Here is a 461,373-nt window from a genome sequence, read left to right as displayed (position 1 = left end):
TCTCCATCTGAAGGGGTACTCGCATCTTATGAAAAAAATGTTCACGATGAGTTTGTAGAACCATTTGTCATTGAAGAGTCAGGAGAACCAGTTGCGACAATTGAAGACGGGGATGCGGTTGTATTTTACAATTTCCGACCTGACCGTGCGATCCAACTATCTCGTGCTTTCACAGATGAGAATTTCAAGGAGTTTGTCACAACGAAATTTGAAAACCTCAAATTTGTTTCGTTCACACATTATAGTGATGATGTCGTTTCAGATGTTGTGTTCGGCACAAAAGATTTAAAGGAAACGTTAGGTGAAGTCATTTCAGCAAATGGCCTAACACAGTTGCGAATTGCTGAAACTGAAAAATATCCTCACGTGACATTTTTCATGAGTGGCGGCCGGGAAAATGAATTTGAAGGGGAAGAGCGAATTTTAATCGATTCCCCAAAAGTGGCAACGTATGATTTGAAGCCTGAGATGAGTGCTTATGAAGTCACTGATGCGTTAATTCGCAAAATTGAAGGTGATTCGATTGACGCGATTATCTTAAATTTTGCGAATCCGGATATGGTCGGGCATAGTGGGATGTTGGCGCCGACAATTAGAGCGGTTGAGACAGTAGATGAATGTTTAGGGAAAATCATTGATGCTTTGGAGGAAAAAGGTGGAACTGCGATTATTACGGCGGACCACGGGAATGCTGATGAAGTGATTAATACAGACGGTGCACCGATGACAGCCCATACAACCAATCCTGTACCTGTTATTATTACAGAAAAAGACTTATCATTACGTACAGACGGTATATTGGCGGACCTTGCACCGACAATGTTGGAATTGTTAGGATTAAATCAACCGGAAAAAATGACTGGAAAACCATTATTCTAAAGGAGAGATTTTCATGCCAATTATTACAAACGTTCAAGCGAGAGAAATTCTTGATTCACGAGGAAATCCAACAGTAGAAGTTGAAGTGTTAACAATGAGTGGCGCTTTCGGACGCGCAATGGTTCCTTCTGGCGCATCAACAGGTGAATACGAAGCAGTTGAACTACGCGATGGCGATCAAGATCGTTACCTTGGTAAAGGTGTTTTGAAAGCAGTAGAGAATGTTAATGAAGATATTGCGGACGAGCTAGAAGAAACTTATTCAGTCCTGGACCAAGCAACAATTGACAAAGCGTTAATCGACTTAGACGGAACGCCAAACAAAGGAAATCTGGGTGCGAACGCAATTCTTGGCGTATCTATGGCTGTTGCACATGCAGCTGCAGATTACTTAGACATGCCTTTGTATCAATATCTAGGCGGCGTTAATGCTAAACAGCTTCCTGTTCCGATGATGAACATCTTAAACGGTGGCGAGCATGCGGATAACAACGTTGACATTCAAGAGTTTATGATCATGCCTGTAGGCGTTGAATCGTTCCGTGAAGCACTTCGCGTTGGCGCAGAAATCTTCCATAGTCTAAGAGATGTTTTACAAAGCAAAGGTTTAAATACAGCTGTCGGTGATGAAGGTGGATTTGCACCAAACTTAGCTTCAAGTGAAGAAGCGCTTGACACGATTATTGAAGCAGTTGAAAAAGCAGGCTACAAACCAGGCGAAGAAATTCTTCTTGCATTGGACGTTGCAGCTTCAGAACTTTACAACAATGAAAAAGGCGTTTACGATCTTCCAGGCGAAGGTGTTGAAAGAACATCTGCTGAAATGGTTGATTGGTATGAAGCGCTTTGCGATAAATACCCAATCATTTCGATTGAAGATGGATTCGACGAAAATGACTGGGATGGTTTCAAATTGCTCACAGAGCGTATTGGAGACCGTGTACAACTCGTTGGAGACGACCTATTCGTGACAAACACTGAAAAATTAGCGCGCGGAATTGAAGAAGGAAACAGTAACTCCATTCTAATCAAGGTGAACCAGATTGGTACTCTTACAGAAACGTTTGACGCAATCGAAATGGCGAAAAGAGCTGGTTACACAGCAGTGATTTCCCACCGTTCAGGTGAAACGGAAGATACAACAATCGCTGATATCGCTGTTGCAACAAATGCTGGTCAAATCAAAACAGGTGCACCATCCCGTTCAGACCGTGTTGCAAAGTACAACCAATTGCTTCGCATCGAAGACCAATTGTACGAAACAGCACAATACTACGGCGCGCAAACTTTTTATAACTTAAAGAAATAATATTTAGAAGAAAACCCGCCACTTGGCGGGTTTTTTGCTGGTCAGCGTTAAATGTACGTTCTTCACTGGAATATGTCCGAGCAAATCAACATTATGTCCGAGCAAATCAACATTATGTCCGCGCAACCTCACATGATGTCTGCCAAATCATCGGTAAACATATGGAACGGCGGCACTCAACGCTAACGCCGACCGAAAAAACGGGAGGAAATGACCAGTTACAGATAGAGCCAATTAAATTTACAGTTGTAACATTTTCATCTATTTGGTAAAATGTATGGAGTTGTGGAGTTTCTATCAGGAGGTGGAACAGGATGCACGTATTGCTAATGACTTTACTAGTAATTGTAGCATTATCATTAATTGTAGTTGTATTATTACAATCTGGATCAAGTGCAGGTCTTTCGGGAGCCATTTCTGGTGGAGCCGAGCAGCTTTTTGGGAAGCAAAAAGCACGCGGGCTTGACTTAGTTCTCCAACGGGTGACAATCATTCTTTCGGTCTTATTTTTTGTCCTCGCTATTTTAGTTGTTAAATTTTAATGAATTCAATATGACGATATAACTTTTATAAATAATAATCGCCTGACATTCCGATTACGAATGCTCAGGCTTTTTTAGTGCTTTGAAGCCTTATACTACAATAGATTAAGCAATGAATGCTACACTAATGTATAGATGGGAAATTATAGATGTATTGCAAAGTAAAACTAAAAAGAAATACGCGGAGGTTTATTTAAAAATGAGAATTGCACAACCGAAACCTTTCTTTTTTGAACAAGGTCCACGTGCTGTATTATTGTTACATGGATTTACAGGGACGTCTGCGGATGTACGTATGCTTGGGCGTTTCTTGGAGAAAAAAGGGTATACATCACTTGCTCCTCATTATAAGGGACATGGTGTACCGCCTGAGGAATTAATTCAAACAGGACCCGAAGAATGGTGGGAAGATGTTCTAGCTGGCTATCAACAACTAAAAGACGCGGGTTATGATGAAATCGCAGTAGCTGGATTATCACTCGGCGGTGTTTTTTCTTTAAAATTAGGTTATAACCTTCCATTAAAGGGAATTGTAACAATGTGTGCCCCAATGTCCATGAGAACGACTGACCTAATGTATGAAGGAGTTCTTCAATACGCCGGTGAATATAAGAAGTACGAAGGAAAAAGCAAAGAAGTAATCGAGGAAGAAGTAGAAAAATTACGTGGTCAAACGATGCCGTCACTGAAGGACTTACGTGAATTAATTTACGAAGTACGTGAACATGTTGACCATATTTACACACCAACTTTTGTGACACAAGGTTCTTTAGATAAAGTTATTGAACCAGATTCCGCGAATGTGATTTATGAAGATATACAAGCGGATGATAAAACATTAAAATGGTATGAGGAGTCAGGTCATGTCATAACACTTGGACCAGAAAAAGAACAGCTGCATGAAGATATTTATCAATTCTTAGAGTCACTAGATTGGCATGTGTGAATGAAAGTTTAAATGCCTATACTGTACATAGTCATGAAAGTGATAAAAAGAGAATAAAAGGCTAAACTAAGTTGAAATGGTTGGTTGAATTAAACAAGATTACATCGAGTAATCAATACGAATGGGAGGGATGTCTTTGGATACGTTCGCTCAAGAACTACAAGACAAAATTTTAGAGATGATGAAAGAAGAATCATATAAGCCGATGACGGTGCAAGAGATTCAAGACATGCTAGAAATCGAACAAGCAGCTGAATTTAAAGAACTGGTGAAAATGCTCGTTCACTTAGAACAGGGCGGGTATTTAATCCGCTCGAGAACAAATCGTTACGGCGTTCCTGAGCGCATGAACCATGTGCGTGGAAAGTTTATTGGGCATGCAAAAGGGTTTGGATTTGTGGCACCAGAAGCAGAAGGAATGGACGACATTTTCATACCGCCGCATGAAGTAAATGGGGCGATGAATGGAGATATCGTACTTGTCCGTGTATCAGGCGGCAGTTCAGGTGAAAGAAGAGAAGGAACGATTACGCGAATCGCAGAGAGGAAAACGACTCAAATTATCGGGACTTATCAAGATAATCGCGGATTTGGATTTGTGATTCCAGATGATAAAAAGCTGCCGATGGATATTTTTATTGCAAAAGGTGATTCACTTGGTGCGGTAGAAGGTCATAAAGTTATTGTTGAAATTACTGGTTGGCCTGGAGATACAAAATCCGCAACGGGCATGGTAACGAAAATATTAGGCCATAAAAACGACCCAGGCATTGATATTTTATCGATTATTTATAAACATGGAATCACCATCGAATTTCCAGATGAAGTGATTAACCATGCGAAAAGTGTGCCGAACGAAGTACGTGAAGAAGATATCGGAAAACGTCGTGACTTACGTAATGAAATGGCGATTACAATTGACGGGGCAGATGCGAAAGATTTAGATGATGCGATTGCCGTTGTGAACCATAACAATGGAACCTATACGTTGTATGTCCATATCTCTGATGTGAGTTATTATGTGACGGAACACTCCCCGATGGATGAAGAGGCGTTTGACAGAGGCACCAGTGTTTATTTAACAGACCGTGTGATTCCGATGTTGCCGCATGCGTTATCCAATGGCATTTGTTCATTGAATCCTGGCGTTGATCGTTTGACACTGACTTGTCAAATGACGATTGATCAAAACGGAAAAGTGATTGAACACGAAATTTATGAAAGCGTCATTAATTCCAAAGAAAGAATGACGTATACAGATGTGTACCAAATTATTGAAGAAAAAGATGAGGAACTTATTAAGAAATATGAACATATCGTTCCGATGTTAAATGATATGGCGGATCTCGCTGCTATATTGCGTAATAAACGAATGGAACGCGGTGCTATCGATTTTGATTTTAAAGAATCAAAAGTGCTCGTAGATGAAGAAGGTTGGCCGACAGATGTTGTTGTACTTGAAAGAACAGTATCTGAACGGTTAATAGAAGAGTTTATGCTTGCGGCAAACGAAACGATTGCAGAGCATTTCCACTGGATGGAAGTTCCGTTTCTTTATCGAATTCACGAAGATCCGAAAGCGGAAAAACTGCAAAAGTTCTTCGAGTTTTTAACGAATTTCGGGATTGTCGTCAAAGGTGCTGGAAATGAAGTGCATCCGAGAGCATTGCAAGAAATTGTTGAATCTATTGAAGGCTTGCCGGAAGAGGCGGTCATTTCTACAATGTTATTACGGTCCATGCAACAGGCGAAATATTTTGAGGAAAGCCTTGGACACTTTGGTTTATCGACTGAGTATTATACGCATTTTACAGCGCCAATTCGACGTTATCCGGATTTGATCGTTCATCGTTTAATTCGCACGTATTTGCTTGAAAAGGACGTTTCGCACACAACGATAGAACACTGGAATGCAAATCTGACGGAAATTGCGGAACATACGTCAGAACGTGAACGTCGTGCAGTTGACGCGGAACGTGATACGACCGCACTGAAACAAGCACAATATATGGTTGATAAAATTGGTGAGGAATTTGAAGGAATCGTTTCCTCAGTCACGAATTTCGGTATATTTGTTGAGCTTGAAAATACGATTGAAGGGCTTGTCCACGTCAGTTATATGACGGATGATTATTACCGTTTTGACGACAGGCAAATGATCATGATTGGTGAGCATACAGGGAAGCAATTCCGACTTGGCGATGAAGTAACCATTCGTGTTGTTGCGGTTAAACCTGAAGAATCCGCAATTGATTTTGAACTTGTTGGAATGAAACCGAATATGCATCGCACGAGAAGAGAAGCGCCTAAAGTGATTCATACGAAACGAGGTTCAAATCAAGGCGGAAGACAGCAAGGCAAATCGTCGAATGCCAATAATGAGCGAAAGTCTAAGCGAGGCAATCAAAAGAAAAAGTTTTATGAAGGTATTGCCAAAAAATCAAAAAGAAGTCCAAGAAAAAGAAGATAATGCCGGGGACATTTATTTTGTCCCTTGGCTGTAGTAGGGGGAAACATAATATGGGAAAAGGAAAAGGAAAAATTCTTGCAAGAAATCGAAGAGCAAACTTTGATTATGCCATTGAAGACACGATAGAGGCGGGAATTGTCCTGCAAGGCACAGAAATTAAATCGATCCGTGCAGGGAAGGTCCAATTGAAAGAATCATTCGTTCAAATTAGAAATAACGAAGCGTGGATTTTAAATATGCATATTAGTCCTTATGATCAAGGGAACCGTTTTAACCATGACCCGATTAGATCGCGAAAACTTCTTTTGCATAGACGACAAATTAATCAGTTAATCGGAAAAACAAAACAACAAGGATATACGATTGTTCCGATTCAATTGCATTTAAAAGACGGCTTCGCAAAAGTATTAATCGGCGTTGGTAAAGGTAAAAAGCATCACGATAGACGTGAAGATCTAAAGCGTAAAGAAGCGAAGCGGGACATGGCGCGTGCGTTAAAAGACAGACAGCAGTATTGATTTTTTACTGAGATTATAGTATACTATTTCTTGTAGCAGTAGTTCGGAACCTTTTATAGGTACTCCTAACTTCCCATTATACGGGGACGTTACGGATTCGACAGGGGTAGTCTGAGCTTAAGTTGCGCGTCGGAGGGGTCGGCTCCGTAAAAACGCCATTTATAATAACAGGCAAAACAAACAACAATTTAGCATTCGCAGCTTAATAGCTGACTGAATCTGCCTTATCGTACCATCGCCCATGTGGCGCGCTAAGGTTCACTTATTAGTGGGATACGCTAGTTATCGCCTCCTGAGGTAACTAGAAGAGATTACCAGGATAGCGCACAGGACGCCGTGATTGACGGCATAATGATGCGCGAAACCTAAGTAGTCAATCTATGCGCGTAGACGCTTAAGTGTTGGGGCCTCTGGACGCGGGTTCGACTCCCGCCGTCTCCATAATTTTATGGCTGATAAATGTAGTCGTATCAATGTTTTTGATGAGTAGGGATATTGAACGGGAGTTGTACTCTTGTTCAATATCCCTATTTTCATCTTCATCATTCAGAATTGGTTTGAATTGTGTGGTGCAAAGGTGCGATTCACGCAGGACACTAATAAGGTTTACTGCAGTAAAACAGGATATATTATATTTATCGAATAGATTCTCTTTAAAGACAAGAAAAGTAGGTGAAAAAAAGTGGGAAAATATCAATTGGATAATAAAGGTAAGGCAGCTGTGACAAAGTATCATGAAAAAAACAAGCCTGCCCAATTTGATAAAAAGCAGCATCTTGAAAAATTACGTACGGAGTATTTGAAAAAGAAGCAAAAACAAACAGATAAATAAAAGGAAGATATTTCTTCCTTTTATCAAAATAGGCTAGTGGCAAACTAATACGCGAAAATCAATCGATAATCTATTCGAGTAGATGCTTGAGTAATTAGAGTCTTTGCACACGGGTTCGACTCCCGCCGTCTCCATACATTTTGAATGTGATAAACAAAGTAAAAAAAACGACTTCATCTCAGGATGAAGTCGTTTTTTGGTGTACTTCGATTACATAGCTGCAATTGACATATTATTGGCTGATACTTATACTAAACTTGATTTGAATAAAAACTAGAATATTAAGTTAAATATAATTCTTGGTTAGGAGATTTGCCAAAACTATTATTTTTGGATTAATTGTTCTAGTAAAAAAAGGAGAGTTAACTGAATGCGTTTAAGTAAATGGAGTAAAAGCTTAAATCTAGTATTGTCAGCAAGTTTAGCGGTTAGTTTATCAGTAACAGGCTTGCAGGCAACAGTCGGAGCTGCGATGACTTCATCTAATGTAATAAAAGAACAAGCATCATCAGTAACGGATTTCGATAAAGTATATGATTTAAACAACTATAAAACTGGAAAATTGATGATCCACGAATCAAGTGTTTCGATTACACTAGATTCAATGTCAACAATAAAGAATGGCGTTGTATTCACCGGTAGTTATGCGGAGTTTTATGGTGATGGATTTAAAGATACTTCCGTTACAATCAAACCTAAAAAAGCAGGTACGATTGTCGATTTTAGTGGGATTGAAATGTCTAAAGTGATTATTGAGGGAAATAAGGTTTCTGAAATAAGGGGAGCAGGAAACGTTCAACAAATTGATTATGTAAAGGGTGCGAATCCAGATGCGATCAAGTTTCCTTTTGATCTATCTATCATGCATACCAATGATACACATGGAAATTTAGACAGTATTGCAAAACGTGTGACAGCAGTGAAGGAAGTGCGAGCAGAAAAACCGAACGCTCTTCTTCTTGATGCCGGCGATGTCATGTCGGGAACATTGTATTTCAACGAATTTAAGGGAATGGCAGACTTACAATTTATGAACTTAATGGGTTATGATGCAATGACATTTGGTAATCATGAATTTGATTTGGGTTCAACACCAGAGGGACATCAAGCTTTAGCGGACTTTGTTGAAGCGGCCGAGTTCCCATTTGTCAGCTCCAATGTTGATTTTTCAAGAGATGATAAATTTAATGGCTTATTCAGCGATTTAATTTCAAGCGAACCTGAAAAAGGGAAAATCTATAATGGAATCATTAAGGAAATTAATGGAGAAAAAGTGGGGGTCTTTGGCCTGACAACCGCTGAGACAGCCGATATTTCAAGTCCTGGTGCAATAACTTTCAGTGATTATATTGAAGAAGCTGAAAAAGCAGTAGCTGCATTTGAAAACCTAGGCGTCAACAAAATTATTGCTTTGACACATATTGGATATGATGATAACCCTGCAGTTGATAATGATTTAATTTTAGCTGCAACAGTCGATGGAATTGATGTGATTGTTGGCGGACATAGCCACACACAATTAAATGAACCTATAGTCGTTGACCAAGATGAAACTGGCGCAACGAAAGATCCGACACTCATTGTCCAATCCTATCAATACAATCAATTTTTAGGGTCCGTAGACATTGTGTTTGATAAAGAGGGTGTCATTAATGACTTTAGGGGTGAATTAATCCCTGTTAGTGAAAAAGCTGCAGATCCAGAAGCTGTCGAAATGTTGAAACCATATTCAGACAGAGTAGAAGATATTGCACAAACAGAAATTGGAGCAACAGCGGAAAGTAAATTAGAAAATCCACGAACGAATGAGGATAGTGTACGTAAAAATGAAACAGCATTAGGTAACTTGATAACAGACGGTATGCTAGCAAAAGCGAAAATGTATAATCCAGAAGTTATGATGGCATTACAAAATGGTGGCGGTATAAGGGCTGCAATTGATGCGGGTCCAATTACAATTGGAGAAGTAATTACAGTTCTTCCATTTGGCAATACGTTAGCAACGATGGACCTAACTGGCGCTGAATTAAAAGAAGCATTTGAAATTAGTTTCCGAGAATACCCGCGCGAAAATGGCGGTTTCTTACATGTATCAGGTGCAAAAGTGACATTCGATTCAGGAAAAGCCTCTGGTGAGCGGGTTGTTTCCGTAGCCTATAAAAATGTAGATGGTACTTATACGGAAGTTAGTGATCATGAGACTTATACCGTAGCGACAAATGCATTTACCGCGAAAGGCGGAGACGGATACACAGTTTTTGCAAAAGCATATGAAGCAGGTAGAGTAACGGATTTAGGCCAAAGTGATTGGGAAAACTTTGCCGAACATTTAAGTGTTTTAGGAAATATTACTCCAATGATTGAAGGGCGAATTATCGATTTGGCACAATAAGACGTATGGTGGGATAGGCGTAAACCCTGTCCCATTATATTATGTATACAAACAGCACAATTTGATTATCAAAGAACTTTCAGCGGATAGAGTATAAGAAGGTCCAGTTCAAAGCATTAGTACAAGGAGGATTATTCATGATAAATGATCAAGATTTAAAGCATTTACAACGTTGCATTGAACTAGCAAAAGTTGCTCTGGAGAAAGGTGACGAGCCATTTGGTTCAGTTCTAGTGTCAGCCAGCGGGGACGTGCTTGCGGAAGACCGTAACCGTGTTGGAGGTGGTGATCACACCCAACATCCGGAATTTGCTTTGGCGCGTTGGGCAGCCGAGAATATGACGTTGGAAGAAAGAGAGAAGGCGACAGTATATACTTCGGGTGAACATTGCCCTATGTGCGCTGCAGCCCACGGTTGGGTAGGTTTGGGGCGAATTGTTTATGTCAGTTCATCCGGGCAGCTGGTACAATGGTTGAGCGAAATGGGGATCAATGTATCGGAATCGCGCGTGCGTAATCTTCCAATCCGAGATGTACTGCGTGATATTACAGTAGAGGGCCCTGTTCTAGAACTCGCGGAGCAAGTTCGCGAACTCCACCGTCAATTTTATGCAGGGAAACATTAAGCATCTAGCAACGAGAAATGAATAGATGGATTGAAGTTAATATTGACTTTATTCTACCTTTTTCTACTTGTTTTGTTTTTTAGAACATGATATAGTAAGAACACTTAGTTTTTAAATAATTAAATACTTTCAATTCTTATCAAGAGAGATGGAGGGAATGGCCCTTAGAAGTCTCAGCAACCAGCCTTTTTAGGTATGGTGCTAATTCCAATAGGTATTTTCATAATACCTGGCAGATGAGAAGATTGTCTTTACGAATGGACCCTCTTCTTGTTTGAGGGTTCTTTTTATTTTGGAAAACGGTAGAGCCTGGTATTTAGAGCATTACCATTTAGATATAATTATGCTAAAAACATAATTTATATAAAAATATAAAATATCTAGGAGGATTCAACATCATGAAGAATAGTAAGAAGTGGTTAAGTGTTTTAATATTGTCGTTCACTATGATACTAGCAGCTTGCGCGGGCGGCGGTAGTGAAGCGGAGAACGATCAGCCAGGAGACGGGAAGATAGAAAAGGACCTTGTTGTCGCTGTTCATTCTGACGCGAGTACTTTAGATCCGGCTGGCTCGAATGATGTGCCGTCACATAACATTCAACAACCAATTTTTGAAGGGCTCATTAAACGTGACAGTGAGAATAAGTTAATTCCAGGTTTGGCGAAGGAATGGAAAGTGATTGACGATTTGACTTATGAGTTTATCTTGCAAGAAGGTGTAAGCTTTCATGATGGGGAAGCGTTTAATGCGGAAGCCGTGAAAATAAATGTAGAACGCCTTCTCGATCCAGAAGTTGCTTCATCAAAATATGATTATTTTGAAATGATTTCTGAAGTAGAAGTGGTAGATGAGTATATCGTTCGCATTAAGACAGAATATCCGTTTTCACCAATTTTGGCACATCTATCCCATAGTGGGGCCGCAATCATTAGCCCGAAAGCAATTGAAGCAGATTACGAGGCAATAAAGAATGGTCAAAAACCTGGTACAGCTATTTCAGAAAATCCAGTTGGAACCGGACATTTTAAGTTTGATAGTTGGACACCTGGCGAGGAAGTAAAACTTGTGAAAAATGAGAATTATTGGGGAGAAGAAGCACTTGTCGATACAGTAACTTTCAAAATTATCCCGGAAAGCGGAACCCGTAATGCAGACTTGGAGCGTGGATTCGTTCATATCGTAGATCCTGTGCAACCGAGCGAAGTTCCTCAATTAAATGATAGTGACTATGCAACAGTGGTACAAACCCCTTCAACAGGGCTTTCATTTATCGGATTTAATATGAGTAAAGCGCCATTTGATGATGTTTTGGTGCGAAAAGCTGTGTCAATGATCATCAATAAACAGGAAATTATTAACGGTGTTTATGATGGATATGGCATTGCAGCTGAAGGACCTCTTGCACCTGGAGTATTCGGGTATTCAGAAGACATAAAAGGCATTGACCAAAATATTGAAGAAGCCAAAAAATTGATGAAAGAAGCAGGCTATGCAGATGGATTTAAAGCCACGCTTTGGACGAATGATAATCCGCAACGTATTGATACAGCAATCATTCTTCAAAATACTTTAAAAGAAATAAATGTAGAATTGACGATTGAACAAATGGAATTTGGAACCTATATAGAAAAACTTAAGTCCGGCGACCACGATATGTACATGTTAGGGTGGACGAATCCGTTAGCAGATGCAGACAATGGTTTGTATTCTTTATTCCATTCATCTACTGAGGGGATTCCGCCAAATGCGATGTGGTATGGTTCATCTGTTGTTGATGATTTGCTGGACAAAGGTCGAGCAGCAACTGACGAAGAAGAACGATTGAAATTGTATAAACAAGCGCAGGAAGAAATTATCGCAGATGCACCGATGCTCTTTTTAGATTATAGGGAGTATTTAACAGGTGTTAGTAATAAGATCAAGGGTTTCTCAATCAATTCGGGTGGAATTTATCATTTGGAAAAAGTACAGTTTGTAGAGTAAATAAAGAGGGACTGTTCGACCAGTCTCTAAAAAATGAAATCACTTCTGATACATAGGACTCTCGTTCAACAACCTAACTGCTAGTAATCCCACCCTATAAATATGTGGTGGGATTACTTTTTTATGTTTCTATTGATACATGAATTGTCATACAGGCCCACTTTACCTAGAATAGCCGCTTCAGGTTATTTTTTAGTTCATGATATAATAGAACAGTTCGTCTCAAGCATCAAGGAGGTAACATCATGAAATGGAATAAAGGCATTCTTTTTGTATTAATAGGGGCGGCATGTTTCGGCTTCACACCTGTATTTGCAAAACTTGGATTCGGCTATGGCTATACACTTGGACAAATTAACATCGTTCAAATGACGTTTTCTTTTATATTATTATGGTCTATTTCGCTACTTAAAAGGTCTAGCTTCAAAGGAATCACATTAAAAAATATTTTTCAAATTATGATGACCGGCTGCTTTATCGGTTTAACGACTATATTTTATTATGCTTCGATGCAATATTTGCCCGCCTCATTGGCAATTATATTAATGTTTCAATTCATTTGGATAGGGATCATTTTGGAATGGATTTTCAGCAAAATCGCGCCCGCACCAATCACAATTCTATCAATTATCCTCATATTAATAGGCGTCTTTTTCGCTTCGAATATTATTAACGGTGATATTCAGGGACTACCTATAAGAGGTTTTGTGTTTGGAATCCTTTCTGCATTCACCTATGCAGGATTTATCTTTTTCAGCGGAAAGGTTGCTGTCAATGTGGATTCGTTGACACGCGGTGCATTTATGGTGACTGGATCAACCATCCTAGTGTTTGTTGTGTTTATACGTGATATCTCGACAGTGTTGCCTTTGGAATGGAACTTGATCATCGTTTCCATCGGCGTTTCTTTATTTGGTGCTGTTCTTCCACCACTATTTTTCGCAGTAGGTGCTCCATTAATTTCAGGAGGACTCGCAAACATATTAACATCGATTGAATTACCGGTTACGATCTTATTAGCAAGCGCAATTCTGTCAGAAATAGTAACTCCGCTACAGTGGATAGGGACGTTGATTATACTGGCGGCTATCGTTTTAAATGAACTTGGCGCGAATCTTTTTAAAATCAGGAGAAAACGGAATCAGCGAAGCGCTAGCCATTACATGAAATAAAAGTAGGGATCCGATTAGCGGGATTCCTACTTTTGCATTTATATAAGTTATCCTATTGAAATTCGCATAGGCATCTATACAAAAAGGTGTATTGTCACTAGTAAATGACAATACACCTTTTCGTACGACAACAGCTATTATATATGTTGCAATAAGAGTACGATAATTCCAAGCCCAATTGAAAACGAAGCAAGCATTTTTTTCGGGAATATAAAAGTGATTAATCCTAACATAATTGAAACCCCACCTAAAGCAGGATCAAAGAAGAATCCAAGTACCGCCAAAATAATGCCGAGCCATCCAGTCCAGAAGCCCCAGTGCTTAATCATTCAGTAGCCTCCCTTCTTCGCAATGTCTTGGACAAGTTATCGATCTTGTGCTTGTTTACTAGCTTATGAACTTTTGGAAGAGCTTATGATTTTGGTGGGAATAACTAATCACTTGAATTTTACACCACTTCTTTTTCTTGCTGTAGTAAGCGTAGTCCGTTTAAAATGACTAAAATCGTTGAACCCTCATGGAAGACAACCCCCATAGGCAAATCCAAATAGCCTAAAATATTTAAGACAATCAATGCAATAATGACTGCAACGGCAAAGATAACGTTTTGTAGAATAATACGATTTAGCTTTTTACTTAATTTAAAGCTATAAAAAAGTTTTGCTAAATTATTTTTTACTATGACAACATCTGCAGATTCCATGGCTACAGAGGAACCGCTTCCCATTGCAATTCCGATATCGGCATTCGCTAGAGCCGGAGCATCATTGATACCATCGCCAATCATACCCACAACTTTCTTTTGTTTTTGACTATCTAATACATATTTGATTTTGTCTTCTGGTGAACACGAAGCCGCATAGGTATCAATATTCACTTCTTCCGCAACTTTTTTCGCTGTCATTTCGTTATCTCCGGTTAATAAAACAACCTTAATTTTCTCATCTTGAAAACCTGCAATTGCGGGTGCAGATTCGGGACGAACTTGATCAGATAGCGAGAAATAACCAACAATTTGATGTTCTTTACCGACAAAAACCGTTGTATATCCAGCACTCAATTTGCTTCTGTAATGATGAGGATCTTCATAATCAGCAAACGCTGAAGGTTTACCAACATAGATAGCGCCTTTTTTCATTCCAGACCCTGCTATTTCTTCAATTTCTTCGGTTTGATCTACACGATTGAGATCTATATCGTTAAACGCGGACACGATCGCATCTGCAATCGGATGACTAGATTGCTGTTCCATATATACAACTTCTTTTAATACATCCTCATTTGCCTCATAACTAATGACTTTAAACTCACCGAGTGTAATGGTGCCTGTTTTGTCACTATACAAAATGTCCATCGTACTCAGTGCTTCCATAGCTGCTCCGCCTTTAAATAACACGCCGTTTTTTGCACCATTACTTATCGCACTCAGTGTAGCAGGTGTTGCCGATGCGACTAAAGCACATGGACTTGCGACAGTTAGCAATACCATTCCTCGGTAAAAAGCCTCTTGGAAGGTAAAGTCATTGAAATAAAATAAGATAAGAATAAATATCGGTACGACAATAAGTACACCAATCACATATCGGCTCTCAAAACGATCGATAAAATTGGAGATTTTGGATGGTCTATTTTGCGCTTCCTCAACCATTCGAATGATATTTGAAAAAACCGTTTCGTTACTTAATTTATTTACTTGAAGATAAAAGACATTGCCTTCGTTAATTGTTCCAGCAAAGACTTCATCGCCATTTTCTTTTGCAACTGGAAGGGATTCTCCTGTTAAAGCTGCTTCATTGATCATTGTTTTTCGATCAGTATAGCCATCAATTGGAATTTGAGCTCCTTTTGACACAATCACAATATCTCCTACATTTAATGCTTCAGCAGGAAGTTCAACAACTTCACTATTTGCTTGTAAAACCTGAGCAGTTGAAGGGACTTGTGATAGGAGCTCTGAAATCGCACTCGTTGATTTGTCAGAAGCAAAGTCTTCTAATGCCTCTGCACCCGCGAAGATGAGTAATAACATGGCAGCTTCCGATTCATAGTGGATTAACATGGCGCCCAAAGCCGAAAGAATCATTAGTAAATCAACATTGGGGGATTTTGATTGTATGGTTTCAACAACTGCATTTTTTGCTGCAAAAAAACCTAAAAAGAAAATAGCAGTATAGAATGCCAACAGACTATAACTTTCGTTAACCAATGTAAAAATAAACCCTGAAATCGTGAATAAAATACCAATGAGTAAAAATTGCCCGGGTCGGGTCTTCATTAAATAGTTCAACATTTTACAATATCCTTTCTAAGTTTTTATTAGTCTTCATCATGCCTATTCAAAAAATATTTCCTGTCTATGCTAACACCTTCTATGAATTAAATTTATTCTAATTTAGGATAGTGTAGTATGCTTATCTTTGTCAACCTAATTGAGAAAAAATGAATACAATTGAGAATGACTATCACTATCGATTTACTTAATTTTCTTATTTCACTAATCTTTCACTACAATCGCATAAAATAAAATGAGGTATACCAAGAAGATAATACTTTCTCGATATCTCCTTGATTTAGTCACAAAAAGGACAAAAAAAATCGAACGACTTGTGAATTATTTCACAAAGTGCAGAGTGTCCATGAAAAAAGAAGTAGAATAATTTTAAGTTACCTATGCAATACACATTAACCACGCACAGGTACCAATTCGTGAAGATGTAACACTAGCGGTTTTGAAGGGAGAAATTCATGAAGCAGTCTATTACGCAAGAAGAATTAAATTATATTCTCCGGGCTCGACAATTTATTTATGATATTTTAGCAAGATTTTTCGTCGAAGAGCCTTCGAAAGAGTATCTTACGTATTTTGTGGAAAACGAACTCGTCAATATTTTTCCGTTTGTAGAAGAATCCAAAGGTATCGAGGAAGCGATTGAGGATATTAAAGCGTATTTAAAAGAACATGATGTCATTCATAATGATGATGACTATGAAAATTTACACTGGGATTACACAAAAATGTTTATTGGACCATTGGAACTGACAGCGCCCCCTTGGGAATCGGTTTATGTACGAAAGGATCGTTTATTATTTCAAGAAAATACCGTGGCAGTTCAAAGGAAGTACGAGGAATTTGGCTTCGTCATTCGCGACCAAAACTTAGAAGCTGAAGATCACGTTGGGTTCGAGCTTAATTTCATGTTTCATTTAAATGAATTATGCATTGAGACGATTGAAAAAGCAGAACCTCATGCGATCAGTTATTTGTCTTATTTGATTGATCAACAGGAAAAATTTCTAGAAAACCACTTACTGGCTTTCATTCCTGCATTTTCTGAAAAGGTGATTGAAAATGCAGACACTCAGTTTTTTAAAGGAATGGCGAAATTATTAGATGCTTATTTAAAACTGGATCAAGCAATCCTTCGTGAAATCGCTAAATTAGATGTAGCCATTACAACGGATGGAAAGAAGGGGGCCTCCTAATATGTTTAATATTAAAGAGAAAATTGAAAGTATCAAAATGACAAGAAGATCTTTTCTTGGTTGGTCGGCAGCTATTACCGCCTCTGCGAGCATTCCGTTCAGTCGCGGTTTAACGAAGAAAATACAAGGACAAGCAGTAGGCGAGACAAGTGATGACGCAGATGGAATATGGAAATCAGCAGCATGTTGGCATAACTGTGGTGGTCGTTGTGTGAATAAAGTGTTCGTAAAAGACGGGGTTGTCATTCGTCAGAAGACAGATGATACGCATATAGATAGCCCTGATTTTCCACAACAAAGAGGTTGCTTGAGAGGTCGGTCACAACGTCAACAAGTTTTTGGTGCAGATCGCCTCAAATATCCAATGAAGCGTAAAAACTGGAAACCTGGCGGAGGGAAAAAAGAACTTCGTGGAAAAGACCAGTGGGTGAGAATTTCATGGGATGAGGCACTGGACATCGTCTCTAGTGAAATAAAACGAGTGAAAAATAACTATGGAAATGAAGCGATCTGGGCAACTGGAGATGGCGAAATAGACAAAGTGTTGTTTGAAAATGGTGGATGTACGAAAGATTACGGGACGACATCTTGGGGAGCATGGATGTGGGCTTCTACAATGATGGGGGTCGCTGAAGGATATTATGAAGTAGGCATGAACGACCGTTTAGACTTACGGAATTCACAACTAATTGTTCTATGGGGATTAAATCCGGCATGGAGTAGCCCGGGAAGCCCTACGTATAACTATTTACAAGCTAAGAAAGCAGGCGCAAAATTTATTTCGATTGATCCGATGTATACTGACTCCGCAGAAGTTTTTGATGCTGAATGGTTCCCGATTAGACCAGGTACAGACCATGCGTTAGCACTCGCTATTATGCACACGTTACTTGATGAAGATGATCCCAAAACAAACCCGCTGATAGACTGGGAATTTTTAAACAGTTGTACGGTTGGTTTTGATGAAAATCATATGCCAGAAGGTGCAGATCCCAAAGATAACTTTAAAGATTATTTACTAGGCACCTATGATCATGAACCGAAAACAGCCGAATGGGCATCTGAAATTTGTGGAATCTCACCAGACCTTATTCGCCAACTTGCGCGTCAAATTGGTGGGACAAAACGTGTCGCTTTATTAACCGGATGGGCAGCTGCACGGATTAATGATGGTGAAGGCTGGGTCCAAGCATTTTCTACACTCGGTTTTATGACAGGACATATGGGACGTCCTGGAAGAATGACAGGCGTAAGTGTCCACCGAGCAGCAGGAAATGGCGGCCCTTGGTTAATTGAACAAGGAAGTAAAGGATACCCGGCACCAAAAGAAAACGCTGTAACGAATTTAATTAACCACAATGAAGTATTTTCAGCGATATTAGATGGGAAGTTTCACCAAAGAGGTGAAGGTGAACGCAAGGCGAATATCCAGTTTATTTATCATCAGTACAATGCAACATTACAAACGCGTACTTCTATAAACCAAGGGATTAAGGCGCACCGTGAAGTTGAATTCGTCGTCACGAATGCTTATAACTTAACGACGAATGCACAGTACTCGGATATTGTGTTACCTGTTACATCTATGTGGGAAAGAGAAGGCGGACTTTTAGATGGTAACCGAGAAATGATTATCGTCCACAGTAATATCGTTGACCCGTTATATGAAGCGAAAAGTGATATTTGGATTGCGAAGGAACTGATGAAAAGGCTTGGAAAAGATCCGAATTTGTTATATCCATTTAATGAAAAACAAGCATTCTTTAACGAACTTGCGACAACGAATGTCATTATGGAAAATGGCGTAGATTTTGAACCATTAGTAGAAATTACAGCAGCGGATATTAAAGTATGGGGCGTAAAAGGGAAGCCACAAAAGGGAAGAGTCCCTATGGCTGAATTAATTGAAAGAGGCGTTTATCAAGTCGCGCGCAGACCGGGAGATAATTTCGGGCATATCGCGTATGAAGACTTTGTCAATGATCCGGAAAACAATCCGGTAGATACACCAAGCGGTAAGTTTGAGATTTATTGTGAAACAATTCACGAGAAGTCGAAAGAAGGTTGGTCGGAAATTCCGCCAATACCGAAGTATACGCCTAAAACATTAGGTTATGAGAATACATTTGGAAATTGGAAAAGCAAAGAAAAAGGAAAGTATCCGTTTCAGTTGTATAACCCACATTATTTAAGAAGATCACATACTGTTTTTGATAATATTCCTTGGTTACGTGAAATGATGCCAAGTCCACTATTTATGAATGCGACGGATGCAAAAGAACGCGGCATTAAAGATGGCGATACCGTCATTATTTATAATGACCACGGCAAAACATTACGCCCGGCAAGAGTCACGCAAACAATGACGCCAGGTGTACTTGCCTTACCACACGGTGCGTGGCCAAGATTTGATAAAGATGAAAAAATTGATAAAGCTGGTGCAGATAATATATTACAAGCGCCAATCTCTACAGGGTTAGGGACGTCGGGCTGGAACACAGTCGTATGCGATGTTAAAAAGTATGCGGGTAAGCCATTGACTGAGGATAAAGATTGGGAACAGCTAATTGTATTTCCAGAAGGGTAGGTGTCATATATGACTCAAATCGGTTTTTTTATCGATGTAACAAAATGTATAGGGTGTAAAACATGCGTAGTTGCTTGTAAAGATAAAAATAATTTAGAAGTCGGCAGAAATTTCCGCAGAGTTTATTCTTTTGAACAAGGGGTGTTTCCAAATCCATCACTGACCCATGTCTCTCTGTCATGTAATCATTGTGATGTGCCTACATGTATCCCGAATTGTCCGACGACCGCAATTTTTAAGCGTGCCGAAGATGGTGCGGTTTTAATTGATCACGACAAATGTGTTGGCTGCAGATATTGTGAGTGGAATTGTCCATATGACGCACCGCAATTTAACGAACAGTTAGGGAAAATGACAAAATGTGACACGTGCTTTGACTTACGTGATGCTGGCGAAGAACCTGTCTGTGTTACATCGTGTCCACTGAGAGCAATCGAGTTTGGGCCTATCAAAGAATTAAGAAAAAAGTACGGTAATGTTAGTGAAATTAAAGGGATGCCAAGTGCGTCCATCACAAAACCAAATCTTGTGATTAAAACAAAGTAAAGAGGAGGGATATCAATGGATGAATGGGCATTGTTCATATTTACATTAGCTGTACAGGCATCAATTGGCAGTACGTTTGTGTTATATCTATTCAACCTAAGAAGTTCTGAGCTGAAAGAAGACGAAGCCTATCATTTATTTAGAATGCCTTTGATTGTTATTTCTGTCCTTTCGTTATTAGGTTTAGCGGCATCATTCTCTCACTTAGGTGCACCGATGAATGCGTTCAATACGATTCGAAATATCGGTTCTTCATGGATGAGTAGAGAAATCGTTTTAACGGGCGCCTTTATTGGCTTAACTTGTTTAACAGCTGGTTTAACGATTGTGCAGAAAAAAGTGACGCCATGGCTTATGCTTGTGACTGCAATTGTGGGATTAATAGATGTGTACGCTATGGGGGCGCTTTATGCAACTACTCTAGTGAGCGGTTGGAATTCAATCAATACGTATACGTCCTTTTTTGGAACAACTTTAATCTTAGGTGCTGTATTAGCTGTTTCTTTAGTAGCTCCGAAGTTTTCTAAGGAGACATCGGGCATTAATGCAAAAGGCATTATTAGAGGTGCATTTGCTGTTGCGGTATTGGGTTTCACAATTCAAGTCGTAGGATCTGCTATGTTCTTTACAGCCGTTCATGAGGTAACGATGATTGATGCAGTGCCGGCTTCTTCGATTTTAGCAAACTATAAAGGAATGATTGCTTCTGGCTGGATTGCTTCGATTATCGGTATGTTTTTATTCGGTTATTTGGCAGTATCCAAGTCGAAAAAGACATTCGTCAGTCTAACATTTACGGCATTAGCAATATTTGTCGTCGCACAAGGATTAAGTCGCTATGTGTTTTATGTCATGCCAGGTTAATTAATAAACTAGAAAGGAAGGGGGATTGTAAATGAATCTATTGCAAAGTTGGTTGGAAAGTTTAGATTATGAATATCGAATTTTACCATCTTGTACGCATTATCAAAGCCCCCGTTCTAGTTGTAGGGAATGTATTGATCAGTGTCCTGAGCAAGCGATAATTTTAAAAGACGGAAAACCATTCATTGATACGGTGAAGTGTACACAATGTAGTCAGTGTATTGTCGCTTGTCCTGTACAAGCGGTGGAAGGTTTTCTTCCTAAGCGGACGGTTGAGAATAACCAGTTAATCGTATCTAATGAGGACGTTATCTCTTTAAAAGAATTACTCGTTTATTATCAAAAACAAGTCACAACGATTGTGTTCAAACACGAGGATGTTTCAGATGAATGGCAACATATGATAAAAAATGCGAATGAAGCGTTAAGTGAACTTGGAGAAGCTGCTTTTGCGATTCAATTTAATAAAGCAGTGGAAGAAACTGAACAAACGATGACGCGAAAAGAGTTGTTTTCTTTTTGGAAAAAAGATGTTAAAAACATTGCGAAAGAAATGGCGCCAGCTAAATGGCGTTTTAATCAAGAAAGTCTCAATTTAACAAAGTACTATCCTGATCATCAGTTTATTGAGTTTTCTTTAGATACAAGTACATGTACTTTATGTAAAGCGTGTGAAATTCTATGTCCCAAAGCGTGTATTCATCTGACAGACACCCATTTTACTGTTGCGCCTGAACAATGCTCGAATTGTTCACTCTGTGAAGATATTTGTCCAGAACAAGCGATATCCATTACAAGTAAAATTTCACCCGTTACACCTATCAATTATTTGCTTCAGGAAAATGAATGTACAAGTTGTGAAGAGAATTTTAAAACATTAGATGAAGCCGAGCATATGTGTCACGCTTGTCGAAAGAAGAATGAGTTATCGTTTTATAATAGAAATTAATTTTAATTGAAAAAATAAGGAGGCACTACCTATGAATTTATCAGGCATCGGTGTACCCGGTTTAATCATTATCCTTGTCATTGTACTGATTTTATTTGGTCCAAAGAAATTACCAGAAATCGGATCGGCAGTTGGAAAGACACTTTCAGAGTTTAAGAAATCAGCCAAGGATGTTATAAGTGATGACGAAGAAACGCCAAAAGCAACGAAGGAAAAGGGACATAAGAAGTAGGTGATTGTATGCGTCCAACTGGAGATCACAACCATAAAAGTTTGAGTCCGTTAGATAAAGAAAATGCAGAAATAGAAGTAAAAACAGAGCGAGATTTAAAAGATGACGACCAAGTAGTAGAGGAACAGGATTCGAAGACTGAAGAAACCCCATCGTTACCGTTAGTCGCTCATCTTGGAGAATTAAGGAAACAGCTCATTAAAAGTATTGTTGTATTTATCCTCTTTTTCGTCATTGTTTTCGCGACAATTAATATTTGGTTTCCTTATGTAACACGTGGACATCAGTTAATTGTGCTGGGTCCATTAGAAGTTGTTAAGTTTTATATGTCCATTTCGATAGCACTTGCGGTTGGACTTGCATTGCCGTTTGTATGTCATTTTCTTTGGCAATTTGTAGGTCCTGGGTTAAATGAAAATGAAAGACGATTTTTAAGTTTATATGCGCCGGTCATGTTGCTCCTGTTCGTTGGTGGATTAGCCTTTGGATATTTTGTCGTCAATCCGATTAGTTATAATTTCTTAACAACGTTAGGTGCTGTCAATTTTGATGTGATGATTTCTGCACAGGAGTATGTCAGTTTTCTTTTAATGACAACGGTTCCACTCGGATTGATTTTTGAACTGCCAATCGTTGCAATGTTTCTCGCTGCAATTGGATTGTTGACAGCTGATTCAATGAAAAAAGTTCGTAGATGGTCCTATTTGGCGCTTGCAGTTGTATCGGCTCTTATTACACCACCCGACTTCATTAGCCAACTGATTGTGTTGATTCCGATGATGCTGCTTTACGAAACGAGTATTTATATCGTAAGACGTGCTGAACAGCGAAGCGCATAAGCGAACTCGTATTAAGGACCTACTGCAGCTGTATAGGATCCAGTGAAAACAGAGGTGAAAACAGAGGTGAAAACAGAGGTGAGAACATACTTTATAATAACTATTAGTTAATATTGATTATTATATAATATGTGTTACAATTAGAGTAGGAACTTGAGGAGGTTTTATTAGATGGAAAAATTACATACAGCATTAAATGGTCAAATCGCAAACTGGAGTGTCCTTTATACGAAGCTTCACCGTTATCATTGGTTCGTAAAAGGGCCGCATTTTTTCACCCTTCATGAAAAATTTGAGGAACTGTATAATGAAGCAGCTAGTGTGGTGGACGAAGTAGCAGAAAGACTGCTAGCGTCTGGTGGGACGCCTGTTGCAACAATGAAGGAATACCTGGCTGTTGCGACTTTAGAAGAGACTAATGGAGAAACAACTGCCAATGAAATGGTTGCAAGCCTTGTAGAAGATTATAAGCATCTGAAAGAAGAGTTAAAGGGTTTAGCGGAACTATCAGAACAGCACGGAGACGATGGAATTAATGATCTCGCTGTTGGGTTATTAGTAAAACTTGACCTACATATTTGGATGTTATCTGCTTACTTAGGAGAATAACAGAAACTTAAAGGAGCATCAGTGATTTTTATCACTGATGCTTCTTTTCCAATGAGGTGCCAGTCACTCAAACTTTCACGTTAATTAAAAGAAAATCGAGTGTCATGAAATTCGCGTTTGTTGTGTTTGTTTAGGCGACTGTCACCTAGATAATTCAATTGACAAACAATTCCGTAACCGCTTATAATAAAACATCATCAAAGAGGAGGCGTTCATATGATCAAGAAAAAGTATACGTATGCTTTGCATATTTTTCCTAAAGCTTTACAAATGTTCTTGAATATAATGCTTGTGATTCTCGCAATTATTTTGTCAGTAGTATTAATAAAAGAACTATTTGTCTTTGGTGATCTATTGCTTTCTGGCGATCATACTGACTACAAAACATACTTAGCGAATATATTAATTTTCTTCTTATATTTCGAATTTATCGCGATGATTGTTAAGTATTTTAAAGAAGAATATCATTTCCCACTTCGTTATTTTATTTATATTGGGATCACTGCAATGGTCAGATTGGTCATTGTTGATCACGATCATCCCATCCACACATTAATTTATTCCTTTGTCATTTTGATACTCATTATCGGATATTTTATCATCAATATGACGCCGCGAGATCGGCCAGATAGTCAATGGTATTTTAAAAGGCAATAAAATCGTGTATCTACGCGTTATTGTGCCAATACACTACAATTGCATAAAGCAATATAGTAAGTTGGGACAAAACTTAGGTAAGAAGAAAGGAGTGTCGTGGAAGGTCTGTAAAATGACCTTCTAACACACTCTTTTTTATTAATTATCCAAAGATATAGTTGTTCTCCGATACGACTTTTCTTGTTGATGTATTGAATGTTTTTTTCACTTCCAATAAAAACCTTCAACAGGCACGTCAAAATCTTTAAAAGCGTCGCTAAATAAAGCTTTGTTAACGAGTTCACGTAGGACCCCCGAATAATAGCCCGACAAATTTTTGATATGTCTTCGTTTCGTTGCTTGAACGGCAATCTGCAATGCTTGGATACCCAGTTGTTCAAACAACTCTCTTTTATGTTCGTGAAAGCTAAATCTTAACATCGGCAGTGTGTGTTGACGGTATACGCCAAAAAAACGGCGTGCGAGTGTGTTTTCGCCAATAGTTGAAGCAAGTATCGTTTTCATTCGCTCAAAAAAGTTGTAGGTACTGGTAGCATTTCAGCAGAATTGCTGGCTTTTCTTTCCTGATTGCGTGCTTGTTTTACTGTTGCAGGGTTATCCTTCACTCTCTTCTCAATTTTCGAAGGTTGTTTAAAAGGTTTAATCGCATAAATATTCGCACCGAGTCCATTCATGACAGGACGGACATAATGAATACGATCAATAATACCAAGCTTCTCCAGTTTACGAATTGCGCGGCGAACTGTAGCGTTAGATTTCTTAATTGCCTTTTCAATGGTGTAATGTTTCAAATGTGCGGCGCCAAACTTCACAGAATAACGACGAATCACGTCAAGTACATCACGATCAGTCTGATTCATCTCCTGCCAATGCTCTTGTTTTTGCAATGAAGCTGCCTTGTCCAAGTCAAATTTGTTCGTAAAATATGCATAGTCTTTTAAGTAATGTGTCATCAAAATTCCCCCTTTACTTACTACATAGAGAAAATTTGATGAAAAGAATACAAATTGATGAAAATAATTTTGAAACATGAAAAAGATCGTAAGAGAATGTCAGGGTGAAACTTGTCCGTAGGAGACGATTTTGATAAATCTCTTAAGAAAGATTAATAAAGGAATGGTTCTTTTCTCTGAAAATGTATGTAAAGCATACTGGCAGTAGCTTCATTTGCAGGTGGCGGGGCGGTCATAATCGGGTGGGCAATTGGAAGATTATGTCCAGAGTTTTAACAGTGAAGGTGTTTTTAGTTCAGAGTGCTATCAAAATATTTTTAATATATATATTTTCTAGTACAATAGATGTAATGAACGTAAATTAGTAACCGGATTTATACCGCTATCAAACTGTTGGTTAAAAGGAGTAATTTACATGAAGTCATCTAAAAAATGGTTATGGGCTGTACTTATCATTGCTGTTATTGTAGTGATTGGTATGTTGATGCCGAAAGAAACTCACCCATCGGCAGATACTAGAGTTATTTTAGACCATACTTATCAAACTTATATTGCACCTATTTGTTTTGAGGAATCGAATGCAACAAACTTTCTAGCTGAATCAACTTTAAAAGAAGCCAAAAGTTTAAATTATCCGCCACACTCACCATGTACCGAGGAAGCTTTGGACAGCGAGGATGACAGGCTTTTACCGAGTTTACTTAAAGAGTTGGGGGTATTGAGTAAGAAATGGGATGGTTGGTAAGTAATTGAATTAATATAAGCGACGATCTTTGGAAGATATATTGGTTTATAGCATTAATAATTATTTTGTTCCTGCATTAATAGAATGGGTTACAAAGTTTATTTTTCCTTGGATTGCATTATATTGGTTTATAAGGTTCGCTAAGAGTTTTGAAAAAGGGTAAATTGCATACTTAGATTATCTGGCGCAGTTAATCCAGATGTAAGCCGCTTTTTAAAGAGGTTTTTGGAACTCAGCAAATCGCAAATCAACATGTGCAAAAAAATAAGAAGCACCAAACCAACTATTAATTAATATAAAAATTGGGCGCGTTTGTTTAGCACGGACACTTAGTTGATTAGATCGGAAGGCGGCAATACCTTGGGATCACCTCATGCCCCTAGGAAAGCGTCCGCCTAGAACGGAAATCAACGGGTTAGTAAGGTACTATTATGATGACGAGCCTGAAAACAAATTATAAATCCCCTTTTAACTGTCTTACGTTTCTTGTTTTACCTTTAAATTCCGAGATTTTATAATCGACAAAGACGCCGATGATACCTAGTGGTAATCCGCCGCCAGCTAGCGAAAGAAATAATATAAAAGGGCTGAGCTTTGTTGTTTTTTGAAGTAATAGATATAAAACTACAATGGTACCAACAGTTATAAATATACTTGTGAAATAATAAGTCATTCGAATGTTTTTTATGTTTTGTTTTTTCATGGCACACCCTCGTTTCTAGTCAAAATTACCTCTCTCTATATACTTTCCCTTTTTATATCATTTCAATCGGATTCAAGTTATACTTTTTACAAAATTAATAACGTGGCATGAATACAAAATGCTCACATACCATAAGAATGAAATGCGCGCATAGTAACTTTTTTAAAAAGTTTTTATAGCATCCTATCACCATGACGTACGCGAATGAAAATGGTTACGCGGTATTCGTAAAATCAACATCGAAATCCTTGATTCTTTATCTCGCTAAAACTATAATCATATTTGAAGTTATATTTTTTTGTATGTCAGTGCTACGAATGTCAGTAATCGTGACACTATTTATAAATACACTTTAGAAAAGGTATTAACTAGTTGAGGGAATATCGTCCAATGGCCATAATGTATACCAATGAAAATGGTAGTATATCTTCAATTAAAAGTGCATCGAATTCATTGATTTTTTATCTTGTAAAACCTATAATTAAGGGTATTCGTGAAATTTTTTTGGTTATCGGTGTTACGAAAGTTAACAATCGTGCTACTGGGGGGCGAGTTCACTATGGAAGATTCAACATTAAAAAGGTTTGGAGTGTCAATGGAAGGAAGTTTGCTTCGAAAATTCGATCAGCTTGTCACGCAGAAAGGCTATTCGAATCGTTCGGAGGCTGTCAGAGATCTTGTGCGTGAAGCGATTATCGAGCAATCTTCGGAAGAGGATGACCAGCTAATTGCGGGAACAATATTATTGTTTTATAACCATCATCAGAGGAATTTACTTGAGGAAATGACGACCGTTCAACATGAGATGCATGATTTGATCATGGCAACAACTCATTTTCATCTTAACCATGATAGTTGTATAGAACTGATTGTTGTTCAAGGAAAAGCAAGTGATGTGCGCAAATTAAGTAATCAATTAACGAGTTTAATAGGTGTGGAATATGGGAAGCTAACAGTCGCCCCCGTAGAAAAACTTTAATATAAGGAGTAAGAATATGCGAAATCGAATTTTGGGATTTGGCTTAATCGCTATATTGTTGGTAACAACAATTTTAGCAGGTTGTTCATCGTCAAAATCAATTGAAAAGAATACAAGTACTGACAATACGAAAAAGGATGAGTTAGTACTCGCCTTCAATTCGGAGCCTCAAACAGGCTTTGACCCGGTGATAGGATGGGGCCGTTATGGTTCGCCATTGTTTCAAAGTACGTTATTAAAAAGAGATGATGACTTGAAAGTTGTCAATGACTTAGCAACAGATTACGAAGTAAGTGAAGACGGAAAAACGTGGACCGTTCATTTGCGAGATGATGTGCAATTTTCCGACGGCGAACAGCTGACGGCTACAGACGTTGTGTTTACGTATGAACAAACATTGGAAAGCGGTTCAGTCGTAGATATGAATGCTTTGGAAAAAGTTGAAGCCATCGATGAAACGACAGTCGTCTTTACATTAAAAGAAGCCCAGTCGACTTTTATTAATAATCTTATTGCAACGGGAATTGTTCCTGAACATGCTTATAACGAATCGTATGCTGAAAATCCAATCGGTTCAGGTCCATTTAAACTTGTCCAATGGGATAAAGGTCAGCAACTAATCGTTGAAGCTAATGAAAATTATTACGGAAAAAAGCCTAATATTAAAAAAATCACGTTCTTATTTTTAACTGAAGATGCGGCATTTGCAGCGGCACAAGCAGGTACTGTAGATCTTGCCCATATTCCAGCTTCATTTAGTCAGAAGAGAGTTCCTGGGACGGAATTGAAAGCAGTAAAAACAGTGGATAACCGCGGGATTGTCTTTCCTTATGTTGAATCCGGAGAAATGACAGAAGATGGGTTCCCTATTGGCAATGATGTAACTGCGGATGCTGCGATTCGTCACGCCATTAATATTGGCGTCGACCGTCAAGCGCTAATTGATGGCGTTTTAGAAGGGTATGGAACACCAGCGTATACATCAGTTGATGGGTTACCTTGGTGGAATCCTGAGACAGTTATTGCCGATGGAAATATGGAAGAAGCTAAAAAAATATTAGAAGAAGCTGGTTGGAGAGACGCGAACGGTGATGGCATCGTTGAAAAAGACGGATTAAAGGCGGAGTTTAGTCTTTATTACCCTGCGAATGATGAAGTACGTCAATCGTTAGCGATTACTGTTGCAGATATGATAAAACCACTTGGTATCAACATAAAGGTTGAGGGAGCAAGCTGGGATATTATTGCGCAAAAGATGTATTCAGAAGCCGTATTATTAGGTTGGGGAAGTCATGACCCACATGAATTATACAATATTTATGGTTCTGATAATGCTGGTGTTGAGTATTACAATACAGGTTTTTATAAAAACGATACAGTTGATCAATATTTTGAAAAAGCGTTACGTGCATTAAGTGAAGAAGAAGCCATTGAATATTGGCAAAAAGCGCAATGGGATGGCACAACGGGCTTAAGTGCAAAAGGTGATGCACCGTGGGCTTGGCTAGTGAATATTGACCATTTGTATATCGTTAAAGAGGGATTAGATATCGGTCATCAAAGAACCCATGTACATGGACATGGATGGCCTGCAACAGATAATATAGTCGATTGGAAATGGAAGTAATTAGGTGAGTATAAAAATGATGAAGAAGTTAGTTCGGTTTTTACTATTTAAAACCATACGTATTGCTACATTATTAGTGGCCATTTGTTTGATATCCTTTCTACTTGTGAAAAATTCACCGATAGATCCGATTCAAGCGTATATTGGTGCTGATATGTTAAAAGTTGGACCTGAACAACGTGAAAAAATTGCTGAATATTGGGGGTTGAATGAACCTACATTTGTTCAGTTTTTAAATTGGGGTTCAGCTGTTTTGAAAGGTGATTTAGGGACTTCGATGATTTATCGAAGTCCTGTCAGTGATGTGATTGGAGAAAGATTTCTCAATTCGGTTGTGTTGATGATTACTGCATGGATTTTTTCGGGCATTGTTGGATTTATTCTCGGTGTTGTTGCCGCAATGAAGAGAAATACGTGGATTGACCGTATTATTCAGTGGTATTGCTATACACTTGCTTCAACCCCTACATTTTGGGTAGGACTTCTCATGTTGATCGTGTTTGCGGTTTGGCTCGGCTGGTTCCCAATTGGATTAGGTGTGCCAGTTGGCGTGCTTGCGGAAGATGTCACCTTAACAGATCGCCTTCAACATTTATTATTGCCAGCGATTACGCTAAGCATTCTCGGTGTTGCAAACGTTGCTTTACATACAAGGCAAAAGCTCATTGACGTGCTAGCAAGCGATTATGTGCTATTCGCCAAGGCGAGAGGCGAACGTGGTTTTACATTGTTTTGGAGACATGGCTTACGTAACGTAGCATTGCCAGCAATTACGTTGCAATTTGCTGCATTTAGCGAGTTGTTTGGCGGGGCCGTACTTGCAGAGCAAGTGTTTTCCTATCCAGGACTTGGTCAAGCGACGGTAGAAGCGGGCCTACGAGGCGATGTGCCATTATTATTGGGACTCGTCATCTTTAGTACGTTATTTGTATTTATCGGAAACTTAATCGCAGATTTGATTTATCAAATCGTTGATCCGAGAACGAGGGAGGGACGTATGTAATGAAAACGCTCCTCAGATCAAATCAAAGACAGCGAACAATTTTTACAATTATCGTCGGTACATTGATACTTGTAAGTATTATCTTTAGCAGCAGTTGGCTAGATACCGGAAAAATAATGACGAATTTAAACGCACGTAATTTAGCACCATCATTTCAACATTTATTTGGTACAGATTGGCTTGGAAGAGATATGTTTACCAGAACGATGATGGGGCTTTCGTTAAGTATAGGTGTTGGATTACTAGGTGCGATTGGTAGTACAGCCATTGCGCTAACGCTTGGAATGGCGGCTGCAACAATGGGGAAAGTTGTGGACCGTTTTGTCTCATGGATTATAGATTTGTTTTTAAGTGTTCCTCATTTAGTCATGCTTATATTAATTTCCTTTACACTAGGCGGCGGTTTTAAAGGCGTCGTGATTGGACTAATGGTGACCCATTGGCCAAGTTTAGCGCGTGTCATTCGTGCGGAAGTGATGCAAGTGCGTAACGCGGAATATGTGCAAGTATCCAAACAATTAGGAAAGTCGAACGGGTGGATTGCTGTCCATCATATCTTTCCGCATTTATTGCCACAAGTGATTATTGGTTTTATGTTATTGTTTCCGCATGTAATTTTACATGAAGCGGCAGTTACATTTTTAGGGCTAGGATTATCGCCGCATGAACCGGCAATTGGCATTATTTTATCGGAATCGATGAAGTATTTATCTTCAGGGTTATGGTGGCTCGCCTTTTTCCCGGGATTAGCTTTACTATTTGTCGTTCGGATGTTTGATAAAATCGGTGAAAGTTTGCGGTTACTGATTGATCCAACAAAATCTCATTTGTGAATGAAAATCAACCTAAATATAAATGTATCAAGAATTACCTGTATTAATGAACAAAAATGAACTAGTGAGCAGAGAGGAGAAGCCGAATGTCGATTTTAGAAGTACAAAATTTATCAATCTCCTTTCAACAGTATGGCAGTGGTTTAAAACGGCAAACACTCGATGTGATGTCGAATTTAAGCATCGAGCTCGAAGAAGGAGAAATTTTAGCCGTTGTTGGTGCAAGCGGCTCTGGGAAAAGTTTATTGGCGCATGCGATATTAGGGATTCTTCCCGAAAATGCTGGTACAACTGGAACAATTCAATACGATGGAGAGGAACTCACGGATGACAAGCTTGTTACTTTAAGAGGAAAAGAAATTGCCTTAATTCCGCAATCCGTCAATTTCTTAGATCCGTTAATGCAAGTCGGTAAACAAGTGCGTCATTCGGTTGGAGAAGGAGATGCCTTTGCTGCTCAGCGGGCGGTTTTTGAAAGGTATCATCTTAATCCGCAAGTGGAGAAGATGTATCCGTTCCAATTGTCGGGTGGGATGGCAAGACGTACATTATTATCAACAGCTGCGGTAAGTGGCGCGAAAGTTATTATCGCGGATGAGCCGACACCAGGTTTAGATGAAGTTGTCATACAAGAAGCACTGTCAAACTTTAGGGAGTTCGCGAATGCTGGCTGTGCAGTTATGCTCATTACGCATGATATCGAATCTGCATTAAAGATTGCTGATAAAATTGCAGTGTTCTACGCTGGAACCGTTGTTGAAATTGCTTCTGTCCATGACTTTACGGGTAAAGGAGAAAAGTTACGTCACCCATACAGTAAAGCACTTTGGAATGCTTTACCTCAAAATGACTTTATACCAATTCCAGGCGCCCAACCTCAACTAAATGACTTGCCCCCAGGTTGTTTATTCGCACCGCGTTGTCCACTTGCAACAAAAGAATGTACGGAAGCTCGTCCTGATATGCGAGAACTGCGGGAAGGGAAGGTGCGATGTATCGATGCGACTTGAAGCAAATCATATAGGGTTTCGTTATGGCAATGACCCTTGGTTATTAAAAGATGTGCATTTTGCAATCGAGCCTGGCGAGGTCGTTGGCTTAACCGGCGCAAGTGGACGAGGAAAAACAACTTTTTGTCGGATTTTAGCCGGGTTTGAGCAACCTTTGGAAGGTGATATCACGCTTGGCGGAAATCGGATTCCAAATAAAGGAATGTATCCCGTACAATTAGTATTGCAACACCCAGAAAAAGCAGTGAATCCACGCTGGAAGATGCAAAAAGTGTTGCATGAAAGTGGGCAACCAGATCCCGAATTACTTACATTGTTAGGGATTAAACAATCATGGCTGTCACGTTGGCCGAATGAATTATCAGGGGGAGAATTGCAGAGGTTTTGCGTTGCCCGTGCACTTGCGTCGAATCCCCGGTATTTAATTGCGGATGAAATGACCACAATGCTCGACGCGATTACCCAAGCACAAATTTGGCAAGCTGTTTTAGAAACCGCTAAAAAAAGAAATATGGGCATCATCGTTGTGAGTCATGAGAAGAATTTAATCCAAAGATTATGTGACCGTGTTGTCGAATTGTGAATAGGTATTAGGAAAGTAGTCTTATCAGTAGATAAGGCTATTTTTATTTTGACTTGAATAATAAAAAATTTGTCTGAATTTGTTCTACGATACTCCGCATATTGATAGTTGTTCGCGCATATAATAAGTCTTACACCTAGTGAATGAATAGATTAGGAGATTGGAGGAGGCTTATGGAAAAGACGCAAGTGGGACAACCATATCATCGAACTGCAATGTATGTAAAAGATGTACAGAAAAGAGTTTTTGATAGTATTGTTACCTTAGTTTTATTGCTCTTGTTATGGCCTATTCTCTTATTTTGTTTACTGGTTCACTTAATTAATGGAGATAAACCGATTTTTTCAAAGTGTTTGTATGGAGGAAAAAATAATCAGCCGCTCGTCGTAAGGAAACCAGCATCATATACAGGAGATGATTGGAAGACAAGGTCTGTCAATGATTCGAATGACCAAGTGGACGCTCATAAACGCCGACTACAAACAGAAAAGCTATTAAGGAAATTAAAATTCGAAGAGATGCTTCTTTTATTAAATGTTATCAAAGGTGATATGAGTCTTATTGGACCGAGGGCAGAGATTATTAAGGTGACTCAACGCTATTGTCCTTACCAATCTCAGCGACTCAGCATAAAACCTGGTTTGACTGGCTATGCACAAGTAAACACCGATGTCATCGATTCGCATAACCAGATGATTGAGTATGACTTATATTATATGCAACATCAATCAATTTTGTTGGATTGTAAAATATTGATTCAAGCGGTTAAACTGCTGATTCGAGGTAAAGTGTTTTGTTGATTCATACTGAAAAAAATCCCCAATCACTGAGAATAGTGATTGGGGAAATTGTTATTTTTTACGGCGTTTTGGGCGAATCATTAAGCCCAATTCTTTTTTCTCATGATCCAATGCTTTATAAAGCGAAATCATCATTAAAATCATGACGAAAGAGAAAGGTAGTGCAGCGATAATTAGGGCGTTTTGTAGCGCACCGAGCCCACCTGTTGAAAGTAGAATTATGGCGATTGTTGATTGCGCAATTCCCCATGTTAATTTGACTGCATTCGGCGGATGAAGCGATCCGTAAGACGTTTGCATACCGAGTACGAATGTTGCCGAGTCAGCTGATGTAATAAAGAAGATCGCAACTAGTAATATTGCGACAGCCGATAATATCATCGACATAGGTAAATCGTGAAACACTGCGAAGAGTGTTTCTTCCGTTAACAACCCAGTTAGATCAGTTCCTTTAGTCTGAACATCCATAGCTGTTGCTCCAAAAGCGGAGAACCAAAAGAAACTAATTAATGCGGGTAGTAAAAGGACGCCTCCTAAAAACTCTCGTATCGTACGACCACGTGAAACACGGGCAATAAACACGCCAACAAACGGTGACCATGAAATCCACCAAGCCCAATAGAAAACAGTCCATCCGTCAATCCAAGAACGCAGGTCTTTATCAACGGGGGCTGCGTTAAAGCTCATTTGAATAATGTTCTGTAAGTACATACCGATTGAATCAGTAAATGTATTGAAAATAAGAAGTGTCGGTCCAACAATCACAATCAGTATCAGTAATATAGCAGCAAGAACCATATTCGTATTGGATAAATATTTAATCCCTTTGCTAAGTCCACTCCATGCAGAAAAAATAAATAAAATCGTTACGATGATGATAATAACTACTTGCACTGGGAAGCTAATAGGTAAATCAAAAAGATATGCCAGTCCACCGTTAATTTGAACTGCACCAAAACCTAATGTTGTTGCGACTCCTACAACAGTTGCAAAAACGGCTAGTACGTTTATGATAGTACCGATAGGTCCGTCTACACGATCCCCTAAAATGGGTCTTAATGTTGAAGAAATTAAGCCTGGTGCACCTTTACGGTATTGGAAATACGCGAGTGACAACGCGACGATGCCGTATATTGCCCACGCGTGAATACCCCAATGGAAAAATGTATAGCGCATGGATTCACGAAAAGCTTCTTGACTCTCGGGTGTCGCGGTTGCGGGACTTATCGCAAAGTGGGAAAGTGGTTCAGCAGCTCCCCAAAACACGAGTCCAATCCCCATCCCAGCTGAAAATAGCATAGCAAACCAACTCATACGAGAGTATTCTGGTTTTTCATCGGGTTTACCGAGACGAAGTTGTCCAACTGGGCTAAAAATGAAAAACAGACAGAAGATTACGATTGCAGAAACAACTAGTAAATAATACCACCCAAATGATGAGGTGATAAAAGCTTGCATATTTCCGGTAATTGCGCTAAAATTTTCAGGCGCAAATGCTCCATAGGCTACTGCTGCCAAAACAAGAGCGACCGTTATCCAAAAAACATTTGATATTTTTCTCATAGTTCCTCCATTCTTATATTATAAAGTAATGAAAAATTCCCCATCGAAAAAAATCGCTTTACAGAAGAATTACTTTATATCTTCCCCTCATTAGGCCATCTTAAACTGTATCAGTGACATAAAAAAATCAATAAAACTGATTTCTAAAACAGTGATTATCCAGTTTTTACAGCATATGAGAGAAATTATGTAAAAAATATAGTATAACCATAGGTGAAAGTAATTTCAAATAAAAACGTTCTAAGCGAATTATTCACTTAGAACGCATTTTAATTATTGTAATTTTTAGGTGATTAGTTAGGGGTATTTTAACTTTCTTAATCGATATGAAAATAGCATTCATTGCCAAAAATATTTAGACGCAAGTAAATGAATTAATATTGTCTAAATCTAGTCCCGTATATTCCCATCTTCTACGCCTTGAGTTCCAGCGGTAGCCCGCCACAGATCGTCTTCCTAAGAAAACTGGGTAAAACCAAAATCCTTGTCTTCTAGATAGCCAAATGTACGTAAAACGATACATACATCTCGCAATGGCACCAGGATCTACGGCGAATAATTGGTGACTTGGATATTCTGGTGTCCAACTTGGCGGTGCACTTTGAGGGGCTTGATTGCCACCGTGTTGTCCAGGCGGTCTGCCGGGTTGATTGCTATGTCCAGGAGGAAATCCTGGCCATCCGTGAGAAGGTCCTCCGTGCCCCGGTGGAAAACCTGGTGTGCCATGTGGGGGACCGCCATGTCCAGGTGGAAATCCGGGCATGCCGTGAGATGGTGGTCTTTGTGCAGTAAATCCTGTGTGATCACTAGGCATTCCGTACGGAGTCCAACCGTGGTTAGGTCGATATTCGCCTGGATTTGTTGAAGGCATTGGGACGGGGCCACCATGTCCCCTTCTATCATTCCCATCATATCCATCAGGTAAACGCGGGTACCAGTATTGCTCATTATTTTGTCCTGAATTGTTATTTACCATCAAATTTCTCTCCTTCCGAACGATTCTAATTACTATATGCAATACAGAAAATAGATGTTTGGACTTTTCGGCAAGGATGTTGTTAAGTTCGTTAATTCGTATCCAATTTTTAAAACGCTCTAACCACCTGATACGAAGACTGAACTTCCTAGGAAAGCGTTCTTTTACTATTTTCATCATGTAAGATAGTACTAGATGAGTAGGGAGGAAATGCAAGGTGGATAACACAAAGAAACGGATTCAACGTTATCAATCGTAATAAAGAGATAGTTGCAATTTATCGCTATCTCTTTAATAAAAATGGGGGAATGTATGATGGGGAAAATTAGATTAGTACCACATGCGTTAAAATATGCGAAAGAAATATCTGCTTTATCCTCGAATCCGAAAGTGAAAATGGCATTAGGACTGAGCGATGAACAAACGACAGTTGAAGGAACGAAGGGCTTCATTGAGTTTATTTTAGAAGAGGAAAAACTAGGGAGACAATATTCCAGATGTATCGTAAATGAAGAAGAGAAGCTTATAGGGGTGATTACTCTTAAAGATATTGATCCAATCAAGAAGACCTCTCATATTGGCACATGGATAGGTTATGCGTACTGGGGACGAGGTTATAATGAGCTTGCGAAAGCAGCAATATTATCCACTGCGTTTAATCAATTAGGACTCAATTATGTTTTCGCTGGGGCTAAAGCGGATAATTACCGTTCTCAAAAAGCACAAGAAAAGCTACCTTATATTACATTACGTGTTGAAAATAAATTTCCCGAAGAACTAAAGCTTATAGAGGCGCAAACTGGTTCGAAATGTGTGTTGAATGTTTTTGAGAAGGATAAGTTTTTAGCATGGTATTTATAGGTATAGAATAAATAATGAAAATATCATGAAACGAATAAACAAAAGATGGTTAGAACTCGTATACCATCTTTTTTTGTTTACTATTAGTATGTTAAAAGAGTCATCCCCCGGAATTCCACATTATATCTCTTTCATATAAACGACTGATTTAGCGAATGCATTAACATCACATTCATTCTCTTCTTCTTGAACTATACTGATTGCAGATGTGTTTTCGACAATATACGAAGGGCGATGATTACAAGTTATGCAAGATTAGTATCTAAAAATACTTTATTCCACAATAACATTCACAAATATGTCGTTTCTTGTTCACACTTCGTCTATTGCTCAATGCAACCTTCATTGATAGGTTTAGTAGTGTCGGGGTTTCCAACGTTTAGGAAAGTAATTTCTAGAAGGTTTAAAAGGAAAATATATTTTTCGACAACATATGCAAGACTGTTAGACCTTTTTAGCTCGACGATCAAAATGATTAGGAGGAATTCAGAATGAAGAACAAATTTTCATTTTTCATGACGTTCGCGGCTATCATTTTAGCTACCTTCTTTGTTGCTTCACCAGTTTCTGCTCAAATTGCAGATGGTACATATAAGGTAAATTATGAAATGAAAGAGTCAGGTAGTGCGAATACATCCATTGCGGATGGTTATTTTACAAAGCCTGCAACACTAACCGTTCAAAATGGTGTTCAATATATCCAGTTAACGGTAACTGGCAGCAATTATATTAAATCGCTTTCAACACCAACAGGTCCGGTTTCGGTTGTCAGTGAAAATACTGCAAATCAGACAAGAACAGTGAAGTTTAGAGTGAAAGGTGATTTATCTCAACCTCTAAATATGGACATGCACATTGTTGTTCCAGATATGTACGACATGACGCATACTGCCCGTGCTGTATTTAATGTAAGCGGATTACCGCAAGCCACATCAGCTGGAGAACAAAAATCAGTGGAAAGTGGTTCCGAAACTAGCGGCAATATAGCCGAAACTGTAGAGAATCCAAAAACAGGGGATAACTCTCCTATTGGAATGTACGCGCTATTAATGCTTGGATCTGCAATTGCTTTATTCGCAATTCGCAAGTTTCGACCTGTACGTAACTAATTAATAGAATCCATAAGAGGAGAGAATATAGATGCGAAACAAATGGCTTATGTCCCTGTTTATCGTAATACTTGCACTGCCATTTTTTAGTGGTGCGGTGTTTGCGGAAGAAACGAAACAGTTTGAAGACGGAACACATAATATTGAATATGTTGTCAAGCATGAAGATAAGGATGAGGTATCATTGGCTGATCCTTTCTTCAGTAAACCAGCGTCATTAATTGTTGAAAATGGAAAGCAATTCATTCAGTTTAAAATAGACCAAAGTAATATGATTCTATCATTGAAAGCAAACGGCAATGAAGTTGTTGTCGTTAGTGAAGAAGAAAACAAAAGGAGTGTAAAGTTTGAGGTAGATGGTAATTTATCTGATCCTGTAATACTGGAAATGCATATGTCCTATGGCGGTCAACATACTGCGCGTGCCTTTTTTGATGTAAGTAATGTGCCTGTAAAAGAAGATGTAATTGAAGAAGAACCAGTTGAATCTGAACCCGAAGAAGAATCAACTGGGCCAGTTGAAGAAGAGGAAAAACAGGTAGGATTGGCTGACCTAGCAGACGGTTACTATACTGTAAATGCTAGCTATTTAAGAGATGATAACGATAATCAATCCGCAATGGGCAGACATTTAGGCGATGAATTATTCTTATCTATTAAAGAAGGAAAAGCCGAATTAACAATATCAATTAATGATGATAATACGGTAACGTTATTGAAGCTTAATGGAAAGAATGCTTTGGAAAAGAAAGGTGACGGGAAAAAGCGTCATGAAACATTCAAGTTAGATAGTTTGCAATATTTATATAATGCCTATGTTGAATATCAAGCACCGATGGGTAATGAGAAGATGCACTATGGACAATCAGGATTCCGTATCCAATTGGATGAGACTAGTATTACGGAAACTGTTGCATCGAATAAACCAGGATTTGGAATTCCAGACGTAGATCCATTAGAGCCGGTTGAACCGGAAGAACCAACAAAATCAGAACCACCGGTTGAGAACGATGGCGACAAAGTTGAAAATAAAAATTCGGCGTTAGTACCTGATCAAGCATACGAAATTAATTATGTTTCCGAATCTGCATCAGTAAATCGTCAATTTATTAATCCGGCTGTATTACTCATTAAAGATGGAGTGAAATATATTCAAATAAATGGAACAGGCGGCCAATTTATAGAGTCATTGTCTATAAACGGTAAAGAGGTTACATGGGGCACAAAAAATGCTGATGGAACTTTTACGATTCAATTTAAAGTAGAAGGCTCTCTGTCAGAAGTATTAGATTTTGGAATGATTATTAATGCGCGTGGAACTATCATGCCACATACGGTTGACCTTTCATTTGATGAAAGTACTCAAGAAGCCGTTGACATTAAAGATTACACACTTTTACCAATAGATAATGACTCACAAGATGATAATAAAAATGAAGAACCTACAAAAGATGAAAAAGCTAATGAAAAAGATAATCCTGTAGCAAACGATAAAGAGGAAAACGGAAAACCTAAAACTCCTAAAAAGAAGGATCAATTAACACCAGATAAAGCATATAAAATTGGTTTTGTCATTAAGCATGAAACAGAAGATAGGCCTTCTTCAGCGGATTCATTCTTTAAAGGCCCTGCAATTTTATTAGAGAAAGATGGCGAACGATATATTCAAATCACTGTAACAGGAAGCGAATATATTAATTCACTGAAGACAAAACATGGCGATGTGGTTGTTGTTAAGGATAATGGAGACGGTTCCATCGTTGTCCAGTTCAAGGTAGATGGAAAAATATCGGATGTAATTGAGTTAGATATGATGATTACTGTACCCGGAGTTTACGAAAATCAAAAGCATAAAGCGCGTCTTTTTTTAGATGAAAGTAGCATGGAAGAAATTGAAGTGGGTGATTATCGTTTAGTTGCTTCTACCAATGGAAATGGTCCAACAGTTGATGGAGAAGCTATTAAGAATACACCATTACCAGGCGCTAAAGATAACAATACTAAAACAAAGCACAATCCAACAATCAAAAAACCAGAACTCGATTCCAATGAAAAGAATGGATCAACAACCAAAACGAAAGTTTCTGGACAAGAAAAGAACCCACAAACAGGCGATACAACAAACATCATGCTTTATGTGTTGCTACTCATTGGGTCAGCAATTCCGCTAGCGATTCAACTTAAAAGACGTTACGCTAATGTCGCATAACCAAAAATAAATTTATAATTTACGAGAGTCTTACTGTTTATGCCAAGCAGTAAGGCTCTAAATTTTATATATAGTTTTTCGGAGAAATCAGATTTTAAATACCTAATAAGAGGTGTACAGGTTTTGAAAAATAAATTAAGTTTATTCCTCATCGTAGTCCTTCTCATCGTATTAGCAGGTTGTGGCACAGATGACAAATCCGCCGTAACTGAAAATCAATCCTCAAATGATACTCAACAATCAAGTTCAGAAGTAACGGATGCAATCGAAAATGAAAAGAAACTTGAAACGGATGGGAAAATCATTTCAACGACCGTCGCAATTACGGAAATTACGAACGAATTGGAATTAGACCTTGTCGGAATTCCGACGACCTATAAAGGATTGCCAGAGCGATATAAAGGGTTACCGGAAGTTGGCTTGGCGATGAATCCGGATATGGAAATCATTAAGTCGTTAAAACCGACAGATGTTTTAACGGTGACAACGTTAACATCTTATGTCGAAGATACGTTCACTGAAACGGATACGCCAGCGACTTATCTTGACTTTGAAAGTGTTGAAGGTATGTATGAAGGCATCCAGTATCTTGGTGAAAAATATAATCGCGAAGAACATGCAGAGAAATTAGTAAAAGCATTTGAAGAAAAGTTAGCTGAAATTGAAGCGAAAATAGAAGACCAAGAATCACCGAGAGTCCTTATTTTACTTGGCGTACCAGGCAGTTATCTCGTTGCAACAGAAAAGTCGTATGTAGGCGATCTCGTTCGACGCGCCGGTGGTGTAAACGCAATGACAGAAACAGATGTGGAATATATGTCTGCTAACACGGAAACCCTGCAGCAGGCTGATGCAGATATTATTTTGCGTATGGCGCATGGGATGCCGGAAGAAGTCGTTGACATGTTTAATAAAGAATTTAAAGAGAATACAATTTGGCGCCATTTTAAAGCAGTTAAAAATGACCGAGTTTATGATTTAGAAGAAGAGCTTTTTGGGACGACTGCAAACTTAGCGGCTGCCGAAGCATTAGAAGAATTAATGAAAATCCTTTATGAATAATAGGTTGTGAAAGAGGTTTATCGTATGTATAAAAAGATTATCAGCTTTGTTGTTGTCATCTGCGCACTCTTTATTTTGACAATCTATTCGATGACGACTGGGAGTATTGCAATTACAACGGGAGAGCTGCTAAAAGGCCTCTTTACAGGCACGAATGAAAATGTAGAGATTATAAAAGATTTACGTTTGCCGAGGATTATCATCGCACTATTTGCCGGCGCGGCTTTATCGGTTTCGGGTGTGCTTTTGCAAGCGGTCATGCGGAACCCGCTAGCTGAACCAGGGATTATCGGTGTATCGTCTGGCGCTGGATTCATGTCCATCGTTATGGTTACCTTCTTTCCGACGTTATTTTTCTACACGCCATTGTTTTCCTTCATCGGTGGGGCGGTTGCCTTTTTACTTGTCTATATATTTTCATGGAAATCGGGACTCAATCCACTCAGAATGATTTTAATTGGCGTTGCGATAAACGCGGTCTTTACGGGATTAAGTGAATTGATCAGTGCGCAAAATGCGAGCAGCATGATGTCGGGAATTTCTGTTACGTCTTCAACACTTACGATGAAGACTTGGACGGATGTGCAAGTGATTGTCCTATATGGTTCGATTGGACTGATTCTCAGTATGCTGTTGTATGCATGGTGTAACCATTTGGGGTTACGAGATAAAACATTGAAAAATCTTGGTTTTCAAGTGAATCGAGCACGACTGATTATTTCTATCATTGCTGTTTTGCTTGCATCCATTGCCACCGCAATTGCTGGGATGTTTACGTTTGTTGGCTTACTCATCCCGCATATTGGGCGAACGCTTGTCGGCAATGACCATAAGCTACTCATTCCGTTTTCTGCATTTGCAGGGGCACTATTAATATTAGTAGCAGATACATTGGGAAGAGCACTATTCTCGCCCATTGAAATTCCAGCATCCATTATTATGGCTGTGATTGGGGGACCATTCCTCATATTCTTGCTTAGAAAGAGTGATCGTATTTATGGAAATTAAAGATATATCTTTTTCCTACCAAGATAAAGTTAAGCGTCTGCACGATGTAGAAGCAAGTATCCATAAAGGCCAAATCACAACGATTCTAGGGCCGAACGGGTCTGGAAAGTCGACACTGCTTGGGGTACTTACGAATAATCTTCAGCCGCAAATCGGACAAGTGATCCTGGACGGGAAGGCAATCAATACATACAAACCGAAAGAACTGGCAAAAAAGTTAGGCGTTGTTCATCAACAAAACAGTGCACCTGCAGATATGACAGTGGAAAAACTTGTCTATTATGGTCGTCTGCCACATAGAAATACATTCTCTCCTCAATCTGATAAGGATGAACAGATGGTGAATTGGGCGATTGAATGTACAGGGCTGTCTGAAAAACGACATGATGCGATTGATACATTGTCTGGTGGTCAACAACAACGTGTTTGGATTGCGATGGCCCTTGCTCAAGATACACCATTTTTATTTTTAGATGAACCAACATCTAACTTAGATATTTATTATCAATATGAGATACTAGAGCTTGTGAAACAATTATGTGAAGAACATGGCTTAACGATTGTGATGGTTTTGCATGATATTAATCAAGCAATACAATATAGCCATCATATTATTGCGATGAAAGAAGGAAGAGTAATAGAAAAGGGCAATCCACAACAGATTGTTACGAAACAATTAATGCAAGAAGTTTACGGTGTAAATGTTGTTGTGAAAAATGATACGGATGTCGGGATGTATATTGTACCGATTGGCATCTGATTGATGTTAATACCTGGGGGAATATGTTGATGAACGCGAAGACGAAGAAAACTTTATCAATCATGCTCACTTGTTTATGTTTAGGTGTGTTTATTTATGCGGCATATGGTTTGATTGATACGGCGATTGATTACTATAAAAATCGGAAAGTGTTAAACAATCTCCAGGAAACATTTTACAACGCGGATCATCCCGTTATTGACGATGAGTCTGCCTCCATTCGTTCCGGATTTGATAGGTTGTTAAAAGAAAATGATGAACTTGTCGGTTGGATTACGATTGAGGGAACACAAATTGATTATCCTATTTTACAAGCAGACAATAATGTTGATTATTTAAGAAGAAATTTTTATAAAGAGAAGAATATTGCGGGCAGTATTTTTATGGATTTTCGGAACGACGTACAAACCCCAGGTTTAAATACGATTCTCTATGGCCATCGGATGAAGGACGGTTCCATGTTCGAACAATTAACGAAGTTTCAGGACAAGGACTTTTTTAAGAATCACCAAACATTCGAGTATGATACGTTGTATGACAGTTATGTAGCGGAAATTTTTGCTGTGTACATTACAAAGACAGACTTTGATTATATACAAACTGATTTTTCAACTGACGAGGAATATGAACAGCTACTCGCAGGCATTCGTGAGAAATCTATGTATGAAACAGACGTGGAAGTAAAAGCAGATGATCACATTCTTACGTTATCTACATGCGATTATGCACTAGATCCAAATGATGGAAGGTTGGTTGTACAGGCGAAATTGGTAAAGAAGGGGTAACGGCGGTTATCTAGGTATTACGAGGATTGCCACTCCGAAGCGCAAAGATTCATTCGTTCAACATCTCAAATATGTTGAGCGAATGAATCTTTTTTAAATTCAAATCGTACATAACAAACGTGGGTGGGAATTCTTCGATAATTTAAACGTCTTTGAAATTCAGTTAGAGTGCATGAAAGTTTGCTATAATGTACAGAGACTAGCTAGCAAATGGAGGAAATATATAAATTGATGACAGAAGAAAAACCACATATTCTTATTATAGATGGCATGGCGCTTTTATTTCGTTCCTTTTTTGCAACTTCTGCAATGGGACACTTTTTTCCGAATGCGGCAGGTGTGCCGACGAATGGGGTTCAAGGATTTGCACGTCATACGATGACTGCGGCGTCGGTTTTTAAACCGACCCATATGGCAGTTTGCTGGGATATGGGGGCGCACACATTCCGTAATGATCTGTATGACGGCTACAAAGCGAATCGTCCTGCGCCACCTGAGGAACTTGTGCCACAGTTTGATATGGCGCGTGACGCATCGGCATTAATTGGCTGGAAAAATTACGGTGAAAAAGGGATGGAAGCTGATGATTTAATCGGTTCAATGATCGCACATTGGGACGGGAAAGCCGAAATTACAGTTGTCAGCGGAGATAGAGATTTACTGCAATTGCTTCGTCCAGGCGTCAATATCGCTTTGATAAAAAAAGGATATAGCGAATATGATATTTACACGGAAGACCGATTTGTAGAAGAATACGGCATTACACCTTTACAGTATATCGATAAAAAAGCATTCACTGGGGACACAGCTGATGGTTATCCAGGGGTGAAAGGCATCGGTCCGAAAACCGCGCTTACGCTTATTAAACAATATGGCTCTGTGGATGGTGTCGTTGCTGCGATAGATGAATTAACCCCAGCACGTCGAAAAAGAATTGAAGATGGTATGGACATGCTCATGCTTTCAAGAAAACTTGCGGAAATACATTGCGATTTGGAAGTCGAGGCATCACTCGAGGAAATGCCCATTCCAAATTACGATGACAATGTGAAGCAAACGCTTGAACAACTAGGTTATTCACTTGTCATGAGACATGCGAATTCACTTTATGTGACGAATTAAAAAAACGCCAACAAGACAGTTACCAGTCGTCTTGTTGGCGTTTTTTTCTATCTATTTTAACAAAAGTCAAAATGTCCCGATTTGGAGCGTATGGCACTTTTCGGATTTGGCAAGGGCGATTTTTACCGCCATTATCATGAATAAATAGCATCAACCCGCTTTCACTTTCCTCATAACCAACGATAGGAACCCAATGATAATCAAAGGAATAACGACCGCGCCACTTCCACCTAAACCATTTATCAAACTTCGCTGCGACAGGATATCCTTTGTCGATTTGTTTTTTCACTTCTTCAATTGAACAAGTTGCTACGACCCAATCATCACCTAACAGTTTAGAAAGATTGCGAACGAAACGCCACGTAAATAAGCCAATTGCTGTTCCCCCTAGCCGTTTATATAATTGATTAATATCTTGAAAACGGTTCGGGAAATAATAATCAAGGATGGCATAGGCTGTAACAGGGCCACATGCAGATGCGCGGTAACGTTTATGAATATCGGGGTCGAATTGTGATATTTTCTTTAATGGTAGAATATTTCTCATAAAAAGGCTCCTTGAAAAAGTGTTTTGTTCATTATATGCTAGCACTTTTCACGCCAAACAAACATATAAAACAATATGAATGATGATTCATTAATTATAAGTTTTTTAAATAAAAATATTGCGAAAACAAGAATAATAGATTACAATAATATTCATAGAGGTTGTTTCTATATTTTTTTTGACTAATAATGAATGAGTATTCATTCAAAGGGGTAAAGGGAGGCAGGACACGTGGCTTATCAAATAAAAAAGGCAGCAGTTTTAGGTTCAGGTGTAATGGGGTCTGGTATTGCAGCACATCTTGCAAATATCGGGATTCCAGTACTTTTACTAGACATCGTCCCTGGGGAATTAACAGCTGATGAAGAAAAGCAGGGACTTACTTTAGAGGATCGTCAAGTACGGAATCGATTTGCAACAGGTGCTTTACAAAAATTAATGAAACAAAAACCTGCACCATTAACGACGAAAAAGAATATGTCGCTTATCGAGGCAGGAAATTTAGAAGATGATGTAGACAAATTAAAAGATGTTGATTGGATTATTGAAGTAGTTGTTGAAAACTTAGACGTGAAGAAGAGCCTATATGAAAAAATTGATGCAGTACGCTCTTCCGGAACGATTGTCACTTCAAATACATCCGGCATTAGCATTGAGGCGATGATGGAAGGGCGTTCGGAAGATATTCAAAAGCATTTCTTAGGGACGCACTTTTTTAACCCACCACGTTATTTGAAGTTATTAGAAGTGATTCCAGCAAGTACGACAGCGCCAGAAGTTGTCGATTTCATGGTTCGCTTTGGGGAAGATACATTAGGAAAAGGTGTCGTCATCGCGAAAGATACACCAAACTTTATTGCCAATCGCATTGGCACATACGGTTTGTTAGTAACTTTGCGTGAAATGGAGAAACGCGGTTATTCAATTGGGGAAGTTGACTCCGTGACAGGCACGTTAATTGGAAGACCAAAATCAGCGACATTTAGAACGCTGGATGTTGTTGGATTAGATACATTCGTTCATGTCGCAAAAAATGTTTATGACCACACTGATGGTGAAGAGCAACAAGTATTTGATACACCTGAATTCATGAAGAAAATGGTGGAAAACGGATGGCTCGGTGCAAAAACAAAACAAGGTTTTTACGTGAAAAAAGGCAAGGAAATTTTAGAACTGGATCGTGCAACATTTGAATACGTTCCAACGAAAAAGTTGAAAACGCCTTCAATTGAAATGGCAAAACAGCAAAAAGGTCTTGGCAATCGAGTAAAAACACTTATTTATTCAGAAGATCGTACAGGGGAAATTTTATGGAGTATCTTTGCACCAACACTTCTTTATTCGGCAGAATTAAACGGAGAAATTGCTGATGACATTGTCGCGATTGACAATGCAATGAAATGGGGATTCGGCTGGCAACAAGGACCATTTGAAACATGGGATGCCATCGGTGTGAAAACATCTGTAGAAAAGATGAAAGCTGAAGGATTTGAAATTCCAAGCTTCGTTCAAAGTTTATTAGAGAAAGGTTATGAAACTTTCTATAAGGAAGAAGATGGCGAACGATTCTTCTTTAATGGAGAAACGTATGAGCCGGTACCTGTTAATGAAAAAGTGATTGATTTAAAACAATATAAAAAGAAGCATGGCGTCATTAAGAAAAATTCAGGTGCGAGCTTAATTGACTTAGGCGACGGGGTTGCGCTTCTTGAATTTCATTCACAATCGAATGCGATTGGCTTAGACATTATTCAAATGATTAACTTTGCGATTGAAGAAGTAGAGAAAAATTATAAAGGACTCGTCATTGGAAACCAGGGGAAAAACTTCTGCGTGGGTGCCAATCTCGGTTTAATTTTAATGGAAGCACAAGATGACAATATTTTTGAATTAGACTTTGTTATTCGTTCATTCCAACAAGCGATGATGAATATTAAATATGCGAAAAAACCAGTTGTTGCGGCACCATTTGCAATGACACTTGGCGGAGGAGCCGAGGTTTGTTTACCAGCTGCGCATATCCAAGCAACAACAGAAACGTATATGGGACTTGTTGAAGTCGGCGTCGGGTTAATTCCAGGCGGGGGTGGAAATGTCAACTTATATACGAAGCATTTGAAAGGATTACCGAATGGCGTGGATGTTGATTACCAAAACATCGCCAATAAAGTATTTGAAACAATTGCGATGGCGAAAGTTTCAACTTCTGGCGATGAAGCACGCGAAAATAACTTCTTAGATTTTGCGGATGGCATTAGTGTAAACGGCGACCATCAAATTTATGATGCCAAACAAGTAGCGCTTGCGTTATATGAGAACGGATACAAAGCACCGAAGCGCGAAAAAGTTCCAGTAACGGGCGAGTCTGGTTATGCAACGTTATTGCTTGGTGCGGAAGCGATGCATTTATCAGGTTATATAAGCGATCACGATTTAAAAATTGCGAAAAAGCTTGCGTATGTGATTGCAGGCGGAAAAGTTCCGTACGGCACGTTCGTTGATGAACAATACTTATTGGATTTAGAACGTGAAGCATTCCTAAGCTTGGTGGCAGATCCAATGTCACAGCAACGTATGCAGCACATGCTCATAAAAGGAAAGCCGCTTCGTAATTAATTAAGTAAAGCTAAAGGTGTTGTTTATCCGCGACAAGTATGAGGCGAATTGGTGGAGTAGCGCACTTTGCGATATAGACAGTTTGTTTATGACTTGAGCAGCGGATGACGCCTTGGAGTTGGATTTTATAGGGAAGTTTGAATAGGGAGGATATGAATATGCGTGAAGCAGTGATTGTAGCCGGGGCGAGAACACCGGTTGGGAGAGCGAAAAGAGGTTCACTTGCAACCGTGCGTCCAGATGATTTAGGAGCACTAGCAGTAAAAGAAACATTAAGACGCGCAGACGGTTATGACGGTGCAATTGATGATCTAATTATCGGTTGTGCGATGCCAGAAGCGGAACAAGGGATGAATATGGCAAGAAATATCGGGGCACTTGCCGGATTACCAGATACAACGCCGGCGATTACAATTAACCGATTTTGTTCGTCTGGGCTTCAGTCCATCGCTTACGGGGCTGAAAGGATCATGCTTGGCCATTCAAAAGCGATGCTAGCAGGCGGAGCAGAATCGATGAGTATGGTGCCAATGATGGGGAATACCGTACGTCCAAACGTGCGCTTAGCTGAAACTGCACCAGAATATTATATGGGGATGGGGCATACGGCGGAACAAGTTGCCAAGAAGTACGATGTTAGCCGTTCCGACCAAGATGCATTTGCAGTACGGTCGCATGAAAGGGCAGCGGCAGCAATCGAAGCTGGAAAATTTGTTGATGAAATTGTACCGGTTGACGTTGTACAAAGAAGCGTCGACGACAATGGAAAGCTTCATGAAAAAGAGTTCACTTTTGAAATGGATGAAGGCGTTCGTCATGGTACGACAGAAGAGGTACTTGGCAAATTACGACCAGCTTTTTCAGTGACTGGTTCCGTCACAGCCGGAAACGCATCCCAAACTTCTGACGGTGCAGGCGCAGTACTCATTATGGATCGTGAAGTTGCTGAAGCAGAAGGACTCACACCCATTGCAAAGTTCCGTTCATTTGCTGTAGGAGGCGTCCCACCAGAAGTGATGGGAATTGGCCCAATTGAAGCCGTTCCAAAAGCATTGAAAATAGCCGGATTAACAATTGACGACATCGACCTGTGGGAATTAAACGAAGCATTCGCTTCACAATCCTTACAAGTTATTCGCCATCTGGGGCTAGATATGGATAAAGTGAACGTCAACGGTGGTGCCATCGCACTCGGTCATCCACTTGGCGCAACAGGAACTATTTTAACCATTCGTCTTATGAATGAACTAAAACGTCAACAGAAGCAATTCGGTGTTGTCACGATGTGTATCGGTGGCGGTATGGGTGCCGCGGGCGTATTTGAGATGTTATAAGAAAAGCTGAAAGCATCGTTTAGGCGCGACAGGCATAAGTCGAGCTGACGACGTGGCGCATTTTGCCACAAAGTCAGATTGCTTATGACCCGAGCGACTGATGCTTGAAGCTGGATCAAGAAAAGCTGAAAGCATCGTTTAGGCGCGACAGGCATAAGTCGAGCTGACGACGTGGTGCATTTTGCCACATAGTCAGATTGCTTATGACCCGAGCGACTGATGCTTGAAGCTGGATCAAGAAAAGATGATTTGTTTGTAAATTAGATGAGAATATTGATTTTCAATTTAGGAAAAGGGAAAGTTCATGTTCATAAAAAAGGGAGGAACATAAAATGACGAAACAGGTAGAGGCAAATGAGTTTGTTAAAGGCGGCGCGTTCTTAATCGAGGACATTGAGCCGGCACGTGTATTCACACCAGAAGATTTTACGGATGAGCAAAAAATGATTGCGCAAACAACGGCTGAATATGTTGAAAAAGAAGTGAAGCCTGTCATTGAAAACTTGGAAAACCATGAGTTTGAGCATTCTGTTAAGCTATTGAAAAAAGCAGGGGAACTCGGTTTACTAGCAGCAGATATTCCAGAAGAATACGATGGACTTGGATTAGACAAAATTTCATCAGCATTGATTGCTGAAAAAATGTCTGTAGCTGGTGGGTTTTCAATTACACATGGTGCCCATGTTGGAATCGGATCACTACCAATCGTTCTCTTTGGAAATGAAGAGCAAAAGAAGAAGTACTTGCCGGCTTCCGCAACAGCTGAAAAAATATTTGCCTATGCGTTAACGGAACCAGGCTCGGGATCAGACGCACTTGGCGCTAGTGCAAATGCGAAACTAAATGAGGCAGGTACACATTACGTATTAAATGGTGAAAAGCAATGGATTACAAACGCTGGATTTGCTGACGTGTTCATCGTTTATGCTAAAATTGATGGAGATAAATTCTCTACGTTCATCGTAGAAAAAGATTTCCCAGGCGTTTCTGTAGGTCCTGAAGAAAAGAAAATGGGGATTAAATCATCTTCAACACGTACATTGATTTTACAAGATGCGGAAGTACCAGTTGAAAACCTATTAGGAGAAATTGGTCGTGGGCACGTGATTGCCTTTAATATTTTAAATATTGGCCGTTATAAACTAGGCGTTGGTACGGTAGGAGGTTCTAAACGTGCGTTAGAATTAGCAATCACTTATGCAAATGATAGGAAGCAATTTAACACACCGATTTCTTCATTTAACTTAACAAAAGAGAAAATCGCAACGATGGCATCTAAATTGTATGCTGCTGAAAGTTTAATTTACCGTACAGTAGGTAATTTTGAAGAGCGTGAAAGTGCGATGTCAGAAGAAGAGTTAAAAGATGGAAAGGCAGTTGCAGCATCGATTGCAGAGTACGCAATTGAATGCTCTATTAACAAAGTGTTTGGCTCTGAAGTGCTAGATTATATCGCAGATGAAGCAGTTCAATTGCATGGCGGATACGGATTTATGTCTGAATATGAAGTTGAGCGAATTTACCGAGATTCCCGTATTAATCGTATTTTTGAAGGAACGAATGAAATTAACCGTATGCTAGTGCCTGGAACATTTATGCGAAAAGCGATGAAGGGTGAATTGCCGCTTCTGCAAAAAGCGCAAAGCTTACAAGAAGAGCTACTTATGATGATGCCAGAAGAAGTTGGCGATGAAGCTTTAGCACAAGAAAATGTACTTGTGAAAAACGCAAAGAAAATCGGTCTGCTTGCGGCGGGACTTGCGGCACAGCGCTTTGGTACAAAACTAGAAGCGGAGCAAGAAGTACTTGTAAACATTGCGGATATCGCACAAAACATCTTTGCGATGGAATCTGTACTGTTGCGTACGGAAAAAGCAATTGCACGAAATGGCGAAGAGAAAGAGAAGCAAAAAATCTTATATACTGAAATCTTCTGTCAAGAAGCATTCGAAGCTATTGAAAAAGATGCGAAAGAAACACTTCTATCGGCGGTAGAAGGAGATAACCAGCGTATGATGTTGTCCGCATTACGTAAATTAACTCGTTCTACGCCGTACAATATTATCGCGAAAAAACGTGAAGCTGCTGAAAAGCTGATTGACGAAGCGAAATATACCGTTTAAATAAAAAACGAAACCGCCATTCAGCCGCGACAGGCATACGTCGAACTGACGGAGTGGTGCACTCTGCCGCATAGTCAGTTTGCTTATAACCCGAGTGTCTGGCGATAAAAGTTGGATCAAAAACCCTTCAGATGACTATTAAAGCATCTGAAGGTTTTTTTTGATATGATGGGGGCACTGGAGGGAATTTAATTATGGACATTACATATTACGGATATCCTAAATGCAGCACATGCCGAAAAGCGAAGAAATGGCTAACAGACAAAGGCATCGACTTTGTCGAGGTGAATCTTGTAGAAGCACCTCCAACGGTAGAAACATTACAAGAAATGATTGAAACTTCGGGACTCGACATTAAAAAGTTTTTCAATGTCAGTGGGAAAGTTTATCGTGAACAAAACTTGAAAGATAAGCTACCAACACTGTCGGACGAAGAAAAAGTAGCGCTACTCGCTTCAAATGGTATGCTGATTAAAAGACCAATTGTATTTGGCGATGGGAAAGTGACAGTTGGTTTTAAAGATGAAACGTTTGACGAGGTTTGGGGCTAATTGTTCCGAATTTCAAGTCGGAAAGTTATCTAATAAGTTAGTAGACTTATCAGGTAATCTTGTATTTTAGGGTAAACTATGGCATTATTGAAGTGACTGAATTAATTTTATAATGATTGATTATGATGCAAAAACGAATGTTGTGGTAGATTCGTATCGGAAGGTTCGGTTATATGGATTTATTTCCGTTAATTGTAGTGGAAGGGGTCTTCCCAGGATGGAAATCAAAGCAGTCCGGATTTTCCTAGAGTATGTTCGATTATGAAATTAATTCAATTAACTATGAATATTTGGAGGCTATGACATGAACACACCGAAAGAATTGAAGTATTCTGAAGAGCATGAATGGGTGAAAGACGAAGACGGTAAATACCGTATTGGTATTACACATTTTGCGCAATCGGAACTTGGCGATATTGTTTTCGTTGAACTTCCGGAAGTAGGCGATGACATTACTGCGAACGAGCCATTTGGTAGCGTTGAGTCTGTAAAAACAGTTTCAGAACTATATGCACCAATTAGTGGTAAAGTTGTAGAAGTGAACGAAGAGCTAGAAGATAGCCCTGAATTTGTAAACGAATCTCCATATGAACAAGCATGGATGATTGTCGTTGAACCATCAGATGTTTCAGAACTAGATTCACTCATGTCAGCTGAAGAATACGATAAAATGACAATTGAGTAATCAATGAAAACCGAACGTCGGGAGAGTTATTCCCTGACGTTTTTTTCTTGCAATCATTCATGCATGAAATTTTGTGCATAAATGAGTATGATAAAGTTCATGGATGGAAAACTATACAGCAGTATTGCGTTTGAATAAATGGTAAACGAGGATGGAGGGATTGTGTGGACCGACAAAAAGTGATAGTCGTAGAAGGAAAAGCAGATCGCTTTCGGTTAAAACGGATCCTTGCTGAACCTGTTCAAATCATTTGTACATTTGGTACGATTAGTGAATATCATCTTGATGAATTGATGGAACCTTACGAGGCGAGTGAACTTTTTGTTTTTGTAGATGCGGATGATACAGGAGATAAAATTCGCACTTTATTCAAAAAAAACTACCCTTGGGCGATTCATTTATATACTGATGAATTTTATAAAGAAGTTGAAACGACCCCGTACGATATCTTGGCTGAACAATTGGATGGCTATTTTAATATTCACCGAGAATTTTTACTGTAAGAGGATGATGGTTATGGAAACGTGGACACGTGAACAATGGGAAACTGTGATGCATGATTCAAGTAAAGCTTTGTTCTATTTATATACGCCTATTTGTGGGACGTGTATGGTTGCGTCTAAAATGATGGAAGTAATTCATGCGATGAGGAAAAGTATACCAATGGGAAAGGCAGACTTGAATTATATTGAAGACTTAGCAGTAGACTATCAAATAGAAAGTGTGCCTTGTTTACTCATCGCAGAAGATGGTGTCATAAAAGAGAAAATCTATGCTTTTCAATCTGTTCCACATTTACTTGAAAAGATTGGTTGACAAAATTCAACTAAATGTGATAAGTTATTAGTTATTATAAAAGAATAGTAAAACTCTTATTAAGAGCGGCGGAGGGAAGTGCCCTATGAAGCCCGGCAACCATCACATTTGTGAAATGGTGCCAATTCACACAAAGCGGTTGCTTTGGAAGATGAGAGATTGGACAAACGATTTTTTTTAAAAAACGTAAAGCCTTTCTACTCACTTGGTGGAAAGGCTTTTTAATTTATCGGAAAGTAAACATACTATATGAGAGATAGTATCTACCAAAGCGTTCAAGCAATTGGATTTTAAATGAAGGTGGAAAAAAGATGATACATTTACAAGATGTTGTAAAACAATATGGGACAGGCCCAAATCAGATTGCGGCCGTAGATGGCGTCACGCTTTCGGTTAGGGAAGGCGAAATATTTGGCATCATCGGTTATAGTGGTGCAGGAAAAAGTACGTTAATCCGCCTATTAAATGGGCTTGAAATGCCAACTATTGGATCGGTTAAGGTTGGCGGATTAGAAGTTTCTTCAATTAAAGGTAAACAATTAAGATTGGCGCGTCAAAAAGTGAGTATGATTTTCCAACATTTCAACTTACTATGGTCAAGAACCGTGAAAGATAATATTGCTTTCCCACTTGAAATCTCAGGTGTTGCGAAAGCAGAACGTGAAAGGAAAGTAGCGGAATTGATCGAGTTAGTCGGTTTGAGCGGACGTGAAAATGCTTATCCGTCTCAATTATCGGGAGGTCAAAAACAACGAGTGGGCATCGCACGTGCACTTGCAAATGATCCGGAAGTATTGCTTTGCGATGAAGCAACATCAGCGCTAGATCCTGAAACGACTGACGCGATCCTCGACTTATTAACAGATATAAACGAACGTTTAGGTTTAACGATTGTCCTGATTACGCACGAAATGCATGTCATTCGTAAAATATGTCATCGTGTTGCCGTCATGGAAGCTGGAAAAGTCGTGGAAATTGGTGATGTGCTGGAAGTATTCCAAACACCGAAAGAGCCGATTACGAAACGATTCGTCGCACAATTAACAGAGTCTGCTGATGCAAAAGAGGCAATTGAGCATCTTAAAGAAGAGTTCCCGACAGGAAAGCTTGTCAAGCTTGCTTTTGTCGGCGAGCGCACAGAACAACCAATTCTTGCAAGTCTAATCCGTAAATTCAACATTGACGTCAATATTGTCCAAGGGAATATTTCCCATACACAAGCAGGGGCATATGGAACGCTCATTTTACAGCTTGTTGGTGACGATGAATTGATTGAAAAGGCAATTGGCTATCTTCATGAACAAGATGTACAGACGGAGGTGATTGGTCATGATTGAAAGCCTTCTACCAAATGTCGATTGGGATAAAATGTGGGAAGCAACTATAGAGACGCTTTACATGACCGTCATGTCAACGCTGTTTACATTTATTATCGGATTAGCGCTAGGCATCTTATTGTTTTTATCAGCCCCTGGACAATTATGGGCAAATAAATTCATTCATACGATTACCGGAGCCGTTGTAAATATATTCCGTTCCATTCCATTTATTATTTTAATTATATTACTAATTCCGCTTACAAAGTTACTTGTCGGGACAATGCGTGGACCTGAAGCAGCTTTACCGGCGTTGATTATTGGTGCGGCACCGTTTTATGGCCGTATGGTTTTAATTGCACTACAGGAAATTGACAAAGGTGTGATTGAAGCTGCAAAGTCAATGGGTGCAAAAACATCTACAATTATTTTCAAGGTGTTAATTCCTGAATCGATACCGGCCCTCATCTCAGGGATTACGGTTACAGCGATTGCGCTCGTGGGATATACGGCGATGGCTGGTGTTATTGGTGCAGGAGGGCTTGGTACATTGGCTTTCTTAGACGGTTTCCAACGTAGTCGAGAAGACGTCGTATGGGTCGCAACGATTCTAATATTAATTGTTGTATTTATTATCCAATTCATTGGAGATTTGTCTGTTAGAAAACTAGATAAAAGATAATTATTTGGGAACAATAGGCTTAGCTTATTTACCATATAAACATACGGAAAAGGGGAGTTCATACAATGAAAAAGTTTTTATCTGCGATTTTATTGGCGGCACTTGTGCTAACATTGGTTGCTTGCGGTACGAAAGACGATAAAACTACTGGTAGCGGCGATAAAGAAACAGAATTGGTTGTTGGTGCTTCAAACACACCTCACGCAATTATTCTGGAGCAGGCACAACCGTTATTGAAAGAAAAAGGCATTAATCTTGTGATTGAGGAATATACTGAATATGTGTTACCTAACAAAGATTTAGATTCCGGTGATTTAGATGCAAACTATTTCCAACACATCCCTTTCTTAGAATCTAATATTGCTGATCATGGTTACGATTTTGTCAATGCTGGCGGAATTCATATTGAGCCAATTGGTGTTTATTCGAAGAAGTATGACTCACTTGAAGCGTTGCCTGAAGGTGCAACAATTTTAATTAGTAACTCTGTTGCAGATCATGGTCGTGTACTTGCGATGCTTGAAGCACAAGGTCTGATTAAGCTTAAAGAAGGCATTGATAAAACGAAAGCAGAAGTTAAAGATATTGTCGAAAATCCGAAAAACATTCAATTCGATGCGAACTATGAAGCTGCATTGTTACCGCAACTTTATAACAATGACGAAGGGGATGCTGTTCTGATTAACTCAAACTTCGCGATTGATGCAGGATTAAACCCACTTGAAGATTCTATTGCGATTGAAGAATCCGACTCGCCGTACGTGAATATCATTGCAGTACGTGCTGGTGATGAAGACAAAGAAGAAATTAAAGCATTAGTTGAAGTATTAAAATCAGATGAAATTCAAGACTTTATTCTTGAGGAATGGGAAGGCATTGTTGTCCCTGTAAAATAAACTTAAAAACTAAAGCATCACTTCTTAATGAGGTGATGCTTTAGTTTTTTAATCAATTGAGGGGGTGTGAGAAAAGGACTAGAAGCGATTTTCGTGAAAAGTTCATTGGCGAGCTGAATAACATCTGGAATTCTGTTTAGCTTTTTTTGTATCCTTCGTGAAAAAGAACTATTCAGATGTTTGGTGAATTTATTTTCAGTGAAAAATGTTTATACGCGAACGATGAAAGTGATTTTTTGTCTAAAATTCGTCTTTTGGTGTAAGAAAAATTTGTTTTTTCTTAAAAAAAACTATGTTAATCTTATAGGCGATATGATATATTAGATGCAGTTTTAAAAAAGATAAAAAGGGGGAATCAATTTGAAATTTAGAATTGGTTTGATCGGAAGAATTATTATCGCGATTGCACTTGCTGTCGGTCTAGGATTATTGCTTCCGGCTATTCACGAAGGTTTTGCTAATTGGGTTGTCAGACTCTTCGCAACATTTAATATGTTGTTTGGCGGTTTTTTAAATTTTGTTGTCCCATTAATTATCATTGGGTTTATTGCACCGGGTATTGCGCAACTTGGGAAAGGGTCCGGGAAATTACTCGGAATTGCAACAGTATTTGCTTACGCATCAACAATATTCGCTGGAATAATGGCTTTTGTTGTAGCGACTGCTATCCTTCCTAATTTTATCGGGAGTGCAACTGACACGAGTGTTGCTGAGGCTGCGAGAGAGGCTGGGACTGCATTTTTTGACCTGGAAATGCCACCGGTTATGGGCATTATGACTGCGCTTCTTATTGCATTTTTATTTGGAATTGGAATGGCTTCGATTGGCAGTAAAACGATGTTACCAGTTTTCGAAGAGTTTCAATTAATAATAGAAAAAGTGATATCATTTGTCATTATTCCATTACTACCTGTCCATATTTTCGGGATATTTTTGAATATGACCTATACAGGCGAAGTTGGAAAAGTACTATCTGTCTTCGCATTAGTTTTTGTTATGATTATTATACTTCATCTATTAATGTTAACAATTCAATACACAGTTGCTGGTGCAATGTCAAAGCGAAATCCATTGTTTTTAATGAAAACGATGGCGCCTGCTTACTTTACAGCACTCGGTACGCAGTCATCAGCTGCGACAATACCAGTTACTTTAAGACAAGCACGTAAAACGGGTGCATCGGAAAAAGTCACGGATTTTACAATCCCACTATTTGCTACGATTCATCTTTCAGGAAGTACAATTACCCTCGTTTCTTGTTCGATTGGTGTATTATTGATGAACGGTCTTCCAGTTAGTTTTGCTGAGTATTTACCATTTATTCTAATGCTTGGGGTTACAATGATTGCAGCGCCTGGCGTACCAGGTGGGGCTGTAATGGCCGCAGTTGGCTTATTAAGTTCTATGCTTGGATTTAGTGAAGCGATGGTTGCGTTAATGATCGCACTCTATATGGCACAAGATAGTTTCGGAACGGCAACAAACGTTACAGGTGACGGAGCAATCGCAATTATGGTAGATAAATTCACAAAGAAATAGAGTATTCAACGAAATGCTTTTTCTCAATGACTATTCGTCAATTGAGAAAAGGCGTTTCTTTTGTTATACTGGGATTTATAAGCGGAAAATTACTAGTAAGCTGTTTTGAATGTGCTTAATTCAAACATTTGCAAGGGAGCCGTTTATAGGATAAGATTAGAATTATACTAAATTGAGAATGGGTATCCATTCGCATTTATCATATTGGAGGTATAGGAATGGCAACTTTAGAAATAAAAGGCCTTCACGTTGAAATCGAAGGCAAGGAAATTTTGAAAGGCGTCGATTTGACGATTAATACAAATGAGATCCATGCAATTATGGGTCCAAACGGTACAGGAAAGTCAACTCTCGCGCAAGCGATTATGGGTCACCCTAGATACGAAATTACTTCAGGTTCAGTTACATTGGATGGTGAAGATGTACTGGAAATGGAAGTAGACGAGCGTGCGAATGCTGGTTTATTCCTAGCAATGCAATATCCAAGTGAAGTAGCTGGTGTCACAAACGCAGACTTCTTACGTTCAGCAATTAACGCAAAACGTGAAGAAGGCGACGAAATTCCGCTGATGAGCTTCATTCGAGAATTAGATGCGAAAATGGATACACTTGAAATGCATGAAGATATGGCAACACGTTACTTAAACGAAGGATTCTCAGGTGGAGAGAAGAAGCGTAACGAAATTCTTCAGTTAATGATGTTAAAGCCTAAGTTTGCAATTCTTGATGAAATCGACTCAGGTTTAGACATTGATGCACTACGCATCGTTTCTAAAGGTGTTAACGAAATGCGCGGAGAAAACTTTGGTTGCTTAATCATTACACACTACCAACGCCTACTTGACTACATTACACCAGACCATGTACACGTAATGATGCAAGGTAAAGTTGTGAAATCAGGTGGTCCAGAATTAGCACAAAAACTTGAAGCTGAAGGATACGACTGGTTACAACAAGAACTTGGTATTGAAGCAGAAACTGCAGAGCAAGAAGCATAAGAAAGGGGACAATTCAAAATGACGGTTGAAACAAAAATGGCATTGACCGAACAGGATGTCCGTTCCTTTTCAGAAAAGATGAATGAAGCAGCGTGGATGACAGATTTCCGTGCAGATGCATTTGCGAAATTGGAACAACTCCCTATGCCTAAACCAGATAAAACAAGGATTGATCGTTGGAACTTTACAGACTTTCCTATCCATGCGGTAGAAGGAACTGTAGTTTCCTCATTAAATGAATTACCTGAAGAAGTGCGCGCACTCTTTAGTGAAGATAAAGAACAGAATGTTTACGTTCAACATAATAATACACCAGCTTTTACTTCAATTTCAGAAGATTTGAAAGCAAAAGGTGTTATTATCACGGATATTTTCACAGCAACTCGCGAATATGAAGAGTTGTTGAAAAAATATTATATGACAGACGGTGTAAAGGTAGATGAACATAAGCTGACGGCTTTAAATGCTGCATGCATGAACGGTGGATTATTCGTCTATGTACCGAAAAATGTCATTGTAGAAGACCCAATTCAAGCAGTATTTTTCCATGACAATGAACAAGCGTCTTTATTCAACCACGTCATCGTTGTTGCAGAGGCAAACAGTTCGTTAACATATATCGAAAACTATATGTCTACAGTAACAGAAGCAAAAGGACAAGCGAATATTGTGGCTGAAGTATTTACAGGCGACAATGCGCAAGTTACATTTGGTGCTGTTGATGTGTTGCCAACAGGGTTTACAACATTTGTCAGCCGCCGCGGAGTGACTGGAAGAGATAGCCAGTTAAACTGGGCACTTGGCCTAATGAACGACAGTGACACAATTGCTGAGAACATTACTCACCTAATTGGTGACGGTTCTCATAGTGATTTGAAAACAGTAGTTGTAGGTCGCGGAAAACAACGTCAAAACTTTACAACTGAAATTATTAGTTACGGTAAAAATACAAACGGTATGATTTTAAAGCACGCTGTTGTAAAAGACGAGTCAACAGTAATCTTTAATGGTATCGGTAAAATTGAAAAAGGCGGCATCGGTTCCAATGCTGAGCAAGAGTCACGTATGCTAATTCTAAGTGAGCGTGCACGTGCAGATGCCAACCCAATACTCCTCATTAGAGAAGATGAAGTAACAGCAGGTCATGCGGCAACAGTTGGACGTGTAGATCCACTTCAAATGTTCTACTTAATGAGCCGTGGAATTTCAAAGCAAGAAGCAGAACGCCTCATCATTCACGGATTCCTTGCACCAGTCGTATCTGAATTAGCATCAGATGGTGTGAAGAAGCTGTTGACGGAGGTTATTGAAAGGAAAGTGCGCTAATGCTTAACAAAGACATACGCAATCATTTCCCAATATTAAATCAAGAGATAAACGGGCATCCGCTCGTTTATCTCGATAGTGCGGCAACATCGCAAAAACCACAAAAAGTGATTGATGCGATTAAGCACTATTATGAGTACGAAAATTCGAACGTTCATCGCGGTGTGCATACGCTTGGTAACCGTGCAACAGAAGCTTATGAAGGCGCACGTGAAAAGGTCCGTCGGTTCGTTAATGCGAAGTCTACGGAGGAAATTATTTTCACGCGTGGTACGACAACGGCTTTAAACTTAGTTGCACAAAGTTACGGTCAAGCGAATGTACAAGAAGGCGATGAAATCGTTATTACACATATGGAGCATCACTCGAATATTATTCCGTGGCAGCAACTTGCGAGAGCAAAAGGGGCTACATTGAATTATATTGATTTAGAATCGGACGGGACGATTTCGTTAGATAAAGTTCGTGAAGTCATTACGGATCGGACTAAAATAGTCGCAATTATGCATGTTTCTAACGTACTTGGTACGATTAACCCGATTCAAGAAATTACAGAAATTGCACATGCACACGGTGCAGTGATGGTTGTTGATGGCGCACAAGCAGCGCCGCATATTAAAGTAGACGTGGAAGCACTAGACTGTGACTTCTATGCATTTTCCGGACATAAAATGGGTGCACCAACTGGTATTGGTGTTCTTTACGGAAAAAAACGTTTACTTGAAAACATGGAGCCGGTAGAATTTGGCGGCGAAATGATTGATTTTGTCGGACTGCAAGAATCGACTTGGAAAGAATTGCCTTGGAAATTTGAAGGTGGGACGCCGATTATTGCAGGTGCAGTAGGACTTGGTGCTGCAATTGATTATCTCGAGGAAATTGGTCTCGACAATATCGAACGTCATGAACACGAACTTGCCGCATATGCGCTCGAACGTTTTAAAGACGTTGAAGGATTGACCATTTACGGACCAATGAATGCCGACGAGCGTGCCGGCGTCATTACATTTAACCTAGAAGGTGTTCATCCGCATGACTTGGCAACTGTATTGGACATGAATGGAATTGCTGTGAGAGCAGGTCATCATTGTGCTCAACCGCTCATGAAGTGGTTAGATGTTTCATCGACAGCAAGAGCAAGTTTCTATGTTTACAATACAAAAGAAGATGTTGATCGTCTCGTAGATGGACTCCGGACTGCAAAGGAGTATTTCAGCGATGTCGTCTAGAAATCTTGACCAACTGTATCGTTCGGTTATCATGGACCATTACAAGTCGCCAAGAAACAAAGGCGTTCTTGATGAGAGCAGTGTCACAGTTGATATGAACAACCCAACTTGTGGTGACGTAATCCATTTAACGATGCAAGTTGAAGAGGGAACAGTAAAAGATGCGAAGTTTGAAGGTGAAGGTTGCTCAATTTCCATGGCATCGGCGTCAATGATGACGCAAATGCTAAAAGGGAAAACAGAGGCAGAAGCGTTACAACTCGCAGATACAATTTCAGAAATGATGCTTGGCAATGAATACGACACTTCTATCGATTTAGGGGACATTGAAGCACTATCAGGCGTTGCAAAGTTCCCAGCCCGTATTAAATGCGCAACGCTTGCATGGAAGGCGATGGAAAAAGGAATCGGGGAAGAAGAGTCTGAGGAATAAACGATTTGTTTGAAAAGTGCTATCGTCCTTTCGCTGTAGATAACGAAATGGGCAATGCTCTCAATACCTTTTCAAGCGTAAATTATATGAACGGAGGAATAATTAATGGCTAAAAAAATGCCTGAAATCGGCGAATATAAATACGGTTTCCATGATGAAGATGTTTCTGTGTTTCGTTCCGAGCGTGGATTAACGCGTGAAATCGTCGAAGAAATTTCATCTATGAAAGAAGAGCCACAATGGATGCTCGACTACCGTTTGAAGTCATTAGAGCTATTTTACGAAATGCCTATGCCGCAGTGGGGTGGAGATTTAAGTGCGCTTAACTTCGATGAAATCACCTATTACGTAAAAGCTTCTGATGCAACTGAACGTTCATGGGATGAGGTTCCAGAAGAAATTAAACGTACATTTGATAAACTAGGAATTCCTGAAGCAGAACAGAAGTATTTAGCAGGGGTTTCTGCACAGTATGAATCTGAAGTTGTTTACCACAACATGAAAGCAGATTTAGAAGAACAAGGGATAATCTTTAAAGATACAGACTCTGCTCTTCAAGAAAACGAAGAAATCTTTAAAAAATATTGGGGTACGGTTATCCCGAACACTGACAATAAATTTGCTGCATTGAACTCAGCAGTTTGGTCAGGTGGTTCATTCATTTACGTACCACCAGGTGTGAAAGTAGAATCCCCATTACAAGCGTATTTCCGTATTAACTCGGAAAACATGGGACAATTCGAACGTACAATGATCATCGTTGACGAAGGCGCAAGCGTTCACTACGTTGAAGGATGTACAGCACCAATTTTCACAACGAACTCACTTCACAGTGCCGTAGTAGAAATTATCGTTAAAGAAAACGGTTATTGCCGTTACACGACAATCCAAAACTGGGCGAACAACGTTTACAACCTCGTTACAAAACGTGCAGTTGTGGATGCGCACGGTACGATGGAATGGATTGACGGAAATATCGGTTCTAAAGTGACAATGAAATACCCAGCAGTTCTTCTTCGCGGAGAAGGCGCACGTGGTATGACATTATCGATTGCACTTTCAGGTAAAGGCCAAACACAAGATGCGGGTGCGAAAATGATGCACTTAGCACCGAACACATCATCGACAATCGTTTCTAAATCGATTTCTCACGGCGGTGGAGTCGGGACATATCGTGGAATTGTACACTTCGGACGTAGAGCAGACGGTGCTAGTTCAAACATCGAATGTGATGCGTTGCTAATGGATGACATTTCCATTTCCGACACAATTCCATACAACGAAATCCTAAACGACAACATTTCACTTCAGCACGAAGCAAGCGTTTCTAAAGTATCTGAAGACCAGCTCTTCTATTTAATGAGTCGTGGTGTTCCAGAGCTAGAAGCAATCGAAATGATCGTTCTCGGATTCATTGAACCATTCACAAAAGAACTACCGATGGAATATGCGGTAGAGATGAACCGTCTTATCAAGTTTGAGATGGAAGGTTCTATCGGTTAAGACACTTTAAACCCTTACCACAACAATGTTTGTGGCGAGGGTTTTTTTATAGGAATTCTCCTAACGTTACACTTTGAAAGGGAGGTTTAGCGTTTCTCTAAGGATTAGTAACTGCTAAACTATCAGAATAATGATACACTAGTATATGGAAATAAATTAAGGGGGGCTAAATAATGCGAAATAAAGATATGTTGCTTATCCCTGGACCGACGCCAGTGATTGATTCGATTTATGATGCGATGGCACAGGAAACAAGAAGTCATACAGATGGAAGATTTACGAAAGTTTATAAAAAAGCCATTGAGATGACCCGTGAAATGTTCCAAACAGACGGGGAAGTCTTCGTTGTTTCAGGTTCTGGAACATTAGCGATGGAGATGGCACTTGTGAATACAGTTGCTGCTGGAGAAAAGTTATTAGTCATTAGCCAAGGCTATTTCGGCGACCGTTTTATTAAACTAGGCGAAGCTTTTGGCATTGATGTAGAAGTTCTCCAATCCGAGTGGGGTAAGCAAGTAACTCCGGCTGAAGTTGAAGCTAAACTTGCAACGGATACATTTAAAGCAGTTACGATAACACATGCAGATACTTCAACAGGCGTTGTTGCTGATTTAGAAGCACTTGTACCGATTATTAAAAAGCATGGTGCACTTATTATTTTGGACGGTGTTGTGGCAACTGCGGCAATTGAAGAAGATATGAGTAAAACATACGGCCATCCAGACTATAAGATTGATGTGATTTTAACAGGCTCGCAAAAGGCAATTGGTGTCCCACCAGGACTCGCAATTGTTGCTTTCAATAAAACGGCTTTAGCCGCGCGTGAACAAATTGAACGTGTACCTGCTTATTACGCGGATATTTATAACTGGATCCCGATTATGCATGACCCGAGCAAATACTTTGCAACCCCACCTGTAAACTTGATTTATGCGTATCATGAAGGGATGCGTCTTGTTTTAGATGAAGGTATGGAAAAGCGTTATAAGCGCCACACGGCTTACGGTAAGGCGGTGCGAGCTGGATTAGCTGCTTATGGGATGCAAGCGTTAGCAGAAGAATCTGTTGCCGCTTCCACGCTAAGCTGTATTTTATACCCAGATGGTGTAGACGACGTAAATTTCCGCGCTACAATGGCTGAAAAAGGCGTAATTTTAGCGGGGGCACTTGCTCATCTAGGCGGGAAGGCATTCCGCATCGGTCATATGGGCAATACCACTGCTGAAATGCTTGAAAAAGCAGTTGACTTAATCGGTGAAACATTGAACGAAATGGGTCATCAGGTTGATCGAGCAAATGCACGCGCGCAATTTAGGGCTCAATTAGAAATCAAAGTATAATATATTTCTTGTCCTAAGCCTTATGTTTACTTGAAAATGAAAAGGTGACCTACCCAAATATAAATCTCGGTAGGTCGCTCTTTTTGTTATTCTTTATTAAAGATTTGATAATAACCGCTTGGCGATTTGCTGATACTCATCGGGCCCGATTCCTGGCGCGAACTCTTCAGGGAGGTCTTCAAGTTCTGGGATATCGTATCCTTGTGGCATCCCTTCCTTAACGTAAAGAGTCTCCCCACTAGATGGGTTAGTTCCTTTCCAAATTTGTCGGATGTCATTATATTCGCCTGTATCATTCCAAGTAAATAACACATTCCCGTGTCCGCGTTCTTCATATTTTCTTGCAGTATCGAAGGCGCGATTATCTAAGCTAGGGATTGGAAGCATTTTTGTTAAATCAGTACCCGTTGCTATTTCAAGCGCTTTCGCATAGGCAAGAATATGAGTACCACCTCTAACGAGAAGGTAGCCAATCATTTCTCTTGCTGTAGGGTGATCGGTCATTTCATAAACGCGCATTTTATGTGTTCTTGCTCCACACTCGAGGAAAAAGTTGTGTAAAAGGTCGAGTACTAAATTGCCGCTAGAAAAAACGTTATCTCCGCACCATGGATTGCCCATAGAATCTCCAGGCATTGAAGTTTGAGCGGTTGCGATGAAGCTATATGAATTTCGCTTATTTTTAGCATTTTGTAGAGGGGTTAGGTCAGGATCTGCAGTGAAGGAAGTTCCTTTATTGACGATATTAATGGTATTTGAGACGAGTTCTACATGGCCAAATTCCTCAGCTGTAATACTGGCAACTAAATCATAAAAAGGCTTTAATTTTCCTTTTTGTCTAAAGTTAAATGATTGGTACATATAATTATTCAATGTTGACATTTCACCGAACTTACCCCCTAACAGCTCTTGAACGACTGAAGCGGCATTCGCATCTCCATATTCAGGAACGGGTAAATCGATTGGCAGTTTTTTAACTCGTTTAATCAATGGATGTTTGCTCTCCTTCCACAAAGAAATTCAATCATGCTTCCGTTATCCATACGATTTCTTGTATTCGAACATAAAATGGTGTGTCACTTACTTCAATGACAACATGGTCTGGACTAACTGAGTGTAATAGGCCTTGTAAAGGATTTTTCGTCGTATTAATTACAACCCATTTACCTCTAAAGCTGTGTAGCCTTTGATATAAGTAGGAATCAACGATACTTACTAAACCGACTTCTGATTGCTTTCCGCTCATCTCATTTCCACCTTTCATATTAATCATCTAACTGTATGGATAAGAGGAAGGATATATGATTATATTGAGGGAATATGATTTCTCATGTATTGAAACGTATTAGTTACACAAACTATTAACACGATGATGAAATAATTGACTCTGCATCAAGTAGCAACTATACTTTACCCAATATCATAATTACGCAACTTTCTTTAAGGGGAGTAGCTACACAGCAAAGTCGTCAGTACAGGGCCCAGTCCCTCGGTTTTGTTGGCAACACCCGTTGTTTGCGAGACCTTACCGTTTATTTGGTGAGGCTTATTTTTTAGAGGCGTTGTAACCAAATACTGGTTATACCGTCTTTTTTTATTTCCTATAAGATACTGGAGGACAAATTTTGAATAGATACGAAGAATTGGCAAGAACGGTTGTCATTCACAAGAAAAATCGTCTCATGCGTTACTCAGATGCATTAGAACTTGTTGGTAAAGGTAGAAGTGCTTTTGTTTTTAGAATAAAGTCTTCGGATAAAGCCATTAAGCTATTTTTCCCTGGGTTTATGCATTTAGCAAAAGAAGAGGCTGAAATTTATCATGTACTTCAAAATATCTCTTATTACCCAAATATTTACGGCGCAGGTCTGAATTATATTGTGATTGATTATATTGAGGGGCTAACGCTCTTTGACTGTATCGCGCAAGGGCAGCTGATCAGACCCAATCATATAAAAGAAATTGATTATGCCTTGTTATTAGCTTCGAAACAAGGATTAAACCCATCTGATATTCACTTGCGCAACATTTTTCTGACCACGAATGGCGATATCAAGTTAATTGATGTCGCGCGTTTTAGACAGCAGAAAAATTGTGCACAGTGGAACAATCTAAAGAAAGCGTACGAACAGCTTTATCGAAAGCGGTTCTTTCCAAAGAAAATTGCTGCGACATATCTGAATGGTATTGCATTCCTTTATAAAAAAGGATTCATTCCTTCCTATCGAATGAAGTGAATATAGTCCTGAAACAGAAATTAACCTAGTTCCAAGCATTGTCTGAAAAAATAGTAGAATGTATGATAGGATAAGAGTATTCCTTTTCTTAGGGAGGGCATGAGAAGATGATACAAATCGGGTTGACGGGGTGGGGAGATCATCCGGATCTTGCCAATCCGAATTCAACCGCAAGAGATAAATTACTGGATTATACTGCACATTTTCCAATCGTGGAATTAGATTCCACATTTTATGCGATACAACCAGAGCGAAACATTCAAAGATGGATACGGGAAACGCCGGATGATTTTCAATTTATTGTGAAGGCATATCAAGGAATAACCGGACATCACCGTGGTGAATTGCCGTTTGAATCGGAAGAAGAGATGTATCGTCTATTTATTCAATCGATAAAACCATTGCAAGAGGCAGGGAAGTTAGCGATGGTCCTCGTCCAGTTTCCGCCTTGGTTTGATTGTGTGAAAGAACATGTGGATGAAATCCGTTCAATTTGCAAGAAATTAAAAGGCTTTGATATTGCCATTGAGTTTAGACACCAATCGTGGTATTCAACACCATTTAAAATGAAAACAATCGCCTTTTTGCGCGAATTAAATGTCATTCATTCAGTGTGTGATGAACCGCAAGCAGGGGAGGGGAGCATACCCCTTGTACCGGTGTCAACCAGGGCCGATAAGGTGCTCTTTCGTTTACATGGTCGGAATATATACGGGTGGCGCAATACGTCAGGAGACGATAAATCATGGCGTACTGTGCGCAATTTATATGAGTATGATGCGAAAGAATTAAAAGAATTTGAAGCCGTTACACAAAAATTAGCTGCTGAAACAGAGGAAGTTTTTGTTATTTTTAATAATAATTCGGGGAAACATGCGGCGCAAAATGCGAAACAATTTCAACGACAACTAAACATTACATATGATAATTTAGCTTCACAACAGCTGAGTTTGTTCGAGGGGGATTGGTGATGGAGTATTTAATATTAGCGTTAATTGGATTGAGTGCGGGAGTAATCGGGGCACTTGTCGGGCTTGGGGGCGGCATCATCCTTGTTCCCGCAACGCTATTTATCGGCATTAATTTAGGGTGGATTGACGGAATTACACCCCAAACAGTCGTGGGCCTATCAGTCATTATGATGATTTTTACAGGGCTTGGTTCAACCTTGTCTTATATGAAAAAGAAAACAGTCGACTTTAAAAGTGGGGCCATCTTTTTCGCAGGTAGCGCGCCAGGTACATTAATCGGCGCATTTGTGAATAAACAGTTAGATTTGCCATCATTTAATTTATATTTTGGTATATTGCTCATTATTTTAGCAACACTTTTGTTAGTAAGAGATTATCTTAAGCCTGTGCAGTGGTTTGTGAAGCGCGGTAAAAAAAGGATGTTTACAGATATTCACGGACATGAACATATTTATGGATATCCGATTTGGTTTGCGCTATTGCTAACTTTTGGTGTTGGGTTCGCCTCCGGATTATTTGGTATTGGCGGCGGTTCGATTATTGTTCCAGCGATGATTTTATTGTTTTTATTCCCGCCACATGTTGCGGTTGGCACATCAATGTTCATGGTGTTTTTATCTGCAATTGTTAATTCAATTACACATATTTCTCTCGGTAACGTTCCTTGGCTCTATACAATCCCTGTCGTCCCGGCAGCATATTTTGGTGCGAAAATGGGGGCATATTTAAATAACAAAATGAAATCTGAAACACTAGTATTTGCGTTGCGTATCATTCTACTTCTTCTAGGTGTACGTTCAATTGTTGATGGAATTTGGGGGTAGATTGTTGGATGGAAATAATTCATATCTTGCATACAAATGATATTCATAGTCATTTTGAATATTGGCCGCAAATTCACCGTTTACTTGTGGATAAACGGAAAGAATTTGACGCACGCGGGGAACCTGTTTATCTTTTTGATATCGGCGACCACGTGGACCGCTCACACCCTTTTACAGAAGGTACGAATGGGAAGGGCAATATTCAACTATTAAACGAAGCCGGTTATGATGCGGTGACGATTGGAAATAATGAAGGAATCACGATGTCTAAGGCTGCGTTAGATGAACTTTATGACGAGGCGAAGTTTGATGTAATTGTTGGAAACTTACTAGATTCTAATGAGGAACTTCCGAACTGGGCAACATCGTCTACCATTTATACGACTGCAAAAGGAACAAAAATCGGCGTCATAGGTGCAACTGCTTATTACAAACAGTTCTATGAAACATTGGATTGGAAGATTATCCCTTCAAGGGAACAACTTATAAATGAAGCAGAGCAGCTTGTGGAGAAGACAGATGTGATTATTTGTTTGTCTCATTTAGGACTTCCAGAAGATCAGTTACTAGCAGTGGAATGTCCACATATCGATGTGATATTGGGCGCCCATACACATCATATTTTACCTGAAGGCGAGTATGTGAATGATGCATTACTTGCGGCGACAGGGAAATTTGGTGATTTTGTAGGGCATGTGACAGTGCAATTCGACGATAAGAAAAAACAGGTAATTGATAAGCATGCGAGCCTTTATCGCTCAGCAGACTTACCAGTTTTGGAAGAAGATGTTGAGAAAATAGCGAAGTATATAGATGTTGGAAAAACAGCCTTAGAAGAAAAGTTGTTTTATAATGCGGTGGATTTGAAGCAAAATCTATTTGGCACGAGCGAATTATCCTCTTATTTTGGTAGGGCGTTAATTGATTATACGGACGCAGATTGCGCGCTGTTTAATGCAGGCATCTTTTTGGGAAGTTTGGAAAAAGGGTGGATCACGAAAGGGGATATGCACCAAATATTACCTCATCCGATCAACGTCTGTACAATTGAATTAACCGGTGACCAATTACTAGAAGTCTATGAGCAGTCGTTAAACGAAGATTTGGCACATATTGAAGTAAAAGGCTTGGGATTTCGTGGTACTTTGATGGGGGCAATTCTTCATGAAAGATTGTATAGGAACCGATGGGGTGCGCTTTTCGCGGGAAATAAAGAAGTTGTACCTGAAGAGACGTATACACTTGCAACGCTAGATATGTTTACGTTTGGATATTTCTTTCCATTGTTTAAAGAGTTAGACAAAGAATATTTCATGCCCGATTTAATCCGAGATGTATTAGCAAAGTACGGTCAAAATAATGGTGAATCAACGACTCTTCCCTAGCATATGTTATAACGGGAGGAGTCGTTTTGAAATTTCAAAAACCAATTAAACGGAGAGGAATCTTTCGGCGAAAAGGAAAGATATTGCCGTTTATTTTCCTTGCTGTAATTGTAGCGGTTGTTTATTTTTTTTACTATGTCAATCAAAAACTCACTCCAATTTACATCGGTTATGCTGAAGTTCAAACCGAGAAAATCGCAAATCATGTCATCAGTGAAGCGATTACGGAACGAATTGCAAATGTCCTTGATGTGAATGATGTGATTCAACATGTACCAACGGGCGAGAGTTCGGATCAAGTGATTGCGAAATATAATACAGAAGTGATCAATCGAATACTTGCGGATGTTCGTACAACTGTCGATGAAAACTTAGATGAAATTGAAAAAGGAAATATTGATATATTACCGTTAGATGAAGATATCGAATATGATGCGGAACAAATGCAATCGCAAGGGGGCGTTGTTTTTTTTGTATCCCTTGGGCAAGTGACAGATTTACCGCTCCTTGGTAATCTTGGCCCAAGAATTCCAATTCGCTTTCATGTTATCGGTGATGCCCATGCAACTGTTGTGCCTTATATTAAGGAATTCGGTATTAATAATGCGTATGTTGAAGTAAACATTGTCCTAACAGTGCAAGTTAAAATCATTGTTCCGCTTGCCACAAAGACATCGATTGTAGAACAAACAGTGCCGATTGCGATTGGACTCGTACAAGGTCCGGTACCACAAGTCTATAGTACTGGAGATGGAGTGATGAAACCGAATGTGGATGTTGAAGTTCCGTTGAAACCGGAATTACAGGAATAAAATAGCCCTTGAAGTTCTTAAATAATTTTGATATAATCATTTCTACAAAGAAAATATCGATAGGGTAGAGGCTGCATTACTTATCAGTAGTACATGGAAGTGTGACAACGATGATCATGTGTGAAAGGGAGTTTTGCCGAAGCTTGATGAATTTGTCAAAGTCATCAGGTTGGGGTTATTCTAAATAAGAATAACACTGTCATACAGCGTATTTGCTGATGATGAGCTACAAATCGGACGTGAGATAAGCTTTTATATTTATCAAACAGACGAAAAGTAGAGTAAGCCGGCTTCCCGTAACACATTCGATTGTGCGACGAGCAGCTGGCTTTTTAATTACCTGAAAAACACCTCACCCCCAATCAATTGGAGGAATTTAGAATGATAGGAACTTGGGTTTCAATAATCCCACCAATATTAGCGATTGTAATGGTATTGCTGACAAGACGCGTACTGTTATCTCTTGGAACTGGTATTGTAGCGGGGGCATTAATTGTTGCTGCGTTTTCACCAACGCAAATATTTATTGAATTATGGGAGTCTATCACGGTCTCATTTTGGGATTGGGGCAGCAGCGCCATTAACTCAGATAATATTAATATTATGTTATTTATCTTATTGCTTGGTGTCATTACCGCTTTTGTTAGTTTGTCTGGCGGAAGCAGGGCATTTGCGGAGTGGGCAATACGTCACGTGAAAACGAAACGAGGCGCGAAGTTATTAACAGTTGCTTTGGGAATTGCCATTTTCGTGGATGACTATTTTAATTCACTTGCAGTCGGACAAATTTCAAGACCGATTACGGACCGCCATAAAATATCGCGTGCAAAGCTAGCATATTTTATTGACTCGACTTCTGCACCTATTTGTGTCGTGTCTCCTATTTCAAGTTGGGGCGCATATTTGATAGGTCTTCTCGGTATTATGTTTAGCGGAGCTGCTGCGATAAGCTATTCACCGCTATCTGCCTTCTTATTAATGGCGCCAATGAACTTTTATGTCGTAACAACATTGGCTTTAGTATTCTTCTTTGCTTGGACGAATGTAGACTTTTTCGAAATGAAAAGACATGAAGACCGTGCGGAAAGCAAAGGTCAATTATACGATCCTAATAAAGAAATTCCTGGCCAATTAAAAGAAGATTTTCCTGTGCATGCATATGGTAAAGTACGAGATCTCGTAGCGCCTATCGTTACACTTATTGTAGTGACGTTGCTCATGATGGTATGGACAGGGTATCAAGCAAGTGTTGCAGACGGAATTGCTGTTTCGATTTGGTCAATCTTTGAAAATACAAATGTTCCATATTCTCTAGTTATCGGTGGATTATCAGGAGCAGGCTTAGCTGCAATCTTATATTCACTGCAATTTAAAAACAATGAAACTGCAAATACTTTGCTAATGAGACAAGCTTTTACGAGTGGCGTGAAGGCTATGATGCCAGCGGTGCTTATACTAATTTTAGCTTGGGGCTTGACTGATTTAATTGACAAGTTAGATACTGGAGTTTATTTATCTAATGTTGTGATGCAAGCAAATATTCCAGTTGCATTCTTGCCAGCCATCATGTTTGTACTAGCTGGACTTATGGCATTTTCAACGGGTACTTCATGGGGATCATTCGGAATCTTATTGCCGATTGCGGGAAAAATTATGTTAGATGCTTCACCTGAAATGCTACTCCCTGCATTGGCGGCAGTCCTTGCAGGAGCGGTATTTGGAGACCATTGCTCACCAATTTCAGATACAACGATTCTATCGTCAACGGGTGCTGGATGTAACCATATGGATCACGTGGCGACACAACTTCCGTACGCTTTGATGAGTGCTGGAATTACGGTAATCGGATATGTCGTGTTGGGTGTAACTGGCTCGATCTGGTTAGGGTTATTGTCGGTTATTGTCGTTTTAATTGTGTTGTTTTCAGTTTGGACAATGCGGTCAAAGGCTGGAAAAGTTGCGTTAGGTCATTCAAAACAATCAATTTAAGCGAAAGAAGTGATGGAATTCATCACTTCTTTTTTTGTCGAAAAAAATAGTAGGTATTTTAAAAATGTTTTGACAATAGAATAGTAGCAATATATAATTAACTTGTGTTTAGCTTTTGAATTTTCGGACAAATAGAGAAAAGGAAAAGGAGGAAAATTCATGTCAAGACGTTCACAATGGGGGAGTCGAGCAGGGTTTATTATGGCCGCAGTTGGCTCTGCAGTAGGGCTTGGGAATATTTGGAGATTTCCGTATGTTGCCTATGAAAATGGTGGCGGTGCATTTTTTATCCCTTACTTATTTGCATTATTAACTGCGGGTATTCCGATTTTAATTATGGAGTTTACAATCGGTCATAAGTATCGTGGTTCAGCGCCACTTTCGTTTTTTAGAATGTCAGGCAAGAAATCTGAATGGATAGGTTGGTGGGGCGTTTTTGTCTCATTTGTTATATCAACCTATTATTCTGTTATTATTGCCTGGGCAATGAAGTATACGATTTACTCATTTAATTTATCTTGGGGTACTGATACAGCTGGGTTCTTGTTTGGGGATGTGCTGAATTTAGCAGATACTCCTGGAGATGTGGGGGGGTACGTTCCTGGTGTACTAATCCCTTTACTACTTGTATGGGCAATCGTTTTTATTATTCTATTAGCAGGGGTACAGCGTGGAATAGAACTCGCAAACCGTATATTTATTCCAATGTTAATAATTGTATTTCTAATGGTCGTTATACGTGCGGTTACGCTTGATGGTGCACTGCTTGGATTAGATGCATTTTTCAAACCAGATTTGACTAAACTCGCCAATCCGACAGTATGGGTAGCAGCCTACGGACATATTTTCTTTAGTTTGTCTATCGCATTTGCAATTATGATCACGTATTCTAGTTACTTACCTAAAAAATCGGATATTACGAATAACGCTTTTATTACAGGTTTTGCTAATTCAGGTTTTGAATTACTTGCGGGAATTGGGATTTTCGCGGCACTAGGTTTTATGGCAACGCAAGCTGGAACTGCTGTTTCAGAGGTTGCCGATGCTGGCGTAGGCTTAGCTTTCGTTGTATTCCCGGAGATTATCAATCAGATGCCAGGAATGAATAGCTTATTTGGTACGCTATTCTTCTTATCACTTGTACTTGCTGGTATATCTTCTCTCATCTCAATCTGTGAAACGTATATCGCTGGTATATCTGATAAATTTAATGTCTCTAGAAGTAAATCTGTTATCGTTGGTGTTGGAATAGCGGCAGTTGTTTCCACGCTTTTCGCGACACGTGGCGGATTATTCTTCCTTGATGCAGCGGATTACTTCATCAACCAATTCGGAGTCGCAGCAATTGGATTAATAGAAGTTATCCTGATCGCATGGGCATTTAGAAAGCTTGGCGTATTTGAAAATCATGCAAACGCGATTTCTGATATACGTCTAGGGGCTTGGTGGAAAGTTTGTTTGAGCGTCATTACACCGATAGTCCTAGGGTATATGATGTTTGGTTTATTACGTACGAACTTGTTAAAGCTTCATGAAACAGATAATGGAAATTATGAAGGATACTCAAATACATTTATTCTATTTGGAGGCTGGTCTGTCGCATTAGGCGCATTAGTCTTAGCAGTCTTATTTACGCTCTCCAAATGGAAACCGAATACACATGAGACTACAGATTATGAAGAAAACTAAGGAGGATTCGCTATGAGTGGTGGAGCAATCGGAATGATGGTCGTTGGAATCCTCGTCATTTGGGGAGGATTAGCCGCAAGTATTGTGAACGCGGTTTCGAAATCAAGGAAAAAATCAGTTTAGCAGATGGTCGATATACAACGCTTTAACAGACTGTAGATGGAGTCCAGTTTGGACTTTCTCTACAGTTTTTTGGTATTTTAATTATTTTAAGTACTTGCCCGATTCATTCGGCGATGAAGGTTGTTTGAATAGTGTAATTGTGATACATTTACGATAGTCAAGATAATAAATAAGTATAATTGCAGCAATGATGTAATACTTCACTAAAGTCTTCAAGAAATGGAGTCGATTGTCTTGTCATGTAGACCTGAACGAGGAAAGAAAACTGAACATTTAAGGAAACCAGATTGGCTTAAGATTAAGTTGAATACAAACGAGAACTATAGAGATTTAAAAAAGTTAATGCGTGAACAAAATCTCAATACAGTTTGTGAAGAGGCTCGATGCCCGAATATTCATGAATGTTGGGGAGAGCGTAGAACAGCTACGTTTATGATTTTAGGTGCAATTTGTACGAGAGCCTGCCGTTTTTGTGCAGTGAATACAGGCCTTCCAAACGAGCTTGATTTAGCCGAACCGGAACGTGTTGCTGATTCCGTACAATTAATGAACTTAAAGCACGTCGTTGTCACAGCGGTTGCACGTGATGATCAGAAGGACGGCGGTGCAGGTGTGTTTGCGGAAACGATCCGGGCAATTCGTCGTAAAAACCCATTTACGACAATTGAAGTGCTTCCATCCGACATGGGTGGGGTATACGAAAACTTAAAAACGTTAATGGATGCGAAACCGGATATCTTAAACCATAATATTGAGACGGTTCGTCGACTCACGAAAAGAGTCCGAGCACGTGCAACTTATGACCGTTCACTCGAATTGCTTAAACGGGCGAAGGAAATGTATCCTGAAATTCCAACAAAGTCTTCTTTAATGCTTGGCCTAGGTGAAACACATGAAGAAATTGTCGGAACAATGGATGACTTACGTGCAAATAACGTTGATATTATGACGATTGGTCAATATTTACAGCCGACCAAAAAACATTTGCCTGTTCAAAAATATTATTCTCCACAAGAATTTGGCGAATTAAGAAAAATTGCGATGTCCAAAGGATTCTCGCATTGTGAAGCAGGACCGCTCGTTCGTTCAAGTTACCATGCCGATGAGCAAGTAAATGCGGCAGCGAAAGAAAAACAACGTCAAGGTGAAGAACAACTTCAAGCAACATTGCAAAGTTGAGTGGTGGTGAAAAGGTATGATAATGCTCGAAAATACAGAGTATGAATTAATTAAAGATTTTCGAGATGGCTTTCAAAAGGACCCATTGCTCGAAAGATTTAGCGAAGTGCTTATAAAATATGATTATATATTGGGAGATTGGGGATATGGTCAATTACGCTTAAAAGGCTTTTTTGACGACCGCAATCCAAAAGCAACTTATGAAACGAAAATCAGCACAGTTGAAGACTATTTATACGAGTACTGTAACTTCGGTTGTGCACATTTTATTTTGAAAAAAGTAAAGAAATAACCACTTTAAAAAACCATGCGAAATGTTTTCTATCGCATGGTTTTTTAGTATGGGACTCCAAGTACTCTGTTAACTTTCTCAATCATCTCTAGTTTATATTACATTAATTGTTGATATGAAGTGGAGGTGGGATAATCCAACCTTTTTCTTTATTCAAACGTAGTAATTTTGCGCCAAATAGTGCTCTTTCAACATGATATTTACCAAACATCATGGCAATATCTTCTCTTAGACATTGACCCATTACCATACTGCAAGAAACAAGTCCCTGTCCTACGTTAATCGATACAGCACCGCTGATTTCGACATCTGAAAGCCTAGCACCTTCAGGAATGTCATCTGCATTTGCTTTAGGACGACCAGGTAATGAAGGGGGTGGAGTAATACCGTTGTTTTTTAATACTTTTTCCAGTTCCTTGGTTTCAGATTTCATCATCTTTATTGCTTCCTCAAGCAACTTTATAAGGTCAGGATCACTTGCATGATTGACAAACGCTTCGTACCCACTAATTAATCCGTTATTCGCACCGATAAAAGACCAAGTGCCAATGATCTCTCCGTAATGCATTGGTTCTTTTTTAGGATTTCCATCCATAACGCCCATAAAAACACTCCTCATTCTAATGATTTCGATTTCAATTATTATCATGTGCAATTTTTGACACATTATACGATTGAACGAAAAAACAGGGATATTTGAATTTGTTTAGCGTAGTGATTTGTTGAATTTATAGTATTCCCTAATAAGAAATCAGTGAAAGTGTATAGTATTTATTGCAAAACTGTATATTAACATTAAATTTCAGAAAAATATTCCTTATTTATGTTAAGATAAAGACGTGAATATAAAGTAAGGAGGCAACATCATGTATTTTGTTGACCGAAATAAAATTGAAAAAGTACTATGTCACATAGAAGAATTACTTGCCCTCTATCAAAAAGAAGAGAATTGGCACAAAGACTGCATTCATTCGTTAGCGCTTTCAAGACTGAGTCATGATATCATCGAAGGTATTATCGATGTCGGGAACACGATGATTGACGGATTTATTATGCGTGATCCGGGTAGTTATGAAGACATCATTGATATTATGGATGATGAAAAAGTCATAACAGCCGATATGACGGACCGAATAAAAAAAGTGATTGAGCTTAGACAAATGATTGTTCGTGAGTTTATTAGTGTCGATACGAATGTTATTACTTCAACGTTAAATGAAGCTTTTGAAGCTTTGCAATTATTTCCTGAAAAAGTACGTCATTATTTGGAGCATGAGTTAGGACCAGTTTCTGCATTTTTACCAGCTGATGAGGAAGCATAATGAATCATTATAAAGCATATTGTTTTGACTTAGACGGAACTGTGTACCACGGAACAGAACCAGTGCCGGAAGCGGTCGCTTTAATTGAGCAACTTCAACAACAAGGGATAGAGCCGTATTATATTACGAATAATTCGTCGGCAACGCCAGAACAAGTTCAGCAGAAATTAGCAGGATTTGGGATACATACAAAAGCAAAGTATATTGTGACTTCCGCGATTGCGGCGGCGCATTATTGTAAAGAAAACTTTACGGATGCAAAGGTTCAAATGTTTGGTGAAACTGGTCTGCGAGAAGCTTTATTAGCTGAGGGAATTGAATTGGTCACTTCAAATCCAGATATCGTCGTAATGGGAATAGACCGGGAAGTGACTTATGAAAAATTAGCGGATCTCTGTTTAAATATCCGAGCAGGTGCGAAATTTATTGCAACAAATGGCGATAGAGCGATGCCGACAGAAAGAGGGTTACTGCCTGGAACGGGTTCGTTTATTAAACTTGTTGAATATTCAACTGGTGTAACGCCAACGTTTATGGGCAAACCTGAGCCATTTATGTTGAGTTATATTCAGGAGAAGAGTGGGTATAGCAAAGAAGATATGATTTTAATTGGCGACAACTACGATACGGATATACTAGCGGGGATTCGGTATGGTATTGCGACAGCACATGTTGAGGGCGGTGTCACATCGCGCGAAGAAGTGCTGTTAAAGGAAGACCACCCAACGTATTTATTGGAAAATCTAGCAAGCGTTTCGATAGAAAAAGCTTTCCAAGGTTAATAGAAAGCTTGGTCGTCATCGATTGTTTAGCTTAGGTTAATAAACGCTATTTAATTTGCGAATTAACCCGAGCTAAACATGATGATTGCTGTTATAGTAAAAACGATCCAAAGATTCTTAGAAGAGTGGATTATCTTCAATGTATTGGTAAATACGTTCTGTCAGTTCTTGAGGTGTGTCAGCCTTTACCATATCGCCATTCACGAGCGCATAAAGGCTCTCCGCACAAGCTGTGCAGTAACTTAAACAACCATATTCGAGAACATCGAGGTTTGGATCTTTTTCCAATGTTTCTAAAGTTTTATGTGAACCATTTGCGAGATTACTCATGCAAAATTCAACGATTGGATTCACGTAGATCACCTCACTATTAGGAATGCTACTCTTTTTTTGAATCAACGTCAATTTCTGAGCCTCATTGTGAGGCATGTCTCATACTGTTATAATGAATTGGGAAAATAGCGGAAATCGAGGAATGAATAAAGGAGAAGGTCATGAGAAAACTTGTCTTATTAGGTGCAGGGTATGGAAATATGCGAATCATGCTACGTTTGCTTACGAAAGATTTACCAACCGATATTGAAATTACGCTTGTCGATCGAACGCCTTTCCATAGTTTAAAGACGGAATTTTACGCGTTGGCGGCTGGAACTGTGTCAGATACAGTTGTACGTGTGCCATTACCGGAACATAAGCAATTAAAGTTTGTAGAAGGGGAAGTTACTGAAATTTCACCTGATAAAAAGTGTGTTTATTTGGAAGACGGACAACAGCTTGAATATGACGAACTCGTAATTGGTTTAGGCTGCCGTGATAATTATCATGATGTACCAGGTGCTGAAGAACATACATATAGCATTCAAACAATCGGAAAATCACGCACGACATATGAAAAGTTACTCGGACTTGGAGGCGGCGCAACGGTTGGGATTATCGGAGCTGGCTTAAGCGGAATTGAACTGGCAAGTGAACTGCGGGAGAGTAGACCTGATTTAACGATTAAGTTATTTGATAGAAGTCCACGTATTTTAGGAGATTTTCCAGAACGTTTAAGTAACTATGTACAAGGTTGGTTTGACGAACATAATGTAGAAGTCGTCGCAGAATCCAATATTACAAGAGTGGAAGCGGGGGTATTGTATAACCATGAAGAGACCATTCCAGTAGATGCCGTTGTTTGGACTGCAGGTATTCGTCCAGTCACTGTCGTTCAAAATATCGAGACAGAAAAAGGGAACTCTGGTCGTCTTGTGTTAAATAAATACCACCAACTTCCTAAATACAATGATGTGTATGTCGTAGGAGATTGCGCAGATTTACCATATGCACCAAGTGCACAAGTTGCGGAAGAACAAGGGGAACAAATTGTTAAGGTTCTACGCCACGTATGGAATGAAGAACCACTTCCTGAAAAAATGCCTGAAATAAAATTAAAAGGTTTCTTAGGTTCGCTAGGGAAAAAGCAAGGCTTTGCCTATTTGGCAGATCGCACAGTGACAGGCAGAATTGCAAGACTATTAAAATCAGGTGTCCTTTGGTTGTATAAAAGACATAATGGATGAAATAAAAAATACTCCGATGACTTTGTCATTCGGAGTATTTTTACCAATGTTTGTCACTTATTCTCAGCTACATACCCAAGCTTCTCAAGTGAAGCAAAAACAGGTTTTAATTGAATATGACCTTCGCCAATCATTTCTTCGTTAATCATAACAAGTGGGTAAAAGTATTCGTCATTTTGAATTTGTTCAGCAATTTCTTCATGGCGTTCATTCGAGAGCGTTGAATCAATATCAATATACTCGATTATAAAAGATTGATTAGGATAATTTCGACTTATTGCAGCTTGTAACCACTCAAAAGTATCTTTTGAAGAAGGTGCATTTACACAGCTTGCACAAACAACATCTGCGCCAAAAATTTCAATGATTGCATTCTTTTTTACCAAGAAAATTTCCCCCTTAACATATTCTTAATTGGATTTTTTTCGCTTTCCAGTTTATAATTATTATTATAAGGAAAGGAGCCGAAAATAAATGTCAAACACAACAATGATGGAATCAGTTCAAGAAGTACTAAATAAATTACGCCCATTTCTTCTACGTGATGGCGGTGACTGTGAACTTGTAGATATTGAAGATGGTATTGTTAAACTACGCCTACTAGGTGCATGTGGAACATGTCCAAGTTCAACAATCACACTAAAAGCCGGTATCGAACGTGCATTACTAGAAGAAGTTCCAGGCGTTGTTGAAGTAGAGCAAGTATTCTAATCAATTTACACTAACGATTGCTTCATTTGAAAAAAGGGCTCAATAAGGCTCTTTTTTCATTATTCTCTACTTTTATTGTACAGGAATTAGATTAGAAAAGTGAGTTAATTTCACTTATTTCTATTAAACATCTTTTTTAATAATCTCTACCTTACGTAAATTTGGTTGCATATCATTTGTTTGAGTTGGTATACTGAAAATAAAAATTGGGATGGTGAATGCGAATGACTCAATTAGTAGAACTATCTGAAGCCGCTGCATTCCATGTGAAAAAAATGATGGAGCATAATGGTGAGGAAGGTTCCTATCTACGCGTTGCGATAAACGGTGGAGGCTGTAGTGGGCTCACATACGGTTTAGGATTTGAAACAGAACTAACTGAGAAGGATCAATTGTTGGAGCAACATGGCATCGAAATGATTGTTGCAACAGATGATATTGATATTTTAAATGGAACGAAAATTGATTACAAAGAATCACTTATGGGTGGCGGTTTTACAATTGATAATCCGAATGCCATTCTGTCCTGTGGATGCGGTACATCATTTAGAACCGCTAAGAATACAGGCGCACCATCAGATTGCTAAGAGAAACTCCCTTCTTTTCAAAGTAAGAAGGGAGTTTCTTTGTATGTCCATATATCAGTATATTCGAAGCATTCCCATTTCAGCTAAAGTATTGAAAACCTTACATAAAAGGGCTACTATTAGGTAGAGGGAGCTATCGAAACTGAAAGAGACCAAAAGTATGATAGTGAGAAAGAGAGTAGTAGAGTCCTGCTTTAGTTCTCACGATTTCTTGTGTTCAAGTTAAAATAAAAATAAAGGTGGTTCGATCTTCGTGAAGAGACCAACAATTTTAGTTTTAGGTGCTGGATACGGCGGTTTATCTACTGTTGTGAGATTGCAGAAGCAACTCGGATCAGATCAGGCAGATATTGTTCTTATTAATAAAAATGAGTATCATTACGAATCAACATGGTTGCATGAAGCGTCAGCGGGTACATTAACGCCTGAGCAAGTGCGTTATGATATTAGTAAAGTCATTGATGCGCAAAAAGTTACATTTATCCAAGCAACCGTTGAAGGCATCGATATAAAAGAAAAACTTGTCACATCAAGTGTGGGAACGCATACATATGATTACTTAGTGATCGCACTTGGCTTTGAAGGCGAAACATTTGGAATACCAGGACTTGACAAATATGCATTATCTATTGCGAACGTAAAAGCAGCTCGCTACATTCGAGAACATATGGAGCATCAGTTTGCTACATGGTCAGTTGAAAAAGAAAAGGATGACAGCCGTCTAACAATCGTCGTTGGCGGAGCAGGGTTTACAGGTATCGAATTCCTTGGGGAACTTGGTAATCGTGTACCTGAAATGTGTGAAGAATTTGATGTGCCATTTGAAAAAGTACGCATCCTTTGTGTAGAAGCAGCGCCAATGGTATTACCAGGATTTGATGAAGAATTAGTCAATTACGCTGTTAGTCAACTAGAATCAAAAGGGATTGAATTTTCAATTGGTACGCCAGTCGTTGAAGCAACTCCAGAAGGCGTAAAGATTAAAAAAGGTGAAGACGAATTTGAATTCATCAAAGCAGGAACAGTCGTCTGGGCTGCAGGTGTACGCGGGAACCGTCTAATTGAAGAGACAGGTATCGAGAATATGCGTGCACGCGTAAAAGTTGATAAAGATTTACGTGCACCAGGACACGACGATGTATTTATCGTTGGAGACTGTGCACTGATGATAAACGAAGAAATAAACCGTCCGTATCCACCGACAGCACAAATTGCAATGCAGCAAGGAGATACTTGTGCGGATAATATTGTTGCTCTTCTGAAAGGTGAGCCAACTACTGAGTTCGTTCCGGATTTAAAAGGAAGTGTTTGCTCATTAGGAAGCGATGATGCAATCGGTGTCGTATTTGGTAAAAAATTGACGGGCAAAAAGGCATCGTTCATGAAAAAAATGGTCGATAACCGTGCCCTATATATGATTGGCGGCGTTGGTTTAACATTGAAAAAAGGGAAATTCGACGTTCTATAATCATGAATCGCGATCAAAAAGCACCTGTACGTCATTATATGTGACGACAGGTGCTTTTTAAATAAAAAAGGAGGCTATGATTTGGCTAGCAGTAAGAGAGGTAATGTCTGGCTAGGCGCATCTGGACTCGTTATCAATTCTAATGGTGAATGGTTAGTCGTCAAGAAAAGATACAGTGCGCTAAAAGGCATGTGGTCCTTTCCAGCCGGTTTTGTGGACGCAGGCGAAACTGTCGACATGGCTGCAATCCGAGAAGTGAAGGAAGAAACGGGCATCGATTGTCGGATAGAAGGATTAATAGGCTTTCGCACCGGCGTTATTCAAGGGGAAATTAGCGATAATATGGCGATATTTTTACTAAGTGCATTAGATGAAAAACAGCAGCTTATTCCACAGTTAGAAGAAATATCGGAAGTCGCGTGGAGAAGTCCATTTGCGTTAAAAGAAGATCGATATACTTCGATTATGCTGAAGGAAATGGCTGAAACGATTATTGAAAAAGGTTTGCCAGAAATTGTGGATATTAATCCTGGGGATAGATTCGGATATACGACATACAAATTGTTCTTTGATAAATAAAGAAAAGTCCATATTCGACAAATTGTTGAACCAGGGACATTTCATTGAAAGCTTTCATTAATTCATGTAAAATTATGTAGGAAAATGGGGGTTATGAGAGAATGGTAGATCGATTAACTTTAGCAAATATCGCAGCACCCGTGGCGAAAATTACATTACCTCAAGCTGTATTATCAGTCCTTCTTTTTATGGTCATATTTTTTGGTATTGGCTTTTTATTAAATATGTTGTTAAGAATGACTTGGTTGATGGCGATTGTTTATCCAATCATTGTGATTCTTATTATTGACGACGTAAAGTTTTATCAGTACATAACAAAACCAGTCTATGCTTTTAAAGCGCTTGGCAATAAATTAATATCACTTTCTACAGGAGATATTGTTATCCTGGCGGGCGGTTTCGCTGGAGCCATTATTGCAGGAATCGTTATGAAAGCATTGCGCAAGGCAGGGTATCAGATGTTCTAAAAAACATGGTGTACTTAAGCGGATTCGCTTGAATACACCATGTTTTTTATATCCCGCCAAGAGCCATCAAATGATAAACGTGTAAATAACAACGGAAATCATAATACCTAAAAGAGCGCCTACCAACACTTCACTTGGCTTATGTCCAAGTAACGTTTTTAATTCTTGGATTTTCTGTTCCTCGTCTTTTTGCTGCCAACCTTTTGCTTCCTGTACAAAAGTTTGGAAATCAATTCGCATTTTATTAATAATCACTGCTTGTTGTCCGGCTTGATAACGAATGCCCGTTGCATCAAACATCACTATGACTGCAAAAATTGCGGAGACAGCGAAGAGTGGAGAAGCAAGTCCGCTTTCATATGCAATAGCAGTTGTTAATGAAGTTACGGCAGCTGAATGGGAACTTGGCATGCTACCTGTTGACGTCATTAATTTCCAGTCAAGTTTACCAGTTAGGAAATAGGTGATCGGTATTTTGATAAACTGAGCAAGAAGAATGCCTAATAATGCCGCAAGGAGCGGGATGTTTTGAAAAATAGCCAATGAAAATCCACTCCTTTTGAATAAAATAGTAGTGTCAGTATACCATAATCTAATCCATTCAAAAACTGATTATACATATATAATGCAAATTAATAAAAATAACTGAAAATATGCTATATAATAAGAAATGGATATTAAAGAGGAGGAAGTTTTATATAATGAATTTTCTAAGTAGAGAACAATTTAGCGAAGTAACAGAAGACGTGCTCATTATCGGGGTTCCTGAGCATCCTGAAAATATAGACGGTTGGGAAGCGTTTACTGATTTTTATCATCCACGGCTACAAGAGTGGGTGAAAAATGGAGATGTGCATACGAATAAAAACAAAATCGTTACAATGCCAGCATTTGAAAATCATTCTTTTAAACGCGTTTTATTTATTGGAATAGGTGCGAAAAGATCACTGACAGAAAATGGATTGAGAAAAGCATTTGCAACAATTGGAAAAGAGCTTTTAAAAATAAAAGCATCATCAGTTGCTATTTGGACGGCGCCATTTACAAACGAAAATCTTGTTTGTGATGATGTTGTATTTGCTGCAATGGAAGGACTAGGGCTTGGCGGCTATCAGTTTGAAGATTTCAAAACAAGTTCAAATGCACAAGATGTTACGCTGGAGACTATTTCATTTATTTCTTCTGCCGATGCAGATGAACTAAAAGCGGCATTTGAAGTTGGAAAAGTAAATGCTTATGCCGTCAATGAAGCACGTACACTTGTCAATATGCCGCCGAATTTATTAACGGCAACTGAAATGGCAAATTATGCACGGAAGTTAGCAGAAAAATATGACTTTGAAATTGAAGTGCTTGGTAAGAAAGAAATGGAAGAACAAGGAATGGGTGCAATTCTAGCGGTCAATAAAGGATCAGTAGAAGAACCGCAACTGATTGTATTGAAATATACAGGAACTGATCAATGGGAAGATGTTGTAGGACTTGTTGGAAAAGGCATTACTTATGATACTGGCGGTTATTCATTGAAACCTCGTGATGGTATGGTAGGTATGAAAGGTGATATGGGCGGTGCTGCTGCAGTTCTTGGCGCAATGACGATTATCGGAGAAACGCGTCCTGCTAAAAATGTAATTGCAGTCATTGCATCGACAGACAATATGGTGTCGGGCGAGGCATTTAAACCAGATGATGTCATTACTTCATTAAGCGGAAAAACAATTGAAGTCCTGAACACGGATGCAGAAGGTCGTTTAGTCCTGGCGGATGCGGTGACCTATGCGAAGCAGTCCGGTGCTGATTATTTAGTTGATGTTGCAACGCTAACGGGCGGCGTTATTATCGCACTTGGGAATGATAAGACAGGTGCACTTACAAACGATGAAGCATTTTTTGAAGAGTTTATGCACGCTGCAACAGAAACAGGAGAATTTGTATGGCGTCTTCCATTAACTGAAAGTGATAAAAAGCGTATTCGAAAAAGTAATGTAGCGGATTTAAATAATTCACCGGGCCGTGATGGTCATATGATTTTCGGTGGCGGATTTGTTGGCGAATTTGCAGAAGATACACCTTGGATTCATTTGGATATTGCCGGTACTTCAGACGCGAGTACTGCCCATGATTTAGGTCCAAAAGGCGCTACTGGTGTCATGGTTCGTACGCTTGCTACGCTAATTGAACGGATGGCTGTTGGCATTGAAAAGGACGAATCATAGAACGAATAGGCAAATGTCCTCTTTCGTATAAACCCATATGAATAGGATAAGTGGGAAGGAGGAGGTAACTTGCCTAGAAGTTATCATGGTCATCGTGGTGGTTATCGCGGTGGCAGCTACGGAGATAACGTATTCGGTTTCGGAGGATTTGGCGGTCCATTCTTAGGGGGGCTTGCGGGTGGTTTGTTAGGTAGCGTATTATTCCCAGGTGTATTTGGTGGCTACGGCGGCTACGGTGGTTACGGTGGCTATCCCGTATACGGGGCATATCCGTATGGATTCCAGTACCCATATGGTTATTACCCATATCAATATTACCGGCCTTACTAAAAGTGAAGGGCTTTTCCATCTATTGTGATTGGAAAGCCCTTTTTTAAGTGCAGGTGATCAATGTATTGAATGTACTGTTTAAGTCTGCAATATAAAAAAGCAGGTAGCGAAAAAAATGTTCTTCGCTACCTGCCTAATGATTAAATTAGTTGATTTGTTTTTCCTTCTTCGCACGTTCTACAACTTCTGCTAAGTCATCTCCGACAGTTAATTCAGTCGGTTTTACGCCTGAAAAATAAGCGGCTCGACTCATTAAATGACCACCAATGGGGGCGGTAATGAATAAGAAAAGAATTCCGAGTAAAATTCTAACGCTGAAGTACCCTTCATTTAACCAAAAGTGAAAAAAAGTTCCCACTAAAATACTTAGGACACCAAGTGTAGCGCTTTTAGAAGCAGCGTGTGCACGCGTGTAAACATCGGGTAGACGTAAGACACCGATCACGGTAACGACCGTGAAAAGGAGCCCTACGACGATTGTTAAGACAATAAGTGTATTAGCGATTACGGTCATGTTCGATAATCTTTCCTTTCTCAATAAATTTCGAGAAACTAACAGTCCCGATAAACGACAACACAGCAAGCAGTAAAATTACATCTAGAAAAAATCCCGTGTCGAATAACAAAGACAATAAGGCGGTTGCTGAAATAAACATGACGCCAATCGCATCTAGGGCAATAAGTCGATCCGGAGTCGAGGGACCACGAAAAATTCCGTATAGCATGCCCACCATCGAAACAATGACAATCATTAATGCAATCCAAATAAATGTCATCATGGACGACTCACCTCCTTAATCGCCTTTTCGAATGTATTTTTAATAGAATCGATGGCGTCTTGCACATCGTCTGCGTCAATCGCATGTACATATAAAGTCTTTTGATCGTCTGAGACATGCACAACGACTGTTCCTGGCGTTAATGTAATTAAACTAGAAAGTAAAGTGATTTCCCAATCACGTTTTAACTCAGTTGGTAACGCGAATATTCTTGGTTGAATGTTTAGTTTAGGTCTGAGTACCACACGTAACACGTCGATATTGGAAAGTGTTAATTCGCGAATAAATAACAGTGTAAGCTTGAACGCTGCCCAGAGCCATTCAAAATACAAACTTTCAGTAAAGAATCTCCGCATCATTATTAATAAAATGAGCCCAATTATATAACCGATGACGAATGTCGTAACCGTCATCGAAGAACTTAAAAACATCCATACAACAGCGATGAAAAAGTTCAACAATATTTGGAAGGCCATCGTCATCTACTCCTTTAACACCGCGTCAACATACATTGACGGGTTTAATAAAACATCTGATGCATCTGTCATATAAGGGACAAGCCACTCCGTACCGACACCGTACGCGATAGAGAGTATCACAAGTAATACAGCGGGTGTCATCAAGTTGCGATAAGAAAGGGATTGTTCTGCTTGTTCCAGTTTCGGTTCACCCCAAAATGCATAGATGAAGATCCGAATGACAGATAATAAAACAATTAAACTAGAAGCGAGCATAATCATACTGCCCCATGCGTTGCCAGCTTCGAAAGCCCCTTTGGCGATTAACAATTTACCGGCAAATCCACTTAATGGTGGAATACCTGCAAGTCCAAAAGCAGCGACTAAATACATCCAACCAAGAGGGGCATGGGTTTTCATTAATCCGCCCATTTTCCGTAGGTTTGACGTTCCAGTAATGGCGATAATAATGCCAATTAATAGGAATAAAGCGCCTTTAATAATCATGTCATGCATTAAATAATACATCGCACCTGTCATGCCGTTATCATTCATTTGCGCTACGCCAAATAAAATAACCCCAACAGCAATGACAATATTGTAAATCATAATGTGTTTTAAATCGAAGTAGGCAAGAGCGCCAACACAACCAGCGATGATTGTAAGAATAGACAAGATAAGTAATAACTCATGTGTCACTGCCATATTATGGATGAAAAACAACGTATACGTTCGTGTAATCGCATAGACCCCTACTTTTGTGAGCAAGGCGCCAAACAATGCGAGAACTGGCATTGGCGGAGCTGCATATGAACCAGGTAGCCAAAAGTAAAGTGGGAAAATCGCGCCTTTAATTCCAAAAACGAGTAGGAATAAAATGGCGATAACCGTAATAATCCCCGGTTGACCAACTTCAGCAACTTTTACCGCAATATCTGCCATATTTAAAGTTCCAATCACAGCGTATAAAAGAGCGACGGCCACTACAAATAAAGCAGAAGAAACTACGTTTACGAGTACGTATTTAATTGACTCACGTAATTGTTTCTTTTCACCGCCAAGGACAATCAGTACATACGATGCCATAAGTAATACTTCAAAGAATACGAACATGTTGAAGATATCGCCCGTTGTAAACGCACCGTTAATACCAGTAAGCATTAACAGTACAGCGGGATAATAATAAAAGCGTTCTCGCTCATGTCCAATAGAAGTGAAGCTGTACCATACAACAAAAAGTGTAATCACGATCGACGTTGTCACGAGCAACGCGGAAAGCATATCTGAAACCATCGAGATGCCAAAAGGTGCCGGCCAGCTACCAAGTGTAACTGTCTGAATGCCATCAGACTTGATTGTAGCCATTAAAATAATCGATGCAATTAAACTAATGACGAGGCCGACAATTGTAATGATTCTTTGGACGACAATTTTCTCCTTAAAAAACAGAAGAATGACGGCGAAGAAAAACGGCAAAATGATTGGCAATAATAAAAGATTAATCATGTTCGTCATTTCCCTTCATTAAATTCATATTATCAGTTTTCAGTTCACCATAGGTTCTAAAAAATAATACAATCATAAACGCTGTCACCCCAAAACTAATGACAATCGCAGTTAAAATTAGCGCTTGCGGAAGTGGGTCTGCGTAATCAGTTACGCCTTCAGCAAGGACAGGTGGGGAAGTTCCGTCTAGCCCACCCATTGTTAAAAGAAGTAAATGCGCTCCGTGACTTAATAGCCCCGTTCCAAGAATAATACGTAATAAACTTCTCGATAAAATTAAATAAACAGCCGCCATAAATAAAATTCCAATGACGATCGCCATAATAAATTCCATTACGATTCGCCTCCAATCGATTGGATCATCGTAACTGTTGAACCGACAACGACAAGATAAACGCCAGCGTCAAAAATCATCGCTGTATGTAAAGAAGTAACGCCGAACAGTGGCAAGTAAAAATCGCCAAAAGCATGTGTGAGAAAAGGAACGTTAAAAACAAATGATCCAGCTCCCATGCCAATTGCCAGTACTAAACCGATTGCGACGACAATCATAAAGTTAAAAGGCAATGCTTGTTGCACTGTTTTTAAGTCAAAAGCGAGTAACAACAAGACGATTGCCGCAGTCGTTAACAGTCCACCAACGAATCCTCCACCAGGCGCAAAATGCCCGGCAAAGAAAATATGAATCGAGAAAAGAAAGATGATGAAAAAGACAACTTTCGTTGCGGTTTGTAAAATAACATCATTCGCTTTCATCAGACTTCTCCTTTCTAGACAAACGCAGTTTAATCATGCTGTAGACGCCAATTGCAGCAATGCCGAGAACAGCAATTTCAAATAAAGTATCAAATCCTCGGTAATCAACAAGGATAACGTTAACAATATTCCCACCAGCAGCTTCTGTAAAGACAGTATCTTTGTAATACTGAGAAATGGATGGAATGAGCTTTTGTGAGTGCGCAGATAATGCAATTAATGTCATTGTCACCCCGACCGCTGCTGCAATTAGTAAGTTGCCGACTCGTATTTTCTTAGTTTCTCCGTGACTTTTCAGGGAAGGTAAATAACGAAATGCGAGTAAAAATAAGGCAACTGAGACTGTTTCGATAACGAGTTGAGTAAGTGCTAAATCAGGCGCCTTAAAAATGACAAAGAATAGTGCGACTGAATAACCAACTCCACCGAGCGCAATAATTGCCGTAAGTCTCGTCTTCGCAAATAACACCATACATATTGCGATAATAAGAATAATCGCGGTCATTAAACCATACGCATTCACCGGAGAAAAACTATTCATGTCAACTGCAAAAGCATCTTGTATAAATAGCGCACCAGTTGTGATCGTAACAATAAAGGTAAACATATAGATGAAGTAAGTGCGGATAAGTCCTGTCATATAAAATCGTGACAGACGATTCATCCCAGTCTCACCGAATATCATTAGCGAATCATACAAAGTGTTTAAAGTTAAATATTGTGGCTGAATATCGTAAAGCTTTTGCCAACGTGCCATCGTTAAAAATAACAAGGCACCAACCGCGATAACTCCTAAAGTCATCAAAAATTCAGGCGCTAACCAACCGTGCCATGCGGACACTTGAATGCCAACGTCACCAGGATGCGTATAAATACCTGTTTGCATCGCAACAACTGCTGGATTGACAAACGCCTTTCCAACCATATTTGGAATAAAGAAAATCACGACAACTGTAATCGCCAAAATAATTGGTGATAAAAGCATTCCGAGTGGCGCTTCGTGCGGCTTTTTCGGTAACTCATGATCTTTTCGTTTTCCGGTGAAGGTCTTAAATACAAAATAGAAACTATAAACAAATGTGAAAATACTTGCGATCCAAGCAATCACAGGGAATACAATGCCCCACGTATCGAAATTGAATAAATTAAATTCCCGTAAACTTAACATAGACGTTAAGAAAAGTTCCTTACTGAGGAAACCACCAAATGGCGGAAGTCCAGCCATCGACATCGATCCGATAAATGCGACTGTAAAGCTAACTGGCATGATACTCATTAATCCGCCAAGTTTGCGAATGTCACGCGTTCCTGTTTCATGGTCTACAATCCCGGCAACCATGAACAAACTACCTTTAAACATGGCGTGGTTAATGAGATGGAAAATCGCCGCGAAAGCTGCCACTTTAAAGATAGCTGCCTGTTCACCCGTTACATGATAGGCAACAGCACTTGCGCCAAGTAAAGACATAATGAGTCCGAGTTGACTCACCGTTGAAAAAGCAAGAATTGCTTTCAAGTCCGTTTGCTTTACCGCGAAAAATGAACCCCAGAACAAAGTGAGTAAGCCGATCCCAGTGACGAGCCAAATCCACAGTTCGGATGTTGCAAACACGGGAGTGAAGCGTGCGACTAAATAAAGTCCAGCCTTAACCATCGTAGCCGAGTGTAAATAGGCACTGACAGGCGTAGGTGCTTCCATGGCGTCAGGTAACCAAATGTAAAAAGGAAACTGCGCTGACTTCGTAAATGCCCCGAGTAAAATGAGGACAATCGCTAACGTAAAATAGTCATGTCCAACGATAGACGATGAATTTGCGATGAGTTCGCGAATGGAATAACTATCTCCCATGATCGAAAGAAGTACTAGTCCTCCAAGCATCATCAATCCACCGAAGACAGTAATCATCATCGATTTTAACGCGCCAAAGCGTGAACGGTCTCTTGTAAACCAATAACCGATGAGTAGAAAAGAGGAAATTGACGTTAATTCCCAAAACAAGTACAAGGAAATGGTGTTGTCAGATTGTACAATTCCTAACATCGCGGTCATGAACATGAGTAAATAAACATAGAAGTTATTTAGTTTTTCGCGCTGTTTGTCCAAGTAAAAAATCGAATAGAGTACAACGAGTGCACCAATTCCAGTAATGAGTAAGGAGAATAAGATACTAAGTCCATCCATATAAGCCGTAAAAGAAATATCTAGTGACGGAATCCATGGAAGCTCAGAAATATGTACTTCTCCATTCAAAATACCTTTCACAAAACGAGCATAATAGATAAACAATACAACTGGAACAATTAGGACAAACCATCCTGTATGTATGTTTTTTATCGCTCTAAAAAGGAAAGGAACGATAATTGCTGCCAAGATTGGCAAAAAGATAAACCATACGAATTCCAAGGAAATCCTCCTTTTGCAATTTTTCTCTAAGAAACTGCAGTGTTCTTAGGCTGTGAACTACTCTTTTTAAAAAAGTGTATCCACCATGAAATTTGGTCGTACCTTGTGACTAACTATTGAAAAAAGTCGGTGGGTGACAGGCGAGAGGCGTGTCCTACTCCAAAGTGTCACAGCATTAGACTGCCTATCTTCTGAGCAACTTATGCTTATCGTGACCAAGTATACGACCTTTTGTTCCTCATTATATAAAAGAACGCAAAAAAAGTCTGCCAACCAAGGGCATAGGTATCCCTTGGTGACAGACTCCTCCAAGTACGTTCAATTATTTAACTTTAAATAGTATAGCACGGTATCTTTAAATTGTAAAATCGGAAAATATCTAAAAATCATGACGTCTGAATTAGCCAAACATCAAAATACTAGCAAAGTAAGCAGTCATTGTAACGAGACCAAATGGAACACCGAAACGAGCCCATTCCTTACTCGTAATATTTAATTTTCCCGCTGCGATAATGTTAGGGATATTCCCAGGAATGAGCATGCCGCCACTAATTAACAATCCGAGCAAAATTGCTTTAATCGTTGGTGCATCCATTGATGGGCTAATTTCAGCGGCTGCTAGTGTCGCATTGTCAAGTACAGCGGATAGCATATTAATCCAATATAAAACGAGGGGGCTTAAATCGAGTAAATATCTCTCAATAAATGGTTCGAAACCTGCGCCAAGTAATGTCAGTGCCATCACAAATAAATAAATTTTAATACTACGAATGTAAATTTCAGTATAAGATTCTTTTTCTAATGTATTCAATTGCTTAATTCTATCTTGAGGGTTAATCAATACAGCGGTTAAAATTCCGATAATCAGGATGCCAGGAATAACGTCTGGCCCAATTAGGTGAAGTAAATAAAAGAAGTCTTCGTTCAGTTTGCTCGTGGCGATGGTCGATAATGGCTCTCCAATAGGCGTTAAAGCAGCACCCATCCCAATAGAAAAACAAGCAATAATGACAAAACGAATTTCAGACTGCCGATCCATTCGTAATACACTGACAATGGCGACAAGAACAATCGCGGCAATGATCGCGGTAATGATACTAGAAATGATTCCTAATACAATAACGACAAGTACAAGAAATAATCGAAAGGGCATCACACGACTCATACCACGAATGCTTTTCTCAATGGGCTTTTGTAACCAACGGAACAATAACCCCGCAATTAATACAGCAACGGTAATATGAATTGGGTCCATAAGTGCGTTTGTAAGGAGTGATTTATCAAATACGCCACTAACAAAGGCTGCAGTAATTCCCATTACAAATAAAAAAATTTCCAAATTTTGTTCCACGATTTTTAGTGTGAACGGTAAAAAAAGAACGAGCATTAAAATAACTGAAAGCCCGAGAACCATTATGTCACTCCCCGTGTATATTCCTATCCCTATCGTACGTAGCAGGTTGAAAGATTATTAGTAAACGCCTTAAATTAAAAATACTGCATTCAAATTTTGATATACTAGCAATTATGAACAAAAAGTTAGGGGGATTCTATGAGGAATCCATACATATTTGGTTTTTTGCCATTTGTTACAGTAGTTTTTTTCTCATTGACATTTGGGGTTTATACAGTTGGTGTTTCAATAGAACTTTTTAAAGAAATCGGCTTATACAGCGGCATGCGAGAATTCCTTTCAGATATTCAATTACGTTTATCTTTACTTGTCATCTACGCGCTCTTTTTCTTTATGGTTTTTTCGGCATTGAAGTTAATTGGGGAGACAATCCATAATAGTGCCATGTTATTTTTTTCGAGGGATGCGGAAGGGAAGTCGTTTTATGAAGCACGTGCTGGAAATGTCATTTATTTCTTTGGGGCAATCGCGACTGCGGGCGGTATTCATTCAATAAAAGTAATGGGACTTCTTTTTTTATTGACGACGATTTTATATTTTATCTATACCGTTTTTAAATTGAGTAAATTTATGTCGCTCGCAAGTATGATTGGGCTCATAGCGTTTGAGGTGATGATGTGGGGTGTTTTACTATCAGTTGTTATTTATATAAGTTTAAAATTATACAACGGCGTACTTGCTAGTTTGCCAATTATATAAAAGAGTATCTAACCTATTTAATGAGCTATTTGGAAAAGCCCAGATTAAAGTTCTGAGCTTTTTTCACGTGAACTCTTAAATGATTTTTCTGTCACTCATAAACTTTCAACAGTTCACCAATTGCTTGTAAATGTCTTTTTTGTTGGCTCGCAAATTGAATCGAACTTGGTGTATCATAACCCAGCCAAACGGCGGTAGTGTAGCGCTCATTTAAGCCAGCCGTCCATAAGTCTTTGTAATGGTCCGTCGTTCCAGTTTTTATGCCAGTATAAGGGGGTGTATAAGGGACACCTTTTCCTGTTCCGTTGAGCACAACATCTTTCATAAGCGCACGAATGGTTGCGACGGTGAAAGGGGACCAAATAGACGTTCTTTCATCGTTCCATTCATATAACACGGTACCCTGTCGATTTTTCACAGTACGAATCGCACGCGGTTGACTGTACGTACCGTCTATAAAACTCGTAAAAGCATTTGCTAGCTCTAGTGGCGTTACACCTTTTTGCAAGCCTCCTAAAGCGGCAGGGTAATTCATATCCGCAGATGAAACGGATTGAAATGCAAATGGTTCTAAATAAGAAAATGCTGTGTCAATGCCAGTTAATTGCAACATGCGAACCGCGGTCGTGTTATGACTATGTCGAAATGCTTCTTGAATCGTCGTCGTGCCATATGTATAACCACCAACATTTTTAGGGCAGTAAGATTGAATACAAATGGGGCCACTATTGACCGGCGTATATTCCGTGTAAGGATGGTTTTCAAATAGGGGACCATAGACGAGCAATGGCTTTATGGCTGACCCTGGTTGTCGGACCGCTTGAAAAGCACGATGGAAATGGGGCGACACATAATCTCGCCCACCAAAAATCGAGACGATTTCTCGTGTTTGATTATCAATCACAGCTGCGCCTGCTTGAAGATTTCCTGGCTGTAACAAAGCTGACAACGCCTTTTCATCCGCAGCTTGTTTTATTGGATGAAGAGCAGTATCAATGATAATTCCCTCACGAAGAACCTGCGCAATCCTTTCATCTAACATAATTTGAAGGGGTTTCTTTTCGTCAGCATTTTCTGCATATGCCATTTTTTTCGATAAGCCTTCTTTTTGTGCGATTAACGCTTTAAATTCCTTCATCACGTAATCGCTATACATCGGATGGTTATTTATTTTAGTTTTTAAGGATAACTGAATAGGCATTCCTTTTAACTGTTCCGCTTCTTTCATCGTAATCACATCATTTTTTTGCATCGTATCTAGTAATCTTTCCTGACGTGCTTTCGTTCCTTTAAAATTAACAAGAGGATCATATAAACTTGGATTGTTCGGAATCGCCGATATAAAAGCAATCTCTGCATCATTTAATTCTTGAATAGGTCGATTGAAATAATAGGTGGCTGCAGCACCGATGCCATATACACGATTGCCAAAGTACATTTCATTTAAATAAGCCTCTAGAATTTCGTCTTTTGTCATTTGTTTTTCAAGTTCCGCCGCATAAAGAAGTTCCACAATTTTTCGCTCATACGTTTTATCAGTCGTTAAATATTGCATTCTAATTAATTGTTGCGTAATTGTGGAACCACCTTGTTGAAGGCGGTCTGTTTTTGAATTAGCAATAAACGCACGAATAATCGCTGAGATATCATAGCCGCGATGTGTATAAAACTGGTTATCTTCACTCTCTAAAAACAATTGTTTCGCAAAGAGTGGGATGCCCGGTAGTGGAAGCGGCGTTCTCCATTCAACATAAACTTCAGAGAAAACATCGCCATCTCGATCTTTCATCATAATGGGCAATTCATAGCTAGGCGCTGTAAATTGGACGGTCTCAGCAAGATTAGATTTCATGGTTTCAGCTACATCGATTTCTGCGACAATGGCACGTTGTGTAATAAATAATAAAGGGGTAGCGACCAAAATAAACAGCACGCCAAGGATTCGCTTCAACTACATCCCATCCTTTAAAATATCTTTAATAAAAGAATAGCATACTCCGTCATAAGAGTATGCTGAAAGATTATGTTAAGGTATTGGAAGTTTGTTGTTGGGTTGCGACAAAGTCTTCGAAGTCTTGTTGAGGTTTTCGTCTCGCGATATATAGAAAAGCGAAACCAACAAGGAATAGAGAAGCCGTCACAATAAAAACAGAGGCAATCCCGATAAAGCCACTAATGATTCCACCGAGCATTGGTCCGATAATATTGCCTAAAAATCTGAAACTCGTATTATACCCCATTACTTCTCCTTGAATATCAATTGGTGCTTCTCTTCGAACGAGCGCAGTTGTCACAGGAATCATCCCACCAATGGCAATGCCGAAAAGCAATCTAAAAATCATTAGCTGCCATAGATGCGTGACGAAAGCTTGTGGGATAATGAAGACAAATGAGAGTACCAACAGTATCGACAAGACTTTTTCATAACCGATATCATCGCCAATTTTACCCCATTTTCTCGCGAATAATAAATTCCCTAATCCAGCAGCACTAAAAGTAAGTCCGGCAAGAAAGGCAACATCTTTTGCACTCGTTAATTCCGCAACATACAAGGAAAGAAGTGGTTGCACACTAAAGTTACCAATTTGAATAATCGTCGTTACAATCATAACGTTGAGCATTAAACGGTGTTTTAAAATACCTGTCAAAATAGACATTCTTGAATAGACTACTTTTCTTTCAGTTCGTACCTTTCTAATCTCATAAATGCCAAAAAAGACGATAAACGCTGCTGCTAATAAAGTAGCAGAAGTAATCATAAAGGTATATTGGAAACCGAACACATCGGCAAGTAATCCTCCGAAAATTGGGCCGAAAAGCATTCCTGATACGTTCCCCATTTGTAACGTACCCAGCATTTTTCCAGCTTCTTTACGGTTGGTTTGAGAAGAAACAAATGCCATAGAAGTAGGAATAAACCCAGTCACAAATCCCATAAATAAACGAAGGAAGAAAAAGGATTCCACCGATTGAACAAAGCCCATTAGAAAAACAGAAGTCGCGAGGCCTAAACTATTAATGATAAGAATTGGTTTGAATCCGTGTTTATCGGCAACGCGTCCCCAAATGGGTGACATCAAAAAAGCCGACACGAATGTTGCCCCAAAAATGAGGCCGGCCCATTTTTGAACGTAGGCTGGGGAATAGTCACCGAAAGTTTCAATATATAAAGAGAGGAAAGGCATGACCATTGTCATCGTGCCCGCAACGAGGAAATTACAAATCCACATAATGATAAAATTACGTTTTCGAACGTCCATGTAAGAATAACCTTCTTTCTATGTACGACCATTAATCTAAGTATAAAACAGTTCGAGTCCCGAAGGAAGTAACGTGCTTATTCTCGAAATTCTGTGGGAGGTGTGGTAAAGTGAAATTGTTGAAAGATGAAGAGGAGGCTACACAATATGTACCCACAATTATCAAATGAAGTTGCAGAAAACGAAGCACTTGTTGTGATGAACACAAATCATGGTGCGATTAAAATTAAACTATTTCCGGAACTTGCTCCAAAAACAGTTGAAAACTTTTTAACACATGCAGAGAACGGATACTATAATGGTATTACTTTCCACCGTGTGATTGAAGATTTCATGATTCAAGGTGGAGACCCGACAGGAACTGGAATGGGTGGCGAAAGTATTTACGGTGGATCATTCGAAGATGAGTTTTCGATGCAATTATTTAACCTTCGCGGAGCCCTATCAATGGCAAACGCTGGCCCAGGAACGAATGGCAGTCAGTTTTTCATTGTGCAAAATTCACAGGCGCCTGCAAGTGCTGACCAAATGAAAAAAGGCGGCTGGCCTGAAGAAATTGCAGAAGCGTATGAAGCAAATGGTGGAACACCGCATCTCGACCAAAAACATACAGTGTTTGGACAAGTCATTGAAGGTATGGATACAGTCGATAACATTGCAAAAGTTAAAAAAGGTGCACAAGATAAGCCGGTTGAAGATGTTGTCATTGAATCAATTGAAATCCTACAAAAATAAGTCTGTGAAATATCTATAGTGAGGAAGTGAATGTAAATGAACGTACTATTAATGCCGTTCCTTTACTTTCCCGAAGATAAATCGGAATATATTCCGGCGGCTATTTCATTCACGGTGTTTATGATTCTATGTATCCTTGCCTTTATGTGGATTCGTCGTAATTCGCAAAAGCAAGAAGCAGAAACAAAAGAGCTTGAGGAACGTATTTTAAGAGAACGTAAAGCTGAAAAAGAAGCAAGAGAAAACGAGCATCTTCAAAATTGAAGATGCTCGTTTTTTGAGATGCAAATAATCAGAATTCGAAGGTCGTTCGTATATTCGAAATGTTGAAATTCAGTCAAGAGCCCGAATAAAACGTTCTACTCCTTCTTTTACAAGGGACGGCGGACAAGCAACGTTCATCCGCAAAAAGCCTCTACCACGCTCACCGTATTTACTACCTGGTTCAAGCGCAAGTCGTCCAATATGTAAAAGCCTCTCCATCATTTCCTCTTCTGAAAGTCCTGTTTCTCGGTAATCTATCCAGAGTAAATAAGTCGCTTGGGGCTTCCTCACTTTAATTTGAGGCAATTTTTCTTGAAACTGTTCGATGACGTAATCCATATTAGTAGAAACAGTCGTCAACAGTTCGTCGAGCCAAGGTCTGCCCTCTTCGTAAGCAGCTTTTAAAGCGGCGGCAGCGAACGGACTTAAACTCATTTGACCGTGAGCCATAGCATGTTTTTCTAATTTACTTCTAACTTGTTCATCTGAAGCAATCATAACTGCAGCTTGTACACCCGCAAGGTTAAAAGTTTTTGTTGGTGCAACGCAAGTAATGATACGTTTTGCTTCTTCTCCAGCAATCGCTGCAATTGGTGTATGTTTATGTGGCTGAAAAACGAGGTCGGCGTGAATTTCATCGGATAAAATTAAGACATCGTATTTCGCACAAAGTTCAACTATTTTTTCAAGGTCCTCAACAGACCAAACGATGCCTCCAGGATTATGCGGATTACATAAAATGAATACTTTCACATTTTGTTGTAAAGCCTGTTCGAATTTCACGAAATCAATCGCATACTCCCCATTATTTTCTATCATTTCACATGTGACGACTGTTCTTTCCATATGGCCTGGTACTTGGAAAAATGGCGGATAGACAGGCGGTGTAATTAAAATAGCATCCTCTTCTGTTGTAAACGTCTCAATTACAGAAGCGATGGCTGGTACGACACCGTGATGAAAGAGCATCCATTCATTTTTAGTTTCCCAAGAATGATATTCTGTTAACCAATTACGTACTGCATCTTTACATGCAACACAAATGTATGAGTATCCGAAAACACCATGGTCGAGTCGTTCGCGCATTGCGTCAATCGCGACTTTTGGTGCGGCAAAATCCATATCTGCAATCCACATTGGTAAAATATCATCTGCATTATCTATTCCGTAAACTTCGTGTATGTTGTCCCATTTAATGGAACGGGTTTTCCTTCTGTCAATGACATGTTCAAAGTCACTCATCAAGCGCTCCCCCTTTTCTTTTTCTTCTCCTATGCTATCATATAGTTATTGAAATAAAAATAAGGTGAATGATATGGAAATAGTGGAAATGAATAAAAAAGCTATCGCGGTTTTAGAAGAATGGGATCCATTTCAAGTAGGGAAAAATGCATATGAACTTGAAATTGCTGATGTTGTCGCCGCTTTACATCGTTTCGATCATCCAGTCGACCTAGCAAAAAGCATTCGAGAAATTTATGAGCATTCTTTTGAAATATGGATACCAATAGAAAAATGTGTCCGAATATCGTATAAACTTCTAGCGATTAAGTATGAAGCAAAGTGTATTGTTTAACATTAAGGCCAAGAAGGGAAGTAGATTTTCTACTTTCCTTCTTTTTTTATTATAGTAAACATTTTTATGTTAATTGATTCACAAAGTTTAAAAGTTGCCGATAATAAATTTAGGAAGTGATAAGGAGGAAGTATATGAATCATCAACCAATCCAAAAGTCTGGCGATATGACTAATAAGTAAAAAAATACATTGTATACAAAATCTGTTGGAGGAGAATCATTTGAAGACCTTACGTACACAAATAATGCTCGGATTTGGAGCAGTGATGTTATTAGTAGCCATTTTAGCAGGGAATGCCATCATTGGCATAAATGGCCTAGTTAATTATTCTGAAGAGATGTCGGAAGAGCAATTACCGATACTGATTGCTGATTCAAGGCTTACCTTTAATATTGCAGAACGTATCGCATTGTCGCGTGGATATATGCTCACTGAGGATGAGCAATACGTAGAGGATTTTAACCGTTTAACCGAATCAAGCATAGCGCTACAAGAAGAACTTGTACAAAGAGTGAATAATGTAGAAGTCAATGAGTTAATTAATAGAAGTATCGAGTGGCGGACAGTAGTCACTGACCAACTATTTCCGGCTATTAAAGCAGGAAACGGTGAAGAGGCTCTTAGAATTGATAGTGAAATTGCAGAACCGTTAGCGAATGCTTTATTGAGAGACTTTAATGCAATGACAAGTAATCGCCAAGATTTTATGTTAGCAGAAGGGATTATAAATGCTAGGGAAGGTCAAACGACTGCACTTTATAACTTTATCATTACAATTGCTGTGATTGTCCTAGGTTTAGGGGTAAGTTATTTCATGGCAAGAAGTATTTCAAGACCGGTTATGGCGGTTTCTGAACGAATGGAAAGAATGGCCGACGGAATCTTTAATGATGAACCTCTTGAAACACGACGGAAAGACGAAGTGGGGCAGCAAGTTCACTCCATTAATAAAATGCGTGAAAGAATTCAAGAGACTTTACGTGGAACGCTTGCTATTTCACGAGAATTAAATAGTAGTAGTGGTAACTTAACAGGCGCAACAGCTACGGTGAATGACTCATCCAATCAGATTGCAGCTACGATGGAAGAATTGGCGGCTGGATCTGAAGCACAAGCACATACGGCTTCGAATATGGCGGAAATGGTTGGGGCATTTTTTGAAGATGTCCAACAAACGAATCGAGCTGGGAATGAAGTTTCAAATGCCGCCGACCAAGTTTTAGCGCGGACTGGGGACGGCAATGATATGATGACGAATTCAGTGGAGCAGATGAACGAAATTTATCGGGTAGTGAATGATTCCGTTGAACAAATTCAACGACTAGACGACCAAACGAAAGAAATCTCCGAACTGGTTACTGTAATCAGTGAAATTGCAGAACAAACGAATTTACTTGCATTAAACGCGGCCATTGAAGCTGCAAGAGCGGGAGAACAAGGAATAGGATTTGCAGTTGTTGCTGAAGAAGTGAAGAAGTTAGCCGAGCAAGTTGCAGCTTCAATTAATGAAATCACATCCATTGTTGATCGCGTCCAACAAGGCTCTTCGACAGCAGTGCAATATTTAGAGAGCGGCTTCCAAAGCGTAAGAGACGGTAAAGATAAAGTACTCGAAACAAGAACAGTCTTTGAAGATATTACAAAACTAGTCACGAATATGAACAAGTTGACTGATGAAATGTCTAAAAATCTGAATCATATTGAAGAGATTGGCGAACAATTAACGACGGGTGTAACAGAAGTTGCTTCTATCGCGGAAGAGTCGGCTGCAGGTGTTCAAGAAACAACAGCCTCTGTAGAACAAACGACATTCCAAATCGAAACAATTAATACAGGAGCTGAGGAATTGGCTAACTTGGCGACAAATCTCGAAGAATCCGTTAACCAATTTACGATTGAGGAAGAAACTAAACGTACGCAGGCATAAACGAAATGATTCTGTACAATAAAACAACCTTCCATCAATTACAAGCTTCGATGCGTGTAGGTGTATGGAAGGTTGTTCTATTTATAATGAATTTATTTTTTTACAACGAAATCTCAATAATCCAAGCGGCGAAAATAACAATAATCGCGGCGGGCACAACAAATCTAACAAGAAATTTCCAAGTTGTGTGAATGAATGGGTGAACTTTTAATTCATCAATCGTTTGTTGATTCGTCAAAACAAAACCTGCAAATAATGAAATGAACAATGCGCCGATAGGCATTCCTATACGACTTGTAATCAAATCTGCAAAATCAAAGAAGGTTCCGCCAAATATTGACACATCTGACATTAATCCAAATGACAATGCACTTGGGAAGCCGATAATGAAAATCAAAGTTCCGAAGACCCAAGAAGCACGACGACGACGGTCATATCGGGTGCGAATGCCCGTTGATATGACAATCTCTAACAATGCAATCGCCGACGTTAACGTCGCAAATAACATTAATATAAAGAAAAGTATCATAAATATCGAACCGAAAGGCATCTGTTCAAAAATAGCTGGTAAAATAACAAAAATTAACCCTGGTCCTTCAGCTGGAGATCCACCGAGTGCAAAGACAGCAGGGAAGATTACAAGACCTGCAAGGATTGAAATGAATATATTTAAGACCGAAACACTCACAGCCGATTGTCCAAGTCGCTCATCTTTAGGTAAATAAGAAGCGTACGTCATCATGGCAGTAACCCCTACACTTAATGAGAAAAATGCTTGTCCGAGTGCAAGTAAAAATGTACTACCCGTTAACAAAGACCAATCTGGGATGAATAAAAATCGGACACCTTCCATTGCGCCCTCAAGTGTTAATGAACGAATGGCTAAAATGATAAAAAAGATGAATAATAACGGCATCATCCATCTACTCGCACGTTCAATTCCCGCTTTAATACCGCCTTGTACAATCCACACCGTTAAAAACATAAAGACAAACTGTGCTAAAAGTACTTCGATTGGATTGGACGTAATCGATGAGAATAATTCACCGTGATTTTGAGAAGTTAGTTGACCAGTAAGAGCTCTTGCTAGATAAGATAATATCCATCCGCCAACTACACTATAAAACGATAACACGATAAAACCGAATGCAAATCCGAGCCAAGCGATTGCAGGCCACATTTTGTTTTTTCCTAAACGTTGAAAAATCGTGAATGCATCTGCTTGTCCCATACGTCCAATTACAAATTCAGCAAGTAAAATCGGAAGACCGATTGCGATCGTACTAATAATAAACAGAAGGACAAAAATACTTCCCCCGTTTGTTCCTGCCATATAAGGAAACTTCCAAATTGCGCCGAGTCCAATTGCACTACCCGCTGCCGCAAGGATAAATCCAAGTTTTGAAGTCCATTGTTCACGTGGTGCCATAATGATCACTCTCTCTTCATAGAAACATTTCTTTATTTTACACGAATATTGAAATAAAAACAGTGTTTTTTAAAAAAATTAACAAGTTTTTTGAATAATAAATAGAATTCACATTCAATTTTCTCGATTGATAAGATATTCCCTTTGAATTTTATTAAATATACAGAAAGGTGTATGATTTCTGTTATAATTAGGCGAAAAGTAATCATGGACATGGGGGTGTCAATTGCTGTGATGGATATAGAGTTATTTGGTGCCATGAAAAAAGGGGACGAAGAAGCACTAAAAAAATGGCTCAATCGGTATGGGAAAGAGATTGCGCGATTGGCATTTCAATATGGTACAACAATACAAGACGCGAATGTGTTAGCGGCGGCTACCTTTCGTCAATTATTTATAGAACTTAAAGAAATCGAAAACAGCCAGCAATTGTTTTATCGAATGTATCAAATCGCCATTGAAAAATTATTAAATGTTCAAATGACGGAGGTGAACGAATTTTTGTTTGAAGAAGATTATCTTCTTCATCAGGACGTGATTCAACTTGAGCCGGAGGACAAATTAACATTTATCCTATCATTCTTTTCTAAAATGAATGACGAACAATTGACTGAAATCCTTTCGCTTCCGATCGAATTCATTCTAGGAAAAAATAATCGCTTACTAGATAAATGGCAAGAAGCACAGATTGAGCGGCGTTTAAAGTTATTGCACAAATCTTACGACCGAATTAATTTTCATATAGATGAAGAAAAAGTATTTAGAGATAGCCATGAGCCGCAAGTAGAAATGGATACTCAAACCTTGAAAAAATCAAAGCAGGGCATCTATTTCGTCCTATCAGGAATTGCCTTATTAGCGGCCCTCATTATTTTTTCAATGATCAATAGCGAACCCTACAAAAGGGCATCTACGGAGAAATGGATTGAACAGATGAAAGCAACATATGAAGAACAACTGAGTGCTACTTATGAAAAACTTGGATTAACTGAGGAAAACTTCGCAGGCGCAGGCACGATGGATATGTTCGGCAGTAGGTATTTAAGTTACCAAGAAAAAAACCATTTCGATAGCTTTATTAAGCGTATTGAACGAGACTTTGAAGATGAAAAGGAACTGGATAAACATAAAATTTCTAAGCAGTTTGATGAGTTTATCGAAAACTTAAAAGTGCCTAGTGAAATGGCGGAGGAAATTTTTAAACAGCCTTTAACGAATGATTTGAAAGCAAGCGAAGCTTTTTTAGAACGGTACATCCCAAAGTATTATATTCTTGGCAACGTTTATGGAAATGCGATTTATACGTATCCTGAGGTTATGGAGGTAGCATCTATCAATGAAGGGATAGACTTGAATCTTTTAAAAAACATCGCGACATTTCCAAATGAAGTACAGCAATTAATTTATAATATGACGGAGCAAAACATTCATTTTGATTATTTACCAGAAGAATTTGCAAATCGAAATTCAGATTTTTATAAGAAACTTCGTGCTTCTCTTCATCCAAGTGTTGGGGGATATATCTCAATACTCGAATCGCAATCGCATGCTTTTTATAGCTTGCCAGATACACCCGACAATGCATTTGAATATATCCAAGAATTGGAGCAGACCTTACAAGCAACTACAATGAAAAGTGAATTTCTTCAAATGCTCGAATATCGTTATGCTTGGGCATTATTAGCTATTTTGCGCGCAGAGGGAGGGGAATTGTACGACAAAGAAGGTCGTGTGAATAAAGAGGTTCGCCAAGAATGGGAAGCGATTGTTTCTTCCAACGAGAATCCAATAGCCGCTTATATTGTTAAAAAGGTGTTGCTTGAATTTGAGGAGACGGACTGGACAGTTTCGGACACGCAAGTTTTTCTGAGTGAACATCAAATCGTTGAGATTGTTGCATACGCCAAAAATAACGATGTCGATACGTATAATTGGGAAGAAGACAGACTTAATGATCTGATTTATCTTTATTTCCCTAATGAGGGGTTTAACTACATCGTTTCGTCAACATATGAACAGTTTAAACAAAATTATGATCGTGACGTCTTAAAAAAACTTCGTCCAATAACAATTGCGGGAATGTTTTTCTATGCAAATGAAAAGGATGATGCTGAAACTGTGTGGCATCTTTATCATGAAAGTGCCAAACAAGCCGATAAGGCCGATTATATGTCAAACTGGGAACAAGAAAAATATTCCTATAGTGAACTGAATCATCTTTATTTTGATAAGTACGGTAAAACGACAAACTACGGAGTTGGGGACACTTACGGGCATATGCAATTCGTGCAAGAGGAAGAAGATTGGTTTATTCGGTCTATCATCCAAGAGTAAGAAAATATTTATTTAGCCCCTGTTAATATTAAGGTGCGGCTCATTTTGCTCACGGTAATAAACCATGTTATAATCGTAGGTGACCTTTAGGTAGATACGATATAAAAATTGAGTGGGAGCTGTTCCAAATGGCCAGAACATACACAACTGGAGAAAAGCTCACCGGAAAAGTAACGGGCATTCAACCATACGGAGCCTTCGTAGCGTTAGACGAGAATACGCAGGGATTAGTTCATATTTCTGAAATTACGTATGGGTTCGTAAAAGACATTAACGATTACATTTCGGTAGGTGAAGAAATAGAGGTAAAGGTGCTTGAAGTGGATGAGGAAGCTGGGAAAATCAGTCTTTCTATACGAGCATTGCAAGAAGCGCCTGAAAAAAGAAACGATAACCCACGAAAATCGTTACAAGCACGCGTAAACGAACGCGATGCTGAAGGCTTTAATTCATTGAAAGAAAAGTTAAAAGATTGGATTGGCAAATCTGGTCAATAAACTGAGGGATGGGCGATGTGCCGTCCCTCTTTTTTTGTTGTTCGGCTTCAGGCGGCAAACGCTCGGGTCATAAGCAAACTGTCTATGTGGCAAAGTTCGCCACGTCGACAGTTCGACTTATGCCTGTTGCGGTACTACGCCGCCATCAGCTTTTAGTAGTTGTAAATTACCCATTCATGACTCTTTAATTTTGCGTAAACGATATTGCAAACTTTGTCTGCTCATGCCAAGTGCTTGAGCAGTTTTTGTAATGTTTCCCTCATATAACTTCAAGGCTTTTTCAACATAATAAGCTTCGGCCTCTCTTAAATATTGGTCAAGAGATAATAAGTCTTTATCTCGTTGAACGATAAAATCTTCGAACCCAATCGTATCATCATTTAAATCCCCATTTTTAAGTCGGAAATGTAATGGAAGCATTTCATAAGTAATCATTGTTTCTGTCGTGGCGAGAGAAGTGATTTCATCGAGTAAAAACTCCAGTTCTCGCATATTTCCTGGCCAATGATAGTGATTGAAAATCTTTTCAATTTCAGGTGTAACACCTGCTAAACTGCTTTTATATTGTGCGCTCCTTTTTGTTAAATAAGCGTCAATAAAAGGCATAATGTCTTTTTTGCGTTTTCTAAGTGGAGGAATTTGAATTGCGAACGATGCAAAGAAATAATATAAATCTTTGAGTAGTACCCCTGAAGCAATTAAGTCAACAGGATCATCCCCGATACTGGCGATAAACTGTAAGTTTTTCCACTCTTTTTTTGTTAAAATATCCAACAGTTTTTGTTGTAAAGGCATTGTCAATAAATCAATACGTTCACAAAAAAGTGTCAATGATTCATCATTCGTTAACGTTTCATATAACCGATTAATCGTAAGTGAATCGGAGTTCTGACAATGAAGCGTGTAAAAATAATCATTTTTAAGTGATAACTCGCTATGAATACATTGTGCAAGTAAATCTTTACCAGTGCCAGCTTCACCAATTAATAACACGGGTAGTTTAGCTTCCGCAGCTTTTTTAGCTGTAGCAATCACTGTTTTCATCGAATTAGAAGCTGCAGTTAATTGGCTAAACGTTGTGAGGTCCTGACTTTGATGAACCGGTTGATGTAAAAGATTTTCTAGTGCAGTAATATCTTGAGAGAGTTCCACCGCACCGATGAGCTTACCCTGATCAAAAATCGGATACGTATCATTAATTGTTGTAATTTGAATTCCGTTACGATTCCAGTATGTTTGTTTCACATTCAATAATTCTTTCCCGCTTTGTAAAACTTTTAGTAGTGTACTTTCATCGTGTTCAAAGTTAAATAATTCAACGATTGTTCGATCTTGAATATCTTCCAATGCCAACCCTTCGATTTGCTTCATTTTTTTATTGTAAATAATCGTTTTTCCTTGTTTATCAATTGCATGAATACCAACACCTGCTTGTTCGACTGCGAATATGTAAAAAGGATATAGAAAGTCTATGCTTTTCTGCAAAAATCCCACCGTCCAATCATTTATTTGAACAAATAGTTAAAAATACTTGAAATTAGCAATGATCTTTTGCATTATTATATATGTAAGCGAAACCAAAGTGCAAATATTTTTTGCGTCTAGTGTTCTATTAAAAGGAGGATAAATACATTGATTCCATACAAACACGAACCATTTACAGATTTCACCAAGAAGGAAAATGAACAAGCTTTACTTGAAGGATTTAAAACAATTGAAGGATATCTTGGACAAGACTATCCATTAATCATTGGCGGAGAACGTATTATGACAGAAGACAAACTTGTCTCGTTTAACCCGGCAAATAAAGAAGAAACAATTGGTCGCGTATCAAAAGCGAGCAGAGATCTGGCTGAAAAAGCAATGAACGTTGCAGATGAAACGTTTAACACGTGGAGAAAAATGAAGCCTGAATTCCGTGCAGATGTTTTATTCAAAGCGGCTGCGATTGTTCGTCGTCGTAAACATGAGTTTTCAGCACTTCTAGTTAAAGAAGCAGGAAAACCATGGCACGAAGCGGATGCAGATACTGCTGAAGGAATTGACTTCTTAGAGTATTATGCTCGTCAAATGCTTCAATTGAAAGAAGGTATGCACGTTGAAAGCCGTCCTGGCGAATATAACCAATTCCACTACATCCCACTAGGCGTTGGCGTTGTTATTTCACCATGGAACTTTGCTTTTGCAATTATGGCTGGTACAACTGCAGCTGCGCTAGTAACGGGTAACACTGTATTACTAAAACCAGCTTCGACAACGCCAGTCGTTGCTTACAAATTTATCGAAGTACTTGAAGAAGCAGGAATGCCAGCAGGCGTAGTAAACTTTATCCCTGGTTCAGGTTCTGAAATCGGTGACTATATCGTTGACCACCCAAGAACACGTTTTGTTTCATTCACAGGTTCACGCGAAGTTGGAACGCGCATTTATGAGCGCGCAGCTATTGTAAACGAAGGACAAATTTGGCTGAAACGTGTAATTGCAGAAATGGGCGGTAAAGACACAATCGTAGTTGATAACGATGCAGATTTAGACTTAGCTGCTGAAGCTATTGTTAAATCAGCATTTGGTTTCAGCGGACAGAAGTGTTCTGCTTGTTCACGTGCTGTCATTCATGAAGATGTGTATGATGAGGTTGTTGAACGAGTTGAAAAACTGGCGAAAGAAACGACATACGGCGATCCAATTGATAATCAATCATTCACAGGTCCAGTAATTGACCAAGCTTCTTACGATAAAATTATGAGCTATATCGAAATTGGTAAAGAAGAAGGTCGTCTTGTTGCAGGTGGAGTAGGAGACGATTCCAAAGGATTCTTCGTTGCACCGACAGTATTCGCAGATTTAGCGCCGGATGCTCGTTTAATGCAAGAAGAAATTTTTGGCCCAGTTGTTGGAATTACAAAAGCGAAGGATTTCGATGAAGCAATCGAAATTGCAAATAACACAGATTACGGTCTAACTGGCGCAGTCATTACAAACAACCGTGAACATATTGAACAAGCACGTGAAGATTTCCACGTTGGAAACTTATACTTCAATCGCGGATGTACAGGTGCAATTGTAGGTTACCATCCGTTTGGTGGCTTTAATATGTCAGGTACAGATTCAAAAGCTGGAGGACCAGATTACTTACAGCTTCATATGCAAGGCAAAACAACTTCAGAAATGCTATAATAATAGAAATTGGCAGACTACCGTCTAAAGTAGTCTGCTAATTAATACGGGGGAGGGATTTTAAATGTCAGTAACATCAGTAACAGAAGGTAATATTTCTCAAACAGAAAAATTTGGAGCTAATAACTATCATCCGCTGCCGATTGTAATATCCGAAGCGGAAGGGGTTTGGGTATCAGATCCTGAGGGCAATAAATACATGGATATGTTAGCTGCATATTCTGCAGTGAACCAAGGACATCGCCATCCTAAAATCATTGATGCTTTAAAGGAACAAGCAGATCGTGTAACGCTTACTTCACGTGCTTTCCACAATGATCAGCTTGGCCCATGGTACGAAAAAATTTGTCAGTTATCAGGAAAAGATATGGCGCTTCCAATGAATACAGGTGCTGAAGCTGTTGAAACAGCTATTAAAACTGCACGTCGTTGGGCTTATGACGTAAAAGGTGTACAAGACGGACAAGCTGAAATCATTGCTTGTAATGGAAACTTCCACGGTCGAACAATGACTGCGGTTTCGTTGTCATCAGAAGCTGAGTATCAGCGTGGCTTTGGCCCGATGTTACCTGGAATTAAACATGTTCCATTTGGAGATATTGAAGCGCTTGAAGCGGCAATTACACCAAACACTGCTGCATTTCTAATTGAACCAATTCAAGGTGAAGCTGGTATTTTAATCCCTCCAAAAGGTTTCTTGAAGGCTGCTAGCGAGTTATGTAAAAAACATAATGTTTTATTTATTGCTGATGAAATTCAAGCAGGTCTTTGCAGAACAGGTAAAATGTTTGCTTGTGATTGGGAAGAAGTGGAGCCTGATATGTATGTTTTAGGTAAAGCATTAGGAGGCGGCGTATTCCCAATTTCTTGTGTCGTCGCAAACGAAGATATTTTAGGCGTATTCAACCCAGGGTCTCATGGGTCAACTTTCGGTGGAAATCCAATGGCTTGTGCAGTATCCATTGCTTCATTAGAAGTGCTTGAGGATGAAAAACTTGCGGATAATTCTATTGAACTAGGTAACTACTTTATGGAAGAGTTACGTAAAATCGAACATCCATCTATTAAGGAAGTCCGCGGTCGTGGTTTATTTATCGGTGTTGAACTACATGAAGAAGCTCGTCCTTATTGTGAACAGTTAAAAAAATTAGGGCTTTTATGTAAAGAAACACATGATACGGTGATTCGATTTGCTCCACCACTTGTTATTAAAAAAGAAGAGATTGATTGGGCACTAGAAAGAATTAAAAAAGTCTTTAATTCATGACAAATTAGTTTGAACGAAAATCGCGATATGATACAATAGTTGCGAAGAAAAAATTTATTCAAAGAGGCGAAATAACAATTGACTGATAATATGCAGCTGCTCACGTCCACACAGGATGTCATTAAAGAGGCACTTGATAAACTTGGTTACGATGAAGGTATGTATGAACTTTTGAAAGAGCCACTCCGCATGATGGAAGTACGAATTCCGGTTCGTATGGATGACGGTAAAGTGAAAGTGTTTACTGGATTCCGTGGCCAACATAACGATGCTGTTGGTCCGCTTAAAGGCGGTGTTCGTTTCCACCCAGAAGTTGACGCTGTTGAAGTGAAAGCTCTTGCAATGTGGATGACGTTAAAGTGCGGTATTGTTAACCTACCTTATGGCGGAGGAAAAGGTGCTGTTATTTGTGACCCACGAGAAATGTCTATGGGCGAACTAGAACGTTTAAGCCGTGGATATGTTCGTGCATTGAGTCAAGTAATGGGACCTGCGAAAGACATTCCTGCTCCTGACGTGTTTACAAATGCTCAAATTATGGCATGGATGATGGATGAGTATAGTCGAATTGACGAATTTAACTCACCAGGCTTTATAACAGGTAAACCGATTGTTCTTGGAGGGTCTCAGGGCCGTGATCGTGCGACAGCAGAAGGTGTAACAATTGTTATCGAAGAAGCTGCGAAAAAACGTGGCATCGATATGAAAGGTGCTCGTGTCGTGATTCAAGGATTCGGAAACGCAGGTAGTTTCCTATCTAAATTCCTTCATGATGCAGGTGCGAAAATCGTCGGGATTTCAGATGCATATGGTGCACTCCATGATCCAGATGGATTAGACATTGATTATTTACTAGACCGTCGCGATAGCTTCGGAACAGTAACAACTCTTTTCGAAGATACAATTACAAACAAAGAATTATTCGAGCTTGATTGTGATATTATCGTTCCAGCAGCAATTGCTAACCAGATTACTGAGGAAAATGCACATAATATTAAAGCGAGCATCGTTGTTGAAGCGGCAAATGGTCCGACAACAGCAGAAGCTACACAAATACTTACTGAGCGCGGTATTCTTCTAGTACCAGACGTATTAGCAAGTGCAGGTGGCGTTACTGTATCTTACTTCGAGTGGGTACAGAACAACATGGGCTACTATTGGACAGAAGATGAAGTACGTGAAAAATTAACAGCTAAAATGGTTGACGCGTTTAATAATGTTTACACGACAGCAACCACTCGAAATATCGATATGCGTTTAGCTGCTTATATGGTAGGAGTTCGTGCAACAGCGGAAGCATCTCGTTTCCGTGGCTGGGCATAAACCGACCACTAAAACATCTCCCGATTATCGGGAGATGTTTTTTAAATTTCGGTTTTTGGCGTTCTATGTTCTATCTTATCCCGATCACGCCGTTCGTCAAAAAGTAAACCTAAGATAATAAGGCCGGAAATACCAATTAAGATATAAATAAGTCTTGCAATCGGTTCAGCGGATCCGCCAGCTAGTTGTGCAACAACATCAAAACGAAAAAATCCTGCAACTCCCCAGTTTAAAGCACCAATAATTGCCAGTGCGAGCGCAATTCTATGCATCGTTCCCATAGATAGACACCTCCGTTATTATTATGCCCAATTGTACAATGAACATACATCTCGCTGAAAAATGAAATTATATTGGATACAAGCCATGTAAGTGAGTATGTATATTCGCGCATACTACTAAGTGATTGCATTCACTTCTGTTTTTATTGATAATGAAAGATGAAATGGGAGGAATGGTTGAAGATGAATGATTTCACATTTTATAATCCAGTTAAATTAATTTTTGGAAAAGGACAGTTATCAAAGTTAGCAGAAGAGTTACCAACGTACGGGAAGAAAGTGCTCGTTGTCTATGGTGGCGGAAGTATTAAGAAAAACGGCTTATACGATGAGTTGATGGCGGTTTTACAAGAAGTTGGAATGGAAGTACATGAATTTTCAGGGGTTGAACCAAATCCTCGCGTATCTGCAGCAAGAAAAGGTGCAGCGATTTGTAAGGAGGAAGACATTAACGTCATCCTTGCGGTAGGCGGTGGATCAGTCATTGACTGTACAAAACTTATTGCTTGTGCAGCGAAATATGATGGAGATCCTTGGGATTTCGTTACTCGAAAAGCAAAACCAACAGATGCCTTGCCATTTGGGACCGTATTGACTTTGGCGGCAACAGGTTCGGAGATGAACGCTGGGTCTGTTATTACAAATGAAGAAACACAAGAAAAATACGGATGGGGAAGTCCGTTTAATTTCCCGAAGTTTTCCATCTTAGATCCAACATATACGTTATCTGTTCCGAAAGACCAAACGATTTATGGGATTGTTGATATGATGTCCCATATTTTTGAACAATATTTTAATGAAGCGTCAAATACGCCAATCCAGGATGAAATGTGTGAAGGCGTTTTGCGAGCAATTATTGAAGACGCACCGAAACTGGTAGAGGACTTAGACAACTACGAATTAAGAAAGACAATTCTCTTAGCAGGTACATTAGGGTTAAATGGATTTTTACGCCTTGGTTATCAAGGAGATTGGGCGACACATGAAATAGAACATGCCGTTTCAGCGGTATATGACATTCCACATGCTGGCGGACTCGCAATATTATTCCCGCATTGGATGCGTTATAACGTACATGTGAATCCGGATCGTTTTGCGAAGTTCGCAAAAAATGTTTTCGGTGTGAATCCTGAAGGAAAAACAACGGAAGAAATTGCTTTCGAAGGGATTAACCGCTTAAGTGCATTTTGGTCTTCCCTTGGGGCACCAGAAAGGCTAGCGTATTACGGTATTGACGATTCTAAAATTAGTCTAATGGCTGAAAAAGTAACAGTGAATGGTAAGATAGGTAGGTTTAGTAAAATCGGTAGAGAAGATGTAGAAGAAATTTTAAGAGTTGCATTGTAAAAAACGTATGCGTCACGCTAGATTCTAAGCGCGACGCATACGTTTTATTCAGGGAACTTGGAGGAATTGTCATTATTGTTGCTTTTGTTCGATTCTGTCCAAGTACGGACGCCATCATCTTCATCAAAAGAAATGATAACGTCTTGAACTCCTTTTTGATTTAGAATAATTTTCATCAGTCTATCGCGAATGTCGTCTACGTATGAGACCGTATGAGAAGCTGTCACTTCCAACACAACTTCAACGTGGAGGAATTCACCCTCTTTTACAACTTCTAAACGTTGAATATCTTTGACATCTTCATCTGCTGCAACGATGCGCGCGATATGGTCAAGCATTTCTTCGTCTGTTTCACCTATTGCACCTTTCGCATTTTCCAAAAATATTTTACCGACAACGTAGAACATCATTAAACCAATTAATATAGAAGCAATTCCTTCTGCTGCTAGTAAACCAAAAAAGTGAGCAATAAGAACAGCGGTAAAAGCAAGTACGCCTCCTAATGTTGCGACGAGGTCTTCCATAAAGACTAACTTAGTTGGCGGTTTTGCTTTATTTAAATGAAGAAAGCTAGTCGTAATAGGCGCAAGCCCACCTTTATCTATCCCTACCTCATGCAAAATTTCCTTCCCTGCTTTATAGAGGACAACGAACTCCAGTATAATTGCTATTCCTAGTACAGAAAGATTAATGAGAAACCCGCTCGATTCAGTAGGATTTAGAATATGATGCCAACCTTCTTTGATGGCTTCATAAGACATAATCGCCACGACAATCACCGCACCGAGACAGACTAAGTTCACGACTCGACCAAAACCGTTTGGAAATTTTGGTGTAGGTGCTTTTCTTGATAAAGCTGATCCAATAAAAACAAAATACTGATTGGCGGCATCTCCAAGTGAGTGCATGGTTTCCGCGAACATAGCAACATTCCCGGTAAAGAAAAACGCGATTCCCTTTAATGCAGCGATAATTGTGTTGACGACGGCTGCTAATAAGGAAGGTTTATTTCCTTCTTTCAAAAGTTGTAAAATGTCTTTCATATTAATCTAATCCTCCATTTATGAAAAGAACTCTATTTCAACTGAATGTACATAAGGTAGTTCAATTAATTCTTGATATAATTGTGATGTTGTTTTTTTAGGCACAGTAGAGATTCGGAAAAATAGTTTATGACTTACTTGTTCGTTTAGTAACAGTTGTTTAATTCTTAAATTCTCGATAAACATTTTGTCAGATTCAAGGTATTGAATAAGATTATCGATATTATTGCTATCCAATAATATGATGGTAAATGCTGCTTCTTTTTGCCGAAGTCTTTTCGGGCCGAGCTTTGATAAAATAGGCGCAAGAACTTCAATGACTAGCATCACACTCAGTACTGCAAATGCAGCCTCTATATAGAAGCCGGCACCAACTGCAATCCCAATGCTAGCCGCTCCCCAAATCATTGCGGCCGTCGTGAGACCCGTTATATTGTCATTATCCTTTCGTAATATTGCTCCAGCTCCAAGAAATCCGACGCCACTTACGATTTGTGCTGCTAAACGAAGAGGGTCCATCGTAACGTTAATATCAGTTCGTGCGGGAACGAGATATGCAGCCTCAATAGAAATAATCGTCAGTAGACAGCTAAACGTTGCTATTACAGCACTCGTTTTAAACCCTATTGGTTTCTTCTTAATCTCTCTCTCCACACCGATGATTAAACTTAAAGCTAATGCGATGATAATTTTCATTAATGCATCTAGATAAATCGTTTCGCTAATAAGCCCTATCAACCGCAATTCTCCTTTCACATGTTATAGTTTCTTCTTAAATCTAAAATGGTATACTAGATATCGTATTTCCGAATAAAAGGAAAAACTAACATGATATTTGAAGGAGAAGTGTTTTTTATGGAAAGACCCGCGGTTCATCCTTATATTCCAATCATAATAGGTGTGATATCGGTCGCGCTTTCTGCTATCTTTGTGAAGTTAGCTACAGCAGATGCCGGAGTGATTGCATTTTATAGGATGTTATTTTCAGTACTATTAATGTTGCCCGTATTTCTTTTAAAATATAGATGGGAAATATCTTTTTTAAAACGAAAGGATTGGATCTATTCATTAGTCGCTGGTGTATTATTGGCTTTCCATTTTATATTTTGGTTTGAGTCGCTAAATTATACATCGGTAGCAAGTTCAACAGTACTTGTTACGCTGCAACCAATTTTTGCTTTTGCCGGTACATATTTTTTCTTTAAAGAAAAAGTTTCATTTAAAGCTATATTGTCAGCTATTATTGCAATTACAGGTAGCGTCATTATTAGTTGGGGAGATTTTAAGGTGAGTGGTACTGCATTATATGGTGACATATTAGCGCTAATCGGTTGCGCGTTTATTACTGCTTATCTTTTATTCGGTCAAGATGTAAGAAAAAGAATCTCTCTCATTACATATACGTTTGTTGTCTACTCAATCAGTACAATAACTCTATTTATATATGTAATTATTAAAGGAGAATCTTTAGGACCTCATCCAAGTGCGGATTGGTTTTGGTTTATTATGCTGGCACTTATACCGAACTTGTTAGGTCATACATTATTTAATTGGGCTTTAAAGTGGGTAAGTACAAACGTTATCTCTATTGCAATCCTTTTAGAACCTGTTGGTGCATCTATTTTAGCTTATTATGTGTTCCACGAAACACTAAGTGTTAGCCAAATTACTGGTGGAATCGTTGTTATAATGGGGATCTTGCTGTTTATCGTAGACCCTCGAATGTTTAGAAAACTTAAACTTCATAAAAAGACTTGATTTATAATTGCTGTTTGGTGTATATTAATACTTGTCTTCAGGACGACGTCACAACTTAAACGAAAAGCTTTTAAAAAACTTTCTTAAAAAAGTTGTTGACAAAGAAATGAGGATTTGATATATTAGAGAAGTCGCTTCGGGCGACAGGCTCGAAAGTGAGCCATCTAATCAACAAGTATGAACCTTGAAAACTGAACAGCAAAACGTCAAGATATAACAACTACAAATCAACTTGTTGGTTTGTAGGAAACGAATCTTTGGATTCGAAATTGGACATCTTAATGATGCCAGCAAAGAAATCGAGCTAATCGAATTTCTCTATTATGGAGAGTTTGATCCTGGCTCAGGACGAACGCTGGCGGCGTGCCTAATACATGCAAGTCGAGCGAACAAAGGAAGAAACTTGTTTCTTCCTTTGTTAGCGGCGGATGGGTGAGTAACACGTGGGCAACCTGCCCTGCAGTTGGGGATAACTCCGGGAAACCGGGGCTAATACCGAATAATCAGTTCTTTCGCATGAAGGAACTCTGAAAGACGGCTATGCTGTCACTGCAGGATGGGCCCGCGGCGCATTAGCTAGTTGGTGAGGTAACGGCTTACCAAGGCGACGATGCGTAGCCGACCTGAGAGGGTGATCGGCCACACTGGGACTGAGACACGGCCCAGACTCCTACGGGAGGCAGCAGTAGGGAATCTTCCACAATGGACGAAAGTCTGATGGAGCAACGCCGCGTGAGCGAAGAAGGTTTTCGGATCGTAAAGCTCTGTTGTGAGGGAAGAACAAGTACAGGAGTAACTGCCTGTACCTTGACGGTACCTCATTAGAAAGCCACGGCTAACTACGTGCCAGCAGCCGCGGTAATACGTAGGTGGCAAGCGTTGTCCGGAATTATTGGGCGTAAAGCGCGCGCAGGCGGCCTTTTAAGTCTGATGTGAAAGCCCACGGCTTAACCGTGGAAGGTCATTGGAAACTGGAAGGCTTGAGTACAGAAGAGGAAAGCGGAATTCCACGTGTAGCGGTGAAATGCGTAGAGATGTGGAGGAACACCAGTGGCGAAGGCGGCTTTCTGGTCTGTAACTGACGCTGAGGCGCGAAAGCATGGGGAGCAAACAGGATTAGATACCCTGGTAGTCCATGCCGTAAACGATGAGTGCTAAGTGTTAGGGGGTTTCCGCCCCTTAGTGCTGGAGCAAACGCATTAAGCACTCCGCCTGGGGAGTACGGCCGCAAGGCTGAAACTCAAAGGAATTGACGGGGACCCGCACAAGCGGTGGAGCATGTGGTTTAATTCGAAGCTACGCGAAGAACCTTACCAGGTCTTGACATCCCGCTGACCGGTATAGAGATATACCTTTCCCTTCGGGGACAGCGGTGACAGGTGGTGCATGGTTGTCGTCAGCTCGTGTCGTGAGATGTTGGGTTAAGTCCCGTAACGAGCGCAACCCTTGACCTTAGTTGCCAGCATTCAGTTGGGCACTCTAAGGTGACTGCCGGTGACAAACCGGAGGAAGGTGGGGATGACGTCAAATCATCATGCCCCTTATGACCTGGGCTACACACGTGCTACAATGGACGGTACAGAGGGTTGCCAACCCGCGAGGGGGAGCTAATCCCATAAAACCGTTCCCAGTTCGGATTGCAGGCTGCAACTCGCCTGCATGAAGCAGGAATCGCTAGTAATCGTGGATCAGCATGCCACGGTGAATACGTTCCCGGGTCTTGTACACACCGCCCGTCACACCACGAGAGTTTGTAACACCCGAAGTCGGTGGGGTAACCCTTTTGGGAGCCAGCCGCCGAAGGTGGGACAGATGATTGGGGTGAAGTCGTAACAAGGTAGCCGTATCGGAAGGTGCGGCTGGATCACCTCCTTTCTAAGGATATTTAACGGAATGAAGAGAAAGTTCTCTTCAACTTGACGTTTTGCGTTCAGTTTTGAGGGTTCATTCATTTGAACTTTCATTACTTGTTCTTTGAAAACTGGATAAAACGACATTGAAATAAACACAAATGTAGTAATGTATGAATCAATTGTTGTATATCGCTATACAACGTTGGTTTTAAGGTTAAGTTAGAAAGGGCGCACGGCGGATGCCTTGGCACTAGGAGCCTATGAAGGACGGCACTAACACCGATATGCTCTGGGGAGCTGTAAGTAAGCTTTGATCCAGAGATTTCCGAATGGGGAAACCCACTGTTCGTAATGGAACAGTACATATACGTGAATACATAGCGTATATGAGGCACACCCGGAGAACTGAAACATCTAAGTACCCGGAGGAAGAGAAAGAAAATCGATTCCCTGAGTAGCGGCGAGCGAAACGGGAACAGCCCAAACCAGGAAGCTTGCTTCCTGGGGTTGTAGGACACTCTATACGGAGTTACAAAGGAATGCATTAGATGAAGCGACCTGGAAAGGTCTGCCATAGTGGGTAATAGCCCCGTAATCAAAAGTGTATTCTCTCCAGAGTGGATCCTGAGTACGACGGAACACGTGAAATTCCGTTGGAATCCGGGAGGACCATCTCCCAAGGCTAAATACTTCCTAGTGACCGATAGTGAACCAGTACCGTGAGGGAAAGGTGAAAAGCACCCCGGAAGGGGAGTGAAATAGATCCTGAAACCGTGTGCCTACAAGTAGTCAGAGCTCGATGCTGTTTCTTCGGAAACAAGCTGAGTGATGGCGTGCCTTTTGTAGAATGAACCGGCGAGTTACTGATTACATGCAAGGTTAAGCAGAGAATGCGGAGCCGCAGCGAAAGCGAGTCTGAATAGGGCGTTTTAGTATATAGTCGTAGACCCGAAACCAGGTGATCTACCCATGTCCAGGGTGAAGGTAAGGTAACACTTACTGGAGGCCCGAACCCACGTATGTTGAAAAATGCGGGGATGAGGTGTGGGTAGCGGTGAAATTCCAATCGAACCTGGAGATAGCTGGTTCTCTCCGAAATAGCTTTAGGGCTAGCCTCAAACGTTAGAATCTCGGAGGTAGAGCACTGTTTGGACTAGGGGCCCATCCCGGGTTACCGAATTCAGACAAACTCCGAATGCCGATGATTTTTGTTTGGGAGTCAGACTGCGGGTGATAAGATTCGTAGTCGAGAGGGAAACAACCCAGACCACCAGTTAAGGTCCCCAAGTATTCGTTAAGTGGAAAAGGATGTGGCGTTGCCCAGACAACCAGGATGTTGGCTTAGAAGCAGCCACCATTTAAAGAGTGCGTAATAGCTCACTGGTCGAGTGGCGCTGCGCCGAAAATGTACCGGGGCTAAACGAATCACCGAAACTGTGGATTGACACCTTTGGTGTCAGTGGTAGGAGAGCGTTCTAGGGGCGTCGAAGCTAGACTGTAAGGACTAGTGGAGCGCCTAGAAGTGAGAATGCCGGTATGAGTAGCGAAAGAAGGGTGAGAATCCCTTCCACCGAATGCCTAAGGTTTCCTGAGGAAGGCTCGTCCGCTCAGGGTTAGTCGGGACCTAAGTCGAGGCCGAAAGGCGTAGACGATGGACAACAGGTTGATATTCCTGTACCACCTCCCCGCCGTTTGAGTAATGGGGGGACGCAGTAGGATAGGGTGAGCGCACGGTTGGTAATGTGCGTCTAAGCAGTAAGGTGTGAAACGAGGCAAATCCCGTTTCTATAACATTGAGCTGTGATAGCAAGGGGAATTTTCCCCGGAGTCCCTGATTTCACGCTGCCAAGAAAAGCCTCTAACGAGGCGGGAGGTGCCCGTACCGCAAACCGACACAGGTAGGCGAGGAGAGAATCCTAAGGTGATCGAGAGAACTCTCGTTAAGGAACTCGGCAAAATGACCCCGTAACTTCGGGAGAAGGGGTGCTCTGATAGGGTGTTAAAGCCCGAGAGAGCCGCAGTGAATAGGCCCAGGCGACTGTTTAGCAAAAACACAGGTCTCTGCAAAACCGTAAGGTGACGTATAGGGGCTGACGCCTGCCCGGTGCTGGAAGGTTAAGGGGAGAGGTTAGCGCAAGCGAAGCTTTGAACCGAAGCCCCAGTAAACGGCGGCCGTAACTATAACGGTCCTAAGGTAGCGAAATTCCTTGTCGGGTAAGTTCCGACCCGCACGAAAGGCGTAACGATCTGGGCACTGTCTCAACGAGAGACTCGGTGAAATTATAGTACCTGTGAAGATGCAGGTTACCCGCGACAGGACGGAAAGACCCCGTGGAGCTTTACTGCAACCTGATATTGAATTCTGATGCAGTCTGTACAGGATAGGTAGGAGCCTTTGAAACCGGAGCGCCAGCTTCGGTGGAGGCATCGGTGGGATACTACCCTGACTGTATTGGAATTCTAACCCATGCCCCTTAGCGGGGTAGGAGACAGTGTCAGGCGGGCAGTTTGACTGGGGCGGTCGCCTCCTAAAGAGTAACGGAGGCGCCCAAAGGTTCCCTCAGAATGGTTGGACATCATTCGTAGAGTGCAAAGGCATAAGGGAGCTTGACTGCGAGACCTACAAGTCGAGCAGGGTCGAAAGACGGGCTTAGTGATCCGGTGGTTCCGCATGGAAGGGCCATCGCTCAACGGATAAAAGCTACCCCGGGGATAACAGGCTTATCTCTCCCAAGAGTTCACATCGACGGGGAGGTTTGGCACCTCGATGTCGGCTCATCGCATCCTGGGGCTGTAGTCGGTCCCAAGGGTTGGGCTGTTCGCCCATTAAAGCGGTACGCGAGCTGGGTTCAGAACGTCGTGAGACAGTTCGGTCCCTATCCGTCGCGGGCGCAGGAAATTTGAGAGGAGCTGTCCTTAGTACGAGAGGACCGGGATGGACATACCGCTGGTGTACCAGTTGTCTTGCCAAAGGCATAGCTGGGTAGCTACGTATGGACGGGATAAATGCTGAAAGCATCTAAGCATGAAGCCCCCCTCAAGATGAGATTTCCCATTACGCAAGTAAGTAAAATCCCTCAAAGATGATGAGGTTGATAGGTCCGAGGTGGAAGCATGGCGACATGTGCAGCTGACGGATACTAATCGATTGAGGACTTATCCTTAAATACATTGCAGTTTGTTGTATTCAATGTTTTGTTTATCCAGTTTTGAAAGAACAAAAAAACTTTCAAAAAAGGCTTGCATTAACTTGTAAAGTTTGATATAATAAATATTGTCTTGAGTTGATTGAGACAAGCTAAGTCTGGTGGCGATAGCGAAGAGGTCACACCCGTTCCCATACCGAACACGGAAGTTAAGCTCTTCAGCGCCGATGGTAGTTGGGGTTAGCCCCTGCAAGAGTAGGACGTTGCCAGTCTTGTGATTTTCACTTGAAATATTACATATCAAATCGACGCATGGACATGCGATGTTCATATATTATATTTATAAAAACGGAGGATTAGCTCAGCTGGGAGAGCACCTGCCTTACAAGCAGGGGGTCGGCGGTTCGATCCCGTCATCCTCCACCATTACACTTGATGAACGCCGGAGTAGCTCAACTGGTAGAGCAACTGACTTGTAATCAGTAGGTTGAGGGTTCAAGTCCTTTCTCCGGCACCATATTTAGAGCCATTAGCTCAGTCGGTAGAGCATCTGACTTTTAATCAGAGGGTCACAGGTTCGAATCCTGTATGGCTCACCATTATATGACTTGCCTTCATAATGGATATGCGGGTGTGGTGGAACTGGCAGACACGCTAGACTTAGGATCTAGTGCCTTCGGGCGTGGGGGTTCGACTCCCTTCACCCGCACTTTATACGCGGAAGTAGTTCAGTGGTAGAATATCACCTTGCCAAGGTGGAGGTCGCGGGTTCGAATCCCGTCTTCCGCTCCATTGACTAAGCCGGGGTGGCGGAACTGGCAGACGCACAGGACTTAAAATCCTGCGGTAGGTTTCTACCGTACCGGTTCGATTCCGGTCCTCGGCACTAGTTAGTTAATAGTTGTTAAATAGCGCCCGTAGCTCAATTGGATAGAGCGTCTGACTACGGATCAGAAGGTTATGGGTTCGACTCCTGTCGGGCGCGCCAACTAAACTTAATTTTATTAATCTCGGGAAGTAGCTCAGCTTGGTAGAGCACTTGGTTTGGGACCAAGGGGTCGCAGGTTCGAATCCTGTCTTCCCGACCATTTCCTGGGGCCTTAGCTCAGCTGGGAGAGCGCCTGCCTTGCACGCAGGAGGTCAGCGGTTCGATCCCGCTAGGCTCCACCAATTTAAAACAATTAGTATTACCTTTCGAGAAAAAGGATAATTCTTCAATCTCTTAATGATATCTTGGCGGCGTAGCTCAGCTGGCTAGAGCGTCCGGTTCATACCCGTAAGGTCGGGGGTTCGACTCCCTCCGCCGCCATTCCTGAGGACCTTTAGCTCAGTTGGTTAGAGCAGACGGCTCATAACCGTCCGGTCGCAGGTTCGAGTCCTGCAAGGTCCATCACTTTAAATTTAATTATGGAGGAATACCCAAGCCTGGCTGAAGGGATCGGTCTTGAAAACCGACAGGGGTGTTAAAGCCCGCGGGGGTTCGAATCCCTCTTCCTCCGCCATATTATCTTTGAAGGATGGAAACTAAAGGAATGTTAATTAGATAAACACACTAGAAGCGTAGTAAGTCAATCAAATTTAATTCATATTATTATCGCGGGGTGGAGCAGCGGTAGCTCGTCGGGCTCATAATCCGAAGGTCACAGGTTCAAATCCTGTCCCCGCAACCAAATATTTCAATTTCTGTAATTTTTACTAGAAGTGTAGAAGTTTAATTAATTTAATTCATTTCATAATATTATCGCGGGGTGGAGCAAATCGCATCACAACGAATGCGATTAACACCGACAGTGACAAAGTCACGAAAGGTGTAAACATATCATAAGCGTAGTAAGTCAATCAAATTTAATTCATATTATTATCGCGGGGTGGAGCAGTGGTAGCTCGTCGGGCTCATAACCCGAAGGTCGTAGGTTCAAATCCTTCCCCCGCAACCAAATGGTCCCGTGGTGTAGCGGTTAACATGCCTGCCTGTCACGCAGGAGATCGCGGGTTCGATTCCCGTCGGGACCGCCATTTTTATAATAAAGGCTTAGTAGCTCAGTCGGTAGAGCAAAGGACTGAAAATCCTTGTGTCGGCGGTTCGATTCCGTCCTAAGCCACCATGATATGCGGGTGTAGTTTAATGGCAAAACCTCAGCCTTCCAAGCTGATGATGAGGGTTCGATTCCCTTCACCCGCTCCAATTTGGGGCCTATAGCTCAGCTGGTTAGAGCGCACGCCTGATAAGCGTGAGGTCGGTGGTTCGAGTCCACTTAGGCCCACCATTCCGCAGTAGCTCAGTGGTAGAGCAATCGGCTGTTAACCGATCGGTCGTAGGTTCGAATCCTACCTGCGGAGCCATTCATACGGGGAAGTACTCAAGTGGCTCAAGAGGTGCCCCTGCTAAGGGCATAGATCGCGTAAGCGGTGCGAGGGTTCGAATCCCTCCTTCTCCGCCATAAGTTTGGCCCCTTGGTCAAGCGGTTAAGACACCGCCCTTTCACGGCGGTAACACGGGTTCGAATCCCGTAGGGGTCATACATACTGTTAATTTCTTATTAATCTAATAAGAAATTAACAGTTTTTTTATGTTTTTCTTGTCCAATGACATTGGTAAAGATATCTATCGGCCATTTTTAAAATAATTCAAATACACAGTGCATGACTTTGGCAGATTAAGACATCGTATTTGGATAGCGCTGAACGAATCACGTGTTGACTCGCTAAAGAAGTTCTTCGTGACAGTTCTTCCTACGGGAGGTCTCAGTTATACCGATAATCTCTTAGGAGTTGCCATTTATAGCTAGCCCAAAAAATTATAACCCCCTTATGCTGAGGTATATAAAATCACTACAATACCAGAGCGTAAGGAGGTAATTTAAAGTTAAATACGTTAATCTGTGAAACAGTTAGTCCTGGTCGTCTGTATTATCCGTGATACTTTTTTCAACCATTTGATCAATCAAACGCGGTTCGCCTTGCACATCATCGGTGTATGTTGTATTTTTGGGATCTATAAAATCGGATGGACTATCAGATGTCCCGAATTCCGCCACTTCGTCAAAACTGTTTTCATAGTCAATTGCTGTTGGATCTTGAGTACTTTCAAAAGGATTTTCCATTTCATTTAAAGTCACGTCTTCCTCTACAGATTGTTCGACCAGTTCGGCGTGTTCTATACAGAAGGTTGTATAAGGAACGGTTAACAGTCGCTCGTAGGGAATGTCATTTTGACACACTTCACACTTACCGTAACTTCCATCAGCCATCGCTTTTAGAGCTATGTCAATTTTACGGATATCAGATTCTGCATGTTCATTTAACACTCTATTTTTCTCTATGTCGAATAGAGCTGTCCCCATGTCAGCAGGATGGTTATCGTACATTGAAAGCTCACCTGACGTTTCTTTAATGCTTTCTTTCTGACTCGTCGTTTCTTCAACCTTCATTGATTGTTCTTTCATTTCCACTAACTCGGTTTTTAAATGTTGTTTTTGTTTATCGTTTAACACTACATCACAACCTTTTAGTATTTTTAAGTAGTATGTCCAATCGGGCTCGTTTCACTATATTGTGTAGTTTCCTTTATTCGGGATATATTAAACATGATTAAAAAAAGAAAACCTGTTTAGAGGCTGAAGCTTCTAAACAGGTTTTCGTTATGAAAATAAATAACCGAATAAAATGCCAATACCGAGTAATAAACCGAATACTGTATTTGTTACGGCTGTTTCTTTCATAGCAGGCATAACTTGTAGTGGTTGTGTGTACTTCCTAAATGTTGTAATTGCCTTGATAGGTTTACGAACACTCAGTAAAACGAGTATAGCCCAAAATGTTAATTGGCCAAACAGGACAAGGCCGATTATCCAGACATAAGAAATTAGGAAAAACAACATTAAAATTGTAATGGCATTGGCACGTCCTACAAGAATGGCCAATGTTTTTCTACCGCTTCTTTTGTCGCCTTCTAAATCACGAATATTATTCGACATCATGATTGCGGCGACTAAAAGCATACTCGGTATTGATAATAGGATCGCATGTCCTGTCACCGTGCCTGTTTGGATATAAAAGGCGATTAGAATTAACAGCATGCCCATTACAACACCCGATACAAGCTCGCCAAAGGGCGTATACGCGATTGGATAAGGGCCTCCAGTATAATAGTAGCCAATAAGCATAGAGACGATACCGACTACTGCAAGTAACCAAGATGTTTGTATACATATGTATATTCCGATAAGAACTGAAATGCCATAAAGTAAGAAGGCAAGGTTGAGGACTGTTTTCGGTTTAACACCATTTCGTACAATGGCTCCACCAATTCCAATGGATTCCTCAGTATCCAGGCCTCTTTTAAAATCGTAGTATTCATTAAACATATTCGTTGCCATTTGAATTAAAATGCTTGCGATTAGCAGGGCTAAAAATAGCGGAATATGTAGCGGGCCATTGCCGTATGTTAACGCAATCATTGTTCCAAGAAACACGGGGGCAAAAGCGGCTGTCAATGTATGTGGACGTGTTAGTTGCCACCAAATGCGCCAACCTTCATCGGCTTTTATAGTTTGCTGCAAGATAATTCTCTCCTTAAGTATATAATGCATCATATTTATTATACTTCAAAAAAGATGTGATGAACATGCCTAGCACTTATTTTCGTTGTGGATATGGTAGAATAGAAAGAGAGCCATTATGAAAGAAGGATGAAACTAATCCTTGGAGGGAAAATTTATGAGTCAGAAAATAACGATTCCTTGGCTAGAACAACCAGTAACCGAGGAAACTCATTTACGTTTTTTTACGGAAACAATTGAAGTTGGGCGTATTTCACCGCTAGCTTTTTTAGAGGCGGGTCAAACGCGCTATTCGGAAGAACATTTTTATTGGCAAAATGCAAACCAAACCTTGACAATTGTTGGTTTGGGACATGCCGAAGTTTTACAAAGTAATTGTGTAGAAGAACGGTTTTCAGATATCAAAAAACGATGGAGAGAAATATGCGATGGACTGATTAAGGAAGAAAAGGATAAAGCACCTGTATTGTTCGGTGGCTTTTCATTTGATCCTAAAAATGCTCGAGAGTCTGAATGGGCAAAGTTTCCTAGTGCTTATTTTGTATTGCCGTCATTTCAATTAATGACAAAAAATGGTCGTACATATATTTTAATAAATTTAGTTACAACAAATTATCATGCAGCAGAAGAGTTTGAAAAGTTACGAGTAGAACGAGATCAGCTTATACATAAGGCTCAGCTTAATGGATTCGTACCTGCTTCAAAACCAACTGTTGAATCTGTAGACGAGATAGAAAAAGAACGCTATAAGCAAGCAGTTCAAAATGTAACGTCACAAATTCAAAAAGGCGAGGCAGATAAAGTAGTCGTTGCACGTTCTGTGAAATTAAACTTTAAAGAACCGGTTTCAAGCGTTACTGCACTTCATCATATTGCCAATGAACAACAAGAAAGTTACCATTTTGGTTTGCAAAAAGGGGAGCAACTATTTTTTGGTGCAACACCTGAGAGATTAATTGAAATTGAGGATGGACAAGCTTACTCAGCTTGTGTTGCCGGATCGATTAAACGGGGTGAAACAGCAGAGGAAGATCGATTATTGGGGGAAGAATTGCTGACTGATCGTAAAAATAGAGATGAACATCAGTATGTCGTCGATATGATTTCAACCGTATTCAATGAGTTCTGTACTAATAATTCAATACCGCAAGAACCAAAGCTCATGAAGATACGAGATATTCAACATCTATTTACGCCTGTGCAGGCATCAGTAGATAAAGAGAAAAGTATATTTGAGTTTGTTCAGGCACTTCATCCGACACCAGCACTGGGCGGAGTTCCGACTAATAAATCGATGGATATTATTAGAGAAGAAGAACAGATGGACCGTGGCTATTACGCCGCGCCAATTGGTTGGACTGACACAGAAGGAAACGGAGAATTTGCGGTTGCCATTCGTTCGGCCTTATTAGAAGAAGAACAAGCATACTTATATGCAGGCGGCGGAATCGTAGCAAATTCAGAAGTTGAAAAAGAGTATGACGAAACATGGATAAAATTCAGACCAGTTTTACGTGCACTCGGAGGAAAATTATATGATAAATAAAAGCATTTTAACAAATTATGTAGGACGCATCACAAGTGCATTAAAAAATGCCGGTGTTCAATCGGTTGTTATTAGTCCCGGCTCACGTTCAACGCCACTTGCATATGCATTTGCTTTATCCAAATCATTTAATGTCTATACGCAAATTGATGAGCGTTCAGCAGGCTTTTTTGCACTTGGGTTAGCGAAAGCCTCAAGGATGCCTGTTGTACTTCTTTGTACGTCTGGAACAGCTGCATCTAACTATTTTCCAGCGATTACTGAGGCTCATTATGCGCGGATTCCACTGATTGCGATTACAGCGGATCGTCCGCATGAACTAAGGGAAGTTGGAGCGCCACAAGCAATCGACCAAATACGACTTTACGGGGAACATGTGAAACTCAGTGTAGATTTTCCCTTAGCTGAAAATAATGCGGACATCAATGATTATATTGAACGGAATGTACAGCGCACTGTGTCTGTGGCGTTAACTGAACCGATGGGACCTATTCATTTAAATATACCGTTCAGGGAACCGCTTCTTATCGATATGGATATGGAACTACCAACATTGTCCTTCAAAAAATATTTTAAGGCGAAACCAACATTAGACTCAGCTTCTACACGTCAAATTGAAACGATTTTGGAGGCATCCGAACAAGGGATTATTATTGTCGGGGAGTTAACGGAGCATCTCGATAAAGCGTCATTCTGGGCCTTTGCAAAGGCGTTAAATTGGCCAGTGTTATGTGACCCGTTGTCTAATCTTCGGACTGAAATTCCAGAAGATTGTATCGATCTATGTATCGACCAATATGATGCGCTATTAAAAAGTGAACAATTTGGCCAATCTGTACTTCCTGAAACAGTCATACGATTCGGAGCACAGCCAGTTTCTAAGCCGCTGTCACTTTATTTGAAAAATCATCGTCCAGCTAATTATTTTGTCGTTGATGAGGATCCACAGTTCAGAGACTCTTTGGGGGTAGTGACCCACCATATTCAATCGCCTACAGAAGCTGTACTCCAAGTGAATGTAGAAAAAGAACGACACACTTATACAAATCGATGGATTGAAGCAAATGAGTTGCTATCGTCCATGCTTGATGAATATGCGCCAACTGCTAATGATGAAGGAACATACGCACATGTATTATTTGAACATTTACCGAACAGTGTCGATTTAATTAGTGGAAGCAGTATGCCCATTCGTGATGTCGATACATTTTTCAGAAAGACAAAGCGAGACATTCAAATCTTTGCTAACCGTGGAACAAATGGGATAGACGGCGTTGTTTCGACGGCGCTCGGCATTCAAGCCAATCGTCAGCGCCCGGCTTGGTTATTAATTGGCGACTTATCCTTCTTACATGACGTAAACGGATTAATTGCGTCAAGATTCCATGAGACTGATTTAACGATTGTCATCATGAATAACGATGGAGGTGGGATATTTTCATTTCTACCGCAGGCTGCAGTAGAATCTCATTTCGAAGATCTTTTCGGGACACCGACTGGATTAACATTTGAGCATATTGCCGCAATGTACGGAGCGCAGTATAAATCTATCTCAACAGTAGAAGCGTTTAAAGATGAATTGGTAAGAAAAAAAGAAAAGCCGCTTCGTATTATTGAAGTCTTTACAAATCGCCAAGAAAACGTGGAAGCACATCGTGAGTTGTGGAATAAAATGGTGAAAAGGTTGGAAAACGGTGATTGAACAAAATATAATGGTTCGTGGACAACAAATGCATGTAAAGATGACAGGTGCTGACACTTTACCTATTATTATCTTTTTACATGGTTTCACAGGTACTTCCTCGACATGGATAGAAGTGATGGAAAGTCTTGAAGGCAGCTTTAAAATGATCGCTATTGACTTGACTGGGCATGGTAAAACTGATGCGCCAGCAGAACCTAATCGGTACGCGATGGAAGAGCAAGTGGAAGATTTAGCAGCATTATTTTCAACATTAAATTTGAAGGCTTTTTCGCTTGTTGGTTATTCAATGGGAGGGCGTATTGCGCTTGCTTATACTGAAAAATATCCTGAACATGTCCATACATTAATACTCGAAAGCGCATCGCCTGGGTTGAAAACGGAGCAAGAACGCCAAGCGAGAAGAGAGGCGGATTTAAAACTTGCTCGTCGAATAAAAAAACAAGGCATAGAACAATTTGTTTCGTTTTGGGAGAATATTCCATTGTTTGAATCACAAAAACAAATGTCGATAGAATGCCAACAAAAAGTGAGAATGGAGCGACTTTCCCAAAGAGAGTTGGGGCTATCTAATAGTTTGATTGGAATAGGTACAGGAAACCAACCATCTTTTTGGGAAAAGCTTCGCACGTTACGTCTCCCAGTCTTACTTATTACAGGGGAAATCGACAATAAATTTGTTAATATTGCCCGGGAAATGAATGTGCTCATACCAAAAGCGATTCATAGAACAGTAAAAAATGCTGGACATGCAATTCATGTGGAAAAACCTACTTTATTTGCTACAATGGTAGGGGAACATGTAAAAAAACAGAAGATTTAGGGAGGAATTAATTTGACGCGTCAATGGGAAACAATTCGTACATATGAAGATATTAAGTATGAAAAATACAATGGTATTGCAAAAGTTACGATTAACCGTCCAGAAGTTCGAAATGCATTTCGTCCAAAAACAGTGATGGAATTGATCGATGCATTTTCACGTGCACGTGATGATGACAGTATCGGCGTTATCGTTCTAACAGGTGAAGGAGAAAAAGCATTTTGTTCGGGCGGTGACCAATCAGTTCGTGGTCATGGTGGTTACGTTGGAGAAGACGAAATTCCACGTCTGAACGTACTTGATTTACAGCGTTTAATCCGTGTGATTCCAAAGCCAGTTGTAGCGATGGTTGCAGGTTATGCAATTGGTGGCGGACACGTTCTTCACGTTGTTTGTGACTTAACGATTGCTGCAGATAACGCGATATTTGGTCAAACGGGACCTAAAGTTGGTTCATTTGATGCGGGTTATGGCTCTGGCTATTTAGCGCGCATTATTGGCCATAAAAAAGCGCGTGAAATTTGGTACTTATGCCGTCAATACAATGCTGAGGAAGCACTTGACATGGGCTTAGTTAACACGGTCGTTCCTTACGAGCAGCTAGAAGATGAAACGGTTCAATGGTGTGAAGAAATGCTCGAGAAGAGCCCAACAGCCCTTCGTTTTGTCAAAGCAGCAATGAATGCTGACACAGACGGTCTAGCTGGTTTACAGCAAATGGCTGGAGATGCAACATTACTTTATTACACAACAGACGAAGCAAAAGAAGGTCGAGATGCGTTTAAAGAAAAACGTAAACCGGACTTTGGACAATTCCCACGCTTCCCTTAATTTATGATCATAAAAGCTGCCTGCTTGTCGGGCAGCTTTTTCTAACTTAAGGTAGCAATGCGAGTCTTACATAGCTTACTTAAATTAATTTTGCCGTCAACTATACTTTCAATGAAAGGTGATTTGACTATGATACCTAATTGGCTTATGCAGCGAGTTTATTTAACGCCAAATAAAATTGCGCTCTCTTATGAGAAAGAGTCTTGGACATTTAAACAATTACATCAAGTGTCCACGCGCTACGCACGACAGCTTAAAACGAATCAACTACAGTCCGGTGACCGAATTGCTTTGCTCGGTGCATCGAATGTTGAGATGATCTTTATAATTCACGCTTGTCTACTTGCAGGAATTGAAATTGTCATGTTAAATAACCGATTGACAGACCTAGAAATCGCTTGGCAAATAGAAGATGCTGAAGTGAAAGCAGTGCTATTTGCAGATGAGTTTGAAGCGAAAGTAAAAAGTAATAAAATGGATAAAATATCATTTTCAACAGTTACTCAAAGTGTAGAAAGTCCATTTGAAATAGAGGAAAACTGGTCGCCCGATCGAACGATTACGATTATGTATACGTCTGGTACAACAGGATTTCCAAAGGGCGTCCGCCAAACGGTAAATAACCATACATCAAGTGCACTTTCATCCGTTTTAAATCTTGGACTTGAAGAGAATGATGTCTGGCTCTGTACAATGCCGTTATTTCACATTAGTGGTTTTTCGATATTAGTTCGATCCGTTTTATATGGTATGGAAGTTCGATTATACGAGAAATTTGACGCAAAAAAAATTGCGAGAGAAATCTATGAAGGAACGATCACACGAATGTCGGTCGTTTCGGTTATGTTAAACCAAATACTTCTAGAACTTGAGCGACAAGAAAAAAAGGCGCATGCCTCATTTAAAACAATGCTTGCTGGTGGCGGTTCAATTCCGATTGATTATTTAAAGCGCGCGAATGCATGCCGTATCCCAATCCTTCAAACGTATGGAATGACAGAAACAAGTTCACAAACTGCAACACTTTCTGCAAATGATGCTTTACGTAAAATTGGATCAGCAGGAAAACCTCTTTTCTTCAATCAAATTAAAATAAATGGTGCTACGAGGGCAAATGAGCACGGTGAAGTATTCATTCGGGGTCCTCATGTAACACCAGGATATATTGGAAGGTTTCAAGAAAATAGTCCGCTTATAGACGGCTGGCTTCCGACTGGTGATATCGGTTATTTAGATGAAGAAGGATATTTATATATCGTCGATAGACGATCTGATTTAATCATTTCAGGCGGGGAAAATATTTACCCAGCTGAAATTGAAAACGTACTCGCCGCTCATCCAAAAGTGCGAGAAGTCGGTGTTTGTGGAAAAGAACATCCAAAATGGGGGCAAACTCCAGTTGCTTTTGTTGTCGTATATGAAAAAATCGAGGCAGAGGAACTCATGAAATATTGTGAGGAACAACTTGCAAAATACAAAGTGCCATCCGAGATTATTTTTATAGAATCATTACCTCGTAATGCATCAAATAAACTGTTAAGACGGGAGTTAAAACAATGGTTGCCTCAACAATAAAAGAAATCCGTCTACATCGTCTATCGATTCCTTTGAAAAATTCATTTTTGACACATTTACAAAGTGTACAAGAAAGAGAAAGCATTGTGTTAGAAATGGTTGAGGAAACAGGTTCAATTGGGTTAGGTGAATGCATAGCTTTTTCCTCACCTTGGTATACGGAAGAGACTGTACAAACTTGTTGGGATGCATTAGAAAATTGGCTCGTTCCATCTATTCTAAATCAACAAATGACACATCCATCTACATTCCTAAATCTTATGAAACATGTAAAAGGGAATCGTATGGCGAAAGCGGCCATTGATTTAGCAGCTTGGGATTTATTCTCCAAAAGAAAAAATGTACCGTTATGGCAAGGTATCGGTGGCGTGCGAAAGGAAATTGATGCTGGTATTGTACTAACTGGCGCAATTAATGAAAGCATGTATGAGCAAGTAGAGCGAGCCATGCAAACAGGGTACAAAAGAGTGAAATTGAAGATTGATGAGACAACAGATCCGAAAGCGCTTGAAAATTTGATTCGATTTTATCCTTCTATCTTATTTTTTGGAGATGCCAATGGGTTATTTTCTAAACTTGGCTTAAACGCCTTACAATCGTTTGATCATGTTGGATTAACTTTAATTGAACAACCTTTTGGAGAGGATGAGTGGGCACTTCATCATCAAGCGAGTAGACGAATGAAAACGCCAATTGCTTTGGATGAAAGTATTCGTTCTGTGGCGGATGTAGAACGGATGATTGAGGCCAAAGCTGGCAAGATAATCGTATTAAAACCTGGGCGTGTCGGCGGGATAAGTGAAGCAATTCAAATTCATGACTTGGCTGTTCAGCATCGTATTCCAGTATGGATTGGCGGGATGATTGAACTAGGCATATCAAAAGCACATAATTTAGCACTTGCTTCACTTTCCCAAATGACGTTACCTGGTGATTTTAGTGCGTCTAATTATTTTTGGCATGAAGACATTGTCAACCCAACAATTGATGTAATTAATGGCACTATAACCTTATCGGAAAAGCCAGGTATTGGTTATGACATTGATTCAAAGAACATCAAAAAGTTTCGGATAGATTTTCGTGTTTTAACGTAAAAAAGGCGGCCTTTTCACTTGGCCGCCTTTCATTACTCTCCGCCTAATGCTTTTCTTAACACTTCAATATTCCGTTCCATTAACGTAAAATAATTTTCTCTATTTTTTATGTCTTCCGTCGTTAACACACCCAAGTTATGCATAGTGAGTGATTCGGCACCAATTTCTTTTCGAATGACGTCTGTTAATTTAGAAGAGACATTTTGTTCAAATAAGACGTATTGGATATTTTGTTCTTTCGCATATTCAACTAATTGTGCGAGCTGCTTTTGGGAAGGTTCACTTTGTGAGTTTAAACCTGCGACAGCGACTTGTTCAAGTCCGTATGTATCTGCAATATAACCAAAAGCTGCATGAGAAACGAAGAACGTCTTCGTCGGTACTTCGGAAGTCATTTGAATAAATTCTCGATCGAGTTTTAACAAATCATCGCGCAACGATTCAAAGTTTTCTTCGAATTGTTCTTTGTTTTCTGGTGAAACTTCCACTAACGCTTCTTTTACGGAAAATGCAAGCGCATCGCTTAATACAGGCGAAATCCAAACATGTGGATCAAACTCGCCGTGATCATGGTGATTATCCCCGTGCTCGTCATCATGGTCATGAGTATCACCTAACATGTCTTCCGTAATTGAATCAGCGGTGGCTACCATTTTGACATGCTCATTTTTTAATGTTTTTTCGGCATTTTCTACAAAACCTTCAAGACCTAACCCGATATAGAAAAACAAATCAGCATCTGCCAAAGCGATCATATCTTTTTGAGTTGGATCAAATGTATGCTCGTCAGAACCAGGTGGATATATCGTTTTAACAGTAACGGCATCTCCACCAATTCTTTCAGCAAAATATTGTAGTGGATAAACAGTTGTGTAAATTTGTACTGTGTCGTGATCTTCAATTTTTTTATTATTTGTACAACCAGCTATTACAAAAACAAATAATAAGGAAACGATGAAGAGTGTTTTCTTGTACATAAAATTCCTCCGTCTTTTTTAAATAGTAATGATTACGATTTAGAGTTTTAACTTTTTTATCATACAAGAAACAATAGTATTTGGCAACTAAAATGGAGTAAATTTTTGTTGAAATAAAAAAGCTCAGCAAACATGCTGAACTTTAAAGTTTATCCTTTGAGTTTTTGTCCGGAACGGGATCATAGCCACCTTCGTGAAAAGGATGGCATTTTGAAATACGGCGCGCTGCAAGCCAGGAGCCTTTTAATGCACCATGTGTTTCAATGGCCTCGAATCCATATTGTGAACAAGTTGGATGGAAACGACAGGTTGGGGGCGTTAATGGTGAAATCGCTTTTTGATAAAATTTAATGATAGAAAGTAATATTTTTTTCATAACAGAATCTCCTAATTGCTACATATATGTTTATTGTATGTCTAGTTGTGGTAAATTAACAGTGGGACGAATTAGAACTGATGAAAGGGTTGGTTTTGATGTCAAAAGATTTAATTGCTGAAATGAATACACAAGTATCTACATGGTCAGTTATGTATACGAAACTGCATAATTACCACTGGTACGTAAAAGGACACCAATTTTTCACTTTGCATGAGAAGTTTGAAGAACTTTATAATGAAGCAACTGCACATATGGATGAAATTGCTGAAAGAATTTTAACATTAGGTGGTAATCCAGTTGCAACACTTAAGGAACATCTAGAACAATCCGTTGTAAAAGAAGCTACTGGCAATGAAAATGCAGATGAAATGGTAAGAACAATTGCAAATGACTTTGGCGAGATTATGAATTCATTAAAGAAAGGTATGGATTTAGCTGCTGACGCAGGTGACGATATGACTGAGGATTTACTAAACGCGACATATCAAAGTATTGAAAAGCACCAGTGGATGCTCAATGCCTTCCTAGGAGAAGACAATCGTTAAGTTTCCCCTTCAAAAAAATTTTAAAATGTCGCTAGTATGTAGGAAGGGAGGTATGGGTTAATGGAGTTAAGTTCCATCATGGCCAGTCAATTGAGAAGTTTGCAATCGACTGTCCAAATGAGCGTTTTGAATCAATCACTACAACTGAACACTTCTGCAGCCGCTGAAATGTTAGCAAGCCTACCAAAAGATGCGAGTATTGCCCATCCTCATAAAGGTGCTGCAATCGATGTAAAAGTTTGAATAAAAACATGCGTGTCTAAATGACATGCATGTTTTTATTTTTTACGGACAGTCTAAAATAAAAAGGATGAAGACGATGCCGAAACGAAAGCTGTATATATCCGTCACGGATCAACGTGTATATCATTATCCAGACGATGCGCCGTGGGAATTCGAAATTGCGGTCGAACCAGAATTTGTACCAATTTTCCGTCGTTTATTTGAACAAGTGAATAGGCTTGAACGTAGAAACTTTTTACGCTCACATTTACCTTATGTTCCGTATCATTATGACAGCGATAATCACGATATTGATTTGCGAACAAAGAAAGTGTATGCGATTATCCATGAATTTTCCGATAAACCAACGAAACGCTTTATTGAGCAATTACCATATTTTCGTTGAATGAAGAAACGACCTTCGATACACTCAGTAGAGAAGGACGTGATGGAATGCTTGTTTTTCATGATAGTCAAGGTGGACATGTTGAGTTGTCATTTGGAAAGAATTGTTTCGAAGTACCAGCAAGACATGTCCTTGTCGTATTAAAACATGGAGAAAAATGGTTGTTAACAAAACATCGTACACGTGGAATTGAATTTCCAGGTGGCAAAGCAGAACTAGGGGAATCGCTTGAAGCTGCTGCCATTCGCGAAACATTTGAAGAAACGGGTGTAACGATATCTAATGTTCATCAATTTGCGGAATACCTTGTCCGAAGTAATATCACATTTTGTAAAGCTGTTTTTACTGGCGTAATTAACGAGATTGAAGAAAATCCAACTTTGCATGAAACTGAAGGAGCTATTTGGATGACGGATGAAGAGCTTGATGCATGTAAAACATTAAGTTTTCATATGAAGGATACAGGAATGACTGAATTACGGAGATGGGTGGAGACAAATGAAAGATAATGCAACAATTGAAAAGGTCCGAGTCTATCCGTCACCAAATCCGAATGTCAGATTACAAGAAATTACATATTGGTCTGACGGTTTAAAAGTGAAAGGTTTAATGGCGGAGCCCATTAAAGAAGGAAGATATGAAGGCATCGTTTATTTACGCGGTGGTATCCAACATGTTGGTATGGTAAGACCTTCTAGAATGGCACTTTTAGCTTCAAATGGATTTGTCGTATTTGCCCCTTATTATCGCGGCAATCGGGGCGGGGAAGGACGAGACGAATTTGCTGGAGATGATCGGTTAGATGCGGTGAATGCTGTAGATATATTAAAACAAAATCCTAAGGTAAGACGTAATCGTATTCATCTTTTCGCATTTTCACGCGGCGGGATTATGGCGCTATGGACAGCGGTTTTACGCGATGACATTACTTCTGTTGTTACATGGGCAGGCGTTTCCGATATTGTGTTTACATATAAAGAACGTAAAGATATGCGTAGAATGATGAAGAGAGTTATCGGTGGTACACCAAATAACCAAGCAGATGCCTATCGTGAACGCAATGTGCTAGATCGATTGAATGAACTGGAAGCCCCCGTACTCATTATTCATGGCATGCTCGATGCACATGTTTCGATTGAGCAGGCAAAAATTCTTGAAAATGCTTTACATGAAAATAATAAACAATATGAAACATGGTATTTCCCCGAATTCACACACCATATCCCACCCGTTCAAAATACAAAAATCGTGAAAGATTTATGCGATTGGATGAGAAGACAAGATTATTCAGAGGAAGTGTAACTAAAAGCAAAAGCCCACTAGTCAGAGATGACTGTGGGCTTTAAAAGTTTCATTATGCAATGGGTCCGCCTTTTGTTACAATATCCTCAGATACTGTTCCGAACTTTTTGAAGTTTTCATGGAATAATTGAGCAAGTTCTTTCGCTTTTTGATCATAAGCATCTTTATCTGCCCATGCATTACGCGGGTTTAGAACTTCAGTTGGAACACCTTCAATTGCTGTTGGCATTTGCAGACCGAATATTTCATTTGTTTCAGTTTCAACATTGTCTAATTTTCCAGCAAGTGCAGCACGTACCATTGCACGAGTGTATTTTAATTCCATACGGCTTCCAACGCCATATTCTCCACCAGTCCATCCTGTATTAACGAGGAAAACTTGTGCGCCGTGCTCATCGATTTTATTTCCAAGCATTTCTGCATAAACAGTTGCATGAAGTGGTAAGAATGGTGACCCGAAGCATGTTGAAAACGTTGCTTCTGGTGAAGTGATTCCACGCTCAGTACCTGCTAGCTTTGATGTGAAACCGCTTAAAAAATGGTACATCGCTTGTTCTTTCGTTAATTTTGAAATTGGTGGTAATACACCGAACGCATCTGCCGTTAAGAATACAATCGTATTTGGATGACCCGCAACCGATGGCGTTACAATATTATCGATATTATGAATCGGATAAGCAGCGCGTGTGTTTTCAGTTAATGAACCGTCATCATAATCTGGAATACGTGTTGTTTCATCAACAACGACGTTTTCTAATACAGAACCGAAACGAATTGCTCCAAAAATTTCAGGCTCTTTTTCTTCAGATAGATTGATACATTTTGCGTAGCATCCGCCTTCGATATTGAAGACACCGTTATCGGACCAGCCATGCTCATCATCGCCGACTAACTTACGATCTGCATCTGCAGAAAGCGTTGTCTTTCCTGTTCCAGAAAGCCCGAAGAATAAAGCAACATCACCGTCGTCACTGACGTTTGCAGAACAGTGCATTGGCATGATTCCTTTTTCAGGTAGCAAGTAGTTCATGACGGAGAAGATTGATTTCTTCATTTCACCTGCATATTCAGTTCCACCAATAAGTACAATGCGTTTTTCTAGGTTGACGATAATGAATGTTTCGGAATCTGTTCCATCAATTGCTGGGTCTGCTTTAAATGTAGGAGCAGATACAATTGTAAATTGTGCGTGGTGCTCTGCAAGTTCTTCCTCAGTAGGGCGAATAAATAACTGATGGACAAATAGGTTGTGCCATGCATATTCATTGACGACTTGAATTGATAACCGTGATGCTTGGTCAGCGCCTGCAAATCCTTTAAATACAAAAACTTCATCTTTTTCTTTTAGGTAGTTCACTACTTTGGTATAAAGTGAATCGAAAATTTCAGAAGAGATCGGACGGTTGACAGTACCCCAATCAATCTTCTCTTTAGAAGACGCTTCTTCAACGATGTATCTATCTTTTGGAGAACGTCCTGTATATTTACCTGTTTGTGCGCTAACTGCACCATCCGCAGTTAAAATCGCCTCTCCACGTGTTGTTGCCTTTTCAACTAATTGTGGCACAGAAAGTTGAAAGTTAATATTTTCACCAGATAGAAGTTCATTAAGTGAATCACTAGTTTTCGCTGAAATCATTATTGAGTACCGTCCTTTTCATATAGTCCCAAGTCATTGGGCAATTTATCTTTTATCTCACTAATTAGTATAACACAATTAAAATAATATACTATACTATTTAAAAGTCAACTATTATTCTACTCTTTTCAGAAATTTTGTTTTGTTAATGAATAACGTATCCTCTTAATAAATTAATATAGGAATTTGGACAAGGTTAATTTCCGTTCTGGGCGAACGTTTTTCTGGCTAAATTATTTCTCTAGAGCAGGCGTGAGCCCACAGGAAGAGCCCTCACGAAGAACGACTTACGAGGACGCACGAACAACAGATGCAACACGGTACTATTTATTGAAAAAATTTTAATTCTAATTTATTGAGAGAAACTTAATCATTAAATTAGATGAGGATAACACAATCAAATAGCCAACAATATTTGACTTCATACATCAATTTTCGTACAATATATCATTGAACGGATACTCTTATCCCGAGCTGGTGGAGGGGCAGTCCCTGTGAAACCCGGCAACCTGCAAATACTTAAAAAAGATTTTGCAAAGGTGCTAAACCTGATGCAAGGTGAAAATCCTTGGATGATAAGAGTGAAGGGTACTTATGAAATCATGCCTTTCCTCATGTATAGACGTGAGTGAAAGGCTTTTTTAAACTTTTGTCAGTGAAAATCTAGCCATTGTACATTCACATGGCCGGAAGAGTGTAATAAAATTTATTTTTAAATGAGCGAATCTGTTACTGACTAAGTGAAGCTTTCGGCAAAAGTATTGGCCGATGCAATTGATATACAATTACCCTTTATCCTCGTGTATAAAGCTCTTGGATGGACTATGCAAAACCATTCCCCTAATTATACTTTGGGGCTTAACATGGGAAAATGAGTACCGTATCAATCTCGTAGGATATAGGAGGAAATACAATGACAAATCGCCGACTGTTTACTTCAGAATCTGTAACAGAAGGTCATCCAGATAAAATGTGCGACCAAATATCGGATGCCATTTTAGATGCCATTTTAGAAAAAGATCCAAATGCACGTGTTGCATGCGAAACGACAATTACGACAGGACTCGTACTTGTAGCGGGTGAAATTACAACAACAACATATGTAGACATTCCAAAAGTTGTTCGTGAAACTGTAAAAGAAATCGGTTATACGAAAGCAAAATATGGTTTTGACTGGGAAACGTCTGCTGTGTTAACGGCAATTGATGAGCAATCAGCAGATATAGCTGCAGGGGTAGACAATGCACTTGAAGCACGTGATGGGTCAATGTCTGATGAAGATATTGAAGCGATTGGAGCAGGAGACCAAGGGTTAATGTTCGGTTACGCATGTAATGAAACACCGGAACTGATGCCACTTCCAATTAGTATGTCACATAAGCTTTCACATCAATTAGCGTCAGTTCGTAAAAATGGACAACTTGCATACTTACGTCCAGATGGTAAAACACAAGTAACAGTGGAATATGATGAAAATGACAAGCCGATTCGTATTGATACAATCGTTCTTTCTACACAGCATGATCCTGATGTTACGCTGGAACAAATCCAAGAAGATATTAAGCAATATGTGATTGAACCAGTTGTTCCTGCAGAATTAATTGACGAAGAGACGAAATTCTTCATTAATCCTACAGGACGTTTCGTAATTGGCGGTCCACAAGGGGATGCTGGACTTACTGGCCGTAAAATTATCGTCGACACATACGGCGGATATGCACGTCACGGTGGCGGAGCATTCTCTGGAAAGGACGCAACGAAAGTTGACCGTTCAGCTTCTTATGCAGCACGATATGTTGCGAAAAACATTGTAGCAGCCGGTCTTGCAGAAAGTTGTGAAGTGCAACTTGCTTATGCAATCGGCGTTGCACAACCTGTTTCAATTGCGATTAACACATTCGGAACAGGTAAAGTGGAGGAAAGTAAACTTGTTGAAGTCGTCCGTGAACTATTCGACCTTCGACCAGCAGGCATTATTAAAATGTTAGACCTCCGTCGCCCAATTTACAAAGCGACAGCAGCTTACGGACACTTTGGACGTACAGATGTTGAATTGCCTTGGGAACAAACGGATAAAGCAGAAGAATTAAAGAAGTTAATTAACGAATAATAATAAAAGCGTCAGAGAAGGAATACCCCTTTCTGACGCTTTTTTTAATTTAAGATTGGTGGATTTAAGTTCATTTCTAGTGCAATCCCTAACCAAATTTTACTCTACCATCACTTCTGCAAGCTTTTATAATACTGTCCTTTTTCTGCATACTCTCTAACAATTCTTTCCATATCTTTACGATCCGCGTCATTTACTTCCCGAACAACTTTTGCTGGGGAACCTAGAGCAAGCGTATGCGGCGGAATTTTCATCCCAGGTGGTACTAGGGCGCCAGCGCCGATAAATGCGCCTTCTCCTATTTCTGCACCGTCTAATATAATTGCGCCCATGCCGATTAGCGCACCTTTTTTAATCGTACAACTATGTAACGTAACTTGGTGCCCAATTATTGCGTCATCTTCAATGATGAGTGGTTTGTTTGGGCTTTGGTGAAGACAGCTTAAATCTTGAACGCTTACATTTTCACCGATGATGACTGGAGAAACGTCGCCGCGGATAACAGTGTTAAACCAAATGGAAGAATATGCACCAATTGTGACATCCCCGGTAATGGTTGCATAGTCTGCGACAAATACGGTTGGATCGATTTGAGGCATTTTATCTTTGTATGGATAAATCATTGACTATTCCTCTCTTCCTTATATAGTATATAATCAATCTTAACAAATAAAATAATAAACGATATAGAAACTTTATATTTTGAAGGAGTGATAGTCCATGTGGAAATGGGAAGCAGAAGGACATCCAAAAGCAGTTGTTGCAATTATTCACAACGCGTACGAGCATCATAGTCGGTATGCGTGGTTTATTCAGAAACTAAGAAGCAGCAACTTTCATGTCGTCATGGGTGATTTACCTGGACACGGTGTACAAGACGGCAGAACGATACATAATGAGAAGTTCGATACATATGTCAATTATGTGAAGAAGTTATTAGATGTCGGCATTGTAGATGGGCTACCTTTATTTGTGATTGGACATGGGCTTGGCGCGACTTTAATGATGCGCATTTTACAGACTGAGGATATTGTCTGTGCTGGCGTTGTACTAAGTTCACCGTGGCTTGCGTTAGAACATCAACCAGCTAAGTTTTCAACAGTGCTAACGAAATTATCGTCATCGATGAAAATTAATCATAATATTGAAATAGAATTATTAACAAGAAATACGGATATTTATTTAGAAGCCAAAAATGATAAACTATACAGTTCAACGGTAACCGCAGGGTGGTACCGGGAACTTCAGCAATTTATGAAAGCAGTCCAACAGTATAATGGAACAATACATGATATACCTGTTCTTATGCATACTGCAGGCGATGATAAAATCATTGATAGTCAAACTGCCAAGGCATGGTTGTTACGTCAGCAATTAACCGAATTTCAATATAAAGAATGGCCAAGACTTTTTCATGACCTCCATCAAGAACCTGAACGTGAAGAAGTGTTTCTTTATACAGAAGCCTTTATGCATACGACATTAAGATCACTTGGTTATGTTGTGTAAGGAGAGAAACAAGATGAAAAAAGATGCGGATTACTTTATTAAACATTTAGCACTTGAGCAACATCCAGAAGGCGGCTATTATAAAAGTTCTTTTACAGCCGATGAAACAATAGATGCATTTGGCACGACGAGGAAATTATATACAAATATATACTTCTTATTGAAATCAGGGGATGTTTCTCATTTTCACCGATTAAAATCTGACGAAGTGTGGTATTACCATGGTGGAAGTTCCTTAACAATTCATATCATAGATGAAGAAGGAAACTACCGCGAAGTAAAATTGGGATTAAATTTAGATGCAGGAGAACAGCCGCAAGCGATTGTACGGAAGAACAGTATTTTTGGTTCATCTGTTATGGAACCGGGTACCTTTTCACTTGTTGGCTGCATGGTTTCGCCTGGGTTTGATTTTGAAGACTTTGAACTGTTTACTCAGAAAGAATTACTTGCGCTCTATCCGAAATATGAATCAGTCATTCGAAAACTTGCCTATAAAAACCTGTAAAAGACTCAAGTTAAATTATTTTTCGCATATGCTAATATAAATCCAAACATTCTGGCGAATACTTTGGACAAATATGTTAAAGTAAAATAAAAAATCTCAGGATGGTGGAGAGGCATTTGAGCGAAAGAACGAAAAAGGAAATCTTATCTTGGATGAAGTCTGCCGCAATTGCATTGTTACTTGCCATACTCATCCGTCAATTTTTATATACACCGGTAACTGTATCTGGACAGTCAATGGAGCCTACGTTTGAAAATGACAATCGAGTGGTCATCACGAAAATTCATTCGATCGATCGCTTTGATATGATTGTGTTTCACTCACCAATTTCAGATGAAAATTTTATTAAGCGTGTCATCGGACTACCAGGGGATATTGTTGTGATGAAGGATGATCACTTGTACGTGAATGGCATAGAGTATGAGGAAGAATATGTTCAAGAAAACAAAGATAAAATTTATGAAGGACATCGACTGACGGAAAACTTTGAAGTCCGTGTACCTGCAGGGCATTATTTTGTTCTTGGAGATAATCGACAATATAGTATGGATAGCAGAATGCTTGGCCCTATTGAAAAACAAGCTATTATTGGAAAAGTTTCTTTTCGGATTTATCCTTTAAGTTCAATTGGTATTCCGAGGTAATAAATTGTATTAATAATAATCCTCTACGCTATGTGGTAGGGGATTTTTGCTGTTGTATGTTAAATTAAAGGGACAAGTATTTGAAGGAGTTATTAGCAATGAGTAATTTTTTTGAAAGAAAAAAGCAAGAACTTGGGATTAAACTGAATAAAGTGCAACAACAGGCTGTACTTGAAACAGAAGGACCGCTTCTACTACTCGCATGTCCTGGTTCTGGAAAAACGACAACGATGATTATGCGTATCGGGTATTTAATTGAAGAGAAAAATGTTTCACCGAGGCGGATTAAGGCGATCACATTCAGTCGTGCTTCCGCTGCAGATATGAAGGCTCGATTTGCTCGATTTTTTCCGGATATCCCGGCAGTTGATTTTTCAACAATCCATAGTTTAGCATTTACAATTACACGGACTTATTTAGATAAACTTGGGAAACGTTATGAGTTAATTGAGGGGCAAGGGACACATCAGTTCAATAAACAATCATTGCTGAAACGGCTTTATAAGGACGTATTAAAAGATGATTGTACAGATGATGAGCTTGCGACGCTTTCAACTTTTATTAGTTCGCTTAAGAATAAATTAATTCCAATTGAGCAGTGGGGAACGGTTACGCAACCTTTTCCAAAAGCTGGGGAAATTGCACAGAAATATGAGCAACATAAAACACGTCAAGCTGATTTTCTTTACGTGGACTTCGACGATATGCTTGTATTGGCAGAAAAAGCATTACGTACAGACGATGAACTGGCAGACCGATTTCGTGAACGTTATGATTATTTATTAACGGATGAAAGCCAAGATACATCCCTCGTGCAACATATGATTGTAGAGCATCTTGTGGCCTATCATGGCAATCTATGTGTCGTGGCGGATGATGACCAATCAATTTATACGTGGCGAGGCGCAGATCCAAATTACTTACTTGAGTTCAAAAAAGTTTATCCAGATGCAAAAATCCTGAAAATGGAACAAAATTATCGTTCATCAAAGGATATTGTAAATGCTTCAGCAACATTTATTAAGCGTAATCGAGACCGTTATCCAAAGGACATGTTTACAAAAAATGAAAAGTCTCGACCGATTCATTTAAAACAAGTGAGTGATCCGAAACAACAACTAGATTATGTTATTTATGAGTTGTTGAATGAGCAAAATTTAAATGAAGTTGCGATTTTATTTAGAAATAATGCTTCATCTACATTATATGTCAGTGAGTTACATCGACGTGGCATCCCATTTTATATGAAAGATGCCGATGATAGGTTTTTTAGCCATTGGATTATTGAAGATATTTTAAACTTTATGCGATTAAGTTTTAATGTAGAAAGAAAAGATATCTTCACAAAAATTATTATGAAGATGAATCTATTTGTTTCTCGAAATATGGTGACTCAATTTGAAAAGGCACAGACGTCTGGGAATGTATTTGATGCGTTTATTCGAACGGTGACACTTAAAAGTCGTCAAGTAAAAAAGCTTCAAGCATACAAAAAAGGCTATGTAATTATGCCAGAAATGCGACCGATGCGCGTCATTCAACTCATTCGAAACGATTTAGGGTATGAAGCCGCATTAAAAAGCAGAGCTGAAAAGTTTGGTTATCGTTTCGATCATATGAGCGACATATTAGATACACTCGAAAATATTGCAATGCCGCTTCGAACGATGGTGGAGTTTGCGGAGCGATTAAAAGAATTGGAGGAAGCCGTGCAAAATGCGAAATTTAATCCGCCTGAAAATGCTGTGACGTTATCGACTTTTCATAGCGCAAAGGGGTTAGAGTTCGAGAGAGTCTTTATGATTGATTTGCAAAAAGGCATTATTCCGTCTGAAGAAGATGAAAATGACAAGGCAACACTAGAAGAAGCGCGACGATTATTTTATGTGGGCATGACACGTGCCAAGCAAAGATTAGAACTGCTATCCTACCGTGAAGAGGACGGAAAGAAAAAGGAAGATTCACGATTTTTGAATGAAGTACGCGGGATTTTAACGAATGCAGCGCCGAAAGTTCACGCGAAAAAACAAGTGAAGTCACCTCCCGTAAAAAGCGGCGCGATTCCAATCAATCCAAAAGGAATACAAAATCGAAAAGACTTAGTCAATGGCGTAGAAGTCGTGCATAGAGTTTTTGGGAAAGGCACTATTTTAGAAGTAGAAGGTCAGAGACTTGTTATACAATTTAACAAAGAGCAAAAAGAGTTTGACATCGAAACGATTTTACAATATCGCCTATTAGAGTTGGTGTGAAAATGCAGAAATTAATTTGGATAGGAAGCGCAGGGATGGTTGGGGCAATCTTACGAACGTCAATCGGCCATTTGGTAGGAGAAGGAAGTAGTTTTCCGATCACTTTTACGGCCAATATGGTTGCGACGTGGTTATTATGTTTTTTTGCAGCAGGTGTTCTTGCTAAAATCATACATAATCCTCAAATTCGAGAGGCCATTACCGTAGGTTTTCTTGGTTCTTTTTCCACGTTTTCCGCATTGAGTATGGAGACGGTTTTACTTATTGAAAATGGCCAAATCGTAACGGCAGTAAGCTATGTTTTAGCCAGTGTCATTGGCGGAATTGCTGTTGGACTATTCGGCTTTCATTGCGGTAGAAAGCTGGTGTCTCCATGACGTTTCTAGATATTGTTGTCATTGGTTTAGGCGGATTTGTAGGTGCCATCCTTCGTTATCTATTATCCCAACGATTGAATGGAAATAATCCGTTTGGCACGTTACTCGTTAATTTATCAGGTTCGCTCCTCATCGGCATCATTTTTGGGTTTGGTTTGCCTAAATTATGGATGATGTTTCTCGTTTCTGGTTTTGCAGGCGCACTCACAACCTTTTCGACATTGCAAAAAGAAGTGATTGAACAGTGGCGAACTGGAAAGAAAAAACAAGCTGTGACGTATGCGTTCGTGACGTACGTTGTCGGTATTGCGCTTGCTATTTTAGGGTTTACTATGAGTAGATAAGCAAAAATGGGATGCAAAATCAGTTTCATAATATTCCAATTGTAGAATTAGAAGTTTCCCTCGTTAAATTGAAAAAAAATCAACTTGTAAAATTTGAAATGAAGTAGTATACTTACCTATTGTAAAATAAATATAATAAATTAAATATAAACGTATAACCTCTAGAATATGGCTGGAGGGTCTCTACCAGGAACCGAAAAATCCTGATTACAAAAAGATGTTATTTTTGTAATCAGGATTTTTTATTTTTGAAAAATATAATAATTTCAAGGGATTAGAAAGGATACGGGTGTTGTATGAATTTAAAAGTAATTATATTAGCCATTTCAGCCGTTGCGGTTGGACTTGTGGAGTTGATTGTTGGCGGAATTTTACCGACAATCGCAAAAGATTTAAATATATCGATTGGTACTGCCGGACAACTCATTACGGTGTATGCGCTAGTATATGCCATTGCTGGTCCAGTCCTATTAGTATTAACGAGTAAAATGGAACGCAAAAAAGTCTATCTCGTTTCATTACTTGTATTTATCGCAGGTAATATCATGACATATTTTAGTGCGAACTTTACCTATTTTATGATTGCAAGAGTCGTGACGGCGATGAGTACCGCATTAATTGTCGTATTGTCATTGACCATCGCTACAAAAGTTGTGACACCCTCACAGCAAGCTAGAGCAGTTGGCCTTGTGTATATGGGAATTAGCTCATCACTTGTCCTAGGCGTTCCATTAGGTATTTTAATTTCTGATGCATTTGGCTGGAGAGTAATATTTCTCATTATCGCTATTTTAGCCGTTGGTTCATTTATATTGATCTCATTGTTTTTGGAAAAAATGTCAGGTGGAGATGCGATTCCTTTAAAGGTGCAATTTAAGGCGCTTGCTAGCTTGAAAATGGGTAGTGCACAATTAGCTACGATGTTTTTACTCGCCGGTCATTATACGGTTTATGCTTATCTCACGCCGTACTTGGAAAGCAACTTACAGTTAAATTCTACCTGGGTCAGTGCCGCTTATCTTGTATTTGGAATAGCAGCGATTAGCGGAGGCGCAGTTGGTGGGATACTTTCGGATAAGATTGGCGCTAAGAAAAGTGTACTAATAGTCATTGGATCATTTGCGGTATCATTGTTTGTACTTCCATTTTCGACTTTTTCAATTGTACTATTTACACCGATTATGATTATTTGGGCAATGCTAAGTTGGGCAATTACTCCGCCGCAGCAAAGTTACTTGATTCAAACTGATCCAAGTACGGCAGATATTCAGCAAAGCTTCAATAACTCAGCAATCCAAGTTGGGATTTCAATTGGTTCGGCAATAGGAGGTATCGCGATGGCGCAGGGCGGCCCCGTATCCAATTTGCCATGGATTGGAAGTATCGTCGCTATTATTGCATTGCTATGCGCCATGTTTTCTTTCTCAAGACCTTTTATTTCCGGAGAGTCCGAACAGGAAAAGGTCCAGGGAAGAATAAAAACTGAAAAGGCATAGGGACTGATGATATTTTGTTAATGCCTGTAAAAATGAAAAGAAATCAATAAAATGCTATAACTATAAACGACTAATTTACGGTATACTATAAGCACTAGATTTTTTAGGAAGGAACGAAAAAATGAGTAATGATAATTTTTGGCTAGAATTACCGAAGCCGTTTTTTATATTAGCACCAATGGAAGATGTGACAGATGTTGTATTCCGTCACGTCATTGCAGAAGCCGGTCGGCCTGATGTGTTTTTCACGGAATTTGCGAATACAGCAAGTTATTGTCATCCGGAAGGGACAGAGAGTGTCCGAGGACGTTTGACATTTACTGAAGATGAACAACCAATTGTCGCGCATATTTGGGGAGATAACCCGGAATATTTCAAAGAGATGAGTATTGGCATGAAAGAAATGGGCTTCCGCGGCGTCGATATTAATATGGGCTGTCCCGTTCAAAATGTAGCCGCAAAAGGAAGAGGCGCAGGTTTAATTAACCATCCTGAAACGGCTGCGAAAATTATCCAAGCAGCAAAAGAAGGTGGATTACCTGTAAGTGTAAAAACGCGTATCGGATATAATCATATTGAAGAGTGGCGTGATTGGCTAACGCACATATTAAAACAAGATATTGCGAACTTATCGATTCATTTACGTACACGAAAAGAAGTGAGTAGTGTGCCCGCACATTGGGAACTTATTCCAGAGATTAAAAAGTTGCGTGATGAAATTGCACCCGATACACTACTGACGATAAACGGCGATATTCCAGACCGTGCAAAAGGGATGGAATTAGTAGAGAAGTATGGTGTTGACGGCGTTATGATTGGACGAGGTGTTTTTACAAATCCATTCGCATTTGAAAAAGAGCCGAAAGAGCATAGTGTGAAAGAATATTTAGAGTTGCTATTATTACAACTTGATTTACACGACAAATATGATCGAGAAGTCGAACCTCGTTCATTTAAACCGCTTCTTCGTTTCTTTAAAATTTACATTCGTGGATTTAAAGGCGCGAGTGAATTAAGACATCGATTAATGAGTACGAAATCGACAGATGAAGTAAGAGAGATTGTACAGCCTTATTTAGAAGCCAATTTGGATGAATAAGATTGGGATGACAGTGCGTGACCCAATATTGACCATTCAAAACTGTAAAATTTAAAAGAAAGTCGGTTTTATCAAATTTGATAAAACCGACTTTCTTTTTTTCGCTTTATGCAATTCGTTACAAAATATCCGAGAAAAACAATACAACCGCGATGATTGCAAGAATGGCGACGATTAAAATAGAAACTTTTACAATGCTAACAGGGGATTGTCCGCTAACTTTACCGGTTTGTCCGTTCACTAAGAAACGGTAAACTTTTTGATTAAATTGGAATGAAGAAATCCAAATTGGCAATAAAATATGTTTATACGTAATCTCTTTATAGTTTGTAGTAACATTGACGATTTCGACGACATCTCCGTATTCTTGTCCGTATATGCCGTCTTCAATCCGACTATCAATGATTCTCTGAGCATCATGCCAGCCTTCTTTTAGCGGGATAGAATACCTTTCCGCGAGGAAGCCAGATAAATAAGCAGCGTTATAGTCAACAAGGTCGTTCAAACGAAATGGTTCGATTTTAGTAATGAGACCACTCGTAACATTGCGCGAAGCTTTTACTAATACATCATCAAAAAAAGCTTCATAACGACCATGCTCTGTCCGCCACCTAATTTTTCTTACCTGTTCTGTCACTTGTTTCGGTTTGCCGTCTTCCATTACTGTCCGCGTGACTGTCACATAATAATAGGTGCCGATTCGAACTGTGTACGAGGAATTCGTTTGTGAATCGAATGTCCAATACGGAATATATGCGCCCGAAAGCTTTTTTAACTCATAGGATTGACTCAGTTTCGAAGGTGCAAAATATCGCTTTTTCATCCATGCTTTAAACTTTTCAACAGCTTCATCTTTTGATATTTGAAAAGGGATGACGAGCGCGGGTTTAATTCCTGCATGATGGTCGCTTAAGGAAATATGAGACGAACCACAAAATGAACAAAAATCAGCTACTTTGTCATTGTCCAAAACGGATTCAGCACCACAGTTTTGACAGCTGAATACTCTCTTTTCATCATCCCAACTATGATCATGTTCTTCTAATGCTTGCAAAAAGTCATGTTCAATCGTATTTTCTTGCGTTTTTTCAATTTCTTTTTCAGTTCCGCAAAATGGACATTTCAGCGTACCCGTGGAAGGCTCATAAACGGTATTACCACCGCATGAAGCACATTGAGTCACCTTGGTTTTTTCTGTGACGATTGTTTCTGGCTGTCCATTTTTTTCTACTTCATTCACAATCTCCCCTCATTTCACTAGGTCTCCCTTATCGTCTTCTGTTAAAGGCTTTCACCACAGTCTCCACAAAATTTAGCGTTCGGCCCATTAGAGGAACCGCAGCCTTCGCAAATTTTTTCTGTTACTTGTTTTGTTCCGCACTCTCCGCAAAACTTTGCATCTTTATGAATAGGCGTTTCACAATTTATGCAAGGTACTTTTTCTTTTTGAACGGATTTACCACATTCTCCACAAAATTTTGCCGTGGCATTTATTGTGGCATTACAATGCGGGCAATTGACTTTATTTGCTTCTGGTAGAGAAGCTGTGGTTGCATTTGGTGGTTGTTGATTTCCAGAAAGTGCATTTGTCATCATGCCGCCAAGTGCTGCACCTGCTCCGAGTCCTGCACCTGCACCGGCAAGTCCACCGCCTTCGTTTTGGGCTGCATCTCGAAGTGCTTCAGCTGCTTGGTATTGTTGATATTGTCCGAGATTGCCGAGAACGCCCATAGATGTACGCTTATCCATCGCTTCTTCAACTTCTTTCGGCAATGACAAGTTTTCTATGTAGAGCGATGTAATTTCAAAGCCAAATGCATTGAAACGTTCTTGCATTTTCTCTTTGCCTTGCGTGCTCAGCTCATCGTAATACATAGCCAAATCTAAGGCGGCAATTTGGGATTCTGCAAAAAGATCAGTTAATCCTGATAAAATCATCTTTTTCAAATGATTTTCAATACTGCTCGTATTATAAGAACTACTTGTACCGAAAAGTTCTTTTAAGAAAGTAGTCGGTTCAGAAACACGGTACGAATAAATACCATAACCGCGTAATCGAATCATGCCAAACTCAGGGTCACGCATCATGATTGGATTGGATGTTCCCCATTTTTGGTTAATAAATTGTTTCGTATTGACGAAATAAACATCTGCTTTAAACGGGGAATTAAAACCATGTTTCCACGATTTTAGTTTTGTTAAAATGGGCATGTTTTGTGTCCATAATTGATAACGTCCTGGGCCAAAAACATCTGCGATTTCACCTTCATTAACGAAAATGGCGACTTGAGATTCCCTGACTGTTAATTCTGCCCCCATTTTAATTTCATTGTTGTGTACTGGAAACTTGTAAACCATTGTATTTGAAGTGTTATCTGTCCATTCAATCACTTCGATAAATTGACTTTTAAAAAATCCGAATAACCCCATTTTGAAATCCTCCTAATTGTGATGTATCGTGAAAAATGCATTGCACTTGCGACTACTTTTCACTGTATGTTAGGCAAAAAATCCTATCGTTAAGTATATAATATACGTTCTAAGAATGACAAAGTTTCATTTTAATCGACATAATTTACTAGGAAGATAGATGACCACAATTTGGAGCTAGCTTGTTGTTGCTAACGTTGTAAAATAGAGAGTAGCATCTATCTTGGAATTTAGTTAGTATAGTTAGGTAGTTGATTTTCGGGAGGAATTTATAGATGAATCATAAAAATGATACGGGGACAAGTCGGAAAGGGAAGAGGAGTTTAACTTCTATCCTAGCGATGATTGTCATAGCGGCAGTTATTTATTTTTTTAATCTAGAAGACATTGATGAGGTTGATAGAACAGGATTTATTCCTGTAGAACTTGTCCATACGATAGACGGCGACACGATAAAAATACTATACGAAGGCAAAGAGCGAAACGTTCGCTATTTACTTATTGATACGCCTGAATTAGATCATAAGCAATCTAACCATCAACCATTTGCGGAAGAAGCGACGAAACGCAATGACGAATTGTTGAGAAGTGGAAATGTTGAAATTGAATTTGATGTTGGTGATAGCGAAGATAAGTATGGACGTCTACTGGCGTATGTTTACGTTGACGGTGAAAGTGTGCAACAAACATTGTTGGAAGAAGGATTGGCTAGAGTTGCTTATGTATTTGAGCCAAATACCAAATATATCGATATGTTCAAAGAAACTGAAGCAAAAGCAGAATCAGCAGGACTTGGCGTTTGGTCGATTGAAGGTTATGTGACGAATCGTGGTTTTAAATCTATTGCAAATTGAAGTAATGTTTTGTACAGAAAGAGAAGCAGTTATCGCGATTTTTAATAGAAACTGGAACGGTATAGTAGTTAATACATTTTTGTTTGTTTTAGCATTTGGTTTAGTGTTGCCGTTAAAGTATAAAAAGAAAGTAAATAATTAACTACTCCATTATCGGTCGAGATTGTGGCATAAGGAAGAGAGAGTTTTACTCTTAAAGTAAAACGCTGAATTAATTTCAGTTTTATGTATGGGATAAAGTAAGATATCCCATCCTAGATTCACTTGGTTTTGAAAACTGGAGAAGTACCGAATTCAACACGATATATACGCTCTATAATAGTTATTGTAGATTGTATGATTTGCGCGTTAATTCGGTTTGTGAAATACGCTTTATATCCGTCCAAACATTGATTCATCGGCATTTAACAGACCACTAATTTATATGAAAATTAGTGGTTTTTTGTTTCATATTAGTGTATTGAACGGATAATAATTGGCGAAGGGTTAGGTTTAGCGACATTAAAATAGATTGTTATGGTGCATGAAATAAGTAAAGAGTATTGGTGCATTTTTGCTTGGAATTTGAAAAGTATATTTCAATGGTTGACAATATACCCTCAGGGGTATATGATGTGTATATCAGCAAGAGAAAATAAACATGAAGGAGGCGGTACAAGAGAATTCGTAAGACGTTTAAATAACAAAGTTGATTTTTTATTTAAATTAAAATATACCCACCTAGGTATCCGTGGCGGTTAAAAGGTATAAAAAAATAGTGAAAAGCTAAATTAAATTGATGTCCGTAAAGTGGATGAAGTGAAAGCAGGCCATATTATAGCATGATGAATAGTCCACTTGGAGTACTTGAATTCCGTAAACATGAACTTAATAAAAACAAACCTTATAATAATGAATCTCCTTTCTGTTGGAAGCAGTGATCAAGTAACACAACACCTAGAAAATAAAGGTTTTAATGTGAAAAATATGACTGGTCGCATGCTTTATTGGAAAGGGAAAATTGAGCAGAAAATAATACTCTTGTAGGTATATGGAGGTTTTAAAATGTCGTTAAAAGTAGATGTGAAGTTAGATTGTAAAGGACTTGCATGTCCGATGCCTATTGTCAAAACGAAAAAGGCAATGAATGATGTGAATGATGGTCAAATCATAGAAGTGCAAGCTACAGACAAAGGTTCTACTGCAGATCTAAAAGCGTGGTCGGAAAGTGTTGGACACCAGTATATTGGCACTAAAGAAGAGAATGGTGTCTTACTGCATTATATCCGGAAAAATGACGATGATAATGTAGTAGAAAAGAAATTCGCAAGTACGATTACGAATGGGGAAATAATCGATCGTGCTGCTAGTGGCGGAATAATTCTAGATGTTCGCGAAGAAGCAGAATATGCATTTGGTCATATTGAAGGATCTAAATCAATCCCAATGGGTGAATTAGAAGACCGTTTAGTTGAGCTAGACAAAGATAAAGAAGTGTATGTGATTTGTCGAACTGGAACACGCAGTGATTTAGCTGCACAGAAATTAGCGGAAAAAGGCTTTACAAAAGTGTATAACGTCTTACCAGGAATAGGTTCTTGGCATGGCGATTTATCAAATGAACTTAAATAAACTTAAATAAACTGGAGGAATTTTATTATGTCAAATAAAGTAGCAATTATCGCAAGTAACGGTGGTCTTTTTGACGCTTATAAAGTATTTAATATCGCAACAGCTGCAGCCGCAACAGAAAAAGAAGTTTCCATCTTCTTTACATTTGAGGGGTTAAACTTAATTCATAAACAATCAATGCAACAATTACCGATGCCAGAAGGTCGTGAACATTTTGCTGAGGGATTCGAAAAAGCAAATGTACCGAGCATTCCACAATTAGTGGAAATGGCGCAAGAAATGGGTGTGAAATTTATCGGTTGTCAAATGACGATGGATGTAATGGGCTTAACAAAAGAAGATTTTATTGATGGTATTGAAGTTGGTGGAGCTGTAACATTCCTTGAATTTGCAAAAGATGCAGCACCAAGCTTAACATTCTAAAACTAAAGTAGTTAAATTATGAAACACATACTATCGAATAATTTGGGAAGGGTAAACTCTCTTCCGCTTTAAAAAACTAATGTAATGCCTTAGGGGGTAATAGGATATGTCAGCTATTAAAATGACAGCAGAGCAAATAGCTCGAAAAGTGATTGAAAATAAAGAGTTATTTATTTTAGACGTACGTAACAAAGATGCATTTGAAGATTGGAAAATTGAAGGACACAGCTTTGATTATTTAAATATTCCTTATTTTGATTTGTTAGATGGAGTAGATGAAATCCTACCTAAATTGCCAACAGATAGAGATATATTAGTTGTTTGTGCAAAAGAAGGATCGTCTATTATGGTGGCTGAAATGGTTGCGGAAGCAGGACTAAATGCATTTTACCTTGAAGGTGGAATGAAATCTTGGAGTATGTATCTTGTACCAATAAAAGTTGGTGATTTAACAGGTGGTGGGGAGCTTTATCAGTTTGTTCGTCTAGGTAAAGGTTGCCTTTCCTACATGGTAATATCTGAAGATGAAGCAGCGATTATTGACGCTGTTCGATTTACGGAAGTTTTCACAGACTTTGCGAAAAGTAAAAATGCTGTAATTAAACATGTATTTGATACTCACTTACATGCAGATCATATTTCAGGTGGCCGTCATATCGCACAAGAAACAGGGGCTACTTATTACTTACCACCAAAAGATGCAGAAGAAGTAGTATTCAACTATGCACCTCTTGAAGATGGTTTAACAGTACAAGTTGGTGCTTCTCAAATCGATGTAAGCGCACTTTACTCACCTGGTCATACGATTGGCTCAACGTCATTCATTGTTGATAGCAAGTATTTATTAACAGGCGATATTTTATTCATTGATTCAATTGGAAGACCAGACTTAGCAGGTCTTGCTGAGGATTGGGTGGGTGATCTTCGAGAGACATTATACCGTCGCTATCGAGACTTAGCAGAGGATTTAGTTGTTTTACCAGCTCACTTCATGATTATTGATGAGTTAAACGAAGATGGGACTGTAGCGAAACGTTTAGGTGATTTATTCGCTGAAAACCACGGTTTAAATATTGAAAGTGAAGAAGAGTTTCATCGCACAGTAACAGATAATTTACCACCACAACCGAATGCGTATGAACAAATTCGTCTAGTAAACATGGGTAAAATTACGCCAGAGAATGACGAACAAACAGAAATGGAAATTGGCCCAAACCGCTGTGCAGTACGTTAATATAAGCATTCAATGTGTATAATTGTTAAGCGTTTAAGAGCATTCTTTTCTTATTACTACAATAGATGAATATGAAGGAGACGAATGAAATGGAAGTAAATCAAGTTTTAGACGCAAAAGGTTTAGCATGTCCTATGCCAATTGTACGAACAAAGAAGGCAATGGATACACTGGAATCAGGTCAAGTACTAGAAGTACAAGTAACAGATAAAGGGGCGCTAGCTGACTTAACTGCTTGGTCAGCTGCATCAGGCCATACCCTTTTAGAACATAAAGAAGAGGCAGATGTATTAACGTTCTATATAAAAAAAGCATGAAAATAAAAAGTGAGTTGATATTCGACTCACTTTTATTATTAACAAAAATATAGTAAGCTACTATTTTTAATTTAAGTAGAAAGAGGGAACTACATGGATATATATTATGTGATCCTCCTTTTCGTTATAGGGTTTATTAGCTCATTTCTTTCGGGGATGCTCGGCATTGGGGGCGCAATTGTTAAGTACCCGATGCTTTTAATGATTCCATCGGTATTCGGTTTTCAAGCATTAACAGCACATGAAGTTTCCGGTATTAGCGCGCTTGACGTGCTTTTTGTATCATTTGCAGGTGTCATTGGATTTCGAAAAGGTGGCTATTTAAATAAATCATTAATTACTGTAATGGGCGCATCTGTTTTAGTCGGTACATTTCTTGGTAGTTTTGGTTCACAATATTTAACGGAAGAACAAGTAAACATTGTATATGGAGTATTAGCACTGTTAGCAGCCATCATGATGTTCATTCCCAAAAAGAAAGTTGATGATATACCTATAGCTGATGTCACTTATAACAAAACGCTTGCCGCAATACTCGCATTTATTGTTGGAATTGGTTCTGGTGTAGTTGGTGCTGGTGGAGGTTTTTTATTAATCCCTATTATGTTATTTATTCTTCGGATTCCTACACGAATGACGATAGCATCTAGTTTAGCGATTACGTTTATATCGTCTATTGCTGGTTCGATTGGTAAAATATCAACAGGGCAAGTTGAATATCAGACAGCGATTATTGTGATCATTGCGGGATTAATTGCAGCTCCTATTGGTGCAAAAATCAGTAAGAGAATAAATACAAAGATATTACAAGGAATCTTAGCCGTTTTAATTTTAGGAACAGCGATTAAAATTTGGATTGATATTTTGTAGCAAAAATGATGTGTATGAATGATGGGTATTTTACGATACTAATGAGGAGACAAATATCCTAATACAATAGGAGGATTTTATGGATTTCTACTATACAGTTCTAACATCTAAAACGATTGACGAAGCGATTGCATCTATTGAACAAAATCTTAAAGAAAATAAATTTGGGATACTTTGGCGACTTAACTTGACTGAAACTTTACAGGAAAAAGGTGTGAATAGTTTCAAAAAGCCTTACCAAATTCTTGAAGTTTGCAACCCAGTAGAAGCGGCACGTGTAATCGCGCATAATCCTTTAGTAGGATATTTCTTACCTTGTAAAATTACCGTTTATGAAGAAGAAGGAAAAACAAAAATAGGACTTCCTAAGCCAACTGCTATGATAGGTTTATTAAATGATGCTGAATTAATTTCAATAGCAGAAGAAATAGAAGGAATCCTTATAGATGTATTAGAGAAGAGTAAATAAAGAATCATAGGAATTAACCTAGCGTTGTGGGACACATATAAAACACCCATTTAAGCTACCGCAATGCCAAATTCTATAGGTGTTAGGAAGCCTAATTTATCTTGATGATGAAAGTCACTTCATTAGCTCCAGTTAATGACATTATATAAACTGAGGCATATCATCCACACTAACCTGTACCAACTGTAGAATGGAGATGTTTGTATGGACCTCGCTTGGATATGGAAATCGATATTAATTGTTGTTGGAGGAACACTATTATTAAGAGTAGCTGGAAGAAAGTCCATTTCTCAAATGACACTTGCTCAAACGGTTATTATGGTTGGAATAGGTTCTTTATTAATTCAACCTCTTGCTGGAAAGAATATTTGGACCACTCTTGCAGTAGGAAGTATACTCGTTATTACCCTTATTGTTATGGAGTATGCCCAAGTGAAATCAGATAAAATCGAACAATTTATTACGGGAAAATCCAAAGTACTCATTGAGAATGGGGAAATTAATGAGAAGAATTTGAAGAAAATGCGGTTTACGGTAGACCAAATGGAGATGAAATTACGTCAACAAAATGTAACCTCTATTGAGAAAGTAAAATGGGCAACATTAGAGCCAAATGGACAAGTTGGTTTTGAATTAAAATCAGATGATCAACCTGCCACGAAAAAAGACATTCAATCCCTGCAAAAAGATATCGAACAAATCGCTCGAGCGTTGAATGTAACGATACAGAAGACTCCTTACCCTCAAGATTCCAATCATCATGATATCTTTTCAGAAGTTGCCAAAAAAGAACACAACGACGAACCACCTAAGCATTTACAATAGGCAGTGTAAGTTTTGTCATATGATTTCTTAAATCTATTTCAAATTTAGAAAGGTTAAGGAGGCGGAGAGCCTAATGTTCTAGTACTCAAAGCATCTTCTTCGCAACCATTCATTGAGATCGCTTCATCCTTTACGAATCAAAAAACATAAAAAAAGATTGACATCTGTCTTGAACATGATAATATTCAATTCAATCAGATGTTAAGATACTATATAAAAATCGAATCAACTATATAATTATGAGAAGACGATGAAGTAGTCTGTTTGTGGGCAGTATTTAAGAGACTGGACGGTTGGTGAAAGTTCAGGCAGCAAATAAGATGAATTACGCCGTCTGTTTGTCTCATCACACAATGAAGTGGATGGCTGATTATTTGGCCAATCAATTAGGGTGGTAACGCGGAGAACTCTTCGTCCCTTGTTCAAGGGATTGAAGGGTTTTTTATTTTATCAAAAAAAGGAGCGTTCAATATGTTACGTACTAAATCAGTCATCACCCCCACATTTTTAGAAGCATTTTTATTAGTTCTCACCATTGTCGGGACAATTAGTGTCAGTTTGGTAAAGTTTGATGCTGTTCCACATATTCCTATTTTATTATCTGTGTTACTGCTTATTATTTATGGGCTATTAAAGAAAGTGACGTACAAAGAAGTTGAAAGTGGATTAGTTGAAGGGGCAGGCGCTGGGATGAGCGCAGTATTTCTATTTTTCTTCATAGGCATTTTGGTAAGTAGTTGGATTATGAGTGGAACGATTCCGACACTTATTTATGCAGGGTTTAATATTGTGACGCCAACATACTTTTTTGCAATTGTTTTTGTCGTTACAGCAATTGTCGGGATGTCGGTTGGAAGTTCATTAACCACTGTTGCAACCATTGGTGTGGCTTTTATTGGGATGGCGACGGTGCTTGACGTCTCTCTTCCAATTGCAGCAGGTGCGATTGTGTCTGGCGCATTTTTTGGTGATAAAATGTCGCCACTCTCTGATACGACAAACTTAGCTTCTTCGATTGTTGGGGCGGATTTATTTGAACATATTCGTAATATGGGCTGGACGACAATTCCAGTATTTTTTATTACGCTTATTATATTTGGTTTTTTATCGCCAACTGTAACTAGTGTAGATGTCGGCAAGATTACAAGTTTCCAAGAAGGATTATTACAAACAGGAATGATTCACTGGTATACCATCATTCCGATCATTGTATTATTTGGATTAACGATGTTTAAAATCCCAGCGATGATGACACTTGCAGCAAGTTCATTCAGTGCAATTCTAATTACTTATTTTCATCATACCTATTCAGTAGGTGAAGTTTTTTCAATCATGTTTGGCGGATTTCTGTCCGAAACAGGGATTGAAGAAATCGATGCGCTGTTAACACGTGGTGGAATGGAAAGTATGATGTTTACCGTTTCTTTAGTCTTACTAGCACTTAGTATGGGTGGCTTATTGTTTAAACTGGGCATTGTCCAATGTCTGCTAGCGAAAGTAGAAAGTTTATTACGTAAAGTGTCTTCTGTAATCGCAGCGTCTGCATTGACAGCGATTAGTATTAATATTTTGATTGGTGAACAGTATTTATCCATTTTATTGACAGGACAAGCTTTTCAAAACCAATATGAAAAAGTTGGACTGGCTGGAAAGAATTTAAGTCGGGTTATGGAAGACGCTGGAACTGTTGTGAATCCATTAGTGCCGTGGAGTGTATGTGGAATCTTTATTACAAAAATGCTTGGTGTATCAACACTTGACTATTTACCATTTGCTTTCTTTTGTTTATTATCTCCAATTTTAACCGTATTGTTTGGCTATTTAGGAAAAACGTTAACGTTTCAAACAGTAGCGAAGTAAACCCTTCATTTGACCAGATGGGGGAACGATGAAATAGGTGCGGCTATTGTGAATGAAGCAATCCATGGTAGCATCAAAAAGTGTAAAAGAATAAAACATTGTCTAATGCTTACACGCTAACTTTTATTTAGTCGTGTAGGCATTTTTATTTCATGTATAAGGGGAATGTGTTTCGATAAGGGAGAGCAATCGTATGATGGATTTGGCATGAATCATAATAGATAGTGGTAATGGATTGTAGAAAGGATGTTTAGAAATGAGATTAAGTGTATTAGACCAAGCGCCGATTACAAAAGGACATACAGCACCAGAAGCATTAAAAAATGCGGAAGAGTTAGCGATCTTAGCTGATGAACTCGGTTATTACCGGATGTGGATGGCGGAGCATCATAGCACAAATACTTTTGCAAGTTCTGCACCTGAAGTAACAGCCGCACATTTGGCTGCCAAAACAGAACGAATTCGTCTCGGAACAGGTGGCGTTATGATGATGCATTATTCCCCGTTAAAATTAGCAGAAGTGTTTAAAACATTAAGCGCACTTTCGCCGGGGCGCATTGATTTTGGTGTTGGACGGGCGCCAGGCGGAGATAATCATTCAGTTTATGCACTATCTGAAGGACGCCAACCGATGATGCATAATATGTATGAGAAATTTGAAACCGCATTATCGCTTATTAACGACGAAGTGCCCAAAGACGATTTGTATCATCGAACCATTGCGACCCCTTCTCAAGTTGAATTGCCGGAAGCATGGTTGCTTGGGTCAACAGGAAATAGCGCCATTCAAGCGGGACGTATGGGAGTCGGGTATTCATTCGCACAATTTTTTATGGGCGGCATGACAAAAGAGATTTTAGAAGCCTATCGAAAAAATTTTGAGCCTACTATATTTATGGAGAAACCGGAGATCAAAGTAACGTACATGGTCACAACAGCTGAAACACAAGAAGAGGCTGAGTACGAGGCATTACCGCAAGACATTTGGCGACTGTTATTTACAAAAGGGCAAATCGGTCAAACGATGACACCTGAAGAGGCCGCAAACTTTCCATTAACAGAAATGGACCGCATGACGATCCAAGAAAACCGTAACATCCATATAGTGGGAGCTGCTAAAGAAGTTGCGGCTAAGTTGCGGGAGGAACAGGCGTATTACGGATTTGATGAAGCTATGATTTGTAGTATTCCACATAGCCAGGAAAAGCGGTTGGAAGTATATCGTTTATTGGCGAATGAATTGTTTTAGAAAGGCTATTTCTCCCAATTTAAAATAAAGAAAATCGTTGAAAAGAAATCCTTTCAACGATTTTTTCTTTATCTCTATATTTATGATTACTCTTCCATATTTACAAATATACCTTCTAAGTTCGCTTCTTTCGTAAGCAATCCAGCTTTAGTCATCCAGTCCGCGGTGACTTCCCATACTTCTGCGTCTTGATGGCCAAACTTTCCGTTTTCTTTCATCTTCGGCAGGAGGATGGATAAAGATTCTTTCTCAACTTCTTCAATCAGCGGAAAGTTTGCTTTATCTTGGTGTTTCAATAGGGTAGCAAGAGCCTCATCTGGATTGGCTTCCATGTCATCAAATGCTTTTCTAGCCGCACGCCAAAATGCTTCGATATTCTCTTGTTCATTAGCCCAAGTGTCATCACTCGTTACAACTAGAAGTTCGTAAAACGAGGGCACCCCAAAATCTGTTGGATCTAAGTGACCAGGTTGATAGCCTTCATATTCTAGCATCGGAAATTCATGATTAATGTACATACCGACTGCCGCATCTGCTTTTTCAGATACGATAGATGAACTTAATTCGAAACCGACATCAACCATCGTTACCGAATTAAAATCAGCACCATCTGTTTCCATCATTGTTTGTACCATCGCCTCATTGAGAGGGATTCCAGTAAAGCCAATCGTTTTGCCTTCAAAATCTTTTGGAGATTTAATACCGGTATCATTTAAAAATCCGACATGATTCAGCGGAGATTGAACGAGAACTCCGACAGACTTTACTGCGATATCTTGTTCTGTTTTCGCAATAATGACATCTGGTTGGTAGGTGATGCCCATCGTTACTTTCCCAGCAGCAGCTAAATTAATCGGGTCTGTTGGATTTGCCGGGAACTGAATATCCAACTCAATGCCTTCTTCTTCAAAATAACCTTTTTCTTCAGCTACGTAAAGAAAACTATGTACAGCGTTCGGATACCAATCGAGCATAATACTCACTTTCTCCGTGTCCTCGTTTTTATTACAAGCACTTAGGACGAATAATATCATGATGCTACTTAAAAATAGTTTAATGTTTTTCAACTCTTTGTCCTCCAATTTAACATACGTTTTTCAAGGTGAGTTACACAAATAAATAATAAAATGCCAACAAAAGTCAATACGATAATCGGAGCAAATACGGCTGCCCCGTCAAATTGCGTCATCATGCGACGGCTAAAATAACCAAGTCCAGCCTGTGCACCTAGCCATTCCCCAATAGCTGCACCAATGACGCTCAAAGTCACTGCGACTTTTAATCCTGAGAAAAAGTGGGGGAGTGCCATCGGAATTGAATACTTGAAAAATATATCCTTTTTCGTAGCGCCCATCGTGAGAAATAATTCCTCGTTATCCTTATTTCCAGATGATAGTCCATCAAAGGTATTTACGGTAATTGGGAAAAATGTGATCAATACAGCAACAGCAACTTTACTCCAAATAGTGTAGCCAAACCATAAAACAAAAATGGGGGCTAACGCAATAACGGGTACCATTTGAGAGGCAATTAAAATTGGATATATCGCTCTTTGCACACTGGAATTTAAAGACATCCAAACTGCAATTGCTGTTCCTAAAATGATTGATAGCGTAAGACCCATGACGATAGATAATAAAGTTATGGGTAAATGATCTAGAAAAAGAACTTCTTTTAATTCCCATAGCCGAATGAATATTTGTAAAGGAGACGGTAGAATAAATGCTTTATCGATGATTCTTGCACTTATTTCCCACAAAATTAGGAATCCCACTACAATCAAAAATGAGGCAGTATTTCTCATAAAGCGACCTCACTTTGAAGAGTGCTAAGTAAACGGTCCTTTAATGCCAACATTTCAGGAAGATTTAAATCATTTCTTGTACGTTTACCTTGTAATGGCACAAAGATTTCTTCAACGTCCGTCACAGGTTTATTTTTCAATAACAAAATTCGGTCCGATAGAAAGAGTGCTTCCTCCACATCATGGGTAATGAATAGTATCGTAGATTGTCTTTTTTTCCATTGCTCTAGTAACCATTCTTGCATTGATAATTTAGTAATTGCATCGAGTGCAGAAAAAGGTTCGTCTAATAAAAGAAGTGGATTTCCTGAAAGAACAGCGCGCAAAAATGCAACGCGCTGTTTCATCCCTCCAGATAATTCAGCTGGATATTTATCATCTGTGCCTTCTAATCCAAATTCTTTTAATAAAGGTTGTATTTGTTGATAGGCGGTTTGTTTATCAATCCCATTAATTTCAAGTGGTAAATAGGCGTTTTCCAAAATCGTTCGCCATGGTAAAAGTAAATCTTGTTGGGGCATATACGCTACTTTCCCAAGTCTGTCCCCATTTTTATTTCCTTCAAGTGTAATGTCACCAGTCAATGGATGCTCGAGACCAGTAACTAGCCGGAATATCGTACTTTTTCCAGAACCACTTACACCGACGATGGAAATAAATTCACCTGGATGAACAGAAAATGAAAGGTTTTCTAGTATTTTACGTTTTTCGTCATAGCCAAACGAAACATTGTTAAATGCCAACATCAGCAGTTTCAGCACCTGGCCACATTTGCTTGTTGTTCGCCATATCCCAGAACATATATTCAAATCGTGTCGTATTTAAAAAGATTTCTTCTAATTTTTGTAACTCATGCTCAGGTTTACCTTCCGCCACTTCGTTCATTAAGTCAATGCACCAGCTTGCTAGTTCACCGAAGGCTTCGGAAGAATACATGCGTATCCAGTCGCCATATAATGGGTGGTCTGCTGCACCAGGGATTTCATTTAACTCTTTTCCAATTTCCCAATAACTCCAAGCACACGGTAAAACTGCAGCAACAACTTCTGCAAGTGTCCCTTTTTGACTGACGTGTAACATGTAGTGTGTGTATGCTAGAACAATTGGGGAAGGCTTTGCGTTCTCAAGTTCTTCTTCTGAAATGCCGAATCGCTCAGCATATTTTCGGTGAAGCGCCATCTCCGTATTCAATGTACCTTCAAGTAGTCCAGCGAATTTCCCCATAGTTTCAACATCATCTGCTTTCACTGCGCCGATTGCAAATACTTTTGAGTAATCGATTAAATATAAGTAATCCTGCACCATGTAAAAACGAAAGTTTTCTTGATTAACAGTTCCATCGCCAATCCCTTTTACAAACGGATGATTATGATTCTGTCTCCAAATTGGTAATGTTTTCTCATGCAGGCGGTCAGTAAATTTCATTTCATACCCACTCCCTATTAATTTTTCCAATTAAAAAATCCACTCCTTGAAGAAGAAGTGGATTGTAGACAGTCAGAATTCCCCAGAAAATAGACGGGTCGAATTTATACGTCTGCACCTCTTCCTTACGCCAGTATTACCTGGTTCAAGTTAAAAGGGTTTAGGCATTCGCCAGTCTCAGCTCTTTTCGAGCACCCCTAGTGGTGGATCTTATGAAATTGGATTCAACTAAGTATAAGCATAGAAAAAAGAGAAAGTCAAATAATTGATTGAAAATAGGTGGAAAGACGCAACGGGATTATTGGAGCCGAATAGTTAGTATAGCCATCAATAAAATTCGTTTAACTCAAAGTGCGTAGGGCGGTATTTGTGAATGAGTCAATGCTGCCGATTCGAATCGTAAAATTTCGGGATATCCGCCGAAACTGTAATTATCTTCGCTCTCTGTAGCAGTATGTCCTAGGAAATCAATAGGATGTCCAATCAATCTTGAGATGTCCTCCGAAATGGGCGTTATCTCCGCTCTCCGTTCCAAGATGTACGAGCAAATCACCAAGATATCCGCCCAATTCCTAAATCCCCACCTCTAATAAAAGACATCACTGTAATTCGTCAATTCTTTCAAAGCATTTTCTTCAATCGGAATGCGAATCGATAACATCCATATATTTAATAAAGTGAAGGTAATGGCAGTAAAATAAGCGTTAAATAAAAGTGGGATGGATATTAATTCGATGGCAACAATTAAATAATTAGGGTGACGTAAAAATTTGTAAGGACCTTTTTTTACCACATTCGCGTTTGGAAGAATCATTATTTTTGTATTCCAAAACTTACCTAAAGAAAATAAACACCAAAATCTGCCTACTTGCGCAAGAAGGAAAAGTATCAGAAAAAATCCCCAAAGCGGGGAGAGTGTTCGTTCAAATAGAATGACTTCGATAATGAATGCAATAAAAAATGAACTATGAAGGAGGATCATGAGCGGATAATGTGAAGCGCCGACCTCATAGCCGCCTTGCTGAACAATCCACTTTTCATTTTCTTTTGCAACGAGTAATTCAGTAAGTCTTTGCGTGATGACAATCATCATTAATATCGTTAAAAACAAATAAGACCCCTCATTCCCATTGTAATAATAAAAGTTCACCACAAAAACCAGGCCCTAGCGCTGCCATTAAACCATAGTCTTGAGAGGCCGGTTTGTTTTCAATAAAGCGTTCTAATACATATATAATTGTAGGGGAAGACATATTCCCATGTTCACTCAATATTTCTCTGGAAATGTTTGTTTTTGTTGGTTGAAAATGAAGCGCATTTTCATATGCTTCTAGCACTTTTTTGCCACCAGGATGAGCAATGAAATGCGTTATATCTTCGTTTGTTAATTCATAATCACCGAGAAATTCATGTACAAATGGTCCGAGCCATTTTGTAATAATGCTTGGAATGCTCTTCGAAAAGATGACGTGAAGTCCACTGTTTTTAACATCCCATCCCATCACGCCTTCAGAATGCGGCATGAACTTTGATGCAGTGCCAATTATTTTAGGGGATGGGTGTCGAGCTTTAATCGTGGATTGTTCACCTGAAATTAGTGCGCAAGCGATACCGTCTGCAAATAACGAAGCCCCGACGAGATTGCTTTTTGAGTAATCTTCTTTTTGGAAAGTTAAACTACAAAACTCTATTGATAATACGAGAACATTTGCAGTAGGGAAGGCACGGCAAAATTCATAGGCTCGACTAACGCCAGCCGCACCTCCCGCACAACCAAGTCCCCAAATTGGGATCCGTTTCGTATCATCTCGAAATGGAAGTTGATTCATGATTCGTGCTTCGATACTAGGTGTTGCAATTCCGCTACTGGAAATATAAAAAATGGCATCTATTTCAGAAGGATGAACAGTTCTTCGTAAGCGATTGTTTACCAAGCATTTTTGAATTGCTTGTACACCAAAATGTACAGCATGTTCAATATACAAATGGTTTCGCTCTTCAAAATCATGTTCATGTTTATACCAATCGATTGGCATACATAGATACCGATTGTTAATTTCGCCGTTGTCAAAAACTTTTAATAGCCGTTCAATATTTTTAAACTTGTCTTTAAATAGGGCACGTGTTAATTCGACAGCATCAGTTTGCTTAATAGCAAAGGACGGATTTACAGTACTTACCGATAATATGGTTGGCATAGGCACCTCCGGAAAATGTTTATGATTCAAATATATGATGCATGTCTAAAAGTCATGAGTCGTTCAGGGAAGTACCCTTCGTTTAAGGTCACCTGGATCGTCTCCAAGTTCTCTCAGCAACATCGCTTTACATTTCAAGTCAAAACGGTATATTTAACAGTAAACAAGAATATTAATATCAAAAGGGGGCGGATTGTTATGACTGCAATATTCGTTGATGCGGATGCCTGTCCAGTTGTCAGTGAAACAATTCAAGTGGCTCGTGAATATAATTTGAAATGTACGTTAATATGCGATACTGCGCATGAAATTCATCGAGAAGGCGCAGAGACCATTATTGTATCGAAAGGGGCAGATGCAGTCGATTTTGTCCTCGTGAATCGTGTGCAAAAAAATGATATTGTCGTCACGCAGGATTATGGGTTAGCGGCAATGGTACTTGCCAAACAAGGACATCCTATCGATCAAAACGGTCGATTATATACGGAAGAAAATATTGACCAGCTTCTTTATGCACGCCATAAAGCACAAAAAATTCGAATGAGCGGTGGACGATTACGTGGACCGAAGAAGAGACCGAAAGAAAACAATATTCGATTTTCAAAGAGTTTGAGGCAACTTTGTGAACGACTGTCAGCAATTGAAGAATGAACGTTGACGTATGTTTGAATATCAATGATGGAGATTTAATGAACTCCATCAATTGAGTAAGTTCTACTAGTGGTAACGTCTAAACTAGTAGAGTTTTTTTGTTTGTAGAATAGAAAGCTATGATTGACTAGTGCTTTGGCGAATCATGACGAAAATGAAGAATATTAACACAAAAAAGATGAAAAAACTGACGCTACCATGTAAAATAGATATATGGATTTCTTTAGCTAATCAAAGAATTTTCATTAATCTATTAAAGTAAGGGGTATCATAATGACTGTCGTAAGAGATTTCTTTATCGGGTTATCCCAAAATGAATTATTAAACAGTGCTGCTAAGAAATATGGCTTGAAGATGGGGGCACAAAGCGTTGTTGCTGGTACGAATGTTGCTGAAACAATGGAAAGTATTAAAAAGCTAAATGCACAGGGCATGTCATGTACGATTGATAACCTTGGGGAATTTGTTTTTGAAAAAGATGAAGCATTAGAAGCAAAAGGTAATATACTTGAGGTCATTGAAGCGATCCACACACATGAAGTCGATGCACATATTTCATTGAAACCATCACAGCTCGGCTTAGACATTGATTATGATTTTTGTTTTGAAAATTTAGAGAAAATTGTAAGCGCTGCACATAACTATGGTATTTTCGTTAATTTTGATATGGAAGACTACCCGCGTTTACAAGCATCATTTGATATTGTTGAAGAACTATCGAAGAAGTACGATAATGTTGGTACGGTCATTCAAGCGTATTTTTACCGTGCAGAGGAAGACCTAAATAAATATAAAGACATGCGTTTACGTATCGTAAAAGGCGCTTACAAAGAGTCTGATGAAGTTGCCTATCAGGATAAAGCAGATATTGATGAAAATTACATAAAACTTATTGAGTGGCATTTATTAAACGGAAAGTTTACATCGATTGCAACACATGACCACCATGTCATTAATCATGTAAAACAGTTTGTCAAAGATCACAACATTTCGAACGATAAGTTTGAATTCCAAATGCTTTACGGGTTTAGAACAGATATGCAGCAAGACCTGGTAAAAGAAGGCTATAACTTCTGTACATATGTTCCTTTCGGGAACGACTGGTATGGCTACTTCATGCGTCGTCTTGCAGAACGTCCACAAAACTTAAACCTTGTTGCAAAGCAAGTATTTAATAAGAAAACGAATACAATGATTGGCCTTGCTGCTGGCGCATTCATTTTAGGACGTCTAACTAAAAGAGGTAAATAAATCAATTTCATAATCGCCTATTTATATACTAATGGGGAATATTGATTCTAATTAGTTGTTTAATGGTCGTCCATTTTGTGAAATATATCTATTGATTGGAGTGGAAGGCGCCGACTCCTGTGGGATTAGCGAAAGCCGTAACGAAGAACGGCTTTTGCGACCGAAAAGCGAAGCGTTTCGGAGCACATCTTTGCCTTAAGCCGTAACGAAGAACGGTTTTTGCGAGTAAAAGCGAAGCGTTATGAGCAGGAATATCCAACAGGATGCCTTAATTTCTGCAAGAACCGCAGAAATACGGCAAATCGCAATCTACGTTTTGCGATTGGCTCACCGCCCGCCCCACGGAAATAATGAAAGCTGAAGGAGGCGCCTAGATGCGACAAGCATAAGACGAATTAACGGAGTGACGTTTTTTGTCACGCAGCTAATTTGGCTTATGACTCGAGCATCTGCCTCCTGAAGCTGGAAAAGCGTGCGCCTGGAACGGAAATCAATACTTTTCGGAATTAATAAGAAAAACTAGCTTTTTGGATGGCCTTAACCATTCAAAGAGCTTTTTTTATAAGATTTATAATATATATTTTTTAATTTCAATATTGGAAGATAATTCTCGCAAGTGATATGATAGATTAGGAAATTCTATACATTGTACATATCATAATGGGGGAATAAAAGATGTCAACGAACGTAAAAGTAATTTTTGAATCGAACTCACTTATTGTAGAAAATGAAACAGTAAAAAACTTTGTGGAAAATAGTCCTTCTGCACATTGTTCTGTTTTATTAGAAGGCACACACTACATTGTAATTAAAGAAAAGTCCTCCTATACGACAGAGAAAATTCGTTCCATTGCGGGAGATATAGCAAGAGATTTAGGCAGTCGAAAAGTAGTCACTGCGTTCATTTCGGCGGCAGATCTAATCGATAGATTTAATAAATTTGAAAAAGAAGACGTTCTTACTGCTTTTGTTGAAGGTTGGGAGCTAGGCGCTTATCAATTTGTCACGTATAAACCAAGTGTTAAACCTTTTAAAACAGCATTAAAAATTGAAGAAGGCGACAATATAAAATCTGCGATTACGGCAGGAAAAATTCGCGCAGAAGCAATGGCCTTCTCACGTGATTTAATGAATGAAGTATCAAACGTCTTAAATCCACAAACATTCCCTGAAGTATTGAAAAAGCAGTTTGAAGGTACAGATGTGGAAGTAAATGTGCTGGATAAAGCGAAACTCGAAGAACTGAAAATGAACGGTGTTTTAACAGTTGGACGAGGCAGTCAATACGAACCCGCTTTCGTTGAACTTGTATATAAAGGCGATGAAACGAAACCACTTGTTGCGTTAGTCGGAAAAGGGGTTACGTTTGATACGGGCGGGATTAGCTTAAAGAGCGGTAAAGATTTAAGTGATATGCGTATGGATATGGGCGGAGCAGCAGCGGTCGCTGGTGCAATGACGTTACTTGCAAAATCACAAGCTAAAGCAAATGTCGTTGTGTTAATTCCAATGGTTGAAAACGCTCCGGATAATACGTCTGTTTATCCTGGTGAAGTAATCTCTTATAAAAATGGTAAAACAGTGCAAGTTGGAAACACAGATGCGGAAGGACGCCTCATTTTGGCAGATGCGTTAATTCGCGCGGGCGAATGGAATGCAGAGTACATCGTCAATATCGCCACATTAACAGGTGCCGTTGTCAATGCACTCGGTACAGAATTAGGCGGCGTCTTCGGGGATGAGGAACTTGCTGCTGAAATGAAGAAAATCGGTGAGCAAAACGGTGATTTCGTATGGCCAATGCCATTAGTAGAAGCGTATGATCGTTCATTAGATAGTGATTATGCAGATATGAACAATATTAGTTCACTAAGTAGTGCAGGTTCTATCACTGCAGGCTTATTCCTTCGTCGCTTTGTTCCAGAAAGTAGTAAGTGGTTGCACGTGGATATGGCGGGTGTGATGGAAAAGAATAAAGCATCCGGCTATTATGCTAAATCTGCAACGGGCTATGGTGCGCGACTATTAGCTGATTTTACGACATTTGTATCTAAGTAATTTTGAAAGTGCTCAGTCATTTGGCTGGGCATTTTTTATATAAATAAAGGGAGGATTGCTATGAGGTTTTTGATTGCGATGAGCATGGTGCTTTTTCTAATGGGTTGCTCTAGTACGAATCCTGTAGATGAATTGGATGTTGATTCGGATGATTTAACGGCCTATCATGAGGATAAATATTTCGATGCATTTGTAATTTCAAAGGGCATCAATACTTTTACAATTATTGATGATTTAGATAATAAAAGTGGTGAAATTATCGTCTCAATGGAGGGAAAAGATAAATCTAGTATAAGGACGTTAAAGAAAAATGATAAAGTTAGAATTTGGCATGACGTAATCCTTGAATCCTATCCTGCTAAAACAAGAGCATATCGTATTGAGGTGCTTGAAGAATAAATAAAAAAGAGCAAAAACGATTATCGTTATCGCTCTTTCTATGAATCACTCACAAACAAGTACTTGCCTAACAAAACTGCTTTTCTTCGCTTCACATCTATCAACGATGTTAAAATTTGCATTTTCAATCATCTCATCAATCGTATCAATTGTGACAACAACAACTTTTTTCGCGATGCGTCGGGCTTGTACTAAAATATCCAGTTGATCCTCTGGAGATGCTTTCGTAAAAATATTATAAGGCATATCAATAATTGCGACATCATAGGTTTCTGTGATATTTGCAATTGGGCGGGGCTTAACTTCACAAGTATACCCAAAATAGGCGATGTTATCTCTCGTATGGCTAGTCACAAGGGGATTAATATCGCTTCCAACGATATCAAATCCCATCGAAAGCGCCTCAACGAGTACGTTACCTATCCCGCAACAAGGATCGATGACTTTTACACCTTCTGGATTTGGTGCTGCTATATTAGCTACAGTTCTAGCAACGCGTGTACTTAGTGCAGTGGAATAACTATGAGGTTTGTTTTGATGACGACGCCAAACAGAGTCGCCTTCTACATATTTTCCAAAATACCAATACCCATCAATCACGACAAAGCCGAATACAACGTCAGGATGGTCTAAATCAGGTTCTCCGTTCATTTGCAAACCGATTTCTCGTTCAAGCTTGCGCCGGTCTGCAATTTCTATTTTTGACGAAGAATTTAAAGTCCTAGTATTTAAGTTGATGACTTTAAAAGTTTCACTCCCCATTTCTAAAGAAGCTGCTCGTTGAATAAGCGCCTCCCAACTTTGTGCTTCGAATAAAACATCAAGTCGTTCTTTCATAAATGGACTCCGACTTGGTTCTACTTGAATTGAACTGAATAGTACATTGGTCGATGAATCGTATCCAAAGAAAGAACGCATTTCTAATCGGCATAAGTCCTCATCGTCCCAATGTCGTGCATATAAGTAGATCAATTTTTGTGGGCTCATTGATGCTCCTCGATTGTTTCGACCATTTGGAAAATAAATGAGTAGACGAGTTGATACGCCTCTATAAATGTCATGTCTTCCTCGAAACCTTCTATATAATTGACTGCAATATTCATATTCCACAGATTATCTTGGCCAGAAAAAGCTACACTATATCGGCCGCGTTCACCTGATAGATGATTGTCTAAATAAGTCTTAATGACAGTTTCATTTTGTTTGTTCATTTTCAAACCGAATAAAACTGTATAAGTGCCAAATACATCATCGATTTCCATTGAAAGTGCATCAACACCTACTAAGTCAAAAAACTCTGACTCGACATAAAGAAATTCTTCCTGACGGGACTTTAAATGATCAATTTTTTCCTCTAGAAATTTAGGCGTTTCCACGATAATGAGTGCAATCGTTTCCTTCTCACAACGTTCTACGTAAGCATCTTGAAATCTTGTTCTGCAATCTTTTTCAATCACTTCCACATTAGCTGGGATGAGATTGTACTTTTCTGCGTAACGTTTCTCTTCTTTATATAACTCAATTTTCATTGATTCGTTTTGTGTTACTGAAATATATCTCAGCATCTTTTGTTTTAACAAAACATTTCACTCCTTCAACTATCAAGTTATATCCTATCACAAATAAGTATCTGACGGTGATACATCTTACTTTAAATTAGGGTGTACAAAAGAGAGAAATTTGGGTATATAAAAACAGAGGAAGTAGGTGTATATAGTTATTCGTTTATGTGGGGAAATAGATGTTACGCTTTTTTGATTTCACTAAAAACAGTGAATATATATGATAGAGTATTAACATACAAATAATTAACAACATTGAAATGCACGAAAGGATGAGGAGAATGACAGAGTGGCAACCACTCGAGAATGCGATTAAAGAAATCATGGAACGTGAACAAATTCCAGGCGCTGCCGTTGCAATTACGAGAGATAACGAAGTGATATTTGCAAAAGGGTTTGGAAAAGCAAACATAGAAAATAATAAAAAGGTAACACCAAATACAATTTTTGGTACGGCATCCATAACAAAATCTTTCACAGCATTAGCGATTATGAAATTAGTAGAAGAAGGAAAGTTAGCTCTTGATGACTCCGTGAAACAACATCTTCCACAGTTTGAATTGAGCGGATACGAGAATGTTGAAGCGATTAAAATCCATCATCTGCTCTCACATACAACAGGCATACCAACAATAGAACGGAAAGAACAATTGAAAGAGTTTACGGAGCATCTACTTTATTTAAAAGAAGCGGACATACAACCGTTAGGTGAACCAGGCGCATATTTTTGCTATAACAATGATATGTTTTTATTACTCGGTGCGATTATTGAAAAAGTCACAGGTATGAATTATAAGGAGTTTATAAAAAAAGAAATCATTCTGCCAAGCGAGATGCACAGGACCACTTTTGAGTTAAGTGAAGTTGCAGAATATGATGACGTCGCCACACCTTATGTATTTGAAAATGAATCTCTTAAAAAATGTGCATGGCCAACGCTTGGGAATTATGCGGCAGGAGGCGGCATTCGTTCAACTGTACTCGATTTAGTCAAATACGGTCAAATTTATTTGAAAGAATCGAATATAATGAGTCAACCTGTTCATCAAACGCATGGAACCCGCTCTTATGGCTATGGTCTTCATATTACACCGAATTATGGTGACGTCACACTTGTTGAACACGGTGGGGGACAACCTGGCGTCTCTTCAAACTTTGGTTTTATTCCAGAAGAAAATATTGTTATCGCTGTGCTGACAAACGTAAGTGGTGTGAATGCAGGCGATATATGGTTATGCGCAGCGAATGCTGCACTTGGGATTCCATTGACATGTTTAAGGTCCATTGAACCCCATTATCATATGAAGGAGTATGAATTGCCGAAGTTTATCGGGACGTATCAAACAGGAGAAGGAGCAGTCATCGAAATTAGCTCAGCCATTGGACAGCTACAAGCAACGGTAGAAGGGAAAAATTACATGCTTCGTGCAAGTAACGAAGAGACCCTTGTTCTAAAACCGATTGAAGAGCCTATTCGTTTTTATTTCAATGAAAATGATGAGGCGTGGGCATTGTTTTACGGACTTCGCATGTACGTAAAAAAGGAGGAGTAGCAATCAAACCAGTTATTGGGATTACGGCAAGCAGAAACAAAAAGGGTGCAGCCATTGTCAATGCGACATATATCCAAGCAATTTTAAAAGCGGGTGGAAACCCAATCATTCTCCCGAGTAATCTATCGAAGAATATAGGGGATCTAGTTCGTGTTGTAGATGGGATTGTGCTGACGGGCGGTGGTGATATTGACCCGACTTTATTTGGCGAGGAGCCACATATTCACCTAGGCAAGGTAGACCCAATGCGTGATGTTGCTGAAATTGCATTAGCAAAAGAGGTGTTACGGACGAGAAAGCCGCTGCTTGGCATTTGTCGCGGTCTTCAAATTATAAATGTTGCGGTAGGTGGAAATATGTACCAAGATATCTATCATCAACGTGAAAAAACAACGATTCAACATAGTCAACAGGCACCTACTTGTCACCCAAGCCATTTCGTGAAATTAAAAAAAGGAAGTTTACTTCAAAAACTTGTGAATGAAGAAAGGATAAAAGTAAACTCATTTCATCATCAAGCCGTGAAAGATGTACCACAACCATTGCAGATTTGCGGCATTGCAACCGATGGGGTGATCGAGGCAATCGAAAGTACAATTCACCCATTTGTTTTAGGTGTACAATGGCATCCAGAAGCATTGGTACAAAAAGAGGATAAGATTTCTATTAAAATTTTTGAGGCATTTATTCACAAAAGCCAGGAAAGTAGAGGGTAAAAAATGCATGTCATTGATCTACACTGTGATGTCTTACTGAGGTTATATGAAGCAAAAGGAAAATTATCATTTGAAAACGCACCAGAACTGGATACGAATTATGAAAAGCTAATAAAGGGCAATGTTCGCGTGCAAGCATTTGCCATTTTCATATGGCCTAATATGGATGCAAATGAAAAGTTCCAAGCAGTACTGGACCAAGTGTATTATTTTTACACAGAAGTGCTCGGAAAAAATCAGAATATGAAGCTCATTAAGGAATGGAGTGATTTTGATACATTACAAGAGGGGGAAATCGGGGCGTTATTAACGTTAGAAGGTGTGGATGCGATTGGGAATGACTTGAAAAAGTTGACCATTTTATATGAGCTAGGTGTTCGCTCTATTGGACTCACTTGGAATAATGCCAATTTAGCGGCTGACGGGGTGGGAGAACCTAGGGGAGCAGGCCTCACTGACTTTGGACGTGAGGTTGTCCAATTTAATAACGACCATAAAATCTTAACAGATGTCTCGCATTTAAGTGAAAATGCTTTTTGGGATGTGATGGAAGAAGCAAAGTATCCAATTGCCAGTCATTCAAATGCGAAAGCAATTTGTGACCATCCAAGAAATTTATCTGATAAACAAGTGTCAGCGATGTTTGCAAAAAACGGGTTGGTTCATGTTGTTTATTGTCCCCAGTTTGTAAAAAGTGAAGGCGATGTGACAATTGATGACCTCATATTGCATATTGACCATCTTTGTTCTTTAGGTGGCGTTAATCACATCGGGTTAGGTTCAGACTTTGACGGGATTTCCACAAAAATTATTCAGTTAGAAGATGCCTCCATGCACCCAAATTTAATTAATGAATTATTAAAGCGTTATCGTGAAGACGAAGTAAAAGGATTTGCCTATCAAAACTTTTTGAATAACCTTCCTTAATGGAAATAGACTAAATGTGGAAATGTGGATCAACAGACCGCATTTAGTCTTTTACTCTTTCAGTAATTGTCCACTCCCCGTCTACCTCGAGCTAATAAAAAAGAAGCCCCTAAGGACTCCTTTCAAATTATCGCCGTTTAAAACGACTTTTCTTATTGGATTGAAGACGTGCTAGACGGCTTTGGATGTCGTCCTTCATTGCACTCGTTTTAGCTTCATCAATTTTAATTGAAGTGATGGTATCATTCTGGACAGTAACATGAAACCAACTGCCAGGCTTACTACCTGATGGGAGTGAAGTAGCGGGAAGTATAAATTCTTTTTGAATACTTTCTACGAGAAGTACAGCTTGATTGTTACCTGACATCCGATCATAGTATGCTGAATCCATTTATTATCCTCCTATACAAGCCAAATTCTGATCTTTAATATCTTCCAAACGTTTTTCACCAATCCCGTTGAGGGTAAGTAGATCATTCAAAGTTTGAAATGGACGAAGCCGTACAAGTTCTGCGGCAGTTTTCTCCCCAATATGTATGATTTGTTGTAAGTCTTCAGTAGAAGCTGTGTTAATGTTGACACATGTATCAGCTAGAACTGGGGGAGGTAGCGTGCCTTGTTTTTCAGTCATAATATGATATTTATGACCATCTGTCTCTACTAATATTGTACCGTATTTATCTGTTCCATAAACGATTGAATGATGTGCATTTACTCGCCCAATCACTTCCATATCCGGAAGACCATAGGCGTTATTCATTCCTGCTGAATAAATCGCAACTTCAGGATTGACTGCTTCTAAAAATGGTACACTGGTTGACGTTTTAGAACCATGATGGCCAAGATGTAAAATGTGGGCGTTTAAATTAGCGCCGCTTGCAAGCATTTTATCTTCTGCCGCACGCTCTGCATCGCCTGTGAACAAGAAAGCAATATCGCCGTATTGGATACGCATAACGATTGAGTTACTATTTGTATTTAACGATAAATCGGTGGGATGTACAACATCGATTTGTAGGGGACCGATATCAAACGTTTCGCCTGCTCTTGGTTCATAGTAATCAACTTCATTTGTTTCAATCGCCTCTAGAGCATTCAGAAATACTTGGGAATTCGTTGTGTCCCCGTTCATCCATACTTCTCCAACAGTGAAAGTGTTAATGATTTTATCCAATTGCCCTAGATGATCCGCATGTGGATGCGTAACTGTAATTAAGTCAATCTCGCTAATTTTTTCTTTTTGTAAATAAGTAACCACATCGTTCGCATTCCAATCTCCTGTATCAATTAAAATATTGATGGTTTCCTCTTCATCAACCAATTGCAGTAAACTCGCATCTGCCTGTCCAGCCTCAATGTAATGAACACGTAAAAATGGAGATGTTTCAAAAGTTACTACTTGCATACTATTTTCATCAATCTTTTTCCCATTAGGGGGCGTCACGTCATTTGTACAACTAGCTAAAAGCCATACAGATAATAAAAGCAAAGGAACTAATACAAACTTCCTCAAATTAATCTTCCTCCAATAAAACAAAACTTTTCCTTTAGTCTAACGTCAAGGAAACTGATTATAGCACATCTGTTTCTTATTGCGAGTAAATGATGAAACAAATAAACTCTGCTAGAAGTTAGCCGAGTTTATATGAGGCTTTTAAAACAGTCGTGTTCAAAATCAGATTCAAGATTGACATCAGAAACGCAATGAGTAATGCGATTCCAAAACTGTCAATGACAAACCCATTTCCGACGATTTTATGTGTAAGGATTAACATTAAGGCGTTAATAATGAATAAGAATAAACCGAGCGTAAAAATTGTAGCGGGTAATGTAAATAAAACAAGCAGAGGTCGGACGAGTATATTGACGAGCGCTAAAATGAAACTGGCCAAAATGGCGGTACCTATGCTTTCGACATGAAAGCTAGGAATAATTAAAGAGAGCAGTAGAAATAGAAAGGCATTTACTAAAATGCCGCCGAACCATTTCATTGAATCACAACCTTTCAGTTAATGGTTACAATCAACTTATCTTATTGTATGAAGTCTGAAAGATATTATTGTTTCATAAAAATTGCAAAAAGCATGGTGCTAAAAAAAGCAACCATGCTTTTTCAACTTCTTTCGGAAAATTTGTCTACAATACCATTCTGTCTGACGATACTTTTTTCTCGTCTTCCAGTCAATAATGCCATACTGTCTTCTTAATCCGATGGGGATAAGGAGGTTACAATTTTCTGTCTGTAACACAGACCTTCCACAGTAGGCTTTTGTTGGACTTAAACAAAAAACTTATTTTCTGACTAAACATCCTTTGTCTGTCCCATAAGAATCATGACGAGATTGTTTGTCCGTCAGTCATGCAAATTTTCCGCCAAGGCTGTGCAGTTCCACGTAAATGGTTCCCTGTGATTCACAGTTCTTCAATTAGTAATGTAGCCTTGTATTTTTAATATACCCCAATTTTATTCAATGAAACCTAAAATCTCCTTGATCTTCAGAAAGACTTCAAGGATAGCGTAGGTTTACTTTTCTCTCATTCGGGAAATCCCATTACAAGTCTTTAAGCTTGTGGAAAGGGCGATACCTAATGATAGAAAAAATAAAAGCAACAGAACTGTCAATTGGTCGAACGTATCTTTCCTTCATTTTACCGGTAGGGTTTGACAATGGAGAAAAGTTGGATTTTGCTCGTTCACTCGAAGAGAATGGATTTGCTTTCTTTAAATTAAATGACCAAAATAAGGACCATGAAAATATATTTGGAGACGAAATTTCAGTTGATACTCAAGAACTAGAACAATATTTTTTGCCTTACACAGAACATATTCTGTTTCCGGAATCCTTAAATGAACATGGGTTTCACCGTTTTACGAAGTCGATCGGAGAATCTTTTATCATTTGTATTCATGGCAAGACGTTTCCGTTTTATGTTCCAACTATAGATGTTATGCTAGGCCCCTTTGGATTTGCATTTTTAACGATAAGAGTAACGTTGGACAAAGAAGAAAAAGATCTTGCAGACGTTCTCGATTTTGCCCAACATTTTAGAGCGGTGGAGTCTAAGTTAGATGAAGAGCGCGGCGCATACATATTGCATCCACAAAGCGGAAATTCTATATCTGTTTATGATTTTCTATTTACATTGCTTTGTCCGGTAATGGAGAGATACATGTTGCCTGATGAGAAACCAGATAGATATTTTGGTTCATTCCCTTACATTGAGGATGAAAGAATGTTAGTTTCGGCGTTTCTTTTTAGTCTGGATAATACTCCAATTACAGAGGATCAATTGTACCGAATGGGAACTATAGATGGACGAACGCCGAATGGTGAGGTTTTTATTTCAGCAAATAATCCATCTTATGTACAACGCTTTCTTAATAAATATATGCATGACAGATGGGCGCCTCATACATACACAATCATAACTGGACACGCTTTTATGACAATCTCAAACGAACTGCCAAATGATACAGAGAGAATGCTATCTCAGTTTATGGGAACGCACTATTATAATTATCTTTTGCATTATTTTTATAAAACGATGTTGCTTCGAGTAGCTTATGAATATAGTAAAATTGACTGGGATAAAGATGATGAATATGTAAAATCTCTTATCAAATTTATAACTTTATTTTCTTCGTTGTATTATAACAAAGACGTAAGTACGCGAGCAGAGGGAAAAGAATTGACTATTATGTTCCGTAAAGCCTTCCAAATTGATTCGTATTTCAAAGAAGTGACTAATACTTTGCAAGCGTTGTATAAGAGTCAAGAAAACTTAGCGGCTGACCGAATGAATACGTTGCTATTTATCCTTACGATTTTCACAGTCATCTCAGGTATTTACGGGATGAATCTAGTGATTGAAGACTGGAAAACGCATTCGGGGTGGAAAGATTTTATGAATTATACACTGTTTGAATGGATATCGCTTATCACGGCGGTTACAGGTATTGCGCTATCATTTTATCTCGTTGCGGCAACTTTTAGTAAAAAAATTAGAAATAAGTTGCGCAGACGAAAAGCCAAGAATTATCTGTAGTCATGGCCAAAAAAACCATCATGCAATTCGTTCATGTATACCGTCGCAGAAACAGCGAATACTAATCACAATTCGTTAATTCCAACAAAGGAGTGGCAACTGTGGCGAAAAAAGATAATAAATCACATCATGATAGAGGGGTAAAGCTCAATATAAATCGTCAAGAACATTCGAATAGCTTTATCCAACATCGAGATCCAAGGTTGAATCAGCAAGAAATTGCACGACAGAATTTAGCGCAAAACCATAAAGATGGCAATGAAAATTACCAGGAAGCTCAAATGCGACTTGCCGAGGCAGCAGAGGAATTTGAACGCTCAGATTTTTCTCCGGAAGACCGGAAACAAGATAAATAATTAAAGGGAGATAGCAACTGTGATTGCTATCTCTCTTTGCTTTATGTTATTCCTTGTCTCGATTTACCATTTGCTGTTGGGCCATTCTAACCATTTCTTTCACCATATTTCCGCCAATAGAACCGCCAATTTTACCAGCATTTTCCGCAGTGATTTGTCCGTTTTTCCCCTTAGATAATGGAATCCCAAGTTCATCTGCAACTTCAAATTTAACATTGTCTGGATGATCTTTTGGTACTTGAAAACCTTGTTGCTTCATCACTTCCACTTTTAGTTTATCTAATTCGTCCCTTGCCTCGGGTACAAGAATTTTATTATTTTTAGCCATTGACTGTCCTCCTTTCTGAGTAGGATTGCCATAATTCAAAGAGTTACCCAATTGAATTTGGGCAATTAAGTGCTTCAAACCAATTCATAATATATTCCGTTTAGGACATACTTTAATCAAGTTTCGTGTAAATGAAATCTGAATAGATATAAGGAGGTTATTATCTTTGAATACGAATACATTATCCGTTTTTGCGTTAGGTGGACTAAATGAAATTGGTAAAAATATGTATGTAATTCAATATGGGGATGACATTGTTATCGTTGACTGTGGTTCAAAGTTTCCGGATGAAAGTTCGTTAGGGGTAGACTTAATTATCCAAGATATTGCTTATCTGAAAGAAAATCGAGAGAAAATTCGTGGTCTCCTCGTTACACATGGACATGAAGATCATATTGGCGGCATACCTTATTTTTTAAAGCAAATTAATGTTCCTGTATATGCAACGCGATTAACGCTCGGATTAATTAAAATAAAATTAAAGGAACATGGACTTCTACGAAATACTGATTTGCAGCTTATTAACGGGGACTCAAGCTTGAACTTCGGGACGATGGATGTCACGTTTTTTAAAACAAATCATAGTATTCCAGACTGTTTAGGAATTGTTTTTCATACGCCTGAGGGAATCGTTGTACATACCGGCGATTTTAAGTTTGATTTTACGCCAATTAATGATGATTATGCGGATATTAATAAAATGGCGGAAATCGGTTCAAAAGGTGTGTTGCTTTTATTATCGGAAAGTACAAACGCAGAACGACCGGGCTTCAACCCATCTGAGCGGATAATTGGTAAAAAGATTGAAGAAGAGTTTAGAAAAGCACGGAAAAAAATATTTATCTCTACTTTCGCGTCAAATGTTCATCGTGTCCAACAAGTGGTAGATGCTGCATATAAAACAAATCGTAAACTTGTCTTACTTGGTCGAAGTATGGTGAATGTCGTGTCCGTAGCGGAGGAGCTTGGCTATTTGCATATTCCGGAAGGCATGATAATTGAAAAGCAAGATATCAACCAATTTGACCCGGAAGAAGTCGCTATATTATGTACGGGAAGTCAAGGGGAAGCAATGGCTGCGTTATCTCGACTATCGACATCTAATTTTCGTCAAGTGGAGATTCATCCTGATGATACTGTGATTTTTGCCTCATCGCCAATTCCTGGCAATGAAAAAAACGTGACACAAGTGATTGATAATTTACTGCATCTTGGCGCAAATGTTATTTATGGTTCAGGAACGGGATTACATGTTTCGGGACATGCGTGTCAGGAAGAGTTAAAGCTTATGTTAACGCTGATGAAACCGAAATATTTTATGCCGATTCACGGTGAATTTAGAATGCTTCATAAGCATCGCTCACTTGCTGAATCTGTCGGCATCGAATTAGATAATATCTTCATTATGAATAACGGTGATGTCATCGAAATTACAGGTGGAGAAGCCCGTCAAACGAAGTCGGTTCATTCCGGGCATATTTTTGTAGATGGATTAGGCATTGGTGATGTCGGCAATGTCGTCCTACGTGACCGAAAACTTTTATCCGAGGAAGGCATTGTGATAATTGTCGTGACGATTAATCGAAAAAACGGGGAGCTTGTTTCTAATCCAGACATCATCTCTAGAGGATTTGTGTATAGGCGTGATGCGGAAGAATTGATGCAAGAAGTAAATGAGTTAGTGATTAAGAAAGTGGCTGAATTGCAAGGTGTGAACAGAAATCAGCAAGGGATTGTTAGACAGACACTGAAAAAAGCGACCGAGCAGCTGTTATATGTTGAAACGAAAAGAAGGCCAATGATCCTGCCTGTCGTAATAGAAGTGTAAAAAACCAGGTGAAGAATCTTACTCTTCACCTGGTTTTTCATGTGCTTGATGGAAGTATTCGATTGGCACAACGAGACCGATTTTTCCGTATGTATGGTCCGTCATGGTTGCAAAAATAACACCGATCACGTCACCGTTTTGGTTAAAGACCGGACTTCCACTATTCCCACGATAGACAGGTGCTTGAATCATCATCACTTCTTTATCCCAGTCAGACAACTGTGTAAAATCAAGCAACGTTCCTTCATTGGCGATTCCATGGAAACTAAGCGGATTTCCGATAAAACGAATCGGTGCTTCCGTAGAAAAATCGATTTCATCAGCAACGGTTAAAAACGGAAGATTTTTACCATCGACTTGAAGTACAGCAAGATCAATGGTGGGAAAGGTATCAACCACTGTAGCCGTAAATCGTCCATCGTCAGGAAACGTAACAATGACTCGATTATTTCCTTCAATCACATGATAATTTGTAATGATTTTACCATCACTTGTAATCGAAAATCCGGTTCCTTTCCCATCATCAGTTGTGACAACGACCACTGATTTTTTGAAGTCAGCGATTTCCTCATCTTGCGATAATTTTGCAGACGTTTTTAGAAATTCAATCGCGGGGATAGAATATACTTCAAAAATAGCAGAAAATGTACTAAATGTAAGAACAAGTGCCATTATCCAAAAGGTCCATCTTGGAAATGGCCGCTTTGGTTTTGGTGCATCTTTTTCAAGTCTAGCTTTTCTTAATGCCTCTTGCTGTTCCTCTAATACAAGTTCAATAAACTCTTCTTCCGTTAATTCATCAGAAGAATGGTGATCATCTTTCATTATTTACACTTCCTTCATGAGAGGGGTGCAACTACTATGTATATTCATGATAGCATTTAACAGGGAATTGAAAAGCGCATGATCTTTATGAATTCTGATTGAGTCAAGTTTTTGTAGGTACTTTTCTAAGCATAAGTTTTTTCTTCTTAAATAGTTTAGTACCCCGTTTTTAAAAATGCCAAATAAACCATGTTGATTTCCGTTCCGAGCGGACGCGTTCCGTGGGGCGGGCGGTGAGCCTCCTCGTCACGAAAACCGCGTTCCTGCGGGGTCTCACCTGTCCCGCTAATCCCACCGGAGTCGCCGCTCTGCACTCCAATCAACAGAGATTCTTTATATATATTTCTATAAGTGCATATAACTTAATAAAACTTGTTTATAAATAACTTTAGTTTGTTGAGGTGTTTGAAAAAAATCCGTTTCTATCTCTTTCAATGTTGTTAATTTAGTGTAACTCTAAATTATGTGGGTTCATTCCTGTAGTGTTTGAGTGCAAACTTCACTATACAAGAAGAGGGCCCTTTTTTTGATGCATTTTAATCTAAATTATTCCATGTGCATATCAATTAATCGGAGTGGAGATCGGCGACTCCAGCGGGAACAGCGCGAGCTGAAAGCCCCGCAGGAGCGCAGCGACGAGGAGATTGAAGCCGTGCCCGCGGAAAGCGTCCGATTGGAACGGAGATTAATTGTGTTATGGAATTTTTATTTATCCCCCACAAATATTTTACTCGTACTGAATTCTTTTTAAATTATTTCATGAAAAAAGACAAAGTCAGTACTGACTTTGTCTTTCGTATATACCTTAGTCTAAAACTTTAATTTGTACTGTTCGACGTCCCCAGTTTAATGCATCTTGTTGATTTTCAATGAAGACATCAATGATATTCCCTTTAATGGCACCGCCGATATCACCAGCGATTGCTTCACCGTAACCTTCAACCCATACACGGGAGCCGAGAGGGATGATGGACGGATCGACCGCGATAACTTTAAGATGCGGATTTGCCCGTAAATCAATTCCTGTATAGGTTGTTCCCGAACAACCTTGGCAATATGCGGTATAGGCGGTAGCAGTGACCGTCATTTCTTTCCCGGATGCCGATACTGGAGCTTGGTTGCTTTTGGTTGAATTGTTCGCAGTTTTATTTGTTGTTTGATTCGCTGCCTTATTATTCTGAGCAGGTTGTTTTGTTGGCTCTTTTGTTGTTTTATTTTCCGTGGCAGGGGTAGATGGGGTTACCGCCTTTGCGACATTTTTGGGTGGTGCTTTTGGATTCTTGCCATCTACGGATAGTTCTTGTCCAGGATAGATTAAGTGACCTGTTAATCCATTCCAATTCATCAAGTTCGATAAGGAGATTTGATGCATTTTTGCAATTTTAGAAAGTGTATCCCCTTTTTGGACGATATAAGTGCCGTTTTTACTTTCAATCTTTTTTTCTTGTTCAGTTAAGGTATGCGGTGACTGTGATTCTAATTCATTCCAAGTAAACAAGTCATCTACGCTAATATCATCGTTTTGTGCGATGTCCCATACTGTGTCTCCAGTTTGAACATTGTACGTGGAAGATGCTTCTACTGTAGCTTGTCCTCCAGTCAATCCTATGACTAATGCGATTGCAAGCATTAGACCTACGATATGTCTTTGCATAAAAAAATTTCCTCCTCTTTAAATTCAACATTTTCATATTCCAAAAGGCTTCTTTTGTTCATATGAGCATTTCGCCTTTAGAGTAGTAGTAACCATGGCTACTAAAATATATACAAGGACACGAAATGTAATATTTTTGTAATATTAGCGCGGTATAAGAAAAACTTTTTGAATTGAAATGAAATAAACGGTAGGATTAAATAGAAACTTGTAAAAATAAAGTATTCAAAGATAAGAAGTACGAGAGGATTTGATAAAGATGAAGATTACAGAGATAGAAATTTTTGCGATTCGTCTGCCGCTATATGAACCTTTTGTGATTAGTTATGCACGTTATGACGATATGCCTTCTATTATTGTAAAAATCACAACAGATACAGGGCATGTTGGGTACGGGGAAGGTGTTGCGGACGAGCATGTGACGGGAGAAAGTTTGACATCTACATTTGAAGTGATTAAAAATACGTTAGCACCAAAATTAATTGGTGAAGATCCGAAGAATATGGAACGTATTCACGACATTATGGATGCGGCAATTTATGGGGTACCGACTGCTAAAGCGGCGCTGGATATTGCTTGTTATGACGTTGTTGGAAAATATTTAGGTGTGCCTGTTTATGATTTGTTGGGCGGGAGATATCACGCAGAATTTCCAATTACACATGTGTTAAGTATAGCGTCTCCTGAAGAAATGGCTAACGAAGCGGAAGAAAGAGTCGCGTCGGGTTATTGTTCGTTGAAAATGAAAGTCGGCGAACAAGTGATGGACGACGTGAGAAGGATTGAAGCGGTGAGAGAACGTGTAGGTGATGAAATCGCCATTCGCGTCGATGTCAATCAAGGATGGACAAATAGCGGTAACACGTTACTCGGTCTTCGAAAGTTAGAACATTGTGCACTCGATTGGATTGAACAACCTGTACTTGCGGATGATATTGATGGCATGGTTGAAGTGAAGGCGAAAACACATACGCCAGTCATGATTGATGAAGGTTTGCGTGGTGTCCGTGAGATGAGGGAAATTATTGCGAAACGAGCTGCGGATAAGGTAAATATTAAATTGATGAAGTGCGGAGGGATTTACCCTGCGATGAAACTTGCACATATGGCTGAAATGGCAGGCATGGAATGTCAAGTTGGGTCAATGGTTGAGTCTTCTGTTGGATCGGCAGCAGGATTTCACGTCGCTTTTTCCAAAAAAGTGATGACGAGTGTTGAACTAACAGGACCGTTAAAGTTTAAAGAAGATATCGGCAACTTGCATTATGACGTTCCTTTTATCCGTTTGAATGAAAAACCAGGGCTCGGCATTGATGTAGATGAACAACAATTACAAAAACTAACAAGCTTTACAGGGAAGGTTTCATCATGAATGAAAAACATGTTTTGAGAAATGAAAAAGAAATAACAATTAAAGAATGTACAGTGGAACATATCGAGGCACTTCAAGCACTTCAAATTGAAGTCATTCAATCATTAACGATAGACTCTTTTTTACAACCACTATCTAAAGAAGAGTTTTCACATATAGTAACGGGAAATGGATTGATGATAGGGGCTTTTCACGAAGAAGATTTAGTCGCATTTAGAGCGCTTTTAATTCCTGATGAAAATGAAGAAGACCATTTAGGCGAAGATGCGGGACTTGAAAAAGAAGAGTGGCGGTCAGTGATTTATTCTGAGGTGTCGAATGTGAAGCCGAGTTTTCGTGGGAACGGCTTACAAAAATTATTAGGAAAAATTATTTTTAATAAAATTGATCAAGAAAAGCATCGGTACATTTGTGCAACAGTGGCGCCATTTAATATTGCGAGCCTGTTAGACAAGTTTGCACACGATTTACAAATTGTTGCGCTAAAGGAAAAGTATGACGATATGTTGAGGTATGTGTTCATGAAAGACTTACAACAAGAAGAAAGACATGCTACGGATCGAATCTTGATTGATATGGCTGATACGAAAAAACAGCAAGCCCTTTTAGCAGAAGGTTGGATAGGGACAAGTATGCAAAAGGTAGATGAGGAATGGACAATAGCTTATGAGAAGTACGAGTGACTTTGGTTGGATTCATCTAAAGTTTAATTAATAGAGGAGAAGTTATTCGTTAACGAATAACTTCTCCTCTATTAACAGCAAAACAAAAAAGTAAAGAAGGATTTGTCCATCTTTACTTTTTTGCATTTAGTAATCTAAGTAAGCCATCATTTTTTCTGGATAGTCAGTAAAAATTGCCTGCACACCCATTTTTTTTAGCGCTAGCATTGTCCTCGGTTTGTTCACAGTAAAGGCACGCACGGGAACCCCTTGGGCGATTAGTCGTTGAATGGATGGGTTCCGAATTGCCCGGTGAGAAATATGAAGTGCATCGGCTTGGAGTTCGTGTAAATAATGAAAAGGATCGGCGAACCCTTTCATGGCCAGTGCAGCAGTTTGAATGTGTGGGTCCAAATCTTTTATGATTTGGATGGATTGATGGTTAAATGAAGAAATGATGACGCGGTGTGCGATTCCCATTTCGTGAACGAGTTGTAGCACTTTCTCCTCAATGCCTTCGTAGCGTACAACATCCGTTTTAAGTTCGATATTGATCAGATGATTTGTCTCTGAAAAAATCTCGAGCACTTCTGCCAATAAAGGAATTTTCTCACCTTGAAAGGCTTTTGAAAAACGAATTCCAAAGTCATACGTTTTTAGCTCGTCTACTGTTAAATCTTTCACAAAACCTTGACCATTCGATGTTCGATTAATCATTTCATCATGAATCACGACAAGTTCATGATCTTTTGTAAGGTGAACATCTAATTCTATTCCGGTGATCTGTAATTGGGCTGCATCCAGAAAGGCCGCTAATGTGTTTTCCGGGTAGAGGCCCGAGGAACCACGATGGGCATAAATTTGCATTTTTCCACTCCTAACTCAACTTTGCAACATCCTATAGTGTATGTTAGTAGATGTGTGTAATGTTCCTATTCATACCATTCTTTCAGCTGCTCTTCTTCAGCAATAAAATTTAAATCGTCAGCAGTGATGGTCATTAATAGATAGTCTGTAGTTTCCATATAGCGTTCGACTAATCTTTTTACAAATTTCGGAGACCCATCATTTTCAGCGTCATAGACGAGCACCATCCCATCCGAATTGCGAATAATAAACTTATCTTTCTCAGTAAATTGCCAAGGGGCTTCATAAGGTGTGGAGGTTAAGCTCACCTGATAATCTGCATGAACCAACATGGATTGATACTTTTCTTTATTGGCGTCATTCCAATTTTGCTCTTGATCAATAAAAGGAGTGATGACAGCATACTTCAACTGAGGATATTCTTCTTGAAGTTCCAGAATAACTTCAGTCGCCCACAGTTCTACGCCGAGCTGTCCACTGACAATAATCCATTCTAATCCTTCAGGAATTAAAGAGATAAATTGACTTTTTAATGCTTTTTTAATAATGGGGATACCAGGGTGTTTGTCGTCAAATATGCCTAATTCATGTTGTTTGTAACCTGTCACAAAAATCCTCTTCATATATATTACCTCCTGGAAAATATTAATCGTTAATCAATAAAAAAGCCAGTTTCACTAGGAAACTGACTTGGATAGACTTATGTACAAAGCCGCCTCTGCCGTATTTATTTAGAAAGTTTTAAACCACACTTTTCCAAGTGGGTGCTTGCAGAAATCTTCCTGTTTGTCTTTACAAATAATGTGTAAAGCCTGCCATTCCAATTTCGATGTAAAACTCCCTTTTACTGTATAAAGGTTAAAACTTAATTGTAATACGAACAATGCAGCTTGTAACGTAAGTATACAGGAAGGAAAGGGAAAAGACAATAGGCGATGACCCGTTGATCATTCCATTGCTTCTAATTTAAATAAATTATATAATGAATGACAATCAGTCATTATGTTTGGAGGGGAAATTTGATGAGTAAAAAGGAGAACATCGTTCATGCAGCCATTCAGATGTTTCGAGAAAAAGGAATTGATAAAACAACTGTTTCTGATATTGTGAAAAATGCCGGCATTGCACAAGGCACTTTTTATTTATATTTTTCATCAAAGCTTGCTTTGATGCCTGCGATTGCAGAAGTGATGGTAGAAAAAACGATGGATATTGTGAAAGATACCGTGCAAGAGGATGCGCCATTTCAAGAGAAACTAGAACAATTAGTAGGGGCAATTTTTCTTGTTGCACGAGAGTATAATGAAATCCAAGCGCTGATTTATGCAGGGCTTGCGTCCACCGAACATTTAAAAGAGTGGGAAACTGTCTATGCTCCATTTTATCAATGGATCAGCGCACTCCTAATAGAAGCCGAACAAGCAAAAGTGGTTCGAGATACGATAAATATCGAGCGAACTTCCAAGCTATTAATTGGGCTAGTGGAATCTGCGGCTGAACAAGTGTATTTGTATGACGTGACCGATGAAACAGAAGTGAATCGTCAAAAAGAAGAAGTGTTGTTATTTTTGCTTCATGCATTAGGCGTAAAGCAATAAAGTATAAGGCTGGGGGCAAAGTTTAGAATGAACTCGTCCAGCCGGTAAGAATGGGATCGTGTAATAAAGATTTCCATTTTATTTTACAAACTAAGTGAATGACAATCAGTCACTAGAAGGTAGAGGGAGTTATTTTGGAGAAAAAATGGATATATGTCGCATTAACAAGCTTTTTTGAATTGGTATGGATATATGGATTTAATGTGGCAAGCAGTTGGTGGCATTGGATATTGATTGTAGTATTTATTTTTATAGACTTCCACTATTTAACGAAAGCATGTGAAGAACTACCGACAGGAACGGTTTATGCCATCTTTGCCGGAATTGGTACGGTCGGTACTGCGTTAATGGATGTTTTTTTATTTGGCGGCAGTTTAGGGTTTGGCAAAGTCGCGTTTATTATTATTTTAGTTATCGGTGTCATCGGATTAAATTTAGCCGATAAAGCTGATGAGGAAAAGAGAGAGAAAGGACTTGCATAGCAATGGGATGGTTGTTTGTATTTTTGGCTGCAATAAGTGAAGTCGTTGGGGTTATTGGTCTAAAAATGTTTAGTCAGAAAAAAACATGGCAAAATGGACTCATTTACGGGCTGGGTTTTGCTGCCTCGTTTGCCTTTTTATATGTTTCTTTTAAATATTTACAAGTTAGTATCGCTTATGCGGTTTGGATAGGGATTGGAACGGCAGGAGCAGTGCTTATTAACATGATTGTTTTTGATGAATCAAAAAGTATAGGAAGAATCATTAGTGTGGGACTTATCATTATTGGCGTCGTTGGATTAAAAGCCCTGTCATAAGTAGTCACTCGATTTTTAACTCCCGATATTCAACTTACGTGCATACGATAAAGAAAAGAGGGAGGAGAAGGAATGGGTTTATTTATGAATCCAGATAAAAACCCGAAAATATTCAAAAATGATGATGAACTCATTGAGCCAAATCAAAACATATTTCGGCAAGATAATATTGCAGAAATAATGAAAGCACAGCAAACAGCGAATGATAAATTATATAAATCGCTACAAGAAATCGAAAATACTTATAAAAAACAATCGAGAATACAGGCGAGGAGAATGGCAAACGTCCGTTATCATATCGAAGAATTGTATGATAACCAACAAAGGCGATCTGTTGACGATGAGCAAGCTGTAAAATCTATGGCTCAATTGCATGAGGAAAATAAGACGCTCTCTGAGAAAGTCGATCAACAAATCAACTTGCAAAAAGAAATGTCGGAGAAATTATCAAATCATGAAGCATTTCAAACAGAAGTGATCGAACGATTAGAAAATCAAGAAGCGTTGACGGAAAAAATATTAAGGAAGATTGATCATTTCCGTTCTATCTTATATGAACGGACCAATTATCTCAGCGAAAAAATTGGTACAGGATACGAAGCAACTTCCGCTTATATGACAAAGTTTATAAAAGTAAATGCATCATCTATAGCCGATGAACAGACAAAAGAACGTGAGAAAAGTATTGAATGAACAGAAACGTTAGGCACAAAATGCAAAATTGTGTCTAACGTTTTTTAGTTAGGAAGAATATTGATGGTGAACATTGGTCACCTTGGTTGAACTGTGTTATTTTGTAGTCGATCAGATTGGTCTAGTGCTGATTTCTAAGCATATAGATTGGGAAGAACTGTTACCATTAATAATGCACTTTATTTAGACGAGTTTGTCACTTATTTAGCTGTACTTCAGAAAGCATGCTATGAGAAGGAGAATGTCTAATGAATGTCTTACAAATAAAGAATGTAACGAAGCAGTTTGGTAGTTTCACTGCGTTAAACCAGATTAATCTTGAAGTGAATAAAGGTGAGGTTGTCGGATTTATCGGTCCGAATGGTGCCGGTAAATCGACAGCCATTCGTGTTTTGCTAGGCATATTGAAAGCAACTTCCGGTGACGCAAAGATTTTCGGGATGGATGCGTGGAAAGAGGCTGTAGACATTCATCAACGGATTGCATACGTTCCTGGAGATGTCAATTTATGGCCGAATTTAACGGGTGGTGAAGTAATCGATTTATTTATTAAGTTTCGAGGATCCAATCATAAATGTCGCAGAGATGAACTGATTCGAAGGTTCGATTTAGATCCGACGAAAAAATGCAGAACATATTCAAAAGGAAATCGCCAGAAAGTTGCTTTGATCTCAGCATTTGCATCTGATGCAGACTTGTATATTTTGGATGAACCAACATCTGGTCTGGACCCGCTAATGGAAAGAGTGTTTCAAGAATGTGTACTGGAAGCAAAAAGTGCAGGGAAAAGTGTATTGTTATCCAGCCATATTTTATCTGAGGTTGAACGTCTTTGTGATAAAGTGGTCATCATTCGAAAAGGAGAAATTATCGAATCAGGGTCTTTACAATCGTTACGTCATCTCACACGAATTATTCTTCAAGTTGAAACGAAGAAACCTATGCTTACTTTGAAGGAATTAGAAGGGGTTCACGATATTGAAGAAACAGATGGAGTATATACGGTGCATGTCGATAGCGAAAAATTAGACGAGGTTATGAGATTTGTTTCACTGCATGGCATTGTAAAATTGGAAACTGCACCGCCGACATTGGAAGATTTATTTATGCGCCATTATGAAGGTGCGAAACCATCTCCAGAATTAGGAGTAGGAGGTGTCTCTTAATGTTCAGACAACTATTTATGAATACAGGAGCGCTTTCATGTTTAATAGTAAGACGGGATCGGATTCGTATACCACTATGGCTTCTATCACTTACAGCAATTACAATTTTAGTCGCACAAACTTTTACGGAGATGTATTCAACTGCTGAAGAAAGACAGGCAATGGCTGAAACAATGTTAAATCCAGCGATGACTGCAATGGTTGGGCCGGCGTATGGAATCGATAACTATACGATTGGTGCAATGTTTGCCCATGAAATGCTTCTATTTACAGCGATTACATTTGGACTAATGAGTATTTTATTAGTTGTACGCCATACAAGAGCGGACGAAGAGGATGGGCGTATTGAAATGATTCGATCACTGCCGACGGGGCGACTGTCAACGCTCACTGCAACGATTACTGTTGTAAGCGGTGTCAATATACTTTTAGCAAATGTGATTGGTTTCAGCTTATATGCGCTTGGCATAGAGAGTATGGGATTAGAAGGTTCGCTTCTGTATGGTGCTGCTCTTGGCACAACTGGGATTCTATTTACGGCGGTGACTGCAATATTCGTTCAACTTTCCGAAAATTCTCGTGCGGCGATTGGATTTGCTTTCGCTACTTTAGGTATAGCGTATATTATTCGCGCAATCGGTGATATCGGTGATCATGTACTTTCGTGGTTTTCGCCATTAGGTTGGATTTTAGGAACTGAAGTGTATGTTAATAATTATTGGTGGCCTATTATGCTAGCAATAGGCGTGTCAATATTATTAACGATTGTTGCACTTTACTTGAATGCTTTTCGAGATTTAGGTGCGGGATTTATTGTAGCGAAGCCTGGAAAAGAGTATGCATCCCCTTTATTACAAAGTCCGTTTGGGCTTTATTTTAGGTTGCAACGTACAGGTTTAATTGCTTGGTCGATTGGTATGTTTATTTTAGGTGTGTCCTATGGTTCCGTATTAGGAGATTTGGAATTGTTTTTTGCGGATAATGAATTGTTAGGAGTCCTACTTTCCTCAGTCGATGGGTATTCATTAACCGAACAATTTTTACCAATGTTAATGTCAATAATGGCTATGATTGGCACAATACCGGCGATTATGGCGATGAATAAATTGATTGGGGAAGAAAAAAAGAATCGGACAGAACAATTACTCAGTCTAGCAGTATCGCGTAGGCAAATGATTGGAAGTTCGCTAGCGATTTCAGTATTGGTAAGTTTTGTGATGATAACTTTTGCTATAATTGGACTTTGGTCTGCGGGAAGTGTGGTTATGGAAGAAGAAATTTCTTTTGGCACTTTTTATAATGCTGGAATCGTTTATTTCCCGGCAATGCTTGTCATGATAAGTTTAGCGATATTTCTTATAGGAGTATTTCCAAAGTTTACGAGTTTTAGTTGGGGATACTTAGTCTATTCTTTTATAGTTGTCTATTTAGGAAATTTACTCGGTGTACCTAATTGGATGAATAATATTTCGCCATTTGGACATATTCCTCAAATACCTGTAGAAGACATGGACTATATGAAAATAAGTAGTATTGTGCTTGTTGCTGTTGTACTCACAGTCATAGGATTCATTGGCTATCGACAAAGGGATATTGCAGGATAATCAAATTGTCTGTGAAGTACTTTCAGAGGCGATTAATATAGGAGTTTATTTATTTTCAATTAGTTTAAATCAAAATGACGAGTCAGATATATCCAAATCGATAGAAAATAGTGTATACTTATTGGAAGATTTCAAGTTGAAAAAGGAGAGAGAAAGTTGCCGATAAATATTCCGAAAGCTTTACCAGCACGTCGATTATTAAAGCAAGAAAAAATATTTGTAATGGATGAAGAACGTGCGTCAACTCAAGATATTCGTCCGCTAAACATCACGATATTAAATTTAATGCCGGAGAAGGAACGGACGGAATTACAGCTTTTACGTCTTTTAGGAAATACACCTCTTCAAGTCAATGTAACATTTTTACATACAGCGACCCACGAATCGAAAAATATTAGTAAATCACATTTAGACAATTTTTATGAGACTTTTGAAGATGTGAAAAATCGTCGTTTTGATGGACTCATTATTACCGGGGCACCAATCGAGCATTTACGTTTTGAGGATGTGAATTACTGGGAAGAGTTAACGAACATTATGGAATGGTCAAAAGACAATGTGACGTCTGTTTTACATATTTGCTGGGGCGCACAGGCGGCACTTTATTATCATTATGGCATTAATAAATTCCCATTGGAAAAAAAGTGTTCGGGTGTCTATCAACATCAGTTAACTGACCCAACTATAGAGCTAGTGAGAGGTTTTAATGATGAATTTAACGTCCCCCATTCTAGGTATACAGACGTTTCAATGAAAGAAATTAAAGAACATCCTGAGCTTAAATTACTTGCACATTCAAAAGATGCGGGCGCATTCATGATTATGTCTGAGAATGGAAAGCATATTATGCTTACAGGACATTTAGAATATGATGCGGGGACACTGGGAGAAGAATATGAACGTGATATAAATAAAGGATTAACAATCGACGTACCGGAAAATTATTTCCCAAATGATGATCCGACGAAACAACCGTTAAATACGTGGCGATCTCATACGCATTTACTTTTTTCAAATTGGCTTAATTATTATGTCTATCAACAAACGCCTTTTGAGTGGAAATAAATTGGAAAAGAGATATGCCCATAATAGGAGCATATCCCTTTGTTTTTATTTAGGAACTGAAAACGTACAAGTCACTTCGGTCAAAGTGAGCTACATTTAGACCTTGAGCGCTTTTCGTATGAGTTCCTCGGTAACAACCATTGTTGAATTATGTTATTAAAATTCGTATTATCGAATTATCATTATAGAAAGTTTTTCTTTCTAAACCGCGGTAATTGTTCCACTGGGGAGTTTTCTTACCTTAAACAACGTAAGCCCTACCTACTCTTACGTCCTTACGACCCCTAAGTCGCGCCAGTGTGAATAAGAATCTTCAAAAACATTCCGTAGAATGCCAGAGTATCAAGTATTGTATGCTACCATTTCTAACAATACTTTATTATACCTTATCTATAGCGAAAAGTCTAGAGGGGAAATTCTATTCGACTAAATCAAAGTCATTTCGGTTTTTATTTCCATTAAAGTATATTAAACTATTTATATAGACATAGAAGTCGAGTAAATTGATGAGAAGGAGGCGTTATGATTGGCTTATGTCATTACAGGAGCATGTATTACAGAAAAAGCCGCAGATTGTGTTCTCGTTTGTCCAGTAGATTGTATTGAAGAAGGAGAAGATCAATACTTTATCGATCCAGATGTTTGTATTGATTGCGGTGCTTGTGTGGCTGCTTGTCCAGTAGACGCAATTTACCACGAAGAAGATTTACTAGATGAAGATCTGCCGTTTTTGGAAAAAGCAAAGTCATTTTATAATATTGCATAATTCTCGAAAAGGTACACGACAATTGTCCGTGTACTCTTTTTTATTATCGGAGTAAAAACACCAATCGTTAGCAGTTCAGTCTCTACACAAGATTGGTGTTTTTTGTTGTGTTCATAGGATGGTCCATTCTCGCCTTTCCGCGATTGTTTGGAGTTTCGGTTCGGGTTGAACGGCGACAGGATTGCCGACTAAGCTTAAGACCGATAAGTCAGAGTAGCTATCTGCATAAGCAAAACTGTTTTGCCAATCTATTTTCTTACCGTGTAAGACTTGTTGGATTTTCTCGTTTTTCCTAGTTCCTTGAATATGATAAATTGGCGATTTTGAAGTAATTTTCCCATTCGCAACGGGGATATCTGTCCCAATAATCGTGTCAAAAGGCAAACCTTGAACAGCTGTATGTAGTAAAGGCGTATATGCACCCGATACCAACATCATATAAAAATCGTCAGAAGCATGTTCTTTTACTTTGGCAACAATTGCTTCGTTGAAGTCTTCGCGCATTTTTTGTGCAATTTGTTCAAAGTAAATATCAACTTCTTCGATTGTTAGTTCGTTTAATGCATTTAAGTAAATCTGCATAGAACGTTCGCGCATTTTCTCGGTTGGATAGATTTTTGCTTTGCTCGCAATATATGGTGGTAAAATTGTTCGCATAAATTGAGGATATCTTTTGCGGTATAAAGGATGTTCTTTTAAATGGTCCATCATAATTTGGTACGTTTCTTTTGAATATAAAGTTCCATCAAAGTCGAATATTGCTACGCGCATCTGCTTCACCCATTCTTTCATAAAATAATGATAACTTAAATGATACCTTGTTTATTTGACTACCGCAATGATCTAATTGTTGGTTTACGATAAAAAAGCCAAGCTTTTACGCTTGGCTTGAATATTATCATTGTAAATTCGTTGGCGGGGGCATACTAGGTTGACCTTGACTCGTCGTATAAGCATTTAACAGGCCTTGCATATCTTCCGGTGCGAGTTGTGGTACTTGATAATAATGATGTTTATTTTGGTAAATGGATAATTCATATGCCATTTCAATACAGTTTGGTATGGAATCAGCAAGTACACGGCGCAGCACAGGGTTACAAGTTTCGAGCGCAGCAGCTGCACGCGCAGTTGCTCCTGTTTTCGCAGAACTAAGCAAAAAGCCGGAAATCATTTCATCTGAAATTTCAGCGCCTGGTTGCATTGGGGATTTAGGCTGGGTCGACTTCATCCCATAAACAAAATCATTTTCTTGTTTCATCATATACGTACCGGTTGGGTGAGATGGGTCTTTCCCCGTTTTAAAAGCTTCCACGGTAATATTATATTCGTCTAACGAAAACCGGTGTTGGCGATCCAAAATATCGAGTAGTTCAGGGTCTTTGACATGCGGACGTAAAATCATTGCTTGGTTTAATGCTCCGATTGTTGCGGATAATACTTCATGTACATCAAATAGTTCGTGTCCTCCGTGGTTCATTTGTGGGGGGACATACCCTGTTTGCATATTTTGAGGCTGTTTGTTCGGTTCGGTATGCATATTTTAATGATCCTCCTGTTGTCACTTCATTTTTGTAGCGTACTTAGTATGGTTGAGGGATGTAGAAATATGTGTGTATGAACAGGAAAAATCATTATCTGAAATTACTATTCTAGAGAAACATCTTTTAATCCTTATTCAAATGACTAAGGCTAGATTGGAAAATTTCTAAATCAGGATAAAGGATTAAAATCGGAAGAAAAGTATAAACAACGAGCAATAGTAAGTTCGCATAAAAAAATTTTCGAACACACTTTTTAAAACTCAAATGTTCCCCTTCTTTCATTGATTTAGTTTAGAAAATGTACACTCAGTTTTAGTCTATGCGAACGCCCAAGAAAAGTTATACAAAATTTAATTATTTATGTGAAAAAGTATCTGAGATAAACTTGAAAAACATTTACAATCGATTTCCTGGGCGATGATGCATATTAAACTTGCTAAATTAATAAACATAGAAAAGAATGCTTTTTTAATAGGAAAGGCAGATGATGTAATTGCAAATTCATGTTGTGCAAAGAGGACAAAGTTTATATCGGATTGCGAGAGCATACGGCATCTCTCCCGAAGAGATTGCGACGGCAAATGAAATTCCGGATCCTTCCCAACTCGTAACTGGGCAAGCGCTCGTCATTCCAATCGAAGGAAGTTATCACGTCGTTCAACCAGGGCAGTCGTTATATATAATAGGAAATTTATATGGCATCAGCTATCAAGAGTTAGCTAGGATAAACGGCATATCAACAAATGCGATATTACAAGTTGGGCAGCAATTAAGAATTCCTGAGAAACAAAAGCGTCCAATCAACAGTTTTTTATACGTAGAGCCTAGAACGCCTGTCGCTCAGTCGATGATTGATGAAGTGAGAAATCGTGTAGGGGATTTAACTTTTCTAGGCATGTTTAGTTATCAAGTAAATCGCGATGGCTCAGTAACTCCTCCTTCTACGGCGAATATTTTGCAAATCGCAGATGAGGCAGGGGTCACGAATGCGCTAGTTGTCAGTAATCTAGAAGATTTTGCGTTTAGTGCTGATTTAGCGCGTGCAATTTTTAACGATGACGCAGCTCAAAATCAGTTGTTCGGAAATTTAATTCAAATTGCGAATGATGAAGGATACGGGGATATTCACTTTGATTTCGAGCTACTTTATCCCGAAGATCGCGAGCTATATACTAATTTTCTACGTAAAGCCCGGGACCGTTTCCGAATGGCTGGTTTACGAATATCGGCTGCTGTCGCTCCTAAAGCCTCCGATATCACAACTGGAATTTACGGTGCACATGATTATGCAGCAATAGGAGAAATATTGGATTATGTTATGATTATGACTTACGAATGGGGATATACGTTTAGTGACCCCCAAGCGGTAAGTCCAATACAACCTGTCCGAAGTGTCATGAACTATGCGGCAAGTGTCATACCGAACGAAAAGATTTTTTTAGGTCAAAATTTATATGGGTATGATTGGACATTCCCGTTTCCTCCCCAAGGAGGCCCGCCTGCTCGTGCAATCAGTCCACAACAAGCCATTCAAATCGCCTTGCAAAACGGGGCGGAGATTCAATATGATTTTCAAGCGCAAGCACCTTTTTTCCAATATACAGACGCTGCTGGGGTTTTACACGAAGTCTGGTTCGAAGATGCAAGAAGCATCCAAGCGAAATTTGATTTAATGAATGAACTGGGACTTGGCGGCATCATGTATTGGAAGTTAGGCCTTTCGTTCCCGCAAAATTGGCTGTTACTTAATGATAATTTTACGATAATCAAATTATGAACATAAAAATCTCTTACTACACTTTGTAAGTGAGAGATTTTTTAGTGCTTGGAAATGGCGTATAAAGTGCAATGATATAAGGAGAAATATTTGGGAATTGAGGGATAGTTTCCACTTATTCTACAACTAGGTTGACAGCGGGCAACGCGCAATTTAATATATGTTTAACTACTTAATGTTAAAGGTGTGTGTTCAAATGAGAAGTAATATGATTAAAATCGGTGTTGACCGTGCTCCTCACCGAAGTCTTTTATACGCAACAGGAAAAGTGAAGCCGAAAGATTTAGAAAAGCCGTTTATTGGTGTTTGTAACTCATACATAGATATTATTCCAGGCCATGTTCATTTACGAGAGTTTGCTGATATTGTAAAAGAAGCAATTGTTGAAGCAGGTGGGATACCTTTCGAGTTTAATACAATCGGTGTGGATGATGGGATTGCAATGGGGCATATTGGTATGCGTTATTCATTGCCAAGTCGTGAACTCATTGCAGACTCAGCGGAAACGGTTATTAATGCGCACTGGTTTGATGGTGTATTTTACATTCCAAACTGTGACAAAATTACGCCAGGCATGCTGATGGCTGCTGCTCGTACGAATGTTCCCTCTGTTTTTGTATCAGGTGGACCGATGGAAGCAGGAATTAGCTCAACGGGGCAACAAATCTCCTTAACATCAGTATTTGAAGGGGTAGGCGCCCATAAATCTGGGAAAATGTCTGCCGAGGAATTACTAGATATTGAAATGAATGCTTGTCCAACATGCGGATCTTGTTCGGGGATGTTTACAGCGAATTCTATGAACTGTTTAATGGAAATGCTAGGCGTGACACTTCCAGGCAACGGTACAATTGTGGCAACAAGTGAAAAGCGTAAAGAATTAGTCCGCGAAGCAGCAAAACATTTAGTTCGTATGATTAAAGAAGACGTGAAACCACGAGATATCATTACGAAAGAAGCAATCGATGATGCATTTGCACTCGATATGGCAATGGGTGGCTCTACAAATACAGTTCTTCACACATTAGCCATAGCAAATGAAGCAGGCATTGACTATGATTTAGCAGATATTAATAAAATCGCCGCTAAAGTTCCATATTTAGCGAAAATCATGCCGGCATCTGATATTTCAATGGATGATATTAATAAAGCTGGTGGTGTCGAAGCAATAATTAATGAGCTCACGAAAATTCCAGGGGCAATTCATCCAGAAAGAATGACAGTGACTGGTAAAACGATGGGTGAACTTGTTGGAGAACACGAGATTACGAACACCGAAGTGATTCGTACGAAAGACAATCCATATAGTCCGGTCGGCGGATTATCGGTACTTTACGGTAACCTTGCTCCAGAAGGATCTGTCATCAAAGTAGGGGCAGTGGACTCATCTATCCAAACATTCACAGGCGAAGCGATTGTTTTCAATTCACAAGATGAAGCACAAGAAGCAATCGATAACGGAACAGTACAAGCAGGTCACGTTGTCGTCATTCGCTACGAGGGACCTAAAGGCGGACCCGGCATGCCGGAAATGCTTGCGCCAACATCTGCGATTATGGGACGAGGACTTGGAACAGAAGTAGCGCTGATTACAGATGGACGCTTTAGTGGTGCATCACGCGGCATCTCAATTGGACATATTTCACCTGAAGCAGCTGAAGGCGGTCCAATCGCTTTAGTTGAAGATGGGGATATAATCGAGATTGATTTACCAAGCCGGACAATGAACGTTAAGATTTCGGATGAAGAATTAGCGAAGCGACAAGAAAACTTAAAACCATTCGAGCCGAAAATTAAAAAAGGATGGTTAGCAAGGTATTCTAAACTGGTTACGAATGCCTCAAAAGGCGGTATTATGAGTATCTAGTATTGAGAGTTTAGTAGGCGAACCTGCTAAAGTAGAAAACACACACACGATGTTATTTTTATAAATTATTATATAAGGTGAAGGGAAGTGTAAATTTCCCTTCGCCTTTTCTTATGTGAAAAATCTTGCGAATTATCATTCGGATGAAGACATTGAATTATAAGAAAGTTATGAGTACAATGGAAGGGAGAGGTGGGAAAACTTTGAAAAAAGATTTGAGAATTAATAGTAAAGTATTTAGCGAGGGTACGAAAAGAGCCCCGAACCGTGCAATGTTAAGAGCCGTTGGATTGACAGATGAAGGATTTGAAAAGCCAATGGTAGGAATTGCAAGTACATGGAGTGAAGTAACACCGTGTAACGTACATATTGATAAACTAGCAATTGCAGCGAAAAAAGGTGCAGAAGCTGCAGGTGCAGTGCCGATGATTTTTAATACGATCACGATTGCAGACGGTATTTCAATGGGAACGAGCGGAATGCGTTATTCATTGCCAAGTCGCGATGTCATTGCAGACTCGATTGAAACCGTCGTGGGCGGAGAAAATTTAGATGGCTTAGTCGCAATTGGCGGCTGTGATAAAAATATGCCGGGTTGTATGATTGCGATTGCCAATGCTGAAGTCCCATCTATCTTCGTTTATGGTGGAACGATTGCTGCAGGGAAATTACGCGGAGAGAGTATTGATCTTGTATCTGTTTTTGAAGGTGTTGGTCAATTAAATAGCGGTCAAATCGATGAAGAAGAGCTTAATCGTATTGAATGTAACGCTTGTCCTGGAGCAGGTTCATGCGGTGGAATGTACACTGCAAATACGATGTCCTCAGCGATTGAAGCGATGGGGATGAGTTTGCCAGGAAGCTCTTCAAACCCAGCTGAATCAGCGGAAAAACTTGCTGATGTTGAAGAGGCAGGGCATGCACTGTATAACTTGATGGAACAGGGGATTTATCCGAAAGATATTATGACAAAAGAAGCGTTTGAAAATGCGATTACGGTTGTCATGACATTAGGCGGTTCGACGAATGCAGTGTTACACTTATTAGCAATGGCTCATGCAATCGACGTAGATTTAACGATGGATGATTTCGACCGTATTCAAAAGAAAACGCCGCATCTCGCGGATTTAAGACCGAGCGGAAAATACGTCATGGAAGACTTGCATCGCATTGGTGGTGTTCAAGCAGTGATGAAAATGTTACTTGAAGCAGGTTACTTACATGGCGATTGCTTAACGGTAACAGGTAAAACAGTTGCTGAAAACTTACAAGAAGCTCCTGATTTAGCAGTTGGACAAAAAATTATTAGGCCAATTGATCAAGCATTTAGTAAAGAAGGTCCTTTAGTCATATTGAAAGGAAATCTATCTCCAAATGGTGCGGTCGCAAAAATGTCTGGCGTGTCCGTCACAGAACATACTGGACCAGCACGTGTCTTTAATACAGAAGAAGCAGCGACGGAAGCTGTCATGAATGATGAAATTCAAGCAGGAGATGTACTCGTAATTCGCCACGTTGGACCAAAAGGCGGACCGGGAATGCCGGAAATGTTATCGATTTCTGGAATTCTTGTTGGAAAAGGATTAGGCGAGAAAGTTGCTTTACTAACGGATGGTAGATTTTCAGGAGGAACACATGGATTAGTTGTCGGTCATATTGCTCCAGAAGCGCAAGATGGCGGTCCGATTGCCTTTATTCGAGATGAAGATGAAATTACAATTAACTCGATTACACAGGAAATTAAAGTGGCTGTATCCGAAGAAGAATTTGAAGTACGGAAAAAAGATTGGGTAGCCCCACCACTGCAGACAAAAGGTATACTTGGAAAGTATGCACATACCGTATCTTGTGCATCGGTCGGCGCGGTGACGGATTTTTATAAGAAATCTTCTAGAGAAAAACAGCCTACCTATCAATAGGTAATAAGCAGCTCTATTATGGGCTGCTTATTTTATTGGTAAAAAAATATTATGAATATGTAGACGCTGGATAAGGAATTGGAAGAAAAAATGTAAAATTCTAGTGAAATAGCGTCAATAAAACGATTTTATCCAACATCACATGCTATACTTGATATTACTGATTTTTTTGAATGAAAAGGGAGTTGTAAATAATGGTTAAAGCTATATTTTTCGATTTAGACGATACGTTATTATGGGACAAAAAAAGTGTAAAAACTGCATTTGAAAAAACATGTCAAACGGCATCTGAACGCCACTCGCTAGATGTAGGGAAGTTAGAAGAAGCTGTGCGTGAAGAAGCTCGTCAATTATATGCGACGTATGAAACCTATGACTTTACAAAAATGATTGGCATTAATCCATTTGAAGGATTGTGGGGCACATTTGACGATGAAGGAGATTCTTTTCAAAAGATGAAAGAAATCGTTCCGACGTATCGCCAAAATGCTTGGACAGGTGGATTGAAGCGTATGGGCATTGATGATGCCACGTTTGGAAAAGAACTCGCAGAACTGTTTGTAGAAAATCGAAAAGATAGCCCATTTATCTACGAAGAAACTTTCAGTGTGTTGGATAAATTAAAAGAAGATTATCAGTTGGTACTCATTACAAACGGATCACCAAGTTTGCAACAGACAAAATTAGATATTACGCCTGAACTCGTTCCTTATTTCGACCATATTATTATTTCGGGGGGGTTCGGCGTTGGGAAACCGGATCGCTCAATTTTCGAGCATGCACTCGATCTTTGTCAGTTAAAGCCAGAGGAAGCGTTAATGGTCGGAGATAATCGAATGACAGATATTTTAGGTGCAAACCAAACCGGTATTCCATCTGTCTGGATAAACCGGGAAAATGATGCGGCAATTGAAGAAGTGACGCCGACCTATGAAATTAAGCACTTGGATGAGCTATATACAATTCTAAATCAACCAATTGTTCAGTAGAGAAGGCTTTCCGTTAATAAGCTTCAATAAAAGCAGGTAGAATTCGCTTCTATCTGCTTTTTGGGCGCTTAAAAGTATGCAACGCATTTTGGAAAGTACTCAATGTTTTGCCGAAAGAACACAACGTTCTCCGGAAAAAAACCAGCACTCCCTTGAAAATACGTAACACATCTCAGGAGTTCTCTCTCAAATAAAAAATCCCTCGCATGTGTATGTCCACCACATGCTGAGGGATTAGCATCAGCTATTAATCTTACAATTGAATTGCAGTCACGTCAGAAATATCTTCTAATTCTTTTAGTTGGTTAACATTATAACCGTCGACATATTTATCAATAGTCAGCATCATAATGGCATCTCCACCAATATTATCTCGTCCAACTTGCATCGTTGCAATATTAATATTCGATTTCGCTAGTAAAGTTCCAACACGACCAATCGCCCCGGGCTGGTCTTTATGTTTAATGAAAATTAAATTCCCTTCTGGAACAACGTCAACGTAATATTTATCTACCTTAACGATGCGTCCACCTAAACCATTCAATAATGTTCCTGAAACACTTCGCGTCCCGTTTTTCGTTCTCGCTTCTACTGTTAATAAATTGGTAAAACCTTTTGTCGTAGAGGTTTTATATTCATTTACGACAATCCCAATTTGGTCTGCTAAATATTTGGCATTGACGTCATTGACATGGTCGCCTAGATTTCCTTTTAACAATCCTTTTAATGTATTACGTGTTAAAGGACGGACATCGAAGCCTGCTAAATCTCCGTAATAGTGAATTGTAATTTGCTCAACAATCCCATCAATTAATTGGGAAACAAAAGCCCCTAATTTCTCCGCTAAATCAAAGAAAGGTCCAACTTTGCCCATCACTTCTTTGGACACGGAAGGGAGGTTTACTGGATTTTGCACAAGTCCTCCATTTAAAAAGCTAACAACATCTGCGCTTACGTCAATCGCAACACTTTCTTGAGCTTCGATTGTACTAGCAGCTAAATGCGGTGTCGCAATTACTTGAGGAAGTGTCAGTAATTTATGATCAACAAAAGGCTCTACTTCAAATACATCGAGCGCAGCACCAGCAACTTTTCCTCTTACAATAGCATCGTATAATGCATCTTCATTTACAATTCCACCGCGTGCACAATTAATCAGTTGTACGCCGTCTTTCATCATTTCAAAAGCTTCTTCATCGATTAAGTTTCTTGTTTCTTTCAATAAAGGTGTATGAATAGAAATAAAATCAGCTTGGTTTAGGACTTCTTCAAGTGTCCCTTTCGTAATCCCAAGTTTATGCGCTTTTTCTTCTGTTAGAAATGGGTCGTATGCAAGAACATGCATTCTTTGACCTTTAGCTCTTGCTGCAACTTCAGTGCCAATTCGGCCAAGTCCTACAATCCCAAGTGTTTTGTTTTTAATCTCAACTCCGAGAAATGACTTTCTATCCCAAATTTGATTTTTTAGGGATAGAAACGCTTGCGGAATCTTTCGTGCAAGTGCTGATAACATAGCCATTGTATGTTCTGCTGCAGAGTTTGTATTGCCATCCGGAGCGTTTACAACGATAATTCCATGCTCTGTTGCAGCTTCCAAATCGATATTATCAACACCAACCCCAGCGCGGCCAATAATTTTCAAGTTAGGTGCATTTTCAATTACTTCACGGGTCACAGTCGTTTGACTACGAATTAGAAGTGCATCGTAATCCTGTATCATTGCAATTAGGTCATTTGGAGATAGTTCTGTTTCTATTGTAATTTCAAGGTTCTCCGATTGTCTTAGTGGGAAAATCCCTTCTTCACTTAATGGGTCTGTAATTAATACTCTAAAAGTCATTTGTCGATAGCCTCCTGAATATAGAAATGTTGTGCCGTAGCAGTTTCGGCGAATAATGATTGTTGTAAAAGATAATCCGTAATCCAATTTTCATACCATTAATTGTTAGCGATACATCCGTAGGGAAAGCGATGACCTTTATGGCCAATGCAGACAACTTTGTTGCTTGACTTGTTGTTTCTCAAATATGTAAACTTTATCAATCTACTAACATGTTAAAAACTCCCTTCAATGGAAAATAAAAAAGTCCTCCACCCCTTACAAAAAATCGTAAGGGGCGAAAGACTGAAAATACTCACGCGGTACCACCCTTTTTTGCCAACTATAAATAAGTGGCCTCAAAGAACAATGCATAACGTGCATGACCCGGATAGACCTACTTAAGTTCAGTCTACCTATTCAGGAGTGCTCTTTTACACAAAATCACTAGTTTTCACCACCCACTAGCTCTCTGAAGATTTAGGAATGTAAAATATATCTCCATCAAAATAATTAGAATAATAGTTTTAATGTGACCTATCATACTTAATAAAAAATAAAAAGTCAAATGTTTTTTAGAGAAATCTTTAAAAGACACTGAAATATAGGTTAAAAGACGAATGATTTTTCATTAACTACTAAAAACGTTTGCTTTTATTCACGTTTAGCATTATTCTTTATTTATATATGCTAGTAAACTTTGTATAACTTCAATATCTGGTTTAATAAAAAGAACTGGGAGAAGAGCGAAAACGAATAGTAACATAAGATTTGCACTTACTAAAGGTCGTATGATTTTCATAGTTTTCTCCTTCTTTCTGATTGGGTATATTCATAAAATCCCTTTTAACGGAAATGTTTGAATAATTAAATAGTAACTCATTTTAACGAAAAAGAAAAGTACTTTATTTGAAAAAAGACCTTAAAATGCCATGAATTAGTCGGTGCTCATGTTGTATAAATAGTTAATTAATTGTATTATAGAGTAATATATAAAATTCCGACATTACAGAAAGTATAAATATGGAAGGAATGAGGGTATGTTGACGAATATTAATGAAACATATAATGATCCTAAAAAACTAGCAAATGATTACGTGCATGAAGTGTATGAGTTAATAAAAAAGAGAAATCCAGGAGAGACGGAATTTCTCCAAGCAACAAGAGAAATTTTCGATTCACTTCGTCCGGTTTTTGTTAAAAATCCACATTATATTGAAGACGGTATCCTTGAGCGAATTACTGAGCCGGATCGCATTATTACTTTTCGGGTTGCCTGGGAAGATGACCAAGGAAAAGTGCATGTGAATAGAGGGTATCGTGTTCAATTTAATAGTGAGCTGGGTCCGTATAAAGGCGGGATTCGCTTCCATCCTTCGGTCAATCTGAGCATTATGAAGTTTTTAGCATTTGAACAAATCTTTAAAAACTCACTGACAGGTCAGCCAATAGGCGCTGGAAAAGGTGGCTCGGATTTTGATCCGAAAGATAAATCAGAACGAGAAATTATGCGGTTTATTCAAAGCTTTATGACGGAAATGCAGAAATACTTAGGTCCAGACTTAGACGTACCCGCTGGTGATATAGGTGTTGGAAGACGAGAAGTTGGTTATATGGCAGGGCAATACAATCGCATCCGAGGTGGGTTCCAACCTGGCGTCTTCACTGGAAAAGACCCAAATTACGGCGGAAGCCTCGGGCGAAGAGAAGCAACAGGGTATGGGACTGTATACTTTACGCAAGAAATGTTAAAAACGAATGGCATGAGTTTTGAAGGAAAAAAAGTAATCGTATCCGGGTCAGGGAATGTCTCGACCTATGCCATGGAGAAAGCAATTGAGCTTGGTGCGACAGTAATTGCATGTAGTGATTCAAGTGGGTATATTTATGATGAAAATGGTATAAATGTCGAGACGATTAAGCGAATTAAAGAAATCGAAAACGATCGAATTAAAGTGTATAGAAAATATCATTCATCTGCTAAATTTATTGAAGGGTGTCAGGGAATTTGGACGATTCCATGTGATATCGTTATCCCGTGTGCAACACAAAATGAGCTTGATGAAGACGATGCAACACTGTTAATTAGAAACGGTGTCAAAGCAATTGCAGAAGGTGCTAATATGCCTTGTACGCAAGAAGCGATAGATCTTTTTCTGGAAAATGATATCTTATTTGCACCTGCAAAAGCAGCAAATGCCGGCGGAGTAGCTGTTTCTGCAATGGAAATGTCTCAAAACAGTATGCGACTTAGTTGGACGTTTGAAGAAGTTGACGAAAAGCTGCAACTGGTTATGAAAGATATTTATGACAATTGTTTACAAGCAGCTGAAGAATATGGATATCCAGGTAATTTAATTGTCGGTGCTAATATTGCTGGATTTCTAAAAGTGGCGAACTCAATGGTGAGTCATGGAATTCGATAATCGAATCGTTGTTATGATGTAGACCTCTATTTTGAAGGGGTCTTTTTTTGTTTAATAAAATGAGTGACTTTTTTAAAAAGGTTGAAAGATTCGAAAGGTGTGTTATTATAAAAACACGCATAACAGTATAAATATACAATTGAGTGTTTGAGAGGGTGTCCTAACATGCGAAAGAAAAAAGTTGTTATTGCTTATAGTGGAGATTTATATGCTTCTGTTGCTATCAGATTGTTAGTAGACGCGGGCTATGACGTCGTTGCGGTTTGCATAGATATGGGTGGAAACAAAGATATAACAGAAATCCGAGTGAAAGCAATACAAGCTGGGGCAACAAGCAGTTATTTGATCGATGTAAAAAATGAATTTGCCGAACAATATGCCCTGCTTACAGTTCAAGCTCAAGCCTTTTGTGAAAATAAGTATCCTTTCATGAGCACGCTATCACGACCGCTCATTGCGAAAAAATTAGTTGAAGTTGCAGAAATTGAAAAGGCTGTTGCAATTGCACATGGTCTTACGATAAAAGACAACGACCAAAAACACTTCGAAACATTAATACAAACTTTAAATACATCCCTTAAATTAATTGATCTTGTGAATGAAGAAAATTGGACATGGAGAGAACAATTTGCATTTGCAACAGAAAATAAAATTCCAATATTGAATGATGTAGACAGTCTTAATTCTATTGACCAAACCTTATGGGGGCGTAAAAATGAATATTTAGGTTATTGTTCGAAAGTAGCAGCAAGCGAGGATGTATATGCAATAACAGCTGCAATAGAAGATGCGCCAATCGATCCAGAGTTTATCGAGATTGAATTTGAGCAAGGAATTCCAGTCAAAGTGAATGGACAAAAAATGGAAATAGCCGATATGTTCTTGTACTTAAATAACATCGCTGGGAAGCATGGAATTGGGAGAATCGATTCAGTCGAGAATTATGTAAATCGAAGTAGCTCTTATACAATTCATGAATGTCCGGGAGCAGTTACATTATTAAAAGCACATCGAACGCTTGAAAATAGGACAGTGACCAGTGAAGTTTCTCAATTCAAAGAAACCGTCTCTCAAAAGCTAATCGATATGATTGAAGAGGGTCTATGGTTTACGCCTTTGCGCACTGCATTGGAAGCGTTTATTCAAGAAACACAGCAATCTCTTTCTGGTACAGTTCACTTAAAGTTACACAAGGGGCAAGTTACAGTTGAAGATAATTCAGCATCTAATCCAACAATCAGCACGGCTAAAATGAATGAGCGATTCGATGCTAGGGTTAACGATTTATTAAAGATTGTGTAGTGAATAGGAATTTAAATTAAAAGGTCTCGCACGTAAACAATGCGAGACCCATCATTACAATAATTGTTTGATCGAGTGAAATACCGGTTCTTGCTTTTCAAAAGTAGTAATATAGTCAAAACCAATCGACTGTAATAATTCAAGAGATTCACGGAATTGGAAGGCAAGTTCTGAAACGCGGTGGGCGTCAGATCCTAGTGTAATAATTTCTCCCCCGCATTGTTTGTATAGCTTCAGCACATCATCACTTGGCATCGCATGTGATAATCCATATCGTACGCCGGAAGTATTCAGTTCAATGCCTTTTCCTTCGGGAATAATTTCTTTGAAAATAGTTGCTAATTCTTCATGAAATAAATTCGATGAAGGCTCATCTGAATAACGTTTTACTAAATCTACATGGCCAAGCACATTAAATCGTTTAAAGTTTTTTATGCACGCTAATAATTCATCGTAGTACAGTTGATATGCTTCTTCTACAGTTCTTCCCTCGAAAATCTCTTTATAATGCAAGCTTTTTTTATCGGTCGTATGCATTGAGCAAATGATAAAGTCGAATGTTTCATCGTCCACTAATTTCTCGTATTTATGTAAAATATGAGGTTGTACGCCAATTTCAATACCCTTTTGAATACAAATTTTCCCTTCATATTTTTCTTGTAACCTTGTTAATTCATCGGCATACTCTTTTAAATCAAACTCAAAAATGATTGAGTCATCTGGATACTCATAGTCAATATGTTCAGTAAAACAAATTTCCTTTAAGCCTTTATTGATAGACCCTACAACCATTTCTTCCATCGATACATTGCAATCTGCCGAAAAGTCACTATGCATATGAAAATCAAACATGAAATCCCTCCTGAAAATAAAGATATAATTTTCATTGTTGACAAACTATTCTACATCCTCTATGATAATAAATAACTTCACCCTAGTAAAGTAATAAAGTAGATTCGTGAAAGGTGGGAATAGTTAGATTGTACACCGATTATAATGCGAACGATGAAATTGTCAAAGATTATCAAAAGTATGAGCGAATGATTAAAACGATTAATAAAAGATTTAAAACATATGGCTATGAACGGATTAAAACACCAACATTTGAGCAGTACGACATGTATGCGCAAGTCACCAGTTCAATTAATCGAAAAGAAATGGTAAAGACGATTGATGGTGACGGTGAAGTACTCGTGCTTCGACCGGATGTAACCATCCCAATTACTAAACAACTGGCAGATAACTATACTACTTTACCGCATGAACTCCGCTACTATTATGTTCAAGATGTGTATAGACAGTCCCAATTAGAGGATGAGGAAGTTGAGCGTACACAAGCTGGTGTTGAATATTTTTGTGATAGTACCCCGGAAGCAGATGCAGAAGTCATCGCACTTGCTTGTCATACGCTAAAAGATTTAGGGTTTAGAAATATTAAAATTGAATTGGGCCATGCAGGATTTTTTCAAGAGTTGATTGAAAAAGGAAGTTTTACAGAGCGCCAACTGATGCAGTTGAAAAATTTAATTCAAACGAAAAATATCGTAGAAATTGAGCCTTTCCTCCAAAGACTAGATATCGCAGAAGATTTAATCGCGGCATTTGTGAAAATTCCATTGTTATACGGGGATCCGGTTAAAATAAGTGAACGAGCGAGAGACATTACGAAAACAGTGAAGATGGAAGGTACATTAGATTATTTACTCGAAGTATATGACATTCTACGGCTGTATGGATTAGAAGACAACATCGTGATGGATTTGGGGCTTATCAATCGTATGGGCTATTATTCAGATATAATTTTTCAAGGTTTTGTAGAGAAATTTGGTCGGCCAGTATTAATGGGAGGCCGGTACAATTATTTAGGTAATGAATTCGGAGCCGCGCTACCAGCAATTGGCTTTGCTTGTACTGTGGAGTCATTGATGAAAGCGGCGAAGACCGATTTGACTACACGAAGAACACCCGTAGATGTGAAAATTAGTTACGATGAAAACAGTTTAAAAGAATCCATCGTCCTTGCAAATGAATTACGCGAACGGAATTATACAGTGATTTCTAATCCAGCCAATAAAGAAATGGTAGATGCGCAACCTTCTATCTATCAAATTATCATGACTCAGAATGAACAGGTATTTGTCTATAATGAAGTGTCCTACTATTTTGACTCCATTCAAGCGTTATTGAAATTAATGAACGGGGCGAAAGGAGCGGTGATGAATTGAGTAGCTTAACATTAGCGATTGCGACCGGTAGAACAGCGAAGCAAGCAATGGCTTTATTAGAAAAAGCCGGCATCACCTTTCCAGATTTTCATAATAAAAGTAGAAAACTAGTGATGTTAGATGAAACAGAGGCAATCAAATTAATTCTAGTGAAAACGGCCGATTTACCTACCTATGTAGAAAAAGGGGCCGCAGACATTGGCATTATCGGCAAAGACATCATTATGGAAGAACAGCCTGATATATATGAACTCGTAGATTTACAGATTGGTAAATGTAAAGTTGCAGTTGCAGGATTTCCTAATCAAGCACTACAAAATGGTTCACCTCTTACAGTTGCAACAAAATATCCTTTCATTACAAAATCGTATTTCGATGAAAAAGGGATTCGTGTTGAGACAATCAAACTGAATGGTTCTATTGAATTGGCACCACTTATTGGATTATCCGATGTCATAGTGGATATCGTAGAAACCGGAACGACCTTGAAGGAAAATGGTCTCGTCGTATTAGATGAAATTATGGATATTAGTGCAAGATTAATTGTGAATAAAGCTAGTTTTGCTACAAAAACAGTAGAAATTGAACAAGTTATCAATCAGGTTAAAGCAGCATTGGAGTGATAGAAGTGAAATACATGACAGGTAAGGAATATCAAGCTGAATTGCGTAACAATCGCATTAGAAATGAAGATGATGAAACAATTAATCGAAGCGTTCGAGACATTATTCAACAAGTACGTGAGCGTGGCGATGAGGCGCTAGTTGCTTATACGGCCAAGTTCGATCATGTTCAAATAACTAATTTAACCGTATCGAAAGAAGAGATTGAAGAGGCGCGAGACAGTGTCGGTAAATCGTTCATTCAAGCCATTCAAAGAGCGATAAAAAATATTAAAGGATTTCATGAAGAACAACGTGAAAAGACATGGTTAACGAATCCGAGCGAAGGGGTCATGCTAGGGCAAAAAGTAACGCCACTTGAAAGTGTGGGAATCTACGTGCCAGGTGGAAAAGCTGCCTATCCTTCTACTGTGTTAATGAATGCAATTCCTGCAAAAATCGCTGGCGTTAAGCAAATTGCCATTACAACACCTGTTCAAGAGGATGGAAAAGTGAATCCATATGTTTTGACTGCTGCTGCTGAAGTTGGCGTAGAAACCATTTATAAAGTAGGCGGAGCCCAAGCGATTGCAGCACTTGCTTATGGAACAGAAACTGTCGGGAAAGTCGTCAAAATTGTAGGGCCTGGAAATGCATATGTTGCTTGTGCAAAAAAGTGGGTTTTTGGAGATGTCGCAATCGATATGATTGCGGGACCAAGTGAAATTTGCATCGTTGCAGATGAAAGTGCGAATCCCAAATATGCCGCGGCTGATCTATTATCACAAGCAGAACACGATGAGGGGGCATCAGCGATCTGTATCACAACGAGTGATTTGTTTGCCGAGGCGTTACAACTTGAAATTCAACAGCAAATGGAAAATGCGGAGCGAAAAGCGATTATTGAACAATCTATCACCAATCAAGGACGGATTGTTGTTACTGAATCGCTGGCAGAAGCCTATGAACTTGTGAATGAACTCGCCCCTGAACATTTGCAGTTAATGATTGAAAATCCAATGGAAAAACTATCAAATATTAGGAATGCGGGCGCTATTTTTCTTGGGAACCACTCACCCGAAGCATTGGGAGATTATCTTGCAGGCCCGAACCACACATTACCAACGAGCGGTACATCCACATTTTCATCACCATTAGGCGTTTATGACTTTGTCAAAAAAACAAGCATTATACATTACTCGGCAGCGGCTTTAAATGAAGTGGCCGATGACATCATTACAATCGCCAATGCGGAAGGATTATATGCCCATGCAAATTCAATCGCAATACGGAAGGAGGATTAATAATGCGTAAAAAAGAGATTAGCCGCTCAACAGCGGAAACATCTATATCATTAGATTTTTCAATCGATGGAACCGGAACGACGGATATCAAAACTGGTGTCGGATTCTTTGACCATATGCTGACTGCATTTACAAAGCACGGGTTATTTGATTTAAAGGTACGTTGTGATGGGGATATTGAAGTGGATCAGCACCATACAGTCGAGGATATAGGAATTGTCTTAGGCCAAGCATTCAATGAAAGCATTGGTGCGAAGGAAGGCATCGAACGCTATGCGACGGTTTCTGTCCCAATGGATGAAGCTCTATCTACCGTTTCGCTGGATATTAGTGGACGTTCGTTTTTAGTGTATAACGTGGATGGATTAAAAGACAAAGTCGGTGAATTTGATACTGAACTTGTCGAAGAATTCTTCCATGCATTTACAAGCCACGCAAAAGTGACACTCCATATTAATTTGGCATATGGAAAAAATACACACCATATCATTGAATCCATCTTCAAAGCATTCGGTCGAGCGTTGCGTGTAGCGAGTACGATTAACCCTGAGGTGAAAGGGATTCCATCGACAAAGGGACTGCTTTGACACGAGTCGTCAGCAATGATAAAAACTATATCTTATTTGAATTTGATACGGAAATTTATAATTGTTTATTTATATTTAAAACTAATTTTAAAGTGGGTTTTGTTGATTGGAGTGGAGGGTGGCGAGTGCTCTCAAACGCTCCGCTTTTTGGTCGCAAAAGCCGTTCTTCGTGATGGCTCTTCCTGTGGGATTAGCGGAACAGGTGAGACCCCGCAGTGGAGCGTTAGCGCCTGAAGCTAGAAAGCGTCCACCCGGAACTGAGATCAACTTACACTTTTAATATAAGAGGAGCGAAAACTAGATGATTCTTTTTCCTGCAATAGATATTCGAAATGGTAAATGCGTAAGACTCATTCAAGGGGATTACGACCAAGAAATCATTTATGGGGACTCCCCAACTGAAATGGCATTATTATGGGAAAAACAAGGTGCTGAATATATACATATCGTCGACTTAGACGGTGCAAAAACGGGTGAATCTCCAAACCAATTAGCGATTCAAAACATTGCTAAGGCTGTTTCAGTACCGATACAAGTAGGTGGCGGGATTCGTTCTATGGAAATCATTGACGAACATATAGCTAGCGGTGTAAGTCGTGTCATTATCGGAACAGCAGCAATCACCAATCGTCCATTTCTTGAAGAGGCAGTGCAAAAGTACGGTGATAAAATTGCTGTCTCCATCGATGCACGTAATGGCTTTGTGGCGACAGATGGTTGGACAGAAACGACTGATAAAAAAGCACTTGATTTATTGCAAGAATTAGAGGTAATCGGTGTGAAGACGGTTGTATATACTGATATTTTTAAAGATGGCATGATGCAAGGCCCTAACTTCCAAGAACTCCAAGCAATAAATAAAGCATCTGCCGTGGACGTCATTGCTTCCGGTGGTGTGACGACGGAAGAAGATATACAACAATTAGAAGGTATGAATTTGTATGGTGCAATTATTGGTAAAGCACTTTACGAAGGAACGCTCTCACTTCAGCAATTGAGAGAAGGTGCATTTCGTGAATAGTTATCGAATTATTCCTTGTTTAGATGTCGATAAAGGCAAAGTCGTAAAGGGGCGGAAATTTAAAGACGTTCAGGAAGTGGCAGAACCACTCACTTTGGCGAAAAAGTATGTTCAAGACGGAGCCGATGAACTGGTATTTTATGATATAACGGCTTCATCTGAAAAGCGTGCAGTTTTTATTGAATTAATTGCCCAACTTGCTAAAGAAATTCCAATTCCATTTACAGTTGGGGGAGGCATTCGAAGCCTTGATGACATTCAAAGTGTAATAGATGTAGGGGCTGACAAAGTATCGTTAAATAGTGTTGTGCTAGCAAATCCATCATTTATTGCAGAAGCCGCAAACCGTTTCGGATCAGAAAAAATTGTTTTTTCGATGGATGTAAAAGAAGTTGCCCCGTCCACTTGGCATGTTTTTGCTAGAGGTGGCCAAAAGGATACTGGACTGGATGCCATCAAATGGGCACTTCAAGGAGAAGCGAACGGCGCTGGGGAGATTGTGCTAAACAGCATTGATGGAGACGGAGAAAAAGACGGCTACTCACTAGAACTAACAAAAAAAATCGCGGAAGCAGTCAGTATTCCGGTCGTCGCAAGTGGCGGCGCTGGGAAAATGGAAGATTTTAAAACTGTCTTAACAGAAGGAAAAGCAGACGCAGCCCTTGCGGCATCTGTATTCCATTATGAAGAGATTACAATTCAAGACTTAAAAGCGTACTTGAAGGAGCAAGGATTAAATTAAAGGGAAAGCCTAGCGCTAAGCCGCTTAAAACGATCTAAGATTAAAAAAGTTGGGACTGATAAAATAATGAAAATTGAAGATATCACTTTCAATGAAAATGGTCTCGTTCCTGCAATTGTACAAGATGAGCAAACGGGCAATGTGCTCATGCTGGCCTATATGAACGAAGAAGCGATGGCTAAAACGATTGAAACGAAAGAGACATGGTTTTATAGCCGTTCTAGGGAAGAACTGTGGAACAAAGGTGCAACTTCTGGAAATCGTCAAAAGGTCAAGCGATTATCATATGATTGTGATCAAGATACAATTCTCGTTCAAGTCGAACCAATAGGACCCGCCTGTCATACAGGAGAGGAAACTTGTTTTTTCCAAACTGTTTTTGAAGAAGAAACGCCAAATCGCCAAATCGTTCATGATGTAATTGCGAGTATTCGAAATCGCCGAAATAACCCGGTAGAAGGCTCCTACACATCTTATTTATTTAGGGAAGGCATTGACAAAGTGCTGAAAAAGGTTGGGGAAGAGTCGAGTGAAGTTATTATTGGCGCTAAGAATGAAGACAAACGCGAATTGACGAGTGAATTGGCAGATTTACTCTACCATTCCCTCGTCCTGATGGAAATTTCAGGGGTTACGATAACGGATGTAAAAAAAGAATTGGTTAAGAGGCGCATAGAAAAGTAAAGGTTGGTAAAAGTTTTTCTATAGAAACGTAATATAATTTATATAAAAAACAGTCCTGGTTAACAATGAATCAGGACTGTTTTATTTATGTTTAATGATAAATTCTGAACGGAATGTGATAAGATTCAGTCCGCTTTGTGGAAGAGTCATAAATATTGCAGAGTTTTTGTGTGGTTAATTTGAGAAAGTCATTGGAAACCTATACGATACAACTATGTAAAAGAAAGTTCCTGAAATAAAATGAAAATTTCTTTACTTATAATGACTAAATTTAAAAGGTGGGTGAAGAAGATGGGCTCAAAATACATAGACCTTGGCTTTGCATTATTCCTAGGTTATTTTGCATACACACGTGTTGTAAACGGACAATATGGGTTTGCAACCTTATTTGCAGTGTTATCTATACTAAATTTCTCAACTGCATTTATGAAGCATAAGCGAGTGCTTGGACAAAAAAAGGATGAAGAGTAACGAATAAAATTGTGCTTTTCGATTTGATGGGAATCAAACTGTACCCGAAACAATTAAATTGTTTTCGAGTACAGTTTTTTTATGCGGTATTTTTATTTTTTCTAATGAGGCGTACAATAAATTCAATGAGTAAAGATAAGCCTAAACCAAACGAAGAGATAATAAATAAAGATAAAATACCAATTACATCGCCTTGGCCATTGATATCTAATATGAAACTACGAAACATATCAAAAAAAGCGATAATCATTGCGATCCCAAAAATTGGAAAAGCTATTTTTAATTGATAAAATAGTAGGGCTGAAAAAGAGATGCCGATAATTAAGCCGAAAATGACAAAAGTCACAAAGTTTAAAACCTCTACATCGTGACCTAATACATTTCTTAGCCCAATCACAAGAAGTACAAATGTAGTAATTCCAGAAAAAACGCCAAATTTACCATAATACTGTTCCACGTATTGCACCTGCTTTCTATCTTACACTAATCATACCTAATCCTCGCTTAAAAATCTTATTAAATGATTTAACGATGCAAATACGTGAAATAGCTGCAGTTAAAGTCCGCCCGACTTTAACTGCAGCCTGAATATCACTTATTATTTGTTTTGTTTGCAATGATCACTAGCTTACCTTGGTCAAGTTCTTCCTCGGCTGTTTCGGCTTCAGTTGTTGTTAAACCAGCTGCTTCCATTTTACTTCGAAGCTCGTCGCCTCGCGAGGAGACTAAGTTTTTCAGCGTGTTCAAAACGCCTTCTTCTTTCAAACCAACTTTTTCAGTGTCTAATGCTTCAGTAATGTCATTTCCTCTTTTTTCATCATGTGCAAAAATATAGATGTCGTCATGCGAATATCCAGTTGACACCAATTTTTCCACTTCAGACTTTGCTTGGACAACATTTTCTACTGTTTTTTTTACAGTCATTAAAAATCCCTCCCATTTGTTTATATTTTATCTATACCAACTTGGAGGGATCCTAAACATTACAAAGTGATGACAGGTTGAAATTTACTACTTATCATGGGAAGCAAGTAGTTGATAAGACTGTATAAATTGCGCTGGATTCGTCGAAATTAAAAATGGGAAAACACCTTCATTCGTATGTAAATATAGAATGCCATGCCCATTTGAAAATGGTTTATAAGACATATCAAATACGTTTTGCAACTGAAAATGATGCGAATTTGAATAAATAGATGTTTGTGTCATCGTTAGTAATTGTTCAATTTCTATTTTTTGTTGCTCAAAATTTTTAATAAACCTTTCGACGACTGTAAATTGTATCGTCGAGATGGTTTTGCTTGTGAAATCTTTCAAATCAAGCCCTCCTCCCTTTGATTGAGTGGAATAATTAAACAACAAAATTGAGTGAATTAGTTGTTCCAAAATCAGCTATCCCGTAGTATAATGAGTGAATTGTAATTTTGAAAAGAGGATAATAAATGAAGAAATCAATATACGGATTAACGCTTGAACAGTTAACGGACTGGTTAATTGAAAATGGTCAGAAAAGATTTCGTGCTGACCAAATATGGGATTGGCTGTATAAAAAACGTGTGACATCTTTTTCACAAATGAAAAATATTAATAAAGATTGTATTCAATTATTAGAAGAACATTATATCATCCAATCGCTTGAACAGACAGTAAAACAAGAATCAGAAGATGGAACGATTAAGTTCTTATTTAAAATGCAAGACGGTAACTTAATCGAAACTGTACTAATGAAATTTCCGTACGGCTATTCCGTTTGTGTAACAACCCAAGTCGGTTGTAACATCGGATGCAGTTTTTGCGCGAGCGGCCTACTGAAAAAGAGCCGTGACTTACAAAGCGGAGAAATTGTTGAGCAAATTATGAAAGTACAACATCATTTAGATGCTAAAGGATTAGATGAACGAGTAAGTCATATTGTTGTTATGGGCATTGGAGAGCCGTTTGATAACTATACCAATCTAATGGCGTTCCTCCATATCGTTAATTCACAAAAAGGGCTTAGCATTGGTGCGCGTCATATTACTGTCTCAACAAGTGGACTTGCCCATAAAATTAAAGAATTTGCGGATGAAGATATTCAAATCAACTTGGCGGTTTCTTTACATGCACCGAATGATGAACTTCGGTCAAGCATTATGAAAATCAACCGTGCATTTCCAATTGATAAGCTAATGGATTCCATTGATTATTACCTGGAAAAGAATAATCGTCGAATTACGTTTGAATATATTATGTTAGATGATGTAAATGACCACGTTGAAGAAGCGCGCCAACTTGCACGTCTGCTTGCGAATAAGCGACATCTTTCATATGTCAATTTAATTCCATATAACCCAGTCGATGAACATAGCCAGTATCGAAGAAGTAAGCCGGAAGCGATTCAAGCCTTTTATGAAACGCTCAAAGGTAAAGGTATCCCATGTGGTGTGCGTTTAGAACAAGGAACAGATATTGATGCTGCTTGTGGTCAATTAAGAAGTAAACAAATCAAGAAAAACAAAACAAACTAATTGTTGATCCGATAGAATAGGTAACTTATTCTATCGGATTTTTATCATTAAAGGATGAATGATACACAGTTATAGTAGTACTAGAAGCTGTTCTTTTGGTACTATATAGATATGTAGGTAAAAGGAGGGTTTATATTGCGGAAATTGCGTTATGGTATTTTATTTCTCGGATTAATACTGACTTTAGCTGCTTGTTCCAAAGAAGAAGACACACCTGTAGATAGACTTTCTGCTTATGTCGACTTATGGAATGATGCTAAATTTACAGAGATGTACGATGACTATATAACAGAATCGTCGAAAGATGTTTTTGGAAAAGAACAATTTATTGAACGTGCCGAAAAACTTTATGCAGATTTAGGTATTTCTTCCATAGAAGTCATTTTTGATAAACCGGAAGAAGAAAAAACGTATAAAAAAGAAGAAGACGTTGAGTTTCCTGTTCAAATAAAACTGGAGACAATAGCCGGGGAAATTGATTTTAAGAAGAATGTTCCATTAACTTATAAAGAACAAGGTGAAACAAAGAACTGGTTTATTGAATGGGATCCGTCTTTTATTCTTCCAGATTTATCTATGCACGATAAAGTAAGGATTTCAACCATTCAATCAAAGCGTGGAGAAATTTATGACCGTCATAATAAAGCGCTTGCGATAAATGGTTCGGGTGTTGAAATTGGCATTGTACCAGAAAAATTTAATACTGAAACAGATGCAGAAAAACTTGCGACATTGCTTGGAACAACCGCCAACTTTATTAACGAACAATTGAATCAAAGTTGGGTGCAGCCAGACTTATTTGTGCCAATTAAAAAATTATCTTTTACACAAGAAGATATTTATAATGAAGCATTGCAAATTGCTGGCGTAACGTCAATGAAAGCAGAGATGCGCGAATACCCTTACGCAGAATCTTTAGCACATCTTATTGGCTACATAGGGCAAATTAATGCGGAAGAATTAGAAAAGCTAAATGATAAAGGCTATAAAGAATCAGATCTTGTTGGTAAACGAGGACTCGAGCAATTACTTGAAGAAAGACTTCGTGGTGAAGATGGGATTAAAATTTACATTGAAAAAACAGAACAGAATGCCGAAAAAATAATGATTGCTGAAACGCCGGCGATCGATGGCGAAAATATAACGTTAACAATCGACGCTGAGTTTCAAAAGGCTGTTTTTGCAGAAATGAACGGTGAACCTGGTACCGCAGCGATTGTTGATCCGAAAACAGGTGAAACACTTGTATTAGCAAGTTCTCCGGCATTTGATCCAAATGAACTGTCGCTTGGTATTTCTTCAACTCGCTATGCAGAGTTAACGGATGATCCCGCAGAGCCTTTATTAAATAGATTTGCGGCTACGTATGCGCCAGGTTCTTCTATCAAACCAATCACGGCTGCAATCGGTTTATCTACTGGAACACTTAAACCTGACGAAGGGCATACGATTGAGGGGAAGAAATGGCGAAAGGACGGTTCGTGGGGGAACTTCCAAGTCACACGAGTTTATACTGCACCGAACCCAGTGGACTTGAAAAAAGCACTTGTCTACTCAGATAATATTTATTTTGCAAAAGAAGCTTTGGAAATGGGTAGTGAACAGTTTGTAGAAGGTTTGCAACAATTTGGTTTTGGAGAAGAGATTCCTTTTAAATATGGTCTTCGGACATCGCAAATTTCCAACGATGGAAAAATTACTTCCGAAGGTCAACTTGCAGATACGTCATTTGGACAAGGTCAAATGCTTATGAACATCCTTCACTTGGCATCTACTTACGGTGCAATTGTAAATGAAGGACAAATGACTAAACCTGTTTTGTTTGCAGATGAAAAGAAAAGTGAAGTATGGAAAGAAGAATTGCTGTCGGCAGAACATGCGGCAATTTTACAAGAAGATTTGAGAGCAGTTGTATCAGATGGTTTTGCCGAAGCAGCAAATATTTCATCTCCAAAAATTTCAGGGAAAACTGGAACAACGGAATTGAAGTCTTCACTAGAAGAAGCTGGAAAAGAAAATGGCTTTTTCGTCGCTTACCCGACAGATGATCCAACTTATATTATTGCCATGATGATTGAAGGGGTAGAAAATAAAGGCGGAAGCGGTTATGTTGCAGAAAAAGTCGCCAATGTGATGAAAACGAGATAAATGAATGACAAAAGTAACGGATTCCAATTGTAAGATAGGGAATTCGTTGCTTTTTTTATATTTTGGAGTAAAATCTGCTTACTTTGGGAATAACAACATACAAGGAGGTAGGAAAAATGAAAAAAACTTTTCTAGTCATTTCATTATTTGTCATGTCTTTATTCGTTGTAGCCTGCGGAACGACGAATAATGGTAATGAAAAACCGGCAGATAATCAAATAATTGAGGATAATAACAACGCCGGTACAAAAGGCACCAATGGTAATACAGGAACGAACGGTACGGAAGCTGGAGTAGAAGGAACGAATAACAATTCAGGACAACAATCAGGTTCAAATGGTAGTGATGAAGCAGCTAAAATGGACGCATTGGACTATACAGAGTTTTCCTTGGATATCGATTATGGCAATCACAAGGATTATGATGTAGAGCTTGAACGAGAAGAAAACGGTTTTGTGGAAGCAAAACTTGAAGATGATACGAATGGCATCAAGAAAAGAGGTTCAGAAGCCTTTAATGAAATTTATCCGTTAGTCGAACAATTAACGATTACACAAGATACAACGAAAGAGGAAGCAATTAAAGAAGTTCTTGATGTCTTTAAACAAGATGCAAATTATCAAAAATTCGAATTAGAAATCACCTTTAAAGACGGCACGAAAATCGAATTTGAAGATAGAAAATAAAGGAAAAGCCTGACGATATTACATGTCAGGCTTTTTTCTGTGAAATTTAGATGAATCGATAACAATTATTCAAATATGCTAATAAATATACAGTTAAACAAATAATTATTCCTTAACCCCTTTATTTTTGTAGTAATTTATAGTAAAGTATGTATATCGTTAATTATAAGACTATTGAAAAATAAGTAGGGGAATGTGCGATGATGAAAAAACGGATTGTCGTTAAGATTGGGAGTAGTTCGCTTACAAATGAAAATGGAGAGATTGATCAAGTAAAATTTGTGGATCATGTCAATGCACTTGCTGAACTCCGAAGTGCGGGACATGAAGTGTTATTAGTTTCTTCTGGTGCAGTTGCGGCTGGTTTCAAACGTTTAGGGTATTGCACAAGACCGATTACGTTGAAAGGAAGACAAGCGGCTGCAGCTGTCGGTCAAAGTCTATTAGTACAATCTTATATTGATAAGTTTAGTGAATTTGGCATTGTACCTGCGCAAATATTATTAACACGTGATGATTTTTCAAATCGTGACCGTTATAAAAATGCATATGCTACGATGTCAGAGCTCTTGGAAAGACGGGTATTACCGATCATTAACGAAAATGATACAATTTCCGTTAGAGAGTTAACATTCGGTGATAACGATATGTTATCCGCACTCGTCAGCGGTCTTATGAAAGCAGATCAACTAATCATATTAACAGATGTGAATGGTCTTTATGATTCCAATCCAAATGAAAATCCAGATGCCCAAAAAATCGATTTACTAAATGAGATTACAGATGACATGCTATCTTTCGCAGATGAGTCTGGTTCTAGTGTGGGAACTGGTGGAATGAAATCGAAATTATTAGCAGCCAAAACGGCCTTATCTGTCGGTGTCCCAGTCTTTATTGGTAAAGGTTTTGGAAAAGATAAATTAACAAACATGATTAATGGGCATGGTGACGGCACTTATATTCTCAATGAGCAGCAAAATTCAATTACGATTAATCAACAATGGATTGCGATGCACTCTGAGGCATCCGGGAAAATTTATGTCGATGAAGGTGCAGAAGAGGCGATTTTATATAACAGCAAAAATTTATTACCAGCAGGCGTTTTTAAAGTACAAGGGAACTTTAAAAAAGGGGATGTCGTTGAGGTCTTTGGACTGAATGGATTAATCGGAAAAGGTGAAGTTACTTATTCAGCAAAAGAACTTCAAAAAGCAATTGGCAAGCGAAGTGAGGAACAAACGAATCGTGTCAGAACAACGCAGGTTGAAGTCATACATCGAGCAAAGTGGGTAACGATATAGGAGGGGTTTTAAATGGGAGAATTAACGATGATAAATGAAGTGCAAGATAAAGGTAAAAAAGCAAAAGCGGTGAGTATACAATTAGGAATGAAAACAACAGCAGAGAAAAATGAAGCACTGCAACTTATCGCAGAACAGTTAGTAGCTGATCAAGCATTTCTTTTAACTGAAAATGCAAAAGATATTCAAGCGGGACAAAAAAATGGACTGACAGAAGAAGTATTAGACCGTATTTTATTAACGGAAGATAGAATTATCGCGATGTCTCAGGCGATTCAAGAATTAATCGAATTGGCAGACCCAGTCGGAGAGATTTTTGAATCTATTGAAAAAGAAAATGGCTTACTCATTCAGAAAAAGCGTGTACCCATCGGTGTTATTGGTATGATTTATGAAGCACGTCCAAACGTAACGGTCGATGCAGCGACGTTATCCTTAAAGACTGGAAATGCAGCCATTTTAAGAGGAAGTTCTTCGGCAACCTATTCCAACCAAGCGCTCATTCAATCGATTCATAAAGCATTGGAAAAGAGTGCAATTCCAGTAGAAGCGGTTCAATTAATTGAAGATACGAGCCGTGAAACTGCGAAAGAATTGTTCAATCTAAATGAATACCTTGATGTATTAATCCCAAGAGGTGGTAAAAAGCTGATTGAAACGGTCATCAAAGAATCTACTGTGCCAGTACTTGAGACAGGTGCGGGGAATTGTCATTTGTTTATTGATGAAACAGCGGATAAACAAATGGCAGTAGCCATTTTATTAAATGCAAAATTGCAACGCCCATCCGTCTGTAATGCAGTTGAAACGATACTCCTACATGAAAAATGGTTTGCACAACACGGGAAAGAAGTGGTTAAGTTGTTGCAAGACAATGAAGTAGTGATTCATGGAGATTCTTCAATTCAAGAAATTTCGGAGGAAATCCATGTTGCGACAGAGGAAGATTGGTACACTGAATATTTAGGGCTTGAAGTTGGGCTGAAAGTTGTGAAGGATGTTGACCAAGCGATTCAACACATTTCACAATATGGCACAGGGCATTCCGAAGCAATTGTGACAGAGAATGAAAAACATGCTGCGCAATTTGTAAACCAAGTGGACGCTGCGGCTGTGTATCATAATGCTTCCACAAGATTTACGGATGGCTTTGAGTTTGGATATGGTGCAGAAATCGGCATCAGTACACAAAAATTACATGCGAGAGGTCCAATGGGGTTACAAGCTTTAACGTCTAGCAAATTTGTCATTCAGGGGACAGGGCAAGTTCGTAATTAACTAAAAAAGTGATAGGGGATTTCGATATCCCTGTCACTTTTTTTGTGTGAAGTTTTGAATCGAGATTTTTTCTTTTCGTAAAGCTGCTGAAACTTGTTGAGCGAATTGTATAGCGTTTTCCCCGTCGCCATGAATGCAAACAGTTTGTCCTTGTAGCTTAATTGTGGAGCCGTCTATTGTTGTTACTTGTTGTTCTTTTATAATTTGCATCACTTGTTCAATTGCTTTTTCAGTATTTGTAATCAATGCATTCGGATGACTTCTAGGTGTCAATGAACCGTCACGTTGATAAGTTCGATCGGCAAAAATTTCAGTGACCGTTTCTAAACCAATTTTTCTTCCAGCTTCTATTAATTTACTATTTGCGAGTCCGTAAAGGCGCAACTTAGGGTTTAACTGGTAGATGGCCCGTGCAATCGCCTCTGCAAGTCTCGCATCTTTTGCGCTCATATTATAAAGTGCGCCGTGCGGTTTAACATGTTGTAAAGTTCCGCCTTCAGCAGAGACAAAAGCCTGAAGCGCTCCAATTTGATAAAGTGTTAATTCGTAAACTTCCTCTGGTGTTACTTTCATCTCTCGCCGACCAAAACTAATCATATCTTGAAATCCAGGGTGTGCGCCAATCGCTACATTATATTGTAACGCCAGTGTAACGGTTTTACGCATAATGCTCGGATCGCCGGCGTGAAAACCGCAAGCGATATTTGCTGAAGAAATGAATGGTAATATACCTTTGTCGTTGCCAATTGTATAGGCGCCAAAACTCTCTCCAATATCAGCGTTCAAGTCAATTCTATGATGTGTCAAACTAATTCCCCCTTAATGTAATACGTAGAGCCATTGTTAATTGCCTGAATTGTTCTTCCATTTGTATGTAACGTTTTTGAGACGCTTCAATTGAAATCATGTTAAATAAAAGTTTGTCACCTGGCTTTGCTTGCGCAAGGATAGAGAAGTCGCATGATGATACTTGTGCAATTTTAGGATAGCCGCCAGTCGTTTGTCGATCCGCTGTTAAAATAATCGGATTGCCATCTGCTGGTACTTGTATAGATCCAAAAGAAACAGCTTCAGAAATCATTTCTTTTGGTTCAGAAAGTGTAAGGTGCGGTCCAGTTAATCGATACCCCATCCGGTCGGAGTTTACGCTTACCGTAAATGGCTGACTGAAAAATGCTCGTTTAGTCGACTCGGTAAATGCATCATATTGCTTCCCTTTTGTTACGTGAATGATTTTAGGCGTTATATTGTTTGGAACTAAACTTGGCGCTACAAACCAATTTGTTGTTTGAAAAGGAGCGCGACTTTGACGTTGCTTGAAGCTTTCTATCAATATACTCGTGTTGTTTGGATTTTCATTAATAGCAATTTGATCCCCACGTTTTAAAGCCCTTCCTTCTAATCCGCCAATCTTTGCGCGTAAATAAGTCGATTGACTACTAATTACTTTTGGGATGACAAATCCACCCGCAACAGCAAGGTAGGCTCGGCTACCAGCTATCGCATGACCCAATTGCAAAATGCTGTTTTTCTTTACAAAAACAGGTCTCCACATAGGCACGGGAATGCCGTCCATCATCGGTTGTAAATTTGCGCCGCATAATGCAAAAACGCTGTCTTTTTCAAACTGAAGATGTGGCCCGACAACAGTCATTTCAATCGTACTGGCATGTTTTTCGTTGCCAACGAGAAGGTTAGCCATTCGGTGCGCCCATATATCCATCGCACCACTGGCAACAACGCCATATTTTTGATAACCGTAGCGACCTAAGTCTTGTATCGTATCCAGTAATCCGTGTTTTAAAATCGTTAACATGTTGATTCACCACGCAAATGTCTATATTCTTCTTCGGAGATGCTATAAAACTGTAATTGATCTCCGGGTTGTAATAGAGTTGGAATCTCTTCATTTGGTAAAAATAAATCAACTGGTGTTCTCCCAATAATTTGCCACCCGCCTGGTGTTTCGATTGGATAAATCCCAGTTTGTTTTCCAGCAATTCCAACAGAACGCTCTGGAATCGATAGGCGAGGTGTCAATTTACGAGGCGTCGCAATTTTTTCGGGCAGTCCTCCAATAAAAGGAAATCCAGGAGAAAACCCAATCATATGTATAATATAGTCGCCACCCGTATGTAAAGAAATTACTTCCTCTTCGCTTAAATCATGATAAGTTGCAATGTGCGCTAAGTCGGGGCCATATTTACCACCATAGAGCACAGGAATCTTCACTAGGCGACCTGTGAAGTTATCTTCATCTTGTGAATTTTGAAGTAGCTTGTTGAATTCTTCACAAACTGATTGAAAGGGAGAAGAGGAGCCACTAAATTCTATGATTGAATAAAATATCGTTAGCGTTGTATAAGCTGGGATATATTCAATTAACCATGAAGGTGCTTCACGATCTAAGCAAGCAGTGATTCTTTGAATGTGTTCATGTGTATTCAAGCTGATTTTATTGGAAAACTCAACAATCACCGCTTGGTCACCTAAAGGCTGAATTGTATAATCCAATAACGGTTCACCCTTTCTAATTATTTTGTTATCTCTACTTATAGTTTAGCTGATATTGAGCTGGAGTGGTATGAGAGAATGAATAAAAGTTCTGCATTTTAAGATTATTTTATGTAATGCTATTAAATTGACTATGCGTGTATCACTTTTGAGAATAAGAAAAACCGCTGTGAATTAGCGGTCTTATTTCAGAATTTTTTCTATATCAGTTACTAAACTCTCATAATATGTTGTATCAATAAAGTTATATTCTCCCATTAAGTGTCCCTCTTGATCGACTAAGTAGTAATTTGAACTATGAATCACTTGGGAAGATGATGGTGGCTTATGCACGATGGTTTTAAAATGTTCCCGTGCAAATATTTCAATATCATCTGGTGAATAACCTGTAAGTAAGTGCCAATTTGAAAGGTCATTTGTAAAATCCATGACAAAAGAATGCAACCTTTCCGGCGTATCGACTTCCGGATCAACTGTAAATGAAATAAAAGTCACTGGGAGTCCTTTGGCTTTTAATTTTTCCTGCAGTGATGCCGTTTCAGCTGTCATCGGTTGGCAAACGGTTTGACAACTTGTGAAGATAAAATTGGCAATCCAAACGTTACCATGCAAATCTTCCATCCCATATGCGTCTCCATTTTGATTGGTAAAAGTGAAAGTTTCTATTCTTTCTATTGGCATAGACGAAGAATTGCATGCCGCTAGCAAAATGGTAGACAGAACAAGTAAATATCCGACTAATCGAAACTTCATTATATCTCTTCCTTATAATAGTGGTAGTTGAACCGTCACAATCGTTCCGTCGTTCACATCACTAGTAATCGAAAATTGACCATCGTGAAGCCGTGTAATTTCTTTAACAATTGATAATCCAAGACCAGTACCGCCCGTCGTTCGATTGCGTGCTTTATCTGTACGAAAAAATCGGTTGCCGATATACGGAATATCTTCCGCATCAATGACTGTACCAAGGTTTTGTACTTGAAATTTGGCGTGTTCATTATCGTTTTCCAATGATATAAACACGTCGTTATCAATCTTTGAGTACTTAATTGCATTATCAATAATATTATAAAAGACTTGTTGGATACGTTTCGCATCGCCTAACACAATTAACTCTTCGTCGACTGTTACTTGAAGTTGAATCTGCTTCTTTTGACTATGAATTAAAAATAAATCAATCGTGTCTAACAGAACTTGTGCGATGGCTAACGGTTGCTTTGTCATCGTATATAAACCTTCTTGCAAATGAGACAAGTCAACTAAATCGGTAATTAATTTGTTTATTCGTTCTGTTTCCTTTTCAATCGTGTTCAAATAGTTATCTCTATTTTTGGAAGAAAAGTCTTGTTTTAAAGCTTGTGTGTAACCGCTGACATAAGTTAGTGGCGTTCGAAGTTCGTGAACGATGTTTGAGATGAATTCTTTTTGTCGTATTTCTTGTTGTTCAAGTGATTCAGTCATCATATTAAACGTTTTTGCAACTTGACCAACTTCATCGTCATATCGAATGGCCAATCGATTTTCATAATTACCATTCGCAACCTCAACGGCATGGTGCTCGAGTTTTTTGAGTGGATTAAATAATGAGCGCCAAAACGACCAGACGATAATGAACAGAAGACAAAAGAAAATTAGTCCCGTACCAATGAGTAAAGGAATACTTTCCTTAAAAACATCCTGGATTGCGGCAAGTGGAACATAGATATAAATAAAACCGATTAGTTCATATTCTCCTCTAATCGGGAAAATAGCACCGATGATTTCTCTATCAAGTTCCTTTACATAGCCTTCTTTCATCACATATTTTCCTTGGTTTAATGTTTCGTAATCATCACCTTCTAACAAGGCTTGTGTGTTGATTTGATAAGGAAAATAGGAGGACAGTTCATCTAAATCATCCACGACAATAATTTCGTATTCAGATACAATATTGTACCACTGGATTTTCTCAATAATTTCTTCGCTTAATTCTCCGTAATGATAGTGAGAAGCAGTTCTATGCCCTTGATAAATAATCGACTCCTCAATACTTGTCAAATATAGTTTTGAATATAAATAATGGATAAAGAAAAATGAAAAAAGGATTGTAAAACCAATGCTGGAAAGGAGTAGAATAATAATTTTTTTACTAAACGTCAGATTCTTCCTTTTCATGTGACACCTCAAATCGATAACCAATGCCCCAAACCGTTTCGATAAAATTATTGTAGGGGCCAAGTTTTAAACGAAGCGTTTTAATATGTGTATCAACCGTGCGCTCTGTACTTTGGTGATTTTCTCCCCAAATCGTTTCAAGTAATTGTTCTCTTGAATAAACGCGTCCTGTGTTTTGGATGAATAACTTTAATAGACCATATTCTTTTAATGTCAGGGAAAGCGGCTCACCATCAGCTGTCGCTGTATGTGATTCCGTATCGATACTGATCGGGCCAACGCGTAACAATTCTGCTCGCTCAATACTTTGATAAGTTCGTCTTAAAACAGATTCAACACGGGCAAGTAATTCTTGGGGATGAAAAGGTTTGACGATATAATCATCTCCACCGAGTTTCAAGCCTTTCACTTTATCCCACTCATCACCTTTCGCGGATAAAAAAATGATCGGGGCAGGAGAGTAGCGTTTCACTTTTTCAGCAAATTCAAAGCCATCCATAAAAGGCATCATAACATCTACAATAAATAAATCGGTTTTTGTTTGTTGAAGTATTGATAGTGCATGCGCACCATCTGTTGCCTCGACGACTTTATAATGTTCACGTTCTAAGAAATCGCGAACAAGATTTCTCATTTGACTTTCATCGTCAATAATCATGACTGTGTAATTAGACATAGTATTCCCTCATTTCATTCCATAGCTTTATGGAAAATGATATATGGTAAGGTTGAAGTTTCGGTGAAGTAATGACTGTGTTCTAACTTCACCAAAACTTCTTAACCTCTGTGTATAATTATACTGAATATGTGGGTTTTACGAAAACATTAAGCAGTACTGGGGGAGTTATTTTTGAAACGAATAATTGCCGTATTACTATTTACACTCGTGTTGGGAACATTAGTCGCTTGTACGAAAAAAGAAGAACTTATCGAAGATGTAACAGAACTAGAACCGCTACTTGTTAAATTAACAGTAACGAATGAAGTTGAAGTTGGTGAAACCGTTCACATGTCATCTCTTGTCACAATGGGCAATCAGAAAATAGATGATGCTGATGAAGTGGTCTATGAAGTCTGGGAAGAAGGCAAGAAGTCTGATAGTGTCATGATTGATTCAACAAATGAAAAAGAAGGCGTTTATACAGCCGAAACATCATTTGATCATGATGGACTCTTCCATATTCAAGTCCATGTTACAGCAAAAGGTCTACATACAATGCCTGTTGAACAAGTGACTGTTGGAAGTGGCGGGAAGTATGAAGAAAGTAGTGGGCATGATTACCATACAGAAGGCTTTTCTATGCATTTTATGAAGCCAACAGATGTTGCTGCTGGTGAAGAAAAAGAACTGATCGTACATGTTGAATTAGATGAATTACCATTAGAATAATTGAATGTTCGTTATGAAATTTGGTATGAAGATAATTCTGATGAACATGATTGGGTAGATGCAAAAGAAGAAAAGGCGGGAGAATATACCGCACTTTACACGTTTGAAGAAGCAGAACAATATACCATTATCATTCATGTAGAAGATGAAGAAGATTTACATGAGCATGAAGAACATATTGTAGACGTTAAATTATAGAATGATTAAAGTAGAGGAGAGAAAGTATCCTCTACTTTTTTGGTGATTAATGAAATTGACACGTTAACTAATATCACAATTAACATTTCTAGAGTGAATCATGAACAATGTTGATTTTCGTTCCGGGCGGACGCTTTCCGTGGGGCTGGCGGTGAGCCTCCTTAGTCGCTTCGCTCCCTGCGGGGTCTTACCTGTCCAGCTAATCCCACAGGAAAAGCCGTCACGAAGAACGGCTTTTGCGACCAAAAAGCGAAGCGTTTGAGAGCACGCCCTCGCCGCCCTCCACTCCAATCAACGAAGTCCCACTGTACTCGGACAGTCAAGTATATTATCACTTTAACATACGCATTTGTTCCAGGGGGCGCAATAATTAAGTTAACTACCGTATAATAAATATAGAAATCGGAGGGGAAAGCGAATGGCGGAGCATTTATTTCATTTAACAGCGAAGTGGCCAGGCGGTCGGAATGATGTGGGGACGATAGAGGCAGGGCAGTTGAAAACAAGAGTATCTATCCCACCCGAAATGGATGGACCTGGAATTGGGACAAATCCAGATGAAATGCTATTGGGGGCAGCAGCAACGTGCTATATCATTACGCTGGCGGCGATGATGGAACGAAGTAAGCTTGAGAAAGACCAATTAGAAATGGAATCAGTTGGTGTGGTCGATGTAACAAATGGTGTCATTACATATAAAAAAATCATTCATAAACCGCATATTATTTTAAAGCTAGGTGCTACAGATAAAGAAATCGCACTTGCACAAAGGCTAGCGGAAAAAGCAGAGAATTCTTGCATGATTAGCAGAGCGATTCAAGGAAATGTAAGCGTTGAGTTGGTAACGAACATAGAAATAGCTAAGTAAACACAAATAAACCTCCTCTTCTATTTGAAAAGGAGGTTAATCCATTACTGCATCCATTGCATATAGACAAGAACAATTCCTGTAATGGCCATGGCAACATGACCAAGGCATATTTTGGGGAATCTTCTTTCCCTAGTATCGAACTTATGATAACTACATGATTTACATGAAAATAAACGTTTGATCAATTACATTTATCCCTTCAACGCTTCTTGAATTTCAGCCGGATTGAAACCTAAAATCCATTTGTCGTTTAGCTTCGTTTGCGGAACACCCATCTCACCGGTCTCCGCGATTAATTTACGCTGGGCCTTTACATCTTCTTGCACGTTAATTTCCTCATACGGAATATTTTGTTCTGTTAAGTAATCTGTCATCATTGTGCAATATGGGCATGTTGTTGTCGTGTAGACAGTTGCTTTGGCCATATAATCCCTCTCCTTTTAGTTAGTTTCATTATAGCTTGAAGTGTTCCATAGCTAAACAAATTGGCTCGTTAGCCACTGGACTACAGAAAACGACAATCAGTTATTTTGCACTGATTGTCGTTTTTGCATTTTAATATTCCTTTTCATTTTTCGGCACAAGATCAAAAATTTTATGGTCTTCAAACGCATCAACAAGCCGTTCTAACCATTCATAATAACTCCTCATATAATTTAGCTTTTCAATATCCTGCTTTGCTAGTTCTACCACTTCTTCGTCAGCTGACTCATCTTCAATGAGTTCTTGGAGTTCCCGTTTAGACCTTCTAATCGCACTTAAGTGCAAAGAAATTGATCTTCCCCATCTAAGTGAAAAAGTATCAATGAAGTTTTGGTACCAATCATCATTTACCTTATATAAATCTTTTCGGACACCGCGTTCCCATACACGTTCAACCAATTTAGATTCTGCTAATGAACGAATAGACGTACTCATGCTTGTTTTACTCATACCTAGTTCTTCAGCCATTTCGTCTAAAGTCATCGATTTATTTTCAAAGAACAGCATACTGTATTGTCTTCCGGCAGAAGGGGGTTGACCAAATAAATGGATGTTCTGAGTGATGGATTCCATAATGCGCTTGCGTGAACGTAAAAGTTTGTCATATCCATTCATACTGCTATCTCCTTATAGCTTTCAGCTTATTAAAAGCCTAGTCAAATATTCTTCATATAGCATAGTTTAACTCCTATTGAAAATCAATTTTTTTAACCTAAAGTTTGTACGGTTTTTTCTGTACAAACTAAATAAATTGTAAGAAAGGTTGTAAAGTACTAAGTTTATAGTTATACTAGTAAACATTCGTAAATAACGAGGGAGTGTAAAAATGGAAGTGCAACATAGTAAGAAGAAAATTGAAGTGAAGCAAGCAACGAAAATCTTCGGTAAACATACGAAGCGTGCGGCTCAATTACTTCAAGAAGGAAAGACAAAAGGAGACATTTTAAAAGCAACTGGATCCACAGTTGGTGTAAATCATGCTTCTTTTGATGTGTATGAAGGCGAAATCTTTGTCATCATGGGACTATCTGGAAGTGGGAAATCTACACTTGTTCGTCTATTAAATAGACTGATAGACCCAACGATGGGACATATATTATTGGACGGTGAAGATATCGTTCAAATGAACAAAGAAAAACTGCGTAAAGTTCGTCGTGAAAAAATTGGGATGGTATTTCAAAACTTTGCCCTATTTCCACATAAAACAATTCTTTCCAACACGGAATATGGATTGGAAATTCAAGGTGTTTCGAAAGAAGAACGAAAAGAGAAAGCAATAGAATCACTTAGATTAGTTGGGTTAGCCGGATACGAAGAACAATATCCATCTCAATTAAGCGGGGGCATGCAGCAACGTGTTGGACTAGCACGTGCCATTGCAAACGATCCAGATATTTTGTTGATGGATGAGGCTTTTAGTGCCTTAGATCCGTTAATTCGTAAAGATATGCAAGATGAGTTATTACAGCTTCATAATGATATGGGGAAAACAATTATTTTCATTACCCATGATTTAGATGAAGCCCTTCGAATTGGCGATCGGATCGCTCTAATGAGGGACGGAGAAATTGTTCAAATTGGAACACCTGAAGAAATCTTAATGAATCCATCTAATGAATACGTTGAAAAATTCGTTGAAGATGTTGATTTATCGAAAGTATTGACAGCTGCTCATATTATGAAGCAAGCAGATTCGGTACAAATTGACCGTGGTCCTCGGGTGGCGCTTCGTCTGATGAAACGACTGCGAATCTCCTCTATGTATGTAACTGATAAGCAACATCGTCTATTAGGGGCAGTGACCGCACAAGATGCAGATGCTGCAGTTGGTGAAGGGAAATCTTTGGAAGATATTCTCATTACTGATATCCAGACTGTGTTGGAAGATTGTGTACTCACAGAGTTGTTTGACACTGTATCGACAGCGACGATTCCAGTAGCGGTTGTGGATGAAGAGAAACGTCTTAAAGGAATTATTATTCGTGGTGCATTAATTGGTGCATTATCTGGAAATGACAGCTTTATTAATGGTAATGGGGTCGTTTCTGCAGACGCAGAGTTGGAGGTAGAGGAGATTGGATAAATTTTTACCACGCCTTCCATTTGCCGACTGGATTGACGATGGCGTTCAATGGTTAACAGATATTTTTGCGCCGTTATTTGATGGGATTTCAACGTTTTTAGAAGCAATTGTAGAAGGATCAGTCGATTTATTAAACCTTGTGCCATCAATTTTGTTGGCAGTCATATTTGCTTTACTTGCTTGGTTTATTTCAACGAGAAAAATTGGGCTATTTACACTGATTGGATTCTTATTCATAGACTATTTAGGTTTATGGTATCCGATGTTGCAAATGCTAGCACTAGTTGTGACAGCCGTCTTTTTTGCGGTAGTTATAGGGATACCGATTGGGATTTTGGCATCACAAAATAAAACTGTGAAACAAATTACGAATCCGATTCTAGATTTAATGCAGACGATGCCAGCATTTGTTTATTTAATCCCAGCTATTTTCTTCTTTAACATCGGGGTTGTACCGGGGGTTGTTGCATCAGTTATTTTTGCAATGCCACCGACAATTCGTTTAACGATGTTAGGGATTCAGCAAGTGCCAACGGATTTAATCGAAGCAACTGAAGCATTCGGTTCAACAACATGGCAACGTTTAGTGAAGATTCAAATTCCGCTTGCTAAGCCGACAATTTTAGCAGGTGTGAACCAAAGTATTATGCTTTCACTTTCAATGGTCGTGATTGCGTCAATGGTAGGTGCTCCCGGACTTGGTGAAGAAGTTTACCGAGCCGTTACACAATTAAAAACGGGTGTTGGTGTTGAAGTCGGCGTGGCGATTGTCATTGTTGCCATTATTTTAGACCGCATCACGCAACACGCAGGATCGAAGAAACAAGGAGGAATTTCATAATGATTTTGAAGAAAAAAGTATTTGGATTAGGTGCAGCAGCATTGCTTGCACTAGGACTTGCAGCATGTGGAAGTGACGATACAACTAAGAAAGAATCAGGTTCAGATGATGACACAACAGTTGGTGAATCAGTAGATTATAAAATTACAGGAATTGACCCAGGTGCTGGGATTATGGAAGCAGCTGACCGTGCAATTGAAGATTATGAATTAGATGAGTGGACGCTAACTACAGGTTCAGGTTCTGCAATGACGGCAGCGCTGAAAAAAGCATATGATAAAGAAGAACCAATTATTGTTACAGGTTGGACACCGCACTGGAAATTTGCGGAGTTTAAGCTTAAATATCTTGAAGATCCAAAAGGTTCTTTTGGCGGAGAAGAACAAATCCGTACGATTGGTCGTATTGGGTTAGAAGATGATCTTCCGGAGGCACATGCAATTTTGTCGAACTTTAATTGGACAGAAGAGGACATGGCCGAGGTTATGATTGCAATTCAAGACGGTGAGAAAGAAGAAGTAGCAGCTCAAAACTGGATTGACGCAAATGAAGATAAGGTATCAGAATGGACAGATGGTATCGATAAAGTTAATGGCGATAAAATTAAACTTGCATACGTAGCATGGGATAGTGAAATCGCAAGTCATAACGTTATGAAAATTGTTCTGGAAGATATGGGCTATAAGGTTACACTTACACAAGTAGAAGCAGGTCCATTATGGACAGCTGTTGCAAATGGCAGCGCAGATGCTTCTCTTGCAGCATGGTTACCGATTACACACGAAACATATGCTGAAAAATTTGAAGGTGACTTCGAAGAGCTTGGCATTAATATGGAAGGTGTAAAAATCGGTTTAGTCGTTCCAAGATATATGGACATCGACTCAATTGAAGACTTACAAAAATAAGAGAAACAAAGGGCATCGCTTAATTTAGCGATGCTTTTTATATGTTAAATTATAATTGTCGAAGAAAGAGTAATAGTCAAATAGACTTGTTGTGAAAATGAAAAATAGATCGAATAACCTTGTCGAACTTCAAGTTAATTGGGCTTAATTACACGAATCTAAAGTCATGATTTTCATTTTTTTGTTCTATAAATCTAAAAACTACTATTGATTATTATAAAATGATGTGGTAGGTTTAAGAAAGTACGATATTTTCAAATAACTTCGGGGCAAGGTGAAATTCCTTACCGACGGTGATCGAGCGTAATGCTTGTTAGTCCGTGACCCGCTTTTCTACTTGCTAGAAAACGGTGGAGCTGGTGAAACTCCGGCACCGACAGTTAAAGTCTGGATGGGAGAAGTTTTGTGGAATACGTACAATGCCGATAATAGATTGCCCTCTTTAACAATTGAAAGGGGGAATGTCGATGATTGATGAAAATATGATGAAATTAGCGTTACAATTGGCGCAAAGTGCAGAAGGACAAACTTCACCGAATCCTCTTGTTGGTGCCGTTTGTGTAAAAAATGGTCAAATTATTGGGACAGGCGCCCACTTAAAAGCGGGAACTCCCCATGCTGAGGTTCATGCATTAAAGATGGCGGGAGCAGCAGCTTTCGGTGCGGATTTATACGTCACCCTTGAACCATGTGCACATCATGGACAGACACCGCCTTGTACAGAACTCATTATTTCAAGCGGGATTCGTCGCGTAATCATTGCGTCAACAGATCCAAATCCTTCTGTGAACGGACGAGGCATCGAAATTCTAAAGCAAGCCGGTATTGAAGTAAGCACCGGTGTTTTACAGGAAGAGGCAGACTATTTAAATCGCGCATTTTTTCATTTTATTCAAAACGGTAAACCATACGTCACTTTGAAAGCGGCCACTACCCTAGATGGTCGACTTGCAACGCAAAATGGGGATAGTAAATGGATTACATCTGAAACCTCTAGAACAGATGTCCATCAACTCCGTCATACCCATGATGCAATTTTAGTTGGCGTTGACACCGTACTTCATGATAATCCTTTCCTAACCACCCGTTTGCCCCATGGTGGAAAGAATCCAATTCGAATTATTTTAGATCGACAGTTACGAACACCCGAAACAGCAAATGTTATTATAGATGGTGCTGTAGAAACAATTATTTTTACATTGGAATCAACAAAATTGAATGATCAATTAACGACATATTCCAATGTATCTATTGAAAGAATTCCAGATTCTGCACATTTTTTGGAGGAAGTACTAACACGTCTTGCGCAAAAAGGAATTATGACCTTATTTGTCGAGGGCGGCAGTCGCATCCATTCGAGTTTTATGAATGCGCGGTTGGCTGATGAACTTTATTTATACGTAGCGCCAAAATTAATCGGCAATGGTCCGACGATTTTTATGGATGAAACGCGTTCCTTTATGGCAGAAAGTGAAGGACTTTCATTCCTAGATGTGAAAAAAATTGGCAATGATATTAGAATTCATGCTCAGTTTCGAAAGGAAGGTGAGTCATAGTGTTTACTGGGATTGTAGAAGAAATCGGTACAATTCAATCTGCAAATCGGGGCGCGAATTCTTTAACGCTTCAAATCCAATGTACGAAGGTCCTTGAAGATGTCAATAAAGGGGACAGTATTGCGGTAAATGGTGTTTGTTTAACGGTTAAAGATTTTACAACGTCCTATTTTACAGCAGATGTGATGCCTGAAACGGTAAAAGCAACGACGATTCATTCCTTACAAGTAGGAAGTCGTGTCAATTTAGAACGAGCAATGGCAGCAAATGGTCGGTTTGGCGGTCATTTTGTAAGTGGACATGTTGATGGAACTGGCGAAATAGTGACCGTTCAACAGAGAGAAAATGCAATTTACATGGAAATTAACATTGCACCTGAATTATTACAGTATTTTATTCAAAAAGGGTCTGTGACAGTGGATGGAACGTCACTCACAGTTTTTGATGTGACAGATAATGGATTTGTTATTTCGTTAATTCCGGTTACGCAAGCTGACTCTATTATTGGACAAAAACGCGTTGGCGACATTGTGAATGTAGAATGTGATATGTTAGCGAAATATATTGAACGATTATTATCTAAAAAAGAAGATAAACAACAGAGTGCTGTGACAATGTCACTACTTGCACAAAATGGTTTTCTAAATTAAGGGGTGACTAATTTGTATACGACAGTAGAAAAAGCGATTGAAGAATTAAAAAAAGGCAAAGCGATTATCGTTGTTGACGATGAAGATAGAGAAAACGAAGGTGACTTTCTCGCCTTAGGCAAATATGCGACACCCGAAATGATTAACTTTATGGCGTCTGAAGGAAAGGGACTTATTTGCGTACCGATTGAGGAAGAAATGGCAGCTCAATTACAGTTACCGCTTATGGCGGCAGAAAATAGTGACCCATATCGCACAGCTTTTACAGTGTCGATTGACCATGTCACAACGCATACAGGAATTTCCACATTTGAACGGTCAGCTACGATTTTAAGTATGCTAAATCCAAATGCAAAACCTGAAGAATTTAACAGGCCTGGGCATATATTCCCGTTAATTGCGAAAAGTGGGGGTGTACTTGAGCGACCTGGCCATACGGAGGCGGCTGTTGACCTAGCAAAGCTTTCTGGAGCGGAACCTGCCGGGGTTATTTGTGAAATTTTGAATCCGGATGGCACGATGGCAAGAGGGCCAGAGTTAAAAGAAATCGCAGAACGTTTTGACTTAGTTATTTTAACGATTGAAGAGTTAGTGAATTATCGGCAGGCACGCGAATCGTTAGTTGAACACGTCGTTGATATCGAGTTATCAACTCAATTCGGCGAATTCAAAGTCTTTACGTATGTAGAGAAATTAACTGGACAAGAACATCTTGCTTTTGTAAAAGGTGAAATAGAAATGCATGAAAATGTTCTAGTTCGTGTTCATTCGGAATGTTTAACTGGCGATATTTTCGGCTCAAATCGATGCGATTGCGGCCCACAACTGCATGCGGCATTGCGGCAAATTGAAAATGAAGGAAAAGGTATTTTATTATACTTGAGACAAGAAGGCCGTGGAATCGGACTTGTTAATAAAATGAAAGCTTATCTATTACAAGACGAAGGTTATGATACTGTCGAAGCGAATGAAAAACTAGGTTTTCCGGACGATGCGAGAGATTATCGAATCGGCGCGCATATTTTACGAGATCTTGGCGTGACACAGATTTCATTACTCACGAATAATCCACGAAAAATTACAGGGCTTGAAACGAATGGCGTCCAAGTTATTGAGCGACTGCCAATCGAAATGCCTGCGAAAGAAGAAAATAGAAGATATATGGAAACGAAAAAAACAAAACTTGGACATTTAATACACGCTTAAGGGGGAAAATTTCATGGGAAAAATATTTGAAGGTCATTTAGTAGGAACGGATTTAAAAATAGGGATTGTTGTTGGTCGATTTAATGAGTTTATTACAGGAAAGTTACTAGGTGGGGCAGAAGATGCATTACGCCGTCATGGTGTGGAGAAAGAAAATATTGACGTTGCATGGGTTCCAGGCGCTTTTGAAATTCCACTTGTTGCGAAGAAGATGGCTGCTTCAAACAAGTACGATGCAGTGATTACGCTTGGCACAGTGATTCGCGGATCGACGCCTCATTTTGACTACGTATGCAATGAAGTAGCGAAAGGCGTTTCTGCCATTAATATGCAAGAAGGCATTCCAGTCATCTTTGGCGTATTAACGACTGAAACGATTGAACAAGCAATTGAACGTGCGGGCACAAAAGCCGGAAACAAAGGTTGGGATGCTGGCACGGCGGCTATTGAAATGGCAAATTTAATGAAAGAAATCTAACGTTATAATAAAGAAAAGACTTCCAGTCCGTCAATTTGAGACGGATTAGGAAGTCTTTTGTACTTTTAATATAAATGTTTAAGTGATTATTTTTCAGTTGTTGTTTGTGGCGGTTTTGATACATAATTATCTTTTCCGGCCCCCAATCCAACAATGAGGAGGACGATAGAAGAGAATACTAATAAGAAAATAGGAATTGTCCAACCGCCTGTTAGGTCATATAACAAACCGAAAAGCGCAGGGCCCGTAGCTGCAAGTAAATAGCCAAATGTTTGCGCCATTGCAGATAAACCAGCTGCTTCAAATATGTTTTCAGTTCTTAACATAAAGAACATCATTGCTAAGCCAAATGCAAATGCAGTTGCAATTCCGAACAAAATTGCAGACGGTAATACGAGTGCCATTGAACCAGATAAAATTCCTGAGAGTCCAAGGATTAAGGTAATGAATGTAACCCAAACGAGCGGGATTTGATTTTTCATTCGTCCTGCGATAATTGGAACAATAAAGGTAAAAGGCAACTGTGCCAATTGGACGGATGAAAGCATCCAGCCTGCTTTCTCTGCAGTCATCCCTCTATCTTGTAAAATAACAGGAAACCAAGCTGCGATACAGAAGAATAATAAAGATTGTAATCCCATGAAAATCGTAATTTTCCAAGCTAGTTTTGAGCGTAAAAGAGAATTTCCTTTATGATTTTCATTCCCTTGGGAAGATGCTTTTTGTTGATTACGGAGTTGCGGAATCCAAACTAAAAGTGCAATCACCGCAAATATTGCCCAAACGCCAATAGACGCCTTCCAACCAAACGAACTGGCGGTTGCAATTGGAATACTTAACCCAGCTGCCAATGCGGCAGTGATGTTCATAGAGATTGAATAGATTCCTGTCATGACGCCAATATTATTTTCGAATTTCATTTTGATAAAGGCTGGCATAAGTACGTTGGCAATTGCAATCCCGGCACCAATAAAAATGGTCCCAATGTAAAGGATCGAAATGCCGCCTAAAGGTCTGGCAATAAGTCCGAATGTGATGGCGATTAACACAAAAAATAAGACAAATTCCATTCCAAATCTTCTAGCGAGACGTGGGGCAAAAGGAGATAATAAGCCGAATGCCAATAATGGAATTGTTGTCAGTGCACCAACCATTGTATTTGAAATGCCTAGTCCATCCCGAATAAGAGGGACAACCGGTCCAACAGAAGTAATCGGAGCACGTAAGTTAGTCGTTAGTAAAATAATTCCGGCTACAAGGAGGAGCAGTCTTAAGGTTGAGCGACGCTCCGGTTTTTCATTTTTTACAGGAACACCCATTAGTATTCCTCCTCTTGTCTAAATATATAGTAGGTTCCAACATTTCACGTTAACAGGTTACTTTCAAAAAGTAAATGTCATTTTGCTGAAAGGATATATATTGAAACAGTTCCATTAAAAAAATAGACGTTTTTGTGACTGGAAAAGTATGCTCTAAACCTTATTGAGAAATTGGTTTTCTCGCGATATATGAATAAGGGAGGTATAATAGAAGGAGAATCAATTTAAGGAAAGAGGGATTCACTTGACGAAAAAAAATGATGTAAATTTACCAGAAAAGACTTGTTCAATCGAAAGACTTGTCACTGTAAAAGAAGATGTACAGAGAGTATTAAATGGTGAAAAAACCGCGACAAGACGTAATGGTGTCTATGCTTACCCTGGTGAAATCATGGTGCTAGAAGGTAAAGAATTTAAAGTAGATGCACTTTATGCACAGACGCTTGGTGAAATGACAGAGGAAGATGCGAAGCAAGAAGGATATGAGACTTTAGAAGCGTATAAACAGGCGATTCTTGCGCTACATCCGAATATGCCTTGGGTGCCAAAGATGAGCGTATGGGTGCACGAGTTTAGCGCTGTTCAGAAATGATACGTTAACTATGTTTGACTACTATACAACACTTGTTTTTCTTCATGTAACGAGCGCAGTATTTTCGATTGGCCCGTTATTCATCATTATCCCGATTATTAATAGGATAAGAAATGAAGTAGAGGCAAATGAAAAAATCTATTTATCTATCATTCGAGTCATTATACGAATCGTCATGCACGCAGGTCATTTACTCGTTACGACAGGCGTGCTCCTTATCCTATTTGGACCTTGGCCATGGCATACATCTTGGGTTGTCATGACTGTTGTCCTCATGGGCATTACAGCCGTGTTTTTAGCATCAGGATTTTCAAAAGTCCTTCGGGAATTTCATGAACCTCATGCGAATAAACAATACATATTAAAACGACTTACTTTTACGACATGGGTTTATATCGGATTGATGCTCATATTGCTTTGGTTAATGGTCCAAAAGCCAAGTTTTTGGTGAACATATATTATAGAGAGGATATGTACCTTAAGCGGTGCATATCTTTTTTATGTTATACATGTAATATGAGTAAATTATTTGTGGGGGATAAATAAAAATCCATAACACAATTAATCTCCGTTCCAATCGGACGCTTATCCAGCTTTAGGAGTCAGATGCTCGAGTCATAAGCCAAATTAACTGCGTGGCAAAAGACGCCACTCCGTTAATTCGTCTTATGCTTTTTGCATCTAAGCGCCTCCTTCCGCATTTATTATTTCCGCGTGCACGGCTTCAATCTCCTCGTCACTGCGTTCCTGCGGGGCAAGAACTTTCTGTATAATTTTTGTAAAGACCACAAAAATTATACAAACCGAACCCTTCGCCGTTCGGCTAGCTCGCGCTGTTCCCGCTGGAAGAGCCGTCACGAAGAACGGCTTTTGCGACCAAAAAGCGAAGCGTTTGAGAGCACTCGCCGATTTCCACTCCGATTAATTGGTGTGCACATATAATAATTTGGGTTTTAAGGCATGGATAAAGGACTCTTTATTTCGTAGTGAAGTTTGGCACAAACACTAAGGAGAGAACCGACTTGATTAAAAAAATAATAAGAAATTACCAACATTGATAAAGATTGAAACAGATTTATTTAAAACGCTTCAATAAACCTATTCAGACGCGTTCACCCAGTTCTTAACAGTGTTAAGATCAAGAACTAGCTGAGAACCGTGAGAAGGTACGGTTTTGATGAAGGACAAATGAAAAATGACAATGGACATATTCGGTTTGATTGAAGTAAGTAGAAATAATAACTTTGATAGGAAAAATGGATTGCGTTTATAGAAACTTTTATATAAGAAATCTCTGTTGATTGGAGTGCAGAGTGGCGACTCGGGTGGGATTAGCGAAAGCCGTAACGAAGAACGGCTTTTGCGAGTAAAAGCGAAGCGATATGAGCATGAATATCTACCGGATGCCTTAATTTCTGCAAAAACCGCAGAAATTAAGGCCAATCGCAATCTTCGTTTTGCGATTGGCTCACCGCACGCCCCACCGAAAGCGTCCACTCGGAACGGAAATCAACATAGTTTATTTGGCATTATTAAAAATAGAATACCTAACTCTTTAAATTCCTTCTTAAAATAGCAGCCACAAAAACTATACTCAATCAAACATGTAGGAATGATTGATATCATTTGCGTACATGTTATAATTAACGAACTATTCGATAAAAGGGGGGGCGTACATATGGCTGTAGATGTATATTTGACTTTTAATGGCAATTGTCGGGAAGCTGTGGAGTTTTATGCGGAAGTTTTTAATGCGGGCGAACCGCAAATTATGACATTTGGAGATGGACCTCAAAATCCAGATTATCCTCTTCCTGAAGAAGCAAAAGATCTTGTCATGCATGCTAGACTGACGATTAGCGGAAGTAATGTTATGTTTTCTGATAATTTTTCTGGGAATCCATTTGTGGCAGGGAATAATATTACGCTTGCTGTCGTCAGTAAAGATATTGACGAGATTCGTTCGGCGTATGAAGGTTTGAAAGAGGGCGGAACTGTCGAGTTAGAACTTCAAGAAACGTTTTGGAGTAAATGTTACGGAAAAGTAACGGACAAGTTTGGTATCGGCTGGCAGTTAAGCCATGAGAGTGAAGAGCAGTGAGAGCGGTTCGTTATAGAAGCATCTTTTAAGCGTGTGATAGGGGATGGTGTTTTTCTTTGAAAACAACATACCTCTTCTTTATTTTTTAACTAAAAAAGGTATTTCATTCAAGTGAAAATGGGGGGATTGGATGAAGTTCACGCTATACAATGACGCAAATGAGTTTTCTGATAAAGTATTACCGGTAATCGCTCATAAGGATGACGTGTTCAGCCTATTTTTAGGCGTACTAGAATCAATAAAAAATGGTGCTTATGAAAAACCGTTCATGGCTACGATTGAGCATGAAGGTAAAGTGATTGCCTTATTTCAAATGACACCGCCGCATCCGGTCAATATGATTTATCTTGATGAAAGTCATTTGGATGCATGCATGGAATTATTAATAAAAACCGCCATCGAAGAAAATATCAAGTTTTCTTCGATTATTAGCATGAAATCTTGGGCAAAACGATTTGCGGAGAAGTGGAAAAACGAAACTGGATTGGAAGAACAATTATTAATGGATCAAGGTTTATACCGACTGGATGCTGTAAATGAACAACTAAAAGATAGCCTAGGAAAATGGCGATTGGCAGTCGAAAAAGACTGTGAACTCATTCAAAATTGGTACCATTTATTTGAACAAGATACGTCAATGCCGATGTCTCATGCAACTATTGTTAAAGAACGTGTACAGAAATTTGTCAAAGCTAGGGAAGTATTTCTGTGGGAAGATGAAGGAAAGGTTGTTTCCATGATGAAAAAATCTCGCCCTACGAAAAATGGCATTACGGTCTCTATGGTATTCACGCCGAAAGAGGAAAGGAGAAAAGGGTATGCGAGAACTCTTGTGGCAGCAGTTTCAAAGGAATTATTAAAAGAATACAATTTTTGTATGCTCTATACGGATTTGTTAAATCCTACATCCAATAAAATCTATCAAGAGATTGGTTATAGAAAAATTGCCGATTCAGTTCATATAGGATTTGTGAATAAATAAAAGAGTAGTCGCCTTTTGAACTGAACCCTTATTTACGGACAGTTTAATAAAAAGGACTTTAATAGTTTAGGCTGCAATTAGGTGACTTCGGTATTGTGCCGGAGTCATCTTTTTTAAATCCCATTGTTTGCGCGTTGTATTATAATGCTCCATGTATTCGTCTATCATTTCCATTAGTTCGCGTACATTACATGCTTCCTTATAATCTACTTCATCTTTAAAATGCCCGAAGAAAGACTCCATTGGAGCGTTATCCAAACAGTTTCCTCGTCGTGACATCGATTGAAGTAAGCCTATTTTCTTTACGCGTTCTTGATACCCCGGGTGTGTGTAATGGACACCTTGATCGGAATGAATCATTGCTTGTGGATGGATGTTTCCGTCTAATGCATCTTCTAACTTATCTAATGTGCGATACACCAATCTCATTTTCAAGCTAGTCGACAGTTCATAAGCGACGATTTCCCTGGTTGCTACATCTTTGATACAAGATAAATAAGCCGTTTGACCGTTGCGGTACGGTAAATAAGTGATATCAGTTAAATATACTGTTCCTGGTTCTTCTTGATCAAATGCTCGATTTAAGTGATTAGGAACCGTACGGTGTACCTGTGTTGCTTTCGCAATATGTTTATATGGATTCGCTCGGCGCACTTTCGAAAAGAAGTTAAACTTCCTCATTAAGCGTAGAATTTTTTTGTGGTTCATTGGCGTTATCAACAGTTCTTCTAAGGCCATGTAAAGTCCGCGATAACCAATTTTTCCTTTGAATGCATCATAGATGCATCTTAATAATAAATAGTCTTGATAGTCTTGTTCTTCACGCATCGCATGTTTCTCCAAGTTTTTAAGCCACACATAATAACCGCTTCGACTCACACCAGTTACTTTACAAAGGTAATGGGTCATGTTCTTTAGTTGGTATTTCCGGATGACTTCGTTGATTACTGCATATTTTTCGTGCGGTGCTAATATCGTTTCTTCGCCTGCCTTTCGAGTTCCTCTAGCTTTTTTAGTAATTCCAACTCAGCTTCCAAATACTTTATACGCGCTTCAGCTTTCTCTAATTTCTTCTCAGGAGATACATCTTTTGTCGATGGGCGACCAGTGCTTCCTCTACCCCGACGTTCCTCCAGAAGTCCTTGTTCGCCGTAGGTTTTATACGTATCTCTCCATCGGCACAAGGACGATGTGGCTTTCTTAACTCCAATAACATCTAAATCGAATCCATTTTCTATGAAAATTTGGGTCGGTCCCTTACCGTTCATATTTTCTTTGACGGCACGTATTTTAAACTCTGCATGATATTGAATAGCACGATCTGATACAGAGGCGACATTTGGATTTGCTTCTAGTTGTTTTCTTTGAATTTCGTTGAAAATTATTTTACTCATTTGAATATCTCCCGTTCTCAATCTTTGTTTTCTAGTATAACGGGTTTTAAAAACAGAAAAAACCCCGAATAGGTCACTTTTTTTAAAGTGTCCACTATTCGGGGCTCAGTTCATTTAAAGCAACTACTCTTCTTTAATGTTTAGTTTTTCACAGATTCGATTTCTTCTGTAAGGTCTACCAATTGATCAATCAACTCACCAATGTAAGCAATCGTATCGCGTAACGGTTTTTCTGTAGTAATATCAACACCAGCCATTTTACTTAGTTCAGCTGGCGATTTTGTTCCGCCGGCTTTTAATACTTCAATCCACTCATTGACAGCAGGTTGGCCTTCTTTGAGAATTCGTTTGGAAACTTGTGTTGAAATCGTTAGGCCCGCACTGTATGTGTAAGGGTAGAGGCCCATATAATAGTGTGGTTGACGCATCCATGTTAATTCAGCACCGTCGTTAATTTCTACATCATCGCCCCAGAAATCTTCGAGTACTTCACGCTTCAATGAATTTAAGACATTCGCGTTCACGCTACCGCCCTCATCAATTCGCTCATACACTTTACGCTGGTAGGCAGCTTCCAATAAGTGCGTGACGAAGTTATGATAATACGTGCGTGCAACGATAGAAGAAATTACCCAACGTTTAAATTTCGGGTCTTCCGAGTTTTTCAATAAATGATTTGCCATGAGCATTTCATTCATCGTTGAAGGTGCTTCAATAAAATACATCGACGGACGTGCATTAAATACATTTTGTTCAGCATTTGCATGATAAAAATGTCCAGCATGGCCAAGCTCGTGCGCAAGAACAAAAACATCTTCCATGCTACCTGTCCATGAAATTAAAATATACGGGTGGTAACCGTGTGGACTGGAGCAAAACGCACCTGTCGATTTACCTTTATTTTGAGCAAAGTCAATCCAGCGCTCGTCGTATGCACGGTCTACCATATTCGTATAATGCTCACCCATTACCGCAAGGCCATCATCAATATACTTTTTCGATTCTTCGATTGTAATTTTGGGTTCATAATTCGGATCCAAAGGAATTTTCAAATCCGCAAACGTCATTTTATCCAGACCATGTACTTTTTGAAGTAGTTTCGCATATTTACGCATATGCGGTGCCAGTTCTTCCATGATCAAATCAATTTGACGGTCATACATAGACTTGTCCACTTCTTGATTGAACAGTAAATAATCGAATACTGATTCATAACCGCGTAAATCCGCAGTCGTTTTCTCAGTTTGGACTTGCATATCATATGTTTTTGCAGTTGTATGTTGGTACTCTCTTAACTTTGCAGAAAATGCTTCAAATGCTGCGCGGCGTTTAGCAGTATCGGGTTCTGATTCCCAATCACCTTCGAAAGAAACATAGCTAAGTGGATATTGTTTGCCCTCAACTTCAAAATCATCGAACGACATGTCTACCATTTTCGTTGTATTGTACAAGCCATATGGTGCATTAAAAGTTGCAGAAAATGCAGCTAATGTTTTTTCTACTTCAGGGTGTAGCTGATACGGTTTTTTGCGAATTAATTTCTCTAGGAAGTTTTCATAGTCCTCAGATTGGTTCATGGCCGCTTCTAACGTTTCTGCAGGCAACTCAGACAGTTCACTGTTCACAAAGGAGAGCTGACTGTTTATTTTCGCTGCAGTCGAACCGAATTTACTTGAACGCATTTGCGCTTCGTCATTCGTTTGGTCAGTGCTTGCAGATAGACTTGTATATGCGCCAACTGGAACCATATTCGCGACGATTCGCTCATATCCCTTTAATGCTTCAATCGCCGAGGCAGCGTCAACAATATTTCCTTTAAATTTAAGAGCATAGGCATCGACTTCTTTTGTTAATTCAGCAACAGCCTCATTATACTCTTCTTCAGTTTTGAATAAATCTTGTAAATTCCAAGTTTCTTCTACTTTAACTTCAGAACGTAGTGGTAATGATTTCACCAATTCTCATCTCTCCCTTTATATTACGGATATCGAACTATTTAATAGTATATAGTAGAATAAAGGGAAAGTAAAAGCGAATCCCTCTCTTGGGAACCTTCAGATATTTCGGTGTTTTTGTCAAATCATGCTTACGATCGTCTTGACTTTTTTTCAATTAAATCTACAACCACAAAAGCAAGTTCATCATTCCCGAAGTATTGCAGCACTTCAAGTAATGTATGGTCCGGAATTTTTAATGGATCCTGTTGATCGATTTCTTCTAAAATCTCAATCAGTATACTATTTTTTTCTTGTTCCGGATAAGCAAGATGATAGACCATATGAGGATCAAGTTGATGATTGCGGCACCATTCTACAAATAGACGAATCATCGTTTTTTCTCCATCCTGATATTTTTTTATAATAAGTTCTTCTACTGATTTATTATCCACAAATAGCACTCCTTCAGTTATTCGTCTTATAAGTATAAACTAAAAGAGAGGATTTTGATTGTGAAAAGAGTTGATGTTGTGTATGCGTTAATGATTCAAGAGGGAAAAGTATTAATGGTTCAAAATAAACGTCATCACAATTGGTCACTTCCTGGAGGCGGCGTAGAAAAAGGAGAAACATTAGAGCAGGCAGTTATTCGGGAAGTAGAAGAGGAAACTGGTTTAAACATTACGATAGAAAATTTAGTCGCCGTGAATGAAGCGTTTAGGGAACATGAAGGAAATCATGTTTTGTTTTTCACTTTTCAAGCAAAGATAGTGGGCGGAGAATTAAAGATTCAAGATACTAATGGGATTGCAAAAGTAGCGTGGAAAGAGCTTACAGAAGCAAGCCTTTTAGCATCTTATTATAAAGGGGGAATTGAGAAATTGATGATGAGTTCTATCCCTTATGTGTATCAAGGAGTCAATGAATGAGGGGCTGAAGCATATAATCATCCAATTAGAATTCATTTTTAAGTCTAGTTATGCATAACGATGAATCACTTGATAAATTGACTTCATCCAACTTTAACACTTGAGGGAGATGAGATATGGGTTATGTTGAAGAATTAAGAAGTATCGTAGGGCATCGACCGCTTATACTTTGTGGTTCGGGGGTAGCAGTATTTAATGGTGAAGGTGAAATATTATTGGTGAAGAAATTTGATGGGAAATGGGGAATTCCAGGGGGATTTATAGAACTTGGAGAATCGGCAGAAGAAGCAGGGCAAAGGGAGGTTTTGGAAGAAACAGGAATAGAGATAGGGCTTCTTGAATTAGTGGCGGTCATTTCTGGTCAACAAACTTATGTGAGACTAGAAAATAAAGATGAATACTACTCTGTGACAATTGTATATAAGACAAAAGACATTATTGGCGGCACACTCAAGCCGGATGGTGTTGAGGTAGAAGATGCTAAATTTTTTAGTATTGATCGTTTGCCAGGAAATATGAATCCGTTATTTTTATCAATGGCCCAACAGAATATGCTGAAAACGAGGGAAGTGAATACAAAAAAAGCTGATTAGCCTCAAAAGATTCCCTGTTAATTATTAGATGGAAAATTATCCTTCCCGAGCTGACTGGGAAAGCATATAGCTTTCCCATAGCACATTATTATTGATTGCTAATGAAAAACGCCAATAGCCAATCAATATCCAGTGGACCGTCAACGACTTCGTAATACAATATAGAATCTTGAATGATTAAATCTTCACTTAACATAATGCTCAGTTCACTTCCGTTATCATCTAGTAAACTAATGCTAAAGTGGTTGACGTCATCATACACGTTTATTTCTTCAGGCTTTAATTTTCGCACGTGATAATTTTGTAAAAACTTTAAAAGTGTATCAATTTCCTCTTGTTCATCCACTACCCAAGAATCTGTGCCTTGACCATTGACAGAGGGTTTTGTAAAAATCAGGGAGTTAAACGGAGCATCCATTGAATGAAGAATATCTGTGAACTCTTTTTTTTCATAGTCTTGAAATGACTGGACCATCATGTAAGCTCCGCCAATCATGAGTGCAAGTAATAAAATAGCTCTAAATTTCATTGTGATTCCCCCTACGGATCGTTTCTATAGTATACGCAACTAGCATTCATTTTACTTATGTCTGCAACTAGATATATGAAACTTCGGAAAAAATAATGAATTTAATTATGTGAATGTTATAATGATTAGGAAAGGGGGAGTTGTAATGACAAATCAAGTTATTACTAAAGTTGTTCATGCAATTCAAGATGATTATGCAGATGATTTTGCATGGTGTTATGGGTGTGGTCGATTGAACGAGGAGGGGTACCATTTTAGAACTGGCTGGGACGGGGAGAAAACGGTTACATATTTCAATCCGTCATCTAAGCATGCTGCGATTCCGGGGTTTGTTTATGGGGGGGCAATCGCTTCGTTTGTAGATTGTCACGGAACTGGTTCAGCAGCACTTGCGCTTCATAGAAAAAATGGTTTTGAACCAGGCAGTGGGGAAGAACCACCGCGTTTTGTTACGGGTTCATTGAACGTAAACTTTTTAAAACCGACACCACAAGAAACTACATTAAAAGCAGTTGGACAAGTGGAAGAAATTCATCCAAAGAAGTGGAAGGTTTCTGTGGAGGTTTTCGCAGGTGATACGTTATGTGCAACGGGAGAAGTAATCGCAGTTGTAATGCCGAAAACGTTTACTAATAAATAATCTAAAATAGAAGGTTAAAATTAATAGGATAAGCGTTTAAGCTTATCCTATTATTATCATTCTAAGAGGTTACACGTGGATTGGATGAAGTGCAGTTGTTTTATCGAAATAGATAAATCCATCGTAACGCTCGCTTATTTGAGAGGGGACGTAATTTCCATACATTTCATAATCGGGTTGGTACACGACGCCGATCGCCCGATGCTCTATCATGTTATTAAAGTAGTGTTGGTTCTTTTCATTAAATAATAGTAGTTGATTATGCGCTCCGGCACTGTGTAAATGGTGTTCCCAGGAATGTTGTTTAGCTGGTGGTATTTTCATCGTATGAAAAGGTTTACCCCAAGCTTCTCCAGCAATTACAGTTCCTTCGTATGTGCCAAATCCAATGGCGTAGACATTTTCTTTGCCGTATTTCTCTCTAAAAATTTGCCCGACGTTCAGCATCCCATCATTTTTCATCGCAGTCGCTCTCGCATCCCCAATATGCGTATTGTGAGCCCAAACAATCACCTTGGAGTCTGTACCAAAATAATTTGTTAGTGCTTCAACAGTTTCTGCCATATGTTCATCTCGAATATTCCAAGACTGTGAATCGTTTTGTAATGAAGTGCGGTAGTAATGTTCTGCGTTTTTAATAATTAATGCGTTCATGTTGATATTCAGACGCTGTTCATCTTCAGTCGGATGAAAATCAGTATACTTTTGAATGATAGATGACAACGAATTAATTTCAGCTTCGCAACTTTGATTGAAATGAAATGTCGATAATGCATAGTGGTCTGGCAATGGTTCATAGGGATCGAAACAGGCGATAGCTTGCCGAGCTTTAATTAATTCTGCCTCGTTTTTCACTATATCGTGTAAGTGATCGCGTATTTCTTCAATCGATTCAGGTAAGCTGTATAAATCGAATCCGTAAAAACCAACTTGTGAGGTAGCCTCTTTATTAGCATTATGCGTTTTTAACCAATCGACAAATGTACTCACTTCTTCATTGGCCCACATCCATGTTGGCCATCTATTAAATTCCTTTAAGAGTTGTTTTGCTGAGTTAGCTGCGGAAGGGTACTCTTTAATATAGCGATTTACTTCAAAGGCGGCGGGCCAATCGCCTTCAACCGCGATGATTGTAAAGCCCTTTTCCTCAATAAGCTTTTTAGAAAGTTGCGCACGAGCTGTATAATATTCAGCTGTTCCGTGAGTAGATTCACCTAACAGGACAAATTGAGCATCTCCAATGGCATCAATGATTTGCTGAAGAGGTAGCTCATGATTAAAAGGAATTGCGTTTTGTTGTATCATTTGAGTCAAAAATGGAGTCATTTAAAATCCTCATTTCATCATATCTTTAATTTCATTGTACCCTAACGATGAAATTGTACGCTTATTGGAAAACGGGGTAATAGATAAGCGTCGTCGCGTATAATGGAAAGCAAACAATCGAAGGGAAGCGGTGGAAATATTGGAAGGGATCATTATTGTAGGAATGGTTATGGCGATACCAATAACAGCAATACTGACGGACCATAGAAGAAGAATAGCACGCATCCAACAGGACATTGTGCAAGAACAAATTGAATTAGAAAAAATTAAACAAAAAAATTTTATCATTGAAACGGAAAAAATGAAGCTTGAACTTGAACGAATGAAATTGGAGCATCATTCAGAACAAAAAGAGTTACCCAAGCCATAGATGGATGTGATAGTGATGACCAACGAAAATAGAAATAACCCATCATATAATGATTTGATCGGAGATATTTTAAGTAACGATGCGAATCAAGGGCGTATCAATCATTTAGAAGGTGCTGGAAAACCGTTATCAAAAGAGTATCTATCTGGTGATACATTCCAACATTTTCAACGCATTGCAAAAGACGCAGGCTATAAACCGTACTGGTTAAAATTACAACACGAAATTAGAGATGAACTAATCGAAATTTCAACGAATCAAAAGGAAATGGAGCCAAGAGAGTTGAGCAAGCGCATCAAAAAAATCAATAAGAAAATCGGAATTTACAATAGAAACTGTCCACCACCATTTCTTAAAGGTAAAGTATCCGCGGAAACGATTAATCAAGCATTTGAGTATTGGCGGTGAAGAGTATAATAAAATGAATCCTTTTGTATTTTCAACCGTATAATAAACTACTTAAAGCAATTGGAGGTTTTTATATGGAGAACAAAGGGATGAAAGTTTTAGTTCATGCCAGCGCTTTTTTCGCTCCTTATTTAGTACCGATTATCATCTTCTTGATCAGTGAAGATGAAACGGTAAAAAAAGTATCGATTCAAGCTGTATTATTTCAATTAGTAATTGGCGTACTCATTACCCTTTCAATCATCTTTTCGTTTCTACTTATCGGAATTCCGTTTTTAATTGGATTCGGAATCATGTGGCTTGTCGTTCCAATTATTGGGATTGTAAAAGCATTGAATGATGAAGATTATAATTATCCGATAGTGGGAAGATGGTATCAATAATAGAGAAATTGAACGCATTTCGAAAAAAATTTTGGAATGCGTTTTTGAATATGCAATATTCATCTGTAAAGTAAATGGTAAACTTAAAAAAACATGTTTATCAATTTGTAAGTATATGATAAGGTATTAAGAAAAGATTATCAGAAAAGGGGGCTGTAAAATGAAATTGAAATTTAACCTCGTTACGCAAATATTAATTGCTTTCGTTTTGGCAATTATTCTTGGCAGCATATTCGGTAGTTCAATAGATTTTATAAAGCCATTAGGAGATTTATTTTTACGTTTAATTAAATTTATTATCGTACCGTTAATTCTATCAACACTTGTTGTAGGAGTCGCTAGTTCATCTGATCCGAAACAATTAGGGCGGATTGGATTGAAAACGATTGCATATTATTTAGGCACGACAGCTATAGCGATAATAATCGGTATTGCAGTAGCGCTTATGATATCTCCAGGAAAAGGTGTAGACATTCCAACTGCAAACTTGGAAGTTCCAGAAGCAGCTACAGCGGAGCCACAAAGCGCAATTACGACATTTTTAAACATTGTTCCAGAGAATCCATTTACAGCAATGGCAGAAGGGAACATTTTACAAGTAATTTTCTTTGCGTTATTTATTGGATTAGCCATCACATTTGTTGGAGAAAAAGCACAACCAGTTTACCGGTTTTTTGAAGGGTTTGCGGAAATCATGTATAGAATTACCGGAATTATCATGAAATTCGCGCCGATTGGTATATTAGGTTTGCTTGCACCAATTATTGGACAATACGGGATTTCAGTTTTATTACCATTATTAAAAGTAGTGTTAGGGGTCTATCTTGCTTGTCTTTTACATGCGTTGCTCGTTTATTCGGCGGCTGTCAAAGTTTGGGGCGGCATGGGTCCACTCCATTTCTTTAAAGGAATTTCACCGGCAGCACTCGTAGCATTTAGTACAGCAAGTAGTGCAGGTACGTTACCAGTAACGATTAAAAATGTAAACGAAAACCTTGGTGTACCAAATAAAATCTCAAGTTTTGTCTTGCCACTGGGTGCAACGATCAATATGGATGGAACTGCGATATACCAAGGAGTTGCAGTTGTTTTTATCGCTCAATTTTACGGACTAGATTTAACGTTAATGCAACTAGTAACAGTTGTATTAACAACAGTGCTCGCGTCAATCGGTACAGCAGGTGTTCCGGGAGCTGGGATGATTATGCTTGCGATGGTACTTTCGTCAATTAACATGCCACTTGAGGGTATTGCGTTAATTGCCGGAATCGATCGTGTGCTTGATATGATGCGAACTACGGTAAATGTCGTCGGAGACGCATCGGCAGCTGTTGTCGTCTCGGGAACAGAGAAAGTTGAAGATAAACAACTAGGTGTTGTGGAATCATGATATACACACAATAAAATCATAATAAAAGCCGTTATTAGTTGGAGACTAATAGCGGCTTTTATTTTTAGATTATAATTTCATGTCCTTTCAATATAGCATGTAGCCATATCCTACTAACCCCAAAAATTCTACTGGCTCCGGCTTTGGCGCCTCGTGCTTCTTCTAGAGTATTTAAGTTTAACTTTTTTCTTTAGATTCAAAGGCCTCTCGATACAATTTAGTTATATCTTTTATCAGCACCTCCATACCCCTCTTCGATTTTTATGTTAGTATTAGATAACTGTCAAATTTACTATCTATTCAAATTATTTAATTCAGGAAAGCACATTTGTTAATACTATCATTCATAAGTAAAGGAGAAGAATTTATAAGAAAGTTCCTTTTTATCGTTGAAATAGTCGAGAGTATGCGAGGTTTATTAATAGTTTTCTGAATAATTGAATTTTGCATAGAAATTGCACTATAAACATAAGATAGTCGGGGATTAGGGGGAGAAGAAAATGGGGATTTTACAAGGTTTAAAAATACTAGATTTTACAACGTTACTGCCTGGACCATATGCAACGATGATGTTTGCGGATATGGGGGCTGATGTGATTCGTGTAGAGTCGGCGACACGAACTGATCTAGTCAGGGAACTGCCGCCGATGGACGACGGAGAATCGGCTGCGCATAGACACTTAAACCGTTCAAAACGTTCCCTAACGTTAAATTTAAAGAAAGCAGCATCAGTAGAAATAATAAAATCACTCATAACTGAGTATGATATTGTCGTTGAACAATTTCGTCCTGGTGTTATGGAAAGATTAGGCTTGGATTATGAAACATTGAAAAAGGTGAATCCAAAATTAATTTATTGTTCGATTACTGGATATGGCCAAACAGGTCCTTATCAAAATCGTCCGGGTCATGATAATAATTTTTTATCACTATCGGGTTTACTAGATTATTCTCGTAGAAAAGGGGAACGGCCTCCTACACTTGGCTTTCAAGTGGCTGATATTGCAGGGGGTTCGATGCATGCAGTCATCGGAATTTTGGCAGCGGCATTAAAAAGACAACAAACGGGCGAAGGCGAATATATCGATGTAAGTATGACAGACGCTGCATTTTCATTAAATGCGTTGTATGGACCGGGTTATTTAACAAATGGAATCGAGCCCAAAGCGGAAGAACTTCTATTAAATGGCGGCGGTTTTTATGATTACTACGAAACGAAAGATGGGCGCTATTTTTCAGTAGGAAGTTTGGAGCCCGCCTTTAGAAAAGTGTTATGCGAAGCAATTGGACAACCCGAGCTACTGAATATCGCAATGAGTGAAACGGTAGAAGATCAAAAGCAATTTAAAGAAACTTTACAGCATATCTTTCTATCGAAAACATTTGATGAATGGTTGACAATATTCGATGAAGATTTTGAAGGATGTGTTGAACCTATCCTAACTTTTTCCGAAGCCAGTCGTCATCCGCAATTACAAGCACGAGAAATGATTGTGGACGTACCCAAGGAAAATGGGGAGTATGCGCAGCAAATCGCTTTTCCGATAAAGTTTTCAAGTACAGAACCTATCTATAAACATACAGGCGGAAAATTAGGCGCGCATATTGAGGAAATTTTAATGGAACAAGGAATTGCAAAAGAGCAAATTGAAGAATGGAAAGTGCAAGGAATTTTTAATTAGTCAAAAGGAATTTTTTTGGTTGAATTACGATTGAAAATAGGAGTGAATAAAATGGAAATTAAAGATAAAGTAGCGATCGTAACAGGTGGGGCATCTGGGCTAGGATTAGGAACAGTTAAAAGTTTAATGCAACAAGGTGCGAAAGTAGCGATATTCGATTTGAATGAAGAAGCCGGGTTGCAAATATGTGAAGAACTTGGTGAAAATGTGTCTTTCTTTTCAGTTGATGTGACAGACGAAGCATCTACAAAAGCAGGAATCGAAAAAACGATTGACCGATTTGGCGCGGTCCATATTTGTGTAAACTGTGCAGGTGTAGGAACACCACAAAAAACGTTAGGACGCTCGGGCCCAATCCCATTAGAAAACTTTAAAAGAGTGATTGATATTAACTTGGTTGGCACATTTAATGTGCTTCGATTAGCAGCTGAACAGATGTCCAAAAACGAACCATTAACGGAAAGTGGTGAGCGCGGCATTATTATTAACACTGCATCAGTTGCGGCGTTCGACGGTCAAATGGGACAAGCTGCTTACGGAGCAAGTAAAGCAGGAGTTGCCGGCATGACGTTGCCAATTGCACGTGATTTATCTGAACATGGCATTCGCGTTAACACGATTGCTCCCGGTTTATTCCGTACACCGATGGCAGAATCTTTGCCGGAAAAAGTGGTAGATAAATTAGAGACAATGGTTGAGTTTCCAAAAAGACTTGGAAAGCCATCTGAATACGCTTCACTTGTTTCATTCATGATCGAAAATGAGTACATTAACGGTGAAGTCATTCGTTATGACGGTGGAATTCGTATGGCGCCTAGATAAAAATAGATGACTCCCCTAAGTTAAAACCGGTTAGTTCCATTATATGTGTTACGTCGATTTGTAAGGGATAAGCGTTGGCAAGAGCAAAACGTTTGAACACTGAAATCTACTAAACGGCACTGGGGACCGTTTATGAGACACAAAGAAAACACCTTTTTAGGCAACCAATTGTCGGTAATCTACCGGCGATTGGTTGTTTAGTTTCGTTTGAATTCGGATATTGTTATAATAGTTAATGTAATCTTCGACGATTTGAATAACACAGGCATTGGTTGTGCTATGTATGTCGTCGAGATAGAACGTTTCAGACTTTAGGGTGGAATGAAACGCTTCGATTGGGGAATTATCAACAGGCGTGCCTTTGCGGGACATGCTCATGGTAATTCCTTTTTCTTTTATCTGTTTTTGATACTCATAAGAAGTATAAACAGCTCCTTGATCACTATGTAATATAATATCTTCTGGTAGTGAATCAAGTTGATTAAGTGTGTCTAAAACACATGATAAATTCTGTTTACCATCAATCGTATAAGCAATAATTTCTCCATTGTATAAATCCATAATACTTGAAAGATATAACATCGATTGTCCAAAAGGCAAGTAAGTAATGTCAGTCACTAATTTCTGTAAAGGTGCTGTGGCGTGAAAATCCCGATGTAGTATATTATCCGCTACATAAGCAGGCTGACCTGTAACCTTACGTTTTTTCACCTTAACACGACATGACCAACCATATTTTTGCATCACTTTCTGGACGGTTCTCTCGCTGATTCCAGGCATTAATGCAGCGATTTTTCTGTATCCATATCTGAATTTATGTTCCGTGCATAGCTTTCCAATCTCTTCATCACGCTTTGCCTTACTATTTTCTTTTCTACTCTCTTTTTTCCAACGATAATAAGTTGATCGAGCGACTCCCATGTGTATACAAATTTCCTTAATTGGCATCTTATCTTTAAGTTCTTCAACCAGTTCTACAAATGCTTGTCCAACCACTTCCTCTCCAACTCTTTGTACTTTTTTAAAACTTCGATTTGTTGCTTCAAATAACGATTTTCGGCTGCTAAACGTTGTTCGTTTGACCCATATTCTGGTCCCTTTCCAAAACTATATTGCTTGCCAACTGGTTGATAAAGTCGGTGAATTTCGCCCTCTCGATACCATTTCATCCAAACTTTTAACTGTGAATGATTTTTGATGTTCAGCTCTTCTAATACTTGTTTTACTGGTACTCCTGCTAAACGCATTTCAATCGCCTTCATTTTCACCTCATAAGGATAACTCACTCTTGTTCCCATACAAAAAGCACCTCCACGTTGTATTTAGGTATGGTATACCCGTTTTTCAACGAAAGGTGCTTTTATTTGTCTCATTTTCTTAAGTCAGTGCAACATTTAATAAAATGCATCGTAGTTTTTTTATTGAATGTAATGAGAAAAATGAACGGTTATTGTGAATGGTTTTGGACATACTCCTCAAGCATACAATGTTTAAAGTAGTATGATTTGGTCAATTCCTATAATGATATAAATCGACTGAAATGAAAAGAAGAAGGCGGTGGCAGGGGATGAGTAAGACTGTGTAATAGTTGACCATAGCATAGAGAAAAATTACAATTGAATCACGGAACAAATCTAATGAAGGTCGGTTGATACCATGAATGGTTTAAAGTTTATTAAAGTAAATAATCCTGACGAAGGATCCGAAAATCTATTTAACATCATAAAAGAAGCACTTGAAAAAAACGAACTGCATGTCCTAGGTCTAGCAACAGGTGGAACGATGATTCCAGTGTATAAGAAATGGGTAGAATCAGACCTTGACTTCTCAGGCGTCACAACGTTTAACCTGGATGAGTATGTAGGTATTTCTGATGATAATCCAAATGGCTATGCGTATTTTATGAATGAACATTTATTCAGTAAAAAGAAATTTAAAAAAGTGAATACATTAAACGGATTAGCAGAAAACTTAGAAGAAGAGTGTCAGCGATTTGAAGACTTACTTCTAGCCAATCCTCTAGACATTCAGATCCTCGGCGTTGGGGAGAATGGACATATTGCATTCAACGAGCCGGGCACGCCATTCGATTCTGTTACTCACGTAGCAAAGCTTACACAATCTACATTGGAAGTGAATAGCCGTTTCTTTAAGCCTGGTGAGAAAGTGCCTAATACCGCGATGACGATGGGAATTAAATCTATCTTACGTGCGAAAAAAATTGTATTATTAGCTTTCGGAGAAAAGAAACGAGCTGCGCTTACTAAGTTATCAGAAGGAAAAGTTGATTCTGAATGGCCGATTACTAAGTTATTAGAACATGATAATGTAACAATTATTACAGATCTTGCTATTTGAAAGTAATGAATGGATTAGAAATAGGGTGTTCAAGTCAAATGTGACTTGAACACCCTTTTTATTATTGTTGATTCCCGATAAAACTTTCGTAATTTAAACGTCACTGTTCAATACCTTCTCATGGAGGGAACTTTCTATTTACCTTAGTAAAGACAGCTCAAACAAACTAGTTGGATAGAAACATATAAGGCTTACGCTGGTAATCTGTTGTTATTTTACTTGATAAGATGATTAATTTCTGGATTTATGCTATAATACTATTGATTTACTCATAATGAATTGTTAGGGAGGAAGAGCATGTTATTCTTTGCGATCGTTGTTACATTTATAGCATCAATCATATTTACTCCGATCGTGCGAAGATTTGCTTTTCGGATCGGGGCGCTTGATAAGCCAAACTACAGAAAAGTTCATACAACAATTATGCCACGCATTGGCGGACTTGCGATATTCGGAGCTTTTTTAGTAGGTTATCTTATATTGCTACCTGAAGATAGCCATTCACTAGGAATACTAGTTGGAGCTGTTATTATTATTTTGACAGGGTTTCTAGATGATATGCTAGAAATTACTGCAAAAGCAAAAGTTGTTGGGCAGCTTGCAGCAGCGGTTGTTGTTGTAACCTGGGGTGGTTTGCAAATTGAATTTATTAACTTGCCATTCGGTGGGCAATTAGAGTTTGGATTTTTAAGTATACCTATAACGATACTATGGATCATTAGCATTACCAATGTGATTAATTTAATAGATGGCCTCGACGGTCTTGCAGCGGGGGTTTCAACCATTGCTCTGATATCTTTAGCGATTATGGCGATTATTATGGGGAACCCGTTTGTTATTGCTACAGCTGCAATACTTGCTGCAAGTTCATTTGGATTTCTATTTTATAATTTCTATCCCGCAAAGATTTTTATGGGAGATACGGGAGCTTTGTTTCTTGGTTATATGATCTCGGTCCTAGCTTTATTAGGATTTAAAAATGTTGCGATTATTTCGCTTATCATTCCAGTTCTTATGTTAGGTGTGCCAATTTCTGATACATTTTTTGCAATCGTACGTCGAATTCGAATGAAGCAAAAAATTTCAGCGCCTGATAAATCACACTTACATCATTGTTTATTAAAAAGTGGTTTTTCTCATAGACAGTCTGTATTAATTATTTATGGGATTGCTGCATTGTTTGGTCTAGCGGCTATTCTATTTTCACAAGCAACGGTATGGGGTTCGATTATATTACTGGTTGTGATCGTACTTGCGCTTGAATTGTTCGTTGAAGCGATTGGACTCGCAGGTGCAAACTACAGACCGTTATTAAACCTTGTTCGAATGATTGGACGATAATATAAATATATAATGAGAGATTACGTATCGAATTAAATATAGGTACGTAATCTTTTTTTTTTTGCAAATTTGTTTTTAAAAAAACTGCATCTCGACTGTTAGTTAAATCAACAGGTCAAGATGCAGTTTTATTTTGGGTTTTATTCATCCGTGTAAACAGATTCATCCGCAGATTCATTTTGGTCATTAATTTCGACACCTTTGTCTGTCAACGTTCTTGAGTACGGAGATAATTCGAGGTGAGTTTGAAGTTCGAATTTAACATTCTCTAATTCTTCTTCATCGAGCATCCAATAATAAATGCCTGTTGTCATATCATCTGTACCATCTAAGTTGATAGCCGTTACTTCAGGCATACCGCCTTTGGCGTATTCCAAAAAGGATTTCATTTCATTATAAGTCATATTAGTTTTCATATTGTCGCCGATTGCATCAATAACGTCACCATATTTCGTAATCGATTGAACTGAGAAGGCTTTATTCATAATCGCTTGTAAAATCATTTGTTGACGTTTGCCTCGCTCAACGTCGCTATCTAGTTTTCGTGTTCGAGCAAGTGCAAGTGCATGTTTACCGTCTAAGTGTTGAAGTCCTTTTTTAAGCTCGATGGTACGGCGATCATTTTCGTCTAATTCGACGCGATCATATGGGACTTCAGCTTTTATGCCTCCAAGTGCATCGACAACTTCGATAAAGGCATTGAAATTCATCTTTACATAATAGTCAATTGGAATATCAAGGAACCCTTCCACTGCGTCAATTGTTCCTTTCGTTCCGCCAAATGCATGTGCATGGGTGATTTTGTCTTGACGTCCTCGACTTGGGACATAAACGTATGAATCACGTGGAATGCTGAGTAGTTTTACAGTCTTTTCTTTATTATTTAAAGTGGCGACGAGGAGTGCATCTGATCTAGCATTGCCACTATCTTTTCGCTTGTCACTATCATCAACGCCTATGAAAAGGATAGAAACATTGTCTTTAAGGGGTTCAACCGCTTCATCGCGTAGCTCAGATTTAGCTCTGTCACCTAGTGCTTCATAGGCCCGTTTTGCAGCGTCAGTTGCTTTTTTCTGTAAAAAGACTCCGTAGCCAACAACAAAAGTAAATGCTATAAGGGCGACAAGTAGTGATATTTTAATAGTAAGTCGTTTACCAGATCGTTTTCGGGATATCTGTTTATATTCTTGTCTTCTCATTCTAATTCCTCCGAATTTAGTATATGGACCATCTATATTGGTCACAATAGGAGTAAAAAGCTATTGTAAGAGTTAATGGCTGCGAACAAATCTAATGAGATTGCATCTGAAAATGAATTCTTTTAGTAAATTTATAAGGTATGCTTACTAAGAGGGAATCATTTTCTTTCAAATCCAAGCAAAAATCAGTATGTTCGACATATTATGCTGAAAATTTTACAACGATAGATAACTCGACTTAGTATACTACTTTTCGTTCTATAAGTAAATGTATTAAAGGTTAAATTCAAGGAACTCTTGACCAACGGATGTGATATCGCTCTGTCCGTTTGTTAATTCAGTCACCCATTCAGTAAACGTAGCTACTTCTGATACAGGCACATATAAGTATACTTCTACATCTTCTGTATAGGTAATTTCTTTAAGTGGGTAAGGGGATTGCCTCACTTCATTTTCAACTTTTCCGAGCCAAGTGTAGTCAATTGTTACTTTCATAAGGTGATGAAGCCTACGTTCAACGATCCCCGTAGCCGCAATCCCTTCTGTCGTTGCTCTGCCATATGCACGAATGAGTCCGCCGCCACCTAACTTAATGCCACCAAAATAACGAGTGACAACGACGGTTGTATCCTTAAGATTTTGTTTTTTCAAGACCTCAAGCATAGGAACACCTGCAGTACCGGAAGGCTCTCCGTCATCATTTGCCTTCTGTATTTCATCATGTTCTCCGATTAGATAAGCTGAACAATTATGGGTTGCAGTATGATGCATCTTTTTAATTTCGTTGATAAAATCAATTGCTTCTGCCTCGGTTTCTGTACGCTTTACATAAGTAATAAATCTTGATTTTTGTATGATATATTCGCTTTCTCCGTAATGATTAACAGTACGATAATCTGAACGCATTTGTAACGCCTCCACTACTTGTAATACAAACTTAATATTCATTTGCTATACTAATGATATAATATATAAGGTGCCTGTGGAACTCATAACGCCTGTAATCTTTTTAATCATAAGGATTTCTATGTAAAATGGAGTGAATACGTTGAATAATGAACCGATTGATATAAAGACACTTGAAACCATTTTTAATAGTATGGTCCGTACGATGAATCAATCCAAAAATGATATTTATGCAATTAGTGAACAGAGCAGGCAAAACTATGAACAAATGAAAGCAGAACTTGAAAAAGTGAAACAGGATATTTGTTTATTAATCAAAAATAATGATTTGTTGGAAACGAAAAGTCGTCAATCACGTCGTAGGCTTGCTGAAGTGTCGAAGAATTTCCAGTTGTATTCAGAAGTAGAAGTGAGAGAGGCTTATGAAGCTGCGAATAATTTGCATCTTAAGTTATCGATGAATGAAATGGAAGAGAAACAATTACGTAAAAGACGAGATGAACTAGAACGTCGTCTCGAAGGATTAATGGAAACGATTGAACGAGCAGAACAACTTGTGACTCAAGTTGCTACAGTTATCAATTATTTGACATCCGATTTGAAGAACGTTGGTACAGCGCTTGAGGATGCGAAGCAAAAGCAAGAGTTTTCGATTCGTATTATCGAAGCGCAAGAAGAGGAACGTAAAAGGTTGTCGCGTGATATCCATGACGGACCCGCTCAAATGCTAGCGAATGTGCTGTTGCGAGCAGGGTTGGTTGAAAAGTTATTTAATGAAGAAGGAAAAACATCAGCCTTATCTGAATTAAAAACCTTAAGAATGAGTGTACGCGCGGCACTAATTGAAGTGAGACGAGTTATTTTTGACCTTCGTCCAATGGCTCTTGACGACCTAGGGGTTGGCCCCGCTTTAAAGAAATACCTTTCCAAAATTGAAGAATTTGAGAAGGATGTCGATATTCATATTCAAAGTATTGGAAACGAACGACGTTTTCATACTAATATTGAAGCCGCTGTCTTTAGACTTGTTCAAGAATCGGTATCAAATGCTTTAAAACATGGTAAACCGAGTAGTATTTGGGTGAAGGTAGAGTGGCTTCGAGATACACTTAATATCATCATTAAAGATAATGGAAAAGGGTTCGATATAAATAAAGTGAAAGAAAAGTCTTTCGGGTTAATCGGCATGCGTGAGCGTGTAGATTTACTAAAAGGCGTAATGAAAATAAATTCTACTATAGGTAAAGGGACACTAATTCTTTTTCAAATCCCGTTAAAAAATGAGGGGAATAAGAATTAATCTCGATTGGGAGGAAATAATATGCCAAAAACAAAAATCATCATCATAGACGACCATCAATTATTCCGTGAAGGCGTTAAACGAATCTTAGATTTTGAAGATTCATTTGAAGTTGTCGCAGAAGGAGACGACGGCATTGAAGTAGTTGGACTTTATGAACAATATCAACCAGATGTCATGCTGATGGATATTAATATGCCACGAATGAACGGTGTAGAAGCTACGGAAGCGCTTTTAAATGAATATCCTGATGCGAAAGTAATTATTCTCTCCATTCATGACGACGGTTCTTACGTAACGCATGCGCTTAAAACGGGTGCGTTAGGATATATGCTGAAAGAAATGGATGCAGGTGAAATTGTTGAGGCAATTAAAGTCGTTTCAGCAGGCGGTTCTTATCTACATCCAAAAGTGACACATAATCTTGTTGAAGAGTTCCGTAGATTAAGCGAACGTGAACATAAAGGTGCGTTCCAACAAAACGATATTCGTCGTCCGTATCATTTACTGACAAAGCGTGAAAGTGAAGTACTTCAATTGTTAACGGACGGACAAAGTAACCGGACGATAGGTGAAACTTTATTTATTTCAGAGAAAACTGTGAAAAACCACGTATCAAGTATTTTACAAAAAATGGGCGTCAACGACCGGACGCAAGCAGTTGTAACGGCTATTAAAAACGGTTGGGTTGAAGTAAAGTAATCATTTTGTCATAATTAAGAGGGCCATTCGCTTTGAGTGGCCCTTTTGGATGTTTAATAGGAGGAGCAATTCTTATGAAGAAAATACAATTAGTAGTGTTTATAATGACGATGCTTCTGATAGGTGCTTGCAGCAATGATGGGACGAATGAAGAAAATGAACAAAAACAGCAAGACGTGTCTGAAGAGTCAGTGGGATTTAGCTTAACAGGAGACTCGATTGAAGAAGCTAAAAATATTCCAAAAGAAGAGAAAGAACAAATTCTACTAGCTTTCGACACATATATTTCAACTTTTAATGAAAAAGATTTGGATGCTTATATGGAAACGCTATCAGAAAACACGAAGAGTTTTGATCTAGAAGAAGAGCGCGCACATACGCAGTCAATATTTAATGAGTACAACCTTGTACGTGAAGTTTCAGATGTAACGATTGTTAAATATGCAGAAGAGGAAGCACAAGTATTCTCGGTATTGAAATCCTCGTTAAAACAACTATCTTCTGGGCTGGAAACGAATGAAAGTGGACGTCAAGTAACTGTATTCACGAAGGAAAATAACGAATGGAAAGTCTCTTCTGTGCATTATATTGGAGACGACGCGATGAAACAATAAGCAATCACTGTCGGGTAAGCCAATTCTCTATCAAGTAGGTATAAGCGTTATCTTAATTGAATTTAATAAACATATACAAAAAAAGTAGAAGAGTGAACTCTTCTGCTTTTTTTGTTATAGAGTATTTGTTGCTTCGTTTGAGTAATCTGAGCGTAACGAGATGATTATGGGGGAGACGTATAATAACTCCCTTCCATTTTTTACAGTTGCTATTTTTGTTTGCTAAACATATACTATTGATAAGAACTTGTGTTCGTGTCGGAGGGAGAGGAAAGCGATGGCATTAATTCCACCAGAGGCATTGCCGCATGTTGAACGGATGATTTACTTACCAATGGTGCTAATCATTTTGGAAAAGGATCGCAAAATTGTTGAGGATGGAAAGTTTAAATTAAAGAGACCGTACATTCAATTACTCGATGAAGTGATAAAAACTGCGCAAGCTGAACTTCAAGAAACAATGATTTACTTACAACGCCATCATATAAAAGTGAGTCGTGGTAAAACTGATGATACATTTACTGAGTATGTTTTTTTATATGGCGGTTACGAAGAACAGCGTCGTTATTTGAATGTTCGCTTGCGCAATAAGACAGAAGAATTATTGACTAGCTATTTTTGTGCTACAAAAAAATTTAAGCGTACGGCAGATTAGGAATCCACGTACCTCTGAATTGACTGAAGTTCTGTTGATAAGCACGTTGTAATATGTATGCTAAAGTCATTTGTCTTCGGATAGTAGTTTCAGATGAATCGACTATTATAAAATGTTTATTTGTTAATTCGATTGTCGTGCGCACAGCCCCTTCTGGTTTGATGTTAACGATTGCATGAAAAGCAATCCAAACGTTTTGTTCAGAATCAGTTGATAATGTTGGCATCATAATTAAGGGGAATCCATGGTCAAAGGCGACGACAATGGGGACCTTGTGACGATTATTGAGTATTTTTTTAGCGTTATATGTTGCTACTTTAAAGGATGTCCCGTAATGATGACAAGATGCTCTAATAAGATGTAAGGATTTTCTTGGATGTGTAAATTGACTGTCGTTTTCCATTATAAGGGTCATAAGTCTACTTTCTTTTCGAATCGTTTTTAAGACAAGTGTGTTTGTGGAAATAATATAAGGGACATCAGGTTTAATAATTTGCAAAAAACTCACTCCTTATTCGTCGATAGGTACATCTTTATTATATAGGATAAAAGTAATAATGCAACAATGCTTTTGATTAATTTGAACTATTTTATCATTGGTGATTTAGTAGGTGAAGTGCAGGAGCAGTGAAATGCAAAAAAACTACACCTCCAATTGTTAGATGGTGTCTAACAATTGAGATGTAGTTCTCTCATCTACCGGCATCTTCCGCTTTTAATTCTATCCAGCTCCAGGCGTCAGATGCTCGAGTCATAAGCTGAATCAGCTACGTGGCAAAAAGCGCCACTTCGCTGATTCATCTTATGCTTGTCGCATCTAGTCGACGCCTTCCGCTTTTAATTCTATCCAGCTCCAGATGCCAGATGCTCGGGTCATAAGTCGAGCTAACTATGTGGCAAAGATCACGGGCCTACAGGATGTAGGTCATGCATCCGTTGCCGCAGGACGCGGCGCCCCTAGGATGCCTTCCTTTATCGCCTTATGCCTGTCGCATCTAACCGGCATCTTCCGCTTTTAGTTATTCCTGATATTCGAGTGCTGCTGCGCCGAGGATTTTTGCGGCTGTTAGCATCGCATTCTCATCAAAGTCAAATTTTGGGTGATGGTGCGGGTAAGGAACATCTGGTTTTGCGCCTGTAAAGAAAAATGTGCCCGGCACTTTTTCAAGGTAATAGGCAAAGTCTTCTCCGCCCATATGTGGAGGTGTCTCAACGACAAGTTCTGAACCTACCACATCTTCCGCGATCTTTTTTACATATGCAGTTTCGTCTTTGTGATTCACAACTGCCGGATAACCGCGTCTATAAACGATGTCGATCGTACAATTATTTGTAAGAGCAGTTCCTTCTACAACGCGCTTAATTTCAGTTTCCATTAAGTCGCGAATTTCAGGTGTGAATGTACGAACAGTTCCTCGTAATTTAGCAGTATCTGCGATCACATTAAAGGCATTTTCTGCTACGAATGAGCCGACAGATAAAACGGCAGATTCGATTGGGTCAACGCGACGAGAAACAATTTGCTGTAGATTTGTAACGAGTTGGGCACCGATCACAATGGCATCTTTTGTTTGATGTGGATTTGCTCCGTGTCCACCTGCTCCTTGAACTTTAATTTCAAACATATCTGACGCTGCCATAATAGGGCCGGCCAAATATTCTACTGTTCCGGCATCAGTTTGAGACCAAAGATGCGTACCGAAAATAACGTCAACGCCGTCTAAACAACCATCTTCAATCATTGAGATAGCGCCGCCTGGGGCTAATTCCTCCGCATGTTGATGGATGAAGACATATTCACCCGCAAGGTTTTCATGCAATTCGTGAATTGCTTTTGCAAGCTGAAGAAGCGTTGCTGTATGTCCGTCATGTCCACAAGCATGCATGACGCCAGGAACTGTTGATTGATAAGGTACATCTTTTTCATCTTGAATAGGAAGTGCATCGAAATCTGCGCGGAGAGCCACTGTTTTACCTGGCTTCCCCCCTTTAACTCGAGCAACAACCCCATTTCCACCGACGTTTGCTTGAACCTCGATGCCAAGGTCTGTGTAAAAATCAACAATGTACTGTGCTGTTTTTTCTTCTTTAAAAGAAAGTTCGGGATGCATGTGAAGGTGTCGTCGGATGACAACCATGTCCTCATATGCATTCGTCAGCTTTTCGAATAATTGGTTTTTCAATCGTGTACCCCTCTCTGAAAACGAAATAGTTTTAAAAGTTAATTGTAACAACGAAGTTTTAATCAAGCAATAGAAAAATGTGACCCGTGAAGGCGTCACATTGACATTACTCTTCCTCTTCATCTTCTAATGTTGTATAAGTTTTAACATAAGGGGCACTCGAAAACATCAGAGGACTCTTTTTTAAACCTATTCCTTTTTCATGCGTGGCAATAAGATGGAGATAATTGGTAGATTCCTTCCAGAATTTGAAAAAGCGTTTATCAGACCATTGGGTTAAGACGATGTACGTATTTGAAGTTTGTGGTCGTAATAATCGAAGCGCGATGAAACCAGGTTCTCCCTGAATGGATTTTATTCGACCGCGTAAAAGGTGTTCAAATATTGGGCGTCCTTCATCTGATACTGAAATATGATTAAAAGCAAAGAAACCTTCATCTTCTAAGCTGCTGATAGAGCCAATTACCTCGTACCGTAAGGGTGTTTGAAAAACGGAAGGTCCTGTTGTTTCATGCAATAAAAGTGAGTGCTCATCACTATGCATCACAACCATTTTTTCATTGATATATTTTTGTCTTAGCGATTCCATAAAATTCATCGTTCCCGTAGTCGTAAAGATATTCATTCCCAAAACCTCCTTCTGTTGTCAATAAGCATATGCCTTTAATGTTTTACTTACGTCTATTTTCCCTTAATCAAAAGATAAAAACAAATCATGTCGATTATGTGGCTGAAATAAAGACAATTGTATGACAACTACTCGATTCATCTATACAAAAAGAAGCGAAGGTTTTACTATATTAAAGTAGAAGCATCGGAATGAAAATATAAAGAGAAAGTGGGAATAACGTTTTATGACTAAGTTTAACGATACACTTTTACGAGCTGCACGTGGGGAGAAAATTGACCACACGCCAGTATGGTATATGAGACAAGCTGGACGTTCACAGCCTGAGTATTTAAAAGTAAAAGAAGAACACGGTTCATTGGAAGATATCGTACGAAAACCAGAAATTTGCGCATACGTTACAAAACTTCCTGTTGATCAATATAACGTAGATGCAGCGATTTTATATAAAGACATTGTGACGCCGCTTCCAGCGATTGGCATAGATGTGAAAATCAAGGCTGGTGTTGGCCCGGTCATTAGCAATCCAGTTCGTTCAGTGCAAGACGTACATAATCTAGGTGAAATTTCACCAGAAGACGATGTACCGTATGTTTTGGAAACGATTAAAATGTTAACGCAAGAACAATTGAATGTACCACTTATCGGTTTCGCTGGTGCACCATTCACATTGGCGAGTTATATGATTGAAGGAGGACCTTCACGTACATACAACTTAACAAAGTCATTTATGGTTTCCGAACCTGAAGCATGGTTTGTCTTGATGGACAAGTTAGCGGATATGACAATTACATACGTCACAGCACAGGTTCATGCAGGTGCAAAAGCAATTCAAGTCTTTGATTCGTGGGTAGGCGCACTCAGCGTTTCAGATTATCGCATCTTTGTTAAACCAGTTATGGAGAGAATTTTTACGGAACTCCGTAAACTAAACGTACCACTCATTACATTTGGTGTAGGGGCAAGTCATCTTGCAAACGAGTGGCATGATTTACCGGTAGATGTTGTCGGATTAGACTGGCGTTTACCGATTAAAGAAGCGGGTGAGCGTGGATTAACAAAAACGTTACAAGGGAACTTAGATCCAACGTTATTGATTGCTGATTGGAACGTGATTGAAGAACGTGCCAAAGCAATCATCGAACAAGGCGTGAAACACGGTAGCCATATCTTTAACCTTGGTCACGGTGTATTCCCAGATGTAAAACCTGCTACATTGAAGAAGTTAACTGAACTAATACACACATATAGTGCAGAACTACGCAAATAAACGTAGATGAGTAAACTTCATATAGCCGGTGTTAAACCGGCTATATGATTTTTTTGAAATTAATTGTATGTAATAGAGGGTACTATCAATATATAGAGGTGACAACATGACAAAAAAGAAAATGGGTCTATTAGTAATGGCGTATGGGACGCCTTACAAAGAAGAAGATATTGAGCCATACTACACACATATTAGGCGCGGCCGTCCGCCTGCTCCAGAGCAGTTGGAAGATTTACAAAATCGCTATGCGGCCATTGGTGGGATTTCACCACTTGCAAAAATTACGGAAAATCAAGCGAATGCATTATGCGATCGTTTAAATGAAGTGCAAGACGATATCGAATTTAAAGTTTATATCGGTTTAAAACATATTACGCCATTTATTGAGGAAGCAGTCCAACAAATGCATGAAGATGGTATTACTGAAGCAGCTTCAATTGTATTGGCCCCTCATTTTTCTACGTTCTCCGTTCAATCATATAACGGACGTGCAAAGGAAGAAGCAGAGAAATACGATATTGAAATAACGTCGGTTGAAAGCTGGTACAAAGAGCCGAAATTCATTGAGTACTGGGAAAAGCAAGTCCGAGAAACGTATAGCAGTATGAGCGCTGAAGAGCGTGCAAATGCATGCCTAATCGTTTCTGCTCACTCTTTGCCAGAAAAAATTATTGCGAACGGCGATCCATATCCAAAGCAGCTACAAGAAACGGCGGATTTAATTGCGAAGGCGGCAGAAATTACAAATTACGAAGTCGGCTGGCAAAGTGAAGGCCAAACGCCTGAACCGTGGTTAGGGCCAGATGTTCAAGATATGACGAGAGATCTGCATAATGAGAAAGGCTATACAACATTCGTTTATATCCCAGTTGGATTTGTTTCGGACCATCTTGAAGTACTCTATGATAATGATTATGAGTGTAAAGTTGTCTGTGATGAAATCGGGGCTTCGTATTACCGACCAGCAATGCCGAATACTGACCCGTTATTTATTGACTCGATGGTAGATGCGGTGTTTGGAAAAATGAACGAATCGAAATGATGATAAAAGAAAGTGTTGATGACAATGAACGAACAACGTAAAAAAGTCGTCATCGTCGGCGGAGGAATTACAGGACTTTCTGCAGCGTTTTATATGCAAAAAGAAGCACAAGAAAAAGGACTGCCTCTAGATGTTCTCCTCGTTGAAGCGTCGAATCGTCTAGGTGGTAAAATTCAAACAGTGAAACGTGACGGTTTTATTATTGAACGCGGTCCTGATTCCTTTCTCATTCGTAAAAAAAGTATGGGGATATTGGCGGAAGACGTCGGCGTTGCAGATGAACTCGTTAAAAATGCGACGGGACAGGCTTATATCTTTATTAATGGTAAATTACAACCAATTCCTGGGGGATCTATTATGGGAATCCCGACAGAAATTGGACCGTTTTTAACAACGAATCTATTTTCATTAGCTGGTAAATTAAGAGCTGCCGGTGATCTCGTCTTGCCACGAAAATCAGTGTCAGGCGACCAATCGCTCGGTGCATTTTTCCGCAGACGATTAGGGAGAGAAGTTGTTGACAATCTCATCGAGCCGTTGTTGTCTGGCGTGTATGCAGGTGATATTGACCAGATGAGCTTGCAATCTACTTTCCCGCAATTTGCAACGGTAGAGAAAAATCATCGCAGTTTAATACTAGGGATGAAAAAAACATCACCAAAGAAGGCGCCAACTCGGCACGGTGCTGAAGCGAAAAAAGAAGGAGCATTCCATACGTTTCGAAATGGACTTGAAACAATTGTTGAAGCGATTGAGCGGCATTTGGATCCGGATTCAGTGTTGAAAGGTGTGCGTGTAGAAGAGATTGAACGTACGGGAGATAAACAATTACTCACCTTAAATAACGGTCAAGAAGTTGAAGCAGACGCTGTTATTTTAACTACAGGTCATAAAGTGGCAAGTAATCTATTTGCCCAGCACGGCATCCTTCAAGAACTAGGGGAAATCCCAACAACGTCTGTTGCGACAGTCGCCTTGGCCTTTCCGGAAGAGGCAATTGTTCAAGACAAGGAAGGAACTGGGTTTCTAGTTGCTCGAAGTAGTGATTATTCACTAACCGCTTGTACTTGGACGCACCGTAAATGGCCAACATCGACACCAAAAGGAAAAGTGTTACTCCGAGCTTTTGTCGGGCGCATTGGGGAAGAGGCAATTGTTGATTTACCAGATGCAGATATTGAAAGAATCGTACTAGAAGACCTTAGTAAATTAATTGAAATTAAAGGTAAACCCGACTTTACCATTGTTACACGTTGGAAAGAGGATAGACCTCAATACCGTGTTGGCCATAAAGATCGAATCGCCAAGGCTAAAGCTGAATTGGCGGATCAATTTCCACGCGTGAAAATAGCAGGGGCTTCTTACGAAGGGGTAGGACTCCCAGATTGTGTAGATCAAGGAAAAGCAGCTGTTAGAGAAGTGCTAGACGATTTATTTGAATAAATTTTAAGCCACCAATTTTTTGGTGGTTTTTTTAATGTAAGAAATATCGTATGAAGTTAAAAAAAGAGCAGCTACCGGACATTTATCTAATTCCGTAGCTGCTAATTTATTTTATAGAATGTTACAGGAGTCACATTTATTTCCATAGCAATCATGTTGTTCAACAATTTCCTCACCACAAGTTACACATATTTTTGCAGGTAGATTTTTAAAAAACTCAATAATGTTTTCAAGCATGCTGAATTCATCCCCTAGCAATTTATTATTCGGAAAACCGAAGTTTAATTAAAGACTGTTACATTTATCGCATTTGTTTGTATAGCAGTCGTGTTGTTCAACCATTTCTTCGCCACATGTTCCGCATAATTTAGCAGGTAGATTTTTGAAAAAATCAAGGACGTTTACTAACATTTATTCTCATCTCCTTTACCCTTGTGTACTAGTACTGCTTGGTATATTTATAGTGTATTATAACAACGAGTCAAATGTCAACACATTTTTGAAGTTTTTAGATAAAATAGGATAGAGTCTATTTTGAAGGGGCGATATTAAATTGTATTTTATTGATAATAAAGGGATTACAGACCCACAAATTAACCTTGCAATCGAAGAGTATGTTCTTCGTACGATGGATATCGAGGAAGATTCATTCCTTCTGTTTTACATAAACGAGCCGTCTATCATCGTCGGGAAAAATCAAAACACGATTGAAGAGATCGATACAGATTTTGTTGAGAAGAATGGCATTAAAGTTGTCCGTCGGTTATCAGGCGGCGGAGCGGTATACCATGATTTGGGGAATTTAAATTATAGTTTTATTACAAAAGACGACGGAGAGTCGTTCCGAAACTTTGAGAAATTTACAGAACCAGTAGTTGAAGCGCTGAGTAAGATCGGTGTGAAAGCAGAGCTGATTGGACGTAATGACTTGCTCGTTGAAGGGCGAAAAATATCCGGAAATGCACAGTTTGCAACACAGGGACGGATGTTTAGTCACGGAACATTAATGTTTGATACAGAAATTGATACAGTTGTATCAGCGTTAAAAGTACGTAAAGATAAAATTGAATCTAAAGGGATCAAATCGATTCGTAGTCGCGTTGCGAATATTTCTGAGTTCTTACAGGAACCAATGACAATTGAAGAGTTCCGTCTTGAAATATTGAAATCGATTTTCGGCGGAGAAGAAAATATTAAGTACAAAGAGTTAACGGATGAAGATTGGGAAAATATTCATGAATTATCGAGAGAACGTTATGCAAATTGGGACTGGAATTACGGAAAATCTCCTAAATTTAATATGCAGCATTCACATCGTTTTCCTGTTGGAAGCATTGACGTTAGGCTTCAAGTGAATAAGGGTGTTATAGAAGATATTTCTATTTTCGGTGATTTCTTTGGCATCGGCGAAATCGAAAAAGTTCAAGAGAAGTTACGCGGAGTTACCTATAATAGGGAATCGATTGAAGAAGCGCTTTCTGAAATTGACGTGCCTACCTATCTCGGCGGCATCACAATGGAAGAGTTTGTCCAGCTGATTTATTAATATGTAAAAACGTGAAAAAGCCTAACGTGCGCGTTAGGCTTTTTGTGTTGACAAGGCTCCGCCATAAAACTCATTCAAAACAGCTAGAGTCAGGTTCATAACTGGAAAGAATGAAGAAATATGGAAACCAGGTTCTCTTTTCTAGCTAAGGGGGGTTCGTGGTATACTAAAAGTATTGCGTAAGGAGGAGTTATTCATGGAGAAGCATCGAATTTTCATAGTAGAAGATGATCGCAAAATTGCGGAGTTGCTAGCTGATACTCTTCGTAAATATCAATACGAGGTGGCGATTATTGAAGACTTTGACCGAGTGGTGGAAGAGTGTCTTGCATTTCGTCCCCACCTCATTCTGCTTGATATCAATTTACCTGCATATGACGGTTATTACTGGTGTCGTCAATTGCGTTTACATACGACTTGTCCAATTATTTTCATATCGGCACGTTCCGGGGATATGGATCAAGTATTTGCGTTGGAAAATGGCGGAGATGATTTTATCACGAAACCTTTTCATTATGAAATTGTGCTCGCAAAGATACGAAGTCATTTACGTAGATCATTTGGGGAGTATGCCGCTGTGCAGTCTGAACGAACAGTACAGGTAGGGGCGCTTCATTTATATATTGAAAGAATGGAGTTGTACGTCTTTGACGAAGTGGTGCCACTTCAAAAAAAGGAATGCATTATTTTAGAACTGCTGCTTGAAGCCTCTCCAAAAGTGGTTTCACGTGATATTTTATTGGAGCAATTATGGGACGACCAATCATTTGTCGATGAGAATACGTTAAATGTGAATATGACACGCGTCAGAAAGAAACTTGCGGATTATCATATAAAATCGACAATTGAAACAGTGCGGGGTGCTGGTTATCGCTTCGTACCGGATGCGGAAGAGCAATGAAAGCAATCCAGTTATTTTTAAAAGATCATTTATCATTTTTACTGTTTCAAGGCTTTCTTATTCTGTTTTTATTATTATTATTTTGGTTAGATGGATTTCGCGGGTATGACATATTCATCTATGCATTGGTGATGACTGTCTTATTTACATTTGCCTTTCTAGGTGGAAAATATATTATGCGCCGTTCTTTTTACGCAGCAATTGTGCGGCAACCGTCTAGAATGGAGGACGCATTGATACAACATGCACAAGGTCCGGAACATCAACTAGTCGCAAATTATACGAGAAGTTTATATAAAATCTATCAAGACGAGGCACAAACATTATACTCCTCTCAAAGTCGTCAAATTGAATTTATGAATCATTGGGTTCATCAAATGAAAACGCCCATTTCTGTGATTAATTTATTGGTTCAGGAAGAAGAAATCGATCGGCAAAGTGTTGGTGAAGAACTTGAACGGTTACAAGCTGGACTTGATACGGTGCTCGTTAACGCAAGTTTAGAAACTTTCGAGCGTGATATGACAATTGAAAAAATCAATTTACAGCAACTCGTGCAAGAAACGATCACTGCACATAAAAGACTACTTATCACGAATCGCATTTTTCCAGTACTTGAAATAGACGAAACGCTAATTATCGCAAGTGATCGGAAATGGTTGAAAATCGTTATTGGCCAATTTATTACAAATGCAGTCAAATATACTTTTGAAAAAGGAAAACGGATTTACTTGACTGGAAAGTTTACTGAGGAAGGTGTACGCATGTCGGTCCGTGATGAAGGGATTGGAATTCCAACCTCTGATTTAAATCGGATTACGAACGCTTTTTTTACTGGCGAGAATGGACGATTAACAGGAGAATCAACAGGAATGGGCTTATATATCGCTTCTGAAGTATGTGAGAAACTAGGCCATCCTTTAATGATTGAATCTGAGATGGGTGTTGGTACAGAAGTGACTTTATTGTTTAAAAATGGGGAAGGGGGTACGGACGTTGGAGCCACTCGTAAAGTTGACGGAAGTCACGAAGATTTATGAAAGTAAAGTGATGAAGCGTGCATTAAATCGACTTAGTTTTAATGCGATGGAAGGTGAGTTTATTGCGGTTATGGGCCCATCTGGTAGTGGAAAAACAACCTTATTAAATATGATTGCAACCATCGACTTGCCGACGTATGGTGGGCTTATCATTGATGGAGTCGAGCCGGACAGTTTGTCTGAAAATGAATTGGCTTTGTTTCGCCGTCGTCATTTAGGGTTTGTTTTTCAAGATATTAACTTACTGAATATGTTAACAGTTGAAGAAAATATCGTTTTACCACTGACATTAGACGGCTTACCCGTAGAAGAAATGGAACGTCGTGTTGCTGAATTGGTTCAGAAACTTCGTTTAACCGAGATTGTAAACAATCGACCAGATGAGCTATCGGGTGGACAGGCGCAGCGAACTGCAATCGGCCGGGCACTCATTCATAAGCCGAAAATTATATTGGCAGACGAACCAACTGGAAATCTTGATTCGAAATCAGCGAAAGATGTATTGGAATTATTAAGTCAAGTGAATCAAGATGAACGAACAACGATTATTATGGTGACGCATGATCCGATAGCCGCGAGTTATTGTGATCGGGTTTTATTTATAAAAGACGGTGAGTTTTTCAATGAAATTTACAAAGATGAACGTAGACAAACGTTTTATCAACGGATTCTAAACGTTCTATCGCTTTTAGGGGGCCATCATGACCTTTCGACAATTCGCTTATCGTAATGTCGTTCGAAACCGTCGTATTTATGCTGCTTTTTTTATGGCAAGTGTTTTTTCAGTTATGGTCTTTTTTCTATATTCGATGCTTTTATTTCACCCGACGATTGAAGACAAATTTGTTCAGGAATTTGCGATTGTAGGAATGGGCATCGCTGAAATTATTTTATATATTTTTACTGTCTTTTTTTTATTTTATTCTATGCGTGCATTTCTTCAAGCACGCTCCAGGGAGTTTGGCATTCTACTTCATCTTGGGATGGAGAAAAGGCAAATAAGCCGTTTGATTTTTTTGGAAACGATGTTAATTGGCACAGCCGCGATTGGGGTTGGTACTGGATTAGGATTTACGTTTTCAAAATTCTTTTTTATGATCGTACGTGAAATTGTTATGTTGCCATCCTTGCCGCTATATGTATCGTGGAAACCTTTTGCATTGACTATTGGTGCTTTTTTTAGTTTGTTTATTTTAATTTCATTCATTGCTCCGGTGTTTATTAAATCGGGTAAAATTGCTGATTTAATACGTGGAGAAAGGAAGGATGATAACCAATATACCTATTCAAAAGTTCGCGGGTATTTAGGTATCTTACTTCTTGGCCTTTCATATGTATTGGCAACGTTAACGTCTAATGCAATCGTTCTAAAACTCTTTATCTTATTACCGCCCATCGCAACGCTGGGGACGTACTTTTTCTTTACGGATTCGGCGCCGTTATTCCTTCAAAGGTTGAGGTCGAGTCGAAGAATATATTGGCAACATTCTAGGCTACTCTCTATTTCTTCCGGAATTATTCGGTTGCGTGAAAATGCACGGATGTTTTTTATTGTCACAATTGTATCGACCATCGCATTTATGTCTGTTGGAACACTCGCGTCATTAACGTCATTTGCTTCACAGTACCGTGCGATGAATCCACTTGGGCTTGTGTATGTGAGTCACCCTGAAAATATCGAGGAAGCCAAACATATCGCCCAACTTACTCATGAATTAAATGAGGAAGAGATTGCCTATTCATTAACGAAATTCAAAGTTATCCAGCAAGTATCTTCTTTTTCAGATAGTACCGTAAATATTTTAAGCTTGGATCAAGTGAATCAGTTAGCCAATCATTTAGACCATTTGTCGATTCATTTAGACGAAGGCGAAGCGCTATTCTTGCCGCAGTCAAATTCATCTTATAAGAATTTGAATGAAAGAGTGGTTAAGACCGAGTTGGGAGATAGTCATGTAAAGGTTAAGATTGACGGAGCTTATCCTTATCAATTATTTCCTTCGTATTCGATTGGGTCAAATGTAATTGTCTTAAATAATAGGGACTATCAACGGGTAGTGTTTAGTACTTTGAGAGGAAAGGACACTTCGTTTAATTATTATGCATTTCATATTCCGGAGTGGCAAAAGACAAAAGATATCGGCTTATCCATCAGTGATACAGTCACTGAATCTTTTTTATTAGAATCAAAAGGAACGCTTCCTTATGCATTTGACAATCCAGGGCTTAGCTATTCGATTATTCGTATGACGTTTTCGTTGTTGCTATTTATCGGATTGTTATTGGCAGGTGTCTTTTTTCTTGCGACGGGGAGTTTTATTTACTTTCAGTTATATACGAGTTTGGCGCAAGAAAGAAAGAAGTTTGATGTGCTGCGCCGTTTAGGGCTTACAGATTATGAGTTGAAAAAGATAGTTAATCGCCAACTGATTCCTCAATTTTTCTTTCCGTGGGGGGTTGCTTTTCTTCATAGTTCATTTGCATTTTTGTCTTTACAAGTGATTTGGGATGCGCTTGCGGAGATATCTATTGTGAAAGAATTGGCCATCGTTTTGATTGGTTTCACTTTTATGCAATGGATGTATTTCTATTTAATTCGTTGGCGTTATTTAGTGCATATAAAAGCATCGGGATAGTTGCTCGATGCTTTTATTAATGCTTAGTATTTGGAGTAGGAATACAGATCAAGTTCTACTAAGTAGTTATCTTATTATATCGAAATAGGTTGTTTGTTCAGAAGATTTTATATATAATGTTACGTGAAGGGGAATGAATGGTTATTCATTTTAAAGGGAGAAGGGGATGTAAAAATGAATTTAGTTTCAACTGTACGTGAAACTGCATTAGCACAACCTGACAAAATTGCTTATCACTTTATGGGACAAGATACGACGTATGGGGAATTTAATGGTTTGGTGTCAAAATTAGCATCAGCTTTAGCAGAATTAGGCGTTCAAAAAGGAGACCATGTTGCTTTTTTACTTGGCAATACGCCTCATTTTCTCCATTCACTGTACGCGACGATGCGACTAGGTGCGACAGCAATTCCAATTAATCCAATATATACACCAGATGAAATTTCGTACATTATCCACAATAGTGATGCTAAAGTCGTTGTGGCAATAGATGCTCTCTTGCCGCTGATTGAACAAGCTGCAAATGTATTCACCACTGTCCAACATTATATCATTTGTGAAACTGAACAATCGACTCCAGAAAAAGTTGCAAGTTTACCTGAACAGTTGAAAAGTAGAGTGTCTCTATATAGTCAGCTGATTGCAAGAGGGAATTCTGAATTTGATCCAGTACCTGTGGAAGAGGATGATACAGCAATCATTTTGTATACATCTGGGACGACTGGCAGTCCAAAAGGGGCGATGTTGACGCATAAAAATCTATATTCGAATGCGAAAGATGTTGCTGAATATCTTGGGTTTAAAGAAGGGGATCGCATGGTTGCGACGTTACCGGTGTTCCATGTGTTTGCACTCACAGTTGTTGTCAATGCACCGCTATTAAGAGGAGCTGAAATTTTACTCGTTCCACGATTTAGCCCGGCAGAGGTATTTAACATGATTAAAGAGAAAAAGGCGACGGTTTTTGCAGGGGTGCCGACGATGTACAATTTCTTATACCAATATCCTGAAGGGAAAAAAGAAGATTTTGAATCAGTCCGATTAGCCATTTCAGGTGGTGCATCATTGCCAGTCGCATTATTGCATAATTTTGAAGAGAAGTTTGATGTAAGAGTTTCGGAAGGGTATGGTTTATCGGAAGCTTCTCCAGTAACTTGTTTTAATCCGATAGAAAGTGAACGCATTCCAGGATCAATCGGCACAAATATTGTGAATGTCGAAAATAAGGTCGTGAACGAGCTGGGGGAGGAAGTGCCGGACGGTGAAGTTGGGGAACTGATTGTACGTGGTCCGAATGTGATGAAAGGGTATTATAAAATGCCTGAAGAAACGGAAGTCGCACTTCGTGATGGATGGCTTTATACAGGGGATTTAGCGCGTCGTGATGAAAACGGTTACTTTTATATCGTAGACCGAAAAAAAGATTTAGTCATTGTCGGCGGGTATAATGTTTATCCTCGGGAAGTAGAAGAGGTCCTATTTACGCATGAAGATGTTGTGGAAGCGGCAGTCATCGGCGTGCCAGACGTGGATTTTGGGGAAGCCGTTCATGCATTTGTCGTTTTGAAAGAAGGAGCAAAAGCAGATATCGAGCAATTAACCGCTTATTGTGCAGAACGACTTGTGAAATATAAAGTCCCAAAGCAAATCGAGTTTTTGGATGAACTTCCGAAAAATACGACAGGAAAAATATTACGTCGTGCATTAAGCGAATTTGTGACAATATAAGGGTAGGACAAGGACCTTTCGTGATATCGTACGAGGTCCTTTTTAGTTTCTTTTCTTTTTAATAAAAATAAAGGGAAAATGTTACGAATGTCGAAATAAGTAAAGAGCACTCAGTTTAGGGGGAATTTCCATGGAAAAGAGAAAGCTAAAAGTAGAAGATTTATTTGAACTTGCATCTGTCGCGAGTCCGAAAATATCACCGGACGGGCAGGAAGCAGTATTTGTGAAAACGCAGATGAATGAAGAAGAGAATAAATATGTGGCAAATTTATTTCACGTCGATTTAGAAACGAATGAAGTGTCGCAATGGACTTATGGCAATGAGCGCGTTTCCTCACCAGCATGGTCTAGCGACGGAAAACAAATCGCTTTCTTATCGAATCGCGATGAAAAAAATCAAGTCTATATACTTCCAAGAAGAGGCGGGGAAGCAAAAAAAGTAACTGATTTTGGACAAGGTGTTTCTAGTTTTGTCTGGTCACCGTGCGGCAAGAAAATATGGGTGAATGCTTCTGTGAAAGAAGGACAAAGCTTTACAGATAAAGAGGAAAAAAATGAGAAGAAAAAGCCTGAACCGTATCGCGTGACGAAGATGAAATACCAAATGGATGGCGTCGGCTTAATTCCACAAGATTCGTATCGTCATATTGGCATTGTGGACATTGAGAGTGGAGACGTTACGCAGATCACGGAAGGGAATCATCAATATAGTTTAATGGCTGTTTCGCATAGTGGTGACAACATTGTATTCGGTGTGAATCGTGCGGAAAACCAAGATTATGAATTTCGCCAACCGCTTTATCTAGCCGATGTTCATTCGAAAGAAGAGACCGCCCTGATTGATGAGGAAGGTTATTACGGCGGGGTTGCCTTTTCTAATGATGACCAATATATCGCTTTTGTCGGTGCGGATCGGACGTTCCAAAATGCGACGCAATCTGAACTTTATGTGTACGACAGGGAAAATAAAAGCCGAACATGTTTAACGGAAAACCTTGATGCGCCAGTTGGAGATAGTGTTGTCGCCGACCTGCAACAAGGCACAAGTGCGCCGTCTGTCGTTTGGACAGAAACGAATGACCTATATTTTAGATTGTCAACGATGGGCGATGTTCGTCTTTATTATGCATCGCTTGAAGGTGCAATTTATCCAGCGTCGCCGGAAAATGAACATATTTATGATTACGAAGTTTCGAGGGACGGAGAGTTTGCAGTTGTTGCAGTTAGTAACGCTATTAATCCTGGAGAACTTTATAAGCAAACGATTGCGACAGGAGAGAGACAAGTACTGACAGCGTTTAATAAAGAATATATTGAGCAAGTGGAACTTGTTGAGCCAGAAGCGATTGTTTATCAAGGGGCAAAAGGTTGGGATGTGCACGGTTGGTTAATGAAACCCGTTGGCTACGAAGAAGGTGAAAAATATCCGCTTATTGTTGAAATTCACGGCGGACCCGCAGCGATGTACGCCAATACGTTTTTCCATGAGTTACAACTACTGGCAGCGCAAGGATATGGCGTTCTTTATGTGAATCCACGGGGAAGTCATGGATATAGTCAAGAACATGTCAATGCCGTACGTGGCGATTATGGCGGCGGCGATTATGAAGATATTATCGCCGGGCTTGATTACGCAATTGAACACAACGATTGGATTGATACAGAGCGACTTGGTGTGACTGGCGGTAGTTACGGCGGTTTTATGACGAACTGGATTGTGGGTCATACGAATCGTTTTAAAGCTGCGGTGACACAACGTTCGATTTCTAACTGGATTAGTTTCTTTGGTGTATCCGACATCGGGTATTACTTTAATGAATGGCAACATGGTGCGGATATGAATGATGTGGAAACGCTATGGAATTTCTCGCCGTTAAAATATGCGAAAAATATTGAAACGCCATTGTTAATTCTACATAGCGAGAATGATTTACGTTGTCCGATGGAACAGGCGGAACAATTATATATTACGCTGAAAAGTATGGGGAAGGAAACTGAACTTGTTCGTTTCCCAGATGCGGATCATAATTTATCCCGTACAGGCTTGCCGAATTTGCGCATTGCCAGGTTAAATGAAATTACGGGCTGGTTTGAAAAGTATTTATGAATAAATTTGCATCCCTCGTCACTTCACATGTAAGATTGAAGCGTGACTTAAATATGTAGACTGAGGGATGAGAATGACCATTAAAAATGTAATGGAAATGATTGTACGAGATGTTTTATTAAGTAATAAAAAAGAATTAAAACTAATTTGCTCTTGTGATAGATGTTTAAATGACATTATGGCTCATGCACTTAATCATTTACCGCCGCGGTATATCGTTAATCCCGATCTTCAGCCTTACGTCAGGGTGATGCATGAAGCAGATAGGGATGGGGCGATTAATATATTACGAGTGGTCACGCAAGCCGCAACGGTTGTCAAAGAAAATCCTCGATGTAGTCATTCGCAATTAAGCGATAAAAAAATTGATATCGATACGTAAATAAAAGCCGTCCTTTACTAAATGTAAAGAGCGGCTTTGTCATTGATGGATATTTAGAAACCTTTTAAAAAAGATGCGGGAACTTTTGATTCAAATGTTAAGAATTCATTAGTTGTCGGGTGAGTCAATGAAATCTTGTGTGCATGTAAACCGAGTCTACCGATCGTTCGAGTTTGTGCACCATATTTTTTATCCCCGACAATTGGGTGTCCTATGTCTTGCATATGAACACGGATTTGGTTTTTTCTACCTGTTTCCAAATGAACTTCTAATAAGGAGTTTTGGCGGCTCGTCTTCAATACATTGTAATGGGTAACCGCTTTTTGTCCGTCATTCGGTTTATGACTTGAATAGACGATAAACGCTCGATTTTCTTTTAACCACGAAGTAATTGTGCCGTCTTTTTTTACGCGACCTTCGACTAGCGCAACATAGGCACGTTCTGGAACGATGTCATGCCAGTTATTTTGTAAAGTTTGTTGGATTTCTTTGCTTTTCGCAAAAATCATTACACCAGACGTATCCCGATCTAAACGGTGAACGATAAAGATACGATTGTTCTGATGAACGGTTTTCACATAATCCATTAACTGCCGATATGCAGTTACATGACGCTCATTTTTAGAAGCGACCGTTAACAAGCCAGCTTCTTTTTCAACGACTATGATGTCATCGTCTTCAAATAAAATCCGAATACCTGATAGCTTGACGGTTTCGGTTGCAACACGCGCATGAATTTGAACGGTGTCACCTGGGTGGAGTGTATCGTTAAATTGCGTAGAAAATTTGCCATTGACGACAACTTGTCCGCGACTCAACACACCTTTTACCGCATTTCTACTTCTATTCGGATGTTTTTCATATAAAAATGCGAGTAGTTCACTGGATTCTTCAACAATCCATTCGCCGTCTAACTCGCGGGACCTTGCTTTTCTTTTCATAAAGAACTTCCTTTCGTCAACCAAATAAGAATCTGTTCTCTTACCATATAAAAAAACAGTAGACAAAGTCAAAAAAAGAATTTGTCTACTGCGAGAAGTTAATTCATTTCCCTTGAAATTGTGGTGTTCTTTTTTCAGCAAAAGCAGTTAATGCTTCGATTCGATCCTCAGTTGGAATCGTTAGTTCATACGCTTTGCGCTCAATGGATAGCCCAGTTTGTAAGTCGACGTTCATGCCATTTTTAATCGCAAACTTGGCTTGTTGTAAAGCAACAGGACCGTTTGCCAACATGAGATTGGCAAAGGCAGTTGTTTCTTCCAATAAATCATTTGCGGGAACAACTTTTGTCAACATGCCATACTCAAGCGCTTCTTCAGCGTTCAAACGGCGGGCTGTTAAAATTAATTCCAATGCATTCGTTTCTCCGATTAACCGTGGAAGACGCTGTGTACCGCCCGCACCTGGGATAATCGCAAGGCTTGTCTCTGTTAAGCCCATTAAAGCGGAGTCGGCAGCGATACGGAAGTCACATGCAAGCGCGAGTTCAGTGCCACCGCCAAATGCAAAACCGTTAATCATTGCGATGGTCGGTTGTGGCAGCTGTTCAATCGCGGTAAAAACTTCGCCTATTTTATAAAGATTACGTTTTACTTGTAAGTCTGTTAATGTTTTTCGTTCTTTTAAATCCGCCCCCACGCTAAAAGAACGTTCCCCTGCGCCTGTAAAAATAACGACGCGAATATCGGGATTAATTCGAATGGCTTCTGTAATTTGACCGAGTTCGACGAGCATGTCGTAATTAAAAGCATTTAACCCTTCTGGTCGATTTAATGTCACCAAAGCAAGATTTCCCCTTTGTTCATATAGAACAGTTTCCATAAACATTTCCCCCTTAAAACTTCTGTATTCTATTAAAATATATCATGAAAGGGATGGTTATTCCATGGTAGAATGATAATTCACCAAATTATAACTATTAAATTAAAATGTTGATTTCCATTACAGGCGGACGCTTTTCCAGCTTTAGCAGGCAGATATACTCGAGTCATATGCCAAATTAACTGCGTAGCAAAAAGAGCTACTACGTTAATTCGTCTTATGCTTGTCGCATCTAACCGCCTCCTGCAGCTTTCATTATTTCCGTGGGGCATCCTGTTGTATACTCCTGCTTATAACACTACGCTTTTGCTAATCCCACAGGAAGAGCCGTCACGAAGAACGGCTTTTGCGAACAAAAAGCGAAGCGTTTGAGAGCACTCGCCGCCTTCCACTCCAATCAACAGAGACGCCATTAAATGACAATCCTATAACATTCGTCATTCTAATTAAAGAAAACAATTATAAAATTAACTCTATAATTCCGTTAAATTAAAAAGTCATTTTAAAGAAGCATTCATAATTCTACATTCAATATTCCAATTCCACTGATGTTTAGGTAGAATGTAAGCTAGGAGTTGATTGTGTTGAAAACTGTGATTGTTACAGATAGTACGGCATATTTGCCCTTACATAAAATGGAGGAATTGAATGTTAAAATGATCCCGCTTACAGTCATTTTGGACGGGGAGTCTTATGATGAAGAGGTGGATATTTCTTCGCCGGATTTTTACGACCGGGTTCGAGGAGATGGCCCGTTACCAAAAACATCGCAACCGCCGATTGGAAGGTTCGTTTCTCTATTTGAATCGCTAAAAGAAGAGTACGATGCCATTATTTCTATTCATTTATCCAGCGGCATTAGTGGAACGTATGCAGGCGCGGTACAAGCTGGCGAAATGGTGGACGGTGTCGATGTGTATGCATTCGACTCGGAGTTGTCTTGTTATTTGCAAGGGTTTTACGTATTGCGTGCAGCGGAAATGGCTCAAACAGGGGCAACACCGGAAGCGATTTTAGCTGAATTAAATGAAATGAAAAAGACGATGCGCGCTTACTTTATGGTCGATGATTTGGCGCATTTACAACGTGGCGGAAGATTATCAGGGGCGCAAGCATTTATCGGGAGTTTATTACAAGTTAAGCCAATTTTACATTTTGATGAAAAAGTGATTGTTCCTTATGAAAAAATCCGTACACGTAAAAAGGCGATGAAGCGAATCGCGGAAATGCTTGCGGAAGATGCAGAGAAAATGCCATTGGAAGCAGCCATTATTCATGCAAACTGTCCGGAAGATGCGGAGAAGTGGTTAGCAGAATTATCCGCGGAATTGCCAAATGTTGATTTTACAATTAGTCATTTTGGTCCTGTTATCGGTACGCATTTAGGAGAAGGCTCGATGGGGCTTGGCTGGGTGAAAAAAGGAAACTAAATTAACTGGGGGTATGTTCGAGATGATGAAAGATACCGATTTTACTCTAAGAGATTTTTTGGCAGGTCGTATTTGGCATCGGGAACATATCCCTTTTGATACTGAAATCATCGATGCACATATTAAAGCAGGTCATATAAAAGTCATTTCTGGCGTAACGAAAACATCAAAGTACTTTCAACAAACGCATTATTTTTGTCGACGCTGTGAAAATGAAGAACAGGCCAGATTCACAACATTTCAATGTGCGAAATGTGATGGGCCATGTGCTTACTGCAGGCAATGTCTCAAGATGGGACGTGTGTCCGTTTGTACGGAACTGATTGCTTGGATAGGAGAAGACTTAGTATTCGCCAATGATCATCAAATTGCTTGGCAAGGAAATTTGACTCCTTTACAGAAAAAAGCATCTGCTGAACTCATTGAGAGTAATCATCAGAAAAAGTCACACCTTATTTACGCCGTATGTGGAGCGGGGAAAACGGAAATTTTATTTGAACCAATTTATGAATTGTTAAAGGATGGAAAGCGTATTTGTCTCGCAGCACCCCGAGTTGATGTGATTTTAGAACTTGAACCGCGCTTGAAAGCGGCATTTCCAGAGACGCCTATCGATGCGTTGTATGGTGGAGCAAAACCGAGTCTAGCACCTGCACAGCTGATACTTGCGACAACTCATCAACTATACCGTTTTCAAGAAGCTTTCGATGTCATTTTTGTCGATGAAGCAGATGCTTTTCCCTATACAGCGGATGGAACATTAAAGCGTGCAGTGAAGAAAGCGGCCAAAAAGGATGCGCCTATTCATTTTGTTACGGCAACACCGTCGAAACAACTTATTGTAGAAGCAAATAAGCAAGGAGCAATCTCGTCCATCCCCAGACGTTTTCATGGACATCCCCTCCCAGTCCCTCGGTATGAATCTTTATGGAATTACAAACAGAAATTCGAAAAAGGGAAACTTCCCCCCAAACTTGTAAACTGGGTTCGTGAACGATTAGATCATCAACAACCATTTCTTATTTTCTTTCATCATATTGAATTAATGGAAAAAGCTTTACCAATTTTTCAAACAATTGATGAACGTATTCAATCCGTCCATGCGGCGCATGAAAATCGTAAAGCGCATGTCCTGGCATTAAGAAATAATGAAGTACCTGGATTATTAACGACAACCATTTTAGAACGCGGCATTACGATACCGAATGTTCAAGTCGCCGTCGTAGGTGCTGAACAACAAATTTTTACGAAAGGCGCACTCGTTCAAATTGGCGGACGTGTTGGGCGTGCTGTCACTTATCCAGATGGAGATTTTGTACTTTTTCATCATGGCATATCGAATGCGATGGATGATGCAAGAAAAGAGATCGTTAATTTAAATAAAAAAGGAGGGAAATTATGAAGGAATGTTTACTCTGTGCAACGTCTTTAGAGACATTGCCTTCGTGGAAATCGCTTGTTGGAATGGAAGAACAAGAGGTAATTTGCGAAAGGTGTTCAAATTCATTTGAAAGAGCCGATATAAAAGAGGAAGGTACAACACTCGCATCCATTACTTCTCTATTTATGTATAATGATGCGATGAAAGATTATTTACATCAATTTAAGTTTTTACAAGACATTGCATTGGCAAAGGTCTTTAGAAAAGAACTAAATGGTGTATTAAAAGGAAAAACGAATATCGTGCCGATTCCCATGCACCCAGAGAAAAAACTTGCAAGAACATTTGCGCAAGTTGAGGCGTTGCTTGATGCTGCGAATATCCCTTATCTCAATGTATTAGAAAAACTTGATACAGGTGCAATGGGGGAAAAAACGAGACGTGAACGACTGGAAATGAAACCTTTATTTACATTAAAACAAGAAATTCAAATTCAACCGGAAACGTATATACTTGTCGATGATATTTATACAACAGGCACGACGCTTCAGCATGCGGCGAAAATATTAAAAGAAGCAGGTGCATTACGTGTTGAAGCTGTGACGTTAATTCGTGCGAAATAGACATTGAAAGGAAAGAAAACGATGGCTGAGCTAAGAGATTGTCCAACTTGTGGAGGATTTTTCAATTACACAGGTGTGCGAGAAGTTTGCGTACAATGTGCTCAAAAAGAAGAGAAGAAATACGAGGAAGTGTATCGTTTTTTACGAAGAAGAGAAAACCGTGCAGCAACGGTTGAACGGATTGTTGAAGTGACGGGTGTCACGGAATCATTGCTTCACAATTGGGTTAGGAAAGGGCGCTTGCAACCTGCTTTATTTCCAAACTTGGGTTATCCATGCGATCAATGTGGAAGCCTCACAACGAGCGGGAAACTATGTGAAACTTGTGCAACAGCGTTACAAAGTGACTTAAAAGCGTTTGAAGCTGCCCAAGAATTTAGGGATGCTATAAGCGAATCTGATGCGAAAGCCTATTATACAAATCCTAATAAATAACTAAGATAATCGTTCAAAAGACCTCTTAATGATTAATGAAATATACCGACATAACAGAGTAAGAACGAAATTATGAAGGAGTGGGACGCGATGAAGATTAATAGAATAAATATCCCAGCGGTTAATCCTTATAGGACCAATGAGCTCAAAGTTGGGAAGTCTGCTCAACATAGCGCTCAACAACAAGATAAAATTGAAATCTCGTCTAAGGCAAAGCAACTTTCAGAGATGAATTCTTACGGGGCAGAAAGAAAAGACCATGTGCAAAAGATTAAAGAACAAATCGAAGCAGGAACGTACAAAGTGAATGCGGAAGAAGTTGCTAAATCGCTAATTGACTATTATAAGAAATAATGATGAATGAAAGTAGCTGACAACATGTCGATCCAACCAATACTAGCGGCGCTAACAAACTTAGAAAAAATGCATAGCAGTTTATTAAGCCTTGCGCATGATAAGACAGCGGTTATTAAAGAGGGCGATATGGCGGCGCTCAATCAACTTTTAAAAGACGAACAAGCTCATCTTGCCGCCATCGCCCAAATCGAACAACAAAGACAACTGGCTGTAGCAGATTATTTGAAGAAACAAGGACGCTTCGTATCTGAAAATCCTACGATATCGGATGTCTTAAGTGCGGTACAGTCAACGAGTGAAAAAGAGAGCCTTACGGAGGCGAAGAACCGTCTCCTGCATGTGATTCATGACTTGAAATGGCAAAACGACTTGAACCAAAAGTTAACCTATCAATCTCTTCAATTCGTGAATCTATCGCTGGACATGGTACGACCACAACAAGAAGCTGTGACCTATTCAAAAAACGAAATCAGTGGAAAGTTAGAAATGAGAACACGACCAACTTTTGATTCACAAGCTTGAGGAGGAAATTAAATGCGCTCTACTTTTATGGGGCTTGAAACGAATAAACGCGGATTGTATACACAACAATCTGCCCTATATACAACGGGACATAATATTAGTAATGCGAATACGGATGGCTATTCCCGTCAACGAGTCAATATGCAAGCGACAGCGGGCTATCCTGGTGTTGGGCTAAATTCGGGGACAATGCCTGGATTTATTGGAACGGGCGTAGAAGCGGGTTCGATTCAACGAATTCGAGACTCCTTCGTTGATCACCAGTTTAGGCAAGAAGCGAATAAATTAGGCTACTGGGAATCACGATCACAAGCGATATCTCAAATGGAAGATGTATTAAATGAACCGTCTCATTATGGATTACAGAAATCACTGAGCCAATTTTGGCAATCATTACAGGACCTAGCAGTGAACCCTGAAAATGCGGGGGCACGTGCAGTTGCGATACAAAACGGGGTCGCGGTCGCTGAATCATTTAACTACATACATAAATCATTAACGGAAATCCAAACAAATTTAGGAACGGAAATTAATGTCTCAACGAAGGATATAAATTCACTTCTTCAACAAATTGCAGAGCTTAACCGACAAATTACTCAAGTGGAGCCAAACGGCTATATGCCGAATGATCTTTACGATGCAAGAGATGTTTTACTTGATGAACTCTCTATGTATATCCCGATAGAAATAGCTTATGAAAAATCAGGTGGACGAGCACTTGCTATTGCGGAAGGTTCCGTGACTGTAACATTGAAATTGGATGAAGGTGACCCTGTCACACTTGTCGCGGGGAACCATTCTGCGACATTGACAACGCAACCAACATCATTAATAGATGAGGATAAAAACAATCGCCCAATTACAGGGATTCATATTGCAGGCATTGCCGGTGAAGACTCAACAATTCAGCACAGTGATTTATTAGACGTTGGAAAAATGAAATCATTGATGAATTCATATGGGGTTGCGGAAGAAGAAGGGGCTACGGGACTTTATCCGAACATGCTAACCGAACTGAATAGAATGGCGGCAGCTTTTGCAAATCAAATCAATGCGATACATATGAACGGAACGGATTTGAATGGAAATCAAGGTGGGTACTTCTTTGATGTAAAAGTAAACGGTGAATCATTTACTGCCGCAAATATTATGGTTGATGCAGCATTGGAAAACAACACGAGTTTACTAGCTGCATCCGATTCAGCACCTGGAAATCCTGAAGAAGGAAACGGAAAAAATGCCCAAAGACTTGCCGATGCGCAGTCTAGGCCATTAGACAGTCTTGGAGGTTCGACGATAGAGACGTTTTACCAAAGCGTTATTGGAGAACTTGGTGTCGAAGGTCTTCAAGTGGAAAAACTTAAAACGAATACTGGAACATTATTAGGCGCTGTCGAACACCGACGTGCTTCGATTAGCTCTGTTTCCCTCGATGAAGAGATGACGGATATGATTAAATTTCAACAAGCATATAATGCATCCGCCCGAATGATTACAGTCATTGACGAAACACTTGATAAAATCATTAACGGCATGGGTATCGTTGGTAGGTAAGAAAGGAGTTTTTATTAAATGCGTGTCACACAGTCAATGCTGTCCAATAATATGCTGCGGAACCTTTCCGCAAGTTACAATAAAATGGGCAAGCTACAAGATCAACTGACAACAGGTAAAAAGGTGAATCGCCCATCTGATGACCCGGTTACGGTTATGAAAGGAATGAATTTCCGTAAGCAAGTCGATAAAGTAGCGCAATTCCAACGCAACTTAGGTGAAGTGAACAACTGGCTTGACAGCTCAGACGATGCGCTTGATCACGTTGGCTCAGCATTACACCGTGCAAATGAACTGATGCTAAATGCTGCAAACGGCACACTTACGCAGCAGGATAGAGAATCAATTTTAGCTGAAATAAAAGAATTACGGAAAACAGTCCAAGACCTTTCAAATACAAAGGTGGGCGATAAATATATTTTTAGTGGAACGAAAACGGGGACTCCGTTGTTTGGCGAAGATGGTTATCCGAAAAATGACAATACCGATCTTGATAACCCTATCGAAATACTAACAGGATTTACAAATAGTGTTGAAATAGAAGTCTTCGACGGTGTGATGCTAACTGTAAATACAAACGGAATAGATATGTTTAAAAATATCGATGAAATGTTCCAAGATATCGAAGATGCAATTGAGTCTACGAATCCATCAGAGATTCAAGGGTTCATTCAAGCAACACAGGAGCAATTAGACGTTGTTTTAATGGCACGTGCAAATATCGGTGCACGTCAAAATCGTGTGGAAATGATGGAACATCGCCTAACAGCACAAGAAGGCATTGCGAAAAAGCAAATGTCTGAAAACGAGGACATTGAATATGAAGAAGTCATTACTGAAATGATTACGGAAGAATCCATTCATCGTGCCGCACTTGCGATTGGTGCGAGGATTATTCAGCCATCGTTGGTTGATTTTTTACGATAATAATTAGGTGATAATATGAATATCCCACAAATTCAAATTGAAATAACACGCGGCAGAATAGGCTTGCGGATTGACAAACCGGTTCAAACTATTGAACAACCGAGGGCAATCATTCACCAAGAACAACTTGCTGCCGTACTCGAAATGTCATCGACGCCTGCGAAGTTATCAATTGATACGACAGAAGCGAGGGCGGATTTGGATTTAAAAAGCGTTTTTAAAAGAATCGAAGAATATGCCCAACTTGGTAAGCAAGGCGTTATGGAAGGCATTGCAAGGCGGGCTGAAGAAGGCCAGCAATTATTGCGAATTGAAAATGGCGGTAATATGATAAAGGAACTGGCAATCAAAAACAGCACACCATCACCTAATCCAATCGGCATTCGATTCGTAGGCGACAGGTCAAAAGTTAACATGTCCTTTCAGCCGGGAATACTTTCTATCGAAGCGACTCCACAAAAGCCGAGATTTGATGTAACGGTTCAAGCGCCTGTGCATCATTACGAGCCGGGCAAAGTAACCGGGTTTATAGAAGAGTGGCCATCTATACAAATTGATGTAAAAGGGTAAGTAAAATATATGTACAACAGAAGATTGGTGACAAGACAATCTTTTTTTTATGAAAACATTACCATATACAGTGAACTAAGGATTGCATCTGAAACATACTGTTGATTTCCGTTCTGAGCAGACGCTTTCCGTGGGGCGTGCGGTGAGTCTCCTCGGTCGCTTTTCTCCACTGCGGGGTCTCACCTGTCACGCTAATCCCATAGGAAACGCCGCTCTGCACTCCAATCAACCTAAATGTCACAAATATTTATTTCACTATAAAAAAGGAGAAGTTTATATGCAAATCGAAACAAAATTTCATGGGGAAATGGAAGTAAGTAAAAGTGATTTGTGGCAGTTTCCAAAAGGCATGCCTGGCTTTGAAGAAGAAAAAGAATTTGTTTTATTATCAATTGAAGGCAATGCTGTTTTTCGAGTACTTCAATCAGTCCAAACTCCAAACGTCGCTTTTATCGTCGGCAATCCGTATACGTTTACAGAAGACTATTCATTTAAAATCGACGAACCGACAGTTGAATTACTCAAAATAGAAAAGCCCGAAGATATTTTCGTGCTTGGCATTATTTCATTAAAAGATCCATTCGAAGCATCAACGATTAACCTGCAAGCGCCGGTAATTTTCCATGCTGAAAATAAAACAGCGAAACAAATGATTGTAAATGATGAATCTTTTTCCCTTCGCCATCCAATTGGTGAAAGCCAATCATCAGCGAAAGAGGAGGCGTAAACGATGTTAGTACTTTCACGAAAAAGCAATGAAACAATTAAAGTTGGTGATGATATAGAATTGCGCATCCTGGAAGTAAAAGGGGATACGGTTCGTATCGGCATCGAAGCTCCAAAATCAGTTGATATTTTAAGAGGCGAACTTGTCCAGTCGATTTCTGAGACGAATACAGAAGCAATTACAATGGATGCCACACTTTTTTCACAATTAACAAAGAAAAAATAAAGTTTTTATAAAAAAGGCTAAACACTTACTTAGCTCGACCGATATTAGTGTTGTAAGCGACAAATAAGAGTGCGGCCGACTCTTAAACACGCGAACAAAACAAAATCAGGTTCACAGGGACGTGAACCGAACAGACACTCAAGGAGGAAATTAAAATGAGAATTAACCATAACATTGCGGCGCTGAATACTCACCGCCAACTAGGTATGAACAACAATGCAGCTTCAAAAAACTTGGAGAAACTGTCTTCAGGTCTTCAAATTAACCGTGCAGGAGACGACGCAGCAGGTCTTGCGATTTCTGAAAAAATGCGTAACCAAATTCGCGGTATGGAACAAGCTTCTACAAACGCACAAGATGGTATTTCACTCATCCAAACAGCTGAAGGTGCATTGAACGAAACACATGCAATGCTACAACGTATGGCTGAGCTTTATACTAAAGCGGGTAACGAAACACTTACAGCCGATGACAATGCTAAAATCCAAGCTGAGATTGATGAACTAGTTTCACAAATCGACGACATTGCAAACCAAACACAGTTTAATACAAAGAATTTATTAAACGCTGCTACTGACGTAGTCTTCCAGGTAGGTGCAAATGAAGATGAAACAATTACGCTTACACTAAGCGACAACACTGCTGCTACACTAGGCGTAAATGCTCTTACTACATTAGATGGGACAAACGCTACGGCAAAAGCGAACTTAACGGCTGTTCAAGCAGCAATTAACACTGTATCTGAAAACCGTTCAAACCTTGGTGCAGTTCAAAACCGTCTTGAACACACAATTAACAACCTAGGTGCATCTGCAGAAAACTTAACAGCTGCGGAATCACGTATCCGCGACGTTGATTATGTCTTAACTGCTGCATAAGTAGTAACAGACACAGTCGTCCTAACTGGTAACGGTTAGTGAGTACGATCGGGTGAATTGCTGGAAACCCCTTAGAACTTTTCTTGCCACAACGTAACTGGAAACGGTAAGCGTGACGGTTTCAAAAAAGAAAAGATTGGGCAATCAGCAGCGAAGCTCCTGTCTTGAAAGAGTGGAGAACGTCCAACGACTAGGGTATACCATCTAAAAGCTAATGCTCATGATGATGAAACCTGTAGGAAACATAAGATTGAGTACCTTATGAATCCGAAGCGCCCGACCCCTAATCAATACCCAGAAGGTATATAAGGGTGAAGATATAGTCTAGTCATTAGTGAAAGCTAATGTTCGCACGATGGCGAAAGAAATGATGGAGTTTACTAAAAACAACATCTTAACTCAAGCAGCACAAGCAATGCTGGCTCAATCAAATCAAATTCCGAATGGAGTACTTCAACTTCTGCGATAATTTGATTGCATGGGCGTCTATATCAGTAATGATATAGATGATTACTGGGTGGATTGCTGGAACATCCTGAGAGCTCTTCTACCACAGCGGAACTGGAAACGGTAAACGTGACGGTTTGAAAAACGAAGAGATTGGACAATCAGCAGCGAAGCCCCTGTCGGGAAACCGTGGGGAACGTTCAACGACTAGGGTATACCGTCTAAGGTAAATGCTATGACGATGAAATCCGTAGGGTGTTACGAGTCGTAACATTCGAAGTGCCCAGCATCCTTATAATCGATCATTTTAAAGACAATTGAACGTAAGGATGAAGATATAGTCTATTCTATGCTCGAAAGACATAGTGGCAAAGCAAGCCAACCAACAACCACAAGGAGTACTACAACTTCTACGTTAATTTTAATAATCAAGACACGGTCCGCGAAAGCGACCGTGTTTTTTAGTATGAATTCAAAGTGATGCTTTTATATATTTTGCAGAGGAAAGTTCGAGGTTTACTTTGGAAATCGTATCTATTCAATGAGGCAAAGTAGTAAATAGAATTTGATAGGGATTTAATAAATAGAAGATTGAGGAAGTGTTAGCTATGCCTCAGTCAAATACTATTTGATAATAATCAAGAATGGCCAAAGTTTAATTTACTCACGGAGAAGGTCGCTTGTTGTTTATTTTCCGGGAAATTATTATTGTAATGGATAGAAGAGCCCAAGCATTTAATCTACTCGGATTTCGAATAGATTTCATTACCTAGGCTCCCTAAAATACTCCGAAACCTGCACAACCCTAACATTCCGCGTATTCAATTCATGATAAATACCACGGCTGTCAGTAAAGGAAATATATCTGTCACGTTCACTTTGGATAAGTCCCTCCGCTTTTTCTTGAGACTCCATATGAATAAACCTTCGAATATAATGTTCTTCATCAAAAAAGTAAGTGACTTTAAATTCCTTCACGCCAATCAACTCCTTATCTTGTAACGATAGTATTCCATTTTAAACGACTTCTAAAACGGTGAATAAACGCAAAAATACCCTGCCTACAATTTGAGGCAGGGTATATAATTTATTATTAAACTGTAAATCGATTTACGGCATTCGTTAGTTCTTCACTTAACTTGGTAAGTTGTTCTGCAGCATCAGTCACAGACTGAATCGCACGCAACTGCTCGTCAGTTGAAGCACTTACTTCTTCACATGCCGCTGCTGTTTCCTGAGATGTTGCCGCCATTGTTTGGATTGTTTGGGCTACATCGTCTTTTAAAGCGTCGATATGTGTAATTTCATTCGCAACTGAATCGATTGCACTTTGCATGTCTGTCATTAACGCAGAGATTTCGCTGAATGTCATTTCTGTTTCGTTGACGACTGCTCCTTGACTTTGGAAGTTTTCGCGTGTGTTTTCCAGTTGTGCGGAGACGAGTTGAGATTCTTCTTGAAGTTCTCGCACTGTTACCTGTACCTCATCGGTTGCTCTTGCAGATTGTTCAGCAAGTTTACGTACTTCTTCGGCAACGACTGCAAAGCCTTTTCCGTGTTCGCCGGCACGAGCCGCCTCGATGCTTGCGTTAAGTGCAAGTAGATTTGTCTGAGATGAAATCTGGGTAATCGTGTTCATGACATTTCCTATGGCGCCCACTTTATCTTCCAATCCGCCAATCACTTCTGCCATCGCCTGAAGCGTTGTTTCAAATTCGGAAAATGACGAATTGAGTTCGTTCATTTGTGCCCGTCCGTTCACGTTCATCGTATCGGCCTTAATGGCAATTTCAGTCATCGCTGCCGCTTTTTCAGTAATATCATTAATTTGTGTACTAAGTGAATCGGAATGTTCAGATGCAGTTTCAGCATCTTCCGCTGATCGTGAAGCCCCGTGAGCAATCTCATTCACAGCATAAGCTACTTCTTCACTGGAAGCACTCGTTTCCTCGGAAACTGCGCTTAAACTTTCAGAACTAGTTCGTACGTTAAGTGCTGAATCATTCACTACTCGAATAATATCATTCATATTTTCAATCATTTGATTAAAATTCGTGGATAATTGTCCAATTTCATCTTTCGCTTGAATGTCTGACCGAACCGTTAAATCCCCGTTTGAAACATCGTCCATTAAAGTATTGAGTTGAGCAAGTGGACGAATGGAATGACTAATTAAGAAATATAAAGCGATACAAAAGAGCACTAATGTGATGATTGCTATAAAAATCATCGTGGTTTGTGTTTCAGTCGCTACTTGATTTAAGTTTTTAATATCATAAACCGCAGCTATTTTCCAATTGTAATTCGGGATTGTTGTATAAACAAAAACACGTTCGACTTGGTCTTCAGTGAAATATATCACACCATGATCTTCTGCCGAATTGTACATTTCTTCAACATAAGGTCGATTGATTAATGATTCGCCGCGCATTTCTGGATGCACAATCGCGACACCATCTTGGTCTAACATGACCGCATATCCGCCGTGGCCGAGTTGTCTCTTCTCAAATTCATCTGTTAATGCTGTCAGTTGAATATCAAGCCCGAGTACACCTTTCGTTTGGCTGCTTTCTCGTACCGCTTTTGAAGCAGTCACGACCATTTCTCCCGTAGCCGCATCCATATACGGGACGGACCATTGTACGATGTCGGGAGAGTTCTCCGCATTTTTAAACCAATCCCGCTCACTTGCATCGAAATCCCCAAGATCAACATACGGCCTGATAATGACTTTTCCATTCATCTCGGAGTGATAGACAGATGAAGCATCTTTAAATAAATCAATGAATGCCGTAAACTCATTTTCTAACGTAACGAGTCGTCGTGCAGCTTCCTGCTTGTCATCGCCGCTATCACCTTCGTAATCAAGCACAATTGATGTATTAGACAGTTGGTAAATTCCTTTATCAAATTGCTCAAGAAAATTTGAGGTTGAGTGACTCATTTCTTCTATAAGAACAGAACTTTGTGCTAGGACACTTTCCTCTGTCTTGGTTTTCACTTGTAATCCGCTCACGAAGGTCATCACGCCTACCCCTAAGAGAAAAAGTGCAATGACCGTAAAGATAATTCTCGTTTTAATTGATTTAAACATTACTTGCCCCCACCTTACTTCCTATAAAATAACTACATATGTAGTACTTCGGTCCATCTCATCAATTGTTTAATAAAGTTCACAATTATTTCTTCAATAATTCCATTAAACATTTAGACAGGTTTGTCGATATATAACATAGTGTTCTAAATATGGGGAGGTTGGGTATGTTGGTGAATCGAATAGAAGGTACTCAGTCTGCAATACAAATTGAAAACCTAATGAAAGAACAATCCGAAAAAATAGACATAAATGATAGTAAAACGAACAATGTAGGATTATCTATAACGAATGCAAAAACAATGACCGAAAGTATAAATCAGTTCTTAACAAGTACAGATTCTCATTTGAAGTTTGAGCTTCATGAGGAATTAAACGAGTACTACGTAAAAATTGTAAATACGAAAACAGACGAAGTGATCCGTGAAATTCCATCAAAAAAACTAATGGATGTGCATGCGGCGTTGAAAGAGTTTGTTGGATTATTAGTAGACCAAAAAATTTAAGGAAGGTGTGAACAATCTTGAGAATTAGCGGATTAGCAACAGGAATGGATACAGAATCAATTATTCGAGATATGATGACGGCACACCGATTACCACTCGATAAAATTACACAACGAAAACAATATTTAGAATGGCAATTAGACGATTATCGTAGTATCAATCGGGATTTAAAATCTATGAGTGATAACTTATTTGATACGGTGATGAGACAAGGCACGTATTTAGCGAAGCAAGTAAATATTTCTAATGAAAACGCGGTAAACATTCGCAGTTTGAGCGCAACTTCGGAGTTTGCTGGAACGCTATCTATCGAGAAACTGGCAACTGCAGCAACATTACATAGTGCTGAAGGAATTACATTAGAAGGAGAGCATACAGTAAACTCTACATTACAGGAACTAGGAATAGTTGGATCTGAAATCACAATCCAAGCTCCTGGCGCTGAGACAGTAACACTCACTTTCGATCCAGCAAAGGATACATTGACAACAGTGTTAAGTCGTATTAATAAAGAAGCCAATGTGACTGCTTTTTATGACTCTTTTACGGGAAAGATTGCGATGACTTCAAAAAACAGCGGTACTGGTGAGATTGGAGTATCAGGTGATCTTGGGACTGCATTAAAGTTAACGAATGGAACAAAAACTGAAGGTCAAAATGCACAGTTTACATTCAATGGTCTTGAAACAGAACGTACTTCAAATACATTCCAAATTAATGGATTCGAAATTACATTAAAAGAAGTAAGCGAAGCACCGATTACGTTCAGTTCATCACCGGACACTGATAAAGTTTTAGAGTCAGTCGTTAAATTCGTTGACGATTACAATAAATTAATTGAAGAATTAAACGCAAAAATAAAAGAGCCAAGATATCGTGATTTCCAGCCGCTTTCAGACGAACAAAAAGCAGAAATGAAGGAAAAGGAAATCGAATTGTGGGAAGAAAAAGCGATGAGTGGAACGCTTCGTAATGATTCTACGATACAAAGCTTGCTACAAAGAATGCGTACGGCTTTAAATGGTGCAGTTGGTACGACGGATCCTAAGCTCCGATTAAGTGATATTGGGATTACACCTTCTAAAAACTATTTAGACAACGGTAAACTTGTCATTGATGAAGATAAATTGCGTCAAGTCATTTCAGAGAACCCAAATAAAGTATACGAAGTGTTAGGGAAATCTGGTGAGAACGAGGAAGATAGAGGTCTTGTTGGCCGTCTTCGTACAGCTATCGATGACACGAGAAAAGTCATTACGGCTCGAGCAGGGAATGCCGGCGCCGTCAATGATACATTTACGCTTGGTCGAACATTAAAACAAATGGACAGCCAAATTGAACGCTTCCAAACAAGAATGCAACAAGTTGAAGACCGTTATTGGAAACAGTTCACTCGAATGGAAATGGCAATCCAACGTGCCAACGCACAATCCGCCCAACTGATGAGTGCATTTGGTGGAATGATGTAAGAATCGATATAAAATAGAATGATGAAAAGGAGAAATTTAATGGCTATTCACAACCCATATGCAGCATATCAGAATAACTCGGTAAACACTTCAACGCCTGGAGAATTGACGTTAATGCTTTATAATGGCTGTTTGAAATTTATTGAACAAGCAAAACGAGCCCTGGAAAATGGGAATATTGAAGAGAAAAATACGGCAATTCAGAAGGCACAAGCCATTATTTCAGAATTAATGGTGACGTTAGATACATCCGTGCCAGTCGCTGAAAATATGATGATTCTTTATGAATTTGCAAATAGCAGACTGGTTGACGGAAATATTACAAATGATGCGGCTTTATTCGACGAGGCGGCAGGGATTATTAGAGAATTCCGTGATACTTGGAAGGAAGTTATCCAAATTAATCGTCAAAAACAGTATGCGAACGTAGATGAAATATGATTAGACAAGCACTTGTTAATTGGCATAGAGCGACAGAAAGTCTTTTAAGTATTTCAGGAAATGTGAGTGACGAGAAGCGTGATGAAGCCATCAAAAAAATTGAGAAGCTTTTAGACGTTCGTGACCAGCTTCAGCCTGAAATAAAAGCTCCCTTTACTAAAGAGGAAGAAGCGCTAGGCAAGGAACTAACTCAGTTAGAAGTTACCTTACAAGCGCAATTAGCCATTTTTATAAAAGGAATTCGCCAAGATATTTCAGTTGCCCAATCGAAGAAGACAAATATGAAAAATTACGTGAATCCCTATGGAAATATGGCCCGTGACGGCGCTTATTATGATACAAAACAATAACTACTTACCCAAAGAGAACGAGACTCTTTGGGTTTTTGTTTAGTTCTTGGTGCAATCCATGGTCAAATGAAAATTATGGCATTTGGATTTATATTATGTTTAAGCGCATTATACATAACCATGCATAGTTTGATGATCCTGGACTTGTTACAGCAAGTGAACAAAATTAATTAAATTCCCTACACACTAAGTAGAAAATGAAAATGCTGGAATTCATAATTCTAGTGAGTTTTTGCATACTAAAAAGAACATGATTTATTGAACCTTTGAATACAATAGAAAAGTTGTGACAACTTTAACAAGGATAAATATTAAAACACGAAATTTGTCGAAACTTCACACTAAATGATTGGAAACTATGGTATAATATAGGTAATGAAAGGATGTCCTTCACTTTCATCAGACGTCTTATTCTAGGTGAATCCAATTCATTTTGAAAAGATCTCAAGAATACTTCTTTAAATTTCGACAAAATGGTAAAAATTTTTTAAAGGTTTTAGAAGGACTTTTTGGGGAACATATAGAAGTATACATTGAGAGTTATTTTAAAGGAGGAGTTTATATGCTAAACTTTAACATCCGTGGCGAGAACATAGAGGTGACTCCAGCGATTCGTGACCATGTGGAGAACAAAGTAAGTAAACTTGAGAGGTACTTTAATGATGGTTCGAATGCAACAGCTAATGTAAACTTAAAAGTATATAACGATAGACAGACGAAAGTTGAAATTACAATACCTATGAAGAACTTAACGCTTCGAGCGGAAGAACGTCATGACGATATGTATGCGGCAGTTGATCTAATTGTAGATAAACTAGAACGTCAAATCCGTAAATACAAAACGAGAGTGAATCGTAAATTCCGTGAACGTGAAGGCGTCGCAGCATTTCTTGAATCTGTCAGTAAAAATACTGAACCAGCACAGGAGCAAGAAAACGATGAGGAATTCTCAGTAGTTCGAACGAAGCGCTTTGATTTAAAGCCAATGGATGAAGAAGAAGCAATCCTTCAAATGAATATGCTAGGTCATAATTTCTTCGTATATACGGATGCTGACTCTGAAGAAACAAACATTGTTTATAAACGAAGAGATGGTAAGTACGGTTTAATCGAAACGAGTTAATTGTATAAATTGTATAAAGAGATTCTCCGTGTGTGAGACTACACGGAGAATCTTTTTTTGTTTAAGGACAAAATATATATAAACCGAATCAGTATTATGGGACGAGATAATGTTTATTGCTGCATTAATCAACAAATTACATATTAGATTGTAACCATGCAATAAGAAGTTCATTTAACAAGATAATAAAATAAAGATGTTAATTTACACAAAACTACACAGTTGAGACATTTGCACCTCGCATTTTGCAGTGTTAAAATGAAGGGTGAATTAAAATAGGATGTGACTTAAATGCTGAATGTATTAAGTAGAATATTCGATTCAAATAAAAGAGAGTTAAAACGATTAGAACGAGTGGCAAATCAAGTAGAAGCACTTGCTGAAGAAATGAAGCAACTATCAGATGAAGCGCTCACTAGTAAAACAGAAGAGTTTAAAGAGCGTCTCCTAAATGGTGAAACGTTAGAAGACCTTCAAGTAGAAGCATTTGCGGTCGTTCGTGAAGCTTCCCAACGTGTATTAAATATGTATCCATTCCGTGTGCAACTGATTGGTGCAGCAGCATTACATGAAGGAAATATTGCCGAGATGAAGACCGGTGAAGGTAAAACTTTAACTTCTACACTTGCAGTTTATTTAAATGCGTTGACAGGTAAAGGTGTGCACGTCATTACTGTAAACGAATATTTAGCAAGTCGTGATGCTGAGGAAATGGGGGTTCTTTATGAATTCCTAGGACTAACAGTTGGTTTAAACTTGAATAGTATGACAAAAGAAGAAAAACGTGAAGCATACGCAGCGGACATCACATATAGTACAAATAATGAACTTGGTTTTGACTATTTAAGAGATAATATGGTCCTGTATAGCCATGATAAAGTACAACGTCCGCTGTATTTTGCAGTCATTGACGAAGTCGACTCCATTTTAATTGACGAGGCGAGAACACCGCTAATTATTTCTGGTCAAGCGGCTAAAGCGGCAAATCTGTATCGACTGGCCAATACGTTTGTGACGACATTAAAAGCGGAAGAAGACTACTCGTATGACGAATCAACAAAAGGTGTTGTGTTAACAGAAAAAGGTGTTGAGAAAGCTGAAAAAGCGTTTAAAATCGACAATTTATTCGATTTAGACCATGTGGTGCTTTTACATGGCATTAACCAGGCATTGAAGGCACATGTAAGCATGCATATCGACATTGATTATGTTGTTGAGGACGGCGATGTGGTGATTGTTGACTCCTTCACAGGACGTCTCATGAAAGGACGTCGTTATAGTGATGGATTGCACCAGGCGATCGAGGCAAAGGAAGGATTAGAAGTCCAGAATGAGTCGATGACACTCGCAACAATCACTTTCCAGAACTATTTCCGTATGTATGAAAAGTTATCAGGGATGACAGGTACAGCGAAAACAGAGGAAGAAGAATTCCGTAATATTTATAATATGCAAGTTATCGAAATTCCTACAAATCGTCCAATTATCCGTGATGACCGTGCGGATCTAATTTATTCGACGATGGATGGGAAGTTTAAGGCGGTTGCTGAAGACATTAAAGAACGACATGAAAAAGGTCAGCCTGTTCTTGTAGGTACTGTAGCAATTGAAACGTCTGAAATTATTTCGGATTACTTGAAAAAATTTGGCGTTAAGCATGAAGTTTTGAACGCTAAGCAACATGAACGCGAAGCCGAAATTATTTTAAATGCCGGTCAACAAGGCGCGGTAACAATTGCGACAAACATGGCAGGTCGTGGTACTGATATTAAACTTGGCGAAGGGGTTATTGAAGCTGGCGGTTTAGCGGTCATTGGTACAGAAAGACACGAATCGCGCCGTATCGACAACCAATTACGTGGTCGTTCAGGTCGTCAAGGAGACCCAGGTGTTACACAGTTTTATTTATCCTTAGAAGATGATTTAATGCGTAGATTTGGTTCTGACCAAATGAAGTCTATGATGACAAGGCTTGGGATGGATGATTCTACGCCAATTCAGTCAAAAATGGTTTCTCGTTCAGTTGAATCGGCACAGCGCCGCGTTGAGGGGAATAACTTTGATGCACGTAAACGTCTACTACAATATGATGACGTTTTACGCCAACAACGTGAAGTCATTTATGAAGAACGAAATGAAGTACTTGAATCCGAAAACATAAAAGAAATTGTCGAAAAGATGATTTTGGGAGTCATTGACCGAACGGTTTCAGCCCATACGGCAAATGAAAGTCCTTCTGATTGGAACTTAAAAGGGCTTGAAGATTTCATCGCTGCAAACCTTCTTCCTGAAGGTCGAGTAACAGCAGCTGATTTTGAAGGAAAATCCCCTGAGCAAATTAAAGAATTAATTCAAGATAACGTAACGGAACGTTATCAGGAAAAAGAAGTAGAAATGACAGAAGAACGCATGCGCGAATTCGAAAAGGTCATAGTACTTCGTGCGATCGATATGAAATGGACGGACCATATCGATGCGATGGATCAGCTACGTCATGGGATTCATTTACGTGCATACGGTCAAACGGATCCGCTTCGTGAATATCAAAGTGAAGGATTTACAATGTTCGAAGATATGGTATTGGCCATTGAAAATGATGCGGCCCGTTTTGCGATGAAAGCGGAAATCCGCGATAACCTTGAACGTGAAGAAGTTGCAAAAGGTCAGGCAGTGAATCCTGATGAAGGCAACGAACAAAAGAAGCGTCAGCCAGTTCGTCGCTCAGTGAATATCGGACGAAACGATCCATGTACTTGCGGCAGCGGTAAAAAGTTTAAACATTGCCATGGCAGAAACTAATAAGAAGGCAATCGATTTTGGGAGGAATTTTTATGATGGAATTATCAGATGTACGGAACGAGCTTGACACTACAGCTAAGAAATTAGTGGACTTTAGGGGGTCTCTTTGACTTAGAAAATAAAGAGGCGCGCATCCAAGAGTTAGATGAGGTCATGACCGAACCAGGGTTTTGGGATGATCAAGAAGCGGCACAGAAAGTGATTAACGAGTCTAATTCCTTGAAAGATGTTGTTGGAGATTTTACGGAATTAACGGATACGCAAGAAAACCTTGAAATGACACTCGAGTTATTACGTGAAGAATCTGATGAGGAGTTACAAGAAGAACTTGCTGCAGAGCTTAAAGCGTTTATGCAAAAGTTAGAAGACTTCGAACTTCATTTATTGCTCAGTGGGGAGTTCGACAAACATAATGCCGTACTCGAACTACATTCTGGGGCAGGCGGTACAGAGTCACAAGATTGGGCGTCCATGCTCCTTCGTATGTACACGCGTTGGGCGGAACAACATAAGTTTTCAGTTGAAACAATCGATTATCAAGCGGGCGATGAGGCTGGCGTCAAATCAGTTACATTATCAATTAAAGGACATAATGCATTCGGTTATTTGAAGGCAGAAAAAGGTGTCCATCGACTGGTACGTATTTCACCGTTCGATTCATCAGGTCGTCGTCACACATCTTTCGTATCGTGTGAAGTCATGCCTGAATTTGATGGCGATATCGATATTGAAATCCGTACAGAAGATCTAAAAATTGACACATATCGTTCAAGTGGTGCAGGTGGTCAGCACGTTAACGTAACAGATTCAGCTGTTCGAATTACCCATGAGCCGACAGGAACTGTTGTAACGTGTCAAACTGAGCGTTCTCAGATTAAAAACCGTGAGCGTGCGATGAATCTATTGAAATCGAAGTTATATCAGTTGAAAGTTGAAGAAGAAGAGGCACGTTTGAGAGAAATTCGTGGGGAACAAAAAGAAATTGGGTGGGGAAGTCAAATTCGTTCCTACGTATTCCACCCGTATTCAATGGTAAAAGACCATAGAACGGACGCAGAAACAGGGAATGTTGGTGCTGTGATGGATGGCGAATTGGATATGTTCATCAATGCTTATTTACGTTCGCAAATCAATTAACATGTTTTGAAATGGATTAAAAGGTGTATATATCAATTATGACAATCATATTTTCTATCGTCCGACAGAATACAGTTAATAAAAAACGTTCGAAAAGATTTAACAATTACTGTAAAAGCTATAGGTATCGTATTTTCGGCGCTTTACGTAAAGTTGAACGATGCGTAGAAAGGTTCAATTAAATGCATTATTGGTATACTAATCTATAAGGAACTATGTATTCCTAAAACATTTCATTGAAGGAGGGAACAGTGTGAAGAAAAAGTTATTAGCAGCTATTTTCGGAGCAACACTTGTTCTCGGGGCGTGTGGCGGAGGAAATGACACGAGCAACGAGACGGATACAGGAACGTCAGGTGGCGAAACTGCAGCAGTTGATGCAGAAGCGGTCGTACAACAAAAATGTATCTCATGTCATGGTGGCGACCTAACAGGCGCGAGTGCACCAGCAATCGATAAAGCTGGAGCAAATTATAGTGAAGAAGAAATTCTTGACATTATTCTAAATGGTCAAGGCGGTATGCCAGGTGGAATTGCTAAAGGCGCAGAAGCTGAAGCAGTTGCAGCTTGGCTAGCAGAAAAGAAATAATACTTAGAACAAAACCGTTAACAGACATTTTTCTGTTAACGGTTTTTTTGTGAGAATTAACGTGAAATATGTGGAATTTTTTCCATCCTTAAAATCGAGAGAAAATTAGTTTTAGTAAAGTAATGGAAAACCATACAAAGTATACAAATTCCGTCAAATAATACAACGAAGTTTGATATAAATGAAATATAACTGTAATAATTTTTGACAAGAAAACATGTTATACTCGATATGCTATAAAAATAGAGGCAAAAAATAGATTCAGGTGGTTTTATTTTGATAAAAATGAAAAATGTATATAAAAAATACGCGAATGGTGTCGTTGCCTCAAACGGAATTAATATCGAAATTGGTCGAGGCGAATTCGTTTATGTAGTTGGGCCAAGTGGAGCTGGAAAATCAACATTCATTAAAATGATGTATAGAGAAGAAACGCCAACAAGTGGTGAAATTCTTTTTAGTGATATAAATATTGCAACGTTAAAACAAAAGCAAATTCCTCAATTACGACGTCGTATGGGCGTGGTCTTTCAAGACTTTAAACTGTTGCCCATGTTGAATGTCTATGAAAATATTGCGTTTGCACTAGAAGTGATTGAAGAATCACCTACAAATATTCGAAAAAAAGTGAACGAGGTTTTAGCACTTGTTGGGCTAACCCAAAAAGCAAGAATGTTTCCAAACGAGTTATCAGGTGGAGAACAACAACGGGTTTCCATTGCTAGGTCTATTGTCAACCAGCCGGAAATTGTAATTGCTGATGAACCGACCGGAAACTTAGATCCAGAGACGTCTTGGGAAATCATGGACGTACTAGAGAAAATTAATGCCCGTGGAACGACCATAATTATGGCAACCCATAATAAAGAAATTGTCAATACGATGAGACATCGGGTTGTTGCAATTGAAGGCGGTATAATCACCAGAGATGAAATTGGAGGTGATTACGGCTATGAAAGGTAGAACAATTAAAAGACATTTACGGGAAAGTTTTAAAAGTGTTGGTCGTAATCGATGGATGACATTTGCATCGATTAGTGCTGTAACCGTTACATTACTACTAGTTGGTGTATTCCTTGTTTTAATGATGAATTTAAATAAAATTGCGAATAACTTAGAAGAAGATGTCGAAATCAAAATCATTGTCGATTTAGCGGCAGATGAGGAAGCAATCGCAAAACTTGAAGAAAAATTGAAAGCAAATCCAAGTCTCACCGATATTAGGTTTTCTTCCAACGAAGAAGAACTTGAAATCATGATTAAAGGTTACGGTGAAGAACTGGGTTTATATAAACAAAGTAACCCGCTTCGACATGTTTTTTATGTTAGAGCGATAGACCCGCAAGAAACTGTAAAAGTTGCAAAAGAGATTGGTACATATGAGTACGCATTTGAAGTGATTTATGGTGAAGGTAAAGTTGAAAAACTATTTAACATCTTAAATACAGGCCGAAATATTGGTATTGTACTGATTGTTGCTTTATTGTTTACGGCGATGTTCTTAATTTCCAACACAATTCGCGTGACAATCGTAGCACGTAGAAATGAAATTGAGATAATGAAACTTGTAGGCGCAACAAATAATTTTGTTCGTATCCCGTTTGTATTAGAAGGGATATGGCTCGGAATACTCGGGGCTTTGTTACCGATGATTCTACTTACTGTCGCCTACTTTAACCTTTATGATTATATCCAACCAAAATTAGAAGGTGAATTATTCCAACCGCTTTCTAAAACACCGTTTATCTATCAATTAAACGGGTTACTTCTTTTCACCGGGATTTTTATCGGTGTTTGGGGTAGTTTTATGTCAGTCAGAAAGTTTTTGAAAGTCTAATAGATAAAAAGAGATAGCTGAGAGGGGAAAATCTACATTGAGAATGCAAAAATGGATGCTATCTATCCTGATAGCGATTCTTGTGCTGTCTTCAGGGATAGGAAATCCACAAGTTTTAGCGGATTCATTGAAAGAGATGAAAGATGAAAAAAATGCCATTGAGTTAAAAAAGAATTCGATTAATCAAGATATTCAAACGAAAAAAAGTGAAATTAATACGAACCAATCAAAAATCGAATCAATTCTAGCGAAAATTGCAAAATTAGATGCAGAAGTAAAAGAAACAAATGAAAAAATTACAAAACTTGAAAATGAAATTACACAAACTACTGAAGAAATTGAAGCGTTAAAAGCTTCTATTGAGGATTTAGAAAAGAAAATAGAAGAGCGTGATGAAGTATTGCGCGAACGTGTCCGTGCGATGCAAGTGAATGGTGGTTCTGTAAACTATTTGGACGTATTACTTGGCGCGAATAGCTTCACAGATTTTATTGACCGTGTCTCTACTGTTGCTACATTAATGGATGCTGATCGCACAATTATGAAAGAACAAGCTGAGGATCAGAAACAATTAGAAGAAGAGAAAAAGCTTGTTGAACAAAAGCTTGAAGAATTACAGTCTAATAAAAGTGAACTAGAAGAGTTGAAAGCATCCCTTCAGTCTCAAAAAGCAGAACAAGATAGATTGGCTGCCGAGCTGGAGAAAGAGCAAGATAAGTTAAATGCAGAAAAAGTGGATTTAGAATCAGAGTATGAAGAAATTATTGAGCTAAGTAAAGAACTAGAATTAGAAATTGAAGCGGAACAAAAACGTCAACTAGAAGCCGCAAGAAAGGCAGCAGAGGAAAAGAAACGTCAAGAAGCTGCTAAAGCTAAAGCAAACCAAAGTAGTTCCAGTTCTAAATCTGCAAGCTCGTCATCATCATCATCATCAGCGGCGACATCTGCCCCAGCGATATCAGCAGGGACTTGGACAAAACCAGCACAGGGTCGATTCACATCTCCTTATGGTTACCGAATACATCCGATTCATAAAACGAAAAGGTTACACCAAGGGGTAGACATTGCTAATAGTGTTGGAACAAATATTGTAGCAGCAGCGGACGGAGTCGTTTTCCGTGCAGCTTCGCATCCTTCTTATGGGAATCACATTATGATTACTCATCATATTAATGGGCAAACTTATACGACAGTATATGCACATTTGTCTAGTATGAATGTCAGTGTTGGACAAGCTGTAAATAAAGGCCAATTAATTGGAAAGATGGGTAGTACAGGTGCATCAACAGGACCACATTTACATTTTGAATTGCATAAAGGAACTTATCGACATAGCCCAACTAACTCAATAAACCCAGTGGGCATCGTGCCATTCTAATAAATATAAAAGCTCGCCTTATGGCGGGCTTTTATATTTGACGAAAAATGAGTAGTTCAATCCCTTCCGTTTTTAGTGTTTCCAAGAAAGCTTAAAAAATGTATCTGTCATATATAGATACAAGCAGAAATCTAGAAGCCGCTCATCGAATTCATTACAATACATATTGAGCCCAAACTTGGAGGTGCTTTATGAGATGATTGTTACAAAGTATTTCCTAATTGGGAATATGTCTGTCCCTTCTACATGGATTGCCACTGTACTGGCCTTTTTTATTGCATATGGCGCTGTAAGATTAAAATATGGCAAACAACCTTCCTTGTTATTGGCGGACGCGATTTTTAATTTTGTTATTGTATGGAAGTTGTCAGTCATTGTAACCGATTGGAAAACGGTCATCCAGTTTCCATTATCGATTCTTTATTTTAACGGTGGGAAAATTGGCGTTTTTCTTGGATTACTTGCAGCCAGTATCACGGTAGTTGTAGAAATGAAAAAAGGACAATTAAAGCGAGAGACTATAATGGGCTTGTTATTTGGAAGTATCCTTATTCAATCAAGCTATCAAATTCTTATGGCTGTTTTAAATGATGGACCGATATTCACGTGGCTGTTAACGGTGAGTATCATTGGGGCATTTGTACTGTTTATTTTGTTTTTCATGGATAGGTTTAAAGATTTGCTTAACCAAATCATATTCTTGTTTATCAGTGTTCATCTATTCGTAGGTGTCCTTCAACCAGGAGGGCTATTCCAAACACCTGTGATAGCTACTGTCTACACGGGGATATTTTTAAGTGTAATGTTGAAGTTTTATGTAAAACCTATAAAAGTTGAGGGGGTTAGCCATTGAAGAAAAATAGTATCGGTTTAATTGTAGCAATTTTATTAGTTGGAACGATGGTTGTACTGATGGTTAAATCGAATATGAATGAGAATAAACCGCTCGAGTCATTTGAAGAAGTAGAGGAACATAGAAAAAGTTTAGATGGTAGAGATGATCTTTCACAGGATATAGCAGAAGGGTTAGAACAAGGAGATACACCTCCAGATTTTGAGCTAACAACGTTAACTGGGGAAATCCTAACATTATCCGAATTAAAAGGAAAAAAAGTCATATTGAATTTTTGGGCATCTTGGTGTGGACCATGTAAAGCTGAAATGCCACATATGCAAAATTACTATGAAAAGTATAAAGATGAAGCGAATGTAGAAATTGTGGCGGTTAATATGACAACCCAGGAGAGAAGAGGAATCGAAGGAATTGAACAGTTTGTCGAGGAGTATGGACTTACATTTCCGATTCCATTGGATGAGAGTGGGGAAGTCATTGATGCCTATCGTGTGATGACCATCCCAACAACCTATATGATTGGAACAGATGGAACAATCGCAAATAGAATGATTGGTCCAATGGATGAAAAAACAATGCAAAACTTAGTGGATCAGTTAGATTAAGAGTTTCCGGCTTATCGTGTCGTATTCTCTTCTTGCAGTTCATATAGTGAACGGAGGAGGGTTAAGATGCGGAAAAGCCGGTTTTTGTTAGTCATTTTATTTGTCATTGTCATTGCTGGAAGTTCCTTTTTTCTATTAAAAAATACGCAAGGACAGAAGGAAGAGGTAGAAGTTATTCCGCCAGATACTTTTGAAGTGATTGATGAAGCGTATACGATTATTCAAAATGAAGGAATTCATCCAGTAGAAGGAAGAGCGTTAATTGAAGGGGCACTTAGAGGAATGGCAGATGTGATTGAAGACCCTTATAGTACCTATTTATCCGAGGAAGAGGCTGCTGCTCATCGTGAATCGCTAGCAAGCGAGCGAATCGGTATTGGTGCGGAAATTACAAGGGCCAATGGTAAATTTCTTATCGTTGCACCGTTAAAGTCATCACCGGCAGACAAAGCAGGTTTACGTCCCTATGATGAAATCATTCGGATTGACGGGGAAAACATAGCAGGCAGTTCTTTACAAGAAGTTGTCAAGAAAATTCGTGGAAAACAAGGAACGACTTTGAATATGACAATTTATAGGCCTGAGATGAACAAACATCTAGAAGTTTCTATTGTACGCGATGCGATTCCTGTAGCGACCGTTTCCAATGAAGTGCTTGAGGAGAAAAAACGCAAAGTCGGTTACATATCGATTACAACGTTTGGAGAGGAAACGGCAGGCGAATGGAAGGTAGCGACAGACGCTGTGTTAGGTGGTAGAGCAGAAGCGTTGATTATTGATGTGCGTGGTAATCCAGGTGGGTATTTACACAGTGTGTCACAAATTGTAAGTAGTTTATTGGAAGAAGACACAGTGTTTGCTTATATGGAAGATCCAAGAGGTGCATTAACGCCATTGTTGGCAGAGAATTCTGAGGAAATTCAGTACAGTGATAAACTCAAAAAAATACCTGTCGTTTTACTGCAAGATAAAGGAAGTGCCTCAGCAAGCGAAGTGTTAAGTGGTGCGCTAAGAGATTCTAAAAGGTCTATGATTATCGGGACGGAAAGTTTCGGAAAAGGAACCGTTCAAGACACATTTGATTTATCTAATGGTGGAGAAGTTAAACTTTCTACGCATAAATGGCTAACGCCAAAAGAAAAGTGGATTCATGGAAAAGGAATTCCTGTCCATTTGGAAGTGAAACAAGATGGATTATATAATGAGCATATTCGTTTAGTCGCAGTTGATTATAAAGAAGGCGATTATCACGATGATATTGCCTACGCACAACGTTTACTAGCAGGGTTAGGGTATAAAGTTAAGAAAGCAGATGGTTATTTTGATAAAGAAACTGTAAGTGCAGTATTGGCATTTAAAAAAGATAAGGAATTAGAAGTGAACGGAAAAATGAACCGGGAATTTTATATGGCGTTGAAAGAAGAAGTGGAAGTTTTTCGGGCGGATAAGGAAAATGATAAGCAATTGCAAATGGCACTTGATTATTTGATGCATGAATTAAAAGAGAAGTAATCTAAGGTATTATTTGAAAAAGTCTTTCGCACAAGCCATACAAAGTGATTTGGCTAATCGAAAGGCTTTTTTTTCTTGAGATTACAAGATTTGAAGTAAATGAATTAAGTAAACTAGGTCTCCACTCGTCAAGTGATGCTATTATTTGTTACAATAGAGTAAACTTGTGTTTTTAGGTATAGGACGGTGATGGGTAATGGGGAAAGAAGTATTCAGTGAAGTATTATTATCAGTTTCACTATTTTTACTGAATCCACTTTTGATTGTCGCGTTAATTGTCGCGATATTGCTAGGATACTTTCGGGTGAAAAGAGAGAGACGTAGTTTCAGAGTACGCATGTTGCCAGGTTTTACTGAATTGCGCCGTATTATCTCTGAGTCTTGGCTTCATGCCATTGTCCTTTCCATTCTGATTTCAGGAATTGGACTTGTGGTAGATGCCGGTTGGTTAGTCGTTTTTTGTACATTGTCAATCCTTGTACTCCTAACTTTTAATTATAAATTAACTTCCCCTGTTTATTTAGCTACGATCGCATTTTTTAGTTTATATGCGACAAACTATTTCGCCGAGGATTTCGTATTCCGCGGTTGGGAAGTGGGAGCGATTGACTTCTTTGGAGAATTGACGATTACGATTCCTGTGATTACAGGGATGTTGCTTGTTGCTGAAGGATTGCTTATTTATAAGTATGGGGATAGGGACAGTTCATCTCATTTAATACAAACAAAGCGAGGACTTCAAGCTGGTGTGTTTAAAGCGAAGAAGCTTTGGTTGCTTCCTGTTTTATTTCTCGTGCCTGGCGAGATGATTGGCACATATCTTCCATATTGGCCGCAGTTTCCAGTTGGAGAAAGTGCTTTTACATTCGTACCGGTACCGCTTGTGATTGGATTTTCTCAAATTGCACGTGCTAACTTTCCTAAGGATTTATTTCCTCAAATTGGACGAGCGATTGCTTTTATTGGTGTCGTCGTAATTGCAGCTGGAATCGCAGCGATTTGGATGCCTGTATTAGGTTGGGCTGCATTGTTATCAGGCTTTGCAGGAAGAGTGATTGTATCCGTTGTTGTATCCATTCAAGAGCGAAGAGGGGGATATGTTTTAGCGCCTCAGTCAAAAGGTGTCGTGATTGCTGGTGTGATTCCCAATTCACCCGGCGAGAAAATGGGACTCCTGGCAGGGGAACGTATTCAGTCGGTAAATGGCCAAGCTGTCCATAATGAAAAAGAACTTTACGATGCGATTCAAGTAAATGCGGCGCATTGTCGATTACAAGTTGTAGATAGGGATGGAGAAGTGAGGCTTATGCAACAAGTAGTCTATCGACATGATCATCATCGACTCGGAATATTAGTCGTTCAGTAAATAATGGATGAATGAGGAGAAGGGTTAATTGATAGATTTATTTATAACTAAATTACTATTGGCAATCTTTGCGCCTGCACTTCTCGTCGTATTTTTCACACGCGTCACCTTTCATCATATCGTTGGATTAGTATTAACGCTAAGTCTCATTGCGGCATCTGTTTATGCGGGGTATACACATAATTGGGTACTTTACGCAGCGGATGCATTATCTTTAACAATAGGGTTTTGGTATGCGAAACGAATGGTTGAACAAACGCGTGAACATATGGAAGAAGAAAATGGAATAAACTAGTCCATTTTCTATCCTAAATAAACAGACCGCTTTTGGGAACTGCTTGTCAATTGTAGAGGATTCTACAATGGAAAGTACAGTGCTCAAGAAGCGGTCTGTTTCATGTAAATAAACTATAAATGGCAAGTACGCCAATTGTACCAAGGACGACTGACATGACGCTGCCGCCCAAAAATGCGATTAAGAATGAAACAGCTAAACCAATGATACCAAATAATAAATTGCCTTCTTGGACGAATAAAATTGCTGGAAATATAAGTGCACCAAGTACAGCATATGGAATATTTCGTAGTACGCCAGAAACAATTGGAGGTAATTCTTTCCCCTCCAAAAATGTGAGGGGGATCATTCTGGGAATATAAGTGGCAAGCGCCATTCCAAATAGCATCCACCAATAAATTGCACCCATTAAACACCCTCCTCCCCGACATAGGTTGATTTCGCTCTCTTCTCGTGATTGACATAGACCATTTCAATGGCAATCGACGCGACAAGTGTCGAAACGAGGATTGCCCAGCCAGTAGATAAGAGTTCTGTGAAATAAAAGAAACATTGAATTGTCGCGGCTAGTCCTGCAAGCATGATCACTTTCCGATTTCCTTTCATTGAAGGAACGAGAAGTCCAACAAACATGGCATAGAGCGCAATAGACATGGCGGCTTGTAAGAAAAGTGGTAAATTTGCGCCGATAATATGTCCAACAGTGGTGAAGATTACCCAACTCCCGTAGGCGATCAGTGCGACACCAAATGCATAAGCCGTCGAAATCTTTTCTTTCTTACTCGTCGCAAGGACTGAAAATGTTTCGTCTGTGATGCCAAAAGAATAAACGGCTTTCACCCATCGTTTTTCCGGGACCATTTTTTCACTTAAAGATGCCGTCATAAGAAAGTGCCGAATATTGACGATAAATGTGTTCATCACAATTAATAAAGGATGTACAGATGCGGCGATTAAACTAAGTGCTATGTATTGTGAGGCACCTGCATATACAAACATGCTCATTGCAGTCGCTTCAATAATTGAGAGTCCCGCTGTTTTCGCAAGTAGACCAAATGTGAGTGCAACAGGGAAATACCCAATTGCGATACTCAGCCCAGCTTTTAAGCCAGCATAAAAATCTTTATTCTCCATATTGTCACAACTTTCCTATATAATTGATTTGATTATACTATACTTTCTTAAAGTTTCGTGAAATAATTAAAAAAATAGCGGAAAAGTGTATGAATTGGGTATACTTGCCATATAGATTAAAATTTTTGGAGGGAAAAGGGATGAATGAGTGGTTAGATGTTGATAAAGTAATTGAACTATCCGAACATTATCGGGCATTGGGTCCTTTTATCGGCTTATTCTTCCCATTTATTGAATCATTTCTTCCTTTTTTACCATTATTTGTTTTCGTCTTTGCAAATGCTAGTGCGTATGGATTGTGGTATGGATTTCTATTATCGTGGGTTGGAACATCAGTCGGTTCTTATGCAGTCTTTTTGCTCATTCGGAAATACGGAAAAGCCCGAGTGTTTCGCTTTTTAACGAAAAGAGCTCGCGTTCAAAAGTTGATTGAATGGGTGGAGCGGAATGGCTTTGGCCCTTTGTTTTTATTTATTTGTTTTCCATTTACACCTTCTGCACTCGTGAATTTAGTTGCGGGATTATCGGATATTAAGAAAAAACATTACTTTTTAACTTTATTGGCTGGGAAATTTGTTATGATATTTACAGTCAGTTTTATCGGGTCGGATTTAAAAGCATTGTTAACACAACCGATTCGAACAGCAATTGTCATTATTATCATCTTTTTACTTTGGCTCATAGGGAAGCGATTGGAACATCGCCTGGCAAAGAAAGTAGAAGCTGAATTTAGAGATATTGCGGATCAAAAAAAAGAAAATCATCATGAATAAATTACTGTAAAAATATAGGGCTGTCATAGAGAGTTGGTAAAAACAACCTTCATGACAGCCTTTTGTTCTGTTTGTTAACGGGTTCGAAAGATTGGTATACTGAAGGAAGTTCACTGTCCAGGTTAGTTTGGAGTTAATATGAGAAAATCTATTTTACGTTTATAGTTGGAATCAACATCATGTGTAATTTAACGCTATATTTTCTATTATAAAATAGACTTAAATAATTTTTACAAAAGGGGGTATTCTCATGTCGTTACGTTTGATTACAGGTAGGTCGGGTTCAGGGAAGACGCAGTTTATTCAATCTGAAATTGCGGAAATGCTGAAGCAAGATCCTTTAGGCACACCTGTTTTTGTTATTGTGCCTGATCAAATGTCTTTTTCTATGGAACATAGTTTATCAGTAAACTATGGTTTGGCTGGCATTATTCGTGCTCAAGTTGTGACGTTTAAACGACTTGCGTGGCGAATCTTACAAGAAACCGGGGGCATTACGCGTAAAGAGGTCGATGGATTTGGCTACCGGATGCTTGTCCGAAGTGTGTTAGAAGAAAATCAAAATGAATTTAAAGTTTTTAAGCAAGCTGCTAGTAAAAGAGGGTTTACGGAACAAATAGGCGACTTGATGAAAGAATTTAGTCGGTATTGTCTCGATTTTGAGACGATGAACGAGCTAGTCAATGAATTACAATCGGCAGGTTCACCGCAAATCTTGCTGGATAAAGCAAGTGATTTATCGTTATTGCTTACTAAAATCGAAGAAAAACTTGGTACTTCTTATGTGGATAGTGAAGGGCATTTAGCATTGCTTGCTTCTCAAATTAAACATGCGGACATCGTTAAAGGGGCGCATATATATATTGACGGTTTTGAAAATTTCACGACACGTGAATATGAGATTATTACGGAACTTATGAAATACGGCGGTCGGGTTACGGTTGTCTTGCCAATGGAAGCGGATTTGTTGGGGCACGCGGATCATGATTTGTTTTTCAATTCAGTTCGAACGTATGAACAAATTCGAAGCTTAGCACGAGCAGAATCAGTAGAAGAAGAGGAAACCGTTCATTTTACAGAGGCAAAGCGATTTAAAACAAAGGACCTTTTACATTTAGAAGCTACATTTGAACAATACCCGGCAATTGGAATGGAGGCAGAGGGAGATGTTTCAATTATTGAAGCATCAGATCCACGTGCTGAAATCCATGCAGTAGCGAGAACGATCCGTCAATTAACGATGGAAGGCAAACGATATAAAAATATCGCGATCTTGTATCGTGAACCGGAAAAGTATGATGTTTTATTAGAAACGATTTTTCCACACTATGATATCCCCGTATTTATTAGCCGGAAAAAGCCGATGTTGCATCATCCGTTAATCGAATTTTCTCGTTCGGTATTGGAAGCAATGACTTCGGGTTGGTCATTCGAATCGATTTTTCGAGCTGTGAAAACAGATTTATTTTTCCCGCATGGTGAAAATGTAGAACTTTGGAGAGAACGAGCGGATCGACTTGAAAACTATGTGTTAGCGCATGGAATCATGGGGTCAAGGTGGTTTGATGAAAAACGTTGGCGTGTGAAACGATATCGCGGGCTTGAATTACATACTGACGTTCAGACCGATAAAGAGTTAGCTTTAGAAAAAGAAATACATCTCATTCGTGATGTCATTCGGACGCCACTCGAAAAGTTTGAGAAACGACTGCGACATGCGAAACATGGTCAAGCAGTTGCGGAAGCGTTGTTTGCTCTAGTGGAAGAACTTCGTGTCTATGATAAAATTATCGATTTACGAGCAGAAGAAGAACGCGCTGGCCGACTCTTAGGTGCAACAGAACACGAACAGGCATGGAATGAATGGATTCAAGTATTAGACCAGTTTGTGCTCATGTTCGGTGATAAGGAAATGCGACTTACTGAAGCGACTAAGATATTAGATGAGGGATTTGATTCGTTAGAATTTACGCGTATTCCACCGTCGCTTGATCAAGTGACCGTTTCAACGATTGAACTCTCTAATTTAATGAATACAGATGCAGTGTTTGTGTTAGGTGTGAATGAAGGCGTCCTGCCTCAAAGGGTGGATAATGAAGGAATCTTATCAGATGCGGACCGCGAATGGTTTGCCGGAATTGGTTTCGAATTAGCACCGACGTCGAAAATGAAATTGATGGATGAATCCTATATGGCTTACCGTGCATTTACTTCAGCACGTGAAAAATTATATGTGTCTTATCCGATTGCTGACGAGGAAGGTAAAGCACTCATACCGTCGTTATATATTGCAAGAATCGAACAAATATTGACGAATTGCACGGTCATACAGGCAACATTGGATCCATTTGACGTATCAGCGGATGGAGACAATTTCCAATATATTAGTCATCCGCGTGCAACATTACCTTTCGCTGCCATTAAGCTAAAAGAAGCAGCACGTCATATAGAGATTACGAAAGAGTGGCAAGCAGTACTCGCTTACTATAGGCAAGATATGTTATGGAAACCAGTACTCGGTCGAATTAGTCGCCCAATGATTAAAGGCAACCAAACAGACCGATTACAACCAGAAATGACAGCTGGTTTATACGGAGAGTCATTTGTGACAAGCGTTTCACGTATTGAATCTTATTATAGTTGTCCGTTTCAACATTATGCTTCGTTTGGGCTGAAGCTCGAAGAACGGTCCGAATATACGTTAGAAGCCCCGGCGATTGGCGATTTATTTCACGCGGCCTTGAAATGGGTGTCTGATGAAATTATGCGTCTTGGGAAATCATGGGATTCTTTAACGAAAGAAGAATGTTGGCAAGTAGCCAGACAGGCAGTCGAGGAAATCACCCCGTATTTCTTCAATCGTATTTTATTGTCAACAAGTCGGTATATGTACATTAAGCGGAAGCTCGTTCAAATTATTCAACGTACGATTTATTCATTAAGTACACAATCAAAATCGACGGTATTTAAACCAGTCGCCATTGAAGCCGGGTTTGGACCAGGTGAACAATTACCATCACTGGAAATCCCACTTCGAAGCGGGCAATCAATGAAGTTACGTGGCCGAATTGATCGCATCGATACGACTGAAATTAAAGGTAGAAATTATTTACGTGTGGTGGATTATAAATCGTCGGCAAGGGATCTAGAACTTGCTGAAGTATATTATGGACTATCCTTACAAATGTTGACCTATTTAGACGTTGCACTGGAATATGCAGATGAACTACTAGGGTTCGATGCAGACCCGGCCGGGATTTTATATATGCACGTCCATAATCCGATGATTCGACCGGGAGAAGAATTGTCGCGTGAACTGTTAGAGGCGGAAATTGCCAAGTCTTATAAAATGCGTGGGTATTTATTGGAACATCCAGAAGTTGTCGAAGGGATGGACATCAATATAGGAAATTCGTCCGCGATTGTGCCTGCTGCTTTTCGAAAAGATGGTTCATTTACGAAACGATCGAAAGTCTTGGCGCCTGAGGATTTACAAATAATGCGCACGTATGTGAAATCGAGACATCAAAAAGCTGGAAACGCAATGTTACTTGGCGATACACGTGTGTATCCATATAAATTAAAAGATCGTATGCCTTGTCAATTTTGTGCCTATCGTTCGGTTTGTCAGTTCGATCCGACTGATCCGAACCAGACATATCGACAATATGAGCTACTCGATGCTGAAACGTCGTTAGAAAAAATGCGTGAGGAGGTGGCGGCCGATGAACATACCGATTAAGCCAGAAAATGTTACGTTTACAGATGATCAATGGAAGGCAATATGGGCAAAAGGGCAAGATATTCTCGTCTCCGCTGCGGCAGGGTCGGGGAAAACAAAAGTACTCATTACACGGATGATCGAGAAAGTAATCGATGAAGAAAATCCGATTGACGTGGACCAATTACTCGTCGTTACGTTTACGAATGCGGCAGCTGCGGAGATGAGGCAGCGCATGGGGGAAGCGTTAGAAGAAGAGATTGCAAAAAATCCTGAAGCGGTCCATTTAAGAAGACAGTTAAACTTGTTAAACAAAGCGCAAATTTCTACGCTTCATTCATTTTGTCAAAATGTTGTACGTCAATATGCTTATTTACTAGATATCGATCCGGGTTTCAGAGTGGCAGATAGTTCAGAAGCTGCTTTACTGCGCGACGATGCGTTAAGTGATGTGTTGGAACAAGCATACAGCGCGGTAGAACCGGAAGCGATGTACCGGTTGGCAGATAGTTTTACGACCGATCGTGATGATCAATTAATCGAGACATTAATGAGTCGATTATATGACTATTCTCGTGTCCATCCACAGCCAGAAGAGTGGTTGTATCGCGTACCTGCTCAATATGAAATTGAGGGGATTCATGCTGTTGATGATTTATCTTTTATCGATCCGCTGAAAAAGACGATTCGTTATTCGCTAGAAGAAGCCGCCGCACTTATCGGCGAAATGAGGCGCATTTCTGAGATGCCGGATGGCCCGGAGCCGTTAATCAAAACTGCAGAAGCCGATTTACAGTGGATTGATGAAGCGATTCGCCGAATTAGAACGGGCACGTGGGAAGAAACCTATGAATTTTTTGGTACATTAAAATGGGTACGTGCGGGCGCGATTCGAAAAGGTTCTTGTGATGAAGCATTAGCAGCACGTGCAAGGTCAATTCGTGACGATGTGAAAAAAATTGTAACAGATGTAAAGGAAGCTTATTTTTTACGTTCACCACATAGGTTACTAGATGAAATTACATTGATGGCGCCGTCGATGCATAAGTTAGTCTCGCTTGTCATTGAATTTGGCAAGCGGTATGAACAATTGAAAATAGAACGCGGCATTGTCGATTTTTCAGATTTAGAACATTATGCGTTACGCATTTTATCGGTTGAGCAAGAAGGACAATTATTGCCGTCAGAAATTGCATTAGGGTACCGTCAAAAATTTGCTGAAGTATTAGTCGATGAATATCAGGATACGAATACATTACAAGAAACAATTATTGGTCTCGTAAAAAGTGGCGGGGAAGCGGATGGAAACTTATTTATGGTTGGGGATGTTAAACAATCCATTTACGGTTTTCGATTAGCAGAACCCAATCTCTTTTTGGAGAAATATAGCCGCTTTACGAATGAAGTAAGTGATGCGGGCCTTAAAATAGATTTAAATGCGAACTTTAGAAGTCGGAAAGAAGTACTTGATGCGACGAACTATATATTTTCACAAGTGATGGGGATGCGTGTTGGCGGAATTGAATACGACGATGCGGCTGCACTTAAATATGGCGCCCAGTATCCGGAAAAAGAAATGCCAGTTCACTTGAAGGTACTTTACGAAGACATGGAAGATGAACAAAGTGAATTCGAAGCAGAATTAACGGGGCAAAGTTTAAAAAGTTCACAAGTAGAAGCCCGAATGATCATTCAAGAAATTAAGAAGTTAATGGAGTCTGGCGCCGAAGTAACGGATGCATTTTCGAATGAACGAAGACCGCTTGAATATCGCGACATAGTAATATTAATGCGTTCGATGACGTGGTCGAGTGAGATTGTAGAAGAGTTTAAGCTTGCTGGGATCCCAATCTACGCGGAGTTATCGAAGGGCTATTTTGATGCACTTGAAGTGATGATTATGTTAAATACTTTACGTGTCATTGATAATCCATACCAAGATATTCCGTTAGCCTCTGTACTTCGTTCACCATTTATTGGGTTGACGGAAAATGAACTGGCCAAAGTGCGGTTAGCAGCGCCAAACGAACAGTTTTTTGAAGCGTTAAAACGGTTTGTCGCAACGGGTGGTTCTGGGATTGAACCGGCAACACAGGAAAAGTTACAACGCTTTTTCACACAATTTAATGATTGGCGAAATTTAGCACGGCGTGGTTCCCTGTCTGATCTAATTTGGCAAGTGTATACAGATACGTATTATTATGAAATGGTCGGCGCAATGCCGAATGGAAGACAGCGACAAGCGAATCTTCGAGCACTGCATGACCGTGCAATTGACTATGAGAAAACATCATTCCGAGGGTTATTTCGTTTTCTTCGTTTTATCGATCGAATGAAAAAACGTGGGGATGATTTTGGCGAAGCGCGTGCGCTTACTGAACAGGAGGACGTTGTACGGTTAATGACAATTCATTCATCGAAAGGATTAGAGTTTCCGTACGTCTTTATTGCTGGTATCGGTCGCCAATTTAATAAAATGGATTTAAGAGAAGCGTATTTATTCGACCAGCATTTTGGGTTGGCAGTAAAAGCTGTGGATCCAGATAATCGAATTACGTATACATCCCTTCCGTTTTTGGCAATTAAGGAAAAGAAAGAACTCGAAATGCGAGCAGAAGAGATGCGTATTTTATATGTTGCGATGACGAGAGCAAAAGAGTATTTATCGTTAATTGCCTCCGTGAAAGATATTGAAAAAGAAATGGGAAAATGGCAAGACGCCCAATTAACGGACCCAATGCTGATGCTTCCCGAATATACACGTTCTCGGGCAAATCGTTATTTAGATTGGATTGGGCCAGCGATTGCGAGACATCCGGCTTTTGAAAAATTTGATTTATTGCCAGGTGGACGATTTATGACGGATTCGTCGGAGTGGCAAATTGACATGATATCGTCCCAGGTTATGGAAGTTGCCGATATTGCGGCTGATGAAAATAATGATGATTTACTACAAATAGAAGAGTCAATGGAACAGGCGACTCCTCAAACAGTCGGTGATGAGTTAAAAGAAGTAAAGCGCCGTTTTGAGTGGGAATATCCATATATGACTTCCACGTTAAAGCGTTCCAAACAAACAGTCAGTGAACTGAAAAGATTAGCGATTTTAGAGCAACAACAAGACGACACAGCACGATTAGAAGCGGCAAGTGAAGTGAGCACAGCATATTTGCATAACCGACCAGCATTTATGCAGTCTCGTACGCTATCTCCAGCGGAAATCGGAACAGCGATGCATACGATGATGCAACAAGTGAGCCTTGATAAGTCGCAAACGCTAGAAGAGGTAGAGGAGCTAGTCGAAACATTGGTACAAAAGCAATTGTTAACAAATGAAGAAGGGGCAGCAGCCGATAGGGAAGCGGTTGTACAGTTTTATGAGACAGATATTGCTGCAAGACTTATGAATGCTTCTAAAATATATCGCGAATTGCCGTTTACGTATGCGTATGATAGTGACGGTGATCACCAAATCTTGCAAGGAATCGCAGACTGTTTATTCCGAGAAGAAGATGGTTGGGTGTTGCTCGATTATAAAACAGACCGTGTTCATGGACTCTTCAAATCCGAAGAAGCAATTATTAATGAAATGCAACATCGTTATGGGATTCAACTCAATTTATATAAGCGTGCGATTGAATCAATCTTAGGGATAACGATTAAAGAGATGGGTCTTTATCTATTTGATGGGGGTAGAGTGATACCAATTCAGGGGGACGAGAATAAGTGAATCTTAAGCCGACAACGCCAGATAACCGGATAGAAGCCATTGATATTACGAGAGGGTTTGCTTTACTAGGGATTTTTATCGCGAATATGTTAATGTTTCATACGCCTTATCTCTATCTAGACCCGTATACTTATTTTAACGCAGGGAATGATGCTGTGGCTTTTCGATGGGTAGATATTTTGGTGCAAGGAAGTTTTTATCCAATATTTGCCTTTCTTTTCGGTTATGGATTGAATATGCAATATGAGAAAGCCATTGCTAGAAATCAACCATTTACTCGTATGATGTCAAAGCGGCTTGGGCTATTATTAGTATTTGGCCTTGTCCATGCACTAGTCATTTGGTCAGGAGATGTGCTATTTTCCTATGCAACGATGGGATTCTTACTCATCATTTTTGTTCGAATCCCAGCAAAGTGGTTAACGCCTTTTGCGATTGTACTCTATACAATACCAGCTGGAATTCTATATCTCATTACAAAATTCATTGTGAAAACAAATCCGGATACTTTTGTTGAAGGGTTTGCAGATACTGAGAAAATTGAAAGGTCTATAGAAGTTTTTGCGAATGGTTCATTGGGGGAAATCTTTTCATTTCGTGCGATTGAATGGCTTTTTTATGGACTTGGTAGCACATTCCTTGGATTCTTTATCGTTCTACCAATTATTATGTTCGGTGCTGCGATGTCTAAGTGGAAAATCATAGAACGTGCACATGAAATAAAAGGCAGGCTTATCATCGTGGCAATCCTTGCAACTGTAATAGGTGTCTGGATAAAAGCACTCCCGCATACCGGACAACCGACCTATGATTTAGTTCAATTACAAGATACATTTGGCGGTGTTTTGTTGGCGGCTGGCTATTTGGCGATATTATTATTGCTTTGTAATGTACCTGGATTTCGGAAGATTAGTAGACCTGTCGGAATAGCAGGGAGGATGTCCTTAACGACGTATCTTTCCCAGTCAGTCATTGCAACGTTTATATTTTATTCCTATGGTCTGGGCTTATATGGAAAAATTAGCGTATTGACAGGTACGTTCATTGCGATTGGTGTATTTGTCATTCAACTGATTTTTGCGAAGCTTTGGCTGTCAAAATTCCGCATGGGCCCTGTAGAAGCGCTATGGCGATTTGGAACGTATGGAAAGAATTCGTCAAAATAAAAGGATTTTGGTCATTGCTTGTCGTATTAGAAAGAGTAGAGAGAATACTAGATAAGGGAGTTGGAACAGAAAATGAAGTTATTGTCGTTCAAATACAATGGGGAAACGCTGTTTGGACCAAAAGTAAAAAGAGAAGATGCGGTATGGGATGTGTTGGCCCTCGCCGATCAATATGAGCAAACTCAATTTCCAAAAACAATCGTGGAAGGCATTGCTTCTGGTTTAGATTTTGTAGAGAAAATCCGCAAAATGGTTGAACGAGCAGAACAAGAAGATAATGTCCAATATAAATATGCTTTTACAGAGATTGAATGGCTGTCACCGATTCCGCGCACGCCGAAAAACATTCTTTGTGTTGGAAAGAACTACTTGGACCATGCAACTGAAATGGGAGACGAGGCACCGCCGGAGAAATTGATGATTTTTACAAAATCGCCAACGACGATTGCAGCAGATGAACAAGACTTGCCAATCCATAATGATGTGACAGAAAATCTCGATTATGAAGGAGAATTGGCTGTCGTCATAGGTAAAGAAGGAAGAAATATTCCAACTCAATTAGCATATGACCACATTTTTGGCTATACAATAGCAAATGATATAACAGCACGTGATATTCAAACGGCACACGGTCAATTTTTCCTAGGTAAAAGTCTAGATGAATCTTGTCCGATGGGGCCTTATCTAGTTACCAAAGATGAAATTCCGAATCCAAATGATTTAGCGATTGTGACAAAGGTAAATGATGAAGTTCGTCAAAGTAGCCAAACAGATTTGATGATTTATAAAATAGAAGATATTCTTGCGGAAGTTTCCCGCTTTGTCACATTAGAACCAGGGGATGTCATATTAACTGGAACGCCAGCGGGAGTCGGTAAAGGGATGAATCCGCCAGCCTTTTTGAAGGAAGGCGACACGGTGAAAATTTCGATAGAAGGAATTGGAACACTTTCTAACCGCTTTGTCAAAGTGTAAAATCTTACGTTAATTACCATATTTATGATACACTTATGTAGGATTAAATACTTGATGAGGTGAATGTTTTGGACGTATTATCGAATACAACGCATTTACATTTATTTTCATGGATCGTGGGCGTTGCTTTATTTGTCATCACAGCTGTAATGGCAAAAGGATCTAAAGGTCGTAAAATTACGCATATGATTGCTCGGTTATTTTATGTGCTTATTTTATTATCAGGTTTCTTCTTATTTATGCGCTATTCAAGTCTTGACAGTGCATTGTACGGCGTGAAGTTTTTGGTTGGATTAATTGTCATTGTTTTGATGGAAATGATTATCGTGCGTGCAAATAAAGGAAGAAATGTATCGAAATTATGGATGATTTTCGCTATCGTTTTATTTGTCACGTTATACTTAGGCTTTAATTTACCAGTTGGCCTTAATTTCTTAGCGTAAAGGTAAGTGAGGTTTTTGGATGTGTTAATCGCTTGATTATACATATTGTCCAACCAGTTTACCTAACTGTTAAAAAAACAGTAACATAAAGGATTATGAAAATGAGAAACTACCTATTCGCAAAGTTTGAATAGGTAGTTTTTTTGTAAGAATAAATGTAGAGGTAGTATCTAAGTGAATGTACCCCTTTGAATCTAGTCACACAATTGCCCCAAATTCATGAATGTATTCCATTATTGTCGCGCAATACATGGCGGCATCTTGGCCTATTTGGTAAAATGACGGAAGAATAGCTCTTTGAGGAGGCTTTTTTGTGGAAAGAACTAGATGGCTAACTATTTTGATGTCGATTCTATTAGTGTTTTCTATCGGACATCCTACATCTGCGTTAGCAGATAATCACCGATCACTACAAGATGAAAGCATTTACGATGTACTAGTCGATCGATTTTATGATGGGAATTTACATAATGATGAAGAAGTAGACGTAAAGGACATGGATGCATTTAGTGGGGGAGACTTCGCTGGCATTAGTGAAAAGGTCGATTATATAGTGAATATGGGATTCACACTCGCTTCAATCGGGCCGGTTTTTAAAACAGCTACATATGACGGCAATCAAGTGCTGAATTACGAGGAATTCGAACCTCATTTTGGTACTGAAGAAGAATTTATCGACATGATTAAAGTCTTGCATGAGAAAAACATTGGCACTATTGTTGATTTTCCTATGAATGGCATAAGTGATGCGCATGTCTGGATACAAGACGGTACACTTGCATCTATCCCAACAGGGGAAGGGACTGCTAATTGGGTCGCAACAGATGATAAAGTGAAAGAAACCTTAAAAGAAGCGATTCTTTCATTCGTTAAAAAGTACGATGTAGCAGGGATTCGATTAACGCATATTAGCGACTTTGACGAATCGTATTTAAATGAAATCATTACTGAGGCGAAAGCAATCAAACCAGGACTTTATATGTTATCAAATGAGCCTTCAACCGCACAGTTTGATCTGGCACCAAACATTGAAAAAATGAATGCGTTAAAACAAGCGTATGCACAAGTTGACCCAGATTCTGCGCAATTAAATTTATTTGAAGATAAAAATCCAACTGATCTAATCCAACTGGATGAGTTAATTGGTCCACGATTTACATATGAAATGACACAACTGCGAATGTTTCCGCCTACAAGATGGAAGATTGCAGCAACGGCTTTGTTTACGTTACCAGGTGTACCGATGATGCCTTATGAAAGTGAAATCGCGATAACTGGTAAAGAGGCACCGGAAACGCATCCTATCGTGAATTTTAAAACAGATATGGAGTTGTATGATCATATCGCTGATTTAAATAAATTACGCAATCAGTCAGAGACGCTTAGAAATGGCGAATTCGAAATGCTACATAATGAAAGTGGTTTTACAGTATTTACAAGAACATCAGACAAAGAAACTTGGCTAATTGTCATAAATAATACCTCTGAAGTTGCTAACATAGAAATTGACGAAGAAAAAATTGGGGAAAATAAAAGGTTACGTGGCTTAATCGAAGCTGATATGGTTCGACAGTCAAAAGACGGGAAGTACCGTGTCGTGTTGGAAAGAGAATTAGCGGAAATTTATATAGCTGATGAAGACAAAGGGTATAATACCCCGTATTTAATCGTTTCAATTCTTGTCTACGTATCGTTTTTTGCTTTACTATTTACAATCTTTCGTAGGGGAAAGAAGAATAAAAAGACCTCATAGTAAATCAATCACCTAGCTGTTCCTTAAACGGTTAGGTGATTTTTTATAGTCAATTTTAGCGTCCCATCTCTCAAGTCAAAAAATAACCCGACTGTGTGGTGTTTTAGCCACGTAGTCGGGTTTTATTATACTTGTTGGATCTAACTGAGCGCCTTTAGCCGGCGGTTTCAGCATTTCAATTCTTATTCTACAAATTTTACGTTTTGTAGTTGGTAGATACCTGATTCGTCAATGTCGAATCCTGTGATTTTGTTGCTAACCCCTACTAGGTACTCCTGGTGATGGATGTAAACCATTGGAGCATCTTCAATTAGGTGTTCTTGAATTTTATTGTAAATTTCAATACGTTTTTCAGGGTCAGATTCACGACGACCTTCATCAAGTAGCTTGTCTACTTCTGGGTTTTCGTAGAATGTACGGTTTCCTGGATTTCCTTTTTGAGATGAATGGAATAGTGCGTACATTCCGTAGTCTGCATCTCCTGTAGGGTTAGACCAGCCAAGGACAAACATATCATGTTCACCTTGAGCAGTTTTGTCTAAGTACGTTCCGAATTCCATTTGCTCAACTTTTGCATCGATATTAAGCTCTTTTAGGCTGTTTTGAAGAATGATTGCCATGTCAATACGTTGCGGGCTGTCATTCGTCCAAATTGTTGTTGAAAAGCCATCAGCATAGCCTGCTTCTTCCATTAACTTCTTTGCTTCTTCTACATTGTAATCAAGTGGTTTTACATCTTCGTTGTAGCCGAACACGCTTGGCGCTAAAGGTCCGACAGCCGGAATTCCAATGCCTTCGTAAACACCTTTAATGATTTCCTCTTTGTTAACCATCATTGAGATTGCTTGACGTACTTTCGGATCGTTGAAAGGTTCTTTTTCAGCATTAAATCCGATGTAAGATAAACTTGAAGATGGTTTTTGTAAAACCTTTGCATAATCTCCTGCATTAATTTCATCAACTTCAATTGGTTGCACTGGATCTGTCACGTGTACGAATCCACGCTCAAGGTCAGCATTACGTGTTGTACTTTCAGGAATAACTTTAAATGTTACAGTATCAATGTGGACTTTGTCGCCCCAATAGTCATCGTTTCTAACTAGTTTAATTTCATTACCAGGGTTCCAACTTTCAAATTTAAAGTAACCAGTTCCCACTGGATTTTCAGAAATAATAGTACCTGGGTCTTTTCCTTCTTCCATTGCAGCATAGTCTGCTTCAATAGATTTAGGGCTGACCATTCCGCCACCATTGTGTGAAAGGTGTGCGTATAACGGTGCAAACGGGTATTCAGTCGTAATACGTACTGTATACTCATCTACTACTTCAACGCTCTCAATCATTTCGAATAGGAAGTAACGTGGTGAAGCAACTTCTTTATCAAGGATACGCTCTAAGTTTGCCTTTACTGCTTCAGCATTGAAAGGTTCTCCATCATGGAATTTAACCCCTTCGCGAAGTTTGAATTCATATGTTGTTTCATCAATTGTTTCCCACTCAACTGCCAATCCTTCAACGATATTATTCTCATCGTCACGGTTAACAAGTGTCTCATAAATATTTGCCTGTACAACTGATGAAGGTACATCGTTAGAACCAGCTGGGTCTAATGAGGATGCATCTGATAGAACAGCAAGGACTAAATCGCCGCCCTCCACAGTGCTTTCTGTTGCTTCTCCGTTATCGCCATCTGTTTTGTCTTTGTCGCCAGAATCAGATCCGCCAGCACATGCTGCAAGGACGAAAGACAACGCAAATACCATAACGAAAAGCCATTTTAATCTACTTTTCTCTTTCATTATGTAATTTCCCCCTATCTTTTTGTTAACTGTTGTAAAAATAGAAAGAGTTTTATAACAGTTAACAGAAATATAGCACAAAAAAATGATTTGTACAATTAGAAAAATAAAAAACTCGTAATACTTTGATATATTACGAGTTTTTAAGAAATAATATTATTCTTTAATAGTGATGTCTTGTAATTTGTAGTATCCTGATGGATCAATCCAATAATTCTCAACTGAATTGCTAAGACCCGATAAGTATGATTGGTGGTGAACATACATCATTGGGGCATCTTCAATTAGAATTTCTTGAATTGTAGTATATAGTTCTAGACGCTTGTTTTCATCAATTTCTTGTCTTGCTTCTACTAATAATTTATCCACTTCAGGATTTTCATAGAAAGTACGGTTTCCAGATAAGCCTTTATTTTCTGAATGGAATAATTGTGAAAGGAAATAATCTGCATCTCCAACTGGATTTGTTAATCCTAGGATGAACATATCATGTTCACCGTTAGCAGTCTTATCTAAATAAGCACCCCACTCAACAATTTCAATATCAACTTCGATATTCGCTTGCTTTAATGCCTCTTGAATTAAGATTGCCATATCCATACGTTGTTGATTGTCATTCGTCCAAAGCGTTGTTTTAAATCCATCTTCATAACCAGCTTCTTTAAGTAATTCTAATGCTTTATCTGGATCATGAGGAAGTGGTTTAAGATTTTCAGCATGTCCGAACACACCTGGTGCAAGTGGCCCAGTTGCTGCCAAACCATGTCCTTCGTAAATTCCTTCCAGAATATCATTTTGGCTAATTAGCATTGTGACAGCTTGACGCACTAATTTATTGTCGAAAGGTTCCTTCTCAAGGTTAAACCCAACATATGCAAGTGAAGAAGAAAGTCTTTCATCAACAAATGCATTATCAGAGTCTTCGACTAAAGCAACTTCGCTCGGCTGGACTGGCTCGATTAAATGTGCATAACCTGTCTCTAGTTCTGCTAATCTAGTACCACCTTCAGGGATTGCTTTGAAAGTAACAGAATTAAGTTGAACTTCTTGACCCCAGTAGTTATCGTTTTTCACTAATTTAACTTCTGTTCCGTGATTCCAGTTGTCAAATTTGAAAAAACCAGTTCCGACAGGGTGCTCATTAATAACACTGCCTGGCTCTTTCCCTTCTTCCATTGCAGCATAGTCTTCATCAATTGATTTTGGACTAACCATAGCACCAACTGGGTGAGTTAAATGCGCTAGTAATGGTGCAAATGGAAATTCAGTTGTTAATTGTACTTTGTATTCATCAAGTACTTCGATGTCGGTAATCATCTCGAAAATAAAAGCACGTGGAGCAGCGATATTTTCATCTAAAATACGTTCAAAGTTTTTCTTGACAACTTCTGCATTAAACGCTTCTCCGTCATGGAATGTTACGTCGTCACGAAGTTCAAAAACCCAAGTTGTATCGTCAATAACTTCCCAATTAGTTGCAAGATTTTCAACGATTTGGTCGTCTTTGTCTTTCTTGACGAGTCCATCAAATAAGTTGTTTTGGACGTTATATGACGGGACGTCCGTTGAAAGATGTGGATCGAGTTTTGCGGCATCGGAAATAGTTGCGATAACAAAGTCTAATGCCTTTTCATTTGTGGTGCTATCGGATTCATTTGAGTTGTTATCTTCCTCAGAATCACTACTTCCACCTGCACATGCTGCTAAAAACATAGATAAGACTACTGTCATAATTAGCAACAAGCTCCAATTACGTTTTCTTTGCATTATATATATTCCCCCTAAAAATGTTCATGTTGCGACAAGAAGCAACATGAACAAGATATTAGCATTATTCAGATTTTTAAGCAAGTTAATTGTTAGATTTATTTCAATTATTCTTAATTGGTGAATTAAATGACGTAAGGGATAATCATTCGATAACTTATCGTATAATTCGTGTTAATACGACAAAAATGTGTATTTTTATAAAGGGAAAATAACAAAAAGCACAATTAGTAAGTAAATTTTTTGAAATACTATTACGATAATTGTACTTTCATGTTATGATACTTGTTATTCGTAGAATCTATAGTAAGTCATTATGACTTAAAGTGAGAAAGGGTGTTAAAAAAGATGACAGGAAAAACAGCTACGATGATAGACCAAACCAAAAGAACGAGTCCTAGAATAGAGGCATATAAAGCTTTTTGGAAAAGACTAATCAAAAATAAAGCAGCAGTAGTAGGCGGTTTTCTTATTCTACTATTTGTTATTGCATCGATAATTGTTTCATTATTTGGTCCACATATCATTTCGTATGATCCTACTAAAGTAGATGTATTAAACAAGTTACAGCCGCCTTCCAAGGAGCATTGGTTTGGAACTGATAATTTCGGGAGGGACATTTTCACGAGGATATTGTATGGCATGCCGCTTACTTTAAAAGTAGGTTTTCTATCTGTAGGGATGGGCGGTATTGTTGGCGTGATCTTAGGGATTGTGTCAGGTTACTATGGTGGTAAAATAGACACGATTATTATGAGAATTATGGACGTTTTATTAGCTTTCCCGGGAATCTTACTTGCACTTGCGATTGTTAGTGTATTAGGTGGAAGCTTAACAAACGTAATTATTGCTGTCAGTATTTTCTCAGTACCGGCATTTGCCAGAATTGTAAGGGGTTCCACTTTGTCTGTCAGAAAGCTCGAATATATTGATGCAGTGAGAGCACTTGGTGCATCAGATTTGCGAATCATTTTCAAGCATATTTTACCAAACGTAATGTCGCCGATAATTGTACAGGCTACTTTACGGATTGCAACTGCAGTTCTGACTGCGAGCGGGTTATCATTCCTAGGGCTTGGTGCTCAACCACCGGAACCTGAATGGGGTGCAATGTTAAACGATGGACGTACTTATATGAAGAGTGCTCCACATCTCATTCTATTTCCAGGAATGATGATTGTGATTGTCGTACTAGCATTTAATATTTTTGGAGACGGATTAAGAGATGCACTAGATCCGAAAATGAAGAAATAATGATGAGGGTGAGTATGAATGGGTAAATATATCATAAGAAGACTTTTACAAACAATTCCAGTTTTATTAGGCGTATCAATATTAGTATTCTCACTCATGCATTTAATTCCTGGAGATGCTGCACAAATAATGGCAGGTGAAGGAGCATCTGAAACTACCGTTGAAAATATACGTGAAAAATTAGGCTTAAATGATCCAAAACCAGTTCAATATTATAATTATGTATCGGGTGCTATCCAAGGAGACTTAGGGAATTCTATTAGGAGTGGTAGACCAGTATTAGAAGAAATTAAAGGTCGATTTTGGGTGACTGCTGAGCTAGCTATATACGCTACGATACTAGCGGTATTTCTCGGATTAATTGCAGGGATTATATCGGCGGTGCGTCATTCGACATGGGCGGATGTCTCAATTATGATTGTCGCGCTATTCGGTTTATCGATGCCGAACTTTTGGTTGGGACTTGTACTCATTCAGTGGTTTGCAATCGGTGCAGACTGGTTGCCTGAATTCATGAAAATGAGACCTTCTGGATGGGGAGATAGTTGGCGTCAAATCTTACTACCTGTTATTTGTTTAGGTACGAGTGGTGCTGCCATTATTGCTAGAATGACGAGGGCTTCCATGTTAGAAGTTATTGGACAAGACTATATTCGAACTGCTAGAGCCAAAGGTTTAAGTGAAAGAATTGTAACTTATCGCCACGCTTTGAAAAATGCATTAATTCCAGTCATTACAGTTGTTGGACTTGAATTTGGAGCATTTCTTGGTGGAGCAGTCATTACAGAAACCATCTTTGCGATTAATGGAATGGGACGTTTAACAATTGATGCAATTAGAGAACGTGATTTCCCAATCGTACAAGGTACAATTTTAATTATTTCCTTGCTATTCGTCTTAGTGAATATGCTCGTAGATATTTCTTATCGCATGTTAAATAAGAGAATTGATTTGAACTAATCTAACTATAACTAAACTAGATCGCATATCGATAAATGTGGTAGGTTTCATGAAGAGAGGGATTGTAAAATGGAAACTGATTTATTAAAAGTTAATAATCTCCGAACGTCTTTCCAAACAGACGAGGGCGAAGTGAAAGCTGTCGACGGGGTAAGTTTTACACTGCCAAAAGGAAAGACTTTAGGGATTGTTGGAGAATCAGGCTCTGGAAAAAGTATCACAGCACTTTCAATCTTACAATTACTTGCCTCTAACGGGAGAATTCAAGACGGTGAAATTCTCTTTAAGGGTAAGAACTTAGTAGATTATACAAGTGAACAAATGCGTAATATTCGTGGTAACTCGATTTCAATGATATTTCAAGAACCAATGACATCATTAAATCCAGTCTTTACAGTAGGTCAACAAATTAGTGAATCACTGATTAAACACCAAAAATTATCTAAAAAACAAGCGATGAATCGTTCTGTTGAATTACTAAAACTTGTAGGAATTCCATCTCCAGAAGCGCGTGTGAAAAATTACCCGTACGAACTTTCTGGTGGAATGCGTCAACGTGTGATGATTGCAATGGCATTAGCATGTGATCCAGAAATGTTAATTGCGGATGAGCCGACAACTGCGCTCGATGTAACAATTCAGGCACAAATACTCGATTTGATAAAAGAATTACAGCATCGTTTAGGGATGTCAGTAATCTTTATTACACACGACCTTGGAGTTGTAGCTGAAACATGTGATTTCGTTGCAGTTATGTATGCCGGCCAAGTTGTTGAATATTCGGATGTACATACGTTATTTGCAGATCCAAAGCATCCTTATACAATTGGTCTGTTAAACTCGTTGCCGCGACATGATTTAGAACAAGGAAAGTTAGAGCCGATTCGCGGAAACGTTCCAAGTCCGCGCGATATGCCCAAAGGGTGCAGATTTGCTCCGAGATGTCCAGCTGCAACAGACTTATGCAGGGAGAGATTACCTGAACTAATCAAAGACGACAACGGGAACGACGTTCGTTGTTGGATTTATACTGATGAATGGGACGGAGAAGCGGAGGTAAACGTTTATGGCAAAAAAAGAGTTGCTCAAAGTTGAGGGGCTAAAACAACATTTTCCCATTAAAGGCGGCATGTTAGGCAGAACTGTCAACCATGTAAAAGCAGTTGATGGGATTACATTTGAAGTATATGAAGGTGAAACGGTAAGTATCGTTGGAGAATCGGGTTGTGGGAAATCAACGACGGGTCGTGCGATTCTGCGATTAGAAGATCCTACCGAAGGAACAGTTCAGTTTGATGGTGTTGATATTACAGCATTGTCTAATAGACAAATGAGACAGAAAAGAAAAGATTTACAAATTATTTTCCAAGATCCGTACGCGTCCATTAACCCAAGACAAACGGTTTCTGGTATTTTAACAGAAGCGATGGCCATTCAAAATTCAGTGCCAGCAAATAAGAGACGAGAACGTGTATTGGAATTACTAAAAATTGTTGGGTTGAACGAACAGCAAGCTGATCGTTATCCACATGAATTTTCAGGGGGGCAACGTCAAAGAATCGGAATTGCAAGAGCGCTCGCGGTCGATCCAAAGCTGATTATTTGTGACGAAGCCGTTTCGGCATTGGATGTTTCCATTCAAGCACAAGTGCTAAACTTGTTGGAAGAATTACAAGAGAAATTTAAATTGACTTATTTATTTATTTCTCATGATTTAGGGGTCGTTCGTCATATATCAGATCGCGTAATTGTCATGTATTTAGGTAAAATTGTTGAAATCGGTGAGCGAAACGAAATTTTCGATCATCCTAAACATCCTTATACAAAAGCGTTGTTGTCAGCAATCCCGGTACCAGATCCAACGCATGAAAAGCAACATATTCCGCTAAAAGGAGATGTACCGTCACCAATCGATCCACCGACGGGATGCCGTTTCCATACGCGTTGTCCATTTGCTCAAGATAAATGTAAAGAAATTGAACCAGTGTTACACACGCACGAGTCAATGGAAGTGACACATCAAGCGGCTTGCCACTTTGTAGAGGAAATTGAAGCAGGCGAATTAAAAGCAAGAGATTATTCAATTAAACCTGTGCATGCCTAATAAAAAATCCCTTTCCAATCCAATTGAGTGGATGGAAGGGATTTTTTTGTATAATTTTTTTCAAAGGTTCGCTTTATAACCAACCAAATTAATCGGATCTTTCGGTGATGAATAGGGTGGGGAATAGCTTAATTCAAGTGCGGCTAAGTCATCAACAGTCATATTGCCCATCATTGCGGTTACGAGAATATCCAATCGTTTGTCTACCCCTTTATTCCCAACTGCTTGGGCTCCTAGGATTTGTCTCGTATTTCGGTCAAAATGGACCCGTATTAAGATTGTGCCATGGTCAGGGTAATAACCTGCATTCGTTCGTCCCTCGTGTGAAACTGTGTCAAAATCGAATCCTTCCGCACGAAGATCTTGCTCTGATAAACCAACCATTCCAGCCGTCAAAGAGAAAAGTTTCGTGATCGTAGTCCCTAAAAAAGGATTCAATTTCACAGGACGATCTGCAAGATGACTTGAAACGATAAATGCTTGTCTATGTGCATGCCATGCGAGTTGCACTCGTTTTGGTTTCCCAGTTACCCAGTCTATACATTCAGCAATATCTCCAATGGCATAAATATCTGGGTCGTCTGTTTGCATGTATTCATTCACAACAACGCCATCAGTGACGCCAATTGTAAGGCCACTTTCAATCGCTAACGATGTATTAGGGATTACGCCAATACTTGCAACGAGAAAGTCGGTTTTGATCGCAACGCCGTTTTTCATAATCAGTCGATTACCCTCAATCCGTTCTATTTCATCGTTAAAATAAAAATCTACATCATTTGCTTTCATTTCTTCATATAGAACGTCTGTTATTTCTTTATCCATTGAACTCATGACGCGATTGCCACGTAAAATGAGCGCAGTTTGAATGCCACGGCGAATAAAGTTTTCAACGAGTTCGATACCGATGAAACCACCGCCCATCACGGCACAAGATTGAGGTTTTTCAGTATCGAGATAACGGACGATTTCTTCCATATCAGCGTAGCTTTTCAGTGTGAAAAATGGTAAATCACCTAACCCTTTTAATGAAGGAACACGAGAATGACAACCTGTGGATAGAATGAGTTTGTCATAGGATACTTGAAAAGTTTCATTTGTTTCTAAGTTACATACTTCAACAGTCTTAGACTTGCGATTAATTGAAGTGACTTGGTGTTTGACCAATGTACGAATATTTCGAGTTTCGCTAAATCGTTTAGGATTTGGACCTCCGATTTTCTCTTTGTCCTCTATCAGCCCACCAATGACAAAAGGCATACCACAAGATCCATACCCAATCCTTGAGTCAGAACCGATTAGTGTAATCGAAGCATTTGGCAAAGTTCTTCTGATTTGAGAGGCAACAGTAGATCCACCAGCAATTGCACCGACAATAATTATTTTCAATGTCATATCCCGCCTTTATGCTTATTGAAGCTTGTTAAGGAAATAAACAGAAAATGTTCCTGGACCAACGTGAGCACCAATAACTGACCCAATCATTTGAACGTCTATGCTCTTGGGATTAAACCTTTCTTGAATGGCTGATTTTAATTCTAAAGCGATGGCTTCATCATCCGCGTGGTTAATGCCGATGTGTTGTTCTGATAAACGATCGCCGCGTTCTTCCATTAAATCTAGCATTCTACGCACGACTTTCTTTCGACCACGGTGTTTTTCGATGGGTACCAGTTTACCGTCTTCTACGTGTAAAAGTGGTTTAATATTTAACAGTCCACCGATAAATGCGCTCGCCTTTGATACACGGCCGCCTTTTGCCATATAATCTAAATCTTCAACGGTGAAAAGGTGTTCCATATGTTGGGCCATAAAGCGAATTTTTTGTTCGACTGACAATAAATCATCGCCTTCATTACGTAATCGAGCAGCTTCTTTTACGAGGAGCCCATAGCCTAGAGAGGCGCATTTTGAATCGATAATTACTAAATTCAAATCGGGATATACTTCTTTCACTTGGTCACGAATCATGACGGCTGTATTATATGTTCCCGATAATTCTGATGAGAAAGCAATATAAATTCCTTCTTCGCCAGATTTTGCTAGTTTTGTCCATTCTTCCATAAAAAACTCTGGTGATGCTTGTGATGTTTTAGGTTGTTTTCCACTACGTATGGCATCATAAACTTCTTTTGAATTAATTTCGATGATATCTCTATATTCATCTTCATCAATGATGACATGCAATGAAATTAAATCTACTTGTTGCTCATCAAAAAAAGATTTAGGTAAATCAGATGCACTGTCTGCAAATATTTTCAAAATGTTAACCCCCTAAGGTAGATGTTATAATGATAAAAAATTCGGAATAATGATGACTTTATTTTTGGGGGCGGACTCGGCATCTATAAAGTATTAAATGATAATTTCGGTTCATAATGATACAGCTCTATCCGCCTATCTGTCATTATAAAAATCCTTATTATAAAATAATAAAACGTACTATAATTTTAAACGATTGTTCAAGACTTCTGCAATACCGTCTTCATTATTTGTAGCTTTCGTTACTTCGTCAGCGATTGATTTAAGTTCATCAATTCCATTTGCCATTGCGACACCATGACCTACATAGTCAATCATTTCAAGATCATTGTTTTCATCGCCAAAAGCAATGATACGTTCTTTTGGAATATCCATCCATTTGGAGACATGTGCTAGGCCAGCAGCTTTACTGAGTCCACTGCGAAATACTTCAACGACATGGCCCCAAGGTGCGTTCCAAAATCGATGACCCACGACTTCGGCATGTACTTGACTTAAATGTGATTGTATCGCTGTGATATCAGATTCGTCCGCCTGAATCAGTATTGAAGTAGGGTCGTCTTGTAAGTATTGTTGAAGGTCCCCAGTCGTCACATTCGATTGCCCCATTTTTTTGAAATTATTTAACACTTTTTCGTCGTGATAATGGACATAAACATCATCCAAAACCTCCGCGACGACATTATGCCAAGGGAATTGTTGCATCGCATCCATTACTTCTTTCACAAGAGATAAGGATAACGTTTCATGAATCGTTTTCCAAGAAGAATCAAGTGGATGATGCACAAAGGCGCCGTTAAAATTAACAACAGGTGTATTTAATCCCAGCTGGTGATAATAAGACTCCGTCGCACGGTAAGGTCTTCCAGTCGCAAACATCACATGATGACCTTGTTGTTTTGCTTTTTGTATCGAGTGTACAGTCTTTTCTGTAATCACTTTATCATCTGTCAGTAACGTTCCGTCCAAGTCGAGAACGATTAAATGTGGTTTCAATCCAATTCCCCCTTTTACGTAGTCTACAGTTAAATGAATAGCCAAGTCAAAAATTGAAAACATTAACAGCATGTTTTGTTTTTTTAGAAAAACTTTGTTAAGCTAACTGAGTCAATTTCATAATTACTTAAAACCGCTAAGTTGATACAATATATAGTTGAGAACGGTTTAACTCAACAGAGGCAATTTCATAATTGCCCAAACTATATATTGCATCGGCGCAGCGAAAAGATTGGATTATGAAATTGACTAAAAATGAAAAGAAAAAGGTTGTGAATGCATGATTATTAAAGAAGAAATGTGGCGCAACATCCCACTTTTACATATTGTCGAAAGTGAATTTGAAAATATAGATGTGCCAGTTGCTATTTTTTTACATGGATTTACGAGCGCAAAAGAGCATAACTTACATTATGCTTATAATCTTGCTAAAGAAGGGATTCGAGTGCTATTACCTGATGCTCACTTACATGGCGTTCGGTCGGAAAACCTTGATGAAGTAGAACTTGCTTTGCGATTTTGGGAAATCGTCATGACAAATATTGAAGAACTTAAGGTTTTGCACAATGAGATAAAGGAACGTGGGCTTTCCACCTCGGCAAAAATAGGTGTAGGTGGGACTTCTATGGGAGGTATTTCTACGCTTGGTTCCCTTAAAATTTACGATTGGATCGATGCATCTATTATTATGATGGGGGCGCCCGGTTTTGTTGATTTAGCAAAAGCGCAAATACATGAGTTTGAACAAAAAGGATTTACATTACCTGTAACAGCAGAAGAGAAAAATCAATTACTAGAGAATATTTCTCTATTTGATATTACAAGAGACCCCTTCTCTTTAAAGGGAAGGCCAGTTTATTTTTGGCATGGTAAAAATGACCAAGTTGTCCCGTACGGACCGACTTTTAAATTTTATAAGGAAGTAAAAGAAACATATTCTGATAGACCGAATGATTTTGTTTTTGTCACTGATAACAACGCAGCACATGCGGTGACACGTACAGGCATGCTAGATGCGGTCAGTTGGCTTGCAAGTCATTTGAATGAATAAGGAAACATTGTTATGATGGAGTTAAGTCTAGAATGGAAAGGAAGATGAGCATGAGTCAAGAAATGAAAGATAGTATGATGGGTGCAATTGAAAACGTAATTGACCCAGAACTTGGTATAGATATTGTAAACCTAGGACTTATTTATGATGTAGAATTAGACGATGAAGGTAAGGCAATCGTAACGATGACACTTACATCAATGGGATGTCCGATGGGGCCGCAAATTGTGGCGAATATTAAACAAGAACTTATGGAGCTTCCAGAAGTAAAAGACGTTGACGTAAATATCGTCTGGAATCCTCCGTGGTCAAAAGATAAAATGTCACGCTATGCAAAAATGGCACTAGGCGTTAGATAAATAAAATAAGTTGTTAACCATATAGTTAACATTTTATGAAACTGTACAATTTTTTCTAAGTTGTACAGTTTTTTTATGTTTACTAATAAAAATGTAATACCAGAAAAGGGGCGTTACCCTAATTCCTAATGTGATGAACTCCCCGCTCAGTCACGAATTCCGCCCGCGTCCAATTGAATTCCTCCCAGGTCCAGTGTACTCCGCGTGCCTGACCGGATTCGCCACGAATTATCCAAACTACGTAAGTTTAAGTCATATGATAAAAAGGGATAATAAAATATAAGCTATTAAAGCAATATTCTTTACCTAAACGTCTATTTCAATTTATAATCCAATTAGTCAAGAAAGGTCAAATATTAATGGAAAGGGTGATATCAATGAGAATGCAAGGGGAACAAGATGAACGAACTCCGTTAGAACAATATGGGCGAAATCTTGTTGAAGATGTAAAAAATGCAAAGCTTGACCCTGTTATCGGTCGAGATGAAGAAATTCGCAATGCGATTCGTATTTTATCTAGAAAAACAAAAAATAATCCAGTGCTAATAGGTGAACCTGGTGTTGGAAAAACAGCGATTGTAGAAGGATTAGCCCAAAGAATTGTAAAAGGGGACGTACCTGAAGGATTAAAGGGTAAAGAAATTTTTGAGTTGGATATGAGTGCGCTGATCGCGGGTGCCAAGTATCGGGGCGAGTTTGAAGAAAGATTAAAGGCTGTCTTGAAACAAGTGAAAGATAGCGAAGGGCAAATTATCATGTTTATCGATGAAATCCATACGATTGTCGGTGCTGGAAAATTGGACGGGGCGATGGATGCGGGTAATATGCTAAAGCCGATGTTGGCACGTGGAGAGCTTTATTGCATCGGTGCAACGACACTTGATGAGTATCGTATGTATATTGAAAAAGACCCAGCGCTTGAACGCCGCTTTCAACAAGTCATGGTCCGTGAACCATCTGTTGAAGACACAGTTTCTATTTTACGGGGACTAAAAGAAATGTTCGAATTGCATCATGGCGTGCGAATTCATGATCGTGCCATTGTAGCGGCTTCCGCCTTATCAAATCGCTATTTAACCGAAAGATTTTTGCCGGATAAAGCCATCGACTTAATCGATGAAGCAAGTGCGATGATCCGGACGGAAATAGACTCGATGCCTCAAGAATTAGACGCGATCACTAGAAGAATCATGCAACTGGAAATTGAAGAGCAGGCGCTCACCAAAGAGAAAGATGCAGCAAGTCAAAACCGTCTAGCATCGCTCCGGGAAGAGTTGCAACAATTAAAAGATTCATCAGCAGATATGCGTGAACAATGGGAAGCGGAAAAGAGTACGTTAAATGAAATTCAAGAAAAACGCAGTGAATTAGACCGCTTGCGTCGCGAATTAGAAGACGCGGAAAATCGTTATGATTTAAATAAAGCAGCTGAACTTCGTCACGGAAAAATTCCGGCGGTTGAAGCTGAACTAAAAGAGGTAGAAGCTCCTTTATTGGACGGCAAAGAATCGCGTTTATTACGTGAAGAAGTGACGGAAGAAGAAATTGCGATGATTGTTGCGAGGTGGACGGGAATTCCAGTGACCAAGCTTGTAGAAGGTGAGAGGGAAAAGTTGTTGCGCCTTAAAGAAACGCTAGAAGAACGGGTCATTGGTCAAGAAGATGCGGTCCAGTTGGTTACTGAAGCTGTTTGGCGTGCTCGTGCGGGAATTCAAGATCCTAACAAGCCCATCGGTTCGTTTTTGTTCCTAGGACCAACAGGCGTTGGAAAAACGGAACTTGCGAAGACGCTTGCTGCTACTTTGTTTGACTCGGAAGAGCATTTTATTCGAATTGATATGTCCGAGTATATGGAAAAACATAGTGTTTCGAGGCTCGTCGGTGCACCTCCTGGATATATTGGTTTTGAAGAAGGCGGTCAGTTGACGGAAGCAGTCAGGAGAAATCCATACGCCGTTGTATTATTAGATGAGATTGAAAAAGCACATCCCGACGTGGCAAATATTCTTTTGCAAGCCTTGGACGATGGTCGGATTACGGATAGTCAAGGCAGACTCGTTAATTTCACGAATACCGTCATCATTATGACGTCTAATATCGGTTCATCTTATTTATTGGATGGGGTAGGGGATACCGAAGAGCATGCAGTTGAAGACCTTGTCATGTTTGAATTAAGAAAGCATTTTAAACCCGAGTTACTCAATAGAATGGATGACATTATCATTTTCCATTCTTTAACAGGTGATTCCTTTAAACGAATTGCTCAAAAAATGCTCAACGAACTTGCGAATAGGTTAGCAGAGCAAGAAGTGACGATTACTTACGGGGAAGACGTGCTAAATTCGATTGTTGAACGAGGGACAGATGCTGAATTCGGTGCCCGCCCATTAGCAAGATTTATCCAGCGACATGTAGAAACCACTGTAGCAAAGGAAATCATTAAAGGAGAAGTAGGACCTGGCGATGAACTTACGCTTTCTATGATGGAGAATCAACTTCAAGTTGAAAAGGCAAAATAAATCATTAATCTACCAAAAAGACTTCTATGTTAAGAAGTCTTTTTGGTATTGGTTTAATTAGAGCGACTTAATATGACCGATTCGTTCTATTTAATGCAAAAAAGCTATCCAAAAGTATTCACTTTTGAATAGCCTTTAAAATAACACGATTAGTTATCAGAAACTTCCTGATTTGGAATTGCTTCACCTAATAGAATAACCAATACTGCCATAACTAGAGAAATCATCACTCCAGCTTGAAAATCGAATGGAACGTTTGCAATCGCTCCAACTACATAGTTCAATAAAGCGACCAATACAAATGACCACACAAATGCCATAATAAATCTCAACGGATTTCACCCCTACATAACTATTTCCTTTACGATTGTATCACAGCATGTACATTTCTGAAACATATTATCCAATAAAACATACGATTATTTTGGCGAAATCGTGTCGGTCTGTTGTAAATCTGCTTAAAATCTTTTATAATTACTACCAGGTACTAATATTAGATAATAATGAACGGAGGAAATTGAATGAACGCTGGTCTAATAGGCGTCGGTAAATTTGTGCCGCCACATATTTTAACAAATGAAGATTTAGAAAAGCGTATGGATACTTCGGATGAATGGATTCGTACGATGACAGGAATTGAAGAAAGGCATATCGCTGACGATGACATGGATACATCTCATATGGCCTATCAAGCAGCGGTTAATGCGATTGAGGATGCTGGTATTACAGCGGAAGAGATTGATTTAATTCTAGTTGCGACTGTTACGCCAGATCGTCCATTTCCATCCGTTGCGACGATGTTACAAGAACAGCTCGGAGCGAAAAATGCAGCAGCAATGGATCTTTCGGCAGCATGTGCCGGATTTATGTATGGTCTTGTAACAGCAAAACAGTTTATTGAGACAAATACGTATCAAAACGTGCTTGTTGTTGGGGTTGAAAAACTATCGAAAATCACAGACTGGGAAGACCGTAATACTGCCGTCCTATTCGGTGATGGAGCTGGTGCAGCAATTGTTGGTGCAGTCAGTGAGGGCCGCGGAATCTTATCATTCGAACTTGGCGCAGATGGTTCGGGTGGAAAGCATTTATACCAAGATGATAAGCTTGTCATGAATGGCCGTGAGGTATTTAAATTTGCTGTTCGTCAAATGGGAGAATCAGCTGTAAATGTAATTGAAAAAGCGGGACTTTCAAAAGAAGATGTAGATTATTTAATTCCTCATCAGGCAAACATTCGAATTATGGAAGCTTCGCGTGAGAGATTGGAATTACCGATTGAAAAAATGTCGAAAACAATCCAGAAATACGGTAATACTTCAGCAGCATCTATCCCTATTTCTCTTGTCGATGATTTAGCCGAGGGAAAAATAAAAGACGATGATGTCTTAGTTTTCGTCGGGTTTGGCGGAGGCTTAACTTGGGGCGCTGTGTGTATGAGATGGGGAAAATAAAGCAAATCGACTATACTAATAAATGGTCCAATATTTATTGAAAGGAAGTATAAAAATGAATGTACGACGTGTAGTTGTAACAGGAGTTGGCGCAGTATCACCAGTAGGAAATACTGCAGAAGAATCTTGGAAATCCGTCATTAGCGGAGAGTCTGGGATTGGTTTATTAACAAGGCTTGATAGCGAACAATTCCCAGTGAAAGTTGCTGCAGAAGTTAAAAACTTTGATATTGAACAATATATTGAAAGAAAAGAAGCACGTAAAATGGACCGCTTTACGCATTATGCACTTGCTGCTTCGATTATGGCAATGGAAGATGCAGGTCTAGAAAATTTAGATGAAGAACTTGCTTTAAAAACCGGTGTCTGGATTGGTTCCGGGATTGGCGGCATGGAAACGCATGAACAACAATTTGAGATGTTCCAAAAGAGAGGATATCGCAGAGTAAGTCCATTTTTCGTTCCGATGATGATTCCAGATATGGCATCTGGTCAAGTATCTATCCATTTTGGCGCGAAAGGCATCAACTCTTGTTCGGTAACTGCGTGTGCATCAGGAACAAATTCAATCGGAGACGCATTTGAAGTGATTCGTCGTGGTGATGCGGATGTCATGATAACAGGCGGCGCTGAAGCACCGATTACAACGATGGCTGTCGCAGGTTTTTGTGCGAATAAAGCACTATCATTAAATCCAAATCCATCAACGGCATCACGCCCATTCGATGCAGACCGTGATGGCTTCATTATTGGTGAAGGAGCAGGTATTCTTATCCTAGAAGAGTATGACCATGCTGTGAAGCGAGGCGCGAAAATTTATGCGGAAATCGTAGGGTATGGCTCAACAGGGGATGCGCATCACATTACTGCACCAGCTCCTGAAGGTGAAGGCGCTGCGAGAGCGATGAAACAAGCGCTTGAGCAAAGTGGTGCGGAACTTACTCAAGTAGGGTATATTAACGCACACGGAACGAGTACGCCGTATAACGATGAGTTTGAAACGAAGGCGGCAAAAACGGTATTTGGCGACCATGCTAAAAACTTAGCAATCAGCTCAACAAAATCGATGACTGGACACTTATTAGGTGCAGCAGGTGGACTCGAAGCAATCTTTACTGTAAAAGCACTTAAAGAAGGAATTGTGCCACCGACGATTAACTACAACACACCAGACCCAGATTGCGACCTCGACTATGTACCAAATGAGGCACGCGAAATGGATATTGAATATGCAATGAGTAATTCACTAGGTTTTGGCGGTCATAACGCATCACTAGTATTTAAGAAAATCTAATGAATCTAATAAAAGGTGAACCATTACAATGTGTAGTGGTTCACCTTTTTCGTCTAAATTTACATTGTCCATACATATAGTTAACTAAAAGATAAAGGAAGGTATACGTGACAAGATTTTTTATATTTTTAATTAGTTACGGATTACTTGTAATGAGTACCGCACAAATTATTATTTATTTAAACTATAGGACACTAGGTCATACATGGGATGCAGTGCTATATTACATTGTACGAACCCCTGATTTTGCGATTTTAGTAATATCGGCAGTCACGATGATTATTATCGTTTCCTTCCGAGGCCCATTGCGTCTTCCATTCTCTTCAGGGTAGCTGAAGCAATTTTATTCGCTTTTTCCGCGCCTTCGTCTAAGATGTCATCTAATTTAGAGGATTCGATTAGGTTGTTATAATTTTCTTGGATAGGTGTTAAGTGATTGATGACTGCTTCTGCAACACCTGCTTTAAAGTCGCCGTAACGTAAACCATCATACTTCGCAACGACCTCATCAATCGTTCGGTCGCTCATTGCTGCCTCAATTGCAAGCAAGTTTGAGACGCCAGGTTTATTTTCTTCATCAAATTTGACGATGCCTTCTGAGTCAGTCACCGCACTTTTTATCTTTTTCTCGATTTCTTTCGGTGTATCAAGTAAAGAAATCGTTGCTCGTTTATTCGGATCAGATTTACTCATTTTCTTTGTTGGTTCTTGAAGTGATTTAATTCGTGCACCTGTTTTTGGGACTCTAATTTCAGGAATCGTCAATGTGTTACCGTAACGACTATTGAAACGCTCTGCTAAGTTTCTTGTGAGTTCTAAATGTTGCGTTTGATCATCACCAACCGGTACGATATCTGTGTTGTACAATAGAATATCTGCAGCCATTAAGGGTGGATACGTTAGAAGTGCAGCTGAAACTCCTTCTTGCCCTTCGGATTTATCTTTAAATTGGGTCATACGTTCCAATTCACCAATATACGAAATACATTGCATAATCCAAGCGGCTTGCGCGTGTGCAGGCACCTCGGATTGAATAAATAAATTTGCTTTTTCAGGATCAATCCCGCTAGCTACATATAAAGCGGCAAGTGAACGAATGGTTTGGTGCAATTCTTTTGGATCTTGACGAACTGTAATGGCATGTTGGTCTACAATACAGAAATTACAATGGTATTCATGCTGCAGTTCTGTAAATTGACGAAATGCTCCGATATAGTTTCCGATTGTTACTGTACCTGTTGGTTGTACACCTGAAAAGATAGTTTTCATTTGAATTTCCTCCTTAAAAATTTCCCGATACCGACAACGTTTGATATATGAAATTGTACAAAGTCGGTTTGGCTTCCTATAATTATAAAGCAATGATGAAATTAACGTTATTGAAAATAAAAAATCAGTCATCCCTAAAAAAGGGACGACTGATTTTAGATCAACCGTGATACCACCCGAATTGCCGAAACGGCCACTCAAACTCCTTAACGCGGAGAAACGTAACAGACTACTGACGATGTGCAAATAAAACTGTGTTCATCTATTCAGCTCAGGAATCCAATTCATTTAATAAGGCTGCCTGTTCGCACCAACCACAGACTCTCTGTCCAGCCGTTATAAAATTACTCTTTCCTTCAATGCTTTTTATTTTTTGTGAATTAAGGAAAATACATTTATGTTGAATTGACTGTATTATAATGCGAAACTCATGGATATGCAAGAAAGAATGTTCATAAAGTCACTTTATCTTGTGCGAATTCCCTGTTAAACTGGTGAAATAGAAAGGATGTTGTCGAAGTGAAGAGAAAAAGTTGGTTCGCGATATTACTAGTCGCATGTATGTTAGCAATTCCTACTATAGGATATGCTGAGAAAAATCAAAAGATGGCAGATTTTACAGAACGTACATATGGTTTTGAAGAGATTGATAAACGAATTATCGCAACGTCGACTTTATTCCGCTATGACTCGGGTCTTACGTTTGAGTACCCTGATGCGGTTCGTGGCATATACGTAACTGGTCATTCAGCGGGGGGAGCACGTTTTCAAAATCTTGTTGATTTAATTGATTCAACGGATTTAAATGCAATGGTCATTGATATTAAAGATGATTTTGGAAATTTAACGTATATTCCTGAGGGAGATTCTTCGTTAGCAACGATGGATATTGGTAAATCTTATATTAAGAATCCGCGCGCATTATTAGAAGAACTAGAAGAAAAGAAAATTTATCCAATTGGTCGTATCGTCGTCTTTAAAGATACAGTGTTGGCAGAAAAGCGGCCGGATCTTTCATTTACAGAAGGTGAAACTGTTTGGAAAAATGGACGCAAGGAAGCGTTTGTCAATCCGTTTATGAAGGATGTATGGGATTATAATGTTGAAATTGCAATAGAGGCGGCGAAAATGGGCTTCCAAGAAATTCAGTTTGACTATGTTCGATTCCCGGAAGGTTTCGAAAAGCGCTTTGAGTCATTAGAATATTCTTACGGGGATTATGCAGAATCTGAACTTGATCCTGTACAGAGACGTGTTGAAGCTGTCACGGATTTTGTTGCTTATGCGCGTGAACAGTTGAAGCCTTATGGGGTAGAGGTGTCTGTGGATATTTTTGGCTACGCAGCGACGTTGACTGAAGCACCAGGAATTGGGCAGAACTTCTCGAAAATCTCGGAAAATGTAGACGTTATTTCTTCGATGATTTATCCAAGTCATTGGACTTCTTATTTTGGAATTGCAAAACCTGATTTGGAGCCTTATAAATTAGTAGCCGAATATGCAAAGGTTGAAAACGAAGTATTAGGAAAGTTAGAGAATCAACCTGTATCACGACCTTGGTTGCAAGACTTTACTGCTTCTTGGCTTGGTTCTGGAAATTACTTGAAATACGGGAAAGCTGAAGTGGAGGCGCAAATTAAAGCGCTCCAAGATAATGGAATTAACGAGTATCTTCTTTGGAATGCAGGAAATACGTATTCAACAGGCGTTAATTATAAACCATGATAGATAGTCCCTTACTTAACGACACTTAAGTGGGGGGCTATATTTTATTGTGATGTCCAATGCGTAAAGGTATATAATTTGGAACTTTTTCATTTTTGAAACGTTCTATTAGTAAGTAGATTTGTTTTTCAATATAAGGAGACTAAATGAGAATATGAGAAATTAAATAAACTGATGTTTATTTTTGGTGTGAACGGGTATAACAGATAGAGTAGAAAGAATTGATTGAAAAAGTGACAGGAAATCGACTATATTGCGAAAATGTGTCGATATGATATTATTTTTAAAGTTATTCAAAAAAACTGTTTTAATCGATGGTGAAATTGTGTATACTAGTAATAGAAAGTTTTAGTTTACAATAATTCTAATTTGAAGATAAAATACACAAAACGATTTGAAAGGAAGTGTCAGTGTATGATGGTAACATTATTTACATCACCGAGCTGTACGTCATGCCGAAAAGCAAAAGCATGGCTGGAGGAACATGAAATTCCGTATACCGAACGAAATATTTTCTCCGAACCTTTGAATATCGATGAAATAAAAGAAATACTGCGTATGACTGAGGATGGGACAGATGAAATTATTTCAACCCGTTCAAAGATTTACCAAAAACTAAACGTAGATGTTGAAAGTTTACCGCTACAACGTCTTTATGAGTTAATTCAGGAGCATCCGGGTCTCTTAAGAAGACCAATCATTCTAGATGAAAAGAGACTTCAAGTAGGATATAATGAAGATGAAATCCGACGGTTCCTCCCGCGAAAAGTAAGGGCTTACCAGTTACTAGAAGCACGACGTATGGTTAACTAATGATATGAAATAAAAAAGCTGATAGGGGAGACATTGTAAAATGCCATATACCTATCGGCTTTTCTCTTTCCCTTGCTTTACTGATGAATGTTATCTACAATAACGTAAACTATTTAAAATATGAATCTGTATAGAAACCCTTACAAAACTTGAGGAACAGTCATATAGTAATAATAAGGCATTGTAGGTTTACAACATTCATATATAACAGGAACCGATACAAATCCTAATTATAATGGGAGGGAGAGATTAGAATGGAAATAGAACGTATTAATGAGGATACAGTGAAGTTTTTTCTATCATATGTCGACATAGAAGAACGCGGATTTACTCGTGAAGAAGTTTGGAATAATCGCGAGAAAAGTGAAGAACTGTTTTGGGATATGATGGATGAAATAAACGAGCAGTCTGAATTTGCAGTAGAAGGGCCACTTTGGATTCAAGTTCATGCAAAAAACGATGGAATAGAAGTAACAGTCACCCGTGCACTGGCAAACGATGGTCAAATGATAGAATCTCCGTTTTACGATGAGGATCCCAGTCAATTATTTCAAGAGCAAGATGACGGAACCTTTGAGGATATTGAAGATATTTTGAAAAACGGGTTAAATAAAGAGAATGACTGGCTTGAAAATACTTTTGTCTTCAATGATTTCGAAGATGTCATCAGTATTACTAGCCGTATGCATGACTACGAAGCACATACGTCATTATATGCATATGAATCTAAATATTATTTGCATGTTAAGTATGACGTTGAGGAAATGGACAATAAACAAAAAACAAATATGTTTAGCGTTCTTTCCGAATTCGCTAAGCCGGATAAAATAACAATTCATATTCTGCAAGAATATGGTAAAGTGATTTTTGAATCGGATGTATTTTCGCAAATTGAAAAATATTTTTAAGTAGTTAACCTTGTCAAAAGGTAAGCTACATTAAAATAAAATAGAACACTTTAAAACGTAATGATTTTTCACGCATTACGTTTTTTATTTTGAAAAAAATTAATAGTACAAGCGAAAAGATATCTTACTGTTATAAGTAAAGCTTTTGCGGAGGATAAATAAAAGTTCCGCAACACAATTAATCTCCGTTCCAATCGGACGCTTTCCGCGGGCACGGCCTCAGCCGCTTCCCTCGCTCCGCTCAGTCCAGGGTCTTCGGCTCGCGCTGTTCCCGCAGGAGTCGCCGATTTCCACTCCGGTTAATTGGTATGCACATTGAATAAAAATAAACTTGATATACAGATTGAAAGTAAACCACCTAAAAAATACATAGAAAAGCTTAAAAATAGTGCTGGAGAGACGATAAGAAACAACTTTCTTACATCAGGCAACTGGAAAACCAGTTTATAATACATTAAAAGGCCTCCTAGGATTTTGAGTTAACGAAGTTATTTATAAAGAAAATCTTGATAGTTATTTGCGTTTATAAAAATTTATATATAAGGAATCTCTGTTGATTGGAGTGCAGAGCGGCGACTCGGGTGGGATTAGCGTGACAGGTGAGACCCCGCAGTGGAGCGAAGCGACCGAGGAGGCTCGCCGCACGCCCCACCGAAAGCGTCCGCTCGGAACGGAAATCAACATAGTTTGTTTGGCATTTTTAAAAACGGAATACTTTACTATCCTAGAAGAGAAAATCTCTGCTTAAAATAGTACCCATAAAAACTTGACTCGATCAACTATCTGTTAACATTTGTATCATTTTCATAAATTTTGTATAATTCTAAAAGAGGGGGTGGTTGTGATATTAATGGCCAAAATGACCGAAGGAAAATATTTTACGCTTACAGGTTCAATGAAGCGAAATGAATTAAGAGCGTTGCGTAAGCGAGAAGTTTTTTTCTGTCCGCAATGTAATGAAAAAGTTTTATTGAAAGTGGGTGATATCGTTATTCCTCATTTTGCTCATCAGCAAGACAGTGTATGTCGATCTATGTTTTCTGAAGGGGAATCAACGGAACACCTACTAGGTAAGCAACAGTTATATGAATTCTTACAGCAAATCAAACATTTAGATGTACGACTAGAGCCGTATTTCAAAAAATTAGCCCAGCGTCCAGATGTATTGGTTACCACAACGTCAGAAGTGATTCCTATTGAATTTCAGTGTAGCCAAATCCCGCTACGCCAAATTGCCGAAAGAACGAAAGGGTATATGAGTGCAGGTATGAATCCTATATGGATTCTACGCACACCACACAAACTTCAAAAACTTCCCCAAGGGATAACGACTTATTCATTATCTCAATTTGAAGAAAGATTTCTCACTGACACTTCTGAAGGACTTGTTTTCCTCACCTATGAACCTTACACTAAAAAATTCCATTATTTAAGTTCACTTCTTCATGTTTCAGGTAGACAGTTTATAGGAAAGCACCGTGTCCTTTCATTGGATAAGCAATGCTTTCCTTTTGTGAGACCAAAGCCGCTAACTAGGGAAGAAATCCAAAATTATTACACGTTGCATTCCTCATTAAGAAACAAGTATTTGAAATCTCGTATTTTTTATAATCGAAAAGGGATCCATAACGCATTTCTCCGAATGTGCTATGAATTAAAGTTAATTCCTAGCGAATTGCCGGCATGGATTGGCGTTCCTATCGCTTTTAAAAATATATTTACAGAACATGCTGCTGAATGGCAACTTGCATTTTTGCATTTTGTTGAAATGAAAAACTTGAATCTCCGTCAGGTTACGTTAAAACATATACATGAATTTGCGCATCGGTATGGGAAACCGGAAGAGGATGCAGTAGAAGCTTGTGAACAGTACTTAAAATTTTTATTTTCAATTGGTGTGCAATCAGTCCATGATTTTGAAAAGATAAAGGACGTTCAGTATTTTGAAGTTCTTTTTACGCAATACTTGCAAAGGGAAATGAAAATTGAGAAAATATAAGTTGTTCGTTACTCGAAGTAAATGAGGAGGAGTTTTATGTCAACGGAATCAACAAACAGGGTTCTCACTCGTGATGAAGTGAATGTAGAAGAGACTTGGCGTTTGGAAGATATTTTTGCAACGGACGCTGAATGGGAACATGAATATAGCGAAGTAGAAAAGTATTCAGAACAAGGACAGACTTATAAAGGAACATTGGAGAACGGTGCAGAGGCACTATTAGAGGCGTTAACGTATCGTGATACACTAATGCAAAGATTGCGCCGTCTGAATGTCTACGCACATTTAAAGACAGACCAAGATACAACGAATAGCTTTTATCAAGCGATGGATGGACGTATTAAAACGCTTGTTGTGAAAGTGTCCACTACGTTGTCCTTCTTTTTGCCTGAATTGCTTTCAATTGATGAAGCGACATTAAATAGCTGGGTAGAAGAACATGACGGACTTAAATTGTATAAGCAAGAGATTGAAGAATTGAATAAAATGCGTCCTCACGTCTTACCGGCGGAGCAGGAAGCACTGCTTGCTCAATTATCGGAAGTAACGGGGAATCCATCTGAAACGTTTAGTATGTTAAATAATGCAGACTTAACTTTCCCAAAAATTAAAAATGAAGATGGAGAAGAAGTTGAATTATCCCATGGCCGTTATATCGGCTTTTTAGAGAGTCACAAGCCTAGCGTTCGAGAGGAAGCTTTTAAAGCAATGTTTTCGAAGTATGATGAATTTAAAAATACGTTTGCCTCTACATTATCTGGAAATGTGAAAGGGAATAACGTGAACGCACGCATACGTAATTATTCATCCGCACGTGAGGCGGCAATGTCGAACAACCATATTCCTGAGCAAGTCTATGAAAATTTAGTATCAACAATTAATAAAAATGTTCATTTGCTCCAACGATATGTTGCATTGCGTAAAAAAGTATTTGAACTAGACGAGCTTCATATGTGGGACATGTACGCACCACTTGTTCAAGACGCGAACATGAAATATACGTATGAAGAAGCTACACAAACCATGCTGGAGAGTTTCCACCCACTTGGTGAAGAATATGTATCGATTGTGAAGGAAGGACTTGACAATCGCTGGGTAGACGTCCGTGAAAATGTTGGGAAACGTTCAGGTGCTTATTCTTCTGGGACATATGGTACAAATCCATATATTTTAATGAACTGGCATGATAATGCTAGTAATTTGTTTACATTAGCGCACGAGTTTGGGCATAGTGTGCATAGTTATTATTCAAGAAAATACCAACCATACGTTTACAGCGGCTATTCTATTTTTGTTGCTGAGGTTGCCTCTACGGTGAACGAAGCCATTTTAAACGATCATTTGTTAAAGACAATAGATGATGAGCAAAAAAGAATATACTTGTTGAATTATTGGTTGGATGGTTTCCGTGGTACAGTATTCCGCCAAACGATGTTTGCAGAGTTTGAACATTTAATTCATCAATTGGACCAGCAAGGTGTTGCTTTGACGGCGGAAAAACTAACTGAAGAGTACTATGCGCTTAATAAGAAGTACTTTGGTGATGACATTGTTGTGGATGAAGAAATTGGGCTAGAGTGGGCGCGAATTCCTCATTTCTACTATAATTATTATGTATATCAATATGCGACTGGCTATAGTGCTGCTGTGGCACTAAGTAACCAAATTCTATCAGAAGGAGAGCCGGCGGTGGATCGTTATATTAATAACTTCCTAAAAGCAGGATCTTCAGATTATCCGATTGAAGTGTTGAAGAAAGCGGGCGTTGATATGACAACTGCCGAACCAATTGAAGAAGCTTGTCGCGTGTTTGAGGAAAAGTTGAACGAATTAGAAACCCTCTTGTTGAACAAATAATTTAAATAGCTAAACCTTATTCCTTAGTTGTGAAACGAAGGAATAAGGTTTTTTATTCCGAAAAAATGTCGATGAGAGTTATTTTGGTATAATTTAAAAGCGTTGTTATTATTTACAAATGTGACAATCATGTTAAATGTGATGTGAAGGGTTGATGTATCTGTTATTCCATGATAAAGTAAAGATGTGAAATAAATCACATACCAAACATACACCCCTTTTGTTTGAACGTGAACATTTCTCCCATTCCCTTTGAATAAGAGCATCCATATCCCCCCCAGGATTGGATGCTCTTTTCTCTTGTATGAAAGTAATATCCCTTTAAATTATAGAATGAAAAAAGCTATCTGAATCGTATTTTTTACGACTCAGATAGCTTTTTAATGATTTATTGTACTTTCTTACGCCATAATGTAATGTCTTGAACTGGTAAACGTTCGATGTGTTGTTGAAGAAGTCGTTTTTTTAACTCGCGTTCTGCAGACTTCTCAGTCATTCTATAAATTTCGGCTATTTCTTTTGTAGCCAGTGTATCAAACCGTTTGAATAACTCCTCAAGTGGAGGGGGAGTTTCGGGATAAATCGTCTGACCAATTAATTCTTCAATGATTTGTTCATAAATCTCGTAAGAATATAGGCCGCTCACTTTTAATCCTTCATCTTCAATATTTTCATTGAAGAATACAAAAGTTGGTGCACTGTCTACCTCCATTTCTTTAGCCATATAAAAATCTATTTGGAGGGCACGATGAACATTTTTAGAAGCGAAGTCACGAATAAACTCATCGACATCTAAATAAACGACCTCTGCAATTTCTACAAGTACGGAAAATGAGTTTACATTTCTGTTCTTTAAATAATAATATTCCAATAATTTCGATATAAATCTTAACCCTGCACGCTTTCCTTGAAATTCCGCTGCTTTAATGGCAATGGATGGAAAGGCTGTGTGAGCTGCTTGATCATAAGCCTCATCATCTTGAAAAGAACGTACACTAGTTAAATTCAGTGTTGGTAAGGATGTTCTTAGTACGACACGGAGCGTAAAATAACGTTCATATTCTATTTGTAGTCTCCGAAGTATGGGTTGAAGGAGCCAACAATCATTACATGCTGGGTCGATAAAAACATATAACTCTAGTGGTCTAGTTTCCAAAAATGAACTTGTCGAACTTTCCAATGAAGGACGTGGTATCACTGGTCATCCTCCTTGTTTACCATATGCTTCGCTGTTAAAACAAGTCGTCTAAAGAAGAAATCTCGGATATTTTCATCTAATTCGACTTCATCCATGGCTTCTGCCATACATGATAACCAAGCTTCAGCACGTGTAGGTGTAATTGGAAACGGCATATGTCGAGCCTTCATCATCGGGTGCCCGTGTTCCTCGCTAAATAAATTGGGGCCACCTAAATATTGAGTCATAAATTGTTTTTGTTTACGAGCAGTTTCTGTCAGGTCATCAGGAAAAATCGGGTACAAGTCTGGATGGACGGCTACTTTAGAATAAAATAAATCGATCAGTTCCGACAATTTTTCTGCACCAATCTCCTCATATGGAATCAAAGGTTTTCGCATGATTTTTTAGCCTCCTTTGTGCCTATTAAGCTGCACACCTAGTTTTCGCAGGTCTGCATGAAGTTCGTGTAGACGTTGCCAAGTCGTTTTCGATTGTCTTCCTCCTGAAGTAAAAAAGTACCTCTACAAACAGGGCAATTGTCTGGCTGTTGTCACGCATACATTTTAAATATATATGGCTAATGCCGGTCCCATAAAATAGGTGTATATTCATCCATTTTAGGACATCGTTCACTGATTTATATTGCAGGATGCTTGTATGCAACCTTATGCTAATCGTATTTAAGCAATCATATCTTTTATTCTGACTGTAAAACTATTCTACCAACTACAACTTATATTCTCAAACAAACTGCATTTGAGAGTGGATGTAAAACTATCATAAATTACTTATAAAATGTATTTAAAACTTTCTTAACATAGCCTTGCGTTTCTTTAAATGGAGGTATCCCACCATACTTTTTGACATTTCCCGGCCCCGCATTATAGGCAGCAAGTGCCAGTTCTATATTGCCGTTAAATTGGTTGAGCATTTGTCTTAAATATTTTGCGCCACCAATAATGTTTTGTTCTGGATTAAAGCTGTCTTTAACGCCTAAAAACCTTGCAGTACCAGGCATAAGTTGCATCAGTCCTTGCGCACCCGCAGCACTCACTGCCTGGCTGTTGAAATTAGATTCGTGTTGAATGATTGACGTAATGAGTCGTTCAGGTAAATTAAATTGATCAGCTGCCTTTTTAATAATATGCGCGTATCCCTTTAAATCATGAGTACGATTCTTAGTGGTAGAAATAGGAACTTGAGTTGACGTCGTAAGAAGATTTGATAATGTCGAAGGATAAAACACATGATTTGTTCCTGTATAGGTTAATGGATTCAAACTTTCAGTGTTCTTCATAGTTGAATTTGAACTTGCTGACTGGTTTAGAATCTGTCCAAGCATATTTGTAAAAAAAGTTGGTGTAGATTGTTGCTTTGTATAGGATTGTACTGCACCTAATGCTTGCAGTGAATTAATCTCCATTAAAATTTTCATCTTTTGAACATTCAACTGGATTCATTCCTCTCATAAAAATCAAGTAAATAAATAATGTAACTTAGGCTCTAGGTTCAGTATACCAATTTAAAACGAAAAACGCATTTTTCAAACTGCAAAGACACGATGCCTTGTGGTAAACTAAACGTATCGAGTGATGAAGGGATGTAGAATAATGAGCATTCAAATTCAGATTGATAGTGGTATACATAAAGGTGAACAAATTCGATTTTTAGTACCGGAAACTATTGATGTATTGGAAATTGTACCAGCCGGAAAAATGATAACTGATTCAGATAAATTAAGCTTTGTTTATTTAATTGACGGAGAAGATTCATATGGTCAAGTTCATTTTCCGCAAGTGGTCTGGCCGTTAATGGTTGAGGTTTTAAAGTCTGGAACAGATCCGCAAGTAGTGCAAGGCGAAAAATCTGTCGTATTAACAGGTTTCATTGAAGAGTTAACGATGCTTATTTTCAACATAGAAGGGAATAACAATTACGGAGAAGCTTTTTCCACAGCAGTTGAACAGGCATTTGAAGAAGTTTTACAAGAAGTTAAGTAACGTGAGGAGGGATGAACTTGTCCCAGTGGAGTCTATTTCTTGAGCCGTATAAACAAGCGGTGGATGAATTAAAAGTAAAGTTAAAAGGCATTCGTTCGCAATATAATTTAGAAGATGTACACACACCGGTTGAATTTGTAACAGGTCGTGTCAAGCCGCTTGCCAGTATTTATGATAAAACTTTGGAAAAGAATATTCCATTTGTCCCCTCTAAAGAATTAGCAGCAGAACTACCCGATATTGCAGGGTTAAGAATTATGTGTCAATTTGTTGATGATATTAGTGCTGTTGTTGAAATTTTACGTAAACGCAATGACCTTGAAATTATTGAAGAGCGGGATTATATATCAAATCGAAAAGCAAGTGGTTATCGTTCTTACCATATGATTATTAAATATCCAGTTCAAACCGTGCGCGGGGAAGTAGTCATTCTTGCAGAAATTCAGATTCGCACACTTGCGATGAATTTCTGGGCTTCCATCGAACATTCATTGAACTATAAATATGAAGGCGAGTTACCGGAGGAAATTAGTTTGCGACTTGAACGTGCTGCAGAAGCAGCCTTTCGTTTAGACGAGGAAATGTCTTTAATTCGCGATGAAATACAAGATGCGCAAAAATATTTTAGTGATTATAAAGAGACGGCTACAAGGCAACGTGGCACTATGAAAAAGAAAGGAGAGCGAGCGTGATGAAGTACTCTATCCAATCTAGAAATGATAAATTATCTAATCAGTTAATGGATGAAGCAATCAATTATCTAAAAGGATTTGGATTTGTCTATGACAAGGATGAGCCGGATATCGTATTGTCGATTGGCGGGGATGGTACGTTATTGCATGCATTTCATAAATACAGTTATCGTTTAGAAGATACGGCTTTTGTGGGCATTCATACTGGGCATCTTGGCTTTTATGCAGACTGGAAGCCAGAGGAAATCGAGAAGCTCGTCATTTCTTTAGCCCGAAAAGAATTTGATGTAATTGAATATCCATTGCTTGATGTGACCATTAATTATCGTGAACAAAAGGATAGTACGCAGTATTTAGCATTAAACGAGTCATCTATTAAGTCACCGGAAGTGACACTTGTGATGGATGTTGAGTTAAACGATAAACATTTCGAACGTTTTCGCGGTGATGGGTTATGCATGTCAACCCCTTCTGGATCGACGGCTTATAGTAAGGCATTAGGAGGAGCGATTGTGCATCCTTCATTACCTACAATGCAGTTAACTGAAATGGCTTCTATCAATAACAGAGTGTTTCGAACAGTTGGAGCACCGCTTATTTTACCTGCACACCATAAATGCGTGTTGAAACCAGTGAAAGGGCCTGATTTCATGGTGACAATTGATCATTTACAATTATTACATAAAGATGTCAAATCAATCGAATACAGGGTATCTACAGAAAAAATTCGTTTTGCCAGATTCCGTCCCTTCCCATTCTGGAGAAGAGTACGTAATGCGTTCATTGAAAACAATGGTTAAGCTGAACACCAAAAGGTTTCATTTAGAATTTATCGTGCAAGAAGACGGGAAGTTACTTCGTGAATTTCTTGCTGAAAAAGACATCTCAAAGAGAACGTTGACTGCTGTTAAGTATGACGGCGGGCAGTTACTCGTTAACGGAGTTGAACGAGATGTAAGAGTGCCTTTGGCGATTGGAGATACAGTCGAAGTGTTCTTTCCTCCTGAAAAGTTAAGTGATGGATTACTTGTAGAAGAAGGAGAACTGGACATCATCTATGAAGACGAAGCAATTTTACTTCTAAATAAACCAGCAGGGAAAAGTACAATCCCTTCTTTAAACCATCAATTCGGCACGATTGCAAACTACGTAGCGGGAAAGTTTATGCGAGAACACATCCCTTCTACTGTTCATATTGTGACACGTCTTGACTACAATACATCAGGCCTACTTTGTATTGCTAAAAATCGCCATATCCATCATTTATTTGGAAAACAGATGATGAGTTCAACATTCAAGCGAGAATATGAGGCGATTGTCGAAGGATATGTTGCAAAGGACGATATACTGATAAACGAACCGATTGGTAGAAAAGAAGGAAGTATAATAGAAAGAATTGTTCGTGATGATGGGCAAGAAGCTAGGACAAACGTTCAAGTTATTGATAGATTTGAAAAAAATGGGAAGCCATTTACGCAGGTTGCACTTAGTTTGCAAACAGGAAGAACCCATCAAATACGTACACATATGAAATGGTTAGGTCATCCTTTAGCTGGAGATGATTTATATGGGGGTAAAAGATGCGTGATTAATCGCCAAGCACTTCACTGTACAACGCTATCTTTTTATCATCCTGTGTCAGGAAAGGAGAAAGTGTTTGTAAGTGAAGTGCCTGAGGATATGAAAAAAATGCTTATGGGAAAGATGTAAAGCGATCTGGCATAAATGGAAGAGAAGAGGGAACGGAAACAACTTCCATTTCCGGATAGCGAATAGCTGTTAACTTACCACCGAATACGCAACCCGTATCGATATTTACAGTATTGTTAATAAAGCGAGCTTCCTGTACTGGGGTGTGACCGTATACAATAAATGGTTTTCCACGGTATGTGATAGCCCAGTCTTTCCGAACAGGGCGTCCATCAGGTAATTTTTCACCTGTAATATCTCCATATAATACAAATGTACGGATTTTTTTATGGTTTTTACTACCGATTAAATTTTCTCGTATTCCGGCATGGACGATAATTAAGTTGCCGTTATTCAAACTTACATATAATGGCAATGATTCATAAAAGCTTTGATATCGATTTAAGAAATTCACTTGTTTCTCTTTGGGTAAAGCATGAAGTTCTGCGACTGTTGTTTCAATACCATGTTGGAGCTGTACATTATTCCCTTTTGCAAAGCGGTAAAATTTATTACAATGATTTCCCGGGGAATAAATTAGTTCTCTATTGTCCTGAAGTCGAAACATCAGTTCGATTGTTTTTAAGGAATTTGGCCCTCGATCCATTGCATCGCCTACAAAAGCAATTTTACGTCCTTCAGGATGAATCGGAATGCCCGTGTCTAAAGAATAGCCGAGTTTTTGTAAAAGTTGTATAAGCTCATCGAAACAGCCGTGAATGTCGCCTATAATATCGTATTTCAATTTCATCATCCTTTAATGTAAGTGTGATGTATAGTATATCCTAAGATTGCTGTTTTATCGGAAAGGAAGGTGCAGATTTGATAGAAAGAAATCCAATGAATGAAGAGATTATTTACGATGAAGAAAGTTTAATCGAGTCATTAGAACAAGACGATATTATACACTTTAGGGAATTATTTTTACAACTTCATCCATATGATAGAGCAACACTTTATAAAAAGGTAGAACCAGAACTAAGGAAAAAAATGTATTTTTATTTATCGCCGAAAGAGCTAGCGGAAATTTTCGAGCTAAGTGAAATTGATGATAATGATTATAAAATATTTCTGGAAGAAATGGACGCTACGTATGCTGCAGAAATGTTTGCGAATATGTTCGTGGATAATGCTGTAGACGTCTTAAATGAACTTGATAAGTCACAAGTCGTCAGTTATCTAACATTAATGGATAAAGAATCAGCAACTGAAATTAAAGCTCTTTTACATTATGAAGAGTTTACAGCTGGATCGATTATGACGACCGAATATGTTGTCATTCCACAAGATTCTACGGTACGTTCAGCAATGACGATACTAAGAAATGCTGCACCTGAAGCAGAGACAATTTATTATGTCTTTGTTGTGGATGACGATGAACGCTTAACAGGCGTTGTATCTTTACGTGATTTAATAATCGCGCATGAAGATACGTTTATCCATTCTATTATGAATGAGCGCGTCGTGAGTGTCCTTGTAAGCGAAGATCAGGAAGAGGTAGCGCGCACAATTAAAGACTATAATTTCTTAGCAGTCCCTGTCGTTGATTTTCAACAACATATGCTTGGTATCATTACAGTCGATGACATTATCGACGTATTAGATGAAGAAGCATCAGATGACTACTCTAAACTTGCTGCGGTAGCAGATATGACTACATTTGATAAAAATTCATTTTCAGCAGCTAAAAAACGTTTACCGTGGCTGTTAATTTTACTTGTGCTTGGCATGTTAACAGCAAATTTAATTGGCGCCTTTGAAGAGACAATTGCACAGGTTGCTTTGCTAGCTGCCTTTATTCCTTTAATCGCGGGTACAGCTGGAAATAGTGGTACCCAAGCGCTTGCGGTTGCGGTGCGAGGGATTGCGACACGTGATATTGAAGACGAAAGTAAGTTTAAATTATTATTAAGAGAAGCAGGAACAGGACTATTAACAGGGCTAATTTGTGCGATTTTTGTCGTTGGATTAATTTACGTATGGAAACAAGAGTTTCTTCTCGGTTTGCTCGTTGGTGCTGCAATTCTTGTCTCGATATTTGTCGCTACAATATCAGGATCATTTATACCTTTATTTATGCATAAAATGAAAGTTGATCCGGCGGTGGCTTCGGGGCCATTTATTACGACTTTAAATGATTTAATTAGTACGTTAATCTATTTAGGGTTGGCAACTGCCTTTATTAGTAATTTGTAAAGGGTAATTGTTTTCCGAACAGGTTGATTAAATAAGGCATATACTGTGGAAAAAGGAAGTGCTTATTTGTCAAGACGACCTATACCGCTTATGTTTATTGCTGGACCACCGATTAGATTGAGAGTTCCGATTGTAGATGATGAAAGCACATCGGTATTTGTTAAAGAGGAATCATCTTCTAATAGCAAAGAACTAGCCATCGAAGTGCCTAAAATAAATCCAACTATTCAACGTAAACTAAATAAAGTACAAACGCCATTTGGACGTCGTGTCTATCAGCCTTTAACGTTTAAGTTAAACGAAGGGGAAGAAGTTTTTGGTATAATAGATAAGATTGAGGAGAATGTCGTCATGATTCATGTGAATGGTGACGAGGATACAATCATGGCTGTTGCGTCTCATGATATTGTTGATATAATTTGGCGAGGAAAATCATTACCCGAAAAATAAAAAATATATTGTTTAAAGCCACAACTCAATGTTGTGGTTTTTTCATTATGATAGATTTAATTACATCATAAAAAGCTCTTAGAGTTACCTCTAAGAGCTTAGGCATTGCAGGAAGTGTTGCATGGTCATTAGCAAATATCGAGGAATACGTCATCGATACATTGTACGCCACAGAAACAGCTTAGGTCGACTGTAATACAGCTTTCAGTGCTTCTAAAGCGACGAGTAGCGCATATTTTTTTCAAATCAATTGTTGTATGCGTGCAATCGACTAAATCAACTTCTTCACCGCTCCGCTTTCTTGGCTCTAATACTCTTAATGTAGCGCAGCAGTTATCAAAAACCTCCTCAACACGGAAAAATACAGAGAAGCAATCCGTATCATGACGGTCTCTATCACGGTAAAATGCTTTAAAAGGATCCCCGTTTTTAGTTAAGAGCATAAATACACGTGTATCAAATTGATTTCTGCGTCCTGGGCTCACGATACCGCCAAGAGGCTCCATAAAGCAGCTAGTTGAGCAAGTAGCACAATCGTCGTCTGTTCCAATGTCTTGAATTTCTTTAATTGCACGAACTACTTCACAAACACATCCTTTTGAATGGTGTTTGTGTTTGTGATCATGTTCACATTTACCACATCCCATTAACTCCACCTCCTTCTTCATTTCTCTATACTTTATGTCATTTGACAAAACCCGTTAGGGCGGATTCATTAGTTTGAATAAAAATTCTTCTATTACGGTATACTTTTATAAAAAGGAGGAGAAATCTATCCGAAATGTCGCTCTGTTTTTCATAATTATACTGACTTTATTGGGGTGTAATCGTCTTGAAAATGGCGTTCATATTTACAACAATTCAACTGCAACTAGCGAACAAGCAGAAGAGATTTTTTCTCGGGATGACCGTTTAGTAAGTTCAAACGCAATTTTTAATGATAATAAAATAATTTCTGGTGTTACGGTTAAAACTTTTTCCAGATTTCGTAAAGAAAAAATAGAGAAAGATTTAAAGAAGAAATTAAAAGAAGCTTATCCTGAGTTTGAGATTGTTGTGTCTGCAGATAATAAAATTGTGCATATGACGTCCAAACTAATCCAAGATAAGGATGATAAGAATTTAGGGAAAGAATTGAAGGCGATAGTTTCTCTGTTAAAGGAGGAGACGTAATGGATGAGAAAAAATACGCAAAGTTAGAACAAGAAATTTCTCCAAAAATACCTATCCTTCGAAATGTGCTGACGGCTTTTCTTACAGGTGGAACAATTTGTTTAATTGGACAAGTGATATCTATTTTTTATATGACTTATTTTGATTTTACAGAACGAACTTCGAGCAATCCAACTGTGGCCACAATGATATTTATTGCGATGTTACTAACAGGATTTGGACAGTATAAAAAAATTGGTCAGTTTGGTGGAGCGGGAGCGGCAGTTCCGATTACTGGATTTGGAAATGCGGTTGTTTCTTCTGCAATCGAGCATAAAAGCGAAGGATATGTGCTAGGGGTTGGCGGTAATATGTTTAAACTAGCAGGTTCTGTTATTTTATTTGGCGTCGCATCTGCTTTTATTGTGGCACTCATTAAAACAATTCTTGTGAAACTAGGTGTTGTATCATGGTAGTAAAAGGAATTTTAACATTCAATTCTAAGCCATCGATTGCGGCAACAGGTGTAACGGTAGGGCCACTTGAACGAGAAAGTCCATTCAGTGATTTATTTGATAAAGTATATGACGACGAACGAAGCAATCTCGTGACGAATGAACAGGGACATGCAAAAATGATTGAAGATGCATGTATGATTGCATTGAGTAAAGTTGATAAAGTCCCAAGTGATGCAGACTTTCTATTAATAGGTGACCTCGTAAACCAAATGACGCCTTCAAACTTTTGTGCAAGTTCCTTACAAATACCCTATATGGGATTATTTTCAGCCTGTGCCACTTCAGTTTCTTCATTGCTAATGGCTGCTTTATTAACAGATACCAATTTATCGACTTATTCGATTGCAGGAGCTGCAAGTCAACACAATTCTATTGAACGACAATTTCGGTACCCAGTTGAGTATGGCGCGCAAAAGCCAAAGACTGCTCAATGGACTGCCACAGCAGCTGGAGTAGCTACAATTACAAAACACCAGGCAGGGCTACCTTCTATTACAAGAGGGACGATGGGAAGAGTTATTGACTTAGGGGTAACAGACCCACTTAATATGGGGGCAGCAATGGCGCCTGCGGCTATCGATACTTTGCAACGACATTTGAAGGGCCATCAGATGAAAGAAGATGATTATGATTTGATCATGACAGGAGATCTTGGTTTAACAGGATTTGAGATTTATAAGGCATTAGCCGAAAGACAAGAAATTAACGTTTCGGATAACTTTAGAGATGCAGGTGCTGAATTTTACGGTGGTAATTCAAATTTTCAGTCTGGCGCAAGTGGTGCGGGATGTTCTTCTGCGGTTTATTTTACGGAGGTCTTTTCAAAAATGATGGCTGGTACGTATAAGAAAGTACTATTAATCGCTACAGGGGCATTATTATCGCCATTATCTTACCAACAAGGTGAAAGTATTCCATGCATCGCGCATGCCGTTGAATTAACGATGAAATGAGTGAACGATAATATGTCAATGTTCATTACAGCTTTTGTTGTCGGGGGACTAATTTGTGTAATTGGCCAACTATTATTTGATGTAGCAAAACTAACGCCAGCGCATACACTTTGTATACTCGTTGTGAGTGGTTCAATTCTAGATGGATTTGGTTGGTATGAGCCGCTTATTGACTTTGCTGGTGCAGGAGCTACAATCCCTATTACTTCATTTGGAAATGCATTAACGCATGGGGCAATGGCTGAAGCTGAAAAACATGGTCTTGTCGGAGTTTTAACTGGGATGTTTGAAGTAACGAGTTCTGGAATTAGTGCAGCCATATTGTTTGGTTTTATAGCCGCATTATTATTTAAATCTAAAGGTAAAAATTAAACTAGTGATAGAGATTTTTAAAAACAACATGAATAATCTGTGCAATTGCCCCGGTTTCCTCTTTCTCTCTGCATACGATATGTAGAAGGGAAGGAGGGATTTTCATGTTTGGATATAATCCTTGCGCGGGTGGATACGGAGTAGGCGGTCATGGTCACGGTAATGGCTATGGCTGCGGACGCGAACGAAAAGGATATTACGGCGGTTCAACTTTCGTTCTAATTGTTGTTCTCTTCATCCTGCTTATTATTGTCGGCTGTAGCTTTGTATAAGAAAGGGGACTACGTATGAATGATTCATTTTTCAAGAAAATAGAGTCGAAAACCGGCGTTCCAATGGAGGAAGTTTTTGCGTTAGCAAACGCTATCCAATTTGCTGATTTCAAAAACGAAAAGCAAGTGAGAAAGATCATTCGTAATGTAGGGAAACTTGCAAAAAAGAATATAACTCCACAAATGGAAGACGAACTCGTTCGTTCCATTGTGAACGACGGTAAAGCCTTTAATTTTGCCGATATTGAAAATATGCTTAAAAGATAAGTTAGTAATAGTAGTTTGATTCATGGTTGAATGGGGTATATTACACTTGAGAGTATAATAGATTCTTAGTGAAGGAGGTGGGCTGATGGGCTATATATTGCCAGTCAATTCGTTTCAGACACAACAATTTGCGAATCGGATAATGGCGTATAATAAAATTGCTGAAGTTCCTCGTTTGCATAAAATAAATCTGAATGCTGATTTTTCACAGCAAGCGTATCAAGGGAAAATGCAACAAAAGCTTTCATTGGCTTCACCAAACTCGCAATTTACAAATCAAGGATATATTTACCCGAATCCAGCTAACTTATCGCCTACTATTGCTCATTTAGTCGGCAAAGGTATCGCAATAAACGCTTATGTTTAAGAATAAAAGAAGTATATAGCTTAACTATATACTTCTTTTATAGATGGATTTATCTTTATTTCCTTATAATAATGAGGTTTATTGAGAATGAAAATAGCTGATACACATCTGCTTTAACGCAAAGATGTTTCAGCTATTTTTTAATTTGTAATGTTTTTTTCCATTGAACGATGTGGAATATCCGCATCCATGAATTCAGGTGAAGTGATGGTATATCCAAGGTTCTCATAAAATGGGATTGCATACGATTGTGCATTTAAAACAATTTTCTCGTAGCCTTGCTGCGCCCCGTGATTTTCAAGCGCTTGCATGATCAGTTTCCCAAGATGCAGTCCTCTATATTCGGGAAGGACACATACTCGCTCGACTTTTCCAGTCCGTGCATTTGTTTCGCGGATTCTTCCTGCACCGATTGGTGAATCTCCTTTATAGACGACAAAATGGCTTGAAGTATCATCGTATTCATCTAATTCAAGGCTTAGCGGGACCCCTTGTTCTTTAACGAACACTTTTCTTCTTACAAAAAACGCATCTTCCAATTCATGTTGTGACGAGACGATTGTGACGTTAAACAAAGTTTACTGCTTTCCTTCTAGACGGAATGTCTCGTATACTGTCCAAGAACCGTCTTCAAGTTGATAGAGTAGATGTAATCGATCAATCATTTCGGAATGATTCACACCAATCATTTTTAATTGACCAATAATATCGTCATGTTCACCTGAAGAAAGTTTTTGTGCGATTGTAATATGAGGAACGAATGCATACTCTGGTTCATCACCGAAGAAATCATAGTTTAACTCGTGATGCAAGTTTACAAGTTTTTCGTTAGGTTCAGCTTTAAAATAAATTGCATTTGTAATTGGTGCAAATGTACTAACTTTTGTGACATTTAATTCAAATGGACTGTGTTTATCAGTCACTTTTTTAATTGCTTTTGCAACTTCTTCAATTTCTTTATCATCTGCATCAAAAACACCTTTAATTGTCATATGAGGTGTAATGAGTGCATAATGTGGGTCATATCGCTTACGATATCCATTCGCTAAATCTTGAAGTTCTTTTGAAGGAAACGCTACAATACCGTATTTCATATTCAAAAACCTCCTTATCAGATTGTACAGCTTATCTTAATTATAACAGAAATAAATATTTTCTGTCATTAATCCGTGATTAATAGCCAAAAGTCATAGCAATTGCACGTCTGACGTCAGGTTGCCAATACTTCCACGTATGGTCTCCTTCGAATTCTTCATAGAAATACGGAAAACCTTTCTTTTCAATTAGTTGATTTAATGAACGATTTGGTGTTAAAAAATCTTGAATACCATCAACCTGTGTTTTCACTTCAGTTTCTTCCTTACCGATTACATGGTAAATTGAAATAGCAGCCGGGTCTTGCACAGCATTTACTTGATCGAGAACTACATCATCTACGTAAGGCGAATGGAGTATCACTTTCCCAAAAATATTTGGATATTTTGCAGCGGTAAGAAGTGAAATCGTTGCTGCGAGTGAATCGCCCATCAGAACCCGACCGGCCCCAATTTGATAGGTAGGGTAATGTTCATCTATATAAGGGACGAGCTCATGGGCAAGAAAACGTGTGTATGCTTCTCTTTTATCTCCATCTGGGTGATACATGCGTCTACGTTCAGGAACACTTTTATAAGGTAAGCCAATAAAAATAACATCTTCAATTTCGCCTTCGTCAATTAATTCATCAATGACTCGTCCAACACGTCCATATTGAATATAATCTTTACCGTCTGAGCCGATGAGCACTGCATATTTATAAAGTGGCGTATAGTTATAAGGTAAGTGGATAAGAATTTGCATATCTTCACCAAGTGCCTCACTAGAGAGAATAACTTCTTCAATTCGACCTTGCTTCATGGGTAGTTGCCTCCTTGTATCTATATGTATGGAATTGTAACATATCCGTAAGTGTACGTATAATAGTAATAACACCTATAGAAATACAGAAGGGGATGTTTATAATGGTAAGCAGTAGAAAGAAAGTACATTCAAAGATTGTTGAAAAAGCAACAGTAGACGCGTTAAAACGAAGAGGCGTTCTATTAGATGATATTGCTGAAATTGTATATGAAATGCAATTACCATATAATGAAAAGCTTACGATGGAACATTGCATAGAGTCCATAGAGAGTGTGTTGAAAAAGCGAGAATTACAACATGCGATTCTTGTCGGAATTGAACTCGATGAGCTTGCAGAGCAAAGAAAATTATCCGAACCGTTACAACAAATTGTTGAATCGGATGAAGGGTTGTTCGGTGTCGATGAAACCATTGCACTCGGTGCTGTTTTTACGTATGGCTCCATTGCTGTTACAACTTTTGGCCATTTAGATAAAAATAAAATTGGCATCATTAATGAACTAGATACGAAAAAAGGTAGAGGTGTCCATACCTTCCTAGATGATTTGGTCGCAAGTATCGCCGCATCGGCTGCTTCAAGAATTGCGCATCGTACCCGTGATGATGAAGAGGCGCAGGAATCCCAACATTAAATTTAATTAACATTTTTAACGACAAAAATTCCTTTCTTAATTTTATTTAAGATAGGAGTTTTTTTGTATGTTATTATATTTTGAATATTGACATGTGTAGGCGCTTTCATGGTAATATAGTAAATGTACACTATTAAGTTTTTTTATGAAAAGGGAGGAATGGATGATGAAAAAGGGGAAACTCCGTTTATTGGCAGTCATTTCAATGATTGCGATGCTTGTACTGGCTGCTTGTAACTCAGATAGTACTAGTGATGGAGGAACAAAAGAAAAAGATAACTATGATAATTTAAGTATTTTAACAGGTGGTGCGCAAGGAACATACTATCCACTTGGCGGATCGTTTGCTGATTTTATTTCAAAAGAGACTGGTATTAAAACAGACGCAGAAGTTTCACAAGCTTCCGCAGCAAATATGATTGATTTAAAAGAGGGCGCTGCAGAAATCGCATTTGTTCAAACGGACATCGCTTATTATGCGGCAAACGGTGAATTAATGTTTGAGGATGAAGTAATTGATGAAGTATCTGCAATTGGTTCACTTTATCCAGAAACAGTTCAACTTGTTACTCTTGAAAAAAGTGGGATTAAATCTTTTGAAGATCTGAAAGGTAAAAAGGTTTCAGTCGGTGCGATTGGTTCAGGAACAGAAGCGAATGCTAAACAATTACTTGAAATTCATGGACTTACAATGGATGATATTGATGCGCAAAACCTAGACTTTGGAGAGTCCCAGGAAAGTATTCAATCAGGACAAATCGATGCGGCATTCGTTACAGCTGGTACGCCAACAGGTGCGGTTGAAGGATTGAATGCAGTTGCTAAAGTATTTATCGTGCCAATTGAGGATGCTAAAGCAGATGAGCTGATTGAGAAATACCCTTACTATGCAAAGGAAGTCATTCCTTCAGGTACTTATGGTTCAACTGAAGATACAAATGCAGTATCAGTAGGTGCGATGCTCGTTGTTAAAAATGAACTACCAGAAGACTTAGTGTATGAAATTACGAAAGCAGTCTACGATAATGCATCGACATTAACGCATGATAAAGGTCAATATATTAAAGCTGAAACGGGATTAGATGGCGTCGGTATTGACGTTCACCCGGGTGCGCAAAAATATTTTGATGAAGTGAACGGAAAGTAAATTACATTGAAAAGTGGAGCGGCGAGGCGCAATGCTTCTGCCGCTCTATTTCTATCCTATCTTAATTACAAGTAGAAGCTAAATTCAATTTAACTTAGGTTGCATGGATTGGCTTTTGGAGAGGATCAGCGAATGAGGTATTATAAGCAAAGTTTATTCCTTTTCTTCTTGGGACTATTATGTTTAGTATTCTTTTTTCTGCCTGTGAAAGATACATTGTTATTTACTGGGACAAAAGGAAAGAAAGTTTATTACGTTACCATCAATGAACAAAAAAAATTTGAAATTAGATATGTTCATTCGATTCATTTAACAGATGTCATTGAATATTACGAAATAACGCCTAAACAAAAAATTCGAATGTTATCCATGTCATACAAGAACCTTTCTATAGGGTTGCCAGGAGATGCAGCTGAGGGTGAAACTTTAGAGTTAAGGGATGGCGTTTATACGCTTACATATAATGATAGAGTAATTGACTCATTTAGGATTCATATCGGAAGAGTAGATGCAGATTTAGCGCTTCGTTATGCTAATCATGAGTTAGATTTAAAGAAACACTTAGAAAAAGGAAAATCCTATGAATTTAAAGTGAAGAAATTAACTTATTACCAATTAACGAAAGGAGAGAAATTAAATGGCTAAAGATAAAAGTCAGCAAGAGGAAATGAAAGTTGATGCTCAAGAACTAGAGACATTATCGGAAGAAAAACAAGATGAAATCCTTCGTAAATATGATCCTGAATCGAATACAAGAAATCTCGGATCAATTTTTAGGATAGTGGTTTTTGTCGGCCTTCTGGCATTTTCGTTATTTCAGTTGTACACGGCCATTTTTGGGCAATACACAGCATATATTCAACGTTCCATTCACTTAGGATTTGCCTTATCTTTAATATTCATTTTATTTCCAGCAAGGAAAAAACTGGGCAAAGCAAAGCGAGGAAAAGTTCCTTTCTACGATTTGATACTAGCGTTACTATCAGTTGCGGTCGGGCTTTATTGGCCGCTCAATATTGAGAAGATTACGATGCAAGTTGGTCGATTAACAGAAATGGATATGATCATCGGGATTATTGCAATTCTTCTAACATTAGAAGCAGCACGCCGAGCAGTAGGAATCCCGATTACGATTATTTCAAGTCTGTTTTTAGTGTATGCATTCTTTGGTTCCTATTTCCCAGGGTTTTTAAACCACCGAGGGCAAGATGTTAAAAGTATCGTTCGAACGATGTTTTTTACGACAGATGGTATTTTAGGTACACCGATCAGTGTATCTGCAACGTTTATTTTTGTTTTCCTATTATTTGGAGCATTTCTAGTGAAAACCGGAGTTGGAAACTACTTTAATGAACTCGCGGTTGTATTAGCAGGACGCTTAGTTGGAGGACCAGCAAAGGTGGCAATTTTCTCCAGTGCTTTACAAGGAACAATTTCAGGAAGTTCAGTTGCAAACGTTGTTGGATCGGGTTCCTATACAATTCCAATGATGAAAAAGCTTGGATATCGTAAAGAGTTTGCGGGTGGTGTTGAATCTGCTGCTTCGACGGGTGGCCAACTAATGCCGCCAATTATGGGGGCTGCAGCTTTCCTAATGGTTGAATTTATTGGTGGAATAACGTATTGGGAAATTGCAAAAGCAGCAGCTATTCCAGCAGCATTGTATTTTGCCGGTATATGGATTATGACGCATTTTGAAGCGAAACGCGTTGGTTTAAAAGGGATGAGAGAGGATCAAATTCCAAATCGCAAAAAAGTGTTAAAGAAAATCTATTTATTGTTACCAATTTTAGGGATTATCTTCTTCTTACTAATCGGCATTCCTACAATGCAAGCTGCACTTTACGGAATCTTATTAACGATTCTTGTTAGTGCCATTAGCAAGGAAACCCGAATTGGCTTTAAGGATATGATTGAGGCACTTGTTGAAGGTGCACGGACAGCATTGGCGGTTGCCGCGGCAACTGCATGTGCAGGTATTATAGTAGGGGTCGTATTAAAAACGGGGCTTGGATTAGGGCTTGCAAATGGCTTGATCTCCGCAGCGGGTGGTAGTGTGTTCCTAACGCTTGTCTTTACCATGTTTGCTTCACTTGTACTAGGAATGGGGTCGCCAACAACAGCAAACTATGTCATTACATCAACGATAGCTGCGCCAGCAATTATCACACTCTTGATGATTGGTTCTGAACCGGGCGCTGCGATCCCGTTAGTAGTTGCGTTATCTGCTCATTTATTCGTTTTCTTTTTCGGCATTGTTGCAGATATTACACCGCCAGTTGCGCTTGCAGCATTTGCAGCATCTGGAATTTCAGGTGGGGACCCTATTAAAACAGGGGTTACTTCAGCTAAACTTGCGATTGGGGCCTTTATCATTCCATATATGTTCGTCTATAATCCTGCGCTGTTAATGATAGATGCATCGTTACCAGAGATTTTGTGGGTGGTCTTAACGGCACTAGTCGGAATGCTTGCAATTGGCGCAGGTATGATCGGGTATTGGTATCGTAAATGTAATTGGTTTGAACGTATAATAGCAGTTGGTACAGGATTATTACTAATCTTTCCTGAAACAATTACAGATATTGTTGGACTCGTCGTATTTTTGGGGATGTTTGCGATCCAATATAAATCTCGAGATAGAGACGAAGATGATAAGAATGTGGCAGTTGCGTAAATCGTACACGTAGAGGTTTACTATCAAAATCTTTCGTTTGATAAATCGTAAAGAGAAAAAAGCGTGGTCCAGTAGAATGTGGATCATGCTTTTTCATGTTTATCTAATTTCGCAAGTATAAATATATTTTCGTTGAATTTACCTTAAGACACAAAAACACCATCCTTTGTAGGATGGTGTTTTATCAAACCTTATATCATAAGAGTTTGTTAGTATGGTCTCGGAGGGGCTCGAACCCCCGACTTCCACCTTGTCGAGGTGGCGCTCTCCCAACTGAGCTACGAAACCGTTTTTATGATGTGTCTCATGTACTGGACAATTACTATTATACCTAACGTAGAAATTAAGTCAACCCTTTTTAAGAAAAAATTTAAAGGTTTTTTCTGTTATATATTTTTTGCTTGGAGCGTTGTTATTGGATATTGAGTTAAAGAAGGCATTAATAAGTAAGTTTTATGTAAGTTAATGTGTTTATATAACAGGAATCTCTGTTGATTGGAGTGCAGAGCGGCGACTCCTGCGAGATTAAGCGAAGCGTTATGAACATGAATATCTATCGCCTGCCTTAATTTCTGCAAAAACCGCAGAAATACGGCAAATCGCAATCTACGTTTTGCGATTGGCTCACCGCACGCCTCGCGGAAATAATGAAAGCTGAAGGAGGCGCTTAGATGCGACAAGCATAAGACGAATTAACGGAGTGGCGTTTTTTGCCGCGCAGTTAATGTGGCTTATGACTCGAGCATCTGCCTCCTGAAGCTGGAAAAGCGTCCGCTCGGAACGGAAATCAACATGGTTTATTTGGTATTTTAAAAAACGGAATACTAAACTATCATGGGAGAGAAAACATCTGCCTAAAATAGTACCGACAAAAACTTGACTCAATCGTGCTTCCTTCTTGGGGCCAGTATCCAGTATCCAGTATACTAAAGTTACAATTAATAATAGGCGGGTGAGTGGTTATTGGGAATCTGATTACACTTCCATTTATATATGATTTCGATGGGGCATTGGAAAGACTGGCAGGAGATCCTGTAAATTCAGTTGATATATTGAACCGCTCAATTCGATTTCCAATGGAAGAAGGGAATGTAGTGACCTTGCAAGCAACGGGCATGAAAGAAGCGCCTTCTTTTGTTCTGAACGGAATACTTAATGACGTGCAACTAAATACTGTGAAAGACATCTTTCATTTTAATCAACCTTTAGAGGACATTCACCTTCATTTTCAAGATACGGATTTGGCACCAATATTTAATATCCACGAAGGTACACCACTTGTACGAAGTTTTTCGCTTTATGGTACATTAATGCGCAGTATTATTCATCAACAACTAAATATGTCTTTTGCGAATACATTAACGATGCGCTTTATTAAAGCATTCGGCACTGAAATAGATGGTGTGTTGCAGTATCCTTTACCTGAAGTTATCGCTAACCTTGAAGTGTCAACACTTCGAGACATGCAATTTAGTTCAAGGAAGGCCGAGTATCTCATTGGTTTATCGCAAGCGGTGGCATCTGGTTCTCTCGATCTTGAAAAATTACAACGATTAGAGGACAAGGAAGTAATTGATATCCTAACCAATTATCGAGGTGTCGGTCCGTGGACTGCCCAAAGCTTTCTCATGTCTGGTCTAGGACGTCAAAACTTATTTCCAGTCGCAGATATTGGGTTACAAAACGCATTAAAGAATTTATGGGGAATGGATAAAAAACCAACGAGAGAGGAAATCATTGCGCGTTTTCCTACTTGGTCTCCATATTTAAGTTACGCGGCTTTGTATTTATGGAGGAGTATCGAAAAAAACAGCTTTTCCAGTAAATGATATGGAAAAGCTGTTTAAAATATTAGTCAAGAATGCAATTCATCATCGTCGGATTCGTCCTCTTTAAAATAGAGGAAATTCTCTTCATCAAGTTCAGCAAGTCTCTCTTTGTTAATTCCAAGGGCAAGGTCTCCTTCGAATATTTCTTCCCACCATGCTTCAGTAGTTGTCATTGTATTTCCTCCTCATTGGTTTATAGTGATTTAAACACTCTTTACCCCTAGGTGATATAATAAAAACCGTGAAAGGGTAAATCGAATCGGAAGGCCTACTTTTTTCTCTTTCTTGATTGATTAGATTAAAAAGGAACAAACTTATACTACATTTGCACTTGTTCGTTAAGAATCACAACAACTTCAACAAAATGAAAATGCAAAAACCATTGATTATTTGATAAAACGATGTTCGACTTACAGAAATGGAGAATAAATAGGGGTTACATGCTGCAACCTCATATGAGAGTTCTTTTCGCCTAGGGCTATATCGGGTAACGCCAGCATCCCATGCTTGGATAAAATGTGCTTTGCGAGAAGCCACTCGCATACGATTGAGAATTGACTCCACAACTACAAGATTAGACGCATCCTTGGCAATAAAATCCTTGGGTTTGTTCTCGAGAACAAGGCTGCTTTATAAGAAGTATTCCCTCATACTCTTCAACTTATGTGCAGAATGTTTGATGCAACCTATCCGTCAAACGTAATGCTAGCTAATACAAGCGCCTTAGCTACCCTTTGAAAGTGGTCAGGAAGAAAATCTGACAAATATAGTATGTGGAACGAATAATGATTTAAAACTGTGCAATTGGTCGGAACTTAGTAAGATGAAAAAACAGTCCTTTAGAAATATTGACTTCTTTCGAACTTGTTGAGATCTTGTCGAAGAATGTGGTTCTACAACTGAATAGCGAAATTGTAAATCTGGTCAAGTTTGAAGGTGGGCTCGAAATCCAAAGGCTAAACAATCTACTTTTGAATTAACAATGAAAGCAGTTGTATATCGTGAGCTTTGGTTTGTATTTGCCTAGTATTCTGTCTACCATATAAACTAGAAAAGAAACGGAGGGAATCAATTGAACTTTACTGCAGATGATATGCAATCAATGATTCAAACACAGCAGGACTTTTATTTTTCAGGTAAGACAAAAAGTGTTGAATTTAGAAAACGAATGTTAAAGAGGTTATACGATGCAATCCTTGATCGTGAAGATGCGATTACACAGGCACTTCATAAAGATTTAGGAAAAAGTTCTTTTGAAGCGTATGCGACTGAAATAGGTTTTGTTCTTTCGAGTATTTCATTTATGCTGAAATCAATTGATGATTGGGTTAAACCGCAAAAAGTGAAAACGCCTATGCATTTACAGCCAGCAAAAAGTTTTATCGTACGTGAACCTTACGGGGTTGTGCTCATCATTGGACCATTTAATTATCCATTTCAACTTGTCATAGAGCCATTAATTGGCGCAATTGTTGGTGGAAATTGTGCCATGGTTAAGCCTTCAGAAATGACGATGCATACGTGTCAGGTGATTGGCGACATAATTGAAGAAGTTTTCCCACCTCATTATATACGCGTAGTAGAAGGTGAGCGTGAAGAAATATCTGCTTTAATCCATGCTCCGTTCGATTATATTTTCTTTACAGGAAGTACTACGGTAGGAAAAATCGTAATGAAAGCTGCTGCGGAAAGGTTAACCCCCATCACATTAGAATTAGGTGGGAAAAGTCCTGTTATTGTGGACCAAACCGCAAACCTTGATCATGCAGCTGAACGTATTGTTTGGGGGAAATTTATAAATACCGGTCAAACATGTGTGGCGCCTGATTATTTACTCGTGCATAAAAGTGTAAAGGAAGCATTGACCAAACGAATGATTCGTGTCATTCAAAAGTTTTTTAGTAAGAACCCGATAGATAGTCCGGACTATGGTCGTATCATTAATGAAAAACATTTCAATCGAATTACAGAGATTATTGAGAAAGAGTCCGCTCATATTGTTTATGGTGGACAATATGAACGTACAAAACTTTTTGTTGCGCCAACATTATTATCGAATGTACATTGGGGAAGTCCATCTATGGAAGAAGAAATTTTCGGACCTGTACTTCCCATCATTGAATATGATAATTTGGGTGAAGCCATGCATCGCATTCGACAACAACCGAAGTCATTAGCTGCCTATATGTTTACAGAAAACGAACGAGCAGCAAATTATTTTGTTGAAAACTTGCCATTCGGTGGTGGATGTATTAATGATACGATTTCCCATGTTGGCAATATCCATTTACCTTTCGGCGGTGTCGGTGCATCAGGGATGAATGCTTATCATGGTAAAGCAAGCTTTGAATTATTCACGCATGCAAAATCGATGCTGCAAAGACCTACAAAAGTTCCTATGAGACTAGCATTCCCACCTTATAAAAATAAATTAAAACTCATTAAACCGTTCATTCGATGAAGAATACTACACTCCATTTGTTAAATGCTAAAAACAATTGGAGTTTTTTAGTACAAACGAATCGTTTTTTGCTTCACTTCGTTTCTTTTACCTTTTTCTAAAAGGATAATCATTGTATAATTTAAGGTACGGGGAAAAGAGGAGAATTTGGATGACGAATTTATTTAAAAAAGAAAAAACAGTGGATTTCTTTAGAACACTGATAGAAATACCTAATCCTTCTGGCTATACATCGGATGAATATTGCTACGAGAGAAGGTAAAACAATTCGCATTCTCGTTTATAATAAACTACCCATATAGACAAGCTTAGAGCAATAGTAAAGGAAATTAAAAGCAAGGTCGTATAAAATGTGAAATCGAATATGTAGGATTGAACGGAGGATTTTGATGGATACGAAAAGTTTATTTTCGATACTACCTATAAAACATGTGGAAGGCGCACTACCTGAAACGGTGACAGATTTGGAGGTGGATTCTAGAGCGGTCCAACCCGGTGGCGTTTTTGTTTGTATTGAAGGTTTTACAGTGGATGGACATCAATATGTTCAACAAGCGATTGATAACGGGGCACGTGTCATCGTGGCTTCGAAGCCGATACCTGTAGATTTAGAAAAAGTTGCAGTTGTGACTGTTGAAAATACCTCACGTGCACTTGGTCTATTGGCACCGAGATATTTTAATTATCCATCGAAAAAAATGACGATGATTGGTGTGACGGGAACGAATGGAAAAACGAGTGTAAGTGGCATTATCCAATCAATTTTACAAGCGGCACATGAAAAATCTGCAGCTTCCGGAACAATCGGATTTAATTTAAATGGAACGCTTTATGAAACGGAAAATACAACAGGGAATGTACTCGCCACACAGTCTATGATTGCACAAGCTGCGAATGAAGGCTGTCAAACAATGACGATGGAGGTTTCATCACATGGTCTAGTCGAAGGTCGGTTGGCAGGTACTGAATTTGATATTGTGGTCTTTACAAATTTAACGCATGATCATCTTGATTTTCACGGAACGATGGACAATTACGGGGATGCGAAAGGGTTATTGTTTGCTCAATTGGGACAAGACCTTTCGCAAAGAAAATATGCCATTGTGAATATCGATGACCCTTGGTATGAGAAATTTATTGAAAAAACAAGTCATCCAATTCTCACATATGGCGTACACAATAAAGGACATTTTCATGCGAAAGATATTCAGTTAGAAGCCAATCAAACGAGTTTCACGCTCGTAACGCCTGACGGTGAATATCATGTTCAGATGAAATTAATTGGCGAATTTAGTGTAGCAAACGCGCTTGCAGCTACGGCGGCATTGTACGCAAAAGGGATGAAAACAGAAAGCATCGTCAATTATTTAAGTGAAATTGAGCCGATTGCAGGTCGCATGGAAAAAGTGGAGACAGACTTGCCGCTTACGATGTATGTCGACTATGCACACACTGCTGACGCGATTCAAAAGGCGATTGAGGCGGTCGTACCTTATAAGAAAAATAAAATCATATTCCTAATCGGGACAGGTGGAAATCGTGATAGAGTGAAGCGCCCAATTATGGCCAAAGAAGCCTCTGCTGCGGATTACGTTGTGTTAACGACAGATGATCCACGTAATGAACCATATGAAACGATTTTATCTGAACTTGAGGCGGGAATGACGCATCAACAATATGCTTGTATCGGCGATCGGGTAGAAGCTGTTCAACATGCTGTGTCTGTAGCAGAAGAAGATGATATCATTATATTCGCTGGAAAAGGCCATGAAGACTTTCAAATTATTGGACGTGAAAAGTATCCACATTCAGATGCCGACATTGCACTTGAAGCGGCGGAGAAAAAATTTAGAGTGAAAAAAATTAATTAATTAGGAAAGAGCTATCTCGATTGCTAAGCTGTTTTCGGCAAGACAGATAGTTCTTTTTCTGTTTGAACACATTAAGCATGGAAAAAGAGGAGAGAAATTATGGAACATTCTATAACAGATGAAATTAATGCACGTCGAACTTTTGCGATTATCTCGCATCCAGACGCGGGAAAAACGACAATTACTGAAAAACTATTGTACTTTGGTGGCGCAATCCGTGATGCGGGTACGGTAAAAGGAAGAAAAACTGGTAAGTACGCTACTTCTGACTGGATGGAAATTGAGAAGCAAAGAGGAATTTCTGTGACGTCTTCCGTGATGCAATTTGACTATGACGGGAAAAAAGTAAATATTTTAGATACACCTGGGCACGAAGATTTCAGTGAAGATACGTATAGAACGTTAATGGCTGTTGATGCGGCAGTGATGATGATTGACGTAGCAAGAGGTGTCGAACCACAGACAATCAAATTATTTAAAGTTTGTCGTATGCGGGGCATTCCAATCTTTACGTTCATTAATAAGATGGATAGACAAGGGAAAGAGCCACTCGATTTAATGGAAGAATTAGAAGAAGTATTAGGGATTGAATCGTATGCGATGAATTGGCCAATTGGCATGGGGAAAGAATTCCTCGGCATTTACGATCGTTTTAACAATCGAATCGAGCAGGCGCGAGTTGAAGGAGAAGACCGTTTCTTGGCATTAAATGAAGACGGTGAGCTTGCGGATACTCATCCAATGATGGATAGTTCTTATTACGACCAAGCGTTAGAAGATATCATGCTCTTGAATGAAGCGGGGAATGAGTTCTCTGAAGAGCGTGTTGCCAAAGGTGAATTAACACCTGTATTTTTTGGGAGTGCATTAACGAATTTTGGTGTCCAAACATTTTTAGAAACCTTTTTACAGTTTGCACCGCGCCCACAAGCTCGTTTAACAACAGAGGAAGAAGCAATAAATCCACATGAAGAAGAGTTTTCAGGTTTTATCTTTAAAATACAAGCGAATATGAACCCTGCACACCGCGATAGAATTGCCTTTGTGCGTATCGTTTCAGGCGCTTTTAACCGGGGGATGACCGTTACGGTACCAAGACTTTCTCGCTCGTTTAAATTAACCCAAACGACACAATTTCTTGCAGATGACAGGGAAACAGTAAACGAAGCGGTTGCAGGCGATATTATCGGACTTCATGATACAGGTAATTATCAAATTGGGGATACGGTCATTGGTGGAAAGTCATCCTTTTCATTCGCTGCGCTTCCACAATTTACTCCGGAACTGTTCGTTCGGGTCACAGCCAAGAACGTCATGAAATCTAAGCATTTCCATAAAGGTATTTTGCAATTAGTTCAGGAAGGCGCTATCCAATATTATCGAACACTCCATACTGAAGAATTGCTTTTAGGAGCAGTAGGGCAGTTACAATTTGAAGTGTTTGAACATCGGATGAAAAACGAATATAACGTTGAAGTACAGATGGAGAATATCGGGTCAAAAGTAGCGCGTTGGATTCATAACGAGGCAGATGTGAAAGAATCGATGGCTGGGCAACGTGCAATGCTTGTGAAGGATCGTTATGACAAATTGGTATTTTTATTTGAAAATGACTTCGCGATGCGCTGGTTCCACGATAGAAATCCTGAGATTGAATTGTATAGTTTATTATAAAAAGAAACCTAACGACACCTTTGCCTTTATGTCGTTAGGTTTTTAATTTCAAGAGTAAAAGACGATGCTTCCTTCAATTCAGTAACGTAATGGAATATCTTGGTTGAACAAACGTGTGACATTCATTATGATGAAAGAAAGTGATCGTAGAAAGGACATATCAATGAAAATTAGTGACTTTTCAATTAAAAGGCCAGTATTTACAATTGTAACGATGTTCTTAGTCATTATACTTGGGGCGGTTTCATTTTTCCGTATACCAATGACATTAATCCCAGAATTAAACCCGCCTGTTGCGGTCGTTGTAACAAGTTATCCAGGGGCTTCTCCGATAGAAGTAAATGAGAAGCTGACAAAACCATTAGAGAAGAGTTTATCAACCTCACCAGGTTTAAAAACGATGCAGTCATCTTCACAAGAAGGTTCAAATTTTATTTTTCTCATGTTCGACTGGTCGACTAAAATTGATGATATCCAAATGGATGTGATGCAACGTATCGATCATGTGCCTGTTCCAGATGGAGCAAATGCACCGCGATTTATGAAGTTTGACCCCTCACAATTTCCCGTGATTCAGCTATCTTTACGTGCCGAGACAGAGCAAGTGGATATCCGAACGTTAGCTGAATCCTTAGAACAAGAGTTACGGCGGACGGAAGGCGTAGCAAGTGTAACGGTTTCGGGTGAATTGATAGAGGAAGTTCAAATTACACTCAATGAGAAAAAATTAGAAGAATACGGCCTTGTGCAGGAAGACATTGTACAAGTCATTCAAGCGAATCATGTGTCAATGCCCGGGGAACCCATTGAAACAGGTGATAAAAAACAATTGACAACACGGATTGTCAGTATGTTAACTTCGGTGGATGATATTAAAAAACTACCAATTAGGACCAATCCTCTCAATGGGGAAAAAGTTTACATTCAAGATATAGGAAAAGTTACGTTAAAAGAAGCAACATCTTCTACGATTACCCGTGCAAATGAGGAGCAGGCTGTTTTAATGTCTGTGTTGCAGGAATCAGGTGCAAACACGGCGGATGTGTCTACGGCTTTTAAAGATGCGCTGGAAGACTTACTTGCAACAGAGGCGTTTAAAGATGTCGCTGCAGATATTTTGTTTGACCAAGGTGATTATATTCAATTGGCGATTGGAAATATCGGCCAAACACTCCTATTAGGTGGCATCTTTGCAATGCTGGTATTGTTCTTTTTCTTAAAAGGAATTAAAAGTCCAATTATCATCGGAATTGCAATCCCCTATTCGGTGATTGTTACATTTGTCATGATGTTCTTTGCGGATTTTTCACTTAATATTATGACGCTAGGTGCACTAGCGCTAGGGATTGGAATGTTAGTAGATAACGCAATTGTCGTGATTGAAAATATAGAGCGCCATTTAGCGATGGGAAAGAAGCCAAAACTAGCAGCGTATGAAGGGGCAAAAGAAGTAGGTGGAGCGATTACTGCATCGACATTAACAACGCTCGCTGTTTTTGTACCCGTTATCTTTATAAGTGGGCTCATCGGTGAAATTTTTACGGAGTTTGCGCTGACGATATCGTTTAGTTTATTTGCTTCGCTCATTGTCGCATTGACGGTTGTGCCCATGATGGCGGGGCATATGTTAAAAGCACCGAAAATAAATATTGAAGCGAGACGCCGTCGTTCTAAACCATTAAATAGGTTTACACGTTCAGTGAAATGGGCGCTACGCCATCGATTGATTGTCTTAAGTATTACAGTTGTGATGCTTGTTTTAAGCGGTCTAGGTTTAAATAAAGTGGGTACGGAGTTTTTACCGGCAACAGATGAAGGGTTCGTTAGTGTTGCCGTGAAACTTCCAAATGGTTCATCACCATCAGCTACTGATGAAGTGATGAAAAAAATTGAAGCTGAATTGAAAAAACAAGATGATGTGGAAGTCTATGTGAGTTTAGTAGGCGGTACACAAGAGGGGTTAGCGCAAGGGACTTCAAATGCCGCAAGGGGAGAAGTGTATGTAAAGTTACTTCCGCTGGCGGATCGTAATCGTTCAATCTTCGAATTTGTAGATGCTGTTCAACCGAAAGTCTTGGATGCCATTCTTGACGATGCTGAAGTAAGTTTTAATTTACAAACAGCTTCAGGTTCATCTCCGAATGTGCTCTCCTTTTCGCTCAAAGATATAGATGAAGAACGTTTACATGATGCGGTTATTGAATTGAATGAAGAGCTTGAAGCATTAAATACCGTACAAGAAGTATCGAATACAATTCAAAATACAGTTGAAGAAATAAAAATTGATGTGAACAGAGTGAAAGCTGAAGAACAAGGCCTCGCTCCTTATCAAATTGCCCAATCAATTAACCATATCACAAGGGGGCAATTAGCCACGCAAATTATTGGTGAGAAGGATGAAGTGATCGATGTATTTGTTCAATATGATGAACGAGATAGAAATAGTATTGAACAGTTGAAAAAACTAAAATTACGCACGCAAACAGGTGAATTTGTAACGCTCGATTCAGTTGCCAACATCAGTATTACAGATGGTCCAGTTGCGATTCAACGAGTCGATCAAGCCCATTCGGTGACATTCGATGTAAAATACGTTTCAACAGAATCATTAGGACAAATGACCAAAAAGGTGAACGAGATCATCGAGAGAATTGACTTACCAAAGGAAATTGACGTCTCTTTCGGTGGTGATCGGGAGCTTTTTGAAAGTGCTGTCTATGATATGATGCTAGCCCTTATACTAGCTGTGATTCTTGTTTATATTGTGATGGCTGCACAGTTTGAATCATTTAAGTATCCATTTGTCATTATCTTTTCTGTTCCTTTAATGGTCATCGGGGTAGCCCTCGGTTTATTTGCTACAAATACGCCGATTAGTGTGACGGCAATTATTGGTGTTTTAGTGCTTGTCGGGATTGTCGTGAACAACGGAATCGTTTTAGTTGATTATATCAATCAACAAAAAGAAAAAGGGGTATCTTCGTATGATGCGATTATCGTGTCCGTTCGAAATCGTGTGCGTCCAATTTTAATGACTGCCCTCACAACGATTCTTGGTTTATTGCCGCTTGCTTTAGGCATTGGAGAGGGAACAGAGATGAACCAGCCGATGGGGATTGCGGTTATTGGTGGATTAATCAGTTCAACATTATTAACGCTCTATGTCGTTCCCGTCATGTATAGTTTATTTGATAAAGAAACGAGAAAAAAGAACGTGCAAGGCCAATCGTGATTCAGTGCCAATAAAAACTTCACCGCAATAAGTCTGAAAATAAATTGGATGCATTTTTAAAAGTAGAGGATGAGATTAGCAAAATCTCGTCTTCTACTTTTTCTTGTTTACGGCTATAATTAAAATAGTTTTAATATTCTATGTGAGGATGGGTAATGCATCTTTTCGTTGCGAAGAGGAGGGACAATATGAGAATACATTTTTTCACTGGATTTCCTGGTTTTATTGCCTCTGAATTAATTAAAGAATTATTACGTCAAGAAGAAGTCGTGAAGATTTATTTATTGGTTCAAGAAGAGCAAGTTTTACTTGCAAAATCAAAAATCAAATCAATTATGAAAGAAGTACAAATTTACGTGCCATTTGAATTGATAGAAGGGGATATATCTAAACCTAATCTGAATATCAAACAGTCTATCGTTCATCGATTGAACACAGAACATCTAACTGTTTGGCATCTTGCTGCCATCTATGATCTTGCTGTAAAAGCAGAAATTGCTTGGAAAGTAAATGTGGATGGGACGAAGAATGTGAATGAGTTCATCCAAAATCATCCTTCAATCGAGCGGTATCTGTATTTTAGTACGGCTTATGTGGCTGGGAAGCGGGAAGGGGTATTATTGGAGACGGAGTTAATCCGTCCGATTGCATTTAAAAATCATTATGAGGAAACGAAGTTTGAAGCAGAATTGTTAGTTGAGTCCCTTAAAGCACATATCCCTTTAACAGTTATTCGTCCTGGAATCGTGAGGGGGCATTCGGTAACGGGAGAAACAATCAAATTTGACGGTCCATACTTTTTTATGAATATGATTGATCGTTTAAAGTGGTTACCATTGATTCCTTATGTAGGAAAAACAGAGGCGTGCATAAACGTTGTGCCGATTGACTATATTATTAATGCAACCGTCTATCTATCAAAAATTCACGAAGCATTGGGGAAAACCATTCATTTAACAGATCCAGCTCCCCATTTGATTGAAGATGTTTACCGAGCGATGGTATTCGAACTAACCGGAAAAAAACCAAAAGGCAGAGTGCCACGCATTCTAGCTGAAAAAGGCCTGTCATCGACAAAGTTACAGCAAAAGTTAGGGGTTGAAGTAGAGACAATTGACTATTTAACATGGAACGCTACATTTGATACGACGATTGCTCAACAGCTGCTGGCCCCTAGTGGAATTGAATGTGCAGATTTTATACAATCTATCCCAACGATGACTGCTTTCTATAATAAAAATAAGGGGAATCCTGAATTTCATATAAAAATAAATTAATTTTTTATATACATTTATACTGAAAATGATATAATATAGGCAAAAGCATCCAATAACTTAATAACTTTTGACACAGCATGTCAAAGGGGAGTAGCATTAGGGAAACCTATTTCATAATCGTCAATACATGGCTTTGCCATCGGTTATGATAGCCGAAATTTGCAGTACTGAATTCCGACTTTGCGAGACCTTTGCCTTTATTAGGTGAGGGTCTTTTTTATTTTGAATTCATAGGAGGAATCAATTAGAAAGTGGAAGCAATATTATTAGAATACGCATGGGTGCTTGTCGTCCTGATTATACTAGAAGGATTACTCGCAGCAGATAACGCAGTCGTCATGGCTGTTATGGTAAAACATTTACCGAAGGTTCAACAAAGAAAAGCTTTGTTTTATGGTTTATTAGGTGCATTTGTATTTCGATTTGCCGCGTTATTTATGATTACTTTCTTAGTAGATATATGGCAAATTCAAGCACTCGGTGCAGCATATTTATTGTTCATATCTATTAAAAATATTATTGACCAAAGAAAAAATAATCATAATGATGCAACGGTTAAGCAAGGCAAAAAATCAGGTTTTTGGATGACAGTTTTGAAAGTAGAGTTGGCAGATATAGCGTTTGCGCTTGATTCTATGTTAGCTGCCGTTGCACTTGCAGTTACTCTACCAGAATTAGGGGATTTCGATATTGGTGGTATTAATGGTGGACAGTTTTCTGTGATGTTACTCGGTGGGATTGTCGGTCTTATCATTATGAGATTTGCTGCTAGGCAATTTGTTGTGTTGTTGGAAAAATACCCAACACTTGAAACGGCTGCATTTCTTATTGTAGGATGGGTAGGCGTTAAATTAGTTGTCCTTACTTTATCCCATGAAAAGCTTCAGATTATTGATACAGCATTTCCGCATTCTACTCTTTGGAAATCGACATTTTGGATTGTATTGGTAGGAATTGCACTGCGAGGATATTTAAGTGGTGTAAGGAAAGTTCGTAAGAAACGAGTAAGGTAAAGAATGGGTGGCGGAAGGAGGAGTTTAAAAATGAAGTATCCACGGGAAGCAATTAAAAGATTTACAGCAGTGCAAATACTTGTGTTTTATTATTTTCTTGCGATTGCTTTCTCCTTCTTTCTCCTTAATTTACCAGGTGTTTATAAGCCAGGTATAGAAGTGAAGTTTATTGACAGTGTATTTACGGCTGTAAGTGCTGTAAGCGTCACAGGGCTAACGCCGATAAGTATTGGTGATACCTATACATCTTTCGGGATTGCAATGCTCATGGTTGTGTTGCAACTTGGTGGAATCGGGGTCATGTCGCTCGGGACATTTTTTTGGTTAATGATTAAGAAACGAATCGGATTGCGTGAACGTCAGTTAATGATGGCGGATCATAATCAGTATGAACTTGCAGGAATCGTTCAACTTATTCGTCAAATTGTCCAACTAATTTTTACGATTGAGTTAGTCGGCGGCCTTATATTTACGGTTTATATTCTAAATGATTTTGAAACATTTGGTGAGGCTTTCCTTAATGGCTTGTTTATGGCTGTGTCCGCAACAACAAATGCTGGTTTTTCACTTGATAATGCCTCGTTACAGCCATATTTCAATGATTACTTTATTCAAATTTGTACGATGATTCTAATTGTTTTAGGAGCCATCGGATTTCCCGTTTTAGCAGAAGTGAGATACTATTTTTCAAGAAATAAAAGGAAGAACTTTCGTTTTTCATTATTCACTAAAATTACCACTGTAACATTCGGGTTTTTACTTGTATTTGGTGCAGTAATGATTTTTATTTTAGAATCAATGAATTCGTTCAAGGGGATGGCATGGCATGAAAAAGTTTTTACTGCGCTATTCCATTCAGTTTCCTCACGTTCTGCGGGGTTAACGACATTTGATGTCACGCAATTTAGTAACGCAACGGACATTTTGATTAGCAGCTTAATGTTTATCGGTGCGTCTCCCAGTTCAGTGGGGGGCGGTATAAGGACGACGACCCTTGCAATTGCTGTATTGTTTCTCATTAGTTTTGCGCGTGGACAAGAAGTCATTCATGTTTTTCATCGACAAATAAAAATAGTAGATGTCTTTAGGTCTTACGCTGTTATTCTCTTGGCAGGACTGATGGTGTTAATTGCGGTTGTTGTCCTTCTCGTTACCGAGCCTACGTTACCAGCACATGCACTGTTATTTGAAATTACTTCAGCTTTCGGGACTTGTGGCATGTCACTTGGGATTACATCTGAACTATCGATAACCGGAAAAATTATAATCATGGTCCTGATGTTTATTGGAAGAGTTGGATTAATATCATTTTTATTTACATTAGGAGGAAGAACCCAAAAACCGCATTATCATTATCCGAAAGAAAGAGTCATCATTGGATGATTGTGGACAACATTCTACAATATAATAAATGATTGGCCTTTATATCAGGATATCGGGTCCTAGCGAAATATTTTGCTAGGGCTTTTTTGTATTATATAGTTATTTCGGTTTTAAATATCGGCTAAATTTGTTATAATTTTAAAGAGTGTAAAGATTCAGAGTCTGATGAATATTTGAGGGTTCTTTTGGCCTATACACATAAATGGTAATCTGTGGAATAATCTGAAGTGAATATCTCTTGGACAAATTTGAGCTTTCCGCATGATTTATCAATATTCCTCATATTGTTTTAAAAAGGGGGTAGGAGGTTTGAAGTTGACATTAGAAAAAACACAAATAAATGAAGACATTCAATTTCTCTTAAAAGATGTAAATAAACCATTAGCGGTTGTCGATCTGAGTGGCACGATTTATCAGGCGAATGATCGATTTATAGAGAGTTTTGGAATCGGTAAACAAAGTAATATGAAAAATGTGATTGCAGATCAATCATTACTTACAATGAACGACATGTTAACACAAATAAGTGATAAAAAAAGAATGACTCTTGATTTACAAATGAAATTGCAAAAAGACCAATGTTCTGTGAGAGTAAGTGTTCTTTATGATGAATCAGCTAGTAGTATGATTATGCTTTTCGACTTATCTTTAATCAATAAAAAAAGATTGGATATTCATTGGGGAAGTTCATTTATACAATCTGATAGCTTATTTATTATCAGTGATCAAGAGGGAATTATTAAAGATATGAATGAGTTATCCCATGAACTTTTTGATGTTCCACACGAACATTTTATTGGGGGAACAATCGATCATGTTCTGGAATTATTCTCGGAGAAAACGCTGAATATAGAGAAGTATAAGCAACAAGTAGCAGAAGATGGACATATTGAAACGATACAGCAATATATTCATCCATCGGAACATATCCGCTATTACAAAATCGCATCTTTTAAAGATGACGAGACGAATCTAACCTTAACGAAAATAACTGATCATACCGAAAAGACGATGCTCAAGCAACAATTGGCACATAAAGGTTCATTATTAGAAGTTGGCCAACTTGCTGCAAGTATCGCACATGAAATTCGAAATCCGATCACGACGCTTAAAGGATTTACTCAATTATTAAAAGCTACTGCAAGTGAGGAGACGTTAAATTATTTAAATGTCATAGATGATGAAATTCAAAGGATGGAGTTAATATTAAGTGAGATGTTATTTTTGTCGAAACCTTCATCATTTGAAAAAGAAAATATTTCCGTGAACACGCTTCTTTCGGATATTATTCGTGTAATTTATCCAAAAGCAACTTTGGAAAGTATTATGATCGTACAAAATTTTGATTTCGGAGGAGAGCCTTATCTTCTGGGAGAGGAAGGAAAATTAAAACAAGTTCTGCTAAATTTATTGAAAAATGGATTGGAAGCTATGCAACCAGGTGGAACTTTGTCCATATACACTAAAAAATCCGGACAGAATAAAATAAATATTGTTATAGAAGATACGGGAAAGGGCATCGATGAAAATCATTTGAAGCAAATATTCATGCCTTATTTTACGACGCGTTCTTCGGGTACAGGACTAGGATTGCCCTTCGTTTTAAAAACTGTAGAGGATCATGGGGGAACCATTTCAGTTACTAGTGAATTGGGGAAAGGAACGAAATTCATCCTTGCGTTTCCGATTATTGAAACAGATAAGAGGATTCCGGAGGGAGAAAAAAACGAAATAGTTACAAAATAAAAGGAATAATAAGCTATTTTGACAAGGGTGTTCTCTATCCGATATACTATGAAGGACATACAGACTTATAGAAGGTGAAAAAATGACGCAGGATAGAGAGCGTGCGCTCAAGTTATTTATCGTGCTTTCAAGGGCGAGCAAAGTAATATTAGAAGAATCTCATAAGCTAATTGAACAGTATGGGCTGAATCCGACAGAATTTGGGGTTCTTGAACTTCTTCATCATAGAGGTCAACAACCAATCCAAAAAATCGGGCAAAAAATTTTACTTCGTAGTGGTTCAATGACCTATGTTGTCAATAGATTGGAAGAGAAAGGTTTTTTACGACGGGTTTTTTGTGAAGAAGATAAGCGGGTCACGTATATATCGATTACAGATAAAGGGGTATCGTTGGTCGAATCCATCTTTCCTGAGCATGCAAAAAAAATAGAAGAGTTAATGGCTGGCTTAAATGTTGAAGAGCAAGAAGCAGCGATTCATTTAGTAAAAAAACTCGGATTGTCAGTCAAAGACTTATCAAAATAAAACGTGGAAACTCATCATAGAGTGCCTACGTTTTTTTGTTGAAAATGGTAATGATGCAAACATAACATTTTAGCATTCTTAAAAATTGAAAATAAAAAGACTGTGGACAAAAAATTGTCTACAGTCTTTTTGTGCTATACTTTAAATGAAACAGATTGTCTTTATTTTTTTACGACCGTTTCACCCATTTTTAAAAAGTCAGAGAAATAGAGGCCTTCTTGTGTATCGAAAATCGTTAGACGAACGAGCAAGTCATTACGTTCAAATACGATACCAGTTACAATCCCTTCTGCTGTAGTCACTGTGTATCCAACGGCATTTTCAATATGAGCGCCTTGCGGTAAGAAGTTTTCATCTGTCAATTCAGTTGGTGTACTCCCGCTACTAGTCGCTTCTAGCGTTGTAATTGTATTTTCTTTTAGATACGTATAAGTTTCTTCATCAGCAGGTAATGTTTCGATTCTCATAAAGATTTGACCATCTTCAGTTAAGTATAAAGAATCTCTCCCTGGTTCCTCACTCGTTAGTGTATATTCAGGTAAGATATACATTGAAAAATCTTGTGCATCGCTATCTACTTGTTCTGCTATCGTTAAAAAGTCGTTTGATTGTGGTTTTTCATTTTCAACAGAATCTTCCACGTTCTCGTCATTTTCAGCAGCCTTTTCGTCATTCTCAAGCTCATCTGAAACATCCTCATCCTGTTTTTCGGTATCTTCATGTTTTTCTACTTCCTCATTAGGTGCTGTACCTGTCTCGTTTTCAACATCTGGATCATTGTTATCACCAGTATTGCCACAGGCAGCTAAAATGAGCATTGCAATAAGTAAAGTTGAAAATAAATATGATTTTTTTAACATACCAATTCCTCCTTCTGTAGAGTAGGCGAATAAAACATCTCTTACTTTCATTCAATTATTATTCTAAACGAAAACAGCTATTGCGTAAAATCATTATAGTCGATACAATATTAACAAAGATTTTAGATTTATCAGAAGTAGGAAGGATTCTTTTGTTCTTTATGAAATAATAAACACCTCATTTTATCGATGGAGGGGTTCGTATGAGACAGAATCTAATGGATGAAATCGAACAGTTGCGAGTGGCAATGATTATCACTGCAAATCAGAAAGGTTTTTCTTCACGAGAGACGATAGACTTAAGCAGAAAGCTAGATATACTCCTAAATGAGTTAGAAAGCGACAAAGATTCATTGCGGTGAACGCGTTGTTTACAAAGGACGGAAGCATATGCCGAATACTAAAATGAATTTAGCCTTGCAAAAATAAATAAAAATAAATTTTTTTAAAAAAAGATGTTTAAGCTTAGGGAAATTGGGGGACATTAATATTGAACACAGCAACATTCTCATTTCCCCCTTTTAAGGACGAACTTACTAAAAGTTCGTCCTCTTTTTTGTTATTTTGCAAAAGTTGTTTATACATGGTCGATACACATGTCAAAAAGGAAAAAGTTTATCCTTTCTGGTAGAATATACAGAAAAGAGAGTGAATAAAAGGGGGAAGTAATGATGGTTAAAAATATTGCTTTTATAGGTACAGGTGTAATGGGAAGAAGCATTGTTCGACATTTATTAAAAGCGGATTACAATGTCACCATTTATACGAGAACAAAGTCAAAAGCTGAATCTTTATTAACTGAAGGGGCTGTATGGGCTGACACGCCAAGCAAAGCTGTTGACGTTGCAGAAGTAATCTTTACAATGGCTGGCTACCCAGCGGATGTTGAAAGCATTTATTTTGGCGAGAATGGTATTTTTGAAAGTGGAAAGGCAGGGCAAATCGTTGTTGATATGACGACTTCAAGTCCTGAATTAGCAAAAATGATTGCGAATCGCGCAACAGAAATGCAAATGTCCTCTATTGATGCACCAGTTTCAGGTGGAGATGTTGGTGCACAAAATGGTATTCTATCGATTATGTGTGGCGGGGACGAAATTGTTTTCGAAAAAATTCAACCTATATTACAAGTGTTTGGTAAAGATATTGTCTATCAAGGAGTAGCGGGAGCAGGCCAACATACAAAAATGGCCAATCAAATTGCGATTGCTACGAATATGATTGGCGTTTGCGAGGCAATCGTATATGCGGAAAAAGCGGGTCTAGACCCTCGAACAGTATTATCTTCGATTGCTTCAGGCGCAGCAGGATCCTGGTCCTTATCGAATTTAGCGCCACGCATGTTAGAAGGGGATTTTAAACCGGGATTTTATGTCAAACACTTTTTAAAGGATATGGATATTGCGCTCTCAGAAGCAGAGATGATGGAACTCGAGTTACCAGGCCTAAAACTTGCTCGTAGTATGTATAATGAGTTAGTTACTAAAGGTTATGGAGATAAAGGTACGCAAGTTTTATATGAAAAATATCAGTCATAGCTAAATGAAATTAAATCATTACCGATAATAAAGGATAGGGCGAGAGGAAACGGTTAAAGTCATTTGAAAGGAATGGACCTAATGAACCTATCTGAAAAAGAAGTGGGAGTACAAAATATATTTGAGTTTGTTGAGTTTCGAGTTGGAGTGAGTCATTTCGGTATTCGAATATCCCAAGTACGAGAGATTATTGAGCCTTTACCAGTCACTGTAATTCCTCATGCACCAAATTTTGTTAAAGGGATTATTCAATTACGCGGAGATGTACTTCCTTTGATTGACTTGAAAACAATCATAGGCCAGACTGAGTTAGAAACTGAAATGGCCACTAATAAATATATTGTTGTCGAATTTGGACAAATGACAGCTGCATTAGAAGTCAGTGATGTGATGCAGATTGATCGAATTAATAAGCGAGAGATTGAACCTGCAAATGAAGTATACGTTGCGGATGAACTCCCTGTATCGGGCGTAATTAAACGAAGCAACGAGATCGTTTTACTCGTGGAATTTGAAGAGATGATTATAGGTAAGGTTAACGCATAATGTTTAGCTAGGACTTATTAAGCGAATGCAGGGGGTAAGTCCTAGCTGAAACTTACTGATTAACCGTCTAAATAAGATGAGCGAAAGTCTTTCGAGTTAGCCATTTTCCTATTCGTTTTTGGTTTAGGTGTTCTTTGTTTTGAGTGATTATTTTTGGGTTTCGTGCCGATGAAATCGTACAATAATTCTTTAGCTACACGTAGACTCATGCGTTCTTGTGGGTTGCGTGAAGAGTGATTTTGATGGCCGAGATGGGGAAGTGTTCTAAAATCTTCTTTTTCTGGAACCATGTGGAAGAGAAAATCAAGACACTGAACTAATGTAGTTGAATGTTGTTTACTAAATTTGGGATTATCTACGAAGTGTAAGCCTAGTTTTTTTGCTTCACCAGTACGCAAAAGCTTTTGAAGTGCCCTCTTTTTTAAATCATATAATTCTTTGTTGTTCGGCGCTGTTTTTGCATGGCGATTCACGGTATATACAGCAATTGCTAGTTGTCTAATTTGAGTATGATGATTCACATTAAACCTCCTTATTAATTACAAAATACTAGGTAATACATACATACAATTCAATCATATCAACTTGAATTATCGATATACAAGTATATCGACTTATAAGACTTATGGTTATGAGTCTAGACTGGCATTTTATGCCTAAAACATTATACCCCTAAATAAAGTGAAATCTATAAAACGACGATAACAGTAAGTAGTCACTAATGGTCGAATCCTAGTTGAATAATACCAGACAACCTAGAGAAGAATAGAAGTAACGAATACACGTAGGAGGAAACTATGAGAAACGATATGCCCGAACAGAGTTTTGATTGTGTTTTAAAACATTATATTGAAACTCATCCATTTAAAATGATGGCAATTATTGAAAAGGAAGATGGGGACCTTTTTAAAGTCTGCTATGCTAATCAAAGCTTGAAAAAGTATTTCTTATGTGAGGATAAGGTGAGTGTTGATGATTTCTTTGGAGATTTCAGTTCGTTCATAAAAAATGAAATGGGGTTATTTCAAAGGAATCGTGTACATAAAAAACAAGTTGAATGGTGTCATCACGGACAGGATGTTCTACTAGAAATTCATATGCAAAGAAAAGTAACGGATTGTCAGCGTGAATTTTTTATTGTGGAACTACATATACTACAAGATTTACTTGAAGAAAGACAAGCGCGAACTGAATTTGAACATAAATATACATCTGTCATCGACCATAATTTAGATCCAATTATTTCGATAAATGATAAGTTGTATAGTGAAAGCAAATATTTCGGTATGGAAAGCGTTTGGGTATCGCCAAAAGGATTTAGAAGGCGTTTCGTTGCTAAGTTTTGTTGAAGACAGTCATATAGAGAAATTAAAGGAAAATCTCGCTTATGGCTTCTCAGGCATTTCTATGGAGATGGAAGATATCTATTTTATTCATAAAAATGGAAGTCATTTACCTATACATTTAAAAACATTACCGGTTGTTGTAGAAGGTTCTGTAACAGAAATTCATTTAATTGTTCGTGATTTATCTGTACATCATGATAATCATAAAAAATTTCTCTTTTTATCGTATCATGACCCATTAACAGGACTGTATAATCGAAGGGCTTTACGTGAGAATTTCGAAATTGGCATACATCTAGAAAAATTAGCGTTTATCCATTTAGGCCTCGACCGATTTAAATTAATTAATGATTCAATTGGAAAAATCGGCGGGGATGAAATGTTAAAACGTATTGGCGAACGATTAAAAAGCATCTGTCCTGAAAACAGTCAACTATATCGTAATGGTGGCGATGAATTTATAATCCTGTTACGAAAAACTACAAATGAGCATACAGAAAAATTAGCTGAAAAATTACTTCGAGAATTTGATAAGCCATTTTATTACAAGCATCAGGAATATTTTATTTCTGTTTCTATCGGAATTTCCATGTACCCGAAAGATGGAGATACTTTAGGAAATCTTAGCCACAAATCCGAACAAGCATTGTCGTACGTTAAGGATCACGGTAGAGGGCATTTTCGTTTTTATGAAAAAGAAATGGATGCAATCTATCTAAATGAAATGGTAATGGAATCTTATTTAAGAAGGGCGATTGAATTAAATGAGTTAAAAGTTTATTATCAGCCACAAATCGATTTGCGCACTGGGCAAATCAGTAGTTTTGAAGCGTTATTACGGTGGAATAATAAGAAATTTGGTTTCATTTCTCCGGGACAATTTATTCCGATTGCAGAAAAATCAGGTATTATTCATAACATCGGAGAATGGGTTTTGGATAATGTTTGTCGGCAATTAAAAGAATGGCAAGACAAACGTTATCGAAAAGCAAGAATCGCGGTAAATATATCCCCTAAAGAGCTTAAAATGGAAGACTTTTCGAAAAAAGTGAAGCAGAAAATTGATGCATATGGAATTTCTCCATCTTTGTTAGAAGTTGAAATTACGGAAAACGCATTAGCAAATATGGAGGATACGATACAAACATTGAACAATCTAAAAAATATTGGTGTATCGATTTCTATCGATGATTTTGGAACAGGCTACTCATCCTTAAGTTATTTAAAACGATATCCGATTGATACAATTAAAATAGACCGTTCATTTATACAAGATATTGAATCAGATGAGAAAAATAAAGCGATTGCAACCACAATCATAAATCTTGCGCATAATCTCGGCATGGACGTTATCGCGGAAGGTGTTGAGAAAGATTTACAAGCTTCAATATTACTTAACGCTAATTGTCAAAAAGCGCAAGGATATTTATACAGTCGAGCAGTTTCTATAGATGAAATAAATGAAAAATACTTTTCAAAGCGCACTTGATAACGGACAATTCATTCGCTGCACGGAACTTTTACACTAATGCATAAGTCTGAGTGAAAGGGGCATTCTATTATAAAAGGAGTGATAGATATCGCCATCTGGATCATGCCTTTCATTATTGTGGCTGCCCTTATGATATGGATTACCGTTGCTGCGATCCGAAAATCCTCTCGGTTAAATTCATTAGCTGTGGGGCGAGATGAAATTCCTGAAGCCGTCGAGGAACATCCTTTTAGATTAAATCCAGTGATTTGGGTCATATTCATTGCAAGCTTATTTATTGCGTTTGTTATCGTTTATTATGCATCAGGAGCCTCTTTCGTTTGAGAGAGGTTTTTTCTGTGCAATTGTCATTTATGGATTCAAGTGTGGACTGGTGTGGAGGAGTCCATCAGCTCCTTTAGCTTACACTACATACCGTATTAAACGAAAAGAAATATGGCTTAGTTCTCTTTTTATTATAGGATTCCATCGCCAGATTGTGCTATGATAGATGAGGAGGGTTTGGAAAACTGTATAGCATGAATTAAAAGGGGAAGATTTTATGGTTTCTATTATGCATAAAGATTTTTTGTTTACACCTGTTGTAGAATACATCATTCCCGCTGAAAAAGTGGCACATGTTCAGGTTGGTAATAATGCAGAGCATGCACTCCTCGTATTAACAAAGACCGGCTATTCATCGATACCTGTGCTAGATGCAAAGGATCGGTTGAAAGGCTTACTTAGTATGCGTACCGTGACGGACTCCATATTGGGATTAGCTCATATCGAATATGAACGATTACCTGAATTAAAAGTTGATGAAATAATGCGAACAGAAATTCATACGATTAAAACGACAGATACTTTTCAAAGGGGACTTGACTACTTAATTGATCATCCATTTGTTTGTGTAGTAGAAGAAGATGGGACCTTTTCTGGAATTTTGACGAGAAGAGTTATTTTAAAACAGTTTAAAAAGTATATATACAATGTACAATAAAAGCATGTATATTGAAGTGAAATGAAAATTAGGAAGGCTCCGTCATGGAGTCTTTTTGTTTGTTGTAAAATGGAGGGGCAGTATTTGATGAAACTTAAAGAAACGAATCGTCCACTCGTGTTACTATCTGTCATGCTCGCTATGTTCGTAAGTGCTGTAGAAGCGACAATCGTAACGACTGCGATGCCAGTCATTGCATCAGAATTGGGCGGCTTTTCAAGATATAGTTGGATATTTTCTGCTTATTTACTAATGAGTACAGTGACAGTTCTCGTTTATGGAAAACTTGCGGATATGTTTGGAAGAAAACCGATCCTATTTATAGGGATGTTGCTATTTCTTATTGGATCCATTTTATGTGGACTAGCGACTTCTATGGAGCAATTAATTATATTTAGATTGTTACAAGGGCTGGGAGCTGGGGCTGTCATGCCAATAGCAACGACAATCATTGGCGATATTTATACAACTGAAGAAAGAGCAAAAATTCAAGGGTATTTATCGAGCGTTTGGGGAATTTCAGCGGTATTAGGTCCTGCAATCGGCGGTGGAATTGTTTATTTTTTAAGTTGGGAGTATGTATTCTGGGTCAATGTCCCGCTTGGAATTTTGGCGATGATTGGGATTGGGTTATTCCTTCAAGAACCAGCTAGGGATAAACACGTTTCCATTGACTATAAGGGTGCAATATTATTAACATCCTCCTTGTCACTTATCTTATATTGGCTTACAGAAGGTGGACAATCATTCGCAAGAACATCTCTTTTGAGTCTATTGCTAATCCTTACAGGAACTGGATTGCTTCTATTATTCGTTCGGGTAGAACAGAAAGCTGAAAATCCAATGATGCCTTTTTCAATTTGGAAAAACCCTGTCATTTTATACGCAAACCTTGTTTCATTTACGACGGGCTTTATCTTAATTGCAATCTCGACTTATTTGCCGACGTTTGTCACGGGCGTGATGGAGCAACCGGCAATTATTGCTGGCTTTACTTTAACAGCGATGTCGATTGGTTGGCCCATTGCCTCATCGGTCGCTGGGCATCTATTGGTTCGATATGGAACATTTACCGTATCTTTTTGTGGGGGGCTATCCCTTATACTAGGTGCTATTTTATTTGCTTTGATGAACCCTTCATCAGGACCACTATGGGCGGCCATCGCAAGCTTTTTTGTTGGTGTAGGTATGGGGTTGACGAGTACAGCATTCGTCGTGACGATACAAGGTGCGGTTCCTCACAATCAACGTGGATCCGCAACGGCTGCAAATATGTTTATGCGAAACTTTGGTAATACAGTGGGCGCTGCATTTTTTGGAGCGATATTAAACTATTCTTTAATAAATCATTTTCAGAAAAACAGTGCGCGCTTTGGATTAGATGATGTCAATTTATTACTAACAAGTGAATCCCGACATTCCATTTCAAGCGAAGATGTACAGTTACTACAAGAAGCACTTAATTTATCTATACAGTGGGTTTATATTGGTGTTGTATTATTTGCGATCATTAGTACTCTACTAATATTACGTATACCACGCGGAAAGGAACTAGTAAAAGCCGATGAATGAATTTGAAATGATAAAGGCACTTGCTGAGGAAGGAAATATGCGTAAAGCGGCGGAAAGATTATTTTTAACACAACCAGCTTTATCGCAACGACTACAAACGATTGAGAAAGACTGGGGAACACGTTTGTTTATTCGGTCACAAAAAGGATTAGAACCTACGCCTGCGGGGGAATTGGTCATCGCCTATGCGAAAGATGCGATTGTCAAGAGAGAAGAAGTTTTTGAAATGATATCCACTTTGGTTGATAAAATACATGGAACATTAAAAATTGCTTGTGCTTCCATCGTCGGTCAAACTTGGTTACCTCAAATTTTAAAGGAATTTGTAGAACGTTATCCAAATGTACAAATATCGCTTATTACAGGATGGAGTTCAGAAATTGTCAAAGCGTTACATGAAAGAGAAGCGCATATTGGGATTGTACGTGGAAGGATAGATTGGAAGAATATGAAACAACATCTATTTCGCGATCAGCTCTATTTAGTGGATCGGGAGATTACAGCAATTGAACAATTAAAAGAAACAACTAGACCGTTCATTCAATTTAAAAGTGACTCCAATTACCATCAAGAAATTCAACATTGGTGGCAACGACATTTTGCGATGGAACCTTCACGCCAAATTACTGTGGACCAAATCGAAACTTGTAAACAGCTTGCGATAAACGGCATAGGCTATGCCATTTTACCTTCGATTACATTGTTAGGTGATGAAAAGGTAAATAAAATTCCATTATTAAATAGTGAAGAAGAATTTGAACTCACACGAGATACGTGGTTAATTGGATATGAATCAAGCTTTGAGTTAAAACAAGTTGCGGCTTTCACAGAAATTGTCCAAACATATGCAGGGAAAATTCAGGAGATGGAAGTTTTTAATGAAACTCTTCGAACGTAAATCATAAAAACCGTTACTCAAACTCGAGTAACGGTTTTTATGATTAGTTTTAGGGAGCATTAACGGCCTTCTTGCTCTCCTACTTGCTGAAGAAGTTCTGCACTTCGTTTAGACCATGAAAGGGCGATAATAAAGCAAATGATTAGAATAAAAGTACCGATAATATAAGGGTAGCTAATATTTATATCAAATAAGATCCCTGCAAGCGCAGGGCCAATCATATTTCCTAAACTCATATAGGCTGTAATCATTCCAGCTGCAAAGCCTTGTTCAGAACCAGCTAATTTAGAGACGAGTGTATTGACTGCCGGACGTAATAGAGCGGTGGCAGTGAAGAAGATTGATGAGACTAGTAAAATGGTTGTAAAGGTATTTACGAATAAAATCCCAATCATTGCCAATGCAGCAATGATAAGGTTAACGTGTACGATTCGCATCTCGCCAAACCTTTTAAATAACGGGTTAATCAAAAAAGTTTGTGCAATTACGCCAACAAATCCACCGACTGTAATGATGACGGCAATTTGAGAAGGCGTATAGGCATATTTATGGTCAACGTAGAGGGAAATAGTTGCCTGAAAGTTAGCGAGTCCAAAGGAAAAGACAAACATCACGATGAACATGACGAAGTAGGAAGTCTTCGTAGATCGTTTGAGTTGTTGAAATAGGTTTTCACGCTTATTTTTATCCGTTTGTTCAGCAACGCGCGGGGCAGGGTTAGGTAATGCAAAATAAGAAATAATAGCAGCCGTTATCGCTGCGCCGGCTGCAAAGAAAAATGGAAATTCTAGACTAATTTTAGAAAGAAATCCGCCTATTGCAGGACCGATCATAAAGCCCAATGACATCGAAGCGCCGAGAAGTCCCATCCCCCTGCCACGTTCTTCTAGTGTTGTAATGTCAGCAACAAAGGCCATCATTGGAGGCACTAAAAAGGCTGCACCGATTCCTGAGATGAACCTGGCCACAAATAACATCCATAGATAAGGTGATAAAACAAATGCTATTTGAGAAAGTCCGAAAATAAGCAGTCCAACAATGATTAAATTTTTACGTCCGTGTTTATCTGATAGATCGCCCGCGAATGGAGAAAAAATAAATTGCGATAAAGAGAAAAAGGCAATTAAAAATCCAAGAGCTTGCCCAGCAACTCCAAATGTCCCCAAATATTCGGGCATAATCGGGATAATCAGACCAATACCAGACATTGTAATAAACATATTAAACATTAGGATATAAAGTGCAAAATTATTAGAACGAGATGCCATAGTCTAATCTCCTAACTTTCTAAGATAATTCGAGTACCTAAATTATTTTATCATACGTAGCAGTTTAAAAACACTTTACATGACTTAATGACGAGATTTGTTTAGTTTCGTTTATATAAAAAAGCGGAAGCATATTGAACCATGCTTCCACTTTATCCGTTATTTCCTGTCCATTTTAAATTCAAGAAAGAGTTCATTATAATGACCCAACATTTCAAGTCCTAAATTTCGATAGACTTCTAGATGATTTCTCGTTTCCTCATCAGGATAGAAACGTTCATCTTCAATTACTTCAGCATCCATAAAATCGAGTGCTGATAAATTTGGCGTTGAATAACCAACGTAGTCTGCATTTTGAGCTGCAACTTCTGGGTCTAGCATGAAATTAATAAATGCATGCGCGCCATCAATATTCGAAGCCGTCCGTGGGATGACCATATTGTCAAACCATAAATTAGAGCCTTCTTCGGGAACGATGTAATCGATATCTTCATTTTCATACATCATATCAGCCGCTTGACCCGACCAAGTAAGTGCAATGCTCGCCTCACCGTTTACCATCAACTGGGTGACTTCATCGCCAATGATTGCCTTCACATTCGGCTTTAGTTTTTTTAGCTTATTTGTCGCCTCATGTAATTCATCTAGGTCTGTGGAGTTTAAGGAATAATGCAAAGAGTTTAAGCCCATCCCAATTGTCTCTCGTGCACTGTCCACAAGAACCACTCGTTGCTTCAAAGAAGGGTCCCATAAATTATCCCAACTTTCAAACGTTTGGCCCTCTAACAATGTAGGGTTAAAAGCAATTCCAAGTGTCCCCCAAAAATATGGCAGTGAGTATTTGTTGTCAGGATCAAAGGGTAAATCAAGAAAATACGGGTCAATATGCCTCACATTCGGTATTTTACTGTAATCTAACGGAATTAATAAGTCTTTTTCTCTCATCATTTCAATCATATATTCTGAAGGCATAGAGATATCATAAGAAGTTCCACCTTGCTCAATTTTACCCATCATACCTTCGTTTGAGTCGAATGTTTCATAAATTACTTTAATACCGGATTCTTCCTCGAATTGTTTTAATAAATCAGGATCAATATATTCTCCCCAGTTATAAACTGTAATTGTGTTTTTATTTCCGCGACCTCCGCCTTCATTGAGTTTCATGTTGATAAATAATAAAATCCCGGAAATAAAAAGGATAATGATTGCTCCGCGTACGATGTCTTTCATTTTCTCACCCCTACAAGTGCAGACTTCGTTTTACGACTGATTGCGTAGTAACCAATGACTAACGCAACGGTAATGATGAAAATGAGCCCAGACAAAGCATTTATTGTCAACGTAATGCCTGCTCTTGCCATTGAATAAATTTCAACAGATAGCGTTGAAAAACCGTTACCAGTAACGAAAAAAGTAACCGCGAAATCATCTAAAGAGTACGTAAGTGCAAGGAAAAAACCAGCAAAAATACCAGGCTTAATAAATGGAATAATTACCCGTGTTAAAACGTCTCGCTTTGATGCGCCTAAATCAACGGCAGCATCAATTAATGATGGACTCATTTCTTGTAGTTTTGGCAGGACCATAATGACCACTATTGGAATACTAAACGCAATATGAGAAATTAACACAGAAATAAACCCAAGTTTAATCCCAATCATTGTAAACAAAATTAAAAAAGAGGCACCGATAATCACATCGGGACTGACAATTAAAATATTATTTAATGATAAAACGGCTTTGCGCATGGATTTATTACGTGTAAACGTGATTGCTAACGCGCCGAGTACGCCAATCGCAGTAGAAATAAGTGCGGATAAGAGAGCGACGACGACCGTATTAATCAATATAATAATGAGCCGCTTATCTTCAAAAACTGCAGCGTAATGTTCTAACGTAAATGATTCAAAGTTCGACATGCCGCCACCTGAGTTGAACGAATAGTAGATCAAATAAAAGATAGGTGCATACAAAATTAAAAATACCGTTGTCAAATAAATTTTGGGGAGTTTATTTAATTTTACCATTTGTTGTCGTCCCCCTTTCGCTTCCATGTGTTAACAACATGATGATGAACATAAATAATATGAGAAACACAGCGATTGTTGATCCCATTCCCCAGTTTTGGGTAACGAGAAATTGTTGTTCAATCGCAGTTCCAAGTGTAATGACTTTATTGCCCGCAATGAGTCGTGTAATCATAAATAAGGAGAGGGCAGGGATAAAGACAACTTGAATGCCTGACTTAACCCCGTTTATCGTTAAAGGCCAAATGACTTTTGTGAATGTCGTCCAATGATTTGCACCGAGATCGCGAGCTGCGTCAATTAAAGTTGGATTTAATTTATCAAGCGCATTAAAAATCGGTAAAATCATAAATGGAATAAAAATGTAAACAGACACAAATACAAAGCTAAAATCAGTAAACAGTAATTGTTTCTGTCCGATACCGATCACTTCAAAGAAAGCGTTGATCGGTCCGTATAAACCAAAAAGTCCAATAAAAGCGTACGTTTTTAACAGTAAATTAATCCATGAAGGAATGATAATAAGCAGTAACCAAAGTTGTTTATGTTTCGTTTTTGTTAAAAAGTAAGCAGTTGGATAAGAGAAAAGCAGTGAGAAAAATGTAATTAAAAAAGCATACCAAAATGAACTCATTGTCAATGTAAAGTACGTTGAAGTGAAAAAGTTCCGATAATTATTCAACGTAAAGTTACCAGTGATATCAAAAAATGAAAAATACAAAATGAGTAAAATGGGTGCAATGACAAAAAGAATAAGCCAGCTTGCGTAAGGAACGGAATAAATAGGTCTTAATAGCTTATTGTTCATTTGCAGCAACCTCATAAGACTCTAAGCGAGCGTCAAACTCTTCTTCTGTTTCATTGAGTCTCATCACGTGGATGTCTTCCGGATCGAAATCCAATCCGATTTGACTACCAACTTCAGCTTTTTTTGTAGAATGAACGAGCCATTCATTGCCGTCATTGTCATAAGTGGAAAGTTCATAATGAACGCCACGGAATAATTGTGTATCTACAGTAACGTTCAACTTACCTTTATCGACCGTTGTTAACTCCAAATCTTCCGGACGAATGACAATATCTACTTTTTCATTTGGGTTTAAGCCTTGGTCAACGCATTCAAAGGTTTTACCGGTAAATTGGACGAAATAGTCCTCTAACATCTTCCCAGATACAATATTTGACTCACCAATAAAGTCAGCAACAAATCGATTAATTGGCTCATCGTAAATATCGAGAGGCGTTCCTGATTGTTGAATTTCGCCTGCATTCATTACGAATATTTCATCGGACATCGCGAGTGCTTCCTCTTGGTCATGCGTAACAAATACAAATGTTTTGCCAAGACGCTGTTGTAATTCACGAAGTTCATATTGCATTTCTGTCCGTAATTTCAAATCTAATGCAGAAAGTGGTTCATCTAATAAAATGACATCTGGATCATTTACGATTGCACGCGCAATCGCTACCCGCTGACGTTGTCCACCAGACATCTCAGAAATTTCACGTGATCCATAGCCTTCTAAGTTGACAAACTTAAGGGCTTCTTGCACACGTTCTTGGATTTCGGCTTTTTTCGTCTTTTTAATTCGAAGTCCAAAAGCAATGTTTTCAAATACATTGAGATGTGGAAAAAGCGCATAGTCTTGGAACACTGTATTAACTTTTCGCTCATTGGCTGGAATATCATTAATTTTTTTCTCGTTAAAATAGATAGCCCCTTCAGTTGGTTCAATAAAACCGGCGATTAATCGTAAAATGGTTGTTTTACCACAACCAGATGGGCCGAGTAATGTATAAAATTTTCCACGTTCCATTTCAAAAGAAACGTTGTTGAGTATCGTTGTTTCCTCGTTATATTTTTTCGTCACTTGTTCAAAACGAATAATTGGTTTTGTTGTCAAAATAATCACTCCTTAAATTTTCCAAAGTACGTACTTCATAGATAGGATTCTGTAGCAACCAGAATAATAGTCGTCTTACCTTTATGGACATTTGTCAATCGATGTTGTTCGGAAGCATCATAATAGACAGCGTCACCTTCTGAAGCAGTATAAATACTGTCACCTAATTCTATTTGGACGATTCCTGTTTGCACGTAAATAAAAGTCTCTGACGAAGAGGGTTCGAATAATTTAAATTGCCCTTGCTGTTCGAATTCAATTTGAACGGGATCCATTTCATTTTCATTTGAACGAGGAACGAGCCATCGGATTTTATAATTTAAATCATGGTCGGCATAAACGATTTGTTCATCTTTGGTATACACAACTTTCACATTTTTTTTCGTTTCATCAAAAAAGTCTTTAGGTGTGGTTCCTAAAACTTCTAGTAACGAAAAAAGTGTTTCAATTGAAGGGGAGTTTAGTTCTCTTTCTAGTTGTGAGATATGCCCCTTTGTTAGGTCTGTACGTTCTGCCAGTTCTTCTTGTGTTAATCCTTTTTTTAACCGTAAACTTTTAATTTTTTTACCAATTTCCATTGAAAAATCTTCCTTTTCAAAATGATAGTTTAGTTAAACTATACTTTAAGTTTATTATAAAGCTTTTTTATTATACGAGAAATTCATCGGAAATCAAGTATTATTTTTCAAGAAATCTTGGTTTTTGTTTCTAAATTGGAGTGATAAACGCTATACTTATAATTAGAAATAAATAGCTCGGAAATAGTTGCAAACGTATTATTTGTTAATAAAAGGAGGGGTACGGATTGGGGAAGAAGATGATTTTTTATTTAGACCCAGATGACCGTAAGTGGACAATGGAAGACCTAGGGTTAAGTTGGGATACGATTCATTTATCTATGACAAGAAATCATACAATCGAAGGTACTTTTTTGATGAAGGATGGGGAAGTATATGATTCACATGAGGTAGCTAACCGCTGTGCCGTATGCCTCAATCCGTTAGCTTATCATGATGATTATGATTCCCATTTTTGTCCAGATTGTGATGAGTGGCGTGAAGAAACATGCAGTGATTCTTCGTGTGAATACTGTTTAGAAAGACCCGAAAAACCATCGCATTGTAAAGAAATTTAATGTAATTAATAAAATTGTTCCCGAATTAGTATTCTAGTGTAGATGATGCGAGAAGCTACGTCTTTTTTACGATAGAATCGATGGGGGGATATTTTATGAACGCACGGATGGTTGGAAAGCCAGCGCCTTTATTTACAATGAATGCAGTCATGGCTGATAAGACTTTCGGCAAAGTAAGTCTTGAAGAAAATATGGTAAATAGCAAATGGACAATATTGTTTTTCTATCCTTTAAACTTTTCATTTGTGCCTCCGACAGAAATTACAGCGATGTCAGACCGATACCACGAGTTTGTGAAATTAGATTCAACTATCATCGGTGTGTCGACGGATACGATTCATACACATTTAGCTTGGATTGACACAGCCCGAAAAGATAACGGACTTGAACAATTAAAATATCCATTAGCTTCCGATAGAAAACATGTCGTGTCGAGGAAGTACGGTGTTTTAAATGAAGAAGTTGGCATGACACTTCATGGCTTATTTATAATTGATTCAAAAGGTGTTTTGCAATATCAAACGATATACCATCATCAAATTGGTCGCGACGTAGATGAGACGTTGCGTGTCTTACAAGCATTGAAAACTGCTGAACAAAGTTCAATTCAAAGGTAAAAAGAATATTTATAATGAACAGCTCTAGCAAGGCGCAAAGTGGCGCTACTATAGCTGTTTTTATGTTTATCCATATTTAACTTTCAAACCATGCCACAGAGTATTTCTCGATTTAATTGAGGTCAATAGGAGTTGTATGCTAAACTAATTGCACGTATCGGTTTACTAGTTGCAATATTGAATGTTCAAGGAGAATTATGACATGAAAAAAGAATTTGTAGTGATTGGACTTGGTAGATTTGGAGGGAGTATCGTCTCCGAATTAATTGAATTAGGTGCAAATGTCATGGCGATTGATATCACACCTTCTAAAGTAGATGAGTATGCAGATATTGCAACGCAAGCAGTGGTCGCAGATACAACAGATGAGTCTGCCCTATTATCACTTGGCATTCGAAATTTCCAGCATGTTATCGTGGCGATTGGTGAAAATATTCAAGCGAGTATTTTGACGACGTTAATTTTAAAAGAAATTGGTGTTCCGAAACTCACTGTTAAAGCGCAAAATGAATATCATAAAAAACTATTGGAAAAACTCGGAGCAGATCATATTGTTCGACCTGAACGTGATATGGGGATACGAGTCGCCAATAACGTATTATCGAATAATATCCTGGATTATCTTGAGTTGTCGGAGGAGCATTCGATTGCCGAGATAATCGTTGACGGAAAAGTTGCGGGACGTACAATAATCGAATTAAATATTCGAGCGAAATATGGAATAAACATTGTTGCGATTAAACGTCAAGAATCGATTATGATCTCTCCTCAAGCAGATGAGGAGATACTTGAAGGAGACGTATTAATCGTCATTGGCTCGGATTCAGATATTCATAATTTTGAGAAGAAGTTATTTCATTAAGCAAAAAAAATAAAACCGCTGTGCATTGGGCACAGCGGTTTTATGTTGACTATACTTCTAAAATGACAGGGAGGACCATTGGTTTACGTTCTGTTTTGTCGTATAAATAAGGACCTAGAACATCAATCATTTCAGTTTTTAATGCAGGTATTTGTACAGCTGAATTTGATAATTTACGTTGTACATGTTTGCTTAGCATACGCTGGGCTTCTGAAATCATTTCGCCAGACTCGCGCATGTAAACAAATCCTCTTGAAATAAGATCTGGACCTGAAACGATGCGGTTTTTCTTTTTGTCAATTGTAGCAACTACAATCACCAAACCGTCCTCTGAAAGCATCTTACGGTCTCGTAACACGACGTTTCCAATATCTCCGATTCCACTACCGTCGATATAGACATCGCCTGATGGGATGCGTCCTGCACGTCTAGCGCTATTTTCTGTTAGTGCTAATACGTCACCATTACTTAATACAAATGTATTATCTTCTGGAATATCACAATCGACAGCGAGTTCTGTATGCATTTTCATCATACGATACTCACCGTGGATGGGCATGAAATATTTTGGCTTCATCAGTCTAAGCATTAGCTTTTGTTCTTCTTGAGAACCGTGACCAGACGTATGAATATTATTTAAAGAACCATGCAACACTTCAGCTCCTGCACGGAACAATGCGTTGATCGTCTTGTTGATACTTAGTGTATTTCCCGGTATTGGAGACGACGAGAAAATAACCGTATCACCAGGGTGAATTTGTACTTGTCGATGTGTTCCGTTAGCAATTCGTGATAGAGCCGCCATCGGTTCACCTTGGCTTCCCGTACAGAGAATCATAACTTCGCTTGCTTGAAGACGATTTAAAGAGTGTGTATCAATGAATAATTCTTCTGGTGCGTCAATGTAGCCCAGTTCACGACCGATTCGTATTGCATTATCCATACTTCGGCCAAAAACTGCAATTTTACGGCCATGTTCTTGTGCTGCTTCAATGACCTGTTGCAATCTGTGAATATTAGAAGCAAAAGTTGCAAAAATAATACGGCCATTTACTTTTCTGAAAATCTCATTTAGACTGTCGCCAACCTTACGTTCAGAAAGGGTGAAGTTTGGAACTTCAGCATTTGTACTATCTGATAATAGACAGAGTACGCCTTCGCCACCAACTTTCGCCATTTTCGTCAGGTTTGCTGGTTCTCCAACAGGAGTAAAATCGAATTTAAAATCCCCTGTATGGACAATGTTTCCGGAAGGGGTTTTGACAACAACGCCAAAAGCATCTGGAATACTATGCGCAGTTCTATAGAAACTAACAGATGTTTTACGGAATTTAATTACATCATCTTCATCGATTGGAATCATTTTAGTTGAACGTAGTAGGCCGTGTTCCTCTAGCTTATTACGCAACAATCCAAGGGCGAGTTTTCCACCATAAACAGGTACATTTACTTTGCGAAGTAAATAAGGAATTCCGCCGATATGGTCTTCATGCCCGTGTGTAATAAAAAGTCCTTTAATTTTATCCGCATTTCTTTCTAAATAAGAATAATCTGGAATCACGTAATCGATACCTAGTAACTCATCTTCAGGAAACTTAATGCCGGCGTCAATTAAGATGATTTCGTCTTGAAACTGGACGCCATACGTATTTTTTCCGATTTCGCCTAGTCCGCCTAGAGCGAAAACGCCTGTTTCATTGTTTTTAATTACGTTCATATCTTAGGCCTTCACAAGCTCAAAGTGTGGTGAAGCTTGCTCATGTTCAAGGTGTTTTCCTTCTAATAACTGGATTAATTCAATATTGAAATTTCGTCCTTTTAATAACTGACGAACTTCTCTTTCTGAGCCAGCTTCAACATACATGCTTTTTGTATTTTCGCGGACTGGTACTTCTAGCACGTTTTCTTGATAATAAACTTTATAGATCATTTTTTTGCTCTCCTTTTTTAAACGCTCAATTGAAATCATTTCTCTATATATTATCACGTCATATCATTAAAATAAAGAAAAGCCGACCGAATATTGGGGGCGGCTTAAAAATTTATGCAATCGTCTTTTTTCCGAGTATGCCATTGAGCCGTTTCAACACTTTCCGTTTTAGGCGCTTGTACATGGCCATATCACTCCTTAACAGGTATTATAGCTTATTCAGAACTTTCTGTCAAGTGGTGAGAGGTGTTCAGCGAAGAGTAGCTTGCGCGCTTATCTTATTAATCTCGTTCGAAAGGGGTTGCATTGGGTATTTCTTTAAAAGGATGATCACGATCAATATGGTCGTAAAACATAATACCATCCAAATGGTCAAGCTCGTGTTGAAATGCAATTGCCGCTAGCCCTTTTAGTCTTTTCTTGAATTCTTTGCCATCTAAGTCAAATGCTTTAATTGTGATACGTGCATACCGTGGAACAAATCCGTCTACGTTTCTATCTACGGAAAGGCAACCTTCGCCTGAAGTTAAATATGTTTGTTCAACGGAATGACTTACGATTTTTGGATTTACTGCAACGAAGCTAAGTGGTTCACCCTTTACTTCTGTAATGTGTAGTGCAAACATTCGGACGGATGCATTTACTTGTGGTGCTGCAAGTCCGATGCCAGGACGTAGCTGATACTTCTCCGATAGTTCCGGATCTTGGCTGTTTTTTAAGAACTCAAGCATATCCTTTCCCAATTTTTTATCTTGTTCAGTGAGCGGGAGTATCATTTCCTCTGCTCGTTTCCGTAACGCAGGATGTCCTTCGCGGACGATGTCTTTCATTAAAATCATGTTTAAACTTCCTTTCAGCCTTTTAGTTATATACATAGTATAATCGAATGGGAAAAACCTTGAAAGGATTTCATTGTGTACTTGAATTAATTTAAATTAACGACTATAATTCAAAAGAAATCGGAGGGATATTATTTGAAGAAATACATGCTTATGCTTGTTTTAAGTTGTGTGATTATATTATCAGGTTGTACATTTGGTTCAACAATCGAAGAGGACCTATCGAAGGTGTTATCGGAAATGCATGAAGCTGAAAAAACATACCGAGACGGTCAAAAAGACTTAACTGAAATCGAACAAACTGAACAAAATCTTTTTAATAAAACGATGGAGCTATCACAAGAGGAACATGAACAACTAAAAGACAATATCGCGGACATGAAAGAATTACTTGAAAAACGAACAATACATATTGAAGAAGAAACAAAATCAATGGAAAATGCAAAGAAATTAGTATCTGATATCGAAAAAATCGAGAAGGAAGCAGAAGGGGATACAAAAGCGGAAGTCGTGAAGTTGAAAAATGCGATTAATGACCGCTATCAAACTCATACAATATTTGTGAATCAGTATGAGGAATTAACAAAGTTACAAGGAGAATTATATGAAATGCTTCTTGTAGAAGACATAGATCTAACAAAACTCGAAAAACAAGTTGAAGAGTTGAATGCACAAAATGATGAAGTAACGACAGCGATAAAAGAATTTAACGAGGCAACAAACAGTTTAAATGAAATCAAAGATGAGACGTTTGATTATTTCAAGAAGAACAATAGTAAATAAGTTTAGAGAAAACGGGTACGGTAGTAAAGACGTACTCGTTTTTTTTACGCAAAAAACTAATTAGTAAGCTTTCTGATGTAGTACAGACTCTTTATTGTATTAAAACAGAGTGATGTAAAATGTCAATTTAGAAAACTTTCAATATGATAGAAGTTAGTGGTTGCAATAGTTTGACCGAGTATAGAAAGTTAAGTATACTTGAAGATGAGTAAGTTGTACTAATTATAATGTGATTCATTCATAATACAGTTATAAAGGAGAGTTGCTAAAAATGGCTGCAAAAAAAGAAAAGCAGTTCGACCCAGTGAAAACGCTTCACGAGATTGAAGAGAAGTTTGAAATGGTTCAAATTCTGAATGAAGACGGCGAAATTGTCAACGAAGATTTGGATCCGAAAATGAAAGATGAGGAACTGGTAGAGTTAATGACACGTATGGTTTATACCCGTGTGTTGGATCAACGATCTATTTCCTTAAACCGTCAAGGCCGTTTAGGATTCTACGCGCCGACTGCAGGACAGGAAGCTTCTCAGTTAGCGTCACATTTTGCATTGGAGAAAGAAGACTTTATTTTACCGGGATACCGTGATGTGCCTCAAATGATTTGGCATGGTCTGCCGTTATCTATGGCGTTTTTATGGTCGCGTGGACATTTCCAAGGAAGTATCATTCCTGAAGGGGTAAATGTATTTCCACCACAAATTATTATTGGAGCACAATATATTCAAGCTGCGGGTGTAGCGCTTGGGTTCCAAAAACGCGGTACAAAAGCTGTTGCAATGACGTATACAGGTGATGGCGGTACTTCACAAGGTGACTTCTACGAAGGAATTAACTTTGCGGGTGCTTATAATTCACCGGCAATTTTCGTAATCCAAAATAACCAATATGCAATTTCTACGCCGCGTAATCTTCAAACTGCTGCTAAGACTCTAGCGCAAAAAGGAATCGCGGCTGGAATTCCTAGCATCTTTGTAGATGGAATGGATCCACTTGCCGTGTATGCAGCGACAAGAGACGCGCGTGAACGTGCAATCAACGGTGGAGGTCCAACAGTTATCGAGACGTTCTGTTATCGCTATGGACCGCACACGATGGCTGGTGACGATCCGACTCGTTACCGTACTTCAGAGACTGATAGCGAGTGGGAAAAACGCGATCCACTTGTTCGTTTCCGTAAATACCTAGAAGCAAAAGGCATTTGGAGCAAAGAGCAAGAGGAAAAAGTTATCGAAAAAGCAACAGAAGAGATTAGAGAAGCGATTAAAGAAGCAGATGCGGCTCCTCGTCAAAAAGTGAGCGATTTTATTAATATTATGTATAAAGGTGAGCTTCCTTATAACTTGAAGGAACAACTGGAAATCTACACAGAGAAGGAGTCGAAGTAACCGATGGCACAAATGACGATGATTCAAGCAATTAACGATGCGATGAAAACCGAGTTAAAAAATGATGAAAACGTTCTCGTCTTCGGTGAAGACGTTGGTAATAACGGTGGTGTTTTCAGAGCGACTGAAGGTCTGCAAAAGGAATTTGGAGAAGACCGTGTATTCGATACACCTCTAGGAGAGTCTGGTATTGGTGGACTTGCAATTGGTTTATCATTAACGGGTTATCGTCCAGTTATGGAAATTCAATTCTTCGGTTTTGTTTTCGAAGTAATGGACTCAATTAGTGGACAACTTGCACGTATGCAATTTAGAAGTGGTGGACGTTTTAATGGTCCAGTAACGATACGTTCCCCGTTCGGCGGCGGTGTTGCAACGCCTGAAATGCACGCGGATAGTCTCGAAGGTTTAATGGCTCAACAACCAGGAATTACAGTTGTGATTCCATCAACGCCATACGATGCAAAAGGGCTTCTCATTTCGGCCATTCGAGATGAAAATCCTGTGGTTTATCTTGAACATATGAAGTTATACCGTTCGTTTAGAGAGGAAGTACCTGAAGAGGCGTACACAATCCCACTTGGGAAAGCAGATGTAAAGCGTGAAGGGACAGACTTATCTATTATCACATATGGTGCGATGGTGCACGAGAGCTTGAAAGCAGCTGAAGCATTAGAAAAAGAAGGCCATTCTGTTGAAGTAATTGACCTGCGTACAGTACAGCCGCTTGATATTGAAACGATTATTGCATCCGTTGAAAAGACAAACCGTGCGATTGTAGTTCAGGAAGCACAGAAACAAGCAGGTATTGCAGCAAACGTAGTCTCAGAAATTACGGAACGTGCAATTTTAAGTCTTGAAGCTCCAGTTCTACGAGTAGCCGCGCCGGATACAATTTATCCGTATGCACAGGGTGAGAATGCTTGGTTACCAGATGCGAAGGATATTGCGGAAACTGCGAAGAAAGTATTAACATTTTAATGAATCTACTTTAAGAAAGATATAAGAAAAATAGGAAGGGTGAATCATGTGGCATATGTATTCCGTTTACCTGACATTGGAGAGGGTATCCATGAAGGTGAAGTTGTAAAGTGGCATGTAGAAGAAGGTCAGAAGCTTGATGAAGATGATATACTGTGCGAAATTCAAAACGACAAAGCTGTAGTTGAAATTCCTTCTCCGGTTGCTGGAACAGTTGAGAAGCTTCTGGTAGATGAAGGGACGGTATCTGTAGTCGGTGATCCATTAATTCAAATTGATGCGCCAGGATATGAGCATCTAATTGAAAAAGGTGGGGATGAAGAAGATACTGCTGAAACAGTGGAGCAAGTTGAAGCTACAACTGAAACAGTTCCGGAAGTTGATAAAGAAGAAGTGAAAGCAGCTGGCCAAACACCAGCGTCAGCATCGGTTACACAACATATTGATGTTGATCCGAATCGTCGTGTGATTGCAATGCCATCTATTCGTAAATTTGCACGTGAAAATGACGTAGATATTCGTCAAGTTGCAGGTACAGGAAAAAATGGTCGAGTGCTTAAAGAAGATATTGAGTCATTCATGAGCGGAGGTCAAACTTCTGTTGAACCAACAACCGCGCAGTCGGCTGAAAAGCCAGCAACAGCAACGGCTGAACAACAACCAGTTTCATATGAAGGTGAGTTCCCAGAAACACGTGAAAAAATCTCTAGCATCAGAAAAGTTATCGCAAAAGCGATGGTAAACTCGAAACATACGGCTCCACATGTTACATTATTAGATGAAGTAGATGTTACTGAACTTGTTGCACACCGCAATAAATTCAAAGGCATCGCGGCAGAGAAGGATATTAAGCTTACGTACTTGCCATATGTTGTTAAGGCGCTCGTAAGTACTTTGCGTGAATTCCCGGAGCTTAATACATCTTATGACGATGCAACTGAGGAAGTCATTCAAAAACATTATTACAATATCGGAATTGCAGCAGATACGGACCGCGGACTTCTCGTACCTGTCATTAAACATGCAGATCGTAAATCGATCTTTGCAATTTCCAAGGAGATTAGCGAACTTGCAGTGAAGGCACGTGACGGTAAGTTGTCATTAGCTGAAATGAGTGGAGCATCATGTTCGATTACCAATATTGGTTCTGCAGGCGGACAATGGTTTACACCGATTATTAATCACCCTGAAGTAGCAATCCTTGGTATTGGACGAATTGCTGAAAAGCCAGTTGTTAAAGATGGTGAGATCGTTGCAGCGCCGATGCTTGCGCTATCACTCGTTTTCGACCACAGAATGATGGATGGAGCTACAGCACAACACGCACTGAACCACATTAAGAGATTGCTAAACAATCCAGAACTATTATTAATGGAGGCGTAAAAAATGGTTGTAGGAGATTTTCCAGTTGAAGTTGACACGCTCGTTATCGGTTCAGGTCCAGGAGGTTATGTCGCGGCAATTCGCGCGGCACAACTGGGCCAAAAAGTAACAATTGTTGAAAAGGACAAGCTTGGAGGCGTTTGTTTAAACGTCGGTTGTATCCCATCTAAAGCGTTAATTTCTGTAGGGCAACGTTTTGTAAGTGCGAAGGAATCAGACGCAATGGGGATTACGGCATCAGATGTAAAGCTAGACTTCACGAAAGCGCAAGAATTTAAAGATGGTGTTGTATCGAGACTAACAGGCGGCGTTGAGGGATTGCTAAAAGGAAATAAAGTGGACATCGTAAATGGTGAAGCTTACTTTGTTGATGAGAACACTGTACGCGTCATGGATGAAAAGTCCGCACAAACATATAAATTTAAAAATGCAATCGTAGCAACTGGGGCACGTCCAGTCGAAATTCCAAGCTTTAAGTTTTCTAAGAGAGTTCTTAGCTCGACAGGCGCTTTAGCTCTTACGGAATTACCGGGTAAGCTCGTTGTGATTGGCGGTGGTTACATCGGTACTGAGCTAGGGTCTTCTTATGCAAATCTAGGATCAGAAGTAACAATTATTGAAGGTGCAAAAGACATATTAGCAGGCTTCGAAAAACAAATGACACAATTAGTTAAACGTGGCTTGAAGAAAAAAGGCGTAGAAATTGTTACAAAAGCATCTGCTAAAGGTGTAGAAGAAACAGAGAATGGCGTTACAGTTACATACGAAGTGGGCGGAGAAGAGAAAAAGGTTGAAGCAGACTACGTACTTGTCACTGTTGGCCGTCGTCCGAACACAGATGAACTTGGACTTGAGCAGGTTGGCGTGAAAATGGATGATCGCGGACTTGTTGAAGTAGATAAGCAATGCCGCACGAATGTTGGATCAATCTATGCAATTGGTGATATTGTAGCAGGTCCACAACTAGCACATAAAGCATCATACGAAGCTAAAATTGCTGCGGAAGCGATTTCAGGCGAAAAGTCTGAAGTAGATTACATGGCAATTCCAGCGGTGTGCTTCACAGAACCTGAACTTGCAACAGTTGGCTTGAGTGAACAACAAGCAAAAGACGAAGGATATGAAGTCACTGCAGGTCGTTTCCCGTATGCAGCAAACGGACGTGCAATTGCACTTGATTCAACAGATGGCTTTGTGAAACTTGTTGCGCGTAAAGAAGATGGGCTTCTATTAGGTGCTCAAATCGTTGGAGAGAACGCGTCAGATATGATTTCTGAACTCGGTCTTGCAATCGAAGCGGGCATGACGCTTGAAGACATTGCGATGACAATCCACGCTCATCCAACATTAGGTGAAATTACGATGGAAGCAGCAGAAGTTGCTCTTGGTAAACCAATCCATATGATGTAATAAAAAGCAATAATTGGCCTACAAGGATATCCTTGTAGGCTTTTTTTAGATTAGCATGTTTTTATATTCATAGTATCTATTCATTATGGTGTATAGAATAGTTGTTTTTATAGCAGAAAAGATTTTAATGAATCAAATAGCGGGTATATATCATTACATTCTATGTTAAAATGACGGATTGAAAGGGTGGTTAGCAATGAGGAAACGTTTTATCTACATACTTGCAGTTCTTATTTTATTATTGGCAGCCTGTACACAAGAAAACAAGGAAGAGTTAGAAGGTGAAAGTGAACGTGAACGTACGACAGTAGCAGAAGAACAAGTAAGTGAAGATGAGGGAAATAAAACGCTAGAAGAAGCATCATATGTAGAAGGGGAAGAAATAAAAGAATCGCTTTATTTGCTAGATGCAAGTTGGGGATTCCAACCGATTGATGATGCGAATCCCAAAGCGGTATTACTTACAATTGATGATGCACCGGATAAATATGCACTTGATATGGCAAAAGCTTTAAAAGAACTGGATGCACCAGCAATTTTTTTCGTAAATGGACATTATCTTAATACTGATGAGGAAAAGGCGGTTTTAAAAGAAATTTATGAAATGGGATTTACGATTGGAAATCACACAAAAACACATGCGAGCTTACAGCAATTATCTGAAGCTGAGCAAAAAGAAGAGATTGTTTCTGTAAGCGATGTAGTGGAGGAAGTCATTGGTGAACGTCCAAAGTTTTTCCGCGCTCCATTTGGGCAAAATACCGAATATAGTAAAGAAATTGTTGCGGACGATGGCATGTTGTTAATGAACTGGACGTACGGTTATGATTGGGAAAAGCAGTATATGGACGAGGAAGCGTTGGCGGATATTATGGTGAATTCTGCGCATGATGGGGCCAATCTATTAATGCATGACCGGGAATGGACGGCTGCAGCATTAAAGGAAATTGTTGAAGGATTACGTGCAAAAGGCTATGGCTTTATTGACCCAGAAACGATTCAAGGTGTTGAGTGAACACATGAATGAATTCATAAATCGAGACAAATGTTGGATAAGGCCAAATTGAATTATTCAACCATTTTAAGAGGATTTTATTAATTCATGGCGAATGAGTATTGTGTGGAGGTGCATTCTAAAATGGAATGGAAAACAAGGGTAACAGAAAGGTTAGGGATTAAATATCCAATTATTCAAGGTGGTTTAGCTTATTTAGCTTATGCTGATCTGTGCGCAGCGGTATCAAACGCAGGAGGACTGGGGCAAATTACAGCGATGAGTTTGGACTCTCCGGATGCGCTACGTGAAGAGATTCAAAAAGTGAAAAAGATGACAGATAAACCATTTGGGGTAAACTTTGCCATTGGACAGCGTGGGCGTCCATATTCACATATGATTGATGTTGCGTTAGAAGAAGGTGTTGAAGTGATGTCGATAACTGGTGGAAATCCTACACCTTTTTTTGAACAGCTTCAAGACACGGATGTTAAGACACTTGTGCTTGTTGCAGCTAAGCGACAAGCGATGAAAGCGGAAGAGTTAGGTGCGGATGCTGTCATGGTTGTTGGACAAGAAGGGGGCGGGCACTTAGGACGTGATGATGTTGGAACGATGGTATTGACGCCTCAAGTAGTCGATGCAGTGTCAATCCCAGTAATCGCTTCAGGTGGCATAGGTGATGGTCGTGGCTGGATGGCAGCGCATGCGCTAGGTGCTGAAGGGATTGAGATGGGAACGCGTTTTATAGCGACAAAAGAGTGCGTTCATGCCTCGGAAGCGTACATAGATGCTTTATTATCAAGCAACGAAACAGATACGACGATTATTAAACGGACACTCGGTGCGCCGGCGCGTGCAATTGCAGGCCCGTGGACGGATAAAATCTTACAATTGGAAAGCGAAAAAGCTGACTATGAAGCATTAAAAGATTATATTAGTGGTGCAGCCAATCGTAAGTTTATTTATGATGGCGATGTGGAAGGTGGCTTTGGTTGGGCTGGACAGGTAACAGGACTCATCCATGACGTTCCTTCAGTTGCAGAATTATTTGAACGAATGGTTAGAGAAGCTGAAGAAATCCGGAGAAATTGGAATTTCGGATAATGTGAGGTGAAGTTTTAATGGATTATAATTATCCGCTACGTGATGATTGGTCAACAAATGAAATTATCGCGGTAACTTCTTTTTATTCAGTCATTGAACAAGCATACGAAGATGGCGTAAATTGTTCGGAAGTATTGGAAGCTTATCGTGAATTTAAGAAAATTGTTCCTTCTAAATCAGAAGAAAAAACGTTGTTTAGAGAGTTTGAGCAAGCGAGTGGCTATAGAAGTTATCCGATTGTGAGGGAAGCCCAAAATAGCGAAGGTGACAAAATCATCAAAGGTACTTAAAAATGTATAGAGAACATCAAATGAGTAGACAAAGTCCACGTTGACTTTGTCTACATTTTTTTATTAGTATCCAGCTATTTTAAAATAATCCTTTGTATATCGGTATAAATTTAAGCAATTGCATACACTAACCGTAAGCAATCATTTCTGGTCATTTACAATCTTCCGGCAATGATATCATATATGGGCAGAAGTTCGTCAATCGTTTCCTCGGCAAAATCTAGAAAGTGTTCTTCGGTCATTTTGACGGCAACTTCTTTTGTTAAGTGACGTCCAACTAGGAACTCGGCTTTCTTTATTGTTTGAAGTCTCGTTAATAATTTTTCAAGAACTTCTTTGCTGATGCACTGAGCGTCGGGTTTCATATGATCACCGGAAATGATAAATGTATCCGGTAAAGCTAGAAGTTGATTGGTGTTTTTTTCAAGCCTTTCAGCGATTCCTTTTTTATCTGGATTTTCATAAATGACCGCAATGATAATGAAAAGATGCGTTTTCCAAAGTCCAATTTGAAAATGAGGTAAAGCCTTATAACCTCTTTTAGAAGGTGCAATTGCGACCCAGCTATCTGTGGGCGGATTGACAGTTCGGCGAGCATGTTTTGCCACATGTGGGAAAAATTCGCCACTTCCATGTGCGGAAAGTAGATCTGCAAATCGCCTTCCGAGTAATTCAAATTTAGGTTGTACGAGTGTTTGCAAAGCTTCCATTCGGTTCTCTAGCCCCTCTATTGTGAACAAATTGAAATCATCTGCTGTCCAATAATATTGATTCGAATTCATGTTTCAAACTCCTTAAAATAATTTACGTTTATCATAACAGAAACTTGGGAATAATAAATTTCACAAGGCTTAAGACTAGAATATGTTCCTTGAACTGCATATCCTAATGGTAATAGACAGAGTAATGAAACACATTAAAATTACAAGGGGTGTTTTATATGAAACAGGTCGTGCATGTGATACGAAAAGCGGACGTTGAGAAAGAATATGTGAAAGTACTTCAACTTGAACTTGATTATGAGCTGGCGACTTTGTTCGATGCAATTCAGCAAAATGATGAAATGGAACAGCAGAAAAGTAAAAAAAGGCTAGCTGAAATCCATCGTGAGCTAGAAACGTTAAATGGTTTCGCGTAATGGTTTCGAAAGAAGAAAAGGCATTCGGTTGCACAATCTCAAATTGAGAACTGTGTAAACGAATGTCTTTTTTGCTATACTTATAAAAGGAGCAATAGGGAAGGGCTGAAATGAATTGGACTGGGGATTAATTGATCGTTATGCAAAATCTTTAATAAAAGAAGCTGGCCATAAGATAAGGTTGTCATTTTTTGATCAAATACATATTGACTCGAAATCAAATGCAAATGATTTAGTGACAAATATCGACAAAGAGATTGAGCAGTTTTTTATTAAACAAATTCAAACGTCATTTCCAGGCCATAAGATATTGGGCGAAGAAGGGTTTGGGGATGAAATTAATTCGTTAAATGGAACGATATGGATAGTTGATCCAATCGATGGAACGATGAATTTTGTACACCAAAAACGTAATTTTGCAATTTCATTGGGAATTTATCAAGACGGCGTTGGAATACTTGGCTATATTTACGATGTGATTAGAGATGAATTATATTCTGCTAAAAAAGGAGAAGGCGCTTATGTAAATGATGAGCGACTGCCTAAATTGGAGGAAGACTCTATTCAAGAAGCAATCATCGGAATTAATGCAAGGTGGGTGGCACCCAATCGTTATATTGATCACGAGAAGCTACTTGGCTTAATTCAGCATTGTCGTGGAACGCGCTCTTATGGTTCGGCGGCGCTTGAGCTTGCATACGTTTCATCTGGTAAATTAAGTGCATACGTATCAATGCGGCTATCGCCTTGGGATATTGCAGGGGGCAAGGTCATTGCACAAGAGGTTGGCGCAGTTGCGACAAATTTAGAAGGAGAACCGCCTTCTTTACTTGGTCCAGAGCCTTTTATTGTCGCACGTGAAGGTTTGCATCATGAATTATTAACAAAATATATCGTGCAGAAAAGATGAAATTAAAATGCCGAAAATCATTGCGGATTTTCGGCATAGGGGATATGTATCATTATTCAACGAATTGCCACACTACATTGTAAATGTTAAAGGGTACCCAATTCACGCATTTTCTTTTTCGTTTTAAATCCATATCCCATAATGAGAATTAATGCAACGATGGAAAGGATAATGCCGAAAAAACTGCTAAGCGCTACTGAAACACCAATAGAGCACATGGCTAACACGGCTGCAATTGAATATAGAACGAAAATCCATTTAATATCTTTCAATCAAAACCCTCCGTCTATTCTGATAAATTCTAAATTATTGTTTCTTATGTTATAATAACACAGTTACGCATACTTAAAAAGATTAATGGAGTGAAATCATGACAACAGAACGTGCTGATTTAAGAAATATTGCAATTATTGCCCATGTCGATCACGGGAAAACTACACTTGTCGACCAATTGTTAAAGCAGTCCGGTATATTCCGTACAAATGAACAAGTGGAAGAGAGAGCAATGGATTCCGATGATATTGAACGTGAACGTGGAATAACTATTTTAGCAAAAAACACAGCAATTAAATACAAAGACACAAAGATTAATATTCTGGATACACCAGGACACGCGGATTTCGGTGGAGAAGTTGAACGGATATTAAAAATGGTTGACGGAGTTATTTTAGTTGTAGATTCATACGAAGGTTGTATGCCGCAAACTCGATTTGTATTAAAAAAAGCATTAGAAGAAAACATAAAACCAATCGTCGTTGTGAATAAAATTGATCGTGAATTTGCAAGACCTGAAGAAGTTGTAGATGAGGTATTAGAGCTGTTTATTGAACTTGATGCAAATGATGAGCAACTTGAGTTCCCTGTCATTTATGCTTCAGGATTCAATGGTACTGCAAGTTTATCACCAGACCCTGCTGATCAAGAGGACACTTTAGAGGTTCTTTATGACGCCATTTTAGAAAATATTCCTGCACCAATAGATAATCATGATGAGCCGTTGCAATTCCAAGTATCGCTCTTAGATTATAGCGATTATGTTGGACGTATTGGAATTGGACGAGTATTCCGTGGAACGATAAAAGTTGGACAACAAGTATCCGTAATTAAGCGTGATGGAACGATTAATAATTTCCGTATTACGAAGTTATCAGGCTTCCTCGGGTTGAAACGAGTAGAAATTCAAGAAGCATATGCAGGTGATTTAGTAGCGGTCTCAGGGATTGAAGGCATTGATGTAAGTGATACGATTTGTCCGGTTGAACATCCTGAAGCACTGCCAACGCTTCATATTGATGAACCTACTTTACAAATGCAGTTTTTGGTAAATAACAGTCCATTCGCGGGTCGTGAAGGAAAATGGGTGACTGCTAGCAAAATTGAGGAACGTTTAAACCAACAGCTTCAAACAGATGTCTCGTTACGTGTAGAGTCATCGGGAGCAGACTCATGGATTGTATCGGGCCGAGGAGAATTACACTTATCAATATTAATTGAAAATATGCGACGCGAAGGGTATGAATTGCAAGTTTCGAAACCTCAAGTCGTTGTACGAGAAATCGATGGTGTGAAATGTGAACCGATAGAAAGAGTACAAATTGAAGTGCCAGAGGAACATACGGGATCCGTAATTGAGTCAATTGGTCAACGAAAAGGTGAAATGATTGATATGATTAATAACGGGACAGGCACAGTACGTTTACTGTTCAACGTTCCTGCTCGTGGGTTAATTGGCTATACGACTGAATTCCTGACACTGACAAGAGGGTATGGTATTTTGAATCATACTTTCGAAAGTTATCAACCAATGGTGACTGGAAATGTCGGAGAACGTGCCCATGGTGTGCTAGTATCAATGGAGAACGGAAAGGCGACTCCTTATGGTATCTTACATGTGGAAGAGCGTGGAACAATTTTTGTTGAGCCAGGTACTGAAGTATATGAAGGTATGATTGTCGGAGAGAATAGTCGAGATAATGATTTAACGGTCAATTTGACAAGAGCAAAACAAATGACAAATATTCGTTCTGCAACAAAAGACCAAACTGTCAATATTAAAAAGCCGAGAATCATGACACTTGAAGAATCTCTTCAATACTTAAATGATGACGAATACTGTGAAGTAACACCTTTATCTATTCGTTTGCGTAAGAAAATTCTCGGGAAAAGTGAACGTGATCGTGCGGCGAAAAGAGCGCAAAAAAATAAAGAATGATTTTTGTCATGATGATGAAAGGAATGTGTTAAATGAATCCTCAAGAAACTGAGTTTGTATTTGGACGGATGTCGGGAATTTCACGATTCATTTATGATATGTTAGGTTCATCTACCGTAACCGGTGATATGGATTATACGTTAGCTGGATATGTACTTTTTGCAATTGTCTTCTTAATGTCTGCATTAGTTTATAAACTAGGCTTCGCGAAGAAATTAAAAATTTACCAAAGTATAATTATCTATACATTCCTATTTTTAGGATGTCTTGTATTGACATTCCTAGCATTTTTCTTGCCAATTGTCGAAGGGTTAATTGTTGCAGCCCTTATTTTAATTATTTATCGTGTACGTCGGATGAATGAGTATAAAGGTGAAGAAACAGATTCTATTGCATAAGCGTATTACAATGAAGAAGGCATTCGAGTTTTTCTCGAATGCCTTTTAAATGTGAGTGTTAAAAGTTTTTTTCTGTTGGGTGTGAGCTTCGTCGGAAAATAAAATTGCCGGTTGCTACACGTGCTAAAGTTTTTTGTTCGATTCTTGTATTACAATCGGCGCACATAAATGTATGAATCGGACGGTTACGTAATTTTTTTGCGAGTGCATCGTGATCAGGCAGTTGACTGATTGCATCGCAAATAACACATTTAACGCGCATATATTGTACCTCCTAAACTAAGCGATATCTACACCGATAACGTTTTTTATTGGTTGGTCTTGATTTGAACCATCTTTTAGAAGAACGTGTACTGGACCGTCTTCACGAATCGGCTTCCCGTCAATGCTATATTTTAATATGATTTCATCTGCCATCTGTATTGGATAGGAGATGTCCTCATTTGCCTCAGTGATAAATGTAATTGTCGTTGCATCTTTACTAGGTTCCGCATTTTTTAGAAAATGATGTAAATAAATCCCATACGTGCCAGTAATATCTTTAGACTCTTCAAATTGTCTTTCCGTTTCTAAAGTTGGAGGGAAAGTAGCTCCTTCCATAATTTCGCGAGACCAATGCTTGCCAATTGCTTTTTTATATTCCTCAAGTTCATCTTTCTCAACATAATCTTGAGTGAAAAAAGAATCTAAGTCAATGCGACGATCGTCAAAAATCCAAATGCCTGGATCTAATGTGATAGAATGACGAACGTTTCCTGTAATTTGAATGACTGTTTTCATTTTCGTGTCCCCCTACATAAATAACGAGCTACTGTCAGTATACCTTTTTCTTGATTATGTGAAAAGGGTAAGCGTGTCAAATCGGTGAATTAAAAAAGGAAACACTTGCAATTTTCGGATGTGAAAGCTACAATTTATTAATAGTCAACAGAAGAAATAATAGCTTGATGGGGGCGTCCTCATGGATATTGAATTACAAGAAACATATCAGGAAAAGGCCATGAAGCAACTGCAAATAGATGCCGATAAAATCGCGCAACTAATTAAAGTACAGATGGATCATTTGACGATGCCTCAATGTCCATTATATGAAGAGGTGCTAGACACCCAAATGTTTGGACTGGCTCGGGAAATTGATTTTGCTGTGAAACTTGGTCTAATAGAACGAAAGCAAGGAAATGAAATACTTTCTTCGCTTGAGAAAGAAATGACAGTCTTACACGACTTATATACAAAAGAATAAGCAGAAGACTCAAACTTAACTACACAGTTTGAGTTTTTTGTTTAAATATCTTTGGTAGTTAATTGTATGACTAGCATTTCTAGGAATTGGTTTGTAATTTAATTCCTAAATGTGTTGAAGTGTTAAATGTAAACGTTAACTAATTGAGGAAAACAAACCGGAATAGAATCGATTAGGAAAAAGAGGGTTATTATATGCGTAATTATGTAAAACAATTTGTAAGAAATTTTGATTTTCCACTCTTTTTCACCTACTTAATTTTATGTTTATTCGGGCTTGTCATGATTTATAGTTCAAGTCTCGTCTGGGCGGTAGGGTATTATGACTTTGAACCTGACCATTTCTTTCGAAAGCAAATCATCAACTTAGCGATTGCATTTCCTGCCTTTTTCGTTGCGGCTTTTTTTCCGTACAAAAATTACAAGAGAAAAAAGCTAATGATTGTTTCCGTCATCGGCATGCTACTACTTCTGGGACTTGTGCATGTATTTGGATACGGTAGAGAACAGCTAGGTGCACAAAGTTGGATCAATCTTGCTGGTATCAATCTTCAACCATCTGAGCTTGCGAAAATTATTATTCTCGTTTATTTTGCTAGTGTTTTTGCAAAAAAAGATGAGAGAGGTACAATTGACAGCATCAACCAGTCAATTATGCCACCTATTGGAATTCTTGTTATCGTAATTGGTTCGGTTATGTTAGAAACGGATATGGGTACGTCACTGATTATAATTGTCGGGGCATTTTCAGTCATTGCCGCAAGTGGGATAAATAAGAATACTTTTTTAAAGTTAAGTGGTATTATTTCTGTAGGCTTACTATTGGTGTCACTCCTTCTTTATTTTAAATGGGATAACATCATGACGGACAGTCGAAAAGGTAGGATATTATCTTATTTAAATCCATTTGATTATATTCAAGGATCAGGATTTCAAATTGCAAATGGGTATATCGCGATTGGATCTGGAGGCGTAAAAGGACATGGTCTAGGAAACTCTATCCAAAAAATGGGTTATCTACCCGAACCTCATACCGACGTGATCATGGCTATCATATCAGAAGAATTAGGCATTCTAGGTGTGGCGGTTGTAATTGGAGGATTAGGGTTTATCGTTTTACGCGCATTAATTATCGCGCTGAAGGCAAAAGATCCTCACGCGCGTATGCTTGCGGCAGGAATAGGCAGTATGATAGGTGTGCAGACGTTCGTTAACTTAGGCGGATTAACAGGTATTATCCCGCTAACCGGCGTGCCCCTCCCTTTTATAAGTTATGGAGGAACTTCGGTGATTTTAATGTCAATCGCTGTAGGAATTTTAATGAATGTTTCGATGTTTGTTAAATATGAGAATAAGAAAAAGTGATAGAAAGGGAAGTGGATTAGATGGAAAGAATCACTAAAATACTCGTTGCGAATCGTGGAGAAATTGCGATTCGTATATTTAGAGCATGTACAGAATTAGAAATCTCAACAGTCGGTATTTATTCGACAGAGGATAGTGGCTCGTTCCATCGTTATAAAGCGGATGAATCTTACCTTGTCGGTAAAGGAAAAAATCCCATTGATGCATATTTAGACATTGAAGGAATTATTGAAATCGCGAAGGATAGCGGTGCAAATGCGATTCACCCAGGATATGGATTTTTAGCGGAAAACGCTGAATTTGCGAGAAGACTTGAAGAAGAAGGTATTATTTTCATTGGCCCGACATCGAAGCACCTAGAAATATTTGGTGATAAAGTAAAAGCACGTGAACAAGCGATTGCAGCCGGATTACCAGTGATTCCAGGAAGTGATGGTCCAGTTTCTTCATATGAAGAAGTCTTAAGATTCGGTGAATCGAGCGGTTACCCAATTATGGTGAAGGCTTCCTTGGGAGGCGGCGGACGTGGTATGAGAATTATTCACTCTGCAGATGAAGTTGAACAAGCATTCGTACGAGCGAAATCAGAGGCTAAAGCAGCATTTGGATCAGATGAAATGTATGTAGAAAAGTTTATCGACAAGCCGAAGCATATTGAAGTTCAAATACTAGGAGACCTGCATGGAAATGTTGTTCATTTGTACGAAAGAGATTGCTCCATCCAACGTCGCCATCAAAAAGTAGTTGAAACGGCACCTTCTATTTCATTAGAAGAAGATCTTCGTGATGAAATTTGTAATGCGGCTGTGCAATTAATGAAAAAGATCGGTTATGTAAATGCGGGGACTGTTGAATTTCTTGTCGCAGATGGATCATTTTACTTTATTGAGGTAAATCCGCGCATTCAAGTAGAGCATACCATTACAGAAATGGTGACAGGTATTGATATCGTACATTCTCAAATACATATTGCGGATGGAAGAGACCTACACGACGAAATCGTTCAGATCCCTAAACAAGAAGACGTTCCGTTGTTTGGTTACGCGATTCAGTCTCGAGTGACAACTGAAGATCCATTGAATGATTTTATGCCAGATACAGGAAAGTTAATGGTATATCGTTCTGGTGGCGGATTTGGTGTTCGGTTAGATGCAGGAAATGGTTTCCAAGGTGCTGTTATTACACCTCACTATGATTCGCTACTTGTAAAAGTTTCCACTTGGGGAATGACTTTCAAAGAAGCGGCGGCAAAAATGGACCGTAACTTACAAGAATTTAGAATACGTGGCATTAAAACGAATATCCCATTCCTAGGAAATGTAGTAAAACATAAGAGTTTCCTAATTGGTGACTATGATACAAGTTTTATTGACACTACACCGGAATTGTTTTTATTCCCAACTCGTCAAGATAGAGGGACGAAGATTTTAAATTATATTGGAAATGTAACAGTCAATGGATTTCCGGGAATTGACAAGCAATCTAAGCCAGTTTTCCATAATGCCCGTAAACCAGCAATCGACTTATCGACAGTTCCGTTAAGTGGAACGAAGCAAATATTAGACGCACAAGGTCCAGAGGGATTAGTGAACTGGATAAAAGAACAAAATGATGTTTTAATAACCGATACGACATTTAGAGATGCCCACCAATCCCTATTGGCAACGAGAATGCGTACGGCAGACATGCTGGAAATTGCTCCTGAGACAGCTAGAATCATGAATAATCTGTTCTCAATGGAGATGTGGGGCGGAGCGACATTTGATGTAGCTTATCGTTTCTTGAAAGAAAATCCGTGGGATCGTCTTATTAAATTACGTGAACAAATTCCTAATGTATTATTCCAAATGTTGTTTCGCGGGGCGAATGCAGTTGGATATACAAATTATCCGGACAATGTCATTCGCGAATTTGTAAAGAATTCAGCAGAAGCAGGAATTGATGTATTCCGTATATTTGATAGCTTAAACTGGATCAAAGGTATGGAAGTAGCGATTGATGCAACGCGTGAAGCTGGTAAAGTTGCGGAAGCTGCAATTTGTTATGCAGGTGATATTTTAGATGATAAGCGAGATAAGTATACAGTTCAATATTATAAAGAAATGGCGAAAAATCTAGAGTCGGCAGGCGCGAATATTTTAGCGATTAAAGATATGGCAGGCTTATTGAAGCCAGAAGCAGCATATCGCCTCATTTCAGAATTAAAAGAAACAACAGACTTGCCAATTCATCTCCATACACATGATACAAGCGGCAATGGAATTTACACGTATGCACGTGCAATTGAAGCGGGAGTTGATATTGTAGATACCGCACTTGGTTCAATGGCAGGGCTTACATCACAACCTTCTGCAAGTTCGTTATATTATGCAATGCAAGGGAACGAGCGCCAGGTTCGTGCTGATGTAAATGGCTTAGAAAGTCTGTCGCATTACTGGGAAGATGTTCGTAAATATTACCAGCATTTTGAAAGCGGTATGATGAGTCCGCATTCTGAGATCTATGTTCATGAAATGCCAGGCGGACAATATTCGAACCTACAACAACAGGCGAGGGCAGTAGGGTTAGGAGAACGTTGGGAAGAAGTTAAAGAAATGTATTCCCGAGTGAATTTACTGTTCGGCGACGTTGTAAAAGTAACCCCTTCATCCAAAATCGTAGGGGATATGGCCTTATTTATGGTTCAAAACAACCTTGATGAAAAATCAGTGATTGAACGTGGAATGTCTATTGACTTCCCTGATTCAGTTATCGAATTTTTCGCAGGTTATATCGGACAACCGCATGGTGGATTCCCTAAAGAGTTGCAAGCAGTTGTCTTGAAAGATAAAGAAGCCATTACGGTTCGCCCTGGCGAATTGCTTGAAGATGTTGATTTTGATGAACTTCAAGGAGATTTAAATAAAAAGCTAAATCGACCTGTCACAAGTCAGGAAGTATTATCCTATGCTCTTTATCCGAAAGTATTTGAAGAATATTTACAAATGAATAAAGAGTTTGGAGATGTATCGGTGATCGATACACCAGAGTTTTTATATGGTATGCGTCTAGGTGAAGAAATTGAGGTCGAAATTGAAAAAGGTAAGACATTAATTATTAAGCTTGTTTCGATCAGTCAGCCGCAATCCGATGCTACAAGGGTTATTTATTTCGAATTGAACGGTCAACCACGTGAAGTTATTATCGAGGATGTCAATGTGGAATCAGATGTCATCAGAAAGACGACAGCTGACCCTTCAAATCAAGCACATATCGGCGCTACAATGCCTGGAACTGTTTTACAAGTTGCTGTATCTGAAGGGGCAAAAGTGAAAAGAGGCGAACATTTACTCATTACAGAAGCGATGAAAATGGAAACCACAATTCAAGCACCATACGATGGTACAGTAAAAGCAATCTATGTAACCGCTGGAGAATCGATTGCTACAGGCGATCTTCTTATTGAAATGGCGGACTAATAACTAATAAAAAGCACTCAGAATTTCGACTAAATCGAACTCTGAGTGCTTTTATGATTTAAACGAAAAAAATAGGGAATAGAAGATATAAGGAGAAGATATTTAAAAGTAAATGGTTAAGAAAAAACTAGGTCACCTTCGTGTATAAAGGTGACCTAGATAATTAGGAAGAACGATTGCTTCTAAATACAAGCAGTATCATATACGTTAAAAGCCCAAATAGTAGTGAAATAAATAACGAATGGAGCAATGCGATATATAAGTTTAAATGAGTGAAAATGGCTATTGCACCTGTAGTTACTTGGGCAAGGACAAGTATAAAGGAAATAATCCATCCCCAGTAAAAGACTGGTTGGCTTTTATAATGCCGAATGACATGTACCATTATGTACAGGATCCAGATGAAAATGAGTGCAGCTGCAAAACGGTGACCCATCTGAACCCATTCGTTGAAGCGGGTGGGTAACCCGATGGCTGAATTGTCGCAAAAAGGCCAATCTAGACAGACGAGTTCGGAATTTGTATGACGGACAAGTGCTCCTGTATAAACAACTATGTAGGAATAGATCGTAACGCCAATTGTATGCCATTTTAGCGGTTTCCCAACTTGTATGTTTTGTGTGTCGTACTTTTTATCAACCTCAAAAACCAAGAGTGTTAGTAATAGTACAGAAGCAAATGAAATAAGTGAAATCCCGAAGTGCAAGGCTAAAATAAAGTCGCCTTGTCCCCATAACACCTGGGCAGCTCCGATTAGGGCTTGTAAAACTAGAAAGAATATGGCCATGAAAGATAGAAATTTAGTTTCTCGAACATGCCCCAGTGCTCTCCATGACCAAACCGCCAAAATTACAATTAGAATACCAACGACACCAGTGACGATGCGGTGAGAAAATTCAATCAGCACTTCTGCTGTTATGACGTCTGGAATAAGTTGTCCATTACAGCCTGGCCAATGCCGACCGCATCCCATTCCACTATCGGTCTTAGTAACTAGTGCACCACCAAGTAGAATGAATAACATGCCAATTGTTGAAGAAACAGCAAACCACTTTAAAAAATTATGATATCTCAAAAAATGACACCCACTTTTAGATAAATGTTAATTTGTTTTTGAAGACTCCTTTAGTTTTGATGATAACGAAAGAAAGGTGAAAATACAACGGATACAGGCCGTAAACATTCTGAATAGCGCCCTTTTCACAAAAAGTTCACCAAATAGTTCTCTTAACTTCACAATTGATTAGTAGAAATGCTTTATTATAGAGTATGGAATGTGACAATTATGTCAGAGAAAAGCGCAGTTCCAGGAGATTTTTTGTTTTAGTATAGAAATTTTCTCTAATTTTCGATATAGTGAAGTATATAAGAAGTTAATTTGAAAAAAGGCGAAAGGTGGGGGAATATGTCAAACGGTCGTATAATATCGACAACGGTTGATTCTGCGGCCGCGGAAAAAACGACAACAGTACTTCAAGATTTTTTAGCACTTATTAAGATTGGTATAGTTAATTCGAACATGATTACTGTTTTCACTGGTTTTTTTCTCGCGATGCAATTAAGTCCATTAAAGTTTTTAGCAAATCTAGATTTACTTTTATTTGCGCTCGGTGGCTCGGGATTAATCATTGCAGGATCCGCCGCATTGAACAATCTAATAGACCGCGATATTGATCCAATTATGTCTAGAACAAAATCTAGACCGACAGTGACTGGACGATTCAACGCCTCGGCTGTGTTGGCACTTGGTCTGACATTCATTGCCATCGGAGAGCTACTATTATTCTCTGCATCAACTACTGCTGGGCTTTGGGGACTTGCGGGTGTATTCAGCTATGTAGTACTCTATTCAATGTGGTCTAAAAGAAAACACGTAAGCAATACAGTTGTTGGAAGTATTTCTGGTGCGATTCCTCCGTTAATAGGTTGGGCAGCAGTTGAGCCGACACTAGGGGCAGGGGCATGGGCATTGTTTTTAATAATGTTTATTTGGCAACCGCCTCATTTTTATGCGCTTGCAATGAGACGTACAGAGGAGTATCGTGCAGCGAATATACCAATGCTACCAGTTGTGAAAGGGTTTACGAGAACGAAAGTTTCGATGTTAGGGTGGGTTCTCCTCTTATTTCCGTTACCATTATTATTGGCGGACTTAGGAGTCGGGTTTATGGTACTCGCTACGATATTAAATATTGGTTGGGCTTATTTTGCAGTTAGAGGGTTTAAGGCGAAAGACGATTTGAAGTGGGCAACAGGGATGTTTGTTTACTCACTTAACTATATGACTATTTTGTTTGTCTCAATTATTATATTCTCGCTATTTATTTAATGCTATTTTAATGGAATTCTTTCTTTTAAACAGGAATTCATATATATAGGGATAATTTATCCCTGCACTTAACAAGACATTAATTGAAAGAGAGGTATGATTAGGCGATGATGAAAGGACTTAAAAAGTGGCGACTATTTACATTGTTAACAGCGCTTACTATTTTCCTTGCAGGTTGCGGTCAACAGGAAATATCTACACTTCTTCCAGCAGGTGAAGTTGCAAAAGACCAATTTAACTTGTTGCTATTATCTTCGGGAATTATGTTATTCGTAATACTAGTAGTTGTAATTATCTACGTAATAGCGCTCTTCCGCTTCAGACGTTCGAAGCTTGGTGAAGATCATATGCCAGAGCAAGTTGAAGGAAGTAACGTGTTAGAGCTTGTTTGGACAGTTATTCCGATCCTTTTAGTTCTTTTGCTAGCAGTGCCAACGGTTTACTACACTTATAAGTTAGGTAACGTTACTGCAATGGGTGCTGTAGATGACGATGGTAATGCTGAGAATTTGGTCGTTGATGTAAAGGCAAAACTATATTGGTGGGAGTTTGACTATCCGGATTTAGGTGTTACTACAGCACAAGAGTTAGTCGTACCAATGAATGAAAAAGTATACTTTAATCTAATTGCTGCGGATGTTAAACACTCATTTTGGATTCCGGCAGTCGGCGGTAAGCTTGATAACAACGTTGAAAACGTTAACAAGTTTTACTTGATTTTTGAAAAAGATTCTCGCGATCTTGAAGAAGGCGTTTTCTTCGGAAAATGTGCTGAGCTTTGTGGACCGTCACACGCTTTGATGGACTTTAAAGTTAAAACATTAACGCGTGCTGAATTCGACGAATGGGTTCTTGCGATGCAAGCGACGGAAGGAGCAACAGCTGATAAGGCATCTGCGGATCAAGGAGAAGCTATTTTCGCTGAAAGTTGTATCTCGTGTCACGCAGTTAGCGGTGCTGGAGATCCAGCGTATTTGGGGGTAGACCATGCGGGGGCTGTTGGTCCAAACTTAACGACATTTGGCGATCGTAACCGCGTTGCAGGCTTCATGGATCACGATGAAGATTCATTGAAAAAATGGATTGCAGATCCACAAAAATATAAACCAGGTAACACGATGCCGGCATTTGATCATTTATCAGATGCGGAGTTGGATGCATTAGCAGGATACTTAATGGGACTATCAGTAGAAAAGTAATGTAGCTTGAAAATGTAGAGGAGGTAAAACAAGTGAGTTCAGTTGCTCAAAAGAAAGGCTTTGGCGCCTGGCTATGGGATTGGTTGACGACAGTTGACCATAAGAAGATTGGTATCCTTTATTTGCTAGGCGGAGGATTCTTCTTCGTACTCGGTGGGATTGAAGCAGTTCTAATTCGTATTCAGCTTCTTCACCCGAATAGCGATCTAATTAGTGCTGGGCTATTTAACCAGTTAATTACGATGCATGGAACGACGATGATTTTCCTTGCAGCCATGCCTATATTATTCGGTTTTATGAACGCAATTATGCCACTACAAATCGGTGCGCGTGACGTAGCGTTTCCATTCATTAACTCACTAGGGTTATGGATGTTTATCTTCGGTGGATTGTTCTTAAACATATCATGGTTTATGGGGCAAGCACCTGATGCTGGTTGGACTTCTTATACATCATTAGCAATCACGTCTGAAGGACATGGAGTTGACTTTTACTCTATCGGTTTACAAATTGCAGGTGGAGGTACGTTAATGTCGGGGATTAACTTCCTTGTCACAATCATTAACATGCGTGCACCGGGAATGACGTATATGCGTATGCCATTATTCACTTGGACTACGTTTATCGCGTCAGCAATGATCTTGTTTGCGTTCCCACCACTTACAATTGGCTTGTTTTTCTTAACATTTGATAGATTGTTCGGCGGAAACTTCTTCGACCATACAATGGGTGGAAACACAATTATTTGGGAGCATATATTCTGGATATTTGGTCACCCAGAAGTTTATATTTTAATCTTACCGGCTTTCGGTATTTTCTCTGAAGTATTCCCAACGTTTTCAAGAAAGCGTTTGTTTGGATATACATCAATGGTTTTTGCAACAGTACTCATTGGTTTCTTAGGATTTATGGTTTGGGCTCACCATATGTTCACAGTTGGATTAGGGTCAACGGCAAACGCAATTTTCGCAGTTGCGACAATGGCTATTGCTGTACCTACAGGTGTGAAAATCTTTAACTGGTTACTGACGATGTGGGGCGGTAGTATTAAAGTTACAGTACCAATGCTCTATGCAATCGGATTTATTCCATCATTCGTAATGGGTGGAGTAACAGGGATTATGCAAGGTGCAGCACCACTTGACTACCAATTGCATGATTCATACTTTATCGTCGCTCACTTCCACTATGTAATTATTGGTGGTGTCGTACTCAGTATTTTAGCGGCTACTCACTATTGGTGGCCAAAAATGTTCGGTACATTGCTAGACGAAACGCTTGGTAAAGTGACATTTTGGTTCTTCTTTATTGGTTTCCATATGACATTCCTTATCCAGCACTGGTTAGGATTCTGGGGAATGCCACGCCGCGTATTTACGTATATGGATGGTCAAGGTTGGAATGCGGCGAACTATATTAGTACGATCGGTGCGTTCTTAATGTCGATTGGTGTCATTGTACTTGTTTACAACATCATTGTTACGACAGTTAAAAATAAGCGCGTTGGTAATGATCCGTGGGGCGATGGGCGTACACTTGAGTGGGCAACTCAATCACCACCCGTTTATTACAACTTCCCACAAACACCACTTGTACGTGGATTAGATACTGTATGGATTGAAAAGCAAGAAGGTAACGAATCTGGTTATACACCGGCAGTTCCATTGCAAGATATTCATATGCCGCACGGTTCAATTATTCCATTCCTCATGTCATTTGGATTGTTTATGGCAGGATTCGGTGCAATGTTCCGTTTAGAAACGTCTTGGGGACTATCGCTTTTAGTGTTCGGTCTGTTCTGGACTTTCGTTACAATGTCAATTCGTTCTGTGAAAGATGATTTAGGATACTATGTTCCTAAAGAAGAAATCTTAAGGGACATGAAGCGTGAAGGGGGTCAAAAATAATGGATCTGAATAAGAAATTTACCCCTGAGACTTGGCCTGATAACCCGGAAACAGCTACTTTTGAAGCCAAAAATAAGTTTGTTGGCTTCTGGCTATTCCTTGGCGGAGAAGTAATTTTGTTTGCTACGCTATTTGCAACATACTTAGCATTAAAAAACAAAGGGCCAGCTGGTCTCGAGTTTTCGACACAAGAGCTTTATGAATTACCGCTTGTATTTGTAATGACGATGCTATTATTAACATCCTCATTAACAAGTGTTTATGCAATGTATCATTTGAGAAATTACAACTTCAGGAAGATGCAACTATGGCTAGGAATTACAGCATTTCTAGGTCTTGGTTTTCTAATGCTTGAAGTGTATGAGTTTACTCATTATGTACAACTAGGTTTCACTTACGGAAATAGTGCGTTTAGTTCATCATTCTATACACTTGTAGGGACGCATGGTTTCCACGTAGCAATCGGACTTGTTTGGATTACGTTACTCATTTTCAGAAATGCGAAGCGTGGATTGAACTTGTATAACGCAACAAAATATTATACATTTTCACTATACTGGCATTTCATTGACGTCATCTGGGTATTTATCTTCACTGCAGTCTATTTGATGGGAGTGGTAGGTTAATATGGCAGACATCGAAATTTATGAAAAAACACCAAGTGAAGTTGAAATTGCAAGATTACGTGCTAGAAAAGGAATGCGTGCTCAAGTTATTATGTTCTCGATGATGATATTCTTGACGCTTACTTCATTTGCGATCGTATTAGCTTCAAATGCGGATGTAATTGGGTTCTCTAAGTTCTATGTAATTCCAGTCATTCTGTTATTTGCTGCTGTGCAGGTCGGATTACAACTTTACTACTTCATGCACATGAATGAAAAAGGGCACGGAATTCCGGAAATGTTCATGTTTACTGGAGCATTACTCGCATTCTTAATCGTTCTTACATTCGTTACAATCGTTTGGTGGAACCCACTATACGTATAAACTGTATAGTTAAGTATGCGGCACAACAAACTCGTACAGAATCTACTTCTGTACGAGTTTTTATTATTCTATGAATTTGTCATAGTTCATCCATTGAGTTATAGGTTTGCATTGCTTTATAATATAAATAGAGACTGTAATAAAGGAGTGATGGTGAATGCCTTTAAGTATATTCGGATTTCGTGCATTGTGGAGTCCGTGGTATTTCTTATCTTTATTGGTTGTAGTACTGCTCTATTTTTTAATCACAGTTAAATGGCGTCATAAATTTGAAAATTCCACCGCTTTAACACGTAAGCAAGCAATATTTTTTTTAAGTGGAATGATACTTCTTTACATTTTAAAAGGTTCACCGGTCGATTTGTTAGGTCATATATTATTTTCTGTACATATGACTCAAATGGCCTTTCTATTATTAGGAGTGGCACCTCTACTCATTATGGGAATACCGAATTGGGTGTGGGAAAAGTTATTTGAAGTGAAATTGATTAATAGTATCTTCAGATTTTTCACGAAGCCTCTTATTAGCTTATTTATGTTTAGTTTTTTATTTTCAGCTTATCATTATCCGTTAATTCTTGACAACGTAAAGTTAAATTTAATTTTGCATGGAATGTTTACTGCCACTATTTTCATGTCAGCGATATTTCTATGGTGGCCGCTCGTGAATACAGTTAAAGGGCAACCTAAAGTACACGGTCTAAAGAAGATTGGATACGTTGTATTAAGTGCGATCCTAATCACGCCAGCTTGTACATTAATCATTTTTGCGGATGTAGCTGTATATGATACGTATACGAACGGAGATGCTTGGTTGCAAGCCATGGCGCTCTGTGTCCCACCTGGAACGTTAGCAGGACTTTCTGGTCTAGGAATATCAGGACCTGAAATGTTTACAAGCATGTCTTCGTTATATGATCAACAGCTCGGAGGTATTTTAATGAAGGTTGCGCAGGAAATGATTTATATTTTTGTTATCGGGAAAATCTTCTTTTCTTGGGCAAATGAAGAACGAAATAATGCTGATGAAATTACTAGACAAGAGTTATTGAAACATCAAGAATTACAAGCGAACAGTTAAAAAATAAGAAAATATAAAAAGTAGAGGAATGGTTTCCTCTACTTTTTTAAATTCATAAAGCATTCGTCCTGGTTAAATTTTAAAATTAACGCGAATGATATTTGCTTCTCGTGCAGTAGTAAATAAAATAACGACAAGTGGTCCGATAAAGAATCCAAGAAAGCCGATAAGTTTTAAGCCGATGAACATTGCAATGAGAGTTGGTAAAGGTTTAAGGCCAATTTGTGACCCCATTACTTTTGGTTCGACTGTTCTACGTATCACTAGAAGAATAACTGCTAAAATTGTTAGTTGAGTTCCTGTTCCGACATCGCCACTTATGAAATAATATAATGCCCACGGAGCGAGAATAATGATTGATCCAAGTATAGGAATAAGATCAACTATCCAAATAATAAGGGACATAATGAAAGCATATTTAGGTTTTATTAAAAAGAGTCCAATAAGTGTAACAACAAAAATGATAATACTAACAAGAAATTGTGCTTTCACAAACCCAAATAGAATTGAATTGAGTTTTGTAACCATAAATCGTACTTTTTTTTCTGTAGATTTTGTGAGATACTTAAATAATATTCTTTTGAGTTCTGGTAATTCTAACATGAATAGAAACAATGCAATAACAAAGACGATTAAACTAACGAGATAGTTTGGCACGTCGGTTAAGAGTGATGTAATCTTGTCGTAGCTCAACAATTCAAGGATTGCTATTCTAATCGAGTCAAATATGTTTTTTAAGGACTCCTGAATGGATTCAATAACTTCTTTTGGCATGCCGGCCGTATACTGGAATAGTTTATTTTGCATATCAATCCAGAAGCCGGATAATGTATTGAAATGACCAGGAGCTGCGTGCGTGAAGTCGATTATCTTTCCTATAAGACGGGTAACAGTATAATATAATAGTGAAGAGATAATTGCTAAAATAAAGATGAAAACAGAGATCACAGCTGGTTTTCGATTCCATTTAAATTGCTTTTCTACAAGTCTAACGAGGGGATCGATGAGCAAAGCTGTAAGGAGTGCAAAAATAATTGGTAAGGAAACTGGGATAATATAAAAGAAAATTAGTATAATGAATATAACGCTTAACAATATGAAAAAGTTCCGTTTAGTAAACCATTTGGACAATGCTCATTCCTCCAATAATTCATATTACCTTTATTATAACCAATTATTTAGATTTGAATAGATATACTTACTAGGTATGAGCAAACGCTTTTATTGACAAAAAAACCGAAGAATCTAAAGTTCTTCGGCTATCGAAAAATCAAACTTTCTTTAAATTATGTTTTTCTAATGCAACTAACACTTTCTTTAATGTTGTTTCACAATCTTTGATAAGGCTTTCAGGGAAATGTTCGTCTTCACCGTATTCTACGCCGAATGGGTAGTAATGCTTCCCGATGACAGGTTTTTTAAGTTGAATAATTGCGTCACGTGCGTCAACATCGCCTTCTGTTGCGAAACCGAAAATACGCAGATAAAAAGTACCTTCTTTAAGCGTATACTTTTTATCATAAGTAACGCGCTCGTAGTCCCATTGTCCACCACGAATTAAATCATGTTGTAGCATAATTTCATCAAGTATGAATAAATCCGAAACGATATTTTCAATGCCAGTATTTTCAATATACATAGATTGAATCCTCCTTTTATCGATTATCCAGAAAATACACTATACCTATTCATAATAGAACACTTTCGTTGCAGTTGCAATGACAACATTGTGTCGATGAGATTAGGGTACAGAATGATTTTAGGTTTCGGTCTTATTGGGGAATATCTAGCAAAATTGTAGGGACATCGAATGTACGTTTAAATTTAGTTGAAAGCAGGGATTTGGTTGAAGAATATTTTCAGAATAGCTGTCCTACTAGTTGCTGTTCTTCTCGTTTTCTATGTGATGGGAGAACGCGTAAAAGAAAATGAACCGCTAGAGGCGCCTGTTAAACAAGGGACTGCGGTACCAGTTGAAGATAAAGGAGTAGGCTCTGCGATTCCACAGTCAGCTCGACCGGAGGAAGGAATCTCTATTTATGTTGGAGAACCTGTAGATACTTTAATTGAAGTGTTAGGTAAACCAAAGCGTATCGAACCATCTAGTTATCAATATGATTGGTGGATATACGAGAATGACAAACGACTCATGGTCGGTGTTACACGCGATGGCATTGTAAATCAACTCTATACAGCCGATGACACATCGAATGTTGCCCCGTTTGAAATCGGTCAAGATATAAATGATATTTACCGATTTACAATTGTCGGTTCCGAAGTAGATGTGAATGTTGCAGATAATATATATACGTTTTCTTTAAATAGTGAAGATTTACATAGCCGGCCTTTAATTATATATAAGGACTTATTTGCACAACTGTATATCGATAGAGAGAATAATGGACTGGCAGGCGTACGATTTATTGATCCTGCTACATTAGTGCTTCATCAACCATATGAAATGACGTATATGGGCGAACTGCTCACCTCTAAACCGCCTTCATCTACATTACAAATTGAAGTGGATAGGACAATTGAGCGGCAAATCTTTGAGTTAACAAATCTACAGCGAGTGAAACATCAAGTTTCAGAATTACAAGGTGATTACTCCTTGAGTACCTTTGCGCGGAAACATAGCGAGTTTTTGGCATTGGAAAATAACTTGAAAGAAGAAGCGACTAAAGAGGAGAGTCTATCTAATCGACTGAAAAAAGCCTCTATTGAACATAAGAAGGCAGGTGAAAACACCGCATTCAATTACGTTGATGCAATAGAAGCGGTGCATGGTTGGATGAATTCATCAGATCATCGAAAAGTCATGTTGGATAAGGATTTCACTCATTTAGGAACTGGCGCATATAATAATTATTTCGCTCAAACATTCATCAAAGTGCCTGTTGAAAATAAAAGATAATGATTATTGTTTTCTTAGAAAAGAATATTTAGTTTGTTATCCAAGTTCCTGTTTCTGAACTAGCGATTCCTCTAACATATAATGGAATCGCTTTTTCTTTTGCAAGTATTGCTGCTCTCTTTTGGACGATTGTATTGTCTCCATTTAGTAGGGTGAGAAATTCGTCGAAACTTAGAAAGTCGTATTTTTCATAGTCAGAAACAAAATTAGGGTCTCCTGTTAATACACCCGGAACATCTTTAAAAAATTCTACGTGAGAAGCTTGAAGTGAATCGGCGAGTGCAACTGCTGTTAAATCACTGCCACCTCTCCCTAAAGTCATCACGTTTCCTAACTTATCCATCCCTTGAAAGCCAGGAATGATAACGCAATCAACTTGTTCTAAAGATTTAATAATGTTGGATGTGTCAATGGCTTCAAGTGTAGCGTCCCCAAAATCACCTGCCGTTACAATTCCAGTTTGTTTACCGTGGAGAACTGTGTTAGATACCCCGAACTGATGTAACTCTGCTGAAAGAACAGCGGATGCTATAAGTTCACCACAGGATGCTACGAGGTCTCGAGCAACATAATCCGATGCAAAGGCTTCGGAAAGATTAATTAGGCTGTCCGTTGCATATGGGTCCCCTAATCGACCAATTGCAGATACGACGACGACAATTTTTTCATACTGTTTGATGCCATCTAATATGTGGTTCATGCTGTAATTTCTCATTTCTTCACTTTGCATGGCGATTCCGCCAAATTTTTGCACAATCATAAAAGTCCCCCAACTTTCTTCGTGTCATTCGAAACATCAGTTTCATACCATAAATTGAAACTTCATTTCAGAAGTAATTCATCTTGTCGGAACTGCATCTTCAAATCTTCAATATTACAAAGCTTTAATTGGTTCGTTCTCAATAATATATTCGCTTATTGACAAAATGTTCGGGAAGGGGAGTAGCGTGTTACTTTTACAAGAGTTACTTAAAGACTGGCCGTGTACGTTTACTGGTGAAAAGTTTAGTATTCCAGTGGTTGGCGTTACGGAAAACTCTAAAGCTGTCAAACCTGGATTCCTATTTGTTGCGAGGAAAGGAGAGAAAGTGGATGGAATTTCATATATAGAAGAGGCAATTCGACTAGGAGCTGCGGGAATTGTACTTGATAGGCCGGTATCCATTGACTTATCTCGTGACGTTCCATTAATCGTTGTCCCGGATTGCAGAAAGTTTTTATCACATGCGAGTGCAAGGTTATCAGGAAACCCATCGGAACGCTTAACGATTATTGCGGTAACGGGAACAAATGGTAAGACGACGGTAAGCCACTTTATTGGTCAACTCTTAAATGGCTTAGGGCTGCGCACTGCTGTGATTGGAACGTTAGGGGTATTTATTGATGGTGTGCGAGCTACCTACGATATTCCATCAATGACAACGTTGCCCGCAGAGTATCTCCATCCGTTACTTAAGGATTGTGAAGAAAAGGGAATCAAGCATATCATCATGGAAGCTTCGTCTCTTGGATTATCCACAGATCGATTGGAAGATTGTGAGATTGACATTGGCATTTTACTAAATGTAGGTGTTGATCATTATGAAGAACACGGAAGTAAAGAGGCATATATTCAAGCAAAGCAAAAGCTAGTTTACAAGGCAAAGCATCTCGTTGTGAATTGTGATGATGATATATGTGTTGACATGACAAAGAATTCTTCACAACCGTTTACTCTTTTCGGTACAGGAGGGGCATCTGACGTTCAACTTATCAATGAAAGCGGAACTTATAAAGTAAAAGCGCCTACTTTTGAACAGGAATTAAAGCTCCCTGTTTTTGAATTTTTTAACCAAATGAATGCAGTAGCGGCAATTAGCGCATTGCACATCCTTTCTCATCCATTTGAAGAGATTTTTACTCATACCTCTTTGTTATCATTACCTGAAGGAAGAATGCAAAGGATAGAGCGTAATGGTGTTACAGTGATTATCGATTATGCGCATACGCCTGATGCGTTGGAAACTGTCTTACAATCACTCGCTAAAGAAAGCCAAGAAAGGATTATTACTGTTTTTGGTTGTGGGGGAAATCGTGATAAAGGAAAAAGAAAAGAGATGGGGGAAATCGCGGCATTCTATTCTTCTACTATCTTAGTAACCTCTGATAATCCGAGAAATGAAGACCCATTGACCATTATTCAAGATATTACAGCGGGTTTTTCCGAAGGGAGTACTGCTGTCCAAGTCGAAGTCGATAGAGCTAAAGCAATTCAAAGGGCAATTTCCATTGCATCTGCAGGGGATATCGTACTAATTGCAGGGAAAGGACATGAAAAAACACAACATATTGGGAGGGAAATACTCCCATTTTCTGATGTCGAAATTGCAGAGCAAGCTTTATTTGCGAACATAAAGTAAGTCCCGACCATTCACGAACTCATATGAATCTGTTATGATTGAATGTGAGTGGAGGGGATGAATCTAATGCTAATCACTGATGAATGGCTCACCATCATCGAACATGCGGAAGAACTAATAAAAATCATGGCTTCATCTGAAGTCGTTGAAGAATATAATAAAGCCCGAGAAGCTGTTTATTCGAATGATGTTCTTGTAAAATCGATTAAAGAATTTACCATACTAAAAGAGCGTTATGAAGAAGTGCAACGGTTTGGACGGTATCATCCAGATTATAGAACTGTGATGAAAGATATCCGACTACGTAAAAGAGAGTTGGATTTAAATGAACAAGTAGCTGCGCTTCGTCTTGCAGAAAACGATGTACAGCAATTATTCGATGAAATTGGAATGATTATCGGAAAGACTGTATCAGAGTCGGTGAAAGTTCCAACAGGTAATGGTTTCTTCACTGATTCATCTTGCGGAAGCGGCTGCGGTTCTGGTGGAAGCTGTTCTTGCTCGGCTTAACTAAAAATGCTGAACTTACATTTTCGTAAGTCCGGCATTTTTTAATTATTCAGCAACAGCATTTTGAATGGTTTTCATCATGACAGTGGGTTGATCAGTAATAAAGCCAGCAGCGCCTGCGTTGATAAGCGTTGTAATATTGTCAGGTTCATCAACATCTGTAAAATAAATCGGTATATTTAACTTCGATAAGAAATTGATAAATCCAGCTCTCCCGATTGAGAATATCCCCATTTTGTGGGGGCAACAAAACAAGTCAGTGGTTGGTTGATAAAAATGCCCGAATTGGCTTGTGAAAGCAGTATAGGCTTTTTTGATTTCACGATTTCCCGCTCCGATAGCAACCCGGTTTTGGGCATATAAATTAAAACGGTCAACTTGCTCATCAAAAGCACTTGTAACGGCAAGGCGATCTTCAGCTCCCAATTCTTCGATAAGATACCATAACTTTGAAGGAATCAAGCTACCTTCATATGTATCAGGTGTTTCTTGAATGTTAATACAAATAAACAGGTGTGGAAATTGTTCTAAAAGCTCTTTAAGGGATAAAACAGTTTCGCCTTTCCCTCTATAAGGGAATTCTCCATTTTTATCTTTAAAGTGATAACCAGCATCGGCTTCTTTTATTTCGCTTAACGAATAATCTGCTAATTTACCTTCAAGATTTGTTGTTCGGTTCACATATTCATCATGAAACACGACAATCTGCTCATCTTTCGTTAAACGGATATCGACCGCAAAACCATGGACACCGTACGATGCTGAATGACTAAAAGCTGCATTCGTATGTTCAGGCGCTTCTAGTAGGCCACCACGGTTGGCTAATACAATCGGGCTATCGAAATTTAGCGCTTTCTTTTCGGTGCGAGGGATGGACTTAGACATCGCTTTAGAAGCAGCCCATGCAGCTATACTCGCAGCTCCTACAGTTAGGGCGACAGTTCTTTTTCTTCCCATGAGAATTCCTCCTTTGGTAACCGATGAATCAATCATTCATGTAGAGTTTTTTAATAAAATGATACGAATGGATCGTTCTAATTGTAGTTGCAGCTCTTTTCAGACATATGGTATTGTAGTGTGTAGGAAAAGAGGGAATTAGATGATCAAACGACAAGGTATAATCATTTATTTGCATAATTTAAGACAAGCAAAGTCACTTCGAAAATATGGACATGTCCATTATATATCAAGAAAAATGAAATATGTAGTCCTTTATTGTAATCAGGAAGACGTTGAATCTGTTATGAAAAAAGTGAGGCAACTTTCATCAGTAAAAAGAGTCGTACCTTCCTATCGCCCTTTTTTAAAGACAACTTATGAAAATGCAAAACCAGATAAGGCGAAAGAATATGATTATAAGACTGGTCTCTAAAGACCAGAATGGATGATTAATTGGGAAACCCAATAATCCCAATAATCCTGGCAGATGAATATTCCTTGCTACGCATATTGAGAACCTCATATGAAACGATTTAGGAAGAAGGCATAGATGGAGGTGTGTATTTGAAAAAAATAACAAAAGCACTCGTATTGCTCTTGTTGACTAACGCACTTCTAATCTATGTGCACTATCAGGAAGCAAACGATTCGACTAAAGGCAATATCGATCAACTTACATACGATCAGGAAATTGAAATGATTAATCGAAATGATGAATTAATCATTCGCCATCATTTTAGTAATTTGCCACAAAATCGTCTGGAGATTGTTTGGCCAGAGGAAAGTGAGCAACGTACATGTCATTTAGAAGGGGAGGATACTTGTTCCCGACTCGATAACCATGTAACCGCTTTTACTGAAGGCGAAGAAACGCGGCAATCTATTTCGTATGTGATGCCTAAAAATGATTCTACAGTCGAGGGGAATATGTTTACATCGGTTTATGCTACATTACACAAAGCGAATGCAAATACTACCATTATTCATCTTGCCGATGAAATAAACAAGGGTGGCATGTGGATAACTGGTTTACGAGAAGTGGGAAATAAAAGTTTGGACCTCATCGATTACACGCTTTTTCTCGGGGAAGGTGCAGTACCCGATTTATACTGGCAGAGGAAAAGACGAAATATTGTTTATTCAAGTGATCGCGTGACAATATATAGTTCAAACCAGTCGGTACATCCGGAAGAAGTTCAAAAAATAGAAAATATGCTAACCATAATTGATGCCCCGCATACAACGATTATGTTAAGTGATGAACATAAATTAATTACTTCAGATCGCTTTATCATTACAGAAAAAAAACAAATGAACATAGCTGTACATCAATATGTTTTAAATCAATTTTATAAAATGTACGAAACGTCTATCGAGGATAAACTTGCTGTAGAAATCGCTGCCTCCTTCATTTTAAATGAGGAAATGGGCGCGGAGTCGTCCCGTAATGCTTATAACGTTTTACTAAGTCATTTAACTTCGGTGGAAATAAAACAAATCACAGATAAAATTCAAGAAAGACATGGTCAAGCATTAGATGCAGGCGTGTTAACCCAAGTTTTTGAAGAAGTAACAGGCTACCAAACATCTTTTTTTACGAAAAACAGCCAACTTGATGGGCAAACATATCCGCTTCTACTGGAAAGTCCTCAAGTTATTATTGTTTCAGGAACGGATAGGTTAGAGAAGCGTGCGGTTGTCATGAATAATCAAGTGTATTACCCAATTTCAGTAGTGATGAAGAAACTTGGCTATACAGTTACATGGAATGATCACTCTTTATATATCGAAAATGGTACGAGAAAGTACCGCTTTCCAATGCGAGATTATTTTTATGTTTATAATCAAAAAAGATACGCTACGCAATCAATACCATTTGAACGGATTGAAAATGAGTTTTATTTTGTAGAGTCTGCCATGATAAGAATATTCCAACTTGAAATTAAAAAAACATCAAAAGATATTGAAATTATGCCAATCGCAATACTGAGTGAAGGAGATAGTTGAATGAGAATCATAGCAGGAGAACGCAGAGGGTTGCCGTTAAAATCTTTAAAGGGTGAAAATACTCGTCCGACTTCAGATAAAGTAAAAGAATCTATGTTCAATATAATCGGACCTTTTTTTGATGGGGGGGTTGTTGTAGAGTTATTTGGAGGAAGCGGAGCGCTTTCATTAGAAGCGCTGTCTAGGGGAGCGGAAGAGGCATATATTTTTGAGAAAAATCGAGCAGCTTGTGAGATAATTCGTTTGAATAGTGAAAAATGTCGATACGAACAGAAGGTTCATGTTCAAAAAACGGATGCACGAAATGCTTTTAAATATCTAAGCAAGCAAAATAAAAAAATCGATTTATTATTTATAGACCCTCCTTATGCACAAGAAAGGTTTTATGACTTAGTGCAGGAGGCTGTAGATTTGAATCTTCTCTCGGAACAAGCGCTTATTATATGTGAACATGATAAAAAAGTGGAATTATCACCGTGCTACGGTGAATTTAAATTGAAAAAAACAAATACATATGGAAATATTGCGCTAACAATATATGGGAAATGAGGTTTGGAAATGTCTAAATTAGCTGTTGTACCAGGGAGCTTTGATCCGATTACGAATGGTCATTTGGATATTATTACAAGGGCTGCTAAAGTATTTGATCAAGTAAATGTTGTCATTATGAATAACTCTGCTAAAAATTCATTGTTCACAGTGGAGGAGAGAATGACCTTAATTGAAAAAGCGACTGCAAATCTGCCGAATGTCCAAGTGGCATCATCCAATGGACTCATGATTAATTATGCAGAAAGTGTTGGTGCGGTGGCGGTTGTAAGAGGATTGCGAGCTGTCACTGATTTTGAGTATGAAATGCAAATCACATCGATGAACCGAGTACTCGATGAAGATATTGAAACATTTTTTATAATGACAAAAAACCAATATTCATTTCTAAGTTCTAGCATTGTGAAGGAAGTTGCCAAATATGGAGGTAACATTTCGGAGTTAGTGCCTAAAGAAGTAGAGAGTGCCTTGAAAAAAAAATTCCAACAATGATCGTAACAAAAGCGTAATGTGAATGCCTGGGCATTAGGCGCATGAAGTTATCTATCATAAATAATGTACTCGCTAAATTTGGACATACATAAGTTGGGTGCGCGGAGTGGAATCTTGCATTTAGATGCAGAGGCTATCATGAAAAATAAAATCAATGATAGCCTTCTATATTCATGACAGTAAAAAGTAAAAGACAATCGGAACGAGTAGAATGCTCCATAATCGACCAAGAATATACGGGCGTAACGAAAGGTTTGCAGATTTTGCGATAACGGCTACTTGCATATGGATACTTAAGCCGTTCACCGAAATAATTGCGGCAATGAGTAGCGGAAAGAAAGTGAAATGACTTAAATGAACAGTAGCTTCCTGGACGCCTGCAGTCATTTCGAAAAACGATAATAGAATTGTTTGAGTAACCCCTGTATCGAAATCAAATGTAGTCGCAACGAGATTTGCTAAAACTGCACCGAGTGATGAGAAAAAAATGACAGTAGTCGCAACGAGAATGATGACATTCGAACTGTCTTTAATTGCATCTAATAGTGGGATTCCACCGCTTTTTGGAGCGTTAGAAAGACTGGCCTTAGGCAACTTTGTTTTTGAGTTTAAAAAAATAGAGATAAGCAAGAAAAATAATATGTTGACGACATGAATGGCGATTAATAGCATCCACCCTTTACGAAGATCACCGAGTAATTCAGTGCCAACAAATCCTATAATGAACATTGGACCAGGTGCATGGCATGCTGCTAAAAGTAGTCCGCCCTGTTTTGTTGATATTTCATTTCTTTTTGTCATTTCAGAAACTGTTACTGCACCCACTGGGAATCCACCAAAGGAACCTAAAACATATGCTTTCACATATCGTTTCCAAATAGCTGTATCTGAGTTCGTGGTGGACGTTTTTAGTAACCACTGCGTTAAAATAATATAGGGTAGCAGATAAGGGAGTAATGCATTGATAAAAAGTCGCGCCCCGATTTCTGCTCCATCGTGTGCGATGCCAGGTTGTAAAATGAAAAGAAAAATGAGACCCCATATGATGACGATATTAATCATAATAATGAAGGCATACCACGATTCGTTTCTTTATGCATGCACTCTGCTCCTTTCGTTAGTTTTGAGAGAAGTACGAAGAACATACTTTGAGTGGTGTAGGAACTAACGTCATAATTTTAGTGGATTGTTTACTTCTTACGTAGATGTTTACTTTAAGTTACATCTGCGCTTTTGTTTTTTTAGAGCGATAATAGTATATATGTGATGCGAAAAACGAACATGCTAGTAATTAAAATGGAGGTGCATCAAGATGAGAATGAAGAGAATAGGAATTTCAGCAATGATTTTAGCTGTTCTAGCAGGTCTCTTCTTTTATCCACTGGATAGTTATATTACTCAACCCGGAGGTGCTTATGACCTTGCACCTCTTGTAGAAGTAGTTGGTGGAGATGAGCAGGATATTGGAACATTTAGTTTAATGACGATATCTCTGTCTAAGACGACACCTATTACTTATGCGCTTTCGAGATTTTCCGATAAACATAAATTATTGCCTGCGAAAAATGTGAGAAGACATGGCGAAAATGAGGCAGAATATAATCTGCGTCAAAAACGATTAATGTCTGATTCACAGTTTAACGCAATTACCGTGGCGTTTGGGAAAGCTGGTATTCCAATCGATATTGAATTGAACGGCGTTGTTGTCATGCAAGTTCTTCAGAATGGGGCATCTTCCAATATATTAGAAATGGGGGATATTATTCATGAAATTGACGGTATCAAACTGTCGACTTCAGGTGAGTTTGTTGCGCTTATTTCCGAGAAGCAACTTGGAGAGGAAGTTCAATTAACAATCGAGCGAAATGAAGAAATGCTTGATGTAGTTGTCGCATTGCAAGAAATCCCTAACGGTGATGGACGAGTTGGGCTTGGTATACAATTTCAAGAAGACCGGAATGTGACAACAAAACCTGAAGTAACGATTCATACGTCCAATATTGGCGGACCTTCAGCAGGCTTAATGTTTACGTTGGAAATACTAAATCGCCTACTTGATGATAGAGATATTACGAAAGGTTATCATATCGCAGGAACTGGAGAGATATTAGAGGATGGTACAGTAGGACGAATTGGTGGTGCGGATTTCAAGGTGATGGCTGCAGACAAAGATGGCATCGAAATCTTTTTCGCACCTCATGATGAAATACCAGAAGAAGTAAGGCGAGCGAATCCTGGAATTCAATCCAACTATGAAGAGGCTTTACAAACTGCAAAGGCAATTGGAACAAACATGAAAATCGTTCCAGTCAAGACCATCGATGATGCGCTTAACTATTTGAATGATTTACAACCGAAATCATCAGGCTTGAAATCCGGACAATGATATTTTACTTTCTTGAAACGTTCGCGTATTTCGCTATGTTAGTCGAAACGATAGACGAGTTTGCTTTTTGAAAAAAATCATGTGTACCGAACAGCTAGCATTGCATTTAGGGAGCATTTACCCAAGGTGGAACTCAGTTTTGTTCGGATATCGATAAAAATTCTTTGTCTAGAAATAGATATAATCAACTAATTTGAAGAAGAATAAGAATTATTATTTACTTTATTACCCTATTGAAATACGAATAATGCATGTTACAATAAGGACATTCTAATGACATTCACTCATATAATCGCGGGAATATGGCCTGCAAGTTTCTACCGATTTGCCTTAAACAAATCGACTATGAGTAGCAATGGAAAGAGCCTTTTGTATATGCGAAATGTCTCTTTTTCAAATTCTTTCGATTAGTTGCTCGAAGAACATTGCTCCACTCAAGTTATGAATGGATGCATGATCTTCGGGCTTTTTGTGTTTTGTAAATGTGAAACATCATCAAAGTCCGAGGACATGACAAAGTTAGACAAGGTACGTTTCATATTTGAAGGGAGAATTTTATTTTGGAACAATTGAAAAACAAGATTATGCATGAAGGTAAAGTACTATCAGACACAGTATTAAAAGTGGATTCCTTTCTAAATCATCAAATCGATCCGGAATTAATGCAAGAAATAGGTAAAGAATTTGCTGAACGATTTCGGACTTCGAATATAACGAAGATTTTATCGATTGAATCCTCAGGAATTGCTCCCGCTGTGATGGCTGGGTTATATCTAGGTGTCCCTGTGATTTTTGCAAGAAAAAGAAAATCACTCACTTTGACTGATAGATTGTATTCATCGAGTGTCTATTCATTTACGAAAAAAGAAACAAATGAAATTTCCGTGTCAAAAGACTTTCTAGTAAAAGAAGATGTTGTTCTATTAATCGATGATTTTTTAGCGAATGGACAAGCGGTTCATGGGCTTGTGAATATTATCGAACAAGCTGAGGCGCAATTAGCTGGTGTAGGCATTGTCATCGAAAAAGGATTCCAATCTGGTGGTACAGAAATTCGGGATAAAGGAATTCGCGTAGAGTCGCTCGCAATTGTTCGTTCTTTGGAAAACGGTGAAGTTATATTCCAAGAAGAGGAGGGGAATGCAAAATGAGAAATGCGGGAAGAACAACAGCGCTAGGCATTCAACATGTATTAGCAATGTATGCAGGTGCAGTCATTGTACCGCTAATTGTTGGAGAAGCAATTGGGCTCAATTCAGTACAGCTAACTTACCTTGTATCGATTGATATATTAATGTGCGGTGTCGCAACGATTTTGCAAATTATGAACAATCGTTTTTTCGGAATTGGGCTACCAGTCGTTCTAGGTTGTACATTTACAGCTGTAGGGCCAATGATCGCAATTGGACATGAGTTTGGTATTTCTGCTATTTATGGAGCGATCATTGTATCGGGTCTCTTTGTCATTGGAATCAGTCGATACTTTGGGATGCTTGTTCGATTTTTCCCACCAGTTGTAACGGGTACGGTTGTGACGATTATTGGAATTACGTTAATTCCAGTAGCGATTAATAATGCTGGTGGTGGCCTAGGGGCAAGTGATTTTGGCTCAATGACGAATATTTCACTCGCGTTCGGGACATTGCTTTTTATTATCCTTTTATTTAAATTTTCAACAGGTTTTGTTCGTGCAATTTCTATATTATTAGGACTTCTTGCAGGTTCAATCGCCGCATTGTTTTTAGGTATTGTCGATTTTGCTCCTGTCAATGAAGCTTCCGTATTTCATATGGTGAAGCCATTTTATTTTGGATTACCTACTTTTGAATGGTCTGCTATTTTGACGATGATTTTAGTCGCAATCGTTTCTTTAGTAGAGTCTACCGGTGTTTATTTTGCATTAGGTGATATTTGTGAGCGCAAACTAAAAAAGGATGACCTTGCAAAAGGTTATCGTGCTGAAGGAATTGCAGTGCTCTTAGGCGGCATATTCAATGCGTTTCCATACACGACTTTTTCCCAAAACGTAGGGCTTGTTCAAATGTCAGGTGTTAAATCGAGAAGAGTTATTTTAGTGACAGGGATCATGTTAATTACGCTAGGATTTGTACCGAAAATCGCGGCATTGACGACGATTATTCCAACATCTGTGCTAGGTGGTGCAATGATTGCGATGTTTGGGATGGTTATTTCGCAGGGCATTAAAATGTTGAGTAAAACTTTTACAACCTCACAAGAGAATCCGATGATTATTGCTTGTTCTATCGGGATTGGGCTTGGTGTAACAGTTGCACCTGATTTATTTGCACATTTACCTAAGAGTCTTCAAATGTTTACGAGTAATGGAATTGTAGCGGGTAGTTTAACAGCGATTGCATTAAATATCGTATTTAATATTATTCCGTCTGCAAAGACAAAGCAGACAAACTTAACCGAACAGGAAGTATAATAAAAAAGCTTGTAGGACACGGTTGGGTCCTACAAGCTTTTTCGGTTACTGTGATTCGCGGAGGAAGATTGGGATGTTTTTATAATCTAAATTCATTTCTGATTTACCTAGTCCTAATGCGTATAGATTGGCGGCATGAATATCAATATCCAGTGAAGAATCGGAAAAAGAAGAAACCTTGCTGACAATCGGAAGCTTAAAGTTCTTTTTCTGTTCGTTTAAATAAAGACGCCCAGCTTGTGACATGCCTAATAATCGTAAGTAGGTAGGGGTGTTAATTTTTGAACGAGTGTTATACGTATAGCCCGTAAAAATATGTGTGAGCATCCGTTGTATACGCGTCCACGTATAGCGTTTGGATTTGACTGTATTCATAAAGCCATCAAAGGTATCGTGATTGACGGCTGCACGGTAAAAAAGGTTCTCGATGCCTTCTGTGACGTCTGCGATATGTGCGAGGCGTTTAGGTCCATCTCGTAAGATCGTAAGGCGTAATAGTGGATAGAAGGACTTCCAGCTGCCGAAAGTTGAATGGTCGCCCTGCCAAGCCTTCAGAAGATGGTGAACGCTCTCTGGGAGAAACCTTTGCGTGTCGTGTAATGTGTGCGTTTCAAAGTAGGATTTTCGAATGCCAGTTGCGCTTGCAATTCTTTGATCACTCAATTCCTCGTCGTGATAAGAAGCCCCAATGCGTTGAATTGTTGTTGCTTGCATGGTTGAATGTATTTGTTCTGCAGCTTGCATATAATGAAAGCCTAAAATATTATTCGGCTTAGTTAGGTCTACAAAGGGGCGATTGGTGTTGTCGGTTTGAACTGCTTCTTTATAGGCCGCATTTACTGCCTGGGGATAACTGATCCCATGTTGAACCGCTTCTTTAATTTTTTGTTCGTACTGCGTATGCTGGTTGTTAAGTAACGCCATACTATTTTCAAATGGCTGAATGTATCCATCTTCACTTCCGAAACAGTAAAAATCGCAGCAGGCCGCATCTAAAATCTTAATGGCTCCTTCAGCAAAGGTCGGTGCATGGGCTGTTGCAAAGGCGTAGGGAAGTTCAAAAACGATATCGACACCATTTTGTAATGCCATTTTAGTTCGTGTCCATTTGTCTACAAAAGCGGGTTCTCCTCTTTGTAGAAAATTTCCGCTCATCACGGCAATAATCACTTGGGCATTTGTTGTTTTGCGCGCTTCTGTCGCGTGAAGTTTATGCCCATTATGGAATGGGTTATATTCAACAACGATTCCTGTTGCTTTCAAAATGCTCACTCCTTTGCTACAATGAATTTATTATACCTATTGGGATGATGAAGTGACAAGAAAATATCTTGACATCTTTTTCTACCCATTATATAATCAAGAATGTTGTCTTGAGGTGATCGACATGAAATGGTCTATCAATCAATTGCAGAGATACAGGCAAGGGCATATGCCATTTGACGAAATGGTGAACCTTGAATCCGTCATCAAACGGAATCCCGAAATACGGGCTATCGCTCCCGTTCACGTAACTGGGAGTTGCAAAATCGGTGAAGGTAAAGTCGAGTGCAACTTTCAACTTGAAGGGACGATGACATTGCCATGCTCACGGACTTGGGAAGACGCAGAGTTCCCGTTTACAATCAATTCATTCGAGGCTTTCGCTTGGGATGAAAATGTACTTCAGGCAGATGATGAAATGCATCCTGTCGAAGGGGATTTTGTTGAGTTGAACCCTATTTTCGAAGAACTAATCCTTCTTGAAATACCGCTTCAAGTTTACAGTGAACAAGCTGAAGACATGGGGAAGGTAGAAGGGAGAGGTTGGTCATATACGACTGACGAGGCGTATAGTGCCCAATTAGAAGAGAGTAAAGCGAAAGTAGATCCAAGACTTGCAGGTTTGGCAGATTTTTTTGAGAATAAAGACGAATAAAGAGTTCGTTTAAGGAGGTGCCCCAGATGGCTGTACCAAAAAGAAGAACATCTAAAACAGTTACAAAACAACGCCGTACTCACAAGAAATTACAAGTACCGGGTATGACTTCATGTGATAACTGTGGCGAATTAAAATTAGCGCACCGCATTTGTAAATCATGCGGACACTACAAAGGAAAAGAAGTTGCTGGCGAATAATTAAGATTCGGCCATGACTTTAAAAAAGGACATTTCAATTACTTGAAGTGTATCTTTTCAAAGGCTACCTAGAGACCATGGCTCTTGGTAGTCTTTTTTTAATATCAAAAAAAGAAGCAGAGGGGTGCACAAGAATGGCATATCAAATTGAACTCAATAATGGGATTGCAAAATTTATTATTGATCGTCCAGAAAGAAGAAATGCAATTAATACAGAAGTTGTAAATGGTTTAGAAAATTTCTTGGATCGAGTTGAGGGCAATTCTGATATTTCTTACGTAGTTGTTACGGGAGTTGGAGAAGAAGCTTTTTGTTCAGGTGGAGACTTATCAGAATATCAGACATTATGGACGGCGGAAGATGCTTTTCCGATGTTAAGTAGAATGGCTCACGTATTATTTCGGTTAGCGACGTTACCAATGCCTGTCATTGCGCTTGTAAATGGCACAGCTGTAGGTGGAGGTTGTGAACTCGCGATGGCATGTGATTATCGAGTTGTCTCGAAAAAAGCGAAAGCAGGGTTTATCCAAGGAACGTTAGCCATCACTACAGGATGGGGTGGCGCAACATTACTGTTTGAAAAAGATGGGAAGCATGACCGCGTATTCAAATTGTTATCAGAAGCGAGGTTACATAGTGCTGAGGAAATGCTTCAAGTAGAATGGGCTACGGCGTTATTTGAAGGTAGTGCTGAGGAAGGACTGCAGCAATTTCTTGAAAAAATGTCTACGATTCACCCATCCGTACATAGGGCATATAAAAAAGTAGCGATACGAAAATGGACAGCCGACTTTTTACGCGATCGTATGCAAGAAGAAGCACGACAATGTTCGGTATTATGGGAAAGTGATGCACATCACGAGGCGGTTGCTCGCTTCCTTCGAAAAAGTACGAAGGAATGATGGACATCTGTTTTATGTAGATTGAAACGTAGGAAAAGTGGTTTTTTTCAGACAAAGGTTGAAAACGCTTTCTATTATCGTGTAAACTAGAATGTGGGGAGCGAAATTCACTTTCATTACGTTAGGGGGATAAAATATGAAAAAAGTGCTCATTGCAAATCGTGGGGAAATTGCAAGTCGAATCATCAAAACGTGTAAGCGTTTAGGGGTTGAGACGGTTGCAGTTTATTCGGAGGCAGATGCAGAAATGCCGTTTGTGAAAGAAGCGGATCATGCATTTCTTATAGGTCCGCCGCCTATCCAGCAATCCTATCTAAAAGGGCAAGAAATTATAGACATTGCAATTCGGGAAAATGTCGATGCAATTCACCCTGGATATGGAATTTTGTCCGAGAATGCAATGTTTGTTGAACAGGTACAAAAGGCTGGGATTATTTTTATCGGTCCTGATGCGACGACGATTCAAAAAATGGGGGATAAAATAGAGGCTCGTCAAACGATGCAAGAAGCATCCGTACCGGTTGTTCCTGGTACAGATGACGGGGTCACCTCTTTGGAAGATGCAAAACGTATTGCGGCAGAAATAGGCTATCCGGTTATGTTGAAAGCGAGTGCTGGCGGTGGGGGCGTAGGCATGGTTCGATGTGAGGATGAGCAAGCGCTCGGTCAACAATTTGACTCGGTAAAAAATAGAGCGAAAATGTATTTTGGTAGCGATGCAGTTTTTTTAGAGAAGTTTATTACGAATGCAAGACATATTGAAGTACAAGTTTTCGGAGATTATTACGGAAATATTGTCCATTTATTTGAGCGAAACTGTTCCGTTCAAAGACGAAATCAAAAAGTGATAGAAGAATCGCCGTCGCCTAGTTTATCTGAAGAAGCAAGGGCACAACTGTTTGAAGCTGCGGTAAATGCAGCGAAAGCAGTAAATTATAAAAATGCTGGCACGGTTGAGTTTATTGTTGATGAGTCTGAACAAATTTATTTTCTAGAAATGAATACTCGATTGCAGGTTGAACATCCAATTACTGAAGAAGTTACTGGGTACGACCTTGTAGAGTGGCAAATTGAAGTTGCTAGAGGAAATGAATTACCGGTAAAAGACCAACAGCAAATTAAACTGAATGGGCATGCACTTGAATTCCGTGTTTATGCGGAAGATCCAAAAACTTTCATGCCTTCGCCAGGGGAAATTACAAAATTAGACCTTGGGCATGACGAAGATATTCGGGTAGATAATGGGTATGCAGAAAACGGAAAAGTAACGCCATTTTATGATCCGTTAATATCCAAAGTAATTGTACATGCACCTACGAGGGAAGAGGCAATTGAAAAATCAAAAGCCTATTTATCTACATTGAATATAGAAGGGTTAAAAACGAATCTACCATTTTTTACAGAGATTCTTAATGAAGAATCTTTTATTCAAGGTACGTATACGACATCAATCGTTGAAGATTGGCTGACAGCTCAGAAAGGGGAAACGGTAAAATGACACAATTAAAATCAACCATGGCGGGATCTGTTTTTACGGTAAATGTAAATGTTGGGGACGATGTAGAAGTTGGACAAGTTGTGATGGTACTTGAATCTATGAAAATGGAAATTCCAGTTGAGGCTGAAGTTGCTGGAAAGGTCGCAGAGATAAACGCTAATGCTGGAGATTTTGTGAATGAAGGGGACGTACTAGTTACTTTAGAATAAATAGATTGACAAAGGGAATTCATCAGTGGGAGGGAATGAAATGGTAGAAACAATGACATACAATGCAGAGTTAGAAGACAAACTTAAAGAAATTTTTGCAGGGGGAGCTCCGAAATATCATGAGCGTTTAAAAACGCAAAATAAGCTGTTTGTCAGAGAACGATTAGAATTACTTTTTGATAACGGAGAGTATACGGAAGATGGCCGCTTCGCGAATTATGAAGCAGGAGATTTGCCAGCAGACGGTGTTGTGACAGCGATGGGGAAAGTGAATGGCCAAACTGTCTGTGTAATGGCGAATGATTCAACTGTAAAAGCTGGTTCATGGGGTGCGAAGACAGTTGAGAAAATAATTAGAATTCAAGAAGTAGCAGAAAAAAATCAAGTGCCGATGCTTTATCTTGTTGACTCAGCAGGTGCGCGTATTACCGATCAGTTAGATATGTTTCCAAATCGTCGCGGGGCTGGGAAAATATTCCACAACCAAGTGAGGTTGTCCGGATTTATTCCGCAAATTTGTATCCTATTCGGTCCATCAGCGGCAGGTGGCGCTTATATCCCGGCATTTTGTGATATTGTTATTATGGTCGATGGAAATGCGTCGATGTATCTCGGTTCGCCGCGTATGGCGGAAAAAGTGATTGGTGAAAAAGTGACATTAGAGGAAATGGGTGGTGCGCGCATGCACTGCTCGGTAAGTGGCTGTGGAGATGTACTTGCCGCTAATGAGCAAGAAGCAATCTCGGAGGCGCGTCGTTATTTAACATATTTTCCAGCAAATTATACTGAAAAGCCAGAGGTTAAAGAATCGATAGAAGCGGTAGCGGGTCGAACGTTAGAAGAGATTATCCCAGAAAACCAAAATGCTCCGTTTGATATGTATGAGGCCATTGATGCGTTAATTGACGAGGGAAGTTTTTATGATATCAAAAAACGATTTGCTCCGGAAATTATTACTGGACTTGCGCGTATTGACGGGCAACCTGTAGGGATTATTGCGAACCAACCAAAAGTGAAAGGCGGCGTTCTCTTTGTCGACTCAGCAGACAAAGCAACGAAGTTTATTAACCTATGTGATGCGTTCTCAATTCCGCTTCTTTTCCTAGCGGATGTACCTGGCTTTATGATTGGAACGAGCGTGGAACGTGCGGGGATTATTCGTCATGGTGCAAAACTTATTATGGCCATGAGTTCTGCCACGGTGCCGAAAATATCTGTAATTGTGAGAAAAGCATACGGTGCAGGTCTATATGCAATGGCAGGTCCAGCTTTCGAGCCGGATGTGTGCATTGCGTTGCCAACTGCTCAAATTGCGGTTATGGGACCGGAGGCGGCGGTAAATGCTGTCTATTCAAATCATATTGAGGCGATAGAAGATCCAAAAGAAAAAATTGCATTTGTGCAAGAAAAACATAAAGAATACAAAGAAGAAATCGATATATATAAATTAGCTTCAGAATTAATTATTGATGAAATTGTATCGCCATCTAGCTTAAGAGAAGTGCTCGCAGATCGTCTCAAATTGTACAGTACCAAAAATCTACCGCAACCACCGCGTAAACATCCAGTTTATCCTGTATAATGAATATTGACATAGCCCGCATTCGTGCGGGCTATTATTATGGAGATAATTGGTGAAGATTTAACAACCTAGGAAGGAGATATGAGAATGGATATTGCAGTTGTAGGAGCCGGCTCGATCGGGATGTTAATGGGTTCATATTTATCGGAATCGGGCTTGGACGTAACGATGATTGTCCGAAGTGATGAGCAAAAAGAACGGATTAATGAAGAAGGAATTTGTCGCGTCCATGAAGATGGGACAGGAAGTGTAGTAACAGTGAGTGCTGTTACCGGATTGACGGAGGCTGCGACTGCAAAATTGGTAGTAGTTGCTGTAAAGTATTCAGATTTAAAAACAGTTTTAAATGAATTCAGGGAAAAGGAAATTAGAACACCGTTACTATTCATTCAAAATGGCATTGGACATTTGAATCTTGTCGAAGAATGTGAGTTTCCTCACGTTGCATTTGCAACTGTTGAACATGGTGCGCTCAAAAGTGATCATCGGACTGTGCATCATAACGGTGTGGGCAATCTAACAATAGGCGAAAGATTTGGTGACAAAAACAAATTTAATATCATAGAGAAAGCTAGTAATGATAGATTTCCTGTTATTCGACATCCCAATGGAGAACATATTTTATTGAGAAAAGTGCTGATTAATTGTTTAATTAATCCGCTTACGACCATTTTAGGGATAACGAATGGAGAATTACTTACGAATCCTTACGGTCATCAATTGATGAAAGAACTTTATGAAGAATTGATGCAAGCTTTTACTGAAATGAGGAAAGAGTTACCGTTTACTGCTGTTGAGTCGGTGTGCCGTAATACTGCTCGCAATCATTCGTCTATGTTAATGGATCGTTTAGCGAAACGACCTATGGAAATTGAAACGATTGTATCGGCAACGATTCAAAAAGCGCAACTTACACAACGTGAGTTACCGCTCTTAAAGAATTATGAAAGGATATTACTCGCCTTTGACGAGAAGGTAAAATGCTAATGGTTAGTATGCTTTTCTCCAATGTAATTGCCGTTATCGTCATATTTCCATTTATCGTAAGTGTTTGTTTACAATTTTTTTATCGACGTTTCGGACACACACCTACAGTTAGAAAAATTGCAGATTTGACAACTCCTTTTTTATTTTTATCTGTCTATCTAATCGCTTATACGATATTTGGTGATGGTGTTGGGTTTACGATTGTCATATTGGCCCTTTCTATAATTATTATGTATGCAATCTTTGAACGAAGACGTGTAAAAGAATTTCAAGTCATTCGTCTTATTCGTAAGGTATGGCGTTTGTATTTCATTTTATTGATTCCGGCATATTTAATACTCATGATGACTGGCTTAGTATTGAAAATTATTGAGTATGTTACGTAGTTTAGTCGCCATTGCAAACTGATGGATTGGGAGTGCATAGAAGGGAATCTCACATTTTATAGGTGCCGCTAATATCATGCAATATAGATTATTATTTAAGGGTATAAGCGTTTTTTTTTAACCGCTTGGTGTTGAATGGTATACTCATTGGAGTGAGATTGACGTAAAGGGGCTTGGAAAATGAAACTTGAAAAAATTGAATCGCCTATCCAAAATAAAGTATTGCATGCTTATCGACATAATGAGACGTTTTTACATAAGTATTTTGATTACGGAAATGAAGACAGTTCTTACAAACAAAGGGTGAAAGAACTTAAGGAGCGCGATTTTAAACGTACAGAACTTGCAAATGTCATACGCGAATTTATGACGCCATTTGGATTATCCTCTACCGCAAACAAACATATTGATGATCTTATGCGAGATGATGCGGTAACAGTCGTGGGGGGGCAGCAAGCTGGCGTATTAACAGGCCCACTCTATTCTGTCCATAAGGCAATAACGGTGATCATGCATGCCAAAGAACAACGTGAAACGCTTGGCATCCCAGTTATTCCTGTGTTTTGGGTTGCTGGAGAAGACCATGATTTACATGAAATTAATCACGTTTATTCTGAAGTGAATGGTCAAGTGATAAAAGAACAAATACAAGATAAATTTGTAATGAAATTAATGGCATCAGACGCACAGTTTGAGCGTGATAAAATGGTTGACTTTGTGAAGGGGATTTTCGAGAAATTTGGTGAAACTTCTCACACAGAAAAGTGTTTAACCGAAGTATTAGAAGCTATAGATAAGGAAATGACATTTACTGGTTTTTTTGTCCGATTAATGAATGGTTTCTTTGCTGATGAAGGATTGTTATTTATAGATGCGGCGTACGGGCCATTACGAACATTAGAAAGTGAGTATTTTTGCAAACTCATTCAAGCGTCTGGAGATATTGCGTCCTCTATTGTAGAAACAGAGAAACAATTTCAGTTCGATGGATTTGGAATACCGATTGATGCACAAGAAGATGCAACAAATTTGTTTTATGTTCATGAAACAGGGCGAATGTTACTCAGTCGAAGAGATGGCGAATTTGTCAATGACAGCGTGGGAATTCAATTCACTGAAGAAAAGTTACTTGAGATTGCAAAGAACCAACCGACATTTTTGAGTAATAATGTAGCTTCCCGGCCGTTGATGCAAGAGTTAGTATTCCCTGTTCTGGCATTTATAGGAGGAGCGGGCGAATTAGCATACTGGGCAGTTTTAAAAAACGCATTTCATCATTTAGGGCTAAAAATGCCGATATTTGTTCCGCGGATGTCCATAACATTAGTGTCTCGACAAACTGAGAAGGTGTTAAGGGAGAATTCTCTAACAGTCGAAGAAGTCATGGGCGGTGCTGCTACAAATGAAAAAATCGCTTATCTAGAAAAGTTGCGTGACGATAATTTTATAGAAGAAATCAACAAGATGGAAGAGAAGTTAGCAATGGAGTACGAACGATTAAGTGAATGGTTCGGCCAAGAAGAGAAGATGATGAATGAATTACTTCAACAAAATTTGTCATACCATGCAAAGCAATTCAACTATTTAAAACATAAGTATGAAGATACACTTTATATGAAACACGAAGTTGCAATACGGAAGTTCGATAAGATGGCGTCCGAATTATTTCCGAATGGTCAATTGCAGGAACGAATATATCACCCTTATGTTTATTTAAATCAATATGGTCCTTCTCTAATTAAAGATTTACTTGCACTTCCATTGGAAAATGATGGATCTCATTACGTAATCTATTTGTAATCTTGAAGGCTGGAACTCATCTTGCAGAAAATGCAAGATGAGTTTTTTTGTTGGAAGCTTATA

Annotated in this window: 450 protein-coding genes, 22 tRNA genes, 3 rRNA genes, 2 other RNA genes, 1 pseudogene, 8 riboswitches and 2 other annotated features (1 of these 488 running past the window's edge); of the genes and pseudogenes, 349 read left to right on the top strand and 129 right to left on the bottom strand. The window is 38.9% G+C overall.

The annotated features are described in order from the left end of the window. The 12 genes from gpmI to AB1H92_RS12665 all read left to right on the top strand — a co-directional run. A protein-coding gene (gpmI, locus tag AB1H92_RS12720) for a 2,3-bisphosphoglycerate-independent phosphoglycerate mutase (RefSeq protein ID WP_115362835.1) crosses the window boundary here: on the top strand, positions 1-879 show its 3' portion. The gene continues 642 nt to the left of window position 1, outside the view; only the last 879 of its 1,521 coding nucleotides appear in the window; its start codon lies beyond the left edge, outside the window; its stop codon occupies positions 877-879. Positions 880-892: 13 nt separating this feature from the next. Continuing rightward, positions 893-2,188 (top strand): phosphopyruvate hydratase, encoded by a 1,296-nt coding sequence (gene eno, locus AB1H92_RS12715; RefSeq protein WP_115362833.1) that lies wholly within the window; start codon positions 893-895, stop codon positions 2,186-2,188. A 314-nt stretch (positions 2,189-2,502) separates the two neighbouring features. Then, positions 2,503-2,730 (top strand): preprotein translocase subunit SecG, encoded by a 228-nt coding sequence (secG, locus tag AB1H92_RS12710; RefSeq protein ID WP_115362831.1) that lies wholly within the window; start codon positions 2,503-2,505, stop codon positions 2,728-2,730. 199 nt (positions 2,731-2,929) lie between these two features. Next, complete coding sequence (locus AB1H92_RS12705) at positions 2,930-3,676, top strand: carboxylesterase (protein ID WP_115362829.1); 747 nt, start codon at positions 2,930-2,932, stop codon at positions 3,674-3,676. Positions 3,677-3,806: 130 nt separating this feature from the next. Then, positions 3,807-6,146, top strand: coding sequence for a ribonuclease R (rnr, locus tag AB1H92_RS12700; protein ID WP_115362827.1), 2,340 nt, complete (start codon positions 3,807-3,809; stop codon positions 6,144-6,146). A 50-nt stretch (positions 6,147-6,196) separates the two neighbouring features. After that, on the top strand, positions 6,197-6,664 hold the full coding sequence (smpB, locus tag AB1H92_RS12695) for an SsrA-binding protein SmpB (RefSeq protein WP_115362825.1): 468 nt from the start codon (positions 6,197-6,199) through the stop codon (positions 6,662-6,664). 82 nt (positions 6,665-6,746) lie between these two features. Beyond that, positions 6,747-7,108: a transfer-messenger RNA gene (gene ssrA / locus AB1H92_RS12690) on the top strand. Positions 7,109-7,346: 238 nt separating this feature from the next. Then, entirely contained in the window at positions 7,347-7,496 is a 150-nt protein-coding gene (locus tag AB1H92_RS12685; protein ID WP_166739463.1) for a hypothetical protein, read from the top strand. A gap of 370 nt (positions 7,497-7,866) precedes the next feature. Then, a complete protein-coding gene (locus AB1H92_RS12680) occupies positions 7,867-9,888 on the top strand; it encodes a bifunctional UDP-sugar hydrolase/5'-nucleotidase (protein ID WP_243835674.1) in 2,022 nt (673 codons plus the stop codon). Between the two features lie 137 nt (positions 9,889-10,025). Continuing rightward, a complete protein-coding gene (locus tag AB1H92_RS12675) occupies positions 10,026-10,514 on the top strand; it encodes a nucleoside deaminase (RefSeq protein WP_115362823.1) in 489 nt (162 codons plus the stop codon). A gap of 133 nt (positions 10,515-10,647) precedes the next feature. Next, positions 10,648-10,757, top strand: a riboswitch (SAM riboswitch). 155 nt (positions 10,758-10,912) lie between these two features. Then, positions 10,913-12,499: a glutathione ABC transporter substrate-binding protein gene (locus tag AB1H92_RS12670; protein WP_115362821.1), complete on the top strand. Its 1,587-nt coding sequence runs from the start codon at positions 10,913-10,915 to the stop codon at positions 12,497-12,499. A 245-nt stretch (positions 12,500-12,744) separates the two neighbouring features. Continuing rightward, positions 12,745-13,671 carry a DMT family transporter gene (locus tag AB1H92_RS12665; protein WP_115362818.1) on the top strand — a complete coding sequence of 309 codons (927 nt, stop codon included), beginning with the start codon at positions 12,745-12,747 and terminating at the stop codon, positions 13,669-13,671. A 137-nt stretch (positions 13,672-13,808) separates the two neighbouring features. Here the strand turns inward: AB1H92_RS12665 and AB1H92_RS12660 are convergent, their stop codons facing one another. Both AB1H92_RS12660 and AB1H92_RS12655 read right to left on the bottom strand, forming a co-directional pair. Then, on the bottom strand, positions 13,809-14,000 hold the full coding sequence (locus tag AB1H92_RS12660; protein WP_115362816.1) for a C4-dicarboxylate ABC transporter: 192 nt from the start codon (positions 13,998-14,000) through the stop codon (positions 13,809-13,811). A gap of 119 nt (positions 14,001-14,119) precedes the next feature. Continuing rightward, the gene (locus tag AB1H92_RS12655; RefSeq protein WP_115362813.1) at positions 14,120-15,961 is read right to left on the bottom strand and encodes a heavy metal translocating P-type ATPase; all 1,842 of its coding nucleotides are present in this window, start codon (positions 15,959-15,961) and stop codon (positions 14,120-14,122) included. A gap of 455 nt (positions 15,962-16,416) precedes the next feature. Between AB1H92_RS12655 and AB1H92_RS12650 the strand changes: the two genes are divergently transcribed. From AB1H92_RS12650 to psiE, 9 genes are all read left to right on the top strand, one after another. Continuing rightward, positions 16,417-17,154, top strand: coding sequence for a molecular chaperone (locus tag AB1H92_RS12650; protein ID WP_115362811.1), 738 nt, complete (start codon positions 16,417-16,419; stop codon positions 17,152-17,154). A 1-nt stretch (position 17,155) separates the two neighbouring features. Further along, a complete protein-coding gene (locus AB1H92_RS12645) occupies positions 17,156-19,741 on the top strand; it encodes a molybdopterin-dependent oxidoreductase (RefSeq protein ID WP_115362809.1) in 2,586 nt (861 codons plus the stop codon). A 9-nt stretch (positions 19,742-19,750) separates the two neighbouring features. Next, entirely contained in the window at positions 19,751-20,287 is a 537-nt protein-coding gene (locus AB1H92_RS12640; protein ID WP_115362807.1) for a DMSO/selenate family reductase complex B subunit, read from the top strand. Positions 20,288-20,302: 15 nt separating this feature from the next. Further along, complete coding sequence (locus AB1H92_RS12635) at positions 20,303-21,151, top strand: DmsC/YnfH family molybdoenzyme membrane anchor subunit (RefSeq protein ID WP_115362805.1); 849 nt, start codon at positions 20,303-20,305, stop codon at positions 21,149-21,151. Between the two features lie 31 nt (positions 21,152-21,182). Then, a complete protein-coding gene (locus AB1H92_RS12630) occupies positions 21,183-22,100 on the top strand; it encodes a 4Fe-4S binding protein (protein WP_115362802.1) in 918 nt (305 codons plus the stop codon). Between the two features lie 31 nt (positions 22,101-22,131). Beyond that, complete coding sequence (gene tatA, locus AB1H92_RS12625; protein WP_115362800.1) at positions 22,132-22,332, top strand: twin-arginine translocase TatA/TatE family subunit; 201 nt, start codon at positions 22,132-22,134, stop codon at positions 22,330-22,332. Positions 22,333-22,340: 8 nt separating this feature from the next. Beyond that, positions 22,341-23,171 carry a twin-arginine translocase subunit TatC gene (gene tatC / locus AB1H92_RS12620; protein ID WP_115362798.1) on the top strand — a complete coding sequence of 277 codons (831 nt, stop codon included), beginning with the start codon at positions 22,341-22,343 and terminating at the stop codon, positions 23,169-23,171. Positions 23,172-23,342: 171 nt separating this feature from the next. Further along, the gene (locus AB1H92_RS12615) at positions 23,343-23,780 is read left to right on the top strand and encodes a Dps family protein (protein ID WP_115362796.1); all 438 of its coding nucleotides are present in this window, start codon (positions 23,343-23,345) and stop codon (positions 23,778-23,780) included. Positions 23,781-23,996: 216 nt separating this feature from the next. Next, positions 23,997-24,437 (top strand): phosphate-starvation-inducible protein PsiE, encoded by a 441-nt coding sequence (gene psiE / locus AB1H92_RS12610; RefSeq protein WP_115362794.1) that lies wholly within the window; start codon positions 23,997-23,999, stop codon positions 24,435-24,437. Between the two features lie 204 nt (positions 24,438-24,641). Here the strand turns inward: psiE and AB1H92_RS12605 are convergent, their stop codons facing one another. Together AB1H92_RS12605 and AB1H92_RS12600 are read right to left on the bottom strand one after the other, a co-directional pair. Next, complete coding sequence (locus tag AB1H92_RS12605) at positions 24,642-24,941, bottom strand: hypothetical protein (RefSeq protein WP_115362792.1); 300 nt, start codon at positions 24,939-24,941, stop codon at positions 24,642-24,644. Beyond that, positions 24,938-25,390, bottom strand: coding sequence for a helix-turn-helix domain-containing protein (locus AB1H92_RS12600; protein ID WP_115362790.1), 453 nt, complete (start codon positions 25,388-25,390; stop codon positions 24,938-24,940). Before AB1H92_RS12600 ends, AB1H92_RS12605 begins: the two co-directional genes overlap by 4 nt. A 415-nt stretch (positions 25,391-25,805) precedes the next feature. On the opposite strand from AB1H92_RS12600, the gene AB1H92_RS12595 reads away from it, so the two are divergent. Continuing rightward, the gene (locus AB1H92_RS12595; protein WP_115362788.1) at positions 25,806-26,135 is read left to right on the top strand and encodes a hypothetical protein; all 330 of its coding nucleotides are present in this window, start codon (positions 25,806-25,808) and stop codon (positions 26,133-26,135) included. Positions 26,136-26,589: 454 nt separating this feature from the next. Here the strand turns inward: AB1H92_RS12595 and AB1H92_RS12590 are convergent, their stop codons facing one another. Further along, positions 26,590-26,838 (bottom strand): hypothetical protein, encoded by a 249-nt coding sequence (locus AB1H92_RS12590; protein WP_115362786.1) that lies wholly within the window; start codon positions 26,836-26,838, stop codon positions 26,590-26,592. Between the two features lie 559 nt (positions 26,839-27,397). Between AB1H92_RS12590 and nikR the strand changes: the two genes are divergently transcribed. The 7 genes from nikR to AB1H92_RS12555 all read left to right on the top strand — a co-directional run bounded on the left by nikR (position 27,398) and on the right by AB1H92_RS12555 (position 33,673). After that, on the top strand, positions 27,398-27,817 hold the full coding sequence (gene nikR, locus AB1H92_RS12585) for a nickel-responsive transcriptional regulator NikR (RefSeq protein ID WP_115362784.1): 420 nt from the start codon (positions 27,398-27,400) through the stop codon (positions 27,815-27,817). A 16-nt stretch (positions 27,818-27,833) separates the two neighbouring features. Continuing rightward, the gene (locus AB1H92_RS12580) at positions 27,834-29,444 is read left to right on the top strand and encodes an ABC transporter substrate-binding protein (protein WP_115362782.1); all 1,611 of its coding nucleotides are present in this window, start codon (positions 27,834-27,836) and stop codon (positions 29,442-29,444) included. Positions 29,445-29,463: 19 nt separating this feature from the next. Further along, a complete protein-coding gene (locus AB1H92_RS12575) occupies positions 29,464-30,447 on the top strand; it encodes an ABC transporter permease (protein WP_115364156.1) in 984 nt (327 codons plus the stop codon). Continuing rightward, positions 30,447-31,280, top strand: a complete 834-nt coding sequence (locus AB1H92_RS12570; RefSeq protein WP_115362780.1) for an ABC transporter permease — start codon at positions 30,447-30,449, stop codon at positions 31,278-31,280. The genes AB1H92_RS12575 and AB1H92_RS12570 overlap by 1 nt, the downstream gene beginning before the upstream one ends. Before the next feature lie 86 nt (positions 31,281-31,366). After that, the gene (locus AB1H92_RS12565; RefSeq protein ID WP_115362778.1) at positions 31,367-32,290 is read left to right on the top strand and encodes an ABC transporter ATP-binding protein; all 924 of its coding nucleotides are present in this window, start codon (positions 31,367-31,369) and stop codon (positions 32,288-32,290) included. After that, positions 32,280-32,873: an ABC transporter ATP-binding protein gene (locus AB1H92_RS12560; protein ID WP_115362776.1), complete on the top strand. Its 594-nt coding sequence runs from the start codon at positions 32,280-32,282 to the stop codon at positions 32,871-32,873. Before AB1H92_RS12565 ends, AB1H92_RS12560 begins: the two co-directional genes overlap by 11 nt. Before the next feature lie 173 nt (positions 32,874-33,046). Then, positions 33,047-33,673, top strand: coding sequence for a sugar transferase (locus AB1H92_RS12555; RefSeq protein WP_166739464.1), 627 nt, complete (start codon positions 33,047-33,049; stop codon positions 33,671-33,673). A gap of 51 nt (positions 33,674-33,724) precedes the next feature. Here the strand turns inward: AB1H92_RS12555 and AB1H92_RS12550 are convergent, their stop codons facing one another. Continuing rightward, entirely contained in the window at positions 33,725-35,236 is a 1,512-nt protein-coding gene (locus tag AB1H92_RS12550; RefSeq protein ID WP_115362773.1) for a BCCT family transporter, read from the bottom strand. Between the two features lie 355 nt (positions 35,237-35,591). After that, the gene (locus AB1H92_RS12545) at positions 35,592-36,212 is read right to left on the bottom strand and encodes a hypothetical protein (RefSeq protein WP_243835677.1); all 621 of its coding nucleotides are present in this window, start codon (positions 36,210-36,212) and stop codon (positions 35,592-35,594) included. A 315-nt stretch (positions 36,213-36,527) separates the two neighbouring features. Between AB1H92_RS12545 and AB1H92_RS12540 the strand changes: the two genes are divergently transcribed. The 8 genes from AB1H92_RS12540 (at position 36,528) to AB1H92_RS12505 (ending at position 45,128) form a co-directional block, all read left to right on the top strand. After that, a complete protein-coding gene (locus tag AB1H92_RS12540; RefSeq protein ID WP_115362771.1) occupies positions 36,528-37,073 on the top strand; it encodes a GNAT family N-acetyltransferase in 546 nt (181 codons plus the stop codon). A gap of 491 nt (positions 37,074-37,564) precedes the next feature. Then, the gene (locus AB1H92_RS12535; RefSeq protein ID WP_115364154.1) at positions 37,565-38,182 is read left to right on the top strand and encodes an NEAT domain-containing protein; all 618 of its coding nucleotides are present in this window, start codon (positions 37,565-37,567) and stop codon (positions 38,180-38,182) included. A gap of 31 nt (positions 38,183-38,213) precedes the next feature. Beyond that, entirely contained in the window at positions 38,214-40,391 is a 2,178-nt protein-coding gene (locus AB1H92_RS12530) for an NEAT domain-containing protein (protein ID WP_115362769.1), read from the top strand. 123 nt (positions 40,392-40,514) lie between these two features. Then, the gene (isdE, locus tag AB1H92_RS12525) at positions 40,515-41,453 is read left to right on the top strand and encodes a heme ABC transporter substrate-binding protein IsdE (protein ID WP_243835679.1); all 939 of its coding nucleotides are present in this window, start codon (positions 40,515-40,517) and stop codon (positions 41,451-41,453) included. Between the two features lie 24 nt (positions 41,454-41,477). Continuing rightward, positions 41,478-42,461: an iron ABC transporter permease gene (locus AB1H92_RS12520; protein WP_115362766.1), complete on the top strand. Its 984-nt coding sequence runs from the start codon at positions 41,478-41,480 to the stop codon at positions 42,459-42,461. Continuing rightward, positions 42,451-43,221, top strand: a complete 771-nt coding sequence (locus tag AB1H92_RS12515) for an ABC transporter ATP-binding protein (RefSeq protein ID WP_115362763.1) — start codon at positions 42,451-42,453, stop codon at positions 43,219-43,221. Before AB1H92_RS12520 ends, AB1H92_RS12515 begins: the two co-directional genes overlap by 11 nt. Positions 43,222-43,250: 29 nt before the next feature. Continuing rightward, the gene (gene srtB / locus AB1H92_RS12510; protein WP_115362761.1) at positions 43,251-44,006 is read left to right on the top strand and encodes a class B sortase; all 756 of its coding nucleotides are present in this window, start codon (positions 43,251-43,253) and stop codon (positions 44,004-44,006) included. Positions 44,007-44,237: 231 nt separating this feature from the next. Next, on the top strand, positions 44,238-45,128 hold the full coding sequence (locus AB1H92_RS12505; protein WP_115364153.1) for a 5'-3' exonuclease H3TH domain-containing protein: 891 nt from the start codon (positions 44,238-44,240) through the stop codon (positions 45,126-45,128). Positions 45,129-45,147: 19 nt separating this feature from the next. Here the strand turns inward: AB1H92_RS12505 and AB1H92_RS12500 are convergent, their stop codons facing one another. Further along, positions 45,148-45,675, bottom strand: coding sequence for a C39 family peptidase (locus tag AB1H92_RS12500; RefSeq protein WP_115362759.1), 528 nt, complete (start codon positions 45,673-45,675; stop codon positions 45,148-45,150). Positions 45,676-45,906: 231 nt separating this feature from the next. Here AB1H92_RS12500 and AB1H92_RS12495 point away from each other — a divergent pair, with 231 nt between their 5' ends. The 17 genes from AB1H92_RS12495 (at position 45,907) to AB1H92_RS12415 (ending at position 65,062) form a co-directional block, all read left to right on the top strand. Continuing rightward, a complete protein-coding gene (locus AB1H92_RS12495; RefSeq protein ID WP_115362757.1) occupies positions 45,907-48,291 on the top strand; it encodes a 3-hydroxyacyl-CoA dehydrogenase/enoyl-CoA hydratase family protein in 2,385 nt (794 codons plus the stop codon). A 158-nt stretch (positions 48,292-48,449) separates the two neighbouring features. Further along, positions 48,450-49,625 carry an acetyl-CoA C-acetyltransferase gene (locus AB1H92_RS12490; protein ID WP_115362755.1) on the top strand — a complete coding sequence of 392 codons (1,176 nt, stop codon included), beginning with the start codon at positions 48,450-48,452 and terminating at the stop codon, positions 49,623-49,625. A 332-nt stretch (positions 49,626-49,957) separates the two neighbouring features. Continuing rightward, positions 49,958-51,748, top strand: coding sequence for an acyl-CoA dehydrogenase family protein (locus AB1H92_RS12485; protein ID WP_115362753.1), 1,791 nt, complete (start codon positions 49,958-49,960; stop codon positions 51,746-51,748). 194 nt (positions 51,749-51,942) lie between these two features. Continuing rightward, positions 51,943-52,299: an arsenate reductase family protein gene (locus AB1H92_RS12480; protein WP_115362751.1), complete on the top strand. Its 357-nt coding sequence runs from the start codon at positions 51,943-51,945 to the stop codon at positions 52,297-52,299. 304 nt (positions 52,300-52,603) lie between these two features. After that, positions 52,604-52,984: a glycine cleavage system protein GcvH gene (gcvH, locus tag AB1H92_RS12475; protein WP_115362749.1), complete on the top strand. Its 381-nt coding sequence runs from the start codon at positions 52,604-52,606 to the stop codon at positions 52,982-52,984. Between the two features lie 164 nt (positions 52,985-53,148). Beyond that, the gene (locus AB1H92_RS12470) at positions 53,149-53,487 is read left to right on the top strand and encodes a toprim domain-containing protein (RefSeq protein WP_115362747.1); all 339 of its coding nucleotides are present in this window, start codon (positions 53,149-53,151) and stop codon (positions 53,485-53,487) included. A gap of 13 nt (positions 53,488-53,500) precedes the next feature. Further along, entirely contained in the window at positions 53,501-53,800 is a 300-nt protein-coding gene (locus AB1H92_RS12465; RefSeq protein WP_115362745.1) for a thioredoxin family protein, read from the top strand. 53 nt (positions 53,801-53,853) lie between these two features. Further along, positions 53,854-53,958, top strand: a riboswitch (SAM riboswitch). A 153-nt stretch (positions 53,959-54,111) separates the two neighbouring features. After that, positions 54,112-55,137 carry a methionine ABC transporter ATP-binding protein gene (locus AB1H92_RS12460; RefSeq protein WP_115362743.1) on the top strand — a complete coding sequence of 342 codons (1,026 nt, stop codon included), beginning with the start codon at positions 54,112-54,114 and terminating at the stop codon, positions 55,135-55,137. Then, positions 55,130-55,798, top strand: a complete 669-nt coding sequence (locus AB1H92_RS12455; RefSeq protein ID WP_115362741.1) for a methionine ABC transporter permease — start codon at positions 55,130-55,132, stop codon at positions 55,796-55,798. The genes AB1H92_RS12460 and AB1H92_RS12455 overlap by 8 nt, the downstream gene beginning before the upstream one ends. Before the next feature lie 65 nt (positions 55,799-55,863). Beyond that, positions 55,864-56,694 carry a MetQ/NlpA family ABC transporter substrate-binding protein gene (locus AB1H92_RS12450; protein WP_115362739.1) on the top strand — a complete coding sequence of 277 codons (831 nt, stop codon included), beginning with the start codon at positions 55,864-55,866 and terminating at the stop codon, positions 56,692-56,694. A 360-nt stretch (positions 56,695-57,054) separates the two neighbouring features. Then, complete coding sequence (locus AB1H92_RS12445) at positions 57,055-58,233, top strand: dicarboxylate/amino acid:cation symporter (protein WP_115362738.1); 1,179 nt, start codon at positions 57,055-57,057, stop codon at positions 58,231-58,233. Between the two features lie 218 nt (positions 58,234-58,451). Further along, on the top strand, positions 58,452-59,231 hold the full coding sequence (gene sufC, locus AB1H92_RS12440) for a Fe-S cluster assembly ATPase SufC (protein WP_009766393.1): 780 nt from the start codon (positions 58,452-58,454) through the stop codon (positions 59,229-59,231). Between the two features lie 18 nt (positions 59,232-59,249). Beyond that, entirely contained in the window at positions 59,250-60,557 is a 1,308-nt protein-coding gene (gene sufD, locus AB1H92_RS12435) for a Fe-S cluster assembly protein SufD (protein ID WP_115362736.1), read from the top strand. Next, positions 60,557-61,786, top strand: coding sequence for a cysteine desulfurase (locus AB1H92_RS12430; protein WP_115362734.1), 1,230 nt, complete (start codon positions 60,557-60,559; stop codon positions 61,784-61,786). Before sufD ends, AB1H92_RS12430 begins: the two co-directional genes overlap by 1 nt. Beyond that, on the top strand, positions 61,776-62,219 hold the full coding sequence (gene sufU / locus AB1H92_RS12425) for a Fe-S cluster assembly sulfur transfer protein SufU (protein WP_009766396.1): 444 nt from the start codon (positions 61,776-61,778) through the stop codon (positions 62,217-62,219). The genes AB1H92_RS12430 and sufU overlap by 11 nt, the downstream gene beginning before the upstream one ends. Before the next feature lie 105 nt (positions 62,220-62,324). After that, the gene (gene sufB, locus AB1H92_RS12420) at positions 62,325-63,722 is read left to right on the top strand and encodes a Fe-S cluster assembly protein SufB (protein WP_115362732.1); all 1,398 of its coding nucleotides are present in this window, start codon (positions 62,325-62,327) and stop codon (positions 63,720-63,722) included. Between the two features lie 173 nt (positions 63,723-63,895). Continuing rightward, entirely contained in the window at positions 63,896-65,062 is a 1,167-nt protein-coding gene (locus tag AB1H92_RS12415) for an alanine--glyoxylate aminotransferase family protein (RefSeq protein ID WP_115362730.1), read from the top strand. 96 nt (positions 65,063-65,158) lie between these two features. On the opposite strand, the gene AB1H92_RS12410 is transcribed toward AB1H92_RS12415, so the two are convergent. Together AB1H92_RS12410 and AB1H92_RS12405 are read right to left on the bottom strand one after the other, a co-directional pair. Then, on the bottom strand, positions 65,159-66,052 hold the full coding sequence (locus AB1H92_RS12410; protein WP_115362728.1) for a manganese catalase family protein: 894 nt from the start codon (positions 66,050-66,052) through the stop codon (positions 65,159-65,161). 34 nt (positions 66,053-66,086) lie between these two features. Next, positions 66,087-66,308: a DUF2642 domain-containing protein gene (locus AB1H92_RS12405; protein ID WP_243835680.1), complete on the bottom strand. Its 222-nt coding sequence runs from the start codon at positions 66,306-66,308 to the stop codon at positions 66,087-66,089. A 379-nt stretch (positions 66,309-66,687) separates the two neighbouring features. Here AB1H92_RS12405 and AB1H92_RS12400 point away from each other — a divergent pair, with 379 nt between their 5' ends. The 10 genes from AB1H92_RS12400 to AB1H92_RS12355 all read left to right on the top strand — a co-directional run bounded on the left by AB1H92_RS12400 (position 66,688) and on the right by AB1H92_RS12355 (position 76,563). Beyond that, positions 66,688-67,299 (top strand): protein kinase family protein, encoded by a 612-nt coding sequence (locus AB1H92_RS12400; protein ID WP_115362724.1) that lies wholly within the window; start codon positions 66,688-66,690, stop codon positions 67,297-67,299. A 107-nt stretch (positions 67,300-67,406) separates the two neighbouring features. After that, positions 67,407-68,270 carry a DUF72 domain-containing protein gene (locus tag AB1H92_RS12395; RefSeq protein ID WP_115362722.1) on the top strand — a complete coding sequence of 288 codons (864 nt, stop codon included), beginning with the start codon at positions 67,407-67,409 and terminating at the stop codon, positions 68,268-68,270. Beyond that, complete coding sequence (locus AB1H92_RS12390; protein WP_115362720.1) at positions 68,270-69,094, top strand: sulfite exporter TauE/SafE family protein; 825 nt, start codon at positions 68,270-68,272, stop codon at positions 69,092-69,094. The genes AB1H92_RS12395 and AB1H92_RS12390 overlap by 1 nt, the downstream gene beginning before the upstream one ends. Before the next feature lie 8 nt (positions 69,095-69,102). Beyond that, complete coding sequence (locus AB1H92_RS12385; RefSeq protein WP_115362718.1) at positions 69,103-70,479, top strand: bifunctional UDP-sugar hydrolase/5'-nucleotidase; 1,377 nt, start codon at positions 69,103-69,105, stop codon at positions 70,477-70,479. A 26-nt stretch (positions 70,480-70,505) separates the two neighbouring features. Beyond that, the gene (gene yunB, locus AB1H92_RS12380; protein WP_115362716.1) at positions 70,506-71,291 is read left to right on the top strand and encodes a sporulation protein YunB; all 786 of its coding nucleotides are present in this window, start codon (positions 70,506-70,508) and stop codon (positions 71,289-71,291) included. Between the two features lie 57 nt (positions 71,292-71,348). Then, positions 71,349-71,528, top strand: a riboswitch (Lysine riboswitch). A 144-nt stretch (positions 71,529-71,672) separates the two neighbouring features. Further along, entirely contained in the window at positions 71,673-73,280 is a 1,608-nt protein-coding gene (locus tag AB1H92_RS12375; RefSeq protein ID WP_115362714.1) for a Na+/H+ antiporter NhaC family protein, read from the top strand. A gap of 159 nt (positions 73,281-73,439) precedes the next feature. Continuing rightward, on the top strand, positions 73,440-74,969 hold the full coding sequence (locus AB1H92_RS12370) for a sodium-dependent transporter (protein ID WP_115362712.1): 1,530 nt from the start codon (positions 73,440-73,442) through the stop codon (positions 74,967-74,969). Positions 74,970-74,981: 12 nt separating this feature from the next. Beyond that, positions 74,982-75,092 (top strand): methionine/alanine import family NSS transporter small subunit, encoded by a 111-nt coding sequence (locus tag AB1H92_RS12365; RefSeq protein ID WP_115362709.1) that lies wholly within the window; start codon positions 74,982-74,984, stop codon positions 75,090-75,092. Between the two features lie 219 nt (positions 75,093-75,311). Beyond that, positions 75,312-76,271, top strand: a complete 960-nt coding sequence (lipA, locus tag AB1H92_RS12360; protein WP_115362707.1) for a lipoyl synthase — start codon at positions 75,312-75,314, stop codon at positions 76,269-76,271. Positions 76,272-76,287: 16 nt separating this feature from the next. Continuing rightward, positions 76,288-76,563 (top strand): YutD family protein, encoded by a 276-nt coding sequence (locus AB1H92_RS12355; protein ID WP_115362705.1) that lies wholly within the window; start codon positions 76,288-76,290, stop codon positions 76,561-76,563. 103 nt (positions 76,564-76,666) lie between these two features. Here the strand turns inward: AB1H92_RS12355 and AB1H92_RS12350 are convergent, their stop codons facing one another. Next, positions 76,667-77,167, bottom strand: a complete 501-nt coding sequence (locus AB1H92_RS12350) for a DUF3231 family protein (protein ID WP_115362703.1) — start codon at positions 77,165-77,167, stop codon at positions 76,667-76,669. A 262-nt stretch (positions 77,168-77,429) separates the two neighbouring features. Here AB1H92_RS12350 and AB1H92_RS12345 point away from each other — a divergent pair, with 262 nt between their 5' ends. Together AB1H92_RS12345 and AB1H92_RS12340 are read left to right on the top strand one after the other, a co-directional pair. Then, positions 77,430-77,885, top strand: a complete 456-nt coding sequence (locus AB1H92_RS12345) for a DUF86 domain-containing protein (protein WP_115362701.1) — start codon at positions 77,430-77,432, stop codon at positions 77,883-77,885. Beyond that, a complete protein-coding gene (locus tag AB1H92_RS12340; RefSeq protein ID WP_115362699.1) occupies positions 77,885-78,667 on the top strand; it encodes a TIGR01457 family HAD-type hydrolase in 783 nt (260 codons plus the stop codon). The genes AB1H92_RS12345 and AB1H92_RS12340 overlap by 1 nt, the downstream gene beginning before the upstream one ends. A 117-nt stretch (positions 78,668-78,784) precedes the next feature. On the opposite strand, the gene AB1H92_RS12335 is transcribed toward AB1H92_RS12340, so the two are convergent. Next, the gene (locus tag AB1H92_RS12335; protein ID WP_115364152.1) at positions 78,785-79,021 is read right to left on the bottom strand and encodes a YuzB family protein; all 237 of its coding nucleotides are present in this window, start codon (positions 79,019-79,021) and stop codon (positions 78,785-78,787) included. A gap of 140 nt (positions 79,022-79,161) precedes the next feature. On the opposite strand from AB1H92_RS12335, the gene AB1H92_RS12330 reads away from it, so the two are divergent. Continuing rightward, positions 79,162-80,229 (top strand): NAD(P)/FAD-dependent oxidoreductase, encoded by a 1,068-nt coding sequence (locus AB1H92_RS12330; protein WP_115362697.1) that lies wholly within the window; start codon positions 79,162-79,164, stop codon positions 80,227-80,229. Positions 80,230-80,282: 53 nt separating this feature from the next. Here AB1H92_RS12330 and AB1H92_RS12325 read toward each other — a convergent pair whose 3' ends face one another. Further along, positions 80,283-80,615, bottom strand: a complete 333-nt coding sequence (locus AB1H92_RS12325) for a YuzD family protein (RefSeq protein WP_115362695.1) — start codon at positions 80,613-80,615, stop codon at positions 80,283-80,285. A gap of 88 nt (positions 80,616-80,703) precedes the next feature. Here AB1H92_RS12325 and AB1H92_RS12320 point away from each other — a divergent pair, with 88 nt between their 5' ends. From AB1H92_RS12320 to AB1H92_RS12300, 5 genes are all read left to right on the top strand, one after another. Next, positions 80,704-80,940: a NifU family protein gene (locus AB1H92_RS12320; protein ID WP_075527111.1), complete on the top strand. Its 237-nt coding sequence runs from the start codon at positions 80,704-80,706 to the stop codon at positions 80,938-80,940. Positions 80,941-81,164: 224 nt separating this feature from the next. Next, positions 81,165-81,527, top strand: a complete 363-nt coding sequence (locus AB1H92_RS12315; RefSeq protein WP_115362693.1) for an iron-sulfur cluster assembly accessory protein — start codon at positions 81,165-81,167, stop codon at positions 81,525-81,527. A gap of 253 nt (positions 81,528-81,780) precedes the next feature. Continuing rightward, positions 81,781-82,995: an NAD(P)/FAD-dependent oxidoreductase gene (locus AB1H92_RS12310; RefSeq protein WP_115362691.1), complete on the top strand. Its 1,215-nt coding sequence runs from the start codon at positions 81,781-81,783 to the stop codon at positions 82,993-82,995. Between the two features lie 81 nt (positions 82,996-83,076). Then, complete coding sequence (locus AB1H92_RS12305; RefSeq protein WP_115362689.1) at positions 83,077-83,574, top strand: NUDIX domain-containing protein; 498 nt, start codon at positions 83,077-83,079, stop codon at positions 83,572-83,574. Between the two features lie 101 nt (positions 83,575-83,675). Then, on the top strand, positions 83,676-84,041 hold the full coding sequence (locus tag AB1H92_RS12300; protein WP_115362687.1) for a YuiB family protein: 366 nt from the start codon (positions 83,676-83,678) through the stop codon (positions 84,039-84,041). Between the two features lie 66 nt (positions 84,042-84,107). Here the strand turns inward: AB1H92_RS12300 and AB1H92_RS12295 are convergent, their stop codons facing one another. Further along, the gene (locus tag AB1H92_RS12295) at positions 84,108-84,584 is read right to left on the bottom strand and encodes a divergent PAP2 family protein (protein ID WP_115362685.1); all 477 of its coding nucleotides are present in this window, start codon (positions 84,582-84,584) and stop codon (positions 84,108-84,110) included. Positions 84,585-84,742: 158 nt separating this feature from the next. On the opposite strand from AB1H92_RS12295, the gene AB1H92_RS12290 reads away from it, so the two are divergent. Further along, positions 84,743-86,257, top strand: coding sequence for a leucyl aminopeptidase (locus AB1H92_RS12290; RefSeq protein WP_115362683.1), 1,515 nt, complete (start codon positions 84,743-84,745; stop codon positions 86,255-86,257). Positions 86,258-86,326: 69 nt separating this feature from the next. Next, the gene (locus tag AB1H92_RS12285; RefSeq protein ID WP_115362681.1) at positions 86,327-86,587 is read left to right on the top strand and encodes a hypothetical protein; all 261 of its coding nucleotides are present in this window, start codon (positions 86,327-86,329) and stop codon (positions 86,585-86,587) included. A gap of 145 nt (positions 86,588-86,732) precedes the next feature. Here AB1H92_RS12285 and mnhG read toward each other — a convergent pair whose 3' ends face one another. The 8 genes from mnhG to AB1H92_RS12245 all read right to left on the bottom strand — a co-directional run bounded on the left by mnhG (position 86,733) and on the right by AB1H92_RS12245 (position 93,904). Next, a complete protein-coding gene (gene mnhG / locus AB1H92_RS12280; protein WP_115362679.1) occupies positions 86,733-87,101 on the bottom strand; it encodes a monovalent cation/H(+) antiporter subunit G in 369 nt (122 codons plus the stop codon). After that, positions 87,085-87,366 carry a Na(+)/H(+) antiporter subunit F1 gene (locus AB1H92_RS12275; RefSeq protein WP_115362677.1) on the bottom strand — a complete coding sequence of 94 codons (282 nt, stop codon included), beginning with the start codon at positions 87,364-87,366 and terminating at the stop codon, positions 87,085-87,087. The genes mnhG and AB1H92_RS12275 overlap by 17 nt, the downstream gene beginning before the upstream one ends. Beyond that, entirely contained in the window at positions 87,363-87,842 is a 480-nt protein-coding gene (locus AB1H92_RS12270; RefSeq protein WP_115362675.1) for a Na+/H+ antiporter subunit E, read from the bottom strand. The genes AB1H92_RS12275 and AB1H92_RS12270 overlap by 4 nt, the downstream gene beginning before the upstream one ends. Positions 87,843-87,848: 6 nt before the next feature. Continuing rightward, complete coding sequence (locus AB1H92_RS12265) at positions 87,849-89,330, bottom strand: Na+/H+ antiporter subunit D (RefSeq protein ID WP_115362673.1); 1,482 nt, start codon at positions 89,328-89,330, stop codon at positions 87,849-87,851. Next, a complete protein-coding gene (locus AB1H92_RS12260) occupies positions 89,323-89,664 on the bottom strand; it encodes a Na(+)/H(+) antiporter subunit C (protein WP_115362671.1) in 342 nt (113 codons plus the stop codon). The genes AB1H92_RS12265 and AB1H92_RS12260 overlap by 8 nt, the downstream gene beginning before the upstream one ends. Then, positions 89,664-90,086 (bottom strand): Na(+)/H(+) antiporter subunit B, encoded by a 423-nt coding sequence (locus AB1H92_RS12255; protein ID WP_115362669.1) that lies wholly within the window; start codon positions 90,084-90,086, stop codon positions 89,664-89,666. The genes AB1H92_RS12260 and AB1H92_RS12255 overlap by 1 nt, the downstream gene beginning before the upstream one ends. Next, on the bottom strand, positions 90,073-92,490 hold the full coding sequence (locus tag AB1H92_RS12250) for a Na+/H+ antiporter subunit A (protein ID WP_115362667.1): 2,418 nt from the start codon (positions 92,488-92,490) through the stop codon (positions 90,073-90,075). Before AB1H92_RS12250 ends, AB1H92_RS12255 begins: the two co-directional genes overlap by 14 nt. Positions 92,491-92,890: 400 nt before the next feature. Next, on the bottom strand, positions 92,891-93,904 hold the full coding sequence (locus tag AB1H92_RS12245) for a DUF1646 family protein (protein WP_115362666.1): 1,014 nt from the start codon (positions 93,902-93,904) through the stop codon (positions 92,891-92,893). Between the two features lie 138 nt (positions 93,905-94,042). On the opposite strand from AB1H92_RS12245, the gene AB1H92_RS12240 reads away from it, so the two are divergent. After that, positions 94,043-94,603, top strand: a complete 561-nt coding sequence (locus AB1H92_RS12240; RefSeq protein WP_115362664.1) for a DUF5366 family protein — start codon at positions 94,043-94,045, stop codon at positions 94,601-94,603. 91 nt (positions 94,604-94,694) lie between these two features. Here AB1H92_RS12240 and AB1H92_RS12235 read toward each other — a convergent pair whose 3' ends face one another. Together AB1H92_RS12235 and AB1H92_RS12230 are read right to left on the bottom strand one after the other, a co-directional pair. Beyond that, positions 94,695-96,554: a transglycosylase domain-containing protein gene (locus AB1H92_RS12235; RefSeq protein ID WP_115362662.1), complete on the bottom strand. Its 1,860-nt coding sequence runs from the start codon at positions 96,552-96,554 to the stop codon at positions 94,695-94,697. Between the two features lie 70 nt (positions 96,555-96,624). Next, the gene (locus AB1H92_RS12230) at positions 96,625-97,863 is read right to left on the bottom strand and encodes an MFS transporter (protein ID WP_115362660.1); all 1,239 of its coding nucleotides are present in this window, start codon (positions 97,861-97,863) and stop codon (positions 96,625-96,627) included. A gap of 147 nt (positions 97,864-98,010) precedes the next feature. Between AB1H92_RS12230 and AB1H92_RS12225 the strand changes: the two genes are divergently transcribed. Further along, positions 98,011-98,598, top strand: a complete 588-nt coding sequence (locus tag AB1H92_RS12225) for a peptidylprolyl isomerase (protein WP_115362658.1) — start codon at positions 98,011-98,013, stop codon at positions 98,596-98,598. Positions 98,599-98,634: 36 nt separating this feature from the next. Further along, positions 98,635-98,862, top strand: a complete 228-nt coding sequence (locus AB1H92_RS12220) for a hypothetical protein (RefSeq protein WP_115362656.1) — start codon at positions 98,635-98,637, stop codon at positions 98,860-98,862. Between the two features lie 69 nt (positions 98,863-98,931). Here the strand turns inward: AB1H92_RS12220 and AB1H92_RS12215 are convergent, their stop codons facing one another. Beyond that, entirely contained in the window at positions 98,932-100,104 is a 1,173-nt protein-coding gene (locus AB1H92_RS12215; RefSeq protein WP_115362654.1) for a MalY/PatB family protein, read from the bottom strand. Positions 100,105-100,177: 73 nt separating this feature from the next. Here AB1H92_RS12215 and AB1H92_RS12210 point away from each other — a divergent pair, with 73 nt between their 5' ends. Both AB1H92_RS12210 and AB1H92_RS12205 read left to right on the top strand, forming a co-directional pair. Beyond that, positions 100,178-100,438 (top strand): DUF1871 family protein, encoded by a 261-nt coding sequence (locus AB1H92_RS12210; protein ID WP_115362652.1) that lies wholly within the window; start codon positions 100,178-100,180, stop codon positions 100,436-100,438. A gap of 222 nt (positions 100,439-100,660) precedes the next feature. Then, a complete protein-coding gene (locus AB1H92_RS12205) occupies positions 100,661-102,367 on the top strand; it encodes a methyl-accepting chemotaxis protein (RefSeq protein WP_115362650.1) in 1,707 nt (568 codons plus the stop codon). A 100-nt stretch (positions 102,368-102,467) separates the two neighbouring features. Here the strand turns inward: AB1H92_RS12205 and AB1H92_RS12200 are convergent, their stop codons facing one another. Beyond that, positions 102,468-103,796: a sodium-dependent transporter gene (locus AB1H92_RS12200; RefSeq protein ID WP_115362648.1), complete on the bottom strand. Its 1,329-nt coding sequence runs from the start codon at positions 103,794-103,796 to the stop codon at positions 102,468-102,470. Between the two features lie 207 nt (positions 103,797-104,003). Here AB1H92_RS12200 and AB1H92_RS12195 point away from each other — a divergent pair, with 207 nt between their 5' ends. Both AB1H92_RS12195 and yugI read left to right on the top strand, forming a co-directional pair. After that, positions 104,004-106,130 (top strand): RNA polymerase sigma factor, encoded by a 2,127-nt coding sequence (locus AB1H92_RS12195; protein ID WP_115362646.1) that lies wholly within the window; start codon positions 104,004-104,006, stop codon positions 106,128-106,130. Positions 106,131-106,258: 128 nt separating this feature from the next. Further along, complete coding sequence (gene yugI, locus AB1H92_RS12190; RefSeq protein ID WP_115362644.1) at positions 106,259-106,627, top strand: S1 domain-containing post-transcriptional regulator GSP13; 369 nt, start codon at positions 106,259-106,261, stop codon at positions 106,625-106,627. 174 nt (positions 106,628-106,801) lie between these two features. On the opposite strand, the gene AB1H92_RS12185 is transcribed toward yugI, so the two are convergent. After that, complete coding sequence (locus AB1H92_RS12185; protein ID WP_115362642.1) at positions 106,802-108,112, bottom strand: sigma 54-interacting transcriptional regulator; 1,311 nt, start codon at positions 108,110-108,112, stop codon at positions 106,802-106,804. Positions 108,113-108,259: 147 nt separating this feature from the next. On the opposite strand from AB1H92_RS12185, the gene pruA reads away from it, so the two are divergent. From pruA to AB1H92_RS12170, 3 genes are all read left to right on the top strand, one after another. Further along, positions 108,260-109,804, top strand: a complete 1,545-nt coding sequence (gene pruA / locus AB1H92_RS12180) for an L-glutamate gamma-semialdehyde dehydrogenase (RefSeq protein WP_115362640.1) — start codon at positions 108,260-108,262, stop codon at positions 109,802-109,804. A gap of 64 nt (positions 109,805-109,868) precedes the next feature. Continuing rightward, on the top strand, positions 109,869-111,071 hold the full coding sequence (locus AB1H92_RS12175; protein WP_115362638.1) for an ornithine--oxo-acid transaminase: 1,203 nt from the start codon (positions 109,869-109,871) through the stop codon (positions 111,069-111,071). A 90-nt stretch (positions 111,072-111,161) separates the two neighbouring features. Beyond that, on the top strand, positions 111,162-112,394 hold the full coding sequence (locus AB1H92_RS12170; RefSeq protein ID WP_172481080.1) for a Glu/Leu/Phe/Val dehydrogenase: 1,233 nt from the start codon (positions 111,162-111,164) through the stop codon (positions 112,392-112,394). Between the two features lie 41 nt (positions 112,395-112,435). Here AB1H92_RS12170 and AB1H92_RS12165 read toward each other — a convergent pair whose 3' ends face one another. Further along, on the bottom strand, positions 112,436-112,675 hold the full coding sequence (locus AB1H92_RS12165; RefSeq protein WP_115362634.1) for a DUF378 domain-containing protein: 240 nt from the start codon (positions 112,673-112,675) through the stop codon (positions 112,436-112,438). 183 nt (positions 112,676-112,858) lie between these two features. On the opposite strand from AB1H92_RS12165, the gene AB1H92_RS12160 reads away from it, so the two are divergent. After that, positions 112,859-114,022, top strand: coding sequence for an iron-containing alcohol dehydrogenase (locus AB1H92_RS12160; RefSeq protein ID WP_115362632.1), 1,164 nt, complete (start codon positions 112,859-112,861; stop codon positions 114,020-114,022). Between the two features lie 44 nt (positions 114,023-114,066). Here the strand turns inward: AB1H92_RS12160 and AB1H92_RS12155 are convergent, their stop codons facing one another. Then, positions 114,067-115,065, bottom strand: coding sequence for a cation diffusion facilitator family transporter (locus AB1H92_RS12155; protein WP_115362630.1), 999 nt, complete (start codon positions 115,063-115,065; stop codon positions 114,067-114,069). Positions 115,066-115,083: 18 nt separating this feature from the next. Beyond that, positions 115,084-115,761, bottom strand: a complete 678-nt coding sequence (locus tag AB1H92_RS12150) for an MgtC/SapB family protein (protein WP_115364151.1) — start codon at positions 115,759-115,761, stop codon at positions 115,084-115,086. A 159-nt stretch (positions 115,762-115,920) separates the two neighbouring features. Here AB1H92_RS12150 and AB1H92_RS12145 point away from each other — a divergent pair, with 159 nt between their 5' ends. The 25 genes from AB1H92_RS12145 (at position 115,921) to AB1H92_RS12025 (ending at position 124,342) form a co-directional block, all read left to right on the top strand. After that, complete coding sequence (locus AB1H92_RS12145; RefSeq protein WP_115364150.1) at positions 115,921-116,823, top strand: DMT family transporter; 903 nt, start codon at positions 115,921-115,923, stop codon at positions 116,821-116,823. Between the two features lie 320 nt (positions 116,824-117,143). Then, a 16S ribosomal RNA gene (locus tag AB1H92_RS12140) occupies positions 117,144-118,698 on the top strand. Between the two features lie 190 nt (positions 118,699-118,888). Further along, positions 118,889-121,840 (top strand): 23S ribosomal RNA (locus tag AB1H92_RS12135). Positions 121,841-121,979: 139 nt separating this feature from the next. Beyond that, positions 121,980-122,094, top strand: a 5S ribosomal RNA gene (gene rrf / locus AB1H92_RS12130). The 16S, 23S and 5S rRNA genes sit together here with 21 tRNA genes alongside, the layout of an rRNA operon. Positions 122,095-122,172: 78 nt before the next feature. Continuing rightward, positions 122,173-122,248 (top strand) — tRNA-Val (locus AB1H92_RS12125). A 15-nt stretch (positions 122,249-122,263) separates the two neighbouring features. Beyond that, positions 122,264-122,339: transfer RNA gene (locus AB1H92_RS12120), tRNA-Thr, on the top strand. A 6-nt stretch (positions 122,340-122,345) separates the two neighbouring features. Next, positions 122,346-122,421: transfer RNA gene (locus AB1H92_RS12115), tRNA-Lys, on the top strand. A 28-nt stretch (positions 122,422-122,449) separates the two neighbouring features. Then, positions 122,450-122,531, top strand: a tRNA-Leu gene (locus AB1H92_RS12110). Between the two features lie 8 nt (positions 122,532-122,539). Further along, a tRNA-Gly gene (locus tag AB1H92_RS12105) sits at positions 122,540-122,614 on the top strand. A gap of 8 nt (positions 122,615-122,622) precedes the next feature. Next, positions 122,623-122,708, top strand: a tRNA-Leu gene (locus AB1H92_RS12100). A gap of 25 nt (positions 122,709-122,733) precedes the next feature. Further along, a tRNA-Arg gene (locus AB1H92_RS12095) sits at positions 122,734-122,810 on the top strand. Positions 122,811-122,833: 23 nt separating this feature from the next. Then, positions 122,834-122,910 (top strand) — tRNA-Pro (locus AB1H92_RS12090). A gap of 6 nt (positions 122,911-122,916) precedes the next feature. Next, positions 122,917-122,992, top strand: a tRNA-Ala gene (locus AB1H92_RS12085). A gap of 65 nt (positions 122,993-123,057) precedes the next feature. Then, positions 123,058-123,131, top strand: a tRNA-Met gene (locus AB1H92_RS12080). A gap of 7 nt (positions 123,132-123,138) precedes the next feature. Then, positions 123,139-123,212: transfer RNA gene (locus AB1H92_RS12075), tRNA-Ile, on the top strand. A gap of 19 nt (positions 123,213-123,231) precedes the next feature. Then, a tRNA-Ser gene (locus AB1H92_RS12070) sits at positions 123,232-123,324 on the top strand. 93 nt (positions 123,325-123,417) lie between these two features. After that, a tRNA-Met gene (locus AB1H92_RS12065) sits at positions 123,418-123,492 on the top strand. Between the two features lie 192 nt (positions 123,493-123,684). Next, positions 123,685-123,759 (top strand) — tRNA-Met (locus AB1H92_RS12060). A gap of 3 nt (positions 123,760-123,762) precedes the next feature. Then, positions 123,763-123,838 (top strand) — tRNA-Asp (locus AB1H92_RS12055). 13 nt (positions 123,839-123,851) lie between these two features. Then, a tRNA-Phe gene (locus AB1H92_RS12050) sits at positions 123,852-123,927 on the top strand. Between the two features lie 6 nt (positions 123,928-123,933). Continuing rightward, a tRNA-Gly gene (locus AB1H92_RS12045) sits at positions 123,934-124,007 on the top strand. Between the two features lie 5 nt (positions 124,008-124,012). Then, a tRNA-Ile gene (locus AB1H92_RS12040) sits at positions 124,013-124,089 on the top strand. A 1-nt stretch (position 124,090) separates the two neighbouring features. Next, positions 124,091-124,165 (top strand) — tRNA-Asn (locus AB1H92_RS12035). Between the two features lie 7 nt (positions 124,166-124,172). Next, positions 124,173-124,263, top strand: a tRNA-Ser gene (locus tag AB1H92_RS12030). Positions 124,264-124,270: 7 nt separating this feature from the next. Next, positions 124,271-124,342, top strand: a tRNA-Glu gene (locus AB1H92_RS12025). Between the two features lie 371 nt (positions 124,343-124,713). Here the strand turns inward: AB1H92_RS12025 and AB1H92_RS12020 are convergent. Next, positions 124,714-125,316, bottom strand: a complete 603-nt coding sequence (locus AB1H92_RS12020) for a TraR/DksA C4-type zinc finger protein (protein WP_115362628.1) — start codon at positions 125,314-125,316, stop codon at positions 124,714-124,716. A gap of 147 nt (positions 125,317-125,463) precedes the next feature. After that, positions 125,464-126,384, bottom strand: coding sequence for a 1,4-dihydroxy-2-naphthoate polyprenyltransferase (locus AB1H92_RS12015; RefSeq protein ID WP_115362626.1), 921 nt, complete (start codon positions 126,382-126,384; stop codon positions 125,464-125,466). 157 nt (positions 126,385-126,541) lie between these two features. On the opposite strand from AB1H92_RS12015, the gene AB1H92_RS12010 reads away from it, so the two are divergent. From AB1H92_RS12010 to menC, 6 genes are all read left to right on the top strand, one after another. Further along, on the top strand, positions 126,542-127,930 hold the full coding sequence (locus tag AB1H92_RS12010; protein ID WP_115362624.1) for an isochorismate synthase MenF: 1,389 nt from the start codon (positions 126,542-126,544) through the stop codon (positions 127,928-127,930). Next, positions 127,920-129,632: a 2-succinyl-5-enolpyruvyl-6-hydroxy-3-cyclohexene-1-carboxylic-acid synthase gene (gene menD / locus AB1H92_RS12005; protein WP_115362622.1), complete on the top strand. Its 1,713-nt coding sequence runs from the start codon at positions 127,920-127,922 to the stop codon at positions 129,630-129,632. The genes AB1H92_RS12010 and menD overlap by 11 nt, the downstream gene beginning before the upstream one ends. Then, the gene (menH, locus tag AB1H92_RS12000) at positions 129,625-130,455 is read left to right on the top strand and encodes a 2-succinyl-6-hydroxy-2,4-cyclohexadiene-1-carboxylate synthase (RefSeq protein ID WP_311157250.1); all 831 of its coding nucleotides are present in this window, start codon (positions 129,625-129,627) and stop codon (positions 130,453-130,455) included. The genes menD and menH overlap by 8 nt, the downstream gene beginning before the upstream one ends. Positions 130,456-130,467: 12 nt before the next feature. Then, a complete protein-coding gene (gene menB, locus AB1H92_RS11995) occupies positions 130,468-131,286 on the top strand; it encodes a 1,4-dihydroxy-2-naphthoyl-CoA synthase (RefSeq protein WP_075527151.1) in 819 nt (272 codons plus the stop codon). Between the two features lie 129 nt (positions 131,287-131,415). Then, positions 131,416-132,861 (top strand): o-succinylbenzoate--CoA ligase, encoded by a 1,446-nt coding sequence (locus AB1H92_RS11990; RefSeq protein WP_115362621.1) that lies wholly within the window; start codon positions 131,416-131,418, stop codon positions 132,859-132,861. Further along, positions 132,843-133,955: an o-succinylbenzoate synthase gene (menC, locus tag AB1H92_RS11985; RefSeq protein ID WP_115362619.1), complete on the top strand. Its 1,113-nt coding sequence runs from the start codon at positions 132,843-132,845 to the stop codon at positions 133,953-133,955. Before AB1H92_RS11990 ends, menC begins: the two co-directional genes overlap by 19 nt. Before the next feature lie 32 nt (positions 133,956-133,987). Here menC and AB1H92_RS11980 read toward each other — a convergent pair whose 3' ends face one another. Further along, positions 133,988-134,932, bottom strand: a complete 945-nt coding sequence (locus AB1H92_RS11980; RefSeq protein ID WP_115362617.1) for a metal ABC transporter substrate-binding protein — start codon at positions 134,930-134,932, stop codon at positions 133,988-133,990. Positions 134,933-135,074: 142 nt separating this feature from the next. Then, a complete protein-coding gene (gene yidD / locus AB1H92_RS11975; RefSeq protein WP_115362615.1) occupies positions 135,075-135,308 on the bottom strand; it encodes a membrane protein insertion efficiency factor YidD in 234 nt (77 codons plus the stop codon). A gap of 98 nt (positions 135,309-135,406) precedes the next feature. On the opposite strand from yidD, the gene AB1H92_RS11970 reads away from it, so the two are divergent. From AB1H92_RS11970 to AB1H92_RS11950, 5 genes are all read left to right on the top strand, one after another. Beyond that, entirely contained in the window at positions 135,407-135,856 is a 450-nt protein-coding gene (locus AB1H92_RS11970) for a Dps family protein (RefSeq protein ID WP_115362613.1), read from the top strand. Positions 135,857-135,916: 60 nt separating this feature from the next. Further along, positions 135,917-136,099, top strand: coding sequence for a putative motility protein (locus tag AB1H92_RS11965; protein ID WP_115362611.1), 183 nt, complete (start codon positions 135,917-135,919; stop codon positions 136,097-136,099). A gap of 76 nt (positions 136,100-136,175) precedes the next feature. Then, a complete protein-coding gene (locus tag AB1H92_RS11960; protein ID WP_243835684.1) occupies positions 136,176-136,484 on the top strand; it encodes a transposase in 309 nt (102 codons plus the stop codon). Between the two features lie 47 nt (positions 136,485-136,531). Further along, complete coding sequence (locus tag AB1H92_RS11955) at positions 136,532-136,993, top strand: NUDIX domain-containing protein (protein WP_115362609.1); 462 nt, start codon at positions 136,532-136,534, stop codon at positions 136,991-136,993. Further along, entirely contained in the window at positions 136,983-137,786 is an 804-nt protein-coding gene (locus tag AB1H92_RS11950) for a S9 family peptidase (RefSeq protein WP_115362607.1), read from the top strand. The genes AB1H92_RS11955 and AB1H92_RS11950 overlap by 11 nt, the downstream gene beginning before the upstream one ends. A gap of 52 nt (positions 137,787-137,838) precedes the next feature. Here the strand turns inward: AB1H92_RS11950 and pckA are convergent, their stop codons facing one another. Continuing rightward, complete coding sequence (pckA, locus tag AB1H92_RS11945; protein ID WP_115362605.1) at positions 137,839-139,425, bottom strand: phosphoenolpyruvate carboxykinase (ATP); 1,587 nt, start codon at positions 139,423-139,425, stop codon at positions 137,839-137,841. Positions 139,426-139,886: 461 nt separating this feature from the next. Continuing rightward, a riboswitch (SAM riboswitch) is annotated at positions 139,887-140,007 on the top strand. Between the two features lie 331 nt (positions 140,008-140,338). Here pckA and metK point away from each other — a divergent pair. Beyond that, entirely contained in the window at positions 140,339-141,535 is a 1,197-nt protein-coding gene (gene metK, locus AB1H92_RS11940) for a methionine adenosyltransferase (protein WP_115362603.1), read from the top strand. Between the two features lie 110 nt (positions 141,536-141,645). Here metK and AB1H92_RS11935 read toward each other — a convergent pair whose 3' ends face one another. Next, entirely contained in the window at positions 141,646-142,158 is a 513-nt protein-coding gene (locus tag AB1H92_RS11935; RefSeq protein WP_115362601.1) for a gamma carbonic anhydrase family protein, read from the bottom strand. A 97-nt stretch (positions 142,159-142,255) separates the two neighbouring features. Between AB1H92_RS11935 and AB1H92_RS11930 the strand changes: the two genes are divergently transcribed. The 8 genes from AB1H92_RS11930 (at position 142,256) to AB1H92_RS11895 (ending at position 149,764) form a co-directional block, all read left to right on the top strand. Then, positions 142,256-143,044 carry an alpha/beta fold hydrolase gene (locus AB1H92_RS11930; protein ID WP_115362599.1) on the top strand — a complete coding sequence of 263 codons (789 nt, stop codon included), beginning with the start codon at positions 142,256-142,258 and terminating at the stop codon, positions 143,042-143,044. Between the two features lie 13 nt (positions 143,045-143,057). Continuing rightward, positions 143,058-143,552 carry a cupin domain-containing protein gene (locus AB1H92_RS11925; protein ID WP_115362597.1) on the top strand — a complete coding sequence of 165 codons (495 nt, stop codon included), beginning with the start codon at positions 143,058-143,060 and terminating at the stop codon, positions 143,550-143,552. A gap of 116 nt (positions 143,553-143,668) precedes the next feature. Continuing rightward, entirely contained in the window at positions 143,669-144,196 is a 528-nt protein-coding gene (gene lepB, locus AB1H92_RS11920; RefSeq protein ID WP_311157251.1) for a signal peptidase I, read from the top strand. Positions 144,197-144,294: 98 nt separating this feature from the next. After that, entirely contained in the window at positions 144,295-146,448 is a 2,154-nt protein-coding gene (locus tag AB1H92_RS11915; RefSeq protein ID WP_115362593.1) for an ATP-dependent helicase, read from the top strand. Positions 146,449-146,450: 2 nt separating this feature from the next. After that, the gene (locus AB1H92_RS11910) at positions 146,451-146,825 is read left to right on the top strand and encodes a CrcB family protein (protein ID WP_115362591.1); all 375 of its coding nucleotides are present in this window, start codon (positions 146,451-146,453) and stop codon (positions 146,823-146,825) included. Continuing rightward, positions 146,822-147,169, top strand: coding sequence for a CrcB family protein (locus AB1H92_RS11905; protein WP_115362589.1), 348 nt, complete (start codon positions 146,822-146,824; stop codon positions 147,167-147,169). Before AB1H92_RS11910 ends, AB1H92_RS11905 begins: the two co-directional genes overlap by 4 nt. Before the next feature lie 130 nt (positions 147,170-147,299). Beyond that, a riboswitch (purine riboswitch) is annotated at positions 147,300-147,399 on the top strand. Positions 147,400-147,465: 66 nt separating this feature from the next. Next, positions 147,466-148,665: an MFS transporter gene (locus AB1H92_RS11900; RefSeq protein ID WP_115362588.1), complete on the top strand. Its 1,200-nt coding sequence runs from the start codon at positions 147,466-147,468 to the stop codon at positions 148,663-148,665. A 121-nt stretch (positions 148,666-148,786) separates the two neighbouring features. Beyond that, positions 148,787-149,764, top strand: coding sequence for a tRNA-dihydrouridine synthase (locus tag AB1H92_RS11895; RefSeq protein ID WP_115362586.1), 978 nt, complete (start codon positions 148,787-148,789; stop codon positions 149,762-149,764). A gap of 118 nt (positions 149,765-149,882) precedes the next feature. Here AB1H92_RS11895 and AB1H92_RS11890 read toward each other — a convergent pair whose 3' ends face one another. Then, positions 149,883-151,004, bottom strand: coding sequence for a hypothetical protein (locus tag AB1H92_RS11890; RefSeq protein ID WP_115362584.1), 1,122 nt, complete (start codon positions 151,002-151,004; stop codon positions 149,883-149,885). 41 nt (positions 151,005-151,045) lie between these two features. Then, on the bottom strand, positions 151,046-152,194 hold the full coding sequence (locus AB1H92_RS11885; RefSeq protein WP_115362582.1) for an SPFH domain-containing protein: 1,149 nt from the start codon (positions 152,192-152,194) through the stop codon (positions 151,046-151,048). A gap of 275 nt (positions 152,195-152,469) precedes the next feature. Here AB1H92_RS11885 and AB1H92_RS11880 point away from each other — a divergent pair, with 275 nt between their 5' ends. The 10 genes from AB1H92_RS11880 to AB1H92_RS11835 all read left to right on the top strand — a co-directional run bounded on the left by AB1H92_RS11880 (position 152,470) and on the right by AB1H92_RS11835 (position 161,906). Further along, the gene (locus AB1H92_RS11880; RefSeq protein ID WP_115362580.1) at positions 152,470-153,048 is read left to right on the top strand and encodes a thermonuclease family protein; all 579 of its coding nucleotides are present in this window, start codon (positions 152,470-152,472) and stop codon (positions 153,046-153,048) included. 1,044 nt (positions 153,049-154,092) lie between these two features. Further along, the gene (locus tag AB1H92_RS11875; RefSeq protein ID WP_115362578.1) at positions 154,093-154,659 is read left to right on the top strand and encodes a sulfurtransferase TusA family protein; all 567 of its coding nucleotides are present in this window, start codon (positions 154,093-154,095) and stop codon (positions 154,657-154,659) included. Positions 154,660-154,686: 27 nt separating this feature from the next. Then, positions 154,687-155,082, top strand: coding sequence for a DsrE/DsrF/DrsH-like family protein (locus AB1H92_RS11870; RefSeq protein WP_115362576.1), 396 nt, complete (start codon positions 154,687-154,689; stop codon positions 155,080-155,082). Between the two features lie 106 nt (positions 155,083-155,188). After that, positions 155,189-156,316: an MBL fold metallo-hydrolase gene (locus AB1H92_RS11865; RefSeq protein ID WP_115362574.1), complete on the top strand. Its 1,128-nt coding sequence runs from the start codon at positions 155,189-155,191 to the stop codon at positions 156,314-156,316. 89 nt (positions 156,317-156,405) lie between these two features. Further along, entirely contained in the window at positions 156,406-156,633 is a 228-nt protein-coding gene (locus tag AB1H92_RS11860) for a sulfurtransferase TusA family protein (protein WP_115362571.1), read from the top strand. Positions 156,634-156,726: 93 nt separating this feature from the next. After that, on the top strand, positions 156,727-157,503 hold the full coding sequence (locus AB1H92_RS11855; protein ID WP_115362569.1) for a sulfite exporter TauE/SafE family protein: 777 nt from the start codon (positions 156,727-156,729) through the stop codon (positions 157,501-157,503). 79 nt (positions 157,504-157,582) lie between these two features. Then, positions 157,583-157,972, top strand: coding sequence for a DUF302 domain-containing protein (locus tag AB1H92_RS11850; RefSeq protein WP_115362567.1), 390 nt, complete (start codon positions 157,583-157,585; stop codon positions 157,970-157,972). A 204-nt stretch (positions 157,973-158,176) separates the two neighbouring features. Further along, on the top strand, positions 158,177-158,797 hold the full coding sequence (locus AB1H92_RS11845) for a DUF421 domain-containing protein (RefSeq protein WP_115362566.1): 621 nt from the start codon (positions 158,177-158,179) through the stop codon (positions 158,795-158,797). Between the two features lie 471 nt (positions 158,798-159,268). Beyond that, positions 159,269-160,657, top strand: a complete 1,389-nt coding sequence (nhaC, locus tag AB1H92_RS11840) for a Na+/H+ antiporter NhaC (RefSeq protein WP_115362564.1) — start codon at positions 159,269-159,271, stop codon at positions 160,655-160,657. A 256-nt stretch (positions 160,658-160,913) separates the two neighbouring features. Then, positions 160,914-161,906 (top strand): LLM class flavin-dependent oxidoreductase, encoded by a 993-nt coding sequence (locus tag AB1H92_RS11835; RefSeq protein ID WP_115362562.1) that lies wholly within the window; start codon positions 160,914-160,916, stop codon positions 161,904-161,906. An 86-nt stretch (positions 161,907-161,992) separates the two neighbouring features. Here the strand turns inward: AB1H92_RS11835 and AB1H92_RS11830 are convergent, their stop codons facing one another. The 6 genes from AB1H92_RS11830 to AB1H92_RS11805 all read right to left on the bottom strand — a co-directional run bounded on the left by AB1H92_RS11830 (position 161,993) and on the right by AB1H92_RS11805 (position 167,333). After that, positions 161,993-162,973 carry an ABC transporter substrate-binding protein gene (locus AB1H92_RS11830; RefSeq protein ID WP_311157252.1) on the bottom strand — a complete coding sequence of 327 codons (981 nt, stop codon included), beginning with the start codon at positions 162,971-162,973 and terminating at the stop codon, positions 161,993-161,995. Further along, positions 162,970-163,710 carry an ABC transporter permease gene (locus AB1H92_RS11825; RefSeq protein ID WP_115362559.1) on the bottom strand — a complete coding sequence of 247 codons (741 nt, stop codon included), beginning with the start codon at positions 163,708-163,710 and terminating at the stop codon, positions 162,970-162,972. The genes AB1H92_RS11830 and AB1H92_RS11825 overlap by 4 nt, the downstream gene beginning before the upstream one ends. Next, complete coding sequence (locus AB1H92_RS11820) at positions 163,707-164,456, bottom strand: ABC transporter ATP-binding protein (RefSeq protein ID WP_115362557.1); 750 nt, start codon at positions 164,454-164,456, stop codon at positions 163,707-163,709. The genes AB1H92_RS11825 and AB1H92_RS11820 overlap by 4 nt, the downstream gene beginning before the upstream one ends. Beyond that, positions 164,443-165,135, bottom strand: coding sequence for a thiaminase II (gene tenA / locus AB1H92_RS11815; protein WP_115364146.1), 693 nt, complete (start codon positions 165,133-165,135; stop codon positions 164,443-164,445). Before tenA ends, AB1H92_RS11820 begins: the two co-directional genes overlap by 14 nt. Positions 165,136-165,240: 105 nt before the next feature. After that, a riboswitch (TPP riboswitch) is annotated at positions 165,241-165,344 on the bottom strand. Between the two features lie 377 nt (positions 165,345-165,721). Next, complete coding sequence (locus tag AB1H92_RS11810; protein ID WP_166739465.1) at positions 165,722-166,246, bottom strand: isoprenylcysteine carboxyl methyltransferase family protein; 525 nt, start codon at positions 166,244-166,246, stop codon at positions 165,722-165,724. A gap of 10 nt (positions 166,247-166,256) precedes the next feature. Then, on the bottom strand, positions 166,257-167,333 hold the full coding sequence (locus tag AB1H92_RS11805) for a type III polyketide synthase (protein WP_115362555.1): 1,077 nt from the start codon (positions 167,331-167,333) through the stop codon (positions 166,257-166,259). 198 nt (positions 167,334-167,531) lie between these two features. On the opposite strand from AB1H92_RS11805, the gene AB1H92_RS11800 reads away from it, so the two are divergent. The 4 genes from AB1H92_RS11800 (at position 167,532) to AB1H92_RS11785 (ending at position 171,692) form a co-directional block, all read left to right on the top strand. Beyond that, positions 167,532-167,984: a YaiI/YqxD family protein gene (locus AB1H92_RS11800; protein ID WP_115362553.1), complete on the top strand. Its 453-nt coding sequence runs from the start codon at positions 167,532-167,534 to the stop codon at positions 167,982-167,984. Positions 167,985-168,257: 273 nt separating this feature from the next. Next, positions 168,258-169,235, top strand: coding sequence for a proline dehydrogenase family protein (locus AB1H92_RS11795; RefSeq protein ID WP_115362551.1), 978 nt, complete (start codon positions 168,258-168,260; stop codon positions 169,233-169,235). Positions 169,236-169,910: 675 nt separating this feature from the next. Next, positions 169,911-171,293, top strand: a complete 1,383-nt coding sequence (locus AB1H92_RS11790; RefSeq protein WP_115362549.1) for a M17 family metallopeptidase — start codon at positions 169,911-169,913, stop codon at positions 171,291-171,293. Between the two features lie 60 nt (positions 171,294-171,353). Next, positions 171,354-171,692, top strand: coding sequence for a DUF3221 domain-containing protein (locus AB1H92_RS11785; RefSeq protein WP_115362547.1), 339 nt, complete (start codon positions 171,354-171,356; stop codon positions 171,690-171,692). Between the two features lie 45 nt (positions 171,693-171,737). Here AB1H92_RS11785 and AB1H92_RS11780 read toward each other — a convergent pair whose 3' ends face one another. After that, positions 171,738-172,679 carry a TRM11 family methyltransferase gene (locus tag AB1H92_RS11780; protein ID WP_115362545.1) on the bottom strand — a complete coding sequence of 314 codons (942 nt, stop codon included), beginning with the start codon at positions 172,677-172,679 and terminating at the stop codon, positions 171,738-171,740. Beyond that, a complete protein-coding gene (locus AB1H92_RS11775; protein WP_243835687.1) occupies positions 172,676-173,272 on the bottom strand; it encodes a branched-chain amino acid aminotransferase in 597 nt (198 codons plus the stop codon). The genes AB1H92_RS11780 and AB1H92_RS11775 overlap by 4 nt, the downstream gene beginning before the upstream one ends. A gap of 263 nt (positions 173,273-173,535) precedes the next feature. Between AB1H92_RS11775 and AB1H92_RS11770 the strand changes: the two genes are divergently transcribed. The 3 genes from AB1H92_RS11770 to AB1H92_RS11760 are packed head-to-tail and all read left to right on the top strand — an operon-like array spanning position 173,536 to position 176,450. Then, on the top strand, positions 173,536-174,807 hold the full coding sequence (locus AB1H92_RS11770; RefSeq protein ID WP_115362543.1) for a serine hydrolase: 1,272 nt from the start codon (positions 173,536-173,538) through the stop codon (positions 174,805-174,807). Then, positions 174,759-175,523, top strand: coding sequence for a gamma-glutamyl-gamma-aminobutyrate hydrolase family protein (locus AB1H92_RS11765; protein ID WP_311157253.1), 765 nt, complete (start codon positions 174,759-174,761; stop codon positions 175,521-175,523). Before AB1H92_RS11770 ends, AB1H92_RS11765 begins: the two co-directional genes overlap by 49 nt. Before the next feature lie 3 nt (positions 175,524-175,526). Beyond that, entirely contained in the window at positions 175,527-176,450 is a 924-nt protein-coding gene (locus tag AB1H92_RS11760; RefSeq protein ID WP_115362541.1) for a dipeptidase, read from the top strand. A gap of 127 nt (positions 176,451-176,577) precedes the next feature. Here the strand turns inward: AB1H92_RS11760 and AB1H92_RS11755 are convergent, their stop codons facing one another. From AB1H92_RS11755 to AB1H92_RS11745, 3 genes are all read right to left on the bottom strand, one after another. Then, the gene (locus tag AB1H92_RS11755) at positions 176,578-176,841 is read right to left on the bottom strand and encodes a DUF3006 domain-containing protein (protein ID WP_115362539.1); all 264 of its coding nucleotides are present in this window, start codon (positions 176,839-176,841) and stop codon (positions 176,578-176,580) included. Positions 176,842-176,844: 3 nt separating this feature from the next. Beyond that, positions 176,845-177,963 (bottom strand): MBL fold metallo-hydrolase, encoded by a 1,119-nt coding sequence (locus AB1H92_RS11750; protein WP_243835689.1) that lies wholly within the window; start codon positions 177,961-177,963, stop codon positions 176,845-176,847. Between the two features lie 118 nt (positions 177,964-178,081). Continuing rightward, positions 178,082-178,441, bottom strand: a complete 360-nt coding sequence (locus tag AB1H92_RS11745) for a phage holin family protein (RefSeq protein ID WP_115362537.1) — start codon at positions 178,439-178,441, stop codon at positions 178,082-178,084. Positions 178,442-179,039: 598 nt separating this feature from the next. On the opposite strand from AB1H92_RS11745, the gene AB1H92_RS11740 reads away from it, so the two are divergent. Together AB1H92_RS11740 and AB1H92_RS11735 are read left to right on the top strand one after the other, a co-directional pair. Beyond that, the gene (locus tag AB1H92_RS11740) at positions 179,040-180,497 is read left to right on the top strand and encodes a hypothetical protein (RefSeq protein ID WP_115362535.1); all 1,458 of its coding nucleotides are present in this window, start codon (positions 179,040-179,042) and stop codon (positions 180,495-180,497) included. A gap of 101 nt (positions 180,498-180,598) precedes the next feature. After that, positions 180,599-180,853 carry a hypothetical protein gene (locus AB1H92_RS11735; RefSeq protein WP_115362533.1) on the top strand — a complete coding sequence of 85 codons (255 nt, stop codon included), beginning with the start codon at positions 180,599-180,601 and terminating at the stop codon, positions 180,851-180,853. A gap of 46 nt (positions 180,854-180,899) precedes the next feature. On the opposite strand, the gene AB1H92_RS11730 is transcribed toward AB1H92_RS11735, so the two are convergent. Further along, complete coding sequence (locus AB1H92_RS11730; RefSeq protein WP_115362531.1) at positions 180,900-181,181, bottom strand: alpha/beta-type small acid-soluble spore protein; 282 nt, start codon at positions 181,179-181,181, stop codon at positions 180,900-180,902. A gap of 226 nt (positions 181,182-181,407) precedes the next feature. On the opposite strand from AB1H92_RS11730, the gene AB1H92_RS11725 reads away from it, so the two are divergent. Beyond that, positions 181,408-183,009, top strand: a complete 1,602-nt coding sequence (locus AB1H92_RS11725; RefSeq protein ID WP_115364141.1) for a ribonuclease J — start codon at positions 181,408-181,410, stop codon at positions 183,007-183,009. Between the two features lie 18 nt (positions 183,010-183,027). On the opposite strand, the gene AB1H92_RS11720 is transcribed toward AB1H92_RS11725, so the two are convergent. Then, positions 183,028-183,834: a S1C family serine protease gene (locus AB1H92_RS11720; RefSeq protein ID WP_115362529.1), complete on the bottom strand. Its 807-nt coding sequence runs from the start codon at positions 183,832-183,834 to the stop codon at positions 183,028-183,030. An 805-nt stretch (positions 183,835-184,639) separates the two neighbouring features. Beyond that, positions 184,640-185,488 (bottom strand): LysM peptidoglycan-binding domain-containing protein, encoded by an 849-nt coding sequence (locus tag AB1H92_RS11715; protein ID WP_115362527.1) that lies wholly within the window; start codon positions 185,486-185,488, stop codon positions 184,640-184,642. 259 nt (positions 185,489-185,747) lie between these two features. On the opposite strand from AB1H92_RS11715, the gene AB1H92_RS11710 reads away from it, so the two are divergent. Further along, a complete protein-coding gene (locus AB1H92_RS11710; RefSeq protein WP_115362525.1) occupies positions 185,748-186,860 on the top strand; it encodes a mandelate racemase/muconate lactonizing enzyme family protein in 1,113 nt (370 codons plus the stop codon). Further along, positions 186,857-187,543, top strand: a complete 687-nt coding sequence (locus AB1H92_RS11705; protein WP_115362524.1) for a GNAT family N-acetyltransferase — start codon at positions 186,857-186,859, stop codon at positions 187,541-187,543. Before AB1H92_RS11710 ends, AB1H92_RS11705 begins: the two co-directional genes overlap by 4 nt. Positions 187,544-187,669: 126 nt before the next feature. Here AB1H92_RS11705 and AB1H92_RS11700 read toward each other — a convergent pair whose 3' ends face one another. From AB1H92_RS11700 to ssrS, 3 genes are all read right to left on the bottom strand, one after another. Next, entirely contained in the window at positions 187,670-188,389 is a 720-nt protein-coding gene (locus tag AB1H92_RS11700) for a glycerophosphodiester phosphodiesterase (RefSeq protein WP_115362522.1), read from the bottom strand. 65 nt (positions 188,390-188,454) lie between these two features. Continuing rightward, entirely contained in the window at positions 188,455-189,012 is a 558-nt protein-coding gene (locus tag AB1H92_RS11695; RefSeq protein ID WP_115362520.1) for a DUF1273 domain-containing protein, read from the bottom strand. Positions 189,013-189,094: 82 nt separating this feature from the next. Next, positions 189,095-189,284: non-coding RNA, 6S RNA (gene ssrS, locus AB1H92_RS11690), on the bottom strand. Positions 189,285-189,408: 124 nt separating this feature from the next. Between ssrS and AB1H92_RS11685 the strand changes: the two genes are divergently transcribed. The 8 genes from AB1H92_RS11685 (at position 189,409) to AB1H92_RS11650 (ending at position 196,080) form a co-directional block, all read left to right on the top strand. After that, positions 189,409-189,987, top strand: coding sequence for a TetR family transcriptional regulator (locus AB1H92_RS11685; RefSeq protein WP_115362518.1), 579 nt, complete (start codon positions 189,409-189,411; stop codon positions 189,985-189,987). A gap of 134 nt (positions 189,988-190,121) precedes the next feature. Beyond that, complete coding sequence (locus AB1H92_RS11680; protein WP_115362516.1) at positions 190,122-190,469, top strand: multidrug efflux SMR transporter; 348 nt, start codon at positions 190,122-190,124, stop codon at positions 190,467-190,469. 2 nt (positions 190,470-190,471) lie between these two features. Then, on the top strand, positions 190,472-190,786 hold the full coding sequence (locus AB1H92_RS11675) for a multidrug efflux SMR transporter (protein ID WP_115362514.1): 315 nt from the start codon (positions 190,472-190,474) through the stop codon (positions 190,784-190,786). Positions 190,787-190,858: 72 nt separating this feature from the next. Beyond that, complete coding sequence (locus tag AB1H92_RS11670) at positions 190,859-191,479, top strand: hypothetical protein (RefSeq protein ID WP_115362512.1); 621 nt, start codon at positions 190,859-190,861, stop codon at positions 191,477-191,479. Positions 191,480-191,727: 248 nt separating this feature from the next. Continuing rightward, entirely contained in the window at positions 191,728-192,645 is a 918-nt protein-coding gene (locus AB1H92_RS11665) for an ABC transporter ATP-binding protein (RefSeq protein WP_115362510.1), read from the top strand. Continuing rightward, positions 192,645-194,249 (top strand): ABC transporter permease, encoded by a 1,605-nt coding sequence (locus AB1H92_RS11660; RefSeq protein ID WP_115362508.1) that lies wholly within the window; start codon positions 192,645-192,647, stop codon positions 194,247-194,249. The genes AB1H92_RS11665 and AB1H92_RS11660 overlap by 1 nt, the downstream gene beginning before the upstream one ends. Positions 194,250-194,405: 156 nt before the next feature. After that, on the top strand, positions 194,406-195,314 hold the full coding sequence (gene metA, locus AB1H92_RS11655; protein WP_115362506.1) for a homoserine O-succinyltransferase: 909 nt from the start codon (positions 194,406-194,408) through the stop codon (positions 195,312-195,314). A gap of 526 nt (positions 195,315-195,840) precedes the next feature. Continuing rightward, complete coding sequence (locus tag AB1H92_RS11650) at positions 195,841-196,080, top strand: 4Fe-4S binding protein (protein ID WP_115362504.1); 240 nt, start codon at positions 195,841-195,843, stop codon at positions 196,078-196,080. A 111-nt stretch (positions 196,081-196,191) separates the two neighbouring features. Here AB1H92_RS11650 and AB1H92_RS11645 read toward each other — a convergent pair whose 3' ends face one another. After that, positions 196,192-196,851: an HAD family phosphatase gene (locus AB1H92_RS11645; protein ID WP_115362502.1), complete on the bottom strand. Its 660-nt coding sequence runs from the start codon at positions 196,849-196,851 to the stop codon at positions 196,192-196,194. Positions 196,852-196,978: 127 nt separating this feature from the next. Beyond that, positions 196,979-197,617: a spore coat protein gene (locus AB1H92_RS11640; RefSeq protein ID WP_115362500.1), complete on the bottom strand. Its 639-nt coding sequence runs from the start codon at positions 197,615-197,617 to the stop codon at positions 196,979-196,981. A gap of 497 nt (positions 197,618-198,114) precedes the next feature. Between AB1H92_RS11640 and AB1H92_RS11635 the strand changes: the two genes are divergently transcribed. From AB1H92_RS11635 to AB1H92_RS11620, 4 genes are all read left to right on the top strand, one after another. Then, a complete protein-coding gene (locus tag AB1H92_RS11635; protein ID WP_115362498.1) occupies positions 198,115-199,398 on the top strand; it encodes a LysM peptidoglycan-binding domain-containing protein in 1,284 nt (427 codons plus the stop codon). Between the two features lie 196 nt (positions 199,399-199,594). Further along, a complete protein-coding gene (gene ilvD, locus AB1H92_RS11630; RefSeq protein ID WP_115362496.1) occupies positions 199,595-201,265 on the top strand; it encodes a dihydroxy-acid dehydratase in 1,671 nt (556 codons plus the stop codon). 203 nt (positions 201,266-201,468) lie between these two features. Next, positions 201,469-203,184 carry a dihydroxy-acid dehydratase gene (gene ilvD / locus AB1H92_RS11625; protein WP_115362494.1) on the top strand — a complete coding sequence of 572 codons (1,716 nt, stop codon included), beginning with the start codon at positions 201,469-201,471 and terminating at the stop codon, positions 203,182-203,184. A gap of 194 nt (positions 203,185-203,378) precedes the next feature. Next, positions 203,379-204,173 carry an HAD family hydrolase gene (locus tag AB1H92_RS11620; protein ID WP_115362492.1) on the top strand — a complete coding sequence of 265 codons (795 nt, stop codon included), beginning with the start codon at positions 203,379-203,381 and terminating at the stop codon, positions 204,171-204,173. A 253-nt stretch (positions 204,174-204,426) separates the two neighbouring features. On the opposite strand, the gene serA is transcribed toward AB1H92_RS11620, so the two are convergent. Next, positions 204,427-206,013 carry a phosphoglycerate dehydrogenase gene (gene serA / locus AB1H92_RS11615; RefSeq protein ID WP_115362490.1) on the bottom strand — a complete coding sequence of 529 codons (1,587 nt, stop codon included), beginning with the start codon at positions 206,011-206,013 and terminating at the stop codon, positions 204,427-204,429. A gap of 270 nt (positions 206,014-206,283) precedes the next feature. After that, positions 206,284-206,509, bottom strand: a binding site (T-box leader). A 523-nt stretch (positions 206,510-207,032) separates the two neighbouring features. Here serA and gdhA point away from each other — a divergent pair. Then, complete coding sequence (gdhA, locus tag AB1H92_RS11610; protein WP_115362488.1) at positions 207,033-208,418, top strand: NADP-specific glutamate dehydrogenase; 1,386 nt, start codon at positions 207,033-207,035, stop codon at positions 208,416-208,418. A gap of 165 nt (positions 208,419-208,583) precedes the next feature. Continuing rightward, positions 208,584-209,720: an argininosuccinate synthase gene (locus AB1H92_RS11605; protein ID WP_115362486.1), complete on the top strand. Its 1,137-nt coding sequence runs from the start codon at positions 208,584-208,586 to the stop codon at positions 209,718-209,720. Positions 209,721-209,774: 54 nt separating this feature from the next. Here the strand turns inward: AB1H92_RS11605 and AB1H92_RS11600 are convergent, their stop codons facing one another. Next, the gene (locus tag AB1H92_RS11600; RefSeq protein ID WP_115362484.1) at positions 209,775-210,572 is read right to left on the bottom strand and encodes a histidinol-phosphatase HisJ family protein; all 798 of its coding nucleotides are present in this window, start codon (positions 210,570-210,572) and stop codon (positions 209,775-209,777) included. Between the two features lie 128 nt (positions 210,573-210,700). Between AB1H92_RS11600 and hisZ the strand changes: the two genes are divergently transcribed. From hisZ to AB1H92_RS11560, 8 genes are all read left to right on the top strand, one after another. Next, positions 210,701-211,945, top strand: a complete 1,245-nt coding sequence (hisZ, locus tag AB1H92_RS11595) for an ATP phosphoribosyltransferase regulatory subunit (protein ID WP_115362482.1) — start codon at positions 210,701-210,703, stop codon at positions 211,943-211,945. Continuing rightward, a complete protein-coding gene (gene hisG, locus AB1H92_RS11590; protein WP_115362480.1) occupies positions 211,942-212,568 on the top strand; it encodes an ATP phosphoribosyltransferase in 627 nt (208 codons plus the stop codon). Before hisZ ends, hisG begins: the two co-directional genes overlap by 4 nt. Then, positions 212,568-213,851, top strand: coding sequence for a histidinol dehydrogenase (hisD, locus tag AB1H92_RS11585; protein WP_370475590.1), 1,284 nt, complete (start codon positions 212,568-212,570; stop codon positions 213,849-213,851). Before hisG ends, hisD begins: the two co-directional genes overlap by 1 nt. Positions 213,852-213,853: 2 nt before the next feature. After that, positions 213,854-214,438: an imidazoleglycerol-phosphate dehydratase HisB gene (gene hisB, locus AB1H92_RS11580; RefSeq protein ID WP_115362476.1), complete on the top strand. Its 585-nt coding sequence runs from the start codon at positions 213,854-213,856 to the stop codon at positions 214,436-214,438. Between the two features lie 301 nt (positions 214,439-214,739). Then, positions 214,740-215,459 carry a 1-(5-phosphoribosyl)-5-[(5-phosphoribosylamino)methylideneamino]imidazole-4-carboxamide isomerase gene (gene hisA, locus AB1H92_RS11575; protein ID WP_115362474.1) on the top strand — a complete coding sequence of 240 codons (720 nt, stop codon included), beginning with the start codon at positions 214,740-214,742 and terminating at the stop codon, positions 215,457-215,459. Next, positions 215,452-216,201, top strand: coding sequence for an imidazole glycerol phosphate synthase subunit HisF (gene hisF / locus AB1H92_RS11570; RefSeq protein ID WP_115362472.1), 750 nt, complete (start codon positions 215,452-215,454; stop codon positions 216,199-216,201). The genes hisA and hisF overlap by 8 nt, the downstream gene beginning before the upstream one ends. A gap of 66 nt (positions 216,202-216,267) precedes the next feature. Continuing rightward, positions 216,268-216,885 carry a bifunctional phosphoribosyl-AMP cyclohydrolase/phosphoribosyl-ATP diphosphatase HisIE gene (hisIE, locus tag AB1H92_RS11565; protein WP_115362470.1) on the top strand — a complete coding sequence of 206 codons (618 nt, stop codon included), beginning with the start codon at positions 216,268-216,270 and terminating at the stop codon, positions 216,883-216,885. A 291-nt stretch (positions 216,886-217,176) separates the two neighbouring features. Then, a complete protein-coding gene (locus AB1H92_RS11560; RefSeq protein ID WP_115362468.1) occupies positions 217,177-217,356 on the top strand; it encodes a hypothetical protein in 180 nt (59 codons plus the stop codon). Between the two features lie 79 nt (positions 217,357-217,435). Here AB1H92_RS11560 and AB1H92_RS11555 read toward each other — a convergent pair whose 3' ends face one another. The 3 genes from AB1H92_RS11555 to AB1H92_RS11545 all read right to left on the bottom strand — a co-directional run bounded on the left by AB1H92_RS11555 (position 217,436) and on the right by AB1H92_RS11545 (position 218,673). Continuing rightward, positions 217,436-217,813 (bottom strand): hypothetical protein, encoded by a 378-nt coding sequence (locus AB1H92_RS11555; protein ID WP_115362466.1) that lies wholly within the window; start codon positions 217,811-217,813, stop codon positions 217,436-217,438. Between the two features lie 134 nt (positions 217,814-217,947). Next, complete coding sequence (locus AB1H92_RS11550; RefSeq protein ID WP_115362464.1) at positions 217,948-218,280, bottom strand: general stress protein; 333 nt, start codon at positions 218,278-218,280, stop codon at positions 217,948-217,950. An 87-nt stretch (positions 218,281-218,367) separates the two neighbouring features. Beyond that, a complete protein-coding gene (locus AB1H92_RS11545) occupies positions 218,368-218,673 on the bottom strand; it encodes a hypothetical protein (RefSeq protein WP_115362462.1) in 306 nt (101 codons plus the stop codon). 125 nt (positions 218,674-218,798) lie between these two features. Between AB1H92_RS11545 and rlmN the strand changes: the two genes are divergently transcribed. The 5 genes from rlmN to AB1H92_RS11520 all read left to right on the top strand — a co-directional run bounded on the left by rlmN (position 218,799) and on the right by AB1H92_RS11520 (position 225,276). Continuing rightward, entirely contained in the window at positions 218,799-219,863 is a 1,065-nt protein-coding gene (gene rlmN / locus AB1H92_RS11540; protein WP_115362460.1) for a 23S rRNA (adenine(2503)-C(2))-methyltransferase RlmN, read from the top strand. A 135-nt stretch (positions 219,864-219,998) separates the two neighbouring features. Continuing rightward, entirely contained in the window at positions 219,999-222,011 is a 2,013-nt protein-coding gene (locus AB1H92_RS11535) for a penicillin-binding transpeptidase domain-containing protein (protein WP_115362458.1), read from the top strand. Positions 222,012-222,127: 116 nt separating this feature from the next. Further along, a complete protein-coding gene (locus AB1H92_RS11530; protein WP_115362456.1) occupies positions 222,128-222,697 on the top strand; it encodes a YusW family protein in 570 nt (189 codons plus the stop codon). 200 nt (positions 222,698-222,897) lie between these two features. Next, on the top strand, positions 222,898-223,998 hold the full coding sequence (gene proB / locus AB1H92_RS11525; protein ID WP_115362454.1) for a glutamate 5-kinase: 1,101 nt from the start codon (positions 222,898-222,900) through the stop codon (positions 223,996-223,998). A gap of 30 nt (positions 223,999-224,028) precedes the next feature. Further along, entirely contained in the window at positions 224,029-225,276 is a 1,248-nt protein-coding gene (locus AB1H92_RS11520) for a glutamate-5-semialdehyde dehydrogenase (RefSeq protein WP_115364140.1), read from the top strand. Positions 225,277-225,309: 33 nt separating this feature from the next. Here AB1H92_RS11520 and AB1H92_RS11515 read toward each other — a convergent pair whose 3' ends face one another. From AB1H92_RS11515 to AB1H92_RS11490, 6 genes are all read right to left on the bottom strand, one after another. Next, complete coding sequence (locus AB1H92_RS11515) at positions 225,310-226,083, bottom strand: LamB/YcsF family protein (protein WP_115362452.1); 774 nt, start codon at positions 226,081-226,083, stop codon at positions 225,310-225,312. Position 226,084: 1 nt separating this feature from the next. Then, positions 226,085-227,092 carry a biotin-dependent carboxyltransferase family protein gene (locus AB1H92_RS11510; protein WP_115362450.1) on the bottom strand — a complete coding sequence of 336 codons (1,008 nt, stop codon included), beginning with the start codon at positions 227,090-227,092 and terminating at the stop codon, positions 226,085-226,087. Beyond that, entirely contained in the window at positions 227,086-227,790 is a 705-nt protein-coding gene (pxpB, locus tag AB1H92_RS11505) for a 5-oxoprolinase subunit PxpB (protein ID WP_115362448.1), read from the bottom strand. The genes AB1H92_RS11510 and pxpB overlap by 7 nt, the downstream gene beginning before the upstream one ends. Before the next feature lie 183 nt (positions 227,791-227,973). Then, positions 227,974-228,543, bottom strand: coding sequence for an SCO family protein (locus AB1H92_RS11500; RefSeq protein ID WP_115362446.1), 570 nt, complete (start codon positions 228,541-228,543; stop codon positions 227,974-227,976). A 12-nt stretch (positions 228,544-228,555) separates the two neighbouring features. Further along, positions 228,556-229,947, bottom strand: coding sequence for a cell wall metabolism sensor histidine kinase WalK (locus AB1H92_RS11495; protein WP_115362445.1), 1,392 nt, complete (start codon positions 229,945-229,947; stop codon positions 228,556-228,558). Further along, the gene (locus tag AB1H92_RS11490) at positions 229,922-230,623 is read right to left on the bottom strand and encodes a response regulator transcription factor (protein WP_115362443.1); all 702 of its coding nucleotides are present in this window, start codon (positions 230,621-230,623) and stop codon (positions 229,922-229,924) included. The genes AB1H92_RS11495 and AB1H92_RS11490 overlap by 26 nt, the downstream gene beginning before the upstream one ends. 174 nt (positions 230,624-230,797) lie before the next feature. Here AB1H92_RS11490 and AB1H92_RS11485 point away from each other — a divergent pair, with 174 nt between their 5' ends. The 3 genes from AB1H92_RS11485 (at position 230,798) to AB1H92_RS11475 (ending at position 232,403) form a co-directional block, all read left to right on the top strand. Next, positions 230,798-231,337 (top strand): FixH family protein, encoded by a 540-nt coding sequence (locus AB1H92_RS11485; RefSeq protein ID WP_256594315.1) that lies wholly within the window; start codon positions 230,798-230,800, stop codon positions 231,335-231,337. Next, positions 231,338-231,535, top strand: coding sequence for a hypothetical protein (locus AB1H92_RS11480; RefSeq protein WP_256594314.1), 198 nt, complete (start codon positions 231,338-231,340; stop codon positions 231,533-231,535). Between the two features lie 418 nt (positions 231,536-231,953). Then, a complete protein-coding gene (locus AB1H92_RS11475; RefSeq protein ID WP_115362441.1) occupies positions 231,954-232,403 on the top strand; it encodes an OsmC family protein in 450 nt (149 codons plus the stop codon). 194 nt (positions 232,404-232,597) lie between these two features. Here the strand turns inward: AB1H92_RS11475 and AB1H92_RS11470 are convergent, their stop codons facing one another. Both AB1H92_RS11470 and AB1H92_RS11465 read right to left on the bottom strand, forming a co-directional pair. Next, positions 232,598-232,831, bottom strand: a complete 234-nt coding sequence (locus AB1H92_RS11470) for a glutaredoxin family protein (protein ID WP_115362439.1) — start codon at positions 232,829-232,831, stop codon at positions 232,598-232,600. A 130-nt stretch (positions 232,832-232,961) separates the two neighbouring features. Continuing rightward, positions 232,962-233,504, bottom strand: a complete 543-nt coding sequence (locus AB1H92_RS11465) for a GbsR/MarR family transcriptional regulator (protein ID WP_115362437.1) — start codon at positions 233,502-233,504, stop codon at positions 232,962-232,964. Positions 233,505-233,715: 211 nt separating this feature from the next. On the opposite strand from AB1H92_RS11465, the gene AB1H92_RS11460 reads away from it, so the two are divergent. From AB1H92_RS11460 to ribE (AB1H92_RS11430), 7 genes are all read left to right on the top strand, one after another. Beyond that, entirely contained in the window at positions 233,716-234,972 is a 1,257-nt protein-coding gene (locus tag AB1H92_RS11460; protein WP_115362435.1) for a glycine betaine/L-proline ABC transporter ATP-binding protein, read from the top strand. Continuing rightward, entirely contained in the window at positions 234,965-235,813 is an 849-nt protein-coding gene (locus tag AB1H92_RS11455) for a proline/glycine betaine ABC transporter permease (protein ID WP_115362433.1), read from the top strand. The genes AB1H92_RS11460 and AB1H92_RS11455 overlap by 8 nt, the downstream gene beginning before the upstream one ends. 5 nt (positions 235,814-235,818) lie before the next feature. Continuing rightward, positions 235,819-236,721 (top strand): glycine betaine ABC transporter substrate-binding protein, encoded by a 903-nt coding sequence (locus AB1H92_RS11450; RefSeq protein ID WP_115364139.1) that lies wholly within the window; start codon positions 235,819-235,821, stop codon positions 236,719-236,721. Between the two features lie 256 nt (positions 236,722-236,977). Next, positions 236,978-237,128: riboswitch (FMN riboswitch) on the top strand. A 60-nt stretch (positions 237,129-237,188) separates the two neighbouring features. After that, positions 237,189-238,277 carry a bifunctional diaminohydroxyphosphoribosylaminopyrimidine deaminase/5-amino-6-(5-phosphoribosylamino)uracil reductase RibD gene (ribD, locus tag AB1H92_RS11445; protein ID WP_115362431.1) on the top strand — a complete coding sequence of 363 codons (1,089 nt, stop codon included), beginning with the start codon at positions 237,189-237,191 and terminating at the stop codon, positions 238,275-238,277. Beyond that, positions 238,277-238,927, top strand: a complete 651-nt coding sequence (ribE, locus tag AB1H92_RS11440; protein WP_115362429.1) for a riboflavin synthase — start codon at positions 238,277-238,279, stop codon at positions 238,925-238,927. Before ribD ends, ribE (AB1H92_RS11440) begins: the two co-directional genes overlap by 1 nt. A 12-nt stretch (positions 238,928-238,939) precedes the next feature. Beyond that, complete coding sequence (locus AB1H92_RS11435) at positions 238,940-240,133, top strand: bifunctional 3,4-dihydroxy-2-butanone-4-phosphate synthase/GTP cyclohydrolase II (protein ID WP_115362427.1); 1,194 nt, start codon at positions 238,940-238,942, stop codon at positions 240,131-240,133. Between the two features lie 13 nt (positions 240,134-240,146). Further along, positions 240,147-240,611, top strand: a complete 465-nt coding sequence (gene ribE, locus AB1H92_RS11430) for a 6,7-dimethyl-8-ribityllumazine synthase (RefSeq protein WP_115362425.1) — start codon at positions 240,147-240,149, stop codon at positions 240,609-240,611. An 86-nt stretch (positions 240,612-240,697) separates the two neighbouring features. On the opposite strand, the gene AB1H92_RS11425 is transcribed toward ribE (AB1H92_RS11430), so the two are convergent. Further along, positions 240,698-241,930 (bottom strand): MFS transporter, encoded by a 1,233-nt coding sequence (locus tag AB1H92_RS11425; RefSeq protein ID WP_115362423.1) that lies wholly within the window; start codon positions 241,928-241,930, stop codon positions 240,698-240,700. Positions 241,931-242,174: 244 nt separating this feature from the next. On the opposite strand from AB1H92_RS11425, the gene AB1H92_RS11420 reads away from it, so the two are divergent. The 5 genes from AB1H92_RS11420 to AB1H92_RS11400 all read left to right on the top strand — a co-directional run bounded on the left by AB1H92_RS11420 (position 242,175) and on the right by AB1H92_RS11400 (position 245,605). Beyond that, positions 242,175-242,522: an ASCH domain-containing protein gene (locus AB1H92_RS11420; protein ID WP_115362421.1), complete on the top strand. Its 348-nt coding sequence runs from the start codon at positions 242,175-242,177 to the stop codon at positions 242,520-242,522. A gap of 10 nt (positions 242,523-242,532) precedes the next feature. Continuing rightward, on the top strand, positions 242,533-242,973 hold the full coding sequence (locus AB1H92_RS11415) for a DUF2269 family protein (protein ID WP_115362419.1): 441 nt from the start codon (positions 242,533-242,535) through the stop codon (positions 242,971-242,973). A gap of 846 nt (positions 242,974-243,819) precedes the next feature. Further along, complete coding sequence (locus AB1H92_RS11410) at positions 243,820-244,098, top strand: hypothetical protein (RefSeq protein ID WP_115362417.1); 279 nt, start codon at positions 243,820-243,822, stop codon at positions 244,096-244,098. A gap of 102 nt (positions 244,099-244,200) precedes the next feature. Beyond that, a complete protein-coding gene (locus AB1H92_RS11405) occupies positions 244,201-244,623 on the top strand; it encodes a VOC family protein (RefSeq protein ID WP_115362415.1) in 423 nt (140 codons plus the stop codon). Between the two features lie 130 nt (positions 244,624-244,753). Beyond that, positions 244,754-245,605, top strand: a complete 852-nt coding sequence (locus tag AB1H92_RS11400) for a GNAT family N-acetyltransferase (RefSeq protein ID WP_115362414.1) — start codon at positions 244,754-244,756, stop codon at positions 245,603-245,605. Positions 245,606-245,671: 66 nt separating this feature from the next. On the opposite strand, the gene AB1H92_RS11395 is transcribed toward AB1H92_RS11400, so the two are convergent. The 3 genes from AB1H92_RS11395 to AB1H92_RS11385 all read right to left on the bottom strand — a co-directional run bounded on the left by AB1H92_RS11395 (position 245,672) and on the right by AB1H92_RS11385 (position 249,388). Further along, positions 245,672-246,999 (bottom strand): IS3 family transposase gene (locus AB1H92_RS11395; protein ID WP_115362412.1). Its coding sequence is split into 2 segments (ribosomal slippage): positions 245,672-246,621 and positions 246,621-246,999, totalling 1,329 coding nucleotides; the frame shifts between segments, so codons are not numbered across the junction. 140 nt (positions 247,000-247,139) lie between these two features. Beyond that, positions 247,140-248,957: an oligoendopeptidase F gene (gene pepF, locus AB1H92_RS11390; RefSeq protein WP_172481051.1), complete on the bottom strand. Its 1,818-nt coding sequence runs from the start codon at positions 248,955-248,957 to the stop codon at positions 247,140-247,142. A 128-nt stretch (positions 248,958-249,085) separates the two neighbouring features. Continuing rightward, entirely contained in the window at positions 249,086-249,388 is a 303-nt protein-coding gene (locus AB1H92_RS11385; RefSeq protein ID WP_115362410.1) for a hypothetical protein, read from the bottom strand. A 60-nt stretch (positions 249,389-249,448) separates the two neighbouring features. Between AB1H92_RS11385 and AB1H92_RS11380 the strand changes: the two genes are divergently transcribed. After that, positions 249,449-249,865 carry an NUDIX hydrolase gene (locus AB1H92_RS11380; RefSeq protein ID WP_115362408.1) on the top strand — a complete coding sequence of 139 codons (417 nt, stop codon included), beginning with the start codon at positions 249,449-249,451 and terminating at the stop codon, positions 249,863-249,865. 116 nt (positions 249,866-249,981) lie between these two features. Further along, the gene (locus tag AB1H92_RS11375; RefSeq protein ID WP_115362406.1) at positions 249,982-250,458 is read left to right on the top strand and encodes an NUDIX hydrolase; all 477 of its coding nucleotides are present in this window, start codon (positions 249,982-249,984) and stop codon (positions 250,456-250,458) included. Positions 250,459-250,546: 88 nt separating this feature from the next. Here the strand turns inward: AB1H92_RS11375 and AB1H92_RS11370 are convergent, their stop codons facing one another. Continuing rightward, complete coding sequence (locus AB1H92_RS11370; RefSeq protein WP_115362404.1) at positions 250,547-250,987, bottom strand: hypothetical protein; 441 nt, start codon at positions 250,985-250,987, stop codon at positions 250,547-250,549. Positions 250,988-251,132: 145 nt separating this feature from the next. Between AB1H92_RS11370 and AB1H92_RS11365 the strand changes: the two genes are divergently transcribed. Beyond that, positions 251,133-251,627 carry a PaaI family thioesterase gene (locus AB1H92_RS11365; RefSeq protein WP_115362402.1) on the top strand — a complete coding sequence of 165 codons (495 nt, stop codon included), beginning with the start codon at positions 251,133-251,135 and terminating at the stop codon, positions 251,625-251,627. Between the two features lie 69 nt (positions 251,628-251,696). On the opposite strand, the gene AB1H92_RS11360 is transcribed toward AB1H92_RS11365, so the two are convergent. Beyond that, the gene (locus AB1H92_RS11360) at positions 251,697-252,953 is read right to left on the bottom strand and encodes an erythromycin esterase family protein (RefSeq protein WP_115362400.1); all 1,257 of its coding nucleotides are present in this window, start codon (positions 252,951-252,953) and stop codon (positions 251,697-251,699) included. 130 nt (positions 252,954-253,083) lie between these two features. On the opposite strand from AB1H92_RS11360, the gene AB1H92_RS11355 reads away from it, so the two are divergent. The 6 genes from AB1H92_RS11355 (at position 253,084) to AB1H92_RS11330 (ending at position 258,008) form a co-directional block, all read left to right on the top strand. Continuing rightward, positions 253,084-253,323 carry a hypothetical protein gene (locus tag AB1H92_RS11355; protein ID WP_243835692.1) on the top strand — a complete coding sequence of 80 codons (240 nt, stop codon included), beginning with the start codon at positions 253,084-253,086 and terminating at the stop codon, positions 253,321-253,323. A 15-nt stretch (positions 253,324-253,338) separates the two neighbouring features. Further along, positions 253,339-253,731, top strand: coding sequence for a DnaJ family domain-containing protein (locus tag AB1H92_RS11350; RefSeq protein WP_115362398.1), 393 nt, complete (start codon positions 253,339-253,341; stop codon positions 253,729-253,731). A 74-nt stretch (positions 253,732-253,805) separates the two neighbouring features. After that, the gene (locus tag AB1H92_RS11345) at positions 253,806-254,114 is read left to right on the top strand and encodes a DUF4870 domain-containing protein (RefSeq protein WP_075527277.1); all 309 of its coding nucleotides are present in this window, start codon (positions 253,806-253,808) and stop codon (positions 254,112-254,114) included. 166 nt (positions 254,115-254,280) lie between these two features. Continuing rightward, complete coding sequence (locus AB1H92_RS11340) at positions 254,281-255,504, top strand: dicarboxylate/amino acid:cation symporter (protein WP_115364136.1); 1,224 nt, start codon at positions 254,281-254,283, stop codon at positions 255,502-255,504. 500 nt (positions 255,505-256,004) lie between these two features. Next, positions 256,005-257,186, top strand: coding sequence for a CaiB/BaiF CoA-transferase family protein (locus AB1H92_RS11335; RefSeq protein WP_115362396.1), 1,182 nt, complete (start codon positions 256,005-256,007; stop codon positions 257,184-257,186). A gap of 51 nt (positions 257,187-257,237) precedes the next feature. Then, positions 257,238-258,008 carry a 3-hydroxyacyl-CoA dehydrogenase gene (locus AB1H92_RS11330; RefSeq protein ID WP_115362395.1) on the top strand — a complete coding sequence of 257 codons (771 nt, stop codon included), beginning with the start codon at positions 257,238-257,240 and terminating at the stop codon, positions 258,006-258,008. A 156-nt stretch (positions 258,009-258,164) separates the two neighbouring features. Here AB1H92_RS11330 and AB1H92_RS11325 read toward each other — a convergent pair. Further along, a protein-coding gene (locus AB1H92_RS11325) for an IS3 family transposase (RefSeq protein ID WP_370475002.1) occupies positions 258,165-259,306 on the bottom strand; the annotation gives its coding sequence in 2 pieces (ribosomal slippage) (positions 258,165-259,033 and positions 259,033-259,306; 1,143 coding nt in all). Between the two features lie 358 nt (positions 259,307-259,664). Between AB1H92_RS11325 and AB1H92_RS11320 the strand changes: the two genes are divergently transcribed. Together AB1H92_RS11320 and AB1H92_RS11315 are read left to right on the top strand one after the other, a co-directional pair. Next, positions 259,665-260,366 (top strand): glucosamine-6-phosphate deaminase, encoded by a 702-nt coding sequence (locus AB1H92_RS11320; protein ID WP_115360200.1) that lies wholly within the window; start codon positions 259,665-259,667, stop codon positions 260,364-260,366. A 297-nt stretch (positions 260,367-260,663) separates the two neighbouring features. Then, a complete protein-coding gene (locus AB1H92_RS11315) occupies positions 260,664-261,707 on the top strand; it encodes a glycosyltransferase family 4 protein (protein ID WP_115360201.1) in 1,044 nt (347 codons plus the stop codon). A gap of 140 nt (positions 261,708-261,847) precedes the next feature. Here AB1H92_RS11315 and AB1H92_RS11310 read toward each other — a convergent pair whose 3' ends face one another. Both AB1H92_RS11310 and AB1H92_RS11305 read right to left on the bottom strand, forming a co-directional pair. After that, positions 261,848-262,906: an LCP family protein gene (locus tag AB1H92_RS11310; protein ID WP_115360202.1), complete on the bottom strand. Its 1,059-nt coding sequence runs from the start codon at positions 262,904-262,906 to the stop codon at positions 261,848-261,850. 273 nt (positions 262,907-263,179) lie between these two features. Beyond that, positions 263,180-263,812: a YigZ family protein gene (locus AB1H92_RS11305; protein WP_115360203.1), complete on the bottom strand. Its 633-nt coding sequence runs from the start codon at positions 263,810-263,812 to the stop codon at positions 263,180-263,182. Positions 263,813-263,954: 142 nt separating this feature from the next. On the opposite strand from AB1H92_RS11305, the gene AB1H92_RS11300 reads away from it, so the two are divergent. The 4 genes from AB1H92_RS11300 to AB1H92_RS11285 all read left to right on the top strand — a co-directional run bounded on the left by AB1H92_RS11300 (position 263,955) and on the right by AB1H92_RS11285 (position 267,083). Then, on the top strand, positions 263,955-265,112 hold the full coding sequence (locus AB1H92_RS11300) for a sensor histidine kinase (RefSeq protein WP_172481036.1): 1,158 nt from the start codon (positions 263,955-263,957) through the stop codon (positions 265,110-265,112). Between the two features lie 21 nt (positions 265,113-265,133). Then, positions 265,134-265,814 carry a response regulator transcription factor gene (locus AB1H92_RS11295; RefSeq protein ID WP_115360204.1) on the top strand — a complete coding sequence of 227 codons (681 nt, stop codon included), beginning with the start codon at positions 265,134-265,136 and terminating at the stop codon, positions 265,812-265,814. Between the two features lie 74 nt (positions 265,815-265,888). After that, positions 265,889-266,428 (top strand): DUF3225 domain-containing protein, encoded by a 540-nt coding sequence (locus tag AB1H92_RS11290; protein ID WP_115360205.1) that lies wholly within the window; start codon positions 265,889-265,891, stop codon positions 266,426-266,428. Positions 266,429-266,705: 277 nt separating this feature from the next. Further along, positions 266,706-267,083, top strand: a complete 378-nt coding sequence (locus AB1H92_RS11285; protein WP_115360206.1) for a hypothetical protein — start codon at positions 266,706-266,708, stop codon at positions 267,081-267,083. Here AB1H92_RS11285 and AB1H92_RS11280 read toward each other — a convergent pair. The 3 genes from AB1H92_RS11280 to AB1H92_RS11270 all read right to left on the bottom strand — a co-directional run bounded on the left by AB1H92_RS11280 (position 267,064) and on the right by AB1H92_RS11270 (position 269,891). Continuing rightward, positions 267,064-267,582: a competence protein ComK gene (locus tag AB1H92_RS11280; protein ID WP_166739539.1), complete on the bottom strand. Its 519-nt coding sequence runs from the start codon at positions 267,580-267,582 to the stop codon at positions 267,064-267,066. The two genes, AB1H92_RS11285 and AB1H92_RS11280, sit on opposite strands and share 20 nt — an antisense overlap. A gap of 520 nt (positions 267,583-268,102) precedes the next feature. Continuing rightward, on the bottom strand, positions 268,103-269,266 hold the full coding sequence (locus AB1H92_RS11275; RefSeq protein WP_115360208.1) for a M20 family metallopeptidase: 1,164 nt from the start codon (positions 269,264-269,266) through the stop codon (positions 268,103-268,105). Positions 269,267-269,372: 106 nt separating this feature from the next. Next, positions 269,373-269,891 (bottom strand): antibiotic biosynthesis monooxygenase, encoded by a 519-nt coding sequence (locus AB1H92_RS11270; RefSeq protein ID WP_115360209.1) that lies wholly within the window; start codon positions 269,889-269,891, stop codon positions 269,373-269,375. Positions 269,892-270,120: 229 nt separating this feature from the next. Between AB1H92_RS11270 and hemE the strand changes: the two genes are divergently transcribed. From hemE to hemY, 3 genes are all read left to right on the top strand, one after another. Further along, positions 270,121-271,164: a uroporphyrinogen decarboxylase gene (hemE, locus tag AB1H92_RS11265; RefSeq protein ID WP_115360210.1), complete on the top strand. Its 1,044-nt coding sequence runs from the start codon at positions 270,121-270,123 to the stop codon at positions 271,162-271,164. Positions 271,165-271,270: 106 nt separating this feature from the next. Further along, positions 271,271-272,206, top strand: a complete 936-nt coding sequence (hemH, locus tag AB1H92_RS11260) for a ferrochelatase (protein WP_115360211.1) — start codon at positions 271,271-271,273, stop codon at positions 272,204-272,206. Positions 272,207-272,230: 24 nt separating this feature from the next. Further along, the gene (gene hemY, locus AB1H92_RS11255; RefSeq protein ID WP_115364030.1) at positions 272,231-273,649 is read left to right on the top strand and encodes a protoporphyrinogen oxidase; all 1,419 of its coding nucleotides are present in this window, start codon (positions 272,231-272,233) and stop codon (positions 273,647-273,649) included. Between the two features lie 111 nt (positions 273,650-273,760). Here hemY and yhfH (AB1H92_RS11250) read toward each other — a convergent pair whose 3' ends face one another. Together yhfH (AB1H92_RS11250) and yhfH (AB1H92_RS11245) are read right to left on the bottom strand one after the other, a co-directional pair. After that, on the bottom strand, positions 273,761-273,886 hold the full coding sequence (yhfH, locus tag AB1H92_RS11250; RefSeq protein WP_115360212.1) for a protein YhfH: 126 nt from the start codon (positions 273,884-273,886) through the stop codon (positions 273,761-273,763). Between the two features lie 48 nt (positions 273,887-273,934). Beyond that, positions 273,935-274,060: a protein YhfH gene (gene yhfH / locus AB1H92_RS11245; RefSeq protein ID WP_115360213.1), complete on the bottom strand. Its 126-nt coding sequence runs from the start codon at positions 274,058-274,060 to the stop codon at positions 273,935-273,937. Between the two features lie 142 nt (positions 274,061-274,202). On the opposite strand from yhfH (AB1H92_RS11245), the gene AB1H92_RS11240 reads away from it, so the two are divergent. The 8 genes from AB1H92_RS11240 to AB1H92_RS11205 all read left to right on the top strand — a co-directional run bounded on the left by AB1H92_RS11240 (position 274,203) and on the right by AB1H92_RS11205 (position 283,989). Beyond that, positions 274,203-275,195, top strand: a complete 993-nt coding sequence (locus AB1H92_RS11240; RefSeq protein ID WP_115360214.1) for a lipoate--protein ligase — start codon at positions 274,203-274,205, stop codon at positions 275,193-275,195. A 196-nt stretch (positions 275,196-275,391) separates the two neighbouring features. Continuing rightward, complete coding sequence (locus AB1H92_RS11235) at positions 275,392-276,096, top strand: response regulator transcription factor (RefSeq protein WP_115360215.1); 705 nt, start codon at positions 275,392-275,394, stop codon at positions 276,094-276,096. Beyond that, the gene (locus AB1H92_RS11230; protein WP_115360216.1) at positions 276,093-277,136 is read left to right on the top strand and encodes a sensor histidine kinase; all 1,044 of its coding nucleotides are present in this window, start codon (positions 276,093-276,095) and stop codon (positions 277,134-277,136) included. Before AB1H92_RS11235 ends, AB1H92_RS11230 begins: the two co-directional genes overlap by 4 nt. 10 nt (positions 277,137-277,146) lie before the next feature. Beyond that, positions 277,147-277,866 (top strand): ABC transporter ATP-binding protein, encoded by a 720-nt coding sequence (locus AB1H92_RS11225; RefSeq protein ID WP_279587538.1) that lies wholly within the window; start codon positions 277,147-277,149, stop codon positions 277,864-277,866. Beyond that, positions 277,838-279,772 (top strand): ABC transporter permease, encoded by a 1,935-nt coding sequence (locus AB1H92_RS11220; protein WP_115360218.1) that lies wholly within the window; start codon positions 277,838-277,840, stop codon positions 279,770-279,772. The genes AB1H92_RS11225 and AB1H92_RS11220 overlap by 29 nt, the downstream gene beginning before the upstream one ends. Positions 279,773-279,946: 174 nt before the next feature. Then, entirely contained in the window at positions 279,947-281,500 is a 1,554-nt protein-coding gene (locus AB1H92_RS11215; RefSeq protein WP_134268504.1) for a fatty acid--CoA ligase family protein, read from the top strand. A 130-nt stretch (positions 281,501-281,630) separates the two neighbouring features. After that, positions 281,631-283,607, top strand: a complete 1,977-nt coding sequence (locus AB1H92_RS11210) for a S9 family peptidase (protein WP_115360219.1) — start codon at positions 281,631-281,633, stop codon at positions 283,605-283,607. Between the two features lie 73 nt (positions 283,608-283,680). Then, entirely contained in the window at positions 283,681-283,989 is a 309-nt protein-coding gene (locus tag AB1H92_RS11205; RefSeq protein ID WP_166739537.1) for a late competence development ComFB family protein, read from the top strand. Positions 283,990-284,042: 53 nt separating this feature from the next. Here the strand turns inward: AB1H92_RS11205 and AB1H92_RS11200 are convergent, their stop codons facing one another. Beyond that, positions 284,043-284,930: an RluA family pseudouridine synthase gene (locus AB1H92_RS11200; protein WP_115360221.1), complete on the bottom strand. Its 888-nt coding sequence runs from the start codon at positions 284,928-284,930 to the stop codon at positions 284,043-284,045. A gap of 103 nt (positions 284,931-285,033) precedes the next feature. Further along, a complete protein-coding gene (locus AB1H92_RS11195) occupies positions 285,034-285,810 on the bottom strand; it encodes an enoyl-CoA hydratase-related protein (RefSeq protein WP_115360222.1) in 777 nt (258 codons plus the stop codon). A gap of 584 nt (positions 285,811-286,394) precedes the next feature. Here AB1H92_RS11195 and AB1H92_RS11190 point away from each other — a divergent pair. The 13 genes and pseudogenes from AB1H92_RS11190 to AB1H92_RS11130 all read left to right on the top strand — a co-directional run. Further along, a complete protein-coding gene (locus tag AB1H92_RS11190) occupies positions 286,395-287,240 on the top strand; it encodes a DegV family protein (protein WP_115360224.1) in 846 nt (281 codons plus the stop codon). Between the two features lie 22 nt (positions 287,241-287,262). After that, a complete protein-coding gene (locus tag AB1H92_RS11185; RefSeq protein ID WP_311157216.1) occupies positions 287,263-288,642 on the top strand; it encodes a DEAD/DEAH box helicase in 1,380 nt (459 codons plus the stop codon). Continuing rightward, complete coding sequence (locus AB1H92_RS11180; protein ID WP_115360225.1) at positions 288,639-289,244, top strand: ComF family protein; 606 nt, start codon at positions 288,639-288,641, stop codon at positions 289,242-289,244. The genes AB1H92_RS11185 and AB1H92_RS11180 overlap by 4 nt, the downstream gene beginning before the upstream one ends. A 21-nt stretch (positions 289,245-289,265) precedes the next feature. Further along, complete coding sequence (locus tag AB1H92_RS11175; RefSeq protein WP_115360226.1) at positions 289,266-289,679, top strand: TIGR03826 family flagellar region protein; 414 nt, start codon at positions 289,266-289,268, stop codon at positions 289,677-289,679. Positions 289,680-289,769: 90 nt separating this feature from the next. After that, positions 289,770-290,033 (top strand): flagellar biosynthesis anti-sigma factor FlgM, encoded by a 264-nt coding sequence (gene flgM / locus AB1H92_RS11170; protein ID WP_166739536.1) that lies wholly within the window; start codon positions 289,770-289,772, stop codon positions 290,031-290,033. A 24-nt stretch (positions 290,034-290,057) separates the two neighbouring features. Beyond that, positions 290,058-290,558 carry a flagellar protein FlgN gene (locus AB1H92_RS11165; protein WP_115364032.1) on the top strand — a complete coding sequence of 167 codons (501 nt, stop codon included), beginning with the start codon at positions 290,058-290,060 and terminating at the stop codon, positions 290,556-290,558. 12 nt (positions 290,559-290,570) lie between these two features. Beyond that, on the top strand, positions 290,571-292,112 hold the full coding sequence (flgK, locus tag AB1H92_RS11160; protein ID WP_115360228.1) for a flagellar hook-associated protein FlgK: 1,542 nt from the start codon (positions 290,571-290,573) through the stop codon (positions 292,110-292,112). Between the two features lie 18 nt (positions 292,113-292,130). Beyond that, positions 292,131-293,039 (top strand): flagellar hook-associated protein FlgL, encoded by a 909-nt coding sequence (flgL, locus tag AB1H92_RS11155; protein WP_115360229.1) that lies wholly within the window; start codon positions 292,131-292,133, stop codon positions 293,037-293,039. Positions 293,040-293,054: 15 nt separating this feature from the next. Continuing rightward, the gene (locus AB1H92_RS11150) at positions 293,055-293,609 is read left to right on the top strand and encodes a DUF6470 family protein (protein ID WP_115360230.1); all 555 of its coding nucleotides are present in this window, start codon (positions 293,055-293,057) and stop codon (positions 293,607-293,609) included. Between the two features lie 277 nt (positions 293,610-293,886). Next, positions 293,887-294,336 (top strand): flagellar assembly protein FliW, encoded by a 450-nt coding sequence (gene fliW / locus AB1H92_RS11145; RefSeq protein WP_115360231.1) that lies wholly within the window; start codon positions 293,887-293,889, stop codon positions 294,334-294,336. 3 nt (positions 294,337-294,339) lie between these two features. Beyond that, the gene (gene csrA, locus AB1H92_RS11140) at positions 294,340-294,561 is read left to right on the top strand and encodes a carbon storage regulator CsrA (protein WP_115360232.1); all 222 of its coding nucleotides are present in this window, start codon (positions 294,340-294,342) and stop codon (positions 294,559-294,561) included. A gap of 155 nt (positions 294,562-294,716) precedes the next feature. Continuing rightward, the gene (locus AB1H92_RS11135; RefSeq protein ID WP_115360233.1) at positions 294,717-295,439 is read left to right on the top strand and encodes a flagellin; all 723 of its coding nucleotides are present in this window, start codon (positions 294,717-294,719) and stop codon (positions 295,437-295,439) included. 355 nt (positions 295,440-295,794) lie between these two features. Then, a pseudogene (locus tag AB1H92_RS11130) lies at positions 295,795-295,908 on the top strand (flagellin); the annotation flags it as partial. A 1,071-nt stretch (positions 295,909-296,979) separates the two neighbouring features. Here AB1H92_RS11130 and AB1H92_RS11125 read toward each other — a convergent pair. Beyond that, entirely contained in the window at positions 296,980-298,980 is a 2,001-nt protein-coding gene (locus tag AB1H92_RS11125) for a methyl-accepting chemotaxis protein (RefSeq protein WP_115360235.1), read from the bottom strand. Positions 298,981-299,147: 167 nt separating this feature from the next. Here AB1H92_RS11125 and flaG point away from each other — a divergent pair, with 167 nt between their 5' ends. The 16 genes from flaG to AB1H92_RS11045 all read left to right on the top strand — a co-directional run bounded on the left by flaG (position 299,148) and on the right by AB1H92_RS11045 (position 315,240). Next, complete coding sequence (flaG, locus tag AB1H92_RS11120) at positions 299,148-299,486, top strand: flagellar protein FlaG (protein ID WP_115360236.1); 339 nt, start codon at positions 299,148-299,150, stop codon at positions 299,484-299,486. Positions 299,487-299,503: 17 nt separating this feature from the next. After that, positions 299,504-300,955, top strand: a complete 1,452-nt coding sequence (locus AB1H92_RS11115; RefSeq protein ID WP_115360237.1) for a flagellar hook-associated protein 2 — start codon at positions 299,504-299,506, stop codon at positions 300,953-300,955. 39 nt (positions 300,956-300,994) lie between these two features. After that, positions 300,995-301,396 carry a flagellar export chaperone FliS gene (gene fliS, locus AB1H92_RS11110; protein WP_115360238.1) on the top strand — a complete coding sequence of 134 codons (402 nt, stop codon included), beginning with the start codon at positions 300,995-300,997 and terminating at the stop codon, positions 301,394-301,396. Continuing rightward, complete coding sequence (locus tag AB1H92_RS11105; protein ID WP_115360239.1) at positions 301,393-301,746, top strand: flagellar protein FliT; 354 nt, start codon at positions 301,393-301,395, stop codon at positions 301,744-301,746. The genes fliS and AB1H92_RS11105 overlap by 4 nt, the downstream gene beginning before the upstream one ends. Positions 301,747-302,308: 562 nt before the next feature. After that, complete coding sequence (hpf, locus tag AB1H92_RS11100) at positions 302,309-302,869, top strand: ribosome hibernation-promoting factor, HPF/YfiA family (RefSeq protein ID WP_115364033.1); 561 nt, start codon at positions 302,309-302,311, stop codon at positions 302,867-302,869. A gap of 291 nt (positions 302,870-303,160) precedes the next feature. Beyond that, a complete protein-coding gene (secA, locus tag AB1H92_RS11095) occupies positions 303,161-305,668 on the top strand; it encodes a preprotein translocase subunit SecA (RefSeq protein WP_115360240.1) in 2,508 nt (835 codons plus the stop codon). Positions 305,669-305,703: 35 nt separating this feature from the next. Beyond that, positions 305,704-306,805, top strand: a protein-coding gene (prfB, locus tag AB1H92_RS11090; RefSeq protein ID WP_115364034.1) for a peptide chain release factor 2 whose coding sequence is annotated in 2 segments (ribosomal slippage) — positions 305,704-305,775 and positions 305,777-306,805 — 1,101 coding nt in all. Because the reading frame shifts where the segments join, the coding sequence is not laid out codon by codon here. Between the two features lie 253 nt (positions 306,806-307,058). Further along, complete coding sequence (cccB, locus tag AB1H92_RS11085; RefSeq protein WP_115360241.1) at positions 307,059-307,394, top strand: cytochrome c551; 336 nt, start codon at positions 307,059-307,061, stop codon at positions 307,392-307,394. Positions 307,395-307,670: 276 nt separating this feature from the next. Then, positions 307,671-308,357, top strand: coding sequence for a cell division ATP-binding protein FtsE (gene ftsE / locus AB1H92_RS11080; protein WP_115360242.1), 687 nt, complete (start codon positions 307,671-307,673; stop codon positions 308,355-308,357). Beyond that, positions 308,347-309,231, top strand: coding sequence for a permease-like cell division protein FtsX (gene ftsX, locus AB1H92_RS11075; protein WP_115360243.1), 885 nt, complete (start codon positions 308,347-308,349; stop codon positions 309,229-309,231). The genes ftsE and ftsX overlap by 11 nt, the downstream gene beginning before the upstream one ends. Before the next feature lie 43 nt (positions 309,232-309,274). Continuing rightward, entirely contained in the window at positions 309,275-310,609 is a 1,335-nt protein-coding gene (locus AB1H92_RS11070) for a murein hydrolase activator EnvC (RefSeq protein ID WP_115364035.1), read from the top strand. Positions 310,610-310,805: 196 nt separating this feature from the next. Further along, positions 310,806-311,462 (top strand): hypothetical protein, encoded by a 657-nt coding sequence (locus AB1H92_RS11065; RefSeq protein ID WP_115360244.1) that lies wholly within the window; start codon positions 310,806-310,808, stop codon positions 311,460-311,462. Continuing rightward, a complete protein-coding gene (locus AB1H92_RS11060; protein ID WP_243835604.1) occupies positions 311,459-312,067 on the top strand; it encodes a peroxiredoxin in 609 nt (202 codons plus the stop codon). Before AB1H92_RS11065 ends, AB1H92_RS11060 begins: the two co-directional genes overlap by 4 nt. Before the next feature lie 66 nt (positions 312,068-312,133). Then, a complete protein-coding gene (locus AB1H92_RS11055; RefSeq protein WP_115360245.1) occupies positions 312,134-313,579 on the top strand; it encodes a S41 family peptidase in 1,446 nt (481 codons plus the stop codon). Positions 313,580-313,775: 196 nt separating this feature from the next. Further along, positions 313,776-314,945: a PDZ domain-containing protein gene (locus AB1H92_RS11050; RefSeq protein ID WP_115360246.1), complete on the top strand. Its 1,170-nt coding sequence runs from the start codon at positions 313,776-313,778 to the stop codon at positions 314,943-314,945. A 31-nt stretch (positions 314,946-314,976) separates the two neighbouring features. Continuing rightward, positions 314,977-315,240: a CsbA family protein gene (locus tag AB1H92_RS11045; protein ID WP_115364037.1), complete on the top strand. Its 264-nt coding sequence runs from the start codon at positions 314,977-314,979 to the stop codon at positions 315,238-315,240. A 100-nt stretch (positions 315,241-315,340) separates the two neighbouring features. Here AB1H92_RS11045 and AB1H92_RS11040 read toward each other — a convergent pair whose 3' ends face one another. Continuing rightward, positions 315,341-315,649 (bottom strand): AzlD domain-containing protein, encoded by a 309-nt coding sequence (locus tag AB1H92_RS11040; RefSeq protein WP_115360247.1) that lies wholly within the window; start codon positions 315,647-315,649, stop codon positions 315,341-315,343. After that, positions 315,649-316,374, bottom strand: coding sequence for an AzlC family ABC transporter permease (locus tag AB1H92_RS11035; RefSeq protein WP_115360248.1), 726 nt, complete (start codon positions 316,372-316,374; stop codon positions 315,649-315,651). The genes AB1H92_RS11040 and AB1H92_RS11035 overlap by 1 nt, the downstream gene beginning before the upstream one ends. 140 nt (positions 316,375-316,514) lie before the next feature. On the opposite strand from AB1H92_RS11035, the gene AB1H92_RS11030 reads away from it, so the two are divergent. The 7 genes from AB1H92_RS11030 (at position 316,515) to AB1H92_RS11000 (ending at position 328,935) form a co-directional block, all read left to right on the top strand. Continuing rightward, a complete protein-coding gene (locus AB1H92_RS11030; RefSeq protein WP_115360249.1) occupies positions 316,515-317,147 on the top strand; it encodes a TVP38/TMEM64 family protein in 633 nt (210 codons plus the stop codon). Between the two features lie 250 nt (positions 317,148-317,397). Continuing rightward, positions 317,398-320,889 (top strand): helicase-exonuclease AddAB subunit AddB, encoded by a 3,492-nt coding sequence (gene addB, locus AB1H92_RS11025; RefSeq protein ID WP_115360250.1) that lies wholly within the window; start codon positions 317,398-317,400, stop codon positions 320,887-320,889. Next, entirely contained in the window at positions 320,873-324,598 is a 3,726-nt protein-coding gene (addA, locus tag AB1H92_RS11020) for a helicase-exonuclease AddAB subunit AddA (RefSeq protein WP_115360251.1), read from the top strand. Before addB ends, addA begins: the two co-directional genes overlap by 17 nt. Next, complete coding sequence (locus tag AB1H92_RS11015; protein ID WP_115360252.1) at positions 324,595-325,764, top strand: DUF418 domain-containing protein; 1,170 nt, start codon at positions 324,595-324,597, stop codon at positions 325,762-325,764. The genes addA and AB1H92_RS11015 overlap by 4 nt, the downstream gene beginning before the upstream one ends. Positions 325,765-325,836: 72 nt before the next feature. After that, complete coding sequence (locus tag AB1H92_RS11010) at positions 325,837-326,739, top strand: fumarylacetoacetate hydrolase family protein (RefSeq protein ID WP_115360253.1); 903 nt, start codon at positions 325,837-325,839, stop codon at positions 326,737-326,739. A gap of 59 nt (positions 326,740-326,798) precedes the next feature. Then, complete coding sequence (locus AB1H92_RS11005) at positions 326,799-327,182, top strand: YisL family protein (RefSeq protein ID WP_311157217.1); 384 nt, start codon at positions 326,799-326,801, stop codon at positions 327,180-327,182. A 313-nt stretch (positions 327,183-327,495) separates the two neighbouring features. Continuing rightward, on the top strand, positions 327,496-328,935 hold the full coding sequence (locus AB1H92_RS11000) for an alpha-amylase family glycosyl hydrolase (protein ID WP_115360255.1): 1,440 nt from the start codon (positions 327,496-327,498) through the stop codon (positions 328,933-328,935). Positions 328,936-329,117: 182 nt separating this feature from the next. Here the strand turns inward: AB1H92_RS11000 and AB1H92_RS10995 are convergent, their stop codons facing one another. Both AB1H92_RS10995 and AB1H92_RS10990 read right to left on the bottom strand, forming a co-directional pair. Next, entirely contained in the window at positions 329,118-330,734 is a 1,617-nt protein-coding gene (locus AB1H92_RS10995) for a glutathione ABC transporter substrate-binding protein (protein ID WP_115360256.1), read from the bottom strand. Between the two features lie 156 nt (positions 330,735-330,890). Further along, positions 330,891-332,501 (bottom strand): glutathione ABC transporter substrate-binding protein, encoded by a 1,611-nt coding sequence (locus AB1H92_RS10990; RefSeq protein WP_115360257.1) that lies wholly within the window; start codon positions 332,499-332,501, stop codon positions 330,891-330,893. Positions 332,502-332,870: 369 nt separating this feature from the next. Between AB1H92_RS10990 and nikC the strand changes: the two genes are divergently transcribed. The 4 genes from nikC to AB1H92_RS10970 all read left to right on the top strand — a co-directional run bounded on the left by nikC (position 332,871) and on the right by AB1H92_RS10970 (position 336,819). Further along, positions 332,871-333,755, top strand: a complete 885-nt coding sequence (gene nikC, locus AB1H92_RS10985) for a nickel transporter permease (RefSeq protein ID WP_370475587.1) — start codon at positions 332,871-332,873, stop codon at positions 333,753-333,755. Positions 333,756-333,773: 18 nt separating this feature from the next. Then, positions 333,774-334,715, top strand: a complete 942-nt coding sequence (locus tag AB1H92_RS10980) for an ABC transporter permease (protein WP_115360259.1) — start codon at positions 333,774-333,776, stop codon at positions 334,713-334,715. Between the two features lie 69 nt (positions 334,716-334,784). Next, positions 334,785-335,810, top strand: a complete 1,026-nt coding sequence (locus AB1H92_RS10975; RefSeq protein WP_115360260.1) for an ABC transporter ATP-binding protein — start codon at positions 334,785-334,787, stop codon at positions 335,808-335,810. Next, positions 335,782-336,819, top strand: a complete 1,038-nt coding sequence (locus AB1H92_RS10970) for an ABC transporter ATP-binding protein (RefSeq protein WP_115360261.1) — start codon at positions 335,782-335,784, stop codon at positions 336,817-336,819. Before AB1H92_RS10975 ends, AB1H92_RS10970 begins: the two co-directional genes overlap by 29 nt. Positions 336,820-336,879: 60 nt before the next feature. Here AB1H92_RS10970 and AB1H92_RS10965 read toward each other — a convergent pair whose 3' ends face one another. The 3 genes from AB1H92_RS10965 to AB1H92_RS10955 all read right to left on the bottom strand — a co-directional run bounded on the left by AB1H92_RS10965 (position 336,880) and on the right by AB1H92_RS10955 (position 340,077). After that, the gene (locus AB1H92_RS10965) at positions 336,880-338,208 is read right to left on the bottom strand and encodes a CoA-disulfide reductase (protein WP_115360262.1); all 1,329 of its coding nucleotides are present in this window, start codon (positions 338,206-338,208) and stop codon (positions 336,880-336,882) included. 21 nt (positions 338,209-338,229) lie between these two features. Continuing rightward, positions 338,230-339,081, bottom strand: coding sequence for a DegV family protein (locus AB1H92_RS10960; RefSeq protein WP_115360263.1), 852 nt, complete (start codon positions 339,079-339,081; stop codon positions 338,230-338,232). 180 nt (positions 339,082-339,261) lie between these two features. Next, positions 339,262-340,077, bottom strand: a complete 816-nt coding sequence (locus AB1H92_RS10955) for a Cof-type HAD-IIB family hydrolase (RefSeq protein WP_115360264.1) — start codon at positions 340,075-340,077, stop codon at positions 339,262-339,264. Positions 340,078-340,357: 280 nt separating this feature from the next. On the opposite strand from AB1H92_RS10955, the gene AB1H92_RS10950 reads away from it, so the two are divergent. From AB1H92_RS10950 to AB1H92_RS10940, 3 genes are all read left to right on the top strand, one after another. Continuing rightward, on the top strand, positions 340,358-341,128 hold the full coding sequence (locus AB1H92_RS10950; RefSeq protein WP_115360265.1) for a prolyl oligopeptidase family serine peptidase: 771 nt from the start codon (positions 340,358-340,360) through the stop codon (positions 341,126-341,128). A gap of 50 nt (positions 341,129-341,178) precedes the next feature. Beyond that, complete coding sequence (locus AB1H92_RS10945) at positions 341,179-341,487, top strand: metal-sulfur cluster assembly factor (RefSeq protein ID WP_115360266.1); 309 nt, start codon at positions 341,179-341,181, stop codon at positions 341,485-341,487. Between the two features lie 383 nt (positions 341,488-341,870). After that, positions 341,871-344,006 (top strand): ATP-dependent Clp protease ATP-binding subunit, encoded by a 2,136-nt coding sequence (locus tag AB1H92_RS10940; protein ID WP_115364038.1) that lies wholly within the window; start codon positions 341,871-341,873, stop codon positions 344,004-344,006. Between the two features lie 149 nt (positions 344,007-344,155). Here AB1H92_RS10940 and AB1H92_RS10935 read toward each other — a convergent pair whose 3' ends face one another. Next, complete coding sequence (locus AB1H92_RS10935; RefSeq protein ID WP_115360267.1) at positions 344,156-344,338, bottom strand: YjzD family protein; 183 nt, start codon at positions 344,336-344,338, stop codon at positions 344,156-344,158. A gap of 189 nt (positions 344,339-344,527) precedes the next feature. Here AB1H92_RS10935 and AB1H92_RS10930 point away from each other — a divergent pair, with 189 nt between their 5' ends. Continuing rightward, positions 344,528-345,460, top strand: coding sequence for a beta-ketoacyl-ACP synthase III (locus AB1H92_RS10930; protein ID WP_115360268.1), 933 nt, complete (start codon positions 344,528-344,530; stop codon positions 345,458-345,460). 55 nt (positions 345,461-345,515) lie between these two features. Then, positions 345,516-346,754 (top strand): beta-ketoacyl-ACP synthase II, encoded by a 1,239-nt coding sequence (fabF, locus tag AB1H92_RS10925; RefSeq protein WP_115360269.1) that lies wholly within the window; start codon positions 345,516-345,518, stop codon positions 346,752-346,754. Between the two features lie 282 nt (positions 346,755-347,036). Here fabF and trpS read toward each other — a convergent pair whose 3' ends face one another. Further along, positions 347,037-348,023: a tryptophan--tRNA ligase gene (trpS, locus tag AB1H92_RS10920; RefSeq protein ID WP_115360270.1), complete on the bottom strand. Its 987-nt coding sequence runs from the start codon at positions 348,021-348,023 to the stop codon at positions 347,037-347,039. Positions 348,024-348,161: 138 nt separating this feature from the next. Further along, positions 348,162-348,392, bottom strand: a binding site (T-box leader). A gap of 150 nt (positions 348,393-348,542) precedes the next feature. Here trpS and AB1H92_RS10915 point away from each other — a divergent pair. The 3 genes from AB1H92_RS10915 to mecA all read left to right on the top strand — a co-directional run bounded on the left by AB1H92_RS10915 (position 348,543) and on the right by mecA (position 351,469). Beyond that, positions 348,543-349,748: a putative glycoside hydrolase gene (locus AB1H92_RS10915; RefSeq protein WP_370474987.1), complete on the top strand. Its 1,206-nt coding sequence runs from the start codon at positions 348,543-348,545 to the stop codon at positions 349,746-349,748. A gap of 417 nt (positions 349,749-350,165) precedes the next feature. Continuing rightward, a complete protein-coding gene (spxA, locus tag AB1H92_RS10910) occupies positions 350,166-350,561 on the top strand; it encodes a transcriptional regulator SpxA (RefSeq protein ID WP_166739594.1) in 396 nt (131 codons plus the stop codon). A 254-nt stretch (positions 350,562-350,815) separates the two neighbouring features. Next, on the top strand, positions 350,816-351,469 hold the full coding sequence (mecA, locus tag AB1H92_RS10905; protein ID WP_115360272.1) for an adaptor protein MecA: 654 nt from the start codon (positions 350,816-350,818) through the stop codon (positions 351,467-351,469). A 299-nt stretch (positions 351,470-351,768) separates the two neighbouring features. Here the strand turns inward: mecA and AB1H92_RS10900 are convergent, their stop codons facing one another. After that, positions 351,769-351,924, bottom strand: a complete 156-nt coding sequence (locus tag AB1H92_RS10900) for a hypothetical protein (protein ID WP_166739535.1) — start codon at positions 351,922-351,924, stop codon at positions 351,769-351,771. Between the two features lie 395 nt (positions 351,925-352,319). Between AB1H92_RS10900 and AB1H92_RS10895 the strand changes: the two genes are divergently transcribed. Continuing rightward, positions 352,320-353,468 (top strand): competence protein CoiA, encoded by a 1,149-nt coding sequence (locus AB1H92_RS10895; protein WP_115360273.1) that lies wholly within the window; start codon positions 352,320-352,322, stop codon positions 353,466-353,468. 36 nt (positions 353,469-353,504) lie between these two features. Beyond that, complete coding sequence (gene pepF, locus AB1H92_RS10890; RefSeq protein ID WP_115360274.1) at positions 353,505-355,325, top strand: oligoendopeptidase F; 1,821 nt, start codon at positions 353,505-353,507, stop codon at positions 355,323-355,325. 388 nt (positions 355,326-355,713) lie between these two features. Here the strand turns inward: pepF (AB1H92_RS10890) and AB1H92_RS10885 are convergent, their stop codons facing one another. The 3 genes from AB1H92_RS10885 to AB1H92_RS10875 form a co-directional block, all read right to left on the bottom strand. Next, the gene (locus AB1H92_RS10885; RefSeq protein ID WP_115360276.1) at positions 355,714-356,523 is read right to left on the bottom strand and encodes a DsbA family protein; all 810 of its coding nucleotides are present in this window, start codon (positions 356,521-356,523) and stop codon (positions 355,714-355,716) included. Beyond that, positions 356,520-356,906: a globin gene (locus AB1H92_RS10880; RefSeq protein WP_115360277.1), complete on the bottom strand. Its 387-nt coding sequence runs from the start codon at positions 356,904-356,906 to the stop codon at positions 356,520-356,522. The genes AB1H92_RS10885 and AB1H92_RS10880 overlap by 4 nt, the downstream gene beginning before the upstream one ends. A 383-nt stretch (positions 356,907-357,289) precedes the next feature. Beyond that, positions 357,290-357,955, bottom strand: coding sequence for a lytic transglycosylase domain-containing protein (locus tag AB1H92_RS10875; protein ID WP_243835603.1), 666 nt, complete (start codon positions 357,953-357,955; stop codon positions 357,290-357,292). A gap of 160 nt (positions 357,956-358,115) precedes the next feature. On the opposite strand from AB1H92_RS10875, the gene AB1H92_RS10870 reads away from it, so the two are divergent. The 4 genes from AB1H92_RS10870 to AB1H92_RS10855 are packed head-to-tail and all read left to right on the top strand — an operon-like array spanning position 358,116 to position 360,907. Beyond that, positions 358,116-358,505 carry a hypothetical protein gene (locus tag AB1H92_RS10870; RefSeq protein WP_115360278.1) on the top strand — a complete coding sequence of 130 codons (390 nt, stop codon included), beginning with the start codon at positions 358,116-358,118 and terminating at the stop codon, positions 358,503-358,505. Between the two features lie 17 nt (positions 358,506-358,522). Then, positions 358,523-359,197, top strand: coding sequence for a GTP pyrophosphokinase family protein (locus AB1H92_RS10865; RefSeq protein ID WP_115360279.1), 675 nt, complete (start codon positions 358,523-358,525; stop codon positions 359,195-359,197). Beyond that, a complete protein-coding gene (locus AB1H92_RS10860) occupies positions 359,197-359,997 on the top strand; it encodes an NAD kinase (protein ID WP_115360280.1) in 801 nt (266 codons plus the stop codon). The genes AB1H92_RS10865 and AB1H92_RS10860 overlap by 1 nt, the downstream gene beginning before the upstream one ends. Continuing rightward, on the top strand, positions 359,972-360,907 hold the full coding sequence (locus tag AB1H92_RS10855) for an RluA family pseudouridine synthase (RefSeq protein ID WP_243835602.1): 936 nt from the start codon (positions 359,972-359,974) through the stop codon (positions 360,905-360,907). The genes AB1H92_RS10860 and AB1H92_RS10855 overlap by 26 nt, the downstream gene beginning before the upstream one ends. Here AB1H92_RS10855 and prpE read toward each other — a convergent pair. Continuing rightward, entirely contained in the window at positions 360,891-361,631 is a 741-nt protein-coding gene (prpE, locus tag AB1H92_RS10850; RefSeq protein ID WP_115360281.1) for a bis(5'-nucleosyl)-tetraphosphatase PrpE, read from the bottom strand. The genes AB1H92_RS10855 and prpE overlap by 17 nt on opposite strands. A gap of 77 nt (positions 361,632-361,708) precedes the next feature. On the opposite strand from prpE, the gene mgtE reads away from it, so the two are divergent. Then, positions 361,709-363,082: a magnesium transporter gene (gene mgtE / locus AB1H92_RS10845; RefSeq protein WP_370474984.1), complete on the top strand. Its 1,374-nt coding sequence runs from the start codon at positions 361,709-361,711 to the stop codon at positions 363,080-363,082. A gap of 66 nt (positions 363,083-363,148) precedes the next feature. Continuing rightward, the gene (locus AB1H92_RS10840) at positions 363,149-363,532 is read left to right on the top strand and encodes a hypothetical protein (RefSeq protein WP_115360282.1); all 384 of its coding nucleotides are present in this window, start codon (positions 363,149-363,151) and stop codon (positions 363,530-363,532) included. A 128-nt stretch (positions 363,533-363,660) separates the two neighbouring features. Here the strand turns inward: AB1H92_RS10840 and AB1H92_RS10835 are convergent, their stop codons facing one another. Then, positions 363,661-364,179: a CotY/CotZ family spore coat protein gene (locus tag AB1H92_RS10835; RefSeq protein WP_115360283.1), complete on the bottom strand. Its 519-nt coding sequence runs from the start codon at positions 364,177-364,179 to the stop codon at positions 363,661-363,663. Positions 364,180-364,252: 73 nt separating this feature from the next. Here AB1H92_RS10835 and AB1H92_RS10830 point away from each other — a divergent pair, with 73 nt between their 5' ends. The 7 genes from AB1H92_RS10830 (at position 364,253) to AB1H92_RS10800 (ending at position 367,433) form a co-directional block, all read left to right on the top strand. After that, positions 364,253-364,705 carry a hypothetical protein gene (locus AB1H92_RS10830; protein ID WP_115360284.1) on the top strand — a complete coding sequence of 151 codons (453 nt, stop codon included), beginning with the start codon at positions 364,253-364,255 and terminating at the stop codon, positions 364,703-364,705. Continuing rightward, positions 364,705-365,160, top strand: coding sequence for a stage V sporulation protein AC (spoVAC, locus tag AB1H92_RS10825; protein WP_115360285.1), 456 nt, complete (start codon positions 364,705-364,707; stop codon positions 365,158-365,160). Before AB1H92_RS10830 ends, spoVAC begins: the two co-directional genes overlap by 1 nt. Then, positions 365,154-366,155: a stage V sporulation protein AD gene (locus AB1H92_RS10820; RefSeq protein WP_115360286.1), complete on the top strand. Its 1,002-nt coding sequence runs from the start codon at positions 365,154-365,156 to the stop codon at positions 366,153-366,155. The genes spoVAC and AB1H92_RS10820 overlap by 7 nt, the downstream gene beginning before the upstream one ends. Positions 366,156-366,167: 12 nt before the next feature. Beyond that, positions 366,168-366,527: a stage V sporulation protein AE gene (gene spoVAE / locus AB1H92_RS10815; protein WP_115360287.1), complete on the top strand. Its 360-nt coding sequence runs from the start codon at positions 366,168-366,170 to the stop codon at positions 366,525-366,527. 104 nt (positions 366,528-366,631) lie between these two features. Further along, positions 366,632-366,799 carry a YjcZ family sporulation protein gene (locus tag AB1H92_RS10810; protein WP_115360288.1) on the top strand — a complete coding sequence of 56 codons (168 nt, stop codon included), beginning with the start codon at positions 366,632-366,634 and terminating at the stop codon, positions 366,797-366,799. Between the two features lie 15 nt (positions 366,800-366,814). Continuing rightward, positions 366,815-367,066, top strand: coding sequence for a stage VI sporulation protein F (locus AB1H92_RS10805; protein ID WP_115360289.1), 252 nt, complete (start codon positions 366,815-366,817; stop codon positions 367,064-367,066). A gap of 85 nt (positions 367,067-367,151) precedes the next feature. Further along, on the top strand, positions 367,152-367,433 hold the full coding sequence (locus tag AB1H92_RS10800; RefSeq protein WP_115360290.1) for a hypothetical protein: 282 nt from the start codon (positions 367,152-367,154) through the stop codon (positions 367,431-367,433). Positions 367,434-367,573: 140 nt separating this feature from the next. Here AB1H92_RS10800 and AB1H92_RS10795 read toward each other — a convergent pair whose 3' ends face one another. From AB1H92_RS10795 to AB1H92_RS10785, 3 genes are all read right to left on the bottom strand, one after another. Then, positions 367,574-368,008: a GNAT family N-acetyltransferase gene (locus tag AB1H92_RS10795; RefSeq protein ID WP_115360291.1), complete on the bottom strand. Its 435-nt coding sequence runs from the start codon at positions 368,006-368,008 to the stop codon at positions 367,574-367,576. A gap of 3 nt (positions 368,009-368,011) precedes the next feature. Then, positions 368,012-368,527 (bottom strand): YjcG family protein, encoded by a 516-nt coding sequence (locus tag AB1H92_RS10790; RefSeq protein ID WP_115360292.1) that lies wholly within the window; start codon positions 368,525-368,527, stop codon positions 368,012-368,014. A 79-nt stretch (positions 368,528-368,606) separates the two neighbouring features. Next, on the bottom strand, positions 368,607-369,329 hold the full coding sequence (locus AB1H92_RS10785; RefSeq protein WP_115360293.1) for an esterase family protein: 723 nt from the start codon (positions 369,327-369,329) through the stop codon (positions 368,607-368,609). A 104-nt stretch (positions 369,330-369,433) separates the two neighbouring features. Here AB1H92_RS10785 and AB1H92_RS10780 point away from each other — a divergent pair, with 104 nt between their 5' ends. From AB1H92_RS10780 to AB1H92_RS10765, 4 genes are all read left to right on the top strand, one after another. Further along, on the top strand, positions 369,434-369,964 hold the full coding sequence (locus AB1H92_RS10780) for a phosphatidylglycerophosphatase A (RefSeq protein WP_115360294.1): 531 nt from the start codon (positions 369,434-369,436) through the stop codon (positions 369,962-369,964). A 166-nt stretch (positions 369,965-370,130) separates the two neighbouring features. After that, entirely contained in the window at positions 370,131-371,111 is a 981-nt protein-coding gene (locus tag AB1H92_RS10775; RefSeq protein ID WP_115360295.1) for a TAXI family TRAP transporter solute-binding subunit, read from the top strand. 132 nt (positions 371,112-371,243) lie between these two features. Then, a complete protein-coding gene (locus tag AB1H92_RS10770) occupies positions 371,244-371,756 on the top strand; it encodes a DUF1850 domain-containing protein (protein WP_115360296.1) in 513 nt (170 codons plus the stop codon). Continuing rightward, the gene (locus AB1H92_RS10765; RefSeq protein ID WP_115360297.1) at positions 371,749-373,788 is read left to right on the top strand and encodes a TRAP transporter permease; all 2,040 of its coding nucleotides are present in this window, start codon (positions 371,749-371,751) and stop codon (positions 373,786-373,788) included. The genes AB1H92_RS10770 and AB1H92_RS10765 overlap by 8 nt, the downstream gene beginning before the upstream one ends. Positions 373,789-374,003: 215 nt before the next feature. Here AB1H92_RS10765 and AB1H92_RS10760 read toward each other — a convergent pair. Then, positions 374,004-374,076: transfer RNA gene (locus AB1H92_RS10760), tRNA-Val, on the bottom strand. A 668-nt stretch (positions 374,077-374,744) separates the two neighbouring features. Here AB1H92_RS10760 and AB1H92_RS10755 point away from each other — a divergent pair. Beyond that, positions 374,745-375,617, top strand: a complete 873-nt coding sequence (locus tag AB1H92_RS10755) for a DNA-3-methyladenine glycosylase (RefSeq protein ID WP_311157219.1) — start codon at positions 374,745-374,747, stop codon at positions 375,615-375,617. Positions 375,618-375,643: 26 nt separating this feature from the next. Here AB1H92_RS10755 and AB1H92_RS10750 read toward each other — a convergent pair whose 3' ends face one another. Further along, a complete protein-coding gene (locus AB1H92_RS10750) occupies positions 375,644-375,790 on the bottom strand; it encodes a hypothetical protein (protein ID WP_166739534.1) in 147 nt (48 codons plus the stop codon). A gap of 899 nt (positions 375,791-376,689) precedes the next feature. Between AB1H92_RS10750 and AB1H92_RS10745 the strand changes: the two genes are divergently transcribed. The 9 genes from AB1H92_RS10745 (at position 376,690) to AB1H92_RS10705 (ending at position 390,800) form a co-directional block, all read left to right on the top strand. Continuing rightward, the gene (locus AB1H92_RS10745) at positions 376,690-378,078 is read left to right on the top strand and encodes an aldehyde dehydrogenase (protein ID WP_115360298.1); all 1,389 of its coding nucleotides are present in this window, start codon (positions 376,690-376,692) and stop codon (positions 378,076-378,078) included. A gap of 389 nt (positions 378,079-378,467) precedes the next feature. Continuing rightward, complete coding sequence (locus tag AB1H92_RS10740; RefSeq protein ID WP_115360299.1) at positions 378,468-379,949, top strand: UDP-N-acetylmuramoyl-L-alanyl-D-glutamate--2,6-diaminopimelate ligase; 1,482 nt, start codon at positions 378,468-378,470, stop codon at positions 379,947-379,949. Positions 379,950-380,048: 99 nt separating this feature from the next. Continuing rightward, positions 380,049-381,623 carry a peptide chain release factor 3 gene (locus AB1H92_RS10735; RefSeq protein WP_115360300.1) on the top strand — a complete coding sequence of 525 codons (1,575 nt, stop codon included), beginning with the start codon at positions 380,049-380,051 and terminating at the stop codon, positions 381,621-381,623. A 163-nt stretch (positions 381,624-381,786) separates the two neighbouring features. Further along, positions 381,787-384,855, top strand: a complete 3,069-nt coding sequence (locus tag AB1H92_RS10730) for an efflux RND transporter permease subunit (RefSeq protein WP_115364043.1) — start codon at positions 381,787-381,789, stop codon at positions 384,853-384,855. A 188-nt stretch (positions 384,856-385,043) separates the two neighbouring features. After that, positions 385,044-386,132 (top strand): SDR family oxidoreductase, encoded by a 1,089-nt coding sequence (locus tag AB1H92_RS10725; protein ID WP_115360301.1) that lies wholly within the window; start codon positions 385,044-385,046, stop codon positions 386,130-386,132. 251 nt (positions 386,133-386,383) lie between these two features. Beyond that, a complete protein-coding gene (locus AB1H92_RS10720) occupies positions 386,384-387,145 on the top strand; it encodes a TerC family protein (protein ID WP_115360302.1) in 762 nt (253 codons plus the stop codon). 30 nt (positions 387,146-387,175) lie between these two features. Next, positions 387,176-388,528, top strand: a complete 1,353-nt coding sequence (locus AB1H92_RS10715; protein ID WP_115360303.1) for a TrkH family potassium uptake protein — start codon at positions 387,176-387,178, stop codon at positions 388,526-388,528. Between the two features lie 315 nt (positions 388,529-388,843). Beyond that, on the top strand, positions 388,844-390,274 hold the full coding sequence (locus AB1H92_RS10710) for an ATP-binding protein (protein WP_166739533.1): 1,431 nt from the start codon (positions 388,844-388,846) through the stop codon (positions 390,272-390,274). Between the two features lie 82 nt (positions 390,275-390,356). Then, complete coding sequence (locus tag AB1H92_RS10705; protein WP_115360305.1) at positions 390,357-390,800, top strand: MarR family winged helix-turn-helix transcriptional regulator; 444 nt, start codon at positions 390,357-390,359, stop codon at positions 390,798-390,800. 161 nt (positions 390,801-390,961) lie between these two features. Here the strand turns inward: AB1H92_RS10705 and AB1H92_RS10700 are convergent, their stop codons facing one another. After that, a complete protein-coding gene (locus AB1H92_RS10700) occupies positions 390,962-391,660 on the bottom strand; it encodes a hypothetical protein (RefSeq protein ID WP_115360306.1) in 699 nt (232 codons plus the stop codon). Positions 391,661-391,863: 203 nt separating this feature from the next. On the opposite strand from AB1H92_RS10700, the gene AB1H92_RS10695 reads away from it, so the two are divergent. From AB1H92_RS10695 to AB1H92_RS10685, 3 genes are all read left to right on the top strand, one after another. Further along, positions 391,864-392,022: an aspartyl-phosphate phosphatase Spo0E family protein gene (locus AB1H92_RS10695; protein WP_115360307.1), complete on the top strand. Its 159-nt coding sequence runs from the start codon at positions 391,864-391,866 to the stop codon at positions 392,020-392,022. 306 nt (positions 392,023-392,328) lie between these two features. After that, positions 392,329-393,198, top strand: a complete 870-nt coding sequence (locus AB1H92_RS10690; RefSeq protein WP_115360308.1) for an NAD(P)-dependent oxidoreductase — start codon at positions 392,329-392,331, stop codon at positions 393,196-393,198. Between the two features lie 81 nt (positions 393,199-393,279). Beyond that, a complete protein-coding gene (locus AB1H92_RS10685) occupies positions 393,280-393,744 on the top strand; it encodes a chemotaxis protein CheW (RefSeq protein ID WP_166739532.1) in 465 nt (154 codons plus the stop codon). Between the two features lie 59 nt (positions 393,745-393,803). Here the strand turns inward: AB1H92_RS10685 and AB1H92_RS10680 are convergent, their stop codons facing one another. Continuing rightward, the gene (locus AB1H92_RS10680; RefSeq protein ID WP_243835601.1) at positions 393,804-394,265 is read right to left on the bottom strand and encodes a YkyB family protein; all 462 of its coding nucleotides are present in this window, start codon (positions 394,263-394,265) and stop codon (positions 393,804-393,806) included. Positions 394,266-394,541: 276 nt separating this feature from the next. Here AB1H92_RS10680 and AB1H92_RS10675 point away from each other — a divergent pair, with 276 nt between their 5' ends. The 6 genes from AB1H92_RS10675 (at position 394,542) to AB1H92_RS10650 (ending at position 400,034) form a co-directional block, all read left to right on the top strand. Beyond that, positions 394,542-395,093 carry a hypothetical protein gene (locus AB1H92_RS10675; RefSeq protein ID WP_115360311.1) on the top strand — a complete coding sequence of 184 codons (552 nt, stop codon included), beginning with the start codon at positions 394,542-394,544 and terminating at the stop codon, positions 395,091-395,093. After that, entirely contained in the window at positions 394,996-396,579 is a 1,584-nt protein-coding gene (locus AB1H92_RS10670; RefSeq protein WP_115360312.1) for an EAL domain-containing protein, read from the top strand. Before AB1H92_RS10675 ends, AB1H92_RS10670 begins: the two co-directional genes overlap by 98 nt. 132 nt (positions 396,580-396,711) lie before the next feature. Then, a complete protein-coding gene (locus AB1H92_RS10665; protein ID WP_134268503.1) occupies positions 396,712-396,906 on the top strand; it encodes a hypothetical protein in 195 nt (64 codons plus the stop codon). A gap of 217 nt (positions 396,907-397,123) precedes the next feature. Then, positions 397,124-397,564 (top strand): cyclic-di-AMP-binding protein CbpB, encoded by a 441-nt coding sequence (gene cbpB, locus AB1H92_RS10660; protein WP_115360314.1) that lies wholly within the window; start codon positions 397,124-397,126, stop codon positions 397,562-397,564. An 87-nt stretch (positions 397,565-397,651) separates the two neighbouring features. Next, entirely contained in the window at positions 397,652-399,136 is a 1,485-nt protein-coding gene (locus tag AB1H92_RS10655; RefSeq protein ID WP_243835807.1) for an MDR family MFS transporter, read from the top strand. Further along, positions 399,129-400,034 (top strand): LysR family transcriptional regulator, encoded by a 906-nt coding sequence (locus tag AB1H92_RS10650; RefSeq protein ID WP_115360316.1) that lies wholly within the window; start codon positions 399,129-399,131, stop codon positions 400,032-400,034. The genes AB1H92_RS10655 and AB1H92_RS10650 overlap by 8 nt, the downstream gene beginning before the upstream one ends. 59 nt (positions 400,035-400,093) lie before the next feature. On the opposite strand, the gene AB1H92_RS10645 is transcribed toward AB1H92_RS10650, so the two are convergent. The 6 genes from AB1H92_RS10645 to AB1H92_RS10620 all read right to left on the bottom strand — a co-directional run bounded on the left by AB1H92_RS10645 (position 400,094) and on the right by AB1H92_RS10620 (position 405,814). Beyond that, complete coding sequence (locus AB1H92_RS10645; RefSeq protein ID WP_115360317.1) at positions 400,094-401,302, bottom strand: MFS transporter; 1,209 nt, start codon at positions 401,300-401,302, stop codon at positions 400,094-400,096. A 159-nt stretch (positions 401,303-401,461) separates the two neighbouring features. Next, a complete protein-coding gene (locus AB1H92_RS10640; protein ID WP_115360318.1) occupies positions 401,462-402,535 on the bottom strand; it encodes a PotD/PotF family extracellular solute-binding protein in 1,074 nt (357 codons plus the stop codon). Next, positions 402,532-403,332: an ABC transporter permease gene (locus AB1H92_RS10635; RefSeq protein WP_115360319.1), complete on the bottom strand. Its 801-nt coding sequence runs from the start codon at positions 403,330-403,332 to the stop codon at positions 402,532-402,534. Before AB1H92_RS10635 ends, AB1H92_RS10640 begins: the two co-directional genes overlap by 4 nt. After that, positions 403,316-404,140 (bottom strand): ABC transporter permease, encoded by an 825-nt coding sequence (locus AB1H92_RS10630; protein WP_115360320.1) that lies wholly within the window; start codon positions 404,138-404,140, stop codon positions 403,316-403,318. The genes AB1H92_RS10635 and AB1H92_RS10630 overlap by 17 nt, the downstream gene beginning before the upstream one ends. Then, positions 404,130-405,236 carry an ABC transporter ATP-binding protein gene (locus AB1H92_RS10625; protein ID WP_115360321.1) on the bottom strand — a complete coding sequence of 369 codons (1,107 nt, stop codon included), beginning with the start codon at positions 405,234-405,236 and terminating at the stop codon, positions 404,130-404,132. Before AB1H92_RS10625 ends, AB1H92_RS10630 begins: the two co-directional genes overlap by 11 nt. A gap of 35 nt (positions 405,237-405,271) precedes the next feature. Next, positions 405,272-405,814 carry a helix-turn-helix domain-containing protein gene (locus tag AB1H92_RS10620; protein WP_115360322.1) on the bottom strand — a complete coding sequence of 181 codons (543 nt, stop codon included), beginning with the start codon at positions 405,812-405,814 and terminating at the stop codon, positions 405,272-405,274. 227 nt (positions 405,815-406,041) lie between these two features. On the opposite strand from AB1H92_RS10620, the gene AB1H92_RS10615 reads away from it, so the two are divergent. From AB1H92_RS10615 to AB1H92_RS10605, 3 genes are all read left to right on the top strand, one after another. After that, positions 406,042-406,371 (top strand): hypothetical protein, encoded by a 330-nt coding sequence (locus AB1H92_RS10615; RefSeq protein ID WP_115360323.1) that lies wholly within the window; start codon positions 406,042-406,044, stop codon positions 406,369-406,371. 95 nt (positions 406,372-406,466) lie between these two features. Then, the gene (locus AB1H92_RS10610) at positions 406,467-406,988 is read left to right on the top strand and encodes a peroxiredoxin (protein WP_115360324.1); all 522 of its coding nucleotides are present in this window, start codon (positions 406,467-406,469) and stop codon (positions 406,986-406,988) included. Positions 406,989-407,190: 202 nt separating this feature from the next. Further along, a complete protein-coding gene (locus tag AB1H92_RS10605; protein ID WP_115360325.1) occupies positions 407,191-407,850 on the top strand; it encodes a TrkA family potassium uptake protein in 660 nt (219 codons plus the stop codon). Between the two features lie 49 nt (positions 407,851-407,899). Here AB1H92_RS10605 and rnjA read toward each other — a convergent pair whose 3' ends face one another. The 3 genes from rnjA to def form a co-directional block, all read right to left on the bottom strand. Further along, on the bottom strand, positions 407,900-409,567 hold the full coding sequence (rnjA, locus tag AB1H92_RS10600) for a ribonuclease J1 (protein ID WP_115360326.1): 1,668 nt from the start codon (positions 409,565-409,567) through the stop codon (positions 407,900-407,902). A gap of 3 nt (positions 409,568-409,570) precedes the next feature. Then, complete coding sequence (locus tag AB1H92_RS10595) at positions 409,571-409,780, bottom strand: DNA-dependent RNA polymerase subunit epsilon (protein ID WP_115360327.1); 210 nt, start codon at positions 409,778-409,780, stop codon at positions 409,571-409,573. 281 nt (positions 409,781-410,061) lie between these two features. Then, positions 410,062-410,619, bottom strand: a complete 558-nt coding sequence (gene def, locus AB1H92_RS10590) for a peptide deformylase (protein ID WP_115360328.1) — start codon at positions 410,617-410,619, stop codon at positions 410,062-410,064. 135 nt (positions 410,620-410,754) lie between these two features. Here def and AB1H92_RS10585 point away from each other — a divergent pair, with 135 nt between their 5' ends. The 8 genes from AB1H92_RS10585 (at position 410,755) to AB1H92_RS10550 (ending at position 418,954) form a co-directional block, all read left to right on the top strand. Next, positions 410,755-411,402, top strand: a complete 648-nt coding sequence (locus AB1H92_RS10585) for a YkyA family protein (protein WP_115360329.1) — start codon at positions 410,755-410,757, stop codon at positions 411,400-411,402. Between the two features lie 271 nt (positions 411,403-411,673). After that, positions 411,674-412,789 carry a pyruvate dehydrogenase (acetyl-transferring) E1 component subunit alpha gene (pdhA, locus tag AB1H92_RS10580; RefSeq protein WP_115360330.1) on the top strand — a complete coding sequence of 372 codons (1,116 nt, stop codon included), beginning with the start codon at positions 411,674-411,676 and terminating at the stop codon, positions 412,787-412,789. A 3-nt stretch (positions 412,790-412,792) separates the two neighbouring features. Then, complete coding sequence (locus tag AB1H92_RS10575; RefSeq protein WP_115360331.1) at positions 412,793-413,770, top strand: alpha-ketoacid dehydrogenase subunit beta; 978 nt, start codon at positions 412,793-412,795, stop codon at positions 413,768-413,770. A 48-nt stretch (positions 413,771-413,818) separates the two neighbouring features. Next, a complete protein-coding gene (locus tag AB1H92_RS10570; RefSeq protein WP_115360332.1) occupies positions 413,819-415,153 on the top strand; it encodes a dihydrolipoamide acetyltransferase family protein in 1,335 nt (444 codons plus the stop codon). A 3-nt stretch (positions 415,154-415,156) separates the two neighbouring features. Continuing rightward, positions 415,157-416,563, top strand: a complete 1,407-nt coding sequence (gene lpdA, locus AB1H92_RS10565; RefSeq protein ID WP_115360333.1) for a dihydrolipoyl dehydrogenase — start codon at positions 415,157-415,159, stop codon at positions 416,561-416,563. Between the two features lie 196 nt (positions 416,564-416,759). Next, positions 416,760-417,578 (top strand): polysaccharide deacetylase family protein, encoded by an 819-nt coding sequence (locus tag AB1H92_RS10560; RefSeq protein WP_115360334.1) that lies wholly within the window; start codon positions 416,760-416,762, stop codon positions 417,576-417,578. A gap of 123 nt (positions 417,579-417,701) precedes the next feature. Beyond that, positions 417,702-418,664, top strand: a complete 963-nt coding sequence (locus tag AB1H92_RS10555; RefSeq protein ID WP_115360335.1) for a nitronate monooxygenase family protein — start codon at positions 417,702-417,704, stop codon at positions 418,662-418,664. 17 nt (positions 418,665-418,681) lie between these two features. Then, positions 418,682-418,954: a UPF0223 family protein gene (locus AB1H92_RS10550; protein ID WP_115360336.1), complete on the top strand. Its 273-nt coding sequence runs from the start codon at positions 418,682-418,684 to the stop codon at positions 418,952-418,954. A 155-nt stretch (positions 418,955-419,109) separates the two neighbouring features. Here the strand turns inward: AB1H92_RS10550 and AB1H92_RS10545 are convergent, their stop codons facing one another. Beyond that, entirely contained in the window at positions 419,110-419,736 is a 627-nt protein-coding gene (locus AB1H92_RS10545; protein WP_115360337.1) for a YktB family protein, read from the bottom strand. A 158-nt stretch (positions 419,737-419,894) separates the two neighbouring features. Between AB1H92_RS10545 and AB1H92_RS10540 the strand changes: the two genes are divergently transcribed. Together AB1H92_RS10540 and AB1H92_RS10535 are read left to right on the top strand one after the other, a co-directional pair. After that, positions 419,895-420,092, top strand: a complete 198-nt coding sequence (locus tag AB1H92_RS10540) for a hypothetical protein (protein WP_115360338.1) — start codon at positions 419,895-419,897, stop codon at positions 420,090-420,092. Between the two features lie 115 nt (positions 420,093-420,207). Continuing rightward, the gene (locus tag AB1H92_RS10535; protein WP_115360339.1) at positions 420,208-421,002 is read left to right on the top strand and encodes an inositol monophosphatase family protein; all 795 of its coding nucleotides are present in this window, start codon (positions 420,208-420,210) and stop codon (positions 421,000-421,002) included. An 86-nt stretch (positions 421,003-421,088) separates the two neighbouring features. Here the strand turns inward: AB1H92_RS10535 and AB1H92_RS10530 are convergent, their stop codons facing one another. After that, positions 421,089-421,274, bottom strand: coding sequence for a YlaF family protein (locus tag AB1H92_RS10530; RefSeq protein WP_115360340.1), 186 nt, complete (start codon positions 421,272-421,274; stop codon positions 421,089-421,091). A 98-nt stretch (positions 421,275-421,372) separates the two neighbouring features. Here AB1H92_RS10530 and typA point away from each other — a divergent pair, with 98 nt between their 5' ends. After that, the gene (gene typA / locus AB1H92_RS10525; protein WP_115360341.1) at positions 421,373-423,214 is read left to right on the top strand and encodes a translational GTPase TypA; all 1,842 of its coding nucleotides are present in this window, start codon (positions 421,373-421,375) and stop codon (positions 423,212-423,214) included. A gap of 32 nt (positions 423,215-423,246) precedes the next feature. After that, positions 423,247-423,612, top strand: a complete 366-nt coding sequence (locus AB1H92_RS10520; RefSeq protein ID WP_243835600.1) for a YlaH-like family protein — start codon at positions 423,247-423,249, stop codon at positions 423,610-423,612. A gap of 58 nt (positions 423,613-423,670) precedes the next feature. Here AB1H92_RS10520 and AB1H92_RS10515 read toward each other — a convergent pair whose 3' ends face one another. Together AB1H92_RS10515 and AB1H92_RS10510 are read right to left on the bottom strand one after the other, a co-directional pair. Beyond that, a complete protein-coding gene (locus tag AB1H92_RS10515) occupies positions 423,671-423,874 on the bottom strand; it encodes a YlaI family protein (RefSeq protein ID WP_115360342.1) in 204 nt (67 codons plus the stop codon). 17 nt (positions 423,875-423,891) lie between these two features. Next, entirely contained in the window at positions 423,892-424,392 is a 501-nt protein-coding gene (locus tag AB1H92_RS10510) for a peptidyl-prolyl cis-trans isomerase (RefSeq protein ID WP_115360343.1), read from the bottom strand. Between the two features lie 181 nt (positions 424,393-424,573). On the opposite strand from AB1H92_RS10510, the gene AB1H92_RS10505 reads away from it, so the two are divergent. From AB1H92_RS10505 to pyc, 3 genes are all read left to right on the top strand, one after another. Next, positions 424,574-424,855, top strand: a complete 282-nt coding sequence (locus AB1H92_RS10505; RefSeq protein WP_075528543.1) for a YlaN family protein — start codon at positions 424,574-424,576, stop codon at positions 424,853-424,855. Between the two features lie 194 nt (positions 424,856-425,049). Further along, positions 425,050-426,219 carry an FtsW/RodA/SpoVE family cell cycle protein gene (locus tag AB1H92_RS10500; protein ID WP_115360344.1) on the top strand — a complete coding sequence of 390 codons (1,170 nt, stop codon included), beginning with the start codon at positions 425,050-425,052 and terminating at the stop codon, positions 426,217-426,219. 20 nt (positions 426,220-426,239) lie between these two features. Then, positions 426,240-429,677, top strand: coding sequence for a pyruvate carboxylase (gene pyc / locus AB1H92_RS10495; RefSeq protein ID WP_115360345.1), 3,438 nt, complete (start codon positions 426,240-426,242; stop codon positions 429,675-429,677). Between the two features lie 163 nt (positions 429,678-429,840). Here pyc and AB1H92_RS10490 read toward each other — a convergent pair whose 3' ends face one another. Further along, positions 429,841-430,752, bottom strand: coding sequence for a heme A synthase (locus AB1H92_RS10490; protein WP_115360346.1), 912 nt, complete (start codon positions 430,750-430,752; stop codon positions 429,841-429,843). 330 nt (positions 430,753-431,082) lie between these two features. Here AB1H92_RS10490 and cyoE point away from each other — a divergent pair, with 330 nt between their 5' ends. The 6 genes from cyoE (at position 431,083) to ctaG (ending at position 437,183) form a co-directional block, all read left to right on the top strand. Further along, positions 431,083-432,006: a heme o synthase gene (gene cyoE / locus AB1H92_RS10485; protein ID WP_115360347.1), complete on the top strand. Its 924-nt coding sequence runs from the start codon at positions 431,083-431,085 to the stop codon at positions 432,004-432,006. A 107-nt stretch (positions 432,007-432,113) separates the two neighbouring features. Further along, positions 432,114-433,205, top strand: coding sequence for a cytochrome c oxidase subunit II (gene coxB / locus AB1H92_RS10480; protein ID WP_115360348.1), 1,092 nt, complete (start codon positions 432,114-432,116; stop codon positions 433,203-433,205). A gap of 32 nt (positions 433,206-433,237) precedes the next feature. Then, the gene (ctaD, locus tag AB1H92_RS10475) at positions 433,238-435,112 is read left to right on the top strand and encodes a cytochrome c oxidase subunit I (protein ID WP_115360349.1); all 1,875 of its coding nucleotides are present in this window, start codon (positions 433,238-433,240) and stop codon (positions 435,110-435,112) included. Further along, positions 435,112-435,738: a cytochrome (ubi)quinol oxidase subunit III gene (locus tag AB1H92_RS10470; protein WP_075528535.1), complete on the top strand. Its 627-nt coding sequence runs from the start codon at positions 435,112-435,114 to the stop codon at positions 435,736-435,738. Before ctaD ends, AB1H92_RS10470 begins: the two co-directional genes overlap by 1 nt. 1 nt (position 435,739) lies before the next feature. Next, positions 435,740-436,102 carry a cytochrome C oxidase subunit IV family protein gene (locus AB1H92_RS10465; RefSeq protein WP_115360350.1) on the top strand — a complete coding sequence of 121 codons (363 nt, stop codon included), beginning with the start codon at positions 435,740-435,742 and terminating at the stop codon, positions 436,100-436,102. 157 nt (positions 436,103-436,259) lie between these two features. Then, complete coding sequence (gene ctaG / locus AB1H92_RS10460) at positions 436,260-437,183, top strand: cytochrome c oxidase assembly factor CtaG (protein WP_115360351.1); 924 nt, start codon at positions 436,260-436,262, stop codon at positions 437,181-437,183. A 72-nt stretch (positions 437,184-437,255) separates the two neighbouring features. Here ctaG and ytvI read toward each other — a convergent pair whose 3' ends face one another. Beyond that, a complete protein-coding gene (gene ytvI, locus AB1H92_RS10455) occupies positions 437,256-438,314 on the bottom strand; it encodes a sporulation integral membrane protein YtvI (protein WP_115360352.1) in 1,059 nt (352 codons plus the stop codon). A gap of 139 nt (positions 438,315-438,453) precedes the next feature. Continuing rightward, positions 438,454-438,822 (bottom strand): YugN family protein, encoded by a 369-nt coding sequence (locus tag AB1H92_RS10450; protein ID WP_115360353.1) that lies wholly within the window; start codon positions 438,820-438,822, stop codon positions 438,454-438,456. A gap of 207 nt (positions 438,823-439,029) precedes the next feature. On the opposite strand from AB1H92_RS10450, the gene AB1H92_RS10445 reads away from it, so the two are divergent. Further along, positions 439,030-440,097 carry a CAP-associated domain-containing protein gene (locus AB1H92_RS10445; RefSeq protein ID WP_115360354.1) on the top strand — a complete coding sequence of 356 codons (1,068 nt, stop codon included), beginning with the start codon at positions 439,030-439,032 and terminating at the stop codon, positions 440,095-440,097. 28 nt (positions 440,098-440,125) lie between these two features. Here the strand turns inward: AB1H92_RS10445 and AB1H92_RS10440 are convergent, their stop codons facing one another. Continuing rightward, positions 440,126-440,857 (bottom strand): aspartate kinase, encoded by a 732-nt coding sequence (locus AB1H92_RS10440; protein WP_115360355.1) that lies wholly within the window; start codon positions 440,855-440,857, stop codon positions 440,126-440,128. 187 nt (positions 440,858-441,044) lie between these two features. Here AB1H92_RS10440 and AB1H92_RS10435 point away from each other — a divergent pair, with 187 nt between their 5' ends. After that, positions 441,045-442,496: a UDP-N-acetylmuramoyl-L-alanyl-D-glutamate--2,6-diaminopimelate ligase gene (locus AB1H92_RS10435; RefSeq protein WP_166739530.1), complete on the top strand. Its 1,452-nt coding sequence runs from the start codon at positions 441,045-441,047 to the stop codon at positions 442,494-442,496. A 66-nt stretch (positions 442,497-442,562) separates the two neighbouring features. Continuing rightward, entirely contained in the window at positions 442,563-443,006 is a 444-nt protein-coding gene (locus AB1H92_RS10430) for a YlbF family regulator (RefSeq protein ID WP_115360357.1), read from the top strand. Between the two features lie 45 nt (positions 443,007-443,051). Here AB1H92_RS10430 and AB1H92_RS10425 read toward each other — a convergent pair whose 3' ends face one another. Then, positions 443,052-443,963, bottom strand: coding sequence for a glycerophosphodiester phosphodiesterase family protein (locus AB1H92_RS10425; RefSeq protein WP_115360358.1), 912 nt, complete (start codon positions 443,961-443,963; stop codon positions 443,052-443,054). A gap of 142 nt (positions 443,964-444,105) precedes the next feature. Between AB1H92_RS10425 and AB1H92_RS10420 the strand changes: the two genes are divergently transcribed. The 4 genes from AB1H92_RS10420 to coaD all read left to right on the top strand — a co-directional run bounded on the left by AB1H92_RS10420 (position 444,106) and on the right by coaD (position 446,993). Further along, positions 444,106-444,378 carry a YlbG family protein gene (locus AB1H92_RS10420; protein WP_115360359.1) on the top strand — a complete coding sequence of 91 codons (273 nt, stop codon included), beginning with the start codon at positions 444,106-444,108 and terminating at the stop codon, positions 444,376-444,378. A 131-nt stretch (positions 444,379-444,509) separates the two neighbouring features. Next, positions 444,510-445,952, top strand: coding sequence for a hypothetical protein (locus AB1H92_RS10415; RefSeq protein ID WP_115360360.1), 1,443 nt, complete (start codon positions 444,510-444,512; stop codon positions 445,950-445,952). Continuing rightward, the gene (rsmD, locus tag AB1H92_RS10410; protein WP_115360361.1) at positions 445,953-446,501 is read left to right on the top strand and encodes a 16S rRNA (guanine(966)-N(2))-methyltransferase RsmD; all 549 of its coding nucleotides are present in this window, start codon (positions 445,953-445,955) and stop codon (positions 446,499-446,501) included. Positions 446,502-446,510: 9 nt separating this feature from the next. Continuing rightward, positions 446,511-446,993 carry a pantetheine-phosphate adenylyltransferase gene (gene coaD, locus AB1H92_RS10405; protein WP_115360362.1) on the top strand — a complete coding sequence of 161 codons (483 nt, stop codon included), beginning with the start codon at positions 446,511-446,513 and terminating at the stop codon, positions 446,991-446,993. A gap of 171 nt (positions 446,994-447,164) precedes the next feature. Here the strand turns inward: coaD and AB1H92_RS10400 are convergent, their stop codons facing one another. Beyond that, positions 447,165-448,055, bottom strand: coding sequence for a hypothetical protein (locus AB1H92_RS10400; protein WP_115360363.1), 891 nt, complete (start codon positions 448,053-448,055; stop codon positions 447,165-447,167). A 250-nt stretch (positions 448,056-448,305) separates the two neighbouring features. On the opposite strand from AB1H92_RS10400, the gene AB1H92_RS10395 reads away from it, so the two are divergent. From AB1H92_RS10395 to AB1H92_RS10385, 3 genes are all read left to right on the top strand, one after another. Further along, positions 448,306-449,379, top strand: a complete 1,074-nt coding sequence (locus AB1H92_RS10395) for a SepM family pheromone-processing serine protease (protein WP_115360364.1) — start codon at positions 448,306-448,308, stop codon at positions 449,377-449,379. Positions 449,380-449,643: 264 nt separating this feature from the next. Beyond that, positions 449,644-449,745: riboswitch (purine riboswitch) on the top strand. 194 nt (positions 449,746-449,939) lie between these two features. Further along, positions 449,940-450,530, top strand: a complete 591-nt coding sequence (locus AB1H92_RS10390; RefSeq protein ID WP_115360365.1) for a xanthine phosphoribosyltransferase — start codon at positions 449,940-449,942, stop codon at positions 450,528-450,530. Then, complete coding sequence (locus tag AB1H92_RS10385) at positions 450,527-451,828, top strand: nucleobase:cation symporter-2 family protein (protein WP_115360366.1); 1,302 nt, start codon at positions 450,527-450,529, stop codon at positions 451,826-451,828. Before AB1H92_RS10390 ends, AB1H92_RS10385 begins: the two co-directional genes overlap by 4 nt. Before the next feature lie 45 nt (positions 451,829-451,873). Here the strand turns inward: AB1H92_RS10385 and AB1H92_RS10380 are convergent, their stop codons facing one another. Then, positions 451,874-453,091, bottom strand: coding sequence for a nucleotidyltransferase (locus AB1H92_RS10380; protein ID WP_115360367.1), 1,218 nt, complete (start codon positions 453,089-453,091; stop codon positions 451,874-451,876). Between the two features lie 124 nt (positions 453,092-453,215). Between AB1H92_RS10380 and AB1H92_RS10375 the strand changes: the two genes are divergently transcribed. The 9 genes from AB1H92_RS10375 (at position 453,216) to bshC (ending at position 461,310) form a co-directional block, all read left to right on the top strand. After that, positions 453,216-453,746, top strand: coding sequence for a DUF177 domain-containing protein (locus AB1H92_RS10375; protein ID WP_115360368.1), 531 nt, complete (start codon positions 453,216-453,218; stop codon positions 453,744-453,746). Between the two features lie 26 nt (positions 453,747-453,772). Next, a complete protein-coding gene (rpmF, locus tag AB1H92_RS10370) occupies positions 453,773-453,946 on the top strand; it encodes a 50S ribosomal protein L32 (protein WP_075528516.1) in 174 nt (57 codons plus the stop codon). Positions 453,947-454,080: 134 nt separating this feature from the next. Next, the gene (locus AB1H92_RS10365; RefSeq protein ID WP_115360369.1) at positions 454,081-454,848 is read left to right on the top strand and encodes an enoyl-CoA hydratase/isomerase family protein; all 768 of its coding nucleotides are present in this window, start codon (positions 454,081-454,083) and stop codon (positions 454,846-454,848) included. A 136-nt stretch (positions 454,849-454,984) separates the two neighbouring features. Further along, positions 454,985-456,346, top strand: a complete 1,362-nt coding sequence (locus AB1H92_RS10360; RefSeq protein ID WP_115360370.1) for an acetyl/propionyl/methylcrotonyl-CoA carboxylase subunit alpha — start codon at positions 454,985-454,987, stop codon at positions 456,344-456,346. Next, positions 456,343-456,555, top strand: coding sequence for an acetyl-CoA carboxylase biotin carboxyl carrier protein subunit (locus AB1H92_RS10355; protein WP_115360371.1), 213 nt, complete (start codon positions 456,343-456,345; stop codon positions 456,553-456,555). Before AB1H92_RS10360 ends, AB1H92_RS10355 begins: the two co-directional genes overlap by 4 nt. A 40-nt stretch (positions 456,556-456,595) precedes the next feature. Further along, positions 456,596-458,137 (top strand): acyl-CoA carboxylase subunit beta, encoded by a 1,542-nt coding sequence (locus AB1H92_RS10350; protein WP_115360372.1) that lies wholly within the window; start codon positions 456,596-456,598, stop codon positions 458,135-458,137. An 87-nt stretch (positions 458,138-458,224) separates the two neighbouring features. Continuing rightward, positions 458,225-459,124, top strand: a complete 900-nt coding sequence (locus tag AB1H92_RS10345) for a ketopantoate reductase family protein (protein ID WP_166739529.1) — start codon at positions 458,225-458,227, stop codon at positions 459,122-459,124. Next, a complete protein-coding gene (locus AB1H92_RS10340) occupies positions 459,124-459,510 on the top strand; it encodes a DUF3397 family protein (RefSeq protein ID WP_166739528.1) in 387 nt (128 codons plus the stop codon). Before AB1H92_RS10345 ends, AB1H92_RS10340 begins: the two co-directional genes overlap by 1 nt. 180 nt (positions 459,511-459,690) lie before the next feature. Further along, positions 459,691-461,310, top strand: a complete 1,620-nt coding sequence (gene bshC / locus AB1H92_RS10335; protein ID WP_115360375.1) for a bacillithiol biosynthesis cysteine-adding enzyme BshC — start codon at positions 459,691-459,693, stop codon at positions 461,308-461,310. The last annotated feature ends 63 nt before the right edge of the window (positions 461,311-461,373 follow it).

This window comes from Sporosarcina pasteurii, from assembly GCF_041295575.1.
Lineage (GTDB): Bacteria > Bacillota > Bacilli > Bacillales_A > Planococcaceae > Sporosarcina > Sporosarcina pasteurii.
The sequence above is the reverse complement of the archived record's forward strand: the minus strand, read 5'-3'. Positions and strand labels throughout refer to the sequence as shown.

Coding starts and splice junctions, on each gene's coding strand:
- eno (WP_115362833.1), top strand. CDS start 893: ATGCCAATTATTACAAACGTTCAAGCGAGAGAAATTCTTGATTCACGA.
- secG (WP_115362831.1), top strand. CDS start 2,503: ATGCACGTATTGCTAATGACTTTACTAGTAATTGTAGCATTATCATTA.
- AB1H92_RS12705 (WP_115362829.1), top strand. CDS start 2,930: ATGAGAATTGCACAACCGAAACCTTTCTTTTTTGAACAAGGTCCACGT.
- rnr (WP_115362827.1), top strand. CDS start 3,807: ATGTCTTTGGATACGTTCGCTCAAGAACTACAAGACAAAATTTTAGAG.
- smpB (WP_115362825.1), top strand. CDS start 6,197: ATGGGAAAAGGAAAAGGAAAAATTCTTGCAAGAAATCGAAGAGCAAAC.
- AB1H92_RS12680 (WP_243835674.1), top strand. CDS start 7,867: ATGCGTTTAAGTAAATGGAGTAAAAGCTTAAATCTAGTATTGTCAGCA.
- AB1H92_RS12675 (WP_115362823.1), top strand. CDS start 10,026: ATGATAAATGATCAAGATTTAAAGCATTTACAACGTTGCATTGAACTA.
- AB1H92_RS12670 (WP_115362821.1), top strand. CDS start 10,913: ATGAAGAATAGTAAGAAGTGGTTAAGTGTTTTAATATTGTCGTTCACT.
- AB1H92_RS12665 (WP_115362818.1), top strand. CDS start 12,745: ATGAAATGGAATAAAGGCATTCTTTTTGTATTAATAGGGGCGGCATGT.
- AB1H92_RS12660 (WP_115362816.1), bottom strand. CDS start 14,000: ATGATTAAGCACTGGGGCTTCTGGACTGGATGGCTCGGCATTATTTTG.
- AB1H92_RS12655 (WP_115362813.1), bottom strand. CDS start 15,961: ATGTTGAACTATTTAATGAAGACCCGACCCGGGCAATTTTTACTCATT.
- AB1H92_RS12650 (WP_115362811.1), top strand. CDS start 16,417: ATGAAGCAGTCTATTACGCAAGAAGAATTAAATTATATTCTCCGGGCT.
- AB1H92_RS12645 (WP_115362809.1), top strand. CDS start 17,156: ATGTTTAATATTAAAGAGAAAATTGAAAGTATCAAAATGACAAGAAGA.
- AB1H92_RS12640 (WP_115362807.1), top strand. CDS start 19,751: ATGACTCAAATCGGTTTTTTTATCGATGTAACAAAATGTATAGGGTGT.
- AB1H92_RS12635 (WP_115362805.1), top strand. CDS start 20,303: ATGGATGAATGGGCATTGTTCATATTTACATTAGCTGTACAGGCATCA.
- AB1H92_RS12630 (WP_115362802.1), top strand. CDS start 21,183: ATGAATCTATTGCAAAGTTGGTTGGAAAGTTTAGATTATGAATATCGA.
- tatA (WP_115362800.1), top strand. CDS start 22,132: ATGAATTTATCAGGCATCGGTGTACCCGGTTTAATCATTATCCTTGTC.
- tatC (WP_115362798.1), top strand. CDS start 22,341: ATGCGTCCAACTGGAGATCACAACCATAAAAGTTTGAGTCCGTTAGAT.
- AB1H92_RS12615 (WP_115362796.1), top strand. CDS start 23,343: ATGGAAAAATTACATACAGCATTAAATGGTCAAATCGCAAACTGGAGT.
- psiE (WP_115362794.1), top strand. CDS start 23,997: ATGATCAAGAAAAAGTATACGTATGCTTTGCATATTTTTCCTAAAGCT.
- AB1H92_RS12605 (WP_115362792.1), bottom strand. CDS start 24,941: ATGAAAACGATACTTGCTTCAACTATTGGCGAAAACACACTCGCACGC.
- AB1H92_RS12600 (WP_115362790.1), bottom strand. CDS start 25,390: ATGACACATTACTTAAAAGACTATGCATATTTTACGAACAAATTTGAC.
- AB1H92_RS12595 (WP_115362788.1), top strand. CDS start 25,806: ATGAAGTCATCTAAAAAATGGTTATGGGCTGTACTTATCATTGCTGTT.
- AB1H92_RS12590 (WP_115362786.1), bottom strand. CDS start 26,838: ATGAAAAAACAAAACATAAAAAACATTCGAATGACTTATTATTTCACA.
- nikR (WP_115362784.1), top strand. CDS start 27,398: ATGGAAGATTCAACATTAAAAAGGTTTGGAGTGTCAATGGAAGGAAGT.
- AB1H92_RS12580 (WP_115362782.1), top strand. CDS start 27,834: ATGCGAAATCGAATTTTGGGATTTGGCTTAATCGCTATATTGTTGGTA.
- AB1H92_RS12575 (WP_115364156.1), top strand. CDS start 29,464: ATGAAGAAGTTAGTTCGGTTTTTACTATTTAAAACCATACGTATTGCT.
- AB1H92_RS12570 (WP_115362780.1), top strand. CDS start 30,447: ATGAAAACGCTCCTCAGATCAAATCAAAGACAGCGAACAATTTTTACA.
- AB1H92_RS12565 (WP_115362778.1), top strand. CDS start 31,367: ATGTCGATTTTAGAAGTACAAAATTTATCAATCTCCTTTCAACAGTAT.
- AB1H92_RS12560 (WP_115362776.1), top strand. CDS start 32,280: ATGCGACTTGAAGCAAATCATATAGGGTTTCGTTATGGCAATGACCCT.
- AB1H92_RS12555 (WP_166739464.1), top strand. CDS start 33,047: ATGGAAAAGACGCAAGTGGGACAACCATATCATCGAACTGCAATGTAT.
- AB1H92_RS12550 (WP_115362773.1), bottom strand. CDS start 35,236: ATGAGAAAAATATCAAATGTTTTTTGGATAACGGTCGCTCTTGTTTTG.
- AB1H92_RS12545 (WP_243835677.1), bottom strand. CDS start 36,212: ATGGTAAATAACAATTCAGGACAAAATAATGAGCAATACTGGTACCCG.
- AB1H92_RS12540 (WP_115362771.1), top strand. CDS start 36,528: ATGGGGAAAATTAGATTAGTACCACATGCGTTAAAATATGCGAAAGAA.
- AB1H92_RS12535 (WP_115364154.1), top strand. CDS start 37,565: ATGAAGAACAAATTTTCATTTTTCATGACGTTCGCGGCTATCATTTTA.
- AB1H92_RS12530 (WP_115362769.1), top strand. CDS start 38,214: ATGCGAAACAAATGGCTTATGTCCCTGTTTATCGTAATACTTGCACTG.
- AB1H92_RS12520 (WP_115362766.1), top strand. CDS start 41,478: ATGTATAAAAAGATTATCAGCTTTGTTGTTGTCATCTGCGCACTCTTT.
- AB1H92_RS12515 (WP_115362763.1), top strand. CDS start 42,451: ATGGAAATTAAAGATATATCTTTTTCCTACCAAGATAAAGTTAAGCGT.
- srtB (WP_115362761.1), top strand. CDS start 43,251: ATGAACGCGAAGACGAAGAAAACTTTATCAATCATGCTCACTTGTTTA.
- AB1H92_RS12505 (WP_115364153.1), top strand. CDS start 44,238: ATGACAGAAGAAAAACCACATATTCTTATTATAGATGGCATGGCGCTT.
- AB1H92_RS12500 (WP_115362759.1), bottom strand. CDS start 45,675: ATGAGAAATATTCTACCATTAAAGAAAATATCACAATTCGACCCCGAT.
- AB1H92_RS12490 (WP_115362755.1), top strand. CDS start 48,450: ATGCGTGAAGCAGTGATTGTAGCCGGGGCGAGAACACCGGTTGGGAGA.
- AB1H92_RS12485 (WP_115362753.1), top strand. CDS start 49,958: ATGACGAAACAGGTAGAGGCAAATGAGTTTGTTAAAGGCGGCGCGTTC.
- AB1H92_RS12480 (WP_115362751.1), top strand. CDS start 51,943: ATGGACATTACATATTACGGATATCCTAAATGCAGCACATGCCGAAAA.
- gcvH (WP_115362749.1), top strand. CDS start 52,604: ATGAACACACCGAAAGAATTGAAGTATTCTGAAGAGCATGAATGGGTG.
- AB1H92_RS12465 (WP_115362745.1), top strand. CDS start 53,501: ATGGAAACGTGGACACGTGAACAATGGGAAACTGTGATGCATGATTCA.
- AB1H92_RS12460 (WP_115362743.1), top strand. CDS start 54,112: ATGATACATTTACAAGATGTTGTAAAACAATATGGGACAGGCCCAAAT.
- AB1H92_RS12455 (WP_115362741.1), top strand. CDS start 55,130: ATGATTGAAAGCCTTCTACCAAATGTCGATTGGGATAAAATGTGGGAA.
- AB1H92_RS12450 (WP_115362739.1), top strand. CDS start 55,864: ATGAAAAAGTTTTTATCTGCGATTTTATTGGCGGCACTTGTGCTAACA.
- sufC (WP_009766393.1), top strand. CDS start 58,452: ATGGCAACTTTAGAAATAAAAGGCCTTCACGTTGAAATCGAAGGCAAG.
- sufD (WP_115362736.1), top strand. CDS start 59,250: ATGACGGTTGAAACAAAAATGGCATTGACCGAACAGGATGTCCGTTCC.
- AB1H92_RS12430 (WP_115362734.1), top strand. CDS start 60,557: ATGCTTAACAAAGACATACGCAATCATTTCCCAATATTAAATCAAGAG.
- sufU (WP_009766396.1), top strand. CDS start 61,776: ATGTCGTCTAGAAATCTTGACCAACTGTATCGTTCGGTTATCATGGAC.
- sufB (WP_115362732.1), top strand. CDS start 62,325: ATGGCTAAAAAAATGCCTGAAATCGGCGAATATAAATACGGTTTCCAT.
- AB1H92_RS12415 (WP_115362730.1), top strand. CDS start 63,896: ATGCGAAATAAAGATATGTTGCTTATCCCTGGACCGACGCCAGTGATT.
- AB1H92_RS12405 (WP_243835680.1), bottom strand. CDS start 66,308: ATGAGCGGAAAGCAATCAGAAGTCGGTTTAGTAAGTATCGTTGATTCC.
- AB1H92_RS12395 (WP_115362722.1), top strand. CDS start 67,407: ATGATACAAATCGGGTTGACGGGGTGGGGAGATCATCCGGATCTTGCC.
- AB1H92_RS12390 (WP_115362720.1), top strand. CDS start 68,270: ATGGAGTATTTAATATTAGCGTTAATTGGATTGAGTGCGGGAGTAATC.
- AB1H92_RS12385 (WP_115362718.1), top strand. CDS start 69,103: ATGGAAATAATTCATATCTTGCATACAAATGATATTCATAGTCATTTT.
- AB1H92_RS12375 (WP_115362714.1), top strand. CDS start 71,673: ATGATAGGAACTTGGGTTTCAATAATCCCACCAATATTAGCGATTGTA.
- AB1H92_RS12370 (WP_115362712.1), top strand. CDS start 73,440: ATGTCAAGACGTTCACAATGGGGGAGTCGAGCAGGGTTTATTATGGCC.
- AB1H92_RS12365 (WP_115362709.1), top strand. CDS start 74,982: ATGAGTGGTGGAGCAATCGGAATGATGGTCGTTGGAATCCTCGTCATT.
- lipA (WP_115362707.1), top strand. CDS start 75,312: ATGGAGTCGATTGTCTTGTCATGTAGACCTGAACGAGGAAAGAAAACT.
- AB1H92_RS12355 (WP_115362705.1), top strand. CDS start 76,288: ATGATAATGCTCGAAAATACAGAGTATGAATTAATTAAAGATTTTCGA.
- AB1H92_RS12350 (WP_115362703.1), bottom strand. CDS start 77,167: ATGGGCGTTATGGATGGAAATCCTAAAAAAGAACCAATGCATTACGGA.
- AB1H92_RS12345 (WP_115362701.1), top strand. CDS start 77,430: ATGTATTTTGTTGACCGAAATAAAATTGAAAAAGTACTATGTCACATA.
- AB1H92_RS12340 (WP_115362699.1), top strand. CDS start 77,885: ATGAATCATTATAAAGCATATTGTTTTGACTTAGACGGAACTGTGTAC.
- AB1H92_RS12330 (WP_115362697.1), top strand. CDS start 79,162: ATGAGAAAACTTGTCTTATTAGGTGCAGGGTATGGAAATATGCGAATC.
- AB1H92_RS12320 (WP_075527111.1), top strand. CDS start 80,704: ATGTCAAACACAACAATGATGGAATCAGTTCAAGAAGTACTAAATAAA.
- AB1H92_RS12315 (WP_115362693.1), top strand. CDS start 81,165: ATGACTCAATTAGTAGAACTATCTGAAGCCGCTGCATTCCATGTGAAA.
- AB1H92_RS12300 (WP_115362687.1), top strand. CDS start 83,676: ATGGTAGATCGATTAACTTTAGCAAATATCGCAGCACCCGTGGCGAAA.
- AB1H92_RS12290 (WP_115362683.1), top strand. CDS start 84,743: ATGAATTTTCTAAGTAGAGAACAATTTAGCGAAGTAACAGAAGACGTG.
- mnhG (WP_115362679.1), bottom strand. CDS start 87,101: ATGACCGTAATCGCTAATACACTTATTGTCTTAACAATCGTCGTAGGG.
- AB1H92_RS12275 (WP_115362677.1), bottom strand. CDS start 87,366: ATGATGACATTTATTTGGATTGCATTAATGATTGTCATTGTTTCGATG.
- AB1H92_RS12270 (WP_115362675.1), bottom strand. CDS start 87,842: ATGGCCTTCCAAATATTGTTGAACTTTTTCATCGCTGTTGTATGGATG.
- AB1H92_RS12265 (WP_115362673.1), bottom strand. CDS start 89,330: ATGATTAATCTTTTATTATTGCCAATCATTTTGCCGTTTTTCTTCGCC.
- AB1H92_RS12260 (WP_115362671.1), bottom strand. CDS start 89,664: ATGGAATTTATTATGGCGATCGTCATTGGAATTTTATTTATGGCGGCT.
- AB1H92_RS12255 (WP_115362669.1), bottom strand. CDS start 90,086: ATGAAAGCGAATGATGTTATTTTACAAACCGCAACGAAAGTTGTCTTT.
- AB1H92_RS12245 (WP_115362666.1), bottom strand. CDS start 93,904: ATGGTTCTCGGGCTTTCAGTTATTTTAATGCTCGTTCTTTTTTTACCG.
- AB1H92_RS12240 (WP_115362664.1), top strand. CDS start 94,043: ATGAGGAATCCATACATATTTGGTTTTTTGCCATTTGTTACAGTAGTT.
- AB1H92_RS12230 (WP_115362660.1), bottom strand. CDS start 97,863: ATGGACGTTCGAAAACGTAATTTTATCATTATGTGGATTTGTAATTTC.
- AB1H92_RS12225 (WP_115362658.1), top strand. CDS start 98,011: ATGTACCCACAATTATCAAATGAAGTTGCAGAAAACGAAGCACTTGTT.
- AB1H92_RS12220 (WP_115362656.1), top strand. CDS start 98,635: ATGAACGTACTATTAATGCCGTTCCTTTACTTTCCCGAAGATAAATCG.
- AB1H92_RS12215 (WP_115362654.1), bottom strand. CDS start 100,104: ATGAGTGACTTTGAACATGTCATTGACAGAAGGAAAACCCGTTCCATT.
- AB1H92_RS12210 (WP_115362652.1), top strand. CDS start 100,178: ATGGAAATAGTGGAAATGAATAAAAAAGCTATCGCGGTTTTAGAAGAA.
- AB1H92_RS12200 (WP_115362648.1), bottom strand. CDS start 103,796: ATGGCACCACGTGAACAATGGACTTCAAAACTTGGATTTATCCTTGCG.
- AB1H92_RS12195 (WP_115362646.1), top strand. CDS start 104,004: ATGGACATGGGGGTGTCAATTGCTGTGATGGATATAGAGTTATTTGGT.
- yugI (WP_115362644.1), top strand. CDS start 106,259: ATGGCCAGAACATACACAACTGGAGAAAAGCTCACCGGAAAAGTAACG.
- AB1H92_RS12175 (WP_115362638.1), top strand. CDS start 109,869: ATGTCAGTAACATCAGTAACAGAAGGTAATATTTCTCAAACAGAAAAA.
- AB1H92_RS12170 (WP_172481080.1), top strand. CDS start 111,162: ATGCAGCTGCTCACGTCCACACAGGATGTCATTAAAGAGGCACTTGAT.
- AB1H92_RS12165 (WP_115362634.1), bottom strand. CDS start 112,675: ATGGGAACGATGCATAGAATTGCGCTCGCACTGGCAATTATTGGTGCT.
- AB1H92_RS12160 (WP_115362632.1), top strand. CDS start 112,859: ATGAATGATTTCACATTTTATAATCCAGTTAAATTAATTTTTGGAAAA.
- AB1H92_RS12155 (WP_115362630.1), bottom strand. CDS start 115,065: ATGAAAGACATTTTACAACTTTTGAAAGAAGGAAATAAACCTTCCTTA.
- AB1H92_RS12150 (WP_115364151.1), bottom strand. CDS start 115,761: ATGAAAATTATCATCGCATTAGCTTTAAGTTTAATCATCGGTGTGGAG.
- AB1H92_RS12145 (WP_115364150.1), top strand. CDS start 115,921: ATGGAAAGACCCGCGGTTCATCCTTATATTCCAATCATAATAGGTGTG.
- AB1H92_RS12010 (WP_115362624.1), top strand. CDS start 126,542: ATGAGTCAGAAAATAACGATTCCTTGGCTAGAACAACCAGTAACCGAG.
- menD (WP_115362622.1), top strand. CDS start 127,920: ATGATAAATAAAAGCATTTTAACAAATTATGTAGGACGCATCACAAGT.
- AB1H92_RS11990 (WP_115362621.1), top strand. CDS start 131,416: ATGATACCTAATTGGCTTATGCAGCGAGTTTATTTAACGCCAAATAAA.
- menC (WP_115362619.1), top strand. CDS start 132,843: ATGGTTGCCTCAACAATAAAAGAAATCCGTCTACATCGTCTATCGATT.
- AB1H92_RS11980 (WP_115362617.1), bottom strand. CDS start 134,932: ATGTACAAGAAAACACTCTTCATCGTTTCCTTATTATTTGTTTTTGTA.
- yidD (WP_115362615.1), bottom strand. CDS start 135,308: ATGAAAAAAATATTACTTTCTATCATTAAATTTTATCAAAAAGCGATT.
- AB1H92_RS11970 (WP_115362613.1), top strand. CDS start 135,407: ATGTCAAAAGATTTAATTGCTGAAATGAATACACAAGTATCTACATGG.
- AB1H92_RS11965 (WP_115362611.1), top strand. CDS start 135,917: ATGGAGTTAAGTTCCATCATGGCCAGTCAATTGAGAAGTTTGCAATCG.
- AB1H92_RS11960 (WP_243835684.1), top strand. CDS start 136,176: ATGCCGAAACGAAAGCTGTATATATCCGTCACGGATCAACGTGTATAT.
- AB1H92_RS11955 (WP_115362609.1), top strand. CDS start 136,532: ATGCTTGTTTTTCATGATAGTCAAGGTGGACATGTTGAGTTGTCATTT.
- AB1H92_RS11950 (WP_115362607.1), top strand. CDS start 136,983: ATGAAAGATAATGCAACAATTGAAAAGGTCCGAGTCTATCCGTCACCA.
- pckA (WP_115362605.1), bottom strand. CDS start 139,425: ATGATTTCAGCGAAAACTAGTGATTCACTTAATGAACTTCTATCTGGT.
- metK (WP_115362603.1), top strand. CDS start 140,339: ATGACAAATCGCCGACTGTTTACTTCAGAATCTGTAACAGAAGGTCAT.
- AB1H92_RS11935 (WP_115362601.1), bottom strand. CDS start 142,158: ATGATTTATCCATACAAAGATAAAATGCCTCAAATCGATCCAACCGTA.
- AB1H92_RS11930 (WP_115362599.1), top strand. CDS start 142,256: ATGTGGAAATGGGAAGCAGAAGGACATCCAAAAGCAGTTGTTGCAATT.
- AB1H92_RS11925 (WP_115362597.1), top strand. CDS start 143,058: ATGAAAAAAGATGCGGATTACTTTATTAAACATTTAGCACTTGAGCAA.
- AB1H92_RS11915 (WP_115362593.1), top strand. CDS start 144,295: ATGAGTAATTTTTTTGAAAGAAAAAAGCAAGAACTTGGGATTAAACTG.
- AB1H92_RS11910 (WP_115362591.1), top strand. CDS start 146,451: ATGCAGAAATTAATTTGGATAGGAAGCGCAGGGATGGTTGGGGCAATC.
- AB1H92_RS11905 (WP_115362589.1), top strand. CDS start 146,822: ATGACGTTTCTAGATATTGTTGTCATTGGTTTAGGCGGATTTGTAGGT.
- AB1H92_RS11900 (WP_115362588.1), top strand. CDS start 147,466: ATGAATTTAAAAGTAATTATATTAGCCATTTCAGCCGTTGCGGTTGGA.
- AB1H92_RS11895 (WP_115362586.1), top strand. CDS start 148,787: ATGAGTAATGATAATTTTTGGCTAGAATTACCGAAGCCGTTTTTTATA.
- AB1H92_RS11885 (WP_115362582.1), bottom strand. CDS start 152,194: ATGGGGTTATTCGGATTTTTTAAAAGTCAATTTATCGAAGTGATTGAA.
- AB1H92_RS11880 (WP_115362580.1), top strand. CDS start 152,470: ATGAATCATAAAAATGATACGGGGACAAGTCGGAAAGGGAAGAGGAGT.
- AB1H92_RS11875 (WP_115362578.1), top strand. CDS start 154,093: ATGTCGTTAAAAGTAGATGTGAAGTTAGATTGTAAAGGACTTGCATGT.
- AB1H92_RS11870 (WP_115362576.1), top strand. CDS start 154,687: ATGTCAAATAAAGTAGCAATTATCGCAAGTAACGGTGGTCTTTTTGAC.
- AB1H92_RS11865 (WP_115362574.1), top strand. CDS start 155,189: ATGTCAGCTATTAAAATGACAGCAGAGCAAATAGCTCGAAAAGTGATT.
- AB1H92_RS11860 (WP_115362571.1), top strand. CDS start 156,406: ATGGAAGTAAATCAAGTTTTAGACGCAAAAGGTTTAGCATGTCCTATG.
- AB1H92_RS11855 (WP_115362569.1), top strand. CDS start 156,727: ATGGATATATATTATGTGATCCTCCTTTTCGTTATAGGGTTTATTAGC.
- AB1H92_RS11850 (WP_115362567.1), top strand. CDS start 157,583: ATGGATTTCTACTATACAGTTCTAACATCTAAAACGATTGACGAAGCG.
- AB1H92_RS11845 (WP_115362566.1), top strand. CDS start 158,177: ATGGACCTCGCTTGGATATGGAAATCGATATTAATTGTTGTTGGAGGA.
- nhaC (WP_115362564.1), top strand. CDS start 159,269: ATGTTACGTACTAAATCAGTCATCACCCCCACATTTTTAGAAGCATTT.
- AB1H92_RS11835 (WP_115362562.1), top strand. CDS start 160,914: ATGAGATTAAGTGTATTAGACCAAGCGCCGATTACAAAAGGACATACA.
- AB1H92_RS11825 (WP_115362559.1), bottom strand. CDS start 163,710: ATGAGAAATACTGCCTCATTTTTGATTGTAGTGGGATTCCTAATTTTG.
- AB1H92_RS11820 (WP_115362557.1), bottom strand. CDS start 164,456: ATGTTGGCATTTAACAATGTTTCGTTTGGCTATGACGAAAAACGTAAA.
- tenA (WP_115364146.1), bottom strand. CDS start 165,135: ATGAAATTTACTGACCGCCTGCATGAGAAAACATTACCAATTTGGAGA.
- AB1H92_RS11805 (WP_115362555.1), bottom strand. CDS start 167,333: ATGCCAACCATATTATCGGTAAGTACTGTAAATCCGTCCTTTGCTATT.
- AB1H92_RS11800 (WP_115362553.1), top strand. CDS start 167,532: ATGACTGCAATATTCGTTGATGCGGATGCCTGTCCAGTTGTCAGTGAA.
- AB1H92_RS11795 (WP_115362551.1), top strand. CDS start 168,258: ATGACTGTCGTAAGAGATTTCTTTATCGGGTTATCCCAAAATGAATTA.
- AB1H92_RS11790 (WP_115362549.1), top strand. CDS start 169,911: ATGTCAACGAACGTAAAAGTAATTTTTGAATCGAACTCACTTATTGTA.
- AB1H92_RS11785 (WP_115362547.1), top strand. CDS start 171,354: ATGAGGTTTTTGATTGCGATGAGCATGGTGCTTTTTCTAATGGGTTGC.
- AB1H92_RS11780 (WP_115362545.1), bottom strand. CDS start 172,679: ATGAGCCCACAAAAATTGATCTACTTATATGCACGACATTGGGACGAT.
- AB1H92_RS11770 (WP_115362543.1), top strand. CDS start 173,536: ATGACAGAGTGGCAACCACTCGAGAATGCGATTAAAGAAATCATGGAA.
- AB1H92_RS11760 (WP_115362541.1), top strand. CDS start 175,527: ATGCATGTCATTGATCTACACTGTGATGTCTTACTGAGGTTATATGAA.
- AB1H92_RS11755 (WP_115362539.1), bottom strand. CDS start 176,841: ATGGATTCAGCATACTATGATCGGATGTCAGGTAACAATCAAGCTGTA.
- AB1H92_RS11745 (WP_115362537.1), bottom strand. CDS start 178,441: ATGAAATGGTTCGGCGGCATTTTAGTAAATGCCTTTCTATTTCTACTG.
- AB1H92_RS11740 (WP_115362535.1), top strand. CDS start 179,040: ATGATAGAAAAAATAAAAGCAACAGAACTGTCAATTGGTCGAACGTAT.
- AB1H92_RS11730 (WP_115362531.1), bottom strand. CDS start 181,181: ATGGCTAAAAATAATAAAATTCTTGTACCCGAGGCAAGGGACGAATTA.
- AB1H92_RS11725 (WP_115364141.1), top strand. CDS start 181,408: ATGTATGTAATTCAATATGGGGATGACATTGTTATCGTTGACTGTGGT.
- AB1H92_RS11720 (WP_115362529.1), bottom strand. CDS start 183,834: ATGAAAGATGATCACCATTCTTCTGATGAATTAACGGAAGAAGAGTTT.
- AB1H92_RS11715 (WP_115362527.1), bottom strand. CDS start 185,488: ATGCAAAGACATATCGTAGGTCTAATGCTTGCAATCGCATTAGTCATA.
- AB1H92_RS11710 (WP_115362525.1), top strand. CDS start 185,748: ATGAAGATTACAGAGATAGAAATTTTTGCGATTCGTCTGCCGCTATAT.
- AB1H92_RS11705 (WP_115362524.1), top strand. CDS start 186,857: ATGAATGAAAAACATGTTTTGAGAAATGAAAAAGAAATAACAATTAAA.
- AB1H92_RS11700 (WP_115362522.1), bottom strand. CDS start 188,389: ATGCAAATTTATGCCCATCGTGGTTCCTCGGGCCTCTACCCGGAAAAC.
- AB1H92_RS11695 (WP_115362520.1), bottom strand. CDS start 189,012: ATGAAGAGGATTTTTGTGACAGGTTACAAACAACATGAATTAGGCATA.
- AB1H92_RS11675 (WP_115362514.1), top strand. CDS start 190,472: ATGGGATGGTTGTTTGTATTTTTGGCTGCAATAAGTGAAGTCGTTGGG.
- AB1H92_RS11670 (WP_115362512.1), top strand. CDS start 190,859: ATGGGTTTATTTATGAATCCAGATAAAAACCCGAAAATATTCAAAAAT.
- AB1H92_RS11665 (WP_115362510.1), top strand. CDS start 191,728: ATGAATGTCTTACAAATAAAGAATGTAACGAAGCAGTTTGGTAGTTTC.
- AB1H92_RS11660 (WP_115362508.1), top strand. CDS start 192,645: ATGTTCAGACAACTATTTATGAATACAGGAGCGCTTTCATGTTTAATA.
- AB1H92_RS11645 (WP_115362502.1), bottom strand. CDS start 196,851: ATGCGCGTAGCAATATTCGACTTTGATGGAACTTTATATTCAAAAGAA.
- AB1H92_RS11640 (WP_115362500.1), bottom strand. CDS start 197,617: ATGCATACCGAACCGAACAAACAGCCTCAAAATATGCAAACAGGGTAT.
- ilvD (WP_115362496.1), top strand. CDS start 199,595: ATGAGAAGTAATATGATTAAAATCGGTGTTGACCGTGCTCCTCACCGA.
- AB1H92_RS11620 (WP_115362492.1), top strand. CDS start 203,379: ATGGTTAAAGCTATATTTTTCGATTTAGACGATACGTTATTATGGGAC.
- serA (WP_115362490.1), bottom strand. CDS start 206,013: ATGACTTTTAGAGTATTAATTACAGACCCATTAAGTGAAGAAGGGATT.
- gdhA (WP_115362488.1), top strand. CDS start 207,033: ATGTTGACGAATATTAATGAAACATATAATGATCCTAAAAAACTAGCA.
- AB1H92_RS11605 (WP_115362486.1), top strand. CDS start 208,584: ATGCGAAAGAAAAAAGTTGTTATTGCTTATAGTGGAGATTTATATGCT.
- AB1H92_RS11600 (WP_115362484.1), bottom strand. CDS start 210,572: ATGTTTGATTTTCATATGCATAGTGACTTTTCGGCAGATTGCAATGTA.
- hisB (WP_115362476.1), top strand. CDS start 213,854: ATGCGTAAAAAAGAGATTAGCCGCTCAACAGCGGAAACATCTATATCA.
- hisA (WP_115362474.1), top strand. CDS start 214,740: ATGATTCTTTTTCCTGCAATAGATATTCGAAATGGTAAATGCGTAAGA.
- hisIE (WP_115362470.1), top strand. CDS start 216,268: ATGAAAATTGAAGATATCACTTTCAATGAAAATGGTCTCGTTCCTGCA.
- AB1H92_RS11560 (WP_115362468.1), top strand. CDS start 217,177: ATGGGCTCAAAATACATAGACCTTGGCTTTGCATTATTCCTAGGTTAT.
- AB1H92_RS11550 (WP_115362464.1), bottom strand. CDS start 218,280: ATGACTGTAAAAAAAACAGTAGAAAATGTTGTCCAAGCAAAGTCTGAA.
- rlmN (WP_115362460.1), top strand. CDS start 218,799: ATGAAGAAATCAATATACGGATTAACGCTTGAACAGTTAACGGACTGG.
- AB1H92_RS11530 (WP_115362456.1), top strand. CDS start 222,128: ATGAAAAAAACTTTTCTAGTCATTTCATTATTTGTCATGTCTTTATTC.
- proB (WP_115362454.1), top strand. CDS start 222,898: ATGATGAAAAAACGGATTGTCGTTAAGATTGGGAGTAGTTCGCTTACA.
- AB1H92_RS11510 (WP_115362450.1), bottom strand. CDS start 227,092: ATGTTAACGATTTTAAAACACGGATTACTGGATACGATACAAGACTTA.
- AB1H92_RS11500 (WP_115362446.1), bottom strand. CDS start 228,543: ATGAAGTTTCGATTAGTCGGATATTTACTTGTTCTGTCTACCATTTTG.
- AB1H92_RS11495 (WP_115362445.1), bottom strand. CDS start 229,947: ATGAAAAGGAAGAATCTGACGTTTAGTAAAAAAATTATTATTCTACTC.
- AB1H92_RS11490 (WP_115362443.1), bottom strand. CDS start 230,623: ATGTCTAATTACACAGTCATGATTATTGACGATGAAAGTCAAATGAGA.
- AB1H92_RS11475 (WP_115362441.1), top strand. CDS start 231,954: ATGGCGGAGCATTTATTTCATTTAACAGCGAAGTGGCCAGGCGGTCGG.
- AB1H92_RS11470 (WP_115362439.1), bottom strand. CDS start 232,831: ATGGCCAAAGCAACTGTCTACACGACAACAACATGCCCATATTGCACA.
- AB1H92_RS11465 (WP_115362437.1), bottom strand. CDS start 233,504: ATGAATGGATATGACAAACTTTTACGTTCACGCAAGCGCATTATGGAA.
- AB1H92_RS11460 (WP_115362435.1), top strand. CDS start 233,716: ATGGAAGTGCAACATAGTAAGAAGAAAATTGAAGTGAAGCAAGCAACG.
- ribD (WP_115362431.1), top strand. CDS start 237,189: ATGATTGATGAAAATATGATGAAATTAGCGTTACAATTGGCGCAAAGT.
- ribE (WP_115362425.1), top strand. CDS start 240,147: ATGGGAAAAATATTTGAAGGTCATTTAGTAGGAACGGATTTAAAAATA.
- AB1H92_RS11425 (WP_115362423.1), bottom strand. CDS start 241,930: ATGGGTGTTCCTGTAAAAAATGAAAAACCGGAGCGTCGCTCAACCTTA.
- AB1H92_RS11415 (WP_115362419.1), top strand. CDS start 242,533: ATGTTTGACTACTATACAACACTTGTTTTTCTTCATGTAACGAGCGCA.
- AB1H92_RS11405 (WP_115362415.1), top strand. CDS start 244,201: ATGGCTGTAGATGTATATTTGACTTTTAATGGCAATTGTCGGGAAGCT.
- AB1H92_RS11400 (WP_115362414.1), top strand. CDS start 244,754: ATGAAGTTCACGCTATACAATGACGCAAATGAGTTTTCTGATAAAGTA.
- AB1H92_RS11375 (WP_115362406.1), top strand. CDS start 249,982: ATGGGTTATGTTGAAGAATTAAGAAGTATCGTAGGGCATCGACCGCTT.
- AB1H92_RS11370 (WP_115362404.1), bottom strand. CDS start 250,987: ATGAAATTTAGAGCTATTTTATTACTTGCACTCATGATTGGCGGAGCT.
- AB1H92_RS11365 (WP_115362402.1), top strand. CDS start 251,133: ATGACAAATCAAGTTATTACTAAAGTTGTTCATGCAATTCAAGATGAT.
- AB1H92_RS11360 (WP_115362400.1), bottom strand. CDS start 252,953: ATGACTCCATTTTTGACTCAAATGATACAACAAAACGCAATTCCTTTT.
- AB1H92_RS11350 (WP_115362398.1), top strand. CDS start 253,339: ATGACCAACGAAAATAGAAATAACCCATCATATAATGATTTGATCGGA.
- AB1H92_RS11345 (WP_075527277.1), top strand. CDS start 253,806: ATGGAGAACAAAGGGATGAAAGTTTTAGTTCATGCCAGCGCTTTTTTC.
- AB1H92_RS11335 (WP_115362396.1), top strand. CDS start 256,005: ATGGGGATTTTACAAGGTTTAAAAATACTAGATTTTACAACGTTACTG.
- AB1H92_RS11330 (WP_115362395.1), top strand. CDS start 257,238: ATGGAAATTAAAGATAAAGTAGCGATCGTAACAGGTGGGGCATCTGGG.
- AB1H92_RS11320 (WP_115360200.1), top strand. CDS start 259,665: ATGAATGGTTTAAAGTTTATTAAAGTAAATAATCCTGACGAAGGATCC.
- AB1H92_RS11315 (WP_115360201.1), top strand. CDS start 260,664: ATGTTATTCTTTGCGATCGTTGTTACATTTATAGCATCAATCATATTT.
- AB1H92_RS11310 (WP_115360202.1), bottom strand. CDS start 262,906: ATGAGAAGACAAGAATATAAACAGATATCCCGAAAACGATCTGGTAAA.
- AB1H92_RS11305 (WP_115360203.1), bottom strand. CDS start 263,812: ATGCGTTCAGATTATCGTACTGTTAATCATTACGGAGAAAGCGAATAT.
- AB1H92_RS11295 (WP_115360204.1), top strand. CDS start 265,134: ATGCCAAAAACAAAAATCATCATCATAGACGACCATCAATTATTCCGT.
- AB1H92_RS11290 (WP_115360205.1), top strand. CDS start 265,889: ATGAAGAAAATACAATTAGTAGTGTTTATAATGACGATGCTTCTGATA.
- AB1H92_RS11285 (WP_115360206.1), top strand. CDS start 266,706: ATGGCATTAATTCCACCAGAGGCATTGCCGCATGTTGAACGGATGATT.
- AB1H92_RS11270 (WP_115360209.1), bottom strand. CDS start 269,891: ATGAATATCTTTACGACTACGGGAACGATGAATTTTATGGAATCGCTA.
- hemE (WP_115360210.1), top strand. CDS start 270,121: ATGACTAAGTTTAACGATACACTTTTACGAGCTGCACGTGGGGAGAAA.
- hemH (WP_115360211.1), top strand. CDS start 271,271: ATGACAAAAAAGAAAATGGGTCTATTAGTAATGGCGTATGGGACGCCT.
- hemY (WP_115364030.1), top strand. CDS start 272,231: ATGAACGAACAACGTAAAAAAGTCGTCATCGTCGGCGGAGGAATTACA.
- yhfH (WP_115360212.1), bottom strand. CDS start 273,886: ATGCTTGAAAACATTATTGAGTTTTTTAAAAATCTACCTGCAAAAATA.
- yhfH (WP_115360213.1), bottom strand. CDS start 274,060: ATGTTAGTAAACGTCCTTGATTTTTTCAAAAATCTACCTGCTAAATTA.
- AB1H92_RS11235 (WP_115360215.1), top strand. CDS start 275,392: ATGGAGAAGCATCGAATTTTCATAGTAGAAGATGATCGCAAAATTGCG.
- AB1H92_RS11230 (WP_115360216.1), top strand. CDS start 276,093: ATGAAAGCAATCCAGTTATTTTTAAAAGATCATTTATCATTTTTACTG.
- AB1H92_RS11225 (WP_279587538.1), top strand. CDS start 277,147: ATGAAGCGTGCATTAAATCGACTTAGTTTTAATGCGATGGAAGGTGAG.
- AB1H92_RS11220 (WP_115360218.1), top strand. CDS start 277,838: ATGACCTTTCGACAATTCGCTTATCGTAATGTCGTTCGAAACCGTCGT.
- AB1H92_RS11215 (WP_134268504.1), top strand. CDS start 279,947: ATGAATTTAGTTTCAACTGTACGTGAAACTGCATTAGCACAACCTGAC.
- AB1H92_RS11210 (WP_115360219.1), top strand. CDS start 281,631: ATGGAAAAGAGAAAGCTAAAAGTAGAAGATTTATTTGAACTTGCATCT.
- AB1H92_RS11205 (WP_166739537.1), top strand. CDS start 283,681: ATGACCATTAAAAATGTAATGGAAATGATTGTACGAGATGTTTTATTA.
- AB1H92_RS11200 (WP_115360221.1), bottom strand. CDS start 284,930: ATGAAAAGAAAAGCAAGGTCCCGCGAGTTAGACGGCGAATGGATTGTT.
- AB1H92_RS11195 (WP_115360222.1), bottom strand. CDS start 285,810: ATGGAAACTGTTCTATATGAACAAAGGGGAAATCTTGCTTTGGTGACA.
- AB1H92_RS11185 (WP_311157216.1), top strand. CDS start 287,263: ATGATGAAAGATACCGATTTTACTCTAAGAGATTTTTTGGCAGGTCGT.
- AB1H92_RS11180 (WP_115360225.1), top strand. CDS start 288,639: ATGAAGGAATGTTTACTCTGTGCAACGTCTTTAGAGACATTGCCTTCG.
- AB1H92_RS11175 (WP_115360226.1), top strand. CDS start 289,266: ATGGCTGAGCTAAGAGATTGTCCAACTTGTGGAGGATTTTTCAATTAC.
- flgM (WP_166739536.1), top strand. CDS start 289,770: ATGAAGATTAATAGAATAAATATCCCAGCGGTTAATCCTTATAGGACC.
- AB1H92_RS11165 (WP_115364032.1), top strand. CDS start 290,058: ATGTCGATCCAACCAATACTAGCGGCGCTAACAAACTTAGAAAAAATG.
- flgK (WP_115360228.1), top strand. CDS start 290,571: ATGCGCTCTACTTTTATGGGGCTTGAAACGAATAAACGCGGATTGTAT.
- flgL (WP_115360229.1), top strand. CDS start 292,131: ATGCGTGTCACACAGTCAATGCTGTCCAATAATATGCTGCGGAACCTT.
- AB1H92_RS11150 (WP_115360230.1), top strand. CDS start 293,055: ATGAATATCCCACAAATTCAAATTGAAATAACACGCGGCAGAATAGGC.
- fliW (WP_115360231.1), top strand. CDS start 293,887: ATGCAAATCGAAACAAAATTTCATGGGGAAATGGAAGTAAGTAAAAGT.
- csrA (WP_115360232.1), top strand. CDS start 294,340: ATGTTAGTACTTTCACGAAAAAGCAATGAAACAATTAAAGTTGGTGAT.
- AB1H92_RS11135 (WP_115360233.1), top strand. CDS start 294,717: ATGAGAATTAACCATAACATTGCGGCGCTGAATACTCACCGCCAACTA.
- AB1H92_RS11125 (WP_115360235.1), bottom strand. CDS start 298,980: ATGTTTAAATCAATTAAAACGAGAATTATCTTTACGGTCATTGCACTT.
- flaG (WP_115360236.1), top strand. CDS start 299,148: ATGTTGGTGAATCGAATAGAAGGTACTCAGTCTGCAATACAAATTGAA.
- fliS (WP_115360238.1), top strand. CDS start 300,995: ATGGCTATTCACAACCCATATGCAGCATATCAGAATAACTCGGTAAAC.
- AB1H92_RS11105 (WP_115360239.1), top strand. CDS start 301,393: ATGATTAGACAAGCACTTGTTAATTGGCATAGAGCGACAGAAAGTCTT.
- hpf (WP_115364033.1), top strand. CDS start 302,309: ATGCTAAACTTTAACATCCGTGGCGAGAACATAGAGGTGACTCCAGCG.
- secA (WP_115360240.1), top strand. CDS start 303,161: ATGCTGAATGTATTAAGTAGAATATTCGATTCAAATAAAAGAGAGTTA.
- ftsX (WP_115360243.1), top strand. CDS start 308,347: ATGAAAGGTAGAACAATTAAAAGACATTTACGGGAAAGTTTTAAAAGT.
- AB1H92_RS11070 (WP_115364035.1), top strand. CDS start 309,275: ATGCAAAAATGGATGCTATCTATCCTGATAGCGATTCTTGTGCTGTCT.
- AB1H92_RS11065 (WP_115360244.1), top strand. CDS start 310,806: ATGATTGTTACAAAGTATTTCCTAATTGGGAATATGTCTGTCCCTTCT.
- AB1H92_RS11055 (WP_115360245.1), top strand. CDS start 312,134: ATGCGGAAAAGCCGGTTTTTGTTAGTCATTTTATTTGTCATTGTCATT.
- AB1H92_RS11050 (WP_115360246.1), top strand. CDS start 313,776: ATGGGGAAAGAAGTATTCAGTGAAGTATTATTATCAGTTTCACTATTT.
- AB1H92_RS11040 (WP_115360247.1), bottom strand. CDS start 315,649: ATGGGTGCAATTTATTGGTGGATGCTATTTGGAATGGCGCTTGCCACT.
- AB1H92_RS11035 (WP_115360248.1), bottom strand. CDS start 316,374: ATGGAGAATAAAGATTTTTATGCTGGCTTAAAAGCTGGGCTGAGTATC.
- AB1H92_RS11030 (WP_115360249.1), top strand. CDS start 316,515: ATGAATGAGTGGTTAGATGTTGATAAAGTAATTGAACTATCCGAACAT.
- addB (WP_115360250.1), top strand. CDS start 317,398: ATGTCGTTACGTTTGATTACAGGTAGGTCGGGTTCAGGGAAGACGCAG.
- addA (WP_115360251.1), top strand. CDS start 320,873: ATGAACATACCGATTAAGCCAGAAAATGTTACGTTTACAGATGATCAA.
- AB1H92_RS11010 (WP_115360253.1), top strand. CDS start 325,837: ATGAAGTTATTGTCGTTCAAATACAATGGGGAAACGCTGTTTGGACCA.
- AB1H92_RS10995 (WP_115360256.1), bottom strand. CDS start 330,734: ATGAAAGAGAAAAGTAGATTAAAATGGCTTTTCGTTATGGTATTTGCG.
- AB1H92_RS10990 (WP_115360257.1), bottom strand. CDS start 332,501: ATGCAAAGAAAACGTAATTGGAGCTTGTTGCTAATTATGACAGTAGTC.
- nikC (WP_370475587.1), top strand. CDS start 332,871: ATGATAGACCAAACCAAAAGAACGAGTCCTAGAATAGAGGCATATAAA.
- AB1H92_RS10980 (WP_115360259.1), top strand. CDS start 333,774: ATGGGTAAATATATCATAAGAAGACTTTTACAAACAATTCCAGTTTTA.
- AB1H92_RS10975 (WP_115360260.1), top strand. CDS start 334,785: ATGGAAACTGATTTATTAAAAGTTAATAATCTCCGAACGTCTTTCCAA.
- AB1H92_RS10970 (WP_115360261.1), top strand. CDS start 335,782: ATGGCAAAAAAAGAGTTGCTCAAAGTTGAGGGGCTAAAACAACATTTT.
- AB1H92_RS10950 (WP_115360265.1), top strand. CDS start 340,358: ATGATTATTAAAGAAGAAATGTGGCGCAACATCCCACTTTTACATATT.
- AB1H92_RS10945 (WP_115360266.1), top strand. CDS start 341,179: ATGAGTCAAGAAATGAAAGATAGTATGATGGGTGCAATTGAAAACGTA.
- AB1H92_RS10940 (WP_115364038.1), top strand. CDS start 341,871: ATGCAAGGGGAACAAGATGAACGAACTCCGTTAGAACAATATGGGCGA.
- AB1H92_RS10930 (WP_115360268.1), top strand. CDS start 344,528: ATGAACGCTGGTCTAATAGGCGTCGGTAAATTTGTGCCGCCACATATT.
- fabF (WP_115360269.1), top strand. CDS start 345,516: ATGAATGTACGACGTGTAGTTGTAACAGGAGTTGGCGCAGTATCACCA.
- trpS (WP_115360270.1), bottom strand. CDS start 348,023: ATGAAAACTATCTTTTCAGGTGTACAACCAACAGGTACAGTAACAATC.
- spxA (WP_166739594.1), top strand. CDS start 350,166: ATGGTAACATTATTTACATCACCGAGCTGTACGTCATGCCGAAAAGCA.
- mecA (WP_115360272.1), top strand. CDS start 350,816: ATGGAAATAGAACGTATTAATGAGGATACAGTGAAGTTTTTTCTATCA.
- AB1H92_RS10900 (WP_166739535.1), bottom strand. CDS start 351,924: ATGTATTATAAACTGGTTTTCCAGTTGCCTGATGTAAGAAAGTTGTTT.
- AB1H92_RS10895 (WP_115360273.1), top strand. CDS start 352,320: ATGGCCAAAATGACCGAAGGAAAATATTTTACGCTTACAGGTTCAATG.
- pepF (WP_115360274.1), top strand. CDS start 353,505: ATGTCAACGGAATCAACAAACAGGGTTCTCACTCGTGATGAAGTGAAT.
- AB1H92_RS10870 (WP_115360278.1), top strand. CDS start 358,116: ATGAGCATTCAAATTCAGATTGATAGTGGTATACATAAAGGTGAACAA.
- AB1H92_RS10860 (WP_115360280.1), top strand. CDS start 359,197: ATGAAGTACTCTATCCAATCTAGAAATGATAAATTATCTAATCAGTTA.
- AB1H92_RS10855 (WP_243835602.1), top strand. CDS start 359,972: ATGCGTTCATTGAAAACAATGGTTAAGCTGAACACCAAAAGGTTTCAT.
- AB1H92_RS10835 (WP_115360283.1), bottom strand. CDS start 364,179: ATGGGATGTGGTAAATGTGAACATGATCACAAACACAAACACCATTCA.
- spoVAC (WP_115360285.1), top strand. CDS start 364,705: ATGGATGAGAAAAAATACGCAAAGTTAGAACAAGAAATTTCTCCAAAA.
- AB1H92_RS10820 (WP_115360286.1), top strand. CDS start 365,154: ATGGTAGTAAAAGGAATTTTAACATTCAATTCTAAGCCATCGATTGCG.
- spoVAE (WP_115360287.1), top strand. CDS start 366,168: ATGTCAATGTTCATTACAGCTTTTGTTGTCGGGGGACTAATTTGTGTA.
- AB1H92_RS10810 (WP_115360288.1), top strand. CDS start 366,632: ATGTTTGGATATAATCCTTGCGCGGGTGGATACGGAGTAGGCGGTCAT.
- AB1H92_RS10805 (WP_115360289.1), top strand. CDS start 366,815: ATGAATGATTCATTTTTCAAGAAAATAGAGTCGAAAACCGGCGTTCCA.
- AB1H92_RS10800 (WP_115360290.1), top strand. CDS start 367,152: ATGGGCTATATATTGCCAGTCAATTCGTTTCAGACACAACAATTTGCG.
- AB1H92_RS10790 (WP_115360292.1), bottom strand. CDS start 368,527: ATGAAATACGGTATTGTAGCGTTTCCTTCAAAAGAACTTCAAGATTTA.
- AB1H92_RS10785 (WP_115360293.1), bottom strand. CDS start 369,329: ATGAAGCAAGGTCGAATTGAAGAAGTTATTCTCTCTAGTGAGGCACTT.
- AB1H92_RS10780 (WP_115360294.1), top strand. CDS start 369,434: ATGGTAAGCAGTAGAAAGAAAGTACATTCAAAGATTGTTGAAAAAGCA.
- AB1H92_RS10775 (WP_115360295.1), top strand. CDS start 370,131: ATGAAAAAGGGGAAACTCCGTTTATTGGCAGTCATTTCAATGATTGCG.
- AB1H92_RS10770 (WP_115360296.1), top strand. CDS start 371,244: ATGAGGTATTATAAGCAAAGTTTATTCCTTTTCTTCTTGGGACTATTA.
- AB1H92_RS10765 (WP_115360297.1), top strand. CDS start 371,749: ATGGCTAAAGATAAAAGTCAGCAAGAGGAAATGAAAGTTGATGCTCAA.
- AB1H92_RS10750 (WP_166739534.1), bottom strand. CDS start 375,790: ATGACAACTACTGAAGCATGGTGGGAAGAAATATTCGAAGGAGACCTT.
- AB1H92_RS10740 (WP_115360299.1), top strand. CDS start 378,468: ATGGATACGAAAAGTTTATTTTCGATACTACCTATAAAACATGTGGAA.
- AB1H92_RS10735 (WP_115360300.1), top strand. CDS start 380,049: ATGGAACATTCTATAACAGATGAAATTAATGCACGTCGAACTTTTGCG.
- AB1H92_RS10730 (WP_115364043.1), top strand. CDS start 381,787: ATGAAAATTAGTGACTTTTCAATTAAAAGGCCAGTATTTACAATTGTA.
- AB1H92_RS10725 (WP_115360301.1), top strand. CDS start 385,044: ATGAGAATACATTTTTTCACTGGATTTCCTGGTTTTATTGCCTCTGAA.
- AB1H92_RS10715 (WP_115360303.1), top strand. CDS start 387,176: ATGAAGTATCCACGGGAAGCAATTAAAAGATTTACAGCAGTGCAAATA.
- AB1H92_RS10705 (WP_115360305.1), top strand. CDS start 390,357: ATGACGCAGGATAGAGAGCGTGCGCTCAAGTTATTTATCGTGCTTTCA.
- AB1H92_RS10700 (WP_115360306.1), bottom strand. CDS start 391,660: ATGTTAAAAAAATCATATTTATTTTCAACTTTACTTATTGCAATGCTC.
- AB1H92_RS10695 (WP_115360307.1), top strand. CDS start 391,864: ATGAGACAGAATCTAATGGATGAAATCGAACAGTTGCGAGTGGCAATG.
- AB1H92_RS10690 (WP_115360308.1), top strand. CDS start 392,329: ATGATGGTTAAAAATATTGCTTTTATAGGTACAGGTGTAATGGGAAGA.
- AB1H92_RS10685 (WP_166739532.1), top strand. CDS start 393,280: ATGAACCTATCTGAAAAAGAAGTGGGAGTACAAAATATATTTGAGTTT.
- AB1H92_RS10675 (WP_115360311.1), top strand. CDS start 394,542: ATGAGAAACGATATGCCCGAACAGAGTTTTGATTGTGTTTTAAAACAT.
- AB1H92_RS10670 (WP_115360312.1), top strand. CDS start 394,996: ATGATAAGTTGTATAGTGAAAGCAAATATTTCGGTATGGAAAGCGTTT.
- AB1H92_RS10665 (WP_134268503.1), top strand. CDS start 396,712: ATGATATGGATTACCGTTGCTGCGATCCGAAAATCCTCTCGGTTAAAT.
- cbpB (WP_115360314.1), top strand. CDS start 397,124: ATGGTTTCTATTATGCATAAAGATTTTTTGTTTACACCTGTTGTAGAA.
- AB1H92_RS10655 (WP_243835807.1), top strand. CDS start 397,652: ATGAAACTTAAAGAAACGAATCGTCCACTCGTGTTACTATCTGTCATG.
- AB1H92_RS10650 (WP_115360316.1), top strand. CDS start 399,129: ATGAATGAATTTGAAATGATAAAGGCACTTGCTGAGGAAGGAAATATG.
- AB1H92_RS10645 (WP_115360317.1), bottom strand. CDS start 401,302: ATGGCATCTCGTTCTAATAATTTTGCACTTTATATCCTAATGTTTAAT.
- AB1H92_RS10640 (WP_115360318.1), bottom strand. CDS start 402,535: ATGAAAGACATCGTACGCGGAGCAATCATTATCCTTTTTATTTCCGGG.
- AB1H92_RS10635 (WP_115360319.1), bottom strand. CDS start 403,332: ATGGTAAAATTAAATAAACTCCCCAAAATTTATTTGACAACGGTATTT.
- AB1H92_RS10630 (WP_115360320.1), bottom strand. CDS start 404,140: ATGAACAATAAGCTATTAAGACCTATTTATTCCGTTCCTTACGCAAGC.
- AB1H92_RS10620 (WP_115360322.1), bottom strand. CDS start 405,814: ATGGAAATTGGTAAAAAAATTAAAAGTTTACGGTTAAAAAAAGGATTA.
- AB1H92_RS10610 (WP_115360324.1), top strand. CDS start 406,467: ATGAACGCACGGATGGTTGGAAAGCCAGCGCCTTTATTTACAATGAAT.
- AB1H92_RS10605 (WP_115360325.1), top strand. CDS start 407,191: ATGAAAAAAGAATTTGTAGTGATTGGACTTGGTAGATTTGGAGGGAGT.
- rnjA (WP_115360326.1), bottom strand. CDS start 409,567: ATGAACGTAATTAAAAACAATGAAACAGGCGTTTTCGCTCTAGGCGGA.
- AB1H92_RS10595 (WP_115360327.1), bottom strand. CDS start 409,780: ATGATCTATAAAGTTTATTATCAAGAAAACGTGCTAGAAGTACCAGTC.
- def (WP_115360328.1), bottom strand. CDS start 410,619: ATGATTTTAATGAAAGACATCGTCCGCGAAGGACATCCTGCGTTACGG.
- pdhA (WP_115360330.1), top strand. CDS start 411,674: ATGGCTGCAAAAAAAGAAAAGCAGTTCGACCCAGTGAAAACGCTTCAC.
- AB1H92_RS10575 (WP_115360331.1), top strand. CDS start 412,793: ATGGCACAAATGACGATGATTCAAGCAATTAACGATGCGATGAAAACC.
- lpdA (WP_115360333.1), top strand. CDS start 415,157: ATGGTTGTAGGAGATTTTCCAGTTGAAGTTGACACGCTCGTTATCGGT.
- AB1H92_RS10560 (WP_115360334.1), top strand. CDS start 416,760: ATGAGGAAACGTTTTATCTACATACTTGCAGTTCTTATTTTATTATTG.
- AB1H92_RS10555 (WP_115360335.1), top strand. CDS start 417,702: ATGGAATGGAAAACAAGGGTAACAGAAAGGTTAGGGATTAAATATCCA.
- AB1H92_RS10550 (WP_115360336.1), top strand. CDS start 418,682: ATGGATTATAATTATCCGCTACGTGATGATTGGTCAACAAATGAAATT.
- AB1H92_RS10545 (WP_115360337.1), bottom strand. CDS start 419,736: ATGAATTCGAATCAATATTATTGGACAGCAGATGATTTCAATTTGTTC.
- AB1H92_RS10540 (WP_115360338.1), top strand. CDS start 419,895: ATGAAACAGGTCGTGCATGTGATACGAAAAGCGGACGTTGAGAAAGAA.
- typA (WP_115360341.1), top strand. CDS start 421,373: ATGACAACAGAACGTGCTGATTTAAGAAATATTGCAATTATTGCCCAT.
- AB1H92_RS10520 (WP_243835600.1), top strand. CDS start 423,247: ATGAATCCTCAAGAAACTGAGTTTGTATTTGGACGGATGTCGGGAATT.
- AB1H92_RS10515 (WP_115360342.1), bottom strand. CDS start 423,874: ATGCGCGTTAAATGTGTTATTTGCGATGCAATCAGTCAACTGCCTGAT.
- AB1H92_RS10510 (WP_115360343.1), bottom strand. CDS start 424,392: ATGAAAACAGTCATTCAAATTACAGGAAACGTTCGTCATTCTATCACA.
- AB1H92_RS10505 (WP_075528543.1), top strand. CDS start 424,574: ATGGATATTGAATTACAAGAAACATATCAGGAAAAGGCCATGAAGCAA.
- AB1H92_RS10500 (WP_115360344.1), top strand. CDS start 425,050: ATGCGTAATTATGTAAAACAATTTGTAAGAAATTTTGATTTTCCACTC.
- pyc (WP_115360345.1), top strand. CDS start 426,240: ATGGAAAGAATCACTAAAATACTCGTTGCGAATCGTGGAGAAATTGCG.
- cyoE (WP_115360347.1), top strand. CDS start 431,083: ATGTCAAACGGTCGTATAATATCGACAACGGTTGATTCTGCGGCCGCG.
- coxB (WP_115360348.1), top strand. CDS start 432,114: ATGATGAAAGGACTTAAAAAGTGGCGACTATTTACATTGTTAACAGCG.
- AB1H92_RS10470 (WP_075528535.1), top strand. CDS start 435,112: ATGGATCTGAATAAGAAATTTACCCCTGAGACTTGGCCTGATAACCCG.
- AB1H92_RS10465 (WP_115360350.1), top strand. CDS start 435,740: ATGGCAGACATCGAAATTTATGAAAAAACACCAAGTGAAGTTGAAATT.
- ctaG (WP_115360351.1), top strand. CDS start 436,260: ATGCCTTTAAGTATATTCGGATTTCGTGCATTGTGGAGTCCGTGGTAT.
- AB1H92_RS10450 (WP_115360353.1), bottom strand. CDS start 438,822: ATGTATATTGAAAATACTGGCATTGAAAATATCGTTTCGGATTTATTC.
- AB1H92_RS10440 (WP_115360355.1), bottom strand. CDS start 440,857: ATGATTGTGCAAAAATTTGGCGGAATCGCCATGCAAAGTGAAGAAATG.
- AB1H92_RS10430 (WP_115360357.1), top strand. CDS start 442,563: ATGCTAATCACTGATGAATGGCTCACCATCATCGAACATGCGGAAGAA.
- AB1H92_RS10425 (WP_115360358.1), bottom strand. CDS start 443,963: ATGGGAAGAAAAAGAACTGTCGCCCTAACTGTAGGAGCTGCGAGTATA.
- AB1H92_RS10420 (WP_115360359.1), top strand. CDS start 444,106: ATGATCAAACGACAAGGTATAATCATTTATTTGCATAATTTAAGACAA.
- rsmD (WP_115360361.1), top strand. CDS start 445,953: ATGAGAATCATAGCAGGAGAACGCAGAGGGTTGCCGTTAAAATCTTTA.
- coaD (WP_115360362.1), top strand. CDS start 446,511: ATGTCTAAATTAGCTGTTGTACCAGGGAGCTTTGATCCGATTACGAAT.
- AB1H92_RS10400 (WP_115360363.1), bottom strand. CDS start 448,055: ATGATTAATATCGTCATCATATGGGGTCTCATTTTTCTTTTCATTTTA.
- AB1H92_RS10395 (WP_115360364.1), top strand. CDS start 448,306: ATGAGAATGAAGAGAATAGGAATTTCAGCAATGATTTTAGCTGTTCTA.
- AB1H92_RS10385 (WP_115360366.1), top strand. CDS start 450,527: ATGAGAAATGCGGGAAGAACAACAGCGCTAGGCATTCAACATGTATTA.
- AB1H92_RS10375 (WP_115360368.1), top strand. CDS start 453,216: ATGAAATGGTCTATCAATCAATTGCAGAGATACAGGCAAGGGCATATG.
- rpmF (WP_075528516.1), top strand. CDS start 453,773: ATGGCTGTACCAAAAAGAAGAACATCTAAAACAGTTACAAAACAACGC.
- AB1H92_RS10365 (WP_115360369.1), top strand. CDS start 454,081: ATGGCATATCAAATTGAACTCAATAATGGGATTGCAAAATTTATTATT.
- AB1H92_RS10360 (WP_115360370.1), top strand. CDS start 454,985: ATGAAAAAAGTGCTCATTGCAAATCGTGGGGAAATTGCAAGTCGAATC.
- AB1H92_RS10355 (WP_115360371.1), top strand. CDS start 456,343: ATGACACAATTAAAATCAACCATGGCGGGATCTGTTTTTACGGTAAAT.
- AB1H92_RS10350 (WP_115360372.1), top strand. CDS start 456,596: ATGGTAGAAACAATGACATACAATGCAGAGTTAGAAGACAAACTTAAA.
- AB1H92_RS10345 (WP_166739529.1), top strand. CDS start 458,225: ATGGATATTGCAGTTGTAGGAGCCGGCTCGATCGGGATGTTAATGGGT.
- AB1H92_RS10340 (WP_166739528.1), top strand. CDS start 459,124: ATGGTTAGTATGCTTTTCTCCAATGTAATTGCCGTTATCGTCATATTT.
- bshC (WP_115360375.1), top strand. CDS start 459,691: ATGAAACTTGAAAAAATTGAATCGCCTATCCAAAATAAAGTATTGCAT.